At 62.7% G+C, this 442,954-nt stretch carries 454 protein-coding genes, 10 tRNA genes, 4 pseudogenes and 1 riboswitch (2 of these 469 running past the window's edge); of the genes and pseudogenes, 269 read left to right on the forward strand and 199 right to left on the reverse strand.

Annotated elements, in window-relative coordinates:
• From N7E70_RS15355 to N7E70_RS15390, 8 genes are all read left to right on the forward strand, one after another.
• On the forward strand, positions 1-326 hold the 3' end of the coding sequence (locus N7E70_RS15355; RefSeq protein ID WP_263006849.1) for a response regulator. 376 nt of this gene lie to the left of the window's left edge; the window shows 326 of its 702 coding nt (coding positions 377-702); its start codon lies beyond the left edge, outside the window; its stop codon occupies positions 324-326.
• A 17-nt stretch (positions 327-343) separates the two neighbouring features.
• The gene (locus N7E70_RS15360) at positions 344-1,615 is read left to right on the forward strand and encodes a sensor histidine kinase (protein WP_263006850.1); all 1,272 of its coding nucleotides are present in this window, start codon (positions 344-346) and stop codon (positions 1,613-1,615) included.
• A 298-nt stretch (positions 1,616-1,913) separates the two neighbouring features.
• On the forward strand, positions 1,914-3,221 hold the full coding sequence (locus N7E70_RS15365) for an NAD(P)/FAD-dependent oxidoreductase (protein ID WP_263006851.1): 1,308 nt from the start codon (positions 1,914-1,916) through the stop codon (positions 3,219-3,221).
• A 96-nt stretch (positions 3,222-3,317) separates the two neighbouring features.
• On the forward strand, positions 3,318-3,518 hold the full coding sequence (locus N7E70_RS15370) for a YgaP family membrane protein (protein WP_067961455.1): 201 nt from the start codon (positions 3,318-3,320) through the stop codon (positions 3,516-3,518).
• A gap of 11 nt (positions 3,519-3,529) precedes the next feature.
• Positions 3,530-4,492 carry an efflux RND transporter periplasmic adaptor subunit gene (locus N7E70_RS15375; RefSeq protein ID WP_263006852.1) on the forward strand — a complete coding sequence of 321 codons (963 nt, stop codon included), beginning with the start codon at positions 3,530-3,532 and terminating at the stop codon, positions 4,490-4,492.
• Between the two features lie 8 nt (positions 4,493-4,500).
• Positions 4,501-7,683 carry an efflux RND transporter permease subunit gene (locus tag N7E70_RS15380; protein WP_263006853.1) on the forward strand — a complete coding sequence of 1,061 codons (3,183 nt, stop codon included), beginning with the start codon at positions 4,501-4,503 and terminating at the stop codon, positions 7,681-7,683.
• A 74-nt stretch (positions 7,684-7,757) separates the two neighbouring features.
• Entirely contained in the window at positions 7,758-8,138 is a 381-nt protein-coding gene (locus tag N7E70_RS15385) for a hypothetical protein (RefSeq protein WP_263006854.1), read from the forward strand.
• A gap of 4 nt (positions 8,139-8,142) precedes the next feature.
• Positions 8,143-8,745: a DedA family protein gene (locus N7E70_RS15390; protein WP_263006855.1), complete on the forward strand. Its 603-nt coding sequence runs from the start codon at positions 8,143-8,145 to the stop codon at positions 8,743-8,745.
• 160 nt (positions 8,746-8,905) lie between these two features.
• Here the strand turns inward: N7E70_RS15390 and N7E70_RS15395 are convergent, their stop codons facing one another.
• The 7 genes from N7E70_RS15395 to N7E70_RS15425 form a co-directional block, all read right to left on the reverse strand.
• The gene (locus N7E70_RS15395) at positions 8,906-9,115 is read right to left on the reverse strand and encodes a hypothetical protein (RefSeq protein ID WP_154384018.1); all 210 of its coding nucleotides are present in this window, start codon (positions 9,113-9,115) and stop codon (positions 8,906-8,908) included.
• A gap of 140 nt (positions 9,116-9,255) precedes the next feature.
• On the reverse strand, positions 9,256-10,413 hold the full coding sequence (locus N7E70_RS15400) for an acetate/propionate family kinase (protein ID WP_263006856.1): 1,158 nt from the start codon (positions 10,411-10,413) through the stop codon (positions 9,256-9,258).
• Positions 10,414-10,428: 15 nt separating this feature from the next.
• The gene (locus tag N7E70_RS15405; RefSeq protein WP_263006857.1) at positions 10,429-12,822 is read right to left on the reverse strand and encodes a phosphoketolase family protein; all 2,394 of its coding nucleotides are present in this window, start codon (positions 12,820-12,822) and stop codon (positions 10,429-10,431) included.
• A gap of 159 nt (positions 12,823-12,981) precedes the next feature.
• Complete coding sequence (locus N7E70_RS15410; protein WP_067961469.1) at positions 12,982-13,332, reverse strand: diacylglycerol kinase; 351 nt, start codon at positions 13,330-13,332, stop codon at positions 12,982-12,984.
• Positions 13,333-13,389: 57 nt separating this feature from the next.
• Positions 13,390-14,076, reverse strand: coding sequence for an ABC transporter ATP-binding protein (locus N7E70_RS15415; RefSeq protein WP_067961471.1), 687 nt, complete (start codon positions 14,074-14,076; stop codon positions 13,390-13,392).
• Positions 14,073-15,314 (reverse strand): ABC transporter permease, encoded by a 1,242-nt coding sequence (locus N7E70_RS15420; protein ID WP_263006858.1) that lies wholly within the window; start codon positions 15,312-15,314, stop codon positions 14,073-14,075. Before N7E70_RS15420 ends, N7E70_RS15415 begins: the two co-directional genes overlap by 4 nt.
• 3 nt (positions 15,315-15,317) lie before the next feature.
• Positions 15,318-16,325 (reverse strand): efflux RND transporter periplasmic adaptor subunit, encoded by a 1,008-nt coding sequence (locus N7E70_RS15425; RefSeq protein ID WP_442866463.1) that lies wholly within the window; start codon positions 16,323-16,325, stop codon positions 15,318-15,320.
• A 182-nt stretch (positions 16,326-16,507) separates the two neighbouring features.
• On the opposite strand from N7E70_RS15425, the gene N7E70_RS15430 reads away from it, so the two are divergent.
• Entirely contained in the window at positions 16,508-16,966 is a 459-nt protein-coding gene (locus N7E70_RS15430) for a host attachment protein (RefSeq protein WP_185910110.1), read from the forward strand.
• A 467-nt stretch (positions 16,967-17,433) separates the two neighbouring features.
• Here the strand turns inward: N7E70_RS15430 and N7E70_RS15435 are convergent, their stop codons facing one another.
• The 6 genes from N7E70_RS15435 to N7E70_RS15460 all read right to left on the reverse strand — a co-directional run bounded on the left by N7E70_RS15435 (position 17,434) and on the right by N7E70_RS15460 (position 25,886).
• Positions 17,434-21,213, reverse strand: a complete 3,780-nt coding sequence (locus tag N7E70_RS15435) for a vitamin B12-dependent ribonucleotide reductase (RefSeq protein WP_263006859.1) — start codon at positions 21,211-21,213, stop codon at positions 17,434-17,436.
• Positions 21,214-21,846: 633 nt separating this feature from the next.
• Positions 21,847-22,338: an NUDIX hydrolase gene (locus N7E70_RS15440; RefSeq protein ID WP_263006860.1), complete on the reverse strand. Its 492-nt coding sequence runs from the start codon at positions 22,336-22,338 to the stop codon at positions 21,847-21,849.
• 244 nt (positions 22,339-22,582) lie between these two features.
• Entirely contained in the window at positions 22,583-23,080 is a 498-nt protein-coding gene (gene gpt, locus N7E70_RS15445; RefSeq protein ID WP_055970685.1) for a xanthine phosphoribosyltransferase, read from the reverse strand.
• A gap of 117 nt (positions 23,081-23,197) precedes the next feature.
• Positions 23,198-24,037, reverse strand: a complete 840-nt coding sequence (locus N7E70_RS15450; protein ID WP_067961480.1) for a universal stress protein — start codon at positions 24,035-24,037, stop codon at positions 23,198-23,200.
• Between the two features lie 92 nt (positions 24,038-24,129).
• The gene (locus tag N7E70_RS15455) at positions 24,130-24,888 is read right to left on the reverse strand and encodes a competence/damage-inducible protein A (protein ID WP_263006861.1); all 759 of its coding nucleotides are present in this window, start codon (positions 24,886-24,888) and stop codon (positions 24,130-24,132) included.
• Between the two features lie 119 nt (positions 24,889-25,007).
• Complete coding sequence (locus tag N7E70_RS15460) at positions 25,008-25,886, reverse strand: hypothetical protein (protein WP_263006862.1); 879 nt, start codon at positions 25,884-25,886, stop codon at positions 25,008-25,010.
• Positions 25,887-26,031: 145 nt separating this feature from the next.
• Here N7E70_RS15460 and wrbA point away from each other — a divergent pair, with 145 nt between their 5' ends.
• Both wrbA and N7E70_RS15470 read left to right on the forward strand, forming a co-directional pair.
• Complete coding sequence (gene wrbA / locus N7E70_RS15465) at positions 26,032-26,661, forward strand: NAD(P)H:quinone oxidoreductase type IV (protein ID WP_067961485.1); 630 nt, start codon at positions 26,032-26,034, stop codon at positions 26,659-26,661.
• Positions 26,662-26,814: 153 nt separating this feature from the next.
• A complete protein-coding gene (locus tag N7E70_RS15470; protein ID WP_263006863.1) occupies positions 26,815-27,798 on the forward strand; it encodes an alpha/beta fold hydrolase in 984 nt (327 codons plus the stop codon).
• Here the strand turns inward: N7E70_RS15470 and N7E70_RS15475 are convergent.
• The 10 genes from N7E70_RS15475 to N7E70_RS15520 form a co-directional block, all read right to left on the reverse strand.
• Positions 27,792-27,923, reverse strand: coding sequence for an SH3 domain-containing protein (locus N7E70_RS15475; RefSeq protein ID WP_263006864.1), 132 nt, complete (start codon positions 27,921-27,923; stop codon positions 27,792-27,794). The genes N7E70_RS15470 and N7E70_RS15475 overlap by 7 nt on opposite strands.
• 316 nt (positions 27,924-28,239) lie before the next feature.
• On the reverse strand, positions 28,240-28,479 hold the full coding sequence (locus N7E70_RS15480) for a DUF2188 domain-containing protein (protein WP_182574111.1): 240 nt from the start codon (positions 28,477-28,479) through the stop codon (positions 28,240-28,242).
• A 638-nt stretch (positions 28,480-29,117) separates the two neighbouring features.
• A tRNA-Leu gene (locus N7E70_RS15485) sits at positions 29,118-29,202 on the reverse strand.
• 198 nt (positions 29,203-29,400) lie between these two features.
• The gene (locus N7E70_RS15490) at positions 29,401-29,610 is read right to left on the reverse strand and encodes a hypothetical protein (RefSeq protein ID WP_269441398.1); all 210 of its coding nucleotides are present in this window, start codon (positions 29,608-29,610) and stop codon (positions 29,401-29,403) included.
• A gap of 183 nt (positions 29,611-29,793) precedes the next feature.
• Positions 29,794-30,645, reverse strand: a complete 852-nt coding sequence (locus N7E70_RS15495) for an alpha/beta fold hydrolase (protein ID WP_263006880.1) — start codon at positions 30,643-30,645, stop codon at positions 29,794-29,796.
• Positions 30,646-30,750: 105 nt separating this feature from the next.
• Positions 30,751-32,262: a tripartite tricarboxylate transporter permease gene (locus tag N7E70_RS15500; protein WP_067961494.1), complete on the reverse strand. Its 1,512-nt coding sequence runs from the start codon at positions 32,260-32,262 to the stop codon at positions 30,751-30,753.
• A 10-nt stretch (positions 32,263-32,272) separates the two neighbouring features.
• Positions 32,273-32,734 (reverse strand): tripartite tricarboxylate transporter TctB family protein, encoded by a 462-nt coding sequence (locus tag N7E70_RS15505; RefSeq protein ID WP_067961496.1) that lies wholly within the window; start codon positions 32,732-32,734, stop codon positions 32,273-32,275.
• A 221-nt stretch (positions 32,735-32,955) separates the two neighbouring features.
• Positions 32,956-33,933 (reverse strand): tripartite tricarboxylate transporter substrate-binding protein, encoded by a 978-nt coding sequence (locus tag N7E70_RS15510; protein ID WP_263006881.1) that lies wholly within the window; start codon positions 33,931-33,933, stop codon positions 32,956-32,958.
• 212 nt (positions 33,934-34,145) lie between these two features.
• Positions 34,146-35,501 (reverse strand): sigma-54-dependent transcriptional regulator, encoded by a 1,356-nt coding sequence (locus tag N7E70_RS15515; RefSeq protein WP_263006882.1) that lies wholly within the window; start codon positions 35,499-35,501, stop codon positions 34,146-34,148.
• Positions 35,498-37,339 carry a sensor histidine kinase gene (locus N7E70_RS15520; protein ID WP_263006883.1) on the reverse strand — a complete coding sequence of 614 codons (1,842 nt, stop codon included), beginning with the start codon at positions 37,337-37,339 and terminating at the stop codon, positions 35,498-35,500. The genes N7E70_RS15515 and N7E70_RS15520 overlap by 4 nt, the downstream gene beginning before the upstream one ends.
• A 122-nt stretch (positions 37,340-37,461) precedes the next feature.
• On the opposite strand from N7E70_RS15520, the gene ade reads away from it, so the two are divergent.
• Both ade and N7E70_RS15530 read left to right on the forward strand, forming a co-directional pair.
• Positions 37,462-39,273, forward strand: coding sequence for an adenine deaminase (ade, locus tag N7E70_RS15525; RefSeq protein WP_263006884.1), 1,812 nt, complete (start codon positions 37,462-37,464; stop codon positions 39,271-39,273).
• A gap of 111 nt (positions 39,274-39,384) precedes the next feature.
• On the forward strand, positions 39,385-40,755 hold the full coding sequence (locus N7E70_RS15530) for an IS1182 family transposase (RefSeq protein ID WP_263006885.1): 1,371 nt from the start codon (positions 39,385-39,387) through the stop codon (positions 40,753-40,755).
• 160 nt (positions 40,756-40,915) lie between these two features.
• On the opposite strand, the gene N7E70_RS15535 is transcribed toward N7E70_RS15530, so the two are convergent.
• Positions 40,916-42,028: an alpha/beta hydrolase gene (locus N7E70_RS15535; RefSeq protein WP_067961506.1), complete on the reverse strand. Its 1,113-nt coding sequence runs from the start codon at positions 42,026-42,028 to the stop codon at positions 40,916-40,918.
• A 144-nt stretch (positions 42,029-42,172) separates the two neighbouring features.
• A complete protein-coding gene (locus tag N7E70_RS15540; RefSeq protein ID WP_067961509.1) occupies positions 42,173-43,630 on the reverse strand; it encodes a TrkH family potassium uptake protein in 1,458 nt (485 codons plus the stop codon).
• Between the two features lie 153 nt (positions 43,631-43,783).
• Between N7E70_RS15540 and ilvA the strand changes: the two genes are divergently transcribed.
• Together ilvA and N7E70_RS15550 are read left to right on the forward strand one after the other, a co-directional pair.
• Entirely contained in the window at positions 43,784-45,040 is a 1,257-nt protein-coding gene (ilvA, locus tag N7E70_RS15545) for a threonine ammonia-lyase IlvA (protein WP_154384025.1), read from the forward strand.
• The gene (locus N7E70_RS15550; protein WP_263006888.1) at positions 45,037-45,576 is read left to right on the forward strand and encodes a DUF1697 domain-containing protein; all 540 of its coding nucleotides are present in this window, start codon (positions 45,037-45,039) and stop codon (positions 45,574-45,576) included. The genes ilvA and N7E70_RS15550 overlap by 4 nt, the downstream gene beginning before the upstream one ends.
• 54 nt (positions 45,577-45,630) lie before the next feature.
• Here the strand turns inward: N7E70_RS15550 and gloA are convergent, their stop codons facing one another.
• Positions 45,631-46,071: a lactoylglutathione lyase gene (gene gloA / locus N7E70_RS15555; protein ID WP_067961516.1), complete on the reverse strand. Its 441-nt coding sequence runs from the start codon at positions 46,069-46,071 to the stop codon at positions 45,631-45,633.
• 219 nt (positions 46,072-46,290) lie between these two features.
• On the opposite strand from gloA, the gene N7E70_RS15560 reads away from it, so the two are divergent.
• The 3 genes from N7E70_RS15560 to N7E70_RS15570 all read left to right on the forward strand — a co-directional run bounded on the left by N7E70_RS15560 (position 46,291) and on the right by N7E70_RS15570 (position 48,365).
• The gene (locus N7E70_RS15560; RefSeq protein WP_067961518.1) at positions 46,291-46,887 is read left to right on the forward strand and encodes a cold-shock protein; all 597 of its coding nucleotides are present in this window, start codon (positions 46,291-46,293) and stop codon (positions 46,885-46,887) included.
• 147 nt (positions 46,888-47,034) lie between these two features.
• The gene (locus N7E70_RS15565) at positions 47,035-47,553 is read left to right on the forward strand and encodes a DUF192 domain-containing protein (protein WP_263006889.1); all 519 of its coding nucleotides are present in this window, start codon (positions 47,035-47,037) and stop codon (positions 47,551-47,553) included.
• Between the two features lie 41 nt (positions 47,554-47,594).
• Positions 47,595-48,365 carry an alpha/beta fold hydrolase gene (locus tag N7E70_RS15570; protein WP_263006941.1) on the forward strand — a complete coding sequence of 257 codons (771 nt, stop codon included), beginning with the start codon at positions 47,595-47,597 and terminating at the stop codon, positions 48,363-48,365.
• Between the two features lie 3 nt (positions 48,366-48,368).
• Here N7E70_RS15570 and N7E70_RS15575 read toward each other — a convergent pair whose 3' ends face one another.
• Together N7E70_RS15575 and N7E70_RS15580 are read right to left on the reverse strand one after the other, a co-directional pair.
• A complete protein-coding gene (locus N7E70_RS15575; protein ID WP_192316018.1) occupies positions 48,369-48,959 on the reverse strand; it encodes an HD domain-containing protein in 591 nt (196 codons plus the stop codon).
• A 1-nt stretch (position 48,960) separates the two neighbouring features.
• The gene (locus N7E70_RS15580; RefSeq protein WP_263006890.1) at positions 48,961-49,743 is read right to left on the reverse strand and encodes an enoyl-CoA hydratase-related protein; all 783 of its coding nucleotides are present in this window, start codon (positions 49,741-49,743) and stop codon (positions 48,961-48,963) included.
• 130 nt (positions 49,744-49,873) lie between these two features.
• Here N7E70_RS15580 and cysE point away from each other — a divergent pair, with 130 nt between their 5' ends.
• Both cysE and N7E70_RS15590 read left to right on the forward strand, forming a co-directional pair.
• Positions 49,874-50,722 carry a serine O-acetyltransferase gene (gene cysE, locus N7E70_RS15585; protein WP_067961524.1) on the forward strand — a complete coding sequence of 283 codons (849 nt, stop codon included), beginning with the start codon at positions 49,874-49,876 and terminating at the stop codon, positions 50,720-50,722.
• Between the two features lie 127 nt (positions 50,723-50,849).
• The gene (locus N7E70_RS15590; protein ID WP_067961526.1) at positions 50,850-51,053 is read left to right on the forward strand and encodes a DUF3126 family protein; all 204 of its coding nucleotides are present in this window, start codon (positions 50,850-50,852) and stop codon (positions 51,051-51,053) included.
• A gap of 45 nt (positions 51,054-51,098) precedes the next feature.
• Here the strand turns inward: N7E70_RS15590 and N7E70_RS15595 are convergent, their stop codons facing one another.
• Positions 51,099-51,824: a hypothetical protein gene (locus N7E70_RS15595; protein ID WP_067961527.1), complete on the reverse strand. Its 726-nt coding sequence runs from the start codon at positions 51,822-51,824 to the stop codon at positions 51,099-51,101.
• A gap of 208 nt (positions 51,825-52,032) precedes the next feature.
• Between N7E70_RS15595 and N7E70_RS15600 the strand changes: the two genes are divergently transcribed.
• Complete coding sequence (locus tag N7E70_RS15600) at positions 52,033-52,566, forward strand: gamma carbonic anhydrase family protein (RefSeq protein ID WP_067961529.1); 534 nt, start codon at positions 52,033-52,035, stop codon at positions 52,564-52,566.
• Positions 52,567-52,942: 376 nt separating this feature from the next.
• Here N7E70_RS15600 and N7E70_RS15605 read toward each other — a convergent pair whose 3' ends face one another.
• From N7E70_RS15605 to N7E70_RS15615, 3 genes are all read right to left on the reverse strand, one after another.
• Complete coding sequence (locus N7E70_RS15605) at positions 52,943-53,548, reverse strand: transglutaminase-like cysteine peptidase (RefSeq protein ID WP_067961531.1); 606 nt, start codon at positions 53,546-53,548, stop codon at positions 52,943-52,945.
• Between the two features lie 514 nt (positions 53,549-54,062).
• Positions 54,063-54,680, reverse strand: a complete 618-nt coding sequence (locus N7E70_RS15610; protein ID WP_067961533.1) for a PilZ domain-containing protein — start codon at positions 54,678-54,680, stop codon at positions 54,063-54,065.
• 117 nt (positions 54,681-54,797) lie between these two features.
• Positions 54,798-55,436, reverse strand: coding sequence for a PAS domain-containing protein (locus N7E70_RS15615; RefSeq protein ID WP_067961534.1), 639 nt, complete (start codon positions 55,434-55,436; stop codon positions 54,798-54,800).
• Positions 55,437-55,816: 380 nt separating this feature from the next.
• On the opposite strand from N7E70_RS15615, the gene N7E70_RS15620 reads away from it, so the two are divergent.
• Positions 55,817-56,548 (forward strand): rhomboid family intramembrane serine protease, encoded by a 732-nt coding sequence (locus N7E70_RS15620; RefSeq protein WP_067961536.1) that lies wholly within the window; start codon positions 55,817-55,819, stop codon positions 56,546-56,548.
• A gap of 102 nt (positions 56,549-56,650) precedes the next feature.
• Complete coding sequence (locus N7E70_RS15625) at positions 56,651-57,082, forward strand: CBS domain-containing protein (protein ID WP_067961538.1); 432 nt, start codon at positions 56,651-56,653, stop codon at positions 57,080-57,082.
• A 60-nt stretch (positions 57,083-57,142) separates the two neighbouring features.
• Here the strand turns inward: N7E70_RS15625 and N7E70_RS15630 are convergent, their stop codons facing one another.
• Positions 57,143-57,400, reverse strand: a complete 258-nt coding sequence (locus N7E70_RS15630; RefSeq protein WP_067961539.1) for a YjhX family toxin — start codon at positions 57,398-57,400, stop codon at positions 57,143-57,145.
• Positions 57,401-57,939: 539 nt separating this feature from the next.
• Here N7E70_RS15630 and N7E70_RS15635 point away from each other — a divergent pair.
• The 3 genes from N7E70_RS15635 to N7E70_RS15645 all read left to right on the forward strand — a co-directional run bounded on the left by N7E70_RS15635 (position 57,940) and on the right by N7E70_RS15645 (position 60,359).
• On the forward strand, positions 57,940-58,218 hold the full coding sequence (locus N7E70_RS15635; RefSeq protein WP_249925984.1) for a sensor histidine kinase: 279 nt from the start codon (positions 57,940-57,942) through the stop codon (positions 58,216-58,218).
• 144 nt (positions 58,219-58,362) lie between these two features.
• Positions 58,363-59,865: an Asp-tRNA(Asn)/Glu-tRNA(Gln) amidotransferase subunit GatB gene (gene gatB / locus N7E70_RS15640; protein ID WP_263006891.1), complete on the forward strand. Its 1,503-nt coding sequence runs from the start codon at positions 58,363-58,365 to the stop codon at positions 59,863-59,865.
• A 2-nt stretch (positions 59,866-59,867) separates the two neighbouring features.
• Positions 59,868-60,359, forward strand: coding sequence for a GNAT family N-acetyltransferase (locus tag N7E70_RS15645; protein WP_067961543.1), 492 nt, complete (start codon positions 59,868-59,870; stop codon positions 60,357-60,359).
• Between the two features lie 12 nt (positions 60,360-60,371).
• Here N7E70_RS15645 and panC read toward each other — a convergent pair whose 3' ends face one another.
• From panC to N7E70_RS15660, 3 genes are all read right to left on the reverse strand, one after another.
• A complete protein-coding gene (panC, locus tag N7E70_RS15650) occupies positions 60,372-61,217 on the reverse strand; it encodes a pantoate--beta-alanine ligase (RefSeq protein ID WP_067961545.1) in 846 nt (281 codons plus the stop codon).
• Positions 61,214-62,050 (reverse strand): 3-methyl-2-oxobutanoate hydroxymethyltransferase, encoded by an 837-nt coding sequence (panB, locus tag N7E70_RS15655; protein ID WP_067961546.1) that lies wholly within the window; start codon positions 62,048-62,050, stop codon positions 61,214-61,216. Before panB ends, panC begins: the two co-directional genes overlap by 4 nt.
• 134 nt (positions 62,051-62,184) lie before the next feature.
• Positions 62,185-62,667, reverse strand: coding sequence for a hypothetical protein (locus N7E70_RS15660; protein ID WP_067961548.1), 483 nt, complete (start codon positions 62,665-62,667; stop codon positions 62,185-62,187).
• Between the two features lie 157 nt (positions 62,668-62,824).
• Between N7E70_RS15660 and N7E70_RS15665 the strand changes: the two genes are divergently transcribed.
• From N7E70_RS15665 to N7E70_RS15675, 3 genes are all read left to right on the forward strand, one after another.
• Positions 62,825-63,223 (forward strand): NADH:ubiquinone oxidoreductase subunit NDUFA12, encoded by a 399-nt coding sequence (locus tag N7E70_RS15665; RefSeq protein WP_067961550.1) that lies wholly within the window; start codon positions 62,825-62,827, stop codon positions 63,221-63,223.
• Positions 63,224-63,539: 316 nt separating this feature from the next.
• On the forward strand, positions 63,540-63,971 hold the full coding sequence (locus N7E70_RS15670) for a DUF2155 domain-containing protein (RefSeq protein ID WP_154384240.1): 432 nt from the start codon (positions 63,540-63,542) through the stop codon (positions 63,969-63,971).
• A 69-nt stretch (positions 63,972-64,040) separates the two neighbouring features.
• Positions 64,041-64,415 (forward strand): hypothetical protein, encoded by a 375-nt coding sequence (locus N7E70_RS15675; protein ID WP_067961552.1) that lies wholly within the window; start codon positions 64,041-64,043, stop codon positions 64,413-64,415.
• 7 nt (positions 64,416-64,422) lie between these two features.
• Here the strand turns inward: N7E70_RS15675 and aat are convergent, their stop codons facing one another.
• The 6 genes from aat to N7E70_RS15705 all read right to left on the reverse strand — a co-directional run bounded on the left by aat (position 64,423) and on the right by N7E70_RS15705 (position 69,835).
• Positions 64,423-65,040 carry a leucyl/phenylalanyl-tRNA--protein transferase gene (aat, locus tag N7E70_RS15680; RefSeq protein ID WP_067961555.1) on the reverse strand — a complete coding sequence of 206 codons (618 nt, stop codon included), beginning with the start codon at positions 65,038-65,040 and terminating at the stop codon, positions 64,423-64,425.
• A gap of 12 nt (positions 65,041-65,052) precedes the next feature.
• Positions 65,053-66,396, reverse strand: a complete 1,344-nt coding sequence (gene accC / locus N7E70_RS15685; RefSeq protein ID WP_067961557.1) for an acetyl-CoA carboxylase biotin carboxylase subunit — start codon at positions 66,394-66,396, stop codon at positions 65,053-65,055.
• A gap of 18 nt (positions 66,397-66,414) precedes the next feature.
• A complete protein-coding gene (gene accB, locus N7E70_RS15690) occupies positions 66,415-66,888 on the reverse strand; it encodes an acetyl-CoA carboxylase biotin carboxyl carrier protein (protein ID WP_067961559.1) in 474 nt (157 codons plus the stop codon).
• A 29-nt stretch (positions 66,889-66,917) separates the two neighbouring features.
• Positions 66,918-67,352 (reverse strand): type II 3-dehydroquinate dehydratase, encoded by a 435-nt coding sequence (gene aroQ, locus N7E70_RS15695; protein ID WP_067961561.1) that lies wholly within the window; start codon positions 67,350-67,352, stop codon positions 66,918-66,920.
• A 131-nt stretch (positions 67,353-67,483) separates the two neighbouring features.
• Positions 67,484-68,278, reverse strand: a complete 795-nt coding sequence (locus N7E70_RS15700) for a DsbA family protein (protein WP_067961563.1) — start codon at positions 68,276-68,278, stop codon at positions 67,484-67,486.
• 156 nt (positions 68,279-68,434) lie between these two features.
• Entirely contained in the window at positions 68,435-69,835 is a 1,401-nt protein-coding gene (locus tag N7E70_RS15705; RefSeq protein WP_067961565.1) for a M48 family metalloprotease, read from the reverse strand.
• A gap of 136 nt (positions 69,836-69,971) precedes the next feature.
• Between N7E70_RS15705 and N7E70_RS15710 the strand changes: the two genes are divergently transcribed.
• Positions 69,972-71,120, forward strand: a complete 1,149-nt coding sequence (locus N7E70_RS15710; RefSeq protein ID WP_067961567.1) for a pyridoxal phosphate-dependent aminotransferase — start codon at positions 69,972-69,974, stop codon at positions 71,118-71,120.
• A 128-nt stretch (positions 71,121-71,248) separates the two neighbouring features.
• On the opposite strand, the gene N7E70_RS15715 is transcribed toward N7E70_RS15710, so the two are convergent.
• From N7E70_RS15715 to N7E70_RS15730, 4 genes are all read right to left on the reverse strand, one after another.
• Positions 71,249-72,925: a S8 family serine peptidase gene (locus N7E70_RS15715; RefSeq protein ID WP_067961569.1), complete on the reverse strand. Its 1,677-nt coding sequence runs from the start codon at positions 72,923-72,925 to the stop codon at positions 71,249-71,251.
• A gap of 9 nt (positions 72,926-72,934) precedes the next feature.
• On the reverse strand, positions 72,935-73,900 hold the full coding sequence (locus N7E70_RS15720; RefSeq protein WP_249925985.1) for a phospholipid phosphatase: 966 nt from the start codon (positions 73,898-73,900) through the stop codon (positions 72,935-72,937).
• Positions 73,901-73,948: 48 nt separating this feature from the next.
• Positions 73,949-75,736, reverse strand: coding sequence for a hypothetical protein (locus N7E70_RS15725; RefSeq protein WP_067961572.1), 1,788 nt, complete (start codon positions 75,734-75,736; stop codon positions 73,949-73,951).
• A 386-nt stretch (positions 75,737-76,122) separates the two neighbouring features.
• Positions 76,123-76,317, reverse strand: coding sequence for a hypothetical protein (locus tag N7E70_RS15730; protein WP_067961573.1), 195 nt, complete (start codon positions 76,315-76,317; stop codon positions 76,123-76,125).
• Positions 76,318-76,575: 258 nt separating this feature from the next.
• Between N7E70_RS15730 and N7E70_RS15735 the strand changes: the two genes are divergently transcribed.
• The gene (locus N7E70_RS15735; protein ID WP_263006892.1) at positions 76,576-77,508 is read left to right on the forward strand and encodes a glutaminase; all 933 of its coding nucleotides are present in this window, start codon (positions 76,576-76,578) and stop codon (positions 77,506-77,508) included.
• Between the two features lie 39 nt (positions 77,509-77,547).
• On the opposite strand, the gene N7E70_RS15740 is transcribed toward N7E70_RS15735, so the two are convergent.
• The 4 genes from N7E70_RS15740 to N7E70_RS15755 form a co-directional block, all read right to left on the reverse strand.
• Positions 77,548-78,108, reverse strand: a complete 561-nt coding sequence (locus N7E70_RS15740; RefSeq protein ID WP_263006893.1) for a hypothetical protein — start codon at positions 78,106-78,108, stop codon at positions 77,548-77,550.
• Positions 78,089-78,235, reverse strand: coding sequence for a hypothetical protein (locus N7E70_RS15745; protein WP_269441399.1), 147 nt, complete (start codon positions 78,233-78,235; stop codon positions 78,089-78,091). The genes N7E70_RS15740 and N7E70_RS15745 overlap by 20 nt, the downstream gene beginning before the upstream one ends.
• 248 nt (positions 78,236-78,483) lie before the next feature.
• Positions 78,484-79,236, reverse strand: coding sequence for a hypothetical protein (locus tag N7E70_RS15750; RefSeq protein WP_269441400.1), 753 nt, complete (start codon positions 79,234-79,236; stop codon positions 78,484-78,486).
• Positions 79,237-79,241: 5 nt separating this feature from the next.
• Positions 79,242-80,279: a hypothetical protein gene (locus tag N7E70_RS15755; protein ID WP_263006895.1), complete on the reverse strand. Its 1,038-nt coding sequence runs from the start codon at positions 80,277-80,279 to the stop codon at positions 79,242-79,244.
• Between the two features lie 433 nt (positions 80,280-80,712).
• On the opposite strand from N7E70_RS15755, the gene N7E70_RS15760 reads away from it, so the two are divergent.
• Together N7E70_RS15760 and N7E70_RS15765 are read left to right on the forward strand one after the other, a co-directional pair.
• Positions 80,713-82,026, forward strand: coding sequence for a site-specific integrase (locus N7E70_RS15760; protein WP_263006896.1), 1,314 nt, complete (start codon positions 80,713-80,715; stop codon positions 82,024-82,026).
• Between the two features lie 135 nt (positions 82,027-82,161).
• On the forward strand, positions 82,162-82,557 hold the full coding sequence (locus tag N7E70_RS15765) for a hypothetical protein (protein ID WP_263006897.1): 396 nt from the start codon (positions 82,162-82,164) through the stop codon (positions 82,555-82,557).
• Here the strand turns inward: N7E70_RS15765 and N7E70_RS15770 are convergent.
• The 11 genes from N7E70_RS15770 to N7E70_RS15820 form a co-directional block, all read right to left on the reverse strand.
• A complete protein-coding gene (locus N7E70_RS15770; RefSeq protein ID WP_263006898.1) occupies positions 82,551-82,778 on the reverse strand; it encodes a hypothetical protein in 228 nt (75 codons plus the stop codon). The two genes, N7E70_RS15765 and N7E70_RS15770, sit on opposite strands and share 7 nt — an antisense overlap.
• Positions 82,775-83,410, reverse strand: a complete 636-nt coding sequence (locus N7E70_RS15775; RefSeq protein ID WP_263006899.1) for a hypothetical protein — start codon at positions 83,408-83,410, stop codon at positions 82,775-82,777. The genes N7E70_RS15770 and N7E70_RS15775 overlap by 4 nt, the downstream gene beginning before the upstream one ends.
• Positions 83,407-83,682 carry a hypothetical protein gene (locus tag N7E70_RS15780; protein ID WP_263006900.1) on the reverse strand — a complete coding sequence of 92 codons (276 nt, stop codon included), beginning with the start codon at positions 83,680-83,682 and terminating at the stop codon, positions 83,407-83,409. The genes N7E70_RS15775 and N7E70_RS15780 overlap by 4 nt, the downstream gene beginning before the upstream one ends.
• A complete protein-coding gene (locus N7E70_RS15785) occupies positions 83,679-84,011 on the reverse strand; it encodes a DUF4031 domain-containing protein (protein ID WP_269441401.1) in 333 nt (110 codons plus the stop codon). The genes N7E70_RS15780 and N7E70_RS15785 overlap by 4 nt, the downstream gene beginning before the upstream one ends.
• A gap of 20 nt (positions 84,012-84,031) precedes the next feature.
• Positions 84,032-85,213 (reverse strand): DUF5131 family protein, encoded by a 1,182-nt coding sequence (locus N7E70_RS15790; protein WP_263006902.1) that lies wholly within the window; start codon positions 85,211-85,213, stop codon positions 84,032-84,034.
• A complete protein-coding gene (locus N7E70_RS15795) occupies positions 85,206-85,466 on the reverse strand; it encodes a hypothetical protein (protein WP_263006903.1) in 261 nt (86 codons plus the stop codon). The genes N7E70_RS15790 and N7E70_RS15795 overlap by 8 nt, the downstream gene beginning before the upstream one ends.
• A complete protein-coding gene (locus N7E70_RS15800) occupies positions 85,459-85,752 on the reverse strand; it encodes a hypothetical protein (protein ID WP_263006904.1) in 294 nt (97 codons plus the stop codon). The genes N7E70_RS15795 and N7E70_RS15800 overlap by 8 nt, the downstream gene beginning before the upstream one ends.
• The gene (locus N7E70_RS15805; RefSeq protein ID WP_263006905.1) at positions 85,743-86,003 is read right to left on the reverse strand and encodes a hypothetical protein; all 261 of its coding nucleotides are present in this window, start codon (positions 86,001-86,003) and stop codon (positions 85,743-85,745) included. The genes N7E70_RS15800 and N7E70_RS15805 overlap by 10 nt, the downstream gene beginning before the upstream one ends.
• Positions 86,004-86,007: 4 nt before the next feature.
• On the reverse strand, positions 86,008-86,241 hold the full coding sequence (locus N7E70_RS15810) for a hypothetical protein (RefSeq protein WP_263006906.1): 234 nt from the start codon (positions 86,239-86,241) through the stop codon (positions 86,008-86,010).
• A 127-nt stretch (positions 86,242-86,368) separates the two neighbouring features.
• Positions 86,369-86,635, reverse strand: a complete 267-nt coding sequence (locus N7E70_RS15815) for an Arc family DNA-binding protein (RefSeq protein ID WP_263006907.1) — start codon at positions 86,633-86,635, stop codon at positions 86,369-86,371.
• 402 nt (positions 86,636-87,037) lie between these two features.
• Positions 87,038-87,406 (reverse strand): helix-turn-helix domain-containing protein, encoded by a 369-nt coding sequence (locus N7E70_RS15820; RefSeq protein ID WP_263006908.1) that lies wholly within the window; start codon positions 87,404-87,406, stop codon positions 87,038-87,040.
• A gap of 37 nt (positions 87,407-87,443) precedes the next feature.
• Here N7E70_RS15820 and N7E70_RS15825 point away from each other — a divergent pair, with 37 nt between their 5' ends.
• From N7E70_RS15825 to N7E70_RS15875, 11 genes are read left to right on the forward strand one after another with little or no spacing between them, the layout of a single operon-like run.
• Positions 87,444-87,692, forward strand: coding sequence for a helix-turn-helix domain-containing protein (locus tag N7E70_RS15825; RefSeq protein ID WP_263006909.1), 249 nt, complete (start codon positions 87,444-87,446; stop codon positions 87,690-87,692).
• Positions 87,689-88,087, forward strand: coding sequence for a hypothetical protein (locus N7E70_RS15830; RefSeq protein ID WP_263006910.1), 399 nt, complete (start codon positions 87,689-87,691; stop codon positions 88,085-88,087). The genes N7E70_RS15825 and N7E70_RS15830 overlap by 4 nt, the downstream gene beginning before the upstream one ends.
• A complete protein-coding gene (locus N7E70_RS15835; RefSeq protein WP_263006911.1) occupies positions 88,084-88,554 on the forward strand; it encodes a hypothetical protein in 471 nt (156 codons plus the stop codon). The genes N7E70_RS15830 and N7E70_RS15835 overlap by 4 nt, the downstream gene beginning before the upstream one ends.
• Positions 88,551-89,165 carry a hypothetical protein gene (locus N7E70_RS15840; RefSeq protein WP_263006912.1) on the forward strand — a complete coding sequence of 205 codons (615 nt, stop codon included), beginning with the start codon at positions 88,551-88,553 and terminating at the stop codon, positions 89,163-89,165. The genes N7E70_RS15835 and N7E70_RS15840 overlap by 4 nt, the downstream gene beginning before the upstream one ends.
• 37 nt (positions 89,166-89,202) lie before the next feature.
• A complete protein-coding gene (locus N7E70_RS15845; protein WP_263006913.1) occupies positions 89,203-89,556 on the forward strand; it encodes a hypothetical protein in 354 nt (117 codons plus the stop codon).
• 35 nt (positions 89,557-89,591) lie between these two features.
• Complete coding sequence (locus N7E70_RS15850) at positions 89,592-90,509, forward strand: YfdQ family protein (RefSeq protein WP_263006914.1); 918 nt, start codon at positions 89,592-89,594, stop codon at positions 90,507-90,509.
• The gene (locus tag N7E70_RS15855; RefSeq protein ID WP_263006915.1) at positions 90,509-91,714 is read left to right on the forward strand and encodes an S-adenosylmethionine-binding domain-containing protein; all 1,206 of its coding nucleotides are present in this window, start codon (positions 90,509-90,511) and stop codon (positions 91,712-91,714) included. Before N7E70_RS15850 ends, N7E70_RS15855 begins: the two co-directional genes overlap by 1 nt.
• A complete protein-coding gene (locus N7E70_RS15860) occupies positions 91,711-91,986 on the forward strand; it encodes a hypothetical protein (RefSeq protein ID WP_263006916.1) in 276 nt (91 codons plus the stop codon). The genes N7E70_RS15855 and N7E70_RS15860 overlap by 4 nt, the downstream gene beginning before the upstream one ends.
• Entirely contained in the window at positions 91,979-92,278 is a 300-nt protein-coding gene (locus tag N7E70_RS15865; protein WP_263006917.1) for a hypothetical protein, read from the forward strand. The genes N7E70_RS15860 and N7E70_RS15865 overlap by 8 nt, the downstream gene beginning before the upstream one ends.
• Positions 92,275-92,559 carry a hypothetical protein gene (locus N7E70_RS15870; protein ID WP_263006918.1) on the forward strand — a complete coding sequence of 95 codons (285 nt, stop codon included), beginning with the start codon at positions 92,275-92,277 and terminating at the stop codon, positions 92,557-92,559. Before N7E70_RS15865 ends, N7E70_RS15870 begins: the two co-directional genes overlap by 4 nt.
• Positions 92,556-93,062, forward strand: a complete 507-nt coding sequence (locus tag N7E70_RS15875; protein ID WP_263006919.1) for a hypothetical protein — start codon at positions 92,556-92,558, stop codon at positions 93,060-93,062. Before N7E70_RS15870 ends, N7E70_RS15875 begins: the two co-directional genes overlap by 4 nt.
• A gap of 17 nt (positions 93,063-93,079) precedes the next feature.
• Here N7E70_RS15875 and N7E70_RS15880 read toward each other — a convergent pair whose 3' ends face one another.
• Positions 93,080-93,313 carry a DUF982 domain-containing protein gene (locus tag N7E70_RS15880; protein WP_263006920.1) on the reverse strand — a complete coding sequence of 78 codons (234 nt, stop codon included), beginning with the start codon at positions 93,311-93,313 and terminating at the stop codon, positions 93,080-93,082.
• 62 nt (positions 93,314-93,375) lie between these two features.
• Here N7E70_RS15880 and N7E70_RS15885 point away from each other — a divergent pair, with 62 nt between their 5' ends.
• The 4 genes from N7E70_RS15885 to nusG (N7E70_RS15900) are packed head-to-tail and all read left to right on the forward strand — an operon-like array spanning position 93,376 to position 96,593.
• Positions 93,376-93,906, forward strand: a complete 531-nt coding sequence (locus N7E70_RS15885) for a hypothetical protein (protein ID WP_263006921.1) — start codon at positions 93,376-93,378, stop codon at positions 93,904-93,906.
• Between the two features lie 8 nt (positions 93,907-93,914).
• Positions 93,915-94,736 carry a DNA-methyltransferase gene (locus N7E70_RS15890; protein ID WP_263006922.1) on the forward strand — a complete coding sequence of 274 codons (822 nt, stop codon included), beginning with the start codon at positions 93,915-93,917 and terminating at the stop codon, positions 94,734-94,736.
• Positions 94,733-95,944, forward strand: a complete 1,212-nt coding sequence (locus N7E70_RS15895) for a helix-turn-helix domain-containing protein (RefSeq protein WP_263006923.1) — start codon at positions 94,733-94,735, stop codon at positions 95,942-95,944. The genes N7E70_RS15890 and N7E70_RS15895 overlap by 4 nt, the downstream gene beginning before the upstream one ends.
• On the forward strand, positions 95,910-96,593 hold the full coding sequence (gene nusG / locus N7E70_RS15900) for a transcription termination/antitermination protein NusG (protein ID WP_263006924.1): 684 nt from the start codon (positions 95,910-95,912) through the stop codon (positions 96,591-96,593). Before N7E70_RS15895 ends, nusG (N7E70_RS15900) begins: the two co-directional genes overlap by 35 nt.
• A gap of 104 nt (positions 96,594-96,697) precedes the next feature.
• Here the strand turns inward: nusG (N7E70_RS15900) and N7E70_RS15905 are convergent, their stop codons facing one another.
• Positions 96,698-97,243 carry a hypothetical protein gene (locus N7E70_RS15905; RefSeq protein WP_263006925.1) on the reverse strand — a complete coding sequence of 182 codons (546 nt, stop codon included), beginning with the start codon at positions 97,241-97,243 and terminating at the stop codon, positions 96,698-96,700.
• A gap of 60 nt (positions 97,244-97,303) precedes the next feature.
• On the opposite strand from N7E70_RS15905, the gene N7E70_RS15910 reads away from it, so the two are divergent.
• The 26 genes from N7E70_RS15910 to N7E70_RS16035 all read left to right on the forward strand — a co-directional run bounded on the left by N7E70_RS15910 (position 97,304) and on the right by N7E70_RS16035 (position 119,528).
• The gene (locus N7E70_RS15910) at positions 97,304-97,669 is read left to right on the forward strand and encodes an HNH endonuclease (RefSeq protein WP_263006926.1); all 366 of its coding nucleotides are present in this window, start codon (positions 97,304-97,306) and stop codon (positions 97,667-97,669) included.
• Positions 97,670-97,752: 83 nt separating this feature from the next.
• On the forward strand, positions 97,753-98,238 hold the full coding sequence (locus N7E70_RS15915) for a hypothetical protein (RefSeq protein WP_263006927.1): 486 nt from the start codon (positions 97,753-97,755) through the stop codon (positions 98,236-98,238).
• Entirely contained in the window at positions 98,222-99,943 is a 1,722-nt protein-coding gene (locus N7E70_RS15920) for a terminase TerL endonuclease subunit (RefSeq protein WP_263006928.1), read from the forward strand. The genes N7E70_RS15915 and N7E70_RS15920 overlap by 17 nt, the downstream gene beginning before the upstream one ends.
• Positions 99,943-101,265 carry a phage portal protein gene (locus N7E70_RS15925; protein WP_263006929.1) on the forward strand — a complete coding sequence of 441 codons (1,323 nt, stop codon included), beginning with the start codon at positions 99,943-99,945 and terminating at the stop codon, positions 101,263-101,265. Before N7E70_RS15920 ends, N7E70_RS15925 begins: the two co-directional genes overlap by 1 nt.
• Positions 101,258-101,851 (forward strand): HK97 family phage prohead protease, encoded by a 594-nt coding sequence (locus N7E70_RS15930; RefSeq protein ID WP_263006930.1) that lies wholly within the window; start codon positions 101,258-101,260, stop codon positions 101,849-101,851. The genes N7E70_RS15925 and N7E70_RS15930 overlap by 8 nt, the downstream gene beginning before the upstream one ends.
• A 45-nt stretch (positions 101,852-101,896) precedes the next feature.
• The gene (locus tag N7E70_RS15935; protein WP_263006931.1) at positions 101,897-103,318 is read left to right on the forward strand and encodes a phage major capsid protein; all 1,422 of its coding nucleotides are present in this window, start codon (positions 101,897-101,899) and stop codon (positions 103,316-103,318) included.
• Positions 103,319-103,380: 62 nt separating this feature from the next.
• Positions 103,381-103,713: a hypothetical protein gene (locus tag N7E70_RS15940; RefSeq protein ID WP_263006932.1), complete on the forward strand. Its 333-nt coding sequence runs from the start codon at positions 103,381-103,383 to the stop codon at positions 103,711-103,713.
• Positions 103,714-103,715: 2 nt separating this feature from the next.
• Entirely contained in the window at positions 103,716-104,327 is a 612-nt protein-coding gene (locus tag N7E70_RS15945; RefSeq protein ID WP_263006933.1) for a head-tail connector protein, read from the forward strand.
• A 167-nt stretch (positions 104,328-104,494) separates the two neighbouring features.
• The gene (locus N7E70_RS15950; RefSeq protein WP_263006934.1) at positions 104,495-104,848 is read left to right on the forward strand and encodes a head-tail adaptor protein; all 354 of its coding nucleotides are present in this window, start codon (positions 104,495-104,497) and stop codon (positions 104,846-104,848) included.
• Positions 104,848-105,048, forward strand: a complete 201-nt coding sequence (locus N7E70_RS15955) for a hypothetical protein (RefSeq protein WP_263006935.1) — start codon at positions 104,848-104,850, stop codon at positions 105,046-105,048. The genes N7E70_RS15950 and N7E70_RS15955 overlap by 1 nt, the downstream gene beginning before the upstream one ends.
• Positions 105,049-105,456 carry an HK97-gp10 family putative phage morphogenesis protein gene (locus N7E70_RS15960; RefSeq protein ID WP_263006936.1) on the forward strand — a complete coding sequence of 136 codons (408 nt, stop codon included), beginning with the start codon at positions 105,049-105,051 and terminating at the stop codon, positions 105,454-105,456.
• Positions 105,456-105,866, forward strand: a complete 411-nt coding sequence (locus N7E70_RS15965) for a DUF3168 domain-containing protein (RefSeq protein WP_263006937.1) — start codon at positions 105,456-105,458, stop codon at positions 105,864-105,866. Before N7E70_RS15960 ends, N7E70_RS15965 begins: the two co-directional genes overlap by 1 nt.
• Before the next feature lie 45 nt (positions 105,867-105,911).
• Complete coding sequence (locus tag N7E70_RS15970; protein WP_263006938.1) at positions 105,912-106,610, forward strand: phage tail protein; 699 nt, start codon at positions 105,912-105,914, stop codon at positions 106,608-106,610.
• Positions 106,607-106,972, forward strand: coding sequence for a hypothetical protein (locus N7E70_RS15975; protein WP_263006939.1), 366 nt, complete (start codon positions 106,607-106,609; stop codon positions 106,970-106,972). Before N7E70_RS15970 ends, N7E70_RS15975 begins: the two co-directional genes overlap by 4 nt.
• 20 nt (positions 106,973-106,992) lie before the next feature.
• The gene (locus N7E70_RS15980; protein ID WP_269441402.1) at positions 106,993-107,163 is read left to right on the forward strand and encodes a phage tail assembly chaperone; all 171 of its coding nucleotides are present in this window, start codon (positions 106,993-106,995) and stop codon (positions 107,161-107,163) included.
• The gene (locus tag N7E70_RS15985; RefSeq protein ID WP_269441403.1) at positions 107,163-109,154 is read left to right on the forward strand and encodes a tape measure protein; all 1,992 of its coding nucleotides are present in this window, start codon (positions 107,163-107,165) and stop codon (positions 109,152-109,154) included. The genes N7E70_RS15980 and N7E70_RS15985 overlap by 1 nt, the downstream gene beginning before the upstream one ends.
• Positions 109,155-109,246: 92 nt before the next feature.
• Positions 109,247-109,768 (forward strand): hypothetical protein, encoded by a 522-nt coding sequence (locus N7E70_RS15990; RefSeq protein WP_269441404.1) that lies wholly within the window; start codon positions 109,247-109,249, stop codon positions 109,766-109,768.
• Complete coding sequence (locus N7E70_RS15995; protein ID WP_263006943.1) at positions 109,765-110,328, forward strand: hypothetical protein; 564 nt, start codon at positions 109,765-109,767, stop codon at positions 110,326-110,328. Before N7E70_RS15990 ends, N7E70_RS15995 begins: the two co-directional genes overlap by 4 nt.
• 12 nt (positions 110,329-110,340) lie before the next feature.
• A complete protein-coding gene (locus N7E70_RS16000; RefSeq protein ID WP_263006944.1) occupies positions 110,341-110,757 on the forward strand; it encodes a DUF6950 family protein in 417 nt (138 codons plus the stop codon).
• 3 nt (positions 110,758-110,760) lie between these two features.
• Positions 110,761-113,232: a phage tail protein gene (locus N7E70_RS16005; RefSeq protein WP_263006945.1), complete on the forward strand. Its 2,472-nt coding sequence runs from the start codon at positions 110,761-110,763 to the stop codon at positions 113,230-113,232.
• Complete coding sequence (locus N7E70_RS16010) at positions 113,229-114,851, forward strand: hypothetical protein (RefSeq protein ID WP_263006946.1); 1,623 nt, start codon at positions 113,229-113,231, stop codon at positions 114,849-114,851. Before N7E70_RS16005 ends, N7E70_RS16010 begins: the two co-directional genes overlap by 4 nt.
• Positions 114,852-114,858: 7 nt before the next feature.
• Positions 114,859-117,162 (forward strand): sialate O-acetylesterase, encoded by a 2,304-nt coding sequence (locus tag N7E70_RS16015; RefSeq protein WP_263006947.1) that lies wholly within the window; start codon positions 114,859-114,861, stop codon positions 117,160-117,162.
• Positions 117,163-117,632: 470 nt separating this feature from the next.
• Positions 117,633-118,484 carry a glycoside hydrolase family 108 protein gene (locus tag N7E70_RS16020; RefSeq protein WP_263006948.1) on the forward strand — a complete coding sequence of 284 codons (852 nt, stop codon included), beginning with the start codon at positions 117,633-117,635 and terminating at the stop codon, positions 118,482-118,484.
• Positions 118,481-118,759 carry a hypothetical protein gene (locus N7E70_RS16025; RefSeq protein ID WP_263006949.1) on the forward strand — a complete coding sequence of 93 codons (279 nt, stop codon included), beginning with the start codon at positions 118,481-118,483 and terminating at the stop codon, positions 118,757-118,759. The genes N7E70_RS16020 and N7E70_RS16025 overlap by 4 nt, the downstream gene beginning before the upstream one ends.
• 102 nt (positions 118,760-118,861) lie before the next feature.
• Positions 118,862-119,236: a hypothetical protein gene (locus N7E70_RS16030; RefSeq protein WP_263006950.1), complete on the forward strand. Its 375-nt coding sequence runs from the start codon at positions 118,862-118,864 to the stop codon at positions 119,234-119,236.
• Positions 119,237-119,291: 55 nt separating this feature from the next.
• Positions 119,292-119,528, forward strand: coding sequence for a hypothetical protein (locus N7E70_RS16035; protein WP_263006951.1), 237 nt, complete (start codon positions 119,292-119,294; stop codon positions 119,526-119,528).
• A gap of 228 nt (positions 119,529-119,756) precedes the next feature.
• Here the strand turns inward: N7E70_RS16035 and N7E70_RS16040 are convergent, their stop codons facing one another.
• From N7E70_RS16040 to N7E70_RS16050, 3 genes are all read right to left on the reverse strand, one after another.
• Positions 119,757-119,954 carry a hypothetical protein gene (locus N7E70_RS16040; RefSeq protein WP_263006952.1) on the reverse strand — a complete coding sequence of 66 codons (198 nt, stop codon included), beginning with the start codon at positions 119,952-119,954 and terminating at the stop codon, positions 119,757-119,759.
• 17 nt (positions 119,955-119,971) lie between these two features.
• Positions 119,972-120,151 carry a hypothetical protein gene (locus N7E70_RS16045; RefSeq protein ID WP_263006953.1) on the reverse strand — a complete coding sequence of 60 codons (180 nt, stop codon included), beginning with the start codon at positions 120,149-120,151 and terminating at the stop codon, positions 119,972-119,974.
• 194 nt (positions 120,152-120,345) lie between these two features.
• Positions 120,346-120,420, reverse strand: a tRNA-Asn gene (locus tag N7E70_RS16050).
• Positions 120,421-120,622: 202 nt separating this feature from the next.
• Here N7E70_RS16050 and N7E70_RS16055 point away from each other — a divergent pair.
• The 9 genes from N7E70_RS16055 to N7E70_RS16095 all read left to right on the forward strand — a co-directional run bounded on the left by N7E70_RS16055 (position 120,623) and on the right by N7E70_RS16095 (position 130,499).
• The gene (locus N7E70_RS16055) at positions 120,623-120,886 is read left to right on the forward strand and encodes a hypothetical protein (protein ID WP_067961585.1); all 264 of its coding nucleotides are present in this window, start codon (positions 120,623-120,625) and stop codon (positions 120,884-120,886) included.
• A gap of 264 nt (positions 120,887-121,150) precedes the next feature.
• Positions 121,151-121,224 (forward strand) — tRNA-Cys (locus N7E70_RS16060).
• Positions 121,225-121,304: 80 nt separating this feature from the next.
• Positions 121,305-121,979, forward strand: a complete 675-nt coding sequence (locus tag N7E70_RS16065) for a protein-L-isoaspartate O-methyltransferase family protein (RefSeq protein WP_154384242.1) — start codon at positions 121,305-121,307, stop codon at positions 121,977-121,979.
• A gap of 167 nt (positions 121,980-122,146) precedes the next feature.
• Complete coding sequence (locus tag N7E70_RS16070; RefSeq protein ID WP_263006954.1) at positions 122,147-123,526, forward strand: TolC family outer membrane protein; 1,380 nt, start codon at positions 122,147-122,149, stop codon at positions 123,524-123,526.
• 228 nt (positions 123,527-123,754) lie between these two features.
• Positions 123,755-124,543, forward strand: a complete 789-nt coding sequence (locus tag N7E70_RS16075; protein ID WP_154384040.1) for a PopZ family protein — start codon at positions 123,755-123,757, stop codon at positions 124,541-124,543.
• Positions 124,544-124,683: 140 nt separating this feature from the next.
• On the forward strand, positions 124,684-127,467 hold the full coding sequence (locus N7E70_RS16080; RefSeq protein ID WP_263006955.1) for a valine--tRNA ligase: 2,784 nt from the start codon (positions 124,684-124,686) through the stop codon (positions 127,465-127,467).
• 367 nt (positions 127,468-127,834) lie between these two features.
• Positions 127,835-128,971, forward strand: a complete 1,137-nt coding sequence (locus tag N7E70_RS16085) for an outer membrane protein transport protein (protein WP_263006956.1) — start codon at positions 127,835-127,837, stop codon at positions 128,969-128,971.
• A gap of 291 nt (positions 128,972-129,262) precedes the next feature.
• A complete protein-coding gene (locus N7E70_RS16090; protein WP_263006957.1) occupies positions 129,263-129,694 on the forward strand; it encodes a hypothetical protein in 432 nt (143 codons plus the stop codon).
• The gene (locus N7E70_RS16095; RefSeq protein WP_067961595.1) at positions 129,681-130,499 is read left to right on the forward strand and encodes a tetratricopeptide repeat protein; all 819 of its coding nucleotides are present in this window, start codon (positions 129,681-129,683) and stop codon (positions 130,497-130,499) included. Before N7E70_RS16090 ends, N7E70_RS16095 begins: the two co-directional genes overlap by 14 nt.
• A gap of 118 nt (positions 130,500-130,617) precedes the next feature.
• Here the strand turns inward: N7E70_RS16095 and xth are convergent, their stop codons facing one another.
• Both xth and N7E70_RS16105 read right to left on the reverse strand, forming a co-directional pair.
• Complete coding sequence (gene xth / locus N7E70_RS16100) at positions 130,618-131,409, reverse strand: exodeoxyribonuclease III (protein ID WP_067961597.1); 792 nt, start codon at positions 131,407-131,409, stop codon at positions 130,618-130,620.
• Positions 131,410-131,414: 5 nt separating this feature from the next.
• Positions 131,415-131,555, reverse strand: coding sequence for a hypothetical protein (locus N7E70_RS16105; protein ID WP_157097079.1), 141 nt, complete (start codon positions 131,553-131,555; stop codon positions 131,415-131,417).
• On the opposite strand from N7E70_RS16105, the gene N7E70_RS16110 reads away from it, so the two are divergent.
• Positions 131,548-133,032, forward strand: a complete 1,485-nt coding sequence (locus tag N7E70_RS16110; RefSeq protein ID WP_263006958.1) for a nucleobase:cation symporter-2 family protein — start codon at positions 131,548-131,550, stop codon at positions 133,030-133,032. The two genes, N7E70_RS16105 and N7E70_RS16110, sit on opposite strands and share 8 nt — an antisense overlap.
• A 52-nt stretch (positions 133,033-133,084) precedes the next feature.
• Here N7E70_RS16110 and N7E70_RS16115 read toward each other — a convergent pair whose 3' ends face one another.
• From N7E70_RS16115 to erpA, 3 genes are all read right to left on the reverse strand, one after another.
• Positions 133,085-133,570 (reverse strand): GNAT family N-acetyltransferase, encoded by a 486-nt coding sequence (locus N7E70_RS16115; protein WP_263006959.1) that lies wholly within the window; start codon positions 133,568-133,570, stop codon positions 133,085-133,087.
• A gap of 87 nt (positions 133,571-133,657) precedes the next feature.
• Positions 133,658-134,035, reverse strand: a complete 378-nt coding sequence (locus N7E70_RS16120; protein ID WP_263006960.1) for a VOC family protein — start codon at positions 134,033-134,035, stop codon at positions 133,658-133,660.
• 2 nt (positions 134,036-134,037) lie between these two features.
• Entirely contained in the window at positions 134,038-134,385 is a 348-nt protein-coding gene (erpA, locus tag N7E70_RS16125) for an iron-sulfur cluster insertion protein ErpA (RefSeq protein WP_067961606.1), read from the reverse strand.
• Positions 134,386-134,456: 71 nt separating this feature from the next.
• Between erpA and N7E70_RS16130 the strand changes: the two genes are divergently transcribed.
• From N7E70_RS16130 to N7E70_RS16195, 14 genes are all read left to right on the forward strand, one after another.
• Positions 134,457-135,677, forward strand: a complete 1,221-nt coding sequence (locus N7E70_RS16130) for a deoxyguanosinetriphosphate triphosphohydrolase (RefSeq protein WP_263006961.1) — start codon at positions 134,457-134,459, stop codon at positions 135,675-135,677.
• A 72-nt stretch (positions 135,678-135,749) separates the two neighbouring features.
• Positions 135,750-137,507, forward strand: coding sequence for an arginine--tRNA ligase (gene argS / locus N7E70_RS16135; RefSeq protein ID WP_263006962.1), 1,758 nt, complete (start codon positions 135,750-135,752; stop codon positions 137,505-137,507).
• A gap of 106 nt (positions 137,508-137,613) precedes the next feature.
• Positions 137,614-140,859: an SPOR domain-containing protein gene (locus N7E70_RS16140; protein ID WP_263006963.1), complete on the forward strand. Its 3,246-nt coding sequence runs from the start codon at positions 137,614-137,616 to the stop codon at positions 140,857-140,859.
• 112 nt (positions 140,860-140,971) lie between these two features.
• A complete protein-coding gene (locus N7E70_RS16145; protein WP_067961615.1) occupies positions 140,972-141,157 on the forward strand; it encodes a hypothetical protein in 186 nt (61 codons plus the stop codon).
• A gap of 65 nt (positions 141,158-141,222) precedes the next feature.
• The gene (locus N7E70_RS16150) at positions 141,223-142,023 is read left to right on the forward strand and encodes a segregation and condensation protein A (protein WP_067961616.1); all 801 of its coding nucleotides are present in this window, start codon (positions 141,223-141,225) and stop codon (positions 142,021-142,023) included.
• A complete protein-coding gene (gene scpB, locus N7E70_RS16155) occupies positions 142,020-142,754 on the forward strand; it encodes an SMC-Scp complex subunit ScpB (protein ID WP_263006964.1) in 735 nt (244 codons plus the stop codon). The genes N7E70_RS16150 and scpB overlap by 4 nt, the downstream gene beginning before the upstream one ends.
• Before the next feature lie 39 nt (positions 142,755-142,793).
• Complete coding sequence (locus N7E70_RS16160; protein WP_263006965.1) at positions 142,794-143,897, forward strand: ABC transporter ATP-binding protein; 1,104 nt, start codon at positions 142,794-142,796, stop codon at positions 143,895-143,897.
• 35 nt (positions 143,898-143,932) lie between these two features.
• Positions 143,933-144,151, forward strand: a complete 219-nt coding sequence (locus tag N7E70_RS16165) for a twin-arginine translocase TatA/TatE family subunit (RefSeq protein ID WP_067961619.1) — start codon at positions 143,933-143,935, stop codon at positions 144,149-144,151.
• A 32-nt stretch (positions 144,152-144,183) separates the two neighbouring features.
• Positions 144,184-144,852, forward strand: a complete 669-nt coding sequence (gene tatB / locus N7E70_RS16170; RefSeq protein WP_263006966.1) for a Sec-independent protein translocase protein TatB — start codon at positions 144,184-144,186, stop codon at positions 144,850-144,852.
• Positions 144,849-145,739, forward strand: a complete 891-nt coding sequence (tatC, locus tag N7E70_RS16175) for a twin-arginine translocase subunit TatC (RefSeq protein WP_067961623.1) — start codon at positions 144,849-144,851, stop codon at positions 145,737-145,739. The genes tatB and tatC overlap by 4 nt, the downstream gene beginning before the upstream one ends.
• 55 nt (positions 145,740-145,794) lie before the next feature.
• Positions 145,795-147,099: a serine--tRNA ligase gene (serS, locus tag N7E70_RS16180; protein ID WP_263006967.1), complete on the forward strand. Its 1,305-nt coding sequence runs from the start codon at positions 145,795-145,797 to the stop codon at positions 147,097-147,099.
• A 1-nt stretch (position 147,100) separates the two neighbouring features.
• Positions 147,101-147,859: a 5'/3'-nucleotidase SurE gene (surE, locus tag N7E70_RS16185; RefSeq protein ID WP_067961627.1), complete on the forward strand. Its 759-nt coding sequence runs from the start codon at positions 147,101-147,103 to the stop codon at positions 147,857-147,859.
• On the forward strand, positions 147,856-148,509 hold the full coding sequence (locus N7E70_RS16190) for a protein-L-isoaspartate(D-aspartate) O-methyltransferase (protein WP_154384054.1): 654 nt from the start codon (positions 147,856-147,858) through the stop codon (positions 148,507-148,509). Before surE ends, N7E70_RS16190 begins: the two co-directional genes overlap by 4 nt.
• 178 nt (positions 148,510-148,687) lie before the next feature.
• Positions 148,688-149,989: a M23 family metallopeptidase gene (locus tag N7E70_RS16195; protein WP_263006968.1), complete on the forward strand. Its 1,302-nt coding sequence runs from the start codon at positions 148,688-148,690 to the stop codon at positions 149,987-149,989.
• A 132-nt stretch (positions 149,990-150,121) separates the two neighbouring features.
• On the opposite strand, the gene N7E70_RS16200 is transcribed toward N7E70_RS16195, so the two are convergent.
• Entirely contained in the window at positions 150,122-150,994 is an 873-nt protein-coding gene (locus tag N7E70_RS16200; protein ID WP_263006969.1) for an ATP-binding protein, read from the reverse strand.
• A 181-nt stretch (positions 150,995-151,175) separates the two neighbouring features.
• Here N7E70_RS16200 and yajC point away from each other — a divergent pair, with 181 nt between their 5' ends.
• The 6 genes from yajC to N7E70_RS16230 all read left to right on the forward strand — a co-directional run bounded on the left by yajC (position 151,176) and on the right by N7E70_RS16230 (position 156,818).
• Positions 151,176-151,517 (forward strand): preprotein translocase subunit YajC, encoded by a 342-nt coding sequence (yajC, locus tag N7E70_RS16205; protein ID WP_067961635.1) that lies wholly within the window; start codon positions 151,176-151,178, stop codon positions 151,515-151,517.
• A gap of 50 nt (positions 151,518-151,567) precedes the next feature.
• The gene (secDF, locus tag N7E70_RS16210; protein WP_263006970.1) at positions 151,568-154,123 is read left to right on the forward strand and encodes a protein translocase subunit SecDF; all 2,556 of its coding nucleotides are present in this window, start codon (positions 151,568-151,570) and stop codon (positions 154,121-154,123) included.
• Between the two features lie 3 nt (positions 154,124-154,126).
• Positions 154,127-154,513 (forward strand): Mth938-like domain-containing protein, encoded by a 387-nt coding sequence (locus N7E70_RS16215; protein ID WP_263006971.1) that lies wholly within the window; start codon positions 154,127-154,129, stop codon positions 154,511-154,513.
• A 34-nt stretch (positions 154,514-154,547) separates the two neighbouring features.
• Positions 154,548-155,348: a phytoene/squalene synthase family protein gene (locus tag N7E70_RS16220; protein ID WP_263006972.1), complete on the forward strand. Its 801-nt coding sequence runs from the start codon at positions 154,548-154,550 to the stop codon at positions 155,346-155,348.
• An 82-nt stretch (positions 155,349-155,430) separates the two neighbouring features.
• Positions 155,431-155,868 carry a hypothetical protein gene (locus N7E70_RS16225; RefSeq protein ID WP_263006973.1) on the forward strand — a complete coding sequence of 146 codons (438 nt, stop codon included), beginning with the start codon at positions 155,431-155,433 and terminating at the stop codon, positions 155,866-155,868.
• Positions 155,868-156,818, forward strand: coding sequence for a sterol desaturase family protein (locus N7E70_RS16230; protein WP_263006974.1), 951 nt, complete (start codon positions 155,868-155,870; stop codon positions 156,816-156,818). Before N7E70_RS16225 ends, N7E70_RS16230 begins: the two co-directional genes overlap by 1 nt.
• A gap of 17 nt (positions 156,819-156,835) precedes the next feature.
• On the opposite strand, the gene N7E70_RS16235 is transcribed toward N7E70_RS16230, so the two are convergent.
• Together N7E70_RS16235 and trmFO are read right to left on the reverse strand one after the other, a co-directional pair.
• On the reverse strand, positions 156,836-157,354 hold the full coding sequence (locus tag N7E70_RS16235; protein WP_263006975.1) for a GNAT family N-acetyltransferase: 519 nt from the start codon (positions 157,352-157,354) through the stop codon (positions 156,836-156,838).
• Positions 157,355-157,364: 10 nt separating this feature from the next.
• Positions 157,365-158,774, reverse strand: coding sequence for a methylenetetrahydrofolate--tRNA-(uracil(54)-C(5))-methyltransferase (FADH(2)-oxidizing) TrmFO (trmFO, locus tag N7E70_RS16240; RefSeq protein WP_263006976.1), 1,410 nt, complete (start codon positions 158,772-158,774; stop codon positions 157,365-157,367).
• A 90-nt stretch (positions 158,775-158,864) separates the two neighbouring features.
• Here trmFO and N7E70_RS16245 point away from each other — a divergent pair, with 90 nt between their 5' ends.
• The gene (locus N7E70_RS16245; protein ID WP_263006977.1) at positions 158,865-159,458 is read left to right on the forward strand and encodes a hypothetical protein; all 594 of its coding nucleotides are present in this window, start codon (positions 158,865-158,867) and stop codon (positions 159,456-159,458) included.
• A 570-nt stretch (positions 159,459-160,028) separates the two neighbouring features.
• Here the strand turns inward: N7E70_RS16245 and N7E70_RS16250 are convergent.
• Positions 160,029-160,169 (reverse strand): DUF1127 domain-containing protein, encoded by a 141-nt coding sequence (locus tag N7E70_RS16250; protein ID WP_018427695.1) that lies wholly within the window; start codon positions 160,167-160,169, stop codon positions 160,029-160,031.
• A 50-nt stretch (positions 160,170-160,219) separates the two neighbouring features.
• Positions 160,220-160,360 (reverse strand): DUF1127 domain-containing protein, encoded by a 141-nt coding sequence (locus N7E70_RS16255; protein ID WP_082496386.1) that lies wholly within the window; start codon positions 160,358-160,360, stop codon positions 160,220-160,222.
• A 222-nt stretch (positions 160,361-160,582) separates the two neighbouring features.
• Here N7E70_RS16255 and N7E70_RS16260 point away from each other — a divergent pair, with 222 nt between their 5' ends.
• Both N7E70_RS16260 and N7E70_RS16265 read left to right on the forward strand, forming a co-directional pair.
• The gene (locus N7E70_RS16260; protein ID WP_263006978.1) at positions 160,583-161,686 is read left to right on the forward strand and encodes a DUF2157 domain-containing protein; all 1,104 of its coding nucleotides are present in this window, start codon (positions 160,583-160,585) and stop codon (positions 161,684-161,686) included.
• Positions 161,683-162,294 (forward strand): GDYXXLXY domain-containing protein, encoded by a 612-nt coding sequence (locus tag N7E70_RS16265; RefSeq protein WP_263006979.1) that lies wholly within the window; start codon positions 161,683-161,685, stop codon positions 162,292-162,294. Before N7E70_RS16260 ends, N7E70_RS16265 begins: the two co-directional genes overlap by 4 nt.
• A gap of 30 nt (positions 162,295-162,324) precedes the next feature.
• Here N7E70_RS16265 and N7E70_RS16270 read toward each other — a convergent pair whose 3' ends face one another.
• The 3 genes from N7E70_RS16270 to N7E70_RS16280 form a co-directional block, all read right to left on the reverse strand.
• Positions 162,325-163,896, reverse strand: coding sequence for a glycosyltransferase (locus N7E70_RS16270; RefSeq protein ID WP_263006980.1), 1,572 nt, complete (start codon positions 163,894-163,896; stop codon positions 162,325-162,327).
• A gap of 93 nt (positions 163,897-163,989) precedes the next feature.
• Positions 163,990-165,234 carry a glycosyltransferase family 4 protein gene (locus N7E70_RS16275; RefSeq protein ID WP_263006981.1) on the reverse strand — a complete coding sequence of 415 codons (1,245 nt, stop codon included), beginning with the start codon at positions 165,232-165,234 and terminating at the stop codon, positions 163,990-163,992.
• Positions 165,235-165,285: 51 nt separating this feature from the next.
• A tRNA-Leu gene (locus tag N7E70_RS16280) sits at positions 165,286-165,370 on the reverse strand.
• Between the two features lie 341 nt (positions 165,371-165,711).
• Between N7E70_RS16280 and tig the strand changes: the two genes are divergently transcribed.
• The gene (gene tig, locus N7E70_RS16285; protein WP_182574136.1) at positions 165,712-167,181 is read left to right on the forward strand and encodes a trigger factor; all 1,470 of its coding nucleotides are present in this window, start codon (positions 165,712-165,714) and stop codon (positions 167,179-167,181) included.
• A 105-nt stretch (positions 167,182-167,286) separates the two neighbouring features.
• Here tig and radC read toward each other — a convergent pair whose 3' ends face one another.
• The 6 genes from radC to N7E70_RS16315 form a co-directional block, all read right to left on the reverse strand.
• Positions 167,287-168,039 (reverse strand): RadC family protein, encoded by a 753-nt coding sequence (gene radC, locus N7E70_RS16290; protein WP_263006982.1) that lies wholly within the window; start codon positions 168,037-168,039, stop codon positions 167,287-167,289.
• 122 nt (positions 168,040-168,161) lie between these two features.
• Entirely contained in the window at positions 168,162-168,989 is an 828-nt protein-coding gene (gene map / locus N7E70_RS16295; protein WP_067961656.1) for a type I methionyl aminopeptidase, read from the reverse strand.
• Positions 168,990-169,129: 140 nt separating this feature from the next.
• Positions 169,130-169,831 carry an SH3 domain-containing protein gene (locus tag N7E70_RS16300; protein WP_263006983.1) on the reverse strand — a complete coding sequence of 234 codons (702 nt, stop codon included), beginning with the start codon at positions 169,829-169,831 and terminating at the stop codon, positions 169,130-169,132.
• A 72-nt stretch (positions 169,832-169,903) separates the two neighbouring features.
• Entirely contained in the window at positions 169,904-170,125 is a 222-nt protein-coding gene (locus N7E70_RS16305) for an alkylphosphonate utilization protein (RefSeq protein WP_067961661.1), read from the reverse strand.
• Between the two features lie 78 nt (positions 170,126-170,203).
• Positions 170,204-170,380, reverse strand: a complete 177-nt coding sequence (locus N7E70_RS16310; RefSeq protein ID WP_263006984.1) for a hypothetical protein — start codon at positions 170,378-170,380, stop codon at positions 170,204-170,206.
• Between the two features lie 204 nt (positions 170,381-170,584).
• Positions 170,585-171,616 carry a LacI family DNA-binding transcriptional regulator gene (locus N7E70_RS16315; RefSeq protein WP_192316241.1) on the reverse strand — a complete coding sequence of 344 codons (1,032 nt, stop codon included), beginning with the start codon at positions 171,614-171,616 and terminating at the stop codon, positions 170,585-170,587.
• Positions 171,617-171,891: 275 nt separating this feature from the next.
• On the opposite strand from N7E70_RS16315, the gene N7E70_RS16320 reads away from it, so the two are divergent.
• The 13 genes from N7E70_RS16320 (at position 171,892) to N7E70_RS16380 (ending at position 184,934) form a co-directional block, all read left to right on the forward strand.
• Entirely contained in the window at positions 171,892-173,226 is a 1,335-nt protein-coding gene (locus tag N7E70_RS16320) for an ABC transporter substrate-binding protein (protein ID WP_263006985.1), read from the forward strand.
• Between the two features lie 105 nt (positions 173,227-173,331).
• Positions 173,332-174,279: a carbohydrate ABC transporter permease gene (locus tag N7E70_RS16325; RefSeq protein ID WP_018430699.1), complete on the forward strand. Its 948-nt coding sequence runs from the start codon at positions 173,332-173,334 to the stop codon at positions 174,277-174,279.
• Positions 174,276-175,217: a carbohydrate ABC transporter permease gene (locus N7E70_RS16330; protein WP_263006986.1), complete on the forward strand. Its 942-nt coding sequence runs from the start codon at positions 174,276-174,278 to the stop codon at positions 175,215-175,217. The genes N7E70_RS16325 and N7E70_RS16330 overlap by 4 nt, the downstream gene beginning before the upstream one ends.
• Positions 175,214-175,402: a hypothetical protein gene (locus tag N7E70_RS16335; RefSeq protein WP_263006987.1), complete on the forward strand. Its 189-nt coding sequence runs from the start codon at positions 175,214-175,216 to the stop codon at positions 175,400-175,402. The genes N7E70_RS16330 and N7E70_RS16335 overlap by 4 nt, the downstream gene beginning before the upstream one ends.
• Positions 175,403-175,406: 4 nt before the next feature.
• Positions 175,407-176,504 carry an ABC transporter ATP-binding protein gene (locus N7E70_RS16340; RefSeq protein ID WP_182574075.1) on the forward strand — a complete coding sequence of 366 codons (1,098 nt, stop codon included), beginning with the start codon at positions 175,407-175,409 and terminating at the stop codon, positions 176,502-176,504.
• Positions 176,497-177,492 carry an ABC transporter ATP-binding protein gene (locus tag N7E70_RS16345; protein WP_263006988.1) on the forward strand — a complete coding sequence of 332 codons (996 nt, stop codon included), beginning with the start codon at positions 176,497-176,499 and terminating at the stop codon, positions 177,490-177,492. The genes N7E70_RS16340 and N7E70_RS16345 overlap by 8 nt, the downstream gene beginning before the upstream one ends.
• Before the next feature lie 12 nt (positions 177,493-177,504).
• Positions 177,505-179,124 (forward strand): dihydroxyacetone kinase subunit DhaK, encoded by a 1,620-nt coding sequence (locus tag N7E70_RS16350; protein ID WP_263006989.1) that lies wholly within the window; start codon positions 177,505-177,507, stop codon positions 179,122-179,124.
• Positions 179,125-179,297: 173 nt separating this feature from the next.
• A complete protein-coding gene (locus tag N7E70_RS16355) occupies positions 179,298-180,194 on the forward strand; it encodes a helix-turn-helix transcriptional regulator (RefSeq protein WP_263006990.1) in 897 nt (298 codons plus the stop codon).
• A gap of 221 nt (positions 180,195-180,415) precedes the next feature.
• The gene (locus N7E70_RS16360) at positions 180,416-180,925 is read left to right on the forward strand and encodes a GlcG/HbpS family heme-binding protein (protein ID WP_263006991.1); all 510 of its coding nucleotides are present in this window, start codon (positions 180,416-180,418) and stop codon (positions 180,923-180,925) included.
• 10 nt (positions 180,926-180,935) lie between these two features.
• Positions 180,936-181,985: an alpha/beta fold hydrolase gene (locus N7E70_RS16365; RefSeq protein WP_263007036.1), complete on the forward strand. Its 1,050-nt coding sequence runs from the start codon at positions 180,936-180,938 to the stop codon at positions 181,983-181,985.
• Between the two features lie 177 nt (positions 181,986-182,162).
• Complete coding sequence (locus N7E70_RS16370) at positions 182,163-182,864, forward strand: ABC transporter ATP-binding protein (RefSeq protein WP_269441406.1); 702 nt, start codon at positions 182,163-182,165, stop codon at positions 182,862-182,864.
• 2 nt (positions 182,865-182,866) lie between these two features.
• Positions 182,867-183,700, forward strand: a complete 834-nt coding sequence (locus N7E70_RS16375) for an ABC transporter permease (protein WP_157097081.1) — start codon at positions 182,867-182,869, stop codon at positions 183,698-183,700.
• Positions 183,701-183,770: 70 nt separating this feature from the next.
• The gene (locus N7E70_RS16380) at positions 183,771-184,934 is read left to right on the forward strand and encodes an ABC transporter substrate-binding protein (protein WP_263006993.1); all 1,164 of its coding nucleotides are present in this window, start codon (positions 183,771-183,773) and stop codon (positions 184,932-184,934) included.
• A 137-nt stretch (positions 184,935-185,071) separates the two neighbouring features.
• Here N7E70_RS16380 and N7E70_RS16385 read toward each other — a convergent pair whose 3' ends face one another.
• Genes N7E70_RS16385 through N7E70_RS16395 form a run of 3 tightly spaced genes read right to left on the reverse strand, consistent with a single transcriptional unit; the run spans position 185,072 to position 188,200 of the window.
• Positions 185,072-186,154: an ABC transporter substrate-binding protein gene (locus tag N7E70_RS16385; RefSeq protein WP_263006994.1), complete on the reverse strand. Its 1,083-nt coding sequence runs from the start codon at positions 186,152-186,154 to the stop codon at positions 185,072-185,074.
• Complete coding sequence (locus N7E70_RS16390) at positions 186,151-187,557, reverse strand: sensor histidine kinase (RefSeq protein ID WP_263006995.1); 1,407 nt, start codon at positions 187,555-187,557, stop codon at positions 186,151-186,153. Before N7E70_RS16390 ends, N7E70_RS16385 begins: the two co-directional genes overlap by 4 nt.
• The gene (locus N7E70_RS16395) at positions 187,523-188,200 is read right to left on the reverse strand and encodes a response regulator transcription factor (RefSeq protein ID WP_154384147.1); all 678 of its coding nucleotides are present in this window, start codon (positions 188,198-188,200) and stop codon (positions 187,523-187,525) included. The genes N7E70_RS16390 and N7E70_RS16395 overlap by 35 nt, the downstream gene beginning before the upstream one ends.
• A gap of 263 nt (positions 188,201-188,463) precedes the next feature.
• Here N7E70_RS16395 and N7E70_RS16400 point away from each other — a divergent pair, with 263 nt between their 5' ends.
• From N7E70_RS16400 to N7E70_RS16410, 3 genes are all read left to right on the forward strand, one after another.
• Positions 188,464-189,435 carry a Bug family tripartite tricarboxylate transporter substrate binding protein gene (locus N7E70_RS16400; protein WP_246786990.1) on the forward strand — a complete coding sequence of 324 codons (972 nt, stop codon included), beginning with the start codon at positions 188,464-188,466 and terminating at the stop codon, positions 189,433-189,435.
• 110 nt (positions 189,436-189,545) lie between these two features.
• Positions 189,546-190,001 carry a tripartite tricarboxylate transporter TctB family protein gene (locus N7E70_RS16405; RefSeq protein WP_263006996.1) on the forward strand — a complete coding sequence of 152 codons (456 nt, stop codon included), beginning with the start codon at positions 189,546-189,548 and terminating at the stop codon, positions 189,999-190,001.
• A gap of 21 nt (positions 190,002-190,022) precedes the next feature.
• A complete protein-coding gene (locus N7E70_RS16410; RefSeq protein WP_154384149.1) occupies positions 190,023-191,540 on the forward strand; it encodes a tripartite tricarboxylate transporter permease in 1,518 nt (505 codons plus the stop codon).
• Between the two features lie 253 nt (positions 191,541-191,793).
• On the opposite strand, the gene N7E70_RS16415 is transcribed toward N7E70_RS16410, so the two are convergent.
• From N7E70_RS16415 to N7E70_RS16425, 3 genes are all read right to left on the reverse strand, one after another.
• Positions 191,794-191,868 (reverse strand) — tRNA-Glu (locus tag N7E70_RS16415).
• 79 nt (positions 191,869-191,947) lie between these two features.
• Positions 191,948-193,087: a YcbK family protein gene (locus tag N7E70_RS16420; protein ID WP_182574074.1), complete on the reverse strand. Its 1,140-nt coding sequence runs from the start codon at positions 193,085-193,087 to the stop codon at positions 191,948-191,950.
• Between the two features lie 286 nt (positions 193,088-193,373).
• Positions 193,374-195,203 carry a PHA/PHB synthase family protein gene (locus N7E70_RS16425; protein WP_067961699.1) on the reverse strand — a complete coding sequence of 610 codons (1,830 nt, stop codon included), beginning with the start codon at positions 195,201-195,203 and terminating at the stop codon, positions 193,374-193,376.
• Positions 195,204-195,347: 144 nt separating this feature from the next.
• Here N7E70_RS16425 and N7E70_RS16430 point away from each other — a divergent pair, with 144 nt between their 5' ends.
• The 5 genes from N7E70_RS16430 (at position 195,348) to recJ (ending at position 201,341) form a co-directional block, all read left to right on the forward strand.
• Complete coding sequence (locus N7E70_RS16430) at positions 195,348-195,692, forward strand: hypothetical protein (protein WP_246670701.1); 345 nt, start codon at positions 195,348-195,350, stop codon at positions 195,690-195,692.
• A 48-nt stretch (positions 195,693-195,740) separates the two neighbouring features.
• Positions 195,741-196,958, forward strand: coding sequence for an LL-diaminopimelate aminotransferase (locus N7E70_RS16435; protein ID WP_067961704.1), 1,218 nt, complete (start codon positions 195,741-195,743; stop codon positions 196,956-196,958).
• A gap of 52 nt (positions 196,959-197,010) precedes the next feature.
• A complete protein-coding gene (locus N7E70_RS16440) occupies positions 197,011-198,327 on the forward strand; it encodes a homoserine dehydrogenase (RefSeq protein WP_154384153.1) in 1,317 nt (438 codons plus the stop codon).
• A gap of 192 nt (positions 198,328-198,519) precedes the next feature.
• The gene (glpX, locus tag N7E70_RS16445; protein WP_067961708.1) at positions 198,520-199,494 is read left to right on the forward strand and encodes a class II fructose-bisphosphatase; all 975 of its coding nucleotides are present in this window, start codon (positions 198,520-198,522) and stop codon (positions 199,492-199,494) included.
• Positions 199,495-199,550: 56 nt separating this feature from the next.
• Positions 199,551-201,341 carry a single-stranded-DNA-specific exonuclease RecJ gene (gene recJ, locus N7E70_RS16450; protein WP_263006997.1) on the forward strand — a complete coding sequence of 597 codons (1,791 nt, stop codon included), beginning with the start codon at positions 199,551-199,553 and terminating at the stop codon, positions 201,339-201,341.
• A 13-nt stretch (positions 201,342-201,354) separates the two neighbouring features.
• On the opposite strand, the gene N7E70_RS16455 is transcribed toward recJ, so the two are convergent.
• From N7E70_RS16455 to folE, 3 genes are all read right to left on the reverse strand, one after another.
• The gene (locus tag N7E70_RS16455) at positions 201,355-202,320 is read right to left on the reverse strand and encodes a patatin family protein (protein ID WP_154384154.1); all 966 of its coding nucleotides are present in this window, start codon (positions 202,318-202,320) and stop codon (positions 201,355-201,357) included.
• A gap of 85 nt (positions 202,321-202,405) precedes the next feature.
• Positions 202,406-202,861 carry a phosphoribosyl-AMP cyclohydrolase gene (hisI, locus tag N7E70_RS16460; protein ID WP_263006998.1) on the reverse strand — a complete coding sequence of 152 codons (456 nt, stop codon included), beginning with the start codon at positions 202,859-202,861 and terminating at the stop codon, positions 202,406-202,408.
• A 37-nt stretch (positions 202,862-202,898) separates the two neighbouring features.
• Entirely contained in the window at positions 202,899-203,540 is a 642-nt protein-coding gene (gene folE / locus N7E70_RS16465; protein ID WP_067961716.1) for a GTP cyclohydrolase I FolE, read from the reverse strand.
• Positions 203,541-203,775: 235 nt separating this feature from the next.
• Here folE and N7E70_RS16470 point away from each other — a divergent pair, with 235 nt between their 5' ends.
• A complete protein-coding gene (locus N7E70_RS16470; protein WP_263006999.1) occupies positions 203,776-204,204 on the forward strand; it encodes an iron-sulfur cluster assembly scaffold protein in 429 nt (142 codons plus the stop codon).
• On the opposite strand, the gene N7E70_RS16475 is transcribed toward N7E70_RS16470, so the two are convergent.
• Entirely contained in the window at positions 204,186-205,127 is a 942-nt protein-coding gene (locus N7E70_RS16475; RefSeq protein WP_263007000.1) for a LysR substrate-binding domain-containing protein, read from the reverse strand. The two genes, N7E70_RS16470 and N7E70_RS16475, sit on opposite strands and share 19 nt — an antisense overlap.
• 94 nt (positions 205,128-205,221) lie before the next feature.
• On the opposite strand from N7E70_RS16475, the gene N7E70_RS16480 reads away from it, so the two are divergent.
• The 4 genes from N7E70_RS16480 to thrS all read left to right on the forward strand — a co-directional run bounded on the left by N7E70_RS16480 (position 205,222) and on the right by thrS (position 208,976).
• Positions 205,222-205,386, forward strand: coding sequence for a hypothetical protein (locus N7E70_RS16480; RefSeq protein WP_154384157.1), 165 nt, complete (start codon positions 205,222-205,224; stop codon positions 205,384-205,386).
• A 96-nt stretch (positions 205,387-205,482) separates the two neighbouring features.
• Positions 205,483-205,845 carry a membrane protein insertion efficiency factor YidD gene (gene yidD, locus N7E70_RS16485; RefSeq protein WP_263007001.1) on the forward strand — a complete coding sequence of 121 codons (363 nt, stop codon included), beginning with the start codon at positions 205,483-205,485 and terminating at the stop codon, positions 205,843-205,845.
• A gap of 213 nt (positions 205,846-206,058) precedes the next feature.
• Positions 206,059-206,844, forward strand: a complete 786-nt coding sequence (gene blaOXA / locus N7E70_RS16490) for a class D beta-lactamase (protein ID WP_263007037.1) — start codon at positions 206,059-206,061, stop codon at positions 206,842-206,844.
• A 155-nt stretch (positions 206,845-206,999) separates the two neighbouring features.
• On the forward strand, positions 207,000-208,976 hold the full coding sequence (thrS, locus tag N7E70_RS16495; RefSeq protein ID WP_263007002.1) for a threonine--tRNA ligase: 1,977 nt from the start codon (positions 207,000-207,002) through the stop codon (positions 208,974-208,976).
• A gap of 96 nt (positions 208,977-209,072) precedes the next feature.
• On the opposite strand, the gene N7E70_RS16500 is transcribed toward thrS, so the two are convergent.
• Positions 209,073-210,041, reverse strand: a complete 969-nt coding sequence (locus N7E70_RS16500) for a hypothetical protein (protein WP_263007003.1) — start codon at positions 210,039-210,041, stop codon at positions 209,073-209,075.
• Between the two features lie 139 nt (positions 210,042-210,180).
• Here N7E70_RS16500 and N7E70_RS16505 point away from each other — a divergent pair, with 139 nt between their 5' ends.
• Positions 210,181-210,765 carry a nitroreductase family protein gene (locus tag N7E70_RS16505; RefSeq protein ID WP_067961729.1) on the forward strand — a complete coding sequence of 195 codons (585 nt, stop codon included), beginning with the start codon at positions 210,181-210,183 and terminating at the stop codon, positions 210,763-210,765.
• 5 nt (positions 210,766-210,770) lie between these two features.
• The gene (locus N7E70_RS16510) at positions 210,771-211,376 is read left to right on the forward strand and encodes a flavin reductase family protein (protein WP_192316272.1); all 606 of its coding nucleotides are present in this window, start codon (positions 210,771-210,773) and stop codon (positions 211,374-211,376) included.
• A gap of 3 nt (positions 211,377-211,379) precedes the next feature.
• Here the strand turns inward: N7E70_RS16510 and N7E70_RS16515 are convergent, their stop codons facing one another.
• Positions 211,380-212,261 carry an HpcH/HpaI aldolase/citrate lyase family protein gene (locus N7E70_RS16515; RefSeq protein ID WP_263007004.1) on the reverse strand — a complete coding sequence of 294 codons (882 nt, stop codon included), beginning with the start codon at positions 212,259-212,261 and terminating at the stop codon, positions 211,380-211,382.
• The gene (locus N7E70_RS16520) at positions 212,261-212,716 is read right to left on the reverse strand and encodes a MaoC family dehydratase (RefSeq protein ID WP_067961733.1); all 456 of its coding nucleotides are present in this window, start codon (positions 212,714-212,716) and stop codon (positions 212,261-212,263) included. The genes N7E70_RS16515 and N7E70_RS16520 overlap by 1 nt, the downstream gene beginning before the upstream one ends.
• 147 nt (positions 212,717-212,863) lie before the next feature.
• Here N7E70_RS16520 and N7E70_RS16525 point away from each other — a divergent pair, with 147 nt between their 5' ends.
• Positions 212,864-213,985, forward strand: a complete 1,122-nt coding sequence (locus tag N7E70_RS16525) for a DUF2336 domain-containing protein (RefSeq protein WP_263007005.1) — start codon at positions 212,864-212,866, stop codon at positions 213,983-213,985.
• A 31-nt stretch (positions 213,986-214,016) separates the two neighbouring features.
• Here the strand turns inward: N7E70_RS16525 and parE are convergent, their stop codons facing one another.
• A complete protein-coding gene (gene parE, locus N7E70_RS16530; RefSeq protein WP_067961737.1) occupies positions 214,017-216,077 on the reverse strand; it encodes a DNA topoisomerase IV subunit B in 2,061 nt (686 codons plus the stop codon).
• Here parE and N7E70_RS16535 point away from each other — a divergent pair.
• Positions 216,076-217,509, forward strand: a complete 1,434-nt coding sequence (locus N7E70_RS16535; protein ID WP_263007006.1) for a GGDEF domain-containing protein — start codon at positions 216,076-216,078, stop codon at positions 217,507-217,509. The genes parE and N7E70_RS16535 overlap by 2 nt on opposite strands.
• A gap of 202 nt (positions 217,510-217,711) precedes the next feature.
• Positions 217,712-218,032 carry a hypothetical protein gene (locus N7E70_RS16540; protein ID WP_192316279.1) on the forward strand — a complete coding sequence of 107 codons (321 nt, stop codon included), beginning with the start codon at positions 217,712-217,714 and terminating at the stop codon, positions 218,030-218,032.
• A 73-nt stretch (positions 218,033-218,105) separates the two neighbouring features.
• Here N7E70_RS16540 and gcvP read toward each other — a convergent pair whose 3' ends face one another.
• The 8 genes from gcvP to N7E70_RS16580 all read right to left on the reverse strand — a co-directional run bounded on the left by gcvP (position 218,106) and on the right by N7E70_RS16580 (position 226,216).
• Positions 218,106-220,919: an aminomethyl-transferring glycine dehydrogenase gene (gene gcvP, locus N7E70_RS16545; protein ID WP_263007007.1), complete on the reverse strand. Its 2,814-nt coding sequence runs from the start codon at positions 220,917-220,919 to the stop codon at positions 218,106-218,108.
• Between the two features lie 11 nt (positions 220,920-220,930).
• Complete coding sequence (gene gcvH, locus N7E70_RS16550) at positions 220,931-221,299, reverse strand: glycine cleavage system protein GcvH (protein ID WP_115732174.1); 369 nt, start codon at positions 221,297-221,299, stop codon at positions 220,931-220,933.
• Between the two features lie 5 nt (positions 221,300-221,304).
• A complete protein-coding gene (gene gcvT / locus N7E70_RS16555; protein WP_263007008.1) occupies positions 221,305-222,405 on the reverse strand; it encodes a glycine cleavage system aminomethyltransferase GcvT in 1,101 nt (366 codons plus the stop codon).
• Positions 222,406-222,557: 152 nt separating this feature from the next.
• Positions 222,558-222,644: riboswitch (glycine riboswitch) on the reverse strand.
• Between the two features lie 119 nt (positions 222,645-222,763).
• A complete protein-coding gene (locus N7E70_RS16560) occupies positions 222,764-223,144 on the reverse strand; it encodes a helix-turn-helix domain-containing protein (RefSeq protein WP_263007009.1) in 381 nt (126 codons plus the stop codon).
• A gap of 159 nt (positions 223,145-223,303) precedes the next feature.
• Positions 223,304-224,095 carry a molybdopterin-binding protein gene (locus N7E70_RS16565; protein ID WP_263007010.1) on the reverse strand — a complete coding sequence of 264 codons (792 nt, stop codon included), beginning with the start codon at positions 224,093-224,095 and terminating at the stop codon, positions 223,304-223,306.
• Between the two features lies 1 nt (position 224,096).
• Positions 224,097-224,972, reverse strand: coding sequence for a cytochrome b/b6 domain-containing protein (locus N7E70_RS16570; RefSeq protein WP_442866464.1), 876 nt, complete (start codon positions 224,970-224,972; stop codon positions 224,097-224,099).
• A gap of 117 nt (positions 224,973-225,089) precedes the next feature.
• Positions 225,090-225,746, reverse strand: a complete 657-nt coding sequence (locus N7E70_RS16575; protein WP_067961752.1) for a DUF1345 domain-containing protein — start codon at positions 225,744-225,746, stop codon at positions 225,090-225,092.
• A complete protein-coding gene (locus N7E70_RS16580) occupies positions 225,743-226,216 on the reverse strand; it encodes a YaiI/YqxD family protein (protein ID WP_263007011.1) in 474 nt (157 codons plus the stop codon). Before N7E70_RS16580 ends, N7E70_RS16575 begins: the two co-directional genes overlap by 4 nt.
• 65 nt (positions 226,217-226,281) lie before the next feature.
• On the opposite strand from N7E70_RS16580, the gene N7E70_RS16585 reads away from it, so the two are divergent.
• Positions 226,282-226,626: a cupin domain-containing protein gene (locus tag N7E70_RS16585; protein WP_067966498.1), complete on the forward strand. Its 345-nt coding sequence runs from the start codon at positions 226,282-226,284 to the stop codon at positions 226,624-226,626.
• A gap of 6 nt (positions 226,627-226,632) precedes the next feature.
• Here the strand turns inward: N7E70_RS16585 and N7E70_RS16590 are convergent, their stop codons facing one another.
• Positions 226,633-227,106, reverse strand: a complete 474-nt coding sequence (locus N7E70_RS16590; RefSeq protein ID WP_263007012.1) for a GNAT family N-acetyltransferase — start codon at positions 227,104-227,106, stop codon at positions 226,633-226,635.
• Complete coding sequence (locus N7E70_RS16595) at positions 227,106-228,233, reverse strand: S-(hydroxymethyl)glutathione dehydrogenase/class III alcohol dehydrogenase (RefSeq protein WP_067957500.1); 1,128 nt, start codon at positions 228,231-228,233, stop codon at positions 227,106-227,108. Before N7E70_RS16595 ends, N7E70_RS16590 begins: the two co-directional genes overlap by 1 nt.
• Positions 228,234-228,535: 302 nt before the next feature.
• Here N7E70_RS16595 and dnaE point away from each other — a divergent pair, with 302 nt between their 5' ends.
• Entirely contained in the window at positions 228,536-231,985 is a 3,450-nt protein-coding gene (gene dnaE / locus N7E70_RS16600) for a DNA polymerase III subunit alpha (protein WP_263007013.1), read from the forward strand.
• A 21-nt stretch (positions 231,986-232,006) separates the two neighbouring features.
• On the opposite strand, the gene N7E70_RS16605 is transcribed toward dnaE, so the two are convergent.
• Positions 232,007-233,299 carry an RNA polymerase sigma factor gene (locus N7E70_RS16605; protein ID WP_263007014.1) on the reverse strand — a complete coding sequence of 431 codons (1,293 nt, stop codon included), beginning with the start codon at positions 233,297-233,299 and terminating at the stop codon, positions 232,007-232,009.
• A gap of 33 nt (positions 233,300-233,332) precedes the next feature.
• Complete coding sequence (locus tag N7E70_RS16610) at positions 233,333-233,746, reverse strand: YciI family protein (RefSeq protein ID WP_067961759.1); 414 nt, start codon at positions 233,744-233,746, stop codon at positions 233,333-233,335.
• 182 nt (positions 233,747-233,928) lie between these two features.
• Here N7E70_RS16610 and N7E70_RS16615 point away from each other — a divergent pair, with 182 nt between their 5' ends.
• The gene (locus tag N7E70_RS16615) at positions 233,929-234,939 is read left to right on the forward strand and encodes an acetylserotonin O-methyltransferase (protein ID WP_263007015.1); all 1,011 of its coding nucleotides are present in this window, start codon (positions 233,929-233,931) and stop codon (positions 234,937-234,939) included.
• Here N7E70_RS16615 and N7E70_RS16620 read toward each other — a convergent pair.
• The gene (locus N7E70_RS16620; RefSeq protein ID WP_263007016.1) at positions 234,911-235,336 is read right to left on the reverse strand and encodes a hypothetical protein; all 426 of its coding nucleotides are present in this window, start codon (positions 235,334-235,336) and stop codon (positions 234,911-234,913) included. The two genes, N7E70_RS16615 and N7E70_RS16620, sit on opposite strands and share 29 nt — an antisense overlap.
• Here N7E70_RS16620 and N7E70_RS16625 point away from each other — a divergent pair.
• Positions 235,326-235,481 (forward strand): YadA-like family protein, encoded by a 156-nt coding sequence (locus N7E70_RS16625; RefSeq protein WP_263007017.1) that lies wholly within the window; start codon positions 235,326-235,328, stop codon positions 235,479-235,481. The two genes, N7E70_RS16620 and N7E70_RS16625, sit on opposite strands and share 11 nt — an antisense overlap.
• A 40-nt stretch (positions 235,482-235,521) precedes the next feature.
• On the opposite strand, the gene N7E70_RS16630 is transcribed toward N7E70_RS16625, so the two are convergent.
• Entirely contained in the window at positions 235,522-236,850 is a 1,329-nt protein-coding gene (locus N7E70_RS16630; RefSeq protein ID WP_263007018.1) for a DNA polymerase IV, read from the reverse strand.
• Between the two features lie 67 nt (positions 236,851-236,917).
• On the opposite strand from N7E70_RS16630, the gene N7E70_RS16635 reads away from it, so the two are divergent.
• Positions 236,918-237,493, forward strand: a complete 576-nt coding sequence (locus tag N7E70_RS16635; protein WP_192316296.1) for a GNAT family N-acetyltransferase — start codon at positions 236,918-236,920, stop codon at positions 237,491-237,493.
• Between the two features lie 23 nt (positions 237,494-237,516).
• On the opposite strand, the gene N7E70_RS16640 is transcribed toward N7E70_RS16635, so the two are convergent.
• A complete protein-coding gene (locus tag N7E70_RS16640; RefSeq protein ID WP_192316298.1) occupies positions 237,517-238,062 on the reverse strand; it encodes a DUF924 family protein in 546 nt (181 codons plus the stop codon).
• A 66-nt stretch (positions 238,063-238,128) separates the two neighbouring features.
• A complete protein-coding gene (locus N7E70_RS16645) occupies positions 238,129-239,976 on the reverse strand; it encodes a monovalent cation:proton antiporter-2 (CPA2) family protein (RefSeq protein ID WP_263007019.1) in 1,848 nt (615 codons plus the stop codon).
• A 264-nt stretch (positions 239,977-240,240) separates the two neighbouring features.
• On the opposite strand from N7E70_RS16645, the gene N7E70_RS16650 reads away from it, so the two are divergent.
• Positions 240,241-240,507 carry a hypothetical protein gene (locus tag N7E70_RS16650; protein ID WP_263007020.1) on the forward strand — a complete coding sequence of 89 codons (267 nt, stop codon included), beginning with the start codon at positions 240,241-240,243 and terminating at the stop codon, positions 240,505-240,507.
• Positions 240,508-240,573: 66 nt separating this feature from the next.
• Here the strand turns inward: N7E70_RS16650 and N7E70_RS16655 are convergent, their stop codons facing one another.
• The 4 genes from N7E70_RS16655 to N7E70_RS16670 form a co-directional block, all read right to left on the reverse strand.
• Entirely contained in the window at positions 240,574-241,086 is a 513-nt protein-coding gene (locus N7E70_RS16655) for a hypothetical protein (protein ID WP_246341006.1), read from the reverse strand.
• A 114-nt stretch (positions 241,087-241,200) separates the two neighbouring features.
• On the reverse strand, positions 241,201-242,280 hold the full coding sequence (locus tag N7E70_RS16660) for a YcjF family protein (protein WP_263007021.1): 1,080 nt from the start codon (positions 242,278-242,280) through the stop codon (positions 241,201-241,203).
• Positions 242,277-243,749 (reverse strand): YcjX family protein, encoded by a 1,473-nt coding sequence (locus N7E70_RS16665; RefSeq protein ID WP_263007022.1) that lies wholly within the window; start codon positions 243,747-243,749, stop codon positions 242,277-242,279. The genes N7E70_RS16660 and N7E70_RS16665 overlap by 4 nt, the downstream gene beginning before the upstream one ends.
• Positions 243,750-243,833: 84 nt before the next feature.
• Positions 243,834-244,337 carry a SixA phosphatase family protein gene (locus N7E70_RS16670; protein WP_067961778.1) on the reverse strand — a complete coding sequence of 168 codons (504 nt, stop codon included), beginning with the start codon at positions 244,335-244,337 and terminating at the stop codon, positions 243,834-243,836.
• Between the two features lie 244 nt (positions 244,338-244,581).
• Between N7E70_RS16670 and dksA the strand changes: the two genes are divergently transcribed.
• The gene (dksA, locus tag N7E70_RS16675) at positions 244,582-244,998 is read left to right on the forward strand and encodes an RNA polymerase-binding protein DksA (protein WP_067961780.1); all 417 of its coding nucleotides are present in this window, start codon (positions 244,582-244,584) and stop codon (positions 244,996-244,998) included.
• A gap of 121 nt (positions 244,999-245,119) precedes the next feature.
• Positions 245,120-246,058 (forward strand): IS481 family transposase, encoded by a 939-nt coding sequence (locus N7E70_RS16680; protein ID WP_263006507.1) that lies wholly within the window; start codon positions 245,120-245,122, stop codon positions 246,056-246,058.
• A 124-nt stretch (positions 246,059-246,182) separates the two neighbouring features.
• Here the strand turns inward: N7E70_RS16680 and N7E70_RS16685 are convergent, their stop codons facing one another.
• Both N7E70_RS16685 and N7E70_RS16690 read right to left on the reverse strand, forming a co-directional pair.
• Positions 246,183-247,553, reverse strand: coding sequence for an IS1182 family transposase (locus N7E70_RS16685; protein WP_185910322.1), 1,371 nt, complete (start codon positions 247,551-247,553; stop codon positions 246,183-246,185).
• 109 nt (positions 247,554-247,662) lie between these two features.
• Positions 247,663-248,397: a flagellar biosynthetic protein FliO gene (locus N7E70_RS16690; protein WP_263007023.1), complete on the reverse strand. Its 735-nt coding sequence runs from the start codon at positions 248,395-248,397 to the stop codon at positions 247,663-247,665.
• Positions 248,398-248,604: 207 nt separating this feature from the next.
• Here N7E70_RS16690 and cckA point away from each other — a divergent pair, with 207 nt between their 5' ends.
• The 5 genes from cckA (at position 248,605) to N7E70_RS16715 (ending at position 255,476) form a co-directional block, all read left to right on the forward strand.
• Positions 248,605-251,205: a cell cycle histidine kinase CckA gene (gene cckA, locus N7E70_RS16695; protein ID WP_067961785.1), complete on the forward strand. Its 2,601-nt coding sequence runs from the start codon at positions 248,605-248,607 to the stop codon at positions 251,203-251,205.
• A 101-nt stretch (positions 251,206-251,306) separates the two neighbouring features.
• Positions 251,307-252,053, forward strand: a complete 747-nt coding sequence (deoD, locus tag N7E70_RS16700; RefSeq protein WP_263007024.1) for a purine-nucleoside phosphorylase — start codon at positions 251,307-251,309, stop codon at positions 252,051-252,053.
• Positions 252,054-252,241: 188 nt separating this feature from the next.
• Complete coding sequence (locus N7E70_RS16705) at positions 252,242-252,418, forward strand: hypothetical protein (RefSeq protein WP_182585841.1); 177 nt, start codon at positions 252,242-252,244, stop codon at positions 252,416-252,418.
• A gap of 335 nt (positions 252,419-252,753) precedes the next feature.
• The gene (locus N7E70_RS16710) at positions 252,754-254,142 is read left to right on the forward strand and encodes a DEAD/DEAH box helicase (protein ID WP_263007025.1); all 1,389 of its coding nucleotides are present in this window, start codon (positions 252,754-252,756) and stop codon (positions 254,140-254,142) included.
• A gap of 104 nt (positions 254,143-254,246) precedes the next feature.
• A complete protein-coding gene (locus tag N7E70_RS16715) occupies positions 254,247-255,476 on the forward strand; it encodes an MFS transporter (protein ID WP_067961791.1) in 1,230 nt (409 codons plus the stop codon).
• Here the strand turns inward: N7E70_RS16715 and N7E70_RS16720 are convergent.
• Positions 255,449-256,270, reverse strand: coding sequence for an SDR family NAD(P)-dependent oxidoreductase (locus tag N7E70_RS16720; protein WP_192316314.1), 822 nt, complete (start codon positions 256,268-256,270; stop codon positions 255,449-255,451). The genes N7E70_RS16715 and N7E70_RS16720 overlap by 28 nt on opposite strands.
• A gap of 217 nt (positions 256,271-256,487) precedes the next feature.
• Here N7E70_RS16720 and N7E70_RS16725 point away from each other — a divergent pair, with 217 nt between their 5' ends.
• The 7 genes from N7E70_RS16725 (at position 256,488) to N7E70_RS16755 (ending at position 261,851) form a co-directional block, all read left to right on the forward strand.
• Entirely contained in the window at positions 256,488-257,519 is a 1,032-nt protein-coding gene (locus tag N7E70_RS16725) for a cysteine synthase A (protein WP_263007026.1), read from the forward strand.
• Positions 257,519-258,262, forward strand: coding sequence for an alanyl-tRNA editing protein (locus tag N7E70_RS16730; protein ID WP_263007027.1), 744 nt, complete (start codon positions 257,519-257,521; stop codon positions 258,260-258,262). The genes N7E70_RS16725 and N7E70_RS16730 overlap by 1 nt, the downstream gene beginning before the upstream one ends.
• A gap of 16 nt (positions 258,263-258,278) precedes the next feature.
• Positions 258,279-259,130, forward strand: coding sequence for a 3-mercaptopyruvate sulfurtransferase (gene sseA / locus N7E70_RS16735; RefSeq protein WP_067961799.1), 852 nt, complete (start codon positions 258,279-258,281; stop codon positions 259,128-259,130).
• Between the two features lie 2 nt (positions 259,131-259,132).
• Positions 259,133-259,696 carry a GNAT family N-acetyltransferase gene (locus N7E70_RS16740; protein WP_067961801.1) on the forward strand — a complete coding sequence of 188 codons (564 nt, stop codon included), beginning with the start codon at positions 259,133-259,135 and terminating at the stop codon, positions 259,694-259,696.
• 91 nt (positions 259,697-259,787) lie between these two features.
• Complete coding sequence (locus tag N7E70_RS16745; RefSeq protein WP_067961803.1) at positions 259,788-260,345, forward strand: OmpA family protein; 558 nt, start codon at positions 259,788-259,790, stop codon at positions 260,343-260,345.
• A 100-nt stretch (positions 260,346-260,445) separates the two neighbouring features.
• Complete coding sequence (gene dapB / locus N7E70_RS16750; protein ID WP_263007028.1) at positions 260,446-261,267, forward strand: 4-hydroxy-tetrahydrodipicolinate reductase; 822 nt, start codon at positions 260,446-260,448, stop codon at positions 261,265-261,267.
• Between the two features lie 83 nt (positions 261,268-261,350).
• A complete protein-coding gene (locus N7E70_RS16755) occupies positions 261,351-261,851 on the forward strand; it encodes a DUF1203 domain-containing protein (protein ID WP_263007029.1) in 501 nt (166 codons plus the stop codon).
• Between the two features lie 66 nt (positions 261,852-261,917).
• Here N7E70_RS16755 and N7E70_RS16760 read toward each other — a convergent pair whose 3' ends face one another.
• Both N7E70_RS16760 and ald read right to left on the reverse strand, forming a co-directional pair.
• Entirely contained in the window at positions 261,918-263,231 is a 1,314-nt protein-coding gene (locus N7E70_RS16760) for an outer membrane protein (RefSeq protein WP_263007030.1), read from the reverse strand.
• 443 nt (positions 263,232-263,674) lie between these two features.
• On the reverse strand, positions 263,675-264,790 hold the full coding sequence (ald, locus tag N7E70_RS16765; protein WP_263007031.1) for an alanine dehydrogenase: 1,116 nt from the start codon (positions 264,788-264,790) through the stop codon (positions 263,675-263,677).
• Between the two features lie 154 nt (positions 264,791-264,944).
• On the opposite strand from ald, the gene N7E70_RS16770 reads away from it, so the two are divergent.
• Together N7E70_RS16770 and N7E70_RS16775 are read left to right on the forward strand one after the other, a co-directional pair.
• The gene (locus tag N7E70_RS16770; protein WP_067961812.1) at positions 264,945-265,418 is read left to right on the forward strand and encodes an Lrp/AsnC family transcriptional regulator; all 474 of its coding nucleotides are present in this window, start codon (positions 264,945-264,947) and stop codon (positions 265,416-265,418) included.
• 170 nt (positions 265,419-265,588) lie between these two features.
• A complete protein-coding gene (locus N7E70_RS16775) occupies positions 265,589-267,565 on the forward strand; it encodes a bifunctional 2',3'-cyclic-nucleotide 2'-phosphodiesterase/3'-nucleotidase (protein ID WP_263007032.1) in 1,977 nt (658 codons plus the stop codon).
• Between the two features lie 69 nt (positions 267,566-267,634).
• Here N7E70_RS16775 and N7E70_RS16780 read toward each other — a convergent pair whose 3' ends face one another.
• On the reverse strand, positions 267,635-268,615 hold the full coding sequence (locus N7E70_RS16780; RefSeq protein ID WP_263007033.1) for a glycerophosphodiester phosphodiesterase family protein: 981 nt from the start codon (positions 268,613-268,615) through the stop codon (positions 267,635-267,637).
• 256 nt (positions 268,616-268,871) lie between these two features.
• Positions 268,872-270,128: an SAM-dependent methyltransferase gene (locus N7E70_RS16785; protein WP_067961817.1), complete on the reverse strand. Its 1,257-nt coding sequence runs from the start codon at positions 270,126-270,128 to the stop codon at positions 268,872-268,874.
• Between the two features lie 602 nt (positions 270,129-270,730).
• On the opposite strand from N7E70_RS16785, the gene N7E70_RS16790 reads away from it, so the two are divergent.
• Entirely contained in the window at positions 270,731-271,018 is a 288-nt protein-coding gene (locus tag N7E70_RS16790) for a Dabb family protein (RefSeq protein WP_154384181.1), read from the forward strand.
• 61 nt (positions 271,019-271,079) lie between these two features.
• On the opposite strand, the gene N7E70_RS16795 is transcribed toward N7E70_RS16790, so the two are convergent.
• Both N7E70_RS16795 and N7E70_RS16800 read right to left on the reverse strand, forming a co-directional pair.
• The gene (locus tag N7E70_RS16795; protein WP_067961820.1) at positions 271,080-271,541 is read right to left on the reverse strand and encodes a MucR family transcriptional regulator; all 462 of its coding nucleotides are present in this window, start codon (positions 271,539-271,541) and stop codon (positions 271,080-271,082) included.
• 165 nt (positions 271,542-271,706) lie between these two features.
• Entirely contained in the window at positions 271,707-274,577 is a 2,871-nt protein-coding gene (locus N7E70_RS16800; RefSeq protein WP_263007034.1) for an Rne/Rng family ribonuclease, read from the reverse strand.
• 649 nt (positions 274,578-275,226) lie between these two features.
• Here N7E70_RS16800 and N7E70_RS16805 point away from each other — a divergent pair.
• From N7E70_RS16805 to N7E70_RS16835, 7 genes are all read left to right on the forward strand, one after another.
• Positions 275,227-276,492 (forward strand): N-acetylmuramoyl-L-alanine amidase, encoded by a 1,266-nt coding sequence (locus tag N7E70_RS16805; protein WP_182575680.1) that lies wholly within the window; start codon positions 275,227-275,229, stop codon positions 276,490-276,492.
• 217 nt (positions 276,493-276,709) lie between these two features.
• Entirely contained in the window at positions 276,710-279,160 is a 2,451-nt protein-coding gene (locus tag N7E70_RS16810) for a penicillin-binding protein 1A (protein WP_067961823.1), read from the forward strand.
• Between the two features lie 263 nt (positions 279,161-279,423).
• On the forward strand, positions 279,424-279,894 hold the full coding sequence (locus N7E70_RS16815) for a VOC family protein (RefSeq protein WP_263007039.1): 471 nt from the start codon (positions 279,424-279,426) through the stop codon (positions 279,892-279,894).
• Between the two features lie 143 nt (positions 279,895-280,037).
• Positions 280,038-281,169 (forward strand): peptide chain release factor 2 gene (gene prfB / locus N7E70_RS16820; protein ID WP_154384183.1). Its coding sequence is split into 2 segments (ribosomal slippage): positions 280,038-280,103 and positions 280,105-281,169, totalling 1,131 coding nucleotides; the frame shifts between segments, so codons are not numbered across the junction.
• A 133-nt stretch (positions 281,170-281,302) separates the two neighbouring features.
• Positions 281,303-281,638 carry a hypothetical protein gene (locus N7E70_RS16825; RefSeq protein WP_246765281.1) on the forward strand — a complete coding sequence of 112 codons (336 nt, stop codon included), beginning with the start codon at positions 281,303-281,305 and terminating at the stop codon, positions 281,636-281,638.
• Between the two features lie 103 nt (positions 281,639-281,741).
• A complete protein-coding gene (locus tag N7E70_RS16830) occupies positions 281,742-282,110 on the forward strand; it encodes a GFA family protein (protein ID WP_192316330.1) in 369 nt (122 codons plus the stop codon).
• A gap of 150 nt (positions 282,111-282,260) precedes the next feature.
• Entirely contained in the window at positions 282,261-282,908 is a 648-nt protein-coding gene (locus tag N7E70_RS16835; RefSeq protein ID WP_067961829.1) for an OmpA family protein, read from the forward strand.
• A gap of 165 nt (positions 282,909-283,073) precedes the next feature.
• On the opposite strand, the gene N7E70_RS16840 is transcribed toward N7E70_RS16835, so the two are convergent.
• The 4 genes from N7E70_RS16840 to N7E70_RS16855 form a co-directional block, all read right to left on the reverse strand.
• Positions 283,074-284,444: an IS1182 family transposase gene (locus N7E70_RS16840; RefSeq protein ID WP_263007040.1), complete on the reverse strand. Its 1,371-nt coding sequence runs from the start codon at positions 284,442-284,444 to the stop codon at positions 283,074-283,076.
• A gap of 203 nt (positions 284,445-284,647) precedes the next feature.
• Positions 284,648-286,189, reverse strand: coding sequence for a DEAD/DEAH box helicase (locus tag N7E70_RS16845; RefSeq protein ID WP_263007041.1), 1,542 nt, complete (start codon positions 286,187-286,189; stop codon positions 284,648-284,650).
• A 167-nt stretch (positions 286,190-286,356) separates the two neighbouring features.
• Complete coding sequence (locus N7E70_RS16850) at positions 286,357-287,130, reverse strand: NAD kinase (protein WP_154384185.1); 774 nt, start codon at positions 287,128-287,130, stop codon at positions 286,357-286,359.
• Positions 287,131-287,242: 112 nt separating this feature from the next.
• Positions 287,243-287,659 carry a hypothetical protein gene (locus N7E70_RS16855; RefSeq protein WP_263007042.1) on the reverse strand — a complete coding sequence of 139 codons (417 nt, stop codon included), beginning with the start codon at positions 287,657-287,659 and terminating at the stop codon, positions 287,243-287,245.
• A gap of 237 nt (positions 287,660-287,896) precedes the next feature.
• Here N7E70_RS16855 and N7E70_RS16860 point away from each other — a divergent pair, with 237 nt between their 5' ends.
• Positions 287,897-288,637 carry a GGDEF domain-containing protein gene (locus N7E70_RS16860; RefSeq protein WP_263007043.1) on the forward strand — a complete coding sequence of 247 codons (741 nt, stop codon included), beginning with the start codon at positions 287,897-287,899 and terminating at the stop codon, positions 288,635-288,637.
• Between the two features lie 23 nt (positions 288,638-288,660).
• On the opposite strand, the gene N7E70_RS16865 is transcribed toward N7E70_RS16860, so the two are convergent.
• The gene (locus tag N7E70_RS16865) at positions 288,661-288,828 is read right to left on the reverse strand and encodes a hypothetical protein (protein WP_165915959.1); all 168 of its coding nucleotides are present in this window, start codon (positions 288,826-288,828) and stop codon (positions 288,661-288,663) included.
• 161 nt (positions 288,829-288,989) lie between these two features.
• On the opposite strand from N7E70_RS16865, the gene N7E70_RS16870 reads away from it, so the two are divergent.
• A tRNA-Thr gene (locus N7E70_RS16870) sits at positions 288,990-289,065 on the forward strand.
• Positions 289,066-289,109: 44 nt separating this feature from the next.
• Here N7E70_RS16870 and N7E70_RS16875 read toward each other — a convergent pair.
• Positions 289,110-290,297 carry an integrase core domain-containing protein gene (locus tag N7E70_RS16875; protein WP_263007044.1) on the reverse strand — a complete coding sequence of 396 codons (1,188 nt, stop codon included), beginning with the start codon at positions 290,295-290,297 and terminating at the stop codon, positions 289,110-289,112.
• Positions 290,298-290,373: 76 nt separating this feature from the next.
• The gene (locus N7E70_RS16880; protein ID WP_263007045.1) at positions 290,374-290,868 is read right to left on the reverse strand and encodes a YbaK/EbsC family protein; all 495 of its coding nucleotides are present in this window, start codon (positions 290,866-290,868) and stop codon (positions 290,374-290,376) included.
• 202 nt (positions 290,869-291,070) lie between these two features.
• On the opposite strand from N7E70_RS16880, the gene N7E70_RS16885 reads away from it, so the two are divergent.
• Entirely contained in the window at positions 291,071-291,394 is a 324-nt protein-coding gene (locus N7E70_RS16885; RefSeq protein ID WP_067961838.1) for a BA14K family protein, read from the forward strand.
• Positions 291,395-291,450: 56 nt separating this feature from the next.
• Here N7E70_RS16885 and bhcR read toward each other — a convergent pair whose 3' ends face one another.
• Positions 291,451-292,287: an HTH-type transcriptional regulator BhcR gene (gene bhcR, locus N7E70_RS16890; protein ID WP_263007046.1), complete on the reverse strand. Its 837-nt coding sequence runs from the start codon at positions 292,285-292,287 to the stop codon at positions 291,451-291,453.
• Between the two features lie 193 nt (positions 292,288-292,480).
• On the opposite strand from bhcR, the gene gcl reads away from it, so the two are divergent.
• Genes gcl through N7E70_RS16905 form a run of 3 tightly spaced genes read left to right on the forward strand, consistent with a single transcriptional unit; the run spans position 292,481 to position 296,024 of the window.
• Positions 292,481-294,262 carry a glyoxylate carboligase gene (gene gcl / locus N7E70_RS16895; protein ID WP_263007047.1) on the forward strand — a complete coding sequence of 594 codons (1,782 nt, stop codon included), beginning with the start codon at positions 292,481-292,483 and terminating at the stop codon, positions 294,260-294,262.
• Between the two features lie 16 nt (positions 294,263-294,278).
• Positions 294,279-295,076, forward strand: a complete 798-nt coding sequence (otnI, locus tag N7E70_RS16900; RefSeq protein WP_154384187.1) for a 2-oxo-tetronate isomerase — start codon at positions 294,279-294,281, stop codon at positions 295,074-295,076.
• Between the two features lie 30 nt (positions 295,077-295,106).
• Complete coding sequence (locus N7E70_RS16905) at positions 295,107-296,024, forward strand: 2-hydroxy-3-oxopropionate reductase (RefSeq protein WP_263007048.1); 918 nt, start codon at positions 295,107-295,109, stop codon at positions 296,022-296,024.
• 107 nt (positions 296,025-296,131) lie between these two features.
• Here the strand turns inward: N7E70_RS16905 and N7E70_RS16910 are convergent, their stop codons facing one another.
• Positions 296,132-296,587 (reverse strand): WD40/YVTN/BNR-like repeat-containing protein, encoded by a 456-nt coding sequence (locus tag N7E70_RS16910; RefSeq protein WP_263007049.1) that lies wholly within the window; start codon positions 296,585-296,587, stop codon positions 296,132-296,134.
• Positions 296,588-296,691: 104 nt separating this feature from the next.
• On the opposite strand from N7E70_RS16910, the pseudogene N7E70_RS16915 reads away from it, so the two are divergent.
• Positions 296,692-297,404: pseudogene (locus N7E70_RS16915) on the forward strand (IS5 family transposase).
• Positions 297,405-297,407: 3 nt separating this feature from the next.
• On the opposite strand, the gene N7E70_RS16920 reads toward N7E70_RS16915, so the two are convergent.
• Positions 297,408-297,830, reverse strand: coding sequence for a hypothetical protein (locus tag N7E70_RS16920; protein WP_263007050.1), 423 nt, complete (start codon positions 297,828-297,830; stop codon positions 297,408-297,410).
• 106 nt (positions 297,831-297,936) lie between these two features.
• Positions 297,937-298,785 (reverse strand): TrmH family RNA methyltransferase, encoded by an 849-nt coding sequence (locus tag N7E70_RS16925; RefSeq protein WP_263007051.1) that lies wholly within the window; start codon positions 298,783-298,785, stop codon positions 297,937-297,939.
• Between the two features lie 198 nt (positions 298,786-298,983).
• Here N7E70_RS16925 and N7E70_RS16930 point away from each other — a divergent pair.
• The 17 genes from N7E70_RS16930 to N7E70_RS17010 all read left to right on the forward strand — a co-directional run bounded on the left by N7E70_RS16930 (position 298,984) and on the right by N7E70_RS17010 (position 319,101).
• A tRNA-Tyr gene (locus N7E70_RS16930) sits at positions 298,984-299,068 on the forward strand.
• Between the two features lie 116 nt (positions 299,069-299,184).
• Positions 299,185-299,258 (forward strand) — tRNA-Gly (locus N7E70_RS16935).
• A gap of 195 nt (positions 299,259-299,453) precedes the next feature.
• Complete coding sequence (tuf, locus tag N7E70_RS16940; RefSeq protein ID WP_154384191.1) at positions 299,454-300,629, forward strand: elongation factor Tu; 1,176 nt, start codon at positions 299,454-299,456, stop codon at positions 300,627-300,629.
• A gap of 125 nt (positions 300,630-300,754) precedes the next feature.
• Complete coding sequence (locus N7E70_RS16945) at positions 300,755-302,353, forward strand: hypothetical protein (RefSeq protein ID WP_263007052.1); 1,599 nt, start codon at positions 300,755-300,757, stop codon at positions 302,351-302,353.
• A gap of 168 nt (positions 302,354-302,521) precedes the next feature.
• Positions 302,522-303,001, forward strand: coding sequence for a group II truncated hemoglobin (locus tag N7E70_RS16950; protein ID WP_263007053.1), 480 nt, complete (start codon positions 302,522-302,524; stop codon positions 302,999-303,001).
• Positions 303,002-303,088: 87 nt separating this feature from the next.
• Complete coding sequence (locus N7E70_RS16955; RefSeq protein WP_263007054.1) at positions 303,089-303,595, forward strand: metal-dependent hydrolase; 507 nt, start codon at positions 303,089-303,091, stop codon at positions 303,593-303,595.
• Between the two features lie 193 nt (positions 303,596-303,788).
• A tRNA-Trp gene (locus tag N7E70_RS16960) sits at positions 303,789-303,864 on the forward strand.
• 303 nt (positions 303,865-304,167) lie between these two features.
• Positions 304,168-304,368 carry a preprotein translocase subunit SecE gene (secE, locus tag N7E70_RS16965; protein ID WP_067966516.1) on the forward strand — a complete coding sequence of 67 codons (201 nt, stop codon included), beginning with the start codon at positions 304,168-304,170 and terminating at the stop codon, positions 304,366-304,368.
• Between the two features lie 26 nt (positions 304,369-304,394).
• Complete coding sequence (nusG, locus tag N7E70_RS16970; RefSeq protein WP_067961861.1) at positions 304,395-304,922, forward strand: transcription termination/antitermination protein NusG; 528 nt, start codon at positions 304,395-304,397, stop codon at positions 304,920-304,922.
• 155 nt (positions 304,923-305,077) lie between these two features.
• Positions 305,078-305,506 carry a 50S ribosomal protein L11 gene (rplK, locus tag N7E70_RS16975; protein WP_067961864.1) on the forward strand — a complete coding sequence of 143 codons (429 nt, stop codon included), beginning with the start codon at positions 305,078-305,080 and terminating at the stop codon, positions 305,504-305,506.
• Between the two features lie 4 nt (positions 305,507-305,510).
• Entirely contained in the window at positions 305,511-306,209 is a 699-nt protein-coding gene (gene rplA / locus N7E70_RS16980; RefSeq protein WP_067961865.1) for a 50S ribosomal protein L1, read from the forward strand.
• A 388-nt stretch (positions 306,210-306,597) separates the two neighbouring features.
• The gene (rplJ, locus tag N7E70_RS16985) at positions 306,598-307,116 is read left to right on the forward strand and encodes a 50S ribosomal protein L10 (RefSeq protein ID WP_067961867.1); all 519 of its coding nucleotides are present in this window, start codon (positions 306,598-306,600) and stop codon (positions 307,114-307,116) included.
• A gap of 54 nt (positions 307,117-307,170) precedes the next feature.
• Complete coding sequence (gene rplL / locus N7E70_RS16990) at positions 307,171-307,545, forward strand: 50S ribosomal protein L7/L12 (RefSeq protein WP_263007055.1); 375 nt, start codon at positions 307,171-307,173, stop codon at positions 307,543-307,545.
• A gap of 202 nt (positions 307,546-307,747) precedes the next feature.
• The gene (gene rpoB / locus N7E70_RS16995) at positions 307,748-311,881 is read left to right on the forward strand and encodes a DNA-directed RNA polymerase subunit beta (protein ID WP_067961871.1); all 4,134 of its coding nucleotides are present in this window, start codon (positions 307,748-307,750) and stop codon (positions 311,879-311,881) included.
• Positions 311,882-312,059: 178 nt separating this feature from the next.
• A complete protein-coding gene (rpoC, locus tag N7E70_RS17000) occupies positions 312,060-316,256 on the forward strand; it encodes a DNA-directed RNA polymerase subunit beta' (RefSeq protein WP_067966519.1) in 4,197 nt (1,398 codons plus the stop codon).
• Positions 316,257-316,391: 135 nt separating this feature from the next.
• The gene (locus N7E70_RS17005; protein WP_067966523.1) at positions 316,392-317,486 is read left to right on the forward strand and encodes an esterase-like activity of phytase family protein; all 1,095 of its coding nucleotides are present in this window, start codon (positions 316,392-316,394) and stop codon (positions 317,484-317,486) included.
• A gap of 199 nt (positions 317,487-317,685) precedes the next feature.
• Positions 317,686-319,101, forward strand: coding sequence for an APC family permease (locus N7E70_RS17010; protein ID WP_067961873.1), 1,416 nt, complete (start codon positions 317,686-317,688; stop codon positions 319,099-319,101).
• Positions 319,102-319,126: 25 nt separating this feature from the next.
• Here N7E70_RS17010 and N7E70_RS17015 read toward each other — a convergent pair whose 3' ends face one another.
• A complete protein-coding gene (locus tag N7E70_RS17015) occupies positions 319,127-319,408 on the reverse strand; it encodes a transcriptional regulator (protein ID WP_067961875.1) in 282 nt (93 codons plus the stop codon).
• Positions 319,409-319,882: 474 nt separating this feature from the next.
• On the opposite strand from N7E70_RS17015, the gene rpsL reads away from it, so the two are divergent.
• From rpsL to N7E70_RS17195, 36 genes are all read left to right on the forward strand, one after another.
• Positions 319,883-320,254, forward strand: a complete 372-nt coding sequence (gene rpsL / locus N7E70_RS17020; RefSeq protein WP_008837709.1) for a 30S ribosomal protein S12 — start codon at positions 319,883-319,885, stop codon at positions 320,252-320,254.
• Positions 320,255-320,330: 76 nt separating this feature from the next.
• On the forward strand, positions 320,331-320,801 hold the full coding sequence (rpsG, locus tag N7E70_RS17025) for a 30S ribosomal protein S7 (protein WP_067961877.1): 471 nt from the start codon (positions 320,331-320,333) through the stop codon (positions 320,799-320,801).
• 32 nt (positions 320,802-320,833) lie between these two features.
• Positions 320,834-322,924 (forward strand): elongation factor G, encoded by a 2,091-nt coding sequence (gene fusA / locus N7E70_RS17030; protein WP_067961879.1) that lies wholly within the window; start codon positions 320,834-320,836, stop codon positions 322,922-322,924.
• Positions 322,925-322,991: 67 nt separating this feature from the next.
• Positions 322,992-324,167, forward strand: coding sequence for an elongation factor Tu (tuf, locus tag N7E70_RS17035; protein ID WP_067961853.1), 1,176 nt, complete (start codon positions 322,992-322,994; stop codon positions 324,165-324,167).
• Between the two features lie 64 nt (positions 324,168-324,231).
• Positions 324,232-324,540 (forward strand): 30S ribosomal protein S10, encoded by a 309-nt coding sequence (gene rpsJ / locus N7E70_RS17040; RefSeq protein WP_006205468.1) that lies wholly within the window; start codon positions 324,232-324,234, stop codon positions 324,538-324,540.
• 58 nt (positions 324,541-324,598) lie between these two features.
• A complete protein-coding gene (rplC, locus tag N7E70_RS17045; RefSeq protein WP_067961881.1) occupies positions 324,599-325,309 on the forward strand; it encodes a 50S ribosomal protein L3 in 711 nt (236 codons plus the stop codon).
• Positions 325,309-325,929 carry a 50S ribosomal protein L4 gene (gene rplD / locus N7E70_RS17050; protein ID WP_055976408.1) on the forward strand — a complete coding sequence of 207 codons (621 nt, stop codon included), beginning with the start codon at positions 325,309-325,311 and terminating at the stop codon, positions 325,927-325,929. Before rplC ends, rplD begins: the two co-directional genes overlap by 1 nt.
• Positions 325,926-326,219, forward strand: coding sequence for a 50S ribosomal protein L23 (locus tag N7E70_RS17055; protein ID WP_067961884.1), 294 nt, complete (start codon positions 325,926-325,928; stop codon positions 326,217-326,219). Before rplD ends, N7E70_RS17055 begins: the two co-directional genes overlap by 4 nt.
• 22 nt (positions 326,220-326,241) lie before the next feature.
• On the forward strand, positions 326,242-327,075 hold the full coding sequence (gene rplB, locus N7E70_RS17060) for a 50S ribosomal protein L2 (protein WP_055976411.1): 834 nt from the start codon (positions 326,242-326,244) through the stop codon (positions 327,073-327,075).
• 15 nt (positions 327,076-327,090) lie between these two features.
• The gene (rpsS, locus tag N7E70_RS17065; RefSeq protein ID WP_055976414.1) at positions 327,091-327,369 is read left to right on the forward strand and encodes a 30S ribosomal protein S19; all 279 of its coding nucleotides are present in this window, start codon (positions 327,091-327,093) and stop codon (positions 327,367-327,369) included.
• A gap of 1 nt (position 327,370) precedes the next feature.
• Entirely contained in the window at positions 327,371-327,760 is a 390-nt protein-coding gene (gene rplV, locus N7E70_RS17070) for a 50S ribosomal protein L22 (RefSeq protein ID WP_263007056.1), read from the forward strand.
• A complete protein-coding gene (gene rpsC, locus N7E70_RS17075) occupies positions 327,760-328,479 on the forward strand; it encodes a 30S ribosomal protein S3 (protein WP_067961888.1) in 720 nt (239 codons plus the stop codon). The genes rplV and rpsC overlap by 1 nt, the downstream gene beginning before the upstream one ends.
• A 27-nt stretch (positions 328,480-328,506) precedes the next feature.
• Positions 328,507-328,920 carry a 50S ribosomal protein L16 gene (gene rplP, locus N7E70_RS17080; RefSeq protein ID WP_055976423.1) on the forward strand — a complete coding sequence of 138 codons (414 nt, stop codon included), beginning with the start codon at positions 328,507-328,509 and terminating at the stop codon, positions 328,918-328,920.
• 13 nt (positions 328,921-328,933) lie between these two features.
• Positions 328,934-329,134, forward strand: a complete 201-nt coding sequence (gene rpmC / locus N7E70_RS17085) for a 50S ribosomal protein L29 (protein WP_018427849.1) — start codon at positions 328,934-328,936, stop codon at positions 329,132-329,134.
• Between the two features lie 11 nt (positions 329,135-329,145).
• Positions 329,146-329,385, forward strand: coding sequence for a 30S ribosomal protein S17 (rpsQ, locus tag N7E70_RS17090; protein WP_055976426.1), 240 nt, complete (start codon positions 329,146-329,148; stop codon positions 329,383-329,385).
• Positions 329,386-329,453: 68 nt separating this feature from the next.
• On the forward strand, positions 329,454-329,822 hold the full coding sequence (rplN, locus tag N7E70_RS17095; protein WP_006205457.1) for a 50S ribosomal protein L14: 369 nt from the start codon (positions 329,454-329,456) through the stop codon (positions 329,820-329,822).
• A 12-nt stretch (positions 329,823-329,834) separates the two neighbouring features.
• Positions 329,835-330,149: a 50S ribosomal protein L24 gene (gene rplX, locus N7E70_RS17100; protein WP_067961890.1), complete on the forward strand. Its 315-nt coding sequence runs from the start codon at positions 329,835-329,837 to the stop codon at positions 330,147-330,149.
• The gene (gene rplE / locus N7E70_RS17105; protein ID WP_067961892.1) at positions 330,142-330,699 is read left to right on the forward strand and encodes a 50S ribosomal protein L5; all 558 of its coding nucleotides are present in this window, start codon (positions 330,142-330,144) and stop codon (positions 330,697-330,699) included. Before rplX ends, rplE begins: the two co-directional genes overlap by 8 nt.
• Before the next feature lie 27 nt (positions 330,700-330,726).
• Entirely contained in the window at positions 330,727-331,032 is a 306-nt protein-coding gene (rpsN, locus tag N7E70_RS17110) for a 30S ribosomal protein S14 (RefSeq protein WP_067961894.1), read from the forward strand.
• A gap of 12 nt (positions 331,033-331,044) precedes the next feature.
• On the forward strand, positions 331,045-331,443 hold the full coding sequence (gene rpsH, locus N7E70_RS17115) for a 30S ribosomal protein S8 (RefSeq protein WP_067961896.1): 399 nt from the start codon (positions 331,045-331,047) through the stop codon (positions 331,441-331,443).
• 35 nt (positions 331,444-331,478) lie between these two features.
• Entirely contained in the window at positions 331,479-332,012 is a 534-nt protein-coding gene (gene rplF / locus N7E70_RS17120; protein ID WP_067961897.1) for a 50S ribosomal protein L6, read from the forward strand.
• An 87-nt stretch (positions 332,013-332,099) separates the two neighbouring features.
• The gene (gene rplR, locus N7E70_RS17125; RefSeq protein WP_067961899.1) at positions 332,100-332,459 is read left to right on the forward strand and encodes a 50S ribosomal protein L18; all 360 of its coding nucleotides are present in this window, start codon (positions 332,100-332,102) and stop codon (positions 332,457-332,459) included.
• 128 nt (positions 332,460-332,587) lie between these two features.
• The gene (rpsE, locus tag N7E70_RS17130) at positions 332,588-333,157 is read left to right on the forward strand and encodes a 30S ribosomal protein S5 (RefSeq protein WP_067961902.1); all 570 of its coding nucleotides are present in this window, start codon (positions 332,588-332,590) and stop codon (positions 333,155-333,157) included.
• Between the two features lie 28 nt (positions 333,158-333,185).
• Positions 333,186-333,383 carry a 50S ribosomal protein L30 gene (rpmD, locus tag N7E70_RS17135; protein WP_067961904.1) on the forward strand — a complete coding sequence of 66 codons (198 nt, stop codon included), beginning with the start codon at positions 333,186-333,188 and terminating at the stop codon, positions 333,381-333,383.
• Positions 333,384-333,404: 21 nt separating this feature from the next.
• Positions 333,405-333,878 carry a 50S ribosomal protein L15 gene (gene rplO / locus N7E70_RS17140; RefSeq protein WP_067961906.1) on the forward strand — a complete coding sequence of 158 codons (474 nt, stop codon included), beginning with the start codon at positions 333,405-333,407 and terminating at the stop codon, positions 333,876-333,878.
• Positions 333,879-334,011: 133 nt separating this feature from the next.
• Positions 334,012-335,352, forward strand: a complete 1,341-nt coding sequence (secY, locus tag N7E70_RS17145; RefSeq protein ID WP_067961908.1) for a preprotein translocase subunit SecY — start codon at positions 334,012-334,014, stop codon at positions 335,350-335,352.
• Positions 335,349-335,939 carry an adenylate kinase gene (locus N7E70_RS17150; protein ID WP_263007057.1) on the forward strand — a complete coding sequence of 197 codons (591 nt, stop codon included), beginning with the start codon at positions 335,349-335,351 and terminating at the stop codon, positions 335,937-335,939. Before secY ends, N7E70_RS17150 begins: the two co-directional genes overlap by 4 nt.
• A 188-nt stretch (positions 335,940-336,127) precedes the next feature.
• Positions 336,128-336,496, forward strand: coding sequence for a 30S ribosomal protein S13 (gene rpsM / locus N7E70_RS17155; RefSeq protein WP_055976458.1), 369 nt, complete (start codon positions 336,128-336,130; stop codon positions 336,494-336,496).
• Positions 336,497-336,626: 130 nt separating this feature from the next.
• Complete coding sequence (rpsK, locus tag N7E70_RS17160; RefSeq protein ID WP_055976460.1) at positions 336,627-337,016, forward strand: 30S ribosomal protein S11; 390 nt, start codon at positions 336,627-336,629, stop codon at positions 337,014-337,016.
• Positions 337,017-337,110: 94 nt separating this feature from the next.
• Positions 337,111-338,121 (forward strand): DNA-directed RNA polymerase subunit alpha, encoded by a 1,011-nt coding sequence (locus tag N7E70_RS17165; RefSeq protein WP_055976463.1) that lies wholly within the window; start codon positions 337,111-337,113, stop codon positions 338,119-338,121.
• Between the two features lie 109 nt (positions 338,122-338,230).
• Positions 338,231-338,659 carry a 50S ribosomal protein L17 gene (gene rplQ, locus N7E70_RS17170; RefSeq protein ID WP_067961913.1) on the forward strand — a complete coding sequence of 143 codons (429 nt, stop codon included), beginning with the start codon at positions 338,231-338,233 and terminating at the stop codon, positions 338,657-338,659.
• Positions 338,660-338,856: 197 nt separating this feature from the next.
• On the forward strand, positions 338,857-340,338 hold the full coding sequence (locus N7E70_RS17175) for a DegQ family serine endoprotease (RefSeq protein ID WP_067961915.1): 1,482 nt from the start codon (positions 338,857-338,859) through the stop codon (positions 340,336-340,338).
• A 60-nt stretch (positions 340,339-340,398) separates the two neighbouring features.
• Entirely contained in the window at positions 340,399-341,709 is a 1,311-nt protein-coding gene (locus N7E70_RS17180) for a replication-associated recombination protein A (RefSeq protein WP_263007058.1), read from the forward strand.
• Positions 341,710-341,957: 248 nt separating this feature from the next.
• Positions 341,958-342,314: an ArsR/SmtB family transcription factor gene (locus N7E70_RS17185; protein WP_263007059.1), complete on the forward strand. Its 357-nt coding sequence runs from the start codon at positions 341,958-341,960 to the stop codon at positions 342,312-342,314.
• Positions 342,307-342,735 (forward strand): YeeE/YedE family protein, encoded by a 429-nt coding sequence (locus N7E70_RS17190; RefSeq protein WP_263007060.1) that lies wholly within the window; start codon positions 342,307-342,309, stop codon positions 342,733-342,735. Before N7E70_RS17185 ends, N7E70_RS17190 begins: the two co-directional genes overlap by 8 nt.
• Before the next feature lie 2 nt (positions 342,736-342,737).
• Positions 342,738-343,166 (forward strand): DUF6691 family protein, encoded by a 429-nt coding sequence (locus tag N7E70_RS17195; protein ID WP_263007061.1) that lies wholly within the window; start codon positions 342,738-342,740, stop codon positions 343,164-343,166.
• Positions 343,167-343,229: 63 nt separating this feature from the next.
• Here N7E70_RS17195 and N7E70_RS17200 read toward each other — a convergent pair whose 3' ends face one another.
• The 10 genes and pseudogenes from N7E70_RS17200 to N7E70_RS17245 form a co-directional block, all read right to left on the reverse strand.
• Positions 343,230-343,850, reverse strand: a complete 621-nt coding sequence (locus N7E70_RS17200) for a class I SAM-dependent methyltransferase (protein WP_263007062.1) — start codon at positions 343,848-343,850, stop codon at positions 343,230-343,232.
• A gap of 221 nt (positions 343,851-344,071) precedes the next feature.
• Positions 344,072-345,241, reverse strand: a pseudogene (locus N7E70_RS17205) (ISNCY family transposase); the annotation flags it as partial.
• A gap of 120 nt (positions 345,242-345,361) precedes the next feature.
• Positions 345,362-346,372, reverse strand: coding sequence for an IS30 family transposase (locus N7E70_RS17210; protein ID WP_263007063.1), 1,011 nt, complete (start codon positions 346,370-346,372; stop codon positions 345,362-345,364).
• A 265-nt stretch (positions 346,373-346,637) separates the two neighbouring features.
• The gene (locus N7E70_RS17215; protein WP_263007064.1) at positions 346,638-347,453 is read right to left on the reverse strand and encodes an MBL fold metallo-hydrolase; all 816 of its coding nucleotides are present in this window, start codon (positions 347,451-347,453) and stop codon (positions 346,638-346,640) included.
• Between the two features lie 4 nt (positions 347,454-347,457).
• Entirely contained in the window at positions 347,458-348,240 is a 783-nt protein-coding gene (locus N7E70_RS17220; RefSeq protein ID WP_067961932.1) for a TatD family hydrolase, read from the reverse strand.
• 11 nt (positions 348,241-348,251) lie between these two features.
• Positions 348,252-349,793 (reverse strand): methionine--tRNA ligase, encoded by a 1,542-nt coding sequence (metG, locus tag N7E70_RS17225; protein WP_182576231.1) that lies wholly within the window; start codon positions 349,791-349,793, stop codon positions 348,252-348,254.
• A gap of 86 nt (positions 349,794-349,879) precedes the next feature.
• Positions 349,880-350,935 (reverse strand): DNA polymerase III subunit delta', encoded by a 1,056-nt coding sequence (locus tag N7E70_RS17230; RefSeq protein ID WP_263007075.1) that lies wholly within the window; start codon positions 350,933-350,935, stop codon positions 349,880-349,882.
• On the reverse strand, positions 350,932-351,603 hold the full coding sequence (gene tmk, locus N7E70_RS17235) for a dTMP kinase (protein WP_067961936.1): 672 nt from the start codon (positions 351,601-351,603) through the stop codon (positions 350,932-350,934). The genes N7E70_RS17230 and tmk overlap by 4 nt, the downstream gene beginning before the upstream one ends.
• A 113-nt stretch (positions 351,604-351,716) precedes the next feature.
• Positions 351,717-352,883 (reverse strand): D-alanyl-D-alanine carboxypeptidase family protein, encoded by a 1,167-nt coding sequence (locus N7E70_RS17240; protein WP_263007065.1) that lies wholly within the window; start codon positions 352,881-352,883, stop codon positions 351,717-351,719.
• Between the two features lie 121 nt (positions 352,884-353,004).
• Positions 353,005-354,300, reverse strand: a complete 1,296-nt coding sequence (locus N7E70_RS17245) for a septal ring lytic transglycosylase RlpA family protein (protein WP_263007066.1) — start codon at positions 354,298-354,300, stop codon at positions 353,005-353,007.
• 422 nt (positions 354,301-354,722) lie between these two features.
• Between N7E70_RS17245 and N7E70_RS17250 the strand changes: the two genes are divergently transcribed.
• A tRNA-Ser gene (locus tag N7E70_RS17250) sits at positions 354,723-354,810 on the forward strand.
• On the opposite strand, the gene N7E70_RS17255 is transcribed toward N7E70_RS17250, so the two are convergent.
• From N7E70_RS17255 to N7E70_RS17390, 29 genes and pseudogenes are all read right to left on the reverse strand, one after another.
• Positions 354,778-356,427 carry a recombinase family protein gene (locus tag N7E70_RS17255; protein ID WP_263007067.1) on the reverse strand — a complete coding sequence of 550 codons (1,650 nt, stop codon included), beginning with the start codon at positions 356,425-356,427 and terminating at the stop codon, positions 354,778-354,780. The two genes, N7E70_RS17250 and N7E70_RS17255, sit on opposite strands and share 33 nt — an antisense overlap.
• Complete coding sequence (locus N7E70_RS17260) at positions 356,424-356,813, reverse strand: HVO_A0114 family putative DNA-binding protein (RefSeq protein ID WP_263007068.1); 390 nt, start codon at positions 356,811-356,813, stop codon at positions 356,424-356,426. The genes N7E70_RS17255 and N7E70_RS17260 overlap by 4 nt, the downstream gene beginning before the upstream one ends.
• Positions 356,810-357,163, reverse strand: coding sequence for a toxin-antitoxin system TumE family protein (locus tag N7E70_RS17265; RefSeq protein ID WP_263007069.1), 354 nt, complete (start codon positions 357,161-357,163; stop codon positions 356,810-356,812). Before N7E70_RS17265 ends, N7E70_RS17260 begins: the two co-directional genes overlap by 4 nt.
• 45 nt (positions 357,164-357,208) lie before the next feature.
• A complete protein-coding gene (locus N7E70_RS17270; protein WP_263007070.1) occupies positions 357,209-357,481 on the reverse strand; it encodes a hypothetical protein in 273 nt (90 codons plus the stop codon).
• Between the two features lie 135 nt (positions 357,482-357,616).
• Positions 357,617-357,838 carry a DUF2274 domain-containing protein gene (locus tag N7E70_RS17275; protein ID WP_263007071.1) on the reverse strand — a complete coding sequence of 74 codons (222 nt, stop codon included), beginning with the start codon at positions 357,836-357,838 and terminating at the stop codon, positions 357,617-357,619.
• 2 nt (positions 357,839-357,840) lie between these two features.
• Entirely contained in the window at positions 357,841-358,977 is a 1,137-nt protein-coding gene (locus N7E70_RS17280) for a TrbI/VirB10 family protein (RefSeq protein WP_263007072.1), read from the reverse strand.
• A complete protein-coding gene (gene trbG, locus N7E70_RS17285; protein ID WP_263007073.1) occupies positions 358,974-359,975 on the reverse strand; it encodes a P-type conjugative transfer protein TrbG in 1,002 nt (333 codons plus the stop codon). The genes N7E70_RS17280 and trbG overlap by 4 nt, the downstream gene beginning before the upstream one ends.
• The gene (gene trbF, locus N7E70_RS17290; RefSeq protein WP_263007074.1) at positions 359,972-360,661 is read right to left on the reverse strand and encodes a conjugal transfer protein TrbF; all 690 of its coding nucleotides are present in this window, start codon (positions 360,659-360,661) and stop codon (positions 359,972-359,974) included. Before trbF ends, trbG begins: the two co-directional genes overlap by 4 nt.
• Positions 360,658-362,043, reverse strand: a complete 1,386-nt coding sequence (gene trbL / locus N7E70_RS17295) for a P-type conjugative transfer protein TrbL (RefSeq protein ID WP_269441407.1) — start codon at positions 362,041-362,043, stop codon at positions 360,658-360,660. The genes trbF and trbL overlap by 4 nt, the downstream gene beginning before the upstream one ends.
• Positions 362,044-362,045: 2 nt before the next feature.
• Positions 362,046-362,333, reverse strand: a complete 288-nt coding sequence (gene trbK-alt / locus N7E70_RS17300; RefSeq protein ID WP_263007077.1) for a putative entry exclusion protein TrbK-alt — start codon at positions 362,331-362,333, stop codon at positions 362,046-362,048.
• A 14-nt stretch (positions 362,334-362,347) separates the two neighbouring features.
• Positions 362,348-363,121 (reverse strand): P-type conjugative transfer protein TrbJ, encoded by a 774-nt coding sequence (gene trbJ, locus N7E70_RS17305; protein WP_263007078.1) that lies wholly within the window; start codon positions 363,119-363,121, stop codon positions 362,348-362,350.
• Positions 363,118-365,664: a conjugal transfer protein TrbE gene (trbE, locus tag N7E70_RS17310; RefSeq protein ID WP_263007079.1), complete on the reverse strand. Its 2,547-nt coding sequence runs from the start codon at positions 365,662-365,664 to the stop codon at positions 363,118-363,120. The genes trbJ and trbE overlap by 4 nt, the downstream gene beginning before the upstream one ends.
• A gap of 10 nt (positions 365,665-365,674) precedes the next feature.
• A complete protein-coding gene (locus N7E70_RS17315; protein WP_263007080.1) occupies positions 365,675-365,956 on the reverse strand; it encodes a VirB3 family type IV secretion system protein in 282 nt (93 codons plus the stop codon).
• Entirely contained in the window at positions 365,956-366,288 is a 333-nt protein-coding gene (locus N7E70_RS17320; protein ID WP_263007081.1) for a TrbC/VirB2 family protein, read from the reverse strand. Before N7E70_RS17320 ends, N7E70_RS17315 begins: the two co-directional genes overlap by 1 nt.
• Positions 366,285-367,280 carry a P-type conjugative transfer ATPase TrbB gene (trbB, locus tag N7E70_RS17325; RefSeq protein ID WP_263007082.1) on the reverse strand — a complete coding sequence of 332 codons (996 nt, stop codon included), beginning with the start codon at positions 367,278-367,280 and terminating at the stop codon, positions 366,285-366,287. The genes N7E70_RS17320 and trbB overlap by 4 nt, the downstream gene beginning before the upstream one ends.
• A gap of 146 nt (positions 367,281-367,426) precedes the next feature.
• Positions 367,427-367,888 carry a CopG family transcriptional regulator gene (locus N7E70_RS17330; RefSeq protein ID WP_263007083.1) on the reverse strand — a complete coding sequence of 154 codons (462 nt, stop codon included), beginning with the start codon at positions 367,886-367,888 and terminating at the stop codon, positions 367,427-367,429.
• 10 nt (positions 367,889-367,898) lie between these two features.
• Positions 367,899-369,887 carry a conjugal transfer protein TraG gene (locus N7E70_RS17335; protein ID WP_263007084.1) on the reverse strand — a complete coding sequence of 663 codons (1,989 nt, stop codon included), beginning with the start codon at positions 369,885-369,887 and terminating at the stop codon, positions 367,899-367,901.
• Positions 369,888-370,043: 156 nt separating this feature from the next.
• The gene (locus N7E70_RS17340) at positions 370,044-370,955 is read right to left on the reverse strand and encodes a LysR family transcriptional regulator (protein WP_263007171.1); all 912 of its coding nucleotides are present in this window, start codon (positions 370,953-370,955) and stop codon (positions 370,044-370,046) included.
• A 255-nt stretch (positions 370,956-371,210) separates the two neighbouring features.
• On the reverse strand, positions 371,211-371,957 hold the full coding sequence (locus tag N7E70_RS17345; RefSeq protein WP_263007085.1) for a F0F1 ATP synthase subunit A: 747 nt from the start codon (positions 371,955-371,957) through the stop codon (positions 371,211-371,213).
• Between the two features lie 92 nt (positions 371,958-372,049).
• The gene (locus tag N7E70_RS17350) at positions 372,050-372,370 is read right to left on the reverse strand and encodes a DMT family transporter (RefSeq protein WP_263007086.1); all 321 of its coding nucleotides are present in this window, start codon (positions 372,368-372,370) and stop codon (positions 372,050-372,052) included.
• Positions 372,371-372,641: 271 nt separating this feature from the next.
• Positions 372,642-373,874: a DUF3363 domain-containing protein gene (locus N7E70_RS30920; RefSeq protein ID WP_442866520.1), complete on the reverse strand. Its 1,233-nt coding sequence runs from the start codon at positions 373,872-373,874 to the stop codon at positions 372,642-372,644.
• A 216-nt stretch (positions 373,875-374,090) separates the two neighbouring features.
• Positions 374,091-374,549 (reverse strand): annotated as a pseudogene (locus tag N7E70_RS30925) (hypothetical protein); the annotation flags it as partial.
• Between the two features lie 379 nt (positions 374,550-374,928).
• Positions 374,929-375,507, reverse strand: a complete 579-nt coding sequence (locus N7E70_RS17360) for a hypothetical protein (protein ID WP_263007087.1) — start codon at positions 375,505-375,507, stop codon at positions 374,929-374,931.
• Positions 375,504-376,376, reverse strand: coding sequence for a lytic transglycosylase domain-containing protein (locus tag N7E70_RS17365; protein WP_263007088.1), 873 nt, complete (start codon positions 376,374-376,376; stop codon positions 375,504-375,506). The genes N7E70_RS17360 and N7E70_RS17365 overlap by 4 nt, the downstream gene beginning before the upstream one ends.
• A complete protein-coding gene (locus N7E70_RS17370; RefSeq protein WP_263007089.1) occupies positions 376,373-376,708 on the reverse strand; it encodes a DUF736 domain-containing protein in 336 nt (111 codons plus the stop codon). The genes N7E70_RS17365 and N7E70_RS17370 overlap by 4 nt, the downstream gene beginning before the upstream one ends.
• 35 nt (positions 376,709-376,743) lie before the next feature.
• Positions 376,744-377,289 carry a S26 family signal peptidase gene (locus tag N7E70_RS17375; protein ID WP_263007090.1) on the reverse strand — a complete coding sequence of 182 codons (546 nt, stop codon included), beginning with the start codon at positions 377,287-377,289 and terminating at the stop codon, positions 376,744-376,746.
• Complete coding sequence (locus N7E70_RS17380) at positions 377,286-377,804, reverse strand: DUF2840 domain-containing protein (protein WP_263007091.1); 519 nt, start codon at positions 377,802-377,804, stop codon at positions 377,286-377,288. Before N7E70_RS17380 ends, N7E70_RS17375 begins: the two co-directional genes overlap by 4 nt.
• A gap of 61 nt (positions 377,805-377,865) precedes the next feature.
• The gene (locus N7E70_RS17385) at positions 377,866-378,912 is read right to left on the reverse strand and encodes a replication initiator protein A (RefSeq protein ID WP_263007092.1); all 1,047 of its coding nucleotides are present in this window, start codon (positions 378,910-378,912) and stop codon (positions 377,866-377,868) included.
• Positions 378,913-379,182 carry a helix-turn-helix transcriptional regulator gene (locus N7E70_RS17390; RefSeq protein ID WP_263007093.1) on the reverse strand — a complete coding sequence of 90 codons (270 nt, stop codon included), beginning with the start codon at positions 379,180-379,182 and terminating at the stop codon, positions 378,913-378,915.
• Positions 379,183-379,644: 462 nt separating this feature from the next.
• On the opposite strand from N7E70_RS17390, the gene N7E70_RS17395 reads away from it, so the two are divergent.
• The 4 genes from N7E70_RS17395 (at position 379,645) to N7E70_RS17410 (ending at position 381,457) form a co-directional block, all read left to right on the forward strand.
• The gene (locus tag N7E70_RS17395) at positions 379,645-379,938 is read left to right on the forward strand and encodes a DNA -binding domain-containing protein (protein WP_263007173.1); all 294 of its coding nucleotides are present in this window, start codon (positions 379,645-379,647) and stop codon (positions 379,936-379,938) included.
• Positions 379,939-380,038: 100 nt separating this feature from the next.
• Positions 380,039-380,752: an HNH endonuclease gene (locus N7E70_RS17400; RefSeq protein ID WP_263007094.1), complete on the forward strand. Its 714-nt coding sequence runs from the start codon at positions 380,039-380,041 to the stop codon at positions 380,750-380,752.
• Entirely contained in the window at positions 380,739-381,149 is a 411-nt protein-coding gene (locus tag N7E70_RS17405) for a hypothetical protein (protein WP_263007095.1), read from the forward strand. The genes N7E70_RS17400 and N7E70_RS17405 overlap by 14 nt, the downstream gene beginning before the upstream one ends.
• Entirely contained in the window at positions 381,146-381,457 is a 312-nt protein-coding gene (locus N7E70_RS17410; RefSeq protein WP_263007096.1) for a hypothetical protein, read from the forward strand. The genes N7E70_RS17405 and N7E70_RS17410 overlap by 4 nt, the downstream gene beginning before the upstream one ends.
• 8 nt (positions 381,458-381,465) lie before the next feature.
• On the opposite strand, the gene N7E70_RS17415 is transcribed toward N7E70_RS17410, so the two are convergent.
• The 4 genes from N7E70_RS17415 to N7E70_RS17430 form a co-directional block, all read right to left on the reverse strand.
• A complete protein-coding gene (locus N7E70_RS17415; RefSeq protein WP_263007097.1) occupies positions 381,466-382,347 on the reverse strand; it encodes a hypothetical protein in 882 nt (293 codons plus the stop codon).
• Between the two features lie 31 nt (positions 382,348-382,378).
• Positions 382,379-382,918: a DUF2285 domain-containing protein gene (locus N7E70_RS17420; RefSeq protein WP_263007098.1), complete on the reverse strand. Its 540-nt coding sequence runs from the start codon at positions 382,916-382,918 to the stop codon at positions 382,379-382,381.
• Positions 382,919-382,964: 46 nt separating this feature from the next.
• Positions 382,965-383,180 carry a transcriptional regulator domain-containing protein gene (locus tag N7E70_RS17425; RefSeq protein WP_263007099.1) on the reverse strand — a complete coding sequence of 72 codons (216 nt, stop codon included), beginning with the start codon at positions 383,178-383,180 and terminating at the stop codon, positions 382,965-382,967.
• 197 nt (positions 383,181-383,377) lie between these two features.
• Positions 383,378-383,905 carry an antirestriction protein ArdA gene (locus N7E70_RS17430; RefSeq protein ID WP_263007100.1) on the reverse strand — a complete coding sequence of 176 codons (528 nt, stop codon included), beginning with the start codon at positions 383,903-383,905 and terminating at the stop codon, positions 383,378-383,380.
• Between the two features lie 334 nt (positions 383,906-384,239).
• On the opposite strand from N7E70_RS17430, the gene N7E70_RS17435 reads away from it, so the two are divergent.
• Positions 384,240-384,803: a TIR domain-containing protein gene (locus N7E70_RS17435; protein ID WP_263007101.1), complete on the forward strand. Its 564-nt coding sequence runs from the start codon at positions 384,240-384,242 to the stop codon at positions 384,801-384,803.
• Here the strand turns inward: N7E70_RS17435 and N7E70_RS17440 are convergent.
• From N7E70_RS17440 to N7E70_RS17450, 3 genes are all read right to left on the reverse strand, one after another.
• The gene (locus N7E70_RS17440) at positions 384,784-385,362 is read right to left on the reverse strand and encodes an SLOG domain-containing protein (RefSeq protein WP_263007102.1); all 579 of its coding nucleotides are present in this window, start codon (positions 385,360-385,362) and stop codon (positions 384,784-384,786) included. The two genes, N7E70_RS17435 and N7E70_RS17440, sit on opposite strands and share 20 nt — an antisense overlap.
• Positions 385,359-386,522 (reverse strand): toll/interleukin-1 receptor domain-containing protein, encoded by a 1,164-nt coding sequence (locus N7E70_RS17445; RefSeq protein WP_263007103.1) that lies wholly within the window; start codon positions 386,520-386,522, stop codon positions 385,359-385,361. The genes N7E70_RS17440 and N7E70_RS17445 overlap by 4 nt, the downstream gene beginning before the upstream one ends.
• Before the next feature lie 285 nt (positions 386,523-386,807).
• On the reverse strand, positions 386,808-387,995 hold the full coding sequence (locus tag N7E70_RS17450; protein ID WP_067956582.1) for an IS481 family transposase: 1,188 nt from the start codon (positions 387,993-387,995) through the stop codon (positions 386,808-386,810).
• 240 nt (positions 387,996-388,235) lie between these two features.
• Here N7E70_RS17450 and N7E70_RS17455 point away from each other — a divergent pair, with 240 nt between their 5' ends.
• The 3 genes from N7E70_RS17455 (at position 388,236) to N7E70_RS17465 (ending at position 389,398) form a co-directional block, all read left to right on the forward strand.
• Positions 388,236-388,580: a DUF6538 domain-containing protein gene (locus N7E70_RS17455; RefSeq protein WP_263007104.1), complete on the forward strand. Its 345-nt coding sequence runs from the start codon at positions 388,236-388,238 to the stop codon at positions 388,578-388,580.
• A gap of 84 nt (positions 388,581-388,664) precedes the next feature.
• Positions 388,665-388,976, forward strand: a complete 312-nt coding sequence (locus N7E70_RS17460; protein ID WP_263007105.1) for a hypothetical protein — start codon at positions 388,665-388,667, stop codon at positions 388,974-388,976.
• Positions 388,958-389,398, forward strand: a complete 441-nt coding sequence (locus N7E70_RS17465; RefSeq protein WP_263007106.1) for a hypothetical protein — start codon at positions 388,958-388,960, stop codon at positions 389,396-389,398. The genes N7E70_RS17460 and N7E70_RS17465 overlap by 19 nt, the downstream gene beginning before the upstream one ends.
• Before the next feature lie 7 nt (positions 389,399-389,405).
• Here the strand turns inward: N7E70_RS17465 and N7E70_RS17470 are convergent, their stop codons facing one another.
• Positions 389,406-389,621, reverse strand: coding sequence for a hypothetical protein (locus tag N7E70_RS17470; RefSeq protein ID WP_192565875.1), 216 nt, complete (start codon positions 389,619-389,621; stop codon positions 389,406-389,408).
• Positions 389,622-389,735: 114 nt separating this feature from the next.
• On the opposite strand from N7E70_RS17470, the gene N7E70_RS17475 reads away from it, so the two are divergent.
• Both N7E70_RS17475 and N7E70_RS17480 read left to right on the forward strand, forming a co-directional pair.
• The gene (locus N7E70_RS17475; protein WP_263007107.1) at positions 389,736-390,623 is read left to right on the forward strand and encodes a GGDEF domain-containing protein; all 888 of its coding nucleotides are present in this window, start codon (positions 389,736-389,738) and stop codon (positions 390,621-390,623) included.
• Between the two features lie 224 nt (positions 390,624-390,847).
• The gene (locus tag N7E70_RS17480; protein ID WP_263007108.1) at positions 390,848-391,126 is read left to right on the forward strand and encodes a DUF2218 domain-containing protein; all 279 of its coding nucleotides are present in this window, start codon (positions 390,848-390,850) and stop codon (positions 391,124-391,126) included.
• 46 nt (positions 391,127-391,172) lie between these two features.
• Here the strand turns inward: N7E70_RS17480 and N7E70_RS17485 are convergent, their stop codons facing one another.
• From N7E70_RS17485 to N7E70_RS17515, 7 genes are all read right to left on the reverse strand, one after another.
• On the reverse strand, positions 391,173-391,943 hold the full coding sequence (locus N7E70_RS17485; RefSeq protein WP_263007109.1) for an exodeoxyribonuclease III: 771 nt from the start codon (positions 391,941-391,943) through the stop codon (positions 391,173-391,175).
• A 4-nt stretch (positions 391,944-391,947) separates the two neighbouring features.
• Positions 391,948-392,586, reverse strand: coding sequence for an alpha/beta hydrolase family protein (locus N7E70_RS17490; protein ID WP_263007110.1), 639 nt, complete (start codon positions 392,584-392,586; stop codon positions 391,948-391,950).
• A complete protein-coding gene (locus tag N7E70_RS17495; RefSeq protein WP_067961999.1) occupies positions 392,587-393,675 on the reverse strand; it encodes a tetratricopeptide repeat protein in 1,089 nt (362 codons plus the stop codon). It abuts the gene before it with no gap.
• Positions 393,672-394,544 carry a non-homologous end joining protein Ku gene (gene ku / locus N7E70_RS17500; protein WP_263007111.1) on the reverse strand — a complete coding sequence of 291 codons (873 nt, stop codon included), beginning with the start codon at positions 394,542-394,544 and terminating at the stop codon, positions 393,672-393,674. Before ku ends, N7E70_RS17495 begins: the two co-directional genes overlap by 4 nt.
• 40 nt (positions 394,545-394,584) lie before the next feature.
• Entirely contained in the window at positions 394,585-397,047 is a 2,463-nt protein-coding gene (ligD, locus tag N7E70_RS17505; RefSeq protein ID WP_263007112.1) for a DNA ligase D, read from the reverse strand.
• Between the two features lie 6 nt (positions 397,048-397,053).
• Positions 397,054-397,290, reverse strand: coding sequence for a hypothetical protein (locus N7E70_RS17510; protein WP_154386495.1), 237 nt, complete (start codon positions 397,288-397,290; stop codon positions 397,054-397,056).
• A 105-nt stretch (positions 397,291-397,395) separates the two neighbouring features.
• A complete protein-coding gene (locus N7E70_RS17515; protein ID WP_263007113.1) occupies positions 397,396-398,307 on the reverse strand; it encodes a LysR family transcriptional regulator in 912 nt (303 codons plus the stop codon).
• Positions 398,308-398,506: 199 nt separating this feature from the next.
• Here N7E70_RS17515 and N7E70_RS17520 point away from each other — a divergent pair, with 199 nt between their 5' ends.
• The 7 genes from N7E70_RS17520 to N7E70_RS17550 all read left to right on the forward strand — a co-directional run bounded on the left by N7E70_RS17520 (position 398,507) and on the right by N7E70_RS17550 (position 406,869).
• Complete coding sequence (locus N7E70_RS17520) at positions 398,507-399,481, forward strand: ABC transporter permease (protein ID WP_154386497.1); 975 nt, start codon at positions 398,507-398,509, stop codon at positions 399,479-399,481.
• Complete coding sequence (locus N7E70_RS17525; protein ID WP_067962011.1) at positions 399,478-400,383, forward strand: ABC transporter permease; 906 nt, start codon at positions 399,478-399,480, stop codon at positions 400,381-400,383. Before N7E70_RS17520 ends, N7E70_RS17525 begins: the two co-directional genes overlap by 4 nt.
• 1 nt (position 400,384) lies before the next feature.
• Positions 400,385-401,353, forward strand: a complete 969-nt coding sequence (locus tag N7E70_RS17530) for an ABC transporter ATP-binding protein (RefSeq protein ID WP_067962012.1) — start codon at positions 400,385-400,387, stop codon at positions 401,351-401,353.
• Positions 401,350-402,387, forward strand: a complete 1,038-nt coding sequence (locus tag N7E70_RS17535; protein WP_263007114.1) for an ABC transporter ATP-binding protein — start codon at positions 401,350-401,352, stop codon at positions 402,385-402,387. Before N7E70_RS17530 ends, N7E70_RS17535 begins: the two co-directional genes overlap by 4 nt.
• 20 nt (positions 402,388-402,407) lie before the next feature.
• Positions 402,408-403,982, forward strand: coding sequence for an ABC transporter substrate-binding protein (locus N7E70_RS17540; protein WP_263007115.1), 1,575 nt, complete (start codon positions 402,408-402,410; stop codon positions 403,980-403,982).
• 7 nt (positions 403,983-403,989) lie between these two features.
• Positions 403,990-405,927 carry a CocE/NonD family hydrolase gene (locus N7E70_RS17545; RefSeq protein WP_083948586.1) on the forward strand — a complete coding sequence of 646 codons (1,938 nt, stop codon included), beginning with the start codon at positions 403,990-403,992 and terminating at the stop codon, positions 405,925-405,927.
• A gap of 273 nt (positions 405,928-406,200) precedes the next feature.
• Positions 406,201-406,869, forward strand: a complete 669-nt coding sequence (locus tag N7E70_RS17550) for a DUF2161 domain-containing phosphodiesterase (RefSeq protein WP_263007116.1) — start codon at positions 406,201-406,203, stop codon at positions 406,867-406,869.
• A 7-nt stretch (positions 406,870-406,876) separates the two neighbouring features.
• On the opposite strand, the gene N7E70_RS17555 is transcribed toward N7E70_RS17550, so the two are convergent.
• Complete coding sequence (locus N7E70_RS17555) at positions 406,877-408,913, reverse strand: serine/threonine-protein kinase (protein WP_263007117.1); 2,037 nt, start codon at positions 408,911-408,913, stop codon at positions 406,877-406,879.
• Between the two features lie 273 nt (positions 408,914-409,186).
• Between N7E70_RS17555 and N7E70_RS17560 the strand changes: the two genes are divergently transcribed.
• On the forward strand, positions 409,187-411,973 hold the full coding sequence (locus tag N7E70_RS17560; RefSeq protein ID WP_263007118.1) for a caspase family protein: 2,787 nt from the start codon (positions 409,187-409,189) through the stop codon (positions 411,971-411,973).
• Between the two features lie 14 nt (positions 411,974-411,987).
• Positions 411,988-412,254 carry a hypothetical protein gene (locus tag N7E70_RS17565; RefSeq protein WP_192316406.1) on the forward strand — a complete coding sequence of 89 codons (267 nt, stop codon included), beginning with the start codon at positions 411,988-411,990 and terminating at the stop codon, positions 412,252-412,254.
• A 19-nt stretch (positions 412,255-412,273) separates the two neighbouring features.
• On the opposite strand, the gene tssH is transcribed toward N7E70_RS17565, so the two are convergent.
• Entirely contained in the window at positions 412,274-415,069 is a 2,796-nt protein-coding gene (gene tssH, locus N7E70_RS17570; RefSeq protein WP_263007174.1) for a type VI secretion system ATPase TssH, read from the reverse strand.
• Between the two features lie 270 nt (positions 415,070-415,339).
• Between tssH and tssA the strand changes: the two genes are divergently transcribed.
• The 17 genes and pseudogenes from tssA (at position 415,340) to N7E70_RS17655 (ending at position 435,632) form a co-directional block, all read left to right on the forward strand.
• On the forward strand, positions 415,340-416,506 hold the full coding sequence (gene tssA / locus N7E70_RS17575; RefSeq protein WP_263007119.1) for a type VI secretion system protein TssA: 1,167 nt from the start codon (positions 415,340-415,342) through the stop codon (positions 416,504-416,506).
• A gap of 6 nt (positions 416,507-416,512) precedes the next feature.
• Positions 416,513-417,052, forward strand: coding sequence for a type VI secretion system contractile sheath small subunit (gene tssB, locus N7E70_RS17580; protein WP_263007120.1), 540 nt, complete (start codon positions 416,513-416,515; stop codon positions 417,050-417,052).
• Between the two features lie 4 nt (positions 417,053-417,056).
• Positions 417,057-418,559, forward strand: coding sequence for a type VI secretion system contractile sheath large subunit (tssC, locus tag N7E70_RS17585; RefSeq protein ID WP_067962032.1), 1,503 nt, complete (start codon positions 417,057-417,059; stop codon positions 418,557-418,559).
• A 24-nt stretch (positions 418,560-418,583) separates the two neighbouring features.
• Complete coding sequence (locus N7E70_RS17590) at positions 418,584-419,063, forward strand: type VI secretion system tube protein Hcp (RefSeq protein WP_067962033.1); 480 nt, start codon at positions 418,584-418,586, stop codon at positions 419,061-419,063.
• 1 nt (position 419,064) lies between these two features.
• Positions 419,065-419,810: pseudogene (gene tssE / locus N7E70_RS17595) on the forward strand (type VI secretion system baseplate subunit TssE).
• A 1-nt stretch (position 419,811) separates the two neighbouring features.
• Positions 419,812-421,686 carry a type VI secretion system baseplate subunit TssF gene (gene tssF / locus N7E70_RS17600; RefSeq protein ID WP_263007121.1) on the forward strand — a complete coding sequence of 625 codons (1,875 nt, stop codon included), beginning with the start codon at positions 419,812-419,814 and terminating at the stop codon, positions 421,684-421,686.
• The gene (gene tssG, locus N7E70_RS17605; protein WP_067962038.1) at positions 421,650-422,714 is read left to right on the forward strand and encodes a type VI secretion system baseplate subunit TssG; all 1,065 of its coding nucleotides are present in this window, start codon (positions 421,650-421,652) and stop codon (positions 422,712-422,714) included. The genes tssF and tssG overlap by 37 nt, the downstream gene beginning before the upstream one ends.
• Positions 422,711-424,252 carry a type VI secretion system-associated FHA domain protein TagH gene (tagH, locus tag N7E70_RS17610; protein WP_263007122.1) on the forward strand — a complete coding sequence of 514 codons (1,542 nt, stop codon included), beginning with the start codon at positions 422,711-422,713 and terminating at the stop codon, positions 424,250-424,252. Before tssG ends, tagH (N7E70_RS17610) begins: the two co-directional genes overlap by 4 nt.
• A 3-nt stretch (positions 424,253-424,255) precedes the next feature.
• Complete coding sequence (gene tssJ, locus N7E70_RS17615) at positions 424,256-424,708, forward strand: type VI secretion system lipoprotein TssJ (protein ID WP_067962042.1); 453 nt, start codon at positions 424,256-424,258, stop codon at positions 424,706-424,708.
• A gap of 40 nt (positions 424,709-424,748) precedes the next feature.
• On the forward strand, positions 424,749-426,083 hold the full coding sequence (gene tssK, locus N7E70_RS17620) for a type VI secretion system baseplate subunit TssK (protein ID WP_263007123.1): 1,335 nt from the start codon (positions 424,749-424,751) through the stop codon (positions 426,081-426,083).
• Positions 426,084-426,087: 4 nt separating this feature from the next.
• Positions 426,088-427,407, forward strand: a complete 1,320-nt coding sequence (gene icmH, locus N7E70_RS17625; protein WP_263007124.1) for a type IVB secretion system protein IcmH/DotU — start codon at positions 426,088-426,090, stop codon at positions 427,405-427,407.
• 3 nt (positions 427,408-427,410) lie between these two features.
• Positions 427,411-430,950 carry a type VI secretion system membrane subunit TssM gene (gene tssM / locus N7E70_RS17630; RefSeq protein WP_263007125.1) on the forward strand — a complete coding sequence of 1,180 codons (3,540 nt, stop codon included), beginning with the start codon at positions 427,411-427,413 and terminating at the stop codon, positions 430,948-430,950.
• A complete protein-coding gene (gene tagF / locus N7E70_RS17635) occupies positions 430,932-431,474 on the forward strand; it encodes a type VI secretion system-associated protein TagF (protein ID WP_263007126.1) in 543 nt (180 codons plus the stop codon). The genes tssM (N7E70_RS17630) and tagF overlap by 19 nt, the downstream gene beginning before the upstream one ends.
• Positions 431,474-432,571, forward strand: a complete 1,098-nt coding sequence (locus tag N7E70_RS17640) for a DUF2169 family type VI secretion system accessory protein (RefSeq protein ID WP_263007127.1) — start codon at positions 431,474-431,476, stop codon at positions 432,569-432,571. Before tagF ends, N7E70_RS17640 begins: the two co-directional genes overlap by 1 nt.
• The gene (locus N7E70_RS17645) at positions 432,568-433,593 is read left to right on the forward strand and encodes a beta-ketoacyl synthase N-terminal-like domain-containing protein (RefSeq protein ID WP_263007128.1); all 1,026 of its coding nucleotides are present in this window, start codon (positions 432,568-432,570) and stop codon (positions 433,591-433,593) included. Before N7E70_RS17640 ends, N7E70_RS17645 begins: the two co-directional genes overlap by 4 nt.
• Positions 433,590-434,672 (forward strand): DUF4150 domain-containing protein, encoded by a 1,083-nt coding sequence (locus tag N7E70_RS17650; protein ID WP_263007129.1) that lies wholly within the window; start codon positions 433,590-433,592, stop codon positions 434,670-434,672. Before N7E70_RS17645 ends, N7E70_RS17650 begins: the two co-directional genes overlap by 4 nt.
• Before the next feature lie 39 nt (positions 434,673-434,711).
• On the forward strand, positions 434,712-435,632 hold the full coding sequence (locus N7E70_RS17655; RefSeq protein ID WP_263007130.1) for a hypothetical protein: 921 nt from the start codon (positions 434,712-434,714) through the stop codon (positions 435,630-435,632).
• 30 nt (positions 435,633-435,662) lie between these two features.
• On the opposite strand, the gene N7E70_RS17660 is transcribed toward N7E70_RS17655, so the two are convergent.
• From N7E70_RS17660 to N7E70_RS17670, 3 genes are read right to left on the reverse strand one after another with little or no spacing between them, the layout of a single operon-like run.
• Positions 435,663-435,998, reverse strand: a complete 336-nt coding sequence (locus tag N7E70_RS17660; protein ID WP_154386515.1) for a hypothetical protein — start codon at positions 435,996-435,998, stop codon at positions 435,663-435,665.
• Positions 435,998-436,423 carry a phage baseplate assembly protein V gene (locus N7E70_RS17665; protein ID WP_263007131.1) on the reverse strand — a complete coding sequence of 142 codons (426 nt, stop codon included), beginning with the start codon at positions 436,421-436,423 and terminating at the stop codon, positions 435,998-436,000. The genes N7E70_RS17660 and N7E70_RS17665 overlap by 1 nt, the downstream gene beginning before the upstream one ends.
• A gap of 11 nt (positions 436,424-436,434) precedes the next feature.
• Positions 436,435-438,759 carry a type VI secretion system Vgr family protein gene (locus tag N7E70_RS17670; protein ID WP_263007132.1) on the reverse strand — a complete coding sequence of 775 codons (2,325 nt, stop codon included), beginning with the start codon at positions 438,757-438,759 and terminating at the stop codon, positions 436,435-436,437.
• 203 nt (positions 438,760-438,962) lie between these two features.
• Here N7E70_RS17670 and tagH (N7E70_RS17675) point away from each other — a divergent pair, with 203 nt between their 5' ends.
• The 3 genes from tagH (N7E70_RS17675) to tssM (N7E70_RS17685) all read left to right on the forward strand — a co-directional run.
• Entirely contained in the window at positions 438,963-440,057 is a 1,095-nt protein-coding gene (gene tagH, locus N7E70_RS17675) for a type VI secretion system-associated FHA domain protein TagH (RefSeq protein ID WP_263007133.1), read from the forward strand.
• 164 nt (positions 440,058-440,221) lie between these two features.
• A complete protein-coding gene (gene tssL / locus N7E70_RS17680; protein WP_263007134.1) occupies positions 440,222-441,742 on the forward strand; it encodes a type VI secretion system protein TssL, long form in 1,521 nt (506 codons plus the stop codon).
• Between the two features lie 28 nt (positions 441,743-441,770).
• Positions 441,771-442,954, forward strand: the 5' end (the start) of a protein-coding gene (gene tssM / locus N7E70_RS17685; protein WP_263007175.1) for a type VI secretion system membrane subunit TssM. 2,332 nt of this gene lie beyond the right edge of the window; 1,184 of the gene's 3,516 nt are visible here — the first part of the coding sequence; it begins with the start codon at positions 441,771-441,773; its stop codon lies beyond the right edge, outside the window.

Genomic DNA, 442,954 nt, shown 5'->3' on the forward strand with positions numbered 1-442,954 from the left:
CCGCATCACGCATCCTTCGGTCCGGGCGGCTCGAGATAGATCCCGGTTCTCGTTCAGTCCGTATCGATGGCCGCGATTGTCCGATGACCAGCTATCAATTCGACCTTCTCGTTGCATTGGCGGAGAATGCCGGACGTGTGCTGTCGCGCGAGCAACTGATGGACCTTGTCAAAGGCGAGGAACTCGAAGCGTTCGATCGGTCGATCGATGTGCATATTTCTCGGATCAGGGCGGCAATCGAGGATAGTCCCAAACACCCGCGTCGCATCGTAACCGTGCGCGGCGCCGGCTATGTTTTCGCACGCTTTCAGGACGATCAGAAATAAGTCGGGGCGAAACTGTGGTGCGCAACAGCCTCTTCCTCAAGGTCTACCTCACGCTGCTGGCCAGTTTGGCCGTAGTCGCATTCACGAGTGCGTTCTTTGTCCGGCTGGGGCAGGACGAGCTGGACCGGGGATGGGGCGGCCGGCGTGACAAATTCATCGCCACAATGTTACCAGTGACCGACGATCCGGCTATGCTCAAGATCACGCTTGACCGGCTTGCGGACGCCTTCGCAGCCGACTTGGCGCTATACAACCCGCATGAACAATTGATTGCCAGTGCTGGAGAACCGTTCAAATTCGATGCGCCCGGCTCGCGTCAGTCGCACGATGGCAAACGGCCGTTTGCAATTCGACTGGCGGATGGACGGGTCATACAGGCCCGCATGCCCCTGGGGCCGGGTGGACGAAATCCCCTTGGCTATCTGGCAGTCATCGCCGGTGTCATCGGCCTTGCAGCCTATCCTGTGGTTCGTCATCTGACGCGGCGGTTGGAGCGTCTGCGCCGCGGCGTGGAAATTTGGGGGGCAGGCGAGCTTGGAACCCGGGTTGCGGCGAGTGGCAGCGATGAAGTCGCAGCAGTCGCGCGGAGTTTCAACATTGCGGCCGATCGCATCGAACGTCTGGTCGACGCGCACCGATCCCTGCTCGCCAATGCCAGCCATGAACTGCGTTCGCCGTTGGCAAGGCTTCGCATGGCCATAGATCTCTACGAGCGTTCGGCCGATCAGGCAACGAAGCGAGAGATCGTGCAAAGCCTCTCGGAACTCGACAGCCTGGTCGAGGAAATCCTGTTGGCCAGCCGGCTCGACCATGTCCAAAAACTGGACCATGTGGAAGCCGTCGACATGCTTGCACTTGCAGCCGAAGAAGGTGCGCGCAACGACGTTGCGGTCACCGGCTCGACCGCCATGATCTCGGGCGATGTGCGGTTGTTGAGACGCCTGGTTCGAAATTTGATGCAGAATGCGTTGTGCCATGGGGCTCCGCCGGTGATCGCCGAGGTCGAGACCGATGGGGCAATCGTGCGCCTGTGCGTCAAAGACCATGGCGAGGGCATTGCAGACGGCGAGGGCACACGGGTCTTCGAACCGTTCTACCGTCCGACGGGACGAAGCGAGAGCAAGGGCGGCTGGGGGCTTGGACTATCCTTGGTCCGCCAGATCGCTACTCACCACCGAGGGTCCGTACGCTATGAAAGGGTGCCGGAGGGTGGGGCGTGTTTCATCGTGGAATTCCCGGCGTCGAGCGTGGCGCAGCCAATCGCAAGACCAGCGCCGACGAGCGGTTGATCCGTCCTGTCAGCCCCGATCTTCCAGTGCTCAGCCCATCAACCGGGATGTCTTTGCTGTGTGCGTCGAAATAGCTGCGGCCCCGTGTCCGTAAGACACGCTCACTCATTGCGTTTCCCAGGATGCGTCGACTGGCAAGACGGCGTTCACTGCTGGCAGGGGCACTTGTGGCGGTATCAGTCGGTCGCTTGACAAAGATCAAGGCCGAACTGGTGAGGAGGCCGTATATCACAAGCGTTCGGCGGCGCTGAAACAACGGTTTGTAGCGTGCGCGAGGGCATCACAGCGGGAGGAAGGCATGGCGCATGTTGTCGTTCTCGGTGCCGGGCTTGGCGGCACGATCATGGCCTATGAGCTTCGCAAAGGTCTTGGGAAAGAACACAAGGTTTCGGTTGTTTCCAATGGAGACCGCTATTCGTTCGTGCCTTCCAACCCTTGGGTTGCGGTCGGTTGGCGCGATAGGGAATCGATCGAAGTCGACCTTGCGCCGGTGTTTGCACGCTACGACATCGCGCTGCATCCACAAGGCGCCAAGCGGCTGAAACCGGCAGAGCGTAGCATCGAACTCAACGACGGATCTTCTGTTGCCTACGACTATCTGGTGATTGCTACGGGTCCCGAACTGGCTTTCGATGAGATCGACGGGCTCGGACCTGACCACAACTCGCAGTCCATCTGTCACATCGACCATGCCCTCAAGACAAAGAAGGCGTTCGATGCGTTGGTCGACAATCCAGGCCCAGTGGTCATCGGCGCTGTGCAGGGCGCTTCGTGCTTCGGTCCTGCCTACGAATTTGCATTCATCCTCGAAAAGGCGCTGCGCAAGGCCAAGGTTCGCGATCGGGTGCCGATGACTTTCGTCACCTCGGAGCCGTATATTGGTCACCTTGGCCTGGACGGTGTCGGCGACACCAAGGGACTTCTCGAAAGCGAGTTGCGTCAGCATCACATCAAGTGGATCTGCAATGCCAAGGTTGACCGCGTCGAGCCGGGTAAGATGTTCGTCTCGGAAATCGCCGACGACGGGTCCTTGAAGAAGGCGCACGAACTTCCGCAAGTCTTTTCAATGATGCTTCCGGCGTTTCGCGGTGTTGCGGCCGTATTTGGCATCGAAGGCCTAACCAATGCTCGCGGCTTCATTGTCGTCGACGAACATCAGCGCAGCACCTCCTACCCGGATATTTTCGCAATCGGCGTGTGCGTCGCCATCGCGCCTCTCGGAAAGACGCCGGTCCCGACCGGCGTTCCAAAAACGGGCTTCATGATCGAATCCATGGTGACTGCTGCAGCCCGGAACATTGGCCGCTTGGTTACGGGCGCCGAGCCGGATGCTCAAGCAACATGGAACGCGGTTTGCTTGGCCGACCTGGGCGATTCCGGCGTTGCTTTCGTCGCCCAGCCGCAAATCCCGCCGCGCAATGTCAATTGGTCGTCCTCCGGCAAATGGGTTCACACAGCGAAGGTCGGCTTCGAGAGGTATTTCCTGCACAAGGTCCGGACAGGCAAGGCCGAGCCGTTTTACGAGCGTCTCGCCTTGCAGATGATGGGCGTCGACAAGCTGAAGGAAATCAAGATCGATGACGGCGCGGCTACGCCGCATGTCTAAGTGCTCGATGCTTTGCCGAGCAGGACATGCGGCGGCACGTTCCGGCTCCGTATCCAAGAGTTATGCAGGCCTTTTCCAGACAGATGGAGGTTACCAATGACGCTTGACCGTTCCGTTCTCGCATTTGCCGGCATCATGGTGCTGCTTTCGGTGGTGCTGACGATTTGGGTTTCGCCCTTGTTCGTTTGGCTCACGGTCTTTGTTGGCCTGAATCTGGTGCAATCCGCGTTCACTGGATTCTGCCCGGCAGCGGCCGTCTTCAAGATGCTCGGCGTCAAGCCGGGCCGCGCCTTTTAAGGTTTGCCGAAATGCGATCCTTGCCTCTGTTCGCCGGGCTGCTCGCGTGTGGCCCGGCATTGGCTGGAACCGTGACGCTCGCTCCCACCCCGGTGATCGAGTGGAAGGCGGTCTATGGCCGGGTCGAGGCACGCGACACGATTCCTGCGCGTGCCCGCATTGGTGGGGTAATCGTCGAGCTCAATGTGAGCGAGGGCGATAATATCAAGGCCGGGCAGAAGATCGCTACCGTTCGCGATGACAAGATCGCTTTTCAGATCGCCGCGATCGACGCGCAAATTCGCGCGCTTGAGGCGCAACTTGTCACGGCAAGATCCGAGTTTGCCCGCGGCCAGACCCTGGTCGAAAGGGGCGTGATGACCGCGCAGCGTCTCGACCAGCTTCGGACCGATGCGGATGTTACACAAAACCAACTGGCTGCGAGCGAGGCGCAACGATCGGTCATCGTTCAGCAAGGCGCTGAGGGAGAAGTATTCGCGCCCGGCGCTGGCCGCGTGCTCACCGTGCCGGTGACGCGGGGCGCCGTCATCATGGCCGGCGAAGTGGTGGCCACGATAGGCGGTGGCGGCGTTTTCCTGCGCCTGGCGATGCCTGAACGCCATGCTCCGCTGCTGAAAGAGGGGGCCTCGATCCGTATTAATGCGAACGGCGCGGACTCGACCGGCCGTCTCGCAAAAATTTACCCGCAGATCGAGAATGGCCGCGTTCTCGCCGACGTCGAGGTCGAAAAGCTGGAAACGGCTTTTATCGGCGCCCGTGTGCTCGTCGAGGTTCCGGTTGGCGAGCGCTCAGCGCTGCTCGTACCGGTCGCATCCGTTGAAGCCCGGTCGGGCATCGATTTTGTCCGTGTGATGGTTGGTGGCGTCGAGATTGATCGGGCGCTTGTGCTGGGCGAGCGGATCGCACGTTCTGACGGGGACTATGTCGAGGTCCTGACTGGACTCGCCGTCGGCGATGTCGTGGTCACGCCATGAAGCTCCCGATGAGTTTTGGTATTGCGGGGGGCTTGACGCGAGCTTTCATCGCCTCGCCACTGACGCCGCTGTTCCTGGTCGCTGCCTTCGCGTTCGGACTCGTCGCTCTGTTGACATTGCCACGTGAGGAAGAGCCGCAGATTTCGGTTCCGATGGTTGATATCCTTGTTCGCGCTGACGGCCTGAAGGCCGATGATGCCGTCAAGCTGGTCACCGAACCGTTGGAAATGATCGTCAAAGGAATAGATGGCGTGGAGCACGTCTATTCGCAAACTGGCGACGATCAAGTGATGGTAACCGCACGCTTCATCGTCGGAACTTCATCCGACGCCGCGGTGTTGCGTGTCCATGACAAGGTCCGCGCGAACTTGGACCGCATCCCGTTCGGCGTCCCCGAACCGCGCATCGTCGGCCGCGGCATTGACGATGTTGCGATCGTCACGCTGACGCTTTCGCCCAACCCAAATATGGCCGATCGCATAACGGCGAATGATTTGACGCGCATCGCACGCGAATTGCGCACCGAGATTGCTAAGATCGACGATGTCGGCCTGACTTATCTCGTCGGCGAAACGGCAGAGATCATACGGGTGGCGCCGCGTCCCGAAAAGCTCGCTCTCTACGGCGTCACGCTGCAGCAGCTTGCCGCGAAGGTTTCCGGAGCCAACAAGGCTTTTCCTGCTGGCGGGGCCAGGGACAATGGTGAGCAGATCGCCGTCATTGCGGGCGAGACGCTGAGTTCACCAAACCAGATCGGCAATCTGTTGGTGACGACGCGTGATAACCGTCCAGTCTATGTCCGTGACGTGGCCGACGTTGCCTTCGCAACCGACACGGGGGAAATTCTGGTATCGACGGTCCTACGATCGAAAAATGGAGTTTCGCGCGTTCCTTCGGTCACGTTGGCCATTGCCAAACGTGCGGGTTCGAATGCGGTGACAGTTGCGGAATCGATCCTGCACCGGGTCGAAATGCTCAAAGGAAGTCTCATTTCGGGCGAGGTGTCGGTCGAAGTCACACGCAATTATGGCGAGACCGCCAACGAAAAGGCGAACGAGCTGCTTTATCATCTCGGGCTCGCCACGGTCTCGATCATCCTTCTTGTCTGGCTGGCCATCGGGTGGCGTGAAGCCGTAGTCGTCGCTGTCGTTATTCCCGTAACGATCCTGCTTACCCTCTTCGCTTCGTGGTGGATGGGCTATACGCTCAACCGCATATCGCTTTTTGCCCTCATCTTCTCGATCGGCATTCTCGTCGACGACGCAATCGTCGTCATCGAAAACATCGCGCGCCACTGGGGCATGGGCGACGGCCGCGAACGCAAGGATGCTGCAATTGAGGCGGTTGCGGAGGTCGGCAATCCGACCATCGTTGCGACACTTACCGTCGTCGCTGCGCTTCTGCCGATGCTTTTCGTGTCGGGGATGATGGGACCCTATATGAGCCCGATTCCTGCAAATGCGTCGGCAGCGATGATCTTTTCGTTCTTCGTCGCTGTCACGGTAACACCTTGGTTGATGCTCAGGATCGCCGGTAGGGCAACCCCGATCAGTCACCACCAGGGGCATGGCGGGCTGCTCGGCCGCACCTATGCCGCCGTGGCGCGTCCGATCCTGTCGTCGAAAATCGCAAGCTGGTCGTTTCTGCTTGCAGTCGGCATTCTTACCCTCGGTTCCCTTGCGTTGTTCTACACCAGGGATGTGACCGTCAAGCTGCTTCCCTTCGACAATAAGTCAGAGCTATCGGTCACGATCGACCTGCCCGAGGGCTCCTCCGTCGAAGCAACCGACGGGGTTGCGCAGGAGGTCGCGCGCATAGTTCTGGCTCTGGAGGAGGTGATGTCGGTCCAGACGCATGCCGGGGCTGCGGCACCATTCAATTTCAACGGCCTGGTGCGCCATTCCTTCTATCGGACGGAGCCGCAACAGGGCGATGTCGCCATAAACCTTCTGCCCAAAGCGGAGCGCATCCGCTCCAGCCATCAGATCGCGCTCGAGATTCGAGAGCGCATCAAGGCCGTGTCCATGCCGTCGGGCACCAGCCTAAAGGTCGTCGAACCGCCGCCTGGGCCACCCGTCATGGCAACGCTTCTGGCAGAAGTCTACGGACCCGATGGCGAGACCCGGCGAAAAGTCGCGGAGAAGGTCGAGATGGCCTTTCGGTCGGTTCCATTCATCGTCGACATCGACAATTCCTATGGGCAGCCCGCGCGTCGCCTGCGTATGCGGATTTCAACCGACGACGCAGAGTTCTTCCATGTCGAAGAGAGCGACGTCTTCGACACGATCGCGATCCTCAACGGCGGCACGACGGTCGGCTATTCCCATCGCGGAGGCGGCCGGCAACCAATTCCCATCCGCGTAGAGCGGCCGAAGGGCGATAGGGTTGTCGACGAGCAGTTCTTGGCGACGCCCCTTCCAGCCAACGTACTGCCGGGCGATCGCGGCGTTGTCGAACTCGGCGACGTTGTGCGGGTTGCCGAAGAACGTGCGTCGTTTCCGGTATTCAGGCACAATGGCCGCGCTGCCGAAATGGTAACGGCTGAACTCGCTGGAACTTTCGAAGCCCCCCTTTACGGCATGCTTGCGGTGCGGGACGCCATCGATGTGCAGGACTGGACGGGGCTTCCGAAGCCCGTCATCTCGCTGCATGGCCAACCGCAGGATGAGGGTTCCTCGACGCTCCTTTGGGATGGCGAATGGGAGGTTACCTGGGTGACCTTCCGCGACATGGGCGCAGCATTTGTGGTCGCGCTGCTTGCCATATACATTCTGGTCGTTGCGCAGTTCGGCTCCTTCAAGCTGCCGCTTGTGATCCTGACACCGATACCGCTGACCTTCATCGGCATACTGGGTGGCCATTGGCTGCTTTCCGCGCCGTTCTCGGCGCCCTCTATGATCGGGTTCATCGCGCTCGCCGGCATCATCGTGCGTAACTCAATCTTGCTTGTCGATTTTATCCGTCATGCCAACACCGGCGAACTGCCTCTGACCGAGATACTGATTGAAGCTGGTTCAATTCGTTTCAAACCGATCCTACTCACCGCGCTCGCAGCCATGATTGGCGCGGCGGTAATTCTGTCGGATCCGATCTTCCAAGGGCTCGCCATCTCTCTGCTGTTCGGTCTTGCTTCGTCGACATTGCTCACGGTGCTCGTCATCCCGGCGATCTACAGGGTGCTGAGGACGTAGATGAGAAATGAACAAATGACCCTGGCAAGTCCCGCTGAAAGAACTCCAACAGACATGCAAGGTCGGGGAGGGTAATGCGCATCCGCTCGAACAAGATACCGGGCCGCCTGGCAAATCTGATCCTGCTGGCTGCGTTCGTCACCGCACTTGTTGCCAGTGGGTTCTTCGCGATTCGCCTGACCGTCCATGCGGTCTATTGGTCATCGCACCGCGACGAGCCGATCGAACCATGGATGACAGTGGGCTATGTGGCCCACTCCTACAATCTGGAGCCGAAAGCGCTGTTCAGTGCGCTTGATCTTCCGACAGGTGTTTCGGACAGGCGGACCCTTGGCGACATAGCATCGGCCAAGGGCGTTTCGTTTGAGGCGCTCAAATCCACCATCGAAGCGAGCATAAGCAGGAGCCGGCAGCAATCGAACGGCGGTCTGTCCGATAGAATGAGCGGCAGCTAGGCCCATGGGCGATGCGGCGATGGCTTTTCTCGCGGACTATGGTGCCTTTGCGTTGTTCGCCATCCTTGCTCTCGGTAGCCTCGGCGTACCGCTTCCTTCGTCGCTCGCCCTGCTCGTGGCCGGTTCGCTGGTGGCGCGCGACCAGTTGGATTTGGTCTCCATCTTCGCGTGGGGGATTGCCGGCGCTGTGTTGGGTGATCAGGTGGGCTACCTGATTGGCCGCCTGGGAAGCGAGGGGCTGGCCGAAAGGCTAGCCGAGAGGCTGCACATGGCCGACACTCTTAGCCATGCGCGGACAGCAACTGTCCGATGGGGTGCAATCAGTGTCTTCCTTACCAGGTGGCTGCTTAGCCCGCTCGGTCCGGGAGTCAACATTGTTGCCGGTATGATGGCCTATCCTTGGTCACGCTTTACCGTCTGGGGTGTCTTCGGCGAAGCTGTCTGGGTGTTCCAGTATGTTGGGTTGGGAATACTTTTCAGTCGCAGCATTCTGGCTGTTGCCGACATCCTCGGCGATTTGGCGTGGTTCCTTGTGTTTGCCGTAGTTGCCGGTTTGCTTGGCCTGAAGATTCTATATGAAAGGCGGATTGGCTCGGCTTCGTTGTAGTCGCATTAGGCTCTTGGCGAGGTTATCCTCGCCGGCCGGAGCCTGTCGGATTACCGGTGGCCCCCAACGGTCTGCTGTCATTCGTCGGTTGCGCCGAGCCCTGACAACCGAACGATCGTGAGGCATCGAGCGAGACGGTCTGGAACGCTCGGCTGCGGGACTAGTTGGTTGGTCGAACTGACAGCCAAATCTTGGGCAGATGCTCCGGCCTGGCCATCGCAAGTCCGAGGGCCAGCGCCTCTTGCAGGTCAGTTGTGTATTTCGCGCTTCCTTCGAAGCCACCGAAATAATTGACCCGGATGACGCCGCCTCGCTTGCTGATTGCTACGCCCACCGCACGCAGGCGTTCCTGAACTTCGCGATACTTCATTGGCTGTCCCCGCCCGAATGTCCCGGAGCCGCAGCAGCGGTTCGCTTCAATCCTAGAAACGCATCAACGGCAACGCTTTGACTTGGGTCAACAGGGTGGGAAGCCAAATGATCTGCAGGGTTGCGCGGGGCACCGACCTTTCAGGACTGAAACTTGGACATCTGTCTGGCAATGGACAGTTCCTCGTTCGTGGCAATCACACGAACCTCCACCTTGCTGTCGGGATGGCTGATCACGTCGCCGTCGCGCGATGGATCGAGTTTGACCCCCAACCACTGGAGTCGCCGGCAAATCGCCGGCCGTATTTCTGTTGCGTGTTCGCCGACCCCTCCAGTGAAAACCAGAAGCTCGATGCCTTCGATCGAACTGGCAAGAGCCGCAATGGCCCGTGAAATGCTGAACACGAACAAGTCGATGGCCTCGGTCGCCCGTGGATCGCTGCTGGAAAGCAGGGCGCGCATGTCGCCCGATATGCCCGACACGCCGAGTAGGCCCGATCGACGATACAGCAGGTCCTCGACCTCGGTGACCCCCAGCCCTTGCGCTTTTTGCAGATAGAGCAGGATGCCGGGATCAATCGAACCACAGCGTGTGGCCATCATCACCCCATCCAGTGCGGTGAAACCCATGGTCGTGTCCTGGCTCTTCCCGTCGACCATGGCGCAAAGACTGCAGCCGCTGCCCAGATGGGCAACAATAGTCCTCTGCTGCAAAAGCCGAGGTGAGATCTCGCCCAGATGGTGGGAAACATATTCATAGGACAAGCCGTGAAAGCCGTAGCGACGCACGCCATCGCTTTCTAACTGACGGGGAAGCGCATATCGGCTGGCGGGCGGCCGCATCGAGGAATGAAAAGCCGTGTCGAAACAGCCAATCTGCACGAGGCCCGGCTGTAGCTCAGCCAACGCCCTGACGGGCGCGAGGCTCGCGGGCTGGTGCAACGGGGCGATGGGGGTGAGTTCGTCAAGTGCGGCGATAACGTCCGTCGACAGGCGAGTTGGTGTCACAAAGCGGCTTCCGCCATGAACTATGCGGTGGCCGACCAGCTCCAGCGGCCGGCCGTCCAAGAACGGCTGGAGAAACTCGATAAGTCCCTCCAGCAACAACACCGTTGATCTCGCGGCAACAGGTCGGCCGTCGGCGAGAATTTGGCCCGACGAGTGCTTTGCCGAAAAACGGGGAGATCCGCCAAGGCCATCGAACACGCCGCGTAACAACTGCTCCGGGCCAGCAGGCGACTGCGTGAACAGCCCGAATTTCAAGCTGGAAGATCCTGCGTTCAGCGCCAGAAGAGCCATGTGGTTCTTCCTTTCTCAGCCCCGCCATGACCAGTTGCGCACCTCGGGCATGTCTTCTCCATGATCTCGGACGTAATGCCAGTGTTGTGAGAGACAGTTCTCGAAATAGGCCCGCGCTTCTGCAGCCTTGGGCCCAAGGTTGCGGACGCGGTCGATAGCTTCGATGGCGAGATGATAGCGGTCCATCTTGTTGAGCACGGTCATGTCGAAAGGCGTAGTGGTGGTACCTTCTTCTTGGAAGCCGCGAACGTGGATGTTCTCGTGGTTGTTGCGGCGATAGGTCAACCGATGGATCAGATAAGGGTAGCCGTGATAGGCGAAGACGACCGGTCGGTCCGCAGTGAACAATGCGTCAAAAGCTGCATCTGTGAGGCCGTGGGGATGCTGGCTAGCCGACTGCAACGTCATGAGATCCACGACGTTGACGACACGAATCTTCAGGTCTGGCAGGGCTTCCCGCAGCAGGCCCACCGCGGCAAGTGTCTCTAGCGTGGGTACATCGCCGGCGCAGGCCATCACAACATCGGGGCCGCTGTCGTCTTCGGAGCCGGCCCAATGCCAGATGCCTGCTCCAGCTTGGCAGTGGGCGATCGCGTCGGCCATGTTCAGCCATTGTTGCTGGGGCTGCTTTCCAGCCACGATCACATTGATCCGGTTAAAAGTGCGCAGGCAATGGTCAGTTGCCCAAAGCAGGGTGTTGGCATCGGGAGGCAAATAGATGCGGACTATGTCCGCCTTCTTGTTGGCCACGAGGTCGACGAAGCCCGGATCCTGATGGCTGAAGCCGTTGTGATCCTGCCGCCAGACGTGCGAGGTCAGAAGATAGTTGAGCGAAGCGATCGGTTGCCGCCAAGGCAATTCTCGTGAAACTTTTAGCCATTTGGCATGCTGGTTGAACATCGAGTCAACAATGTGAATGAAGGCTTCGTAGCAAGAGAAGAGCCCATGCCGCCCTGTCAGTAGATAGCCTTCCAGCCAGCCCTGGCAGAGATTCTCGCTCAAAACCTCCACGACACGCCCATCGCGGGCAAGGTGCTCGTCATAAGGCTCGATGTCGGCCATCCACACCCGGTCGGTGGATGCGAACACTGGATCAAGCCGATTGGAAGCAGTCTCGTCGGGCCCCATGATGCGGAAGTTCCGAGCCTCGGCGTTCAGCTCGACGATTTCCTTGAGCATCCGTCCCATTGTCCGCGTCGCCTCCCCGTTGACTGAACCGGGTGATGGCACATCGATCGCAAACGACCTGAAGTCGGGCATGACAAGGTCGCGCTTGAGGCCACCGCCGTTGGCGTGAGGGTTGGCTCCCATCCTTCTGATCCCCTTAGGAGCCAATGCCGCCAGCTCCGCGCGCAGCCTTCCCTGATCGTCGAACAGATTGTCGGGGTCATAGCTCCGCATCCATTGTTCCAGGATGTGAAGATGCTCCTCGTTTTGGCGTGGATCAGTGATCGGGACCTGATGAGACCGCCAGAACCCTTCGGTCTTCTTGCCGTCTATCTCTTTGGGACCAGTCCAGCCCTTGGGACTGCGCAATACGATCATCGGCCAGCGGGGGCGTTCGGCGCGACCCTCCCGCCTTGCTGCCGTCTGGATCGCCTCGATGCGATCACATGCAGTGTCGAGCGCCATGGCCATCTTGCCATGCATTTCGACAGGGTCCTCACCCTCGACGAAGATGGGTTCGTGCCCGTAACCTGTCAGAAGGTCATGCAGTTCGGACTTGTCGATGCGGGCAAGCACCGTCGGATTGGCGATCTTGTAGCCATTGAGGTGCAGGATCGGCAGGACGGCGCCGTCATGGACAGGGCTCAAGAACTTGTTCGAGTGCCATGAGGCTGCAAGCGTGCCAGTCTCAGCTTCGCCGTCGCCTATCACGCAGGCTACGACTAGATCGGGATTGTCGAAGGCGGCCCCATACGCATGAACCAGTGCATAGCCCAGCTCTCCGCCTTCGTGGATGGAGCCGGGGGTTTCAGGCGCGGCGTGGCTGGGGATGCCGCCGGGGAAGGAAAACTGCCGGAAGAGCGCGCGCATGCCGTCGGTGTCGCGGCCGATCTCGGGGTAGATCTCAGAATAGCTGCCCTCGAGATATGTATTGGCCACCATTCCCGGTCCGCCATGGCCTGGCCCGCAGACATAGATCATGTCGAGGTCGCGGTTCCTGATGAGGCGGTTCAGATGTGCGTAGATGAAGTTGAGTCCGGGTGTGGTGCCCCAGTGGCCAAGCAGGCGTGGCTTGATGTGCTCGGGCTTCAGCGGTTCCCGCAGCAGAGGGTTGTCCAGCAGATAAATCTGCCCAACCGACAGGTAGTTCGCCGCCTGCCAATACCGATGGAGCAGATGGAGTTCTTCGGAATCGACGAATGCGTCGTCGATTTCGGCGAGTGACTTCTTGGCGCTCTGCATTCCGCGTTCCTTCCCAAGATGGAAATGTCTTCGGGAGCGTAGTCAATGTGACTCAGCATGCGTTGAGCCATGTCAATTGTATGTCGAGTTGGAGTGCACTCTTCCGATTGGTCGAGGGGAGACTGTGTGACCGCCTGCTATTGGCCACGCCTGGATGGCTTAGCTGTGTGCCGCCAAGAACAGCAAACCGACCGTCAGCGCGCCAAGGCAGACGAGCAACACGCCGGCAGCCGCCATGTCCTTAACAACGCGAATCTCCGGATGTACTTCCGGATGCAGATGATCGACGAGGGCCTCAAGAGCCGAGTTGAACAGTTCCGCGGCCAGCACAACGGCAATCGCCAGCCCAATGACGGCCAGCCAGATACCAGAAATGCCGAGCAGGGCAGCGCCTAGGACAACGATCAGGCCAATCAGCGCTTGAGTGCGGAAACTGCGCTCACGTCGCCAGCCGTCTTGCAGTCCCTGAATGGCAAAACCAAAACGATGGAGAAATGCCTTGTTCTTCATTGTCGTGTCCTTGGAGGCAATCGTCCCGGGGCGGGCGCATCGCCACTATAAGCCAAGCTAGCCTGGGACCACTTCAGCGATCTTGCCGTCGACAAGGTGGATGCGGCGATCCATGCGGGCTGCCATTTCGAGGTCGTGCGTAACCGCCACGATGGACTTGCCGCGTTCACGTACGAGGTGCTGGAGTATCTCGAAAACTTGCTCGGAGCTTTTGCTATCCAGGCTTCCCGTCGGTTCATCGGCAAGGATGATCGGCGGGTCGTTTGCGAGCGATCGCGCCACGGCGACCCGTTGTCGCTGGCCGCCCGACAGTTGGTCAGGCCGTTTGTCGAGATGCTCGGCAAGCCCCAGGGATATGAGCAACTCGCTGGCCCGCTCGCGTATCTGGCTTCGTTCGAGGCGGCGCAGCTTACGCATTGGAATCTCCACGTTCTCTCGCGCGGTGAACTCTGGCAGGAGAAAATGGAACTGGAAGACGAAACCCATCATCGAAAGCCGTGTACGGGAGCGCTCCTTCTCGTCCATGGGTCCGGTGTCGCGTCCACCGATCTTCAGTGTGCCACTGGTGGGGCTGTCAAGGAGCCCAAGCAAGTAGAGCAGAGAAGACTTGCCGGACCCAGACGGTCCAGTAACGGCCACGAATTCCTTTTCGCCGATGCTCAGCGTGACATCTTTGACGAGCGTTACCGGAACTGTTTCCGGCAGAATACGCGTCAGTCGTTCGGTCTCGATCAGCGGGCTCATGATGCGCCCCGGATAATGTCGACAGGATTGAGACGGGCCGCACGGCGGGCGGGCAAGTATCCAGCGACCGCTGCAGAGGCCAGTGCAAAAGCTGAAGCGCTCAAATAGTGCAGAATGCTCCACGTGATTGGCAGCCGGGTCATTTCCTGACCGGTCGCGGCGATTTCGAAGCGAACCTGCGATAGAGCGTAGGTCATTGCAAGGCCGAGGAGCCAACCGAGCGCGCAGCCGGCAGAGCCGATTGCCAAGCCCTCCATCAGGAACATGCGACGCATGTCGGCTTCGGGGAAGCCGAGCGACTTCATGATGGCGATGTCGCGCGCCTTTTCGTGCGTGATGGTGGAGATGATGTTGTAGATGCCGAATCCGGCGACCAGCATGATCGCACCTACCACCGTGTACATGATGACGTTGCGGACAACGAGGGCCTCGAGGATGGATTCGTTCGCTTCCTGCCAAGCAACAGCCTTGTAGCCAAGCTCAGTCTCAGCCCGGTGCGCCACCGCAGGTGCGCTGTCCGGATTGTCGAGCTTAATTCGTATCTCGTTGATGGCGTTCGGGCGCGCTGACAGGATTTGAGCATTCTTCAGCAGAACGTAGGCCTCGCCTTCGTCACGAATCGTTGTCCCGGTATGGAACAGGCCCACAATTCTGAACGCGCGGGTAAGCCCGTCTGAGGAAACGGCCGTTATCGTGTCTCCAAAGCTGGCACCTAGCCGAGAAGCCATGGTGTCTCCGATCACCACGTTGTTGCCGCCCGCCGCGAGCGCTGCGAAGCTGCCTTCAACGAACTCCTCGATGATCGGCGAAACAGCGGATTCTCGCATCGGATCGATCCCGATGACCGCGGCGCCAGCTTCTCGATTGGCATAGCGGATAACACCTTGCGTCTTCAGGCTCGTCGAGAAGCGACCGGGAACCCAGGTGTCGAGCCAGGCTGCTGCAGCCGTCGGATTGATGATCCCACGCCGATCATCACGTGGCCTCAGCCCGGAAATGGCGGCAGTGGCAAAAACGTCCTCGGCAGGCTGCCGGGGGGCTGTGCGCATTTCGTCGGTGATGGCAACGTGAGGCATGGTATTGATGAGCTGCCTGACGAAATCGTCCTGCCCACCCTGCATCAATGCGGCCATGGCAATTGAGAAGCCCACGCCAACAGCAACACCCAGGATGGCCACAACTGTCTGTCGCCCGCGTCCGGCGATATGCGTGACCGCAATGTCGAGAATGAGGGGCATGATCTACTCCTCTGGGCCAGAGATGATCACACGGCTACCGTCGGCGAGGTCGGCAGGATAGGGAATGACGACGAGGGCCTTTTCGTCGAGGCCAGCCAGAACCTCGGTGCTGCCCGTGCCGCGGATGCCGATACGAATATCGCGCCGTCGCGACCTGCCGTCCTCGACTACGAAGACATGGTTCTGGTCAACCGCAGCAGAGGGAATGAGCAGGGCATTCTTCGAGACTTGGACGACGATGTTGATGTCTGTCGACATCCCGATGCGCAGCGGTGTTTCATCGGGCAGCCGAAAGCGGACGCGATAGGTCTTCGTCGCCGGATCGCCTTTTGGCGTAATGCTGTCGACTTGAGCCTCGAGATTTTGCTTCGGAAAGGCATCGGCTCTAAGAAGGGCGCGTTGACCAACTTCGACGCGGGGAATGTCCTCTTCGTTGACATCTGCGACCACGAGCAGTGGTTTTGGCTCCCCGACCCAAAACAAAACCGTACCTAGCTCGGCGACCTCGCCCACTTCACCATCTTGCCTGAGAACGATCCCCGGACTGGGCGCTCGCAGAACATAAGTCTCGAGCCGGGCTTTCCGCCCAGCGACCAGGGCTTCAATTTGCAGAAGCTCGCTTTGGGAGCGATCGAGCGCTTGTCGGCTGGCCGCGTTCCGTTCGGCAAGTACGGACAAGCGCCGAAAATCCTCTTGGGCCAGCGAGCGTCGTGCCTCAAGTTCGGCCAGTGCCGCGCGCTCTTCGCTATCATCCAGACGAGCCAGAACGTCGCCTTGTGAGACCCGGGACCCTTCGCAGTTGCATTGTTCGACGATACGTTCGCGAACCACCGGGGCCACTTTCGCCCAGGTCCGTGGTTCGACTGTACCGCTTGCATAGACGATTTCGGCCGCGTCTCCGCGCGACATCGTCGCAACCGACACGCTTGGGGGGCTCCAGAAATACCAGGCGGCAGCTCCTGCCACCGCACCGATAGCAACAAGGCTGTATATGTATCGTGCCAGCCGCACAGCATTTGCTCCTGCTAGGTCTTATGCCGCTGCCAGAAGGGAGTTTCGCTCGCCCGGTTGCTTCGCCCGCCTTCAGAAAACGGACTTTGTTCCATGCGCGCCTTGACCCCGGTCAAAGCGAGGTGGCGAGCACCGACTTATTCTCTTGCGACCATCAAGAACCACTCCGAAAGGAATGCGCCATGAAACGCAAGAAAACGTGGATTTTGGTAGCGGATGGTGCTCGTGCTCGCATCATTCGTCAAATGGAGGGCGACAACGAGGACGCAGCCTTGTTGGACGATCTGGTTTTCGAGGTGAATCACAAAACACTGCGCGAGATCATGTCGGACAGACCCGGACGCAGCTTTGCGTCCAAGGGAAGACGGCGCTCCGCGATGGAGTACGCGTCTGACCCAGTCCAAGAGCAAGAGGTGCAGTTCGCGATTACGCTCATTGAAGAATTGGGACGGCGCTACGCCGACCATGAATTCGATCATCTTGCGATCGTCGCCGAGCCACGCATGCTCGGGACACTGCGTCAGAACCTACCCGGAGTTCTGGTTTCCACACTGGTGAAAGAGGTCGCAAAAGATCTCACCAAACTGCCGAAGCTCCAGCTTATGCAAGCCCTGAACAAGCTCGATATCCAGGTTTGTTGAAATGCGGATCCATGCGAACAAACAAGCGAGGAGATGCGTCAGACAGCATGTGACATGCTGGACCAAGCGAGCGAATGCCGATCACAGAGGCAATCACATGTACCGTTCCGTGGGGGCGCGAGTGCCCGCGAGATTTTGCCTTCACGCCCTTAACCAGGGACAGAGAGCCAGAAAGCGAAAGCCCGGACATCTATATGTCCGGGCTTTTTTCCCTATCGATCTAGGCGAGCCAACTTTGAGTGTCGGATGAGCCATCCATCTTGTTGCTGAGCAAGATACGGTGACGCGTCAGGGCATTTTCAACTTTGGGTGGCCGCCCAAGAGGCAGCTCTCCGTGCATCCTCAAGCTGCGCACTCTTCGCAGCTTCCCTTACTTCTCATCGAGGAGCTGCCGTTTCGCCGCTCCAGGAACACAACATTGGCTTTCAGGCACACAACTTTGGGTGTCCGCCCACTGCTGGCCAGCCTCAGCTGCACCCTGATGTCGCGCCGCAGGTGTCGCACTTTTCGCAGGTGCCGTTGCGGACCATGGTGAAGTTCTGGCACTCGGAGCAGGAGTTGCCGGTGTAGCCCTGCAGCATCGACTTGGCGCGGCGGTCGGCGGCGACTTTCTTGGCGTCGGAGGCTTCCTGGGCGGCGGCGTCGGTGAACAGCGACGTCGTCACCGTTTCCTCCGTCTCCTCAACGGTGATTTCCTCGGCCAATTCCTTGGCGCGCTCCTCATAGTCGCGCTTGTAGGCGGTCGATTCCTCAGCTGAGATCGCAGCCTTTGGCGACAGCGACAGCACGTTGGAACCGGAGAAGGCGGTCACCGGTGTGGCGCGTGCCGGGGCGGTGGTGGCCGAACCCTTGGGATCGTTGCCGGCGCCGGCCGAGACGACCTTGAGCGGCGAGGCACCGCGGGTCAGGCCCTTGGAGAAGGGCAGGGCCTTGCCTTCGGTGATGCCCTTGCCAAGTGCGGTCTTGTCGAAGTCCGACTGGTCGACATGGGCGAGGTCGTGGCGGCCGAGGTAGCTGACGGCGAGCTCGCGGAAGACGTAGTCGAGGATAGAGGTGGCGTTCTTGATGGCATCGTTGCCGATGACCATGCCGGCCGGCTCGAACTTGGTAAAGGTGAAGGCTTCGACATATTCGTCGAGCGGCACGCCGTACTGCAGGCCGAGCGAGATCGCGATGGCGAAGTTGTTCATCATCGCACGGAAGGCAGCGCCTTCCTTGTGCATGTCGATGAAGATTTCGCCCAAGCGGCCGTCGTCGAACTCACCGGTGCGCAGATAGACCTTGTGGCCGCCGACGACAGCCTTCTGGGTGTAGCCCTTGCGGCGGTTCGGCAGCTTCTCGCGGTCGCGGTAGAGACGCTCGATGACGCGCTCGACGATCTTTTCGGTGACCTGTACCGCCTTGGCGGCGGCAGGTGCTGCGATCAGCGCCTCGACGACCTCGTCTTCATCCTCGTCCTCGTCAGCGATCAGCGAGGCATTGAGCGGCTGCGACAGCTTCGAGCCGTCGCGGTAGAGCGCGTTGGCCTTCAGCGCCAGCTTCCATGACAGCATGTAGGCGCTCTTGCAGTCCTCGACCGTCGCCTCGTTGGGCATGTTGATGGTCTTGGAGATGGCGCCCGAGATGAAGGGCTGGGCTGCCGCCATCATGCGGATGTGGCTGTCGACCGAGAGATAACGCTTGCCGATCTTGCCGCAGGGATTGGCGCAGTCGAACACGGCAAGGTGCTCGTCCTTGAGGAAGGGCGCGCCTTCGAGCGTCATCGCACCGCAGACATGGATGTTGGCGGCTTCGATGTCCTTCCTGGAGAAGCCGATGGCCGGCAGGATTTCGAACGAGAAATCGTTGAGCTGCGCGTCGGTGAAGCCAAAAGTCTCCTTCACCCAGTCGGCACCCAGCGTCCACTGGTTGAACACGAACTTGATGTCGAAGGCGCTCTTCAGCGCCGCATTCAGCGCTTCGATCTTCTCGTCGGTGAAGCCCTTGGCCTTCAACGAGCCGGGGTTGATGCCGGGTGCCTGGTTGAGATTGCCGTGGCCGACGGCATAAGCCTCGATCTCGGCGATCTGGGCCTCGGTGTAGCCGAGCGTGCGCAGCGCTTCCGGTACTGCACGGTTGATGATCTTGAAGTAGCCGCCGCCGGCGAGCTTCTTGAACTTGACCAGTGCGAAGTCGGGTTCGATGCCTGTGGTGTCGCAATCCATGACCAGGCCGATCGTGCCGGTCGGCGCGATCACGGTTGCCTGGGCGTTGCGGTAGCCGTGCTTTTCGCCCAGCTCGATGGCGAGGTCCCAGGCAGCGCGGGCGTGGCTGACCAGCTCCTGCTGCTTGACGTCGCTTGCCACCAGCGGCACCGGGTTGACCGACAGCTTCTCGTAGCCGTCCTTGTCGCCGTAGGCGGCGCGGCGGTGGTTGCGCATGACACGCAGCATGTTGGCGGCGTTGCGGTCGTAATCGGCAAAGGCGCCGAGCTCGGAGGCCATCTCGGCCGAGGTGGCATAGGCAATGCCGGTCATGATCGCGGTCAGCGCTGCGCCGATGGCGCGGCCTTCGTCGCTGTCATACGGAATGCCCGAGGTCATCAGCAGGCCGCCGATATTGGCATAGCCCAGACCAAGCGTGCGGTACTCGTAGGACAGCTTCGCGATTTCCTTGGACGGGAACTGCGCCATCATGACCGAGATTTCGAGCACCATGGTCCACAGCCGCACGGTGTGCTCGTAGGCGGCGATGTCGATGCTGCCGTCGGCGTTGCGGTAGGGCAAAAGGTTGATCGACGCCAGGTTGCAGGCGGTATCGTCGAGGAACATGTATTCCGAGCACGGATTGGAGCCGCGGATCGGGCCGGCAGCCGGGCTGGTGTGCCAGTCGTTCATCGTGGTGTTGAAGTGCAGGCCCGGATCGGCCGAAGCCCAGGCGGCGTAGCCGATCTTTTCCCATAGGTCGCGCGCCTTGAGCGTCTTCATCACCTTGCCGTCCTTGCGGGCGGTCAGGTGCCAGTCGCCATCGGTTTCCACGGCGCGCAGGAAGTCGTCCTTGAGCGAGACCGAGTTGTTGGAGTTCTGGCCCGAAACGGTGAGGTAGGCTTCCGAATCCCAGTCGGTGTCGTAGGTCTTGAACTCGATCGAGGTGTAGCCCTGCTTGGCGAACTGGATGACGCGGTAGATGTAGTTTTCCGGCACCGCGTTCTTCTTGGCGGCCTTGATCTCGCGCTTGAGCGCGGTGTTGATCGCCGGATCGAAGCAATCGTCATCCTGGCCTTCGCAGTTGACGCAGGCAGCCATGATCTTGGCGAGGTGCTGCTTGACGATCTTGGAGCCGGTGACGAGTGCTGCGACCTTCTGCTCTTCCTTCACCTTCCAGTCGATATAGGCCTCGATGTCGGGGTGGTCGGCGTCGACGACGACCATCTTGGCGGCGCGGCGGGTGGTGCCGCCCGACTTGATGGCGCCGGCGGCACGATCGCCGATCTTGAGGAAGCTCATCAGGCCCGACGAACGGCCGCCACCGGACAGCTTTTCGCCTTCGCCGCGCAGCATCGAGAAGTTGGAGCCGGTGCCCGAGCCATATTTGAACAGCCGTGCCTCACGCACCCACAGGTCCATGATGCCGCCCTCGTTGACGAGGTCGTCCTGCACGCCCTGGATGAAGCAGGCATGCGGCTGCGGATGTTCGTAGGACGACTTCGACTTGGTCAGCTTGCCGGTGAAGGGGTCGACATAGAAGTGGCCCTGGCCGGGACCGTCAATACCATAGGCCCAGTGCAGGCCGGTGTTGAACCACTGCGGCGAGTTCGGCGCGACGCGCTGGGTGGCGAGCATGTAGGCCAGTTCGTCCTTGAATGCGCGGGCGTCGCCTTCGGACTTGAAATAGCCACCCTTCCAGCCCCAGTAGGTCCAGGTGCCGGCGAGGCGGTCAAAGACCTGACGGGCGTCGGTCTCGGAGCCATAGCGTTCGTTCTCGGGCAGCTTTTCCAGTTCGGCTTCGTCGGGGATCGAGCGCCACAGGAAGGAGGGGACGTCGTTCTCCTCGACCTTCTTCAGGCGGGCGGGCACCCCGGCCTTGCGGAAATATTTCTGCGCCAGGATGTCGGCAGCGACCTGGCTGAACTGCGCCGGCACGTCGATGTTGTCGAGGCGGAACACCACCGAACCGTCGGGGTTCTTGATCTCGGATAGGGCCTTGCGGAATTCGATCTCCGCATAGGCCGATTGTCCATCCTTGGTGAAACGCCGCTCGATGCGCATCGGTCGATTTCCTTTTGTCTATATATAGCGTCTTTCGCGGGAGATTTCCCGTTGCTGATGCGAAAGACGCAAGCCCGTTGATCCGGCTGCCTGGACAGCCGGTTGCCTTTTCCCGGACTAGCCGCCGCCTGGCTGAAGAATCTCCTTGGGGAGACTGCTTTCCTCAAGCTTGCGGCCCGCACCGGGCCCGTCGAACTGAAACTTTGATTGCGACTCCCTCATGGAGGGACAACTCACACTATCTAGCGTTCAGGCTGCCTGCAAACACTAAATATAGTGTTAACAGAAGATTTCCGCCAGTCCCCAATTTTTACCCGCAAACCTCTTGGACACCCCGGAACCGCGCGCGAAGCCACCCCGTCTGTGGGGGTGCAAATGCGAGCGGGAACTCACTAAATCTGGAGAAAAGGACCGGCCTCAGAACTTTCCGGTCACGTGCTCAACAAGCGCGCTTGAGTCATAAAAAGCGACTCGGCCGTTAACGTCAAGAAGTCGTTTATGCAGTTTTTGTGACCCCAACATCTTGTGTGTCACTTGTGTGGATAACGGGGAGAACCGGCCGCGTGAACGAAGCCGGCGAAAGGGCGGTCAGGGCGTGCCGCCAACCCTGGAATGCGCGGGCGCAAGCCCGTTTCAGGCGGCGTATTTTCCGTGCGCGGCACCGAAGGACGAGATCAGCCGGCAAAGATCGGGTTCGTTGACCATGCGCGCGGCTTCACTGGGCGAGACCCACTTGCGCGTGCGCTGGCGCCGCTCCTTCCACTTCTCGGCGACCTTGCGCACCTCGAGCGGATAGACGAGCACCTCGCAGGCGACCTGCTCGCCGTTGGAAAGCTCCTTGAGATAGAAGTAGCGGCCGGCTTCGTGGGTGTCGACCGATCCGCTGAGGCCGGCTTCTTCGCTCGCCTCGCGCGCAGCGGTCTCGCACAGCCGTTCGGACGGTTCCGGCCAGCCCTTGGGCAGCACCCAGCGTCCGGTGTCGCGGCTGGTGATGAGCATGACCTCGATGCCGGTTGCGGTGCGGTGCCAGGGCAGGGCGGCGACCTGCATTCGGCACGGCGTCGCGCCGAACAGGCGGCGAATCCGCTCAAGAAGGTGATTGTGGTAGCTTGGCTTCATAAGCATCGGCAGTCCCACCCAGCCAGAAGACTCATATGCCGCGTAACGAATTGTACGGTTAATCCTCCGTAACAAAAGTAAATAGATTGATAATGAAGGCGCCCAACACGCATCGGCCCGAAAATCGAAATCGATTTTCGGAAAACGCGATGCGAACCCTGGATAGGCAGAGCGTCCTTTGCGCGTCCGAACAGGACGCGCGGCGCTCTAAGGGCTGGGCGCTCAAGACTTCGGAGACGGGCGTCGTGGCTCAGCCCATGTGGTCTTCGGCGATCGGCTTCTGGTAGGTGAAGCCGAGATCCCAGGGGAAATAGATCCAGGTGTCCTGCGACACCTCGGTCACGAAGGTGTCGACCAGCGGCCGGCCCTTGGGCTTGGCGTAGACGGTGGCGAAATGCGCCTTGGGCATCATCGCGCGCACGATCGCGGCGGTCTTGCCGGTGTCGGTCAGGTCGTCGACGATCAGCACGTTCTCGCCTTCGCCTTCGAGCAGCGAGGGCGTGATCTCCTTCAGCACCTGCAGCTGACCCTGCGAGGTGTAGTCGTGATAGGAGGCGATGCAGATCGTCTCGATCAGGCGGATGCCGAGTTCGCGCGAGATGATGGCCGCGGGCACCAGGCCGCCGCGGGTGATGCAGACGATCGCCTTCCACTGCGGGTTGACGCCGGCGAGACGCCAGGCGAGCGCACGCGCGTCGCGATGGAACTGGTCCCAGGATACGGGAAAGGCTTTTTCGGGAAGGGACATTTGACGCGCACTCCGGCTCGGCGCGCCACGCGGCGCGGAAATAAGGGAATGCAGGCGGAATTAGCCGGAAAGCCCCGTCCTTGGCAAGGGCGGGGCACAAGGAGTTGTGCGGCAATCTTACCGCGACAGCAGGATAGCCGTGTCGCCGGCCTGCAGGACGTTGCGGGTGACGCCGCCGAACAGGAATTCGCGGATCCAGGAATGGCTGTAGGCGCCCATCACTAGGAGGTCCGCGCCGGTTTCGACAACCTTGTTGTGGATGACGGCATCGACCGTGTGGCCGCGCGATTCCTGAACACTGACCGACACTTTGGCGCCATGGCGGGCAAAGGCGGAGGCGATCTCCGCACCTGCCGCGTCCATGCTCTGGGCTGCTGTTTCGACCGGATCGATGACCAGGATTTCGGTGGCGTCGGCCTCGATGATGAAGGGCAGGGCGTCAAAGGCAGCGCGGGTGGCTTCGCGGCTGCCGTTCCAGGCGATCAGAATGCGGCGGAATGTCGAGATCAGCGGCGCGGCATGCGGCACGACAAGCACCGGCCGGCCGGCCTCGTAGATCAAAGAGTCTATATCGGCGGCAACAGAGTCCTTCGCATCCGGAGATGCCTGGGCGACGATGACGATGTCGGCGCAACGTGCGCTTTCGACCCCCGACAGCGCGCTGTCGCCGGAAAAGCTCTCGAAGCTGCGCCATTCGAACGACACGCCCGACGTCTCGATGCGCGACAGGAATGCCTTCTGCACCTTTTCGGCGCGCTCCTTGCACAGGTCGGCATTGGCCTGGATGAATTCGGTGTCGGGAAAGCCGACAGCCGTCGTGTAGGGCATGGCCAGCGCCTCGGCGTGGACGCCGATCAGGTGGCTTTCGTGCCGGTCGGCAAACGGGATCGCCACGTCGAGAACGCGGCTGACGTCGCGTTCGCTCTGGATGATGGCAACGATTGTCTTGAACGGCATGGAACCCTCCTTTGTGCGCAGAAATCTGCTCAGCAAAGAAACACTATCATGCGGCTACTTGTTCCCATGTGACCTGGATCAAGTGTTTGGGATCAAGTCTTTGTGGCGTGTTTGGCAGCAGCTGCGATGTTGGTGAGCATGGCCTCGATGGCGATACGGGCGGCGTCCATGGCTTGCTCGGAGCGGGAGCGCACGACGAGTTCGGTCCAGAAGCTGCCGTCGAGATATTTCGGGTAGGAGCCGATAATGGTGTCGGGATGCGCCTTCTGGATCTCGCCGAGCGGGCCGCCTATGGTGCCTTCGCCATAGGGACACTGCACCGTCGTCGACAGCAGCTTGGCGCCGGTCCTGAGGGTGGGCATGACATTGTCGAGCATCGCCTGGAAAATCGACGGCACGCCGGCCATGACGTGGACGTTGCCGATGCGGAAGCCGGGCGCCACCGAGACCGGGTTCTCGATCAGCTCGGCGCCGCGCGGGGTGCGCGCCATGCGCTTGCGCGCTTCGGAGAATTCGAGGCCGCGCGAGGCGTAGTTGGCCTCCAGCATGGCATAGGCGCGCGGCTCGTATTCGCAGGGCACGCCGAATGCCTTGGAGATCGAGTCGGCGGTGATGTCGTCATGCGTCGGTCCGATGCCGCCCGTGGTGAAGACGTAGTCGTAGCGGGCGCGCACCGCATTGACCGCGGCGACGATCTCGTCCTCGTCGTCGGCTACAACGCGCACTTCCCGGAGGTCGATGCCGGCGGCGGTCATCATGTCGGCGAGGTGGCCGATATTCTTGTCCTTGGTGCGGCCGGACAGGATCTCGTCGCCGATGACGATCATTGCTGCGGTGACGATGTCGGCCATTTGGGAACTCCGCTGTCAGTGAGGTGCGCTGGGGTGCCAGAGCCAGTGAGGTATATGCCGCAGGCATTGGGCCCTGCAACGGTCGTTCGCAAACCGCTTGGGCGGGCTTGCCGACGAGCCTAGTCCCAGACCGGGTTGGTTCCCGATTTATGTGGAATTTCTTCTGCGTATGCACAGGCGAGAAATGTCTGGATCAGACTTTTGATTTCCTTCCATCGGCCGAACAATTGCAATGAGTATGACGCGGTGATGTCGACCGCCTTGTAGTCAAATTGATGCTCGCACTGGGGGGACATTCCGTGGGCTGGGATGTTGCATTCTAGCAAGTCTTTGAATGGCGCTTCCATTGTCGTGACAAAAATTCTCTTGTTATGGTATGTCGGCGTTTTGACATCGGTGACCTCGAACAGCCCTTCGGTTTCTGCCGGGATGAGCGTGAAAGGGATCATGTCGAAGGACCACGGCAGCCCAGTTACCGTGCGAATCCTGATCGGAACCAGTTTTTCCACACTGTAGCGGTCGTGGATGAGGAACCTGAATGACGGCGGTTGGTCGTCCGGCTTGATTGGCTTTCCAGCAAGGGTGTGCCTCATCAACCAAGGCAGCGGACCGCCGTCCATACGCATCACGAAGTTCTCGCCGTCTTGGTGGCGCAACATGGTTTGCCCAGCAGTTGTCAGTGGGAGGCTTCGGTAGTCGTTGGGGTATGCCAGCCGGACACTGACCGCCGGGTCGAATGAGGCAGGAGGGGAGGTTCGCGGTCCCTCATCCTCGACAACGATTTGCACGAGCTGGCCGGCGTCTTGAAACATGGCGCATTGGGAAGCTGCCGCCCAGGCAGGACCGGCCACGACCAAAGCGGCTGCAGTCAACACATCGGCTGCACGTTGTCGCGTCAATATGCTCCCCGCAAGCTTGTTGGTGCAGTTACCAGCCGGCCCAATTGGCGACCGTGAAGCTTTAGGAATGCTGAAGGCTGCTGACTGTTCTTCATTCATGTCCCCACGCAACCCGGCAATGGTCGTTGTTTGGTGAACGATGCGTCACGTATTGGCACGCTTTCATTGAACGCGCATTGGATTACATCTCTCCCCAGACGTCGACCCAAGACGGCGCAACGAGATTTTCCCGCTGGAGTTTGAAATGGCTAAGATTCTTGTTCTCTACTATTCGAGCTGGGGCCACATGGAGCAGATGGCCAAGGCCGCTGCCGAAGGCGCCCGCGCCGCCGGCGCCGACGTGACCATCAAGCGTGTTCCCGAGCTTGTGCCCGAGGCAGTCGCCAAGGCCGCCTACTACAAGCTCGATCAGGAAGCGCCGATCGCCGACCCGCTCGAACTGGCCGACTATGACGGCATCATCATCGGCACCGCCACCCGCTACGGCACAATGGCCTCGCAGATGAAGAACTTCCTCGACCAAACCGGCCCGCTCTGGGCCAAGGGCGCGCTGCTCGACAAGGTCGGCTCGGTGATGGTGTCGACCGCGACCCAGCATGGCGGCGCCGAACTGGCGCTCATCAACGCCCAGATCCACCTGCAGCACCACGGCATGGTCATCGTTCCGCTGTCCTATGCCTACCAGGGCCAGATGGGCAATGACGTCGTTCGCGGCGGCGCACCTTACGGCATGACCACCACCTCGGACGGCGACGGTTCGCGCCAGCCTTCGGCACAGGAACTCGAAGGCGCCCACTTCCAGGGCAAGCGCGTGGCCGAGATCGCCATCCGCCTGCATGGCAAGGGTTCGAACGCCGTCAAGGAAGTTGCATAACAGAGACGTTGCTTAGCAACGAACTTGCTTAACAGCTTCGGATCGTTATGATTTTTGTGAACGGGCGGCCGCTGGGCCGCCCGTTTTGCATTGGTGTGTTTGAGCCCGCGCTCCTGGGCGGCTAGACTGCCGGCATTGCTTCCAGGAGGTTCGATGGCGACGACGATTCTCGGCTGGGTGGCCAGCATCGCCTTCCTAGCCATTGCCCTTGTCGGCGGCTATTTCGTGCTGGCGACACGCAGGATATCGGCACAGGCAGAACGCGCCGTGCCGGCCAGCGGCAAGTTCCTGCAACTGGGCCGCCACAACATTCATTATGCCGACGAAGGGCAGGGCCGGCCGATCCTGTTCATCCACGGCCTCGGCGCGCAACTGCACCATTTCCGCCATCCGCTGTTTCCCGAACTCGCCGAATTCAGATGCATCGCACTCGATCGGCCGGGCTCGGGCTATTCCATCCGGCCGGCCGGCTTTTCCGGCAGCCTGGTCGAGCAGGCCGAACTGGTCGCGCGCTTCATCGAAAGACTTGGGCTGGAGCGGCCGCTTGTCGTCGGCCATTCGCTTGGCGGTGCCGTGGCGCTGACCCTGGCGGAAAACCATCCGGAGGCGGTTTCAGGGCTGGTGCTGCTGTCGCCGTTGACGCATCTGGAGGACGAGCTGCGGCCCGAGTTCCGCGCGCTCTACATCAAGTCGCCGCTGAAGCGCCGGCTGGTGGCGGAGACGGTTGCCATACCGACGAGCCTGAAATACGCGCCGCAGACCTTGGCCTTCCTGTTTTCGCCGCAGGCGGCACCGAAGGATTATGGCACGTCAGGCGGCGGTTTTGCCGGGCTGCGGCCGAGCCATTTCTACGCGTCCTCAGCCGACATGGTGGCGATCGAGCTTAATCTCGGCGCCATCGAGGCGCGTTATGGCGAGCTCGACCTGCCGGTCGCGGTGATGTTCGGCACCGCCGACCGTGTGCTCGACTACCGGCTGCACGGTGAACCCCTGATCGGCAGGATCAAGGGCCTGGAGCTCGACCTGGTCGAAGGCCTCGGCCACATGCCGCAATTCGTCGAGCCGCAACGGGTGGCGGCGATGATCCGGCGCATTGCTGCCAAGGCATTCGCCTCGGAACGGGCCGAAGGTCAGTAGCCACAGGAATTGCTCATCCATTTGCGGTGGGCCCAGCCTTCAAAACCGTCGCCGCCGGCGAAGTACCAGCTGCCGCGCCTGTCAGTGATCTCGACGGTGTCGCCGTTGAACAGCTGATGGATCATGGGCGCCGTGGCGCTCGGGCCCGGCGCGCACGGCAAGGAAGCCGGTGCCGCGGGCCAGGCTGTAGGTACGCGACAGGCCGTGAACGGTGCCTTCGCATATTGCGCCTGCGCCGGTGTCGCGACGCCCATGGATAGCGTTGCCGCAACGGTGGCAAGCACTGCGGCCGAGAGCGCCGCCTTGGTTGAAAATGCTGGTTTGCCTGCAAATACTGACATGAGCGACACTGTTCGGCCTCCGCCGAGCAACCGGCGTCTCGCCGGATGCCGGTGAGTATCGCTGACATGGCAAAAGGTTCAGGCAGTTCGTTGCAAACGGCTAGTCGGAGACTTCGGTGTCCGGCCTGTCGTCGCCTTTGGCGAGTTCGTCGTGCCAGCGGCCCTCCGCATCCTCGTACTGGATGCCGTCGGTCGAGCCGGCGACGCGCTGTTCGGCTGCCGCAGTCTCGGCGGCCTGCAGGGCGTGATTGTGGGTGGGGAAGGTCTCGGAAAAGGTGTCGCCGACCTTGTAGGCCCAGCCACCATCGTGCTGGACGATCTCATAGACGAGCTTGGCCATGGGTTTCCTCGTTGGGTGGGTTGTCGTTGTGCATCAGCGCCTCAAGGGGCCGTGCTGCCGCGAGTGTCCGCGCGCGACAGTGAGAAGAGCCTCACGACCGTCCCGGCCTATCCGGTGGGCATGGCAAATACGGTGAGCGGTAGGCGACCCAGTGCCGGGCGCAATGGTGCTTGCTGTCAGGCGACAACGGCCGGTCGTCTGGCGCGGAGGCGCAACAGACACACAGCGCGCAATGGATTCATATGCGACCATGCCCGCTCAAACGTTGCCGGGCGCAAATGGTTGCATGCCGTCAAACGGCGTTTTGGACGGTGCTATCTGGTCCGGTTCAGAGAGGGACGATGGAAAACACGACCCAGGCGCCGCAAACGGCGGCGGCAAGTCCAAGGCAGGCGCTACGGTGTTTTTCCCAGAAGTATGGCGCACGTTCCCAATTGTAGTGCATGTACTCGGCTCCCCACTCACAACGCCCCCACGCGGTGAAGTTGTATTTCACTCTGAAACAATCCGCAATTTTCCGGTGTGGTTGTGCAGTGACGAAAGAGTGTGAGCGTGGCAATTATGTCACGCTAATATGTGGGCGGATATGCCTCGCGATCGAGGCTCGATTCGCGTGCGCTGGGCAATGGAGCGATGTTTGGTGCGGACGGCGGGGATCGAACCCGCATAGCCGAGGCTGAGAGATTTTAAGTCTCTTGCGTCTACCAGTTTCGCCACGTCCGCTTGGCTCGCATTTCAACTGCGCAGGCGATTCCGTCAACTGGCCTTGTGCCGCCACCGGACCGTGACGGGCAATTGGTGCCCTGAATGGGGGCTGCCGCGCCATCCAGCTTGGGTCTGGATCGCGTCCCGCCGCGTGGGAACGATCAACTCCAGCAGGTGCTTACCATATGCGTCCGGTGTCCCGGGAAGCGCTTGTGGTTACTTCGTTCCGTTGAAATCGAGTAGTGGGGACACCGCTGCAGCATTCTTTTTCACCGACTTGCGGGGCGTCTTTCTGGCCGGCTTCTTGCCCGCCTCCTTCGTCGCGACATTTGCCGCTTCCTGCGGTACTGCGGCCGGCAAGGCCGCCTTTGCAGGCCTGGGTTTTGCTGCGGCCGGGGCCGCCTTTTCTGTGAACTTGATTGCCATGCTGTCCGCCATTTCATCGCGCCGCGAGTCAGCGGCCTTGGCCCTCCATACACGATTTGTTCCGCTTGGGGGCAATGAAGGGCATGGTCGATGCGACGAACGGCGGCGAGCCGGCGCAGCGGTCGATGGCGATCGCTTGTTGCGGTCGCCTGCAAAGGCAGAACGGGCGCTGCGGTTGAAAGTCTACTTCCGGTCGATGAACTCCAGCACCGATCTGTTGTACTCGTCCGGTGCCTGCAGCATGGCGAAGTGGCTGGCGTTGGGCAGGATGATCAGCTCGGCGCCGGGAATGATCGAGGCCATGTATTCGGTGTGCTTGCGCGTCACCGCCTCGTCATGGTCGCCGAGAACGATGGCCGTCGGCGCCGTTATCGTCGCCAGCTGTTCCTTGGTCCAATTCGGCTGCGTCTTCCACATCTCGCTGATCTGGCCGACGAAGGCGTCGTATTCGGTCGGCGTCTTGGACATCCTGGCATAGTCCCTGCCGGAGCGCTCGATATAGGCGCCGAAGGTCTTGTTGGTCTCGACACCGGGATCGACACCATCGGTGGTGACGTTGGCAGCATGTGCGTAGAGCCGCGTCAGGCGCTCCGGGTGCTTCATGGCGATGTCGATACCAATGATGCCGCCGTCGCTCCACCCGACGATCGCGGTCTTGTCGATCTTGAGATGGTCGAGCAGCGCAAGATAATCTGAGGCCATCAACTCATAGCCGAAGGGCTCGGTGGTGCGTGTCGAGCGGCCATGGCCGCGGCTGTCGGCGACGATCACCTTGTGGGTCTTGGAGAACTCGGCAACCTGGCTTGCCCAGATGTCGGCATGGCCGAGACCGCCATGGATCAGCAGCACCGGGTCGCCCGAGCCGTACACGACATAATACATGTCGATGCCGTTGACCTTGGCATAGCCGGTTTCGGTGGAGGCCGGCATGGCGGCCGGTTCCGGCAAGGTCAGCCAGCGCTCTTCAGCGCCCACTGCAGCAATGGAAAACAGTGAAACAAAAGTAACAACAACGGCAGTCCAGAAAGAACGCATGCCCGCCTCCGCCCATCTTGTGCGGCAAGTGACTGCCAATGCGCTGGAAAAGTCAACGGGCGGAAGATCCGCCCGTTGGTTTTGCTGCAAGTTGCTGGTTTTTGATCAGCCTTCTTCCTCGACGAAGACCTCGTCGCGCTTCTTGCGAACTGCCGGCAGCAGCACGACGATCAACACGCCCGCGGCTATCGCCAGCAGCAGGGCGCTGATCGGGCGGGTGAAGAAGGTCGTCGGGTCGCCGCGCGACAGGATCATGGCGCGGCGCAGGTTTTCCTCGAGCAGAGGTCCGAGCACGAAGCCGAGCAGCAGCGGCGCCGGCTCGCAGCGCAGCTTGACCAGCACGTAGCCGATGAAGCCGAAGAAGGCGACAGCATAGAGGTCGAAGACGTTGGAGTTGACGCTGTAGACGCCGATTGCACAGAACGCCATGATGATCGGGAACAGCACGTAGTAAGGCACTGTCAGTAGCTTCACCCACAGGCCGATCAGCGGCAGGTTGAGGATGATCAGCATCAAATTGCCGATCCACATCGAGGCGATGATGCCCCAGAACAGCGCCGGCTGCTCGGTAGCCACATTGGGACCGGGCACGATGCCCTGGATGATCATCGCACCGATCATCAGCGCCATGACGGGGTTGGCCGGGATACCGAGCGTCAGCATCGGGATGAACGAGGTCTGGGCACCGGCATTGTTGGCCGATTCCGGACCGGCGACGCCGGCGACCGCACCCTTTCCGAACTCTTCCGGGTTCTTGGAGACGCGCTTCTCCACTGTGTAGGAGGCAAACGCCGCAAGGATCGCGCCGCCGCCGGGCAGGATGCCGAGTGCGGAGCCGATTGCCGTGCCGCGCAGGATGGGTGCTGCCATCGCCTTGAAGTCCTCGCGTGTCGGCATCAGGCCTGACACCTTGGCCATCAGCACTTCGCGGGTCTTTTCGCTTTCGAGGTTGCGCAGGATCTCGGCGATGCCGAAAACGCCGACGGCGACCGCGACGAAGTTGAGCCCGTCGGCATATTCGCGGATGCCCAGCGTGAAGCGTGGCGTTCCGGTGTAGATGTCGGTGCCGACGAGGCCGAGCAGCAGGCCGAGAACGACCATCGCCAGTGCCTTGACGATCGAGCCATGGGCAAGGGCGATGGATGAGACCAGGCCGACGACCATCAGCGAGAAGTATTCGGAGGCACCGAACTGCAGCGCGATCGCCGTCAGTGGCGGCGCGAAGATGGCAACCAGGAAGGTCGACACCGTGCCGGCGAAGAACGAGCCGATGGCGGCGATCGCCAGCGCCGCACCCGCACGTCCACGCCGGGCCATCTGGTAGCCGTCGATCGCGGTGACGGCGGACGAGGATTCGCCCGGCATGTTGATCAGGATAGCCGTGGTCGAGCCGCCATATTGCGCGCCGTAATAGATGCCGGCGAGCATGATCAGCGAGGAGACGGGGTCGCCGATCTGGAAGGTGATCGGCAACAGCATGGCGATCGTTGCGGTGGCGCCGATGCCGGGCAGCACGCCGATGAGCGTGCCGAGCAGCACGCCGATCAGGCAGAAGCCGAGATTGTAGAGCGTCGAGGCGGTGGAGAAGCCAAGCGCGAGATTGTCGAAGAGTTCCATCTCATACCCCTCAGAACGGCAGCCAGGGGCCGAAGCGCTGGAATGGCAGGCCGAGTGCGTAGCTGAACACGACGACCGAAAACAGAGTCACGCCGGCGGCGAGCAAGACAGCAGCCAGCGGCTTCATCCGGGTCGAGGCGAAGGCAGCGATCAGGCAGGTGATGAAGATCGACGGCACGAAGCCGAGGCCGCGCACGGTGAGGCCGAAGAATATCGGCGCAGGCAGGATGAAGGCCAAGCCGCGCCAGGCGATCGGGCCGATCGGCTCGCCGGCTATGCGGGTGGCCTGGACGATGACGATGCCCCCGAGCAGGATCAGTACCAGAGCAAGCACGAGCGGGAAGTAACCCGGTCCCATGCGGAAAGTGGTGCCGAGGTCGAGGCCGAGCGACTGGATGGCGAAGAAGGCGCCGGTGGCGACGAAGATCGCGCCGCAGGCTCCATTGGTTGGGTCGATGGCGAGGTTTTTCATGCGAGGCCCTCTGCTGGCGCCTGACGTTCTGTGGCTGCCTTGTTCTGTTCCCCGTCCGCCTGCCTTGGCCTGGTCACGCCTGAGGGCGACAAGGGAGCATCGAACGCGCGCATGATCGCGCGGCGTCGGCAATTGGCAAGGGGGTGCAGCGAATGGGCTTCTCCGTCGGGAGAAGGGGCAGCCGGAGAAGGGCCGCGCCGGAGCGCGGCCCGGGTCGTGGCTTAGTCGGCGAACTGGCCGGCAGCCTCGATGATCGGCTTCCAGCGCGCGATTTCGCCTTCGAGCTTGGCCTTCAGTGCTGCCGGGGTCGCGTCCGCCTCGGACGACGGGATGGTGCCGAGCTCGGCGAAGCGGGCAACGACGTTGGGGTCCTTGAGGGCCACCTGCAGCGACTTCGACAGGCGTTCGGTCACATCGGCAGGTGTGCCCTTGGGCGCGTAGACGCCGTGCCAGATGCCGACTTCCATGCCCTCAAGACCGCCTTCCTTGGTGGTCGGCACGTCCTTCAGCACGTCGAGGCGGGCAGGCGAGGTGACGGCATAGGCCTTGATCGTGCCGGCCTGGATCTGCTTGGTGGTGTTGGTGGTCTGGTCGCACATGATGTCGACCTGGCCGCCGAGCAGATCGGTCATGGCAGGGCCGGTACCCTTGTAGGGCACGGTGACCAGTGGCGTGCCGATGGCGCTCATGAACAGCATGCCGCACAGATGGGATGCTGCACCGATGCCGGCGTTGGCGACGGTGACGGTGTCCTTGTTGGCCTTGGCGTATTCGACGAGACCCTTGAGATCGGTCGGCGCGAGGTCCTTTTTGGCGACGATGGTCATCGGCACTTCGGTGACCAGGCCGACATATTCGAAGGCGTTCAGCGTATCATAGGCGAGCTTGCGGTACAGCGTTGCACTGGTGGCCATGCCGATGTGGTGCAGCAGCAGCGTGTAACCGTCAGGATCGGCGGAGGCGACGCGGCCGGCGCCGAGCGTGCCGCCGGCACCGCCGACGTTTTCGACGATGACCTGCTGGCCGAGATCCTTGGACATCGATTCAGCGACGAGACGGGTTACGGTGTCGGTCGGGCCGCCGGCGGCGAAGGGCACGACAACGGTGATGGTGCGTTCGGGATAGCCCGCGGCATTGGCAGCAAGCGGGAAAATGGCAACGGCGGCTGCCGTCGCCAGCGAGGCGATAAGTTTCTTCACGGAATCCTCCCAGATATCGGAACTCGACCTCCGCCTTGACCACAGCTCCTCCGGGGCCGGCGTCGGATGGCTGATTGGGCGGCAGCCGGAGCCGTTCCGCAATGTCACGCAGCCACGGTTGACGCTTAAAATGCCGTGTCTACCTCGATGATGGGTGGAAAAGGTAACATCGGCCTTTCCCGGTGTGTGGAATTCCACACACCAAGCGGCCGCTACTGCTCGGAGGCATCCGCCATGCCGACCTGATTCTTGTCGAGACCGTAGCGCTGCATCTTCTCGTAGAGCGTCTTGCGCGAGATGCCGAGCTGCTCGTAGACCGGCTTGAGGCTGCCGCCATGAGCGACGAGGGCGGCCTGGATGACGTTCTTCTCGAAGCCGGCGACGCGCTCGGCCAGGCGCTCGTCACCGTCGCTGGAGCCCTCTTCGGTGGACTGCAGCCCGAGGCCGAGCACGAAACGGTCAGCGGCGTTGCGCAATTCGCGCACATTGCCGGGCCAGTCGCGCCGGGCGATGTCGGCGACGATGCGGGGCGGCACCTCCATCGCCTCGCGGCGGTAGCGCCCGGTTGCTTCGCGCACCAGCTGCAGGAAAAGCAGCGGCACGTCCTCGCGGCGCGCCGTGAGCGCGGGCATGCGCAAGGTCACGACGTTGAGCCGGTAGAGCAGGTCGGCGCGGAAGCGTCCGGCAGCAACCTCGGCGTCGAGGTCGGCCTTGCTGGTGGCGATGAAGCGCACGTCGAGCGGTATCGGCTCATTGGAGCCGAGGCGAAAGATGATGCGGTCCTGGATGACGCGCAACAGCTTGGCCTGCAGGTCTGCCGGCATCGAGCCGATCTCGTCGAGAAGCACCGTGCCGCCACGGGCATGCTCGAACTTGCCGTAGCGTGGGCGCAGCGCGCCGGGGAAGGCGCCGGCCTCGTGACCGAACAGCTCGCTCTCGATCAGGGTTTCGGGCAGGGCGGCACAATTGATGGCGACGAAGGGTTTGGTGGCGCGGCTGCTGATGTCGTGCAGCGCATGAGCCGCCACTTCCTTGCCGGTGCCGGTGTCGCCGATGATCAGCGCGTCGGCATCGGTTCCGGCAATGGCGCGCAGCTTGTAGCGCAACTCGACCATGATGTTGCTGCGTCCGGGCAGGCGGGCCTCGAGGTCGTCGTTCTTGCCAGCTGCGGCGCGCAGCTCCCGGTTCTCGAGTACGAGCTTGCGCCGGTCGATGGCGCGCGCAGCCATTTCGGCAATGTGCTGGGAGGTGAAGGGTTTCTCGATGAAGTCGTAGGCGCCCTCGCGCATGGCGCGCACGGCAAGCTGGACGTCGCCATGGCCGGTGACCAGGATGACGGGAATGTCGGGGTCGACCTCGTGGATGCGTCCCATCAGCGTCATGCCGTCCATTCCGGGCATGCGGATGTCCGAGACGACGACGCCGTTGAAGCCCTGGGTGATGAAGTCGAGGGCGCGCTCGCCGCTGGGGCTGTCCTGGACGGCGAGGCCGGCGAGGTCGAGCGACTGCGCGGTCGATCGGCGCAGCTCGTCCTCGTCGTCGACCAGAAGCACGACCGGCGGCTTCATTCCGCGGCCTCGCGCATGGCGGAGCGCATCGCATCGAGCTCGATCGTGAACAAGGCCCCGCCCTCAGCATGATTCATGACACCAAGACTCCCACCGAAGTCTTTGATGATATTGTATGAAATCGAGAGCCCGAGACCAAGGCCCTTGCCCACGCCCTTGGTCGAGAAGAACGGGTCGAAGATGCGTTCGGCGATGGCCTTGGGCACGCCGGGTCCATGGTCGCGTACAGTGATGGTGACCTTGCCGGCCTTGCGCCTGGCCATCAGTTCGATGCGGCGGTCGGGCAGGCCTTCGACGGCGTCGGCGGCATTGGTGACGATGTTGACCAGTACCTGCTGCAGGCGCACCGAGCCTGCCTTGACCGTCAACGGGCTCGGCCCGAGGTCGACGGACAGTGTCGCATCCGCTGCCTTGAGACGCCAGCCGACGATTTCCTGGGTGTCGTGGACGACCTCCTGCAGCGACACCGGGCCGAGCTTCTGGTTCGGCTTGCGGGCGAAATTGCGCAGATGCCTGCTGATCGAGGCCATGCGGTCGGTGAGGCTCGAAATACGCGAGACGTTGTCGCGGGCCTCGGCGACGCGCTCGCGGTCGATCAGGATCGCGGCATTGTCGGCATAGGTCTTCACCGCAGCCAACGGCTGGTTGAACTCGTGCGACAGTGCCGCCGACATCTGGCCGAGGGCCGCGAGCTTGCCTGCCTGGATGAGGTCGGCCTGGGTCTGGCGCAACTGTTGCTCGGTGGCGCGGCGCTCGGCGACCTCGGTTTCCAGCCGTGTGTTGACCAGTGCCAGGTCGGCTGTGCGCTCCTCGACGCGGCGTTCGAGCTCCTGTTGCGCCGACTGCTGCATCTGCATGCGTTCTGCGAGCCGAGCACGGCGCTGCAGGACGATGGCACCGGCGAGTGCCGCTAGGCCGAGCGCCAGCAGGGCAAGCACGACAGCCGTCAGCGACTGGGCGCGGGCGGAACCCGTGTCGGCCAGCACATGCACCGTCCAGCCAGCCTCGGGCATCTCCTCTGCAACTTCGAGGAACTCGCGGGTGTTGCCGCGTTCGCTGATCGCCAGCAATTCGCGGCCGTCGGCCATGAAGCGCGACACGGGCAGGTTGCGCAGGATCGCATCGGAATAGCGACGCGAGGCGGTGGTGCGCGCCAGCATCTCTGAAGTCAGCGGCTTCATGCTCGAATAGAGCCAGAGCGGGCGGCTGCTCATGAAGATGATGCCTTCGGGGTCTGTAACCGTCAGCTCGAAGTCGCCGCCGCGCCAGGAGGCCTCGATCTCCTCGATATGGACCTTGAGCACGACGACGCCGGCGACGCGCTCGCCGAGTATTACCGGCGCCGAGAAGTAGTAGCCGCGCATATTGGACATGACACCGAGCGCAAAGAAGCGGCCGATGCCGCCGCGGATGGCATCCTGGTAGTAGGGGCGGTAGGAATAGTTCTCGCCGACGAAGGTGGTGGGCAGGTCGTAATTGCTGGCCGAGATCGTGTCGCCGCCCGGCTTGATCAGATAGATATCGGACGATTCGAGCAGACCGTTGATCGACTTGAGGTAGCGGTTGGCCACGTCGCGCAGCGCCTGGTCGTCGGGCGAGGCGAGCAGCAGCTGGATGTCGTCATTGTCGGCGATCAGCTGCGGCAGCGACTTGTAGCGGCTGATCTGGCCGGTGAGAGCCGAGACGGCAAGCCGGAGCGTCGTCTGTCCACGCGCCTCGGCTTCATCCATGTAGGCGCGCGTGGCGAGCCGGCCGCCCAGCACCACGATCGCAAGCGCCAGCGCTGCCAGGGCAAGCCCCGGCCACAACAAGCGGCGACCGTTAAGAAAATGCTGCATGACGCGGCCCGAACCGTTTCTGCCGCCAAGTATAGCGGGGCGGTGATGCCGCACAACCAAGGCTCTGTTTTCCGTCGCGGCTTTCGCTACAGTCGTTGCGAAAGAACACAGGATTCCTTGCAATGCCCAACACGACCGCCTTCGCCAAGCCGCGCCCCTGGACCGAGACCGCACCTGCACTGGTCGACGTCGCGATGGGCCGCAAGCCGGCCGACCTCGTCATCCGCAACGGTCGCTGGGTGAACGTGCATTCGGGCGAGATCATCCCCGGCACCGACCTGGCCATATCAGCCGGCCGCTTCGCATATTGCGGGCCCGACGCCAGCCACGCCATCGGCCAAGGCACCAAGGTCGTCGACGCCGGCGGGCGCTATCTCGTGCCGGGCCTGTGCGACGCGCATATGCATGTCGAGAGCGGCATGGTCACCGTCACCGAGTTTTCCCGCGCCGTCATTCCGCACGGCACCACCTCGATGTTCATCGATCCGCACGAGATCGCCAATGTGCTCGGCCTCAAGGGCGTCAGGCTGATGCATGACGAGGCGCTCGCCATGCCGATCAACGTCCATGTGCAGATGCCGTCCTGCGTGCCGTCGGCGCCGGGGCTGGAAAATGCCGGTGCGGTGCTGACCGTCGAGGACGTTGCCGAGGCGATGAGCTGGGAGAACATCGTCGGCCTGGGCGAAGTGATGAACTTCCCCGGTGTCGCCGCCAACAACCCGGTTATGACAGGCGAGATCGCCGAGACGGTGAAGGCCGGCAAAACCGTCGGCGGCCACTATGCTTCGCCCGACCTCGGCCTGCCGTTTCACGGCTATGTCGCCGGCGGGCCAGAGGATGACCATGAGGGCACCCGCGCCGAGGACGCTATCGCCCGCGTCCGTCAGGGCATGAAGGCGATGCTCCGTCTCGGCTCTGCCTGGTACGACGTTGCCAGCCAGATCAAGGCTGTGACCGAGATGGGCATCGACCCGCGCAACTTCATCCTCTGCACTGACGACAGCCATTCCGGCACGCTCGTTCATGACGGGCACATGGACCGCGTCGTTCGCCACGCCATCCAGCAGGGGTTGAAGCCGGTGACCGCGATCCAGATGGCGACGATCAACACCGCCCAGCATTTCCGCCTCGAGCGCGAGATCGGTTCGATCGCGCCGGGCCGGCTGGCCGACGTATTGATCGTCTCGGACCTGGCCGAGATGAGGATCGACGAGGTCTATGCCCGCGGCGTACGTGTCGCCAAGGCCGGCAAGCTCGACATCGACATTCCTGCCTATGCCTATCCCGCCGAGGCCAAGAACACGGTCAAGCTCGGCAAGCAGTTGGGTGCCGCCGACTTCGACATCAAGGCGCCGGAAGGCGCCAATGAAGTCCGCGTGCGCGTCATCGGCGTGATCGAGAACCAGGCGCCGACGCGTGCGTTGGAGGCCGACCTGCCGGTCGAGGACGGGCTGGTCGGCATGGACCGTCGCAACGACGTCTGCCAGATCGCGCTCGTCGAGCGCCACCGGTCCACGGGGCAGGTGACCAACGCCTTTGTATCGGGCTTCGGCTACATGAAGGACTGTGCGCTGGCCTCGACTGTCGCACATGACAGCCACCACATGATCGTCGTCGGCACCAACAAGGCCGACATGGCGCTTGCCGCCAACCGGCTCGGGCAGGTCGGCGGCGGCGTGGTGCTGTTCTCCCAGGGCAAGGAGCTGGCGCTGGTCGAGATGCCGATCGCCGGCCTGATGTCGGACGAGCGCGCCGAGATCGTCGCCGCCAAAGCCGACAAGCTTGTGCAGGCGATGCGCGACATGGGCTGCAGCCTCAACAACGCCTACATGCAGCACTCGCTGCTGGCGCTGGTGGTGATCCCCGAACTGCGTATCTCTGATGTCGGCCTGGTCGACGTCAGGACCTTCGAGAAGGTCGATCTGTTCGTCTGAGCTGGAGCGCCACGAGCAACGACAAAAGAAAGGGCGCCCGAGGCGCCCTCAGACTGCTGACAAACCCCTGGCGAGAGTTGGGGGTGGGGGGGGGGGGTGATTCAGTGGGTGATGTTGAAGCGAGCCGGCCCTGAACAAACCGCACTTGAGATCGTCACGCTCGATCAACTGGTTCCAGTTGATCACCTTCTGCGCAAGATCGATGGTGTTATCGATTTCTCGTTCATCCACGATCTGACAGCGCCGCTTTACTGCGCCGACAATGGTCGCCCGCCACTTGATCCGACCTTGATGTTCAAGGCGCTGTTCATCGGCTACCTGTTCGGGGTGCGCTCGGAGCGGCAATTGGTGCGAGAGATCGAGGTCAATGTCGCCTACCGGTGGTTCCTGCGGCTGAAGCTGACGGACAAGGTGTTCGACGCCTCGACATTGTCGCAGAACCGACGCCGGCGCTACCAGGACGAGACGATCGCGCAGGCGATCTTCGACCGCATTGTCGAGCAGGCGATCGGGGCAGGCTTGGTCGACGGCACGGTGCTCTACACCGACAGCACGCACCTGAAGGCCAATGCCAACAAGGGCAAGTACGACCTTGCCATGGTCGCCAAGTCGCGTGCCGACTACTGGGGCGAGCTCGACCGGGCGATCGATGCCGAACGGGCGTTGCACGGCCAGAAGGCGCTGAAGGAGCAGGAGCGGCAGCCTGCGGTGAAAGAGACGAAGGTCTCGCGCACCGATCCTGAGGCTGGCTATATGGTGCGCGAGGGCAAGCCGAAGGGCTTCTTTTATCTCGATCACCGCACGGTGGATGGCGGCTTCGGCATCATCACCGACACGTTTGCCACGCCGGCCAACGTGCATGACTCGATCGTCTATCTCGACCGGCTCGACCGCCAGGTGGAGCGTTTCGGCTTCGACGTCACGGCGGCGGGGCTGGATGCCGGCTATGCCACGCCAGGCATCGCCAAGGGCCTGGAGGACAGGAACATCCACGGTGTCGTCGGCTATCGCAACCCGACCCGGCCAAAGCCTGGCAAGATGAGGAAGGGCGCTTTCGTCCATGAGCCGGACCTTGACGGCTATCGTTGCCCGCAGGGCCAGTTGCTCACTTACGCCACCACCGATCGCGGCGGTTATCGCCACTACAGGAGCGACCCGACGATCTGCCGCAACTGTCCGCTGCTGGCGTCTTGCACATCAAACGCCAAGGCCGAGCGCACCATCACGCGCCATGTCTGGCAGGATGTCCGCGAGCGGGTCGATGCCAACCGCTTAACCGCATGGGGCAAGGCGATCTATCGACGCCGCAAGGAGACGGTCGAGCGATCCTTCGCCGATGCCAAGCAGCTCTTCGGCCATCGCTATGCCCGCTTCCGAAGGCGAACACGCGTCGCCTGCCAGTGCCTGATCGCAGCCGCCGCCCAGAACATGAAAAAGATCGCAATCAGCCTCTGGCCAAAGCCAAAACCAAGCCTCGCATGAGGCCAAAGCCGGCTCGCAACGGCCTTGGCATCTGCCCCCCGACATCAATCCAAAAAAGCTCAATCAACCCACAAAACAAAACCCCGCCGAAATTCGACGGGGTTTGTCAGCAGTCTGAGGGCGCCCGAGGCGCCCTTTTTCATTCCGGAGGTAAGCGGCCTTACTGCAGCCCGCCGAGCATGTTGATGCGGTCGGTGACCTCGCGGTCGCTGGCAAAGCCGTCGTCGGCGCGCAGGCGCTGGCCGAGCAGCTTCACCATCTGCGGGTTGTCGGCGAACTTGGTGTGGTTGAAGCTGTCCGCACCCCTTGCATCCGACAGGTCGACGACGATGACGCCGTATTCGGCGAGGTCGGCGGCGTTCTTGTAATCGCCGAGGCGCGGCTTGGAGCCGGCCAGGATGCCCGACAGCTTGAGTGCGCGGTCGTCGCCCGAGGTCATCAGGAAGAACGGCTTGGTCGGCTTGCCGTACCGGCGCATCTGGCTCTTGAATACGTCGACGTCGATGTCGGGTGAGGCGAGAACCACGTCGCCGAGCTTGCCGCCAAGGTCACGGTCGCCGGTCAGCGCCAGCTGGCGCAGCGCTTCCATGGTTACCCAAGTGCCCATCGAATGCGCGACGATGTCGATGCGGCGCGCACCCGACTGGGCGAGCATGCGCAGCGTCACCTCGAGCTGGTCACGTGCGGCCGCAGCACTTTCCCTGTCATAGACATAGTCGGTCGTGCTGCCGCCGGACGCCCATGAAAACAATACCGGCGTGCCGGTATAGCCTGAGTCATGCGCGATCTGGGTAGCGCGGTAGACGCCGGCGTCGAAGGAGGTGTTGTAGCCGTGCACGAACAGCATTGCGCGGCCGCCACGTGCGGCGATGTCGGCGCTGAGCGCCTTGGAGAATTCGGGCTGCGTCTGGTAGCCGACCGCGTTGGTGGCGGTGAAGAATTTGGTCGGATCCGGGTCCTTGCGGCCGCGCAGTTCGATCTGGCCGGTTTTGTGGACCTTGGGAACGGTCACGTCGACGCGGGCGAAGTTCAGCGTCGCCGAACGGTCGCGGTCGAAGACCTCCTTGTTGTCGGCGGCGTACTGGCGCGTCGAGGCGACGAAGATCGCATGGTTGCCGGCGATCTCCTGGACCGGGACATTGACCACGGCACCCGTCAAAAGCGCGCCGGACGGCTGCCCGATGCAACCGGACAACAGGAGGGCGACGATGACAAGGCAGTATTTCGACGGCGACACTTTGGCGATCTCTCTGACGGGCAGTGCATTCAGCATGCCTTCCTCCCGACCGGCTCATAGTGGCGGAAGTAAGTCGGGTCCAGCCGAAAGTAACAGCTTCGGCGGAAGTCGGTGGAGGAGTGTTGCCGGATTGCCGAAATTGTGGCGGAAACAAGGGCTTCCGCACCGGAGTTCACAGAGTTAGCGACCCCAGAAAGTTGGCGTGAAGATCACGAGCACGGCGAGGATTTCAAGGCGGCCGAGCAGCATTGCGGCCGAGCAGATCCACTTGGCGGCATCGGGCAGCGAGGCGAAGTTGCCGACGGGGCCGATGATCGGGCCGAGACCGGGGCCGACATTGGTGAGGGCGGTAAGCACGCCCGTCATCGACGTCACGAGATCGAGGCCGGTGGCTGCCATCAGGATCGTCCCGATGCCCCAGATGACGAAGAAGGACGCGATGAACAGGACCACCGCGCTTTGCATTTCAGGTGGCACGGAGCGGTCGCCATAGCGCACCGGCGTCACCGTGTTGGGATAGATCAGGCGGCGCAAGCCGTTGGCCAGAAGTTCGAAGAGGATCAGGAAACGGTAGGCCTTGATACCGCCGGTGGTGGAGCCGGAGCAGCCGCCGAGAAAGGTGGCGACGAAAATGCAGGCGACGGCAAACGGCCCCCAGAGCGTGTAGTCGTCGGAAGCGAAACCGGTCGTCGAGATGATCGACATGAAGTTGAAGGCGGTGTGGCTGAGGGTCATGAAGAACGGCATGCCGGTGCGGACGCTGAGATAGACTGCGACCGCCACCGCAAAGACGACGTAGTAGCCGGCAAAGATCCGGATCTGCGGGTCGCGCAGCGCGTCGAGCCGGCCGCGAACGGCAAACAGGATCATGATCGAAAACGGCAGCGAGCCGATGAACATGAAGGTGGTTCCGATCCACAGGATCGCAGGCTCGCCTGCATAACGCATGAAGGACGTGTCGCTGGTCGACATGCCGCCCGTGGCGAGCGTTGCCATGGCGTGATTGACTGCATCGAAGCCAGTCATGCCTGCGGCAGCGTAGGCGAAAGCGCAGGTGACGACGAGCGTGGTGTAGATGCCGATCAGGCTGACCGTGAAGGTCTGGAAACGCTCGAAGGGGCGGTCTTCAATGTCGGAGGATTCGATCTTGAAGTAGGAAACGCCGCCGATATTGAGGAACGGCAGCAGGAACAGGCCGAGCGCAATGACGCCGAGGCCGCCCATGTAGTTGAGCAGCGAGCGCCAGATCAGAACGCCTGGAGGCGCGGTGTCGAGCCCGCTGATGACGGTCGAGCCTGTCGTGGTGATGCCCGAGACCGATTCAAAAAAGGCATCTGTGACGCTGAGCTGCAGTGACGACGTCATGAACGGCACGGCCCCCGCGATCGCCAGCGTGAGCCAGAGGAAATTGACCAGCAGGAAGCCGAAGCGGGTGTTGGCGGGAGGCGTGCGCCCCTGTGTCGCCAGCGCTATGGCCAGCGACAGGCCGCCCATGAACAAGGCGGTGAAGGCGAAGGAGCGCCAGTCGTCATTGCCGTAATAGAGGTCGACGGCCGCCGGAAGGAGCATTGCAACGGACAGGTAGATGGCAAAGACGGCTGCGATGTGGATCGCGGCGCGGACGGCAATTCTGTTCACCGAGACGTATCCCCAAATGTATCGCGGCGAGCCAATCTGTCGGCCTGGACCTGGTGGCGGGAGCCGGACAGTGGCTTCACGGCGCCGAATATGCAATAGCGCAGGGACGCGGGCCACAGCATTTGCCCGGTCGATTTCAGGAGTGCCTTCGCCATGACCAGTTTTGCCGAAAGGGTTTCGCTGGCAGCCGGGGCAGTCAGGCAGCTGTTTCCCGAGACGCCGCTGCAGGAGAACGACTATCTCTCGCGCAAGACTGGCGCACGCGTGCTGTTGAAGCGCGAAGACCTTACGCCGGTGCGCTCTTACAAGATCCGCGGCGCGTTGAACTTCTTCCGCAAGACGCTTGCCGCCGGCAATGAGGCCGAGCTGTTCGTCTGTGCGTCGGCCGGCAATCACGCCCAGGGTTTTGCCTTCGTCTGCCGGCATTTCGCCAAGCGGGGCGTGGTGTTCATGCCGGTGACGACGCCACAGCAGAAGATCGACAAGACGCGGCTGTTCGGTGGCGAGTTCGTCGAGATCAAGCTCGTCGGCGACTTCTTCGACGACTGCTATCGCGCCGCCCTGGAGTTTTGCGAAAGCTCGGGCGGCCACATGGTGCCGCCTTTCGACCACAAGGACATCATCGAAGGCCAGGCGACAGTGGCGCTCGAGATTGCCGCCCAGATGCCGAATGGGCGTGCACCCGACATGGTGCTGCTGCCGGTCGGCGGCGGCGGATTGTCGGCCGGCGTGACGCGCTATTTCGCCGAGACGGGTGCTGCACCACGCTTCGTCTTCTGCGAGCCGGCGGGTGCGCCCAGCCTGCGCGACAGCCTCGCCACCGGCAAACGGGTCAAGCTCGCCAAGGTCGACAATTTCGTCGACGGTGCGGCCGTGGGCGAGCTCGGTCGCGAGCCGCTGCGCCTGCTCAAGGACTTTCCGGCCGACAGCGTCCATCTGGTTCCGGAGAACCGCCTCTGCGCCACGATGATCGAGATGCTCAATATCGAGGGCGTGGTGCTGGAACCTGCCGGTGCCTTGGCGATCGACACACTCAAGGACTTCTCGAAGAAAGAGCTCAAGGGCAAGACCGTGGTGGCGGTGGTGTCGGGCGGTAATTTCGACTTCGAGCGCCTGCCCGACGTCAAGGAGCGGGCGCTGCGCTTCGAGGGGTTGAAGAAATACTTCATCATCCGCTTCCCCCAGCGGCCCGGCGCGCTGCGTGATTTCCTCGAACTCATGGGCCCGGACGACGACATCACGCGTTTCGAATATCTCAAGAAGTCGGCACGCAATTTCGGCTCGGTGCTGATCGGCATCGAAACCAAGGACCGGCGCAACTTCGACCTGCTCAAGGCGCGTTTCGATGTCGAGGGCGTGCAGTACCAGGACATCACCGACAACGAGACGCTGGGCGGCTTCATCATATGAGCGTGTTCGTCGCGCTGTTTTCCGGCATCAATGTCGGCGGCAACCGCCTCGTCAGGATGGCTGAACTCAGGACATTCTTCGAAGAGCTCGGCTTTGCCGACGTTGCGACCTACATCCAGAGCGGCAACGTGGTGTTCGGAGCCGAGGCTTCCGAAGCCGGTCCACTGACCGAGCGTATCGAGGCGGCGTTCGAAAAGCGCTGGGGCTTTCGCTCGCGTATCATGGTGCGCGACCTCGGCTGGCTCGAGGCGCTGGTGGCAAGCAATCCTTATCCCGAAGTGGCAGATGATCCGACCAGGCTGCATGCGAGCGCGCTGGAGCGTGAGCCGACCGCCGAAGAGATCGCGCGGCTGGCGGAGCGCTGCACCGGTCCTGAAAGCTTCGCGGTCAAGGGCGACGTTCTCTACCTTCACGCCCCCGATGGTCTCGGCAAGTCAAAGTTCGCCGAGATGCTGCCGCGCACCCTGAAGGTGCCGGGCACGATGCGCAACTGGCGCACCGTGCTGACCTTGCTCGACATGGCCCGGAAGGCCTGAGCCTCCCCGGCGTGTCCTGCTGTCGAAACCGGTCCCGGTTTCGGGCTGGCGCTGTTACCAGCTGCCGATATTGGGCATCGACAGCCAGGGTTCCGCCGGGGTCTGGCGCTCACCCTTCTGCAGCAGTTCGATCGAGATGCCGTCGGGCGACTTGATGAAGGCCATGTTGCCGTCGCGCGGCGGGCGATTGATGGTGACACCCTTGTTCATCAGGTCTTGGCAGGTGGCGTAGATGTCGTCGACCTCATAAGCGAGGTGGCCGAAATTGCGGCCGCCCTGATAGTCTTCCGTGTCCCAGTTGAAAGTCAGCTCGAGCAACGGCGTCTGGCGCTCGCTGCCGGCGCCGACGTCTTCGTCGGCGGCGAGGAAGATCAGCGTGTAGCGACCCTTCTCGTTGGTGGAGCGACGGATCTCCTTCATGCCGAACTTGTTGCAGTAGAAGTCCAGTGAGGCGTCGACGTCTTTGACGCGGACCATGGTGTGCAGATAGCGCATCGCTGTTCCTTGGGTTGGGGTTCGGCGCGATACATAGGGCGGGGCCCGCACGCTCGGCAACCATGGCTATGCGTTTTCTGCGGAACTGGCGCGAAGCTTGTGGCTATCCGGGGGGCAAGTCGAAAAATGGCCGGTCGGCCCTTGCGTAAGACCAAAACGGAAGTGTTAATCTTATCTCAAGAATCAGTAATGGCGTTTGCAAGGAAAGGGGGCGTTCTGATGGGGGAAAAGGCCTCTCTCGTGGTGCAGAACGGCACTGGCCGTGACGCTTTCGAGCTCGACGACAGCCACGACGGTGTCGGTCTGGTCGAGCTTTCGGGCGCCATCAAATGGTTTGACGTGGCCAAGGGCTACGGCTTTATTCTTCCCGACAACGGAATTGGCAGCGACGTGCTGCTGCATGTCACCTGCCTGCGCCGCGACGGCTTCCAGACGGCGCTCGAAGGCGCCCGCGTCGTTTGCCTGGTCAAGCAGGGCGACCGCGGCCTGCAGGCCTTCCGCGTCCTCTCCATCGACAATTCGACCGCGGTGCACCCTGCCGAAATGCAGGAGCAGCGCACCCATGTCTCGGTCACGCCCGAAAGCGGGCTCGAGCGCGCGCTGGTCAAGTGGTTCAACCGAACCAAGGGTTTTGGCTTCCTGACGCGCGGTGAAGGCACCGAGGACATCTTCGTCCACATGGAAACGCTGCGTCGCTTCGGCGTCACCGAGCTTCGGCCGGGGCAGGTGGTGCTGGTTCGTTTCGGCAAGGGCGACAAAGGCCTTATGGCTGCCGAAATTCACCCCGATCTAGGGACCTTGCCGGTTTCGCACTAGGTTTCAGGTGAAGCCGGCCTGCAAATGGCGGCTTTCTGCGCTTCCGGCGCTCACGGACCTGAATGTCAGCTCTGCTCCGGTTCTCGAAATCCACCATTTTCGGATCGGCCTGACCAGAAACGCGAACGCGCCCCGAAGATGGATTTGATGATCACACGTAAATCGCTGCTGGCTGGAGCCCTCGGCGCTGCATTGTTTGCGGCGCCGGCCATTGTCGTTTCGTTGGTTGCCACCGGGGCCAGCATTGCCCAGGAGGCGATGAAGCTGCCGGTCGATGCCGAGCCACTGATCGCTGCCACCGCCAGGGGCGACGTGCCGTTCCGTATCGAGATTGCCGACGAGCCGGGCGAACGCTCGATGGGACTGATGTTCCGCAAGGACCTTGCCGACGACCAGGGCATGCTGTTCGTGTTCGAGCAGACCCAGCCGGTCGGCTTCTGGATGAAGAACACGCCATTGCCGCTCGACCTGGTCTTTGTCGGTCCCGACGGCAAGGTGCTCGACGTCCTGCCGGGCACGCCATTTTCGGAAGCGGTCATCGCACCCGACGAGCCGGCGCGCTTCGTGCTCGAACTCAAGGCCGGCACGGCAGCCAGGTCGGGCATTGCCGACGGCGTCAGGCTCAGGCATCGCGCAATCACGGCTGCCGCCGGCAATCCGGGCTGACGCCAGACCTGGGCCAAAGACCATTCGGAGCAACGATGGCTATCGATCATTTTTCCCATGAAGGTTTCGACCTGGCGTTTCTCGACCTGCCGCCGGCGGGCGCCGGCAGCGGCGAGCCGGTGCTGATGATTCATGGCTTTGCCTCCAGCCACTTCGTGAACTGGGTGTCGCCGGGCTGGTTCAAGACGCTGACCGAAGCCGGATACCGCGCCATCGCCTTCGATCATCGCGGCCATGGCGGCTCGACCAAGAGTTACAACGAGGCCGACTACACGCCGAGCAAGATGGCCAGCGATGCGGTGGCCCTGCTCGACCATCTCGGCATCGAGCGTGCCCATGTCATGGGCTATTCGATGGGCGCGCGCGTCTCGGCGTTCATGGCGCTGGAGGCGCCCGACCGGGTGGCGACGCTGGTGTTCGGCGGGCTCGGCATCGGCATGGTCGACGGTGTCGGCGACTGGGACCCGATCGCCGCCGCACTGCTGGCTGAGGACCCTGCTGCGATTACACAGCCGCGGGCCAGGATGTTCCGCGCCTTCGCCGACCAGACGCGCAGCGACAAAAAGGCACTCGCCGCCTGCATTTCGACCTCACGCGAACTGGTGACCGACAACGACATCAGGCGGATCATGCAGCCGACCTTGGTCGCCGTCGGCACCAAGGACGATATCGCCGGCTCTCCCGAGCAACTGGCACGCCTGATGCCGCATGGCGAAAGCTTCGATATCGAAGGCCGCGACCACATGTTGGCCGTCGGCGACAGGACGTTCAAGAAGCGCGTTCTGGAGTTTTATGCCGAGCACCCGCTCTGAGCGTCAGCCGCCAAGTTTTGTCAGCGAGCGCTCCATGTTGGCTCGTGCTTCGGCTTCGAACCGCGTCACGAAGATGTCGGTATGGAAAATACGAGGCCGCGCCAGGAAATTGCGCAGCACCGCACCGCGACCGGCGCACCAGTCGGTGTCGCTGACCCAGCCATATTCGCGCCTGACGGCGTCTTCATAGGCGTCGAAGATGTCAGCCGGGGCACCGAGGATCGACAGATCCATGTCGAGCAAAAGGGCTGCGTCGACCTTGGCTGCCGCATCTTCGAAGGCAGGCACCTCATGGCTGGCGGTGGCCTCGATCATCCTGACGATGCCGGCGAGGCGAGCGGCGTCGACCCGCCCATTGAGCCTGTCGGCGGCCAGCGCTGCACTTTGCGCCTCATTGTCCTTGGCGCGGCTGTCATAGATCGCGTCATGGAACCAGATCGCCGCCTCGACCGCCTCGGCATCGGCGAACTGGGCGCGGTACTCCGTCAGCAGCCCCAGCAAAGCCTCGATGTGGCGGATGCCGTGGTAATGGCGGTCGTCGGCCTGATAGAGGGCGGTCAGTTCCGCCTTGGTGGCGTCGTCGATCAAAGACATGTCACCGCCCCTTGAACACGGGTGTGCGCCGGCCGGCAAAGGCGGCGCGGCCCTCGACATAGTCGTCGCTGAGAAAGGTGGCGTCGCCGGCGGCCCGGGCAAGGGCCGTGTCGCCGGCGTCGCGGCTCAACACCGCGCGGATGGCCGCCTTGGAGGCGCGCACCGACAGGGGCGCATTCTCGGCAATTGTCCTGCTGATCTCGCCGACGCGGGCATCGAAACGCTCGGGTTCGACGGTTTCGAGCAGGAACCCTGCAGAGAGGGCTGCCTGCGCATCGATGCGGCCGGCGGTGTAGGTGAGATATCTCGCCATCTGCGGCCCGGCGGCCCAGACGATGTCGCCCATCGCGTCCTGCGGGTAGGCGAGGCCAAGGCGTGCCGCGGGCACGGCAAACAGGGCGTCCGGCGTGGCGATGCGCAGGTCGCAGGCCGCCGCCAGGCCGAAGCCGCCGCCGAAGCAGATGCCGCGGATCGCCGCGATGACGGGAATGGCGCTGTTGCGCAGGGCGGCGAAGGCCGCCGAATTGGTCGCCTCATAGGCGCGTGCACTGTCGGCATCGCCGCGCAATGTATCGAATTCGGAGATGTCGGCGCCGGCGGAAAAGTCCTGGCCCGCGCCGCTGAGGACGATGACACGGATGTCGGGATTGGACGACGACAGGAGGACATGACGGGCCAGGTCGACCCACATCGCCTGGGTGACGGCGTTCTTGCGCGACGGGCGGTTGATGACGATCGTGGCAACGCCACCGGCCGTCGTGACCAGCAAGGGTTCAGTTTCCATGGCGCCTTGAATATCCGCGAACCAAATCCACTTGATCGAGCACTAAGGAAAATTGAGTTCAATAGTGCTAACATCTGGCTTATATGTCCCGCGCGGGAATGCACAAGCCGGCAGTGAACGGAGACCGTCGATGAACACCATATCCGCAGCGCGCCCAAGCTCGGTGAAGCCGGTCGATCCGATCTGGCGATCGGTGCGTGACGAAGCGACCGATGCGGTTGCGGGCGACCCGCTGCTGGCGGCATTTCTTTATGCCACGATCCTGAACCAGGACACGCTCGAGGAAGCGGTGATCCACCGTCTGGCCGAGCGCCTGGCGCATCAGGATCTCGGCGCCGACCTGATCCGCCAGACCTTCTATGCCATGCTGGAAGATCGGCCGGAGTGGAGCGACACGGTGCGCACCGACATCCAGGCCTATTACGATCGCGATCCTGCCTGCGACCGCTATCTGATGCCCGTGCTCTACTTCAAGGGCTTCCACGCCATCCAGACGCATCGCCTGGCGCACTGGCTGTGGAACCGCGGCCGCAAGGATTTCGCGCTCTATCTGCAGAGCCGCTCGTCCTCGGTGTTCCAGACCGACATCAACCCGGCCGCGCGCATGGGCAAGGGCATCTTCATCGATCATGCCACCGGTCTCGTCGTCGGTGAAACCGCCGTCGTCGAGGACGACGTCTCGATCCTGCATGGCGTGACGCTGGGCGGCACCGGCAAGGCCGGGGGCGACCGCCACCCCAAGATTCGCTACGGCGTGCTGATCGGCGCCGGCGCCAAGATCCTCGGCAACATCGAGGTCGGCCACTGCTCCAAGATCGCCGCGGGTTCGGTGGTGCTGTCGCCGGTGCCGCACAACAAGACGGTGGCAGGTGTTCCGGCGCGCGTCGTCGGCGAAACCGGCTGCGACCGACCGTCGAGCCAGATGGACCAGCTGCTGCCGTCGCAGACCATGGATCACGTCGTCAGCTTCGATATCTGAGATTGCGTGCCGGCGCCCGTGACGGGCGCTGGCGCGATTTGCGCGGGGGTAAGCCAAGCCTTGCCTTTACAGCGCCATGGTTGGCGTGTCAGAAGCGCGTCTCTTAACGACAAGCCGGAGAAGCCAGTTGAAGCCGGAAGAAATCCGAAAACTCGACGCCTATTTCAAGCGTCAGTTCCAGAACCCCAACCTTCAGGTCAAGGCACGTCCGCGCAAGGACGACTCGGCTGAGGTCTATATCGGCGACGAATTCCTCGGCATCGTTTTCAAGGACGAGGACGACGGCGACTACAATTTCTCGATGGCGATCCTCGACGTCGATCTGGGCTGACCAATCGCTCGGCCCCTGCGCCGCGCGGCGACGTTCGCGCGGCAGCTACTTCACGTGCAGCATGGCATTCGCCTTGGCGATCACCGCCCGGTCCAGCGCACGCCACTCTCCCAGAAGCTCCCTCGGAAATCTGTAGGTCAGGCTCAGATCCTTGCCGACGAAGACGTCGCGCTCGCAAGGCGCGAGCGATTCCTCAGCCTCCGTGCCGCTGAGGCAGCGAGCGACGAAGGGTGGTTCGCCGTTGCGCGCGGCAACCGCAAGCACCTCGTTGAGATAGCCTGAGTTCTCGGTGAAGCCGAACAGCGTCATGCCTTCGGGGCCCGGTACGCCCGGCTTGACGGTCAGTTCGCTGTAGATTGGCGCAAGACGGCCGCTCATGTCGCGGGTCATCATGCGCGGTTCTAGGCTGAGAAAGACGATGCGCTTGTGGCCGTCGAGATTGTTGAATGCCGGCCGTGCCGCCTCGCTGTAGCCGTCCATTTCGGGCCAGCGCAGATAGAGATCGAGGCGCCCGGCAATGCCGTCGCGGCGGGCCTTCTCGAAGCGGATCATGTTGGCGGGGGCTGAAATGACGTCGTTGCCGATGACGATTTCGCGCGGTGCGACCTCATCTGTGTAGCCGGCCATGGCGATGGTCTGGCCGAACCAGCGGCCGCCCAGACTGATCGCCACCGAAAGTATGGCGAGCACGGCAAAGCCGTAGAAGACCTTCATCATCAGCGCCGAATCGACGACGTCGAAACCGGAATTGTCGGCCGTCTCTTGCTTCATCTGATGTCTCCAGAGCGGCCACGGCTGGCATTTGCCTTCGCGTCATGCGCCTTGCCGGGCCGGTAACCCCAGCTCCCGTTCGTTCGGGAGCCCGATATCTGTTCGACATTGCGTGCGCATGGTTAATGGCGCGTTAAGGCTGTGTTGCACGCTTGCCTTGTGGCGATGCGCTCCATAGGTTGCGCGCGCCAAAGAAAAGGAATTGACGATGCCGCTTTACGCAATCGACGGGGTCGAGCCGCAGTTCGAGGACCGCGCCACCAGCTGGATCGCGCCCGATGCGGCGGTGGTTGGCGATGTCAGGATCGGGCGCGACGTCGGCATCTGGTTCGGGACAGCCATCCGCGGCGACCGCGAGCCGATCACCATCGGCGCCCGCAGCAATGTCCAGGAACATACGGTAATGCACACCGATCCGGGCTTTCCGCTCACAATCGGCGAGGGCTGCACCATCGGCCACAGGGCTATCCTGCATGGCTGCACGGTCGGCGACAATTCGCTGATCGGCATGGGCGCGATCGTGCTCAATGGCGCCAGGATCGGCAGGAACTGCCTTGTCGGTGCCGGTGCACTGGTGACAGAAGGCAAGGAATTTCCCGACAATTCGCTGATTGTCGGCTCCCCCGCCAAGGTGATCCGCACACTCGATGACGCAGCCGCCGACCGGCTGCGCAAGTCCGCGGACGATTACGTCGCCAACCAGCGCCGGTTTTCCGGCGGGCTGAAGAAGCGCGAGGACTAGGCGAGACGGCCGACTCGCGAAGGCTGCGCCGCGCGGCGCAGCGACGCCAGGCTTCTGAACACAGCCGCTGCGTTTCGGCATTTTCGCAGCCAGGGAAACTCATCCCCGCGACCGCGGGCTTATCTTGAGCCTGACCACCTTGCCCGGCGGCATTTCGTTTGCACCCTGGCTTGCCTGAAAAGGCGGAGCCGGCCCGGGGATGGGCCGGCTCCTAGACCCGGTCGTTGGGGACGGGGAGGGTGGGGACGCGACCGGGTTTTCTCACCAGCGCATGCCCCCGAAAACCGGGGCCGATTTTCGGAATGCCATGCACCGATTCATAGGGCTGCAGCTGCCTTGGCGCGCCTCTCATAGGGCGCGCCCGGGGCTGCTGCGCTTAGCGAACCGACGCCACCGCGTCGGCGCGGCCGTCGTTGATCGCAATCCAGACGCCCGAATTCCGCTCCGACTGGCGCTTGAGATAGGTGTATTCGGTCTCGTCCCAGGCCAGGACCCGCGTGTCGAGGTTGTCGAGGATGTATTCGCCGAGGCTGGTTCGCACCGTCAGGACTGCATGGCCGTCGCCATTGGGCTGGCGCACGACGGTGATCAGCAGATTGCCGGCGGGGACGCCCAGCTCCATCAGGTTGCGGCGCTTTTCCAGAACATAGTCCTCGCAGTCGCCGGCGCCGTTGTCGGGATAGGACCAGACTTCTTCCTGGCCCCACATTTCCATGTCGGTGCGCGGCGCGACGTCGGTGTTGACCTTGTCGTTGATGGCAATCATCGCCTTCCACAGGCTGCGGGTCAGCTCGACCGGCTTGCTGCTTGCGGTCTTTTCATTGCACTCGATCGGCGAGCGCTTGCACAGCTCATAGTGGCCGACCGGCTGGGTGGTGCGGCCGTTGGTCTGCATGACTGCCGGTGTCGCCATGGCGGCGCTGACGGCACCTGCCTGAATTGTCGTGGCCAGAAGCAGAAGCCATCCCCGACGCATGTTCATTTTGTTGTCTCCCCGTTTGAGGTGACAATGACAGGTCCGGATTTATTTGACGCAAAACTGCGAAGTAGATGTTGAGTAAAAACAAAAGAGAAATTGCGGAAACAAAGAATAGAACAATAATAAAACTTGCGGAAAATTTGATTACATTTTTATCGAATTTGGCATGACGACGCTGCGTGCCGCAGGGATCGGGCAAATCAGGTCCGAGTGGCATGACCTGTTTCGCGGGCTTGGGTGGTAAGCCCGGTTTGTCCGGACCTGCCTCTCCGCTTCGTCATCCCAGAGGCCTGCCCCGAGGATCCATGCTGTGATGGTGGGGAGCGTGATGCCGGGGAGGTGACGCCGGAGAGGCAGTCGCGGGCTTGTCTGTGCTGGAATGAAACAGCAGTCGAGCCGCTGCCGTTGTTCTGGAACGCTACGCTTGTGCGCTTTCGGATGTGCCTGCGTCAAAATACGAACAGCCTGACCTTCGGCGGAAGGTCAGGCTGTGCCTTTTTATGAAAACTGGGCGCAGTCAGGTGCGCGGGCGGTTGAACTCGGTGTCGAGCGATTCGGGGCGCTGGATGACGGCGAATTCGATGGCGACGCCGTCTTCGAAGTGGCGGACGATCTGGCCCCGCATGGTGCCGAGCGTGACCTGGACGCCGATCGCCGGCTTAACCTCGATCTCGATGGCAGCACCTGAGAGCGACAGGTCGATGATGCGGCAGGGATATTGCCGGCCATCCATGAGCTGCAGCGCGCTGATCGGATTGCGCGGGGCGACGCGCTCGTGGCGGCGGTCTTCCGGCAGGTCGAGTTCGTGCTTGTTGGCAAGCCAGGTCAACTGGGCCGCCAGCTTGTCCTTCTTGCGCTCGGAGGCGATGACGGTCATGGCGAAGCCGTCCGATAGCGTGCGGGTGATGACGCCCTCGACGCGGCCGATATGGTCGATATAGGCAATGACTTTTTCGCCTGCGGCGCCTGAGCGGTCGGTGCGGAAGGCGACGTTGCCGGGCGACATGTCGACGACCTGGCCGGCATGCTCGGTTCGATCCTCGAGCATGAAGCGACCATAGATCTTCACGCGGACGCGCTGGAAGTTGCGTCGTTCCGCCCGTGACGGCGCGTAGTCAATCGCCGCTGGCCTCATGTTACCCTCATATCTGCAAACTCCCGCCGAACCGCATCGGGGAGCTATTGGGCGAAACTAGCGCCAAAGAGGTTAACAAAACGCCTAGCAGCGGGCCTCTGGGGTCGCCCGCTTGCGCTATTCTTCGCGTCCGCCTTCGAGAACGAACAGGTGGCGTATCCGGCGCGCGCCATCGAGCGGGCTCGGCTCGCCGGAAAGGGCGCTATCGCTCGGTGCGAGCGATGGCACGGTGACCGCCGGACGGTTCTTGAGGAACATCGGTTCCAGGTCCGGATCGACGACGCGCACGCTTTCGATGGAGGCATCGGTGAGCGGATCGGAGCCGAGCCAGAACGGCCGGTCGACGCTCGACAGGACGCCCAGGCTGCGCGGGTTTTCGATGCCGCCATCGAGCGGCAGCAGAAGCATTTCGAAGCTCGTTGCGCGCAGGCTGGAGGTGAAGCCTTCGAAGTTGATTACCACCACGGACTTCTGCTGGAACACACCATAGGCAAGGCGTGCCATCAGCCTTTGGTCCTTCTGACGCCACAGCGAGGGGAACGAAAAGCCCTTGAGCTCGCGGCCGAAGGTGGCGCATAGCCGGGTGCCGGCGAGGCGGAAGACCGCTTCGCCGCGGGTGTCGCGCTCGAGGATGAAAGTGTCTGCAAGCAGGGCCTTGATCTCGGCCGGCTCGACTTCCGTCCGTTTGGGTGCGGGTCGGCCGTCGCGAAGGCGGTTCCAATATTGGAACAGTGCCAGCGATCCTTTCTGTTTCATATTGCTCCGCTCCGAGCGTTTCTGTGCCTGATGTGCCATCTCTGGACAGAATCGCTTCATTCTTGAGGACTACATGAGGCGCGGAGCAGGACGCGTGCCAGTCTTGGTAACAGTTGTTAACGGATCGGGATCGTTAAGGTTAACAAAGGGTTTACGTTGCTGTGCCCAGGCTTACGTGGCACGTTCCATTCACTCCATGAAGTGGCCGCGCAGGCGCGGTCGGCAGCACTTCAGTCAAGAGTTACTTTTGGGGACGGGCAGGGGGGCTCGACCAGCCGTCCAGGGGCAACCCTGGGCGGCTTCTTTTTTGCGCTTTCGGCCGGCCTGCACTAGATGGAACGAGGCTGGCGCACGCCGGACCACAAACGAATCGGAAGTGCATGAGCGAACCAGCAAGACAGAACGACGCGCCTGAGGTCATCGAGGCCGAGCCGCAGCGCCGCGAACCGGTGTTCAACCTGCCAGCCATCGTCATTGCGATCATCGGCGCCTGCGTGGCGATCCATCTGATCCGTGTCTATGTCCTCAGCTCCGACCAGGATTTTGCCATGGTGGTACGGGCGGCTTTCATTCCGATCCGCTATTCGGGCCAATACGATCTCGAAATCTGGGCTTTCACCAGCCCGCTGACCTATGCCTTCCTGCATGGCGGCTTCGCCCACCTGATCATCAACATGGTGTGGTTGGCAGCGTTCGGCTCGCCGCTTGCCAACCGACTCGGGGTCGCTCGGTTCTCGGCGTTCTTCGCCGTCACGACGCTTGCGGCGGTGGCGCTGCACTATGTGCTGCATTCGACCGATGCCTCGCCGCTCGTCGGCGCCTCGGGCGCGATTTCAGGCATGATGGGGGCTGCCGCGCGTTTCAGCTTCCAGGTCGACCGTTCGCAAGGCAAGCCGGCTTTTGCAGGCGCGCCGCTGCCGATCCGCGATGTCTTCCGCTCACGGACGGCAATGACCTTCTTGGGCGTGTGGATGGTCATCAACCTGGTCACCGGGATCGTCGGTTTCACCCCTGGCGTCGACAATCAGATCGCTTGGGAAGCCCATATAGGCGGCTTCCTGGCGGGCTTTCTGGGCATCAGGTTTTTCGACCGCAGGCGCGAGTTTGCCTGAGCGCGTTTTACTTGAAATGCGACCCAATGCAGCGCACGATGCAGTTGGCCCGGTGGGCCGGCATGGAGTGTTTTGACTGATCGACAGCAGCAGGAGGCCACGATGACTGTGAAGGCAATTCTCGAGAAGAAGGGCCACGACGTTTTTACCATTGGGCCCAATGTACAGCTGTCGGAAGCGGTTCGCATTCTTGCCGAACACCGTATCGGTGCCCTGGTCGTGACCAATGGCGACCGCAAGATCGTCGGCATCCTGTCCGAGCGCGACGTCGTCCGTATCATCGGCAAGGAAGGTGGTGCCGCCCTTGAAAAGGCGGTGCGCGACGTGATGACCCCCAAGGTCAAGATCTGCAACGAGAACCACACGGTTAACCAGGTCATGGAGATCATGACGGTCGGCCGATTCCGCCACCTACCTGTCGAGCGCGACGGTTATCTCTACGGCATCGTGTCGATCGGCGACGTGGTCAAGCGCCGCATCGAGGATGTCGAGCGGGAGGCAGAGGAAATCAAGGCCTACATCGCCACCGCCTGAGCTCAGGAGCACGCAGGGCTTGCGCCGGCCAGGACTGATCCCGGCCGGCGATGCCGCCTTTTACCTGTTGTCGAGTTCGGAGCGGACGAGTTCGAGTCCGCGCCGTGTGATGCGATAGGGGCCGCCATCGGAAGAAGAAACAGCCTTCTTTCGCTTCAGCTTCCTGAAAAGGTCGAGATCGAAGCCCGGATAGCGCCAGCCATCGCGGGTGAGGCAGATGGCTGCCTCGATCTTGCTCTTGTCGTTCTTCTCGATTTCGATACGTCCGCCCTGGGCGAGCAGGTGGAGGATGCGCTGTTCCGTGCGCGAGATGTCCATTCTTGATGAGTCCTGGAAAACCTGGCCGATGGGCCAAAGAAAAATGCCGCCGCCGCGAGAACTCACGGCACGGGGTTTCAGGTTTTCATGCCCCGCCTTCAGGAGAAGGCTGGGGCCTCAGCAGGGCTCAGACGAATAGAACATCCACACTCCATAGGGATGGCCAGGATATAGCAACGAAGCAGGCGAAATGCCAGCCCACCGACCCGCGCGGTCGGGTTGCTGGCTGGCGGATCTGTTGCCGATGCCGGCATCGCTGCAACAAGACTTAACATTACTTCATACCGGCACGGGTTCCGAACTGGGATGACTGGTCGCGTCGGGTGCAACGCCCGGTGGGGCGGGGCGCCCATCTCAGGCTTCGGAGTACGCATGTCCGCAAAGATAGATACTGCACCGGTTGCTTTCCGCATGTCGCTGGCGGTCATGGTCATCGGGATTCTCGCCCCGGATACGGCTTGGGCAGCAGATCGCGCCACAGCCAATGACGAACAAATCTCTGCGACAACAGCGTCAAGTTCGCGCCCAATGTCGAGGTGGTGCTGACCGCCACCGACGACGCGGTGCTGATCGAGGTCAGCGACAACGGCCCCGGAATCCTCGAAACTGTGCGGGCGCGTGTATTCGAACCCTTCTACAAGGTCGACGCCTCACGCGGCGCGAACGCCAGGCGCGGCTTCGGCCTGGGCTTGTCGATCGTCGCCGACGTCGTGCACGGCCATGGCGGCAGGATAGCGCTCGACGACAACAGGCCGACCGGGCTTGTGGTCAAGGTCGACCTGCCAAGAGGCCTTGTCGCCGCCGAAGCGATGTCCTGAAGCGAGACGAGAACGCAAGCCGCAGCCTTGCCGCGCAGGCAGCGCTTGCCTCCATTGGCTGTTTGCACTAGCGAAGGCGCACACTAAACTATGCGTTTCGTACTTCTCGATCCGCATCTTCTCGATCCAATGACGCAGGCCGCCATGTCCCTCATCGATACCCGCACGCCCGACGCCAAGCGCTTTATCTCAGGTGCCACCGGTGACTGGGAGGTCATCATCGGCCTGGAGGTCCATGCTCAGGTCACTTCGGAAGCCAAGCTGTTCTCCGGTGCGTCGACCGCGTTCGGCGCCGAGCCCAACGCCAATGTCAGCCTGGTCGACGCGGCAATGCCCGGCATGCTGCCCGTCATCAACGAGGAATGCGTCAAGCAGGCGATCCGCACCGGCCTCGGCCTCAAGGCGCAGATCAACCTGAAGTCGGTGTTCGACCGCAAGAACTACTTCTATCCCGATCTGCCGCAGGGCTATCAGATCTCACAGTTCAAGCAGCCGATCGTCGGCGAGGGCAAGATCACCATCTCCGTCGGCCCTGACCGCAAGGGCGAGTTCGAGGACATCGAGATTGGCATCGAGCGCCTGCATCTCGAACAGGACGCCGGCAAGTCGATCCACGACCAGCATCCGACAATGTCTTACGTCGACCTCAACCGTTCGGGCGTGGCGCTGATGGAGATCGTCTCCAAGCCGGACATGCGCTCGTCGGACGAGGCAAAGGCCTATGTCACCAAGCTGCGCACCATCGTGCGTTATCTCGGCACCTGCGACGGCAACATGGACGAGGGCTCGATGCGCGCCGACGTCAACGTTTCGGTGCGTCGTCCGGGTGGCGAGTTCGGTACGCGCTGCGAGATCAAGAACGTCAACTCGATCCGTTTCGTCGGCCAGGCTATCGAATATGAGGCACGTCGCCAGATCGCCATTCTCGAGGATGGCGGCAAGATCGACCAGGAAACCCGCCTGTTCGATCCGAACAAGGGCGAGACGCGTTCGATGCGCTCGAAGGAAGAGGCGCACGACTACCGCTATTTCCCCGATCCGGACCTTCTGCCGCTGGAATTCGACCAGGCCTATGTCGACGCGCTCGCCAAGGACCTCGTCGAGCTGCCCGACGACAAGAAGGATCGCCTGGTCACCTCGCTCGGCCTGTCGGTCTATGACGCCTCGATTCTGGTTTCCGAAAAGTCGATCGCCGACTATTTTGAGAAGGTGGCAAGCGGCCGCGACGGCAAGGCGGCCGCCAACTGGGTCATCAACGATCTGCTCGGAGCGCTCAACAAGGCCGGCAAGGATATCGAAAACGCACCTGTTTCTCCGGATCAGCTCGGTGCCATCATTGACCTGATCAAGGAAGGCACGATCTCCGGCAAGATCGCAAAGGACCTGTTCGAGATCGTCTGGAACGAGGGCGGCGACCCCAAGGAGCTGGTCGAGAGCCGCGGCATGAAGCAGGTGACCGACACCGGCGCCATCGAAAAGGCCGTCGACGACGTCATCGCCGCCAACCCCGACAAGGCCGACCAGGCCTGCGCCAAGCCGACAATGGCCGGCTGGTTCGTCGGCCAGGTGATGAAGGCGACCGGCGGCAAGGCCAATCCGCAGGCGGTCAACGACCTGGTCAAGGCCAAGCTCGGCATCGAGGAATAGCGATGTTCGTACGCACGGCGAGCGAGCGCGACCTTGAGACGATTAAGGCGCTGCTCGCCGACACGTGGCACGCGACCTACGACGCCATCTATGGCGTCGAGCGGGTCGATGAAATCACGGCAGAGTGGCATTCGCTGGCGTCGCTCAAGGCGCGGCTGACGCGGCCGAATTCCGAGTTTCTTGTTGCCGACGACGGCAAGACCATCGCCGGCATGGCCTTCGCGGCGGCATCCGGTGACGCCAAGACAGTCATGCTGCACCAACTTTATGTGCTGCCGCGCCACCAGCGGGCCGGCGTCGGTCGGCTGCTGCTCGACGAGATCGAACAGTGCTTTCCCGAGGCGCGCATGTTGCGGCTCGAAGTGGAAGAGGCAAATGCAGGCGCCATTGCCTTCTACGAAGCAAATGGTTTCGCCCATGCCGGTGCGACTGCCAATTGCGGCGCCGACCAGTCCGGCATTCCGGCGCTGATCTTCGAGAAGAAGCTGGGCTGATACAGGCCGGACTTAGCTGGCCGAAATCTCGACATTGTCGATGAGACGCGTCTTGCCGAGGCGGGCCGCAACCAGCACTCGACCGTCCGTGTCGCGTTGCCATGGCGCGAGCGTGTCGCTTTGGCGCGCGGCGACATAGTCGACGGCATCGAATCCGGCTTCCAGCACGTCCTGCCGCGCGGCGGCCATCGTCACCGCCTCGTCGGCACCGCCTTCAAGGGCGGACGCTGCCTTGCGCAGGATCTTGTTCAATCGGCGCGCGATCTCGAGTTCCTGGGCGCTGAGATAGGCGTTGCGCGACGACATGGCGAGGCCCTCGCTGTCGCGGATCGTCGGCGAGCCCACGATCTCCAGCGGCAGGTTCAGGTCCTGCACAAGCTTCTTCACCACGCAGAGCTGCTGGTAGTCCTTCTCGCCGAACACGGCGAGGTCGGGCTCCGACTGGATGAACAGCTTGCCGACGACGGTGGCGACGCCGTCGAAGAAAGCCGGCCGGAAATCGGTCTCGAGCTCGGCCGACGGGCCGCCGACCGAGATCGAGGTGGCAAAGCCTTGCGGGTAGACCTCCTCGACACCGGGCGTGAAGGCGAGGTGGACGCCCGCCTTTTCCAGCCTGTCGAGGTCGAGCGCCAACTGGCGCGGATATTTGTCGAGGTCTTCGGTCGGCGCAAACTGGCGCGGATTGACGAAGATCGAGACGACGCAACGGTCGGCGCGCTCAAGGGCGGCACGCATCAGCGAGACATGGCCGTCATGCAGCGCGCCCATTGTCGGCACCAGCGCGACCTTCAGTCCTTCGGCACGCCATGCCCGCACCTGGGCGCGGAGGGCGGCGATGGTTTCGACGACAATGGTCATGCCTTGTCCTTGTTCAGCGAAAACAGGTGCTCGGGGCCGGGAAAGGCGCGGCTGCGGACGTCGCGAGCGTAGGACGCGGCGGCGTCAGCGACGACATCGCGCAAATGCGCGTATTCCTTGACGAATTTGGGCACCCGGTCGACGGTCAGGCCGATGGCGTCATCGATGACCAGCACTTGGCCGTCGCAAGCGGGGCTGGCGCCGATGCCGACGGTGGGAATAGTGATGCGCCGGGTGATCTCGGCCGCAACCGGCTCGACGGTGCCTTCGATGACGACCGAAAAGGCGCCCGCCGCCTCGACCGCCCTGGCATCGGCATAAAGCGCCTCGGCATTGGCCTCGGAGCGGCCCTTGATCTTGTAGCCGCCTTCCTTTTCGACCGACTGCGGCAACAGCCCGATATGGCCCATGACGGGAATGCCTGATGCGACGATGGCTGCGATCTGCGCGGCAATTGCCACGCCGCCTTCGAGCTTGACGGCATCGCAGCCGGTTTCGCGCATGATGCGGCCGGCGGAAGTGACGGCGTTTTCGACGCTGTCCTCGTAGCTGCCGGCGGGCATGTCGACGACGACGCAGGCGCGGGACGCGCCGCGCATCACCGCCTGGCCGTGGGCGACCATCATGTCCATCGTCGCGCCCAGCGTGTTGGGATGGCCATGCAGCACCATCGCAACACTGTCACCAACGAGCAGCAGATCGACATGCGGATCGAGCAGCCGGGCGATCGGATAGGTGTAAGCGGTGAGACAGACGATGGGCTCCTTGCCCTTGCGGGCCAGCAGAGCGGCGGGCGTGATGCGGCCGGCAGCCGCAGGCGCGTCGGAAGCCATGTCTTTTCCTCCCTCGACGTTTCCGGCCAAGGCCGGTCCGTGAGCCCTGTCAGGGCGAGAGTCCTTTAAGGACCGGCTAATTACTTTGCAAGTGCGAGATGAAAACGTGAGCAAGTGCGAAATGGCATCGTCCATCAGGACGAGCGCGGCTCTGCCTCTTCCTGCGCAAGGCGCCTGATGTAGACGGCGAACGCGGGGTCTTCGCCTGGCAGGAGCTGGGGCAGGGCGTTGCGAAAATCCTCGCGCCGGCACCATTCGCGCATGAAATCCTCCCAGGATGCCCAGCGGCGGCGCTTGCGATCGGACATGCCGGGTTCGTAGGCGACGAGATAGGCACGTTCGAACAGGGAGATCAGGATGGCGAACATGGCGAGCAGCCGGTCCTTTTGTTCGGCCGTCAGGTCCTTCGTTGCGGTCTGCGATTGCAGGTAGAGGTCGGAATGGTCGAGCGACAGCGTCAGGAAGTTGGTGTAGCCGTCGGAGAGCATCTGGTAGATTTCTTCCTCTTCGTTGACCCGCGCCTTGCGCTGTTCGAAGACGAAGATGAAGATCGCCAGCGGCAGGCCGAAGATCGTCACCAGCATGCTCAGCATTTCGAGGATCTGCATGAAGGGCATGGATTACGTCCATTCTGCTGCTCAGCGCGAACAGTAGGTGTTGATGGATCGTCTGCCAATCGTCGCAGGCGGCAAGTTGCAGCTTCTAAACTCTTGCCTTCGTGCCGGCGTGACGCCATAAGCAGGAGACTTTCGACGCGCCTGCCGCGAGGATCCGATGAAGAAATTCCTTGTCCAGTTTTTCACCTGGTGGAACGGCCAGACCCTTGGCACGCGTTTCCACACCTGGCGCAAAGGCACCAAGGTGGGCCAGGACGAGTTCGGCAATGTCTACTATGAAGGCGGCAAGGATTCCGAAGGCCGCACGCGCCGCTGGGTGATCTACAACGGTTATGCCGAAGCCTCGATGATTCCGCCCGGCTGGCACGGCTGGATGCACCATCGCGTCGACGTGGCGCCGCCGAGCGACAACTACATTCCGCGCGACTGGCAGAAGCCGCATCAGCCGAATCTGACCGGCACCGGCGGCGCCTACCGCCCGAAGGGTTCGGTGCTGGGCAATACGCATCGCCCGCAGGTCACCGGCGACTACGACGCCTGGACGCCCGGCGCTTAAGACAGACAGCTTAACGGCGCGGACATTTGTCGCCACAATTGGCGGCTAACTCCTTGCCCATTGGCGTCAGGCGATTAGCCTTGGCGCGTGGGAATCAGCGAGTGGGACACACTCCGGGCGCAACGGCGGTAACGACTGAATGATTTTTCCTGGCCGGATTCCGTCGAGCGGACGATCGAAGGCGAAAACCCTGCTTGTGGCGGCAACGCTGTGCGCAGCGCTTGGCCAGGCAACGGCCCAGGACAGCATCGAGCGGCTGCCGCTCGATCAGCAGGTCGAGCAAGGTGACGATCTGCCTGCCATCGACGTCCCACCCTTGCCGGGTGAGGGGCAGCCTGCTCCCGATCAGGCCCAGCCTGCTCCTGCAGAGACACAGGCAGCACCCAAGGTCGCGGCCCCGCCGCAGCGGATCAAGAACGCGGTTGCCGAGTTTGCCGGCATCGACAAGATCACCGGCCGCATCATCACCTTCGACGTCTATGTCGACGAGACCGTGCAGTTCGGCGCGCTGCAGGTGACGCCGCGCGTCTGCTATTCCAGGCCCGAGAACGAAGAGCCGAAGACCGATTCCTTCGTCGAAGTCGACGAGATCACCCTCGACCGCAAGATCAGGCGCATCTTCACCGGCTGGATGTTTGCCGAAAGCCCGGGCCTCAACGCCGTCGAGCACGCCGTCTATGACGTCTGGCTGAAGGCCTGCAAGCAGAAGTCGGACGTTCCCGCTCCGGAAGCCGCCAAGACCAACTGAGCCTTTTTCGGAACCGCTTGGGGCCCCTGACGTTTGGCGTCGTGAGCAACGCCAGCGGAGGATCGTGCCGTGACCGTCAACCGTGACGAACTGCTTGAGCTCGAACGGGAATTCTGGACCGGGAACCAGGAGTTTTTTGCCGAAAACGCCGACAGGGAGTGCCTTGTCGCTTTTCCCGAGATGGCGGGCGTCATGAGCAATGCCGAGCTTGCCGCCACCGCGACCAAGCCGCGCCGCTGGCGCAATCTCGAGATGAAGGTGCAAGGAATCGTCGAACCGGGCAGCGACATCGTCATGCTGACATACGAGGCCAAGGCAATCCGTGAAGATGGCGAGCCGTACCAGGCGCTGGTGAGCACGGGCTACGTCCATCGCCTGCAGGGCTGGAAGATGATGTTTCACGCCCAGACGCCGATAACGCAAGCGGCTCAGACGAAGAGCTAGCTTGCCCTCAGGGCGTGAAGGTGGCTTCGCCGAGGAGCGCCTTGGCGAGCAGCTTCTCGTATTTGTCGCGTGGCACGTCGACCGCACCGAAGCGCTTCAGGTGATCGGTTGTGAACTGCGTATCGAGCAGCAGGAAGCCGCGTTCTCTGAGCCGCTGCACCAGGTGGACGAGGCACACCTTGGACGCATCTGTCTCGCGTGAGAACATGCTTTCGCCGAAGAAGGCGCGGCCCAGGGAGACACCGTAGAGCCCGCCGACCAACTCGCCGTCGCGCCAGGCCTCGACGGAGTGGGCGTTGCCGATCCGGTGAAGGTGGGTGTAGGCCTCGCGGATCGGCGCGTTGATCCATGTCGACAGGCGGCCTGCGCGCCGTTCGGCGCAGGCGTCGATGACGCCTTCGAAGTCGCTGTCGAAGCGGATCTCGAAATGGCCCTGCCGGATCGTCTTGGCGAGGCTGTGCGGCACATGGAAGCCGTCGAAGGGGATGATGCCGCGTGTCTCGGGCCGGACCCAGAACACTTCCGGATCCGACGCGCTTTCTGCCATGGGAAAGACGCCCGACGCATAGGCCTTCAGAAGAAGGTCCGTGGGTATGCCGTAGCCGGGCGCATAAGGTCGGGTCATGCGACCCTCATTCTACTCGCCTTTCGCGAGATGTTTTTCCAGCCAGTGGATGTCGTAGTCGCCATTTGCGATGTCGGGGTTACCGACAAGCTCGCGGAACAGCGGCAACGTCGTCTTGATACCATCTACCACGAATTCATCGAGCGCGCGCCGGAGACGCATCATGCATTCGACGCGATTGCGGCCGTGCACGATCAGCTTGCCGATCAGGCTGTCGTAGTATGGCGGGATCCGGTAGCCGGAATAGACGCCTGAATCGACACGGATGCCGAGGCCGCCCGGCGTGTGGAAATGCGTAATCGTGCCGGGCGAGGGCACGAAGGTGCGTGGATCCTCGGCGTTGATGCGGCACTCGATGGCATGGCCGTGGAAGCGGATGTCGTTCTGGGTGACCGACAGGCCGCCGCCCGAGGCGACGCGAATCTGCTCGTGCACGAGGTCGATGCCGGTGATCGCTTCGGTGATCGTGTGCTCGACCTGAAGGCGGGTGTTCATCTCGATGAAGTAGAACTCGCCGTTCTCGTAGAGGAACTCGATCGTACCGGCGCCGGAATAGCCGAGATTGGCCACCGCGTTGGCGCAGATGTCGCCGATGCGCGAGCGCTCTTCGCTGTTGAGGGCGGGCGAATTGGCCTCTTCCCAGACCTTTTGATGGCGGCGCTGCAAGGAACAATCGCGTTCGCCGAGATGGACGCCCTTGCCGGCGCCGTCGCCGAAAATCTGCACTTCGATGTGGCGCGGCTTCTGCAGGTACTTTTCGATGTAGACGGCGTCGTCGCCGAAGGCGGCACCGGCTTCCGAGCGCGCCGTGGCGAGCGCCATCTCGAGGTCGGCTTCGGTCAGCGCCACTTTCATGCCGCGGCCACCGCCGCCGGCGGATGCCTTGATGATGACGGGATAGCCGATCTCGGCAGCGACGCGCTTGGCTTCTTTCTCGTCGCTGACGGCACCTTCCGAGCCGGGCACGACCGGGATGCCGAGGCGCTTTGCGGTGCGCTTGGCTTCGATCTTGTCGCCCATGATGCGGATGTGGTCGCCCGAGGGACCGATGAAGGTGATGTTGTGCGCAGCCAGGATGTCGGCGAACTTGGCGTTCTCCGACAGGAAGCCATAGCCCGGATGCACGGCGTCGGCGCCTGTTATCTCGCAGGCCGCGACGATCTGATGGATGTTGAGATAGCTGTCGCGCGACGGCGGCGGTCCGATGCAGACGCTTTCGTCGGCGAGGCGCACATGCATGGCGTCGGCGTCGGCGGTGGAGTGCACGGCAACCGTCTGGATGCCGAGCTCCTTGGCCGCGCGCAGCACTCTGAGGGCGATTTCGCCGCGATTGGCGATCAGGATTTTCTGAAACATTGCGCGCAGCCTTCCGGCTTACTCGACGACGACGAGCGGCATGCCGTATTCGACAGGCTGCGCGTCTTCGATGAGGATCGCCTTGACCGTGCCGGAGCGCGGTGACGGAATCTGGTTCATCGTCTTCATCGCTTCGATGATCAGCAGCGTCTGGCCTTCCTTGACCACCGAACCGATCTCGATAAACGGCTTGGCATCCGGCGACGGCGCGAGATAGGCGGTGCCGACCATCGGCGAGGGCACTGCGTTCTTCGAGCTGTCGACGGCAGCAGCCGGGGCAGCGGCAGCCGCTGCGGCCACCGGTGCGGCGGCTGCAAGCGGGAGAGGCGCCGGCGCGGCGTAAGCCTGGACGGCAGCCGCTGCCTGGCGCGACACGCGCACCTTGAGATCGCCGAGTTCGACTTCGATCTCGGTCAGGTTGGTATCGTTCAGGATCCCTGCGAGGTCGCGGACCAGCTGCTGATCAACACCATCGGTCTTCTTCGTCGCCATGTTCTAGCCTTTTCTCTTCCTGTTTCCGGTCAGAGCCGGGCGGCCAGCGCCTGCAGCGCCAGCGTGTATCCGAGCGGTCCGAAGCCGCAGATCATGCCCACGGCCACCGGTGCCACCATCGATTTGTGGCGGAACGGCTCGCGTGCGTGGATGTTGGAAAGGTGCACCTCGGCGACCGGCAAGGGCGAGACGGCACGAATGGCGTCCTGCAGCGCGATCGAGGTGTGGGTGTAGGCGCCTGCATTGAGCACGATGCCGAAAGCTTTTTCGCCGGCCTCGTGGATCCAGTCGACCAGGACGCCCTCGTGGTTCGATTGGCGGAATTCGATCGCAAGGCCGAGCGAGGCGGCTGCCGCCTGGCAGTCGGCTTCGATGTCGGCCAGGGTCTTGCCGCCATAAATCCCGGGCTCGCGTTTGCCCAGCATGTTAAGGTTCGGACCGTTGAGGACGTAAACCGTTTTCAAATTAAAGACCTTTCCACCCGCCAGATCCTCTCTGGCGCGGCGGACCCTCTATAATCGGCATAAGCCGTCGCGGAAAGAGCGCAAGCGACTTCTTGCGCTGTCCACAACGGCTCGCGCTGAACAAAGCTTGCTCAGCAGGTGGAATTTGCCTGGCAGGCGGCTGCCGCGGCGATCTTTTCCGCCAGCACATCCTGGCCGAGTGCGCCGAAGACGACCTCGTTGCCGACGACATAGGACGGCGTGCCGCTGATCTGCAGCTTGTTGGCGAGATCGTAGGTGCGGTTGAAGGCTTCGCCGATCGTGGGGTCCTTCATCGCCTCGCGCAGCTTGGCCTCGTCGGCGCCGAGCTCGAGCGCCAGCTTGATGGCGCTGTCCTCGCCGGCGCGGCCTTCGCCGCCGAGCAGCTTGTCGTGGAACTCGCCGTACTTCCCGGGCATCAACTTGCGGAAGGCCATCGACACGACATGGGCCTTCTGAGAGTCCGGGCCGAGGATCGGGAACTCCTTGAGCACGAAGCGCAGGTCGGGGTTGGTCTTGACCAGCGCGTTCATGTCGGCCTGGGCGCGTTTGCAGTATCCGCAATTGTAGTCGTAGAACTCGACGATAGTGATCTTGCCGTCGGGATTGCCGACGATGCCGTCGAACTTCGAGTTGAAGATTTCGTCCTTGCTCTCCTTGATCACGCTCAGGCTGGCGATGCGCTGCTCTTCCTTCTGCTTGGCTTCGAGAGCGCCCTGCATTTCGAGCAGCAGTTCAGGGTTGTTGAGCAGGTAGTCGCGCACGATCGTCTCGACCTGCTTCTTGTCGAGGGCCGTGGTAGCCGCTGTTTCCGCATGTGCGGCATTTGGCGAACCGGCGAGGCCGAAGGCCAGCATGGCGAGGGCGACGGCGATGCCGGTCGTGCCGAGAAGAAGTGCTTTTTTCATGGTCCCTTGGTCTCCAGCCGTTTCGGCTTATGCATGCCTCCGAAAATCTGAAACGATTTTTGGCAAGGGGCATGCATCAGGTTTAAAGTTCTACAGCGTCCTTTGCGCGTCCGGATGACGCGCGGCGCTGTGTGTCGCTGTCCGCCGAAAGAAAGTTCACTTCTTTTTCTTGCTCGGCGCTTTGTAGTTGATGATGTCCTGCGCGCGGACCCAGCCCGGCGAGCCTGGCTTGAGCTTCTGCTGGGCTCGCATCGCAAAGATTTTCGCGTCCTGATAGGCGCCGCTGTAGTAGTGACCGTCGGCGGTGGCAAGGTCGGCGTCGGCGACGTCGCCGAGCATGCCGTAGGCTTGAGCGAGGTAGCGATAGCCCGAGGCGTTCTCGCGGTCGCGGTCGAGGCCCTTGCGGATTTCGACGACAGCCTTCTTCAGCGCGTCGGGCGTGCCCATGGCGAGATAGGTCTGGCCGAGTTGGATCGGCAGGATACCTGATTTCGCCGTGTCGAGGCGGACAGCGTTGGTATAGGCCTCGGCTGCGGCCGCGGGCTTGTTCGACTTCATCAGGATGTCGCCGCGCAGCTCGTGGAAGTAGGCGTTTTTCGGCTGCGACTTGATCAGCGCATCTGTCTTGCTCAGCGCCGAACGCAGATCGCCGAAAAGATAGGTCGACTGGGCGTCGCCATAGCGCGAGGCGAGACCGTCGGTGCCGCGCAGCAGTCGTGAAGTGGCGGCCTGCCCTTGGGTGTAGGCGGCGATCTTGACACGCATCATGTCGTGCCGCTGCTGCAGCGCCTCGGAATCCTTCTTGTCGAAATAGGGGCTTTCGCGCGCCAGCGTCTCGAGATTGGCGATGCGCTCGCGCGGCATCGGGTGGCTGACCTGGTATGGATCGACGCGCGCGCCCGACAGCGACAGTGCGTTCTGGAAGCGCTGGAATGTCTTCAGCATGCCCTGCGCCGACTGGCCGGTGGCATTGAGATAGGTGATCGCCGAACGATCGGCGGTGACTTCTTCCGTGCGCTGGTAGCCGAGCAGGCTGCGCCGTGCCATTTCCGAGCCGCCGGCGACGACGCCGGCGCCCGCAGCACCAAGGCCCTTTGCGTCACTCGCTGCACCTGCGACCATGGCACCGGCGCCAAGCAGGGCGGCGACGATCGCCATCGTCTGGGCACGCGCCAACTGGTCGCGCAGGCGCTCCTGGTGGCCGCCGGCGATGTGGCCGGCTTCATGGGCGATGACGCCGATGATCTCGTTCGGCGTCTCGGCCGTCATCAGTGCGCCGGTGTTGATGAACATGCGCCGGCCGGCAACGAAGGCGTTGAAGGCCGGGTCGTTGACGAGCACGATGTTGATGTTCGAATTGGCAAGCCCCGCCGCCTTGAGAATCGGCCGGGCATAGTCGCGCACCAGAGCCTCGATCTCGGCGTCCCGGACGATCGGAACACCCTGTGCATGGGCAGTTCCCATTGTGCCGAGAGCAAGCCCGGCCGACAGCGCAAGCGCAGTGACTGCGCGCGTTGATCTTGCGACGAAACGCGAAAGACTTGTGATGCTCTGCATAGCGGGAAACACTCGTAAACGAGCCGTCGGGCTGTGAAAAGGCTGGTTCAAGAAACTCATCAACTTGTGATCCCCATATCAATCAGGCATTTGTGCGGCACATTGCCCGGCGGGCGACAGTAGAAAGTGAACGAAAATGGCGGTTGCGATTTCACGGCGCGGCGAAGTCGAGCCCTTCCATGCGATGGACATTCTGGCCGAGGCCAACAGGCTCAGGGCGTTGGGCGCGCCGGTCATTTCGATGGCTGTCGGCCAACCCTCCGATCCGGCGCCGCAGCGGGTGCGTGACGCCGCGGCAGCCGCGCTCAAACTCGGCCGTATCGGCTACACCGACGCGCTCGGGCTTGCCGATCTGCGCAAGGCGATCTCGGCACATTATGCCGACCATTACCGCATCGATGTGCCGGTTTCGCGAATCGCCGTCACCACCGGCTCGTCCGCGGCCTTCAATCTCGCATTCCTGGCAATGTTCGATGCCGGCGACCGGGTGGCGATCGCGGCGCCCGGCTATCCTGCCTATCGCAACATCATGGGCGCTCTCGGGCTCGACGTGGTCGAGATCGAGCTGGAGGGCGCTGCCTACCTCCATGCCGAGCACCTGCGCACAGCACATGCGCAGAAGCCGCTGAAAGGCGTCTTGTTTGCAAGCCCCGCCAACCCGACCGGTGCCGTCGTGCCGGCCGGCGACCTCAAGGCGCTTGTCGATACCGCGCGCGAACTCGGGATCGCGGTGATTTCGGACGAAATCTACCATAGGCTCGCCTATGGCGCGCCAGATGTGACCGCACTCACCTATGACAGTGACGTCACCGTCATCAACTCGTTCTCCAAATATTACTGCATGACCGGCTGGCGCATCGGCTGGATGGTGCTACCGGACCGGCTGGTGCGGCCAGTCGAGCGCATCGCGCAATCGCTTTACATCTCGGCGCCTGAGCTGTCGCAAGTGGCGGCCATCGAGGCGTTCAACGTCACCGACGAACTCGAAGTGATCAAGGCGCGCTACGCCTGGAACCGCGAACTGCTGGCCAAAAGACTGCCGGAACTGGGCTTCAGCTTCGCCGCACCCATGGACGGTGCGTTCTACGCCTTCTGCGACGTCTCGCGGCTGACCAATGACAGCATGGAATTCGCCAGCCGCATGCTGGCCGAAGCGCATGTCGCGGCCACGCCGGGCCGGGATTTTGACCCGCTCGCAGGGCACCGTTTCATGCGGTTTTCCTATGCGGGCAGCCATGACGACATGATCGAGTCGATGGATCGCCTGGAACGCTGGCTGCGTTGAAAGCGCAACCGCCCCGTCGGCCGTACCGACGGGGCGGACAGGGGCAAAGGGGAGGATGGGCTTTGCCGCCTGAGCGCCGGAATGCCCATGCCCCCCAGCATGCATTCCGACATGAGTTACGCGATCGGTCAGGGCGCGAGTATTGCCGCGACCGCCTTGCCGGCATCGAGCAGGCCAGCGCCGAAGAAATACGTCTTGCCCTTCGCCGGTTCGTTGTCGGCGTTCATCGGATCCTGCGTCAGCGGGGTCGTGCCCGGCTTGACAGAAGCATTCTGATCGCAGGCGGCAATGAGGTTGGCTTTGGATGTCAGGCCGTCCAGTTTCGCCGCGGCGCCATGCTTTGCCTTGTGGGCACGGGCCGTGAGGGCAGCCACACCGGCGACGAGAGCCGCCGCGCCGGAGGTCCCGCCGAAGGTGGTGTAGTAACCGCCGCCGATGCCCTGGTTGTCGAGCGGCGGCAGGATCGACGAATAGGGGTCGGAGCCACCGGCATAACCGAAGGTGCCGGGCAGGTCGGTGGTCAGCAGCGAGAAATGGCTGTGCGGAATGACCTTGCCCTTGCCCGGATGGTAGTAGTGCTGGTCGACCATCGGGTTGGTCCGGTCGACGCGCAACTGGTGTCTGGTATAAATCTCGAAATCGTCCGACGGCGCGACGAGCGTCAGCTTGGCGCCATAGTTGCTGTAGCCGGAGCGGTAGCCATGCGGCGTCACCGCGCCGACGGCGATGATGCCGTTGTTGGCGGCGGCGAGATTGGCCGGGTAGATCAGCTGGCTCTCGCCGTCATTGCCGGCCGCGCAGACCACGGGCACCTTGCGGCTGATGGCAACGATGAGCTTGGCGAGCGTGTTCCAGGCGATCTCGCGGTTGCCGGTCTTGCCGACCGCATGCGGCCTGATCTCGCTTGCCGGCGGCGTCGCCTCCTCAAGACGGGCGAACAGATCGGCACGCTCCCAGTTGGCACGGTCGTCGAGGTCCTGAGAGAGCTCCGGCTTGGCATTCAAAACGCTGCGCACCGGGTCGGGGATGCCGCGCGGCAACAGGATGACGTCGGCGCCATTGGCAAACGCATAGAGGAAGGCTGCTATGAACTGGTCGGGCTGCTGCTCGAAGCCGGTCCGGATCGAGATCAGCCGCGACAGCGGGTCGACGCCGAAATAAGGCAGCATGTTGCGGTTCGGGTTCGGCACGGCAGTGCCGTCGTCTGATATCAGCACATCGGGCAGGGTGATCGCCGGATTGGGCGCGACGCTTGCCGCCGGTTCGCCGACGACGAGGCCAGCAACAGCGGTGCCGTGGCTGCCAAAGGTCTCGTCACCCTCGATCAGCGTGTGCAGCACGCCTTCCGAAGCTGCGAGCTCGGCGATCAGGCTGCCGAGATAGGCGGTCTCCGGGCCCGTCAGGTTGAGCGTGCCCAGCCCTGCGGTGGAGATGCCGGCGAAGAAGGCGGCCTTGACCTCGGGGTCATAGGGGCTGGCGGCAGGGGCGGCGACATATTTGGCGCCATAGGGGTGGCTCACCAGGTCGATCGACTTCACCGCGTCCAGCCGGCTCTTGAGGTTGGGGTGGCTGCGGCTGACGCCGACGTCGATCAGCGCGACTGTCGCAGGAGCCGTCGCTGCCGGGAACGCCTCTGATATCGTATCCCAGACGGTGCCGTTGATTGTGGGCGAGGAGTAGTCGACCCCGCCACCCGGGGTCAGCGGCCCGAAGGTGGCATCGATCACGCCGAGTGCCGCAAGGTGCCAGAGGTAGTAGTAGGACTGAGGGTGCTGGAAGGAGAACTGTGTGTTGCCGTTTGCCATGATCGCCCCTCAGATCCATTCGCGCTGTGCGGCGAGATAGTTCGCCATGAAGGCGTCACGCAGATATGGCTGGAAGCGCTGTGCCAGCGCCCGGCCGCCATTGGTGTCGCTGGGATAGTGCAGGCCTGCCCATTCGCGGTTTTCCGCGACTTTGCGGGCAATGCGCGACAGCTCCTCCGTCGCCGGGTGCTCCGGCAGGATGGCGTTGAAGGCAAAGGCAATCGAGTGGCACTGGAACGAGTGGTTGCTCGGATAGGCCTGGTGCGCTGGATTGGGCAGCATGAGCCGCAGGCGTGGCTCGACCTGGTTGGGTCGGGTGCGGTTGAATTTTGCCTTGTAGATCAGCCCGACATATTCGCAGGCCGTCAGGATCGACTGGAACAGGCCCTCGGTCTGGTCGAAGCCGCTGATGCCGTCGATGCCCAGCGGCTTGGTGAAGTCGGAGACGTCAAGCGTCGCCTCGCGCTCGATGTCGTCCTTGCGACGCGAGCGTTCGCGGTCACGGGCCTGCAGCGAAAGCATGACTGTCGTTTCGAGACGGGTGACGTCGGGGCCGGGCGGCAGCGGAATGTCGAGCTGCTCCCAGGTGAATTTGCGCGCTGCCGTGAACGCATGTGGCGAGGGCGACGTGTGCAGACGCCTGAGCTCGAAGGCCGGGATCAGGCTTGCCTGCGATCCAGTGCCTGATCCCGATTGAAGAGCGCTGCCCTTGTTCTTGTTTTTGTTCTTGTTTTTATTCTTGTTCTTGTTGAGCGAGGCCTTGTTGAGCACGCCGGCGCTCATGACGGCACTGGCGACTCCGGCCGACATCACCATCGCCTCGGCGCCGGAGGCGAGTGTGGTTTCCAACACGATCGGAGGCCGATCCGTGGCCGCGCAAGGCAGCACGTCGTCGCCGGCGATCTTGAAGCGGTACTGATCGAGAAAGTGCGAAAAGCCGCCCTCAGCAGGCGCGGAGCTGTCGTTGCCAGACACTGAATTCCCCATTGAATTGATCGAAATGTGCGGTGCTCGGCGCGTCCGTCATGTTTTTTTGACACCGGCCTTGATCAGACCGGAGATCAGATTGGCGCCGCCCTCGGTGCGCATGATTGGATAGCGGGCGTCGATCAGCGAGCTGATCGAGAAATTGGGTTCGACGACGTTCAGCCGGTCGAGCAGCGAGCGGGCGGCGCGGATGTCGCCGAGCTGGGCGTGGCTCGCCACGAGATAACGCAGCAGCGAATTGAAATCGGGCCGCTCGCGTAGCGCCTGCTCGCCGGCTTCGATGGCGACGCGATGATTGCCGGCGAGCGTGGCGTTGATCAGCCGCGAGGTGTCGAAATAGTAGCGATAGGGGCTGTAGGCTCCGAGATGGCGCGCCCAGTTGGCGAGGCTGAGCCCTTTGTCCGGCTGGCCGGCATAGGCATGCAGCATCGAATAGAGGTCCCAGCCGAGCACCTGGGTCGGGTTGGCGCGGATGGCGCGCTCGAACAGGCCCGATGCGTAGTCGTATTCGCCGAACAGGAACGAATGCACATGGCCGACGAGCGCCAGGGTGACCGAATTGCTGGAATCGAGTTCCAGCGCCTTGCGGGCGTAATGCTGAGCCTGCTCGATGGCCACGGCAGAATCGGAGAAACGCTGGCCGACCTGGAAGGTCATCAGGAAGGCGAGCCAGGCATAGGCCTGCGACGACGGCCGCTGGGCGATGATGCGCCGGAGCGACGCCTCGGACATGACGAGGTCGTTGCGCGACAGCCGGAACATGGCGTTGACGGCGGCATAGAGGCTCTCGGCCTCGACGGCGTCGTCGGTCTGTTCGGAGCGCGCAATGAAATATTTGCGCAACTCGTCCATCGCCTCGTTGATGAGCTGGTGCGCCGCCGAGGTTTCGCCTGCCTCGATCGCGCGCCGTTCAAGCGTGGCGCCGCCCATCCACAGCAGGCTGCGGTCGGCGGTGCGATGGACACTGACGCTGATATAGGCCTGGTGCGCCGAAAAGCGGTAGCGGACCTGAATCGCCAGCGCCACCGAATCGAACGCCGTTTCCGGTTCCTGCGTCGGCGACAGATCCGGCCGCGACAGGTCGGAGACGGTCAGTTCGCCGCCTTCGAGCAGCGACCGCACCAAGAGTTCGGAAAACATGTCGGGCAGCGATTCTGCCCCGAAGGCATCGCCTGAGATCGCCGGCGGCAGCAGCGCCACCGACCAGCCGGTCCGGCTCCCGGTCAGCGGCAGCGACTTGCGGTTGCCGCCGTCGGAGGAATTCGGTCCCGATTTCTGTCCCTGGGCCGGGATGAGGCCGTTGCTGCGCCTGTCCTTGGGGCTGACGTCGCGCTGGCCGAGCGCATTTTCGAGCCGGCCCTGCCAGACCTGCCGCTCGAGCATCAGCCATTCCTCGAATTCGGGGTCGCCGATGTCGAGGCCTTCGAGCAGCTCCGGCCAGGATTCGAGCTCGACTTCGCTGGGCACGGATTGGCGCGACGGGTCGAGCAACTGCAGCGCGTCGACCGACACGCGGTTGAGGTCGAGCGAGATGGTGTGGTTGTCGGAAATGATGATGCTGTCGGCGATCGGGCCGAGCGATTTGCGGACGTCGACGAGGGCCTGTCTCAGGCTGGCTGCGGCCTGCTCCTCGCCGCGGTCGCTCCATAGCTTGTCGCGCAGCCAGATACGCGAGCGGGCACCGCGTGGAGCAAGTGCCAGCATGGCCATGAGCGCGCGCGACTTCTGCGCCTTGGGCGTGCACGACGCGCCGGCTGCGTCGGTGACGGCCAGCGCCCCGAACAGGTAGATATTGCAAAGCGTACTGGCGTCTTCACCAGCCATCGTGCGGACCTTCGCTGCAGGTCGTCCATGCCCCTGAAGAGCGTACCACAGGTCGAATCGCCTGTGGTCCTCGCAACTTGCATCGGGAGCATACAACGACATTCCGGCAAGTGCGCGTGCTTGTATGCTTCTGGCACCGGGCAAAACCTGCAGCATTCCAGCGTTCCTCACCACTCTTGCCGGAGCTGATTCCGGCCTGATTTCGGAAGGACGTTAGGGGAGGCGGGGTGATTGCGGCGTGAGTGAAACGTCAAAACAGCCGTGAAATGCAGATTTGACGGCCCATCAGATGGGGCCCATGTTCCTCACGCGCCAAGTGTTTCGGCAATCGCCTCGGTGACAGCGACGCGCAGATCGTGCGCCGTCGCGTCGCCAGTCGTGAAGGTTCAGCGTCCCGACGAGCCGTTGCTGCGGCGGGGGCCGGCGAGTTCCCTGCCAAGCGCCAACGCTTCCTGCAGGTCGGTTGCGTATTTGGCCGTATCTTCGAGGCCGCCGAAATAATTGAGCCGGATGGTTTCACCTCGCTTGCTCATGACCACGCCGATGCTCCGCAGGCTCTCACGCACATCAGAAAAACGCATATCGCAACGTCTCCGTTTGGTGGGTTGAACGAACATTAGAGGTTGCTTGTAACAGTGCCGTGTTGACGCAACGTGAGGGATACGTGAATCGCCGCTACGAAAGTTTCGCTTTCGGCACATCTTTCGACGATTCGGCGGCCGCCAGCCCACAAAGCGTCAGGGTTGTGCCGCTCTGTGATGACCAGGGGATGGGTGGCGTCGCGCGCGACTTGATGTAGAACGGCCTGCCGGTTCGAGCCGGTCGAAGCAGGAAGTGTCATGCCCAGCCTCCAGGATACGCTGAACGAGATCGTCGCCGAGATGGCAGCGCAGACGGAGCGCGGCGAGGTTGCCTCCTACATTCCAGAACTGGGCAAGGTCGATCCGGCCAAATTCGCCATCGCAGTGGTCAAGAACGACGGCGAAGTGGCGGCGGCGGGTGACGCCGACGAGCCGTTTTCGATCCAGAGCATATCGAAGGTGTTCACCCTGGCGCTGGCGCTTGGTCGCGTCGGCGACCAGCTGTGGAGCCGCGTCGGGCGCGAACCTTCAGGCACGGCCTTCAACTCCATCGTCCAGCTCGAACTCGAACACGGCATTCCGCGCAATCCTTTCATCAATGCCGGGGCCATCGTCGTCTCCGACGTGCTGCTGTCGGGCCACCAGCCGCGCGAAGCGATCGGCGAGGTGCTGAGCTTCATGCGCACTGTGGCCGACGACGATTCTGTCATCATCGACCGCGACGTGGCCAATTCCGAGCGCGCCACCGGCTTCCGCAATTTCGCGCTGGCCAACTATCTCAAGGGGTTCGGCAATCTGAACCACGCGCCCGAGATGACGCTGGGCGTCTATTTCCACCATTGCGCCGTCGCCATGAGCTGCCTGCAACTGGCCAATGCTGGGCGGTTTCTGGCCAATGCCGGGCGCATCGAGAAGACGGGTCACACGATCGTCTCAAGCGAGCGCGCCCGCCGCATCAACGCGCTGATGCTGACCTGCGGTCACTATGACGGTTCGGGCGAGTTCGCCTTCCGCGTCGGCATTCCCGGCAAGAGCGGCGTCGGCGGCGGCATCCTGGCGATCGTGCCTGGTGTGGCATCGATCGCCGTGTGGTCGCCGGGGCTCAATGCGCGCGGCAACTCGATGCTGGGCTCGATCGCGCTGGAACGGCTGACCAAAAGGATGAACTGGTCGATCTTCGCCTCGCGCTGAAGCATTCCGCGCTGGACAATGCTGCAGGCCGGCCCGGGCTCAGGCACCGCCGGCTTTGCGTTGCTCTGCCAGCCAGCTGTCATGCAGCCATTTTTCGCTCTGGCGGCGGCCTTCGAGGTTGGCCCAGACGATGTCGCGCTCGAACACCATCACCTCGCGGTCGGCGCCGACGATCGCCCAGAACCAGCGGCCGTCGACAAGATTGCGCATTTTCACCTTCATGCCCGTCAACGTTGTGCTCTTGCCGCCAGCGCGGATCGTCTCGTCATGCGGAGCAATGAAGCTGACCTCGTGGCGTGACAGAAGGTCGGCGGCATGGTCGGACAGGAACCGCATGGCGATGTCATGCGCTTCGTCCTGGCTGGGCAGTACGCCGTCGCGCAGCGCGAGATGCATGCGCACGAAGCCCTTGAGCCTGCCGGAGGTGGCGACCACGGCGCTGAAATGCTCGCCGCCCAGGCCGGCATTGCGTTTGTCCGCACGTTCCATGCGGATGAGCACGGCGCCCTCGCCGTCGACCTCGATCTTGCCCTTTTCGACATTGACGTAGCCCGCTGGCACGGGGAGTGCCGCGAGGATGTCATGCGGCGAGGATGTCATGCGGCGAGGCGATGACGGGCGTTCCGGATGTTGGGCTGGTCGCTGTCATGGTTTCTGCGCTGGCAGGGGAGAGAAGCGTGAATTGCAGGGCTGAGATCGCCATGCCGGTGAACCGGGCATAAGCCACGTGAGTGTTCCTTTCCAAATAAAACGAAACGATCCGTTTTGTATAAAATAACTAAACGGGGCGTATCGTTTCGTCAAGGGAGTGACTTGGGCTTGTCTGGCACGCAGCACCGCTGCTGGTCGTTCGCGAATCTGTGCGAGGGCGAATGGCCGCGCGGGCGATTGTCCGGCGGCCTTGGCATTACCCGGAGAGCGGTCGTGTGGGCAGGGCAAAGCCGTGCCGCAAGCCGTCCCGGCAGGAACACCCCGTCACTGCAGGATCGCGTAGCGTGCGCCGGCATTGACCTTGATGGCCGAGCTGCCGCGTTGCGGGGTCGAGGTGATTGTCAGCGTCATGATGGCGCAATTCTTGTTCTGGGCGCGGATCTTGGCGCAGCCCTTGGCAACGGCGTCGTAATACCTCGTCCGTTGTGAAACCCAGCTGTCGGTCATGATCGACTTGTCGTCGCCGTCATTCAGGTTGAGCGGGATTTCGACGTAGTTGAGTTCGGGCGCCTTGGCGACCTCGCCGAATGGCTCGCGCTGGACGAAGGTCAGGCGCATGCTGACCTGGTACAGATCTTCCGTCGGCCGGGCCGAAACCTTGTTGACCGCGCATTTGCTGGCGAAGGCCTTGACGATCAGGTCGCATTCGGCGCGCGCCAGGACGGGCAGGCGAGACGCGAGATACGCCTCGACGTCGTTGGCGTCGAAAGCGTTCTGGTCGCCGCGCCGGATGTCCGTCAGCTGCATATGCATGTTGAGGGAAACAGTGCGCGTCTGCTCGAAGTCGTCGAAGTTGCGCAGCGCCACCAGACCCGGCGCGCCCTCGGGCACGACCTTGACGCCCTGGAAATCCGATGCCCGCCGTTCAGCCGCCTTTTCCTGGCTGTCGCTCACCATGCCCATCATCTGCATGATGTAGGCTGCGGCGGCGACGTTGAAGATCAGGCTGCCGATGAGCGGCGCGCCGACCAACAGCAGCAGCACGACGACCACGATCTTGAGAAAACTGCCCTGCATGGCCGTCATTGCTTCCGATTGAGAGTTGTGAGGTCGCCTCCGGCGAGCTGTTGTGCCTTCTTGGTGACGAGCTCGGAATGCTTCGAATCATAGTCGTCGCGGGAGGCGGCAACGAAGGCGTAGTCGGTGCGGGCGAGTTGCACGGTGGCGTCGGTGATGCCACGGTAAGGCAAACGCTCTTCGAGTGATGCCGGCAGCGGCCCGACGATGGCGTGGTTCATCTGGTCGATGCCGATGGTGACCTCTTCGCTGGCCTTGCCGAAACTGGCGCGGAACCAGCGGTCATATATGTTGTAGATCGCATTGCGGCTGGCGACCGCCTCCTTGGAGATCTGGTCGCCGCCCTTGGCAGCCTCGACGACCCTCCAGAACGGTTGTGGGCGGCGGGATATCGATATCTTGCAATCCTTGGCGGCGTTGCCTGCCAGCACGGTGACCGGCGTGCCGGGCTCGAGATTGACGATACCGGCGTTGCGCGTGCCGATGATGGCAACGCGCGAGAGGCGGGCATTGGGCGATTTCTGGATGTTCCAGAGCGTGTCGAAGCCGCCGGCAAGCACCAGATAGACCGGCGCCGCCGTTTCGGTGACGACCACATTGACCACCCTCAGCCGATCGCCGGAGCGGTTCGAATTGACGCCTGGGTCCTTTCCGTCATTCTGCCATTGCGAGACATAGGCTTGCGCCCGCTCCAGCACTTCCGCCTGCGACAGGGCGAAGACATCGGAAACCTGGTTGGTCTCGTTGGTGTGAATCTGGACGAGCTTGTCGCCGACGGACGGAAGCGGAAACTTGCAGCTTTGGGTCGTCTCGAGCCAGCCGATCTTGGCCGGGCGCTCGCCTTCGACGGGTGCATAGCCCGTGACGACCGATTTGAGCCAGCTGAGAGAATTGTCCTTGCCGACAATGACGTTCGAATCGACCTGATAGCCGAAGCGGTCCGTCCTCAGGGAATCGGCAGGATTACCTTGCGGTGGCGAATCGCTGTCCGAACATCCGGTCAGCAGCAGCGTTAGAATGCCCAGTGAGAGGAAACGTATCATCCTGCGCCCGACAAATGACCTTAAGATATGGTTGCATATCTAGATTGGACATATTGCAGGTTGCTTAAGGCTGAATGCGTAATTCGTTGCGATGTCTGATTCCAACGAATCGCTTGAGCGGCGATGGTGTGAAAGGCCGATCAATACTGACATGGGCGCTGCCGGCGGCCGATATCAGGTGATCTGCGCTCAAAAGGCGTGACAGGCCTGCAAGGACAGTTTGCGCGGTAAGGCGGACAACAACCGAAGACCCGCCAAGGCGAGGGCGGATCTGAAAACTTCGATGCTTTGAGAATGAAGTGGCTCCCCGGGCCGGATTGGATTTGGAGTGCAGAAAGCCCGGATTTCCGGGCTTTTTTCTTTTGTGCTTGACCGGATAGGCCGATTTCGTGCAACAAACGTGCAACAATTTGTGCAACGCGGAGCCGCAGAAGTGCCGTCTTACCTCACGAAGCGGGCAGGGTTCTGGCACTACGCGCGGCGGGTGCCGCTCGACCTGGTCGAGCTCGACACGCGCGGCATCGTCAAGGAAACCACCAAGATACGGATTGCCGACGATCCGCGCGGCATCCGGGCTGCTGCCGTGTCGTCACGGATCAATCGCGAGGTCGAGGCCTACTGGCGCGGGCTCGCCGAGGGCAAGGCCGCTGAGGCCAAGAACCGGTATGATGCGGCGCGAAAGCGGGCGCGTGCCTTCGGCTTCGACTATGCCGCCGTCGACGAGCTCGCCGGGCGAAGCGCTGTCGAAATCCTTGCGCGGTTCGAGGCGCTTGTTTCGCGCAAGGCGGTCGACATGGAGGGCGATGCGGCCGCCGTGCTTGGCGGCGAAGCGCCGCCGAGCTTCAACCTGTCGACCATGTTCGACGAGTTCGAAAAGCTGTCGCGCGCCTCGATCGCCGACTTTTCCGAAGATCAATTGCGGAAGTGGCGGAACCCGCGCAAGCGCGCGATCGCCAATCTGATCACGGTTGTCACCGACAAGGCGCTGAATGCGGTGACGCGCAGCGATTCGCTCGATTTCCGCATCTGGTGGCAGGACAGGGTCATTGACGAAGGGCTGATGATCGAAACCGCCAACCGGGACATCGGTCACCTGGCCAACATGTTCCGGACGATCAACCAGGCGCACCGGCTGGGACTTGAACCGGTCTTTGCCGAACTGCGCATCGCCGGCGGGCACGATGGCCAGCGATCGGCTTTCGAGCCTGCTTTCATCCAGTCGCAGTTGCTGGCGGCCGGCGCGCTGGATTCGATGAACGAGGACGCTCGCGGCATTTTCTATCTGATCGTCGAAACTGGCTTGCGGCTTTCGGAGGCCTGCAACCTGACGGCAGACACGATCCATCTCGACGCCGCGGTGCCCTATGTCAGCGTGCGGCCTGACGGCCGGCGCATGAAGACGCCACAGTCACAGCGCGATATTCCGCTGGTCGGGGTGTCGCTGGAGGTGATGCGGCATTTTCCTGACGGCTTCCCCAGGTACCGGCACAAGGCGGATGCGCTGTCGGCGATCGTCAACAAGCAGCTGGGCACGCTCAAACTGCGGCCGACCGAAAACCACTCGGTCTATTCGCTGCGACACAGTTTTGAGGACAGGCTGACGGCGGTCGAGGCGCCGGAAAAACTGATCGCCGCTCTGATGGGGCACAAGTACCAGCGCCCCAAATATGGCTCGGGGCCAAGCCTCGAGCAGAAACAGAAGTGGCTTCAGCGGATCGCGTTCAAGGCGCCGGTAGTCAGCTTCTAGGGATGCCGAAATTCTCAGGTGGAATCTCGCGTCCGTCGACGTCTTCTATCCAGACGCGTTTGTAGCCACGGCTTGTAAGATCCGAGTAGATTTCGGCAGTTCGCTGGGGGGTGTCACAGTGAACGGGGGCCGTAGATGCTTCCCCCGGCGCACCTGTGGCTTTTGCTATTACTTTCCAAGTCATGCGAGCGGTTCCCCATGTATCCAACGGGCATAGTGACCGAGGGTTTTTCGCGGCGCAAGCACCATGCGGCGTTGCATCTTTATCATGCGCGAGCTTATCAATGGTGCCGTAACAGGGGGGGCAGAGCCGTGGTTATTTCGAAGCAGCTTGTGCTAGGGCTTGCAACTGTTGTCACGGCAGTCGTGCTAGTCTGGCTTTGGGCCGCTCGACCAGACAACTACTTCGATTGCGTGCTGCACGAGATGCGAGGTCAGCCCGATTCGGTCCTGAAGATCGCCCAGTATGCCTGCAAGGAACGCTTTGGCGTTCCACAGATTGCAGCCGAATATCTGGCTGAGACCTATTGAGAAGGCAGACCGACTTTACTGCCGATTGCACCAATTGAATGGGCTTCAAGGTAGCGGCGTGCCCTGGCGACAGGATCTTCCCGCGCCCGGAACTCTGCCAGCTCGCGCTCGAGGCGGGCGAAGAGCGGGGCGTATTTCGCCCCGTGGCGCGATACGACATAGGCCGCGACCATCAGGCCGCGTTCCAGGCGTTCCTCGCTGAGTTCGCCGAAGTCGCTCAACTGCGCACCTCGTCGATGTTCCGGCGCTCGACGGTGAAGGTGGTGGCAGTCACCCAGGGGTTCGTGTACCAGCCGTAGCCGCGAGCGGCGTTGAGGCCTTCCCACAGCCCCTCGAACAACGACCGAGCCGGGCCGATGTGGTTCGGGTTGTGGCTTGCGTCATCAGGGACGCAACCCTCTGCTATCGCGTCGGCCTCGCTGATCTCTTGCAGGCGTTGAACGCGGATCTCGGTCACGGTGAGCGTAAGGCGTGATGCCCATCGCGGCATGTGCATGCCTTGGCGCAGCCGCCCCACCGTCTTGTGGTGCTTCCAATCGGCATCCGCCTCGAAGATGACAGTTTCCTCGCCGCCCATGTCCGATGGCGCCAGGTCGTCATATGCTCGGCTTTCGGTACGCCAAGCCTCGCGAACGTAGAGGTGGTCGCCGGGCTTGGGCTTGCGATGCAAGTCGAGCAGCGCTCGATCGTTGATGCAGATGCGACCACCGACAGTGCCGCTGGCATTCCAGTAGCCCGGCCGGCCATCAAGCGCGTATGGCTGCGGCAGCATTACGCGACGCGTCTGCGTCTTCGTGCCGGCGAGCAGGGCGCGCACCATGGGGCCCGAAAAGATGATGGGGCGGTCGGTCATAGGAACCTCCCTTGCGGCTGGGGCTTGGCTTGGCAGGCCGGGCAGGTGTGGGTGTAGGGCTGGCGTTCCTTGCCGGCTACGCGCGGCGCTGCGCCGAACAAATCGGACGTGTCGCGGCTGTCAGCATCGGGCTTTGCCTGGCTGATGCGCCAGCCCTTGGCCTTGGCCTCGGCGATCATGATGCGGAAATCGGCGTCGGCGTAGGTTTCGGGGAATGCAGCGGGGCAGCTGTCGCAGACGATCTGCTGTAAGCCTTCGTGACGCTCGATCATAGCAATTCACCTTGCGATGGTTTGCCGAAGCCGAGCGCCCGGCATTCGGCTATCTGGTCCAGAAGCTTCTGATTGCCCCGCAGCCGCGCGGTGTGCTCGATCGGGCCGTATTTGTCGGTTTCGACGGCGCCGGCCTTCACAGCCATCGCCCGCTTTGACATGGCGATGTCGAAATGCTCCCACGATGCATTCATGCCCGGCAGGTTGACGCTGGCGGGGCGCTGGAACCATTTACGGGCGACGCCAATGCGATCAGCCATTTCAAAGAGCTCGTCGCGCGTGTCGGCCCACATGTGGCACATGACCATCCGGCCGAAGGCAGCGCGCATGTTGTCGACATAGACAGCCATCACGACACCTCCGGCATGGCATTGTGCTCGACACCGTCGAGCAGCCGGCCAGCGTAGGACTTGCTGACGCGACCCATCCATGCCGCCCCCTGGTTCTGCCACTCAGGATCGACCATGCCTTTGCGGCCGTGGTCCACGCCGACGCCGATCACATTGCCGGTAGCCGTGAAGATGCGGTCCTCGGAACAAACTGGCTTGGGTTCGATATCAGTGAAATCGGCCCATGCTCCCCATTGCTTGAAGAAGAACGGCACGCTGGCGGTGGCGCATTGATCGCGGATCCTACGGACCCATGCTGGATGCATGGGGCGGGCACCCCGACCGCTCTCGCCGCCGACGATGATCCAATGAACGCCGTCGCTCCCATAAGCTTTGCGGAAATGGTCGCAGCTGCATTTGTGGCAGGTCGGTGACACCTTGCCGTAGTTGCGGCAGCGATTGAAGCCGTGACCGTGGCCGCAGGCGCAACCGGCAGGATGTCCGGCCGGGAAGCCAAGCAAGTATTCATGAAGGTCAATCGGTCCCAGCAACGGTTCTGCCGAGAGGAACCGGACCGCTGCCGGCGTGGCGAGCAGTTCGGGAATGCGCGCGTTGGCGCGAAGCTGATCCTCGGCCGACACGCCCAGCCAGACATTCGGCAGCGGCCATCGGTCCAGCAGTACGCGCGGAGCGTTCGGCGCGAGGCTGGGGTCGGGTGGCGTGATGCCCGGAGCGAGAAGGACAATGTTCAGGCGTTGGTCGATAACCAGATCGCACGCCAACTCATAGATGCGGCGAACAATTCCCGGCGCCGTCAAATACTCCCGCATCCGGGAGGCTCGCTTCGTCAGCACCTGGAAGGTGTGTTGCGGCGCCAGCGCCATGACAGCGAAGACGCGGTCGATCCACTCGTCGGGCACGTTCTCGGCGAACAGGTCGCCATGGGCGCAGACGAAGATCCTGCGCGGCGCTTTCCAGCGCAGCGGCTGGTCGAGCCATTCTTCGTTTAGACGGACTTCGCCGGTCCAGACAGGGCCGGCCTTGCTGTCGCGTGTCAGGCCTTTCCGGCTGGGAATGTGCTTCAGCCGCGTGCCGGCGAGCTTCATGGCGTAGCAATTGGTGCAACCTGGTGAGACGACGGAACAGCCGGTGATCGGGTTCCATGTCGCGTCGGTCCATTCGATCAGGGAATGATCAGCCATTCTTACCTCCCGTCATCAGGACAGGGGCGATCGCAGGGCCCCAGACGAACCCGTCGAGGCTCTGCGCCTTCTCGACGCCGCCGACTTCGACCATCAGATATTCAGGATCCTGATCGTCGAGGGCGTTCTCGAACACCTGGACGGGCTCCCATCTGTCGGACGGGGTGAGTTCGGCGGCGTCGCGCGTGCCGGGCAGGGGTTTGCGCCATTTTGCCCAGTAGTAGCCTGGCTTGGTCGGGGTGAGGTCAGCCATGGGCGTTGACCTTCTCCAAAGCGCCGGCTGCAGCCGCTGCGAGCTGGGTCTTGTAGGTCTGGGTGAACGACAGTGCCGCTTGATAGAGCGGCTTCATAAGGGCCTCGGTGGCCCGCCGCTCGGGGTCCATGAACAGCGACGGCTTGAGGAAGACGCCGACACTTTCCATGTCGCGGCATTCGCGCATGAACTCTTCGAGCGTTGGGGCGACGCTGGCGAGCATCATCGCGGCCATGGAAATGGCGGCGTTCGCTTTTTCGAGCTTTTCGCGGGCGCTCATATCCATAGCAGCCTCACAGCGTGCCAGATGAGCACCGCGCCGAGGGTGACGACCATGCCGCCGATCAGGATCGCTTCGCACAGGTCGAACATCGGCTTTGCCTCGAAAGGCTGCGGCTCTTCGGCGTAATCGCGCGGCGGGGCGTCGGGGTTGTCGGCGAGTAGCCGGGCGTGGCGGCGCGAAAGCAGCAGCTCGCGCGATGCCGGTTCGAAGGCCTGCTTGCGCCGCAGGCTGGCGAGAGCATCGCGGGCGCCCATGGTGTCAACCCGCGCGGCCGGAAGCGTTGGCGATGTCGGCAGCGGCTTCGGAGTGCGAGGTGATCTCGACGCGGGTGAAACCCGCCTGGACGAGCGCTTCTTGGTCCACGATGCGGCCATTGGAGGCCAGTTCGAGCATCGTCTGCGCCATGCGGCTGACAGTCGAGGCCTGAGGTGAGGGCTTGGGGAAGCCGCGTGTCGGGATCGGGGCGGCGAACTTCTGCTGGATCGTGATCATTTGCATTGCTCCTAGATGACTACGGAGCAGAAATTATGGAAAACTCATAAATCGGTCAAGCTAAAATATGGAAAAGTCATAGCGTCGAACTATGGCATATCGCGACCTGGTCGTGCGGTGTGGGCGGTTAGCGGCGTTTGCGTGGCTTCGATGCGAGGCCGAGAAGTCCGACGATCATGCCGATCGCAGCGGCCTGATCCTTCTCGCTGAGCCCATCCAAGAACGGGCGGGCGTCATCTGCCAAACGGAGAGCGGGATCTGGCTGGAAGGTCCGTTGAAGCCTGGTGACGATCTCTTGGTTGAGGCTGTTACCGTTGCCTTCCGTTGCTCGCTGTAGCTGTTCTTTCAAGCTTTCGGGCAATCTAACGTGGAAGCTGGTGGCATTCTGCGACATGTCGACTTTATGGCCGAAAGGTCGCTCTGCTGAAATGGTCCCATTTTTGGACCGATGTAATACGAAGTGGTACTAATCTCCTCTTGAATTGCGTAGCATCGTTAAAGGTTGAGCCATGGCGTTAAGTGGTTGCTAGCGCATGCCAAAGCCCTATGGGCAACTGCCGTCACGGATGTGAGTTGACAGTTCTAGAGGAAAAGGTTCCTATGATGTCCGTGAGAAGGCGTACGGGGGTGCATTTTGATCAGATCGGAGACGGAAGATCCGGACAGCAACGGTTGTGCGACATGATCACGTTCGAGCGTAGGCAGGAACGTGGCTCTGCCGCAATGGCTCAACTCCGTGCTATTGCTTCGCCAACTCCATATGATCTCAGGAAGATCTACGAGCGCGACGCTGTGCTCAAGTTGGTTTTGCTGTTACCCGAGGATGTTCTCGGACAGGCTCTTGCTGTTGGAAAGGCTCTGCAAGCTTGCGCAGAACATCGGCGTACGAGTCTTGAAGGTCCGTCGGAAGACTATCGAACGCCACCAGGATCTCGCGGTACTTAGACGCCAGATCCACCATTGGCCCGATCTCGCGCATCAACCATTCGAAGCGCACCTTGAAGCGGCGAGCATACAGTTCGCCCTTATCGGCCCTGAATCCTGAGCTGCCATTCTCGTGACCCGCATAGGTCGGGTAGGGCACGCCGAGCGCAGCCGCTGCGTCGGCTGCTGATTCAAATCCTGCCTGTTTTCTCGCTGCCTGTAGGCGTTCGTGTAATTCCATACCTGTGACTTTGCCATAATTGGATATGGGAAACTCATTGACAACGAACTATGAGTTTTCCATAACTCGCGCCATGGAACGGGAAATTGACATCAAAGCGATGCGCGCCGAGTTGGGCCTGACCCAAGCCGCGCTTGCTGTAGAAGTCGGCGTTGACCAGAGCACTGTTTCCAATTGGGAGAACGGCACGACGAAGCCGCGAGGCCCGGCGCGGAAGCTTCTCCAGTCCATTGCCGACCGACGCCACGACCTTCCGAAGCCGGCAGCAGTCGAGGCCCGGCCATGAAGCCGCGCCCCAACCTTCAATTCCTGGCCATGCAAGGCGACCGCCTGCTTGGCCGCAGTTTCCTGCCGACCTCCTCCCCGGCGGGAAAACAGGCCGCGCCGGAGGTATCCCCTCCCGCCTTCGGCGCGGCCGACCTTTCCGACAATGTGCGCGTGCTCGTGCGCCTCGTTTCCGAGGCCGAGCAGATCTCGGACGGGGAGGTCATTTCCCGTGCGGTCTGTCACTACGCCGAATGCCATGTCGGTCTCCCCGGTTTACTGGGCGACTTTGACCGCCCGGCGGTCAACCGTCACGCAAATTGCCAATCGACCGATTTGCAGCTCGTCGATGGCTGCCTCGTCGACCTTCCCGTTTTCGCCCGGTCCCGCACCCGCTTCGGAGTCTCCGCCCGATGAGCCGACCCTCGTCCGACAAACAACGCGCCAGCCTAAAGATGGCCTTTGCCCGTGCGGTCGAAACGCTCGGCGGTGGCAAGATCGTGTCCAGCTTCACCCGCGTGAACGCAGCGATGATCTCGCTGTATGCCGCGCCGCATGAAGACCAGCGACAGGCCGGGCTCGATGTCGCCTTCGACATCGACAAGGCCCATGCCGACGCTGGCGCCGAGCCGCCGATCCTTTCGACCTATGCCACGCTGCTTGGCTTTTCGCTGGCGCCGCTGGAGGCGGGCAGGGATGCCAGCGGCATCACCCTGGCCGACATGGCGCGGCTCGATCGCGAGGCCTTTGAGGCGCGGGCGACGATCTACGACAGCCTGGCCGACGGACAGTTTACACCAACCGAAAAGCGCAAGGCGCTGAAAGAGCTTGCCGACCTCGAAGGCGTGATCGCCGCCATCAAGGCGAAGGTGGAGGCGGCATGAGCGCCCGGACCTTTCCCTTTGCGATGATCGAGCGCGACGGCGCTCGCCATAGCGCGCTGCGCATTGATTGCGGCAGCTGCAATGTGCAGGCGTTCTTCAAGACGCCGCGCGGCGGGCACAAGGACGCCATTGTCTGCGCGCCTGCCGAAACCCACTGGCGCAATGTCGGCTGGCTGATCGGCTCTCGCGCAAAGGGCGACCGCTGCCCCTCCTGCCTTGCGCGGGATGCTGGCGTGATGGTCGCTGCCGTCGAGCCGCCGCGCACTATGTCGCGCGAAGATCGGCGCATCGTGTTCGCCAAGATCGACGAACTCTATCTCGACGACAAGTCCGGCTATTCCGCGCCCTGGACGGATTCGGCAGTTGCTCGCGATCTCGGCGTTCCTCGAGCCTGGGTGGCGCAGGTTCGCGACGAGCTGTTCGGACCTGAGGGGTCGAACGCCGAGTTCGACGAGTTCCTGGCCAACGCCGCACCCATCATCACCGACCTGAAAAACTTGCTCCGCTCCGTTCATGCGCAACTCGACGAGGCCCGGAAGATCGCCGAGCGCGTCGACAGCCTCGAACGCACCGCCAAGCGCATCGAACGCGAGATCGGCAAGGCGTCCTGACCATGTGTGCAACCCCTGAAACCGAAAGGACTTACCTATGAGCCGCGTGCTGCGCTCGTTCCGTGAAATGCTCGGCCTGCTGTCGCGCGGGGATTTCTCCCGCAAGCTCGACGAGGAAATGACCGCCGCCATCGATGCATTGGAAGCCATGCCCGGCGACAAGGGCAAGGCGGTGATGACTGTCAGTATCACGTTCAACTACGAACTTGGCCGGATCGACATCGACCCCGCCGTCAAGGTGAAGTTGCCCGACACGGCGCGCTTCATGAAGACGCCTTTCTGGACGATCGACGGCGCGCTGTCGGTCGAGCACCCCAACCAGATCAACATGTTTGCTCCCGCGGCGGTCAATCGCCACGAGCGCGACGACGACGAAATCGCCACCGGCTGATCCCCACATTTTCAAACCGCTGAAAGGAAACGGCTATGGCCGAACAGCAGAAACTGGACTCGCATGCCATCGAACTCGTGACTGCGCTGGCGACCGAAGGCACCGCGCCTTCGATCCTGCACATTACCACCTCCGGCCTCGGCGCCGGCCTGCCTTCGTCTCTGCCGGTCGCATTCGACCGCAAGTCGCAGGCGTTCAAGTCTGTCAAAGGGCTCGTCGAAGAGTTCCGCGACGCGCCGGCAAGACGGAAGGGCACTGCCTCGACCAATACGCTTGCCAGCTTCATCGACCTGGTGAACCGCCACAAGGATGCCGACTCCGTTCTGTTCGGCAAGACGAGCTGGCCCGAGCCGAAGCTGACCGCCGTGCTCGACTACGACCGCGAAGGCGTCGCCGCGCGCAACCGTGGTCATCGTGTCGTCTACACCTTCCCGCTCACCGACGAATTCAAGGCCTGGGTCAACGGCAGTGCCAAGCCGATGGATCAGGAAAGCTTCGCGGCGTTCATCGAAGAGCATGCCGCCGAGCTTGCGGCGCCGTTTGATGGCGAGCGTTCGACCTATGAACCGTTGTTCAAGGAAACGATGGCGACGCCGTCGGATGTGCTGTCTCTGTCCCGGCACCTCGAGGTGATGGTGTCTGCAAAAGCCAAGCAGGGCATTCGCCTGCAGACCGGCGAACGGACTGTCGAGTTCACCGAAGAGCACCAGAACGCCAAGGGCGAAAAGGTTGTCATTCCCGGTATCTTCATGGTGTCGGTGCCGGCCTTCGTCGATGGCGATCCGGTGCGCATTCCGGCGCGCCTGCGCTACCGCATCGCTGGCGGCGACATCAAGTGGTTCTATCAGCTCTATCGCTGGGAGTTCTTCCTCCGCGAACAGGTCGGCTTTGACCTGAAGCAAGCGGCTGACGGAACCGGCCTGCCTTCGTTCGAAGGGGCGCCGGAGTCCTGATGTCCGCTTCGGCTCTCGCCACAACCGGTCATGCTTCGCTGCCTGCGCTTGTGCGCCAGGCAGCGAATGCGCTTGCGTCCGCCGAAACGGCGGCGCAGGTGCTCGATGCACGTGACAAGGCGGGCGCCGCCTACGACACGGCAAAACGCGCTGCCCGCATCCATCGAGCGCGCCGGGCGCACGACGACGTCATAGCTGCAGTGCATCGCGCCCAAGCCGATGCACTGGAAATCGAAGCTGGTGCCAAGCGGCGGCTGGCTGACGAATACGACAACGCGCAGGAGCGCGGCGAGGTCGGCAAGCGCGGCCAGCGCACCGACATCGTTCCGGCCGAGAACAAGGTTGCGACCGCCGAAGACATCGGCCTGTCGCGCAAGCAGGTATTCGAGGCGCGCCAGATCCGCGACGCTATCCAGAGCGACCCGACGATTGTCGGTCGCGTGCTATCCGAGATTTTGACCGAGGGCGAAGAGCCGACGCGGGCGGCGCTGAAGCGCGCCATTGCACCAGCCGCCACCGTCATGCGCCACGAGGCGCAGCAGGCCAAGAAAGAACGCCGCAACGTGCGCGAGGTCGAACTCGCTGCCAGGCAGGCGGCGCTGCCTGCGAAGAAATACGGCGTCATCTACGCCGACCCGGAATGGCAGTTCACGCCTTATGACGACGACACGGGCATGGATCGTGCCGCCGACAACCACTATCCGACGAGCGATCTGCTGACGCTGATGCGCCGCGACGTGGGCGCGATTGCCGCGCCCGACTGCGTGTTGTTCATGTGGGCGACGGTGCCGATGCTGGTCGAGGCCATCTGCGTGCTCGACGCCTGGGGCTTCGCGTGGATCGATCGCGACCCGACGACGGGTTACCTCGCGCCCAATAAGACTCGCTGCCGCTATGTCAGCCACTGGGCTTGGCTCAAGCAACGGATCATCACCGGCTATTGGAACCGCGGCAAACATGAGGTGCTGCTGATCGCGACGCGCGGCAAGCCCGTGGCACCGGCCATGGGCGACCAGCTGGAGAGCTGGCGCGATGATTTCGCAATCGAAGCTGACGCCAGCGAACATTCGGCCAAGCCCGATGTGTTTGCCGAGTGGATCGAACGGCAGTGGCCCAACACCCCGAAGATCGAGCTGAACCGCCGGGGCGCCCCGCGCGATGGCTGGGAAGCTTGGGGCCTTGAAGCCGACGAGGTGGCTGCATGACCCGGCCCGTCCCCGAATACTCGCCGGCCATGTTGCGCCTGATGCTCGAAGGCCGCGCCGTGCTTGCGCGTGACGATGCCGGGCTGACGCTTCGCCAGTTCGTGCACGAGATTGCCAGACTGGCCGGCGTGCATGTCAGGTCCGTCCACTTGGCGCTTGCTGGGCGACTGCACAAAGCCGAACGGCGCGTGCGGTTGTGGGCAGTGCTCGGCCATTTCCCGTCCGACCACGGCATCGTGCTGACCGACGATGGAGGCCAGCGCCATGGCTGAGATCGAGCGCAAGAAGTTCGGCACCGCCCTGACTGATCGCCTGCGCGAGCTTGGCTATTCCTATGGCAAGGCTGTGGAGATGTGGCCGGCGCTCAACCGCGCGATGCTGTCGCGCGCCTGCAACGGCATGGAGCTTTCGGCAGCGAACTACCTGCTGGTCTGTGAAATGGCGGGCCTCGATCCTTACCGCTTCCTTCTGCGTGAAAAGCAGACGCGCCACACGCTGAAAAGCATTGTAAATCAAGCTGTTACAGCAGGCGTTTCCCGTGAAGCGCGGGAGGCGGGCCGATGACGGGTGACACCATGCTGCCGATCATCCGCCAGATGCACGATGCCGAAAGTGACGAGGTTCGGGCGCGCATTCTGCTCATCGTGCCTGATGCCGTGCTGCGGCGCTATCGAGAGGTGTTCGAGGCAGCGTGTCTGCGTGTCGGGTTCGATCTCGGCGTTGCCTTCATCGAGATCCGCCGGGCCGAGTGGCACGCCGTTCGCGGGCCTGATGGGCGGCACGTCAACCCGCTGTTCGCCGACATTCGAGAAGCCTTCGTCGAGTTTGCCGGGGTGGCGTCATGAACATAGCCGCGCATCCCAAGACGATGACGCCGCCACCGCTGCATGTCGCGCTGCCCGGTGCGCTGGCTGAAGGCGTTCGGCTGATGGCTGCACGTCGTGGCGACCATCCGCAGGTGCTCGTGGCGGCGCTGATGAGCAAGCTTGTCGACGACGTTGCGCGCGTCGCCGACCTGATGGGTGACAGCGTCGCCGCCGAGGAAGCACCGGGGCAGGGCCGTCGCGTGCTGGAGAGCTTTCCGCAGGGCCTGACCCAGCGCCAGTGCGGCGTCATCTATGTGCTCGGCTTCCATGCCGACGAGGACGGCGTGTTCCGGAAGCAGCTGATCAAGATCGGCATCATCCTCAACGGCGTTGAGATCACCAGCATCAGCGACGTGCTGGCGGCGCTGAGCCGCAAGGGCTTGGTGGACCAGGTGCGCGGCCGTGAAGGCAAGCGGCACTGGCAACTGACGCGCTCCGGTCGCCGGGTTTTCAAGGAACTGAACGAGGGGGAAAGCGCGTGAACGCTGCCATGCTCCAGCTAGACCAGAAGAACGCCGGCACCCTTGCAGAATGCCTCGAAGGCCTCGCGGGCATGCTCGACCTGCATCGACCCGTCTTCGGCACCGTGGAGCGCGTTGCTGGCGAGATACCAGAACGGGCTGCGAGCGTTTGCCGGCCATCCCTCAAGGTATTCGATGGCTTCGGGTACCGACCTGATCTCTCGCAGGTCGAAGCCGGGGCCTTTGATCAAAACGGGCGGGGCGATCTCCATCGCTCCCAACGCGCGGAAAAGAGGCTGGTTGCATGATGGCACAGCCGCTTTCCCCAGATGCCATGCGGCTGAAGGCCATTCGCGCAAACCTGGCGTCGCTCGAAAGCGTCGACTGGACCGTCGTGCACGACACGGATGGCCGCTACGTCCTCAACGCCACGGGGCCGATGGCCGAGCGGCAATGGCGCGTATGCAGCTTCGATCAGGATGCCAGCAAGGACGAAATGGCGCTGATCAGCAGCGCGCCGGATACCATCGTCTTCCTGCTCGGCCTGGTCGACAGGGCATGGAGGGCGTTGCGGCCCGGCCATGGCGCGCACGATCGGCGCGACGGCGGCAAGGGCGAGCCACAGGTCGACCCGAAGAACTATGCCGCCGAAGCGGCGATGAAATGCCAGGAGCCGGCGTTTCTGGCCTTCCTCGAGCAGGAACACGGGTTGGCCAGGCCACTGACGCCCGAGCGCGCGGCGCAAAAGGTGAGGTCGCTCTGCGGGGTGACCTCGCGAAAACAACTCAATGACGGCGGGCAGTCGGCGGAGGCGTGGCGGCAGCTGCGTGACGCTTATGCGGCATGGCGGAAGGCAGGGCGATGAGCGCGACTATGGACGATGGCTACGACCCGGTTGACGATTCCCGCAAGAGCTATGACGCAGCCATAGAGGCTAAGCGTTTGCGTGGCGATACCCATGACTGGGTGGGCCGCCCATGGAAGCGCATGGAGCAGATCGGCGATTGCACGCTGTATCTGGGTGACTGTCTTCAGGTGCTGCCGCTGCTGGGGGGGGGCGTCGCCGTGGTCAGTGATCCCCCTTACGGTATTGCCTTCGCTCATGGTGGTAACAACAACAGCGGCATCGGCGGCGGTCGCTACGCCACCAAGTTCGCGAAGGTGGCAATTGCCGGTGACGAACGCCCATTTGATCCTTCACCTCTCATCGAAGTTGGAACCCAGCATATTCTCTGGGGCGGCAATCACTTTGCCGATCGGCTCCCTGCGTCGTCATGTTGGTTGAGTTGGGATAAGCGGGCGGCGTCTGGCCATTCCAACGACTTCGCCGACTGCGAACTAGCCTGGACGGATCTGGATCGCGTCGCACGCGTGTTTCGTCATCATTGGGATGGGATGATGAAGGCTTCAGAGCGAGGCCGGCCGCGCGTGCATCCTACCCAAAAGCCGATTGCACTCATGGAGTGGTGTATTCGCATGGTCGATGCGGACCTAGCGATAGTCGACCCCTTCATGGGCAGCGGCACCACCGGTGTTGCCTGCGCCAAGTTGGGTCGCAAGTTCATCGGCATCGAGATCGACGAGGGCTATTTCGACATAGCCCGCGAGCGAATCCGCAAGGCCTATTCGCAGCCTGACATGTTCGTTGAGCAGGAACGGGCGCTTACGCCCCAGCAGGGAGCGCTGGAGCTATGAGCTGGCAGGCAACGGCATGGGTTTCGACAGTCGAGGCCGGCGGGCCGAGCGGCAAGCTGTTGCTCTATGCCCTTGCGAACTATGCCGACGAGCACGGGCGCTGCTGGCCGTCGGACAGCAGGCTGATGGCCGACACCGAGATGGGCGAGCGCACCATTCGCGACTGGAAGCGCAAGCTCGAGGATGCCGGTCTGCTGACCGTGGCGCGGCGGCGTGGCACCGGTGGCACCTATCAGGCCGACGAAATCCGCCTCGCCATGGCCGTGTCGACGGCGAAAAAGGCCGCTCCGGTGGCTGCGCAACCACCGGCGAATGCTGCCGGTGGTGAGGATGCGACCACCGGCGAATGCCGCCGCGACCACCGGCAACTGACGCCGCCACCACCGGCATCTGACGGCAATCCCCCCACACCCCCCTATAAGGCTGAACCGTCAAAGGAACCTTCAGAGGAACCTGTTGAGAGAGGCGGGCGTGACGAGCGGAAGAAGGCGGAAGTTCGCGGCTGGGCCTTGCTCAAGGACTGGCCTGGCTTCGCCGGCATGCCAAAAGAACCGGCGCTGAAGTTTTGGCTGGCGCTGACCGCCGACGAGCAGGATGAGGCCGAGCGCAAGTTCAAGCCGTGGCTGGCGCTGCTCAAGGCCCAGCGCAAGAGCCACGTTCCGGCGCCTTCGAGCTATTTCGGCCAGAAGCTGTTTGCCGACGTGCCGGAGCCGACGGCGGCGGACAAGCCGGCTGTGGTCGATGCCCCGGTGTTCGGCCCGGTGTGGAGTGCGATACGGCTGCGGCTGTTGCTGACGGTCGCTCCGGTCGAGGGGCCGAAGCCCAGCGCGTTCATGGCGGCCGAGCTGCAGCGCGACGACGAGAAGGGCGAGCAGGCGAGGCGGACACGACGGGCCATGCATGGCTGGCCTCAGGTCAACGCCATGCACGAGCGGGCCACGAACACCCGAAAGGGCGTGCCTGTCCGGGCCGAGCTCGCCGACCGGCTCAAGCCGCTGATGGTGCCGGTCATGGTCGGTTCGGATGTCTTCGACGCCTGGCGCGAACTGCACCAGTCCCGTGGCTGGCCGTGGATTCCAGATCCCGGCGTGCAGCCCGTGGTCTACTTCCCGGCCGGTGGGCCGGAGACACTGACAGCATTCGAGCAGGCAATTCGCGACGAGGGAAACGACGATGATGGCGGTACGCGGCAGCAGGCAGCTGAGTGAGAGTGACCGCGTATGGCTCGACCAGAAGGGCGAGCCTATCAACATCGATCGTGCATGGCAGAAGAGCGACAGACGAATCGCATTGTCGCGTCGCGAGCAGGCGATGCTTGCCGCGGCTGGAATGGATGGTCCTGATGCGCGCTGGTATGTGCTGCAGGTCGATAGAGGCTACGACTGTGTTGTGGATAAGTCGCTTGCCGATGCCAATATCGAGCGCTGGATGGCGCAGGAAACCATCGTCGTTCGCCGACGTGGACGCTACGGGCTGTGCCGTCCGAAGGCTCGCACGGTGCCCTTCTTGCCCGGCTACATCTTCGTGAAGGTGGTGTCTTGTGCGCCATGCTGGCATGCACTTCTGGGCATCACAGGCGTTGTCGCCGTGCTCGGTGGGGCTGAACGTCCTGCTGCAATTCTTGAAGCCAAGATGTTGAAATTGCGAGCGGATGTCGAGAATGATCCGGCAGCGATCGAGGCGATGATCAGGGAGTTCCAGGTGGGCGATGAGGTGAGTGTCGATGACGGTCCCTTCGCCTCGTTCCCTGGTGTGGTGGACCGGGTAGACGACAGGGGCCGAGCCGTTATCGAAGTGCTGATATTCGGTCGCGCGGTGTCGGTTGAGCTCGATCTTGCGCAGATCAGCAAGAGGTAGTAGCCGAGTCAGCACAGGACGCGCTGAAAGAGTCGCACCCGCCACAGGCGAGGGAAGCGCCATCAGCCCCAGGTGAAGCAGATCAGCTTCACCGCAATGGGGTTCTATGGACGTGTGGCAATAGCTACGAGGTTGGCAGCCAACATCTTTCCATCTGCTGACATTTGCGACCAAACCGACAACTCCTCCTCGATCAGATCAGCTTTGCTCTGAGGTGACAGGCTGGAGTAGAAGCCATCTTCTGCGCGAATGATGGTGGATCGAACTGCTCCGATTAGTGAATGGAACGTGGTTAGATCGCGGCAGATATCGGGGCCGAGCAGTCCGATGTCGGAAATGTTCGCTGCATAGAATGGGAAGTTTTCCTTCTCCCTTTCATTCGCTGAGATGAACCCAGTTAGAGGGACATCAACGCCGCTGCGAGCAACAGTGAGCAGCCGCTTTGCTAGTTCATCATACCGTCGCATCTCTACCATCTTCAGGTAGACTTGGATTTCAGCTGCGAGCCCCGCTGCCAGTCCAGCTCGCTTCTCTGTTCGGTTTGCCCGTCTTTCTGACGACTGAAGGCCGAATGTGATTGCGCCGCCTACAAGAGTTCCAAGTAGGGCAGAGCCTGCACTGACTATGCTGACTGCAATATCGACGTCCATTTGTCGCCCCTCCATATCTGAGTAGCAGCATAGGCACCGAAGCCTAGGAGTGTGCAAGTCTTGGGCAGGAAGCTGCAATCGCTCAAGCCGCGCATCGCTGCGTTGGCTCCACGTATCGGATATGCGCCTGGTGATGAGAAGGCACGGCTTCGACAGCGTGACACGACGGTGGCATGGCGTGCCTGGTACAAGACAGCACGCTGGTACAAGCTACGGCAGAAGATCCTGCTGCGCGACAACTACACCTGCAAGCAGACCGGCGTGCTGTGCATCGGCAAGCACCCAGCGCCTAACAGCCCGGTAGTCGATCACCGCAGGCCGCACCGTGGCGACGAGGCGTTGTTCTGGGATGAGAACAATCTCCAGACGGTGAGCAAGGCCTACCACGACAGCGAGAAGCAGAAGCAGGAGCGGGCGCACCCCTGACCACCAAGGCGGGGGGGGTGGGTCGAAAGTCCAGGAGCCCTTCCGGCCCGTACCCGCGTCCCCCTCATTCAGGGATTTTTTTCGTGACGACTGAGAATTTCGACCTGTTCGGCAATCCCTTTGTGGTGAGCCCGACCAAACGCGGTCGGCCGCCTCATGACGTGACGCCGAAAACACGTAACAGAGTCAGCATGTTGGTGGCACTCGGCTGGACCAATCCGCGGATATCTGCGGCCATGGGCGTCACGTTGCCGACCCTGCACAAGCATTATTTTTATGAGCTTCGCCAACGCGAGGTTGCTCGTGATCGACTGGAGCTTCGCCGGCTCGAGATGGCGTGGGACATGGCCGAGGCCGGCAACGTCGGCGCTTTCAAGGAGTTCGGTAAGCTCCTCGAGCGCAACGACCGGATGGAAGTCGAACGGAAGATGGGGTCGGACCCAAAGTCCGACTCCAAGCCGGAGCGGCCTGGCAAGAAAGTTGTCGATGAGCAGCGCGCCATGGACGCCGATGCGGATCTGATGGCCGAGTTGGAACAAGAAGCAGCGCAGCATGCTCTCCATAGCTGACGATCTACCGCGGTTCGCCTGCCCGGACTGGTGGGAGCGCATCCAAGCCGGCGAAACGCCGATGGTCGATGTGCCGCTGAACAAGGCAAAGGCAGCCAGGGCGCTTGCGTTCTTCAATCGCCTTCGACTACCGGATGTTCCCGGCAATCCGCCATTGGCTGAAGCTTGCGGCGACTGGTTTCGCGATATCCTTTGCGCGTTCCTGGCGAGTGAAGATCCGGAAACCCAACAGCGCCTGGTCTGGGAACTGCTCTGCATGGTTCCTAAGAAGAACTCGAAAACGACCTACGTTGCTGCGCTTGGTTTGACGGCACTCTACATGGAAGAAGCGCCGAACAGGCAGATGCTGATCGTTGCGCCGAGTCAGAACATTTCGGAACGGTGTTTCGCTCAAGCGCAAGGCATGATCCGGATGGACTCTCGCCTCGATGCAATCTTCAAGGTTCAAGATCACTTGAAGTGCCTCACTCGGCGAAAGACGGGCACCAAGCTCGATGTGAAGACCTTCGACACGTCGATTGTCACGGGCGAAATCCCGATTCTGACGATCGTCGATGAGGTTCATGAACTTGGAAAGCAGCCGAAGGCGCCGCGCGTGATGCAGCAGATTCGCGGTGGTGGCATCACCAAGCAGCGCGGCCAGGTGTTGATGATCACGACACAGTCGGATGAAGCGCCGGCAGGCATCTGGCGCACCGAATTGGATAAGGCGCGGGCGATCCGAGACGGCAAGGGCGGTTCCTCTCCAATTATGCTGCCGATCCTCTACGAACTGCCCGTCGCGAAGCAGGTAGATCAAGAATTCTGGCGTAATCCGAAGAATTGGGACTTGATCCTGCCCAACCTCGATCGCTCGATCGACCGCCAGGCCCTGATCGACGACTACGAAAACAATGGCAAGGTTTCGAAGGAAACCGAACAGATCTGGGCCAGTCAGCATCTCAACATTGAGATTGGTGTTGGCCTATCTGGCGACGGCTGGTCAGGCGCGCAGTATTGGGACGCATGTGCCGACGAGCAACTATCTGGCCTGGACGATCTGCTTAGCCGGTCGGAGGTCTGCACAATCGGTATCGACTGGGGCGGCGCCGACGACCTAGCTGCCCTGTACGTCATCGGCAGGGAAAAAGAGACGAAACGCTGGTTGGGCTGGGGGCGGGCCTGGGCCCGCCCTACCGTTTTCGGGCAGCGCAAAGGCATTGCCGCGCGCCTTCGGAAATTCGAAAGTGACGGTGACCTGATCATCTCCAAAACCGGCGAGGAGCAGGCCGAATCGGCGGCCGCGATTTGCAAACAAATTTTCGACAGCGGCTTGCTCCCGGAAAAGGGCGGCATCGGCCTAGACAGCGCAGGCGTGGCGCTGCTGTTGGATGCCCTGGAGGCGGCCGAGCTAGAGCAACCCCTTGTCCAGGCTGTGACGCAAGGCTGGAAACTCCAAACAGCTGTTTCGTCCGTCCCGCTGAAGCTCGAAGATCGGCGCTTCGTCCATGGCGATCAGGACATCATGGCGTGGAATGTCGGCAACGCGAAACAGACGCTGCGCGGCAGTAACTATGTCGTGACCAAGGAAGTTTCCGGCGCGGCCAAGATCGACATGCTCATGGCGTTGTTCAACGCCGCGATGCTGATGTTCCTCAATCCAGTCGCGAACACCCCGGCGACCTCGCCTTGGGATGATCCCGACTACAAATATCAGGCGGCGTGATGGGCATCTTTGGACCAAGCCGGCGCGAAATTGAATCCGCCGTTCAGACTGCTGTGACGGCTGCGCTCGAGCAGCGCGCGTCGATCGAGGATCCCAAGGTTCCAATCTCGGCGTCGAATATTGTCGAGTTCCTTGGATTGCATGGCATTTCCGCCAGCGGGAAGCGCGTTACGATCGACAATGCCTTGGGGGTGCCGCCTGTCTGGGCGGCGGTAAACTTCCTGTCCGGGACGCTCGCCGGCCTGCCGTGCGTCCTCTATCGAAAAACCGGAAAGGGCCGGGAGAAGGTCAACGGGGGCTTGGCCGCGATCCTGCATGACGCGGTAAATGAGGAAACTTCGTCGTTCGATTGGCGCAAATCGTTCTTTGATGCCGTGTTCACTGGTGGCAGAGGGCTAACCTTCATCGAGCGTAGTGCGTCCCGCAAGGTGTCCAATCTTTGGCCCTTGGACCCGACCAAGGCGACCGTCAAGCGCGTCGATGGTCGCAAGAGCTACGAGTATCGCGACGGCCGCCGAACGCATGTCTATGCCGCCAGCGAAGTCATCGACATGGCTTATATGCTGCACAGTGACCTGCTGCGGCATCGCTCGCCAATCCTGACGAACAAAGAGGCCGTCGGTCTGGCCATGGCGGTCACCGACTATGGCGCCAAGTTCTTCAACAATGGCGGTGTGCCGCCGTTTGTCCTCACAGGTCCGTTCAATTCGCCAGGCGCACTTGCGCGCTCTTCGACGGATATGGAGCAGGCAGTCAGAGAGGCTGCTGAAAAGCGAAAGCTGGCGCTCTCACTGCCGACTGGGCACGAGATCAAATCTATCGGTGCAGACCCGGAAAAGTCGCAGCTGGTCGAACTCCAGCGCTTCATCATCGAGCAGATTGCCCGAATTTACTCGCTGCCTCCTGTGTTCTTGCAGGATCTTACGCACGGCACGTTCTCGAACACAGAGCAGCAGGATCTGCACCTCACCAAGCACACGCTGACTCGGCTGGCAAAACAGTTCGAGCAGGAACTGAACCTGAAGCTGTTCGGGCGTTGGAACAATCGCCAGTACGTGGAGCTCAATCTCGACGGCCTGCTGCGCGGCGACTTCAAGAGCCGCATGGAAGGCAATGCCCGGGCGATCCAGACCGGCCAACTTACGCCCGATGAGGCTCGCGAGATGGAGAACCGCCCGGCAACGGGCGGCGCAGCGGGCGAGCTCCACATGCAGGGCGCGATGATGCCGATCGACAAACTTGGACAACTGCCGGCGCGCGGCCTTGGCGACAGCGCCGGCCCGGCTCTCGATGACGATCAGAAGGATGATCTCAATGGATGAAATTGAACGTCGTGGCGGCATCCCGGCTGAAATCCGTGCCGATGCTGATGGTGTCAAAGTTGCCGGATATGCGGCCGTGTTCAATCAGGTCACCGAGATCGGTGGATACTTCCGTGAGGTGTTTTTACCTGGCGCTTTCGACAAGTCCATCGGCAAGGAAGACGTGCCATTCCTGATTCAGCACCGTGATTTGCCGTTGGCACGAACGCGTTCAGGCACGCTGAAGCTGTCGGCAGACGGGCACGGCATCAAAATGGAAAGCACGCTCGACCCGAACGATCCAGACGTGGCGCGGATCGTGCCGAAGATGAAGCGCGGCGATCTGGACAAGATGTCGATCGCGTTCCGGGCGGTGAAAGAACGTTGGGATGACACGCAGGATCCTCCGCTACGCACTGTCGAAGAGGCCATCCTTTTTGATGTTTCGATTGTCACCGACCCTGCCTATCAAGGCACCGATATCGGCCTCCGTTCGCTGGAGAAGCACCGCGACCAGGCCAAGCGCTCACAGAACTTTCATGCGGCGCAAAAGCGTCTCCGCATGAAGATGAACCTCGCTTTGAACGAGCGGGAGAACGGCAAGTAGCGGCCTGCTGCTAGCCTATCAACCTTCCTTCATATGGAGAGAACCATGAAGAAGCTTGTTATTGCCGCAGGCCTGCTTTGCCTTGCGGGTTTTGCGATTATCGCTCTTGCGATCGGCCTGCCTGCCGAGGCTGGCACCCACGTCCTTGCCACGCTAGGCGGGGATGGAGCGGTGGTTGCAGCTGCCGCCGGTATTGCCCTGAAGGACCTGCGTGAGCAGCAGGCGCGCATTGCCACCAATGCCCGTTCCAAGTTCGAGGAGATCAAGGACGACACGCCCGAGGTCCGTGCCAAGGAAATTGAGTCCGAATTCGACGCCATGATGGCCGAATACGATCAACTCGGCGCCAAGATGGAGCGGCTCAAGAAGCTCGAGGAAGCTGAAGAGCGTTCCAACGCCCCTGATCCTCGCCGTCCGCGCGGCGACAATGGGGAGCAGCGTGGTGCTGGCGACGACGTCGACAAGCCTCTCGACTACAAAGAGGTTTTCGCCAAGGCCGTACGCTTTGGCGCGTCCTCGCTCGCCGCGGAGGAGCGCTCCGTGCTGATGACCGGTCGCGCCGACGTTCCGACTGAGCTTCGTGCCCAGTCGGTCGGAACGGACGCGGCAGGCGGATACACCGTGCCCGAAGGCTTCTCTGGCGAGATCGACAAGGCCATGAAGGCCTGGGGGCCTATGTGGGATGCGGACATCGTCCGCGAGCTCAACACCGCAACGGGCAACGACCTTCCCTGGCCCACCGTCGATGATACGTCCCAGACCGGCAGCCTGAAGGCAGAAAACGCTGGCGTCACTGACGACGGCACGGGCGACGTGGTGTTCGGCCAGGCCATGTTCAACGCCTATGTCTACTCCACGAAGATGGTACGCATTCCAATCGAGCTGCTGCAGGACTCCGCGTTCGACATGGAGGCTCTGCTGAATGATCTCTACGGTGAGCGCCTCGGTCGCACCGCGAATTCTGTTCTGACCACGGGCGATGGTGCCAACAAGCCGAAGGGCATTGTCGTCGCCGCCGGCGCCGGAAAGACTGCCGCTTCGGCCACTGCTCTCGCATCCGACGAACTCATCGACCTTCTGCATTCGGTCGATCCTGCCTATCGCGCCTCGCCTAAGTGTCGTTGGCAGTTCAACGACACGACGCTCGCGTCAATCCGCAAGTTGAAGGATGGTCAGGGCAATTATCTCTGGCAGATGGGCGACGTTCGCACTGGTGAGCCTGACCGCCTGTTGGCGCATCCGTACTCGGTCAACCAGGCCATGGCGAACATCGGCGCGAGCGCGCGGCCGATCATCTTCGGTGATCATAGCCGGTACGTCGTTCGCAAAGTGCGCGGGTTCACCGTGATCACCTTGCGCGAGCGCTATGCCGAGAATTTCCAGGTCGGCATGGTCGGTTTCAAGCGCTTCGACGGCGACCTTCTTAATAGCCAGGCGGTCAAGGCTCTTGCCATGGCGGCTTCGTAAGTTCGGCTTGGCAAGGCGGGCGGCTTCGGTCGCCCGCTCTCCAAACCGAAGGAGAAGTGGTCATGAAAGTCATTATGCTTACCAGCATGTCGGGGCCGACCGTGCAGCGGAACCGCGGTGACGAAATCGAAGTGTCTGAAAAGGAGGGCGCTTCGCTGGTTAAGGCCGGATTTGCCCAGCCTGTCAGGTCGACGGTGGCAGAGACGACGTCGCGCAAGAAGAGGCCGCAGGAGACTACAAGCACTGATGTCGCCGTCGATTCCGCCGACGACGTGCGCGCGGACGATGTGGCCGCTGGCGGTGAGAACGTGGTCGAAGCGACGGAAGAAGGCCCCGCCGACGCCAGTGCCGGCAATGTCAACAGTGTCGCCGCAGGCGACAGCGCGGGCGAATAGTCGTGTGGAACCGGATCGAGCGCATTGCTCAGCCGGAAGCCGAGGCGCTGACCTTGGCCGAGGTCAAGGAACAGCTTCGTATCGAAGCCGGCAACGATGACGACAAGCCTTTCCTTGAAAGGTGCATCAAGGCTGCTCGTGAAATGGTCGAAGGGCCAGATGGCGCTGGCATTTCGGTCATGTCAGCCAAATGGTGCCTGAAGCTCGACGGCTTCCCCGCAGAAATCCGGATACCGTTGGGGCCAGTTTTGTCTATCGAGGCGATAGAATATTTGGACGGCACCGGCTCGTCGCAGACGCTCAATCCCAGCGATTTTCAGTGGCGTGCCGATCGGTATCAGGCATTCATTTCGCCCGCATATGGCAAGTCGTGGCCGGCAACGCGCCAGCAATATGATGCAGTTAAGGTGGAGTTCTTGGCCGGGTTTCCGGGCACAGGTGCCGAACCAATTGATCGAACCATGATTCCCGAGTCTCTGCGAGCCGCCATGCTGATGCTCATCGCGCATTGGGATGCGAACCGGGAAACGTCAGTTGTGGGCGAAGTGCCCGCAGATATGCCGTTCGGGTTCGAGGCCATCATGAACAAGTTTCGCGTCGGGCGGATCGCGTGAATGTGGGTTCGGTTCACGGATGAATTCCGTTGGGCCCCGCCGGAGCTCAACAATACCTGGTCGCAGGTCTTTCAGCCGTCGACCCTGAACGTCACGACAGCCTGCGCCAATGCTGCCATTGCGGCCGGCAAGGCCGTGAAGGTAAAGCGGCCAACGAAAGGTGAGACATGCGTGGCGCAGGGCAGCTGAGAAACCGCGTCAATTGCCAGTTCAAGGGACCGGCGACGGACGAGTTTGGCAACCCGGTCCCCGGCGGTGCGGTCTGGCAAACTGCGTTCTCGGTGCGTGCCGGCTTTCGCCCGCGTAATGGCGGCGAGGCGGTGATGGCTGGTCGGTTGCAGGGCGTTCAGCCCTACATAGTTACCGTGCGACAAAGCAGCAATACGCGGCAGATAACGCCCACTTGGCGTCTGGTCGACGCAAACGACGCCACGCGCATTTTCAATGTTCGTTCGCTTGCCGATCCCGACAATCAGGGCGCCTGGCTGGAACTGTTGGTGGAGCAGGGAGTGGCAAGCTGATGAATTCCGTTACGGTTCATTTCGCTGTGCGCGTTTCGTGGTGGGTCAAGCCTTACCTCATTGCGGCATCGCTATATGTTCGAGCGGTTTCGCCATTTCTCGACGTGGATGATGATCGGCTCGACGGTTTCGTCGAGCAACAGGCCGAATTTGTCAGGCGGAACGGTATCCGTGTCATTTGCGACGGCAAACGTATCTAGATGGCGATCAAGGCCAAGATGCTAGGTCGCGAGGCCGTCACGCGTCGGTTGCGCCGATTGGTGCCAGACGCCGAGAAGGAAGCTGCATCTGCCCAGCTGGAGGCGGCTCAGGAGCTTGCAACGGCTATTGAACAGCGTGCGCCTCTTGGCGAGAGCGGTGACTATCGCGCCAGCATCGAGGGCGGGCGCTTGGCCGACAAGCCACAGAATGCGGTGTTCGGGTCCAGCACGAAAGATCCGAACGCCACCGGCATCTTCGCTGACTACATCTGGCGGTTTCTGGAGTTCGGGACGGTCAAGATGGCCGCCCAGCCGCACATCTTCCCAACCTATCGCGCCATGAAGAAGCGCATCCGCCGCAAAGTCGCGGGTGCGATCAACAAGGCGGTTCGCAAGGCGAAATCCTGATGGCATCACCTCATCGCGAACTGGTCGGCCTCGCTTTGGCAAGGCTCCGGTCGACCGTTGCTGTCACCACGCTTGTCGCTGATCGCATCAATTATCGTCGACCGGAAAATGAAAACTTTCCGCAGATCGCCGGCTTTGAGACGTCAGGCCTTAGGGCTGACGCGACCTGCATAGCCGGTTCGGACATCACGATGAACGTGCATGTCTGGACGCGCGACGGAATTGACCCGCTCCAGGATGCGCGCAGCCTTGCGCATGAGGTGGCTATCGCCTTGCACAATTATCCGCTCGACCTGCCAAGCAATCAGCTGGTGACGCTTGATCACCGGGGCGAGCGCGTCTTTGCCGACGCTGACGGGCTGACCGGTCACGGTGTCGTTGAGTTCCGGGCAGTCACGCGTTTCATCTGATCCCCGGCACCGCCGGATCATCTTCACCAACCATGGAGAACTACCATGTCCCAGCAAGCCGGGCGGCTTCTGCTTATCAAAATCGGCGACGGCGGCTCACCCGTCGAAACCTTTGCCAATCTCTGTGGCATCAAAACCCGCAGCTTCAATCTGTCGGCCAATGAGGTCGACACCACGATGCCCGATTGCAACAATCCGGGCGCCGCGGTGCAAAAGACGGGAAAGCCCGGCATCGTCAACCGCACGTTTTCCGGCTCCGGTACATTTGTCAGCGGTGGTACGCAGGCCATTCTCATGGCCCATGTTCGCGGAGCTACCGTGTTCAATGCCGAGGTGGTCGTGCCGGGTGAGGGGACATATGCCGGTCCCTGGATGGCTTCAGACTTTGAATTTACGGGCGAGATGGAAGGCGACATGCAGTTTTCCGCCACCTTCTCGGCAGCTGGCCCGCTTGCTTTCACCGCTGAGGCCGGCGCACCGTCGAACGTGCTGTTGCCGTCGATTGCTGGCACGGCACAGGTTGGCCAGGTTCTGACGGCTATCGAGGGTTCTTGGAACGGCTCGCCAGTCTTCACCTATCAGTGGAAGAAGGGCGGCGTGAACATCGGAGCCGCGACCGCCAAGACCTACACGCCTGTCGTCGGTGATATCGGTGCCACGATCACGGTCGCGATAACCGGCACCAACACCACAGGCAGTGCGACCGCCACCAGTGGCGGCACGGCTGACGTCCTGGCTGCATGATCATGAGCAGCCTGTCTGTGAATGGCGCGCGGGGCGAGGTCGCCCTGCGCATCGGCTCGGTCGATCTCGTCATCGCTGCCGAGATCGGCCGTCTTGCCGCTGTTTCGACCGCGCTCGAGTGCAAGTCGCTGCCGGATCTCTATCAGCGCCTTCTCGGCGTGGAAGTAGCGGCGACGATTGCAGGCGTGCAGCACCTTGCGGTGCAGGGCGATGTTGCCGCCGCGCTCCGCGACTTGAAGCTACGCGATTTCCCCGCTTGCAAGACGGCGTTCGCCGCCGCCCTCAATCATCATCTCGATGATACCTCGGGAAAAGGCGGGGCCGCCGGCGAGGCGGCGAAAGGACGCAAGAGGAAGGTTTAGCCGTCCCGTGGCGTGACTGGTTGCGGACGGCGGTCGGGCCGCTTGGCTGGCGACCTGCTGATTTCTGGTCGTCGACGATCAGCGAATTCTTCGATGCGATCGAAGCGTTCAACGAAATGCACCGCGATCCGAAAAAGACTGAAGCGCCGACCGACGACGAGATGGCGAAGCTGTTGGAGAAATATGGCTGATGGCTGCTGAGGATCTTGAACAGCTCGTCCTTTCCATCTCGGCTGACACGCGCCAGATTCAGCGCGCGTTGAAGCGGTTGGAGGGTGATACCGGCGCAAGCACCAAGAAAATCGAGCGTCAGTTCGATGGCCTTGGCAAACGGCTCAATGGGGCCTTCGCGGGTATCGGGCGCGCCGCCAAGGGCCTATTGGCCGGCGTTGCTGCTGCATTCACGCTGCGCGAAGCGCAAGGGCTGATTGACGCCTCGACGCGGATCCAGAACGCGCTCAAGGTAGCGGGCCTCGAGGGCGCCGAGTTGACACGCGTTTATGATCGCCTGTTCGACAGTGCCCAGCGGAACGCTGCCCCGCTCGAAAGCCTGGTCACGCTGTACGGTCGCGCCGCCATTGTTCAAAAGGAACTTGGCGTTTCGACGGAAGAGCTGCTCGGGTTTACCGACAATGTCGCGCTTGCCCTTCGTGTGGCCGGAACGGACGCGCAATCCGCCTCCGGCGCGCTGCTGCAGCTTTCCCAGGCTCTTGGTTCCGGCACGGTTCGTGCCGAAGAATTCAACAGCATCCTGGAGGGGGCGTTGCCGATTGCCCAGGCGGCGGCGGCTGGTCTGGAAGAAGCCGGCGGCTCGGTCTCCAAGCTTCGTGCGCTTATCGTCGACGGCAAGGTATCGTCGGAGGCGTTTTTCCGGGCGTTTGAGGCCGGCAGTGTCATCCTCAAGGACAAGGTTGCCGGATCCGTTCTCACCACTGACCAGGCAACGACCAAACTTTGGAACGCCCTGACCAAGGCCGCCGGCGAATTCAATGCCGCCACCGGCGCCAGCGAAAACTTCGCGGGCGGTCTGGGAAAGGTTGCCGAAGCCATTGCGGCGTTCGACATGACTGGTTTCATCGAAGAGATACAGCGCGGCGCAGCGTCACTCGACAGCTTCTTCGATCGGCTTGGCAATGCCCAGATTTTCAAGGACTTCAACAAAAGGTTCGGGCTGCTCACCGATGAAAATCTAGCGGCCTATGGCATGACGCGTCCGCCATCTGCCGGCCCCGAAAAGGTTGCCGTCGCAGGCGGCAAGACTGGTAGCGTCGCCAGCCCGATTGATCGACGTATCGACGAGGCATTCGGGACAGTAGCAAAGCCGACGGTTTCGCTGAAGGATTTCGCCACGCCGGACGGTAAAAAGGGCAAATCGGCCAAGGAGCGCGCCGACGAATATGAGCGTCTGTCGAAGCGCATCAGCGAGACGACCGCCGAAATGGTCGCCGAGACCGAGGCGCAACGGCAGCTGAACCCTCTGGTCGACGACTATGGCTATGCCGCCGAAAAGGCGCGGATGGAGCGGGAGCTGCTAAATGCCGCCGAAGAGGCCGGCAAGAAGATCACCCCGGCGCTGCGGGCCGAAATTGCGCTTCTGTCCGAGCAGTATGCCCTCGCCGGTGTCGAGAGCGCCAAGCTGGCGGAAGAACAGGACCGCTTGCGCGAGTCCATGGAGGATATGCAGCAACTGGGCAAGGACGTGCTTGGCGGCTTCATCCAAGACATGATGAACGGGCAGTCGGCCGCAGAGGCGCTGAAGAATGCTTTGAGCAAGGTGGCCGACAAGTTGATCGAGATCGGCCTTAACTCGCTCTTCGAGGGGCTGTTTCCCACGGGCGCAAGCTCGGGCGGTAATTTCTTGCAGGCGCTCTTCGGTGGCTTCCGTGAGAGCGGTGGCCCTGTCCAATCTGGCAAGGCCTATGTTGTCGGCGAAAAGCGGCCAGAGCTTTTTGTGCCGAGCCAATCCGGCACGATCCTGCCGGCGGTGCCGGAGATGCCTCGCATGTCTGCGCGCGGCGGTGATCAGATCAGCTTGCTGTTCGCGCCGACGCTTCACATGCCGAACGCCCAGCCTGGCGTCGGACGTGAGGTCGATGATGCATTGAGGAAGTTCGAACGGGAATTCACGCCGCGCGTGGTGAAGTCTCTGCGCGAAATCCGGACAAAGGGGCTCGTCACCTGATGGCCGCAATCAGTCTCCCGGCCGTCGAGTTCCTAGTGGCCTATCCGCAGATCGTCGAATCCGTCTCGATGGCGCGGTCTGGCAATCGGGCCTTGGCCTTCGTCGAATATGCCGATCCGGTCTGGCAGATCGTCATGCGCACCGTGTCGCTGAAGGCCGGGCCGCGGTTGCTGGTCGAGGCCTTTCGCGATGCCACGCGAGGCGGGCAGCAAACTGTCCTCTATCGCCCCAGGCACATGTGCATCCCGCAAGCCTATTGGGGCGATGCCGGCAATGCTGTCCTGTCTAATGAGGGCAGCCTAGTGTCAGTGACTGAGGGGCGGCAGCTCGCCATCAACAGCGTGACCAATGGCCTGACACTTGGCGCGGGCGATCTGATTTCATTGGCAACAGGCGACTATCGTAGCCTGCATCGTATTCAGACGGGCGGCGTCGCGGCCTCCAGTTCGATCAGCGTGACCGTCGAGCCGCCCGTGCCCGGGTACATCGCGGCCGGCGCCGTGGTGAAGTTCAAGGATCCGGAACTCAACATGCGCGTGGTGCCTGGATCGTTCTCGATCCCAGACGAGCTGATGCCTGTCGCATCCTTCACGCTGGTCGAGGTGCCGAAATGACATTTCCGACACGCCTACAGCAGGTGCTGGACGAGGGGCGGGCGGTTATCCGCTCGCTGATGAAGATCGAATGCGGCACGGGGACATACGGCTTCTGGAACGGCAACGCGGACCTGCCATGGAGCGGTTTGACGTATTGGCCGTCGACGCTGATATCGGTTTCAGAGCCGGTCTACGGCGTCGGCACAGCCGCGGCGACATTCACGGTCGAGCTGACGGCAAAGCGTGATTTTGGGCTGGAGCCCGACAAGCTGCTGCTGATCGAAAACGAGGACTACAAAGGCCGGCCGCTCACGGTCTACGACGCCTATTTCGATCCCGACACGCGGGCGCTGCTGCACGTCGAGCCGATGGTCTACGGGTTCTGCGATACCGTCGATCACGTCACCGACGGTGGCGAGGTCAAGCTCGTCGCCAACGTCATAGACGGGCGGCTCGACAATCACCGCGACGGCTATCGCTCGGCCAGCCATGAAGACCAGCAGCTGGTTTCACCAGGCGACAAGCTCTTCGAGTTCGCCAGCCGGGTGAAGTCTGAGTACTTCGACATCAAGCTCTGAGGCATTTCCAACATGCTGAAACTTACCCGTCTCCCGGACTGGGAGCGACGGCTCGCGGCTGTCGTCGAGCATCACCTCGAGGCGCCTGGCGAATGGGGCGTGGCCGATTGCCTGCTGACGGTCGCCGATGCTGTCGAAGCCGTGACGGGCGTCGATCCGGCGGCGAAGATCCGCGGTGCCTATTCGAGCGAGCTCGGCGCGGCTAAGCTGATGCGCCGCCGCAAATGCGACGACGTCGAGGCGGTGCTCGCCAAGATGTTCCCGCCTGTCGGCCGGCTGATGGCGCAGCGTGGCGATGTCGGCATTGTCGAGCGCGACGGCGTGCTCGCCGCCGGCTTCATCACCGAACGCGGCCTGGCCGTGAAGGTCGAAACTGGACTGGCGTTCTATCCCCAGACCGAGATCCGCTCCGCATTCAAGGTCGGCTGACGCATGGGTTTTCTCGCCCCGATATTCACTGCCATAGGCGGTGCGGTCACCGGCGCCTTCAGTTGGCTCGGCGGCTCGACGATCCTCGCCGGCGTTGCGCGTCTCGGACTTGGCATCGCGCTCAAATATGCGCTCGGCGCCATCTTCCAGCCGAAGCAGCAGGCGCAGGCCGTCCAGCTTCAGACGAGCTACGGCGAAGACATGCCGCGCTCGGTGGCGCTCGGCAAGGTCGGCACGGCAGGTCATCACATCTATCGAAACGCCTATGGCGAGGGAAATCGGCGCATTCAGGACGTCTATGTCCTCTCGCACTTCCGCATCAGCAGCGTGAAGCGCATTCGCGTTGAGGGCGAATGGCGGGTGGTTGGCGATGGCGCGAACCCGCATCACGGCTACCGCGTCCAGGGCGTGGACGGCGAAATCTGGCAGAACGTGCATATAGGCACCATGAGCCAGACGGCCGACGTCGGGTTGATCGCGAATGCCAATCCGCCGACGCGCTGGACTGCCGATCATCGCGGGGCCGGTGTCGCCTATGCGGTAGTCATGCAGGTGCTGGACCGCGAGAAGCTGCAGCAGCCGATCGCTGCCTTCTTCGAGGTCGAGGGCGCACCGCTTTACGACTGGCGCAAGGATACGAGCGTCGGCGGCGACGGTTCTCACCGCTGGAATGATCAGTCGACCTGGGAGTTCTCCGAGAACCCCGTCCTGATGATGTACGCGCTGGAGCGTGGTTTCTACAACGGTACCGAGCTGATGGTTGGCAAGGGCGTGCCGGCGTCTCGCCTGCCGCTCGGGCCTTGGACTATGGCCGCGAATATCTGCGACGAGTTCGTGGGTGGTGGCCGGCGCTACAAGGCCGGCCTGATCGCCGCCGCCGGCAATGGGGTGACCCATGACGCCAATATGCAGCCCCTGATGGAGGCATGTGCCGCAACGTGGGTCGAGGATGCATCCGGGGAGTATCCGCTCGTCGGCGCCGAACAGGCTGTGGTCGCGACCTTCACCGACGACGACTTGATGATCGACGAGCCTTTCCGGTTCTCGAAATATCGCACGCGGTCGGAACTTGTGAACACGGTTGCCGGCACCTGGCGCGATCCGGAGAGCTTCTATGAGACGGTGCCCTTCGCCACCCGCATCGACATCGCGGCGGTTGCCGAGGATCGTGAGCGGTTGGCAGCGTCCATTCCTTATGGTGCGGTCAATGACGTGAAGGTGGCCGATCGGCTGGCCGACATCGCGATCAGGGCCAGCCGCTACCAAGCCAATGCAGCGATCTGCCTGCATCCGAAATTCCTGGACCGCGTGCCGCCCGGTCGCTGGGTGCGGTGGAACTCGGCCAAGCATGGCGACCGCAAATTCCAGATCGGGCAGAAGCGGCTCGGGCCGCTCGGCCAGCAGGGCGCGCGAAACATCTACCTCGAGCTGCAGGAGGCTGGGGCCGGGATTTTCGATCCGACCGAGTACACGACTACGCCAACGCTGCCGACAGCGCCGGGTGAGGCGGTCTACGCCTCGTCGGCCGCCAACTTCATTGCTTCTGGTGTGCAGATGATCGTTGCCGGCTCGCCTGAGCGCATCCCCGGGCTTCGCTTCACCTGGAACGCTTTCGACGACATCACCGTCGTTGCGGTCGAGGTCGAGTATCGGCCGCTTGGCGCAACCGACAGCATCATCAAGCGCGCGGATGTGCCGGTGCTGGTGCTGGCGACCGGCGACGGCATTCTCGCTGATGCCGATTACCAGTATCGCCACCGGCTGATCACAGCGCCGGTGCGCACCACCTTCTGGACGGATTGGTCCGTCGTCAGCACGCCGGCCGCTGCACTGCCTTCGGTGTCGGTCGGGCTGGAGCAGGTGAAAACCGACATCTATCAGTTGTTCCGCACGCTGAGCCTTGGGCTCGACGATGCCTATGCTCGCCTCGAGCAGATCGCCCTGGCCGCTTCGGACGCTGCTGGCGTCGTCACCGAACAGCATGCGGTCGCGGTTCGCTTCCGCAATGCGACAGCTGCTGCAATGCTCGGCCTCACCGCTTCGGTCGAAGACATCGACGGCCAGTTGACCGCGATGGCCGAGGCGCTGCTCGGCGTCGAGGCGTCGGTCGGCAATGTCTCGGCCGGCGGCCTGATCCAGTTCAAGGCCCAGGTGCCGCCGCCTGCAGGTGTGCTCGCCCAGATCAATGTGATGGCGCGAGCCACCGTCGACGGCGATTTCAAAGAAAGCGGCATGGTCATTCAGGTGTATGACGATGCCGGCACCATCAAGAGCCGCGTGGCCATCTTCACCGACAAGTTCGTGGTGACCGACGGGACGAGCTCGGGCTCGCCGCTGGTGTTCGAAGGCAGCGAACTGAAATTGCAGGTGGCGCGCATGGCGACGGCAATCGTCGAAGTGCTCCATACCCCGAGCGAAAAGACGCAGCTTGGCGACTTTGGCGGCGGTGCCGAAGGCCTCAGGTTGTTCGCATGACGCAGTGGTTTATGGGCATCAAGCCGGGCGTCGGGCCGGTCGTGAAGGTCATGAAATCTGACGCTGATGATCCGCTGACCACGCCGTCGACGGAGTGGCAGAAGTTCATCTTCGACAGCGAACGGGCGCACAAGCTCGGCTACATCTACGACATCAGGGAAATCAACTACAGCCTGACCAAATGGCCCAGGCCGGCCGCCGACAACTCGACCGCCATTTATTACGAGCCGCCGGGGACCAACAACAGCACGGCGCTGGAGAAGATCTGGACCGTCCGCGACAACGGGTCGGTAACCGACGCCGGCCAGAACCATGTCATTTTCCCCGAGAAGCTGGGATTTGCCTACACGCCGATCATCGAGGGGCGGGCGCAGACCGTTTCGGACAGTCGGTTCTTTGGCGCGACCAATTCTTACATACCCACAGACATTGGCGGGGGAGGTGAGACTGGCTACGTGCAGGGGCGCATGGCGTTTACTGCCCAGTTTCGAGACTCGTCTTTGGTCGCGACCTTCGGCGTCGAAACCCTGAGCCGGCGCGCATACAGTCTCTACGGGTTTGGCGGCATAACTGGCGAGTATGTGAACGCTCGGCCGCTGTCGCAGAATGGCATCTACCGGGACTTGTTCTCGGTGCTGGAGTTGCCGGCCGGCAACGAGGCAATGCCCGCCTATGTTGGCACGCCCGTCGAAGGTCAGCGGGTTCTGGAGATCAGCCCGACGATAGTACGCATGGCCTATCCCGGCCATGACGTGGCCGAAAGCGCGCCTGAGGCCTTCATCTTCAATGAGAGCCGCATACCGGCCAAGCTGATTGGTGCCGGCGAGGTGCAGGTAAACTCCGGCACCAACGTCAAGGTGTTCACCAAGCGGCCGACCACGCTTGGCACCTACATGGATTACATGGTTCGCCGCACCAGCGACGCCATGCACCACCCGGCCTACCTCCCTTCGGGCACGGCCAAGGCGCTCAAGATCCAGATGCAATATGTCATCGAGGCGGACGGCGTCAGGATCTACAACACGGGCGACCCTGACATCGTCGTTCGGTACATGATCCTGGCAGATGACGATTCCGCCCCGACATCCGGCGGCTCCAAGATCTTGCACTCGGGGAACGACGGCGCGGTCGATTTCATCCAGTTGAAGCGGCCGGGCTCGTCCGACACAGCACCGGGATTGAACGAGATCATTCTCGATACGCGGTTGCCATATGTGCCGATCGTCGACGAGGGATGGCTGGCGACCGCCGCCTTCACGGAGACCACCGACAATCTCATTCTTGGTACCGCCAAAAAGACGATCAACTTCACCAATGACGGGTTTCTGCCGTTCGTGAAGTACATGGCGACCTGGTCGGATGGCTCCATAATGGCGCCGGTCAACCGCATTCTTCGGTCTTTCAATCTCGACCAGACGCCCAAGTGGGACAACAATGTCGCCGGCTGCACCACCAATTGCCGCGTGAGCAGCAACAAGCTCGAGTTCTACCACGCCAGCGGCCAGCCGTGGCGAACGGAAGTGAAGTCGGGCGCATTCGGCACCTATGCCGATCCCAAGTACGGGGCGAGCCTCGTCGGCATCCGCTGGTACCTCTTCGCCATTCCACTCAGTCTCTGAGGAAATCATGACATCTCTGGTCTATTCGACCGGCACCGTCGCGGTGTCGAACGCTTCTGCTGTGGTGACCGGCACCAGCACCGCCTGGGCGCTGGCGCTGGTCACTGGCGGCATGTTCTCGTTCGCCGGCATGTCGGTGCCGATCCTTAGCGTCGAGAGCGACACATCTCTCACGCTCGCCTATCCGTGGCCTGGCGCCACAGCTTCGGGCGCCTATGCCATCGCGCGCGAGACTTCCGAGGCGGTGCGGGCGGCATGGATCAACGATCGGCTGGCGCAAATCCTCACCAAGCTAGCACTGGTTGGCATCCATCCTGATGGCGCAGGCACGCTGGCAGAACGCAACGCATTGTCGCCTGTGCCCGCCGCCGGTTATCTCTGGCTTCGGGTCGAAGTTGGTTTTGATCTGGCGTTCTACAAGAAGACAGCGTCGGGCTGGGATGGTCCGTTCGCGGTGAGGGGCGATGTTGGCGGGCAGGGGCCGGCGGGGCCACAGGGCTTGCCGGGTGCCGACGGCGATGTGACTTGGGATGGGCCTTGGGTCACTGCAACTGCCTATACGGCCAATCAAGCGGTGTCGCGCAACGGCGCAAGCTACGTTTGCACGGCGAACCACGCTGCCGGTGCCGCCAATGAACCGGGCGTCGGCGCAAGCTGGGCGACGGTCTGGGATCTGATGGCGGCCAAGGGCGATGCCGGTTCGAGCATTGTCGGGACGCCAATAGTTATCCTTGTTTCCGGTCAGTCTAATCCGGCACTTGAAGTTGCGCATTCGTGGACAGTTCCGAGCAATCTCAAAATTTGGGACTGGTCAGGGTTGGCCGGCGATACCGAAGCCAATGTGGGAACGGAGTTTCTGACACCAACCGGTTCGGTGATTTCTGTTGGCCTATCGATTGGTGCACATGAAGCGTGGGCAAACCCTGACAGGGACGTCTACCTCATCAACATGGCCTATGGCGGGCAACCAATTTCAAAGTGGCTGGTTGGCGCAACCACTCCGAAGATGTTTGATGCAATCCAAGCGAATGTCTCGGCCGCTCTCACCCTCCTAGGGCTTGCGGAAATTGACGCGCTGTTTTGGTGGCAAGGCGAAGCCGACGCGCTCGGCGGGTCGGCCACCTATGTCACTGATTTCGCGACGTTGATGGCGCGGTTCCGCAGCGAATCTTGGTATCCTGATGAAACGCCAGTGACGATTTTCGGGATGTCATCGCTCGCCGGCGCAACGTATGGCGACTTTAATCGCTACCATGTCGCTAGCGTGGCTGCGGCGCCTGACTTCTTGCGATACGTCCACACTCCCGTACTGCCGTCAGGATATTGGGACCCAACAGGGCCGATTCCCAACATTCACGCCAATGCGTCCGGCTTGTTTGCCGCAGGCAGTATGGGTTGGGAGGCGTGGAGGGGCGGGCGGGGCCGTGCTTCTGTCCCAGGCATGATGGTGGACCCGGCAACGGGTAACATCATGTTCGGGCTCGGTGTGCCAGACAGTGCAGACAAACGGGTGACGGTAAGGAAGGACCAGAACTCCCCCACTGAACTGGCCGTCGAGAATCTCGACACGGGCACTTCGGCGAGAGCGCTGGTATCTCTGAAGACTACAGCTGGACTGTTCCAGATTTATGGGTTCCCGACGTCACTTTATCCTGCGTATCAGATGATCTGCGGCGCGAGCGGCGGGTTTCAGATGTTCGCCTCCCACGCCACCGGGTGGCTGGGCTTTTCGACTGGCGGACGCGCTGTCTACGATCTTACCATTGATGCTGCCGGGAACCTCAATGTAAATTGGGGCGGTCAGCTTCTTGCGAGGCAGGGGTCGTATCTGACCGCTGATCGAACTGGCACCGACGGGTCGACCGCCCAAGCCGTATTTGGCAGCGGTCAAGACGAACTCTCTGTATTGGCGGCGACGAGCTACCGCTTCCGCGCAAGCATTACGATCGCCAGAACGGCCGGAACCACCTCCCACACAACCGGATTTTTGCTCGGGGGCACCGCGACATTCAACAGCGTCGAGGGAATTGCCAGGTGCTCGAACCCGACCGGAAACGTTTTGGGCGCCGCAAGCGAAATTGAGATCACATCGGCGGCCGAGACCGTGCTTACCGCAGCGAATACGGCCGCGACCGAGCGCGTTCGTATCTCGCTGGAGGGAATCATTCGCGTGAATGCGGCGGGGACTGTCATTCCGCAGTTCAAGTTCTCTGCTGCGCCGGGCGGCGCGCCTACAATAAAGCGCAACTCGTTTTTTGAGGTTGAGCGGATCGGCGTGTCTTCCGTCGCATCGATAGGCGCGTGGAGTTGACTACCACTGCGCGTCTTGCATTGCCTCGTCTATCTCTTCTGACGTGGCGCGGCGGTAAGCCCACCGATCGCCTGCCCACCGACGCATAACGCATCCATCGCTCGACGTGCCGTCAATCAAGCGCAATTCTTGGCGAGTGAAGTGAAAGTGCCATGCGCCATTCTTCCTCTGCGTAACAGCATCAATCAATTTGCTGAGCATGGCAGACATTCTGCAAACGTCCGTTAGAGGGGCGGGCTACTGACTTTCTTGTGACCAATACCATGGATAACATGGAGGGCGGAAGTAACTATTACTGCCCACTCACCGCCATGTAGTCTCCTCAACAAATCCCGCCAATGCCCCAACGACTATTCCGCCGCCGCTCTGGCGCTTGGCCGAGCTTGCCGTGCGTGTAGCGCTGCTTCGCTGAGACTTCTCACAATCCTGCCAACTCAATCTGCCCTGACCGGGCCGAAAGGACACTAGCTATGGCGGCAAAGAACCAGACGCAGGCACTGGCCAAGGTGCTTGTGCATGAAGGCGGTTACGTCAACCACCCGAAGGATCCCGGCGGCGCCACAAACCAGGGCGTCATACAGCGGACCTATGATGCGTATCGGAAGGGCAAGAAATTGCCCATTCGATCCGTCAGGCAGATGACGCAGGCGGAGCGGGATGACATCTACGACCGGCAGTACTGGGACGCGGTCAAGGCGGATCAGCTGCCGGCCGGTGTCGATTATGTCGTATTCGACGGGGCGGTGAACTCGGGCCCGAAGCAATCCATCAAATGGCTGCAGCGTGCGCTTCAGCCGGTCTATACGGGTCAGATCGACGGCGTGATGGGCCTTGCCACGCTCGCCGCCCTCGACGCAACCAACAACCACGACGCCCTTGTCGATCGCATCTGCGACCGCCGGCTGGCCTTTCTAAAGGCTTTGCGAACCTGGGGCACCTTCGGCAGGGGGTGGAAGTCGCGGGTCGATGGTGTTCGTGCCGTCGGCAAGGCATGGGCGAACGGATCGGAGGCGCAATCGTTCGGCTTCGTCGAAGGCGGTCAGGCCAAAGGCACCGTCGAAGACGCACGGAAAGCGCCTGGCAAAGGCCTCAGTGACGCAGCAACCGGCGGCGGCGTCGGTGCCGGCGGCATTGCCGGCACGGTCCAGGGCCTGCAGGAGCAGCTCACGCCGTTCTCTGCGGCTGGCGATTGGATCACCAATGTTGTCGTGATCCTCGCAGTGACCGGCGCTGCCCTGACCATCGGCGGCCTTGCCTATCGCTGGTACGCCAAACGCCGCGAAGCCGAGATCAACGACGCGCTCGACCTGGTGACGTCATGATCATCCCGGGCACCAATTGGATCTGGGCTGCGGCCGGTGCGCTCGTCGCCGGCGCGATCGCCTACCAGGTGGGGAGCTGGCGGGGTGCCAGCGCCGGATATGACAAGCATGTCGCGGAAATCGCCGCGGCGTCGCTCAAGGCCGAACTCGAAAGGAAGGGCGACGATGCCAAGCTTCAGGGGCTATCTGATTTTGATCTGTGTGTGCTTGGGCTTCGCGGCAACGGGATGCCAGTCGACGCCTGCGACCAGTTGCGCGGGCTTCAGCAAGAATAACCTGTCGCCGGCCGGCACGGTTGCGCTGATCCAGGCTGATCGGGTCGCCTTTGAGCGGGTCGCGGGCAACGACCGTAACGGCCAGCGGCAGGGGTGCTGGGAATGACCTTCGATTTCACGATCAACATCGGCACCATGGTTACGCTGATCGTGGGGTTCGGGGCCGGGATTGCCGCCTGGGTCACCGCCTTGCATCGGGTAGCGGGCCACGACGCCAAGCTTGCCGAAATCGCCGTGTCGTTGGCGACGGCTCATGAGGCGATCAAACACCTTGCCGAAAGGGCGGAAACCATTCGGGCAAAGGGTGCGCAGGAACTTGCCGATTTCAAGCTCGAGGTGGCGAAGAACTACGCCACCAATGCCGCCATCAAGGAAGTCGAAGAGCGGATCGTGGTGGCGATCGACCGGCTGGGCGATCGGCTCGACAAGATCATCGATCGACAAGACAACCCGGGCAGGGACCGGCGTAGCGCTTGAAGGCGAGAACTAGTCCGCGCCCGGCGGTACCGGGTATCAACCAAGGAGAAGACCGATGACGGTCCGCGCAAAAATGAAGTGCTTTACCGTGACCCCGCTGAACTCGGGTGATCCAAATGAGCGTACAGCCCAGATCCATCTGATTCCTGTCTATGGCGACAGTGAAGAGAACAAGACCTGGTCCAAGTGGACGCCAAGCGGAGAGGTGAGGCTGTTCGTCACCAACCCGTCGGCGATCGATCAGTTCGAAGCCGGCAAGGAGTTCTATGTGGACTTTACGCTGGCAGAGTAACTCTGCTGCTGTCAGCAAACCGCCCCGTCACCGAAAGGTGGCGGGGCTTTTTCGTTTATGGGCCTTCGCTTCGAACACGCGCCAATTCCTCGGCCGACAACGCCGCTTCGAGGACTGCATCAACCTGTGGCAGGTAGGACTGCCACATCGGGGCGCCCTCGAACTTGATGTTTTCAGGATGGCCGTCCAATCGACAAAGGGCGCGTGCTGCCCGTTCCCTTGGGGACTTCATCGCCTGCGTCCCTTCTGTCTAGATGGGCTCGTCGGATCAATCGTCACGATGTCCGGGCACTCAGCGCTGATCGTGATCGGGACCGGGTAGCCGGTCAGTTGAAAGGTGATTCTCCCATCGTCCCAGGTGTCCACGACCTCGACCTCAATCGTGATGGTATCCCCGGCGCGAATGTCTCTTGGTTTCTCGACCATGCTGACGCTCCCCGCGATCACCGCGGCAGCTTACCAGCAATGTAAATCCGGTTGTGGTGTTTGTTGCCGCAGCGTGTGCAGCGCAAGAAGTGGCTACAGCAGGCGCCGCGCCCGCCCAAGACCCACCATTCGGCGATGTCGTCGAGCTTGATTTCGTAATAGGCCTTCCCCACGAGGGCCGAACATTCCATTTCCATAGCGGCCTCCTGAAGGTGTGAGGTCGCCGCACGGAGAGGGATTTATTCCTTGTTGGTCTGGGCGGTCAATGGACGATTCGCAGCAACCAGGCTTTTTGGCTCCGATTCGTGCAACAAAACGTGCAACACGGGAGTAGGCTTAGCCATTAAGAACCGCGGAATTCTGGGATTTCTAAGACCTGCTTAGAGGCAGGTGGCTCCCCGGGCCGGATTCGAACCAGCGACCAACCGGTTAACAGCCGGTTGCTCTACCACTGAGCTACCGGGGAACAGCGCTCTGGTGTGAACGAGGCGGCGTATAGCAACGGGAATCCGATTTGCAAAGCGGTAATCGAACCTTTTTGCGAGTTTTTCCCAGACAGCTTTCTGGTAATCACCCCGGGACGGCCTCATATGTCCGCCTTACCAAGCCTTTCGCCGGCTTGGCGCGTCATTCGGGCGCACAGGCTTCACCGAGCAAATGCAGGGAAAATGACCAGCGCCAGCCCCCAGCAGCCACCCAGACGCAAGATTTCGATCTTCGGCCGCGAATTCGCCATGCCGCGTTCGCGCGGGGTGCGCATCGGCATCGGCGTCGCTCTCTGCTTCTTTGGCCTGCTGGGCTTCCTGCCGGTGCTTGGCTTCTGGATGATTCCGCTCGGACTTCTGGTCCTGTCGCACGAATTCCATGTCGTCCGCCGCGTACGCCGCAGGCTGATCATCTGGTGGGAGCGGCGCAAGCGGCCAGCGAACTAGCGCAAGCGACGCCAGGGAATCGCCCGACATCGCCCTTGCACCGCCCGGGCACGTTGCGAAGGCGTTGGCCGAGCCGCGTCTGGAGGGAAAACAAGGGCGTTGCTGCGATTCTTGCTGCTGCGGTGCATGATCAAATCCTTTGCTGAGCCTTTCCCAGGTCCTTTGCCGTGGCGGCAGCCAAAACCCACGGAGAAAGAGTCGTCTCCCGCTTGACGGCGGAATCCTGGCAACCTATTGGAGCGCTGTAGACGCCCGAAGCGGCGAGGCCTCGTGGCGGAGTGGTTACGCAGAGGACTGCAAATCCTTGCACCCCGGTTCGATTCCGGGCGAGGCCTCCAGCTTCCTCGGCAACCGCCGCCGAGGACCCATTCGGGCAGTTATAGTTGCGCATCACGCGCCGAAGGCGGACCAGTTGAACATGAACGCTGATTTTTCCGAACGTCGCGTGAAGATGGTGGACGGCCAGGTCCGCACCACCGACGTGACCGACGCAGCCATTCTTTCAGCTATGCTGTCCGTGCCGCGCGAAGAATTCGTCGACAGCGGCCATCGCGAGCTTGCCTATATCGACGAAGACATGCGCTACGGCGCGACCGCCGATGCCGATCAGCCGCGCTATCTGATGGAGCCGTCGCCCTTCGCCAAGCTGGCACAGCTGGCAGAAATTGCGCCGAGCGACTTCGTTCTCGATGTCGGTTGCGGCACGGGTTATTCCTCGGCGGTGCTGTCGCGCATCGCCAGCTCGGTGATCGCGCTCGAAAGCGATGCCACGCTTGCCGCAAAGGCGACATCGACGCTTTCGTCACTCGGCCATGATAATGTCGTCGTGGTAACGGCACCTCTCGCTGCCGGCTATCCGTCGCAGGCGCCATATGACGTGATCTTCGTCGGCGGCAGCGTCGAGCAGGTCCCCGAGGCACTGCTTGCCCAGCTCAAGGACGGCGGCCGTCTGGTCGTCGTAGAGGGTCGCGGCAACGCCGGCGTCGCCAGCGTCTTCCTCAAGGATGGTGCCGTAGTGACGGCGCGTCGTGCTTTCAATGCGGCAGTTAAGCCACTACCCGGCTTCAATCGCACACACGAATTTGAGTTCTGATCTCCTTTTTCTTGCGGCGGGCAATGCGTCGTGATGATCTAAGGAGCGGACGAGGGTGATTGATTCTGGACTGTGCTAGTCCAGATTGGTCGCTTGTTGTCGGATTCGGCGAGGGGCATTAGTAGCTGTCTTCGGGCAGCTCGCCGCAGAATGAATGAGGGACGCGCGTGTCGTTTTTCCGTAGAAGTGTGTTTGCCGTAGCTTTGGTTTCCGCGACGGCGCTTTCGCCGCTGTCGGCCTCCGCGGAAACGATCCTCGGGGCCTTGGCCAAGGCATATCAGAACAACTCCCAGCTCAATTCGGCCCGCGCCGGGGTGCGTGTCATCGATGAAAGTGTGGCGATCGCCAAGTCGGGCTATCGGCCGACGATCAATGGCTCCGCCAGTATCGATTATTCGACGACGCGGCGGGACTCGACGAGTCACCTGACGACCGGCTCGTTCGGCATCGAGATCAAGCAGTCGCTGTTCGACGGTTTCCAGACCAAGAACAACGTTGCAGCTGCCGAGGCGCGTGTGCGCGCCCAGAACCAGAGCTTGCGCAATACCGAGCAGAACATCCTGTTCGATGCGGCGAGCGCCTATATGGATGTGATCCGCGACCGCCAGATCGCGGCGCTCAGGGAACGCAATTTGCAGTTCCTCGGCGAACAGGTTCGCGCTGCCCGTTCGCGTTTCGACGTGGGTGAGGGCACCCGTACCGACGTGGCGCAGGCCGATGCCTCGCGGTCGTCGGCGCTTGCGCAATTGGCCGCTGCCCGCGCCCAGGCACTGGCAAGTGCTGCGACCTATCGCCGACTCGTCGGCGAAGACCCGAAGAACCTGAAGGGGGCAGCGCCGCTGTCCAAGCTTCTGCCCAAGAGCCTCGACAGCGCTGTAGCACTGGCGGCCGATCAGCATCCGGCGATCCAGGCGACCGAATATCTCGTCGACGCGGCGGGCTTCTCGGTGAAATCGGCCGAAGGCGCGCTGTTGCCGCAACTGTCGGCATCGGCCGGCATTTCGCAGGTCCATCGCGACAATTCACCGAACAGCATCACCTCGCCGGACGGTTGGACGACCTCGGCCAATATCGGCGCATCGCTCGTTGTGCCGATCTATCAGGGTGGCCGCGCTTCAGCGACCGTGCGTCAATCCAAGGAATCGCTTGGCCAGGCCCGCATCGAAGTCGATGTCAGCCGCGACCAGGTTCGTCAGGCGGTGACGTCCGCCTGGACGCAGTACGCGGCGGCGCGTGAGGCGGTGGCGGCAAACCGCGAAGTGATCTCGGCAGCACAGCTGGCGCTTAATGGCGTTATCGAGGAGCGCAATGTCGGCCAGCGCACGACGCTCGACGTGCTCAACTCGCAGAGGGACGTCATCGACGCCCAGATCAACCTGGCGACCGCCGAGCGCGATGTCGTGGTGGCGAGCTATGCCATCCTGTCGGCCGCCGGCAATCTGTCGGTCGAGCGGCTCAATTTGCAGGTGACCAAGTACAAGCCGGAAGAGCACTACAACGCCGTCAAGGACAAGTGGATCGGTCTCCGCACGCCGGACGGCCGCTGAGCTTCAGCGAGCCGGCTACCTGATCAGGCGGGCGTCTGCTCCTATGGAGCAGGCGCCCGTTTTCGTTTTGCCGACGAGCGGCCGGGACACTGTATTCTGTTGAAATCGCCAGGGGTGTCCGATTGGGGATTCTCGAAGGGGAATCAGTCGGCTACGCTTGGGCTCTGATTCGACGCCCGTTTCGGCGGGCGCATTTTGTATCCTGTCACAAAGGCGGCGGATGTGACGATGGCTCAGGCTAGCAGCGCTCAGCGCGAACCCTCGATGGAAGAGATTCTCGCTTCCATCCGCAGGATCATCGAAGACAACGATACCGGACGCCGTCCGGCGGTTGATTTCGAACAGATGCGGCCGGAGCCCGAAGACGACCGCAGCGACCGCAACATCATCGAAGTCGAGGCATTCCGGGCCGAGTTCCAGGCGCCCAAGGCCGCGCCGGTCGATGTGAAGCCGGCAGAGGCCGTACCGATGGCCGCGAAGCAGGAAGTGCCGCGGCGCGACGAGCCCGCGAAGTGGCCGTCGGCAGAGCCGAAGGTCGCGGCGGCCACCGCAATGCCCATGCGCTCAACCGTCGCCGAGGCGCCAGCGCCCGTCGTCGAGACACCGGCGCCCATCGTGGAGATGCCCGCCGCAACCCGTCCGGCTGCCGCAAGCTGGGCGCCGCAGTCGACGATCGCCGTCGAGCAGATGGAGCGCCTGGCTGGTCCGCGCGAAGCGGAGAAGCAGACACCTCAGGTCGTTGCCCAGACCGTAGTGGCAACGCCGGAGCCTGCCATGGCCGAAGAGCTGGCCGCGCCGAAGCCTGCGATCATCTCGGAACAGGCGGGTCGCCAGATCTCAGCGGCTTTCGGCGAGCTCAACGACGCGTACGCGGCGCGCAGCCGCAAGTCCTTCGACGACATCGCCACCGAGATGCTGCGGCCGATGCTGCAGGACTGGCTGGACAACAACCTGCCGACGCTGGTCGAACGGCTGGTACGCGAAGAGATCGAACGCGTGGCACGCGGCGCACAGTGATTTCGGCTCTGCCGACATGAAAGCGCCGCCTTCGGGCGGCGTTTTCGTTTCCGGCTGGTGCTTGCCGCGCTGTTGACTTGGTTGCACCCATCCGATTTACACCGGACCAACAGATCCGGACCAAAACGGAACCAATTCCGATGCTTGAGAAGACCTACGACGCCAAAACAGTCGAACCCAGGATTGCCAAGGCCTGGGAAGATGCCGACGCCTTCAAGGCAGGCGCCGGCGCGCCCGAGGGTGCCGACCCGTTCACCATCGTCATCCCGCCGCCCAATGTCACCGGCTCGCTGCATATGGGCCATGCGCTGAACAACACGCTGCAGGACATTCTGGTCCGCTTCGAGCGCATGCGTGGCAAGAACGTGCTGTGGCAGCCCGGCATGGACCATGCCGGCATCGCCACCCAGATGGTGGTCGAGCGCAAGCTGATGGAAAAGCAGATCCATCGCCGCGACCTGACCCGCGAGCAGTTCGTCGACAAGGTCTGGGAGTGGAAGGACGAGTCCGGCGGCATGATCTTCAACCAGCTGAAGCGGCTGGGTGCCTCCTGCGACTGGTCGCGTGAGCGCTTCACCATGGACGAGGGCCTGTCCAAGGCCGTCATCGAGGTGTTTGTGACGCTGCACAAGCAGGGCCTGATCTACAAGGACAAGCGCCTTGTGAACTGGGATCCGAAGCTCCTGACCGCGATTTCCGATCTCGAGGTCGAGCAGCACGAGATCAACGGCAATCTCTGGCACTTCCGCTATCCTGTCGAAGGTGAGGTCTACGATCCGGAGAACCCGGCGACCTACATCACGGTTGCGACCACGCGGCCTGAGACGATGCTCGGCGATACCGCCGTTGCCGTCCATCCCGAAGACGAGCGCTACGCAGCCCTCGTCGGCAGACACGTCGTGCTGCCGATCGTCGGCCGCAGGATCCCCATCGTCGCCGACGAATATTCCGATCCGGAAAAGGGGTCGGGCGCGGTCAAGATCACGCCGGCACATGACTTCAACGACTTCGAGGTCGGCAAGCGCCACAACCTGCCGCAGATCAACATCCTGACCGTCGAGGCCAACATCAACATCGTCGACAACGACGAGTTCCTCGAAGGCGTCGAGCGCACCGAGATGCGCGACGGCGTGTGGGCGCAACTGCACGGCCTCGACCGCTTCGCGGCGCGCAAGCTGATCGTCCAGATCATGGAAGAGGGCGGTTTCCTCGACAAGATCGAGCCCCACAAGCACATGGTGCCGCATGGCGACCGTGGCGGCGTGCCGATCGAGCCGTTCCTGACCGACCAGTGGTACGTCAACGCCGCCGAGATGGCCAAGCCTGCCTTGCGCTCGGTGCGCGAGGGCCGCACCAACTTCGTGCCCAAGAACTGGGAAAAGACCTATTTCGACTGGATGGAGAACATCCAGCCCTGGTGCGTGTCGCGTCAGCTGTGGTGGGGTCACCAGATCCCGGCCTGGTATGGCCCGGACGGCCAGGTCTTCGTCGAGCGCAGCGAGGAAGAAGCCCTCGATGCAGCGATCCAGCACTATCTCGCGCTTGAAGGGCCGTGGAAGGCCTGGGTCGAGGAGCGCCTCGAGAATTTCGAACCGGGCAAGATCCTGACCCGCGATGAGGACGTGCTCGACACCTGGTTCTCGTCGGCGCTGTGGCCGTTCTCGACGCTCGGCTGGCCGGACAAGACGCCCGAGCTCGAAACCTATTACCAGACCGACGTGCTGGTGACCGGCTTCGACATCATCTTCTTCTGGGTCGCCCGCATGATGATGATGGGCCTGCATTTCATGGAAGAGGAGCCGTTCCACACGGTCTACGTCCATGCGCTGGTTCGCGACAAGAACGGCCAGAAGATGTCGAAGTCGAAGGGCAACGTCATCGATCCGCTGGAGCTGATCGACGAGTACGGCGCCGACGCGCTGCGCTTCACCCTGGCGATCATGGCCGCGCAGGGCCGCGACGTGAAGCTCGATCCGGCCCGCATTGCCGGCTACCGCAACTTCGGCACCAAGCTGTGGAATGCCACGCGCTTTGCCGAGATGAACGGTGTCGCGCGCAATGACGAATTCTGGCTCAACGACGCCAAGCTGACCGTCAACCGCTGGATCCTGACCGAACTGACCCGCGCGACGCGCGAGGTGACTGCGGCGATCACCACCTACCGCTTCAACGAGGCGGCTGGTGCTGCCTATCGTTTCGTCTGGAACACCTTCTGCGACTGGTACCTCGAACTGCTCAAGCCGATCTTCATGGGCGAGGACGAGTCCGCCAAGACGGAAAGCCAGGCGGTCGCGGCTTTCGTGCTCGACGAGATCTACAAGCTCTTGCATCCGATGATGCCGTTCATGACCGAGGAGCTGTGGGCGCACACCGCCGGCGAGGGCAAGGAGCGCACGTCGCTTCTGTGCCACGCTGCATGGCCGGCGCCTGATTTCGAGGACGTGGGCGCTGCGGCCGAGATCAACTGGCTCGTCGATCTCGTCAGCGGCATCCGCTCGGTTCGGTCCGAAATGAACGTGCCGCCGGCGGCGATCGCGCCGCTCGTCTTCGTCGGGGCCAATGCCGAGACGCTGGAGCGCCTGAAGCGCCATCAGTCGGCGATTGCGCGCCTCGCCCGCGTCGGCGAGATCACGCATGAGGCGGCGGCACCCAAGGGAGCGGCCCAGATCGTCGCCGGCGAAGCCACTGCCTGCCTGCCGCTCGGCAGCCTGATTGACCTCTCCGCCGAAGCGGCGCGCCTGCAGAAGGAGCTCGCCAAGACGACCGAGGAGATCGCCCGGCTGCACAAGAAGCTGTCGAACGAGAAGTTCGTCGCTTCGGCTCCGGAAGAGATCGTCGCAGCCGAGCGCGAAAAGCTCGAGGACTACCGCCGGACGCAGGAAAAGCTCGACACGGCGCTGTCGCGCGTGCGCGACGCCGGCTGACGATTCGAAGCTCAAAACCTGCCGCGCGATGACGTTGCGGCAGGCTTTGCTTGTGCCGTCAGAAAAGGCATGTCGCTGCGTAAATTGTGGCCAATGTAACTATTTTGCGCCCGATTGTTGCCATAATGTAACAAGCCTCCAAAACAGCCCGATTTCGGGCTGTTTTTGCATTCCGGTTCCGGATTTCCCTGGAGATTCAGGATCGAATGATGCGGAATTGGCTAAAATTGACGTTTGCGTAAGCGGAAGGCGATGACCCCTGCCATGCCCCTGCCGCTGGGCCGCCAATGTTTGCAAAAAATCAATGTTGCGTGAGCAGTCTGAATTCGTTCAATTCTCGTCACGAGGCATTCGGGAGAGGACCACCATGAACATTTCGCGTCTCAAAGCGCTGCTGGGGGCAACGGCGCTGACGATCGTTGCGGCAGGCACAGCCCAGGCTGGCGGTTTTTCGCGCGGCACGGCCGATACGGACATCCTGTTTGAACAGGGCAACTTTAACCTGCGTACCAGCGTCGTCGTGGTCAAGCCGCACCGCGAATTCACTGTAAATGGCTACGCGGACGGTACTGGCTACAATTTCGCGGATACTTATGTCGTCCCGTCAGCTGCCGTTAAGTTCAAGTTCTTTGACCAGCTTTCCTGCGCCGGGACAGTGAGCCAGCCTTATGGCGGCGGCGTGACCTATCGCTTCCCTGGCAATGGAACGCTGGCGAAGCTCGAAGAAGATTTTACGGTCACGGAATACGGCGCCACCTGCGCCTTCAAGTATGACTTGGGCAAGGGAAGCCTATCGTTTCTCGGCGGGCTTTTTGTCGAAAACGTTGACTACACTCTGCTTGGCGGCAGCGGTACCGTTTCGGTTAGGCTGAAGGACAACGATATCGGTTGGCGTGCTGGACTTGCATACGAAATTCCGGAAATCGCACTGCGCGCTCAGTTGATGTACCGCTCCGGTACCGATGTGGCAGCAGAGGGTACGACCAACGGAGCACCAGTTGCGCAGGGCTTTGCGGAGCTTCCCCAGAGCGTTGAGTTGAAGGTTCAGTCCGGCATCGCTCCAGGTTGGCTCGCATACGGTAGTGTGAAGTGGACAGACTGGTCGGTGAACGAGCGACTCTTGCTTGTTCTAAACAAGTTCAATCCCGGCCCCACCACTCGGATTAATACCTACAATTGGCAGGACGGCTGGACGGTCACGGGCGGTATCGGCCACGCCTTCACTGATGCGATCTCCGGCACGGTCTTTGCAACGTGGGACCGTGGTGTCGGCACCGGCTGGGACCTTCAGAGCGATACCTATACGATTGGCGCCGGCGTTTCGATGAAGGACAAGATCGGCGGCGAACTGCGCGCCGGCCTCGGTCTGTCTTATCTGACTGCCGCTACCGAAGATAAGTATAGCCTTGCTGTGCCTGCCAACAACCCGGCATTTGGCTTCAATCGTGCTGTCGGCAACGACTGGTCCGTCGCCGTCTCAGCCGGCTACAGCGTGAAGTGGTAACCTCCACAATCTGATCAAAAAAAGCCGGGCCTCGTGCCCGGCTTTTTTGTGGCCTGTCGCCGACCCGCGCGTTTCCGTTCTAGAAACCATGGCGCGGCAAGTCGGCAACAGTTGTGACGATTCGGCAACACTTTTTAATCAAGCTATCGGCTAAGGAACATGACGGGGACATTGCCAATTTCCCGCCATAAACCCGGCGCACCTCGAATGGGTCTTCGGACCAGCGCCCGGTTGAGGGACGTTGTCAATGGAATCCAACAGCAAAGTCGCGATGTCGCGGCAGGAACAGAAATGAACGCCAAGGCGACCTTCATGGCCAAGCTGCCCAGCCGTCGAAAGACGGCGGCATCGGTCTTAGGACGCCGCTTTTCCTGCCGTGCTTCGAGTTTTCGCGCGCCCCGCAGAAGTATTGGCGTCGTCATACACTCCACGAGCGTGCCGGCGCAGTTGGCCGCCGATCACGATTTCTTGCAACGCCTTGGCCGTAGTTTGGTCGAAAACAACGCGCATCTTGATGTGATCGATGTCGTGGACCTGGCGCAGACGGCCGCAGAGGCTGGCCTGGCGCGGTCCGACTGCGAAAGCGTGGAGAGGGCGAAAGAATGGAATCCGGGTCCGGCCGAAAAGCCGGGCACGATCTGGAATTGTGTCCGAGCTGCAGGGCAAGGGCACGGTCACCCACCGAGGTGGGCGGAAGAAACGTACTGCCATGCGCATATCTGAGTTGGTAAGAGCATCAGCCTTTTCGGCGCTTGTCGCGGTCTCCCTGTTGGGCGCCGCAGGCGAGGCACTGGCGTTCGACGACAAGGTGTTCGACGACAAGACCGGCGTGAAGCCGGAATCGAACCCGTGGGCTGTGTTCCAGTTCGGCTTCTCCGCCTACAAGAGCGGTCACAAGGACCAGGCCGTCGAGGCCTATCGCTACGCTGCTGAAAACGGCCAGATCGGCGCCACCTGGAAGCTTGCACGCATGTATGCCGAAGGCGACGGCGTCGCCCAGGACGACTACGAGGCCTTCAAATTCTTCACCGAGATCGCCGAGCAGGATGTCGAGCCCGGCTCGCCTGAGGAGAGTTATGTCTCCGATGCGCTCGTGGCACTCGGTGGCTACATGAAGGAAGGCATCCCGGGCAGCCCGGTCTCGGCCAACCCGGTCGCCGCGCAGGAATATTACATGCGCGCCGCCGCCAACTACCGCAATGCCAATGCCCAGTATGAGATGGGCAAGATGTTCCTCAAGGGCGACGGTGGCGTGAAGGCGTCGGTCAAGCAGGCGGGCCGCTGGCTGCAGCTGGCGGCGGAAAAGGGCCATGCCGGCGCGCAGGCGACGCTTGGCAATCTCTTGTTCCAGAGCGGCAAGGTGGTGCGCGGCCTTGCCATGATGACCGCGGCCCTCGAACGCGCCCAGCCCTCCGACCAGCCCTGGATCCGCGGCATGCAGGAAGAGGCATTTGCGCTGGCCGACGAATCCGATCGCCGCACGGCGATCTCGCTTGCCGAAGACATCCTGACCAAAGGCAACCAGTAGGCGGAACGATTACCGCTGCCGGATTGCATACGCCTGTTGGCAAGACCGCCACTGGCGGTCGCCCGATGTATTTCAACAGCATGACATGTTGTGCCAGGGCCGAAGCCCTGGCTGGGGCTCACGCCGCCTGAAGATTGAGATCGATCGCCACGGGCACGTGGTCGGACGGCTTTTCCCAGGCGCGGACGTGCTTTTCGATCGAGGCCGAGGCGAAGCGGTTCGCGGCTTCCGGCGACAACAGCAGGTGGTCGATGCGGATGCCGTTGTTCTTCTGCCAGGCGCCGGCCTGGTAATCCCAGAAGGTATAGACGTCGGGCTGGTCGGTGACCGCGCGCACGGCCTCGGTAAAGCCGAGGTTGATCAGCCGGCGGAACGCCTGCCGCGTCTCAGGCTGGTACAGCGCATCGCCCAGCCACAGCTCGATGTTGCGGGCGTCCATGGCCTCGGGGATGACGTTGTAGTCGCCGGCGAGCACCAGCGCCTCTTCGAGTGCCAACCGCTGCGTTGCCCAGCGCTCCAGCCGCGCCATCCATGACAGCTTATAGGGGAATTTTTCGGTGCCGACGGGGTTGCCGTTGGGCAAATAGAGCGACACGACGCGCAACACGCCCTTGTCGGTCGAGAACACGCCTTCGATGAATCGCGCCTGCTCGTCGGCATCATCGCCCGGCAGGCCGCGATTGACCTCGTCGAAGCGCAGCTTGGACAGGATCGCGACGCCGTTGAAGCCCTTCTGGCCGTGGGTTTCGACATTGTAGCCGAGCGCCTCGATCTCGAAACGTGGAAAGCCTTCGTCGACCGTCTTGATTTCCTGCAGGCAGACAATGTCCGGATCGCTTTCCTTGAGCCAATGCACAAGGTTCTCGATACGGGCACGGACGCCGTTGATGTTCCAGGTGACGATCTTCATGAATTTCACGCGATGATTTCAAACAATTCTTGATAGCCTGCACGGCGGTTCCAGACGATCCTGCACCATCCCTTGGGAGAAGGGAACCGGTCCTCTTCGGCATTCTTCGGACCGGCTGGCAAAAGGGGAACAAATGCCATGTCCAACAGTACTCATCCTGTGGACGAGGTGCTGCCAGCGCCTCGCCTAGCCGCGCTCGGCATCCAGCACGTGCTGGTCATGTATGCCGGCGCTATCGCGGTGCCGCTCATCATCGGACGAGCCCTCAAGCTCGATCCGGAGCAGGTCGCCTTCCTGATCTCCGCTGATCTTTTCGTCTGCGGCCTCGTCACCATCATCCAGTCCTTCGGCGCGACCCAGTGGTTCGGCATCAAGCTGCCGGTCATGATGGGCGTCACCTTCGCCGCCGTTGGCCCGATGGTCGCCATGGCCAACGCCAATCAGGGCCCCGACGGCGCCCGCATGATCTTCGGCGCCATCATCGGCGCCGGCATCGTGGCCTTCCTGATCGCGCCGCTTGTAAGCCGCATGCTCAGGTTTTTTCCGCCTGTTGTCACCGGCACCATCATCGTCGTCATCGGCGCGTCGCTGATGCGCATCGGCATCAACTGGATATTCGGCAACCCGGTCGGTCCGACCGCGCCCCGGCTGGTGGCGCCCGAGCATGCCGAATGGCTGCAGACCGTGACCGAGATGGCGGCTGCCACCGGCTCGACCATCCCGCCGATCCCGGCCAAGCTTGCGCTCGCCGCAACCGCGCCCAACGCCGCCTATGCGCCGCTGGTCAATGTCGCGATCTCGGCGGTCGTGCTGCTGTCGATCCTGGTCATCGCCAAGTTCGGCAAGGGGTTTGTCGCCAACATCGCCGTGCTGCTCGGCATCCTCATCGGCGGCGTGCTCACCGCTTCGCTCGGCATGATGCATTTCGACAAGGTCGCTTCGGCTGAGTGGTTCGAGCTCATCACGCCGCTGCGCTTCGGCATGCCGATCTTCGACCCGATCCTGATCATCACGATGGTGCTGGTGATGATCGTCGTGATGATCGAATCGACAGGCATGTTCCTGGCGCTCGGCGACATGACCGGACGCAAGGTGACCCAGCCGATGCTGTCGGCGGGCCTGCGCACCGATGGTCTTGGCACCATTATCGGCGGCCTGTTCAACACCTTTCCGTACACCTCCTTCTCGCAGAATGTCGGCCTCGTCGGCGTCACCGGCGTCAAGAGCCGCTTTGTCTGCGTTGCCGGCGGCGTGATCCTGCTGATCCTGGGACTGGTGCCCAAGATGGGCGCGCTGGTCGAGGCGCTGCCCACCGTGGTGCTCGGTGGTGCGGGGCTGGTGATGTTCGGCATGGTGGCGGCGACCGGCATCCGCATCCTGTCCAATGTCGACTTCAAGACCAACCGCAACAACCTGTTCGTGGTCGCGGTCTCCATCGGCTTCGGCATGATCCCGCTCGTCGCCCCCGACTTCAAGATGTGGATGCCGCACGACATCCACCCGCTGATCGAGTCGGGCATCCTTCTGGCATCGGTGTCGGCGGTGGTGCTGAACGCCTTCTTCAACGGCACCAGGGTCAACGAGGCCGAGATCCGCGAAGCTGCGATGGCGTCGGAAGCTTGATGCCGGACCACTGGCAAGAGACGAGGGCCCCTGCCTGGGGCCCTCTGCTTTTTCAGGCGTCCAGCCGGTGCACGTAGAACTTGGTGTCGATGAACATGACCGGGAAGCTTGCCGGCAGGTCGGATCTTGCGACCTCGGCAAAGCCGTTCTTCTCGTAGAAGCGATGGGCGGCCAGAAACCTGTCGGTGGTGCCGAGATAGACCGCGCGGATGCCGCGTTCGCGGCCCGTCGCGAGCAAGAGCCCCAGCAGCTTTGCGGCGATTCCATGTTCGCGGCCACGCCACTCGGCGGCGACGAACATCTTGCGCAAGGCGGCGAGCCCATCGCCAATGTCGACCAGGCCGATCGTCCCGACGATCTTGCCATCTGCTTCGGCGACCCAGAAATCGCCAAGGTCGCGCTGATAGAATTCTGGAATGATCCGGAGGTCCGGCTGGTGGTCGACGGTAACGTCAAAGCCGAATTCGTCTCGCTGGATGGGCAGGATGACGTTCACCACGGCATCGAAGTCACGCGGTTCAAAACGACGGATATGCATGCTGTTCCCTTACGCTCGGAATCTTAGAACGCCCGGGGGCAGCGGCGCATCGCGACGAGATGCAGTGGTTCGGACGAATGCGCAAGCCTATTTGCGCTCGACCAGCCCGATCGTGTTGCCGGCAGGATCCTTCAGGAAGGCCATCCACTCGCTCTCGCCGGCAGGGCCGAATTCGCCCGCCGCATCGCGGTGGACGAGCATGGGCGCCGTGGTGAACGCCACGCCATTGTCGGATGCGGTTTCGTAAAAGGAGTCGAGGTCATCTATGTCGAGATAGACGGTCGCCTGCGGTATGCCGCCGGTGAAAAACAGCCTGATGCCGCCGACGATGATGAAGGCGATGCCGGGCGGGTCGTAGCGGGCGTGTACGGGAAGGCCGAAGACATCGAGCCAGAAGGCAAGCGTCGCGTCGATGTCGCGACCGGCCGAAAGCGCCACCTGACGGAGCGCTTGCGGCCTGCGCATGACTAGATGGAGAAGCTGGTGCCGCAGCCGCAGCCGGCGACCGCGTTGGGGTTCTTGATCTGGAACGACTGGCCCATCAGGTCGTCGACGAAATCGACGACCGAGCCGCCCATATAGACGAGCGACAGGTCGTCAACGAGCAGCGTCGCACCATCACGTTCGATGGCGACGTCGTCGTCGTTGCGGCCTTCGACGAGGTCGAACTTGTAGGAAAAACCGGAGCAGCCGCCGCCTTCGACCGAGATGCGCAACGCGATCTTGCCCGGATCGCCGGCGACGATCTTGGCTATCCGCTTCGCTGCGGCTTCGGTCATGTCGACCTTCATGGCGGTCTTGGCATCAGCGCCCATTGGCGTCACCTTGCTTTCAGTTTCTTATGATAGGTATGAAGCCACCTGGGGCAAGTCAACAGGTGGGGAGTATGGCAGGCGAACGGCAACTTGGCGATATCGGCTTCGGCTACCGGCCGCGCGCGGCCTATGCCTGCGATCCCGCGGCCTCGCGCGGCCGCCTGTTCGACGAGGTTGAAAGCCCGACGCGCACGCCGTTCCAGCGCGACCGCGACCGCATCATCCATTCGACAGCCTTTCGTCGCCTCAAGCACAAGACTCAGGTGTTCGTTGCCCATGAAGGCGATCATTTCCGTACCCGGCTGACGCACACGATCGAGGTGGCGCAGATAGCCCGCGCCCTGGCGCGTGCGCTGCGCTGCGACGAGGATCTCGCCGAGGCGATCGCGCTGGTCCACGATTTCGGCCACACGCCGTTCGGCCACACCGGCGAGGACGCGCTGAACGACAAGATGGCGGCCTGGGGTGGCTTTGACCACAACGCCCAGTCGCTGCGCGTGGTGACACGGCTGGAGAGCCGTTACGCCGAGTTCGACGGTCTCAACCTGACCTGGGAGACGCTGGAGGGGCTGGTCAAGCACAACGGCCCGCTGACCGACGCCACCGGCAAGGGGCTGAAGGGCCCCGTGCCGCAGGCGATCCGCGACTATTCCGAGTTGCATGACCTCGAGCTCGACCGCTTTGCCAGCCTGGAGGCGCAGTGTGCCGCGATCGCCGACGACATCGCCTACAACACCCATGACATCGATGACGGGCTGAGGGCAGGGCTGCTGACCCTCGAAATGCTTGACGACGTGCCACTGCCGGCCGCAATCCTGCGCGGCGTGCGCGAGCGTTATCCCGCGCTCGACCCAATGCGCACCGGTCACGAACTGATGCGGCGCCAGATCACCATGTTCGTCGAGGACGTCATCTCCACCGCGACCGCAAGGATCGCGCGCCTGGCACCGCAAAGCGCCGATGAGGTGAGGAACGCGGGCGAGGTCATGGTGACCTTTTCGGGCGAGATGACGGCTTCGGAGAAGGAGCTGAAGGCTTTTCTCTACCGCAACATGTACCGGCACTCCGAGGTGATGCGAGTGCGCGCCAACGCCGACCGCATCGTGCGCGACCTGTTCAACGCCTATTACGCTGATCCCCGCGCCATGCCCGAGGGCTGGCGTGAGGGGCTCGACAGGGCCGAGGATCGCATCAAGGCACGCGCCGTCGCCGATTTCCTGGCCGGCATGACCGACACCTATGCGGTCAAGGAGCACCGACGCTTGTTTGACCATACGCCCGATTTGGTTTAGGCCGGGCGAAATCATCATTCAGTGGAATGTCACGTCAAAAGTGACGTCGAAGCGTCCTACGAAAGCCCAGAAATGAACATTTTCGCCGATTTCAGCGAGCGGATTACCAAAGCCGTCGAAGCGCTTGATTTGACTCCGAAAGAGGGCGGCGCGCTCGACCTGACGCGCATTGCCGTCGAGCCGCCGCGCGATGCGACCCATGGCGATCTGGCGACGAATGCGGCGATGGTGCTGGCGAAGCCGACCGGGCAGAACCCGCGCGCGCTGGCTGAACGCCTTGTGGCGGAGCTGTCCAAGGATGCCGACGTCGCCAAGGCAGAGGTTGCCGGCCCGGGCTTCGTCAATCTCAAGCTCCACGACGGCTTCTGGCAGAAGCACCTGGCTGACCTGTTGTCGCGCGGCACCGACTACGGCCGCTCCGGCTTCGGCAAGAAGAGGCGCGTCAACGTCGAATACGTCTCGGCCAATCCGACCGGGCCGATGCATGTCGGCCATTGCCGTGGCGCGGTTGTCGGTGATGCGCTGGCCAACATCCTCGGCTTTGCCGGCTACGACGTGACCAAGGAATATTACATCAACGACGCCGGCGTGCAGATCGACGTGCTCGGCCGCTCGGTAATGCTGCGCTATCGCGAGGCGCTCGGCGAGCAGATCGGCGAGATCCCTGCCGGCCTCTACCCGGGCGACTACCTCGTGCCGGTCGGCCAGGCGTTGGCCAAGGAATTCGGCCGCGACCTGCTGCAGAAGCCCGAGGAGGAGGCGCTGGCGCTTGTCAAGGATCGCACCATCGATGCGATGATGGTGATGATCCGCGAGGATCTGGCGCTGCTCAACGTTCGCCACGAGGTGTTCTTCTCCGAGCGCACGCTGCATGCCGACAACGCCAAGGCGATCCGCTCGGCGATCAGCGACCTGACGCTGAAGGGCCATGTCTACAAGGGCAAGCTGCCGCCGCCCAAGGGCGAGAAGCCTGACGACTGGGAAGACCGCGAGCAGACTTTGTTCCGCTCGACCGAGGTCGGTGACGACATGGATCGCGCCCTGGTCAAGTCGGACGGCGCCTTCACCTATTTCGCCGCCGACGTCGCCTACCTCAAGGACAAGGTCGACCGCGGCTTCGAGGAACTGGTGTTTGTGCTTGGCGCCGACCATGGCGGCTACGTCAAGCGCATGGAAGCGCTGGCGCGTGCCGTCACCGACGGTGCGGTCAAGCTCGACGTGCTTTTGTGCCAACTGGTCAAGCTGTTCCGCGACGGCGAGCCGGTGCGCATGTCCAAGCGGGCAGGGGAGTTCATCACTCTGCGCGAGGTCGTCGAGGAAGTTGGTCGCGACGCGATTCGCTTCATGATGCTCTACCGCAAGAGCGATGCGCCGCTCGACTTCGATTTTGCCAAAGTCACCGAGCAGTCCAAGGACAATCCGGTGTTCTACGTGCAGTACGCATCAGCGCGCTGCCACTCGGTGTTCAGGCAGGCAAAGGAGCAGCTCGGCCAAGCAGAGTTCGCGCGCGCCGGCCTGATCGGGGCTGTCGAAAGGCTGGCGGACGAAGGCGAGATCGCACTCATCAAAAAGCTTGCCGAGTATCCGCGCCTGATCGAACAGGCTGCACAGTCGATGGAGCCGCACAGGCTGGCGTTCTATCTCTACGACCTCGCAAGCACCTTCCACGGACACTGGAATCGTGGCACGGACAACCATGACTTACGGTTTGTTAAGGTTAACGATCCAGAATTGACCTATGCCAGACTCGGGCTGGTGCAGGCTGTTTCGGACGTTTTGACGTCAGGCCTGGCGTTGATCGGAGCGGATGCGCCGACCGAAATGCGCTAGGTTTTCCGGAGCTGAATGTCACCTTTTGCCCACATTGCGCTGGTAAGGGCCAACCTTACGCGACGTTCACTGCGTCCGAAAAAAGTGCGAGAGTTCGGGAAAAAGAATGGCAGACAGAACCCAGCTGAAGATCGCAGACCAGAATGACTTCGCCGACGAAGATCCCTTCGCCGAATTGACGAGGATCATGGGTTTCGACCCGCGCCAGCCAGTGGTGCGCCAGGATGTTGGTGCGCCCGCTGAGCGCATCGAACCGGCTGTCGACGACGACTTCGGCATTGATCTGGAGAAGGAACTGCTCGGCGAGCTGGCCGGCGACGATTTCGTCGCGGCGCCCGAGCACGTTGCCCCCGCGGCATATGTTCAGGCAAACGAACCCTCGTCCTACACGCCCGCCGAATCGTCGGTTCCTTACGCGCCGACCGAAGAGCGCGCTCGTGAGCCGGAGTTCGCCTCCGACGCGTCGTTCGACGATGCCGTTGCCGCGAGCTTCGAGGATTTCTCGCTTGAGGATGAGCTGCTTCATCCCGGAGAGCGGGCTTATGCTGCCGCACCTGCCTATGAGCCGGCGCCTGAAGTAAATTTCGCTCCGGAACCCGTTTTCGCTCCTGAGCCCGCTTTCACGCCCGAACCGTCCTTCACGCCTGAGCCCGATTTTGACGACGCGGTTGCTGCGTCCTTCGAACAGGAATTCTCGATGGAGGACGAACTGCTGGTGGCCGATGAGCCTGCCGAGCAGGTCGCTGCGCCGGTTTCTTATTCGACTTCGACCGAAGTCGATCTCGATGCCGAGTTTGACGTCGCCCTTGCCGATGTCGACATGGATTTCGCGGCTGTTGACGATGACAACTATGCTGTTGAAGCTGTCGCTGACGATCAGCTGACGCTGGGCGAATACCAGCCGGCCGAGCCGGAAATCGCGTTCTCGCATGCCGATCTGGTCGAGGAGCCGCAGGCGGTTGCAGCACCTGTCGCGCAGGCCGAGGACTATGACGAGTTCGAACGCCGCCTGCAGGAGGCGCTGCGTGACGAAAAGCCCGCCTATGAGCCTGCGGTCGCTTATGAAGCGCCAGCCGTCGAGTCGGTGGTCGAAGCGCCGGTCCAGGAGATCGAGGTCGCCCAGGTCGCGGCTCCGGTGGCATCTGTCGAAGACACCAGCCTCGAAGACGAGCTGAACGCACTGCTTGGCAATATGAGCAGCCAGGCCAAGGCGCTGTCCGAGCCCACGCCGCTTCGCGTCGTCGAACCAGTTGCTGTTGAGCCCGAGCCGACCTTCGCAAGCTCGCTGTGGGCGCCCGAGCAGCCTGCCGAAGAGGCGGCGCAGGCTTATGACGACACCGACTATGCGCCGTCCTACGACGCGCCGGTCGAGGAATTCGTGGCCGCCGAGGAAGCGGCTCCCGTCCAGGCCGATGCCGGCTATTCCGAGCCGAGCTACGATCACCAGGCCGACATCGACGTCAGCTTTGATGACGACGCCTTCGACATGGCGCTCGAGCGCAGTGCCGTGGCCGAGGTGGCGGAAGTTGCAGCGCCGGCAGTTGCCGTCTCAGCAGCCGCTGCTGCCGCAGCGCCGATGCGTCCGCTTGCGGCCTCGCGCTACGAGCAGGCCCGCAGCTGGGGCCTCGGCACGCCGGTTGCCCCGCGCGCAGCAGCTCCTGTTGTAGCAGCCCAGTCGAGCTACCAGCCGGAAGCAATCCAGCAGCCGGATGCCTATGTGCCGGTCGCGCCGACCTATGAGCCGCAGGCTGAACCCGTTGCCTATGCGCCCGAAGCTTATGCACCGCAGGCCGAACCAGAGGCATATGCGCCAGCTGAGCCCGAGGTCGATGATCTGGAAGCCGAGCTTTTCGCCGCCGTTTCGTCCTTCGATGATGCGCCCGATATCGAGACCGTCGATGTGCCGGAAAAGGCCGTCGCGCTCGCCGACGACCTCGACATCCCTGAATTGTCGTTCGAGGATGACGCCCCCCCGGCTCCTGCCTATGACGATCTCGACGGTGAATTCTCGAACCTGATGAACGAGATGAATGCACCGGAGGTTACCAAGCCTGCCGCGTCGTCGAACTATGCGTCGAATCCCTATGCCGACGGCTTCGATCGCAAGACGCTGCGCGATGGCGATGCATCGCAGCCGATCGAACTGGCAGGTGCGGCCGCAGCCGGTGCCGCAGCGATGTATGCCGGCCGCCAGCAGGCCGATGACCGCCTGGGTGGCTTCGACCTCGGCGGCATGCTGCAGAGCCAGTCCAACGCGCCGCGCCAGCAGGCCCAGGCCGACGAGTTCGACTACGATCCTGATTTCGACGAAGCGATGGAAACGCTGCCCGGTTCGCCGGCAGCCCGTCCGGCACGTCGCGGCATGATGATCGCCGCAATCGTCGGTGCGGTCGCGGTTGTCGGCGGCATTGGCGCCTTCGCCCTGTCATTCGGCGGCGGCGAGGGGGCAGGCGCCCCCGTCATCGTCAAGGCCGACGAGAGCCCGATCAAGATCAAGCCGGAAAATCCGGGCGGCGCAACAGTGCCGAACCAGGACAGCAAGGTTTATGACCGCGTCGCAGGCGGCTCGACCAATGGTGCTCCGGCCCAGGACAAGCTTGTTACCAACGCTGAAGAGCCGGTCGATCTCGCGGCACAGGAAGCCGAGGCGAACATGCCCGAAAACCTGCCGCTCAACGGAGACGATGTCGCCGCTGAACCGACTGCGAAGTCGGAAGAGCGTGTCGCGCAAGTGCCACAGGCCGATCAGCCCGACGCCAGCACCGAGACGGCTGCTGTTGCTCCGCGCAAGGTCCGCACCATGGTGGTGAGGCCTGATGGCACGCTGGTGCCGCGCGAAGAACCAGCCCCGGCCGTTGTTGCCGCAACCGAGCCGACCGATCCGGCACCGCAGCGCGTTGCCGAGCCGGCAAGTGAAGCCACCGGCACCGTCCCGGCACAGCCGGCGCTGGCGCCTGTCGCCAAGCCTGCGCAGTCGGCCAACACCCCGTCAACCGCTCCGATTGCGCCACAGCGCCCGTCCGAGCAGCCGGTCGATGTCGTTGGCGAGGTCAAGCCTGACCAGGTGGCAGCTATCGCGCCGTCGGCCCCGACGACGGCTGCAGCATCCGGCGCCTGGGCCATGCAGATCGCCTCGCAGCCGAGCGAAGCCGCCGCGAAGTCGACCTATGCCGATCTCGCCCGCCGCTACGGCAGCGTGCTGAACGGCCGCGAAGTCAGCATCGTCAAGGCCGACATCGCCGGCAAGGGCACGTTCTGGCGCGTTCGCGTACCTGCCGGCACCCGCAACGATGCGGTCAGCCTGTGCGAAAGCTACAAGGCCGCCGGCGGCAACTGCTTCGTCTCGAAGTAAGCGAGCCACACCCAAATCGGAAAACGGCGCAGCCTGGCTGCGCCGTTTTCGTTTTCAGGCCCTGACGATGCGCACGATTCTATGTCAGGTCAAAAGGCGCTAAGCTCTTGGCATGACCGAATCACCGCCTGACACGTTGGGGACGCGGCTTTCTGGGGATTACCGGGCAAAGACCGCGGCAATCCTTGCGGCGGATGCCGATCTTGTCCTTCACTGCAAAATCGCCGGCAAGTTGCATGCCCGCGCTGAAACCGTGCAGCAGGCGGAATTCGGACACACTTTCGAGGCAGTTGCATAGCCTCTCAAGGAGAAGGCACGGAATTGGCGGAAGCATTGGAAAGCAAGGCGCAAAAGCCAGCACCGATGGACCGTCTGTGGGCGGAGAACGCTGACGACCGCATGACTGACGATCCGTCGCTGGTCGTTGACGTCGCCGGCTTCGAAGGCCCGCTCGATCTTCTGCTGCACCTGGCGCGCAGCCAGCGTGTCGATCTTTCCCGCATTTCCATCCTGGCCCTCGTCGAGCAGTATCTGACCTTCGTCTCGCAGGCGCGGGCCCTGAGGCTGGAGCTCGCCGCCGACTATCTGGTCATGGCGGCATGGCTCGCCTTCCTCAAGTCCAAGCTTTTGATCCCCAAGTTGCCGGGCGACGAGGGCGAGAGCGGTGAAGAGCTGGCCGCCGTGCTGCAATTCCGCCTGAAGCGCCTGGAAGCGATGCGCGATGCCGCCTCTCGGCTGGTCAACCGCAACCGGCTCGGTCGCGATGTCTTTCAGCGCGGCGCCCCCGAACTGGTCATCATCGACAAGCGCAACGAGTACTCGGCCTCGTTGTTCGATCTCTTGAGCGCCTATGCCGGCCAGCGCCAAAGGCAGGCGATTACCAATGTGCAGATCGCCAAGCGCGGTGTCTGGTCGCTGAAGGCAGCACGCGAGATCCTGACCCGCATGGTCGGCGAACTGAAGGACTGGACTGCGCTCGATCATTTCCTGATCCGCTACATGACCAGCCCCGAAGAGCGTGCAACGGCGATCGCCAGCTCGTTTGCCGCCAGCCTGGAAATGGTCCGCGACGGGACCGTCGAAATCCGTCAGCACGAGCCGTTTGCGCCGATCTACCTGCGCGAACGCCAGGCCGCGGCCCCGCAGACCGAAGGTGCGTCATGACCGAAGGATCAAATGTCGTCCCGTTTGCCCTCGACGACGAGGACGAGGAGACTGTCGAGCGCAACCCGGCGGCACGGCTGCATCTGGCCGAGGCTGTGCGCATGGCGGAAGCCATCGTTTTCGCCAGCGCCGAGCCGGTGAGCGAACGGCAGCTTGTCGCGCGCTTGCCGGAAGGCGTCGACGTTCCCGCCGCCATGGCCGAGTTGCAGCGCATCTACGAGCGGCGCGGCGTCAATCTGGTCAAGGTTGCCGATTCCTGGGCGTTCCGTACTGCCGGCGATCTTGCCTTCCTGATGAGCCGCGACACCATCCAGCAGAAGAAGCTGTCGCGCGCCGCCCTCGAAGTGCTGTCGGTCATCGCCTACCATCAGCCTGTGACCCGCGCCGAGATCGAGGATATCCGCGGCGTCGAGACCTCGAAGGGCACGCTCGACACCCTGATGGAAACCGAATGGGTGCGCATGCGCGGCCGGCGCAAGACGCCGGGCCGGCCGGTGACCTATGGCACGACCGACAAGTTCCTCGATCATTTCGGCCTGGAGGAGATCCGCGATCTGCCCGGCATGGAAGAGCTGAAGGGGGCAGGGCTGTTGTCGTCGCGCATGCCGCCCGGCTTCTCGGTGCCGCTGCCGCCGTCCGATCCTGACCTGCTCACCGACGACGAGGACCCGCTCACCGACATCGACCTGGAAGAGCTCGGCCTGTTGACACCCCGCGCCACAGATGATTGACCCGCGCCGGTGTGGAACCGGCAGCAGGAGGTCGATCCTGTGACGACAAATCAAACCCAGACGGCAGCGCGTGTCACTGCGGGCGTGACCTTCGCCGCGCGGTTGGCTTTTGAGGACATTCGCCATTCCTTCGGCAATGGCTCGGAGACGCTGCGCGAGGTCAGTCTTGCCGCCGAGCCGGGCGAGGTGCTGTGCCTTCTCGGGCCGTCGGGTTCAGGCAAGACGACGCTGCTCCGGATTGCCGCCGGCATCGAGGCGCAGACCTCCGGGCGCGTACTGCTGAACGGCAAAGAAATCGCTGGTCCTCAGGTGTTCCTGCCGCCGGAACAGCGCTCTATCGGCCTGGTGTTCCAGGATTTTGCGCTGTTTCCGCATCTGACCATCCTCGACAACGTCCGCTTCGGGCTGACCGCGCTGTCGCGCGAGGAGGCCAGGAGGGAAGCGCTGATCGCGCTCGCCCGCGTCGGGCTCGAACATTACGCCGACAACTATCCGCATGCATTGTCGGGCGGCGAACAGCAGCGCGTGGCTCTAGCTCGCGCGTTGGCGCCGCGACCGGCGGTCCTGTTGATGGACGAGCCGTTCTCCGGGCTTGATTCGCGCCTCAAGGATTCGGTGCGCGCCGAAACCCTGGCGATCCTGCGCGAAAGCCGGGCGACTGCCATCGTCGTTACCCACGATGCCGAAGAAGCGATGCGCATGGGCGACCGCATCGCGCTGTTGAAGGACGGCAAGCTGGTACAGACGGGCAGGGCGGAAGACCTCTACCTCAAGCCGGCAAACCTGTTCGTCGCCGGCTTCTTTTCCGAGCTCAACGTCTTTCCCGCCAAGGCTGTCGACGGTTATGCGATGACACCGGTGGGCGAGGTCGAAACCGACGCTTCGGAGGGCGCCGACGTGCTCGTGGCTGTGCGCCTGACCGGCATCGACGTCAGCGAGACATCAGGCGAAACCCAGGCCCGCATCATTTCCAGGCGCTATCTCGGCGTCGTCGAATTGCTTGAACTCGCGGTGCCGGGCGCCGAGACGCCGGTGCGGGCGCGCATACGCTGCGGCGCTTTGTCCGCAAAAGCACGTGATATATGGCTGTCGCTTCGGAAAGCGGATGTTCTAGTGTTTGAATCCGGAAGCGAAAGAGCCTAGATCAATCGCAGGGAAACTGTTCAAGAGAGAGTTCAATGGGTTCGTTTTCAATCTGGCACTGGCTGATCGTTCTGGTCGTCGTGCTGCTGCTGTTTGGTCGTGGCAAGATCCCGGAACTGATGGGCGACATGGCCAAGGGCATCAAGAGCTTCAAGAAGGGTATGTCGGACGACGAAGCCGATGACTCCAAGACGGTCGAGCACCGCAATGATGAGACCGTGAACTCGTCCAAGGAAAAGGCCAGCAAAAGCTGACCATCGTCTCTTGCTAGCCGGATCGCACCGACATGTTTGAAATCGGCTGGACCGAAATGCTGGTGATCGCGATCGTCATGATCGTGGTCGTCGGCCCCAAGGATTTGCCCAAGATGCTCCGCACAATGGGGCGGATGACGGCCAAGGCTCGTTCCATGGCGGGTGACTTTCAGCGCCAGTTCAATGAGGCGCTGAAGGAGGCCGAGCTCGACGACGTCAAGAAGTCGGTCGACGAGCTGCGCGGTCTCAACCCCGCGCAGCAGATCAGGAAGCAGCTCAATCCTTTCGAGCAGGCGGCCTCCGATGTGCGTGCCGGCCTCGACGCGGCGATGAAGCCGTCACAGCCGGCGCCGTCGGCTGATCCTGCTGTGGACGCAACGCATCCGGCCGAACCGCTGAAGAACGGCGCAACCGTCATGCCAGGCGTTGCCGGGCCGGACGCGATGCCTGCCACATCACCGGTGTTTCCGGCCGCCGAGGTGAAGGCCACGCCTGTTCCTGCGCCAGCGGTTGCAGCCAAAGCTGCAGAGCCGAAGGCCGCGCCTAAGCCTGCCGCAAGAGCCAAGGCTTCGGTAGCAACGACCAAGGCACCCGTGGCCAAGGCCGCTCCGGCAAAGGCGCCGGTAGCCAAGGCTGCATCGGCCAAGGCTGTAGCGCCCAAAAAGACCACCAAGACGACCAAAGCAGGAAAAGCCTCGTGAGCGCCGAAGACGACGAAATCGAGAAGTCCTCGGCGCCGCTGATCGAACATCTAGTCGAATTGCGCACCCGGCTGATGTGGTCCATCGGCGGTTTCTTCATCGCCTTCCTTGTCTGCTTCTTCTTTGCCAAGCAGCTGTTCAATCTGCTGGTAATCCCGTTCAAATGGGCGACCAACTGGGCAGGGCTCGATCCGCACAAGGTTGAGCTGATCTACACCGCGCCGCAGGAATTCTTCTTCACCCAGATCAAGCTCGCCATGTTCGGCGGCTTGGTGATTGCATTCCCTGTCATCGCCTCGCAGATCTACAAGTTCGTTGCACCCGGTCTCTACAAGAACGAGCGCGCGGCCTTCCTGCCGTTTCTGATCGCTTCGCCGGTGCTGTTCCTGATGGGCGCGTCGCTGGTCTATTTCTTCTTCACGCCGATGGTGATGTGGTTCTTCCTCGCCATGCAGCAGGCCGGCACCGACGACCAGGTGCAGATTTCTCTGCTGCCCAAGGTGTCGGAATATCTCAGCCTGATCATGACGCTGATCTTCTCCTTCGGCCTGGTGTTTCAGCTGCCCGTCGTGACGACGCTGATGGCGCGGGTCGGAATGGTCAGTTCGCAAGGGCTGGCCGAGAAGCGCAAATGGGCGATCGTCATCGCTTTCGTGGTTGCGGCAGTGCTCACCCCACCCGATCCGGTAAGCCAGATCGGCCTTGCCCTTCCCACGATCCTTCTTTACGAGATTTCCATCTGGACCGCCCGGATGATCGAAAAGAAGCGCGAACAGGAACGTGTGGCGCGCGAAAAGCAGGATGCGGACGACAGTGCCGCGGCCCCGCAATCGCAAGCAGCATCCACTTCGCTCGAAGGCACAGGCAGCGCCGACAAGGCCGGCTGACAGCCCGATCCGCCGGCGCGGTCGTTCGACAACTGCCGCGACCGGAACCTTATAAATGCTTGATATCAAATGGATTCGCGAGAACCCTGAAGCTCTGATCGAAGCGCTGATGAAGCGCAGTCAGTCGGCGGATGCGGCAAAGTCGACGGTCGAGGACCTGATCGCCAAGGACGAGGCGCGGCGCGTCCATGTCTCGAAGTTGCAGGAAGCGCAGGAGCGCCGCAACGCCGCCTCGAAAGAGATCGGCAACGCCATGCGCAATGGTGATTCCGCCCTTGCCGAGAAGCTGAAAGCCGAAGTCGCCGAGATCAAGGGTTTCATCCAGGACGGCGAAGGCCGCGAGCGTGAGCTCGACAAGGCGCTCGACGCAGCCTTGGCCGTGATCCCCAACGTGCCGCTCGAAGACGTGCCCGTCGGCAAGGACGAAACCGGCAATGTCGTGCTGCGCACCGTCGGCAAGGTGTTGCCGCGCCCGAACTGGGTGAAGGAGCATTTCGAGATCGGCGAGGCGCTCGGCCTGATGGATTTCGAGCGCGCCGCGAAGCTGTCCGGGGCGCGCTTCACCGTGCTCAAGGGCCAGCTGGCCCGGCTCGAACGCGCCCTCGGTCAGTTCATGCTCGACCTGCACACGTCGGAACACGGCTACACCGAAGTGCAGCCGCCGCTTCTGGTGCGTGACGAGGTGCTGTTCGGCACCAACCAGCTGCCCAAGTTCGAGGAAGACCTGTTCTTCGTGCCGCATGGCGAGAGCCGGCTCGGCCTGATCCCGACCGCCGAGGTGCCTCTGACCAATCTGGTGCGCGAGGAAATCCTGGCCAACGAGCAGCTGCCGCTGCGCATGACGGCGTTGACACCGTGCTTCCGTTCGGAAGCAGGCTCTGCCGGTCGCGACACGCGTGGCATGCTGCGCCAGCACCAGTTCTACAAGGTCGAGCTGGTCTCGATCACGGACGCCGACAGTGCGCTGGCCGAACACGACCGCATGACCGAATGCGCTGAAGAGGTGCTGAAGCGCCTCGGCCTGCCGTTCCGCACCATGGTTCTGTGCACCGGTGACATGGGCTTCGGCGCGCGCAAGACACACGACATCGAGGTCTGGCTTCCCGGCCAGAACACCTATCGTGAAATCTCGTCCTGCTCGGTCTGCGGCGACTTCCAGGCGCGCCGCATGGATGCCCGCTACCGTCCGAAGGAAGAGAAGGGCACGCGTTTCGTGCACACGCTCAATGGTTCGGGCGTTGCCGTCGGCCGCGCGCTGATCGCCGTCATCGAGAATTACCAGAACGAGGATGGCAGCGTAACGATTCCTGAAGCGCTGCTGCCTTACATGGGTGGCCTGACCAAGATAGAAGCGAAGTGACATGCGCATTCTGCTGACCAACGACGACGGCATCCACGCCGAAGGCTTGGCTGTCCTGGAGCGGATCGCCAACCAGCTGTCGGACGATGTCTGGGTGGTGGCACCGGAAACCGACCAGTCGGGTTATGCGCATTCGCTGTCGATCTCGGAGCCGCTCAGGCTGCGCAAGATCAGCGACAAGCATTATGCCGTGAACGGCACGCCAACCGACTGCGTCATCATGGGCGCCCGCAAGATCCTGCCAGAGCCGCCGGACCTGATCCTTTCGGGCATCAATTCGGGTCTCAACGTTGCCGATGACGTGACCTATTCGGGCACGGTGGCGGGTGCCATGGAAGGTGCTCTGATCGGCATCCGCTCGATTGCGCTGAGCCAGGCCTATATCTATGAAAACGACGAACGCATCGTGCCTTACGAGACGGCCGAAGCGCTGGCCCCGGCCTTGCTGCGCAAGCTGATCGCCACGGAACTGCCGATCGGCGTGCTGCTCAACGTCAATTTCCCGAATTGCCCGCCCGAAGAGGTCACCGGACCTGTGGTTGCCAGCCAGGGCAAGCTTGCCTACGGCATCTGGGTCGAGGAGCGCCGCGACGGCCGCAGCCTGCCATATTACTGGCTGCGTTTCGGCCGCGATGAGCCGGAGGTGAAGCCGGGCACGGATCTGCACGCCGTGCGCAACAAGCAGATTTCGGTCACGCCGCTCAAGCTCGACATGACGGCGCATGAACTGCGCGATCAATTGGCCAAGGCTATTGCATGAACATGATGCCGGACGACCGTGAGGGCTTCGCCGCCTTTCTTCTTCGCCTGCGCGGGCGCGGCATCGTTCCGAAAAATCTGATCGCCGCCTTCGAGGCAACGCCCCGTCGTGACTTCCTCGCTGGCCAGTTCCATTCCATCGCCTGGTCGGACCGCATGCTGCCGATCGAATGTGGCGAGGCGATCGAAGGCGCCGATCTCCAGGCGGCGGTCATATCAGCGCTCAACATCGAACAGGGAAACCGTGTGCTCGAAGTCGGTACGGGTTCCGGCTACACAGCCGCGGTCATGGCGCGGCTTGCCGGCCGGGTCGTCACCGTCGAGCGTTTCAAAACCCTGACCGATCTGGCGCGCCAGCGCTTCGAGATGCTCGGCCTTGGCAATGCGCTGGTCCGCCAGGCCGACGGTTCGAACGGTCTGCCGGGCGAGGGGCCGTTCGACCGCATCGTCGTATGGGCTGCTTTCGACAGCCATCCGCGCATGTTCGTCGACCAACTCTCGAGCGGCGGCACCATGATCGCGCCGATCGGCCCGGAAGAGGGCGAGCAGGTGTTGTGCAAGCTGACCAAGATCGGAAGCCGCTTCGAGCGCGAAGACCTCGGCGTCGTCCGCCTGCAGCCGCTGGCCCGCGGCGTCGCTGCCGTCATCTAAGTCGGCACCACCCACATCGCTGCTATCTGCGCGCCGCCGGGGCCTCCAGCCCGCCTCGGAAAGCGTCTTGTCGCGGGCTGGCGAAGCTTTTGATTTATTTGATCCTCTTAACCGGCCAGTAACATTAACGCGCTTTAATCAAGCCTAGTTGGTATCGGGTAAAGCGCGGGTCAGTGCGATGCGTTTCAGTATTTTGAAGGCGAATAGACGCTCTCTGGCGCGCGGCGGCGCCGTTCTGCTGGTTGCCGGCATGGCGGCAGGGTGCAGTTCCGGAGTGTCGCGATTTGGCGGCGGTGGTGTCGATGACATCTTCACCGCATCGACGCCGAACCAGCGTTCGATCATCAACCAGCAGCCGCAGCAGCAGCCATTCCCTGGCGATGCCCAGATGGCGACGCCGGTTGCCTCGGCCAGTGCCGGTTCGGTCAGCCGCGGCAGTCTGCAGCCGGTGTCGTCGCAGCCTCTGCCGGCACCAGTCGCCCAGGCGCCAGCGCTTGCTCCGGCTCCGGTTCGTACCGCCCAGGCTCCGGCTCAAGCCCCTGCATTGGCGCCTGCGCTGGACAATAGGTCGACCGGCACGATAGCCCAGCCGCAGACGGCGCAGGACAATACGCTCAAGGTTCCGGGCAAAAATCCGCAGCCGGCCACCTTGCCGAGCAACAAGGTTGCGGTGCTGCCGCAGCAGCCCAAGACCAAGGAAACCGCAACCGCGCAGCTCGGCTCGCCGACCGACAGCAATGCCAAGCCGGCAGGTGCCGGCGGCGGCTACAAGGTCGTCGAAGGCGATACGCTCAACCGTATCGCCAAGAAGCTCGGCGTGTCGACGGCGGCACTCAAGGAGGCCAATAGCCTGCAGGACGGCCGCATCAGGATCGGCCAGACGCTGAAGGTGCCGGCTGGCGGCGCGACTTCGACTGTTGCCAAGGCTGCACCCGCCGTCGACCCGGTCGTGACCGCAACCGCAGCCACAGCCGCTCCGAAGCCGGCCGTTGCCGCGGCCAAGCCTGCGGCCGAAGCTCCCGCCGTTGCGGCCTACACGCCGCCGAAGAAGGACAAGCTGGTGCAGCAGGCCGAGGAATCGGCCGAGGCAGCGCCAAATGCCACCGGTATCGACCGCATGCGCTGGCCGGTGCGTGGCCGCGTCGTTTCCAGCTACGGCAAGGGCGGCGGCAAGTCGAATGACGGCATCGACATCTCGGTGCCGGAAGGCACGCCGGTGAAGGCTGCCGAAAACGGTGTCGTCATCTATGCCGGCGACGGGCTCAAGGAATTCGGCAACACCGTGCTGGTGCGCCATGAGAACGGCCTCGTCACCGTCTATGGTCACGCAAGCTCGCTCAAGGTCCAGCGCGGCCAGAAGGTCAAACGTGGCGACGAGATCGCGCTGTCCGGCATGAGCGGTTCGACCGATGCCCCGAAGCTGCATTTCGAAGTGCGCAAGAACTCCACGCCGGTCGATCCGAGCGGCTACCTCGAATAGGCACTGGAGCCAGGCATCGCTTTCCGAAAATCGTAAGGGGTTTTCGGATCGACGCCGGCGCGGGTCGCCTGACCTCCATCGTCCCGCCATATCAGCCCGTCCCGACAGGGGCGGGTTTTTCGTTTGGAGGGTTCAGTCTATGAGCGGCTTGCCGAGGCGGCCTGCGAGATCCTGGATGAACTGCCAGGCAACGCGGCCCGAACGGCTGCCGCGCGTCGTCGCCCATTCCAGCGCCTCGGCGCGCAGGGTCTCCGGATCATTGTCGAAGCCATGGTAACGGGCGTAGCCGTTGACCATCTCGAGATATTCGTCCTGCGAGCATTTGTGGAAGCCGAGCCACAGGCCGAAGCGATCAGAGAGCGAGACCTTTTCCTCAACGGCCTCCGACGGGTTGATCGCCGTCGAGCGCTCATTGTCGATCATGTCGCGCGGCAGGAGATGCCTGCGGTTCGACGTTGCATAGAAGATGACGTTGGCGGGCCTGCCCTCGACGCCGCCTTCGAGGGCCGCCTTGAGCGACTTGTACGAGGTGTCATCATGGTCGAACGACAGGTCGTCGCAGAACAGGATGAAGCGAAAGGGCGCCGCCTTGAGAAGGTTCATCAGCTTGGGCAGGGTGTCGATGTCCTCGCGATGGATCTCGATCAGCTTGAGCGGCGTTGCCGTCTTGCCCGAGGCGTTGATCGTGGCATGTGCTGCCTTTACCAGCGACGACTTGCCCATGCCGCGCGCACCCCACAAAAGCACGTTGTTGGCAGGCAGGCCGGCGGCGAAGCGCTCGGTGTTGTCGACGAGGATGTCGCGGACGCGGTCGACGCCCTTGATCAGGCCGATGTCGACGCGGTTGACCCGCAATACGGGTTCGAGAAAGCCCGGATCGGCAGCCCAGACATAGCAGTCGGCGGTGGCGATGTCGGTTTCTGGGACGGACGGAGGCGCAAGCCTGGTTACCGCAGCGATCAGAAGATCCAGCTTGGAGTTGAGCGCTTCGATGGTCTTTTCCATGGCCGATCCCGTCAGTCTCTAGACATTACCTGTGCGCGACGCTGTAACACGCTCAAATTGCGCGGAAAAGCGCTACGGCTTGGGCCAAGCGTAGTTGCATTGGTGGCATGAGCGACTATATTCCGCGCACATTTCCGGGGTCCCGATGTGCGGTATCCCGATACTTTCTCAGGAGACATTCATGTTCGTCACGCCGGCATACGCACAGGCCGCCACCGCGGGAGCGCCCGACGTTCTCATCAGCATCTTGCCGTTTGTGCTGATCTTCGTGGTCATGTATTTTCTGATCATCCGCCCGCAGCGCACCCAGCTGAAGAAGCGCGGCGAGATGCTTACGGCGATCCGCCGCGGCGATACGGTCGTCACCGGTGGTGGCTTCGTCGGCAAGGTGAGCAAGGTCATCGACGATCACGAGCTCGAGATCGATCTGGGCAATGGTCTCAAGGTGACGGCGCTGCGTGCGACGATTTCCGACGTTCGGGTCAAGGGCGAGCCGATCGCCAACCAGAACGCCAAGAAGTAATCGTAGGCGGGCGATAAGCACCGCGATCACGCCTTATCGGACGAGGCCAAATGCTCTATTTCTCGCGCTGGAAGACAATCTCGATCTGGGCCGTCGTGCTCCTCGGGGTGCTCTTCACCATCCCGAACATGCTGACCCAGTCTCAGCTCGATTCCCTTCCGGGGTGGTTTCCCAAGCGCGCACTGACGCTTGGCCTCGACCTGCAGGGCGGTTCGCACATCCTGCTATCCATCGACCGGCAGGACCTGGTCGATGAACGCCTGCAGGCGACCCGCGACGACATCCGCACGCTGCTGCGCGACGCTAAGATCGGCTACACCGGCCTGACCGGCACCGGCACCACGGTGCAGGTGCGCATCAGCGATGTGAACGAGATCGATGCGGCCAAGACGGCGCTCGCGCCGTTGGTTGCGCCGTTGTCGTCGAGCATGTTCGGCACCGGTACGGTGAGCGAGCTGTCGCTCGAGGAGCCCGAGGCCGGGCTTCTGCGCTACACGCTGACCGAAGGCGGCATCGACTACCGCGTCAACAATGCCGTGACCCAGTCGATCGAGGTCATCGGCCGCCGCGTCAACGAGCTCGGCACCACCGAGCCGATCATCCAGCGCGCCGGCGCCGACCGCATCCTGGTCCAGGTTCCGGGCCTTCAGGATCCGACCCGTCTCAAGGAAATCCTCGGCAAGACCGCCAAGCTGACCTTCCAGATGGTCGACCAGTCGATGTCGCCGCAGGAGGCCCTGCAGGGCCGCCCGCCGGCAGGCTCGACGGTCATGTATTCGCAGGACGATCCGCCCGTTCCCTACCTGATCGAAAACCGCGTCATCGTGTCGGGTGAAAACCTGACCGACGCGCAGGCCACCTTCGACCAGCGCACCTCGGAAGCCGTCGTTTCCTTCCGGTTCGACGGGAAGGGCGCGTCGCGCTTCGGCCAGGCCACCCAGCAGAATGTCGGCCGCCTGTTTGCCATCATCCTCGACAACCAGGTGATCTCGGCACCGCGCATCAACGAGCCGATCCTTGGCGGTTCGGGCCAGATTTCCGGCAGCTTCACCGCTGAAAGCGCCAATGATCTCGCCGTGCTGCTGCGCGCCGGTGCGCTGCCCGCCGACCTCACCATCGTCGAGGAACGCACCGTCGGTCCGAGCCTTGGCGCCGACTCGATCGCCGCCGGCAAGTTCGCCTCGGTCATCGCCGGCATCCTCGTCGTCGGCTTCATGCTGGTCGCCTATGGCACGCTTGGCATCATCGCCAACATTGCACTTGCCGCCAACGTGGCGCTCATCATCGCGATCCTGTCCATCTTGGGTGCCACGCTGACAATGCCCGGCATCGCCGGCATCGTGCTGACCGTCGGCATGGCGGTCGACTCCAACGTCATCATCTACGAACGCGTGCGCGAAGAGCGGCAACTCGGCCGATCCCTGGTACAGTCGCTGGATTCGGGTTTCGCCCGCGCGCTGGCGACCATCGTCGACGCCAACTTCACCACCTTCATCGCCGCCCTGATCCTGTTCTATCTCGGTTCGGGTCCGGTTCGCGGCTTCGCTGTCACGCTCGCCATCGGCATCTTGACGACCGTTTTCACCGCCTTCACCCTGACCCGCTGGCTGGTTTCGATCTGGCTGCGCCGCGCCAAGCCCAAGGAACTGCCCAAGGGCCTGGTGCGCTTCGTGCCCGACAACACCAGCTATCCGTTCATGTCTTGGCGGCGCCATGCCTTCACGCTGTCGGCAGCGGCGTCGATCCTGGCGGCCGTGCTGTTCTTCTCGATCGAGATGAATTACGGCATCGACTTCCGCGGCGGCACCAGCATCGAGGTGCAGTCCAAGAGCGGTACCGCTGACTCGGCCGCCGTCCGCGCCAGGCTGAGCGAGCTCAACCTCGGCGACGTTCAGGTGCAGGAGTTCGGCGCCAACAACACGCTACTGATCCGCGTCGAGGGCCAGAACGCCGGCGACAATGCCGAGCAGAGCGTGGTCGAGAAGGTGCGCGGCGAGCTTGCGAGCGAATATGAGTTCCGCCGCGTTGAATCGGTTGGACCGACGGTGTCGAGCGAGCTGGCCTGGTCGGGCACGATCGGCGTGCTCGCCGCCATGCTGGCGATGTTGATCTACATCTGGTTCCGCTTCGAATGGCAGTTCGCGCTCGGTGCGATCATCGCGACTGTGCACGACGTGACGATGATGGTCGGGCTCTATGTCATAACAGGCATCGAGTTCAATCTGACCAGTATCGCGGCCATCCTGACGATCGTCGGCTATTCGATCAACGATACCGTCGTCGTGTATGACCGCGTCCGAGAGAACCTGCGCAAGTACAAGAAGATGCCGATCGAGCAGCTGCTCGACCTGTCGATGAACCAGACGCTGTCGCGTACCGTGCTGACCGGCGTGACGACGCTGTTGGCCCTGGTTTCGCTCTACCTGTTCGGTGGCGAGGTCATCCAGTCGTTCACGCTGGCGATGATCTTCGGTATCCTGGTCGGCACCTACTCGTCGATCTTCGTCGCTGGTCCGCTGCTGATCCTGTTCAGGCTGCGGCCTGAAGGCGCGGACGACATGGGCAAGCCGGCCGTGCCGGCCGGTGCCCAGCCGACCAAGTCGTAAGCCATGGCGGGAATGATCATCCGCGAGGCGCATTTCCCGGGACGGGCGCCCGTCGACGCTTATGGCGACGGCGGCTTCCGTTTCGCCGACATGTCGCATCGCGGATCGATCCTGTGCCTGCCGTCAGGCATCTATGGCTGGCAGCCGGCCGATGCGCGGGCGCTGCAGCCGTCCGATTTCGACAAGCTATTCGCCGAGGCAGGCGATGTCGAAATCCTGCTCGTCGGCATGGGCAAGGAACTACGTCGGCTGCCGGAAAGTCTGCGCGTGGCACTGAAGGCAGCCGGAATCTCGGCCGACCCGATGTCGACGGGAGCCGCGGTGCGCACCTACAACGTGCTGCTTGCCGAAGATCGCGCCGTCGCCGCGGCCTTCATTGCTGTCGACTGACGTGCACGGCGCAAACGACCCGGCGAAAGCCCTGATGGATGCGGTGCGCGTTGCCGACCGCGACCGCTATCTTGCCGCGCTCTACGCCCCCGAGGACAAGCGGCCAGCACTTCTGGCGCTCTATGCGTTCAACGCCGAGATTGCAGCCATCCGCGACCGCGTCAGCGAGCCGATGCCCGGCGAGATCAGGCTGCAATGGTGGCGCGACGTCATTGCCTCGGGCAATCGGGAAGCCGGCGCCGGACATCCGCTCGCCTCAGCCTTGATGGCGGCGATCGAATCCTATCGTCTGCCTGTGGCGGCTTTCGACAACTACCTCGAAGCCCGTATCTTCGATCTCTACGACGACCCGATGCCGTCGCGAACCGACCTCGAGGGCTATTGCGGCGAGACTGCCTCGGCGCTGATCCAACTGGCTTCGCTGGTGCTCGATGCCGACGGCGCGCCGAAGCATGCGGAGCTTGCGGGCCATGCTGGTTGCGCCCAGGCGATCACAGGGTTGCTGCGCCTGCTGCCGATGCACCGGGCGCGCGGCCAATGTTATGTGCCACGAGACATCCTTGCTGCCGCCGGCCTGACACCGGAGGAGTTCGTCGCTGGCGGCGATGATCAAAAATCGTCTGGCGCGGTCCAGGCGATGATTGCCTTGGCGCGCGAGCATCTCCGTGCCTTCGAACGCGGCGCCAAGGCGCTGCCGCAGTCATTGCGGCCAGCCTTCCTGCCGATTGCGCTGACGCCTGCCTATCTCGACCGCGTCGAGCGCGGCAAAGATGGCATGTCTGTGCTGCGCAAGCATTTCGCCATGGTCGCGACAGCTTCCCGTGGGTGGCGCTAGACTATCGTTGACGTAAACGTCAACGATGCTAGTCTGCCGCTGAAATCGCCTGGAGAGCGGTTTCGGGAGGACATCTGTTATCATGAGCTTGCCAATTCTGGTGGCGATGGTCGTCGTCGGCATATCAGCGGTAGTGGCTGCCGTGCATCTTAGTGGCGGCAGTGCAAAGGTGCAGCTGGCGGGCACGGACCATGCGCTGCAGCGGTTTGCCACCGACTTTCCTGATGTCGCGTCTCGCGCGGTGCTGCTGACCGAGGACGGCGGCACGGCGTTCCTGCAGCTCGACAACGGCTCCGTCGGTATCGTCCGCGGCATCGGTGACAAGTTTCTCACGCGTATCGTGACCGGGGCCGATGTGGCGGCCGTAACTGTCCGCGATGAGAGGACCGTAGCGCTGAGCTTGCTCGACTTCACCTGGAAGGGCGGAGACTTCCGCTTCACGGACGCCGAGGCTGCCGGCGCTGTGGTCGCCGCGCTTTCGGGCAGATCAGGCGCAAGCGGCGAAGGGGATAAGGCGTGATGGAGAACTACGATTTTCCCAAGGTCACGGAGCTTGCGATTCCGTTCTTCGTGATCGCTATCCTGATAGAGCTTTGGCTTGTTCGCACAGGCCGGGCGAAGGGCGCTTTCGAAACGCGTGACACGCTGACGAGCCTGATGATGGGCACAGGAAACGTGGTTGCCGGCCTTTTGCTCGGCGTCGTGTCTTACTGGGCTCTGCTCTGGGTCTGGCAATTCAGGGTCTTCGACCTTGGCCTGTCGCTCTGGGTGTTCATCACAGCTTTCCTGCTCGATGACCTGCGTTACTACTGGTACCATCGCATCGCTCACCGCGTGCGCTGGGTCTGGGCCGAGCATGTGAACCACCATTCGAGCCAGCACTACAATCTGTCGACCGCGCTCAGGCAAAGCTGGACTGGTCTGTTCACCGGCATGTTCATCCTGCAGATGCCATTGGTGCTGCTCGGCTTCCACCCGGCGGTTATCGCCTTCGTCTTCGGCTTCAACCTGGTCTGGCAGTTCTGGATCCACACCGAGGCCATCGGCAGGATGTGGGCGTGGTTCGAGTTCATCTTCAACACGCCGTCACATCATCGGGTGCACCACGCCACCAACCCGCGTTACCTTGACGCCAATTTTGCCGGCACGCTGATCATCTGGGATCGCATGTTCGGCACTTTCGTCGAGGAACGGGAAGAGGACCTGCCGCGCTACGGTATCGTCCACAACATCGGCACCTTCAATCCGGTACGCGTCGCCTTCCATGAATGGATTGGCATGTTCAAGGACGCATTCGCGTCCGGGCTCAGCCTGCACCAGCGCCTCGGTTACCTGTTCATGCCGCCGGGCTGGAGCCATGACGGCTCGCGCGAGACCTCGGAAAGCCTGAAAGCCGCCTATGTCAGGCGCAATCCCGGCGAAGCGGGCAAGCCGGGGCTGCCTGAAGCGGGGCCGATACTTGGCGAGTGACCTCGCGCGCGTGAGCGCTAGGACGAGACGTACCGCTCGCGCCGCGTGAAGAACAGGAATCGATCAAGCCCGCGGGCGTTGACGTAGGAGCGGACGTCATGGTGCAGGCGCCGGGCGACGCTGGCCGATGACGCATTGTCGGTGGCGACAATCGAGCCGATCAGGGGCTCGGTGGTCCTGGCGAAACCGAAAGCCATGGCGGCGCGGGCGGCTTCGAGCGCGTAGCCGCTTCCGCGCCATTGCGACGCTATGTGATAGCCGATTTCCAGCACGCGGGTGCCGCCGGCATCCTGCCAGGTCGGGCCGCAGTCGCCGATCAGCGCACCACTGGTCTTGTCGATGATTGCCCACAGGCCAAAACCGTCGCGCTGGTAGCGTTCGCGGTTGCGGTCGATCCACTCGATCGCCGCGGCCTCGTTCGTCATCTCCGGATAGAAACGATGGGCATAATCGTCATTGAACACGGACTGGATCGCGGCTGCGTCGCCGCGTTCCATTTCCCTGAGCGTCAGCCGTGGCGTTTCCGCAAGCGCCATGGCCTGATACCTACTCCGCAGCCTGTGCCGCTGAGGCAATGCCGAGCCAGGCGCGGCAGTCGACGAGCGCGCGCGCCGTCATCGCCTTCTTCTTGGCAACGGTCTTTTCCTTGCCGCGCAGGCGCTTGCCTTCGACTTTTGGCGCTTCCATGACCGGAAACAGGCCGAAATTGACGTTCATCGGCTGGAACGAGCGCTTGCCAGGCTCGTCGTCCGAGACGATGTGCCCGCCGGTGATGTGGTTGAGCAGCGCACCGAAGGCGGTGGTCACGGGTGGAGTGCTGATCTGTTGCCCCAAGCGCTGGGCGGCGGCGAAGCGGCCGGCCAAAAGCCCGATGGCAGCACTTTCGACATAACCCTCGCAACCGGTGATCTGGCCGGCAAAACGCAGGCCCGGTCGCGACGTGAGCTGCAGCGTCGGGTCGAGCAGGGTCGGCGAGTTGAGATAGGTGTTGCGGTGCAGGCCGCCGAGACGCGCAAATTCGGCGTTTTCCAGCCCCGGAATCATGCGCAGCACATTGACCTGCTCGCCATGCTTCAGCTTGGTCTGAAAACCGACCATGTTGTACAGCGTGCCGAGCGCATTGTCCTGGCGCAGCTGCACAACTGCATAGGCCTTCACAGTCGGGTTGTGCGCATTGGTCAGGCCCATCGGCTTCATCGGCCCGTGGCGCAGGGTCTCGCGACCACGCTCGGCCATCACCTCGATCGGCAGGCAGCCGTCGAAATAGGGCGTGCCTTCCCACTCCTTGAACTCGGTCTTCTGTCCATCGAGCAGCGCCTGGACGAAGGCGTCGTACTGCTCCTTGTCCATCGGGCAGTTGATGTAGTCCTTGCCGGTACCGCCGGGGCCGACCTTGTCGTAGCGCGACTGGAACCAGCAGACATTCATGTCGATGCTGTCGAAATGGATGATCGGCGCAATCGCGTCGAAAAAGGCGAGCGCGTCGGCACCGGTGCTGGCGGCGATCGCCTCGGCCAGCGAAGGTGCGGTGAGCGGGCCGGTTGCGATGATCGTCTGGTCCCAGTCCTCGGGCGGGAGGCCGGTGATTTCCTCGCGCACGATTGATATCAACGGATGCGCTTCGAGCCGTGCGGTGACGGCATTGGAGAAACCGTCGCGGTCGACGGCGAGCGCGCCGCCGGCGGGAACCTGGTTGGCGTCGCCGGCGCTCATGATCAGCGAGCCGGCAAGCCGCATCTCGGCGTGCAGCAGGCCGACGGCGTTGGTTTCGGCGTCATCCGAGCGGAACGAATTGGAACAGACAAGCTCAGCCAGGCCGTCGGTCTTGTGCGCGTCGGTGCCGCGCACGCCGCGCATTTCATGCAGGATGACAGGCACGCCGGCCGAAGCCACCTGCCATGCCGCTTCCGATCCGGCGAGACCGCCGCCGATGATGTGAATGGGTTTTGTGCTCATGGCGCCGGAATAATCCCTTGGACGGGGGAATGCAACGATTGGGCGGCTTGCGAGTTGCGCCCGATGCGGGACAGTCACTAGGATATCGCCATGACGAGACGTGCGATCATCCTTTTTGCTGGCCTCATATCGATCATGGCCGGCGGTCCGGTCACGGAGGCCGTGGCCGCGCCAGCAAGAACCATCGACATCTGCCATGGTTATGGCTGCGCGTTTCGTTCGCGCCTCGATCTTGGCACCAGTGACGACCGGAAGTTTGCAGCGATCATGGCCGCCGGCCGAGCCTCGCCGCAAGCCGAGCGCAAGGCGATCGCCCGGGCGGTCGGCTATTTCGAGAAGCGGGCGCAGCAGGTGACCGGCGTGCGCGACCAGCCACAGTCGGAGTTCGGCGCTTCGAAAATTCGCGGACAGATGGATTGCGTCGATGAGTCGACCAATACCGATGCGCTGCTGCGTTATCTCGCGCGTCGCGGCCTGCTCAAGCATCACAAGGTCGAAGCCAGAGATTCCAGGGGCTTCCTGCTCGACGGCCGCTATCCGCACTGGACGGCGGTGATCCGGGCCCCCGACGGCGTCAAATGGGTTGTCGATTCCTGGTATGCGCCGATGGGTGGCGCGCCCGACATCATCCGGCTCAACGACTGGAAGCAGCGTGGTGTGCTGGATAGCGGCGCGCTGAACTAGGGCAGTTATCTCCCGAGATCGAAGGCGCGGCGCCAAAACGACAACACCCGCCGGGGGAGGACCGGCGGGTATTGGTTTTGGTGGTCAGCCTCTGGGAGGAGGAGGAAGCTGACCTATTCGCCTTTGCCGGGGAGGAGGTCGGCGCAGGCTGAATTCTGTTCGCCAATCGAAGAGGGCGACGCTCTCTACAGCGCAGCGCGTCCATTTGGACGCGCAAAGGACGCTGTAGCACTTATGGTGGGTGCATGATCCTTTCCGAAAATCGATTTCGATATTCGGGGTCATGCACCGGGTAACAACACCTGCCGGGGGAGGAGGTTCGGCAGGTGTCGTTATTGGTGGTCAGCTCAATGGGAGGAGAAAGCTGACCTATTCGCCTTTGCCGGGGAGGAGGTCGGCGCAGGCTGAATTCTGTTCGCCAATCGAAGAGGGCGAGGCTCTCGGGCTAACGACACCCGCCGGGGGAGGAGGATCCGGCGGGTGTGTTAAGGTGGTCAGCTCAATGGGAGGAGAAAGCTGACCGGATCCATCGGGGTCGGGGAGGAGGTCGACCCGGACGGAAAGCTTGAATTAGATTGCGCGGCGGGCGATCGACTGGATCTCGCCACGATTGATGCCGAGATCGGCAAGCTGGCGGTTCGACAGACGGCCAAGCTCGTTCACCGTCTCGCGATATGCACGCCAGTTGCGGTAAGTGCGGAGCAAGTTCATTTCAGTTCTCTTTTCGGTTCGGACAGGTAGTTTGGGTAGATCGGCTTCGGTTAGATCGCCTTGCGAGCGACGAAGTGGATATCGCTGCGGGTAATGCCGAGGTCGGTCAGTTCACGGTTCGACAGGCGGCTCAGCTCGGAAACAGTGTCACGGTAGCGGCGCCAGTTGCGGTAATTGCGGATCAGGTTCATCTTCGTTTTCCGTTCGTCTTCTTTTCTCTTCTGTGTACGGGGCGTAGATAGGATGCCCTTGCCTAAAATTGAAGCGCTATGCTCGCATGGCAGCAATGCGTTTTGTGCATTGCAACATTAATGGGCATTAAGGCTTCGGTCATAATTGTGACCGAATCTGAAATTCGCCATGATGACAACGGCTTGGCCCTGGTGTGGGCCGTCGGGCAGGGGAAGCGACATATGGCGAGCTATGCCACCAAGGTGAAGAACGACATCGGCCGTTGGGTCGACAGCGGGCTCGTCGACCGCGCGACCGGTGACGCGCTGATCCGCGATGTCGAGACCAATGAGCGCAACGGGCTCAATTTCGGTTCGATCCTCGCCATGATGGCGGCTCTGCTGTTTGCGGCAGCGATCCTGATCCTTGTCGCGGCCAACTGGGAAGCAATACCGCGCCCGGCGCGAGTGGCCTCGCTGTTTGCCGTGATCTTCGCGGGTTATGTCGGCGGAGCCGTGCTCAAGCAGCGGGACCATGGCGGCTTCGCCGAAGCATTGTGGTTGGTCGCTGCCGCGGCCTTTGGCGGTTCGATCGCGCTGATCGGCCAGATGTACCATTTCTCCGGTGACGAGGCGGCGGCGATCGTCACCTGGTCGATAGGCACGGCCATAGCCGCGGCCGCACTGCGTTCGAATGCCCTGACTGTCGCCGCCATCGGCATCGCCGACGCATGGCTGGTGACGAAGGGATTTGAGCTGTTCCGCCGCGCGGAGTTTCCGCATCTCTTCATTGTGTTCATGGCTGCATACTGGGCGCTGTCGTTCTGGACGCAGAGCCGCGCTGCGCGCCACCTGATCGCGCTGTCGGTCATTCTCTATGCGGTGCTGCTCGGCTTTCACTACGAGTCGCTGGAGGTCGGGCTGGTGCTTGCGCTGGTCTCGGCAGCGCTTCTCGCCGCTGCAGCGCTGGCACCTGCGGCTTCGGAGCGCATTGCCCAGCTTGGCGGGCGGCTGCCGTTGCACGCGCTGATCGGCTTCCTCTCCGGTATGGGCATGGTCCAGCTCGACCAGATGGATGATGCAGGCTTTGTCATCGCCGCTGCCGTGGCGCTGGCGGTCATCGCGGCCGTGATCGTCTTCCTCGGTCGCGAGAGCCGAGGCTTGCGCTGGATAGCCTATATCGGCTTCGCCTTCGAGTTGGCGATCGTCTACATGGTGACGGTCGGCTCCATGTTGGGCACGGCAGGCTTCTTCTTCGCAGCTGCAATAATCCTCGCCGGCCTAGCTTATGCGATCATCCGCATCGAACGGCGCATGAAATCACAGCCAGCCCAGGGAGCCGCGTGATGACCCGCTACAAGCTCGTTGTCGCCGCCATTGTCGTGGCCCTGGCGCAAATCGGTTTCCTCGGCTGGATGATCGTCGGGCGCGCGGCGATCCTGCGCGACGGCAAGGAAATCCTGCTCAAGGTCGAGCCCGTCGACCCGCGCGACCTGTTGCGCGGCGACTATGTCAGGCTTGGCTACGACATCTCGCGCATTCCTGTCGAAATCGTCGAAAACCTACCACAGGATGAAGCGGCGGCCGTGGAAGGATGGCCGATCGTCGTCCGCTTGAAGAAGGACGCTGATGGGTACTGGCGCGCCAAATCCGCCATGCTCACCACTGACTCGACGGTCGCAAGCCCGGATGAGGTCGATCTTAGCGGCCAGGTCACCAATGCCTGGAGCCTGACGCCGGGTTCGACCATTAGCGTCGACTACGGCATCGAGCGCTTCTATGTGCCGGAGGGCGAAGGGTTGGCCATCGAGGAGGAGATGCGCAAGCGCAACTCCGGCGCGGAGCCCGAATTGCGCAGCTTCGGCATCAAGGTGGCGGTCGGCAGCGACGGCACCGGCCAGATCAAGGCACTGATGGACGGCGACACAATGCTGTTTGAGGAACCGCTCTATTAAGGCATCAAGACAGGGCAAGTCCGCTGGCGTTCACCAGGGGACGTGCAGTACTTCTATTTTAGGCAGCCCGAGCGGCACGACGCCGAGATCATTGGCAAGGGCAGCAAAGCCTTCTGTCTCGAGCAGGAACCTGTAGGGGATCTCGGGAAAGTTGAGGCCGCCGCGATGCAGCGCTGCGTCGACGAGCAGCATCGTGCCACCGACGCCGTCGAGGTTTACGCTGTCGAGATGGCGCAGGTCGCTAAGGTAAAGCCTGGTGTTTTCCTTGGCTGGAGGCTGGTAGAGGCCGCCGCGCAGCGCGCGGTAGTATCGGTAATCCCTTGGCTTTCGGAGAGTGGCAAAGCTGTTCATGTCGAAGCTGCCACCACCCGGCGCCACCGCGCAGTTGGGAACGACGATCCTGCCGCCCGAAGCGATCAGGCGCGATATGGCGTCCGAGGGATAACGCCAGACGTCGATATCGATCCACAGAGCCCAGTCGTCACTGGCATCGAGCCCGTGGCTGATGAGATGATTGCGGACGGCGGCAATGGCCGAGCGGCGCTTGCGTTGAAGGCTGGGCTTCCAGCGCTTCGCTCGTTCCATCTTGATGCCAAGGTCCTTCTTGAGCAGCACGATGTCGCGGTAATTTCCGTTGAGTGCAGCGGTCGCTTCGGTCAGCCTTTCCCAACTGCCGTCGCTGCTGTCGCCTTCGCAGAACACCAGCTTGATGCACTCCTTGGGGTGGCCGAGCCGGGCGAGCGCTGCGAGGAAGGGTTCAATGTGGTCGGCGGCATCGCGCAATGGCACAAGTATCGCGATGTTGTTGCCCGAGGGCGGTAGGCGGTTGAGGGCAGCCGGGTCGACTGCCGCCTGTGCTGTGGCCAGGTCGAGTTGCTCGCCTTTGGTCAAGGCATGCCGCGCCTGATAGTAGCTTTGCCGCAACCGTGCCAGCAAAGACGGTGGTTTGGGTTTGATCCACCAGGTGCCGGCCCAGTGATGAATGGACAGGGTCGCGGTCGCGGCGGCGTCGGTCGAATTGCCGCTGCTGCCAGCCGGGCTGAAAAGTTCGTTCGGGTGGATCGCAAAGGCCGACTGATCGGGGAAACTCAGCTGCGCCGCCGTCAGAAGGCATGGGCCCGTGGCATCGAGAACGTCCCGCGCATCCTTGACCAAAGGCAGATAGGCAAGCAGGTGGGGCCAGAACGGGTGTCCTTTCGGGCTCGCCATCGTCCCGTTGAAGAGAAGGTGAGGCAGGTTGCGCATGCGCGTCTGCGCATCCGACTGACTTTGGGGTTCCTTGCACAGGACGACGCGGTTCTCGTCCAAAAGCCCGTCGAAGGGCGCCACGCATTCGCAGTCGATGTCGGCATAGACGCCACCGAAATGGTGCAGCAGCATGTAACGCGCAGCGTCCGCACGCTGGACGCCGACCTTGTAGCTGCAGTAGGTCTCAAGATAATCAGGATAGTGTTCGGCGACAAAGTCGAGCAGCATCCTGTCGCTCCACAAGATGTGCCGCCAGCCCGGATTGTGTTTCTCCCAACTCGTCGACCAACTGAGGAATTTGTCGGGAATTCTGTCCGTCTTCCAGGTCTGGTGAAGAATTTTTGGAATTGTCATGCAAAGCCGATCAACTTCGTCTTTCAGTCATCCTGCATGTCATGGCATTATTAGACAAGGCTTATCAAGCTGATATCGAGAGTTTCTCGGATATCACGCGAGGCTGGATCTGACGGCCGCCGCGATGGCTTTCGGGCCGAAGCGCTGCGTGACTGTTTCACGGGCACGGAGCCGCCGCGCCTGAAGCCAGTCGGTGTCCGTGCACAGCGCCGCCGCGCGCGCGGCGAGGTCGTCGTCGGTCTCGGCAAAGTCGATGTCGACACCGTCGACAAGGCCGAGGCCTTCCGCAGCCAGCCGGGTGGCCACGACCGGGAGGCCCCAGGCCATCGCTTCCAGTATTTTCAGCCGCGTGCCGCCGCCGCTGACCAGCGGTACGACGGCAAGATGCGCTCGGCGATAAAGCTCCGCAAGATCGTCTGGATTGGCTATCAGTTCGACATTGGGCAAGGCAGCCACGTCGCCAAGGCTGCGGTGCGGGTTGCGCCCGGCAATGACGAGCCTTGCGCCGCCGAGCGCGGCGTGCAGCCGCGGCAGGATTTGCGTTGCCAACCGCCGCGCCGCTTCGAGATTCGGCGGGTAGTTGAGGTGGCCGATGAACAGCAGCGTCGGCTGGCCCGTGGCCATTGCGGGCTGGTCGGCCAATTGTTCGGGGATGAGTTCAAACCGGGGAACGCCATTCGGAACGACATCGGCAAGGGCACGCCCGCCGGACAGGTCGCGTAGTCTGTCGCGATCCTGCTCCGAGCAGACCCAGACCTTGTCCACCATGCGCAGCGACTGCAACTCGATGTCGCGCATGCGCCTGACATGGCGGGCCTTCTTTGAGAACAGCCCTCCCAGCCAGCCGGTTTTCGGCATCATCTGCCTGAAAAGGTCGGACTCTATGTTGTGCATGTCGAGCACGATCGTCGACGCCAGTGGGCGCAGATGCTCGAGGAGAGGAAACAGTGGAATACCCTCGACGATGATGGCATCGGGCTTGAAGTCGCGTGCCGCCGCCAGCAGGCGCGAAAGCGCGACTTGCGGGATGCGCGTGTCGATCGGGGTCCGGCGTTTGGCGAGGCGAGGCGAGGTTGCGGCCTCGGCTGCGTTGGCAAGGGCCAGTGTCGTGATCCTGTCGTCGTCGAGCGTCGTAGGTGCAACTGGTGCGTGGACCGAGGTCGCCAGCACATCACCCAGCCCTGCAAGCGCCTGGACATTCTGCCAGTTGCGTAGATCCCCACCCGAAACGGGCGGCCACACCGCATCGGAGGCAATGAGCAGGCTGCGTCGCGGTCGGGCCGGGCGATTGTTGTCGGCAGTGGAGGTGGTAGCTGTGGGATTTGTCGTTGCGTGCACGGCTCGATCACTCGCGATCAGAGGTTTCAGGTCCGCCGGGCAGAGCGTCTATGGTGCGGATGATAGGAGTCGAACCTACACGCCTCTCGGCACTGGAACCTAAATCCAGGGCGTCTACCAGTTCCGCCACATCCGCATGCGACCGCCAATCACATGCCGCCATCATTCTGTCAATCTCGGAGCCGAAATGACCCGGGCCGGGAGAAACCGCGAAGATAGTTGAAAATTGGCCTCGCCTGTGACAAAAGGCCTGTCAAATAGGATGGGACGCAAAGGACCGTCTCTGAAAGATACGATAAGAAGTCGGAAAAACAATAACTTATCGGATTTTCGGAAGATGGCGGAGCCAAACGGGCCGCGATGGCGGGCCAGGATGACGATTTGCGAACTTGAAGCCACCCCCGGCAAACGAATTCCGGCAGGCTGAACGGCAGGACGCCGTTCAAGCCGCGCCATACGTAAAACAAAGGTTTGATGATGCAGGTCACCGAAACGCTCAACTCCGGCCTCAAGCGCGAGATCAAGGTCTCGGTTCCTGCCGGCGATATGGAAGCCCGTCTCGAGAAGCGGCTTTCGGCTGCCAAGGACAAGGTCCGCATCAACGGCTTCCGTCCGGGCAAAGTGCCGATGCAGCACATCCGCAAGATGTACGGCAAGTCCTTCATGGCCGAAGTGGTCAACGAGATCCTGACCGACTCGACGCGCACGATCATCGCCGAGCGCGGCGAAAAGGCTGCGATGCAGCCCGACGTCGTGATGACCGAGGACGAGAAGGAAGCCGAGAAGATCCTGGCCGGCGGCGTCGATTTCGAGTTCTCGCTGAGCTATGAAGTCATTCCCGCGATCGAGATCAAGGACTTCACCGACATCAAGGTGTCGCGCCCGGTCTACGACGTTCCGGAAAGCGAGATCGACGAGCAGGTCAACCGCGTTGCCGAATCGGCGCGCTCCTACGAGCCGAAGACCGGCAAGGCCGCCGAAGGCGACCGCGTCACCATCGACTATGTCGGCAAGATCGACGGCGTTGCCTTTGACGGCGGCACTGGCGGCGACCAGCCGCTGGTGCTCGGCTCGAAGGAGTTCATTCCCGGCTTCGAGGACCAGTTGATCGGCGCCAAGGCAGGCGACGAGAAGCTCGTCACCGTGACCTTCCCGGAGAACTACCAGGCCGCGCATCTGGCCGGCAAGGAAGCCACCTTCGACGTCACCGTCAAGGAAGTCGCTGCCCCCGGCAAGCTGGAAGTCAACGACGAGACCGCCAAGAACCTCGGCCTCGAGTCGCTCGAGAAGCTGCGTGACATTGTTCGCGGCCAGATCGAGAACCAGTTCGGCGCCATGACGCGCCAGAAGGTCAAGCGCCAGCTGCTCGACCAGCTCGACGGCGCGTACCAGTTCGAGGCGCCTTCCAAGCTCGTCGAAGCCGAATTCGGCAACATCTGGAGCCAGGTGACCCGCGATCTCGAGATCGCCGGCCGCACCTTTGCCGACGAAGAGACGACGGAAGAAGAAGCCCGTGCCGAGTACCAGCGCCTTGCCGAGCGCCGCGTGCGCCTCGGTCTGGTCCTCGCCGAGATCGGCGAGAAGTCCGGCGTGACGGTTTCCGACGAAGAGCTGCAGCGCGGTCTGTTCGACACCGTTCGCCGCTACCCGGCCAGCCAGCAGCAGGAAGTGTTCGATTTCTACCGCAACAACCCGTCGGCGCTGGTCAACCTGCGCGCGCCGCTGTTCGAGGAGAAGGTCGTCGATCATCTGCTGTCGCAGATCTCCGTCACCGACAAGAAGGTGACCAAGGAAGAGCTGCTCGCCGACGACGAGGACGAGGCTTCGGCAAAGCCGGCCAAGAAGGCTTCGGCCAAGAAGGCAGACAAGGCTGAGAAGGCCGAGGGCGAAGAGCCCAAGAAGAAGGCCGCTCCGAAGAAGAAGGCCAAGGAAGCCGACGCCGAATAAGGCGACGCTCCTGAGTGAAACAGGAAAGGCCGCTGGAGCAATCCGGCGGCCTTTTTGATTCTGTTTTCGTCGAAAGCTGTTCCGGCCAATGCCTGCTGCGCACGTCTAGATCAGCAGCAGCCCCTTCATGCTGGCAAAGCCCTTCTTGCCGATAATGATGTGGTCGTGCACGGCGATGCCGAGCGGCCTGGCGATGTCGATGATGGTCTTGGTCATGTCGATGTCGGCGCGTGAAGGTGTCGGGTCGCCGGACGGGTGGTTGTGCACGAGGATGACAGCAGTGGCCGACAGCTCAAGCGCGCGCTTGATGACCTCGCGGGGATAAACCGGCGTATGGTCGACGGTGCCCGTTTGTTGCACCTCGTCGGCGATCAGCACGTTTTTCTTGTCGAGGAACAGGATGCGGAACTGCTCGCGCTCTTCGAACGCCATCGCTGCCCGGCAATAGTCGAGCACCTGGTTCCACGACGACAACACCTCGCGGCCGCTGATTTCGCCGCGCGCCATGCGCGTGGCCGAGGCGGCGATGATCTTGAGGTCGAGAGCCACTGCCGGCCCGACGCCCTTGACCTCTTGCAGCAGGTTGACTGGTGCGCCCAGCACTTCGGCGAGTGTGCCGAAGCGGGCGAGCAGGGCTTTGGCGACAGGCTTGGTGTCGGCGCGCGGGATCAGCCTGAACAGCAAGAGTTCGAGCAGTTCATAGTCGGCGAGGGCGTCGCCGCCGCTTGCCGAGAAACGCGCGCGCAGACGCTCGCGATGGCCGAGATAGTGGGGTTTCTCCGGCTCAGTGTCGCGCTTGGGCTGCGGCAGCGACCGCTCGCCAAAGAAACCGCGCTCGTCGTGATCGTCGCTCGCCATGCCCAGTATGTCGCCCCCGCCGGCGCGGTCGCCTGTGCGTTCGAACGAACGCAGCTAGGACGCTCTCCCCAAGTTGACACATCGTGCTTGTGCGGGCCGATGCGCTTGCCGGCGAGGTGATCTTATGCGGGCAGGCCCGGTCGGTCGAGCCCTTTGGGCGACAGCGTGAAGATCTCGCAGCCTGTGGCCGTAACGCCGACCGTATGCTCGTACTGGGCCGAAAGCGAGCGGTCGCGGGTGACCGCCGTCCAGCCGTCCGACAACACCTTCACATGCGGCCGGCCGAGATTGATCATCGGCTCGATGGTGAAGATCATGCCCTGGCGCATCTCGACGCCTTCATTGGCATTGCCGTAGTGCAGGATGTTCGGTGCGTCGTGGAACAACGCGCCGACGCCATGGCCGCAGAAATCGCGCACCACCGAGCAGCGCTCAGCTTCGGCATAGGTCTGGATGGCAGCACCGATCGCGCCGGTACGGACACCTGGGCGGACAGCCGCGATGCCGCGCATAAGGCATTCGTGGGTGACTTCGAGCAACCGCTCGGCGGCGCGCTTGATGGTGCCGACCGGGTACATCCGGCTCGAATCGCCGTGCCAGCCGTCGAGGATGTAGGTGACGTCGATGTTGACGACGTCGCCGTCCTTGAGCGGTTTGTTGTCGGGGATGCCGTGGCAGACGACATGATTGATCGAGGTGCAGGACGACTTGGTGTAGCCGCGATAGTTCAGCGTCGCCGGCAGCGCGCCGTGATCCATGCCGTATTCGAAGACGAAACGGTCGATGGCGTCGGTTGTAACCCCTGGAGCAACGCGGTCGACCAGCTCATCGAGGCAGCTGGCGGTGAGTTGGCACGCCTTGCGCATGCCTTCAAAAGCCTCGGCGCCGTAAAGGCGGATCTGGCCGGTGTTCCTGAGGGGCGCCGTGGCGGCGTCGAGATAGCTGACCATTGACCTCTACCGGGTAACCTTTTGGGTGCTCGCAGCACCTGCGAGACGAGCCGCAGATTTGGCACCGGATGCGTCCGGTTTCAACCCGCAATGCCCGATCAGGCATGATATCGGCTGTTTCAGAGGCGAATTTAGGCGGCTCAGCCCGGCGTGGCGGTGTTGGCGGCGTGGCCGAGCGTCTGTTTCGGGCGAGGGGCGGCAGGATCCGCCGGTCGCAGCAGGTCGCCATGCACCCAACCCTTGCGTCCCGAGGCCGACACAAGCGTCCATTTGCCGTCACGGGCGAACACCCTGACACTCTCGCCCTGCTTGAGACTTGACGTGACGGGGGCGGAAACGCTTGGGCGCTGGCGCAGATAGACCGTGGTGCTGGTATAGAGCACGTTGAGCGCGGCAGCGCCGGTGCTCGTCGATTTCGGCGCAGGCTCCTTTGCTGTCGATTTCGGCCGCGGCAATGGCGTGGGCGGGCGTGTGATCGAGGCCGTCTCGATGTCGGCGGCAGGCTTGCGCGGCGTCCTTTCTCTGGCCGCAGGCGCCGTGGCTGCCGCCTTCTTGGTTGGAACCTCTGCTTTGGGCTTCGGCGCGGCAGCCAGCTTGCGCGGTTCGACATCCACCTTGGGGCGCGCCACGTCAGCTTGTGGCCGTGGCGCGACATTGACCTTCGGCCTGGTGACGGCGACGTCCTTGCGCTCGGCGGTTTCCGCCCTGGATTTGTTGGCTGTCCTGGCCGGGCGATCGTCGAAGCGCGCCTTGCTGGGCAAGTCCTGCGTCATCGCCCAGCCGCCGGCAGCAAGTGCGCCGAGCACCAACCATCTCAACTTGGGAAGGGCGAATCCAGACATGCGCTGAGTCTGGACTTCAGAGCTTAAAACCGCGTTGACGCTGGTCCATCGGCGCGGCGCAGCGTTGGCGGCTCAGGCCTTCTTCACAAACTCGGTTTTCAGCACCAGCCCCTTGACCTGCTTGGTGTTGCATTCGATCTCGCCGTGATTGCCGTTCAAGCGAATGTTCTTGACGAGCGTGCCGCGCTTGATCGTCTCGGAGGTCCCCTTGACCTTAAGGTCCTTGATCAGCGTAACGGAATCGCCCTCATTCAGCTGAGTGCCGTTGCTGTCTTTGACGATGATCTCGGACATGTCTTTTCCTTCCGCTGCAGCTCGATATGTCCGTCTGCAGTAGGTCGTCAAAGCGGTGACGTAAAGGGGGCACGCCTGTTATGGACCAGACGCGGCAGCTTCAGCCGGTTCGCAAGGCGGCTGGCCTTTGAAGTCGCGCGCCATGCAGCCGTATTTGTCGAATGTCTGGCCGCCGGTCCTCGCCGCTTTCGCCATGCCGCAGGCCGACAGGGTCAGGCAGGCGAGCAGGGCGACCGTTATTCTCGTGGCATGCATCGCGCTTCTTCCGGTTTGGCGGTCAGGTGAATCGCAAGTCGCGGCTGGACGGCGTCAAGATATGGCAAAGGCTTTGCCGTCGCCACATGCGCGACTTGCAGTTGAACTGTAAGTGATTGGAGGCACCCGACAGGATTGCGCCTCAGCGCCGGAGATGAGCCGCCTTTACCTTCGACAGTTGGGGTGCGCGCTGTGCTCTCCCGGTCAATCGAACTGCAGATTCTCCTTGAGCAGCACTTCGATGCGGATGCGCTCCTGGGAGGCGAGGGGTTCGCGGTGGTCGGAACGGGCGCGCAGGATGCGCAGCGCGCTGCGGACGGCGTGGCCGGGGTCCTGGGCGATGACGGCGTCGATGCGTTCGTCCATCAGCGCCTGCTCGCTGAACGGGGTTCGCTCATGGGCGACGACGGTGAGCGCGCGGGCGCCTTGCGTGTTCCACACCGCCGTCAGCGGGATGCGGGCCTCGGAACTCAGGACATAGACGGCGACCGTGTCGGGGTTGTGCTCCAAGGTGCGCCGGATGATCAGGTCGGCGCGCTTTTCGTCGCCATAAGTCTCCAGCGACGGCAGGCTTTCGAGATGCGGGAACTGGGCGTTGATGATGCTGTCGAAGCCGAGGCGGCGCTGGATGCTGTCGAGGGCCATCATGGTTTCGGCAACGACCATGATCTTGCCCGGACGTTCGCAGAGGAAACGGCCGGTGATCTTGCCGGCGGTGGCGCCAGCGGCAAAATTGTCGACGCCGACATAGTCGGCGCTCTCAAGTCGCTCCTGGCCCGACAGGAACTGCACCACCCGAACACCGCGCTCGACCAGCCGCAGCATCGCGTCGCGCACTTGCGGTGACTCGGGCGCCATGACGGCAACGCCGTCGACCGTGTCGTGGTCAATGGCCGTGAGGTATTTGGCGACATGGTGTGGGTCGCTCATGGCGATCTGCACGGCTTCCACGTCGGTCGAATCGGCGCGGAGTGCCTCCGTCGCTTCGCCGGCGCGGGCGATGAGTTCGGCGAGATACTGGTCACCTGACGTCGGCAGGACGAAGCGGAAGCGGTATGTCTTGTTGCGGGCCAACGCCACGGCGGCGGGGTTGCGCATGAAGCCGATGCGCTCGATCGCCTCGGCCACGCTCCTAGCCGCCTTTGGGCTGACATTCGGTCGCTCGTTGAGGACGCGGTCGACGGTCGCGAGGCTGACGCCCGCGGCTTCTGCCAGGTCTCTCGCGGTTGGCCGCATCCTCGACTCTCTTCCCGATCATGTCGTCTCCGGGCGATTTCTCCAACAAAACCAGATGAAAATCAAGTTTTGAGGTGCGTACCTCAAAATTCGCTTGCATTGAGGTGCGCACCTCAACTAAGACTCTCATCGTGGTCGCCGGGAGGACTGAGCGAGCCACGCAGGCGGCGCGGAGGAGACTGGCCCGCCAGGAAGATCGTTTCCGCGTCAGGTGCCCCAAGCGGGCGTTTTCACCTTCCGATGGAGGTCGGAAGGATGGGAGGGAGGTCCCAGCCATGACAATTCGCCATGTGAGATCATTGGCCGCTTTCGGCGCCGTTTTGGCTGCCGGCGTGGCGGGAACAAGCCAGGCCAGCGCAAAGGACCTGACGCTGTGCTGGGCCGCCTGGGACCCGGCCAACGCGCTGGTCGAGCTGAGCAAGGATTTCGAGGCCAAGAGCGGCGTCAAGATGAAGTTCGAGTTCGTGCCGTGGCCGAACTTCGCTGACCGCATGCTCAACGAGCTGAACTCGGGCGGCAAGCTCTGCGACCTGATGATCGGCGACAGCCAGTGGATCGGTGGCGCGGCAGAGAACGGCCAATATGTGAAGCTCAACGATTTCTTCGACAAGGAAGGAATCAAGATGGACGACTTCATTCCGGCGACCGTCGTCGGTTATGCCGAATGGCCGAAGAATTCGCCGAACTACTGGGCGCTGCCGGCCTTCGGCGATGTCGTCGGCTGGAGCTATCGCAAGGACTGGTTCGCGCGGCCCGAGCTGCAGACCGAGTTCAAGAAGAAATACGGCCGTGACCTCGTCGTGCCAAAAACCTTCGCCGAGCTCAAGGACATCGCCGAGTTCTTCCAGAAGCGCGAGATCGACGGCAAGACTGTCTATGGTGCTGCGATCTACACCGAGCGCGGATCCGAAGGCATCACCATGGGCGCGATGGACGTGCTCTACAGCTTCGGCTTCCAGTACGAGAACCCCGACAAGCCTTACGAGCTCGATGGGTTCGTCAATTCGGCCAAGGCGGTGCAGGGGTTGGAATTCTACAAGCAGCTCTATGATTGCTGTACGCCTCCCGGCCATTCCGACGCCTACATGTCCGAGGACATTGACGCCTACAAGTCGGGCCAGGTGGCGCTGCACATGAACTTCGCCTTCACCTGGCCCGGCATCAATGCCGATGCCAATGTCGGTGGCGACAAGTCGGGCTATTTCCCGAACCCGGCGGGTCCGGACGGGGTGGCCTTCGCCCAGCTCGGCGGCCAGGGCATCTCGGTGGTCTCGGCTTCGGAGAAGAAGGACGACGCGCTCGCCTACATCAAGTGGTTCGCCCAGCCCGAGGTCCAGCAGAAATGGTGGCAGATGGGCGGCTATTCGGCACTGCGCAAGGTCGTCGAGGATCCGGGCTTCGCCACCAGCCAGCCCTATGCCCAGACCTTCCTCGACTCGATGGCCATCGTGAAGGATTTCTGGGCGGAGCCGGCCTACGCCTCGCTGCTGCAGGCGACGCAGAAGCGCTTCCACGATTATGTCGTTGCCGGCCAGGGCTCCGCCCAGGATGCGCTCGACGGTCTCGCCAAGGACTGGACGCAGATCTTCGACGACGAGGGCAAGTACTGATCGCTGTAAAGCCCTGTCCCGCATCCTCCCAGCGGGCCATGCTACGGTGCGGGGCCGGCGCTTGCCGGCTCCGTCGCCGCACAGTTGATAATCAGGGGAATATCAATGCTGCATTCACCGGTGGATCGCGTCGCCGAAGCCACGCCGCACGCCATTGCCAAGCGTTTCCGGGGTCTGTCTGACCGTTCGCTCGCCTGGCTCTTCGTTGCTCCCTCAATCGTGCTCCTGCTCGCGGTCAACATCTTTCCGCTGATCTGGACGATCCGGCTGAGCTTCACCAATTTCCGCGTCAATCGACCCAATGCCGAGGTCGAGTTCGTCGGCCTGAAGAACTACATCAGCATCCTGTCCGACAAGGACATCTGGCTGACCATGCAGGCAACGGCGCATTTCCTGATCTGGACCATCGTGCTCCAGGTGCTGATCGGCTTCTCGCTCGCCTATCTGATCAACAAGAAGTTCCGTGGCAATGATCTCTGGACGACGATCATCGTGCTGCCGATGATGCTGAGCCCGGCGGTCGTCGGAAATTTCTGGACCTTCCTCTACCAGCCGCAGATCGGCCTGTTCAATTATGCCATAGGCTTCCTGACCGGCGCCGATCCCTCCAGCTTCTCGATGATCGGCGACGTGGCGCTGGCGCCCTGGGCGATCGTCATCGTCGACACCTGGATGTGGACGCCCTTCGTCATGCTGATCTGCCTGGCCGGGCTGCGTTCCATTCCCGACAGCATCTATGAAGCCGCCGAATGCGACCGCGCCAGCAAATGGCGGCAGTTCTGGACCATTACCATCCCGCTGGTGCTGCCGTTCCTGATGCTCGCCGTGCTGTTCCGCGGCATCGAGAACTTCAAGATGTTTGACCTCGTCGTCCAGCTCACCGGCGGCGGTCCGGGCTCGATCACCGAGCTCACATCGATCAACCTCAAGCGCGAAGCCTTCGAGAAGTGGCGCACCGGTTATGCCTCGGCCTATGCCGTCATCCTGTTCGTGACCGTCTTCGGCCTGGCTTCGATCTACGTCAAAGCCCTGAACAAGGTGAAACAGCGATGAGCAGCTATTCCATCACCGAGCCGTCGCGCCGGCAGAAGTGGTTCGCCGGAGTGCTTGTCGTCCTCTATGCGCTGATCACCATCCTGCCGCTGGTCTGGATCATCGGTACCAGCTTCAAGACCCCGTCGGATGCCATCGCCTATCCGCCCAAAACCTTCTTCACGCCGACGGTTGAAGGCTATGTCAATGTCTTCACCACCCGCACCCGGTTGACCGAGGAACAGTTGCAGGCAGTCGGCGAGCCCCAGACCTGGTACGACAGGCTTGTGCGCAAGGACGGGCTAGTCATCTCGGGACCGTCGCGCTTTGCCGAACGCTTCACCAATTCCGTCATCATCGGCTTCGGCTCGACCGTGCTCTGCATCGTGCTGGGGACAGCAGCCGCCTACGCCTTTTCGCGCTTCAAGGTGCCGCTGAAGGACGACCTTTTGTTCTTCATTCTGTCGACGCGGATGATGCCGCCGATCGCGGTCGCCATCCCGATCTTCCTGATGTTCCGCTCTCTCGGGCTGAGCGACACCCATGCCGGCATGATCCTGCTCTACACGGCGGTCAACCTGTCGCTGTCGGTCTGGCTGCTCAAGGGTTTCATCGACGAGGTCCCGGTCGAATATGAGGAGGCGGCGCTGATCGACGGCTACACGCGCTTCCAGGCTTTCTACAAGGTCGTGCTGCCGCAGGCGGCGACCGGTATCGCCTCGACCGCGATCTTCTGCCTGATCTTCGCCTGGAACGAATACGCCTTTGCCGTGCTGCTGACCTCGGGCAATGCCCAGACCGCGCCGCCCTTCATTCCGACCATCATCGGCGTCAGCGGCCAGGATTGGCCGGCGGTCGCCGCGGGCGCGACGCTGTTCCTCGTGCCGGTCATGGTCTTCACCATTCTCCTGCGCAAGCACCTGTTGCGCGGCATCACCTTCGGAGCGGTACGCAAATGACAGGGTTTCTCGACGGATTGCTTCATTTCCGGCGCGGCGCCTGGGAGATGCTGGCCTCGGTGCTGATTGCCGCCGGCGTCGTCATGCTCATGCAGCCATTCGCCCTGGTCCTCTATTCCTGGTCCTTCCTCGTAACCCTGCTGGGCACGGTGATGTTCATCATCGTCAGCCATTTCCCGGAGTAGGCCCGTGGCACAGATCAGAATCCAGAATGTGCGCAAGGAGTTCGGCGCCTTCACCGCCGTGCGCTCATCGACCTTCACCATCGAGGACGGCGAGTTCTTCATGCTGCTCGGCCCCTCCGGCTGCGGCAAGACGACGACGCTCAGGATGATGGCGGGCCTCGAGCTGCCGACCTCGGGCGAGATCTTCATCGATGGCGAAGAGGTCGGCATGAAGCCGGCCAGCAAGCGCGACATCGCGTTCGTCTTCCAGATGTTCGCGCTCTACCCGCACATGAACGTGCGCAAGAACATCTCCTATCCGCTGGTCAGCCAGGGCATGAAGCGCGAGGAAGTGAAGACGCGTGTTCAGGAGGTCGCCCGCATCCTCAAGATCGAGAACATCCTCGATCGGCCGGTCGGCGGGCTGTCGGGCGGCGACCGTCAGCGAGTGGCGCTTGGCCGGGCTATCGTGAGGCAGCCAAAAGCCTTTTTCATGGATGAGCCGCTCGGCGCGCTCGATGCCGAATTTCGCGAGCACATGGCTGAGGAACTGCGCGCGCTGCACGACCGCATGGGCGCAACGACGGTCTATGTCACGCATGACCAGCTGGAGGCCATGCAGATGGGCGACAAGATCGTCGTCATGAACCATGGCGTCGTCGAGCAGTTCGGCAAGCCGCAGCAGATCTACGACTGGCCGGCGACCAAGTTCGTCGCCCAGTTCATCGGCTCGCCATCCATGAACTTCCTCGATTTCGAAGGCATGATCGGCATTGGCGGCAAGTCGGTCGATCTCGGCGAGGCGAAGATCGAAGTGCCGGCCGCGCGGGAGGGGCGGGCCGGCAAGCTGACGCTCGGCGTTCGGCCCGAGCATGTCAGGTTCGCCACCGAGTCGGCATACAGGGGGCGAGTCACAGCGGTCGAATATCTAGGCACCACCCAGATCGTGACGCTGCGATCGAGCCACGGCGACCTCAAGGCGCGTATTCCCTCGGACCGGCCGGTCCGCGAGGGCGAGCTGGTCGGCCTCGCCTTCGACGCAAGGACGTTGTCACTGTTCGACGCCGAAACCGGCAAGGCGCTGCGATCGGACGCCAATGACGGAGTGCTGGGACATGGCTGAAGTGGTCCTTGAAAACGTGACCAAGAGCTTCGGTGGCACGGTCGCGCTCGACAATGTGTCACTGACCATCCCCGACGGCTCCTTCGTCGTGCTGCTCGGCCCGACGGGCGCCGGCAAGACGACGACTTTGCGCATGGTTTCGGGGCTCGATGTGCCCGACAGCGGCGAGGTCCATATCGGCGGACGCCTGACGAAGGGGCTGTCGCCGGCGGAGCGCAACGTGGCGATGGTGTTCCAGCAGTATTCGCTCTATCCGCATCTGACGGTGCGGCAGAACCTTGAGTTTCCGCTGAAATCACCGCTGCTCAACACGCCACGCGATCTCATCGACCGGACCGTGAGGGAGGTCGCCGAGGTTCTGCAGATCGGCCACAAGCTCGACAACAAGGCGACCGCATTGTCGGGCGGCGAGATGCAGCGCGTCTCCATAGGCCGTGCGCTGGTGCGCAATCCGCAGATCTTCCTGATGGACGAGCCGCTGAGTTCGCTCGACGCCAAGCTGCGCGCCGACCTGCGCATCGAACTGAAGCGCATCCAGGCCAAGCTGGGGGCGACGCTGCTCTATGTCACCCACGACCAGATCGAGGCGATGACGATGGCGACCCATGTCGGCGTGCTGAACGAAGGCAAACTTGTGCAGTTCGGCTCGCCGCGCGAGGTCTATGAGCAGCCGGTCAGTGTCTATGCCGCAACCCGGCTCGGCCAGCCGCGCATCAACGTCCTGCCGGCCGACATCTTTGCCGGAGCGCCGTCGGGGGCGAAAAGCATTGGCCTGCGCCCCGAGCACATCGTTCAGGGCGACGGCGAGGAGGCATTGGTCAAGCGCGTCGAGCATCTCGGCGACCAGACGCGCCTGCATCTCACTCTGAAGCGACACGACCTCGTCACCGTCACCGACGCCCACACGCCGCTCAGGGGCGGCGAAACCATCCGTATCCAACCATCGCGGCCGCTCTACTTCGATGCGGCGGGCATGCGTTTAGCTTAGGGAGCAGAATCCATGGCGCAATTCATCAACCGGCGCGAAGACGTCGTCACCGAGGCCATCGATGGGGTGCTGGCGCTGTCGGGCGGTGCGCTGACCCGCCTCGACGGCTATCCGCATATCCGCGTCGTGCTGCGCAGCGACTGGGACAGGTCCAAGGTGGCGATCGTCTCGGGCGGCGGCTCCGGCCACGAGCCGGCCCATGTCGGCTTCGTCGGCAAAGGCATGTTGACTGCGGCGGTCTGCGGCGACGTTTTTGCCTCGCCCAGCGTCGACGCCGTGCTCGCCGGCATCCTGGCGGTAACCGGGCCGGCCGGCTGCCTGCTGGTGGTCAAGAACTACACCGGCGACCGGCTGAACTTCGGCCTCGCCGCCGAGCGCGCCCGTGCCTTCGGCCTCAACGTCTCGATGGTGATCGTCGGCGACGACATCGCCTTGCCCGACCTGCCGCAGGCGCGCGGCGTCGCCGGCACGCTGTTCGTGCACAAGATTGCGGGTGCACTCGCCGAACGTGGCGCCGACCTGGAATCGGTGACGGCAGCGGCGAAACATGTGATCGCCGGTACCCGCTCGATCGGCATGTCGCTCGACACCTGCAGCGTGCCGGGCTCGCCCAAGGAGGATCGCATTCCGCTTGGCAAAGCCGAGCTTGGCCTCGGTATCCATGGCGAGGCCGGCGTCGAGCAGATCGACTTCGCCGGTGCCCGCGCCTCGGTCGCCACCATGGTCGAGCGGTTGGCGGCAGTGATGGGCGAGGGGCCGCATGTCGTGCTCGTCAACAATCTCGGCGGTACCTCGGTGCTCGAAATGTCGGTGCTGGCGCATGACCTGCTGCAGTCGGCCATTGGCGACAGGATCACTCATGCCATCGGGCCGTCGCCGCTGATGACTTCGCTCGACATGCAGGGTATTTCCATTTCGGTATTTCCCGCCGACGCGACGGAACTGGAACTGCTGAAGGCGCCCGTCGTGATCCCGGCATGGCCCGGCGTCTCGCAGGTCAGGTCGCTCGTGGTCGCGCCCATGCCCGACGGGCTGACGCCGATCACGCCGATGCCGTCCAACCACGCGGGCACGCGCGCCTTCCTGGTCAATTGCTGCAACGTGCTGATCGCGGCCGAGCAGGACCTCAACGCGCTCGATGCCAAGTCGGGCGACGGTGACACAGGGTCGACGCTGGCCGGGGCCGCCCGCGCCCTGATCAGCGCCATCGACCGGCTGCCTTTGTCCGACCACACACAGCTTCTGCGCGCCATCGGCCAGGAACTGAGCCAGACCATGGGCGGCTCGTCGGGTGTGCTGCTTGCCATATTCTTCGCCGCCGCCGGCGACGGCGCCTCCAGCGGCCTGCCAATGCGCGAGGCGCTGCGGGCAGGGTTGGCGCGCATGCAGGAGATCGGCGGCGCCAAGATTGGCGACCGGACGATGGTCGACGCCCTGGCACCGGCCTTGGACGGCCTTGGCGACAGCCTGTCGGCAGCGGCCACGGCCGCCCGCAATGGCGCCAATTACACTGCCACGCTCACCCGCGCCAAAGCCGGTCGCGCAGCCTACATCAACGCCAGGCAACTCGAGGGCCACATCGATCCCGGCGCGGAGGCGGTGGCGCGGTTGTTTGAACATCTGGCGAGGTAGGAGCGGTGCCTGATTGGATGGGCTGGCGCGGAGAGGCGTCTGGGCTTGCCTGTCGGGCCATCCATGATTTGACTCATTGATGGGGCGGCATAAGAGTCTAAGTGAACGTCTTGCCGCGCTGTCCGTCGGCCGAATCTTGCGGACATACACCGTGCGTCTGAAGGGAAGGGGCGGTGAACAGGCAAAACCAGGACACGTATCCGGCCTTTGCGGAAGACTTCCGCGGGGGCGTGCTTGCCGCGCAGCGACAGCTGCGAAACCGCCTGCTCGATCGCGGTACCATTCGCTATCGTCATGCGCGCGACCTGGCCGCGCACATGCTGCTTCGTCTCGACGACCTGCCGGGGTGCTGGTCGATCGCCACCAACTGGCTGCGGGCCGAGCTCGGATGCCAGCGGGTCGATACCGGTTTCGGGATGCGTGAGGCGAAGGACTACTTCCCGGGCTTTGCGGAAGCAAAGGACGCGAACTACGACGTTCCTTCATTCGGATGCGGCCGGGCTGTCGACAACCGCGACGTCGCCATGCAGGCGATGTGGCTGGACCCTCGTCCGCTGATCTTTGCCGACATCAAGCAGGACCGCCGCGTCACCATGCGGTTGCGGCAAAGGATGTCGGGGGCGCGGACGAAATCGAAACTCGCCTGGGCCCTTCGCACCGAACGCGGTGGCTACGGCCTGATCTGTGCCGACTGGACCGAGCACATGGTACCCTGGGAATCCGGTCTCTACGATTGCTTCGAGCAGACGGTGACGGATGTCTTGAGCCCGATCATCGCCGTATCGAAGCGGATTGCCGACCAGGACTCTCGTGGCGAGGCGGGGAAACCACAGGGATCCCTGGCCGCATATGCAGGCGTTTCGGACGCGGCATCACTTGCGACGCTGACAGCGTCCGAACTGGATGTGGCCCGGTTGGTTGCGAAGGGGATGAGCTACAAGGAGATCGCGCGGGTTCGCGACCGCTCTCTTTCCACGATCGATCATCAGCTCAGAAGCATCCGGCAGAAGACCGGCGCCTCCAGCACATCGGCTTTGGTCAGCCTGCTTGCACGGTCTGATTTGTCCTAGACGGCAGCGCTGCTGCACGCGCGGACGTCCGTACGTTCTCGCTATTATGCCGACGGACATCATAAGATAAGCATTATCAATAAGATATGATGATAATCTGATGTTTCGTCGAGTTTGACTGGCATCGCGAATGTTCGCGATAGATGGCCATAAGCCATTCTTCGTAAGCTCTTTCAACGCTGAAGCACCCAGACAGGTGTTCGGTCGAGGGAGGATGCGAGATGACCAAACGATTGCTTGCGGCAACGGGCCTGGTGGCATGGTTGCCTACGCTCGGTGCGGCCGAGGAGATGGCCAAGCCGGTCCTTGGTTATGAGGCGGCCGGACGGATGATTGCGGCCTGCTTCGCCGCTCAGGCAGCCGCAGGGCACGCCAAGGTCAATGTCGTCGTGGTCGACGATGGCGGACGGCTCATTGCTGCCGCACGGCAGGACGGGGCCTGCAAGGCCTGCACCGATATTGCCGAGAACAAGGCAGCCACATCCGCGCTCTATGCCGCTCCGACCCGAGCCATGGCTGACCTTTCCTTTGGCGTGAAGCGCGACGGCGTGGATGCCGGATTGCCGGGGGCGGCGTTTGTCCCAGGTCTCGTCGCCTTTGCCGGCGGCCTGCCCATCAAGACGGCCGCTGGCGACGTCATTGGCGGGATCGGTGTCAGTGGCGCCAGCGAGGATCAGGACGAAAGCTGCGCGCAGGCGGGCCTCGACGCTGTCTCGAAAAGCCTCGACTGAGGATCCCGTGATGATCGACAATCCATATTACGGTCGTGAAACGCAGGGCGAGTTCGAGCTCTACGATCTGGGAAACCTGGTTCTTGAGGATGGTGAAACGCTGCGCGATGCAAAACTCGCCTATCGCACCTTCGGTTGCCTGAACGCGGAAAAGTCCAACGCCATCCTGGTGACAACCTGGTTCTCCGGCACGGGCAAGGTGATGGCGGACGTCTATGTCGGCCGCGATCACGCGCTGAACCCAGACGAGTACTTCATCGTCGTCGTCGACCAGATCGGCAGCGGGGTGTCGTCGTCGCCGCAGAACTCGCCGGCACCGCAAGCCATGGCCAAGTTTCCAAAGGTGCGCATCGGAGATGATGTGCGGGCCCAGCATCGGCTCATAACCGAGCATTTCGGCATCGAGAGGCTGGCGCTGGTCGTCGGCGGATCGATGGGTGGCCAGCAGGTCTATGAATGGGCGGTGCGCTATCCCCAAATGGTCGCGCGCGCAGCACCGATCGCGGCGACGGCCCGTATCTCGCATCACCAGGCCATCTTCGTCGATGTTTGCGCCGACGCGCTGATGTCCGATCCCGGCTGGAATGGCGGCTGGTACAGGAGCGGTAACGATGTCCGCGACGGTTTGGACCGCCTGGCGAGGATCGTGGCAACTCTGGGCTGGTCACCGCAGTTCTACCAGGAGGAACGCTGGAGAAGCGTGCTCGGCATGTCGTCATCAGATGACTTCATCAACGGGGTGATGAAGGCCTATTTCGAGCCCATGGATCCCAATGTGCTGCTCTGCGAAATGTGGAAGTGGCAACGGGCCGACATATCCCGCCACACGGGCGGAGACCTCTCGGCTGCCCTGAAACGGATCACGGCGAAAACCTATGTTATGCCGATCAGCCACGACATGTTTTTCCCACCGCATGAATGCGAGGCCGACTGTGCCCTGATCGAAGGTGCGGAGTTGAAGCTCATCCGCACGCCGGAAGGCCATATGGGCCTGAACGGGTTTGAACCCGGCTACATCAGCCAGGTGGATGAGCATTTGAGAGCTCTTCTCAAGAACTGAGACCAGCAACAGGGACGCAACTCTTGGTCCGCGCCGACGGCGCGGGTGCGGGAGAAGCATGTCCCGGACAGGGAGGACGGGATGGGAGACCATACCCACCACGCGCTTCGCGTAAGCGGCGCAACTAAGACATATGCAGCGCACTCAGGTGTGGTCCACGCGCTGCAGGACGTGGACATGATCGTCGAGGCTGGCGAGTTCATCTCCGTCGTCGGACCATCCGGCTGCGGCAAGACGACCTTGCTTTGGTCCATTGCTGGCCTCCACCAGTTGAGCGGCGGCCGGATCCACCTGGGTGCAGACGAGATCAGGCAGCCGCATCCGAGCATCGGCATGATGTTCCAGGAAGCAAACCTGCTGCCTTGGCGCACCATCGAGCAGAACATCTCGTTGCCGTTCGAGCTGCGCCGGATCAGGCCGGACAGGGACAGGGTCGAGGCCTTGCTCGATCGTGTTGGCCTTGGCGGCTTCGGCGAGAAGATGCCGCGAGAGCTCTCCGGCGGCATGCAGCAGCGCGCCTCGATCATACGCGCACTCGCCAGCGACCCCGATGTCCTGCTGATGGACGAGCCCTTCGGCGCGCTCGATGCCTTCACGCGCGATGAGATGAACAAGCTTGTCGAGGAGATCTGGATCGAGGCGCGCAAGACAGTGATCCTGATCACCCATTCCATCGCCGAGGCCGTGTTCCTATCCGACAAGGTCTACGTGATGAGCGCCCGTCCGGGCCGCATCTCCAGGGTCGTCGACGTGCCGTTCGAACGGCCGCGTCCGCTGGAACTCATGGAAACCCGTGAGTTCTTCGACCTCGTCAACGACATCAAATCCGACATCAAGCATCAAGTGCCGCCGGCAAGGCGCACGACCTCCGCGAGGTAACCATGACCGACATGACCCACAATTCAGACCTGCCGACCGGAGGCTCTGGCCTTGCCAGTGCCACGGGAATCGTCAGCGGCATGGGCGGCCAGGGTGCGCGTGAGATCATTGCGATCCTTGCCGTTGCCGTCCTCGTCATCGGCGGCGGTGAATTCCTGCTGCGCTTCTTCGATGTCCCTCAGTTCATCCTGCCGGCACCGTCGACCATTGCCGCCGTCTTCGCCTCGCCGGAGATTACGACAATCTCGCAGCACTATGGCTACACGCTGTTCGAGCTGTTTGCCGGTTACGCCATCGGCGCCTCGATTGGGCTGGTGCTGGCGGCCGTTATCACGCAGTTCCCCTTCGTCGAGAAGGTGATCACGCCATACATCCTGCTTCTGGTGACCACGCCGATGTTGGCGCTGGTGCCGTTGCTGATCCTGAATTTCGGCTTCGGCTACACGCCGCGTGTCATTGCCGTCGCCCTGGCCTCCGGCCCGATGGTGATGGTCAACGCGGCGACCGGCTTCAGGCGCGTCGATGCCGGCAAGATCGCGCTTGCGCGGTCATATGGCGCCAGCACCTTGCAGATATTCACCAAGATCCGCATCCCCATGGCGATGCCGATGGTCATCGTCGGACTGATGATCGGCGCAATCTTCGGAATGATCACCGCAGTGGGTGCCGAGATGTCGGGAGGCGGGTTCGGCATAGGCAGCCGACTGACGACCTATTCGTCGACGCTGCGCATGCCCGAATTCTTCGCCTGCATCCTGATCCTCGCGGTCACGGGCATCGCGATCTACGCCTTCTTCTTCTGGCTCGGAAAGAAACTCGCCGGCTGGGAGAGCTGATTGGCCGGGCGGGGAATGACCGCGCCCGCCAGCGCCACCTGACCGCGGTCTTCTGTATCGAGGACATGCAATGACAACGACCAACATTTCACGCCGCAGGCTGCTCCAGGTGGGAGCGGGAGGCCTGGTGACGAGCACGGTACTCGGAGGCAGCCTGTTCAAGCCGGGCATCGCATTCGCCAAGCCTTACGCCTCGCCATTCAACTGGATCTCGCCGCGCGGGACCATCGAGGTAATGGACGACTACCCCTATTGGGTGGCGAAGGAGATGGGCTATTTCGGCGATCTGGGTGTCGAGACGGCAATGCAGCCGGGGCCGTCGGATGGCACTGCCGTGGTCAAATTCCTGGCCGTCGAACAGGCCGACATTGGCTTCCCATCACCAGGCGTGCTGTCTTATGCCGTCAACAGCGGGATGGATCTGGTTTCGGTCTTCGGCAGCGGCAATCTCGACCTCTTCAACTTTGCCTTCCGCAAAGGCGAGGGCGTGCAGGATCTTGCCAAGCTCGAGGGCAAGACGGTGCTGCTCGGGTCGGCCGCATGGCAGTCGATCTGCGATCCGATGTTTGCAGCTGCCGGCGTTGACCCGAAGTCGATCAAATATGTCGAAGCCGGCTGGCCAACCTGGACCACGGCACTCGCGAGCGGACAGGGCGATGCCTGCCTGGCCTGGGAAGGGTTGCGCGCCGACCTCTCGGCCAAGGGGCTCGACTTCGACTACTGGCTCGGCATGCGCGGCTCGCCGCTGCCGTCCAATTCGCTGGTCGTACGACGTGCCGACATCGAGGACCAGGACCGCCGCCACTTCCTCGCCCAATATCTCAAGGGTTGGGCCATGGGCAGCGCATTTGCCGACCGCAATCCACGGGCCGCGGCCGACATCGTCTTCAAGGCACTGCCGACGACGAAAGCGAATTACGGCCCGCGCTATGGCACGGAGAGCCTCATGCAGATCCATCGCACCTTCAAGGGCGACATGGCGAAGCGGAAAGGCTGGGGCGAGCACGACATCCGGGGCTGGGACAGCTTCTTCAAGATCCTGAAGAAGATCGGCCAGTCGTCGATCGACATCGACACGGAGCGGTTCGTGACCAACGCCTTCATCGCCGATGCGAACAAATTCGATGTCGCGGCGGTGCATGCCGATGCCGACAATTATGCCCTGCCTGAGGCTCTTGCCTCTATCGACATGGCCAAGGTCGAGGCCGGCTTCTACGGTAACGTCATCAACTGATCTCGACGGAACGCCCTCGGCGGCCTTGATCCGTTCGAGGACCGCCGCGCCGCGTTCACCGTCGTCCCGTGGCACGGAGACCGTGCGCGGCTGTTTGAAAATCTGGCGAGGTGACGGCGCGCCCCGTGCAAGGCAGTCTACTTTCCGCCGATCAGCCGGATCCAGTCGTCGATAAATCGCGCCCGCTGGAGTTGGTCCTGAGCGGCAAGCAGCGCAGGCCCTATGTGAATCGGCCTGCCGATGCCTGACGAGACGAGGCTCTGGGGACCATCGACATTCGGCGGAATCGTTCCCTTGCGGGAAAAGAAGAAGGCCTCGCGCTCGGCCACCTGTTGCCCTCTGTCGGACAGCAGGTAGTCGATGAAGCTTTCCGCAAGGCGCTTTTGCCTGGCACCCATCGGCACCATAGCGCCGCGGCTCAGGATCAGCGTGTAGTCTCGCGGCAGCACGATGCCGAGCTTTGGATTGCGGCGCGCTGCGGCATAGGCATAGGAGCCGAGGATGTTGTAGCCGATATAGACATTGCCGCTGGCCAACTCCGATAGCACAGCGTTGTTGCAGCAACGCAGAACGGGTGCAGCGCGGCTCAGGCTCTCAAGCAGGCGACCATAGGTGGTCGAGGCCTGCTGCGCGTCGAGGAAGGCCAGGAGATAACCGATGCCTGATTGCCTGAGGTCGTAGGTGCCGACCCGGCCCCGGTAGTAATCAAGCCTGAAGCGCAGCAGATCGGCAAGTGCGGCATGGCCGCGCGGCACATCCTCAAGAGGTACGAAGTCCCTGTTGTAGATGATGACGGATGGCTCGAAGGTGAAGCCAAAAACCTCGTTGCGCCAGTTGGCCCAATCGGGCACCGCAGCCGTTTCCGCCGATACATGAGACAGTGCGCAGCCGTCATTGGCCAGCTTGACCAGTTGGTCGACCGACGAGGACAGCAGCACGTCCGCCGCCGATGTGCCGGTCCGGCAGGCGGCGTCGGCATCTCGGTAGAGGTCGTTGGTGACGAAGTCGGAATAGTCGACCGCAATGCCGCGGGCGGTGGCCTGGAAGTCACGGATCAGCGGCTCCATGGCCTCGATGTCGGTCGCGCCATGGACCACGAGGCGATCGGCCTCCTTGTCGAGTGCGGGGAAAAACGTCCGGGTGCCCTCGACTGCCTGTGCACCGACGACCCAGCCGCACAGGGCCAACGCCGAAAGCAGATTGCGAGTCACGAAGGTCATGCAACTGCTCCATGCAGGGGCAGGTCGAGGATTACAGCGAAGTTGCGATCGCCTTTGGTGCGGAAACGAATGATACCACGATGGATGGCCGCTACTTCGGCGGCGATGGCAAAGCCGAGGCCCATGCTGCCTTCCTCCGACTTGGTGCTGACGAAGCGCGCCGTGATGCGTTCCCAGTCTGCTTCGGGAATGCCAGGGCCGTCGTCCTCGACTACGACGAACGCGCGCCCGCCTTCGGCCGTCACGCTGACGGCGAGATGCGCGACCGCGCCGTGACGTAGCGAATTGTCGACGATGTTGGCAATCGCTTCGCGCAGGCTGACCGCATCGCCGAGCACCGATACCGCGTCGGTTCCGACTTCGAACGACACCACCATGTCGGGATCGACCGTTATCGGAATCGCGCTGCGAAAGGCCTTGCGGGCCACATCGGCCAGGTCGACCACGTCAAAGCGGACCGCGTCGGAACGATGGATCACCATGGCGCGGCTGAGCAACTGGTTCGTCAGTCTTGACAGCTGCCCGACCCTGTCGCTGACGCGCTCCAGGTGGCGCCGGCCGCTCTCGTCCATTTCGACATCCTCAAGCAGCGAGACCTGCGCTGAGAGCGCTGCAAGCGGGGTGCGGATCTGATGGGCGGCGTCGGCAATGAAGCGCTGAAGTACGCCGACGCGCTCGTTGAGCCGGCCCATGAAATGGTTGATCGAGCCGACGAACGGTCGGAGCTCGCGCGGCACGGGAACCGCGATCGGCGTCAGGTCCTGCGGATCGCGCAGGCGAAGTGCTGCGCCGAGTTCACCCACCGGGCGCAGCGAGTAGCGTACGGCGAGCACTGTACCGGCCAGCGCCAGAAGGCTCATGATGCCGACGATCAGCATGGCCCGGCCGGTCAGCTCTCCAGCAAGCGTGCGGCGCGCCTCGGTGGTCTGGGCGATCACGACATAGGCCCAGCCCGACAATGACGGATCGGACAGGACGCGTGACACCGCAGCCACGCGCACCGGCACGCCGCGGTAGGTGGTGGACAGGAAGATGGGCGCGGCGCGTGCCGGCATGAGATCTTCGGGCTGGCGCAGGTCGTCATAGCCCGTCAGGGTCCGACCATCAGGGCCGATCACCCGGTAGAAGATGCGGTCGCGCTCGGCGAGCCCGAGCAATTCGAAGGCCGACGTCGGCATGGTTACGGCAAGACGGCCGGAATCGACGGTCATGTTGGCGGTGATCTGGAACGCCGCGCCGAGCAGCAGCCGGTCATAGGCATTGTCGGCGGCGGCGCGCGCATAATACCAGGCGGCGGTGGCGAGCAGCGCGGCGCCGCAGACCAGCACCAGCGCGACGCGCAGGACGAGGCGCGAAAAGAGCGAGCCTTCACGCAGCATCGTCGACCAGCAGCTGGTAGCCAAGGCCCCGGATGGTGACGATCCGCACCGAGGAGCCTTCGATCTTCTTGCGCAGGCGGCCGACATAAAGCTCGATGGCGTTCTGTCCCGGTGGGGCCTCGTCGAAGCCGAACAGGTGATCGAGCAGTTCGTCCTTGCCAAAGACGCGGCCGGGACGATTGGCCAGCACTTCGAGCAGCGCGATCTCGCGGCGCTTGAGCTGCACCTCGCGATTGCCGACGCGGACCGAGCGGCTGTTGCGATCGAGCACGAGGTTGCCGCATTCGATGAGGTTCGTCGCGTCACCGGCGCGTCGGCGCAGAAGCACCCGCACCCGCGCCTCGAGTTCGCGGAAGTCGAACGGCTTTACCAGGTAGTCGTCGGCGCCGAGGTCGAGCGCGCCGACGCGATCCTCGATCTCGGAACGCGCCGTGAGTATCAGCACCGGCGTGGACTTCCGGTGCTGGCGCAGCCGGCGCAGAATCTCGAACCCGTCCAGCCCCGGCAGCATGACGTCGAGGATGACCAGGGCATAATCGGTAAATTCGAGGATGTCGGCGGCTGCCTGGCCGTTCGACTGCCAGTCGACGGTGTGTCCGATCTTCTCCAGCCGACGGCTGATGGCCTCCCCGACATCCCTCGTGTCTTCGACCAAAAGGATGCGCATGCGCAAAGCTGTTGCACGGAATGTCGGGCCGATCAATCCGTTCGAATCCGATTGCCGTGACAGGATGGTGACAGCTTGGCGTCGGAACCAGAAGGGGCTCGGCACCGGGAGGTGGATGCCGCGCGCTGGGAGGATTTCGCTTTTCTGTACCGTGACTTAGCTGTCACGGCGCATACGCGCAGCTTTGTCTTTTCCCAGCTGTTGAACATCGCTGCGGATGCCCCGGCGGGCGTCGCGCCAACAACTGACATGGGAGCGAAACCGTGAACAACGCCACTCTGAAAACCATCGCCGCACTCGGCCTGCTGGGTGCCCTTTGCCTGCCTGCGGCAGCCGAACCGGCCAAGCCCGAATGCCTTGCCGGCGCCAAGCCCGGCGGCGGCTTCGACCTGACCTGTCGCCTTGCCGCCAACGCGCTTTTGGAAGCAAAGCTGATCAAGGCACCTATGGCCGTCACCTATATGGAAGGCGGCGTCGGCGCCGTCGCCTACAACCACGTCATCGGCAAGCGCGGCTCGGATTCGAGCCTGATCACTGCCGCCTCGACGGGCTCGGCGCTGCTGATCGCGCAGGGCAAGTTCGGCCAGTATGACGAGAGCGCTGTGCGCTGGCTCGGCGCACTGGGCGCCGATTTTGGCGTGCTCGTGGTCGCGGCGGACTCGCCTTACAAAACGCTCGGCGAACTGATCGAGGCCTACAAAGCCAATCCCTCCGAGTTCTCCATCGCCGGTGGCGGCGCCGTCGGCTCGCAGGACTGGATGAAGGGCTCGCTGCTGGCCAAGTCGGCAGACCAGGACGCCAAGCAGATGCGCTATGTCGCGCTCGAAGGCGGCGGCGCCGTGCTGACTGCACTTGAAGGTGGGCACGTGAAGGTGGGCGCCGGTGATGCGGCCGAAATGGCCAAGCATCATGCCGCCGGCAAGGTCAGGGTGCTCGCCGTCATGGCGCCCGAGCGGCTGCCGGGCGACCTCTCCGAGGTGCCTACCGCGAAAGAGCAGGGCATCGACATCGAGTGGCCGGTCTGGCGTGGCTACTATGTCGGCAAGGACGTTTCCGACGCCGACTACCAGTGGTGGGCCGACGCTCTCAAGAAACTCTCTGCCACCCCTGAATTCGTCAAGGAGCGCGAAGCGCGCGGCCTCTATGAATACACTCTCATCGGCGCCGACTTCGATGCCCAGGTGAAGGCCGATGTGGCCCGCTTCAAGGTGATGGCCAAGGAAGCGGGCATGTAAGCCCGTTCCAGCCGGTTTTCCAATCCGCATCAGATCGATGGCCGGCGTTCCTGCCGGCCACCACCTTCCCTTGCGCGCCACGCTCAGTGGCGCAGACCACGGAGGTCGTCATGACCGACAACAACGACACATCCCAGCGCATAGGCAGGTTTGGCGGGCTGGCCCTGCTGGCGCTCGCAATCGTTTTCGGCATCGGCGGCAGCCGGATCGAATACGCCTTCTCGTCAGATCCGCTCGGCCCACGTGTGGTGCCGGTGATGCTGGCAGTCATCCTCGCCCTGCTTTGCCTCATCTATCTGCGCAACCCCGGCAAGTCCGAAGGCTTTCCGTCGGGACAGCTGCTGCTCCGGATTCTTGCGGTTCCCGCGCTCATGCTGGTCCCGGTGCTGTTGATGGAGCCGCTCGGCTTTGCCGCCTCCATCCTTTTGCTGACCACTGGCGTCGGCTGGATATTCGGCGCGCCGCTGCGCCTCGCCGTAATCGGTGGCGTGTGTCAGGCGCTGCTGTGGTGGTTCGTCTTCGCCTACCTCCTCGACGTCTATCTGCCCTCGGGCCTGTTCGGCTGAGCGGCGGCAAAGGAGACAACAATGAATCTCGAATATCTCTGGGCCGGCTTCGGCATCGCCCTCACGTTCCAGAACCTCATCATCGGCCTCGGCGGCTGCTTCATCGGCACGCTTGTCGGGGCACTTCCAGCAATCGGCCCGATCAATGGCATCGCGCTGCTTTTGCCGATCGCCTACACCATGGGCCTGCCGGCCGAGAGCACCATGATCCTTTTGGCCGCGGTCTATTGCGGTGCCGAATATGGCGGACGGATCTCGTCGATACTGCTCAACGTGCCGGGCGACGCGGGTGCCGTGATGACCGCGCTCGACGGCTACCCGATGGCGCGCCAGGGGCGTGCCGGCGAAGCCCTCATGCTCTCTGGCGTCGCTTCCTTCGTCGGCGGCATGATCGGCGCGACGGGACTGGCCTTGTTCGCCCCGGTGCTCGCTGGCCTTGCCATCGGCTTCGGCCCGGCTGAATATTTCGTGCTGATGGTGTTTGCCTTCGCCACGCTCGGCTCGATGGTCGGCAGCCAGCCGGTCAAGACGCTGATCGGCTGCACACTTGGCCTGATGCTGGCAACCGTCGGCCTCGATGCGACGTCGGGCGCCTATCGCTTCACCTTCAACGAGCCGGAACTCGGTGACGGAATCGAATTCGTGGTGCTCGTCATCGGCCTGTTCTCTGTGTCGGAAGCGCTGTTGATCCTCGAGCACCAGTCGACCGGCGTGACCGTCATCCGCAAGCTGGGGCGCATGACGGCCAGGATGAGCGACATGGTGAAGTCGATAGGTGCCACGCTGCGCGGCTCTGCCATCGGTTTCGTCGTCGGTGTGCTGCCGGGCACCGGAGCGTCGGTGTCTAGCGCCGTCAGTTACACCACCGAGAAGCGAATCTCGGACACCGAGGGCACCTTTGGCAAGGGCGACGTGCGCGGCTTGGCCGCCCCCGAAGCCGCCAACAACGCCACCGCCTGCGGCGCGTTCGTGCCGATGCTGACGCTTGGCGTGCCGGGCTCCGGCACGACGGCGGTGATGCTGGGCGCGTTGATGCTGTACAACATCCAGCCGGGTCCGATGCTGATCGCCGAAAGGCCCGAGGTCGTCGGCGGCCTGGTTGCTTCGCTGTTCGTCGGCAACTTCCTGCTGCTGCTGCTCAACCTGCCGCTGGTCAACATTTTCGCCCGCGTTCTGACCGTGCCGAACTGGCTGCTTGTGCCCGGCATCCTCGTGCTGTCGATCGTCGGCGTCTATTCCACGCACTCGTCGGTGTTTTCGATTCTGCTGATGCTGGGGATCGGCATGTGTGGCTGGCTGCTCCGCAAGGCCGGTTTCGACATGGCGCCGATCATCCTCGGCTTCGTCCTCGGGCACGTCATGGAGGTAAACCTGCGCAACGCACTTGCCATCAGCGGCGGCGACATCTCGATCCTGTTCCACAGCACGATCTCGATCGTGCTCTGGGTCCTCGCCGCTGTCGTTGCCGTTCTGCCCCTGTTCCTTGCCAGAAGGGCACGGCAGCGGGCCGTCGCCAACGAGGCCGAAACGTCAGCCTGACCAGGTCGAGGCGCCAGGCGGCGCGCTACACCCTTGCCATGCAACGTCCGGCTTGCGAGTCGGACGTTTTCTTTTCCGGATGTCCAGAAACGCAGCTCCTCAGGCGCTGTCTTGCTGCAGCAGCCCAGGGCAAGCGCCAATCGAATGGGAGGTCCGATAATCGGCAGAGAATACAGGCTTCCGGCCCAAGAAATGCTTGCTCAACCGTCGTGCGACGGTGTCGACAAACTCAGAGCTAAATGTATGAAAAACCTGGTACGCCCAAGGGGAATCGAACCCCTGTTACCGCCGTGAAAGGGCGGTGTCCTAACCGCTAGACGATGGGCGCGCTCAGGTGAGGCGGTGTATAGTTGGCTTGTTCGCGACAGGCAACCCGTCTTTTTGCTGCGCCGCGAAATTTTTTCGACTTATCCACGGCGACGGCCGCAACGCCAGTTCCAGTCGCGTTCCGGGCCGACGTCGATGTGGACGGAATTGGTGTGGCAATAGGTGCCGACACCGCCGCGGCCAGGCATGGCGCGCAGATACGTCGCCAGTTCCCACTTGCCGACGCCGGGAATCTGGATGTCGGCTGCCGCGCAATACATGTGCTGCGAATTCTTGGCGCCGCGGGCGCGACGGTTGCGTTCCGGGTTGCGATAGCCCGATGTCACGATCATCTTCTTGCCGTAGTGCTGCTCGGCGGCCTTGAGGATGCGCACCAGCGACGGCTTCAGGCAGGCGACATCGACGCTTTCATGCTGCTTGAGCAGCCCGTTAGGCGCGAGGCGCGCCATGCCGGCAGCCGATGCCGTCTGGTACAGTTCTGGATCCTCGTCCTCGTGCAGGTCGACGTCGCTGTCGTCGTTGAGGCCGGACTTGCGCTTGATTTCGAACAGATCGGTGGTGCGCACGCCCGGCAGCGCCCAGTTCGAATCGCCGCCCGACGAGCCGCCCAGCGACGCAAGCTCCACCGGCTTTGCTTCAGTTTTTGCCGAGGCCAGCGTGATGATCGGCTTGGCCTTTTCCTCGGGTGCCTTCGGCTTGGTTTCAGACGATTCGTCGCCCATCGCGATCAGCGGCCTTGCCTTCTGTTCGGCGGGCGCAGGTGCTGCCTTGGCAGATGAAGAGCCGAACAACGAGGCGAACAGCCCCTTCTTCTTGGGCGCCTCTGGTTCGGCTGCCGGACCATTGGTCAGGATGAAGCCGGTATCCTGCTGCACCGGCGGCTTGGCCGGTTTTGCGTCCGCAGCCTGGGAAGCGACAGCTGCTGTCTTCGGCTGCTCCGCTGTGGCTGCCGTCGCGACCTGCTGCGGCTGTTCGGCACTGGCGATGGCGACTTCCGCTGCGTTTTCGCTTCCCGGCTTGATCAGTGGGACATAACCGACCTGGTCGGGCAGGGCAGTGTCGCCTGCCGTGCTCATCGTTGCCTGGGCCACTGATGTGGCTGGGGCGCCTGCTGCGGTCACGGATTGGGCAGTGGTTGTTTCGGTGGTCGTTGCGGCGTTGGCCGCAGGATTTGTCAGGTCGAAATTCGGCTCGCCCGTCGAGGAGCAGGACACGCTCATGAGCGAAACCAGCACGGTCAGCGCAACGCCGCAGCGCCGGTCTGCGAATCGCAGTCGTCCTGACGTCAAACCGGATCCCCTCTCATGCACTGCAGGCCAACGATTACGCTTGGCGATTGAAATCGAACATCTACGCAACCACGCTTCCGCAGAAGAAGCGGCACTCAAACTTGTGGCAATGATCCCCCAGTAAGCGGGCTAGGCGCCAATTAAGGCGAGATCATGATAGGCGCCATGTTTTCGCCCTCTTGGTAAAGGGCGTCAATTCAATGCCTGTGACAGCTGGTTACACGCGTACCTTCACATAGCTGCCGGGCGCATCCTCTAGCACCCGCCCGCTTATGCCAGGCTTGCGTGCCGCAACGCGGGTGTCGTCCTTGGCTTCGATCCAGCGCTGCCAGTGCGGCCACCACGAGCCAGGCGTCTCGGCAGCACCCTTCAGCCATTCGTCGAAATCGCCTGATGGCTTGCCTCCCGACCAAAACTGGTACTTGCCGGCGGCGGGCGGATTGACCACGCCTGCGATGTGCCCAGAGCCGCCGACGACATAGTCGACATCGCCACCGAAATACTGGCAGCCGAGGAAGACCGAGCGGGCAGGGGCGATGTGATCCTCGCGCGCAGCGAGGTTGTAGACCGGAATGGTGACGTCGGCGAGCGAGATGGTTCGGCCGGCCAGCTCCATCCTGCCTTGCGACAGGTTGTTCTCGAGATAGCAGTTGCGCAGGTAGAAGGAGTGATTGGCCGCTGCCATGCGCGTCGAATCGGCATTCCAGTAGAGCAGGTCGAACGGCGTCGGCTCCTTGCCGCGCATGTAGTTGTTGATGACATAGGGCCAGATCAGGTCGCCCGAGCGCAGCATGTTGAAGGCCGTCGCCATCTTGGTGCCGTCGAGATAGCCCTTGTCCTTCATCGCTCCTTCGAGAGCCTTGATCTGATCCTCGTCGACGAACACCTTGAGGTCACCGGCATAGGTGAAATCGACCTGCGTCGTGAAGAAGGTGACCGATTGGATGCGGTGGTCACCTTCCTGTGCCAGCAGCGCCAATGCTGCCGCCAGCAACGTGCCGCCGACACAGTAGCCGATGGCGTTGACCTTGGTTTCTCCCGTCGCCTGCTCGACGATGTCGAGTCCATATTGCAGGCCTTCGCGGATATAGGCTTCCCAATCCTTCAGGCCGTGGCGCTGGTCTGGATTGATCCAGGAGATGACAAAGACCGTGTGGCCCTGCTCGACCGCCCACCGGATGAAGGATTTCTGCGGGTTGAGGTCGAGGATGTAGAACTTGTTGATCCATGGCGGGCAGATCAGCAGCGGGCGCTTCAGCACCTTGTCGGTGGTCGGCGTGTACTGGATGATTTCCGCGACGTCGCTGCGGCCGACGACCTTGCCCGGCGTGGTGGCGATGTTCTTGCCGATCTCGAAGCCGCTGTAGTCGGCCTGCCGGAGCTTGAGGTCGCCCTTGCCGGCCGAAATGTCCTCGGCAAACATCTTCATGCCGCGCACTAGGTTCTCGCCGTTGCTGGCGACGGTTTCGCGAAACAGCTCCGGATTTGTGAGGATGAAATTGGACGGCGAAATCGCGTTGGCAACCTGCTTGACGTAGAAGCCGGCCTTGTGGCGGGTGTGCTCGTCGAGACCGTCGGCATGGTCGACGAGGTCGCCGGCCCAGCGCGCAGTCACCAAATAGGCCTGCTTGAGGAAATCGAAGAAGGCGTTGCGGCCCCATTCGGGATCGAGGAAGCGCTTGTCGCCGCGTTCTGGCTTGACGGCGTCGTCGACCTCGTCGCCGCCCATGCGCTGGATCGACTTGCTCCACACGTCAAGATAGCCGGAGAACAATCGGGTCTGCGCTTCCAGCGCGCGTTGGGGGTCGGACAGCCAGTATTCGCTAAGCTTGGAGAAGGTCTTGACCATGTCGGCCATCGGCTCGGCGACGGTGTCGCGCACCTCGCCCTTCTCGCGCGGTTCGGCCCAGGCGGAGGCTGCCTTCCCGGCCTGCTCGATCATGCGGGCCATGTTGAGCGCAAAACGTTCCGGATCTTTGACGAGGTATTGCTCGACGGAGGAGGGGGTATCGCCACTCTGCTTGTCCGAATCGTCTACCTTCGCCATGGTTCTTGCAGGTCCTCCCAAAGCGCCCATTGTTGACATAGTATCATGTGACGTCTTACCGGGTCCAACGCGCTCTACCGCGCCTGTCGGGGAAACTTTATGACATATAGTGTTGGTCGGAATGTTTTTTTCTGCTCCCGCGTGATGTTGTCCGCGGGCGTGCTGGCATTGGCCATTGCCGCTGCCGGCTGCACCAGCACGACCAGCGCCGACAGCAGCGCTGCACCGGCAACCGGACGTGGCGCGCAGGATACCGGCACCTACCCCAATCTCAACATTGCGCCTGAGGTGGCCGCCGCCCAGTTCACCGAGGACCAGAAGGCCGCCAAGCTGGCCGAACTCCAGGCTGCCAGACAGCGCCAGGGCGCCAAGGCCGGCGCAGGCGGTGGCAATTCGGCGGCGATGACCACGCTTGCCAGAAAGCACGGCGACGACACGCTGAAGGCCATCGAAGGCAAGTGCGAGACTATCGACCCCGCCTGCAATTGAGTGTATATCGCGCACGCATCGCCGAGCCCCCGTTTACCTGGAACTGACATGGAAGAATTTCACAAGGTCCGCCGCCTTCCGCCCTATGTCTTCGAGCAGGTCAACCGGCTGAAGGCCAGCGCCCGTTCGCGGGGCGCCGACATCATCGATCTTGGCATGGGCAATCCGGACCTGCCGACGCCGACCGCCATCGTCGACAAGCTGTGCGAAGTGGTGCGCGACCCGCGCACCCACCGCTATTCGTCGTCGCGCGGCATTCCCGGCCTGCGCCGCGCCCAGGCCAATTATTATGCCCGCCGCTTTGGCGTGAAGCTCAATCCCGATACCCAGGTCGTTGCGACGCTGGGCTCGAAGGAAGGCTTCGCCAACATGGCGCAGGCGATCACCGCGCCTGGCGACGTCGTGCTGTGTCCGGATCCGACCTATCCGATCCACGCTTTCGGTTTCATCATGTCGGGCGGCGTCATCCGCTCACTCCAGGCCAAGCCGGATGACGGCTTCATTCCGGCGCTCGAGCGCGGCGTCCGCCACTCGATCCCCAAGCCGCTGGCGCTGATCCTCAATTATCCGTCGAACCCTACGGCCTTCGTCGCCTCGCTCGACTTCTACAAAGACGTCGTGGCGTTTGCGAAGAAGCACGACATCATCATCCTGTCGGATCTTGCCTATTCGGAGATTTATTTCGATGGCAATCCGCCGCCCTCGGTGCTGCAGGTGCCGGGCGCGATCGACGTCACCGTCGAGTTCACCTCGATGTCGAAAACGTTTTCGATGCCGGGCTGGCGCATGGGCTTTGCCGTCGGCAACGAGCGCCTGATCGCCGCATTGACCCGCGTGAAGTCTTACCTCGATTATGGCGCGTTCACGCCGATCCAGGTGGCGGCAACTGCCGCGCTCAATGGCGACGGTGCCGACATAGCCGAGGTGCGCGAAGTCTATCACAAGCGCCGCGACGTGATGGTCGACTCGTTCACCCGTGCCGGCTGGGAAATCCCGGCGCCGGCGGCGACGATGTTTGCCTGGGCACCGATCCCGGAGCCGTTCAAGCATCTTGGTTCGCTCGAATTCTCCAAGCTGCTGATCGAACATGCGGACGTGGCTGTCGCTCCCGGCGTCGGCTTCGGCGAGCACGGCGACGACTATGTGCGTCTGGCGCTGGTCGAAAACGAGCACCGCATCCGCCAGGCAGCACGAAGCATCAAGCGCTTCCTGCAGACCACAGCCAAACACCCCAACAACGTGGTTCCGCTCGCAGCCCATCGCTGAGCGGCACCGCGCCACATTCCCAGAACGATTGAAATAAAGAGGCGCCGCGACCATGGCTGAAGCATTGCGTGTTGGAATTGCCGGTCTCGGCACGGTCGGTGCTTCGGTGGCGCGTGTGCTGCGCGACAAGGGCGCCGAGCTCACCCGGCAATGCGGTCGCGAAATCGTCGTGACCGCCGTTTCCGCCCGCGACCGCAGCCGTGATCGCGGTGTCGACCTGAGCGGCGCGCAATGGTTCGATGATCCGATCGAGCTGGCCGAGAAGGCCGACATCGACGTCTTCATTGAATTGATCGGCGGCGACGAAGGTGCTGCGCGCGCCTGTGTGCGTGCCGCGCTCGATGCCGGCCGCCATGTCGTGACCGCCAACAAGGCGCTACTCGCCAAGCATGGCGTGGCACTGGCCGAGGTCGCCGAGAAGAAAGGCGTACTGCTCAACTACGAAGCGGCCGTTGCCGGCGGCATCCCTGTCATCAAGACCATGCGCGAGGCGATGGCGGGCAACAGCGTCAATCGCGTGTTCGGAATCCTCAATGGCACTTGCAACTACATCCTGACGCGCATGGAAGCCGAAGGCCTGACCTTCGAGGCATGCCTCGCCGACGCCCAGCGCCTGGGCTATGCCGAGGCCGACCCGACCTTCGACATCGAGGGCAACGACACCGCCCACAAGCTCGCCATCCTGACCAGCCTGGCATTCGGCTCGAAAATCGCTGCCGACGACATCTATCTCGAAGGCATCTCCAACATCACCCAGGCCGACATTCGCGCAGCGGCTGAACTCGGCTACCGCATCAAGCTGCTTGGCGTTGCCCAGCGCACCGATAGCGGCATCGAGCAGCGCGTGCACCCGACAATGGTGCCGACGGCATCCGTCATCGCCCAGGTCCACGGCGTCACCAATGCGGTGGCGATCGAAACCGACATTTTGGGCGAGCTGCTTCTATCCGGCCCCGGCGCCGGCGGCAACGCCACGGCGTCGGCCGTCGTCGGCGACATCGCCGACATCGCCAAGAGCCGGCCCGGCTTCCAGCATGGCCCGGTGTTCGGCCGTCCGGCCAAGGAACTGAAGCCGTACAAAAAGGCGCAGATGCGCAGCCATGCCGGCGGCTACTTCATCCGCCTGACTGTGCATGATCGCATCGGCGTCTTTGCAGCGATCGCCAAGCGCATGGCCGACAACGACATTTCGCTGGAATCGATCGTCCAGCACGCCAATGGCACCGAAGGCGGCATCGCCCAGAAGACTGTCATCCTGGTGACCCACGAGACCACGGAAGCTGCCGTGCGCAAGGCTGTCGACGGCGTGACCAAGGACGGTCACCTGACAGACAAGCCGCAGGTCATCCGCATCGAGCGCGCCGGTTAAGCTGGCGCCTGTTCTAGGGGGTGCAAATGTGCCCCCCTCCCAGGCAGTCAAGCGCCATTACCTTTCAATCGATTGATATTGTTTCGCTTTCGATAAAGCGGGCAACAGGTCTTGCCGTTGTCATGCGGGTTTGACAATAAGAGCCGGCCCGGTTTGGGCGCTCCGAACTCATCGACTTCAGGACCCAGTATTATGGCGAAAAGCGTTGTAGCCGGCCTCGACCGGATTCTCACCATGGAACTCGTGCGCGTCACCGAGCGGGCCGCCGTGGCTGCAGCCAGGCTGCGCGGACGCGGCGACGAGAAGGCCGCCGACCAGGTTGCCGTCGACGCCATGCGCCAGGAACTGAACCGCCTTGCCATCAACGGCACGGTCGTCATCGGCGAAGGCGAACGCGACGAAGCTCCGATGCTCTACATCGGCGAGGAAGTAGGCTCCGGCGGCCCCGATGTGGACATCGCGCTCGATCCGCTCGAAGGCACCACCATCTGCGCCAAGAACCTGCCCAACGCCCTTGCCGTCATCGCCATTGCCGAAAAGGGCAGCCTGCTGTTTGCGCCTGACGTCTATATGGACAAGATCGCCGTCGGCCCGGGTTATCCCGAGGGTGTCATCGACATCGACGCCTCGCCGGCCGACAACATCGCCAGCGTTGCCAAGGCCAAGGGCGTGCCGGTCGAAGAAATCACCGCCTGCATCCTCGACCGTCCGCGCCATTCCAAGCTGATCGAAGCCGTGCGCGAGACCGGTGCTGCCATCCGCCTGATCGGCGACGGCGACGTGGCCGGTGTCATCCACACCACCGATCCCGAGGAAACCGGCATCGACATCTATCTCGGCACCGGCGGTGCGCCCGAGGGCGTGCTGGCTGCTGCTGCGCTGCGCTGCACCGGCGGGCAGATGCTTGGACGCCTGATGCTCGACACCCCTGAGAAAGTTGCGCGCGCCGCCACCATGGGCATCACCGACCCCAAAAAGGTCTACCGCGTCGAGGAGATGGCGCGTGGCGACGTGCTGTTCGCTGCCACCGGCGTCACCGACGGCAACATGCTTGCCGGCGTCAAGTTCGGTCGTGACTCGATCACCACCCACACGATTGTGCTGCGCTCGTCGTCCAAGACCGTGCGTGAGATCAAGGCACGCCACCAGGATCTGGAAAAATTCTGATTACGCGCCTGTTGCGGTCGCCTATGGTCGATCCGAAGCGGGTGGACCTCAACTGAATGGCGACTGAAAAGCGTAACTTTCTCGGCGTAAGGCGTTCGGCCACCGGTGTTTCCTGGGAACATCGCCTGACCGAACGCCAGGACATGCTGGCGCTCGCCATCGCCCAGGGGCATGGCGTGCCCGACATCGTCGCCCGTGTGCTTGCCGGCCGCGGCGTGCTGCCCGAGGACACCGAGCGGTTCCTCGATCCCACCATCCGCGACCTGTTGCCCGATCCGGCCTCGCTGACCGACATGGACAAGGCGGCATCGCGCCTTGCCGACGCGGTGCTGCGCAGCGAAAAGGTCGCGATCTTCGGCGACTATGACGTCGACGGTGCCTGTTCGTCGGCGCTGGTGAAGCGATTTCTCACCCATTTCGGCATCGAGTCCGAGATCTACATTCCCGACCGCATCTTCGAAGGTTACGGCCCGAACCCGGATGCGATGCGTGAGCTCATCGGGCGCGGCGCGAGCCTGATCGTCACCGTCGACTGTGGTACCAACAGCGCCGCCTCCATCGACGCGGCCAACGAGGCCGGCGCCGATGTGGTGGTGCTCGATCATCACCAGGTCGGCGGCGCGATGCCGAATGCCGTGGCCGTGGTCAATCCGAACCGTGACGACGATCTCTCCGGCCAAGGCCATCTCTGCGCTGCCGGCGTCACCTTCCTGGCCTTGGTGCAGACGGCAAAGGTGATGCGCGCGCGACTGCCTGACGCGCCGCGTCCCGATCTGCTCAAGCTGCTCGACCTTGTGGCACTTGCGACGGTCGCCGACGTCGTGCCGTTGACCGGCGTGAACAGGGCCTTCGTCGTCAAGGGGCTGCAGGCCATGCGCCAGCAGAACAATGTCGGGCTAACGGCACTCGCCCGCGTTGCGCGCATAGGCGAGCCGCTCAACACCTTCCACCTGTCGTTCCTGCTCGGCCCGCGCATCAATGCCGGCGGGCGCATCGGCGACGCGGCGCTCGGCAGCAAGCTGCTTGCCACCGACGATCCGGTCGAAGCCGGAACCATCGCCGAAACGCTCGACCGCCTGAACCAGGAGCGCCAGGCGATGGAAACGGAGATGCTGGCCGAGGCACGCGCCGAGGCCGATGCCGAAATCGGCGCCGGACCGGGCCCGGCCGTGTTGGTCACCGCGAGCACCACATGGCACCCCGGCATCGTTGGCTTGCTGGCATCGCGTCTCAAGGATCACGCGCGCCGCCCGGCTTTTGCGATTGCCTTCAACCCGAATGGCGTTGGCACAGGGTCAGGCCGTTCCGTGTCCGGTTTCGACCTTGGCCGGCTGGTGCGCGAGGCGGTCGAAGCCGGACTGCTGGTCAAGGGTGGCGGGCACGCCATGGCGGCCGGCATCACCGTTGAGCGCGCCAAGCTGGGCGAGTTGCGCGCCTTCTTCGAACAGCGCGCCGCAGCCGACGTGTTCCGCCTGCAGGATGAGGAAAGCCTGAAGATTGACGGTGCGCTGGCCGCGGAAGGCGCGACGCTGAACCTCGTCGACGCGCTGGAGAAAGCAGGACCGTTCGGGGCAGGGCATGTGCCGCCCGTTTTCGTCCTGCCAAGGCATCGCATCGCCGATGCCAGGCTGGTCGGCTCCGCACATATACGCATCGACCTGCGTTCGGAAAGCGGCGGCAAGGTCCAGGCGATGGCGTTCAGGGCGGCAGAGACGCCACTTGGCGATTTCCTGTTCCGGAACCGCGACCGTGCAATACACGTCGCCGGCTCGATTTCGGTCAATCATTGGAATGGCAGCCGCACGGCCCAGTTCAGGATCATCGACGCGTCGCTGGCCGGTCCTTGACCGAGAATTGGTCTTAGCCGAGAACCGCCTGAAGCCTCAGGATCTCTTCCATCTGCGCCTTTGTCGCCTCGTAGCCGAGCCGGATGGCCTCGTCGGCGCGGTGGAATTCGGACAGGCCGATCAGGCCGAGCTTGGGCTGGATCGACAGATCTGGCGGATCGCCGGCCAGCCGCGCGCGGGAAATGCGATCCTGGATGATGTTGAACGCTTCGACCATGACACCGGTGATGCCGAGTCGTGCCTCGCGCTCGCTTTGAGCGGAGTTCTCTCCCGGTGCAGCCGGACGCTCGACCACCAGTTCGCCAGCGCTATGCTTGATCACTGCCGCGCGGCCGAACAGGTCGTAGTGCAGGTTGACCGCAACGACCAAGGGCTGCTCGTTGGCGCGGCAGACCGAAACCGGCACCGGATTGACGAGCGCGCCGTCGACCAGCACGCGGCCGTTGCAGGTGACCGGCTCGAACACGCCGGGCAGGGCGTAGGACGCCCGCATCGCCTTGATCAGCGAACCGCTCGACAGCCAGATCTCGTGGCCGGTGCGGATTTCGGTCGCAACGCAGACGAAGGGTTTCGGCAGATCCTCGAAGGTGATGCTGCCCATGTGCTGCTGCATGCGAGAATCGAGCTTCATGCCGCCGAACAGTCCGCTGCCGCCGAGCTTGAAGTCGAACAGGCCGAAGATACGGCGCTTGGTCAGGCTACGGGCGAATTCCTCGAGCTGGTCGAGCTTTCCGGCGAGATAGCAGCCACCGACGAGGGCACCGATCGAAGTGCCGGCGATCATGTTGATGCGGATGCCGGCTTCATCAAGCGCGCGCAGCACGCCGATATGGGCCCAGCCGCGTGCAGCACCTCCGCCGAGCGCCAGTGAAATGCCGTTCTGTCTTGCTGTTTCGGGAACGTTCGAGCTTGTGCCGGAAGAAAAGCCATTGGCTTCGCGGACGTTCTGGCGCGCATAGAATGACGCCCATTCGAGCATCGCACACTCCTTGTTCCCAAATACAGACTACTCCCGACCCCGTATTAAAATCGTGAATCTCTGTGTTCTGGAACAGGTAGCCGGTTCACGTTTTCTTGCGGTAGGTCTCGTCGACATCGAACAGCGGATCGCTGCCGTCCGCGCTGAGCGTCGCGACACTGCCTTGTCGTCCCACCGTCCGATAAAAACAAGAACGCCGGCCGGTGTGACAGGTTGCGTCGTGGCCGCTCACTTTTACCTTGAGCCACACCGCGTCCTGGTCGCAGTCGGTGCGAATCTCCTGGACGTGCTGGAAATTGCCCGAGGTTTCGCCCTTCTTCCAAAGCGCGTTGCGCGAGCGCGACCAATAGTGGGCGATGCCGGTCTCGATCGTCAGAGCCAGCGCTTCGGCATTCATGTGCGCGACCATCAAGAGCATGCCGTCGGCGGCGTCGGTCACCACGGCGGTGACCAGACCGTTGACGTCGAAACGTGGCGAGAACAGCTCGCCCTCTTCGAGGGCGCGCTTGTCGTTGGAAACTTCGGGAAACTGCACGGTCATCGCCGGGGTCCTAACTCGGGGCTCCGGCGAAGCGGGATCAGATCCCGCCGCCGCCGGCTCGTACCATGGTCACGAACCGGACCTGTTCTTCGGGGGTATCCCGGAAAACGCCGGTGAATGTGGAGGTCAGGGTCGTCGAACCCTGCTTGCGGATGCCGCGCATGGCCATGCACATATGCTCGGCCTCGATCATCACGGCGACGCCGCGCGGATTTAGCACGTCCTGGATGACTCCGGCAATCTGCGCCGTCATCGCTTCCTGCGTCTGCAGGCGGTGGGCGAAGATATCGACGACGCGGGCGATCTTGGAGAGACCGACGACCTTGCCATCCGGCAGATAGCCGACATGAGCCTTGCCGATGATCGGCACCATATGGTGCTCGCAATGCGAATGGAACTTGATGTCACGAACGATGACCAGGTCGTCGTAGCCGGCGACTTCCTCGAATGTGCGGCCAAGCTCGTCGGCCGGGCACATGTCGTAGCCATTGAACATTTCACGGAAAGCCTTGGTCACGCGCTTGGGCGTGTCGATCAGGCCTTCGCGCTGTGGATCGTCGCCGGTCCAGCGCAGGAGCACCTTCACAGCGGCTTCGACCTCCGCCTCGGTCGGGCGGTCGGTTGCAGGCTTGTCCATATAGGCTGATTGCGGCATCAGCTTCTTCGCTACGGCATCCATATCAGGCGTCTCCAGTAGTCCCTGTCAGAGCAGGGACGAGTTGAACGGACACAGCCACTTTAGGGACCACCGGAACGAGTGCCGTACCCAAAGCTGCTTATCTTGCTCAAATCCCGATGCCTTTTCAGCTCCTTGTCGGGAGGCGAGCGCCACCATTATATATGGGTGAAGACGACGATTGGAAGATGCGTCAGCGACAAGAGTTGTTCATGACACGCACTCAGAGTGAAAAAAGTTGATCGACGACATCTATAACACGAAAATTCTCGGGTTCGCCGGCAATATCGGCCGGCTCGGCCGGCTCGATCACCCCGATGCGACGGCGACAGCACATTCCAAGCTGTGCGGGTCGACGGTCACGATCGATCTGGCGATGAAGGACGGTATCGTCACCGACTTTGCCCATGAGGTGAAAGCCTGCGCTCTGGGCCAGGCGTCGTCATCGATCATGGCCGAGCATGTCGTCGGCGCCAGCGCCGATGAATTGCGCGCCGTGCGCGACACGATGCTGCGCATGCTCAAGGAAGGCGGCACGCCGCCGGAGGGCCGATTCGGCGACCTCAAGTATCTCGAGCCGGTGCGGGACTATAAGGCGCGGCACGCTTCGACGATGCTGACCTTTGACGCCGTGGTCGACGCCATCACTCAGATCGAGCGCAGATAGGCTGACGCCAGGCATTTGTCGAGAACCTCGAGGCTGTCGGCGAACTCGGCCTTGATCCATTCGGCGAAGCACTGTGCCGGCTCGGACAGCTTGGCCAGGTTCTTCGCAACCAGCCAGTAGCCGCCGCAGACGACATTGGTTTCGAACGGTTTGACCAGCGTTCCCGCCTGAAGCTCCTCGTAGACCAGCAACAGGTCGCCAAGGGCGACGCCATGGCCGAGCATCGCCGCCTGTTTCGACAATGCGGCGTCGGCCAGCAACGGGCCGCGCTCCGGGACGGATGCCTCCTCGGCGCCCGCGGCCTCGAACCAGCGTGCCCAGCCCTGGCGGTTTTCCTCATGCAGCAATGTGTAGCGGCGCAGGTCGGCGGGAGAGTCCAGCGGTGGGCCGGATGCCAGCAGCGCAGGCGACAGGATTGGCGAATCGACGACCATGCCCAACAACTCCGACTCGCTGCGTGGCCATGAGCTATTGTGCGCGCTGAAGCGCAAGGCGAGCTCGGCCTGGTCGCTGCGGAAATCGATCAGCCGCGGGTCGACGTCGAGGGCGATCTCGATGTCGGGGCGCATCTCGCGGAATTTGTTGAGCCGCGGCAGCAACCAACTTGCGGCGAGCGCCGGTTCGGCGCTAACGCTGACTACCGAAAGCGAGGGCCTCGTCGCCAATTCCGAAAGGCGGCGGTCGATGTCGTCAAAACTTTTGACCAGCTGCTGCAGCAGTTTCTGACCGGGTTCCGTCAGTTCGACACGGCGGTGGTAGCGTACGAACAGGGGCTGGCGCAGGAAGCTTTCCAGCTCGCGAATCTGGCGGCTGATGGCGGCCTGGGTGACGAACAATTCGTCTGCCGCGCGGCTGAAACTCAGATGCCGTCCGGCCGCCTCGAAACTTCTCAATGCCGTCAGCGGAAGCCGCCCGCGGTTCATTCGCATAATCTCAAGTTATCCAAGCTTGACGTTATACTCGTTTGAAGAGCACGGCTAGAGGCCGTCTAATCCTTCCATCCAAGGAGGCAAGACAATGCCAACGCTCTTCAACGCCTACGCCGAAATGTTCCGCATCGCGACCTTCCAGGTCGACCACGCCACCCGGAGAACCAAGTGCTGCGACGCCGACCGGCTTCAACTCGACGCTCCGCAACGGCGGTGCCCCCACCGCGGGGCGAAGCTTGGCTGGAATGCGTGACACGGCGCCGCAGCGGCGAGGTGGTAGATGCCGAACATTGCGTCTGCATGGCGAAATGGACATCTATAGCGAATAGATTCCGATCCGGCAGAGACGATGGACCACGGACACGACCATCCACACGGCCCTGCTGCGCGCGGCCGCAACTGGGCCGGACCGTGGCGCAGGACGCCAGGCCGCGTGCTTGGCACCTCGCTGGTGCGGTTCTACCAACTGACGCTTTCGGGCTTCATCGGCAATTCGTGCCGGCATATGCCGACCTGTTCGGAATATGCGCATGAGGCGATCGCGCGTCATGGCCTGTGGGCCGGCGGCTGGATGGGGCTGTTTCGCGTGCTGCGCTGCGGGCCATGGGGCACCCATGGCATCGACCGGGTGCCGGAGAGCCTCGGCGCGCCTTATGCCTGGTATATGCCGTGGCGCTATTGGCTGATCGGCCGACGGCCATCGGAGCATTGAGGCGCATGCGCCGCGCACCGCGTGGCATATCAGTTAATGCCGATATTTTTCGGTTTACCGTTTGGTCAGGCTAAGATGGTTCAGTCCAAATTGAGCCATATTCGAGACAATAGCCGTCCATAGTCCTTTGGCGCCCAACCGACAGAGGATGTCACGACAGTGCTTGCTTCATTTCGTCGATCTTCGATCTTCGTTTTTTTCTCCCTTCTTGCGGTGCCTCTTGCTCAGGCGCAGGCGGCTGCCAATGATCCGGCGCTCAAGCCAGTGTTCGAATGCACGCTGATCGTCGATGCCCAGAGCGGCGCCACGCTGCGCCGTGACGGCACTTGCGACCGGCGCGTGAGCCCGGCATCGACATTCAAGGTGCCATTGGCACTGATGGGCTACGATGCCGGCATCCTCAGCGACGCGCATACGCCGCGCTGGGACTACAAGCCTGAGTTCAACGCCATCAAGCGCGACCACAGGCCTGTCGATCCGACGATCTGGGAGAAGGACTCGGTCGTCTGGTACTCGCAGCAGATCACCCGCAAGCTCGGCCATAAGCGGTTTGCCGGCTATGTCCAAGGCTTCAGCTATGGCAATGGCGACATCTCGGGCAATCCAGGCAAGAAGGATGGCCTGACCCACTCGTGGCTGAGCTCGTCGCTGCAGATTTCGCCAGATGAGCAGGCGGCATTCATCAGGCGTATTCTCGATCGTAAGCTTTCGGTCTCGGCCAAGGCATACGACATGACCGGCCTGATACTGCCTGCCTTCGACGCCGGCGACTGGAAGGTCCAGGGCAAGACCGGCACCGGCTGGCTGACCAACAAGGCAGGCGCCCAAAATCGCAGCAGGCCGTTTGGCTGGTTCGTCGGTTGGGCCGAAAAGGATGGCCGGAAGGTCGTCTTTGCCAGGCTGTTCGTCAACGAAGGCAAGAGCCCGGTACTCATGGGACCAAAGGTGCGCGCCGACTTCCTTGCTGACCTGCCGGCGCTGATGAAGCCTGCCAACTAGCCTCACCACGGCTCGGATCTACGACAGCGGCGCGCAACTGCCGCTGTCTCGCTTTACGGCGGCGCAAACTGCCCCTAAAAGACCACCGTTGCCGGACGCATCCGGCTTTTTTTTACCACCCGCGCTCGTTTGCGGGACTGGATAGGAGAAGAGCATTGTCGAATTCCGTTTCCCTGACATTTCCCGATGGTTCCGTCCGCGACTACGACGCGGCGATGACCGGTGCCGCATTGGCCGAATCGATCTCGAAGTCGCTGGCCAAGAAGGCCGTGGCCTATGCCGTCGACGGCACCGTGCGTGACCTTTCCGACCCGCTCGGCAAGTCCGGCAAGGTCGAGATCGTCACCCGCGACGACCCGCGCGCGCTCGAGTTGATCCGCCACGACACTGCCCACGTGCTGGCGGAAGCCGTGCAGGAACTGTGGCCGGGTACCCAGGTCACTATCGGTCCTGTCATCGACAACGGCTTCTATTACGATTTCGCCCGAAACGAGCCTTTCACGCCCGAGGATTTCCCGGCGATCGAAAAGAAGATGCGCGAGATCATCGGCCGCAACAAGCCGTTCACCAAGGAGGTCTGGTCGCGCGACAAGGCCAAGCAGGTTTTCCGCGACAAGGGCGAGGCCTACAAGCTTGAGCTGATCGATGCGATCCCCGAGGACCAGAACCTCAACATCTACGCCCAGGGCGACTGGTTCGACCTATGCCGTGGTCCGCACATGGCTTCGACCGGCCAGATCGGCAGCGCCTTCAAGCTGATGAAGGTTGCCGGCGCCTATTGGCGTGGCGACAGCAACAACCCTATGCTGACGCGCATCTATGGCACGGCTTGGGCTGACCAGGCCCAGCTCGACCAGTATCTGCACATGCTGGAAGAGGCAGAGAAACGCGACCACCGCCGCCTCGGCCGCGAGATGGATCTGTTCCACTTCCAGGAGGAAGGTCCGGGTGTAGTGTTCTGGCATGCCAAGGGCTGGAAGATGTTCCAGAACCTGGTCAGCTACATGCGCCGCCGCCTCGACCAGCAGGGCTACCAGGAAGTCAACGCGCCCCAGGTGCTCGACAAGAGCCTGTGGGAGACCTCGGGCCACTGGGGCTGGTATCGCGACGCGATGTTCAAGGTGACGGTTGCTGGTGACGACACCGACGACGACCGCGTCTTTGCGCTGAAGCCGATGAACTGCCCGGGCCACGTGCAGATCTTCAAGCACGGCTTGAAGTCGTATCGCGACCTGCCGGTGAAGCTCGCCGAGTTCGGCAACGTCCACCGCTACGAGCCGTCGGGCGCGCTGCACGGACTGATGCGCGTGCGCGGCTTCACCCAGGACGATGCGCATATCTTCTGCACCGAAGAACAACTCGCCGCTGAGTGCCTGCGCATCAACGACCTGATCCTGTCGACCTATGCCGACTTCGGTTTCAACGAGATTTCGGTGAAGCTGTCGACAAGGCCTGACAAACGCGTCGGCTCCGACGAGGCATGGGATCACGCCGAAGAGATCATGGGCAATGTGCTCAAGACCATCGAGGCGCAGTCCGGCAACCGCATCAAGACGTCGATCAATCCGGGCGAGGGTGCCTTCTACGGCCCCAAGTTCGAATACGTCCTGCGTGATGCGATCGGCCGCGAATGGCAGTGCGGAACGACCCAGGTCGATTTCAACCTGCCCGAACGCTTCGGCGCCTTCTACATCGGCTCGGATTCCGAGAAGAAGCAGCCGGTCATGGTCCACCGCGCCATCTGTGGTTCGATGGAACGTTTCCTCGGCATCCTGATCGAGAACTATTCGGGCCACTTCCCGCTGTGGTTTGCGCCGCAGCAAGTGGTGGTGACGACGATCACCTCGGACGCCGACGACTACGCGCGTTCGGTCGCTGCCAAGCTCAAGGCCGCCGGCCTGTCGGCCGAAGTCGACCTGCGCAATGAGAAGATCAACTACAAGGTTCGCGAGCACTCGCTGGCCAAGGTTCCGGTCATTCTCGTCTGTGGCAAGCGGGAGGCGGAAGAAGCGACCGTCAATGTTCGCCGTCTCGGTTCGCGCGACCAGGTGTCTATGGGTCTCGACGAGGCGATCGCAGCCCTCGTTGACGAAGCGATGACGCCGGACAGGCGTCGCGCCCTTACCGCCTGAGACAAACAGGCTTTACAGCCTGAGACAAACAAGAAGGGCGGCTCGATGCCGCCCTTTTCGGCTCAGAGGTCCGGAAGTCAGACGACTTGCTGAAGCCTAGTCCGCGCCTTCGTTGGGGTCGATCGCGGCGTCTTCCGAGGCGACGACTTCGACGTCCTGGTTGCGGCCGGCAACGACGGTGAAGTCGCGCTGGTAGATGCGGTCGCGGTTCTTGGCGATGATGGTGTAGTCACCTTCCGACAGCACCATCGAGGCGAAGGCGCCGACGGCCTCGCGCAGCGGGTCGCCTGACTCCGTCAGCACCGACCAGGACGTGTCGGCGATGGCTTCGCCGCCGGCTTCGCGCACCAGCTTGAAGGTGACGTCGGCGGCGCGGTGCTCGACGGTCGCTTCAGTCAGCTTGCCGGCTTCGACGCGGATGTCGGAGCGGATGACGGCGTTGACGCTGCCATAGGTCGAGACGACGTGATAGGTGCCGGAATTGAGCCGGACCACCGAATTGGGTGCGACATTGGGGATGATCAGCGCGCGTTCGCCATCGCTGGTGGAATCGCCTTCGAAGATCGAGAATTTGAGCTTGGCCGGCGGGATGCGGACGCCGCCGGAAAGCACGGCGTCGAGCTTCAGGCCACCGGCGTCGAGCACCAGGCTCTCACGCTTGCCCTGCTTACCGACGGTGATGCGCTTGGTGGCACCGGCGCGACCATAGGAGGCATGGACGAGGTAACTGCCGGGCGGCAACTGGAACATGCTGGTGCCGCCCTGGGCCGAGGCGACCAGCGGAAGCTTGCCGTCGGGTCCGGCCTCGGGGCGGAAGACGCGCCAGACCAGGCCGCGGCCGATGTCGCTGCCCTTGTCGGTCAGCTGCGCGGTCAGCGTGATCTCGCCAAGGGCGCCCGTCGCCAGCGGTTCGTCGCCGCGCGGCGAGGCAAAACTAGAAATGCCGGGAAGGCTCAACCCGTCGATTGCCGCGGCACCGTCCTGCGCGAAAACGGCCGCAGGCTGCACGGCAAGCAGCGCGACAGCCAGAATCGGCGCGAAAAGTCGGAAGGATCCCCTCAGCATCCCTTGTTTGAAGCGCAAGGCGGTGGCAATTTCAAGGCTATTCCGGCGCGATGGATTCTCAACCGCACTGCGCCGATGCCAGAGCAGCCACCATTTACGGACAGGCGCTTCAGCCCAACATCCAAGGAGTGCCCGCGCCGTGACATCGCCGATTATCGACTTTCTGCTGACCCGCAACTCCGCGCCGATCCCCGAACTCCGGGCGCCGGCACCGTCCGACGCCGAGATCGCCACCATTCTGGCGGCGGCAAGCCGCGTGCCTGATCACGGCCGGCTGGAGCCCTGGCGCTTCATCCTCTATCGCGGCGACGTGCGTGTCGAGATCGGCCAGAAGCTGGCTGACTTGGCTGAACGCCGGGAAGGACCGCTGCCGGAAGGCCGACGCAACCAGGAGCTTGCCCGATTCTCGCGCGCGCCGCTGGTCATCGGCGTGGTGTCCAGCCCCAAGGACCACCCCAAGATCCCCGAATGGGAAATGTTCCTGTCGGGCGGCATGGCGGCGATGAACCTGATTACCGCAGCCAATGCGCTCGGTTACGGCACCAACATGATCACCAACTGGTACTCGGATTGCGAAGAGGGCCGCGCACTGCTTGGCCTTGCGCCGCATGAACGTGTTGTCGGCTTCGTCCATATCGGCTCCTATGATGGCGCCGGACAGGAGCGCCAGCGTCCAGACGTGGCAAAGCTCTATGCTGACTATGCCGGGCCTTGGGAGGGCTAGCACAGGTGTTCTACGAGCCGTCGAAAGGCCACGGACTACCGCATGACCCATTCAAGTCGCTGGTGTCGCCGCGGCCGATCGGCTGGATCTCGTCCGTCGGCAAGGATGGGGCGGTCAATCTCGCGCCCTATTCGTTCTTCAACGCGCTGTCCGGCAAGCCGCCGCTGGTGTGGTTTTCCTCCGAGGGTCAGAAGGACAGCGCCACCTTCGCCAGCGAAACCAGGGAGTTCGTTGCCAATCTCGTCGGGCGCGACCTGGCCGAGAAGATGAACAAGAGTTCGGTCAATGCGCCGCGCGGTGTCAGCGAGTTCGCTTATGCCGGGCTGACGCCGGTGCCTTCGCGGCTGGTGGCCCCGCCACGCGTCGCCGAGGCACCCGCTGCGCTGGAATGCAAGGTCACCGAGATCTTCCGCCCCAGAGGTCTGAGCGGGCAGGAGACCGGCGCCATCGTCGTCATCGGCGAGGTCGTCGGCATCCACATCGACGAGGCCTATCTGGCCGATGGGTTGTTCGACGTCGTCAAGGCCGGCAACGTCTCGCGCCTCGGCTACATGGATTATTCGACCATCGATGCCATCTTCTCGATGCGGCGGCCGCGCTGGGAGGACTGAACCTCAGCCGGCGACGCCGGCAGCACGCGCCCGGGCCAGCAGGCGCTGGGCGAGCCTCAGATGCGGCCGGTCATACATCTTGCCGTTGATGCCGACCACGCCCGGATTGCCTGCCTCCTCGAAGGCGGTGACGATGGAGGCCGCGTGTGCCACCGCATCAGTGGTCGGTGTGAACGCCTCGTTGATGATGGCGACCTGGTCCGGATGGATCGCCATCTTGGCGGTGAAGCCGTCACGTTCGGCTTCGAGGCACTCGGCGCGCAGGCCCTCGCCATCCCGGAAGTTGACGAAGACGGTGTCCACAGCGGCAACGTCGGCTGCCGCTGCACCCAGCACCGTCATTGCCCGCGCCAGGCGGAACACGTCGGTGTAGCGGCCGTCGCTGTCGCGTGCGACGCGTGCGCCGATGGCCGCCGAAAGGTCTTCCGCCCCCCATGTCAGCCCGGCAAGCCGGGCACTTGCGCCGGCATAGCTGCCGGTCGCCAGCACGCCGGCCGGGGTTTCCGTGATGATCGGGATGATGCGGATGGCGCCGTCCGGCAGGCCGTTTTCCGCCTCATGCACACGCAGCTTGGCAGAGAGATGCTGGACGTCGGCGCCGGAATTCGACTTGGGCAGCATGATGCCGTCTGGCGCGATCGGCACGATCGCCCTGAGGTCATCGTCGGTGAGTCCGGTCGAAAGGTCATTGACGCGCACATAGATCGACGCGCGGGTGTCGTTGCGCTTGCTGGCGATGAAGTCGGCGGCGACGCCGCGCGCATGCGACTTGTTGTCGGGTGAGACCGAATCCTCGAGATCGACGATGACGACGTCGGCGCCGGACGAAAAACCGCGTTCGAGCTTCTTTTCGGAATCGCCTGGAACGAACAGCAGCGAGCGCATCAGGCCGCCTTCTTCTTCATCATCATCGCCTGGCGCTGGCATTTGGCAACGAGCGCGCCGTCCTGATTATAGGCGCAATGCAGGAACTCGACGATGCCGCGATCGGTTTTCGATTTCGATTCGCGCACCGAAAGCACCTCCGTCTCGACACGAATCGTGTCGCCGTGAAAGACCGGATGCGGGAAGGTGGTCTCGGTCATGCCGAGATTGCCGATGGTGGTGCCGAGCGTCGTGTCGTGCACTGAAATGCCGATCATCAGCCCGAGCGTGAACAATGAATTGACCAGCGGCTTGCCCCATTCGCTCCTGGCGGCAAAGTCGAAGTCGATGTGCAGCGGCTGGGGGTTGAGCGTCATCGTCGAGAAGAACATGTTGTCGCTCTCGGTGACGGTCTTGGTGAGCTGATGCCGGATCACCTGGCCGACGACGAATTCCTCAAGATACAGTCCAGCCATCGGCAACTCCTCCCGTTGTGCGGATTTGATAGGCGCTGCCTCGCGGCCCGGCAAGGGTTAACGGATATGGTGAACCGTTCGTAAACCTTTTCTTCCTAGGGTCGTCATTGGGTTTGGGCGCTTGCTGCCAGGGGCGAAGAAAAGCGGATGGTCGTTTCGCATTTCCTGAAATGGATAGACACAGCCAAGGTGGGTGAGCGGGCGGCCGCGGCTGCCGCTCTTGCGAGCGCCTATGTCAACCGCGAGATGCCGTTCGAGGATCGCTGCGCAGCTGAGGCGGCGCTCACGCTGCTGCTCGACGACCCGTCTTCGAAAGTGCGCCAAGCGCTGGCCGAGGCGCTTTCGATGAGCGTCCACGCACCGCTCCAGATCATCGCAGCCCTTGCCGCCGACCAGCCCGACGTTGCGGCGATGGTGCTGGCGCGTTCTCCCTTGCTGACCGACGCTGACCTTATCGACCGCGTTGCATCGGGCTCGAGCGCCATCCAGAAGCTCGTTGCCGACCGGCCGGTCGTGTCGATGTCGGTTTCGGCTGCGATCGCTGAAGTCGGTGAGGCCGAAGCCTGTGTCGTGCTGCTTCAGAATTATGGCGCCGACATCGCCTCGCTGAGCTTCCGCCGCATGGCTGAGCGCTTTGGCCATGATGCGCACGTGCGCGAGGCACTTGTCGCCGATCCGCGCCTGCCGTCCGATTGCCGGCACCTGCTGCTGGTCAAGCTTGGCGAGGCCTTGAAGGCCTCGCCCTTCGTCATGGCATTGATGGGCGCCGCGCGCGCCGAAAAGGTGACGCGCGATGCCTGCGTCAAGTCTTCGCTGACGTTGATCGAGGGCACCCGCGCCAACGAACATATGGCGCTTGTCGAACATCTCAGGTTGCGCGGCGACCTGACCGCAAGCTTCATCATCCGCATCCTTGCTCATGGCAAGGTCGACTTCTTCGGCGCGGCTCTGGTCGTTCTGACCGGTCGCGACGAGCCGCGGGTGAGGGCGCTGCTGTCTGCCGGACAGGATGTCGCGCTGACGGCACTTTTGCGCACCGCCGGCCTTGCCGATGCGACACACGCGATCATCCTGCGGGCGCTGAAGATCTGGCGCGATGTTGCCAATGGCCGTCGTGTCGCCGGTGCCCAGGAAGTCAGTTGGCTGATGCTCAAGGAACTGGGTGGCCAGGCAGCCGAAGGCGAATTGGCCTCTTTGGTGAAGTCGATCCACCTCGAAGCCCTGCGTGAAAACGCCCGCGGCCACGCTCTGGCGATAGCGGCCGCCTGACTGCGGGCCGCTTTCTTCATTCAAATCCTGATCAGATATCCAGCGCGTCCGCTGCGGCGAACTCGGCGCGTTCCTGGATAAAGCGGAAACGCAGCTCCGGCTTGGTTCCCATCAGCGCGTCGACGGCGCTCTTGGTGTCGTCTTCGCTCTCATTGACCTCGACACGCAGCAGCGTGCGTTTCTTCGGGTCCATCGTCGTTTCCTTGAGCTGCGAGGCCATCATCTCGCCAAGGCCCTTGAATCGACCGATCTCGATCTTGCCGCGCCCAGTGAACTCGGTCTTCAGCAACTCCTCCTTGTGGGCGTCGTCGCGGGCATAGGCGACCTTGCCACCCTGGCGGATCGAGTAGAGTGGCGGCACCGCCATGTAGAGGTGTCCACCACGGACGAGCTCTGGCATCTCCTGGTAGAAGAAGGTGATCAAAAGCGAGGCGATGTGCGCGCCGTCGACGTCGGCGTCGGTCATGATGATGACGCGGTCGTAGCGCAGGTCCTCTTCGCGGTATTTCGAGCGCGTGCCGCAGCCGAGCGCCTGGATCAGGTCGCCGATCAACTGGTTCGAGGCCAGCTTGTCGTTGCCGGCGCTGGCGACGTTGAGGATCTTGCCGCGCAGCGGCAGGATCGCCTGCATCGAGCGGTCGCGCGCCTGCTTGGCCGAGCCACCTGCCGAGTCACCCTCGACGATGAACAGTTCGGCGCCGGCGGCAGCATTCTGCGTGCAGTCGGCCAGCTTGCCGGGCAGGCGCAGCTTGCGCACCGCGCTCTTACGCGACACTTCCTTTTCCTGGCGGCGGCGCACGCGTTCGTCGGCGCGCGCAATCACCCAGTCGAGCAATTTCGACGCTTCCTGCGGATTGTCGGCGAGCCAGTGGTCGAACGGGTCGCGGATCGCCGTCTCGACGATGCGCATCGCCTCGACGGTGGCCAGCTTGTCTTTGGTCTGGCCGACGAACTCCGGTTCGCGGATGAACACCGACAGCATGCCGGCGGCCGAGATCATCACGTCTTCGCTCGTGACGATCGAGGCCCGCTTGTTGCCGACGAGGTCGGCATAAGCACGCAGGCCGCGTGTCAGAATGTTGCGGAAGCCCATTTCGTGGGTGCCGCCATCGCCGGTCGGGATGGTGTTGCAGTAGGAATTGATGAAGCCGTCGCCGCCGAACCAGGTGACGGCCCATTCGACCGAGCCGTGGCCGCTCTGCTTCTCGCTCTTGCCCGAGAAGATTTCACGGGTGACCTGCATCTCACTGCCGAGCGAGGCCTTGAGATAGTCGCCGAGACCGCCGGGGAAGTGGAACACGGCCTTGGCAGGCGTCTCGTCCTTTTCCTTGATCAGCGTGGGATCGCAGCTCCAGCGGATTTCGACGCCGCCGAACAGATAGGCCTTGGAGCGCGCCATCTTGTAGATGCGTGCCGGTTCGAAATGCGCGCCCTTGCCGAAGATGTCCGGGTCGGGGTGGAAGCGCACCTTGGTGCCGCGCCTGTTCTGGACGTCGCCAAGGCTCTCCAGCCCGCCCTGCGGGACGCCGCGCGAAAAACGCTGACGGAACAGTTTGCGGTTGCGCGCCACCTCGACTTCAAGCTGGTCGGAGAGCGCGTTGACGACCGAAACGCCGACACCGTGCAGGCCGCCCGAGGTCTCATAAACCTTGGAGTCGAACTTACCACCGGCATGCAGCGTGGTCATGATGACCTCGAGCGCCGACTTGTTCTTGAACTTGGGGTGCGGATCGACCGGGATGCCGCGACCGTTATCGGTGACGGTGAGGAACCCCTCGGCGTCGAGCTCGACCTCGATGAAGGTCGCATGGCCAGCCACCGCCTCGTCCATCGAGTTGTCGATGACTTCGGCAAAGAGATGGTGCAGCGCCTTTTCGTCGGTGCCGCCGATATACATACCGGGGCGACGGCGGACGGGCTCCAGGCCTTCGAGAACTTCGATATCGGCAGCACTGTAGCTGTCGCTGGCGTCCTTTGCCGGAGCAGGGCGCTTCGCCGCCGCGGCCGCCGCGACCAGCGGGTCAACCGGACGGGAAACGGGGCGTGCAGGCTGGTTGCCGAGATTGCCGAAAAGGTCGCTGTTGTCGTCCATGCTCAATACGGTTGTTCCGCGCTGCGAATCACTTGTCGAGTTTGCCAGTTTTGCCGGTCCGGCAACAGTTCCTGATCTGTTCGTCCCCCGCCCGTTCGATATGCCGGAATTGGCAGGGCCGGCGCAACCTTTCGTAAACGCTAACCGAAGTCGCAGCACTCAGCTGACGATGGCGCGGCAATGTAAGGTTGCGGCTGACCCGGAATGTCCAATAACTGCTGCCCGAACATTCGGACATCAGGAAGGCCGCGCCCCCGTGCTTGACTTTGGTTCCCTGTTGCTCGCCACGGCCCTGTCGGGTGCGTGTCTGAGCGGAACACTCGTCGCGATCTGGCTGACGGCGCGTCAGTCCCGTTTCGTTCTCACGATGGCGGTGGGAATACTACTTCTTGTCACCCATGTCATCGCCTTTTGGCTTTATGGTCGCCATGCCTCCTCATGGCTCGGGCAGGGCATGTTGGCGCTGCTCGTCGCCGGCTTCTTCGTCGTCTTCACCTCGGCCGACCAGTATATCGAGCGCGGCTGGTCGAAACCGGCAACCCTGCCAATTATCGCGATCATCGCCCTGACAGTCGTGGTCACCGCCGCCGGGTTCGACGGCGTCGGCTTCGTCATCGCCTATTTGGCTGTAACCGGCATCCTGGTCATGACGGCAACGGCCTTCTGGACGAGCACGGAGGTCGACCGTCGCGTGCTGGCCCCGGTCTCGCTGCTCACCGGCAGCAGCGCCATCTCCTTCGCGCTCTGTGCCTTCGTCATCATTCGGCAGAAGCAGTGGGTGCTCGGCAGCGTACCCAGGAACTGGGCCGAGGACGTCAACACCGTTGTCGTCGTCGCCTGCATGACCGCGCTTGGGGCGCTCACCATTTCGTTCCACCATCTGCGCACCCAAAGCCGGTTGACCGAGGAAACGTTGACCGATCCGCTAACCGGGCTGATGAACCGGCGCGCGCTCAACTCCCTGCATGCAAATACAAGCTTCGGGCAACGCATGGCCTTGGCCATGGTCGATCTCGATCACTTCAAGCGCACAAACGATGTCTTCGGCCATGCGGTGGGCGACCGTGTCCTGCAACGCTTCGCGGACATTGTGAGGCGGCAGTCCCGGCAAGGCGTCGAGGGCTTTCGGCTCGGCGGCGAGGAGTTCGCCATCGTCATTTCGGGAATGAGCACGCTGGAGATCTATGAAGTCCTGCGCAAGATCGGCGCCTCCTTTGGGGCGGAGGTCGTCGCAACCAAACTCGGCCCGCTCAGGAGCACGGTCAGTGCCGGCGTCTGTTTCGGCAGCGACGAAGCGAGGAGCCTGGAACAGATGCTTCTGGGCGCCGACGTAGCGCTCTATGCGGCCAAGCGCGCGGGCCGCAACCGTGTCGCCACGGCTGGGCCCGCGGACTGCGACGGATATCGGGAGCCGCAGCTTCTGTTCGCCTGAACGGTGAGTTGCCGTCACAAGCAGCCCGCGTTTTGCCGAATCTGCCGGCAGGGGTTCGGTTTCATGTTGCTGGCACGGGGGGTGGCGATGCAATTGTGGCGAATTGGGATGGCCATTGTGCTGGCGCCAGCGGCCGTGCCCCTTTATGTACTGCCTCGGTATGCTTCTGGGATTGGGATATCCCTATTCCGGTCCGGGGCACATGGAAAAGCATCTTCTCAGCATCGTCTGGTTGATGGCCCTGAGCTACGCCGTGAGCATTGGCCCCGGCGTGCCGATCGTTGCTTCGCTCCACTTCAGCCGAAAGCTGACCAGGCTGAACTGTATCGCTTGGGCATTGGTGGCCGGGGCTGCGGTTGGTATTGCTTTTTGCCTGTTCACCATTCCTCCGGACTACGAAGCCGCGTTGTCGCAGCGCGTCTTTCTCTCTGCAGGCTTTGCCGCCGTTGCCGCGTTGACCGCGTTGGCCATTTTGTCTGATCGCCGGTCGCGGCTGAGGAACTCTCCGAGTAGAGACGCGTAAGAGCGCGCCCATCCAAAAGCAAATCGGCGGCGCCCGTGAGGTACGCCGCCGATTGATGTGTTTGCCGTTCAGATTACTCGGCGGCGCCGAGATACTCGCTCAGCGGCGGGCAGGCGCAGACCAGGTTGCGGTCGCCGGCGACGTTGTCGATACGCGACACCGGTGGCCAGTACTTGGCGACAGTGTCGGGATCGCCGCCGGGATAGGCCGCTTCGAGGCGCGAGTAGGGATGCTTCCACTCGCCGGCCAGCGTTTCGGTCGCCGTGTGTGGCGCATTGACCAGCGGATTGTCATCCCTAGGCCATTCGCCCTTTTCGACCTTTGCCGCTTCGTTGGCGATCGCAATCATCGCATCGCAGAAACGGTCGATTTCGTGCTTCGGCTCGGACTCGGTCGGCTCGACCATCAGCGTGCCGGCAACCGGCCACGACATGGTCGGTGCATGGAAGCCGTAGTCGATCAGCCGCTTGGCAATGTCTTCGACCGATATGCCGGCCCGCTCCTTGAGCACGCGGGTGTCGAGGATGCACTCATGTGCCACACGACCGTTCTTGCCCTTGAACAGCACTGGATAGTGCGCCTCGAGCTTGCTGACGATGTAGTTGGCATTAAGGATCGCCGTTTCCGTCGCGTGCTTGAGGCCCGAAGCGCCCATCATCCGGATGTACATCCAGGTGATCGGCAGGATCGAGGCGCTGCCGAAGGGGGCAGCCGACACCGCATGCGCGCTGCCGATTTCGACATGGCCGGGAAGGAACGGCGCCAGATGCGACTTGACGCCGATCGGGCCGATGCCGGGGCCGCCGCCGCCATGCGGAATGCAGAAGGTCTTGTGCAGGTTCATGTGGCAGACGTCGGCACCGATGTCGGCCGGCCGCGAAAGCGCAACCATCGCGTTCAGGTTGGCACCGTCGAAATAGACCTGGCCGCCATGGGCATGGACGATCTCGCAGATGTCGCGTGCGCCTTCCTCGAACACGCCATGCGTCGACGGGTAGGTGAACATCAGCGCAGCCAGCTTGTCGGCGTGCTGCTCGGCCTTCACCTTGAGGTCGGTGACGTCGATGTCGCCGTCTTCGAGGCAGTGCACGACAACCACGTCCATGCCGGCCATCGCCGCACTGGCCGGGTTGGTGCCATGCGCCGAAGACGGGATCAGGCAGATGTTGCGCTGCGTCTCGCCACGCGAATGGTGATAGCGGCGGATCGCCAGAAGACCGGCATATTCACCCTGGCTGCCGGCATTCGGCTGAAGGCTGACGGCGTCGAAGCCGGTGATTTCGCACAGCCATGCTTCGAGGTCGTCGGTCATCGCGCGATAACCGAGCGAATGGCTGGTCGGCGCGAATGGATGCAGGTTGGCGACCGACGGCCAGCTGACCGGCATCATCTCGGCGGCGGCATTGAGCTTCATGGTGCAGGAGCCGAGCGGGATCATGGCGCGGTCGAGCGCCAGGTCCTTGTCGGCCAGCCTGCGCAGGAAGCGCATCATGTCGGTTTCCGAGCGGTTCTGGTGGAACACCGACTGGGTCAGGAACTCCTTGCCGCGCGGCTGGCCCGGCAGCGAACGCTTGGCTTCGGCCACGACCTTTGCGCCAAACAGGGCAGCGATCGCTTCGAGATCGGCAGCTGTCGAGGTCTCGTCGAAGGCGACCGATACATGGTCGGCGTCGATGACACGCAGCAGGCGGCCGGTCTTCTCGGCCTCGGCGGCAATAGCCTCGGCCTTGCCCTTGGCCTCGATGGTGACGGTGTCGAAACGTTTGTCGCCAAGCACCGGCAGGCCGGCAGCTTTCAGGCTCTCGGCGAGACGGCTGGCCAGCGCGTGGACCCGCTCGGCGATCGCCTGCAGGCCGACCGAGCCGTGCCAGATGGCATAAGATGCCGCCATGTTGGCGAGCAAGGCCTGTGCGGTGCAGATGTTCGACGTCGCCTTGTCGCGGCGGATGTGCTGTTCGCGGGTCTGCAGTGCGAGGCGGTAACCGGGGCGGCCCTTGCTGTCGACCGACTGGCCAACGAGGCGGCCAGGCATCAGGCGGGTCAGCTTGTCGGAGACGGCGCAGTATGCTGCGTGCGGACCGCCAAAGCCCATCGGCACGCCAAAGCGCTGCATCGACCCTGCGGCGATGTCGGCGCCAAGGCTGGCAGGCGTATCGGTTACGGTCAGGCTGAGCGGATCCGAGACGAAGATGACGATGGCGCCGACGGCCTTGGCCTTCTCGATCGCCGCCTTGTGGTCGCCATAGACGCCGTTGGTGTCGGGCCAGGAAACGATCAGCGCTGCCGTGTTGTCGTCGATGGTCTCGCCGTCGATCTCGGTGCCCAGCGGCTCGGCGCGGGTACGAACGACGTCGAGGACCTGCGGGTGCGCTGCACCGGCAATGGCGACGCGGCTGCGCTTGTCGCGGTGATGGCGCAGCGCGATGCCGACCGCTTCGGCAACGGCGGTTGCTTCGTCGAGCAGCGAGGCGGAGGCGACCGGCAGGCCGGTCAGTTCGGCGACCAGCGTCTGGAAGTGGAACAGGAGCTCCAGGCGGCCCTGGCTGATTTCGGCCTGGTAAGGCGTGTAGGCGGTGTACCAGGCCGGGTTCTCGAACAGGTTGCGCTGGATGACCGGAGGCACGTTGACGCCGTGATAGCCGGCACCAATGAAGCTCTTCAGCACCTTGTTGCGGCCCATCTTCTCGCCAAGCTCGGCAAGCGCTTCATGTTCGCTCGCCGGGGCCGGCAGGTTGAGCGCGCGGTCGAGCCGGATCGACTTCGGCACGGCCTGCGAAATCAGCGTTTCCACGGAGGGTACGCCGATGGCGGTGAGCATGGCGCGGGTTTGTTTTGGGCCGGGCCCAATGTGGCGGGCCGAAAAGGGATAGGGTGCAGTGGTCATCACAAGTGATCCTGTCAACCGATATGGGCTTTGTAGCCCGCTTCATCCATCAGGCCGTCGAGCTGGCCCGCATTGGCGATCTTCATCTTCCACAGCCAGCCGTCGCCGGTGGCAGCCGAATTGACGAGCGCCGGGTCGGACGAGAGCGTTGCATTGGCTTCGGTGATGTCGCCGTCGATCGGTGCATAGACGTCCGATGCGGCCTTGACCGACTCGACGACCACGGCGACGTCGCCCTTGGCGAGCTTGCGGCCGGCTTCCGGCAGGTCGACGAAGACCAGGTCGCCAAGCTGTTCCTGGGCGTAGTCGGTAATGCCGACGGTAGCGATGTCGCCTTCAACGCGGATCCACTCGTGGTCTTCGGTGAAATAGGTCTTGGTCATGGAAATTATCCTTTGCGGTAGCGATGCTGCGTGAAGGGAAGAGAATGAACGTCGACGGGCACCTTGGTGCCGCGGACGTCGGCGAAGACACGGGTGCCGGCCTTGGCCAGCGACGCGGAGACATAGCCCATGGCGACCGGGAATCCGGCCGACGGGCCAAAGCCGCCCGAGGTGACGCGGCCGATCAGCTTGCCGTCGGCATCGAACAGCTCGGCGCCGGAGCGCACCGGCTGGCGGCCTTCAGGCTTCAGGCCGACGCGCTTTTCCTTGGCGCCGTCGGCGAGGATCGCAGCAAGTGCCGCGCGGCCGATAAAGCCGCCGTCTGCACGCAGGTCCTTGGGGATCGCCCACATCAGGCCGGCACTTGCAGGGTCGTTGTCGGGGGTGATGTCGTTGCCATGCAGGCAGAGCCCGGCTTCGAGGCGCAGGCTGTCGCGTGCGGCAAGGCCGATCCACATGGCGCGCTCGTCGGCCAGAAGCTTGGCAAGCAATTCGCGCGCGTCTGCCTCCGGCAGGCCGATCTCGAAACCATCCTCGCCGGTATAGCCGGAGCGGCTCATGAACCAGTTGGCGCGCGGCTCGAAGCCCTGCATGAAGAACAGCGCGTCGGTGGCAATGCCGGCCTTGCCGAGCACTGTGGCCGCCTCGGGGCCCTGGATCGCGATGAAGACGCGGTCGAGCGGCTCGATCGTGGCGTCGAAGTCCTTGGCCAGCGCACGCAGATGCGCTTCGTCGGTCGCTGCGTTGCCGGCATTGGCCACCACCGTGAAACGCTCGTCGCCGAGACGGGTGATGATCAGGTCGTCGATGATGCCGGCGGTCTCGGTCAGGAAGAAGGTGTATTTCGACTGCCTGGTCTCAAGCGCGCGCGCATCGAGCGGGCAGGCGCGGTTGATGAGGTCGGCGGCCCCCGGGCCGGTGACCAGAAACAGCTTCATGTGGGAGATGTCGAACAGGCCGACATGCTCCCGGGTGTGAAGGTGTTCCTTCATCACGCCGGCAGGATAGGTCAGCGGCATGTTCCAGCCGGCAAAGGCGCCAAAGCGCGCACCGGCGGCTGCATGCAGATCTGCAAGTGGGAGTTGGTTGGTGGCTTCGCCTGTCATGTCTTCTCCAGAGTCGCACGTGTCCAGCCGCTTGTGGCAGCCATTCCGTGCCCCTCTGTCTGAAGCCTGAGAGACTCGCGCTCCGGAACTCTGTCGGCAGCGCTTACACCTTCGGCGCGGGACCAAGGTCGTCCCGACTTTCCAGAGTGTCCTTCCTGTTTACGGTTCTTTTGCCTGAGAGATTTCGGGCGATTTCCCCTTCGGCGTCAGCTTTCGCTGCTCTCTCCCGCAAACAGGTGGAGCCCGCAAAGGCTCCAGACGAGTCGTCAATATCCCACCGACGACACTTTGTCACCTGTCCGCGCAGTGCTTATTCACCGGATGGATAGTCCCAACCAATACTTCCGGGTGGTCCGGGTCAGGTCCCGGCACTTTCCAGCTTGCGCAGGTCGCGCTCGAGCTGGCCAATCAGGTTGCCGGTCTGGCGGTGCAGTCGTAGCAGCCGTTCCATCTGCAACGAAACCGAGGCGGCGGACAGGTCGTCTTCGCGCGGCGCAGGACCGATGCCGTGCAGGATCCAGGAAATGCTGGTGCCGAGCAGGCCGGCCAGCTTGGCGATGCGATGGGCCCCGGGCTGCGAGCGGTCGCGCTCCCAGGCATTGATGGTGGCGGTCTTGACCCCGAGCCGCCAGGCCAGGTCGCCGGCACTGAGGCCGATGGCTTCGCGCGCACGCGACAGGCGTCCGCCAATGGTGTCGAGATCGGGTGTCTGCTCATAGATGTTCGTGGTGTCGGACACCAGAAGGGCCTCCTGTCGTGTGTTGGATTTGGGCCGCCTAATGTCTGGGCGGCATGCCGCGAGCATCGGCCAGCGAGCCCGGATGCGCAACCGCAAGATACGAAAAATCGGCCAAGCTATTGAATAAGCGTGACTATAAATGGCGCTTGCGATCGTCCGTCAGATGCCGCCGTACCAGTCGTAGCCACGGTCTTCCCAATAGCCTCCCTTACCAAGGCCCATGGCGCCGAAGCCGTCGACCAGCTCGATCTTGTGGATGTATTTCGGCATCTTGTAGCCGAGCTGTCGTTCGACACGCACCCTAAGCGGTGCGCCGTTTTCGACCGGCAGCGGCATGCCGTTCATGCCATAGGCGAGGATTGTCTGCGGGTGCCGCGCGTCGACCAGATCGATCGAGCCGTAATATTTGACTTCGCCCGAGAGGCTTCGTTCGATGGTGTCGAGGCAGTGGAAGACGACGTAGCGGGCATTGGGCTTGATCGCGGCGGCATCGAGTACAAGCGCCATCGGCACGCCTGTCCATTTGGCAATGCAGCTCCAGCCCTCGACGCAGTCGTGCCTGGTGATCTGGGTACGCGAGGGCATGTTCATCAGTTGCTGGCGCGTAAGCGATAGCGGCTTTTCGACCAGGCCCGTCACCTCCAGCCGCCAGTCGGCGAAATCGCCCGACTGAAGGGATTTGTAGACACTGTCGTCGGGTGCAGTGATGCCGTTGGGGCGTTGCGGCTGCCGAATGTCGGCCTCGGTGAACTCCTGGGCCAGCGACTCGCGGCCGGCGAGCAGCCGCTGGACGCGGTATGTCAGGTCGTTGGCACCCTCGAGGACATTGCGCACGCCGTTGTCGCGATCGGCGAGAAAATCGAAGGCGTCGCAACCGGAGAGTGCAAGTGTCGATGCACCGAGCGTAGCTGTTGTGAGGAAGCGCCGGCGGTTGAGCTGGAACTTGGGCATCTCAGGCGCTCCCTTCGCGACGGTCGCTTCGCGGTGGGTCGGTGCGATACCAGCCGGTGACGATCGAGCGCAGTTCGTTGATCGGTCCCGCCGCCAGGATCATCAGCATGTGGACAACGAAGAAGCCGACGAGCAGCGCCATGGTGACGAAGTGGATGGTGCGCGCGGTCTGGCGTCCGCCCAACAGGTCGGCGAGGAACGGCACGGCTGCATTCATGCTCGGCGACATGGCAAGCCCGGTGACGATCATCAGCGGCAGAAGCACGAACAGCACGCCACCATAGGCGAGCTTCTGCAAGGTGTTGTAGTTGCGGCTATGGTGGAACCTCAGCCTGGCGTGGTCGGCGACGTCCTTCGGCAGGTTGCGCAGATCGTTGACGCTTGGCGCAAGATCGCGACGCAGATGGCCGTTGATGGCGCTGGCGACGAGCCAGACGAGCAACGTGCCTGAGAGCACCCAGGCGAAGAAGAAATGCACGACGCGGCCGGTGGCGAGATCCTGGCCGGACGGAATCGTCGCCCATGCCGGAAACGCGCGCCCGTTTGGATTGGCGGCCGATCCCGACAGGCCAAGCACACCCGTCGTGTTGAATCTGTTTCCCAGGATCGTCGTGTAACCGACTGGTCCCGTTGGGCTATTTTCAGCACCGATGACCAGCACGTCGTTGCTGAAAGCAAAGCCTGACTGCTTGCCGATGTAGAGCGCAGGGTGGGCGTTGAAGATCTGCAGACCACTCAGCAGCAGGAAAAACAGCGACACTGCCCAGATCCAATGGGTGAGGCGTGTCCAGCGTGTCTGCCGGTAGACGAGCTCGCCGCGGGTGCCTGACGCTTTCGCGTCATTCGCCTGCTGCAGCATGTGCGCCTGGCTTTCCATAACACCCGATCTCCCGTGGCATCGGCGATTGCGGGGGCGTCATCTTACGCCCTTTCGCAGAGGATTACGCTTTGGCGTCGGGAATTGTTTCGCTGCGGCGGTGACTTCGGCGTGAAATCAGCTTGCGAGTGAGACCACCAGGTTGACGGCCGCGGCGACGATGATGGTGTTGAAGAAGAACGACAGGACCGAATGGACAAGCGCTGCCTGGCGCATGTGCGTCGACGAAATGTTGGTGTCGGCGGTCTGCGCCGTCATGCCGATGACCACGGCGAAGTAGAGAAAATCCCAGCCACAGGGGCGTTCTGTGCCGGGAAAGATCAGGCCGCCGACCGGCTTGCGGCTGCGTGTCGACGCGGCATCGGCCTTGGTGTCTCCTTTCCAGTAGAGGCGGGCGTAGTGCAGGGCCGCCATGGCGTGGATGGTCAGCCAGCCGAGCGGCAGCGACAGCAGCGAAAACGCCAGCCAGGAGGGATGCGGAACCTGCTTGGCATTCATCAGCACGAATAGCGAGCCGACGGCGACCACGACGATACCGATGGTCACCAAGAAGATGATCCAGATCGGCTCGTCGGCCTGCTGGGCGCGCCGGCTGAGGAAGTCCGCCGTCAGTCGCGGCATTTCACGCAGGACAAGCAGTATGTAAGTGGCGAAAAACGTATTGGCGGCGATGCTGTAGCTGAGCGGATGCTGGAGCAGCATTGCCACGGCGAGCGCCGCCACCCCGATGCCGGCGCTTGCCAGGAAAATGAAATGGCGGCCGAACGGCTTCATTGTACCTGCACCGACTTCACAGCCCTTCGCGCCATCTGGTCGAGCGCGCCGAGAAAGCGCGAGCGGTCCTGGGCGGAGAAGGAGGCATTGTAGCCCTTGCTTTCACCGGTTTCGCGCAGGTGCTGTTTCAGATCACGCATGGCGACCGCCATGCCGATGGTCTCCGGCGTGAACGGCTTGCCGGTCGGGCCGAGCACATGGGCGCCAAGCGCCACGGTGCGCGCGGCGAGCGGGATGTCGGCGGTGATGACGATGTCGTTGGCGCGCGCGTTTTCGACGATCCAGTTGTCGGCGGCATCGGCGCCCTTTGAGACCACGACGTTGCGGATCATCGGATCGCGCGACGGGCGCAAGCCGCCGTTTGACACGAAGGTGACGACGAGGTCCAGCCGTTCGGCGACCTTCACCACCTCGTCCTTCACCGGGCAGGCGTCGGCATCGACATAGATCACAGGGGCATTTTCAGTCATTTCAGGCACGGTTCCGGGAAGGCAGTTCTTTGATTATGGTCTGGCGCGTCGAACGGAGACCGAGCATGGCACATCTGATCAATCGCGAACAATGGGCCGAAAAGCCCGATTCCTGGCACGGCGAGTTCCAGGGCGGCGCCTTCGGCGCCGATGTCTCGGTGGTGTTCTTCAGCAGCGACAAGGTCGGCGGCGGGCCGAAGCTGCACACCCATCCTTATCCGGAGGTGTTCATCGTCCGTGTCGGCCGGGCGTTGTTCACCGTCGGCGACGAGACGATCGAAGCGGAGGCCGGGCAGATCCTGGTGGCGCCGGCGAACACGCCGCACAAATTCGCCAATCTCGGGCCTGGACGGCTGGAGACGACCGACCTGCATGTAGCCGGTGCCTTCGACACGACCTGGCTGGAGTAAGCCCCGTCAGGCGCTTGCGCGCGGGACAGGCCTGAGCATGTCGACATGCGGGATGTCGTCCTCGAGATATTCGTCCGACACTGTGTCGAAGCCGAAGGACGCGTAGAATTTCTCAAGATGGCTCTGCGCTGAGAGGGCAATAGGCCGGTCCGGAAAGAGCCTTTCGCAGGCGGCTATGGATTCGGCCATCAGCTTGTCGCCGAGGCGCTTGCCGCGATGATCAGGAGAGACCACCACCCGGCCGATATAGGCCGGATCGTCATGGCCCGATGGGGCGATGATGCGCGTGCTGGCCAGCAATTCCTTGCCGGCAAGCAGCCTGAGGTGCAGCGCCTCGGGATCCTTGCCGTCCATTTCGGGAAAGGCGCATCTCTGCTCGACGACAAAGACGTCGAGACGCATCTTCAGCATCGCATAGAGGTCGCGCGGCGACAGCTCGTCGAGCGATCTTACGTCGACCTCATATGCGATGCCGCTCATCAGTAGACGACCACGCTGCGGATGCTTTCGCCTGCATGCATCAGGTCGAAGCCCTTGTTGATGTCTTCGAGCTTCAGCGTATGGGTGATCATCGGGTCGATCTGGATCTTGCCCTCCATGTACCAGTCGACGATCTTCGGCACGTCGGTGCGGCCGCGTGCGCCGCCAAAGGCGGTGCCTTTCCAGGTCCGGCCCGTGACCAGCTGGAACGGACGCGTCGCAATCTCCTGGCCGGCGCCGGCGACACCGATGACGATCGACTCGCCCCAGCCGCGATGGCTGGCTTCCAGTGCCTGGCGCATCACCTTGACGTTGCCGGTGCAGTCGAAGGTGTAGTCGGCGCCGCCGATCTGGTCGGCACCACGCTTGGTCATGTTGACCAGATAAGGAACGATGTCGCCCTCGACCTCCTTCGGATTGACGAAATGCGTCATGCCGAACTTCTCGCCCCAGGCCTTGCGCTCATTGTTGATGTCGACACCGATGATCATGTCGGCGCCGGCAAGTCTGAGGCCCTGCAGTACGTTGAGGCCGATGCCGCCGAGACCGAAGACGATCGCCGTCGAGCCGATCTCGACGCGTGCCGTGTTGATGACCGCACCGATGCCTGTCGTCACCCCACAGCCGATGTAGCAGATCTTGTCGAAGGGGGCGTCCGGGTTGACCTTGGCGAGTGCGATCTCGGGCAGCACGGTGAAGTTCGAGAATGTCGAGCAGCCCATATAATGGAAGATCTTGTCCTTGCCGATCGAGAAGCGCGAGGTGCCGTCAGGCATCAGCCCCTGGCCTTGCGTCGAGCGGATCGCGGTGCAGAGGTTGGTCTTGCGGCTGAGGCAGGACGGACAGGAGCGGCATTCCGGCGTGTAGAGCGGAATGACGTGGTCGCCCTTCTTCAGCGAGGTGACACCCTTGCCGACATCGACGACGACGCCGGCACCCTCATGGCCGAGAATGGCCGGGAAGATGCCTTCGGGATCGGCGCCCGACAGCGTGAACTCGTCGGTGTGGCAGATGCCGGTCGCCTTGATCTCGACCAGCACCTCGCCCTCGCGCGGCCCCTCGAGGTCCACCTCCATGATCTCGAGCGGCTTTCCGGCTCCAACGGCAACGGCGGCGCGGGTTTTCATGGCGATCGTCCCTATATCTACTCAGAGGAAAAATTGTTGTCGGCAAGGTTTCAGGTTTTGCCGCCGCAGGCAACCGGCAAGGCGACACCTGAACGTCGCAGGACGACGGTTGGCATGATACTCCACAAGCGGTTTCCGACGCGACCCCTTGCGGGATGGACATGGTGGCTGGCGTGGCCGAACATGGCTACGGAATTTCCAGGTAAATGGCAGACGATTCGATGTCGAGCGACAGGCTCCCACGTGATCCCCTGAAGCGTGAAGCGCTCATAAGGGCAGAAAAACCAGAGGCTTCCGACCGGATGTTCATTCATCTGCGCGTTCATTCTGCCTATTCGCTGCTCGAAGGTGCCCTGAAGCTCGACAAGGTCGTCGGACACGCTGCCAAGGACGAGGCGCCCGCCATCGCGGTTGCCGACACCAACAACCTGTTCGGCGCGCTGGAGTTTGCCCAAAAGGCCACCAAGGATGGTGTGCAGCCATTGATCGCTTGCCAGGTCGACGTTGACTTTGCAGACGGTGGCGACAGCACCCAACGCGGCCAGGGCTGGAAGCAGGCACTCGATCTGTTTCCGGTGGTTCTGATTGCCGCGACCGAGACCGGCTACGCCAACCTTGTCAGGCTGGTCAGCCGGCTCTATCTCGAAACCCCGAACGGCGAACCGGTGCACGCCAAGCTCGATTGGCTCGCCACCGCAGCGGACGGTATTATCTGCCTGACCGGTGGCCCACGCGGGCCGGTCGGTGCCGCGATCAAGAGCGACCACACGGCAATTGCCGAAAGCCGCCTGCTGACCCTGAAGCAGATGTTCGGCGATCGGCTTTACGTCGAACTCGAGCGTCTGGCCGGCTATGACCGCATGATCGAGGCGGCAACGATCGAACTCGCCTATCGCCACTATCTGCCGCTGGTCGCCACCAATGAGGCGTTCTTCGCCAAGCGTGCCGACTTCGAGGCCCATGACGCGCTCATTGCCATCGCCGAGGGTTCGGTCGTCGCCGAGGACAATCGCCGCAGGCTGACGCCGGACAATTTCCTCAAGTCGCAGAAGGAGATGGCAGAGCTTTTTGCTGATCTGCCTGAGGCGATCGACAACACCGTCGAGATCGCCAGGCGCTGTTCCTACTATCCCAAGAACCGCAATCCGATCCTGCCGCGATTCACCGGTGGCGACATCGCCGATGCCGACGCGGCGGTTGCCGCCGAAGCGGCGGAACTGTCCCGCCAGGCTCGCGAAGGTCTTGCGATGCGCCTGGAAACGCGTGGCCTGTCGACCGGCTACACGCCCGAACAGTACCAGGAACGGCTCGAATATGAGCTTGGCATCATCGAGCGAATGAAATTCCCGGGCTACTTCCTGATCGTTGCCGACTTCATCAAATGGGGCAAGCAACAGGGCATCCCGGTTGGCCCCGGCCGTGGTTCAGGTGCAGGCTCGCTGGTTGCCTATGCGCTGACCATCACCGATGTCGATCCGCTGCGTTTCTCGCTGCTGTTCGAGCGCTTCCTCAACCCCGACCGCGTCTCGATGCCCGACTTCGACATCGACTTCTGCCAGGACCGCCGCGAAGAGGTGATCCGTTATGTGGTCGGCAAGTATGGTCGCGACCAGGTCGGTCAGATCATCACCTTCGGTACGCTGCAGGCGCGCGCCGTGCTGCGCGACGTTGGCCGCGTTCTGCAGATGCCTTATGGGCAGGTCGACAAGCTCACCAAGATGGTGCCGCAGAACCCGGCCAATCCGGTGACGCTGGCCCAGGCGATCGAGGGCGAGCCGCGCTTTGCCGAGGAGGCAGAACGCGAGCCGATCGTGCAGACGCTGCTCGACATGGCACAGAAGCTCGAGGGCCTCTACCGCCACGCCTCGACGCACGCCGCCGGCATTGTCATCGGTGACCGCCCGTTGTCCGAACTGGTGCCGATGTATCGAGACCCGCGCTCGGACATGCCGGTCACCCAGTTCAACATGAAATATGTCGAGCAGGCCGGACTGGTGAAGTTCGACTTCCTCGGCCTGAAGACGCTGACGGTGCTGCAAAAGGCGGTGCATTTCATCAGCCGCAAGGGCGTCGACATCGACCTCGCGCTGATCCCGCTCGACGATCCGCTGACCTACGCCATGCTGTCGCGCGGCGAGACCGTCGGCATCTTTCAGGTTGAAAGTGCCGGCATGCGCAAGGCGCTGATCGGCATGAAGCCCGACCAGGTCGAGGACATCATCGCGCTGGTGGCACTCTACCGCCCCGGCCCGATGGAGAACATCCCGACCTACAACGCCCGCAAGCATGGTGACGAGGAGATCGCCTCGATCCATCCGATGATCGACTATCTGGTGAAGGAGACGCAAGGCGTCATCGTTTACCAGGAGCAGGTCATGCAGATCGCGCAGGTGCTGTCGGGCTATTCGCTCGGCGAAGCCGATCTGCTGCGCCGCGCCATGGGCAAGAAGATCCGCGCCGAGATGGACAAGCAGCGCGAGCGCTTCGTCACCGGCGCCATGGAGAAAAAGGTCAGCAAACCGCAGGCCAACGCCATCTTCGACCTGCTCGCCAAGTTTGCCGACTACGGCTTCAACAAGTCGCACGCCGCAGCCTACGCCATCGTCTCCTACCAGACGGCGTATCTGAAAGCACACTATCCGGTCGAGTTCCTCGCGGCCTCGATGACCTACGATATGTCCAACACGGACAAGCTGAACGACTTCCGCCAGGATGCGATGCGGCTCGGCATCGATGTCGTGCCGCCGTCGGTTATGACCAGCTTCCGCGACTTCGAGGTCGGCGAGAAGAAGATCTTCTACTCGCTCGCCGCGATCAAAGGCGTGGGTGAGGCGGCGGTGCACCACATCGTTGCCAAGCGCCAGGAAAAGCCCTTCGCCAGCCTCGCCGACTTCTGCGAGCGCATCGACCCGAAACTGGTCGGCAAGCGTGTCTTTGAAAGCCTGATCATGGCCGGCGCGCTCGACTGTTTCGGCCACGAGCGCGCGGCGATGATGGCGGGCATCGAGCGCATGATGGGCCTTGCCTCCCGCGCCCACGAAAATGCCACCCTTGGCCAGTCCGACATCTTCGGCAGTGCTGCCTCAGGGCAGGCGCCGTCGCTGCACCTGCCGGTCGCCGACGCCTGGCTTGCCGCCGATCGCCTGCATCGCGAATTCCAGGTCGTCGGCTTCTACCTCTCGGCGCATCCGCTCGACGAATACAAGGCCGCACTTGAGAAGATGCGCGTCCAGAATTGGGCCGACTTTGCCGCTGCCGTGAAGCGTGGTGCGACTGCAGGGCGTCTGGCCGGTACCGTCACCACCAAGCAGGAACGCAAGACCAAGACTGGTAACAAGATGGGCATCGTCCAGTTCTCTGACGTTTCGGGCCAGTATGAAGCGGTGATGTTCTCGGAGACGCTGGCGCAGTATCGCGACCTGTGTGAACCCGGCAAATCGGTGGTCGTCACCGTTGCCGCCGAGGATCGCCCCGAAGGCGTCAACCTGCGCATCCAGACTGTGCAGTCGCTCGAGGACGAAGCGAGCCGGGTGCAGAAGACGCTGCGCATCTTCGTGCGCGACGCGGCTCCGCTCAACATGCTGTCCAACCAGCTGACGGTGCGCGGCGAAGGCGAGGTAAGCTTCATCGTGCTCAAGGGCGAGGCCGAGGGCGAGATCGAAATCGAGCTACGTGAACGCTACCGCATCACGCCGTCGATCGCTTCGGCGATGCGCGCCGTGCCGGGAGTTGTCGAGGTCGAGCTGGTCTAGCCGGCGCGATTGTCCGCGGCGTCACTTCTGCTTGTCAGCCAATTCGACCCGGCAGAGCTGAGCCCGTTCCACAAGCATGGCCCGCTCGGGCGCGTTCTGGGTTAGTGCAGCCGCCCGTTCGAACTCGCCAAGCGCCTCGCCAAGGCGACCGAGCTTCATCAGCAGGTCGGCGCGCACGCTTGGCAGCAGGTGATAGTTGCGCAGCGCCGGCTCCTGCATCAGCTGGTCGGCGAGCTCCAGTCCGGCTGCCGGGCCGAATGCCATCGCCAGCGCCATGGCCCTGTTCAGCTCGATCACGGGTGACGGCACAAGCGCGGCCAGCGCCGCGTAGAGAGCCGCGATTTGCGGCCAATCGGTCTCTTCGGCCGTGTGCGCCCGGGCATGGCAGGCGGCAATCGCCGCCTGCAGCGTATAGGGGCCCCGTTGCTGCGTGGCTTCGGCCTTGGCGAGTGCTGCCAAGCCGCGTTTGATCAGCAGATGGTCCCAGCGGGATCTGATCTGGTCGAGCAGCAGGATCGGCTTGCCTTCGGCATCGGTGCGGGCCGGCAAGCGGGATGCCTGGATTTCCATCAATGCGATCAGGCCGTGAACTTCGGCGTCATTGGGTGCAAGCAGCGCCAGCATCCGCCCCAGCCGCATCGCCTCCTGACAGAGTTGTGGCCGCATCCAATCGTCGCCGCGGGTGGCGGAATAGCCTTCGTTGAAGACGAGATAGAGCACTTCGAGCACCGAGCTCAGCCGGTCGGCGCGATCCTGGCCGGCAGGCACCTCGAACGGCACGCAAGCGTCCGACAGAGTGCACTTGGCCCTGATGATGCGCTGCGCCATCGCTGCTTCGGAAACCAGGTAGGCGCGGGCGATCTCTTCCGTGGTCAGGCCACCGACCAACCGCAAGGTGAGTGCCGCCCGTGCGTCGGGCGAAAGCACCGGATGGCAGGACACGAACATCAGTCCGAGCATGTCGTCACCCATCCCGTCCTCTGGCTCGGCCATTGCCTCGACGTCGGCATCGATACCCAGCAGTGCGAGTTTGCCGTTTGCCATCTTGGCACGCCGAAAATGGTCGATGGCCCGGCGCCTGGCCGAAGTGATCAGCCAGGCGCCGGGCTTGTCCGGGATGCCTGAAACGGGCCAGTTGCGCAGTGCCGCGATAAGGGCATCCTGGGCCAACTCTTCCGCCAGGTCGACGCTGCGGGTGATCCGGGTGAGTGCCGCCACGATCCGCGCCCGCTCCATGCGGAACACTGTCTCGATGGCCCTGTGCGTCGCGCGGCTTCTGGCGACGCTGTCATCAGAAACAAAGTCGGTCGGCATCGTTGGCTGCGGAGGGCCATGGTTTGCGGCCATCTATGGCCTGTCTTGCGCGATGCCCATTTCGCGAAAGCGATCGATGCCTTCGCTGGGCTCGAAATCCTCGAGATCGAACATCTGGCGTATCTCGATCTGACCGTTCTCGATCTGCGGGTTGGGAAAGCGGTTGGCCCATTCCATCGCTTCCTCGCGCGTCTTCACCTGGATGATCGTGTAGCCGGCGATCAGTTCCTTGGTCTCGGCAAAGGGGCCATCAGTGATGGTCTTCTTGCCGCCAGACCATGTGATGCGCCAACCCTTGGAGCTCGGCTGCAGGCCGCTGCCGTCGAGCAGCACACCGGCCTTGGCCAGTTCTCCGTGATAGTCGGCCATGGCTGAGATCATTTCCGCCGGCGGCATGACGCCCGCTTCGGAGTCCTTGCTGGCCTTGATCACGAACATGAAACGCATTGGTTTGCTCCCGCATAATGAGGCCCGACACCATTGTCTGAGCCTAGTCTGCCAACACGACGAGCAGAAGGCAGCAGGATCGACAAAGCCGTTGGCGATTTCTTGCCGCGTGCAATACTTTGCTTCGTTGCGGCGCCTCATCACTGCTGGTACTTTGCCTCGGCCAGTGAGAGGGCGCCGTCATGGACGAGAAAGCCGCCGCAGCAGACCTCATGCAGATGGTGAATGGGTATCAGGTGTCCCAGGCGATCTGCGTCGCCGCAACCCTTGGCATTGCCGATGAACTGACGAACGGACCGCGTTCCAGCGACGATCTCGCCGCTGCGACCGGGTCTCACCCGCAGGCGCTTTACCGCTTGTTGCGTGCGCTCGCTTCGGTGGGTGTGCTCCATGAAGGGGCGGCAGGGCAGTTCTCCCTGACCGTGCTTGGGGCGGGCCTGCGTTCGGATGCAGAGCAATCCGTCGCGCCCTGGGCCCGCATGGTTGGCCGCGCCTACTATCGCGACGCCTGGGGCGAACTGCTGCACAGCGTGCGCACCGGCGAGAACGCGTTCGCGCATGCCCATGGCACCGGTGTCTGGCAGTACCGCATCGATCATCCAGAGGAGTCGCTGATCTTCGACCGGGCGATGTCGTCCTTCGTGCCGGCCGTCGCTGCGGCGGTGCTTGCGGCCTACGACTTCGGCCGCTTCGACGTCATCATGGATGTCGGCGGCGGCCAGGGCGCCTTGCTGGCGGCGATCCTTGCCCGCAATCCGCCGCAGCGCGGCATCCTGTTTGACCAGCCGATGGTGGTCGAGGGCGCCGGTGCCGTTCTCAGTGCGGCGTCGGTCGCAGATCGCTGCGAGGTGGTCGGCGGCGACTTCTTCGCTGCCGTGCCGGAGGGTGCCGATGCGCATGTCATGAAATGGATATTGCACGACTGGGACGACGAGCGCTCGATCGCCGTGCTGAAAAGCTGCCGGCGGGCAATCCGGCCGGATGGGACGCTGGTCGTACTCGAAGCTGTTCTCGCGCCACCGAACGAAGGCGCGCGCGCCAAATTCGCCGACCTCAACATGCTGGCGGTACCCGGCGGACAGGAAAGAACCAGGGACGAGTTCGCGGCGCTGTTCGCAGCATCCGGCTTCCGGCTGACCAAGGTGATCGACGCCGGGCCGCGTATCAGCATTGTCGAAGGCGAGCCGGCGTGACCTGTATCCGTTGAAGCAACTGCGGGAGCGCCCCTGACTGGCATCGGCGATGGCGCCGGTGAAAACTCCAAAAATACTCGGCTCGAGCACCCGCTGAATCTGCTGCGAAGCAGATTTCATCCGGCATCTGCCGGATGCGCGACTCCCAGACTGTGTTTGATTTGCCCCACCTGTGCGCGCTCTTGGGGAAGATCAGCATGGCAGCAGCAAAATGGGGGTCGGCGGCAATCTGGGGATGTCGAACTTCGGGCCGGACACGATCGCTTCGCTCGACGGCCGCGTCGCCGCGCTCGAGGACAGCTTCTCCGGCAGCATCGGCAAAGGCCAGCAGCGCCATTGCCTTGGCGATGGTGGGCGGCACGTTGCCTTCCGACAAGGACTTCGCGATGTCGATCAACTGGGGCAACTTCGAGGGCGAGAACGGCTTTGCCGGAACCGCAGCCATGCGCATCAACGACAATCTGCACCTGCATGGCGGCATCGGTGTCGGCGCGCGCCACGGCACGGTGGGCAGCCGCGCCGGCCTGACATTCGCCTGGTAGCGAGACACTGGTCCAGCAGACGTGCTTGCCGCGTTGCGTTTCAGTCGTCCAGCGCCTCGGGCGGATGCGCATTGCGGCCTTTGCCGAAGGTGTAGCCGGTCTCGACGGCGTTCTTGCCGAACTTGCCGCGCAGCACGTCGATGGCGCCTTCGGCCAGCGCCCGCTTGCGCGACTGGACGTCGACGAGATCGGGCGGGTCGGCGCGTTCGTCATCGGAGAGGTCGCTGACACCGATGCCGAGCAGGCGGTACTTTGTGCCGTCGGTTTCCTTCGACAAAAGCTGCATGCCGGTCTGGAAGATGCGGTCGGCAAGCCGTGTCGGGTCGGTCAGCTGGCGGTTGCGCGTCCGGAGCTTGAAGTCCTGGGTCTTGAGCTTGAGCACGACGGTGCGGCCGGCAATGTTTGCCTTCTTCAGCCGCGCCGAGACCTTTTCCGACAGCGCACGCAGCACAGGCACCAGCTCCGCCGACGACGCGAGATCGGTATCGAAGGTGGTTTCCGCCGAAACGCTCTTGGCTTCCTGGTCGGGCGACACCTGGCGATCGTCCTGGCCGCGCGACAGGTGATAGAGCCGGCTCCCCATCGTGCCGTAGCGCCGCATCAGGTCGCCGCGGTCCATGCGCTGCAACTGGCCGATGCTGCGGATGCCGTCGCTTTCGAGCGTCGCGGCAAAGGCTTTTCCGACGCCCCAGATCATCGTCACCGGCTGTGGCGCTAGGAAGGCGAGCGCCTCGGCCTCGCCGATGACGGTAAAGCCGCGCGGCTTGCGCAGGTCGGAAGCGACCTTGGCGAGGAACTTGCAGTAGGACAGGCCGGCGGAGACGGTGATGCCGATCTCCTTCTCGACGGCAACCGCAAAGCGGGCGAGCACAATTGCCGGCGGCAGGCCATGCAGGCGCTCGGTGCCGTCGAGGTCGAGAAAGGCCTCGTCGATCGACAGCGGCTCCACCAGCGGCGTCAGCGCCTGCATCATCGAGCGCACCTCACGCCCGACACGGACGTATTTTTCCATGTCGGGGCTGATCACGACCGCCTCTGGACAGGCCTCCAGCGCCTTGAACATCGGCATTGCCGAGCGCACGCCATGGATACGGGCAATGTAGCAGGCCGTGGAGACCACGCCGCGCTTGCCGCCGCCGATGATGACCGGCTTGTCCTTGAGCTCGGGATTGTCGCGCTTTTCCACCGCCGCATAGAAGGCATCGCAGTCGATATGGGCGAGGTGCAGCTTGTAAAGCTCGGGATGGCGCAACAGGCGCGGGCTGCCGCAGCCGTGGCAGCGCGGTCCCGACCCACGCTGAAGGGCAAGGCAGTCGCGGCAAAAACCGTGGCTGGGATCGTTGACAGGCATCGCCTTCGCTGCGAACATAAAGAGAACAAGCGCGATTTTATGTCAGCTGCCCCGTCGGGACAAGGCTGCGCTCTGGAGCCATGCCATGACTGATGCCATTTCGCCGCTGACACCGGATCTGTGGCCACATTTTGAGGATTTGTTCGGCAAGCAGGGCGCCTGCTATGGCTGCTGGTGCACCTATTTCAGGCTGCCGCCGGCGGTCAGGCGGAACAGCAAACGCGAGAGCAACAAGGATCACATCAAGACGCGAATCGCAGCCGGCCCGCCGCCGGGCCTGCTGGCATTCTCGGATGGCCAGGCGGTCGGCTGGATGCAGATCGGCCCGCGCGCCGACGTGCCCGAATTCAACAACAAGGGCAGGGGCTCCGCGCCGTTGTCACCAGAGGATGCCGGCGATCCAGCCGTCTGGGCCATTTCCTGCTTCTTCATCCGCGGCAAGGCACGCGGCCAGGGTGTGACGCACCGGCTTGTCGACGCCGGTGTCGCATTCGCGCGCCAGGCGGGTGCCCGCGTGCTTGAAGCCTGCCCAATCGACCAATCGAACGGCAAACACCCGGTCAGCCTGTTTGTCGGCTCGACGCGGGTGTTCGAAAAGGCGGGGTTTACGCGCGCAATCGAACGGAAGCCGGGCCGGCCGCTGATGCGTCTTGAACTCTGAGGCGTGACTACGGCGGAAGCAATTTAGCCTGAAAAGCCGCCGGCTTCGAGAAACGCCAGCTCCTGCTCGGTCGATTCGCGGCCGAGGATGAAGTTGCGGTGCGGGAAGCGGCCAAAACGGGCGACGATGTCGCGATGACCGATGGCGTGCTTGAGGTAGTCGCCGCCAAGCGCCGTCGAGCGTGCGAGCGGGGTGTCGTGATCGGCCAGCGTCTCGGAATGCGAGAACGGCAGATAGAAAAACACCCGGATTGGCGCATCCGTCGCCATGTCGTGGCCGTCGGCCACCGCCCGGCGCGCGAAATGGCGGGCGAGCGGATCGGTGGCATACATGTGGCCGCTGCCACGGAAGCAATTGCGCGGAAACTGGTCGAGCAGGATCATCAGCGCCAGCGCCCCCTCGGCATCGTCTGCCCAGTGGTCGCACTGGCGCTTGGCGGCGGCCATGTGCAGGTCGCCGAAGCGGCTGCGGAAGCTGTCGTCGAACATCTCGTCCTTGCGGAACCAGCTTTCCGGCCCGGATTCGCGCCAAAAGGCGACCACTTCGGTTGCACGCTGCCTGTCGATCATCTTCGGCTCCTCGTTGCTTTCACTGTGGCATCGCGCGTAGCCCATCGACGCGCGACGGCAAATCCATCATTCGCCAGGCACGACCCTCTTGGCGATCGCGTCCGCTGCTTCCTCGTTGAGGGCCTTGGCGGTACGGCGCGGCGGTGTCAGCGGTGTCGGCACCGGCCCGGCGATATTGCCTTGCAGGAAGTCGCCGCCGGCGTGGATGTCGCCGGCGAACTGCATCTCCAGCCGTGCGGCGTCACGGCGGCGCACTTCCTCGATCACCTCGGCGACGTCGTCCGGATCCTCGCCGAGCTTTTCGAGCGTGGCGCCGCCAAAGACGATCGCCGATTCGAATGTCTCGCGCAGTTGATAGTCGACGCCGGCGCGAATGAGCTTCATCGCCGTGCCGCGGTCATAGGCACGCGCCAGAACCGGCACCAACGGGAACTCGGCGGCGAGGTTTTGTGCGATGCGGACAGCAACGTCTTCCTTGTCGACGCAGATCAGCACGGCGCGTGCCCGTCCGGCGCCTGCCGCATGCAGGATATCGAGCCGGGTGCCGTCGCCATAATAGATCTTGAAGCCGAAATCAGCGGCCGCCTGGATCATCTCGACGTCGTTGTCGATGATCGACACGTCGACGCCGCGCAGCAGCAAAGGCTGGCTGGCGATCTGTCCGAAGCGACCGAAGCCGATCACCAGCACCGTGCCACTGAGTTCCGCTGCGACATCAACGTCTTCGAGCGATTGTTCGACCTGCGGCGTGAAGCGGCGCAGCACCATGATCGCCAACGGGGTCAGCACCATCGAGATGATGATGATGGCAGCCAGGATCGCATTGGCCTCGCCGTCGATGATGCCGACGGCCAGCGCCGAGGAGTAGAGCACGAAGGCGAACTCGCCGCCTTGCGCCATGATGACGGCACGTTCCAGCGCCTCGCGATGACCCGACTTCCGGAAACGCGCAACCCCATAGATGCCGATGCCTTTCATCAGCATGTAGACGACGACGTAGAAGGCGATCATCTGCCAGTTGGCCAGCACGACCGTCAGGTCGAGTGACATGCCGACCGCGATGAAGAACATGCCGAGCAGGATACCGCGGAAGGGTTCGACATCCGCTTCGAGCTGATGGCGGAAGGTCGATTCGGACAGCAGCACGCCGGCGAGAAACGCACCCATCGCCATGGAAAGACCGCCAAGTTGCATGGCGAGTGCTGCACCCAGCACAACGAGCAAGGCAGCTGCGGTCATCACTTCGCGAGCGCGCGAGTCGGCAAGGACCCGGAACAACGGATTGAGCAGATAGCGGCCGGCGATGACCAGTCCGGTGATCGACGCGACGCCGATGCCGATGTCGGTCAGCCGCCCGGCCCAGCCCGTACCAGTGTCGGAGGCTGCGACCGGCGCCAGGAAGGCCACCAGCGCCAGCAAAGGCACGATGGCGAGGTCCTCGAGCAGCAGGATCGAAACCATGCGCTGCCCCTTTGGCGTCGACATCTCGCCACGCTCGTCGAGCAACTGCATGACGATTGCGGTGGACGTCAGCACAAAGCCGGCACCGGCGACAAAGGATTGGGAGACCAGGAAACCTCCGGCGAGGCCAACCATGGTCAACAGAGCCGCGCAGATGCCGACCTGCAGTGCGCCCAGCCCGAAGATTTCGCGCCGCAGACCCCACAGCCGCGACGGCTGCATTTCGAGGCCGATGATGAACAGGAACATCACCACGCCGAGTTCGGCGACATGCAGGATGGTGGAGGATTCGGTGAAGATGCCGATGCCGAATGGGCCAATGACCACACCGGCGCTGAGGTAGCCGAGGATGGAGCCGAGGCCGAGTCGCTTGAAGATGGGGACGGCCACGACGCCTGCAGCCAGCAGCGCCACCACCGGAACCAGATCGACACCCGCTGTCTCTGCTGCCATGCGCCTTTTCGATCCTTGGCTGTGCGGCTGATACCGCTTGGTGGGAAAGCGCCAAGATAGGTGCTTCGGGCGCTTCAGAACAGCCCGGCCAGCCTATCGAATTGTCCTGCCACAACATTGTCGCCGAATCGCTATGGCATGGCTCTGGCCCCACAACCTGCCATTGCGTGTGACATGGCTTGACGCTAAGGCGGGCTCGGTTTCGACCAGTGTGGGGTTGAACTGCCGCCGGCGTTTGTTGCCGGCTACGAGGAGAGGACTGACATGAAAAATATGCTGTTTGCCGTGCTCGGCGTTGCCGCGCTTGGCCTTTCGGCCTGCTCGAAGGCGCCGGAATGCACCGCCGAGGTTCTGACCAAGAAGGGCCAGGAAGTGGCGACCGCGCTTCAGGAAGCCATCACCAAGGACCCGGCCAAGGCTGCCGAGCTGTCCGCCAAGGTGCAGGAAGTTGCCACGAAGTACACCGGTGCGACGACGTCGGAAGAGGCCTGCAAGGCCTATGACGACCTGCTGACCGCCATCAAGGGCTGATTCTTCGGCCTGAAACGAAAAGGGCGGTACCACGGGTGCCGCCCTTTTTCTTTGCGATTTGAAGAATCAGTTCTTGGCGATGGCTCCGACGGCGGTTCCGTCGACGCGCGACAGCTTCATGCCGATCACCGGCACCAGTTGCTTGTCGACGCGTACCGAGACGGTGACATGCATCAGGTTGTCGTCGGGCATGCGTGCCTGCATGACGCCGTTGAGCTGGTTGCGGTTGAGCGACAGGATCACCTTCCGGCCGTCGACAACACTGCCGGAGATGATGTCGAGGCCCTTGCCTTCGGAGCCGTCCAGGAACTTGCCGCGATAGCCGCTGCGGCCCTTCTGTTCGATGGTTGCCGACATCTTCTGCGTGAACACGCCGACGCGGCATCCGCCGTCGAGAGACATGCCGACTGTGCCGTCAGGGGTCGAACCGGTGAAGTTGCAGGTGAATTTGGTACCCTTGTATTTGCCGGCGACGATCTCGCCCGGCCCGACCCATTCGCCTTCCACCGTCTTAAAGAACTTCTTGTCGCGCTCGGCGCCCTTGACCGTGTCGGCGTGCGCGACGGACGGCAGCGCCATGGCCACGGCAGGCAGGACAGCGGACAACAACAAGCGCTTCATGGGCACACCCGACAGCAGGAAACTGGAACGATTAGCTGGGAGGACCATGACCAAGAATGGTTAATGCTTCGTCTATTTGACCTTTTCGGCGCCCTTGTCCTTGGTCGCGAAGGTGGTCAGCGCAGCCAGGAAATCGCCTATGCCGGGGCGCTTGACCGCGGCAAAGGGCAGGGGCCGTGCCGTTTCCATCGCGGCGATGCCGATGCGGGCCGTCATCATGCCGTTGACCACGCCTTCGCCGAGCTTGGCCGAGACCTTGGCGGCAAGGCCGTGGCCGACAAGCTGCTGGACGAAACTGTCGCCGACGGCAATCGAGCCGGTAACGGCGAGATGGGCAAGGGCCGAACGGGCAAGCCGGAAGAAGCCGAGCGTGCCGGGCCTGCCGCCATAGAGTTCAGACAGGCGCCGGATCAGACGTCCGGCCTCGAACACGACATAGGCGATATCGACCAGCGCACGCGGGCTGACAGCGGTTACCAGCGACACACGCTTGGCGGCGTCGAGGATGAGAATCTTCGCTTGCGCGTCGAGCGGTGTCAGTATTTCGGCTTCGGCGAGCCGCACGAGATCGGCGCCGTCGATCACTTCGCCGCGCAGGTCGGCGAGCGCGCGCCGGCCCGCCGCCGTTTCAGGCTTCGACGACAAGAGGTTCGACAATTCGTCGACGACGTTGCGAGCTGCGGCCGGATCGTTGCGCGCAATGGCGTCAGTCGCCCGGTTGCGCAGGCGCTCGACAGAGGCCAGCCGGAACACTGCCAGAAGCTCGCGGGCGAGGATCACCACAAGCGCCGATGCCGCGATGCCTGCGACGGCCACCGCCAGCCAGCCGAGCCAGTCGGCGCGCGAGAACAGGTCGCGGATCAGCCTGTCGGTCCAGAGCCCGACGCCGAGCGAGATCAGGATGCCGAAGGCGGTAAGGAAGATCGCGCCGATGCGGGACCTGCGCCTTGGGGCGGTTGCGGGTGGTGGTTCGGCCGCAGCAATATCCGCCTCGTCGAAGACATCGAACTCGGCTGGCGTCACCACAGCGGCTTCGGCTGCCAGCGCGCGCGGCTTGCGTGGTGCCGCCGCCGACGGCGCACGGACGGCTGTCTCTTCCGTTACCGGTTCCGGCTCGATGCGAAAGGCCGCGGGTTTTCGGGGAGCGCTCATGCGAGATGGTCTCCGATGAGGAATTGCAGCGCGCGGTCGAGCCGGATGTGCGGCAGCGACAGCGTCACGCCTTCGGCCGTGCGCTCCAGCCGGGGCGGGCGGAAGCGCACGAAACGGATCGTCGGATCATTCGCATCCTGGCGGTGATTGGTGCCGAAATCCTGGAACACGACATCAGCCTTGTCAGGTAAGTCCCCGGGAAATATGGCAGTTTCACTGTTGCCGTCGAAGCGTTCCTTGCCGATCGTCTCGCCTTCGATCGGGGTCCCGATGATGACGGGCAGTGTCTCGCGACCTTGCTTGACGGTGCCTTCGCGGGTGGCGCGGACGGCGGCAAGCGCCAGCACGTCGACCTCGGCACCGGAGAGGTTGGCGCGTGCCACGGCGCGGTCGGTGAGCCGGCGCACGATCGACTGCAGCCGGTCGTGGCTCTCGTGATGCAGGTGATCCGCCTTGGTCGCTGCAACCAGGATGCGGTCGATGCGTCGCGAGAACAGGTCGGTCAGGATATTGCCCCGGCCCGGCCGGAAGCAGGCGAGGATTTCGGTCACCGCGCGCTCGAGGTCGGCGATGGCGCCGGGGCCGGCGTTCAGTGCCTGCATCGCGTCGATCAGCACGATCTGGCGGTCGAGCCGCGCGATATGTTCGCGGAAGAACGGCTTCACCACATGCGTCTTGTAGGCCTCGTAGCGCCTTTCCATCATCGCGTGCAGCGAGCCGGGCCGCGCCCGCTGGCTGAGGCCGGGAAGCGGGGCGAAGGTCAGCGCTGGTGATCCCTCGAGGTCGCCGGGCATCAGGAACCGGCCGGGCGGCAGCGTCGACAGCGCGCGCTCGCCGTCCTTGCAGGCCTTGAGATAGGCGGCAAAACTCTCGAACAGCCGCCGGGCCGTCATCTCGTCGGCATCCGCCTCGGGCTTCACCGTGGCGGCAAGCTCACGCCAGGCTTCCGACAGGTCGGCACGAACCGGCAGGCGTGCGAGCTCGAACGCCTCCCGGGAGAAATCATCGTAGCTCTTGCCGAGCAGCGGCAGGTCGAGCAGCCATTCGCCCGGATAGTCGACGAGGTCCACCGACAGTTTTCCAGCTGAAAACATGCGGTTCCAGCCGGAAGCCGACTCGAATTCTATGGTCAGCCTGAGTTCCGAAATCGCGCGGGTCGAATCCGGCCAGATGCGCTGGTCGACGAGGGCCGAAACATGATCCTCATACTGGAAGCGAGGCACGGCGTCGTCAGGCTGTTCTTCGAGGAAAGCGCGTGAAATGCGCCCCGATTTCTGTGCCTCGAACAGCGGCAGCCGGCCGCCATGGATCAGATTGTGGACGAAGGACGTGATGAAAACGGTCTTGCCGGCCCGCGACAACCCGGTCACTCCGAGCCGCAGAGACGGCGAGAAAAGTCCCGCGGCACGTCCGGAAAACGTGTCGAGCGCAATGCGCGCCTCATCGGTGAAGGTGGTCAGAGACGCCAATCGTCGATCCCCATGCGGTCGCGCCGGATATAGGTGCCGCTGCAGGGATTTGAAATGGCGGCCGGTTTCAAAGATCGGACGGTTTCAAAGATCGGCAGGCGTCAGAAACGCCTCGAGATAGCCATTGCCGAGTTCGGCTCCGGAAAGCTCGCCTTCGAAGCGGATCACGGCCAGGCCCGAGGTCGGGAAACCGGTCTGCAGCGTATGCAGCGCCGCTTGGTCGCCATCGCCTGAAACAGCCATGGCGAGGTCTTCCATCATCGGGTTGTGGCCGATGACCAGGATCGAGCCGTGCCTGCCATTTTCGCGGATCTTGTCGAAATAGCCCGCGGCGTCGGCGCTGTAGAGGTCGTCGGTGAAGACGACCCGGCCGGTGTCCGCGTGGCCGGCGAGGCCCTCCAGGGTTTCGCGGGCGCGCCGGGCGTTGGAGCAGAGTGTGAGTTCCGGCACATAGCCGTTGGCGCGCATTGCCGTGCCGGTGGCTTCGGCGTCCGCGATGCCGGTGGCGTCGAGCGGCCGGTCGAAATCCCTGACGCCGGGCAGGGCCCAGCCGGCCTTGGCGTGTCGGAGAAGGTAGAGCTTTCCCAAATGTTGCTCCTGGAAGCCCGATCTCGCGACGAGCCTGCGCCAACTTGTCATCTCTGGATGTAGCCAAGCGTCAGGCCGCTTGCAACCGGACGATGCCATTGCGCGTTTCTTGAGGAGAGAGTTGCGCGCTTGCCACGTCCGAATCACGACATTGTGGGCGGCGCAAACTTTTCGATGAATACGCTTGTGTGGGGCTTGGCCCGCGAATATATAGGCGCCAAAACGGGGTTGTCGGGTGAGTCGAATGAACGATACCGTTACTCTTGGCTACGTGCCCTCCGATGAGGAGCCGTTCATGAACGAACGGCAAAAGTCTTACTTCAGAGCTAAGTTGGTTGCCTGGAAGAACGACATCCTCCGCGAAGCTCGCGAAACCCTCGAAATACTTCAGCAGGAAAATGCCAACCATCCGGATCTTGCCGACCGCGCATCGTCCGAGACCGACCGTGCCATTGAACTCAGGGCACGCGACCGGCAACGCAAGTTGATCTCCAAGATCGACTCTGCCCTGCAGAGGATTGACGAGGGTACCTACGGCTATTGCGAGGAGACAGGTGAACCGATTTCGCTGAAGCGACTGGACGCACGTCCGATCGCTACGCTGTCGATTGAGGCTCAGGAGCGTCACGAGCGCCGCGAAAAAGTCTATCGCGACGACTGATCGCGGAATGGCAGAAACGAAAAAGGCGGCTTAGGTGTCGAAGCTATGAAGGTTGTTCATTCGAGGAGGGACTGAGAAGCTGGGGTTGCGAAGCCAACCAACCTTCAGTGGAGCTCCCCGAATGAACGTCCATAAGAATGCGCGTCTGACGCCGTCAGGTCGAGTGCTTTTGGTGCAACGAATTGAACAGGGCTGGAGCGTGCGGCGTGCTGCCGGTTCGGCCGGGGTTTCGGAACGAACGGCTTATCGCTGGCTCGACCGCTACCGGGCCGGCGACCGGGTTCTGCACGATCGCAGTTCGGCGCCGCACCGCTGCCGGCATCGGCTGGCAGCCATGCAGGTGTCGCGGATCGAGCAGTTGCGGCGCCAGCGCATGACCGGGCCGGCAATTGCCCGGTCCTTGGGCCTGGCGCGCTCGACGGTGGGCCTTGTGCTGCGCCGGCTAGGACTGAACCGGCTGGCCTGGCTCGATCCCCGGCCCCCGGTGTTGCGCTACGAGCGGCAGCGGCCGGGCGAACTGATCCATATCGACATCAAGACCCTGGGCCGTATCGACGGCGTTGGCCATCGGATCACGGGTCAGCACCAAGGCCATCATCGCGCCCGAGGCATCGGCTACGAACACCTGCATGTCGCCATCGACGATGCCTCGCGCCTCGCCTATGTCGAACTGCTGCCCAGCCTGGGCCGGGATGATGCCACCGGGTTCCTCAACCGGGCACTGGCCTGGTACGCCAGGCTGGGCGCCAGGGTTGAGCGGGTGATGACCGACAACGGCTCGGCGTATCGCTCCAAACTGTTCGCCCAGGCACTCCAAGGTGCCGGTGCCCGACACATCCGCACAAGGCCCTACACCCCGCGCACCAACGGCAAGGCCGAGCGCTTCATCCAGACTTCGCTGCGCGAATGCGCCTATGCCAGGCCATACGCCTCATCGAACGAACGCGCCAAGGCCATTCACCAATGGGCAGCCAACTACAACCTGGCACGCCCACACTCGGCCCTTGGAGGCATCAGCCCGTTCCAAAGACTGAACAACCTTCTTGGAAACGACACTTAGGCCGCCTCAGACTGCTGACAAACCCCGTCGAATTTCGGCGGGGTTTTGTTTTGTGGGTTGATTGAGCTTTTTTGGATTGATGTCGGGGGGCAGATGCCAAGGCCGTTGCGAGCCGGCTTTGGCCTCATGCGAGGCTTGGTTCTGGCTTTGGCCAGAGGCTGATTGCGATCTTTTTCATGTTCTGGGCGGCGGCTGCGATCAGGCACTGGCAGGCGACGCGTGTTCGCCCTCGGAAGCGGGCATAGCGATGGCCGAAGAGCTGCTTGGCATCGGCGAAGGATCGCTCGACCGTCTCCTTGCGGCGTCGATAGATCGCCTTGCCCCATGCGGTTAAGCGGTTGGCATCGACCCGCTCGCGGACATCCTGCCAGACATGGCGCGTGATGGTGCGCTCGGCCTTGGCGTTTGATGTGCAAGACGCCAGCAGCGGACAGTTGCGGCAGATCGTCGGGTCGCTCCTGTAGTGGCGATAACCGCCGCGATCGGTGGTGGCGTAAGTGAGCAACTGGCCCTGCGGGCAACGATAGCCGTCAAGGTCCGGCTCATGGACGAAAGCGCCCTTCCTCATCTTGCCAGGCTTTGGCCGGGTCGGGTTGCGATAGCCGACGACACCGTGGATGTTCCTGTCCTCCAGGCCCTTGGCGATGCCTGGCGTGGCATAGCCGGCATCCAGCCCCGCCGCCGTGACGTCGAAGCCGAAACGCTCCACCTGGCGGTCGAGCCGGTCGAGATAGACGATCGAGTCATGCACGTTGGCCGGCGTGGCAAACGTGTCGGTGATGATGCCGAAGCCGCCATCCACCGTGCGGTGATCGAGATAAAAGAAGCCCTTCGGCTTGCCCTCGCGCACCATATAGCCAGCCTCAGGATCGGTGCGCGAGACCTTCGTCTCTTTCACCGCAGGCTGCCGCTCCTGCTCCTTCAGCGCCTTCTGGCCGTGCAACGCCCGTTCGGCATCGATCGCCCGGTCGAGCTCGCCCCAGTAGTCGGCACGCGACTTGGCGACCATGGCAAGGTCGTACTTGCCCTTGTTGGCATTGGCCTTCAGGTGCGTGCTGTCGGTGTAGAGCACCGTGCCGTCGACCAAGCCTGCCCCGATCGCCTGCTCGACAATGCGGTCGAAGATCGCCTGCGCGATCGTCTCGTCCTGGTAGCGCCGGCGTCGGTTCTGCGACAATGTCGAGGCGTCGAACACCTTGTCCGTCAGCTTCAGCCGCAGGAACCACCGGTAGGCGACATTGACCTCGATCTCTCGCACCAATTGCCGCTCCGAGCGCACCCCGAACAGGTAGCCGATGAACAGCGCCTTGAACATCAAGGTCGGATCAAGTGGCGGGCGACCATTGTCGGCGCAGTAAAGCGGCGCTGTCAGATCGTGGATGAACGAGAAATCGATAACACCATCGATCTTGCGCAGAAGGTGATCAACTGGAACCAGTTGATCGAGCGTGACGATCTCAAGTGCGGTTTGTTCAGGGCCGGCTCGCTTCAACATCACCCACTGAATCACAAACCCCCAACTCTCGCCAGGGGTTCGTCAGCAGTCTGACGGCCGCCTTCGGGCGGCCTTTTTTCTTGTCCGCATACAAGATCGTCGGTCAAGCTTACCGCTTGTGACTGGTAAGTTCGCCAAGCAGCTTGGCCATTTCGTCATCGAGCGATGGATCCACAAGCTTTGCCGGTTTGGCTTGCGGCTTGTCGTCGAGCGACACTTCGAGCTCCTTCATCAGCGTGTCGTCGATGAGGTCGCGCGGCGATGGTGCCGCCACGGGCGCAGGTGCAGGTCGCGCCGGAGCCGAGTAGGTTGGCGCAACATAGGTTTTGGGATCCGGGCTGTTCGTGACCAGCGGTGCCGAAGCCAAGGGCATCTTGGGCGGCGCCGGGCGTGACTGGACCGGCGCTGGTGCCTGCTGCTGTTGCGACCTGGCAGTCGCTGGCGTTGCCGGGCGAGGGGCTGGCTGCTGCGGGCTCTGCTGGGGACGAGGCGCCTGGGGCGCTTGTTGCGCACCTTCGGTGCCGGTCAGTGCCGGGCGCCGCGGCGCGGTCATGCGGATATCGGTTTCGACCACCACGTCGGTCGGCCCGCCGATCAGCAGCAGGTGTTCGATGTCGTCGCGGCGCACCAGAACGAGCCGCCGCTGGCTGTCGATGGCGGTCGCGTCCATTACGGCGAGACGCGTCTTCCTGTTCCTGCCGCCGGCAACGAAGGTGCCGAAAGTCAGGCTGCGGACCAGCTTTACGATGACGAGCACGATGACCAGCAGCACGAGGGCGGCGAAGGTCCACAGCACCGCCGCCGTGTATCCAGGTCCTGCTACGCTATCGAGCCATTCAAACATGTCTTACCCCCGTCGCCGCCCCGCGCGACACTAAACCTTAGCTGTCGCGCCCGGCAAGTTGCCATCGCGCATTACAGGCACGATTGACGCTAAGCGCATGATCTTGCCCCGGGCTTGCACCGCCTTTTTGTGGCTAGGCCTTTTCCCGGTAAGGAGAATGTGATTCAACCGCTCCAATACGAAGGAGCCGGAGAGACTCGCAGGGGCATGGCCAAGGAAACGCGCAACGACTTCTATCCGGTTCCGATTGTGGATCAGGCAGCGCGCCCCGATGCCATCACCCGGCTGATCATCTTTATCGTCGTGTTGACGGTGGCGGCAATCGTCTTCGGCATCTTTCGCGAGAGGCTCGGCGACCCGTTCCTGATGGGCATGCTCGGCGTGCTTGCGATGGTCGGCGTCGGCTACCTCTTCGCGACCGCCATCGGCTTCGTCCAGATCGCACCGCGTTCGCCGGCCGACGGGCTTTCCAAGGCATTTGTCGACTCGATGTCGCAAGGCCTGGTGCTTACCGACGCCAAGGGCCGCGTCGTCTACGCCAACCGCGCTTATGCCGATATGACCGGGGCTACGACCGCCACGGACCTGAAGACTGTCGAGGGCCTGCTGTCGGACGTGCCCGAAGCGTCATCGACGATCTCGCAGCTCGCGTCCGGCCTGCGTGACGGCGAAGCCAACGATGGCGAGTTCCGCCTCGCACAATCCATTCGCCCAGGTGCAGCTCCCGGCGCGCGCTGGTACCGCGTGCGGGCACGCGCTTTCACGGTGCCCAGCCAGCGCCAGCCGCTAAACGCCTGGCAACTGGCCGATATTTCTCCAGAAAGAGCCGAGCAGGAGCGCTTCTTTCTCGATCTGCAGCAGGCCATCGATCACCTCGACCATGCCCCGGCAGGGTTCTTCTCTGCCGACCAGGACGGCCGCATCACCTATGTCAACGCGACGCTGGCCGAATGGCTGGGCATCGACCTGGCAAGCTTCACGCCCGGCGCCGTCACGCTCGACGAGGTCGTCGCCGGCGACGGCATGGCGCTAGTCCGCTCGGTCAAGGCCGATCCGGGAACCACGCGCAACGCCGTCATCGATCTCGATCTTGCGACCATCGCGGGCGAGGCCTTGCCGGTGCGATTCATGCACCGCGTCTCGGCAAGCCGCGAAGGCGTCAACGGGCCGACGCGCACGATTGTGCTTAATCGCACCCAGGGCGAGGACTCTTCCGCACAATTGCGTGCTTCGGAGGTGCGCTTCACGCGCTTCTTCAATTCGACGCCGATGGCGATCGCCGGCGTTGACCACAATGGCCGCATTCTGCGCACCAATGCACCGTTCCTGTCGCTGTTTTCGTCTGTCGTCGATCGGGATGCCGTCGACCGCAAGGTCCGTCTCGACACCGTCATCCACGATCGCGACCGAGCAGCTTTCGCGGCCGCTCTCGAGAAGGCTCATCAGCGGCAGGCCGATATTGCGCCCATCGACACCGTGATGCCCGACAATGAGGAGCGCCATATGCGCTTCTACGTCAATGCGGTTGCCGACGGATCGGATGCCGAGGGCGCCGAAGAGGCGGCGATCGTCTATGCGGTCGAGACCACCGAGCAGAAAGCGCTCGAAAACCAGATGGCGCAGAGCCAGAAGATGCAGGCGGTGGGACAACTCGCCGGCGGCATTGCGCATGACTTCAACAACGTGCTTACCGCCATCATCATGGCGTCGGACCTGTTGCTGACCAACCATCGTCCGTCGGATCCGTCTTTCCCCGACATCATGAACATCAAGCAGAATGCCAACCGCGCCGCTTCTCTGGTCAGGCAACTGCTGGCGTTCTCGCGCAAGCAGACGCTGCGCCCCGAAGTGCTGAGCCTTACCGACGTGCTCGCCGACCTGCGCACGCTGGTGGCGCGCCTGGTCGGCAACAGCATCAAACTCAAGATCGATCATGGCCGCGATCTGTGGCCGGTCCGCGCCGATATCGGCCAGTTCGAGCAGGTGGTGGTCAACCTCGCCGTCAATGCGCGCGACGCGATGCCCGACGGCGGCGACCTGATGATCCGCACCAAGAACGTGCCTGCCGACGAGTGCAAGGCCTATGGCTATCGTGAGATGGTGCCTGCCGACTATGTCGTGGTCGAGGTCGAGGACACCGGCAGCGGCATCGCGCCCGAGGTTCTGAAGAAGATTTTCGAGCCGTTCTTCACCACCAAGGAAGTCGGCAAGGGCACCGGCCTGGGCCTCTCGATGGTCTACGGCATCATCAAGCAGACCGGCGGTTTCATCTACTGCGATTCCGAGGTCGGCAAGGGAACCGTGTTCCGCATCTTCCTGCCGCGCCATGTCGCCAAGCCAATGCCGGTCGAGGAGCCAAAGGCGGACGGCGAGATTGCCGTGACTGCGGCCCCGAAACAGCCGGAAGCAGCACAGGCCAATGGCGCCAAGGACCTTTCCGGTTCGGCAACCGTTCTTCTGGTCGAGGACGAGGATGCCGTGCGCATGGGCGGGGTGAGGGCGCTGACGTCGCGCGGCTACACCGTGCATGAGGCGTCGTCGGGCGTCGAGGCGCTCGAGATTTTCGACGAGCTCAAGGGCCAGATCGACATCGTCGTCTCGGACGTTGTGATGCCCGAGATGGACGGGCCGACACTGCTTGGCGAACTGCGCAAACGTCAGCCCGACATCCGCTTCGTATTTGTATCAGGTTATGCCGAAGACGCCTTTGCCAAGAACCTGCCGGCGGATGCGCAGTTCGGCTTCCTGCCCAAGCCGTTCTCTCTCAAGCAACTGGCGACCGTCGTCAAAGAGGTGCTAGAAGGCTAGGCATCGTGTACAGCCAGTGTCAGTCCTGCCCGACTTTCTATTAGCTTTCCCGTATGTGCTGATCATGCCATCATGCGGGGAAGCGTCGTCGGGGGTGACAGATGCAGACCACGCCGCATAATGAGGCGAAACGAGGCGACTACGCCGAAACCGTTCTACTGCCGGGCGATCCCCAGCGTACCGAATGGATCGCTGCCACCTTCCTTGAGGATGTCCGCTGCATAAACCGGGTGCGTGGGGCACTCGCCTATACCGGCCGCTATCGCGGCAGTCCAATCAGCCTGCACACGACAGGCATAGGTGCGCCTTCGCTCGCCATCTATGCTCATGAGCTGCTTGAAACCTATGGCGCACGGACACTGATCCGCGTCGGCACCTGCGGCGGCCTAGCCGACCATGTCAAGCTGCGCAGTCTGGTCATTTCACAATCGTCGAGCAGCGACAGCGCCATCAATCGCCAGCTTTTCGGTGTCTACGACTACGCGCCGAGCGCCGACTTCGAGCTGTTGTGCCGGGCTGCCCGGCGGGCAGTCGAAATGGGCATCATCCATTATGTCGGCCAGACGGCCTCGAGCGACGTGTTTTATCATCCCGATGTGCTCGGGCGTTTTGCCGGAGTGCGTGCCCATGGCGCGCTGGCGGTCGATATGGAGACAAACGCGCTGTACACGATCGCCGCGCGCTTCAGAGCCAAGGCGCTGTCGATCTGCACGGTTGTCGACAGCCTCGTCAATGGCGAGGATACGGATGCGTCCGAGCGCCAGGAGCTGTTCTCCGACATGGTCCGGCTTGCCCTCGACGTTGCGATCGGCACATCAAGGGTCGAGGCGGAGCCTGATCGTCCCTGAGGTAGCATGGATATGCGGCTGTGCTAACCTGATGATGGCCTTGTGAGTCGACCGTTTCCCGCGTTCCCGATCGATGAGTGGTTGTCCGGCGGTGCCGGCAAGTTCCGCGCAAGCTGCGATCCATACCTCTTATCGAGCGTTCTGGTCTGTGTTCGTTGCGTCTGGGCAATCGACAAGGGAACAGCCAGTTGGAACAGTTTGTCGAGGAAAGCATGAAGAGGCGTCTGACCGAGCCGGTCGACATACTCACCGCGGTCAGCATCCTGAAGTCATATGGATACCTGGGGGACGAGCTGATCATCGCCATTACCCGGATTTTCTACGTCGATCTGGACGCGCTCAACGAAGTTGTCGCCAACGCCTGAGGCCGGAGCCGGCATTACGCTGCCAAGCTGGAATGTTGCGATGCAGCATTGGCGGCTTGCATTTTCCTCCCAAATCATCCATATGCGGCGTCATAGGCGCTTGGGCCGGGCTTACGGCTTTCTCACTAGAGAGACTGGTTGCGTCTGTTTTCACCCTTGCCGGTAACGGCAGGCGGCGGAATAGACCCGCGGCATGAGGCCAGCGGGCACGACAGCGCAGCCGAGCGGACAGTCGTCCGCCGCCTTGTCGTTTCACGAGAGATTCAGGCCGGCAGGTTGCGCCCTGCCGCCATTGTTGTTTGTGGCGGATAGCCGTCGCACGAAAGAAGAAGATATTGACGAATGAAAACAATGCGGAGCTGAACGGCTTCGCCAAACTCGGCATTACCGGCGCGCTGCTCAAGGCGACCCAGTTGGCCGGGTTCAACGAGCCGAAGCCGATCCAGATCGAGTCGATCCCGGCGCAGCTGGCTGGCCGCGACATCCTCGGCATCGCCCAGACCGGTTCAGGCAAGACTGCGGCCTTCTCGCTGCCGATCCTGTCCAAGATCATGGCGCTCGGCACCAAGCGTCGACCCAAGACGGCGCGTGCGCTGATCCTTGCGCCGACGCGTGAACTCGCCGTGCAGATCGAAGACACTATCAAGGTGCTCGCCAAGGGCGCGCACGTCTCGACCGCGCTGGTCCTCGGCGGCGTGTCGCGTTTCTCGCAGGTCAAGAAGATCGCGCCGGGCGTCGACGTGCTGATTGCCACGCCGGGCCGCCTGACCGACCTCGTCCGCGAAGGCGACCTCGTTCTGGCCGACACCGAATGGCTTGTCCTCGACGAGGCCGACCGCATGCTCGACATGGGCTTCATCAATGACGTCAAGCGCATCGCCAAGGCAACGTCGCGCAACCGTCAGACAGCCCTGTTTTCGGCAACCATGCCTCAGGAGATCGCCGAACTCGCCCAGGGCCTGCTCAAGGATCCGATCCGCGTCGAGGTTGCCCCGCAGAGCACCACCGCCGCCGAGATCCGCCAGAGCATCATCCTCGCCCGCACCAAGCAGAAGCGCCAGATCCTGGCAAAGATGCTCGCCGACGAGGCCATGACTTCGGTCCTGGTCTTTGCCCGCACCAAGCATGGCGCCGACCGCGTCGTGAAGGATCTGGACCGCGACGGTTTCCCCGCCGCCGTCATCCACGGCAACAAGTCGCAGAACGCACGTCAGGCTGCACTGAACGGTTTCCGCGCCGGCAAGGTTCGCATTCTGGTCGCCACCGATATCGCGGCACGCGGTATCGACGTGCCGGGTATCAGCCACGTCGTGAACTTCGATCTGCCTGATGAAGCCGAAAGCTACGTCCACCGTATCGGTCGTACTGGCCGCAACGGTGCCAATGGCATCGCGGTCACACTGGTTGATCCTTCGGAAAACTCCAAGTTGCGTCAGGTCGAGCGCATCATCCGCATGAAGCTGACTATCGACGCCGATCACCTCGGCGAACCTGATCCGGTGCGTCCGGCTGGCGAACCGCGCGGCTTCACGCCGGCCAACGATCGCGGCGAGCGCGACGAGCGTCGACCCAGCGGTCAGCGCCCGCGTGGCAACAATGGCGGCAAGCCCAAGGGCGGCCATGGCGGCGGCGACCGCAAGTCTGGCGGCGCTCCGAAGGGTGCTGCGCCCAAGGGCGGCAAGCGCCGCTTCGGTGCGCGCAAGCCGAACACGCGCGCAGCGTGATCTGTGCAGCAGATCGGGCCTGACTGGTCCATTTGCTGCATTGTATGAATAGGTTAGGGCGGTCGGGGCGGTGCTTCGGCCGCCCTTTCGTTTGAGGGGACGGAATGGCCGGAATAGCGACGCTCGCAATCGCTTATGTGCTGTCCCAGTTCTATCGCTCCTTCCTGGCGGTGCTGACCCCGGCACTCACCGCCGAGCTCGGTGCCACCAAGGCGCAACTCTCCGTCGCCTCCGGCGCCTTCTTCATCACCTTTGCCCTGGCGCAATTTTTCATCGGGGTGTCACTCGACCGGTTTGGCCCGCGCCGCACCGCTTCGACACTGCTCTTGCTCGGCGGCGGGGGTGGCGCCTTTGTCTTTGCCTTGGCAACTGCTCCCTGGTTGGTCACGGCGGCCATGGCGCTGATCGGCATCGGTTGCGCGCCGGTGCTCATGTCATCGCTGTTCATATTTGCGCGCACTTTCTCCACTGCCCGCTTTGCCGTGCTCGCCTCGTGGATGGTCGCTTTTGGCACCGCCGGAAACGTCATTGGCGCCGCCCCGCTGGCGCAGGCTGCGGAGGCGTTCGGCTGGCGACCGGTTATGGCCGGGCTGGGTGTCATTACCATTGCCGCGGCACTTGCCGTGCTGGTCGCCGTGCGTGATCCGAAATCGCCGGAGGACATGAAAGAGGGCAATATCGGTTTCGGCGGTTATCTCGAACTGCTGCGAATGCGTGTCCTTTGGCCGATCATCCCACTGACCGCGATCAATTATGCGCCGACGACCGGCATCAGGGGGCTCTGGTCCGGTCCCTATCTCGTCGATGTCTACGGCGCCGACGCGCTGCTGATCGGGCAGGTGACGTTCTTCATGGCGCTCGCCATGGTCGCCGGCGCCTTTGTCTATGGCCCGCTCGACACGATGTTCCGCACCCGCAAGTGGGTGGCTGTCATTGGCAACACCATCGGCCTCATGGCGATCCTCTATCTCGCGCTGAACGTCGTCACCGACGTCACCACCGTCACGCTCATCTTTGTGATCATCGGCGTGTCTGGTGGTGCCTACGGCCTGCTGATGGCGCATGCGCGCGCATTCCTGCCGCCGCACCTGATTGGGCGGGGCGTAACGCTGATGAACTTCTTCTCCATCGGCGGCGTGGGACTGATGCAATTCGCGACAGGCGCAGTGGTCACCGCCAATCTGCTGCCGGGTCAGCCGACGGCAGCCTATTCGGCGCTGTTCTGGTTCTATGTGCTGATGTTGGGGGCGGCGATCGTCATCTACCTCTGGGCACGTGACGCAAAGCCCGAGGTCGTGGTCGAGGATCAGTCGAAGCTCGAGCGCCTGAGATAGATCAAGGGCTCCATCTTCCAGCGGGTGGCAACGCGCAGCGCCTTTTCGCGCAATGGTCGCGGCAGCAGGAACAACAGCTTCATTGCCCATGTCAGGCGGCGTGGGAAGGTGACCTCGAAACCGCTCTTGCGTATCGCCTTGCAGATCCGTTCGGCGGCCGCCTCGACCGGCATCATCGCAGGCATGTAATAGGCGCTCTTTTCGGTCAGCGGCGTGTCGATGAAACCGGGGTTCATCACCTGGGTGCGGATGTTCATCTTGTCGAAGTCGAACTTCAGCGCTTCGGCGATGATGTTGACGGCTGCCTTTGTGGCGCCGTAGGCGGCCGTCGTCGGCCAGCCGAAATAACAACTGATCGAGCCCATGAAGACGATATGTCCGCGGCCACGATTGCGCATCCGCTCGATCACAGGAACCAGGCCGTTGATGACGCCGAAGACGTTGACGGCGAAACTCTGGCGGAAGGCTTCCATGCGCAGGTTTTCGCCGGTTACCGGCATGTAGGACCCGGCATTGAAGATCGCGAGCACGATCGGCCCGGCCTGCGCTTCGATGGCGGCGACGGCGGCAGCCATTCCAGCCTCGTCGGTGACGTCGGAGGGAAAGGCCAGCACCTTTCCGGCCATGCCGCGTGTTTCCTCGATCAGAGTATCGAGCGGGTCGTTGGCCCGGACGGTGACGGCAACCGTGTAGCCTTGTTTTGCCAACAAGCGGGCCACGCTGCGGCCAATACCGGTGCTGCCGCCGGTAATCCACGCGACCCCGTGTTCCGGGTCGGCCCGGTATGTGCTCACTTCTAACCTCTGGGCAGTAGCTATTGCGTAGCTCTAGCCGGGTGGCATGCATATGGAAAGGCTGTTTTAGGAAGCACCGTGATGATGGTGCCTTGACTGGTCAGGGAGGGAGCTTGCGTGCGTTGACGTCGGGATGCGACTGGTCCAGAGAATTTCATCCCTTGAAAGCGCGAGCTCACATTTCTAGGGTTCTCAGGCGAATTAGGAAGGAATCTTCATGCGCTCGGTGATCGATGCCATCGGCAATACGCCTCTCATCCGGCTCAAGCGGGCCTCGGAGGAAACCGGCTGCGAGATACTCGGCAAGGCCGAGTTCATGAACCCGGGGCAATCGGTCAAGGATCGCGCCGGCCTGTTCATCATCCGCGACGCCGAAAAACGCGGGCTGCTGCGGCCCGGCGGTGTCATCGTCGAAGGCACGGCCGGCAATACCGGCATCGGCCTGACCGTCGTTGCCAAGGCGCTCGGCTACCGCACTGTGATCGTCATTCCCGACACGCAGAGCCAGGAAAAGAAGGATGCGCTTCGCCTGCTCGGTGCCGAGCTGATCGAGGTTCCGGCCGTTCCCTACAAGAACCCGAACAACTACGTGAAGGTTTCCGGTCGCCTGGCCGAGCAACTGGCGAAAACCGAGCCGAACGGCGCCATCTGGGCCAATCAGTTCGATAACGTCGCCAATCGAGAAGGCCATATCCGCACCACGGCCGAGGAGATCTGGCACCAGACCGGCGGCAAGGTCGACGGTTTTGTCTCGGCTGTCGGCACCGGCGGCACACTTGCCGGCGTTGCGATGGGGCTCAAGGCAAAGAACGCTGCGGTGAAGATCGCCATCGCCGATCCCCTGGGTGCTGCGCTCTACAGCTACTACATCTCGGGCGAATTGAAAGCCGAAGGCAGTTCGATCACCGAAGGCATCGGCCAGGGCCGGATCACCGCCAATCTGGAAGATTTTACACCGGATTTTTCGTACCAGATCCCCGATGAGGAAGCATTGCCGATCGTCTTCGGGCTGATCCAGGAAGAGGGTATCTGCGTTGGCGGCTCGACCGGCATCAACATTGCCGGCGCGATCCGGCTGGCAAGACAGCTCGGCCCTGGGCACACCATCGTGACGGTCCTTGCCGATTTCGGCACGCGCTACCAGTCCAAGCTGTTCAACCCTGATTTCCTGCGTAGCAAGAGCCTGCCTGTGCCCGATTGGATGGAGACCGAGCCCAGCATTTCGGTGCCGTTCGAGCAGGTGGCGTGATGGCATTTTCGACCGAGGCGGTGTTTCGCGAGGATTCTTATCTCCGCGAGACCGAGGCCAGTGTCGTCGGCGTCAATGAGCGCGGCGGCATTATCCTCGACCGGACGATCTTCTATGCGACCTCGGGCGGCCAGCCCGGCGACACCGGCATCCTGGTGCGAGAGGACGGCAGCCGGATCGCTGTGGCGGCCACGATCACGGGTGAAAGCAAGGACGAGATCATCCATGTGCCCGCTCTGGAACAGGGAGTACCCGAGGTTGGCGAGCGGTTGAGGCTGGCGATCGACTGGCCGCGGCGGCTTCTGTTGATGCGCATGCACGCGGCCTGCCATCTGTTGACGGTGGTCTGTCCGTACCCGATCACCGGAGCGTCGGTCAGCGAGGACGATTCGCGCGTCGATTTCGACATCCCCGACGCTGGCTTCACGAGGGAAGATGTGACCGCCAGGTTGATGGAGCTCGTCCGCGCCAACCATCCGATCTACACCAGCTGGATTTCCGACGCCGAGCTTGCCGCCAATCCGACGTTGGTGAAGTCCAAGAATGTGCGCCCGCCATCCGGCACCGGCAAGATCAGGCTCGTCTGCATCGGCGACAATGCCTCGGTCGACAGCCAGCCCTGCGGCGGAACCCATGTCGCCAGCACTGCCGAAATCGGCGAGATCCATATCGGCAAGATCGAAAAGAAGGGGCGGGAAAACCGCCGCTTCCGCATCCGCTTCGGCGCGATGCCTGCCAATTGAACCTGGAGACGTTGCCATGAGTGACAAGAGCGCCTTCGTCATCGATGCGGACTGGCTGGAAATGCGGCTAGGTACGCCCGGCCTGTCGATCGTCGACGCTTCCTGGTACATGCCGGCGCAGAAACGCGACCCGCGCGCCGAATATGACGCCGCCCACATCCCGGGTGCGGTGTTCTTCGACCAGGACCTGATCGTCGATCCGGATTCTGCACTGCCGCACACGCTGCCGTCACCCTCTCTGTTTGCACGTTTCGCAGGCTCGATGGGGATTTCAGCGGACGACACCATCGTCATCTATGACGGCCCGGGGTTCCAGACGGCACCGCGGGTCTGGTGGATGTTCCGGATCATGGGCGTGTTCCAGGTCTACATTCTCGACGGTGGCTTCGACCGCTGGAAGGCGGCTGGTAGACCGGTGACCGCCGAGCCGACCAAGACCGCGCCCGGCGTGTTCCACGTCGACTATGACGCTTCGAAGGTCGTTTCGCTGGCCGAGATGCGCAAGATCGTCGACACGGGCAGTGCCCAGATCGCCGACGCGCGTTCTGCCGGACGCTTCGAGGGCACGGATCCAGAACCGCGTCCTGGCCTGCGCTCCGGCCACATGCCGGGTGCGCACAGCGTGCCGTCGGTGACGTTGTCGGAGAATGGCGAGCTTCTGCCGCTCGACCGGCTGAAGGCAACGCTCGAGGCGGCGGGGCTCGATCTCACGAAGCCTGTCGTCACCTCCTGTGGTTCGGGCGTTACCGCTGCCGTCATCACGCTTGCGCTTCAGTCGCTCGGGCACGGCGACGTCAGGCTTTACGATGGTTCCTGGACCGAATGGGGCGGCATGTCCGACACGCCTGTCGTGACGGGGAAAGCATGAGCATGGCCGTCGACCGCAGCGAGAACATCGAGGTGACGGTCACCTTTCTGGAAATGCACACGCCACCTGTTTACACGCCGCCGCTGCCGGTCAATCGCCAGATCGCGCTTCTGAGGACGCGTGACATTCCGCTGCACTACTACCGCTATCTCGCCGACCGCGTCGGCCGCAAATGGCATTGGGTCAACAGCCTGAGGCTCAATGACGAAGAACTTGCCGCCGGTCTGCATCGCGAGGACCGCGACATCAGGGTGCTTTATCTCGATGGCGCGCCGGCGGGCTTCATGGACATCAAGCCGCATCTGCCCGAAGAGGTTGAACTCGCCTATTTCGGCATGATGGAACACGCCACCGGGCAGGGTATCGGCCGCTGGTTCCTGGGGGCTGCGATCGCAGCGGCGTGGACCTACAGGCCGCACAAGGTGACGGTTCAGACCTGCACCCTCGACCATCCCGCGGCCTTGCCGCTCTACCAGAAGATGGGTTTTTCGCCAGTTGCTCAGAAAACCGAAACGGTTCGCACCATGAGCTTTGCCGAACGTTCGGCAAGCGTGATGCGGCCGTAATGGCGCACAACCCAGCCTGAACCGCCCGTTCATCGCTGCTTCATGTCGGTTCTGGCATTTTCCACGCAACAAATATGCAAGGAGAATGAGGATGTTGAACCGCCGTACGCTTGCCGCAGCGCTGATCGCCGTGCTTGCCGCGCCTTCGCTCGCTGCCGCGCAGGCGACGACGCCTTCGGCGTCGCAGATCGAGCGCCAGCTTCAGGCCGCACCGACAATGAAGCTCAGGCCCAACCAGCGCGTCACCGTTCGTGAATTCAAGCGCCGGCCCGACCTGCGCCGCATGGCGCCGTCGATCGACATCCAGTCGATCAATTTCGCCTTCGGCTCGGCCGAGGTGCCTTATTCGCAATATGGCAAGGTCGAGAACATCGCCAACGCTCTGGACCGCATCCTGCGCCGCGACCCGGATGCGCGTGTGCTGATCGAAGGCCATACCGATGCCGTCGGCTCGTTTTCGTCGAACCAGGCCTTGTCGGAGCGCCGCGCCGCCTCGCTGAAGCAGACCCTTGTGCGCGAGTTCGGCATCCCTCGCTATGCGCTGGAAACCGTGGGTTATGGCGAGGAGTTCCTGCTGGTGCCGACCCAGAACGAGAACTGGCGCAACCGCCGCGTCACGCTGCGCCGCTACGACGCGTTCATCCGCTAGCATCGAGCGATTTTCAGCGCCAACAAGCCCGGCTTGCGAGAGCCGGGCTTTATTTGCGTCCTCCATTGTAGTATACAGTATACCAAATTGGAGGTAAAAGATGACGATCAGAGTGGTGATGGCCGGTGCCACCGGCTGGGTTGGCAAGGCGCTTGTCCCGGCAATAGAGGGGCAAGGCGACATGCGGCTTGTCGGCGCAGTCGCACGCAGGGCTGCCGGCCACGACGTTGGCGTGGCGACAGGTGGTCAGCCAAGCGGCCAGAGGATCAATGCCACGCTTGCCGAGGCCCTGGCCGCGCCGTGTGATGTCGTCGTCGACTACACCAAGCCGGTTGCCGTGCGCGACCATGCCATGCTCGCCATTTCGCGCGGCTGCCATGTCGTCATCGGCACATCAGGACTGAGGGCTGCTGATTACCGCGAGATCAACGCGGCGGCCCGCGCCAACAACGTCGGTGTCGTTGCCGCCGGCAACTATTCGATCACCGCGACCCTGATGAAGAAGTTTGCGCTGATGGCGGCGCAATATGTGCCCGACGTCGAAATCATCGACTATGCCAGCGCAAGAAAGGCCGACGCCCCCTCTGGCACCGCGCTCGAGCTGGCCGAGACGCTGTCCGAGATTCGCGGTGCGCCGACGGCCTTGCCGACCTCGGAAGTTTACGGGCATCCGGAAGCCCGTGGCGCCAAGCTGGGCGAGGGTACGGCGGTGCAGGTCCATTCACTGCGCCTGCCATCCTATCAGCTGTCCTGCGAAGCCGTTTTCGGTCTGCCTGAGGAGCGACTGACCATTCGCCACGATGCCGGCACCTCGGCAGTGCCTTACGTCGCCGGCACCCTGCTTGCCGTTCGTCGGGTGCGCGAATTCACCGGCCTGGTCAGGGTGCTCGACGCGCTGATGGACGAAACGCTGTCTGTTTAGGAAACAGGTGGTGCAAGAAATCGGGTGGGCGCATGCCTGCGCTCGCCATAGCTTGCGACAATCGATCAACGAGGATTGTCGTTATGAGCATCATTTTCCATGGCCTGCCCACAGAGGCGGTGCGGGCACTCCAGCAGGGCGGGCCTGACGCCTATGGCATGACAGCGGAGCGCAGGGTCTCCGATGGCGACGGCGTGCCGTGCCGCCATTGCCTGACCAATGTCGGTGCCGGCGAGGGTTATCTCATTCTTGCCTACAGGCCGTTTCCGGCAGTTCAGCCTTATGCCGAAACCGGGCCGATCTTTCTGCATGCCGATGAATGCCCGCGCGCGCCAGAAGCGGCAGAATTGCCTGAACTGTTCACCCGCACCAAGGACTACATCCTGCGCGGTTACAGCGCCGACGATCGTATCGTCTATGGCACGGGGTCCGTGACGCCGACGCCCGAAATCCGTGAGCGCGCCGAAACGCTGCTCCAGCGACCCGAAGTGGCCTACGTGCACATGCGCTCGGCAAAGAACAATTGCTACCAGTGCCGGATCGAACTGGACCAAGAAGGCAAATCAAACGGCGTTGCTATCTAACTGAACCGCAAACAAAAAACCCGCCGCATCGCTGCGGCGGGTTGGGGCCGTTTGCCTGAAACGGTCTCAGTTGAACTTGTACTTCGCACCGACGCGGACGGTGTGGAAGGCGGGAACCGTTTCCCACATGCCGCCGCTGTCATAGTCCTGGCCTTCAAACTTCGAGTAGCGATACTCGAGGTTGACGGACATGTTGTTGGTGACAGCCGTTTCGAGACCGCCGCCGACCGAGAAGCCGCCGACGCTCCAGTCTCTGCTCTCCGAGAGGCCGCCGAAGCTGACTTCTTCCTTCACATGCTGCCAGCTGTAGCCGCCCAGCACATAGGCAAGCGTCGACTCGTTCAGCTTGGCACCGACACGGGCCAGAATGTCGAAACCATAATCTGCCTTGCCTTCGTACTTGGGGCCGCCAAGAGCCGACATGTCGAACAGCTGCGTGGTCATTCCGGAGTAACGACCGTCGACCATGATGCCGACGACCCAGTTGCCGTTCAGTTCGTGGTCGTAACCGACGCTCAGCTCGCCGAAGGCGCCTTCGCCGCCGATGCCATTGAACGAGGCCGCACCGCCGCCAAGGTTGATCTCATCGGTAATGGCGCCCGCGCCGAGCGCGCCGCCGACGTAAAAGCCGGTCCAGCTATAGGCGGGCGCTGCGAATGAGTTGCCGCCGCCATTCTGACCGCCGAAGCGGTAGTTGGCGCCGACATGGAACGTGTGGGTGGTCGGTGCGACGTTGAGCAGGCCGATGCCGCCCAGGTCGACGACGGTGTCATTGCCATAGTTGGCGTAGCGATATTCGGACTTGAGGGTCCAGTTGCCGCTGACCACTGTTTCGAGGCCGACGCCGAGCACATAGCCGCTTCGGCTTTCATCGAACTCGAAAGGCGTGCCGACGATCGTGCCGTCGAGCTTGAACTGCTGCCAGCTGTATCCGCCGAGCACATAGCCGAGCGTCGTCGGCGTCAGAAGATAGCCTGCGCGAGCTGCGACATCGAAGCCGTAGGTGTTGTTGAGCGTTGCGTCGGCAAAACCGCCATCAGCCTCGAGCGAAAGGCCGATATTGCCGAAATGGCCATCGGCAAATGCGCCGAGCAGGAACCGGTCCGACACCATATAGTCATAGCCGACGGTCACTTCGCCAAAGACGCCGCCGCCACCGAGGTCAGGCAGGCCCATGGTTTCCGGACCGTTCGGATTTGCAATTTCCAGGCCGTGCTTGACCGCACCGACGCCACCACCGAAGCCGACATAGAGACCGCTCCAGTTGAAGCCTGCCGCCGGCGTTTCCGCAACTGAATCGGCGGCAAGTGCTGCCGAGTTGATCGCAACAGCCGACACAGCGCCAAGCAACAGCGCCTGCAAAGTCTTACCAAATTTCATAACTTACTACCCCAGCCTTACCCAATGTCGCCTTGCTAGCACGCCCAGGTTGCTTGCGGTGCAACTAAAATGTCACACTCGCAGGCAATTTAGCTTTCCAGCATGAGCGTCTGGACCAAGAAATATCCTCCAGCACCAATGGCTTGGCGGCAAATCCTGCTGCGCTTCAGCGGCATTTGCCGATCTCGCCATCGCTGCTGCCCGGATTGCCGGGAACAAGCATTTCGAAGGTCTTGCGACGCCCTGTGTTGCGACCCCAGACAGTCATGGCACGCTTGCGTTGCGTTTGATGCAGCTAACATGTCACGGGCGGTCAAATCCGTGCCGAAGCGCAAACTATTTTTGGTAGTATCTTGCCGAAGCCGTGCCGGCGAGGGATCGACAGACAAGAGAAGGCCCGCCGCATCGCTGCGGCGGGCTCTTGATCGCGACTCCAAAGAGAATCAGGCAGCCAGTGCCGACTTTGCTTCCGTCATCTCGTAGCCGAGCGCTTCGGCGACCGCGCGATTGGTGATCCGACCGCGGTGGACATTGAGGCCGTTGCGCAAATGCGGCTCGTCGGCGAGCGCTTTCAGGCCGCGGTCGGCGAGCGCTAGGCCGTAATGCAGCGTAGCGTTGTTGAGGGCATGTGCCGAGGTGACCGGCACAGCACCCGGCATGTTGGCGACGCAATAGTGGATGATGCCGTCAACCTCATAGGTCGGGTCGGCATGGGTGGTGGCATGCGAAGTCTCGAAGCAGCCGCCCTGGTCGATGGCGACATCGACGAGCACCGCCCCCTTCTTCATGCCTGACAGCATTTCGCGGCTGACGAGCTTGGGTGCGGCAGCGCCCGGGATAAGCACGGCACCGATGATCAGGTCGGCCGAGAAGCATTCTTCTTCGAGGGCCTCGACGGTCGAGTAGCGGGTGTGGACGCGGCCGGCGAACAGGTCGTCCAGCTGGCGCAGGCGCGGGATCGAGCGGTCGATGATTGAGACGTCGGCGCCGAGCCCGGCGGCCATGCGTGCCGCATGCAGACCGACGACGCCGCCGCCGATGACCGCGACCTTGCCCGGCAGCACGCCCGGCACGCCGCCGAGCAGCACGCCGCGGCCGCCATGGGCCTTCTGCAGCGCCGTCGAACCTGCCTGGATCGCCAGGCGACCGGCGACCTCGGACATCGGCGCCAGCAGCGGCAGGCCGCCGCGATCGTCGGTCACTGTCTCATAGGCGACAGCAGTCACGCCCGAGGCGACGAGCCCCTTGGTCTGTTCCGGGTCGGGCGCAAGATGCAGGTAGGTATAGAGGATCTGGCCGTCTCGCAGTTGCGCCCATTCCTTGGGCTGCGGCTCCTTGACTTTCACGATCATGTCGGAGCGGGTGAACACCTCCTCGGCGGTCTTGGCGATCTGGGCGCCGGCCGCGCGGTAGGCATTGTCGTCGGCGCCGATGCCTGAGCCGGCGCCGGTCTCGACCAGAACCTCGTGGCCGTGGGCAGTATATTCGCGAACCGAACCGGGCGTCAGCCCGACACGGTACTCATGATTCTTGATTTCCTTGGGACAACCTACGCGCATCTTCCTGCTCCTCCGCAGCCATTTTGGCCTTCTCTCCCGATGACGAAGTCAATCACGAATCGTTCCGAATATGTTTGCGAAAACGGTTGCGCTACCATGGGGTGTTCGGTAATTTTTGCGCATATCCTCTGGATTATCGAAGGAAATTCGTAGATTGCCGTTGGACAGGATCGATATCGCCATTCTGGACGCGCTGCAGAAGGATGGGCGGATGCCCAATGCGGCATTGGCCGAAAAGATCGGGCTGTCGCAATCGGCCTGCTCGCGCCGGCTCGACAACCTGGAGAAATCGGGCATCATCAGCGGCTACCACGCCCGGCTTTCGAATGTCGCGCTTGGTCACCAGATGACCGTCATCGTGCATATCTCGCTGTCGGGCCAGTTCGAGAAGACGCTTTCGGACTTCGAGGTCGCGGTGAAGCGCTGCCCCAACGTCCTGTCCTGCCATCTCATGTCGGGCGAATACGACTACATCCTGCGTATTGCCGCCCGTGATCTGCCCGACTACGAGCGCATCCACAAGGAATGGCTGTCGGCGATGCCGCATGTCACCAAGATCAATTCATCCTTCGCCCTGCGCGAGATCGTCGATCGCACCGTTATGGGAATAAGGCCGGATCTGCTCTGAGCAGAAACAAACCAGGCCGAAATGGGCGGCATCGCGCTGGACCAATCCATTCCCCGAGTAATGTCGCGAGGCTGTCATACGAGTCGGCTGGACTCGCGTGAATTTTGGCGCGACATTTGATCTTTGGGACGCCGGCTAAATACTGTCAGTTCATTTCCTGGAGAATGAAAATGTCCAACGTGAATCAACCTGTTTCTCGTCGTTCTTTCCTGGCGGGATCGGCTGCAGCGGGTGCACTTGTGATGCTCCATCCCTTTTCGGCACGCGCCCAGGCAAATCAGGCGCATCTCCGCATCATGGAAACCACCGATCTGCATGTCCACGTGTTTCCCTATGACTACTATGCCGACAAGCCGAACGACACGATGGGCGTTGCCCGCACCGCTTCGATCATCGACGCCATCCGCGCTGAAGCCGCCAACTCGATCCTGGTCGACAATGGCGATTTCCTGCAGGGCAACCCGATGGGCGACTACATGGCTTATCAGCGCGGCATGAAGGATGGCGACGTCCATCCGATCATCAAGGCGATGAACACGCTGGGCTATGATTGCTCGACGCTGGGCAACCACGAGTTCAACTACGGCCTCGACTACATGTTCAAGGTGCTCGCCGGCGCGAACTTCCCCGTCGTCTGCTCCAACCTGACAAAGGGCGCGCTCGCCGCAGACGCGACCAAGGACGAGTTGTTCCTCAAGCCCTATGTGATCCTCGACAGGAAGGTGAAGGATGGCTCGGGTGCGGAGCATCCGATCCGCATCGGCCTGATCGGCTTCGTCCCGCCCCAGGTGATGACCTGGGATTCGCGCCATTTGCACGGCAAGGCGATGACCCGCGACATCGTCAAGGCAGCCCAGGCCTGGGTGCCCGAGATCCGCGAGCAGGGCGCCCACATCGTCATCGCGCTCTCGCACTCCGGCATGGGCACGCCGCAGGCAGCCGAAAATCTCGAAAACGCCTCCATCCTGCTGGCCGGCGTCGATGGCATAGATGCGATCGTCACCGGCCACAGCCATCTCGATTTCCCCGGACCAAAATTCGACAAGGTCGACGGGCTCGATAACGCCAAGGGCACGATCAATGGCAAGCCGGGCGTGATGGGCGGCTTCTGGGGCTCGCATCTTGGCCTGATCGACCTTTTGCTGGAACGCGACGGCAACAGTTGGAAGGTGGTCAGCTCGACCAGCGAGGCGCGTCCGATCTCCAAGCGTGTCGACAAGAAGGTGGTGCCGACGGTCGAGAGCAAGGCCGCGGTCGAGGCTGCCGCGAAGGAGGAGCATGAGGCTACACTCGCCTATGTGCGCACGCCCGTCGGCAAGACGTCGGCGCCGCTCTATTCCTATTTCGCCCTGGTTGCCGACGATCCTTCGGTCCAGATCGTGAGCCAGGCGCAGATCTGGTATATCAAGGACATGCTCAAGGACACCGAGCACAAGGACCTGCCGGTGCTCTCGGCCGCGGCACCCTTCAAGTCGGGCGGACGTGGCGGGCCGGATTATTACACCGATGTCCCGGCCGGCGCCGTCGCGATCAAGAACGTCGCCGACCTTTACCTCTATCCCAACACGGTGCAGGCGGTTGCGGTGACCGGCGCCCAAGTCAAGGAGTGGCTGGAAATGTCGGCCGGCATCTTCAACAGGATCGAGCCTGGCAAGGCCGACCAGGTGCTGATCAATCCAGACTTCCCGTCCTACAATTTCGACGTCATTGACGGCGTGACCTACAGAATCGACCTGGCGCAGCCGCCGAAGTACGATCCGAAGGGTGTGGTCCTGGATGCGAACTCCAATCGCATCGTCGATCTGATGTTCGAGGGCAAGCCGATCGATCCCGCAGCGAAATTCGTTGTCGCGTCGAACAACTATCGCGCCGGCGGCGGCGGCAACTTCCCCGAGATCAATGCGTCGAAGCTTGTCTTCGAGGCACCCGACACCAACCGCGACGTGATCGTGCGCTACATCGTCGACCAGGGCACGATCAATCCGTCTGCCGACTCCAACTGGTCGTTCGCGCCGGTTGCGGGGGCCTCGGTAATCTTCGAGACCGGCCCCAAGGCCAAGGACCACATATCAGAGGTCAAGGCGGTCAAGATCGAGCCGGCGGGCGACGGCGCAGAGGGTTTTGCCAAATACCGCATCACGCTCTGAGATTAGGAACCTGATTGGGGAGGGCGGCTGGAGCAATCCGGCCGGCCCTTTCATCTGCGCAAAGGTTGGTCAGTTGCTCCGGCGTTCGAGTGCCGGCATGACCAGCTCGAGTGCGTCGGTCGAAATGCCGCCCGAATAGCCGGCTGGTAGCGTTTCGATGATGGCGGGGTCGTCAATGCCATCGGAGAAGCCGCCGCCGTGATAAGGGCCGAACAGGTAGACGTTGGTGCCGGCACTTTCCATCCGGTCGAGGAAGCGGTCCGGCCAACCCCACAGCCACGGTGCGAAGTTGATCGGTACGCCAAGCGTCGTGCCGCGGCAGTCTTCCGGCACGTAGCCGCTCCAGCCGAGCCCCGCGTAGCGTAGCAGGCAGCGGGTCAGCGACTTTTTGCTGAGGGTCCGCATGTCGGGCAGGGCGGCCTTGACCGCCTGCAACGGCCTGTCGCCACCAACGATGGTCAGGGCGGCCTGGCGTTCCCTGGGCAAGGCCGACAGGAAAGCCGCCAATGCCTCACCCTCCTTGGCGTCGTTGCTTTTGACGTTGATGTGGAAGCGCCGACCGGGGAACCGCTCCATCACTTCGTCGAGCGATGGCATCAGGCCGACACCCTGGCCACGAAAGGGATACGTCTTGCCACCGTCGGCGGTGTAGCCATAGCCGACATCGAGCTTCTTGAGATCCGCCATCGAATGGCTGCGCGTCTCGCCGTTGCCTTCGGTGCGGCAATCTACGGTCCAGTCGTGGAAGACCGCGAACTTGCCGTCGGTGGTGGGGTGCATGTCGAGTTCCAGCACGTCGGCGCCACGCCTGAAGGCTGCGTCCATCGAACGTACGGTGTTTTCGAGATAGTCGTGCCGAGGCGGAAGCATGCGCTCGGCAGTGCAGGTGTCGTTGGTCAGTCCGGTACGATCATATTCCTGCGCCAGCCCGCGATGGGCCAGCACCACGGGCTTTCCGGCGGCTCGGTCCGAGAGCAGCGACGTGTTGTTGAGATAGACGGCTCCAGCGGCCGTAACGACCAGAAGCAAGATAATATTGCGCTTGCGCATGCCAGGTTGTCCCTCCGTTGCCCCGACCGAGACAATGATACAGAGGAGCGAGCAGGCATTTTCACGGCGGAAATGCGCAAATTGAAGACTATTTCAAGAATTCATCGGGAGTTGCGGCCTTGGATGTGCCGAGATCGAAGATTACAAGCAGGAAGAATGTCGCTGATTCTTGCGCAGATCAGGCCTAGTCAAATCGAGACGGGGCGGGGGCGAAGAGCATCGGTCTCCGCCCCTTGTCCTGTTCAGCTTAACGCGCCTAGGCCTTGTAGACCACTTGCCTGACGTCGATATACTCGGCGCGGAAGCCTGCCTCGCAATAATGGAGATAAAATTCCCAGAGCTTCTTGAAGCGATCGTCGAAGCCGAGCGGCACGATGCGCTCCCAGGACGACCAGAAGCGGGTGCGCCATTCGGCGAGGGTACGGGCATAATCCTGCGGAAAGACGCGCTCGCGCAGATAGTCGAGGCCGTGCTCGGTGCCGAGCGACTTGAGCAGCGTCGGCGTCGGCAGCATGCCGCCGGGAAAGACGTAGCGCTGGATGAAATCCGGCCGCTTCCGGTACACGGGATAGGCCGCCTCATTGATGGTGATGATCTGCAGGCCCGCCGTGCCGCCCGAGGGCAGGCACTGCTTCATCTTGGCAAAGAAGGCCGGCCAGTATTTTTCGCCGACGGCCTCGAACATCTCGATCGATGCGATGCGGTCGTAGCGGCCGGTCTCGTCGCGATAATCCTGCAGCTTGAGCTCGACCTTGTCGGCAAGCCCGGCATTGTGGATGCGCTTCTGGGCAAAGTCGAACTGCTCGCGGCTGATCGTGAGCCCGGTCACCTTGCAGCCGATCTCGCGCGCCGCAAACTCGGCGAAGCCGCCCCAGCCGCAGCCGATCTCCAGCACATGGTCATTCGGGCCGATACCGGTGTCGCGCGCCAGCGCCCGGTACTTTTCGGTCTGCGCGCCGGCAAGATCATTGGCGCCGGTGGCAAAAAGCCCCGACGAGTATGTCATGCTCGGGTCGAGCCACTGGCTGTAAAAGGCGTTGCCGAGGTCGTAGTGCGCGGAAATGTTCTTCTTCGAGCCGGTGCGGGTGTTGTCGTTCAACCAGTGACGAATGCGCTGGATGGTGGTCAGCAGCCAGTTGGCGCCGCCGGCGACACCTTCGCCGGCTTCGCTGTTGATCACGAACAGCTCTAGGAAGCTGGTCACGTCGGGGCTGTCCCAGTCGCCGTCGATGTAGGATTCCGCGACCCCGATCGTGCCGCCGCTGAAGGCGCGCGATGGCAGCTTCCAATTGTGCAGGACAATCTCCGCCTCGGGTCCGGGTGCCTTGCCGCCGACCAGGATGCTGCGTCCGTCAGGCATCTTCACCTTGAGCGAACCGCGCGGCAGGTGCAGTGCTGCAGACAGCGTCATGCGCACGCGCGCCGGCAAACCTCTGGCAAAGTCCGCGACATTGCCCTCGTGAAGCTTTGTCACGCCCTGATTCGTGAAACCGTCCGAGTTCCGCTGGGCCATCTCGACGTCCCAATGTTGCTGCCCGGTTCGGCGTGTCGGGCGCGTTGCTCCAAGCCAGTGCACCGCTCACTCATCTGATCGGGGACGCGCCGCCGGACGCATCTCCGGTCAGCTCGCGATCGACTTGGCGTGGACCCGCCAAGACTTCTGCGCGCTGCGGTGAATCTGTCGTGATCTTCACCGTCAAAATCTCCAACTTCAAGTGACATCTGGCAAGCGCTGATATGCCAGAGGGGAGCCCTCCGGGATTGCCCTGATGCAATCCCGTGCAGCGTCGATTTCCTTTGTTATTAGAGCGCGCTAATGCTCTAAGGTGAGCCGACGGCGCATATCGTTTCCCAGGCTGCTGCGCCGCTCAGGGGAGGACATCAAATTCGCTACGTCATCGCGATCATGTGCGTCGCCTTGTTCCTGATCTGGGACATGCTCTACAACCATGGCGACGCGACCGCCAAAGCCGTGCGCGAAGTGCATCGCATCGTCAGGATGGTCACGGACTGACGGATCTGCTGCCCGATCTCTGCTGCTGCCTTTTGCCCGATTGACGCGGGCCGAAAGCCGACCCAAAAGGCGCCAGCGAAAGCAGCAGAAGGAGTCGCGGCTTGATCCGGCACATCGTGTTTTTCAGTGCGCGGCAGAAACAGGACGTCGAGATGATCCGCGAGGAATTGTCGGCGCTTGGCAGCATTCCGCACTCGACGGTCTTCGAAGTGACGGTCAACACCAAGGTCGACTGGTATTCCGACGAGATCGACATCGTCGTCTATGCCGAGTTTGCCGACCAGGCAGCGCTGGACGCGTACAAGGCAGATCCGATCTATGACCGGACGACGCAGCGCGTGCGTCCGATGCGCGAACTGCGTTTTTCGGCGGACGTGGTCGCCGCATAAAAGCCGCGCAACAAAAAACGCGCTCCGGGAAGCCCGAAGCGCGTAACTGAATCTCAGGAAATTATGCCTTTTTGGCGCGGCCGCGTGTCTTGGCAGGTGCTGCCGCTGCCTTCGAGGACGCGGCGGCTGCCTTTCGTCCGAGGCCCAGCGACCTTGCGAGCTGAGAGCGCGCGGCGGCATAGTTCGGCGCGACCATCGGATAATCGGCCGGCAGGCCCCACTTGGCGCGATATTCTTCGGGTGTCAGCCCGAAATGAACCGAGAGATGGCGCTTGAGCGACTTGAACTTCTTTCCGTCCTCCAGGCAGACGATGTAGTCGGGGTGAACCGAGCGCTTCGGGTTCACCGCCGGCTGCTGGGCTTCGACAGGTTCTTCGGCGGGCTGATCGAGCGACAGGATCGAGGCGTTGATGCTGGCGATCAACTCTGGCAGGCCAGTTGCAGGAACCTTGTTGTTCTCTACATAGGCGCTGACGATATGGGCAGTCAGTCCTAGGATGTCGATCTTGCTATCACTCGTCATCGGCCGTCTCTCCGGGCAGTATTAAAAGCAAAATATGAGTCTAACCATTTGCTGAGCCGTATATCGGTGCAAATGGTGTCGGACGGCAAGCAAAATAATCTCACAAATTGAAGACCCCGGCCAGCGAATGCTGGCCGGGGTCTTTAATGTCGGAAAAATCGAAGATTAGAAAAAGCCCTTGCGCTGCCACCAGCCGCCTTTTTTCGGCTTGGCTTCGCCAGCGGCAGCTTCTTCGGTCTCGACGACCGAGGTGACGACAGGCGTCGCAGGCGCGATTGCAGCCGCGGCAGGGGGTTCAGTGCTGGGGGCTTCGGAGACGACCTCATCCTCGGCTGGGGCTGCGGCAGCCTTGCGACGTGGCGCACGCGGCTTTGCCGCCTTCTTTCCGGGCTTCGTTTCAGCTTCCGGCGCTGCAGCCTCGGCAACGACTTCGGCGGCGGGCGCTTCAGCGGCTGCTGCTTCGGCCTCAGCCTTCTTGGCCTTTGCCGAGCGGCGCGGCGCCTTCTTCGGCTTGGCTTCGATGACGGCCTCCGGCTCTTCAGCGGAAACCTCGACCACCGCCACTTCCGCCGTCACGACTTCGCTGGCAACGGTTTCGGCAGCGGCGCCTTCGTCGCCTGCGACCTGTTCGCTGCCTTCCGCCGACTGCTCGTCGTCTTCCTTGCGGTTACGCTTACCGCCACGCTTGCCGCGACGGCGCTTCTTGGCGGCGGCATCTTCGGCAGCGGTTGCGTCGACAGCGGCGATTTCACCGGCTTCCTCGGACACAACGGCTTCAGCGGCGACGTCCTCTTCGCCATCTTCGGCTTCGTTGGCCTCGCCAGCGACGACGGCACCTTCCTGAGGAGCGCCATGCTCGCGGTCACGGTCGCGGCCGCCACGGCGACGCCGGCGCTTGCGCCGCTTGCGGTCGTGCTGCTCGCCGCCTTCGGCCGCAGCCGGCTGCGGCGCGCGGGCGGGCTGCGCCTCGACGACGACGGTCTCTGCTTCCTCTTCGACGATCTCGTCTTCGATTTCCTCTGGCTCTTCATAGGCCGGAGCTGCGACGGGCAGGGCGAAGTTTGCCGGCTTCTCGGCAATGGCACCGCGGAAGATGGCGTGGTTCTGCGAACCGACGCTGTCATCGGCCTCGAGTGTGACGGTCACACCGAAGCGGTTTTCGAGATCGACCAGCGTCGAGCGCTTGTGGTTGAGCACGTAGAGCGCGGTCGCAACCGGCGTCTTGACCGTGATGTGGCTGCGCGAGTCCTTGAGCAGGAACTCTTCGATCGCGCGCACGACCTGGAGTGCCACCGACGAGTCCGAACGGACATGACCGGTTCCGCCGCAATGCGGGCAGGGCTTCATCGTCGATTCCAGCACGCTGGCGCGGATGCGCTGGCGCGACATCTCCATCAGGCCGAAATGCGAGATGCGGCCGACCTGGATGCGGGCGCGGTCGTTCTTCAGGCAGTCCTTGAGCTTCTTTTCGACCGCACGGTTGTTGCGGTTCTCCTCCATGTCGATGAAGTCGATGACGATCAGGCCGGCGAGATCGCGCAGCCTGAGCTGGCGCGCGACTTCCTCGGCGGCTTCAAGGTTGGTGTGAAGGGCGGTTTCCTCGATCGAGTGCTCCTTGGTGGAGCGCCCGGAGTTGACGTCGATGGCAACCAGCGCTTCGGTCTGGTTGATGATGATGTAGCCGCCCGACTTCAGCGTCACCTGCGGCTGGACCATACGTTCGAGCTGCGATTCGATGCCGCTGCGGACGAAGATCGGCGTGATGTCGCGGTAAGGCTGGACGACCTTGGCATGGCTGGGCATCAGCATGCGCATGAAGTCCTTGGCCTCTCGATAGCCGTCTTCGCCGGCGACCAGAACCTCGTCGATGTCCTTGTTGTAGAGGTCGCGCACCGATCGCTTGATCAGGCTGCCCTCCTCATAGACCAGTGCCGGGGCCGTCGACTGCAGCGTCAGGCTGCGGACGTTCTCCCACAGGCGCATCAGGTACTCGTAGTCGCGCTTGATCTCGGCCTTGGTGCGGCTTTCACCTGCGGTGCGCAGGATGACGCCCATGCCCTTCGGCACTTCGAGATCGGCAACGACCTCCTTCAGACGCTTGCGGTCCTGGGCGTTGGTGATCTTGCGCGAAATGCCGCCGCCGCGTGCCGTGTTGGGCATCAGCACCGAGTAGCGGCCGGCGAGCGACAGGTAGGTCGTGAGAGCAGCGCCCTTGTTGCCGCGCTCTTCCTTGACCACCTGGACCAGCAGGATCTGGCGGCGCTTGATGACTTCCTGGATCTTGTAGTGGCGGCGAACCGGCTTGCGGCGGTTGCGCACCTCTTCGAGTGCGTCTTCGGCGCCGACCGATTCGATCTCGTGATCGTCGTGATGGGTCGAATGCACTTCCTCGATCACGCCGCCGTTTTCGTTTTCGGTGACCGTCGGCTCAGGTGCCCGCTCGGACACGACGTCGGCATCGACCGATGCGGCGATCGACGTCGGTTCGCGCTCGTCGGAACCGCCATTGCCTTCATCGCTGGACGTCTCTGTGGCGTGCTCGTCACCATTGGCGTCCGAAGCATCGCTTGCGGCGATCGAATCGCCATCGTCCTCGGAAGACGCGCTGTCGTCGTCGCCCGAACCCTCCGGCTTGTTCTCGTCGTTGCGGTCACGGTTCTTGCCGCCGCGGCGCCTGCGGCGGCCACGGTTACGATCCTGGCTCTTGCTCTCGTCGCCGTCGTTGTTTTCGTCGTCCTCGTCCTCGGCTTCTTCCGCCTCGGCGCGCAGCAGCGCCTGCCGATCGGCAACCGGGATCTGGTAATAGTCGGGATGGATTTCGCTGAAGGCGAGGAAGCCGTGACGGTTTCCGCCATACTCGACAAAGGCAGCCTGGAGAGACGGCTCAACCCGCGTTACGCGGGCGAGATAGATGTTTCCTTTGAGCTGCTTCTTGTCCTGTGATTCGAAATCAAATTCTTCAATACGGTTACCGCGAACTACGACAACCCGTGTTTCCTCCGGGTGGGAGGCGTCTATCAGCATCTTGTTGGGCATTATTTGTCCTCCCGGCAGCCGTCAGCTGCGGCCTGCGGGAACTCGTCCGCCGCCGTGGGGTCGCTGAAATGGGGGTGCCGGATGATTTTGCGCCCGCCGGTCGCAGCCAAAACGCCATGGCGGTGCCGCCCGCTGCCGTGATGGCGCGGTTACCTGCGGACCAGTCCATGATTGCGTCTGTGGCCAATGCGTGACCTTGCGGAACCTTGTTTCAAATCGAAGCCCGGGAATCCGGACCAGCTACTTTGCTCTTACAGAGCCGGCGCGGAACGGTGCCCGGGCCGTTTTTCCAACGCAGTCGCTACCCCGCCACGGGCCGCGCCTGCGAATCTCGTCGCGATCACTGAAACTGTCTCTGTTGCGAGCCGGGCCATCGCTCGTCGCGTGGTTCCCTAGCGGAAGGCGCTGGGGGCGCGGGCCCTGGATTGCAGTGATCCAATGTCGCTTTTATGATTTGGCGAGACTGAGCGCAACCCTGATTTCCGATGCCGGCAAAGGCGGATGCGGCGACGTCGGGGGGAGCATTCCGACAAAGACTCGGTTAACCTTCTCTGGTTACCACTCGTTAATCGAGGGGCCGCCTGTTCGGCCTGCGAATGGTAACGGCGTGCAATGACTGCACGCCTGCTTTTGGAGCGGCAAGACTGAGATGGGGCCTGCGGCATTGACTGGCAAGAGCTTCCCGTTCGGGGGCACTCAGCCCGGCGGCGCGGTTCGCCGCATCGTGTTCGCGGCTTTGGCGTTCCTCACCATCTTTGCCGGCATCTTTTGCCAGCCGGTAATCGCCGCCGACACGATCAGGACGCTCGACTACAAGATGGCGGGTGACGCGACTCATATGCGCATCGTCATGAATTTCGACAAGGAACCCGAACCGAAGTGGTTCTTGCTGCGTAGCCCGCATCGACTTGTCGTTGATCTTCCTGGTGCGACGCTCGCGATCGACGCCAGGGACTTGAAGCCGCGCGGTCTCATCAAAAGCGTGCGTTATGGCGCCGCGGGCGAGGGCGCCTCGCGGTTGATCGTGACCTCGAAGGGGCCGTTCAACGTCGAGAAGGTCGACATTCTCAAGAATGAAGACGGATCGGGTTATCGCCTGGTTGCCGACATCGCCGCCGCCTCGGAGCGCGAGTTCGATGCCGCGCTGGCCATCCAGGCTGAAACGACAGGTTCGACGACACCCAAGACCGACAGGCTCGGCAAGATCGCGCATCGCGGCGACCGCCCGTTCACCATCGTGCTCGATCCTGGCCACGGCGGCATCGACGGTGGCGCCGAAGGTCTGAATGGCACTGTCGAGAAGACGGTCACGCTCGCCTTCGCCAAGGAGCTGCAGGCCAAGCTCGCCGCCAACAAGGCCTACAAGGTCGTCCTGACCCGCGAAGGTGACGAGTTTCTCCGCCTCGACGATCGTGTTCGCATCGCGCGTCAGCAGGAAGCCGACCTGTTCATTTCGATCCATGCCGACACGATTCGGCTCAAGGGTATCCGAGGTGCCACCGTCTACACCGTCTCGGACAAGGCCTCCGACGCCGACGCGCAGGCACTGGCCGATCGCGAAAACCTCTCCGACCAACTGGCTGGCGTCGATGTCGCCGAAGAAGACCACGCGGTATCCGACATTCTTGTCGATCTGATCCGGCGCGAGACGCATGGCTTTTCGACGCGTTTCGCGCGCTCGTTGGTCGGTGAACTGTCGCCGACGGTCGGCATGATCAACAACCCGCATCGTTCGGCCGGCTTCCGGGTGCTGAAGGCGCCTGATGTGCCGTCGGTCCTCGTTGAGCTCGGCTATCTCTCCAATCCGCAGGACGAAGAGCAGCTGCGCAGCGCCGACTGGCGCGAGAAGGCCGCGACGAGCATTTCCAAGGCGGTGGCAGCCTTTGTTGCCGAGCGCGGCGCAACCGGCGGCTGAGTCGACTTGCCTGGCATGCTTGCTGGCATTGCCGGCAAGCGGCGGAACGGGCATTTCTAGTGTTTTCGGCCAGAATATTTGGCGCTTGCGGGCTGTTGCCGTATTTTGTCCACAACCGCGCGACATGGGTGGCCGTTAGCGGATCGGGACAGTACCTGCGGCTTGCGATGATGGCGGGTTGGTTTAGGGAATCCCCGGACCTTGTACTGGAGCGGGCATGATTCGTCTTATCGGCTATTTCTTCGGCATCGGCACGACGCTTGCGCTCGTCGTCGCAGCTGGCGTGGCGATCTATCTCGGCCAGCTGACCAAGGAGCTTCCCGACTACGAGGTGCTCGCCAAATACGAGCCGCCGGTGACGACGCGTGTCCACGCTTCGGACGGCGCGCTGATGGGCGAATTCGCGCGTGAGCGCCGGCTCTACCTGCCGATCCAGGCCGTGCCTGATCGCGTCAAGGCGGCGTTCCTGTCGGCCGAGGACAAGAACTTCTACAATCACCCCGGCATTGACGTGACCGGCCTTGGCCGCGCCGTGCTGACCAACTTCCAGAATTTCGGTTCCGGCCGCCGCCAGGTAGGCGCGTCGACCATCACCCAGCAGGTCGCCAAAAACTTCCTCCTGAGCTCGGACCAGACCTACGAGCGCAAGATCAAGGAAATGGTGCTGGCCTTCCGCATCGAGCAGGCCTACTCGAAGGACCGCATCCTCGAACTTTACGTCAACGAGATCTTCTTCGGGCTCGGTGCCTACGGCATCGCGGGTGCCGCGCTGACCTATTTCGACAAGTCGGTCAACGAGCTGACCGTCGCTGAAGCCGCCTATCTCGCCGCGCTGCCGAAGGGCCCGTCGAACTATCACCCGTTCAAATATGCCGACCGTGCCATCGAGCGCCGCAACTGGGTGGTCGACCAGATGGTCGCCAACGGCTACGTGTCGCGCGAAGAAGGCGACAAAGCCAAGGCCTCGCCGCTTGGCGTGACGCCGCGCCGGACCGGCACCTATGTCTTCGCCGGCGAATACTTCACCGAGGAAGTGCGCCGCGAGCTGATCGCGCGCTACGGCCAGGACGCGCTCTATGAAGGCGGCCTGTCTGTCCGCACCACGCTTGATCCGAAACTGCAGGCCATGGCACGCAAGGCCATGCAGTCGGGCCTGGAGAAATATGATCGCCTGCGCGGCTATCGCGGCCCGGTCAAGAGCATCGACATATCTGCTGACTGGGGCACGGCGCTCGGCGAGGTCAAGGCGCTGGACGACATTCCGGAATGGCGTCTCGCCGTGGTGCTCGACGCCACGAAGACGGGCCTCGATATCGGCTTGCAGCCCAAGCGCGAGATATCAGGCGCGCTGTCCAAGGAGCGCGAGACGAGCACCGTTTCGAAAGACGACATGAGCTTTGCCATGCGCTACGTGGCCGACGGCAAGCGCGTGAAGGCCAACTCGCCCTCCGAAGTGCTGAAGGCCGGCGACGTCATCTATGTCGAGAAGAACGAAGGCGACAGCTACGCGTTGCGCCAGGTGCCGGAGGTGTCGGGCGGCCTCGTCGCCATGGACCCGCACACCGGCCGCGTGCTCGCCATGGTCGGCGGCTTCTCCTACTCGCAGTCCGAGTTCAACCGCGCGACCCAGGCGATGCGCCAGCCAGGTTCGGCCTTCAAGCCGTTCGTCTACGCGGCAGCACTCGACAACGGTTACACGCCGGCCTCGGTGATCATGGACGGCCCGATCACCATCCAGTCGGGCAATACCAGCTGGTCGCCGAAGAACTATGACGGCAAGGCGGCTGGCCCGTCGACCCTGCGCGCTGGCATCGAGCGCTCGCGCAACCTGATGACGGTGCGCCTCGCCAATGACATGGGTATGAAGACGGTTGCCGAATACGCCGAGCGCTTCGGTGTCTACGACAAGCTGGCGCCCTATCTGCCGATGGCGCTGGGTGCGGGCGAAACCACCGTCATGCGCATGGTTTCGGCCTATGCCGTGATGGCCAATGGCGGCCGCCAGATCAAGCCGTCGCTGATCGACCGCATTCAGGACCGCTACGGCAAGACCGTGTTCAAGCATGATGAGCGCGGCTGCGAGGGATGCGTCGCCACGGAATGGGCCAATCAGCCCGAGCCGGAACTTGTCGACAATTCCGAGCAGGTGCTCGACCCGATGACCGCCTACCAGATCACCTCGATGCTGGAGGGCGTTGTCCTGCGTGGTACCGCAACGACGCTGCTGTCGCTCAATCGTCCGATCGCCGGCAAGACCGGAACGACCAACGACGAGAAGGACGCCTGGTTCGTCGGCTATACGCCGAACCTCGTTGTCGGACTGTATATGGGCTATGACAAGCCGCAGGGGCTCGGCAAGGGCACCACGGGTGGCGGCCTTGCCGCGCCGGTGTTCAAGGATTTCATGACGACGGCACTCGACGGCACGCCCAAGAGCGACTTCGTCGTTCCAGCCGGCATGAAGCTGATCTCGATCGATCGCAAGACCGGCATGCAGGCAGCCGAGGGCGCGCCGGGCACCATCATGGAGGCCTTCAAGCCGGGCACCGGACCTGCCGACAGCTACTGGGTCATCGGCATGGGCGAAGACGGCACCAATGGCTACGGCGAAGCGCTGTCGCCGCAGGCCAGCAAGGCCATCAGCGAAGGCGGCGGCGGCCTCTATTAGGCACCGATCGGCCGGCATCAGCTGGCACATCGAAGGGAACCGACAAATGCGCGTGGCTTGGCCGCGCGCATTTTGTTTGTAGCCTCGCTTGAAAATATCCAAATAGTTATATATCCTTTTAGTTATAGAACGCTGTTCGAGCCTGACGTCATGCGGGAACGCGAGCGGTCCGAAGCCCTGCCGGAACCTGCTCTGTCGAGGTGTCTGACGCGACAGCCGGCCGGAAACGGCGAGACAATTGCAAATTCAGTGAGGAGAAGATGATGCAGAAGATCAGCCCGTTCCTGTGGTTCGACAACCAGGCTGAAGAGGCGGTGACGTTCTACACGTCGGTTTTCCGCAACTCCAAGGTCGGCAAGATGACCCGCTATGGCGAGGGTGGTCCCGGGCCTGCCGGCAGTGTCATGGTGGCCGAGTTCGAGCTCGAAGGACTGCAGTTCACCGCGCTGAACGGCGGTCCGATGTTCAAGTTCACCGAAGCGATCTCGATGAGCATCGACTGCAAGGACCAGGCCGAGGTCGACCATTTCTGGCACAAGCTGTCCGAGGGCGGCCAGCCGGGTCAGTGTGGCTGGTTGAAGGACAAATTCGGGCTTTCGTGGCAGGTCATCCCCGAGGCATTGCCGCGCCTGCTGGGCGACCCCGATGGCGCCAGGGCTGCCAGGGTCATGCAGGCGATGCTGCAAATGACCAAGATCGACGTCGCCAGGCTTGAAGCGGCCTATGCCGGCTAGGTGATCGACGCAGTGACATGGCGGATGGGCAGAGCTGAAGGCGCCTGCCCATTTTGCTTTACAGGGGACGACCTCATCCCTATGTTCCGCGCGGATTCAACAGCCGCCTTCGGGCGCGAAACAAGCAAAAAGAAGCGATCTCCATGCGCGCGGAAACGCAGAACATTGTCGACGAAATCAGGCAGGCGATAACCCTGCTGAGGAGGCATCTTTGACTGGGATCAAGCGGTAAAACGACTTGATTACCTGAACATGCGGGCAGAGGACGGCAACCTCTGGAACGACCCGCAGGAAGCCCAGAAGCTGATGCGCGAGCGCCAGTCGCTCGACGACAATATCAAGGCCATCAAGGGCCTGAGCCAGGCGCTGGACGACAATATCGGCCTGATCGAGATGGGCGAGGAAGAAGGCGACGCTGACATCATCAGCGAAGCGGAAACCGCCATCCGTTCGCTGGCCGGCGAGATCCGGGCGCGCCAGATCGAGTCGCTGCTGTCGGGCGAAGCTGACCAGAACGACACCTATCTCGAAGTGCACGCTGGTGCCGGCGGCACCGAGAGCCAGGACTGGGCCAACATGCTCTTGCGCATGTACACGCGCTGGGCAGAACGTCGCCGGTTCAAGGTCGAGGTACTGGAAGTCCATGACGGCGAAGAGGCCGGCATCAAGTCTGCCACGCTGCTGATCAAGGGCCACAACGCCTATGGCTGGCTGAAGACGGAATCGGGCGTCCACCGCCTGGTCCGCATTTCGCCCTATGACAGCAATGCGCGCCGCCACACTTCGTTCTCGAGCATCTGGGTCTACCCGGTGGTCGACGATTCGATCGAGATCGACGTCTCGGAATCGGATGTGCGCATCGACACCTACCGTTCGTCGGGCGCCGGCGGCCAGCACGTCAACACCACCGACTCGGCGGTGCGCATCACACACATCGCCACCGGCATCGCTGTTGCCTGCCAGGCCGAACGTTCGCAGCACAAGAACAAGGCCAAGGCCTGGGAAATGTTGCGCTCGCGCCTCTATGAGGAAGAGCTGAAGAAGCGCGAAGCCATCGCCAACGCAACGGAATCGGCCAAGACCGACATCGGCTGGGGTCACCAGATCCGCTCCTACGTGCTCCAGCCTTATCAGCTGGTGAAGGATCTGCGCACCGGCGTCGAAAGCACCAGCCCGTCCGACGTCCTCGACGGCGATCTCGACGACTTCATGGAAGCGTCGCTGTCGCAGCGCATCGAAGGCGGGGCAGGGCAGGCGGTTGCCGATCTGGACTAGCCCTTTCCGGCATCACCCTGTCATCGCTAAAGCGTGATGACCGGGTTGCCCCTCGACGGAACATTTCAGGTAGGATTTCGTTAAGCGTGCGGGAGCAGGATTCGCTTGGGAGGTAATCTCAGGGGATGACGCTATGCGTCCAGAAAACCTCCGTTTGCGCCGATACATCCTTGCACTGTCCACGCTCGCGCTGATTTCGCTCAGCACGCCGCTCGCTCTATCCCACGACGCGCCGAAAGGCTGGACTTATCCCTTCGCTTGCTGTTCCGGCTACGACTGCCGTGAGGTGCCGAAGCAGGCGATAAGCGAGCGGCCACAAGGCTATGTCATCGAGGGCACTGGCGAGGTGGTGACCTACCAGGATGCACGGATCCACGAATCGCCTGATGGCCAATATCATTGGTGCTCCGTCGCGGGTGCCGATGACAGCAAAACCATCTGCCTGTTCGTGCCGCCGAAGTCCTACTGACAATCCTGACAGCCGTTCTGCTGACACCAGCGTGTCAGCAGCGTCTCGCTATGGTGCGCCGTCGCAGGAAAGCGACTCAAAACGACATGCGAGGAAGACCAGGATGGTGATCAAGGGCAGCTGTCACTGCAAGGCGACTATGTTTGAGGTAACGGAGGTGCCAGAGACGGTGACCTTCTGCACCTGCACGTTCTGCTCCAAGCGTGGTGCGCTTTGGGCCTATTACGTGCCTGCCCAGTTCAAGCTGACCAGTCCGCCCGAAAACGTCTCGATCTACGCGCGCGATTCGAGTGTGGTGAAGCATGGTTTCTGCGCCATCTGCGGCTGCGGTACCTTCACCGAGACGCCTGACTGGTCGACCGGCGAAGCCGACTTCGACAATCCCAAGGTGAGCGTCAATGCGCGCCTTTTCGATGATTTCGACCTCGATCGGATCGAAGTCGTCGTGCTCGACGGCAAGAACCTCTGGTAGCCGACCAATTTGTCCTGCAGTCAGGTCCGAGTTTGCCCATTTGCCACTGCTTCCGTTCCGTTTTTCGCCGTATTTCATGCTACAAGGCCGGTGAAGGGCTTTGCGCGGAACGCCCGACGCGTTTCGCGGTACGGAGAGGGACACATCCTGATGAAGAAGACAGTGATTTTCGCGCTGGCTGGCAGCATGCTTGTCGGTGCGTGCACGACCGATCCTTATACCGGTCAGCAGAAGGTTTCGAACGCCGCTGCAGGCGCTGGTATCGGCGCACTCGCCGGCGCCGGCCTTGGTCTGCTCGCCGGCGGCAATGACCGCCGCAATGCGCTGATCGGTGCTGGTGTCGGCGCTCTCGCCGGTGGTCTCGCCGGCGGCTACATGGATCGGCAAGAATCCGAGCTGCGTGCCCAGCTGCAGGGCAGCGGCGTCAGCGTCACCCGCGCCGGCGACCAGATCATCCTGAACATGCCGTCGAACATCACCTTTGCCACCGACCAGGACGCGGTGAAGGCCGGCTTCTACAACACGCTGAACTCGGTGGCGCTGGTGCTCAAGAAGTTCAACCAGACCACCGTCGACGTGTTCGGTCATACCGATTCGACCGGCGGCGACCAGCACAATTTCGACCTGTCACAGCGTCGCGCGTTGTCGGTCGCCAACTACCTTGGTGCCCAGGGCGTCGATTCCAGGCGCTTTGCCGTTACCGGTTTTGGTGCGACTCGCCCGATTGCGTCCAACGCGACTTCGGAAGGCCGCGCGCAAAACCGCCGCGTCGAGATTCAGTTGTCGCCGCTCACCTGAGCTGCAGACCGGAAAACTCATGAAAGAGACGGCCCCTTGCGGGACCGTCAGACTGCTGACAAAACCCCGTCGAATTTCGGCGGGGTTTTGTTTTGTGGGTTGATTGAGCTTTTGGATCGATGTCGGGGGGGCAGATGCCAAGGCCGTTGCGAGCCGGCTTTGGCCTCATGCGAGGCTTGGTTTTGGCTTTGGCCAGAGGCTGATTGCGATCTTTTTCATGTTCTGGGCGGCGGCTGCGATCAGGCACTGGCAGGCGACGCGTGTTCGCCCTCGGAAGCGGGCATAGCGATGGCCGAAGAGCTGCTTGGCATCGGCGAAGGATCGCTCGACCGTCTCCTTGCGGCGTCGATAGATCGCCTTGCCCCATGCGGTTAAGCGGTTGGCATCGACCCGCTCGCGGACATCCTGCCAGACATGGCGCGTGATGGTGCGCTCGGCCTTGGCGTTTGATGTGCAAGACGCCAGCAGCGGACAGTTGCGGCAGATCGTCGGGTCGCTCCTGTAGTGGCGATAACCGCCGCGATCGGTGGTGGCGTAAGTGAGCAACTGGCCCTGCGGGCAACGATAGCCGTCAAGGTCCGGCTCATGGACGAAAGCGCCCTTCCTCATCTTGCCAGGCTTTGGCCGGGTCGGGTTGCGATAGCCGACGACACCGTGGATGTTCCTGTCCTCCAGGCCCTTGGCGATGCCTGGCGTGGCATAGCCGGCATCCAGCCCCGCCGCCGTGACGTCGAAGCCGAAACGCTCCACCTGGCGGTCGAGCCGGTCGAGATAGACGATCGAGTCATGCACGTTGGCCGGCGTGGCAAACGTGTCGGTGATGATGCCGAAGCCGCCATCCACCGTGCGGTGATCGAGATAAAAGAAGCCCTTCGGCTTGCCCTCGCGCACCATATAGCCAGCCTCAGGATCGGTGCGCGAGACCTTCGTCTCTTTCACCGCAGGCTGCCGCTCCTGCTCCTTCAGCGCCTTCTGGCCGTGCAACGCCCGTTCGGCATCGATCGCCCGGTCGAGCTCGCCCCAGTAGTCGGCACGCGACTTGGCGACCATGGCAAGGTCGTACTTGCCCTTGTTGGCATTGGCCTTCAGGTGCGTGCTGTCGGTGTAGAGCACCGTGCCGTCGACCAAGCCTGCCCCGATCGCCTGCTCGACAATGCGGTCGAAGATCGCCTGCGCGATCGTCTCGTCCTGGTAGCGCCGGCGGCGGTTCTGCGACAATGTCGAGGCGTCGAACACCTTGTCCGTCAGCTTCAGCCGCAGGAACCACCGGTAGGCGACATTGACCTCGATCTCTCGCACCAATTGCCGCTCCGAGCGCACCCCGAACAGGTAGCCGATGAACAGCGCCTTGAACATCAAGGTCGGATCAAGTGGCGGGCGACCATTGTCGGCGCAGTAAAGCGGCGCTGTCAGATCGTGGATGAACGAGAAATCGATAACACCATCGATCTTGTGCAGAAGGTGATCAACTGGAACCAGTTGATCGAGCGTGACGATCTCAAGTGCGGTTTGTTCAGGGCCGGCTCGCTTCAACATCACCCCTGAATCACAAACCCCCAACTCTCGCCAGGGGTTTGTCAGCAGTCTGACGGCCCCTTGCGGGGCCGTTTTTCATTGAGCGCCGGTGCGAAAAACATGGCGCGCTGACGAAGCCGTCTCGACTGAACGACATCAGGATGGGTGTAGCAGCAAAAGAAAATGGCCCCGTTTGGGGCCATTTTGCTGGAGCGTCTTGTCGCTCAGATGTTTGTCGCGATGAGCATGAAGGCTGGCATGTCGTCGCCGAAGCCGACAGTGCGGTCGTCGTCTTCCTCGCGCTGATGGCGGCGATTGCCACGATGATCGTCGCGTCGCGGCCGGTCCTCGTGCTCGCGGTGTTTGCGATCGGCATTGCCGTTCCTGATCGCTTCTTTGCGTTCACGGCGCTCGTTGATGTCGGCAACGACGTTGTCTGCAGGCGCTTCGGCTGCCACGATGGCGGCAGCCTCGACAACCGGTGCCTCGTCACGCGGCCTGCGGTCGCGCTCGCGGCCTGGCTTGTCCTTGCCGCCGGCGCGACGTGGCGCGCCACGGCCGCGGCGCGGAGCCTCGTCGTCGCCTTCGCTGGCAACGACAGTCGACAGGTCACCGTCGTGCCATTCGATCTTGTTGCCGATCAGCTTTTCGATGGCGTCGACATATTTGGTGTCGGAACGCGTCGCGATGGTGAACGACTTGCCCGAGCGTCCGGCGCGACCGGTACGGCCGATCCGGTGGACGTAGTCCTCTGCATGGATCGGCACGTCGTAATTGAAGACGTGGCTGACATCAGGGATGTCGAGGCCGCGCGCGGCAACGTCCGACGCTACGAGAAGGCGCAGTTTACCGTCGCGGAAATTGGACAGCATGGTCATGCGCGCTCGCTGGTCCATGTCGCCATGCAGCGCGCCGGCATCGAAGTCGTGCTTGACCAGCGAGCGGAACAATTCCGAGACATCGACCTTGCGGTTGCAGAAGATGATCGCGTTCTTGATCTCGTCGCCTTCCGCCTTGATCAGGCGGCGCAGGGTCTCGCGCTTGTCCCAGGGCTTGGGGCCGGATTTGGCAAGGCGCTGGGTGATGTTGACGGCGGTAGAGGCCGCCTTGGCAACCTCGACACGCACCGGCGCATGCAGGAACTGCTCGGTGAGCTTGGTGATTTCAGGCGGCATCGTCGCCGAGAAGAACAGCGTCTGGCGCGTGAACGGGATCAGCTTGCAGATGCGCTCGATGTCGGGGATGAAACCCATGTCGAGCATGCGGTCGGCCTCGTCGATGACGAGAATCTCGACGCCGGTCAGCAGCAGCTTGCCGCGCTCGAAATGGTCGAGCATGCGGCCGGGCGTGGCGATCAGGACGTCGGCGCCGCGCTCGAGCTTCTTTTCCTGCTCGTCGAACGACACGCCGCCGATCAGCAGCGCGATGTTCAGCCGGTGGTTCTTGCCGTACTTGACGAAGTTCTCCTCGACCTGCGCCGCGAGTTCACGCGTCGGCTCAAGGATCAGAGTGCGTGGCATGCGCGCACGGGCGCGGCCCTTTTCGAGGCGCGTCAGCATCGGCAGCACGAACGAAGCCGTCTTGCCGGTGCCTGTCTGGGCGATGCCGAGAACGTCCTTGCCCTGCAGTGCGTGCGGAATCGCGCCTGCCTGGATCGGCGTGGGCTGGGTGTAGCCCGCGTCGGTGACTGCGGAAAGGACCTTCGGCGAAAGGCCGAGGTCTGCGAAGGTCAACGCTTCTGGAGCGGTCTGAGTGTCTTCGGACAAGTGTGTTGGCTGTCTTTGCTCGTTCAAGGGCGCGGCACGCTGGCCACGACAGGCGCAAACCGCCTGCAATATGCCGCAACGCGATAGGCGTAAGTGCGCGATTTGTCAACTCAAACTGGCACACACGTGGCGATTGCAGCTGAATACTTCCAGCTGTGGCCCAATGGTCAGTATTTGAATTGCTCGGCCAGGATGCGTTCGCTCCAGGAATGGCCCGGGTCGAACAGCAGCGTCGCGGTGTGCACAGCGGATTCCCGAACTTCCACTGAAACCACAGACTTGACCTCGGTATGGTCGGCAACTGCGTTCACCGGCCGCTTTTGCTCTTCCAGAATGTCGAAGCGAACAACCGCCGTCTTGGGCAGCAACGCACCGCGCCAGCGTCTGGGTCGAAACGGGCTGACCGGGGTCAGGGCCAGCAGCGGCGCATCGAGCGGCAGGATAGGGCCGTGGGCCGACAGATTGTAGGCAGTGGACCCTGCCGGCGTCGCCACCATGACGCCGTCGCAAATCAACTCGTCCAGCCTGACCTTGCCGTCGACCGAAATGCGCAGCCGGGCTGCCTGGTAGGATTGGCGCAGCAGCGAAACCTCGTTGATCGCCAGCGCTTCCCTTGACGTGCCGGTGTCGTCGACGGTCATCATTTCCAGCGGCCGGATGGTTTCGGGCACCGCAGCCGCAAGGCGCTCGGGCAGGGCGCCTTCGCGGTATTCGTTCATCAGGAAACCGACGGTGCCACGGTTCATGCCGTAGACCCGCTTGCCGGTGCTCATCGTCTCACGCAGCGTCTGGAGCAGAAAACCGTCGCCGCCCAGCGCGACGACAATGTCGGCCTGTTCATGAGGAATCTGGCCATAGCGCTGGGCAAGCCGCTTGGCTGCGGCATCCGCCTCCGCCGTGCCTGACGATGCGAACGAAAATGTCAGCGACTTGGCGTCCATGTGCTCCCTGCCGGCGGTCCGAACGCCGATGCCGGCCGCCGGCAACGGGGTAGCACGCTGATTTGCCAAAGCAAAGGGAGCCAGCCGGCCTGCGCTCGCCTCGAGCCGGAGCTCAACCGCCGGCCGAGCGGATGATCGAGCACATGCCGGTGCGGACAACGTCGTTGGTGGTCACCTGGCCCGGCTGGATGTTGAACACGGCATTGACCAACGTGCCGCCGCCCTGGCTCCGTGCGACGACGCGCAAGGTCTGCGGCCGGCCGCTGCCCGAAGTCTCCTGATAGGCGTCGATCGCACCTAGCTCCTCGTTGACCGTGATGCCGGAGAAGCCCTCGGCGGCGATTGCCTGGGCGAGGCGCTTCAGCGCCTGGGCCTGCTTGACCTTGGGAAACGACTGCGAACTCTTGAAGGAAACGGCCGTAACCAGCGGAATGCCGCTGACCTTGAAGTTCTTTTCGCATGTCTGCGCCTGAGCTGCGGAAACGGTGATCGCCGCCAGGGCAGAGGCGACCAAGACTTGCTTTAGCATTTGCTACTCCACGGACGGGGATTCGATGTCGTTCGGGCCTACATTCCGCCATCGGCTTCGGGAAGGTCAAGTATCTGCCTCGACAAAGACTGTGCCGGAGGCAGGCGTACATTTCCACGGGGCTCACACCACTTACGCATTCCGTCAGCGAGATACATCCATGGCCGGATCGCAAAGCGTTAAGCTTCGCTCGCTATCCAGCTCTGCATTCGGACCCGGACATGGAAGGGGATCGTCGTGTGGAAGATCACGTTCAAGGCCAGCCTGGTCACCATCGCCGTCATCCTCGTGACCCAGGTCGTTTCGTTTTCGATCCGTCATTCAGCCGGCCAGTCCTTCACGGCGTTCGTCTTTGCTATGAATTCGATCCTGCCGGTGCTGACGGCATTTCCTGCGGCATTCCTGATCTTCTGGCAGAACGAGAAACTCAGCCGTGCGCTTGCCGAACTGTCGCAAGCCCACATGCAGTTGAAGGCAAAAGCAACGCACGACCACATGACCGGGCTGCTGAACCGCGAGGCATTTTTCGAGAAATCGAAACAAGCCAGGCGCAAATGCGATTCCGGCGCGCTGCTTCTGATCGACGCCGACAATTTCAAGAGCATCAACGACACCTTTGGCCACCTCGTCGGCGACGAGGCGCTCAAGCTGATCTCGAAGGCGCTACGTTCGGCGATCCGCGAAAACGACCTGGTCGGGCGTGTCGGCGGTGAGGAGTTCTGCGCCTTCCTGCCAACCACAGGTCCGGATGAGGCGGCCGCTGTCGCCGAGCGGGTCCGCGTCGAGGTCGAGCGGCTTGCATTCTATCCGGTGGAAGGCCGCCCGCATCGCCTGACGGTCAGCATCGGTGCGGTCGTATCCGCTGGGCAGCAACCAACATCGCAGCTCATGCGCCTTGCCGACCGCTGCCTCTATGAGGCCAAGGAACAGGGGCGCAATCGTGTGGTGTTTGCCAGTCCGGTGGTGCCGGTTGTCTGAGGCCGTCTTGCGGGGGGGCAGGGTCAGCCGATGCCGGTGACATAGTGCAGGTAGATGGCGAGCACGATAAAGCCGATGATCGTGGCGATTCCGGTCCAGTCGACCCGCGCCTCTTTCATCTGGCGGAAAAGCTTGAGCAAAAGCAGCCACGCGACAATCACCACCACGGCAATAATCACGAACCTGATCATCCATCACCTCTAGCGCCGGCGTTCATGCTGCCTGCGATCTGGATATAGTGGGCGCGAGGCTTCAGTTTTAGGGCGCGGGGCTTGTGCGCATCTGGGGATGCCGCGCGGCTCGCCCGAAATTGTCTTTACTGCGCCGCAAAATATGCTAACCGGGGCGAATTGCCCTTGTAGCTCAGCTGGTAGAGCAGCGGTTTTGTAAACCGAAGGTCGCGGGTTCGATTCCTGCCGGGGGCACCAGCTCTTCTTATGTACAGCCCGAAGACATAGGTAACAGTTTGTACCTAAGACATGGGTGACAACCTCGTGCCGAACGGGTTGTCGATGGTCTGCAGGGTCCTCTGTTCGAGGTCGATATAGCCAAGATCATAGTGCATGAAGGAGACGAGCCAAATGGCGTCGTCGACTTCAGTGATTCCGAGCCTCTGGCCGGCGAGCACGGTCGAGATATTGATCTTCTTGCGGTGCATGCAGATGCGGCCACAGGCGGTGACGAGGATGTCGCGGTCATGGAAGGGGTAATGCAGGTCTGGCAGCCCCTCATAGGCTCTTGAAGAGGGCTTATAGAGTTCGTCCGGCACCTTCATGCCGATCGCTTGGTGCGGTCGTTCGGCATTGAATTCGCTGACGAATGCATCGAACCTGGCCTGCTGCTGTAGAATGTTCATGCCCGGCGGCCGGGTCGTCTCCTGCTTGAGGGTCCGGTGCATACGCTCATGCCTGCCGTTCTGCTGCGGGTTGCCGGGTTTGATGCGCTCGATGTCGATGCCCAGCCGCAGCCAGAAGACCGAGAGCCTGGACAGATTGTAGAGCCCGTTGGGAGAGGCGAAGGGCAGCCCGTTGTCGCTTCTGATCGCCGCCGGCAGGCCGCGCTGCTTGAACAACCTCACGAAGGCTTCGACGACGGGCACCTCCCGCGTTGATTCGAGGGCTTCGCACAGAAGGATCATGCGCGAGGCCTGGTCAGTCACCGTCAAAGGGTAACAGTACTGGCGATTGCCGAGCCTGAACTCGCCCTTGAAATCGACACACCACAGATCGTTGGGGCAGCATGCCGCCGACAGCGGCGTGCCCTCGGCCTTGCAGCGCCGCCTCTGACGGGCGCGCGTGACAAGGCCGTGGCGGTCGAGCACGGCATGGACCGTGCTCGTCGACGGCAGCCGAACGTCGCCGGCCAGCTTGCGCACCAGAAGCTCACGGATCTTCCTGGCGCCCCAGTGCGGCTTGTCCTTCTTGGCCTTCACAATCGCCTGCTCGATCTGACAGGGCAGTTGGTTGGCATAGCGGACCGGCCGCCGTGACCGGTCGGTCAGCGCCTCCAGGCCGTCGTCCTTGTAGCGGTTGAGGATCTTGTAGCCGGTCTTGTGGGAAATCCCGAACTCTCGGCACACATCACTCATGCCCTCGCCATCCAGAAGCCGCGCAACAAAACGAAGACGTTCCTCCATCACCGAACTCTCCTTCCACGGCATCAACACCTCCGGCCAAAAGCCAAAAGTGTTACCCATGTGTCCGGTACGAAACGTCACCTATGTCTCGGGTCGCTCATTATTCAGCAGCTTCCGCGTCCGTCTTGCCAACGGCGTCCTGGCAGATGTCGCACCAGTCGGCGCCGACGAGCGTTGCCATACGCTCGACGCCGATTCGCACCGCGGCGTTGGTAGCGCCGGCCGCGGGCACGACTTCGTCATAGGCACGCAGCGATACGTCGCAATAGACCTGCAATGGCGTTGCCAGGCCGAACGGGCAGACGCCGCCGACGGGATGTCCGGTCAATTCCGCCACCTGCTCGACATCAAGCATGCGTGGCTTGGCGCCGAAGGCGTCGCGGCATTTGCGGTTGTCGATGCGTGCATCGCCGCGCGCGACGACAAGGACCACCCGCTCGCCGACGCGCATGCAGATGGTCTTGGCGATCTGTGCCGGCTCGACGCCATGTGCCGCGGCCGCCAGCGCCACGGTTGCCGAGCTTGTCGGTGTCTCGATGACCTCGATATCGGGAGCGTGTTCGGCGAAGAAGGCTTTGACGGATTGCAGGCTCATGATCGTTCCAGCGGTGGTCATTGCGAATGCGGTGACTTCAGCCGTTGTTACGCCGCTGTCAAGTTGAGGCGATGGCTCACGCGGATCGTCGTCTTAAGCCACCGACAAAAAAATCACAGGCGACGTGAACCTTTTGGCAGCTGGCCACGACTGACTGGCATGAGGCGGAGAAACGCCTCCCAGATCAACCGAGGAGAGCACCATGTCTTTCAAGAGCAAGATGATTTCGGGCCTTATCGCAGCCACCGTCGTCGCAACCGGCCTCATCGGCACCGTCCAGCAGTCGTCCGCCGGCGGCTTGACCCGCGCCGAGGCTGCAGCGCTTGCCGGCGCCGGCGGTTTCATCGCCGGGGCGATCATTGCCGGCGGCCATCGCCCGGCGCCCGGGCCCTACTACGACGCCTACTACCCGGTCGACCCTTACGACAGCCATGTCCAGCGCTGCTTCGCACGTTACCGCAGCTACGATCCGCGTACCGACACCTATGTCGGCTATGACGGCCGCCTGCGCTACTGTCGCCTGTAGTCGGAACCGGATTGCATTGTGGGAGAGGGGGCAAACCCTTCTCCCACATTGCGTTTTCAGAGGCCCGGCACCGTTCCGTCGGGCGAGCCGCCGATCATCCTGGTCAGTTCCGCTGCGGCGTCGCGGACGATCGGGCCGATTTCGCCGAGACGTTCCGACGTCACGCGCACCGTCGGCCCGGAAACCGAAACGCCGCCAATGGGTTCGCCGAATTCGTTGAACACCGCGGCGGCGATGCAGCGCATGCCGGGATAGCGTTCTTCGTCGTCGACCGACCAGCCGCGGTTACGGATCTGCTCGAGGTCGCGGGCAAGCAGCGCCGGTTCGGACAACGTCCTTTCCGTATAGGCATCGAGCCCTGCCTTGCGCACAATGGCGTTGACCCGGTCGCGGTCGAGATGGGCAAGCACGGCCTTGCCGATGCCGGAGGCATGGAAGGGGCTGCGCGTGCCCGGCCGGAAGAAGGCGCGGATCGCTTGATGCGTCTCGACCTGGCTGACGAAAACCACGCAATCGTCCTCGGCAACGCCGAGATTGGCGGTCTCGCCGGTCTTTTCCATCAGCTCCTGCATCACCGTCCGCGCGCGGTCGACGAGCTTGCGCCGGCGCAGGAAGGCCGACCCCATGCGGTAGGTCTCGACCCCGATCGACCAGAGCTGGCCATCGCTGTCGAATTCCACCATGCCGTGGTTCTGCAAGGTGGTCAGCATGCGATAGGCGGTGGCGGCGGCAAGGTCGGAGGCCGCTGAAATCTCGCTCAAAGACAGGCCGTCACTGTGCGCAACGATGGCGAGGATGCGCAGCGCACGGTCGAGCGACTGCACCGATCCGGCGTCCGGCGCGGGCTGGAACGCCCGGGGCCGTCCACGCTGCCGTTTCTCCAACGCTGCCATGTCATAGCTCCAATTGCTTTTAAAAAACTTTTTCATCCAAAATGACGCGCGATGCAACGAAAAATAAAAAGCGACGTAAAATCATATGTTAAGCCTGCATATTATGGAATGAAAAAATATTTTGAAAAAATTGCAAAATCCGGTCGCCGATGACACGATCAGCCAACATCAGTTTCCAGTTGGAGGTAAGACCATGGCCAGGATGCGCGCTGTCGATGCAGCGGTCCTCGTTCTTGAGAAGGAAGGCATCTCGTGTGCCTTCGGTGTGCCGGGTGCGGCCATCAACCCGTTCTATTCGGCACTGAAGGCGCGCGGTACCGTTCGGCACGTTCTGGCCCGCCACGTCGAGGGCGCCTCGCACATGGCCGAAGGTTACACCCGCGCCAAGGCCGGCAATATCGGCCTGTGCATTGGTACCTCGGGTCCGGCCGGCACCGATATGATCACCGGCCTGTATTCTGCGTCCGCCGACTCGATCCCGATCCTCTGCATCACCGGTCAGGCGCCGCGTGCGCGGCTGAACAAGGAAGATTTCCAGGCCGTCGACATCGCCGCGATCGCAGCCCCCGTCACCAAGTGGGCTGTCACTGTCATGGAACCGTATCTGGTTCCGATGGCGCTGCAGAAGGCATTTTTCCTGATGCGCTCGGGTCGCCCGGGCCCGGTTCTTGTCGATCTTCCGGTCGACGTCCAGCTCGCCGAGATCGAATTCGACATCGACGCCTACGAGCCGCTCGCCATCCACAAGCCGGCAATGACCCGCGCCCAGGCCGAAAAGGCGCTGGCGATGCTCAACGAGGCGGAGAAGCCGCTGATCGTTGCCGGCGGCGGCGTCATCAACGCTGACGCTTCTGATTTGCTCATCGAGTTCGCCGAGATCACTGGCGTCCCCGTCATCCCGACGCTGATGGGCTGGGGCTCGATCCCCGATGACCACCGCTTGATGGCCGGCATGTGCGGCCTGCAGACCTCGCACCGCTATGGCAATGCGACCATGCTCGCCTCGGATTTCGTTCTTGGCGTCGGCAACCGCTGGGCCAACCGCCACACCGGCTCGGTCGAAAAGTACACGGCCGGCCGCAAGTTCGTCCACATCGACATCGAACCGACCCAGATCGGCCGCGTCTTTGCGCCAGATCTCGGCGTGACGTCGGATGCCGGTGCGGCCCTGAAGATGCTGCTTGACGTCGCCACCGAGTGGAAGACGGCGGGCAAGCTGCGCGACTGGTCGAGCTGGGCTGAGGAATGCCAGGCGCGCCGGAAGACGATGAAGCGCAAGAGCCATTTCGATCAGGTGCCGCTCAAGCCGCAGCGCGTCTATGAGGAAATGAACCGGGCGTTCGGTCGCGACACCACCTATGTGACGACTATCGGCCTGTCGCAGATCGCCGGTGCGCAATTCCTGCACGTCTACAAGCCGCGCAACTGGATCAATTGCGGCCAGGCCGGCCCGCTCGGCTGGACCTTGCCGGCAGCACTCGGCGTCCGTGCCGCCGATCCGGATCGCGATATCGTTGCCTTGTCGGGTGACTACGACTTCCAGTTCATGATCGAGGAACTGGCCGTCGGCGCCCAGCACAAGCTGCCCTATATCCATGTCGTCGTGAATAACGCCTATCTGGGCCTGATCCGCCAGGCGCAGCGCGGCTTCCAGATGGATTTCGAGGTCAGCCTGGCCTTCGAAAACATCAACCGCGCCGACGATCCGGAGGCGGGTTATGGTGTCGACCACGTCGCGGTTGCCGAGGCCATGGGCTGCAAGGCGGTCCGCGTCCGCAAGCCGGAGGAGTTCGCCGCTGCCTTCAAGCAGGCCAAGCAGCTCATGAAGGAGCACCAGGTGCCGGTCGTCCTCGAGTTCATCCTCGAACGCGTCACCAACATCTCCATGGGCATCGAGATCGACAACGTCGTCGAGTTCGAAGAGCTTGCCGAGAGCAACGAAGACGCACCGACCGCCATCGTCCTGCTCGACTGATTTTGAGGAAACACCAATGCCCAAGTTTTCAGCCAACCTGTCGATGCTCTTTGGCGAGCATGACTTTCTCGACCGCTTCGACGCCGCGGCCCGCGCCGGCTTCAAGGCCGTCGAATATATCGCGCCTTATGATCATGCGCCCGACGTGGTTGCCGCGCGCCTCAAGAAAAACGGCCTGACCCAGGCGCTGTTCAACCTGCCGCCCGGTGACTGGGCGGCTGGCGAGCGCGGTATCGCCGTGCTGCCTGACCGCATCCACGAGTTCCGCCAGGGCGTCGCCAAGGCGATCAGCTATGCGCATGCGCTCGGTTGCGAGCAGGTGAACTGTCTGGCCGGTATCGCGCCGGCGGGCAATGCCCGTGACGTGCTGGAAAACGTCTTTGTCGAAAACCTCGCCTTTGCGGCGGAGAAGCTGAAGACGGCGGGTATTCGCCTGCTGATCGAACCGATCAACACCAGGGACATCCCGGGCTTCTTCCTGAACACCACGAAGCAGGCGCTCGGCATCATCGACAGGGTCGGCTCGGACAATCTCTTCCTGCAATACGACATCTACCACATGCAGATCATGGAGGGTGATCTCGCCCGCACCATCGAGGCCAATCTGCCGCGCATCGCGCATGTGCAACTGGCGGACAATCCGGGACGTCACGAGCCGGGCACGGGCGAGATCAACTACCCGTTCCTCTACGAGCACCTCGACCGCATCGGTTACACCGGCTGGGTCGGCGCCGAATACAAACCCAAGGCCGGAACGGTCGAAGGCCTGGGCTGGTTTGCCGGATTTGCCGACAAGGGCAGCGCCGCGGCCTGAGCGCGGCCATTGGAATAAAGGAATACGGAAATGGAAAAAATCGGATTTGTCGGCCTGGGCATCATGGGCGCGCCGATGGCGGGTCACCTGCTCGACGCCGGCTATGAGGTCGTCGCCAGCGATCATCGTGGCGCGCTGCCGGCCGAACTGGTCGGCAAGGGGCTGAAAGCGGTGACCGGGCACCAGGCCTTGGCCAAGGCTGCCGACATCGTCATCCTGATGGTGCCGGATACGCCGCAGGTGGCTGATGTTCTGTTCGGTGAGAACGGCGTCGCTTCAGGCCTTGCCAAAGGCAAGCTGGTGGTCGACATGAGCTCGATCTCGCCGATCGAGACCAAGGAATTCGCCAAAAAGATCAACGCGCTCGGCTGCGACTATCTCGACGCGCCAGTGTCGGGCGGCGAGGTCGGCGCCAAGGCGGCATCGCTGACGATCATGGTCGGCGGCGAGGACAAGCCGTTCGAGCGCGCCCGCCCGGTGTTCGAGAAGATGGGCAAGAACATCACGCTCGTCGGACCCAACGGTGTCGGCCAGACCACCAAGGTTGCGAACCAGATCGTCGTGGCGCTGACCATCGAAGCGGTGGCCGAGGCACTGGTGTTCGCCTCCAAGGCAGGTGCCGACCCGGCAAAAGTCCGACAGGCGCTGATGGGCGGCCTGGCCGCCTCGCGCATCCTCGAGGTTCACGGTGACCGCATGGTCAAGCGCACCTTTGCGCCGGGCTTCCGCATCGAACTGCACCAGAAGGACCTCAACCTGGCGCTTCAGGGCGCCAAGGCGCTTGGCGTCTCGCTGCCCAACACTTCGATGACGCAGGAGCTGTTCAACTCCTGCGCTGCCAATGGCGGGGCAAAGGAAGACCATTCGGCGCTGGTGCGCGCGCTCGAGCGCATGGCCAATTTCGAGGTCGGCTCGGAAGCGGCCGACACCAAAGGCAAAGCGGCATAGGGGGGGAGCCACGGCGCAACGTTCCCACGCCGTGATCGTCCCAGCACTGTCGAGGACCGGGCTCCAGCGGCGACGCTGGTGCCCGTTCCGCGTTTCCCAAGGGCGCTTCACTTACTCCCGAGAACCGACCATGTCGCGCCGGCGTCGCTTGAAACGACGATGGCGCTGGTGCCGGTGACGGCGACCATACGGTTGGATGCCGGTGCATCCAGCGCCAAGTGAAGGATGTAGCCGGCAGGATCGGGGCCTTCTGCCACCGTCATGAAATCCGGCGCTGCCTCGGTGGCACGTAGCAGGCCACGCCCCGGCGCGAACGCGTAGATCGTGCCGTCGGCGGCCAGCTCCACCGTGGTTACCGGCGCGCCGCCGAGGGCGAGCTGTTGCCAGTTTCTCGCGCCGTCACGGCTCACCATCAGCCCGTCTTCGGTTGCGGCGTAGACGATATCAGGGTTTGTTGGCGAGACCGCGAGATCGATCAGCTTTGCCGGCGCGTCGCCTGCGATCGTCCAGCTCTTTCCGCCGTCATGGCTGGCCTGGATCGCCCCATATGAACCGTACAGCACATCCGGATTAAGGCTTGTTGAGATTCAGGATTCCCATATTGAGCGGATTGTGATTCACACTTTGGATGGATCGCTTTGTTTTGACGGACGCCCAATGGGCAAAGATGGAACCTCATTGTTTGGGCAAGCCGACGGACCCTGGGCGCAGTGGGAGCGACAACCGCCGCTTCATCGAAGCGGTGCTGTGGATCGCGCGAACGGGTAGCCCCTGGCGCGATCTTCCGGCCTTTTTCGGAAACTGGAACACGGCCTTCAAACGCTATCGGGATTGGTTGAAAGCTGATGTTTTCATCAGGCTCTTCGAGGTCTGCTCGGACGAACCGGATATGGAATATGCGATGGTCGATGCCACCATTGTGAAGGTCCATCGTCACGGCCAGGGTGCAAAAGGGGGACTACGCGGCAGGCCATAGGTCGATCCAAGGGGGGCATGACGACCAAGATCCTCGCCCTTACAGACGCGCTTGGCAATCTGGTCCGCTTCGAACTCATGCCCGGCCATCGCTTCGATACGGTCGGCGTGGCGCCGCTGATCGAGGGCATCAACTTTGGCGGGCTGATCGCCGACAAGGCCTTCGACAGCAATCACATAATCACCGATCTCAATGAGCGCGGCGCCAAGATCGTCGTCTCCCAGCACCCAAGGCGCACAAAGCCGCTGCCGCTCGACAAGGAACTCTACAAGTGGCGCCACCTCATCGAAAACTTCTTCTGCAAGCTCAAGGAATTCAAGCGCATCGCCATGCGCGCAGACAAAACCGACCAGAGCTTCGCCGCTATGATCTATCTCGTTGCCGCCGTCATCAACTCTCGATGAATCTCAACAAGCCTTAGATGGGCTGACGGCCAACTGATGGAAATCGACGGGGCCGTCGACACCGGGCGCGATCTGCTGCCAACTTTTTCCCGAATCGTCCGACCTGATGAAGCCGAGATTGCCGCCGCCCTTTGGATGCCCGCTGGCAAACAGGATCGTCGCGTCGGCCGGGTGCGGCGTAAAGCCCATGAAGTCGTCCTGGCTGTCCGACACCGGCGTCACCGTGCCGTCGGGCGCCGCCTTCATCAGCCCGTGATGGGTGGCAACCAGAACGCTCGACGAATCGGCGCGGTCGAAGGCGAGGCCGTGGATATGCGTTTTGCCGGCGAGATCCGTCACGCTCACACCCTGTGCTGTCGCGGGCAGGGCGGTGCCGAGCGCAAGAATGACTGACAGGAAGGCAAGGAAGTGGGGGCGGCAGGCCATGGCGAAACTCCGTTGCGCCATGGAAACTACGGCTTCCGCCAAGTGGAAGGTCAAGGGGCTGCAAAACGTACGGCGTAGCTGAGCCGTTACCTCGTTTCAGGCGAGGTCAGCGCAGGAACTTCCTTGCCGCGTAAAGCGATACAGCCGCCGCATTCGACACGTTGAGCGAATGGATCGCGCCCGGCATGTCGAGGCGGGCCAGTGCGGTTACGGTTTCGCGGGTCTTCTGGCGCAGGCCCTTGCCCTCGGCGCCGAGCACCAGCGCGACCTTGTCACCGGCAAATGTCTTTTCAAGTTCCGCGGGGCCTTCCGAATCAAGTCCGATCGTCTGGAAGCCGGCCTCGTGCAGCACGCCGAGCGCGTCGGCGAGATTGCGCACTTCGATCATGTCGATGTGCTCGAGCGCGCCAGAGGCCGATTTGGCCAGCACGCCGCTTTCGTGCGGACTGTGGCGCTGCGTGGTGATGAGCGCGCCAGCGCCGAAGGCCACGGCCGAACGAATGATTGCCCCGACATTGTGCGGGTCGGTCACCTGGTCGAGCACCAGAATCAGCGGCGAATCGCCCAGTGCCGACAGCGCCTTGGCCTTCAGCGGCTCGGCTTCGATCAATACGCCCTGGTGGACGGCGTCGGTGCCGGTGACCTTGTCGATATCCTTCGGCTCGACCAGTTCTGCGGCAAAGGGCAGGGCGGCTATGTCGGCAATTTCCAGCCGTTCGGCGGCGTTGCGTGTCACCAGCATGCACCTGATCTTGCGGCGCGGATTGTCGAGTGCCGCGCGCACCGTATGCAGGCCATAAAGTCGCACCAGGCCGTCCGGCGCGTTCTCGCCCGGAGGCAGCGGGCGCTTCGGCCTGAAGGCGGGCGCGCCGCCTGCTTTCTGGTCGCGAAAGGTGCGACGCAGCTTGGCGTAGTGGCTGTCCTTGGGTGTTCCGGGCTTTTTCGTATCGCTCATGCGCCTGCTATAGCCGCCACGCCTGGCTTTGGATACGGCCCGTTAGTCGGCGCTTTGAATAATCCGCGTGAAAACGCACCATGTCCGGTTGACAGGCCAAAACCTTGTCGCCATAAGCCCACCCAGATTTCGGGGCAGGGCGCTTCGCCACCAACCGGGATCGGAAATGCCTCGTAGCATGGCTCCGGCAAAGCAGTTGGAGGAGTGCCCGAGTGGTTAAAGGGGACGGACTGTAAATCCGTTAGCTCAGCTTACGTTGGTTCGAATCCAACCTCCTCCACCACTGCCGGCCCGGAAGCCATACGTCGCCTTCGAAAGGTTTGGTCTTTCGAAGCGAGCACGCGGCAAGGAATACCAGGGCGTGCTTCGCTCCTGAACAGGCGCGTGGCGCTCAGGGGCGCGGGTATAGCTCAATGGTAGAGCAGCAGCCTTCCAAGCTGAATACGCGGGTTCGATTCCCGCTACCCGCTCCAGGCTTTTCGCCGAGGCAAGAAGCCTTTTATTTGCATCCGCTTGTCCCCATATGTGTGTCCAGCACTGAAAGAGCAGCCCAGCTTTTGGCCTCGACGTGGTCGTTTGGCCAAAAGGCGCTTGTCTTTTTCGGCCTTTATCGGTAATCGCCCCGCATCCGACCGGAACCAAGGTCCCGATGCTCAAGGAAAGAGACAATGGCAAAAGGTAAATTCGAGCGTAACAAGCCTCACGTGAACATCGGCACGATTGGTCACGTTGACCACGGCAAGACGTCGCTGACGGCGGCGATCACGAAGTATTTCGGCGAGTTCAAGGCCTACGATCAGATCGACGCAGCGCCGGAAGAGAAGGCCCGCGGCATCACGATCTCGACGGCGCACGTCGAGTACGAGACGCCGAACCGCCACTACGCCCACGTCGACTGCCCCGGCCACGCCGACTACGTCAAGAACATGATCACCGGTGCTGCCCAGATGGACGGCGCGATCCTGGTCGTGTCGGCTGCCGACGGCCCGATGCCGCAGACCCGCGAGCACATCCTGCTCGCCCGTCAGGTCGGTGTTCCCGCCCTGGTGGTGTTCCTGAACAAGGTCGACCTGGTCGACGATGCCGAGCTGCTCGAACTGGTCGAGCTCGAGGTTCGCGAGCTGCTGTCGAAGTACGAATATCCGGGCGACGACATTCCGATGATCAAGGGTTCGGCTGTTGCTGCGCTCAACGATTCGGACAAGAAGATCGGTGAAGACGCGATCCGCGCGCTGATGGAAGCCGTCGACGCCTACATCCCGACGCCGGAGCGTCCGATCGACCGTCCGTTCCTGATGCCGATCGAAGACGTGTTCTCGATCTCGGGCCGCGGCACCGTGGTGACCGGTCGCGTCGAGCGCGGCATCGTCAAGGTTGGCGAAGAAGTCGAGATCGTCGGCATCCGTCCGACCGGCAAGACCACCGTCACCGGCGTTGAAATGTTCCGCAAGCTGCTCGATCAGGGCCAGGCTGGCGACAACATCGGCGCGCTGATCCGTGGCGTTGGCCGTGAAGACGTCGAGCGCGGCCAGGTGCTGTGCAAGCCGGGTTCGGTGAAGCCGCACAAGAAGTTCGTTGCTGAAGCCTACATCCTGACCAAGGAAGAGGGTGGCCGTCACACGCCGTTCTTCACCAACTACCGTCCGCAGTTCTACTTCCGCACGACGGACGTGACCGGCATCGTGTCGCTGCCGGAAGGCACCGAGATGGTCATGCCCGGCGACAACATCACCGTCGACGTCGAGCTGATCGTGCCGATCGCCATGGAAGAGAAGCTCCGCTTCGCTATCCGTGAAGGTGGCCGCACCGTCGGCGCCGGCATCGTCGCTTCGATCAAAGAATAATCGACGTCCTTTCGTCGAATGCATAAAGGGCGGCCTTCGGGTCGCCCTTTATGTTTGTGGCGACGCATTGCACGTCACCGTTCCCGCATTACTATCTCGGTAGACGGGGCGGTTGGGGATCTGCCATGGGGGAGGGAAAGCGCGCGGTGTGGCGGGGAGTTTTCCTGCCACTTGTCATAGCCGCAATTGCCCTGTTGTCGCTCTCGTCGGCCGAGGCAGCCAAGAGTAAGCCGGCGGATGACGATGGACCGCCGATGCGGTTTGTTGTCGTGCGCAGTTCTTCGCCAGGCTGTGAACCCTTTTGCCCGGAATGGATTTCGGCCGAAGGCGCAATCACCCCAGCGACACCTGCAGCCTTCAAGACCTTTCTCAAGAAGCTCGGCGACAAGCGGCTGCCGGTGATCGTGACCTCGCCGGGCGGCCGGGTCGAGGCAGCTTTGGAGTTGGGCCGAATGCTGCGCGCCAGCAAGCTGGACATCGGCGTTGGGCTGACGCGTTTCGTCGAATGCACCCCCGAGCAGAAGGGCTGCAAGCTCGATTCAACTCGGAAAGGCATCTATCAGGGCGCCCTGTACTCGGCAGGCGCCTACTGTGCCTCCGCCTGTTCGATGATGTTCGCTGGCGGCGTGCGCCGACATGTCGGCCAGTGGGCCTATATGGGCGTACATCAGGTGACGTCCCATGTTACGCAGCAGAAGATTACTTATCGCGAGACCTACAAGGTCGTGAAAGGCAAGAGGAAGACCGTTAGCCGCAAGGTTGTCCGCCGCAAGACCGTTGGTAGCTACACCACAACCAAGATGGGTAAGGCGTTCAACACCAGGATGCTGGCCTATCTCAAGGAGATGGGGGTCAAACGGGTCATGTACGAGATCGGACAGAGCACGCCTGCCGCCGAGATGCGCCAGCTCACTCCCGTCGAGATGCTCGACATGAACCTGATAACCAGCTTGGATGCGACCGACGCGCTGGTGAGCATCGAGAACTGCAGGATCGCGACCCCGGCAGCGAACTGCATTCTGGCACCAGGACAAAAGCTTGCGTTCAATTCCTACCCCAAGCCTCTCTTGCTCAAAGATCGCGGCATGTGGCTGGCAGTCGTTCGTTCGGTCGGGGCCTGTGAACCTGACTGCCCGGAATGGATCTCCGCCGAAGGGGAGATCGACGAAGGTGCACCGCAGCGGCTGGAAACTCTGCTCAAGGAACTAGGTGACATAAAGCTGCCATTGGTAATTTCCTCAACCGGAGGAGATCCGATTGCCGCGATGCTGATGGGGCGCGTTGTCCGTGCAAACGGCCTTGATGTGGCAGTTGGGCACACGTTCTTCGCCGGCTGTCAGCCGAACGGCAGGGGCTGCACCGGCTGGCAAGGTGACGGACGGCCATATCTGGGCATAGCGGGATCGGGTGGGGCGGAATGTGGCGAAAGTTGCCTTTTGGTGCTCTCGGCAGGAAAGACCCGGCTGATCGGCGAGGGAGTTGCTGTAGGCTGGGGTCCCAGTCCGGCACTGGACGCTCCAATACGCAATCATTACCTCGTGCAGATGGGGGTTGGACCTAAGGTAGGCGACGCGGCACCCCGTTTTGGCAAGGTGGATGAAGTTGCGCTGGCGCTTCTCCGGGAGGGCTACCTGACGACAAGGTCGGGTTCTGTCCAACTTCTGATAGACAGCGGCCTTTGCCGAACCTCACCTCGGCCGGTGAACTGCCGGACACTGCACTAGTCGGTAAGTGGCGCAGCTGCCCCTGCCAGATTGTCGAAGCTGCCATGGCTGGAAGTGGCTGGAACGCTCCTGGGCTGTCTCTCGCGGAGACGGAGGTGCTTTTCTTCGTGGACTTCCTTCCCGCCGTCCCGCTCCCCATATGCCCTTCCACACACATGGAGGAAGACGATGCAAAAAGACGTGCCGACACTGTTCGACTGGGCTGGCGGGGCGTCCGCGCTCAATCGGCTGACAAGCCTGTTCTACGACAAGGTGCTTACCGATCCGGTGCTTGGACCGGTGTTCCGGCACATGTCCGGCGACCATCCTGCGCATGTCGCTGCCTTCATCGGTGAGGTTTTCGGTGGGCCGAAGGATTACAGCGAGGCCCATGGCGGCCATGCCGCGATGATCAGCCATCATCTCAACCGGCACCTGACCGAGGAACAGCGGCGGCAGTGGATTGCGTTGCTACTCGACGCCGCCGACGAGGCGGAACTGCCCGACGATCCCGAGTTTCGTTCGGCACTCGTCGCCTATATCGAATGGGGCACGCGGCTGGCCAAGCTGAATTCGCAGGACGGTGCCGCTCCCGCACTGCACGAGCCGATGCCGCGGTGGGGCTGGGGCGTTCCAGGCGGTCCTTACGTGCCGCCAGCCAAATCGTGACCTGAATCTCGGGTCTCCCGGGCCATGCCCGGCCCCAAGACCGCCGCAATCTCGCGAGACCTGTCGGCGGAGCGGGGAACGAATTTCATGCTGATCGCGCATCTGCCGGCCGGTTTCATCTTGGGGACGCTGGCTCGGCATTGGACCGGCAATGCCCGCGCGATCATGCCGGCCGCGCTTCTTGGCAGCGTCGCGCCCGATCTCGACATGTTCTATTTCTATCTGGTCGACGGCCAGCAGACGCATCACCATGGCTATTTCACGCACTGGCCGCTCTTCTGGCTCGCGCTCGGAAGTGTCGTGTTGCCGCTGGTCAGGTGGCTGTGGCCACGGTTCGTATCCGCGGCCGTAGTCTTCTTCATCGCGGTCATGTTCCACATGGTGCTCGATTCGATCGCGGCTCCGATGCACTGGCTGATGCCGTTCAGCGATGTTGCGGTCGAACTCGTCACCATTCCGGCCAGATACTCGCACTGGGTACTGAGCTTTGTCCTGCATTGGACTTTTGCCCTCGAGATCACCATCTGTGCTTGGGCGGGATTCCTGGGCATCAAGCAGTCGAGGCAGCGCAAACTCCACGAAAGCCGCGCTTGACGCCTTCTACGGTGCCGATCGTTTCGTTCGCAGCAGTCGCCAATGGCCAGTCGTCGGGGAGGAGAGAGTGTCTACCCAGCGGCTGACAAAATTCCGCCTGTGAATGTTTGCGACATCACGCATTGCGCTCTTTACAGACGCGGTGGAAATCCTTAGGAAGCCCGTGCTGCGCAGATGATGCGCGGCGAGATGCACGGGCATAGCTCAGTTGGTAGAGCGGCGGTCTCCAAAACCGCAGGTCGTAGGTTCGAGCCCTGCTGCCCGTGCCAGTCTTGCCAGACTTCGCTAATTCAGGCATAAGGACTGCAATAGCCGGAACGGAACGACTGGATGGTTCCGACGCGGCGTACAAACGTAAAGCTTGTTCCTGCCACTTGCGTGGAGAGAGAATCGGTTTTATGTAAGCGAAACAGACACGCGGCGCGTGGAGCTGGGGATCCGGCTTTACGCGTCCGAATTGCATGGGCGAAATGTTGCGCTGATTCGGCGTGGATATCGGCCATGTGATGGCATCTCCCGGTCACGGGATCATCCAGAAGTCCGGTCAACGGACGTTGAGAGCAGAGCGGCACATGGCGAAAACCACGAACCCCTTCACCTTTCTGCAGCAGGTAAGGTCGGAAACGGCGAAGGTGACGTGGCCATCGCGGCGCGAGACGATGATTTCCACGGTCATGGTTCTCGGCTTTGCAATTATTGCGATGATTTTCTTTTTTGCCGCTGACCAGCTGATGGCATTCGCCGTCGAGCAGATCTTGGGCATGGGCCGTTAAGGTCGCGAATACGGAGAATTCCTGAGATGACTGCGCGCTGGTACATCGTCCACGCCTATTCGAACTTCGAAAAGAAGGTCGCCGAGGACATCGAGCACAAGGCCAAGCAGAAGGGCCTGAGCGAGCAGATCGAGCAGATCGTCGTTCCGACCGAGAAGGTTGTTGAGGTTCGCCGCGGCCGCAAGGTTGATGCCGAACGCAAGTTCTTCCCGGGCTATGTGCTTTTGAAGGCCCATCTGACCGATGCCGTGTTCTCGCTCGTTAAGAACACGCCGAAGGTCACTGGTTTCCTTGGCGATTCGAAGCCCGTGCCGATCACGGAATCCGAGGCCCAGCGCATCCTGAACCAGGTTCAGGAAGGCGTCGAGCGCCCGAAGCCGTCGGTCACCTTCGAGATCGGCGAAGCGGTTCGCGTTTCCGACGGTCCGTTCGCGTCGTTCAACGGTTTCGTCCAGGAAGTGGACGAGGAGCGCGCGCGCCTCAAGGTGGAAGTTTCGATCTTCGGGCGCGCCGTGCCTGTCGATCTCGAATTCGGTCAGGTCGAAAAGGGCTGATCGAAGCGCCTGTCACCGGTTTCGGTGGAAGGCAGTGTCGGGCGCAGGCCTGGCGCAAGCATGGTGGGAGATGAGGCAGCTTAGCCGGTTGTCTTTTTCGCACCACCGAACTGCAACCGCCGGGTCATCCGGCATAAGACGAAAGCAGGAAAGAGATGGCTAAGAAAATAGCGGGCCAGCTCAAGCTCCAGGTTTCCGCGGGTTCGGCGACGCCGTCGCCCCCGATCGGTCCGGCGCTTGGTCAGCGTGGCATCAACATCATGGAGTTCTGCAAGGCGTTCAACGCGCAGACGCAGGAGCTCGAGAAGGGATCGCCGATCCCGGTCGTGATCACCTATTACCAGGACAAGTCGTTCACCTTCGTCATGAAGACGCCGCCGGTGTCCTACTTCCTGAAGAAGGCTGCCAACCTGAAGTCGGGCTCGAAGGAGCCGGGCAAGGTCAAGGCTGGTGAGATCAGCAGCGCCAAGGTGCGTGAGATCGCCGAGACCAAGATGAAGGATCTGAACGCGAACGACATCGAAGCCGCCATCAAGATGGTTGAAGGCTCGGCTCGTTCCATGGGCCTGGAAGTGGTGGGCTGAGATCATGGCTAAGATTGCAAAGCGCGTTTCCAAGTCCCGCGAAGGCATCGATGTGAACAAGGCTTATGGCCTTGGTGAAGCCATCGAGCTTTTGAAGGCTCGCTCGTCGGTCAAGTTCGACGAGACCATCGAAGTCGCCATGAACCTCGGCGTCGACCCGCGCCACGCTGACCAGATGGTCCGCGGCGTGGTCAACCTGCCGAACGGCACGGGCCGTACCGTCCGCGTCGCCGTGTTCGCACGTGATGCCAAGGCTGACGAAGCCCGCGCCGCCGGCGCCGACGTCGTTGGTGCGGAAGATCTCGTCGATATCGTCCAGAAGGGCCAGATCGACTTCGACCGCTGCATTGCCACCCCCGACATGATGCCGCTGGTCGGCCGTCTCGGTAAGGTGCTCGGCCCGCGCGGCATGATGCCCAACCCGAAGGTCGGCACCGTCACCACCGACGTCGCAGCAGCCGTCAAGGCTTCGAAGGGCGGCGCCGTCGAGTTCCGCGTCGAGAAGGCCGGCATCATCCACGCTGGCGTCGGCAAGGTCTCGTTCGACGTCAAGGCGCTGGAAGAAAACGTCCGCGCTTTCGCTGACGCGGTCAACAAGGCCAAGCCGGCAGGCGCCAAGGGCGTCTACGTCAAGAAGGTCTCTGTCACCTCGACGATGGGACCAGGCCTCAAGGTCGACCTCGGCACGCTCGCAGCGTCCTGATGATTTGAAGCGGGGTCAGCCGGCAACGGCTGGATCCTGAATAGTATTCCGGGCCTCCGGGCCCGGATTTTCGGAAGCTGGCAACAGCTTTCGAAAATCCTGTCCGAGATTGCAGGCGGTCCAGGCGACCCTTGGTCCTTAATTCGAATGGGCCTGCATGAGACGGGTGAAGACCAGACAACGGAGCCTCTGCTCCAATGAAAGGTTCGAACCGTGTTTGCCTTTTGTCTGCGCATCGCGCCGGGCCGCAAGCCCGTCAGGTGTGGCGAAAGGGGGCAGGATCCTCGAGCGCCGTTCGGGTGATCTGGAATTTCTGGATTGGCCGCCCGGCAAAAGGCAACCCGACCGCTCACCCCGCAAATGGGAGGCGGTCAACTGGAGATAGGCAGTGGACAGAGCGGAAAAACGCGAACTCGTCACGGGCCTGAATGACGCGTTCTCGAACGCAGGTTCAGTGGTCGTGGCCCACTATGCCGGTATCACCGTCGCGCAAATGAACGATCTTCGCGTGAAGATGCGTCAGGCCGGCGGCACCGTCAAAGTCGCGAAGAACCGTCTCGCCAAAATCGCTCTTCAGGGCACGGAATCCGAAAACATCATCGATCTGTTCAAGGGACAGACGCTGGTCGCTTATTCGGAAGATCCGATTGCAGCGCCGAAGGTCGCGTCCGAATTCGCCAAGACCAATGACAAGCTTGTCATCCTTGGTGGTTCGATGGGCACGACCTTGCTCAACGCCGATGGTGTGAAGGCTCTCGCCTCGCTCCCGTCGCTCGACGAGCTGCGTGCAAAGCTGGTTGGCATGATCGCCACCCCGGCTACCCGGATCGCCCAGATCGTCAATGCGCCGGCGGCTTCGGTCGCGCGCGTCATTGGCGCTTATGCCCGGAAGGACGAGGCGGCATGAGGCCGTTCCTCGCTATCATCAACTCACGTTCGAACTGATTGAAGGAATAGAAAAATGGCTGATCTCGCAAAGATCGTTGACGACCTGTCGGCCCTGACCGTCCTCGAGGCGGCTGAGCTGTCGAAGCTCCTCGAAGAGAAGTGGGGCGTTTCGGCTGCAGCTCCCGTGGCTGTTGCTGCTGCTGGCGGCGGCGCTGCTGCTGCACCGGTCGAAGAGAAGACCGAGTTCGATGTCATCCTGGCAGCTGCCGGCGACAAGAAGATCGAAGTCATCAAGGAAGTCCGCGCCATCACCGGCCTGGGCCTCAAGGAAGCCAAGGACCTCGTCGAAGGCGCTCCGAAGCCCGTCAAGGAAGGCGTTGCGAAGGCCGACGCCGAGAAGCTCAAGGCTCAGCTGGAAGCAGCTGGCGCCAAGATCGAGCTCAAGTAAGCTCACGGTTTCGGTGGGCGGCACAGTTGCCGCCCACCGGCTCCCGTGACCCGGGGGATTGAGGGGAACCTATTTCCTGAGGGCCGCAATGCGGCTTTCAGGAAACGGGTTTTCGCCCGTTTTGGATAGGCCGCCGCTGAGGCGGCGCGCATGCAAGGTGAGCATTAGCGACGCTCACCCCAAGAGGCAGCAAGGAGCGACGATGGCCCAGGTCCAGACTTTCAATGGCCGCAGACGCGTACGCAAATTCTTCGGAAAGATCCCGGAAGTTGCGGAGATGCCGAACCTCATCGAGGTTCAGAAGGCATCATACGATCAGTTCCTCATGGTGGACGAGCCCAAGGGTGGCCGTCCGGACGAGGGACTGCAGGCCGTTTTCAAGTCGGTCTTCCCTATTTCTGATTTTTCCGGCGCGTCGATGCTTGAATTCGTCAAGTACGAGTTCGAAGCGCCCAAGTTCGACGTCGACGAGTGCCGTCAGCGCGATCTGACATTCGCTGCGCCGCTCAAGGTGACGCTGCGCCTTATCGTGTTCGATATTGACGAGGACACCGGCGCGAAGTCGATCAAGGACATCAAGGAGCAGGACGTCTATATGGGCGACATGCCGCTCATGACGTCCAACGGCACCTTCATCGTCAACGGCACCGAGCGCGTCATCGTCTCGCAGATGCACCGTTCGCCGGGCGTGTTTTTCGATCACGACAAGGGCAAGTCGCACTCGTCGGGCAAGCTTTTGTTTGCCGCGCGTGTCATCCCTTACCGTGGCTCGTGGCTCGACATCGAGTTCGACAGCAAGGACATCGTCCATGCCCGCATCGACCGTCGCCGCAAGATTCCGGTGACGTCGCTGCTGATGGCGCTCGGCATGGACGGCGAAGAGATCCTGTCGACCTTCTACAACAAGATCACCTACAAGAAGTCGGGCGACCACTGGCGCATTCCGTTCTCGGTCGAGCGTTTCCGCGGCCTCAAGGCCGTTGGCGACCTGGTTGACGCCGACACCGGCGAGATCGTTGTCGAAGCCGGCAAGAAGATCACCGCGCGTCAGGCCAAGCAGCTCGCCGAGAAGGGCCTCAAGGCGATCAAGGCGACCGAAGATGACCTCTTCGGCAGCTATCTCGCCGAGGACATCGTCAACTACGCCACCGGCGAAATCTTCCTCGAAGCCGGCGACGAGATCGACGAAAAGACGCTGAAGACGCTGCTGGCGGCTGGCGAGGAAGAGATCAACATCCTCGACATCGACCACATCAACGTCGGTGGCTATATCCGCAACACGCTGACCGTCGACAAGAACGAGAGCCGCCAGGATGCTCTGTTCGACATCTACCGCGTCATGCGCCCGGGTGAGCCGCCCACGCTCGAAACCGCTGAAGCCATGTTCAACTCGCTGTTCTTCGACAGCGAGCGCTACGACCTGTCGGCAGTCGGCCGCGTCAAGATGAACATGCGCCTCGAGCTCGATGCTGAAGACACCGTCCGTGTCCTGCGCAAGGATGACATCCTTGCCGTGGTCAAGACGCTTGTCGAACTGCGCGACGGCAAGGGCGAAATCGACGACATCGACAACCTCGGCAACCGCCGTGTCCGTTCGGTCGGCGAGCTGATGGAAAATCAGTACCGCGTCGGTCTGCTTCGCATGGAGCGCGCGATCAAGGAACGCATGTCCTCGATCGAGATCGACACGGTCATGCCGCAGGACCTGATCAACGCGAAGCCGGCGGCCGCCGCCGTGCGCGAGTTCTTCGGTTCTTCGCAGCTGTCACAGTTCATGGATCAGACCAACCCGCTGTCGGAGATCACCCACAAGCGTCGTCTTTCGGCGCTTGGACCTGGTGGTCTGACCCGCGAGCGCGCTGGCTTCGAAGTCCGCGACGTGCACCCGACGCATTACGGCCGTATCTGCCCGATTGAGACGCCGGAAGGCCCGAATATCGGTCTGATCAACTCGCTGGCTACCTTCGCACGCGTCAACAAGTACGGCTTCATCGAGAGCCCGTACCGCAAGATCGTCGACGGCACGCTGACCAATGAGGTTGTCTATCTCTCGGCGATGGAAGAGGCCAAGCACTTCGTTGCCCAGGCCAACGCCGCGCTCGACAAGGACGGCCACTTCGTCGACGAGTTCGTCATTTGCCGCAACGCTGGCGAAGTGATGATGGCGCCGCGCGAAAACGTCGACCTTATGGACGTTTCGCCGAAGCAGATGGTGTCGGTCGCAGCTGCGCTGATCCCGTTCCTGGAAAACGACGACGCCAACCGCGCTCTGATGGGCTCGAACATGCAGCGTCAGGCCGTGCCGCTGGTGCGCGCCGAGGCTCCGTTCGTCGGTACCGGCATGGAGCCGATCGTTGCCCGTGACTCTGGCGCTGCCATCGGCGCTCGCCGCGGCGGTATCGTCGACCAGGTCGACGCGACCCGTATCGTTATCCGTGCGACCGAAGACCTCGATCCGGGCAAATCCGGTGTCGACATCTACCGTCTGATGAAGTTCCAGCGTTCGAACCAGAACACCTGCATCAACCAGCGCCCGCTGGTTCGCATGGGTGACCGGGTCAACAAGGGCGACATCATCGCTGACGGTCCGTCGACCGAGCTCGGCGATCTGGCTCTCGGCCGTAACGTGCTCGTCGCGTTCATGCCGTGGAACGGCTACAACTACGAGGACTCGATCCTGCTCTCCGAGCGCATCGTGGCCGACGACGTCTTCACCTCGATCCACATCGAGGAGTTCGAGGTCATGGCGCGCGACACCAAGCTCGGGCCAGAGGAAATCACGCGCGACATTCCGAACGTTTCGGAAGAGGCTCTGAAGAACCTCGACGAAGCCGGTATCGTCTACATCGGTGCGGAAGTTGCACCGGGTGACATCCTGGTCGGCAAGATCACACCGAAGGGCGAAAGCCCGATGACGCCGGAAGAGAAGCTTCTGCGTGCCATCTTCGGTGAAAAGGCGTCCGACGTCCGTGACACCTCCATGCGCATGCCGCCCGGAACCTTCGGCACCGTCGTCGAAGTGCGCGTCTTCAACCGCCACGGCGTGGAGAAGGACGAACGCGCCATGGCAATCGAGCGCGAGGAAATCGAGCGTCTCGCCAAGGACCGTGACGACGAGCAGGCGATCCTCGATCGCAACGTCTACAGCCGTCTGAGCGACATGCTCATCGGCAAGGACGCGATTGCCGGACCGAAGGGCTTCAAGAAGGGCTCGACCGTCGCCAAGGAGACGCTGGACGACTATCCGCGTTCGCAGTGGTGGCAGTTCGCCGTCGAAGACGAGAAGATGCAGGGTGAGCTTGAAGCTCTGCGCGGCCAGTACGACGACTCCAAGAAGCAGCTCGAGCAGCGCTTCATGGACAAGGTCGAGAAGGTGCAGCGCGGCGACGAGATGCCGCCCGGCGTCATGAAGATGGTCAAGGTCTTCGTTGCGGTGAAGCGCAAGATGCAGCCCGGCGACAAGATGGCCGGCCGTCACGGCAACAAGGGTGTCGTGTCGCGTATCGTTCCGGTCGAGGACATGCCGTTCCTCGAAGACGGCACGCATGCGGACATCGTGCTCAACCCGCTCGGCGTGCCTTCGCGCATGAATGTCGGCCAGATTCTGGAAACGCATCTGGGCTGGGCATGCGCAGGCATGGGCAAGAAGATCGGTGAGCTGATCGAGGCGTACAAGTCTGGTGGCGATATCAAGCCGCTGCGCGAGACGCTCGAGAGCTTCATTCCGGCCAACGACCGCAACGAGCCGGTCCGCGATTACGACGACGAAAGCATCGTTCGCCTCAGCGAGCAGATGAAGCGTGGCGTCTCGATTGCGACCCCGGTGTTCGACGGCGCGCATGAAGCCGACATCAACATCATGTTGGAGCAGGCGGGTCTTCACACCTCTGGCCAGTCGCAGTTGTACGATGGCCGTACGGGTGAGCCGTTCGACCGCAAGGTGACCATGGGCTACATCTACATGCTCAAGCTTCACCACCTGGTCGACGACAAGATCCACGCCCGTTCGATCGGACCGTACTCGCTCGTGACCCAGCAGCCGCTGGGCGGCAAGGCGCAGTTCGGTGGCCAGCGCTTCGGCGAAATGGAGGTCTGGGCGCTCGAGGCTTACGGCGCCGCCTACACGCTGCAGGAAATGCTGACCGTGAAGTCGGACGACGTGGCCGGCCGTACCAAGGTCTACGAGGCGATCGTGCGCGGCGACGACACGTTCGAAGCGGGCATCCCCGAGAGCTTCAACGTTCTCGTCAAGGAAATGCGTTCGCTGGGCCTCAACGTCGAGCTTGAGAACACCAAGGTCGACGAAAACCATCGGCTGCCTAACGCCGCCGAGTAAGCACCAAAGGCGCGCCGCGGGATTTGCCCGCGGCGTCGCCGCCTGAGCGCGATCCCCATGGTTGGGTACTGATCGCGTTCATCGATGAGAATTCTTCGGCGATGGCCGAAAGCTGGCGGGCGCTCTGGCCCGCACACGATGAAAAGGGGCTTTCGTGGGCCCCGAAAAGGAGAACGGCATGAACCAAGAGGTCATGAATCTCTTCAACCCCCAGGCGCCTGCGCAGGTGTTCGATTCCATCCGGATTTCGCTCGCCAGCCCTGAGAAGATTCTGTCCTGGTCGTTCGGCGAAATCAAAAAGCCGGAGACGATCAACTACCGCACCTTCAAGCCGGAGCGTGACGGGCTGTTCTGCGCCCGCATCTTTGGCCCGATCAAGGACTACGAGTGCCTGTGCGGCAAGTACAAGCGCATGAAGTACAAGGGCGTCATCTGCGAAAAGTGCGGCGTGGAAGTCACCCTGTCGCGCGTTCGCCGCGAGCGCATGGGCCACATCGAGCTCGCAGCGCCCGTCGCCCACATCTGGTTCCTGAAGTCGCTGCCGAGCCGTATCGGCACGCTGCTCGACATGACGCTCAAGGATATCGAGCGCGTCCTGTATTTCGAGAACTACATCGTCACCGAGCCGGGCCTGACCGCACTCAAGGAGCATCAGCTCCTCGGCGAGGAAGAGTACCAGATCGCCGTCGACGAGTATGGCGAGGACAGCTTCACCGCCATGATCGGCGCTGAAGCCATTCACGACCTGCTCGCCTCGATGGATCTCGAGAAGATCGCCGGCGACCTGCGCTCCGAGCTTGCGACGACGACGTCGGAACTGAAGCAGAAGAAGTATCTCAAGCGCCTCAAGGTGGTCGAGAACTTCATGGAGTCGGGCAACCGTCCCGAGTGGATGATCATGAAGGTCGTGCCGGTGATCCCGCCGGACCTGCGTCCGCTGGTCCCGCTGGACGGTGGTCGCTTTGCGACGTCCGACCTGAACGATCTCTATCGCCGCGTCATCAACCGCAACAACCGCCTGAAGCGCCTGATCGAGCTCCGTGCGCCGGGGATCATCATCCGCAACGAGAAGCGCATGCTGCAGGAGGCCGTCGACGCTCTGTTCGACAACGGCCGCCGTGGCCGCGTCATCACCGGCGCCAACAAGCGTCCGCTGAAGTCGCTGTCCGACATGCTCAAGGGCAAGCAGGGCCGCTTCCGTCAGAACCTCCTCGGCAAGCGCGTCGACTATTCCGGCCGTTCGGTCATCGTGACCGGTCCGGAGCTCAAGCTGCACCAGTGCGGCCTGCCGAAGAAGATGGCGCTCGAGCTGTTCAAGCCGTTCATCTACGCTCGTCTCGACGCCAAGGGTTACTCCTCGACCGTCAAGCAGGCCAAGAAGCTGGTCGAGAAGGAAAAGCCTGAGGTTTGGGATATCCTCGACGAGGTCATCCGCGAGCATCCGGTTCTGCTCAACCGCGCACCGACGCTGCACCGCCTGGGCATCCAGGCCTTCGAACCCACGCTGATCGAAGGCAAGGCGATCCAGCTGCACCCGCTCGTCTGCACGGCCTTCAACGCCGACTTCGACGGCGACCAGATGGCTGTCCACGTTCCGCTGTCGCTCGAGGCTCAGCTCGAAGCACGCGTGCTGATGATGTCGACCAACAACATCCTGCACCCGGCTTCCGGCGCGCCGATCATCGTGCCGTCGCAGGACATGGTTCTCGGTCTCTATTACCTCTCGATCGTCAACCAGAACGAGCCGGGCGAGGGCATGGTGTTTGCCGACATGGGCGAACTCCAGCACGCGCTTGAGACCAAGGCTGTCACGCTGCACGCCAAGATCAAGGGTCGCTTCCGCACGGTCGACGCCGAAGGCAATGTCGTGTCCAAGATCCATGACACGACCCCTGGCCGCATGATCATCGGCGAACTGCTGCCGAAGAACGTCAACGTGCCGTACGACACCGCGAACCAGGAGATGACCAAGAAGAACATCTCCAAGATGATCGACACCGTCTACCGCCACTGCGGTCAGAAAGAGACGGTCATCTTCTGCGATCGCATCATGGCTCTCGGCTTCGCTCATGCCTGCCGCGCCGGCATTTCGTTCGGCAAGGACGACATGCTGATCCCGGATACCAAGGAGAAGCTGGTCGCCGACACCGAGGCTTTGGCCAAGGAATACGAGCAGCAGTACAATGACGGCCTGATCACTCAGGGCGAGAAGTACAACAAGGTCGTCGACGCCTGGGCCAAGTGCTCGGAAAAGGTCGCCGACGAAATGATGGCCCGCATCAAGGCGGTGGAGTTCGAGGACAGCGGTCGTCAGAAGCCGATGAACTCGATCTACATGATGTCGCACTCCGGTGCGCGTGGTTCGCCCACTCAGATGCGCCAGCTCGCCGGCATGCGCGGCCTGATGGCCAAGCCGTCGGGTGAAATCATCGAGACGCCGATCATTTCCAACTTCAAGGAAGGTCTGACGGTTCTCGAGTACTTCAACTCGACCCACGGCGCCCGCAAGGGTCTCGCGGATACCGCTCTGAAGACGGCAAACTCCGGCTACCTGACCCGTCGTCTCGTCGACGTGGCGCAGGACTGCATCGTCAACTCGGTTGATTGCGGCACCGACAAGGGCCTCACCATGCAGCCGATCGTCGATGCCGGCCAGGTTGTCGCTTCGCTCGGCCTGCGCATTCTCGGCCGCACCGCGCTCGACGACATCAACCACCCGGTCACTGGCGATCTGCTGGTCAAGGGCGGCACGCTCATGGACGAGCGTGACATCGAGGTCATCGAGAAGGCTGGCGTCCAGTCGGTTCGCATCCGTTCGGCCCTGACCTGCGAAGTCAAGGTCGGTGTCTGCGCGGTCTGCTACGGTCGCGACCTGGCACGCGGTACCCCTGTCAACCAGGGCGAAGCTGTCGGCGTCATCGCCGCTCAGTCGATCGGCGAGCCGGGCACGCAGCTCACCATGCGTACCTTCCACATGGGCGGTACCGCGCAGGTGGTGGACAGCTCGTTCCTTGAAGCCTCGTATGAGGGCAAGGTCGAGATCCGCAACCGCAACGTGGTTCGCAACTCCGACGGCAACCTCGTCGTGATGGGCCGCAACATGGCGATCCTGATCCTCGACGAGACCGGCAAGGAGCGCGCCACCCACCGCGTCACTTATGGTTCGCGTATCTTCGTGGACGATGGCGACAAGGTGAAGCGCGGCCAGCGTATCGCCGAGTGGGATCCCTACACCCGTCCGATCCTCACCGAAATCGAAGGCCGTGTGGCGTTCGAGGATCTGGTCGACGGCATTTCCGTCCAGGAAACGGCCGACGAGTCGACCGGCATCACCAAGCGTGAGGTCATCGACTGGCGGTCGACCCCGCGCGGCAACGACCTGAAGCCGGCGATCGTGGTTCAGGACTCCAAGGGCAAGGTTGGCAAGCTGTCGAAGGGCGGCGATGCCCGCTTCCTGCTCTCGGTCGAGGCCATTCTCTCGGTCGAGCCGGGTGCACAGGTTCGCCCTGGCGACGTTCTGGCGCGTATCCCGATGGAAAGCGCGAAGACCAAGGACATCACCGGCGGTCTGCCGCGTGTTGCCGAGCTCTTCGAAGCCCGTCGTCCAAAGGATCACGCCATCATCGCCGAGATCGATGGTACGGTCCGCTTCGGTCGCGACTATAAGAACAAGCGCCGCATCATCATCGAGCCGCATGACTCGACGCTTGAACCGGTCGAATACCTGATCCCGAAGGGCAAGCCGTTCCATCTCCAGGACGGCGACGCCATCGAAAAGGGCGACTACATCCTCGACGGCAACCCGGCGCCGCACGACATCCTGGCCATCAAGGGCGTGGAAGCTCTCGCTTCCTACCTCGTCAATGAAATCCAGGAAGTCTACCGACTGCAGGGCGTGTCGATCAACGACAAGCACATCGAGGTCATTGTCCGGCAGATGCTGCAGAAGGTCGAGATCACCGCACAGGGCGACTCTATCTATATCCCGGGCGATCACGTCGATGTCATCGAGTTCGACGAGATCAACGAGCGCCTGATCGAGGAAGGCAAGAAGCCTGCCGAAGGTCAGCCGGTTCTGCTCGGTATCACCAAGGCATCGCTGCAGACGCCGTCCTTCATCTCGGCCGCTTCCTTCCAGGAAACGACCCGCGTGCTCACCGAAGCAGCTGTCGCCGGCAAGACCGACATGCTGCAGGGCCTGAAGGAAAACGTCATCGTCGGCCGCCTGATCCCGGCCGGCACGGGCGGCATGATGAGCCAGATCCGGCGCATCGCCACCTCGCGCGACGAGCTGATCCTCGACGAGCGCCGCAAGCTCTCGGGTGCGGAAGTGGCCGAGCCGATCCTGACCGACATGGTCAACGCCGCTCAGTAGGAGTGTCGTCGCAAGGAACTGGAAAAGGGGGCCTCGGCCCCCTTTTTTCATTTCGGTGACAACAGGGCTTCATGCCGCTGTCAAATGCCGCCGCTAATCATGCTGCTTCAACGCACATGCCAGGTGGCCGTCATCATGAAAACCGTCTTTTCCACCCTCGCTGCCCTGTTGGCGTCGGCTGCCTTGCCAGCCCAGGCCGAGGAGGCCACGCCATTCAAGGCATCGTTGCTCGGCCAGGTCGTGCTGCCGACCGGACTGAAGATCGCGGGCGCCGAGTTCGGCGGGATTTCCGGTCTCGACTACGACGCTGCGAGCGGGCTGTTCTACGCCATTTCTGACGACCGCTCTGAGCGCGCGCCGGCGCGGCTCTACACGCTGAAGCTTGCCATCGACGGCAAGGGCGTTCACGGCATCGACATCGTGTCGAGCGCGGAGCTACGCAACGCCGAAGGTGCTGCCTTCGCCAAGAAGGACGTCGACCCCGAGGCGATCCGCTTTGATGCGGCGGCCAACCGTATCTTCTGGTCGAGCGAGGGTGATGCCGCCGGCCGACCCGCAATCTATGAGGCAAAACCCGACGGCACCCATGTCAGGAGCTTTGCCATTCCCGAAGCCTATCTGCCCGATGCCGACAGGACACGGGGTGTTCGCGGCAACCTGGCTTTCGAAAGTCTTGCCATTTCGCCCGACGGCAAGACCCTTTGGGCGGGGACCGAGAACGCATTGGCACAGGACGGCGAGAAGGCGACGCTGGAAGCCGGCAGCCCGTCGCGCGTCATCGGCTTCGACATTGCCAGCGGTGCAGTCACGGCCGAGTATGTCTATGACAACGGGCCGATCTTCACCAAGGCGACCCAGGACCCGTTCTACAACGACAACGGTCTCTCCGAGTTCATGTTCTTCGGACCGGACCAACTGTTTGCGATCGAACGCTCTTTCGCGCTCGGCATCGGCAGCGAGATCAATTTCTACCTGGCGAGTTTCTCCGGCGCGACTGACGTGAAGGGGGCGGCCTCGATCAAGGGCGTCGCGGCAACCGCGATGCCCAAGCGCAAGGTTCTTAAGCTGGGTGAGGGTGACTTTGGTCTCGACATCGACAATATCGAGTCGGTGACATGGGGACCGGAGATCGACGGCCAGCGCACTTTGGTCATTGCCTCCGACAACAACTTCAACCCGGAGCAGTTCACCCAGTTCGTCGTGCTCAAACTGGATGCCGCGACGAACTGATCCGAGCGCTGCAGATCCTTCGGTGAAAGGGCCGCCGGCGCAATCTGGCGGCCTTTCCCAAGATCTCGCAGGGATGGCACCGGTCGACGAGCTGTCAGCCGCATCTGCGTCTGTTCTAACGTATTGGCGGCGTTTGACATCCCGAGGTTGCGAAAATAGCCTCCTCCTTGAAGTGCATCAGCCCTGAAAGGAGTGCCCGATGACCGATGTCCCCTCCAATGCGAAAGGACAGGCGGTCGAGCCGAGCCTCCATCGCGTCATGGGCCCGTGGCTTCTGTTGCTGTTCATCGTCGGTGACATATTGGGCACCGGCATCTATGCGCTGACCGGGCAGGTGGCCAAGCAGGTTGGCGGCGTGGTCTGGCTGCCGTTCCTGATTGCCTTCGTCGTCGCGGTCATCACTGCCTTCAGCTATCTCGAACTGGTCACAAAATACCCGAAGGCGGCCGGTGCCGCTCTCTACGCCCACAAGGCATTCGGCATCCATTTCATCACCTTCATCGTCGCTTTCGCCGTCATGTGCTCGGGCATCACCTCGGCGTCGACGGCCTCGCGCGCCTTCGCTGCCAACATGTCTGGGGCTTTCGATCTCGGCCTGTCCGGCACCTATGGCATCACGCTCATCGGTCTGGCATTCATGGCGATCGTCGCAGCCGTGAATTTCCGCGGCGTCGGCGAAAGTGTCAAAGCCAATGTCGTGCTGACCTGCGTCGAGTTCACCGGCCTGATGATCATCATCGTCATCGGCCTCTGGGCGATCGGCGCCGGTGAGGGCGACGTCTCCCGTATCACTCAGTTCCACTCGGCGCCCGACCGCAACGCCTTCTGGTCGGTGATCGCGGCGACGACGCTCGCTTTCTTCGCCATGGTCGGCTTCGAGGACTCGGTCAACATGGCCGAGGAGTGCAAGGATCCGACGCGCATCTTCCCGAAGGTGCTGCTGACCGGTTTGCTGATCACCGGCGTAATCTACGTGCTCGTGTCGATCTCGGCGATCACGCTCGTGCCGCCGGAACAACTGGGCGAGGGCGAGACGCCGCTGCTCAAGGTCGTCCAGGCCGGCGCGCCGAACTTCCCGGTTGAGATCTTCGGCTTCATCACCATGTTTGCCGTCGCCAACAGCGCCTTGATCAACATGCTGATGGCGAGCCGTCTGGTCTATGGCATGAGCCGCGAACACGTCTTGCCGAAAGTGCTAGGCAAGGTTCACGCCTCGCGTCGCACGCCCTACATCGCGATCGGCTTCACCACCTTGCTCGCTTTCGCGCTGATCACATTCGTCGGCGAGGTGCCGGCGCTGGGCGGCACAACCGCACTGCTGCTGCTATGCGTCTTCACGGTGGTCAACATCGCGGTGCTGGTGCTGCGCAAGGACAGGGTTGGGCACGATCACTTCCGCACCCCGACGCTGTTGCCGATCCTGGGAGCCGTGGCTTGCGCTTTCTTCGCCGGCCCCTGGACTGGGCGCGACCCTGTTCAATACAAGATCGCCGGTATCCTGATCGGCATTGGTGTCGTGTTGTGGTTCGTCACCGTGCTGGTCAATCGCGCCACTGGCCAAAAGCCTGCCGAACCTGAAATGGCCGACATCGGCGGGGCAGGGCCGGTCAACTGACCTCTCTATATATACATGCGCTGACTCAGAACTGCTCGTTGAAGGTGACGATCGAGACTTCGCCTTCGAGGGCCCCCTGATAGGCGGAGATGTGCGGCTCGTCGTCAGGTTCGCCCTGCATGTCGCCGATCTGATCGAGTTCTGCTTCGGCGTAACCCTCCTTTGCCAGCGCGTCCAGCGCCGAGCGCACGGCGCTGTCGTCGTCGGGCGCCACCAGCATGATGTGGACGCCTTCGGGCTTGCCGCCCTTCTTGCGCCAGACCCGACCGGTGATGATCGTCACGGGCCGTTCGTCGTTGTCGTTCATGGTGATTCCCTGGATCTGGATTCGTTTGCGGGGGATTCGCCCCGGTTTCCCCGATTTTCGCACGAAGGCGGGGTGCAAGACAGGACAAACAGCCTTATAAACTGACTTACAGCCCATGTTGCAGCGCAATATAGTTGCCGCAAGCCCGCCAACCCGCCCGAAGCCCCGGTTTCGTTAAGGTTTTTGGGGGGATGGGCTTGACGGTTCGCGGTCATGCGAGTAGATACCGCGTCGTCTGAGCCGATGTGAGGTTGGCTTTTCCGAAGCGACGTGCTTTGGAGTTCACCTCAAACAGGGTTCGTTTTTTACGAGCGAGAAGACATTTCCGGCGTGCATGAAGCGGATTCGCTTCCTCTGCCTTTGTTCGGGCAAGACCGCAGATCGCGGTTTGTGGCCCGAATTCGCGTATGGATTTCGCGCTTGAAGCCGCCCCGAACGGGCTTAAGACACGGAATTGAGAGACAAGAGGGTTTAATGCCTACCGTCAACCAGCTGATCCGCAAGCCGCGCATTGCGCCGGTGAAGCGCAACAAGGTTCCGGCCATGCAGGCCAACCCGCAGAAGCGTGGCGTCTGCACGCGCGTCTATACGACGACGCCGAAGAAGCCGAACTCCGCTCTGCGTAAGGTCGCGAAGATTCGCCTGACCAATGGCTTTGAAGTGATCGGCTACATCCCGGGCGAAGGCCATAACCTTCAGGAGCACTCCGTGGTCATGATCCGCGGCGGTCGCGTGAAGGACCTTCCGGGCGTTCGCTATCACATCATCCGCGGCGTGCTCGACACGCAGGGCGTGAAGAACCGCAAGCAGCGCCGTTCGAAGTACGGTGCAAAGCGTCCGAAGTAATTCGGCTTCTGCAATTAGGCGCTGCGCGAGGTTCTCCGCGTCATATAGCGCCAGTCAAGTTTGAGAGACAAAAGCTATGTCCCGTCGTCACAGTGCAGATAAGCGCGAAATCAACCCGGATCCCAAGTTCGGCGATCTCGTCGTCACCAAGTTCATGAACGCCGTCATGTATGACGGCAAGAAGTCGATCGCCGAAACGATCGTCTACGGTGCGCTTGACCAGGTTCAGGCCAAGACCAAGCAGGAGCCGGTCACTGTCTTCCATCAGGCGCTCGACAATGTCGCGCCGCACGTGGAAGTGCGTTCGCGTCGCGTCGGCGGCGCCACCTACCAGGTTCCGGTCGATGTGCGCCCCGAGCGCCGTCAGGCACTCGCCATTCGCTGGCTGATCACTGCTGCCCGCAACCGCAACGAGACCACCATGGTCGACCGCCTCTCGGGCGAGCTGATGGACGCGGCGAACAACCGCGGCACCGCCGTCAAGAAGCGTGAAGACACCCACAAGATGGCGGAAGCCAACCGCGCCTTCGCGCACTACCGCTGGTAATAGCGCGTCCGAACGACTGAGAGGCACCTCCCATGGCCCGCGAATACAAGATCGAAGACTACCGCAATTTCGGTATCATGGCGCATATCGACGCCGGCAAGACCACGACCACCGAGCGCATCCTTTATTACACGGGCAAGTCGCACAAGATCGGCGAAGTCCATGACGGCGCTGCCACCATGGATTGGATGGAGCAGGAGCAGGAGCGCGGCATCACCATCACGTCCGCTGCCACCACGACCTTCTGGAAGGGCCGTGACGGCCAGCAGCGCCGCTTCAACATCATCGACACCCCCGGCCACGTCGACTTCACCATCGAAGTCGAGCGTTCGCTGCGCGTTCTCGACGGCGCCATTGCGCTGCTCGATGCCAACGCCGGTGTTGAGCCGCAGACCGAGACCGTGTGGCGTCAGGCGGACAAGTACCACGTCCCGCGCATGATCTTCTGCAACAAGATGGACAAGATCGGCGCCGACTTCTATCGCTCGTACGAGATGATCAAGTCGCGCCTCGGTGCGACCGCCGTTGCCGTTCAGCTGCCGATCGGCGCCGAGTCGGAATTCAAGGGCGTCGTCGACCTGATCGAGATGAATGCGCTCGTCTGGCGCGACGAGAGCCTGGGCGCTGCCTGGGACGTCGTCGAGATCCCGGAAGACCTCAAGGCCAAGGCTGAAGAGTTCCGCGAGAAGATGATCGAGACCGCCGTCGAAATGGACGAGACGGCTCTCGAGAACTACCTCGAAGGCAAGATGCCGACCAACGACGAACTGCGCGCGCTGATCCGCAAGGGCACCATCGCCGTCAAGTTCTTCCCGATGTTCTGCGGTTCGGCCTTCAAGAACAAGGGCGTGCAGCCGCTGCTCGACGGCGTCGTCGACTTCCTGCCGTCCCCGCTCGACGTCCCGGCCATCAAGGGCATCGATGCCAAGACCGAAGCCGAGATCGAGCGTCACGCCGACGACAGCGAGCCGCTGTCGATGCTGGCCTTCAAGATCATGAACGATCCGTTCGTCGGTTCGCTGACCTTCTGCCGCATCTACTCGGGCAAGGTGGTCAAGGGCGCTTCGCTCGAAAACACCGTCAAGGGCAAGAAGGAGCGTCTCGGCCGTATGCTGCAGATGCATTCGAACTCGCGTTCGGACATCGAAGAGGCATATGCCGGCGACATCGTTGCTCTGGCCGGCCTCAAGGAAACGACCACCGGCGACACGCTCTGCGATCCGCTGCACCAGGTCATCCTCGAGCGCATGGAATTCCCCGAGCCGGTCATCCAGATCGCGATCGAGCCGAAGACCAAGGGCGACCAGGAAAAGATGGGCCTCGCGCTCAACCGCCTGGCTGCTGAAGATCCGTCGTTCCGCGTCAAGTCGGACGAAGAGTCGGGCCAGACCATCATCGCCGGCATGGGCGAGCTGCACCTCGACATCATCGTCGACCGCATGCGCCGCGAGTTCAAGGTCGAGGCGAATGTCGGCGCTCCGCAGGTTGCATATCGTGAGACGATCACCCGCACCCACGAGCAGGACTACACCCACAAGAAACAGTCGGGTGGTACCGGTCAGTTCGCTCGCGTCAAGCTGGTGTTCGAGCCGAACCCCGAGGGCGAAGACTTCGTCTTCGAATCGAAGATCGTCGGCGGTGCTGTTCCGAAGGAATACATCCCGGGCGTCGACAAGGGCCTCCGCAGCGTCCTGTCGTCGGGTCCGTTCGCTGGCTTCCCGATGATCGGCGTCAAGGCGACGCTCATCGACGGTGCCTACCACGATGTCGACTCGTCGGTTCTCGCCTTCGAAATCGCCGGCCGCGCCTGCCTTCGCGAAGCTGCTCCGAAGCTGGGCGTCCAGCTGCTCGAGCCGATCATGAAGGTCGAAGTCGTCACGCCGGAAGACTATGTCGGCAACGTCATCGGCGACTTGAACAGCCGTCGTGGCCAGATCCAGGGCCAGGAAAGCCGTGGTATCGCCGTCGTCGTCAACGCGATGGTGCCGCTGGCAAACATGTTCAAGTACGTGGACAGCTTGCGTTCGATGTCGCAGGGCCGCGCCCAGTACTCGATGCAGTTCGACCACTACGAGCCGGTTCCGACCGCGGTCGCTCAGGAAGTTCAAAAGAAATACGCGTAATTCCAAGGAATTGCAGCGTTTTATTAATTCAACGCCCTTACTGGGCTAGCAAGAATGGAGACCTCACATGGCAAAAGGTAAATTCGAGCGTAATAAGCCTCATGTGAACATCGGCACGATTGGTCACGTTGACCACGGCAAGACGTCGCTGACTGCTGCGATCACGAAGTATTTCGGCGAGTTCAAGGCCTACGACCAGATCGACGCAGCGCCGGAAGAGAAGGCCCGCGGCATCACGATCTCGACGGCGCACGTCGAGTATGAGACGCCGGCCCGTCACTACGCCCACGTCGACTGCCCCGGCCACGCCGACTACGTCAAGAACATGATCACCGGTGCTGCCCAGATGGACGGCGCGATCCTGGTCGTGTCGGCTGCTGACGGCCCGATGCCGCAGACCCGCGAGCACATCCTGCTCGCCCGTCAGGTTGGCGTTCCCGCCCTGGTGGTGTTCCTGAACAAGGTCGACCTTGTCGACGACGCCGAGCTGCTCGAACTGGTCGAGCTCGAAGTTCGCGAGCTGCTGTCGAAGTACGAATATCCGGGCGACGACATTCCGATGATCAAGGGTTCGGCTGTTGCTGCGCTCAACGATTCGGACAAGAAGATCGGTGAAGACGCGATCCGCGCGCTGATGGAAGCCGTCGATGCCTACATCCCGACGCCGGAGCGTCCGATCGACCGTCCGTTCCTGATGCCGATCGAAGACGTGTTCTCGATCTCGGGCCGCGGCACTGTGGTCACCGGTCGCGTCGAGCGCGGCATTGTCAAGGTTGGCGAAGAAGTCGAGATCGTCGGCATCAAGGCAACCTCGAAGACGACGGTTACCGGCGTTGAAATGTTCCGCAAGCTGCTCGATCAGGGCCAGGCTGGCGACAACATCGGCGCGCTGATCCGCGGCGTTGGCCGTGAAGACGTCGAGCGCGGCCAGGTGCTGTGCAAGCCGGGTTCGGTGAAGCCGCACAAGAAGTTCGTGGCTGAAGCCTACATCCTGACCAAGGAAGAGGGTGGCCGTCACACGCCGTTCTTCACCAACTACCGTCCGCAGTTCTACTTCCGCACGACGGACGTGACCGGCATCGTGTCGCTGCCGGAAGGCACCGAGATGGTCATGCCCGGCGACAACATCACCGTCGACGTCGAGCTGATCGTGCCGATCGCCATGGAAGAGAAGCTCCGCTTCGCTATCCGTGAAGGTGGCCGCACCGTCGGCGCCGGCATCGTCGCTTCGATCAAAGAATAATCCGAATTAACGATCTGTCGCGGGCGGGAATACGCCCGCGCCGCGCCAGAACAAGGAAGTGACCATGAACGGACAGAATATCCGCATCCGCCTCAAGGCGTTTGACCACCGGGTTCTCGACGCTTCGACGCGTGAGATCGTGTCGACCGCGAAGCGCACCGGCGCCAATGTTCGCGGCCCGATCCCGCTGCCGACGCGGATCGAGAAGTTCACGGTGAACCGCTCGCCGCACGTCGACAAGAAGAGCCGCGAGCAGTTCGAAATGCGCACGCACAAGCGTCTGCTGGACATCGTCGACCCGACCCCGCAGACCGTCGATGCTCTGATGAAGCTCGACCTCGCGGCAGGTGTGGACGTCGAAATCAAGCTCTAAGAGCTAACATGAGCCGCGCGAACAGATCCAAACGGCTCCTCTGAAGGAAAACGAACCGATGCGTTCAGGTGTAATTGCACAGAAGGTGGGAATGACCCGCGTCTATAATGACGCTGGCGAACACGTTCCCGTCACCGTTCTCCGCATGGAGAACTGCCAGGTCGTGGCACAGCTGACCAAAGAGAAGAATGGCTACACTGCCGTTCAGCTCGGCGTTGGCCTGGCCAAGGTCAAGAATACGACGAAGGCGTTGCGCGGTCACTTCGCTGCCGCTTCCGTCGAGCCGAAGTCGAAGGTTGCCGAGTTCCGCGTCTCTGCAGACAACATGCTGGACGTTGGCGCCGAGATCACCGTCGAGCATTTCGTCGTTGGCCAGAAGGTCGACGTGACGGGCACGACGATCGGTAAGGGCTTCCAGGGCGTCATCAAGCGCCACCACTTCGGCGGCGGCCGTGCCACCCACGGTAACTCGCTGTCGCACCGCGTTCACGGTTCGACCGGTCAGCGCCAGGACCCGGGCAAGGTGTTCAAGGGCAAGAAGATGGCCGGCCACATGGGCGACGTTCGCGTCACCACCCAGAACGTGGAGGTCGTCTCGACCGACACCGATCGCGGTCTCATCCTGATCCGCGGCGCGGTTCCGGGTTCTAAGGGTGCATGGATCCTGGTTCGCGACGCCGCAAAGGTTGCGCTTCCTGAGAACGCGCCGAAGCCGGCTGCGATCCGCGCTGCCAGCAACAAGGCTCCGGCCAACGAGGGAGCGGAATAATGGACCTCAAGATTACAACCCTCGCAGGCAAGGATGCCGGCAAGGTTGAGCTCTCGGAAGAGATCTTCGGCCTCGACCCGCGCGAAGACGTTCTCCAGCGCGTCGTGCGCTGGCAGCTCGCCAAGAAGCAGCAGGGCACGCACAAGGCCAAGGGCCGCGCGGAAATCGCGCGCACCGGCGCCAAGATGTACAAGCAGAAGGGTACGGGCCGCGCTCGTCACCATTCGGCACGCGCTCCGCAGTTCCGCGGCGGCGGCAAGGCCCACGGCCCGGTCGTTCGCAGCCACGAGCATGACCTTCCCAAGAAGGTCCGCGCTCTCGGCCTGAAGCACGCCCTGTCGGCCAAGGCCAAGGCATCGAACCTGATCATCGTCGACGAGCTGACGCTCGCCGAGGGCAAGACCAAGGCGCTGATCGCGAACTTCGCGACGCTGGGCCTGACCAATGCCCTGGTGATCGGTGGTGCTGAGCTTGACCTCAACTTCAAGCGCGCAGCGACCAACATCCCGAACATCGATGTCCTGCCGATCCAGGGCATCAACGTTTACGACATTCTGCGCCGCGGCACGCTGGTCCTTTCGAAGGCCGCCGTCGAGGCTCTCGAGGAGCGCTTCAAATGACGGATCTCCGCCACTATGACGTGATCGTCTCGCCGGCGATCACTGAAAAGTCGACCATGGCTTCGGAAAACAACCAGGTCGTCTTCAATGTCGCCAAGAAGGCGAGCAAGCCTGAGATCAAGGCTGCCGTCGAAGCGCTGTTCGGCGTGAAGGTGACTGCTGTGAACACCCTGGTCCGCAAGGGCAAGGTGAAGCGCTTCCGCGGCACGATCGGCCGCCAGAGCGACGTCAAGAAGGCGGTAGTGACGCTGGCCGATGGCCAGTCGATCGACGTCGCGACGGGTCTCTGAGCTGGGCTGAGAGGACAGGACAATGGCACTTAAGAAATTCAAGCCAGTAACGCCGAGCACGCGCCAGCTGGTCATCGTCGACCGCTCGGGTCTGCACAAGGGCAAGCCCGTCAAGGGTCTGACCGAAGGCCTGACCAAGTCGGGCGGTCGTAACAACTACGGCCGCATCACGGCTCGCTTCATTGGCGGCGGTCACAAGCGTTCGTACCGTATCATCGACTTCAAGCGTCGCAAGTTCGACGTCGTCGGCACGGTCGAGCGTCTCGAGTACGATCCGAACCGCACCGCCTTCATCGCACTGATCAAGTACGACGATGGTGAGCTGAGCTACATCATTGCTCCGCAGCGTCTGCAGGCCGGCGACAAGATCATCGCTGGTGAGCAGGTCGACGTGAAGCCGGGCAATGCAATGCCGCTCGCTTCGATGCCGGTCGGCACGATCGTCCACAACATCGAGCTGAAGCCCGGCAAGGGCGGTCAGGTCGCTCGTTCGGCTGGTGCTTACGCCCAGCTCGTCGGCCGCGACCAGGGCATGGCGATCCTTCGCCTCAACTCGGGTGAACAGCGCGTCGTCAGCGGTCTCTGCATCGCCACCGTCGGCGCCGTGTCCAACCCGGACCACGGCAACATCAACGACGGCAAGGCCGGTCGTACGGTCTGGCGTGGCAAGCGTCCGCACAACCGCGGCGTGACCATGAACCCGGTCGACCATCCGCACGGCGGTGGTGAAGGCCGCACCTCGGGCGGACGCCATCCGGTGACCCCGTGGGGCAAGCCCACCAAGGGCAAGAAGACGCGGTCCAACAAGGCGACCGACAAGTTCATCCTGCGCTCGCGCCATCAGCGCAAGAGCTAAGAAGAGGTAACGCCAGTGACTCGTTCAGTCTGGAAAGGCCCGTTCATTGACGGCTATCTGCTCAAGAAGGCAGAGAAGGTTCGTGAAGGCGGTCGCAATGAGGTGATCAAGATGTGGAGCCGTCGCTCCACCGTCCTGCCGCAGTTCGTCGGCCTCACCTTCGGTGTCTACAACGGCCAGAAGCACGTCCCGGTCTCGGTGAACGAGGACATGGTCGGCCACAAGTTCGGTGAGTTCGCTCCCACCAGGACCTACTACGGTCACGGCGCGGACAAGAAGGCAAAGAGGAAGTAACATGGGCAAGGCCAAAGCTCCGCGCAGGCTTGCTGACAACGAGGCACGTGCGGTCCTCCGCACGATCCGGGTCAGCCCGCAGAAGCTCAACCTCGTTGCCGCGCTTATCCGCGGCAAGAAGGTAGCGACCGCGCTTTCGGATCTGGAATTTTCGCGCAAGCGCATCGCCGAAACCGTTAAGAAGACCCTCGAATCGGCTATCGCCAACGCGGAAAACAATCACGACCTCGATGTCGATGCACTGGTGGTGGCGGAAGCCTTTGTCGGTAAGTCGATCGTCATGAAGCGTTTCCACGCTCGTGGCCGTGGTCGCGCCAGCCGCATTGAGAAGCCGTTTTCGCACCTCACGATCGTCGTTCGTGAAGTCGAAGAGAAAGGGGAGGCCGCATAATGGGCCAGAAAATCAATCCAATTGGTCTCCGCCTCGGCATCAACCGCACCTGGGACTCGCGTTGGTACGCAAACACCGGTGAGTACGGCCAGCTGCTCCACGAAGACATCAAGATCCGCAAGTATCTTGAGGCCGAGCTGAAGCAGGCCGCGATTTCCAAGGTCGTGATCGAACGTCCGCACAAGAAGTGCCGTGTGACCATCCATGCAGCACGTCCGGGCCTGATCATTGGCAAGAAGGGCGCTGACATCGAAAAGCTTCGCAAGAAGCTGATGGAGATGACGAAGTCCGAGACGCACCTCAACATCGTCGAGGTTCGCAAGCCGGAGACCGACGCTACGCTGGTCGCACAGTCGATCGCACAGCAGCTCGAGCGCCGCATTGCCTTCCGTCGCGCCATGAAGCGCGCGGTGCAATCGGCCATGCGTCTCGGCGCAGAGGGCATCCGCATCAACTGCTCGGGCCGTCTCGGCGGCGCTGAAATCGCACGTATGGAGTGGTACCGCGAAGGTCGCGTTCCGCTGCACACGCTGCGCGCCGACGTCGACTACGGCACTGCCGAGGCAAAGACCGCCTACGGCATCTGCGGCGTCAAGGTGTGGGTGTTCAAGGGCGAGATCCTCGAGCACGATCCGATGGCTTCCGAGCGTCGCGCAACCGAAGGCGAGCATTCGCATGCTGGCGAGCGCCCTGAGCGCCGCCGTCGCGAAAACGCCTGATACGCATAGGAATTTGGAGTTAGAACGATGCTGCAGCCAAAGCGCACAAAGTTCCGTAAGCAGTTCAAGGGCCGCATCCACGGTACCGCGAAGGGTGGCACCAACCTGGATTTCGGCGGCTTCGGACTGAAGGCGCTTGAGCCGAACCGCGTCACCGCGCGTGAGATCGAGGCGGCTCGCCGCGCGATCACCCGCGAAATGAAACGTCAGGGCCGCGTCTGGATCCGTATTTTCCCGGACGTCCCCGTCACGTCGAAGCCGACCGAAGTCCGCATGGGTAAGGGCAAGGGCGCCGTCGACTACTGGGCATGCCGCATCAAGCCAGGTCGCGTGATGTTCGAGATCGATGGTGTCTCTGAGGAAGTGGCGCGTGAAGCGCTGCGTCTCGGCGCCGCCAAGCTCTCGGTCAGGACGCGCTTCGTTCAGCGCATCGCAGAATAAGGAAGGGCTGATCATGAAAGCCTCGGACATCAGGACGAAGACCCAGGACCAGCTCACTGACGAGCTCGCCAGCCTCAAGAAGGAGCAGTTCAACCTGCGCTTCCAGAAGGCGACCGGTCAGCTGGAAAAGACGGCGCGCGTGAAACAAGTTCGTAAGGACATCGCGCGTATCAAGACCATCGCCGCCGAGAAGTCGGCCGGCAAGAAGGCTTAAGGACGAAAACCATGCCAAAGCGCATCCTGCAGGGTACGGTCGTCAGCGACAAGAACGAGAAGACGGTCGTCGTCAAGGTCGAGCGTCGCTTCACGCACCCGGTGATGAAGAAGACCGTGCGTATGTCGAAGAACTACAAGGCGCACGACGAAAACAACGCCCACAAGGTGGGGGATCAGGTGTCTATCCAGGAATCGAAGCCGATTTCCAAGGATAAGCGCTGGGTCGTCATCACCCCGGACCAGGCGTAACAACGAATTTTGGACAAGCCGGGGAGGGCGGTAGCCCATCCCGTTAGAGAAGAAGAAGGCGGCCAGTCATGATTCAGATGCAAACAAACCTCGACGTCGCGGATAATTCCGGCGCCCGTCGTGTCATGTGCATCAAGGTGCTGGGCGGCTCGAAGCGGAAGTATGCTTCTGTTGGCGACATCATCGTGGTGTCGATCAAGGAAGCCATTCCGCGCGGCCGCGTTAAGAAGGGTGACGTGATGAAGGCGGTCGTGGTTCGCACGGCCAAGGACATTCGTCGTCCGGACGGCAGCGTGATCCGTTTCGACAAGAACGCGGCCGTTCTTGTCGATAACAAGAAAGAACCTATCGGCACGCGTATCTTCGGGCCGGTTCCGCGCGAACTCCGCGCCAAGAACCACATGAAGATCATCTCGCTCGCGCCCGAAGTGCTGTAAGGAGCCGGAACAATGCAGAAGATCCGTAAAGGCGACAAGGTTGTCGTTCTGGCCGGCAAGGACAAGGGCCGCACCGGCGAGGTGCTGTCTGTCCAGCCGAAGGAAGACAAGGCAGTTGTCCGCGGCGTGAACATGATCCGCCGCCACCAGAAGCAGTCCCAGACCCAAGAGGGCGGGATCATTACCAAGGAAGCGCCGATCCACCTGTCGAACCTCGCGCTCGTCGACCCCAAGGATGGCAAGCCGACCCGCGTCGGCTTCCAGGTCCAGAAGGACGGCACGAAGGTGCGTGTCGCCAAGCGCTCGGGAGAAGTCATCAATGGCTAAGGCAACCAACGAGCCGCGTCTGAAGAAGGTCTACAACGAGACCATCCGCCAGGCGATGCAGGAACAGTTCAAGTACGACAACGTCATGCAGATTCCGCGCATCGACAAGATCGTGCTCAACATGGGTGTTGGCGAAGCCACCGCGGATTCGAAGAAGCCGTCGGTTGCCGCTGAAGACCTGGCCATGATCGCCGGCCAGAAGCCGGTCATCACCCGCGCCCGCAAGTCGATCGCCGGCTTCAAGGTGCGTGAGCAGATGCCGATCGGCGCCAAGGTGACGCTCCGCCAGGAGCGCATGTACGAGTTTCTGGACCGCCTCGTGAACATCGCACTGCCGCGCGTTCGCGACTTTCGCGGTCTGAACCCGAAAAGCTTTGACGGCCGCGGAAATTACGCTATGGGCCTGAAGGAGCATATCGTGTTCCCCGAGATCAACTACGACAAGGTTGATCAGATGTGGGGTATGGACATCATCGTTTGCACGACCGCCAAGACGGACGAAGAAGCCCGGGCTCTGCTCAAGGCCTTCAACTTCCCCTTCCGGCAGTAACGGCAGCGAGAAAAGGAAAAATCTGAAATGGCAAAGACCAGCTCAGTCGAGAAGAACAATCGGCGCCGCAAGCTTGTGGACCAGTACGCTGCCAAGCGTAAGGCCCTCAAGGACGTCGTCATGGATCAGGCCAAGCCGATCGAGGAACGCTTCCGCGCGCAGCTCAAGCTCGCCGCGCTGCCGCGCAACTCGGCAAAGATCCGTATTCGTAATCGCTGCGAAGTGACCGGCCGCCCGCGCGCCTACTATCGCAAGCTTAAGATGTCGCGTATCGCGCTTCGCGACCTGGGCTCGATCGGGGCGATCCCCGGTCTGGTCAAGTCGAGCTGGTAAGGAGCATTTGACATGTCTTTGAGTGATCCTCTCGGCGATATGCTGACCCGCATCCGCAACGCCTATGGCCGCAAGAAGTCGACCGTGTCGACGCCTGCGTCCAGGCTGCGCGCCCGTGTTCTCGACGTGCTGAAGGCGGAAGGCTACATCCGCGACTACAGCCAGACCGACTTCGAAAACGGCAAGTCCGAGATCGAAATCGAGCTGAAGTACTTCGACGGCCAGCCGGTTATCCGCGAAATCGCCCGCGTCTCCAAGCCGGGCCGCCGCGTCTACGTCTCGTCCAAGTCGATTCCGCCTGTTGCCAATGGCCTCGGCATCTCGATCCTTTCGACCCCGAAGGGCGTGATGGCCGACCACGAAGCGCGCGAACAGAACGTCGGCGGGGAAATCCTCTGCCAGATCTTCTGATCTGCGTAGGCTGAAACAAGAAAGGCACGAGGACTATGTCTCGTATTGGCAAGAAACCCGTTCAGCTTCCGCAGGGCGTTACCGCTTCCGTCGACGGCCAGACCGTCACGGCCAAGGGGCCCAAGGGCGAGCTGAAGTTCGTGGTCAACAACGAAGTTCTGGTCACGATGGAAAACGGCGAAATCGCTGTTCAGCCGCGCGATCAGTCGAAGGACGCGCGCTCCAAGTGGGGCATGTCGCGAACGCAGATCGTCAACATCCTGACGGGTGTTAAGGACGGCTTCGAAAAGAAGCTCGAGATCACCGGCGTCGGTTACCGTGCAGCGCTCCAGGGCAAGAACCTGCAGCTGGCACTTGGCTTCTCGCATGACGTCGTCTATCAGACGCCGGAAGGCATCACCATCACGGTGCCGAAGCCGACCGAAATCGTGGTCAACGGCATCAACAAGCAGCAGGTCGGCCAGGTCGCTGCCGAGATCCGCGAATACCGCGGTCCCGAGCCTTACAAGGGCAAGGGCGTGCGCTATGCAGGCGAGAAGATCGTCCGCAAAGAAGGCAAGAAGAAGTAACAACAACGCCGCGGTGCGCGGTCGCGGGAAGCAATTGGGCTTACCGCAGATGGCCGCGCCCGTTTCAGAAGGCAAGGAACTGCTACTATGGCTTCGAAAGAAACCACCCTGCGCCGTTCGGCGCGTATCCGCCGCCAGATCAAGAAGGTCGCCAACGGCCGTCCGCGCCTGTCGGTTCACCGCACGTCGAAGAACATCTACGTCCAGGTCATCGACGACGCCAACGGCCGTACGCTCGCTGCCGCTTCGACCCTCGAGAAGGATCTCAAGGGCTCGCTGAAGACCGGCGCCGACACTGCTGCTGCGACCGCGGTTGGCAAGCTGATCGCCGAGCGTGCTTCGAAGGCTGGCGTCAAGGACGTCGTTTTCGATCGTGGCGCCTACATCTATCACGGCCGCGTCAAGGCACTTGCCGAAGCCGCACGTGAAGGTGGCCTCAACTTCTGATGCAGTCTACGGCGTAGCGCGTGGCGCTGTGCCGCATTTCTGAGCAGTTGCAATAAATCCGGCGACGCTATAGACGCCGGATTTGGTTTTTAACCCCCGTGCTTCCGGAAAAAAATAAGGATAGGAATATGGCACAAGAACGTAGGGAAGGTGGTCGCGACCGTAGCCGTGACCGCGAAGAGCGCGACAGCGAGTTCGTCGATAAGCTCGTCCACATCAACCGCGTTGCCAAGGTCGTCAAGGGCGGCCGGCGTTTCGGTTTTGCAGCACTCGTCGTCGTCGGAGACCAGAAGGGCCGTGTTGGCTTTGGTCACGGCAAGGCGCGCGAAGTGCCGGAAGCGATCCGCAAGGCAACCGAATCGGCAAAGCGCGACATGATCTTCGTGCCGCTCCGCTCGGGCCGTACGCTGCACCACGATGTTGAAGGCCGTTGGGGCGCTGGTCGCGTTCTGCTGCGCTCTGCCAAGCAGGGTACCGGCATCATCGCCGGCGGTCCGATGCGCGCTGTCTTCGAGACGCTCGGCATGCACGACGTCGTCGCCAAGTCGATGGGTTCGTCGAACCCGTACAACATGGTTCGTGCGACCTTCGATGCGCTGAAGAGCCAGATGCATCCGAAGGATGTGGCTGCACAGCGCGGCATCAAGTACTCGACGCTTCAGGCCCGCCGCGGCACCGCCGTAGCGGCTGAAGAATAGTCGCTCGAGCTGACCAGGGACAATGACCATGGCCAAGAAAGCAACCAAGACCATCACCGTCGAGCAGATCGGCAGCCCGATCCGTCGTCCGAAGGAACAGCGCGCAACGCTGGTCGGCCTCGGCCTCAACAAGATGCATCGCAAGCGCACGCTGGAGGATACTCCTTCGGTGCGTGGCATGATCGCAGCTGTCCAGCACCTCGTCCGCGTTGTGGACGAGGCGTAAGCCGAGCGCAGGAGATAGAAGATGAAACTCAACGATCTGCGTGACAACGCCGGCGCGACCCACTCCAAGAAACGTCTTGGCCGTGGTATCGGCTCCGGCTCCGGCAAGACCGGCGGCCGCGGCGTGAAGGGCCAGAAGGCTCGTTCGGGCGTCGCGATCAACGGCTTCGAGGGTGGCCAGATGCCGCTCTACCGTCGCCTGCCGAAGCGCGGCTTCACCAACATCTTTGCAAAGAGCTTCGTCACCGTTTCGCTGGCCCGCATCCAGGCCGCGATCGATGCCAAGAAGCTCGACGCAAAGGAGACCGTGACCGGTGAGGCGCTCGTCAAGGCCGGCGTGATTCGCCGCGTCAAGGACGGCGTCCGCATCCTCGGCGACGGCGAACTCAAGGCCAAGGTGGCCTTTGATGTTGCCGGCGCTTCCAAGCCGGCGATCGAGAAGATCGAAAAGGCTGGAGGATCGGTGAAGCTGCCTGAAGTGGCAGCCGCCGAGTAAAAGGCTTTGCAAAGTAAGCGGCGGTAGAGATACCGCCGCTTGCATGTTTGCCTCCCGGAGCCTATCTCGTGGCTTCGGTGACACGCGCCGCGCCCATCGCGGCATTTCGGCGTGACCAAGCGGAGTACCCTGAATGGCATCGGCTGCTGAACAACTAGCATCCAATCTGAATTTCGCAGCCTTCGCCAAGGCCGAAGACCTCAAGAAGCGCATCTGGTTCACGCTTGGCGCGCTTTTGGTCTACCGCCTCGGTACCTACATTCCGCTTCCGGGAATCAACCCCGACGCATTCGCGCAGGCTTTCACCCAGCAGAGCCGCGGCGTGCTCGGCATCTTCAACATGTTTGCCGGTGGTGCTGTCGAGCGCATGGCGCTCTTTGCGCTCGGCATCATGCCCTACATCTCCGCTTCCATCATCATGCAGCTCATGACGTCGGTCGTGCCGTCGCTTGAAGCGCTGAAGAAGGAAGGCGAGCAGGGCCGCAAGATCATCAACCAGTACACCCGCTACGGCACCGTGCTGCTGGCGGTCGTCCAGGCTTATGGCATTTCCGCCGGCCTTGAGGGCGGCAACGGCATCGTTACCGATCCGGGCATGTTCTTCCGTGCCTCGACGGTCATCACGCTTGTCGGCGGCACAATGTTCCTGATGTGGCTCGGCGAGCAGATCACCGCGCGCGGCATCGGCAACGGCATTTCACTGATCATCTTCGCCGGCATCGTCGCAGGCCTGCCGAGCGCCATCAGCGGCACGCTGGAACTCGGCCGCACCGGTGCTCTGTCGACCGGCCTGATTCTCGCGATCATCGTTCTGGCGATCGTCGTCATTGCCCTGATCGTCTTCTTCGAGCGTGCGCAGCGTCGCCTTTTGATCCAGTATCCGAAGCGCCAGGTCGGCAATCGGATGTTCCAGGGCGATACGTCGCACCTGCCGCTGAAGCTGAACACCGCAGGCGTTATTCCTCCGATCTTCGCCTCGTCGCTGCTGCTGTTGCCGGCGACCGTCGCGGGCTTCTCGAACACCGCAACGCTGCCCGGCTGGGTGAGCACTGTCATGGCCGCTCTCGGCCATGGTCAGCCGCTCTACATGCTGCTCTACGCCGCGATGATCGTCTTTTTTGCCTTCTTCTACACGGCAATCGTCTTTAATCCGAAGGACACTGCCGACCAGCTGAAGAAGCATTCGGGCTTCATCCCCGGCTATCGCCCCGGCGAACGCACGGCGGAATATATCGACTACGTGCTGACCCGCGTCACCGTCATCGGCGCTGCCTACCTGGTCGTCATCTGCTTGATGCCCGAGTTCCTGATTTCGGCAACCGGCGTTCCGTTCTACCTTGGTGGTACTTCGCTTCTGATCGTGGTCAATGTAACCCTTGATACCGTGGCGCAGATTCAGGGTCACCTGATCGCCCACCAGTACGAGGGGCTGATCAAGAAGTCGAAGCTCCGTGGAGGTAAGAGGGGAAGATGAAGCTTATTTTGCTGGGACCGCCCGGGGCGGGGAAGGGCACTCAGGCGCAGAGGCTGGTTGAAAAGCACGGTATCCCGCAGCTTTCCACTGGTGACATGTTGCGGGCCGCAGTGAAGGCCGAGACGGAAGTTGGCAAGCGCGCAAAGGCTGTCATGGACGCCGGCGAGCTGGTTTCGGACGAGATCGTCAATGCCATCGTCGCCGAGCGAATCGACCAGGACGACTGCGCCAAGGGTTTCATCCTCGACGGTTACCCGCGCACGCTGGCGCAGGCCGATGCAGTCGCTGACATGCTGGCCGAACGCGGCCTGCATCTCGACGTGGTGATCGAGCTCGTCGTCGACGACAAGGCACTCGTTGGCCGGATTCTGAAGCGCGCCGAGGAAGCACAGGCTGCTGGCCAACCGGTTCGCAAGGACGACAATGCCGAGGTGTTCGAAGAACGCTTGCGCGAGTACTACAAGAAGACGGCGCCGTTGATCGGCTACTACTACGCCAACGACCTGCTCAAGCAGGTCGACGGCATGGCCGACATGGACGACGTTACCGCGCAGATTGAAGCTGTCATCGCAGCGGTCACGCACTAAAAACAGCCGTCGTGCTTGACTGACGGGCCGTACTGGCGTATGGCGGCCCGTCTTCCATTCAGACATGATGTTGTTTGCCCGTTAGGGTGCACAGTCATATTGATACGGAAAACCCGCATGGGCCGGCCTCCACCGGACGCGGGGCAACTTGAAGCGCCGGCACAGTCCGGCCCAAATGGAGTGAGAAAATGGCTCGTATAGCCGGCGTCAACATCCCGACCAACAAGCGCGTTGTGATTGCGCTTCAGTACATTCACGGCATTGGCAAGAAGTTCGCCCAGGAGATCGTCGAGAAGGTCGGCATCCCGGCTGAGCGCCGCGTCAACCAGCTGACCGATGCTGAAGTCCTGTCGATCCGCGAGACCATCGACCGCGACTACCAGGTCGAAGGCGATCTGCGCCGCGAAGTTTCGATCAACATCAAGCGCCTGATGGACCTCGGCTGCTACCGCGGCCTGCGTCACCGCCGGTCGCTTCCGGTCCGCGGCCAGCGCACGCATACCAATGCGCGCACCCGCAAGGGCCCGGCCAAGGCAATTGCCGGTAAGAAGAAGTAATTTCGTTCCCGGCGGGTTTCGGCCCGCCGGTTTCGCCTTTTATGGGCGGGTGTTCGGCCTGACACCTTAAAAGCAGGCTGGTGTAGCCGCTGGTATTACGGCGGTGAAGAGATCAACTGAAAGGACTACCATGGCTAAGGAAGCCGCTCGCGTTCGTCGTCGCGAACGCAAGAACATCTCGTCGGGCGTCGCCCACGTGAATTCGACCTTCAACAACACCATGATCACCATCTCCGATGCGCAGGGCAACACGATTGCCTGGTCGTCGGCCGGTGCACAGGGTTTCAAGGGTTCGCGCAAGTCGACCCCGTTCGCTGCGCAGATGGCTGCCGAAGACTGCGCCAAGAAGGCCCAGGAACATGGCATGCGTATGCTCGAGGTCGAAGTCTGCGGTCCGGGTTCGGGTCGTGAATCGGCGCTGCGCGCGCTCCAGGCTGCGGGTTTCACCATCACGTCGATCCGCGACGTGACGCCGATCCCGCACAACGGCTGCCGCCCGCGCAAGAAGCGTCGCGTCTAATATTTCACCCCGTGCGAGCGCCTTGGGCGCTCGTTACGGTTTCCAGGTCGCCCGCCACGATTGGATGGTGGCGGGGCAACGGAAGGAAGCGAATATGATCCAGAAAAACTGGCAGGAACTGATCAAGCCAAACAAGATCGAGTTCTCGTCCAAGAAGAAGACGCTGACCACGCTCGTCGCCGAACCGCTCGAGCGTGGCTTCGGCCTGACACTGGGCAACGCGCTCCGTCGCGTGCTGTTGTCGTCGCTTCGCGGCGCTGCCGTCACTGCCGTCCAGATCGACGGCGTGCTGCATGAGTTCTCGTCCATCGGCGGCGTTCGTGAGGACGTCACCGATATCGTGCTCAACATCAAGGAAATCGCCATCCGCATGGAAGGCGACGGCCCGAAGCGCATGGTCGTTCGCAAGCAGGGCCCCGGTGCCGTGCTCGCCGGCGACATCCAGACGGTCGGCGACGTCGAGATCCTGAACCCCGACCACGTCATCTGCACGCTCGACGAGGGTGCGGAGATCCGTATGGAGTTCACCGTCGACACCGGCAAGGGCTACGTCCCGGCTGAACGCAACCGCGCAGAAGATGCTCCGATCGGCCTCATCCCGGTCGACAGCCTCTACTCGCCGGTCAAGAAGGTTTCGTACAAGGTCGAGAACACCCGCGAGGGCCAGGTTCTGGACTACGACAAGCTGACCATGACTATCGAGACCGACGGTTCGATCACCGGTGAGGACGCGGTGGCTTTCGCTGCTCGCATCCTGCAGGACCAGCTCGCTCTGTTCGTCAACTTCGACGAGCCGCAGAAGGAAGTTGCAGCCGAGGCCGTTACCGAGCTTGCCTTCAATCCGGCGCTGCTCAAGAAGGTCGACGAACTGGAGCTTTCGGTCCGTTCGGCCAACTGTCTGAAGAACGACAACATCGTTTACATCGGCGACCTGATCCAGAAGACGGAAGCAGAAATGCTGCGTACTCCGAATTTCGGCCGCAAGTCGCTCAACGAGATCAAGGAAGTTCTGGCCGCGATGGGCCTGCACCTCGGTATGGAAGTGCAGGACTGGCCGCCGGAAAACATCGAAGACCTCGCCAAGCGATACGAAGACCAGTACTAAGACGACTTAGTCGAGCAAGGTTCCTAGGACCGGATATTCCGGTCCGACGGCCTTGCGGAAAACCATCAGAGGCCGTGGCCTCTTGAACAACTGAAGAAGGAAAAGAGCCATGCGCCACGGTTTCAAAGGCCGTCGCTTCGCCCGCAGCGTAAGCCACCGCAAGTCCATGTTCGCCAACCTCTCGGTCTCGCTGATCGAGCACGAGCAGATCGTGACCACGCTCGAAAAGGCGAAGGACCTGCGTCCGATCGTCGAGAAGCTGGTGACGCTCGGCAAGCGCGGCGACCTGCATGCCCGCCGCCAGGTGATCGCCCAGATCGGCAACGAAAACGTCGTGAAGCGTCTGTTCGACGTCGTCGCGCCGCGTTACGCCACCCGCAACGGCGGCTACCTGCGCATCATGAAGGCTGGCTTCCGCCGCGGTGACAACGCCGCCATGGCAGTCATCGAGTTCGTCGATCGCGACACCTCCGCCAAGGGCGCCGGCGACCGCGTTCGCCTCGAAGCCGAAGCTGCCAACGAAGCTGAAGCTGCATAAGTAGCCCGCATCGTTGTTTTGAACCGAAGGGGCCCTCGCGGCCCCTTTTGTTTTGGGCGACCCGCCAGAAAAGGCTGCAGCGGTTGTTCTGCATCCCGCGCCAACTATGCGGAAATAAGCGCTTTCGCGCGCATACAGCCTTTCAATTTGCACAATCGTCGCGACAATGGCGCCGACTAGACGTTGGAGGATTCGCAATGCGTGCGAAACGTTATTTGCTGCTTGCGCTGTGTGCCTGGATGGCCGTTGCAGGTGGTGTATCGGCCCAGGAGGCCACCAAGCCCGCCGAGGATCCCGGCCTGTCGGATGTGCTGACGGACCTTTTGAACGGCGGCAAGGATGGCACGGCCACGCCCGGCCCCGACCGTCGCGTGCCCTTCGGCCGCGAGGAGATGCAGCTTTCCTTCGCGCCGCTGGTCAAGGATACGTCTGCCGCAGTGGTCAACGTCTATGCTTCCAAGCAGGTGAAGGCACGCTCGCCCTTTGAGGGCGATCCATTCTTCGAGCAATTCTTCGGCCGTGGCGCGCCGCGCAATCGCTCCTCGCTCGGTTCCGGGGTACTGGTCGATGCGAGCGGCATCGTCGTCACCAACAATCACGTCGTCCAGGACGCCGACCAGGTGAAGGTCGCTCTGTCGGATGGCCGTGAATTCACCTCAAAAGTTCTGCTCAAGGACGACTCGCTCGACCTTGCCGTGCTGAAGATCGATTCCGACAAGCCGTTTCCGACGATCGCCATCGGCGATTCCGACGCGCTACAGGTTGGCGATCTCGTTCTTGCCATCGGCAATCCCTTCGGCGTTGGCCAGACCACGACCAGCGGCATCGTCTCGGCACTGGCCCGCACGCATATCGGCGTCTCCGATTCCGGCTTCTTCATCCAGACCGACGCCGCCATCAATCCGGGCAATTCCGGTGGCGCGCTGATCAATATGGGCGGCCAGTTGATCGGCATCAACACGGCGATCTTCAGCCGCACCGGCGGCTCGATCGGCATCGGCTTCGCCATTCCCTCCAATATGGTGCGCGCCTTCACCGAGGCGGCCAAGGGCGGCGCGGAGTTCTTCGAACGGCCGTTCATTGGTGCCTCGTTCGAGCCGGTGACGCCACAGATCGCAGAATCGCTCGGCATGGACCATCCTTCCGGCGCGCTGATTTCGTCCGTCGACGAAAACGGTCCGGCGGCACGCGCCGGCCTCAAGCCCGGCGATGTCGTTCTGTCGTTCAACGGAGCCGCCATCGAGCATATGGAAGCGCTCGACTATCGCCTGGCGACCCAGCCGATCGGCGGCAAGGCGACGCTGTCGGTTCTGACCAAGGGCGAGGAAAAGGCCGTTGAAGTGGCGCTCGAGCGCGCGCCGGAAGGCGCCAGCACGAACGAGGTGTTGCTGGGCGGCCGCAGCCCGTTTGCCGGCGCCAAGGTCGCCGTGCTGTCGCCGCGCCTGGCTCAGCGCCTGCGCGTTGCGACCGACACCAAAGGCGTCGTGATTGTCGGCGTTGACGGCGGCTCGGCGGCCGCCGGTTTCGGCTTCCAGGCCGGCGACATCGTGCGCGAGCTCAACGGTGAAACGATCGACACCGCAGAGAAGCTCAAGCTGCTTTCCGAAGAGGATACACGCTGGTGGCGCTTCACCGTCGAGCGCGACGGCCGCATCATGCGGCAGATGCTGCGCTACTGAGCGTTTGACCATGCTCGAACTGGACGTGGCACATAGCTGGATCGTGGGGAGGGCCACCGCATGAGCTCTCTCTTCGACGAGGTCGTGCCGCGCCCGCTTGCCGAGACATTGCGTCCGCAAAGCCTCAGCGAGGTCATCGGTCAGGACCATATCCTCGGTCCCGATGGTCCGATCGGCCGCATGGTCAAGTCGAAAAAGGCATCGTCCTTCATCCTCTGGGGGCCGCCAGGCGTCGGCAAGACGACAATTGCCCGGCTGGTCGCCAAGGAAATCGGTCTCGATTTTGTTCAGCTCTCAGCGGTTCTCTCTGGTGTCGCCGACCTCAGGAAGGTCGTGGACGCTGCCAGGCAGCTGCGCAGCGGGGCAGGGCGCCAGACGGTGGTGTTCGTTGATGAGCTCCACCGCTTCAACAGAACCACCCAGGACGCGCTGCTGCCGCATGTCGAGGACGGCACCATCGTGCTGATCGGTGCGACGACGGAGAACCCGAGCTTCAGCCTTGTTGCGGCTCTGCTGTCGCGTGCCAAGGTCTACACGCTCAAGCGTTTCGAGAAGCCTGACCTTGCCATCCTGGCCGACCGGGCCGAGGCGCATGCCGGCAGGAAGCTGCCGCTGGACGCTGACGCGCGTGATACACTTCTGACCATGGCGGATGGCGATGGGCGCTACCTGATCGGGCTCTGCGAGGAGCTGCTCGCGCTGCCTTCAGGCGTGGTGCTCGATGTCGGCGGCCTCGCCGAGACGGTGCAGAAGCGTGCTCCGGTCTACGACAAGGGGCAGGAAGAGCACTACAACATGCTCAGCTGCTTCCATAAAAGCCTGCGCGGCAGCGACGTGCAGGCGTCGCTCTACTGGGCAGCGCGCATGGTTGTCGGCGGCGAATCTCCGGCGACGATTTTCCGCCGCCTGGCTTGCGCCGCATCCGAAGACGTCGGCATGGCCGACCCGCAGGCGATGCCGCAGGTCATCGCTGCCTGGACGGCGTTCGAGCGGGTAGGGTGGCCGGAAGGGCGCCTGTTCATGGCCCAGGCGATCACCTATGTAGCGACGGCGCCCAAGTCGAACGCGTCCTATATGGGTTTCAACCAGGCGATTGCCATGGCCCAGCAGACCGGTTCTCTGGCGCCACCAAAGCACATCCTCAACGCCCCGACCAAGCTGATGAAGGAACTCGGCTACCACGAGGGCTACAAGTACGACCACGATTATCCCGACGCGTTTTCGGGCCAGGAATTCATGCCGGATGAGCTAGCTGGCGCCAACCGTCCGGAATTCTACGCGCCCAATGAACGCGGCTTTGAACGCGACATCAAGAAGCGGCTCGAGTTCTGGGCGCGCAACAAGGCCAATCGCAGCCAGTCCGACGATTAGGCCTGGTAGGCTGCGTATCCTGATCCTGCCTGGACGCAGGTCCGGCCACCATTTCCAGACGTCGCTTGCGGGTGTCCATCGGGCGGGCTCCGCTCTACCAATTATTGCGAGACAATGATTGCAGTAAAATGCAATCATATGTACGTAAGCGTAATGGCAACGCCATTGTGGGGATGCCTCGAAACGCGGCGCTCGAGCCAGCCCGCCAGCGCAGGGCAGAAACGGCGTGCCGGCGAAGTAAGGTCGACATGGCAGATCCCGAACCCGACAAGGCGATATCCGAGCTGCTTGAACGGGCAGGGGAAGCGTCAGAATTTCTGAAGAAGCTCGCCAACCCCAACCGCCTGATGATCGTCTGTGCGCTTGTCCAGGGCGAGCGTTCGGTGCGCGACCTCGAGGATAGCCTCGGCATCCGCCAACCGGGCCTTTCGCAGCAGCTCGCCGAGCTGCGTGATGCCGGATTGATCGCCGGCCGCAAGGAATCGAAGTCGGTCTTCTACCGCTTGGCGGATGAGCGCGTCACGGAGACCGTGGCGCTGCTCTACCGCATGTTCTGTGCGCCGACGGCCTCGGCAACTCCAAACGAAAGCAGGAAGAATGACTGAATTCACCCCCATCGCGTCGACAATAGGCGGCGTCCTGATCGGCCTGTCCGCCGTCCTGCTGATGGCCTGGGAAGGGCGCATTACAGGCATCAGCGGCATCGCCAGCCGCCTGTTGCCGCCCTATGCCGACGGTGCCTTCCTTTCGCGCTCTGGCTTCGTTCTCGGCGTGGTCGCGGCACCCCTGATCTACATGCTCGTGACCGGCAACGAGGTGCTCCAGACCGTGTCTTCGAACCTGCCGCTGATGGCCGTCGCCGGCCTGCTGGTTGGGTTCGGTTCCGTCTATGGCAGCGGCTGCACCAGCGGACACGGTGTCTGCGGGCTGTCGCGGCTGTCCATACGGTCGCTTGTGGCGACCATCACCTTCATGGCGACGGCCTTCGCCACGGTTTTCGTCGTCCGGCACGTCTTGGGAGCCTGACCATGCCCTTTGTCGTCAATCTCGCGCTTGGCCTGCTGTTCGGCATAGGGCTCATCGTTTCAGGGATGTCCGACCCAGCCAAGGTATTGGATTTCCTTGATCTGGCGGGCACCTGGGACCCATCACTGGCCTTCGTCATGGGCGGCGCCGTCGTCACTGCATTCGTCGGCTACCGCCTTGTATTCAAACGCCAGAAGCCATTGGCAGCAACCTCGTTCCAACTGCCAACGATGAAAAAAATCGACCGGCCGCTGCTCCTGGGATCGGCCACCTTCGGCATTGGCTGGGGTCTTGGCGGCTTTTGTCCGGGGCCGGCGCTGACGGCAACGCTGCTCGGAGCCGTCGGCGCCTATGCCTTCCTCCCAATGATGTTCGCAGGCATGTGCCTGGCTAGGAAGGTTGCGTCAAGACGCGTCGCGGCGCCCGCATGATCTGCGGTCGCGTCACTGCGAGTTCCAGGTTCTGCTGTGGCTAATATACGGGCAGGGCGATCGTCAGGCTCGTTTGCGGAACGTGCTGAACTGGAACAGCTGAACACTGTCCCACGGCGTCTTGTGTTCGTGACGGCGGGTGTCGATCAGCTTGAAGCCGTCACCCAGCAATGTGCCGATGCTTTCGGCATTGTGCCTGACGATCGGCAGCCCGCTACATTTCTCGGGACCGTCAGGCGCGAAAGTGCCAATGATCGCATGGCCCCCGGGCTTCAGCGCACGCTTCAACACAGTGGCATAGGTAGCCTGATCGCCAACGTCGACGAGGAAGTGAAATGCGGCACGGTCATGCCAGATGTCGTAGTCGGTGTTCGGCTCCCAGGCGGTCACGTCGCTGCGGATCCAGGTGACGCGGCTTGCGTCCGGTCCGAGGCGCGTGCGGTCGGCATCAAGTGCTGCCTGCGAGATGTCGAGCACGGTGACGTCGTCAAAGCCTCGACCGAGCAACACATCGACGAGATGCGAGGCGCCGCCGCCGACGTCGATGACAGCTGATCCCGGTGCGGCGCCGACGAGCTCGATCAGCGTCAGCGACGGTTCCGGTGACTGCTGATACCAGCTGACGGTGTTTTGCGCCTTGGTTTGGTAGATTGTCTCCCAATGGGAGGCCCGGTCGTCGCTCACAGCGTGGCTCCAGTCAAATCCTGCGGCATTCGACCATCTTGCCACCGTTTGGACGTCAAAGGGGACATGATTTGGCTCCACCGACGGGCACACCAGTTGTGGCGGCCAGGTTGAAATGTCCGCATTGGCGCAAAGTAGAAATGTCACTTCAGGCTGCCACACGGCACGACAATCAGCCCCGCTCTGACCGGCTGGTCCGGGTTGCAAGGGCAGAGCGGGGCGGTGATCGCCGCATGCGTCACCCGCTGATCCTTGTCGAACACCCGGTAGGGCAGGGAATGCCCCTTCCAGCGCACATCCAGCTGGCCGTCGGCATAGGCGTAGGTCTCGACATAGCGCCCGACCAGTCCGCGCGTCACCTCGTTCTCGTCCAGCATGATCCGCTGGCGCTCGTAGGAGAAGGTCAGTTGCGTGCCGACATAGCGCTGCTCACGTTTGCACAGGACGTCGCGCAGCCGATCCGGCGCGAGGCTCAGCGACCGATGTAGATCATCAGGTCGGGCAGGAGTAATGGCAAACTGCCGGTTATAGCCCTCCATGAACCGAGGCAGGAAAGCGTTGCCGTCGTCCATCCCGCAGATGCCCTCCAGGCGCAGATCCTTAATCAAACGGTCCTATAGCGTCCGGTTCATCCGTTCGACCCGTCCCTTGGCCTGACTGGAATTTGCGCAAAGAATCTCGATGTTTAGCTCGCAAAGTGCCCGCCCGAACTGGGTCATGCCCTGGCCGCCCTTGGCATCCTTCTTCGCCACCCGGAACACCGAATGCTTGTCGGAATAGAAGGCGACCGGAGCACCATGCGCCTTCAGATAGAACGCGAGCGCCTCGAAATAGCTGAACGCACTTTCCGAGCGTACAAAGCGCAACTGCATCAGCTTGCCGGTCGCATCATCGATGAACACCAGCAATGAACATGGGGCACCGCGATCCTCGAACCAACGATGCTCGGATCCATCGATTTGCACCAGTTCACCGTAGGCCTCGCGCCGCAACCGCGGCTGATGAAACGTCCGGCGCTGCTTGCGCGACAGCCACAGACCGGCCTCCGACATCCATTGGCGCAAGGTCTCGCGTGACACCGTCAGCCCGTCGCGCTCGGCCAGCTTCTCGGCGGCCAGCGTCGGACCGAAATCGACATAGCGCTCGCGCACGATCGCCACGGCATAGTCGCGCACGCCGTCACAAATCCGGTTGTTGGAGGGCCGGCCGATCGCCTTGTGCCGGATCGATGCCGCACCATCCGTCCGGATCCGCTCCAACAGCCGGCGAACCTGACGCGTGCTCAAGCCCAGGACATGCGAAGCCGAAACCATCGTCATGCGGCCGTCGACCACCTTCGACAAAACCTCGATCCGCTGCAGATCGCGTTCGCTCATCGCAATCAATCCCATCCGCAATCTCCTTGGCGTCGGTCAGACGCAAGGAGTGTGACATTCCAACTTTGCGGAAACAGGACATTCTAACTTTGCGGTGTGAGTTCTCGTCGAAGCGCGACTTCGCAGCGGCTCAGGTTAGCCTGACGTTCTCGGCGCCGTCATCATCTTTTGCCGGAACACTTCAGCGGGCGTCTTGAAGCCGAGGCATTTGCGCGGCGTCGTGTTGAGTTGGTGGCAGATGCCCTTCAGGTCGCTGTCGTTGACCGACAGTGGATCGAGATCTCGCGGCAGCCATTTTCGGGCTCTGCGATTGGTGTTTTCGACCGACCCTTTCTGCCACGGTGACTGTGGGTCGCAGAACCAGGTTTGCACGCCGAGCCCGGCCTGGAGATACGGCCAGTCGGTGAATTCGGTGCCGCGATCAAAGGTGATCGAACGCCGCGCGCCATGGGGAAGGGCGCTCAACGTATCGATCAGCCCGTCCATGATTGGCTTCGACTGCCGGTCGTTGTTGCGCAGGAACACCGTAAATCGGCTGACCCGTTCAACCAATGATGTGATGTTGGCCTTGCCGAACTTCTTGCGGAACTGCAGCAGGTCGCACTCCCAGTGGCCAAGCTGCTTGCGCTCCCGGACGATGTCCGGGCGGTGCAGAATGCTGAGTTCTGGGCTGAATCTTCGGCCGTGACGTCGCCGCACATGGCGTGGCCGGCGCCGCGCCCGACGCTCGGGCAGATAATGCCAAAGCTTCATCTCCTGGCCGTCGCTCGAATAGGCAAAGCGGTAGATCGTCTCGTGGCAGACCCGCGTCGGGCTTCTCTCGAGGTGCAGCCGGCCGGCGATCTGCTCTGGCGACCAGCCATGCTTGATCCGCTCGATGATCGCCGATCGCAGGCGCGGGAAACGCGCCAGCTTGCGATATCGGCTACGGCGCTCCTTGGCCTTGCTGTCGGCGGCGACACAGAAGTAGCCGGTCAGATCCGGCATCTCCGCGTCCTCGAAGACATTCCTGCGCAGCTCACGGAAAATCGTCGAACGATGCCGGCCGAGTTTCTCGGCGATCACATCGACACTGACCCCGGCTTGACGCCAGCGGGCGATCTTGCGCCGCTCATCGAGATCAATCTGCGAGTAGGTGCGTTTCATCTGCGGTTCCTTGCGTGCGATAACCTATTGGTATCGCTGCAAAGTCGCACTTCAAGGTAGAACCCACCCGGTTACACCAGTTTGTCGCATAAGATAGATTATGGAACAAGTCTACCTTTCAGAAACGCCGATTAGCTGGGTTTTTGCTGTTCCCGGTCGTCTCTGCAAGCTTGGCTGACGATCGGCTTGGACGCATTCGCCGTCAACAATGCGCGTTATTGGCCGGCTGCGATGCCACTCAGGCGCGCGTCAAACTGTCAGCTTATCACTCTGTCGAAAATGGCATTTCGATCGTCATGCCGTCATAGGCCGGTTCGACATGTGCCGGCGTGGCGTCCATGACGGCGGCGTAGTCCAGCGGCACGTGCATATGGGTCAGCACGGCCTTGCTTGGTTTGAGCTTCCCGATCCACTCCAACGCCTCCGAGAGCGACAGATGGCTGACATGCGGCCTATGCTGCAAGGCGTCGACGACGAGCAGTTCCAGGCCCATTATCAATGTGACCGTCGCATCAGGGAAGTCACTGACGTCGGAACAATAGGCCAGAGGCCCGACACGGAAGCCGAGCGAGATGATGTCGCCATGGATCTGCGGCAGCGGCAGAAAGGTGAGGGCACCCCCCTCTCCCGTTATGACGAATGGTTGGTCGTGCGCGATCGCATGCGGCCGCACGATCGGTGGGTATGAGCTGCCCGGCGGCGTTTCGATGCAGTAGCCAAATGCCTGTTTCAGCCTGTCGAGCGTGAAAACGTCGGCCCAGATATCAACGAGGCTACCGCGCTCGAGCACATAGCCCCGGAGGTCGTCAATGCCGTGGATATGGTCGGCATGCGGGTGCGTGTAGACCGCGCCGTCGATGTGGCGAACGCCGGCGGCCAGCATCTGGGCGCGGAAATCCGGCCCCGTGTCGATGACGACGCGCGTGACGCCGGTGTCGGAAATGCGCTCGACCATGGCGGCCGCGCGGGTGCGCCTGTTCTTCGGGTTTGTCGGGTCACAGGCGCCCCAGTCCCCGGTGATGCGCGGCGTCCCTGGCGACGAGCCGCAACCCAGAATGGTAAGGCGCAGCACGTCGGCCATGGCGTCAGGCTGGCCTCGGCATCTTGGTGAACAGCCGGAAGAAGTTGGCTGTGGTGATGTCGGCGATTTCAGCTGCGCTGACACCGATGGTTTCGGCCAGCACTGCAGCCGTCTGCGCCACGAAGGCCGGCTCGTTGCGTTTGCCGCGATGCGGCGGCGGCGCAAGGTATGGCGCATCGGTTTCGACCAGCAGCCGGTCGCGCGGCACGTCCTTGGCGATTTCGCGCAGCTCGGCCGAGTTCTTGAACGTCAGGATGCCGGAGAACGAGACATAGCCGCCAAGCGCGACGCCGATGCGCGCCAGCTCGGCCCCTGACGAGAAGCAGTGCAGGATGAAGGGGAAGGCACCCTTCCCTGTTTCCTCCTTGAGGATATCAGCCATGTCGTCATCGGCGTTACGGGCGTGGATGACCAGCGGCAATCCGGTTTCACGCGACGCTGCAATATGGACGCGCAGGCCCTGCGCCTGTGCGTCACGCGGCGACTTGTCGTAGAAATAATCGAGGCCGGCCTCGCCGATCGCCACAACTTTCGGGTGCTGTGCCAGCCGGACCAGATCTGCGGTCGTCACGTCGAGTTCTTCCGCAGCGTTGTGCGGATGGGTGCCGACGGAGCAGAAAACTTCGCCGAATTCTTCAGCGATCGCAAGGATTTGTTCGAAGCGCTTCACGCGCGTCGAGATCGTGACCATCCGCTCGACGCCCGCCGCCTTGGCGCGCGCGATGATATCGGCGCGCTCCTCGGCGAAATCGGGGAAGTCGAGATGGCAATGACTGTCGACCAACATTTCTGCCGGCCTCAGCTTTCCGCTGCCTGTTCGACATAGCGCGGGAACACCGGCTGCGGTGCCGGCAGTGCCGCACCCGAGACCAGCGCATGCGCGGCGTCGACATGGACGAAGTCCCGGTCGGTGATGGCAAGCAGGTCGAGCAGCTTCGCCGCCGAGGCCGGAATGAACGGCTGGCACATGATTCCGACGCGACGGATCACCTCGGCCGTGGTCCACAGCACCGTTTCCATGCGCGCCGGGTCCGTCTTCTTCAGTGCCCAGGGCTCCTGTGCCGCGAAGTAGCGGTTGGCCTCGGCAACGACGGCGAAGATCGCGGCGAGGGCGTGGTGGATGCCCTGCTCCGCCATTGCCTTGCGCGCCGTCGCCAGCGCCGCCACGGCCTGGTCGAGGATCGCCTTGTCGGCCTCCGCCAATTCGCCGCGCTGCGGCACCACGCCATTGCAGTTCTTAGCGATCATCGACAGCGAGCGCTGCGCAAGATTGCCGAGGTCGTTGGCGAGATCGGCATTGGTGCGGTTGACGATTGCCTCGTGGCTGTAGCTGCCGTCCTGGCCGAACGGAACCTCACGCAGCAGGAAGTAGCGCACCTGGTCGAGGCCATAATGCTCGACCATGGTGAACGGATCGACGACGTTGCCGAGCGACTTCGACATCTTCTCGCCGCGGTTGAACAGGAAGCCGTGGCCGAACACCCGCTTCGGCAACTCGATGCCGGCGGACATCAGGAAAGCCGGCCAGTAGACGGCATGGAAGCGGACGATGTCCTTGCCGATGATATGAACGGCAGGCCAGTAAGCCCACTTCTCGGCGCTGGTGTCCGGATAGCCGAGCGCCGTGATGTAGTTGGTCAGCGCGTCGACCCAGACATACATCACGTGCTTGTCGTCGCCGGGCACCGGCACGCCCCAGTCGAATGTCGTGCGCGAGATCGACAGGTCCTTCAGACCCGAACGGACGAAGCTCGCAACCTCGTTGCGGCGCTCGTTGGGGCCGATGAAGTCGGGCTTGCTGTCATAGAGCGCAAGCAGCTTGTCCTGATAGGCCGACAGGCGGAAGAAGTAGCTCTCCTCCTCGACCCATTCAACCGGCGTGCCCTGCGGGCCATAGCGCACATTGTCGGGACGTACTTCGGTCTCTTCCTCGCCGTAATAGGCTTCGTCGCGCACCGAATACCAGCCGGCATAGCTGCTCTTGTAGATGTCGCCCTTGTCAGCCATCGCCTTCCAGATCGCCTGGGAGGCAGCATAGTGACGCTCTTCGGTGGTGCGGATGAAATCGTCGTTCGACGCATTCAGAAGTGTTGCCATCTTCTTGAATTCGTTCGAATTGCGGTCTGCCAGTTCACGCGCGGTGATGCCTTCGCGGTTGGCCGTCTGCAGCATCTTGATGCCGTGCTCGTCGGTGCCGGTGAGGAAGAAAACATCCTTGCCGTCATGGCGCTGGAAGCGGGCAAGAGCGTCGGTTGCGATCAGCTCGTAGGCGTGGCCGATATGCGGCTTGCCGTTGGGATAGGAGATCGCGGTCGTGATGTAGAATTTTTCGCGGGACATGGGTGGGCCGTCATGAATGTCGGATTGAAAGGGTCGCGGTCAGACAACGCATCGGCATGGCGTTTGCCATCCGGCTCGGACGAGCGTCACATTCGCAATGCGGCATTCAAGCGGTCGATCATGGCCAGGACGTGTTGTTTCTTGTCGAGATTGTAGGTCTCGGTCTCGGATATCGCGTTTTGCGCGTCGTGCCAAGCATCGGACAAGGCGTTGGCCCGTGAAAGGTCGGAGTTGTAGGCAGCTTGCGTCGCCGTATCCGCCAGCAGGTCGAGCGCGCGGCGATTGAAGACGTCGAACTGGATGGCGCTGTCCCTGCCCGCCACCGCATCGGCGAGCTTGTGCGCGGCGCCGATGTCGTTGCGTCCGGACCGCACGATCCTGTCAAGCGCTTCGGCGATCTCCAGCCCGCCATACTGGGTGAGCAGGATGGCAGCGCGCACGCTGCCCCCTGCCCGCTGCACCAGTGCCGCGCGCGCCTCCGGCTCGTCAGGCGCCGGCTGATCGGTGCCGGCAAGGGCTGCCAGCAGCGCATTGTCGTCGAGCGGGGTCAGGCGGATGGTCTGGCAGCGCGAACGGATCGTCGGCAGCAGACTGCCGGGCGCATGGACGATCAGGACGAACAGTGTACGCGCCGGCGGCTCTTCAAGGTTTTTGAGCAGCGCATTGGCGGCATTGGTGTTCATGTCGTCGGCCGGATCGACGATGACGACACGGTAGGCGCCATCATGCGAGGTCATCGACAGGAAACGCGACACTTTTCGGATCTCGTCGACTGTCACGACCGACTTGAAACCCTTGGTCTTATCGTTCTGCGGCCGCGTCAGGTGCAGCACCGAAGGATGCGCGCCGGTGGCAACCTGGCGGAACAGTCCCGACTTCGGGTCTGGATGCGCGAGCTCTTCGGGCGCGCTGCGATAGTCGGGATGACGCAGCAGATGATTGGCGAGGTGAAAGGCCAGTGTCGCCTTGCCGATGCCTACCGGGCCGGCGAGGATAAGGGCATGCGGCAGCTTGCCCGAGCGATAGGCCGCGGTCAGCATCGCGGCCGCCTGTTCATGGCCGAACAGGCGCGGGTTTTCGGCCGGCTCGGCAATGCCGTCGAGCGTGTCGTGTTGTTCGGGGGCGATCCGTTCGAACATCAGGCGTCGGCCCTGGCCCGGCTGCCGGCAGTAGCGCGCGCCTCGAGGGCGGCGAAGACGGCGTCGGTTATCTGGTGCTCGACCTCTTCCTGATCCCTCGATGCGTCGATCAGGATGCATCGCTCAGGTTCGTTCTCGGCAATCGCCAGATAGGCCTCGCGCCGGCGCTGGTGGATCTCTACGGTCTCCTTCTCGAAACGGTCGGCCACATCCTGTCCGCGCCTGGCAGTGGCGCGCCGAAGGCCTTCGGTTGGGTCGAGATCGAGGATCAGCGTCATGTCGGGCATCATGCCATTGATTGCCACGCGCTCGACAGCCGCCATGAAGTCGGGATCGAGGTCGCCCGTAACCCCTTGGTAGACACGCGACGAATCGAGAAAGCGGTCGCACAGCACGATGGCACCACGCTCGACGGCCGGTCGGATCACCTGCTCGACATGGTCGGAGCGCGCGGCAGCAAACAGCAGCGCTTCCATTTCCGGTCCGAATGGCTCGGCGGCACCCGACAGCAGCACATGGCGCACCGCTTCGGCTCCGGGCGAGCCGCCGGGCTCACGCGTAACCAGAATGTCATAGCGCTTGTCGCGAAGCTTGCTGGCCAGGCGTTCGATCTGGGTCGACTTGCCTGCGCCCTCGCCGCCTTCGAATGTGATGAAGAAGCCGCGCGCCAATCCAATGCCTTTCTGTCCGTTGCACCGCACGTCATGCCGCACGAACGGCCTCACGGCATATCTTATGTAGGTGCCGAAGCTCTAGCGTCGAGAGCCGCAAAGGTCCACCCGAACTATCTGAGCCAGCCGACCGCGAGTTCCTTGACCGCGTCGAGGGCGCGGCTTTGCAGTGAACCTACTTCGACAGCCTCTGCGGCATAGAGCGGGGTTTCCTGGCTCAGCGTGTCGCCGATCCAGACCTTGAGCGAGCCGATCGGCGTTCCCTGTGCAATCGGAGCTGCCACCGGGCCGTCATAGACGATGCGTGCCACGAGCCGCTCGCGATTGGTAATCGGTAAAAACAGCGAGATCGGCTTCTGGGCCACCAGCGCGACATGCGATCTGGTGCCGCCAAACACCTGCGCTTCGCCGACTGTCTCGTTGGCGGCAAAGATCTCCGACTTCTCGAAGGATCGCATGCCCCAGTCGAGCAGCTTGCGTGCTTCCTCCGAGCGCTCGCGGTCGCTGGCAAGGCCGGCCATGGCGGCAAACAGCCGCCTGCCCTCTCGGTTGACCGAGCCGACGATGGCAAAGCCTTCGCCTTCGGTGAAGCCGGCAGCCATGCCGTCGGCGCCGATGTCCATGGTGATGAGCGGGTTGCGGTTGCGCTGCAGGATCTTGTTCCAGTTGAACTCCGGCAGGCTGTAGTAGCGGTAGAACTCGGGATAGGTGCGCCAGATGTGCAGGCCGAGCGTGGCGAGCTCACGCACAGTGGTGGTCTGGCCAGGCGCCGGCAAACCGGTCGAATTGACGAATGTCGACTTCTCCAGGCCGATCTCGCGGGCGCGTTCGGTCATCTGCAGGGCGAAATTGGCCTCGGAGCCGGCCATGCCTTCGGCAAGCACGATGCAGCCGTCATTGGCGAGTTGTACAGTAACGCCCTGGATCAGGTCCTCGATGCGGATCTGCGACTTGACCGCGGCAAACATCGTTGACGCCCGCGATGCCGCACCACCGGTGCGCCAGGCGTTTTCACTCACCGCGAAGGTGTCGTCGAGCTTGTAGCGGCCGGACTTGATGGCGTTGAACACCACCTCCATGGTCATCAGCTTGGCCAGCGAGGCCGGCGCCATTGCCTTGTCGGGCTCTTTCGAAAACAGCACCGTGCCGGTTTCGGCATCGATCATGTAGGCTTGTGTTGCCTTGGTTTCGAACAGCTGCGCCTCAGCCTGTCCGGTGAAGGCGAGCGCTGTAAGCAAGCCGATCATCAAGCTGAGCGGCGCGAATAGTCTGAATGTCATGAGAGATACTGCCCCGTTCGGCCCCGTTCCGGTCGAGCGTCCTGAACCTATCAGTCTTCGATCGCCGGGATCAACCGTGGCCGGGCAGATAGCCACAGTTCCTCTTTTGCAGGATCGTGCCTCAGTCGTGAACCGCAAAGGCGTCGGGCGCGCCGTGCGACCAGGCTGCCTTCAGCATGGCGTCGATCGAGGTCTTGCCATCGGGATAGACGTCGACCGAATACCAGGTCTTCCCTTCGAAGTCGGACTGTTCGACCTTGGCGCGGCCATAGGCGGACAGTGCCTTGGCGACGCGCTGGGCTTCGGCGCCGTCTTCGAAGGTGCCGGCCGCGACATAGGCTTCCAGATTCTGCTGGGCGCGCGGACCCGGATTGAGGCGCTTCCAGGAATCGACGATGTCGCTTGACGTCATCGCCTTGCGTTCCAGTGCGGCGAAAGCCCTGGTCGCTCCGCTTGCGGTCTCGCTGGCGTAACCCATGGTGGCAAGCGCCACGCGGGTCTGCGGAACCATCATGCCGTCAGGACGTTCCGGCGCGATCGGCCCGAAATCCGGCAGCACCACGTCGATCATTCCCTGTCCCTGTGCCGCCATGGCTGGCTGCTCGAACTGGACCGCCTGAGCCGCAAGGCTGTTGGCCGGAGCACTGGCCAGTTGGACAGCGGCCGGTGCTGTATTGGTCATCGTGCCTGGAAACGCCGCCGCCTGCCCGACACCAATGTTCGGCGTCGGTCCGTTCATGGCAATCATCACGCCAGCCGGCAGGCCGTCATTGCTCGGATCGGCCATGCCCTTGCCCGGGCGGTAGGATGCAAGCAGGTACTGGTCGTCGCGGCCGTCGAGCGGTGCACGGCCGACATATTCGACCTTCACCTTGGCCGTGCCGCTATGGGCATAGTCGAGCATCTCGGCGGCGCGCTTGGACAGGTCGATGACACGGTCGTTCGAATAAGGCCCGCGATCGTTGATGCGCACGATCACCGATGAGCCGTTCTTGGTGTTGGTGACGCGGGCATAGCTCGGCAGCGGCATCGTCGGGTGCGCTGCGGTCAGATGCGTCATGTCGTAGATTTCGCCATTGGCGGTCAGCCGGCCATGGAAGGCGTCGCCGTACCATGAGGCTCGACCCATTGCGGCGTAGTTCTTGTCTTCCTTGGGATAGTACCACTTGCCGCGCACCTTGTAGGGCTTGCCGGTCTGGTCGCGGCCGCCGCCGCGCGGCAGGTTCGACATCGCCGTCGTCACGCGCGGACTTGCCTTCACGCCATATTCGGACTCGGCGAAATATTCCTTGGAGCGCTTCTTGCCGGCGACTGTGGTCGGCTTCTGGGAGGCGCAGCCGGCAATGAACACAGCGGTCGCTGCGAGAATGCTGATCGTGGCTGCGCGCCCAAGGCGCGTCCGCGTCGAGTTCTGCATTGTCGTGAAGTCCCCTGCCAGTCTACTCCGGCCCTGCCAAACGATCGCAGTGCCGTCACGCATAAAATGGAGTTAGCTCGCGCACCTATCCCCAGTCCCCTATCTGCGCAGCTAATGCTTGCCAGCCTATTAATCGACTGTGGTCCGAAACGGGCGGGATTGTGGCGTAATTGCGGCAAAGACCGCCACGCCTGACCCGCAGCCGCCCCCTCGGCTTTCGATAGGTGGACGCGGCTGCTTTCAATCAGCCTGTTGCTCGGCGCCAGCGGCGTCGATTGCGCGGAAAGATGTCTCGGGCGCCGTTGACGCCGCGCCAAGGACAGCTATAAACGCGGCACTCGTGACCAGATGGTTGCAAGCCCCGTGCGCCTGCCGTCCCGACCATGTCGGCCCAGGCAAATGGTGAAGGGGTGCAATGGTTTGGAGGGATGGCCGAGCGGTTTAAGGCACCGGTCTTGAAAACCGGCGTGGGGCAACTCACCGTGGGTTCGAATCCCACTCCCTCCGCCACCTTGGTATAAAACCGGGAACGCCGATTCCCGCCGATTTCCCTCCCTTAGTGGCTATCAGCGTCCTCAACAGCGTGTTTTTGCTGCCGTTGATGTAGATCGCATCGTCCGCAACCTCGACATGCTGGGCGAAAGCCCGGACGTGATCCCGCCGATAGCCGCCCTTTTCGAGCCGAAGCCCGGTGCGCGCCTCGCTCGCCAGTTCCCGCACGGCCGCGCCTGTAAGGCCCTTATGGGCAGAGTTTTTCAGCATGGCTTCGGTCCTTACGGCGTCGGCCCGTGCCTGATCCCGTATCGCCGTAAGGCCGGCGATGCGTTCGCCGAGGGCGGATTCGGCCGGGTCGAGCGAACCCGCCTCGATGGCGTCATAGAGCCGCTTTAGCCGCATGTCGGCCTCGGCCGCGCGCTGGTTCAATTCGGCGATGTGCTGGCTGCGCCGCTCGACGCTCTCCTGCCGGCGATCCAGCAGCGAGGCGAGCACATCTTCGATCCGCTCGGGGTCCAGCAGCCTTTCCTCGATGTGGCTGACCACGATGCGGTCCAGCTTGTCCATCGGGATCGCGCGGCCCTTGCAGCCGGTTTCGCCCTGCCGTGCCCGGATCGAACAGGCATAATAGCGATAGCGGCCGTTCTTGCCGGTGCGCAGCGTCATGGCCCCGCCGCAATTGCCGCAATAGCAAATGCCGGTCAGCAGGTTCGGGCCGCTGACGACGCGCGGCGGCGTCACCTTCGGATTATTGACCTGCAACCGCTTCTGCACCGCCTCGAATATCTCAAGGTCGATCAACGGCGGCACCGCGACGGTGACGACTTCTTCCTCGGGCTTCACTTCGCCTTTCTTGGACCGGCGATTGAAGCGATGTTCGCCGATATAGGTGCGGCGGGTCAGGACGCGGTGAAGCTGGCCGATGCCCCAACGCCCGCCGCTGCGGGTGAACATGCTGTTCCTGTTGAGGTAGCTGACAATGTTCTTGACGCCCATGGGGCCGGACGTGCCGTCGCCTTCCGATGCGAGGCGGAAGATGAGCCGCACGGTGTCGGCGTGCAGCGGGTCGATTTCCAGCTTCTTCTTCATCTTCGTGCCGCGCTGCTCGGCATCGACGACGCGGTAGCCGATGGGCGGCAACGAACCGTTCCAGAAGCCTTGCCGCGCGTTCTCCTTCAAGGCGCGCAGGACGTGCTTGGCGTTCTCCTTCGACTGGTATTCGTCGAACAGCGACATGATCCGCCGCATCATCTGGTGGATCGGATCGTCACCAAGTTCCTGCGTCATGGAAACGAGCTTGACGCCGTTCTTCGCCAGCTTTCGGTAGTAGTATTCCATTTCAAATTCGTCGCGGAAGAAGCGCGAGAAGCTATGCACTACCACCACGTCGAACGCTGGCGGCTTGGACGTCCCGGCTTCGATCATGCGCTGGAACTCGGGGCGGCGGTCGTTGGTCGCCGATGCGCCCGGCTCGACGAAGGTTTCCACAAGCTGATAGCCGCGAGACTCGCAATAGGCTTCGCCCTGCCGCTTCTGATCGGGGATCGACACGTCATGCTCGGCCTGCCGTGCCGTCGAGACGCGCAGATAGAGCGCGGCGCGCAGGGCGACGTGCGGGGAGTGAATGTTCATAGCGCGCCTCCTTTCGCCGCGCGGCGTTCGAGCAAGGGCAAGTCCAGCTCGACACGATCATGCAGCACCTTGGGAACGACTTTCTGGCCCTCGCCGGGGTCCATGCGGATCAGGCCGTAGCTCGCCATCTTCTTGAGGGTTCGGGACAGGCTGGGCTTCGCCCGTCCCGTGATCCGCGACAGTTCCTCCAGCGAGCCGGGCGACTGCTCGTCGATGACGCGCAGCAGCTCGCGGTTCCCGCTGGAAAGGAGCTGCGCGAAGGATTCCATGGATGTGAACCACACCTTCGGATCGTCCGCCGCCGGCTTTTCCTCGCCCTTGGCGATCCGTATGGTGCGGGCCTTCATTTCGTCGTAGCCGGCAATCCCGACTTTCAGGGTGGTCATGTTACGCCTCGCTCCTTCAATACCGCGTCCACCGCCTGCCAGAAGTCGGCCAGCAGCGTGGCCGCATCCTCGTAGGCGTAGGGCTTCACGGTCTGGAGGCGGTGCCGATGGTCCATCGGCTCGCCGCGCTTGCCTCGGCCGACCGGATGGGCGTTATCGAAGCCGACCAGCCGTTCGCCCGAAGGCCCGTGAAGCGTGAGCGAATAATCGAGGCCGTGCGGCTTTTCCGGCGAGGCCGGAATACGGGTGACGATGAACTTCACCCAATGGCCGCCCTCGGGATCGACGACAAGCACCTGACCGTCGAGGTCCAGAAGCGTGTCGAGGCTCTGGTCACGATCCTCGCTCATGGCTTACTGTTACCATCTGGTGTTAACGGTGGCAAGCCCTTATTGTCAGGATCGGTGTCGATGGCCGAACAGGCGGTCGAGCACATGACCGAAATACCGCTCGAAGATTTGCAGTTCTTCCTCCGTGATCGGCACCTTCTCGGGCCAGTCGTCGAAGACCGGCAGCGTCTCAACATCGACGATGCGAAGCGGCGAGCTGCGGCGTTCCCGGCCGTCTGGCGTGGGTTCGTCGGCGTAGTCGAAAAGATCGTCGGGAAGTGCTTCGGGGACCGGGTGTCGCGGTCGCCCTTTGCGGGCGCGGCGGCGCTCTGCGCACATGGAATCCTCCTTGGTTCTGATGGATTCCGGGGCGCTACAGGCCCCGGAATTAGGCGAACCATGGAGGGCAGTCGGCGGCCTGTAGCGTGCCGCATTTGCGCCTATGCGCTGGCGGCACCCCTGCCGGGATGGGACTTAGCTGGCGGCCCGCCGCGCCTTGGCGAAACCGCGATCCGTGGCGATGAAGTGTTGAAGCATCGGCACGATGAGCTTGGCGGGATCGGCGACGGGCTGGCCGCTCTGGCGAGCCAGCACCTCGGCATAGGCGATAAGATCGCGGTTAAGGGCTGCGGGCAGCTCCAGCATGACCTTCACGGGCTTGTCGTCGGGTAGCGGGCCGAGTTTCAGCTTGGTCATGGTCAACCTCCTGCCGGCTCGAACACAAGGTCGCGGGTGACGATAATCCTGACCGGGAAACCGGGCCGGATAGTGAGCGTCGGCGCGACCTGCAACTGGCGCTGCACGATCTGCTGGCCCGCCTGATTGACGGTATCCTGCGCCCCGTCGCGGATGGCCCGGATAAGTCGGTCCTCGTCGCTCGTCGCCAGCTCCGTGCCGACTGCGAGCAACGTGGACAGCCCTGCGGCCTTCATCAGATCCCACCAATGATAATCGACGCCATCCTCAAGGCCGGCATAGCCGCTGGCGTCCGCGCCCGGCAGGCGCTCAAGGACAATGGAACGGCCGCCCGGCAGAATCAGGCGATTCCACACCAGCAACACCCGACGCTGGCCGAAGGTCACTCCGTCATCGTATTGGCCGATGATGCGGGTGCCCTGCGGGATCAGGAGCAGCGAGCCGGTCGGGCTGTCATAGACGTTCTCCGTCACTTGTGCGGTGATCTGGCCGGGCAGATCGGAACGGATGCCGGTTATCAACGCGGCGGGGATCACGGCCCCAGCCTGAAGGATGTAGGGCGATGCCGGCGGCGTGACACGATCCGGCGCGACGGTCTGCCGGTCCACGGGTCCATTGAGGAACGCCGTGTGCCGGTCCTGCGTCGCTGGCTGTCCGCCGAGGCCGAGACCGGCAAGGCCGGGCATGGCCGTCCCTGCCGGCGTTCCGGTGCGCGGGCCGGACTGGAAAAACACGTTGCTCAAGCGCGCGGCTTCTTCCTCGGCCCTGCGGCGTTCTTCTTCGGGATCGACGGCAGGCGTCGTCATGACGGGCGGCACGACTGGCTGGCCCCGGTTCTGTGCGTCGAGGATCGGACGGCCGAGGTCGCCGGGCAGCGCCGGCCCCAGGACCGGGCCGGTGTAGTCACGCGGCAGGCCGGCGAGACCGTCCGCCGTGGGACGGTTCTCGGTCGAATAGAGTTCGTCGCCTCCCGGCCCCGCGTCGCGGGTCTGGAGCGCGTAGATCAGCGCGCCGCCGATGCCGAGCAAGGCGACGGCGCCGACGCCTGCCAGCATCTTGCGGGACAGGCGGGTAACGCGGGGCGGTTCGGCGCGCAGGCGCATGGTCGGAGCAGTATCGGCAATGATGTTGTCGGTCATGACGCGGAGCCTCCAGTCACGCTGGCGGGCTGCGCGCCTGCCGCCTGCGTCAGGTTGGTGCGGACGATCCTGACGACCTGCTGTCGGTCGTCGCTGCCAAGGCGTAGCTCGGCCGCGCCGAACAGGCGGTCCACGATCAGGACGTTCTGGTGGATGCGGGAATTGACGATCTGCGGCTCGCCGTTCGATCCGAGCACGAAGATCGGCGGCATCTCGCCCTGCGCGATCCCCGCCGGGAAGACGACATAGACGCGCCGGCCATCGTCGAACACGGAAACCGGCCGCCATGGCGGGTTGTCGCCCTGCACCTGCAAGCCATAGCGGTAGTTCCTCGCCGCTTCGGCCGGGATGACCGGCGCGGCCGGGACGGTCTGGCGCTGGCCGGGCGGCGGCGCGGGATAGGCCCAAGCTACGGCTGGCATGTAGAGCGATTCCCGCGCGCGCAGCTCGATCATGTAGGTGCGTCGGTCGGTGGTGACGACAAGGTTGGTGGAAATATCCGGCCGCGTCGGCTTCACGAGGATATGGACACGGCGGTTCGCCCCGCTGCCGCTCTCGGTGTCGCCGATGACCCAGCGGGCGGTATCGCCTGCCGCGATCGGCCCCGCACCTGTCAGGCTCTCGCCCGGCTCCAGCGCAATGGTCGTGATCTGCCCGACTGCGGCATAGACCTGATAGAGCGCGCCTTCACTCCACGGGAAAACCTGTATGGCGTTGTAGTAGCCTTCGCGGCGCGGTTCGACGCGGGCGGCGGCATTGGCGTTCTCGACACGGCCGGTCGGCGTGCCTGCGGCGGTGCCGCCGCGCGCCACGGTCCACGCCGGGGGCACATGCAGCGGCCGGGGTGTGTTGTCGGTTGCCGCCGCCTGCACGGTTGGCAGCGGCGGCACGCTGGCATCGTAGCTAAACTGTGGCGTCCGGTTGGTGGCGCAGCCTGCGAGCATAGTGGCCGAAAGCAGCATGGCCGCGATTGTGGGGGTGCGGGTGATCGTCCTCATTGGCTCATCTCCCGCGACCACGAAATTGCATTGACGTAGATTCCCAGCGGATTAGCGCGCAGGCGCTCGGCGTCGCGCGGCGGCTGGATGACGATGGTGAGGATGGCCGTCCATCGTTCCGTGCTGGAAAGCTGGCCGTTCTCGAAATGGCGTTCGGTCCACGCGACGCGGAAGCTGTTGGGGGACGCCCGGATGACGCTCGACACCTCGACGGCGACTTGCTGGCGGCCGACCTTGGCAAAAGGATCATTGGCACGGGCGTAATCGTTGAGCGCCGCCGCGCCGCGATCCGTGGTCCATTCATAAGCCCGAAGCCAGTTCTGGCGGACGATGATCGCGTCGGCCGGGATCGCGCGGACCTGCTCGATGAAGCGGCCGAGATGGAAAGCGATTTGCGGGTCAGTGGGGCGATAGTCGGCATTGGCTGGCGCGACGGTCTGCGCCTGACCGAGATTGTCCACCTGAACAACCCAAGGCACTACGGTCCCGCGTGCGGACTGCCAGACCAATGCCGAGGCAAATCCGGCTGACAGGATCAGCGAGCCGAAGGCCATGAGCCGCCAGTTCCGCGCCTGCACGCGGGCCGAGCCGATACGCTCGTCCCACACTTGCGCGGCGCGCTGATAGGGCGTCTCGGGTTCCGGCGTCTTGCCGTAATGGGTTGCTGGTCGTTTGAAGATGCTCATGAGCGGTCACTTTCAGAGAGGTTGACGGAGGAGCCGGAGCCGTGGCTGTCGCCGGACCGCACCGCATGGGCGGTCATGGTGGTGCCGTGGTTGAGGGTCTGCCGGCGCTGCATCCGCTGCGCCCAAGCCGGAGGGCTGCCGGCCGGGCTGGATGGCGCGGCTGCGGGATCGGCGCTTGCACCGCCGACCGTGCCCATCGTGGAGCTGCCGCCCGTCACGCCGAAACCGGCCTTTGCGCCAGCGGAGAAGCTGGATTTGACGCTTTCGCTTGCTTGGGATGTTGCGCTGGAGGCTGCGCGTTTGAGCGGCGAGACGGCGGCCGAGCCTGCCGCTCGGGCGACACCACCGAGGCCGGAGGCAACGCCCGCCGCGCCGGACTGGCCGAGCGAGCCGAGGCTATAGGCAGCGGTCGCCGCGCCCGCGGCGGTCGCGCCGCCCCGAACGGCCGCGGCCCCAGCGGACAGGGCAGCAGCGCCGCCCTTCGCCGCAAGCATGGCCCCGCCGCCAGCCGCCGCGCCGCCGGCAAGCACCATGCCGCCAGCGGCGAGGCCCGTACCAACGGCCGCTCCCGCGCCGAGCTGCGGCCCGCCCGATACGATGCCGTTGGCGATGCCGGGACCGAAGATGCCGAGGCCGAGCAGCGACAGGGCTGCCAGCACAATCGCCATGGCGTCGTCGATGGTCGGGGTTGCCCCGCCGAAACCAGCCGTGAATTGCGAAAACAAGGTGCTGCCGATGCCGATGATAACGGCGAGGACCAAGACCTTGATGCCGGACGACACCACGTTGCCCAAGACCTTCTCGGCCATGAAGGCGGTCTTGCCGAACAGGCCGAAGGGGATGAGGACGAAGCCGGCAAGCGTGGTCAGCTTGAACTCGATCAGGGTGACGAAAAGCTGGATGGCGAGGATGAAGAAAGCCAGCACCACCAGCACCCATGCGAACAGCAGGCACGCGATCTGGATGAAGTTCTCGAAGAAGGCGATCCAGCCCATCAAGTCGGAAATGGATTCGAGCAGCGGGCGGCCGGCGTCGAGGCCGGTCTGTGCGACGCGGCCCGGCCGCATCAGATCGGTGACGGAAAAGCCGGTGCCCGACGCCATGAGGCCGAGGCCGGCGAAGCTCTCGAAGACGATGCGCGCGAGGTTGTTCCAGTTGGAAATGATGTAGGCGAAGACGCCGACGAACAGCGTCTTTTTCACCAAGCGCGCGATGATGTCGTCATCCGCGCCCCATGCCCAAAAGAGCGCGGCGAGCGTCACGTCGATCACGATCAGGGTGGTCGCAATAAACGCCACCTCGCCGCCGAGCAGGCCGAACCCGCTGTCGATGTAGGAGGTGAATACGCCTAGAAACGAGTCGATGACGCCCGTGTTGCCCATGGTCAGCGCCCTTCGCTGGATTGCGGTGCGGCGGGCGCTGGCGTGCGACCGAGGAAGCGGTCGCGGGATTCAGCCCATGCGGCGAGGCAGCCGGCGTCACTCGCCGCCGCCTCGCCGAGCTGCTGGCAACGGCGCAGGGTTTCGCGCAGGGGATCGGCCGGGGGCTGGAAGGCCGAGGCCGGGGGCAGCGCGGAAGGTTCATCCTTCCGCGCCATGTCGATTGCGGTCGCCGTGACGGCGATGGCGATGAACACCACGGCCCCGAGCCGGGCCAGCATCTTGCCGTCCATGGCGAGCCTCCCGGTCAGTTGTTGCCGTTGAACATCTGCGCGTTGCCGGGCTGGTAGCCCGAACCCGGCGTGAGGAAGCGGCGGCGCTGCTCGCGGCCCTGTTCGGCGGCGGCGGCGCGTTCCGCTTCGGTCAGCGCGTCGGCGCGGCCGTTCGCCGAGATGACCGCGATCAGGTCGGAAAGCTGTTGCGACTGGAGAGCAAGGAGCTGGTTGCCGGCCTGCGTGGCTTGCAGCGCGCCGGTCGCGCCCTGACTCTGGCCGACAAGCGCGGCCATCTCGGCGCGGTTACCGTCGATGTTGCCGACCGCACCCGCCTGAACGCGCATCGCGTCCTGCAAGCCGCCGACCGTATTCTCCCAGCGGCTCCGCGCGTCGGCAACAAGCTGGGCGTCGGTCGTCGAAAGCGAGACGTTGCCATATTGCTGCTGGAACGCTTGGTCGATCTGCCCGACCTCGAACGCGATGTTCTGCGCTTGGCCGAGAAGCTGCTGCGTGCGCTGGACGTTCTGCTGGAGCTGCTGGAGCGACGAATACGGCAGGCTCGCCAGATTGCGGGCCTGATTGATGAGCATCTGCGCCTCGTTCTGGAGGCTGGTGATCTGGTTGTTGATCTGCTCCAGCGTGCGCGCTGCCGTGAGCACGTTCTGCGCATAGTTGCTCGGGTCATAGACGATGCGGCCGAAGCCGAATTGCGCATGGGCCGGGCTTGCCAGCATGGGCGACAGCGCGACGGGCACGGCGAGCACCAGCCCAAGGGCCGAGGCCCCGACGATCTTGGAATAGGTCATGGAAGAATCTCCTGTGTGGGGTGGGTATCCGGCACGGCCGGCGCGGCGGATTCCGGCCGGTCGGCAAGATTGGTGAGGTTCGGGATCAGCTCGGCCGCCCACTCGACGCCGCGCTCGCGCAGCCATGCGGCGAGGAAGCCGTCGCGGCCGTGTTCGGCGACGATCTGCGCAATGAGGGTCTGGTCGGATTTGGCGGATGCGGCGCAGAGCGCGAGGCCGACTTCGGACAGGCCAAGCTCGAACAGGCGATTGCCGCGCCGTGACTGGCAGTAATAATCCCGCTTGGGCGTGGCCCTTGCGAGGATTTCGATCTGGCGGTCATTGAGGCCGAAGCGGCGATAAATGGCCGTGATCTGCGGTTCGATGGCCCGCTCGTTTGGCAGCAAGAGCCGCGTCGGGCAGCTCTCGATAATCGCGGGCGCGATGTTGCTGCCGTCGATGTCGGACAGGCTTTGCGTGGCGAAAATGACGCTGGCGTTTTTCTTGCGCAGCGTTTTCAGCCATTCGCGGAGCTGGCCGGCGAAACCCTCGTCGTCGAGCGCAAGCCAACCCTCGTCGATGATGAGCAGCGTTGGTCGCCCGTCGAGCCGGTCGCCGATACGATGGAACAGATAGGCGAGCACGGCGGGAGCCGCGCCGGTCCCGACAAGGCCCTCGATCTCGAACGCCTGCACGTCCGCCGATCCCAAATGCTCTGTCTCGGCGTCGAGCAGCCGGCCATAGGCACCGCCGACGCAGAACGGACGGAGCGCCTGTTTCAGATCGTTGGATTGCAACAGAACGCTGAGGCCCGTGATCGTCCGTTCTTCGACCGGCGCGGACGCCAACGAGGTCAGCGCCGTCCAAAGGTGCTCCTTCACCTCCGGCGTGATCGACAGCCCCTCGCGCATGAGGATGGCGGCGATCCAGTCGGCCGCCCATGCGCGTTCATGGATGTCGTGAACGCGGGCAAGCGGTTGCAGCGCGACGCCATCGTAGAGGGGATCGAGCGCGGCTAGCGCCCGGTCGATGGGATCGGTCTCGTCTACGGGCGGTGCGGAGGCGCTGTTGCCGCCGAGATCGTGCCAGTCGCCGCCCATGGCCAGCGCGGCGGCGCGGATGCTACCGCCAAAGTCGAAGGCGAAGACCTGTGATCCTGCATATCGGCGAAACTGCAAGGCCATGAGCGCGAGCAGCACGGACTTGCCCGCGCCGGTGGGGCCGACGACAAGGGTGTGGCCCACATCGCCGACATGAAGGGAAAACCGGAACGGGGTTGAGCCTTCGGTCCTAGCGTAAAGCAATGGAGCGTCGCCGAGATGCTCGTCCCGTTCCGGCCCCGCCCACACCGCTGAAAGCGGGATCATGTGGGCGAGATTCAATGTGCTGATGGGCGGCTGGCGGACATTCGCGTAGGCATGTCCGGGTAGTGAGCCGAGCCATGCGTCAACCGCGTTGACGCTCTCGGGCATGGCGGTGAAGTCGCGGCCCTGAACGATCTTCTCGACCAGGCGCAGCTTCTCGTCGGCAAGGCGGGGGTCGGCATCCCAAACGGCGACGGTCGCCGTGACGTAAGCCATGCCCGCCACATCCGCCCCAAGCTCTTGCAAGGCCATGTCGGCATCGAGCGCCTTGTTCGCGGCGTCGGTGTCCACCAGCGCGGACGCCTCGTTGGTCATGACTTCCTTGAGGATCGCCGCGACGGATTTGCGCTTGGCGAACCACTGGCGGCGGATGCGGGTCAGGAGCTTGGTGGCGTCCACCTTGTCGAGCAGGATCGCGCGGGTGCTCCACCTGTAAGGAAACGGCAGCCGGTTCATCTCGTCCAGCAGGCCGGGCGTGGTCGCGCTGGGAAATCCCACGATGGTCAGCACGCGCAGATGCTGGTCGCCAAGGCGCGGCTCCAGCCCGCCGGTCAAAGGCTGGTCGGCCAGCAACGCGTCGAGGTGCATCGGCACCTCGGGCACGCGCACGCGATGCCGGTTGGTCGAAATCGTCGAATGCAGGTAGCTCAGCGTCTCGCCGTCATCCATCCAACGGCACTCGGGCATGAAGCCGTCGAGCAAGGCCAGCACGCGGTCGGTTCGGTCGATGAAGCCGCGCAGGGCTTCCCAAGGGTCCACGCCAGTCTTGTCCCGGCCCTCGTAGAGCCAAGATTCTGCGCGGGCGGCTTCCTCGGCCGGAGGCAGAAAAAGGAATGTCAGAAAGTAGCCGGATACGAAATGCGTGCCGGCTTCCTCGAAACCGGCCTTCCGTTCTGCATCGACCAGCGCCGAGGCGGGATCGGGAAAGGTGCTGTCGGGATAGGTCGCGGCCTCGCTGCGCTGCGCTTCGACGAAGATGCTCCAGCCGGAGCCGAGACGGCGCACGGCGTTGTTGATGCGGCCGGCGACGGCGACCAGCTCGGCGGCGACGGCGGAATCCAGATCGGGGCCGCGAAACTTCGCGGTGCGCTGGAACGAGCCGTCCTTGTTGAGCACGACGCCCTGACCGACTAATGCGGCCCATGGCAGATAGTCGGCGAGCCGGGCGGCGGTGCGGCGGTATTCGGCAAGGTTCATCATGGCCGCGCCCTCACACCGCCAGATGGCCGGGGATGCGGATGTGCCGCCGCCCGACCTCGACGAATTGGGGATCGCGCTTCGCCGCCCACACGGCCGCGAAATGGCCGATGGCCCATAGGGCGAGGCCGACAAGCCAGAGACGCAGGCCGAGGCCCACGGCCCCGGCCAGCGTCCCGTTCATGATGGCGATGGCGCGCGGGGCGCCGCCGAGCAGGATATGCTCGGTCAACGCCCGGTGGACCGGGATCGTGAAGCCCGGCACCGCGTCGAGCTGTTCGAGGCCGCCCGCCATCAAACGAGCGCCCCGCCGCCGAAGCTGAAAAAGCTCAAGAAGAACGAGCTGGCCGCGAACGCGATGGACAGGCCGAACACGATCTGGATCAGGCGACGGAAGCCGCCGCTGGTGTCGCCGAACGCGAGGGTGAGGCCCGTCACGATGATGATGATGACGGCGATGATCTTGGCGACCGGCCCCTCGATGGACTGGAGGATTTGTTGCAGGGGCTGTTCCCATGGCATCGACGAACCGGACGCATGGGCGGCCGGAGCGAGCATGAGACTGATGACAAGGGTAGATGCGGCGGTCGCGGCGAAGCGATAGCCGCGCGAAATCGTGCGGATCATGAATGTTCTCCTGTGCTGGTTGGGATTGCCAATGGGATGGGATGCGTGACGCGGTAGTCGCCGTCCGGCCCTAGCCCCTCGACGCGGGCAAGCTCGGCCAGCCGGCGCGCGGAGCCGCGCCCGGAAAGGACCGCAACAAGGTCGATGGTCTCGGCGATCAGGGCGCGCGGGACGGTGACGACAGCCTCTTGAATGAGCTGTTCAAGGCGACGCAGCGCACCGATGCCGGTGCCGGCATGGATGGTGCCGATGCCGCCGGGGTGCCCCGTGCCCCACGCTTTCAGGAGGTCGAGGGCTTCCGATCCGCGCACCTCGCCGATGGGGATGCGGTCGGGGCGCAGGCGCAGCGAGGAACGGACCAGATCGGAAAGCGTCGCCACGCCGTCTTTCGTCCGCATGGCGACCAAGTTGGGCGCGGCGCATTGCAGCTCGCGCGTGTCCTCGATGATGACGACGCGATCCGCCGTCTTCGCCACCTCGGCGAGCAGCGCGTTGGTCAGCGTGGTCTTGCCGGTGCTGGTGCCGCCCGCCACGAGGATGTTGGCGTGGGAGGAAACGGCCGCGCGTAGCGTCGCGGCTTGATCGGCGGACATGATGCCCGCCGCCACATAGTCGTCGAGACTGAACACGATGCTGGCGGGCTTGCGTATGGCGAAGGTCGGGGCGGCGACCACGGGCGGCAGCAAGCCCTCGAATCTTTCGCCTGACTCCGGCAGCTCGGCCGAGACGCGGGGGCTGCGGGCATGAACCTCCGCGCCGACATGATGTGCGACCAGCCGAACGATGCGTTCGCCATCGGCAGCGGATAGGCGCTCGCCCGTGTCGGACAGTCCTTCGGACAGGCGGTCGATCCACAACCGCCCGTCCGGGTTCAGCATCACCTCGACCACGGCCGGGTCTTCGAGCAGCCGGGCAATGGCGGGGCCGAGCGCGGTGCGCAACATGCGTGCGCCGCGCGCAATGGCTTCCGGTTTTTGGTGGTTGGTGGTCATGTCGGCCCCGGCTTGTGGCGGGGCGCGACAGGCGATCCCCGGATCGGGGTCGATTAAGAGAGGCCGAAATCCGGCTGGTTCAACAAGTATCTAGCTGCGTGCGGTGATCGGCGGCGAATGGCGGTAAATAGGATGGGTCCGAATACTTACTCTTGATCGCCGTTGGTCGCGGGCTCGTCTGGCACCGGATCGTCGTGGAGTGAGTCGAGGTCGCGCGAAATCTCTTTGAGGAACCTGTCACCCGTCGCCAGACGCCGGCCGAGATTCTGCATGAAGCCCTCGAACCGCTCCGCGCCTTTGGCGCGGGCAGCGGATTGTGCGGCTCCTGTAAGCGGCGGCGTGATGGTCATCCAGAAATGGATGAACTGCGCGACCGTCTCGCCGAGAACGGCAAGGTCCATGTCGAGCGTGTCGAACTGGCGGCCGAGCTTGTCCAAGCGGCGCGACATGGCGGCTTCAAGCTGGTCGGCGGAATCGCCGGACAGATAGGACATGACGGCCGCCTCCACGATGGCGGATTTGGAAACCTTGCGGCGCAGCGCCAGCGACTCAATCTGCGGCATGAGCGCCGGGTCGAAATAGAGATTCAGGCGGGTTCGGGTGGTCATGGGCGTGTCCTCACAGTTCGATACCCTCATCGGGGTTCATGGAGACCTGCCGCGCCACCATCCTCATGCGCTGGCGCATGGCGCGGGCCTTGGCCGCGTCAACGTCCGGCTCGTCGTCCAGAAACTCGAACTCCTGTTCGGGCGATGGTGGCGGGGCAACGATTTCCTCATGCTCGGGCAATTCCGGCTCGCGGCGGATGCCGGCATTGGCCGGGTCGCCCTCGGCCCCGTCTGCGGCGGCCGGCGCGGAATGGCTTTCCGCCGCGACCACGCGGCCGGACCAGTCATCGGCGGATGGGCTGGGCGCCAGCGGAGCGGCGACCAGATCGGGCGGGGTCAGGATGCGTTCCTGAAATCGCGCATCCTCGAAATAGCGGGCCTTGGTCGCGCGGATCGGCGGCGTGCCCGCGACCATGACGATTTCATCGGTGGGCGGAAGCTGCATGATCTCGCCGGGCGTAAGCAGCGGCCGGGCCGTCTCTTGCCGCGACACCATGAGATGCCCGAGCCATGGGGCCAGTCTGTGCCCGGCATAGTTGGTGGAATCGCGCAGCTCGGTCGCGGTGCCGAGTGCATCGCTCACCCTTTTGGCGGTGCGCTCGTCGTTCGTGGCAAAGCTGACGCGGACATGGCAGTTGTCGAGAATGGCGTTGTTCGGCCCGTAGGCGCGCTCGATCTGATTGAGGCTCTGCGCGATCAGGAAGCCTTTGATGCCGTAGCCCGCCATGAAGGCCAAGGCGGACTCGAAAAAATCCAGACGGCCGAGCGCCGGAAACTCGTCGAGCATCAACAGCAAGCGATAGCGCTTGCCGGACGTATGCAATTCCTCGGTCAGCCTGCGGCCGATCTGGTTGAGGATGAGGCGGATCAACGGCTTGGTGCGGTTGATGTCGGACGGCGGCACGACGAGATAGAGGCTGGCCGGCTCCCGGCTGCCGACCAGATCGGCAATGCGCCAGTCGCAGCGCGCCGTCACCCGCGCCACAACCGGATCGCGATACAAGCCGAGGAACGACATGGCCGTGGAAAGCACGCCCGACCGTTCGTTCTCGCTCTTGTTGAGCAGTTCCCGCGCCGACGACGCGATGACGGGGTGAACGCCGGCCTCGCCAAGATGCGGCGTGTCCATCATCGCGCGCAAGGTCGCCTCGACCGGGCGGCGGGGATCGGACAGGAAGTTCGCGACGCCCGCCAGTGTCTTGTCGGGTTCGGCATAGAGGACGTGCAGGATCGCGCCGACAAGCAGGCTGTGGCTGGTCTTTTCCCAATGGTTGCGCTTGTCGAGGCTGCCTTCGGGATCGACCAAAATATCCGCGATATTCTGCACGTCCCTGACCTCCCATTCGCCTTGCCTGACCTCCAGCAACGGGTTGTAGGCGGACGATCTTGCGTTGGTCGGATCGAACAGCAGAACGCGGCCATGCTGCGCGCGGAAGCCCGCTGTCAGCGTCCAGTTCTCGCCTTTTATGTCATGGACGATACAGCTTCCCGGCCATGTCAGCAGCGTCGGCACAACAAGGCCGACGCCCTTGCCGCTGCGGGTCGGGGCAAAACATAGGACATGCTCGGGACCGTCATGGCGCAGATAATCTTGGGTATGACGGCCGAGCACGACGCCATCGGGGCCGAGCAATCCGGCCGCGCGGATTTCCCTGTCCTCGGCCCATCGCGCCGAACCATAGGTAGCGACGTTGCGAGCTTCGCGCGCCCGAATGATCGACATGAGGATGGCGGCGGCGATGGCAATGAAGCCGCCAGACGTGGCGATGATCGCGCCCTCCACGAAGATCGCGGGCGCGTAGGCGTCGAAAGAAAACCACCACCAGAAGAAGGCCGGCGGGTAATAGACGGGCAAGCCCACCAGCTCGAACCATGGTGCTCCAAGCTGCGGCTGGAAGCCAAGGCGAAAGGCAACCCATTGTGTTGCCGCCCACGTCATCACCAGAACGATGGTGAAGACGACAGCGATTTGACCCCAAAGGATTCGGCCTCCGCGCAAAGCAGGCTCCAGTCGGCAAAAGAGACGGAGCCGATCAGAGAGTAGTCAAAATCGGGATGGGCAACAGGAAAGAGAAGGCCGGAGGACTGCCGGATACGAACGGCGGCAAATAGGATGGTCGCACCGGGAGCGCGAGGCCGAGAACTGGCGAACAATTCAGGCAGACCGGCCCGACCGACTCATCTGGCCTGCAAGGTCGAGAAGGCTTCGGAGAGCCGGACTGCGATTGTGGGGGGACCAGATTGCGGAGAATGCGAGCGGTTCCGGCTCGTCGAGGATCGACAGGAAGGTCACGCCCGGCGCGTGCATCGGCGATGCCGCCTCACCGACGATGGTGACGCCATAGCCCTGCGCGACCATGGACAACAAGGTGCCGCGTTCTACATCGAAGCGCAGAATGGACAGGTCCGGCGAGGTGCCGACGAGCCGCATGACGATGCGGTGGTGGACCTGTGGGCCGGTGCCGCCGTGGCGAACGATGAAGGTCTCGCCCGCCAGATCGGCCCAAGTCACCCCCGCCTGATCGCCAAGCGGATGGCGCGCGGGCATCGCGACCAATAGCCGTTCGCTCCATATCCTTCGCGCATGGCAGTCGGGAAATTCGGGCGCGCCCGCCACGAATGTCAGGTCCAGCCTGTTGGCCCGAAGCCGCATGACGCTATCGCGGGCCGTGCCTTCGGCGATTTCGACCTCGATGCCCGGATGCCGTTCGCGGTATCGTTCAAGTAGGGTGGCGAGGAAGCTGCCGGGGATCAGGGCATGGATGCCGACGCGCAGGCGGCCATGCTCTCCCCGCGCCACCATGCCGGCGGTCCTGACCGCATGGTCGAGCTGGTCGATACCCGCCGTTACACGTTCGACGAAATGTCGGCCGGCCTCGGTCAATCGGACGCCCCGCGCATGACGCTCGAACAGGAGGACGCCAAGGTTTTCTTCCAGTGCCTTCACGCGGGCGCTGACGCTGGATTGCGCTACGCCGAGCGCATTGGCTGCGTGGCGGAAGTTCAGATACTCGGCGACGGCAAGCGTCTGGATCAGCGATGCAAGGGGGATGCGACAGCTAAACATCGCGCGCGAGGCGGTTTGTTTTGGATCAGTGGCTGCCGAACGATGCACACCCCCGGCCTTAAGAGTATCGGCCATGCAACGCACTCCTTTGTGCTTGCTTAGTAAATGCCCGGTGAGGACTGTCTTGCGAGATTGAGACAAACATCGGATAAAGGTAGCAAGGGTTTAGGCGGCGGGCGCACAAGTCGTCCTGTGATGCATGGCAATCACCGCATAAGGGTCAGCAGGAAAAGCTTGTTGGCTCATACCTCTGTCCTAGTGAGAGGGGTGCAACGCGTCGTTGATATACATGCACGACAACATAGCGAACACGTATGCCTGAATCGCACACATCAATATCTTCAAGCCAGTCAACGCGACTGTCATAGCAAGTGGGAGAACGCTTGCAGCTACACCCGCAAAACCCAGCGCGGCGAGCGCAGGAATAAAGCCTGCAAAGATTTTCAGGCTGATGCCACCTGCGAGCATCACCGCGAATAGGCGGATCGAGTGACTCAAGGGGCGAGAAAGATAGGAAACCAGCTCAATAGGCGCCACGATTGGGACTAAGGCGGCAGGCACTCCTTCTGGCTTGAACAACAGAAAGAAGTGGAAACCATGCTTATAAAAGCCATAGATAGTGACAGTCAGAAACACCAGCGCGGCTAAGCTGAAGGTGACAATGATCTGGCTCGTAATCGAAAATGCGTAAGGAAATAAGCCGATCAGGTTTGCTGTCAGAATGAAGAGGAACAGCGCAAAAATCAGAGGGAAAAAAAGCATTCCCTTCTCACCTGCGCTATCACGCACCATCTTAAGCACAAAAGAGTAGATCATTTCACTAGCTGCCTGGCTTCGATCAGGAATCAAAGCCCGCTTCCGCGTGCTGACTAGCAAAAGCAAGCTGGCCAAGGTGACAGTGACCACCATGTAGGCAGAAGAATTCGTGAAGCTGAGGTCAATGCCTCCGATGTTAATGTCGATCAGCGTCTTGACTTCAAACTGTTCTATCGGTCCGGCCATCCGCCTCTCCATGGAATTTCGGCTCAATCCCAGAGTTCTTTTCCAAGAACGGTCTGGAATGTCGCATCAATTGTTACTGATGTTGATGATGGCTAGTTTGCGCTGGACAGCTTCATCAGCACGATGCCGCTGATGATCAGGATGGCCGCAATGATCCGCATAGGGGTAATAGCTTCACCCAAAACAGCTATCCCGACCGTGAAAGCGCCAACTGCGCCAATTCCGGTCCAAATCGTATAGGCTGTACCGAGAGGAAGGGTGCGCATGGAAATCGAGAGCAGACCAAAACTGCCAATCATGAACACAAGGGTGCCGACAGTCGGCCACAACCGCGTAAACCCGTCCGATTGCTTCATGAAAGCAGCCCAGACGATTTCCAAAATACCAGCAATAAGAAGCAGAATCCAAGCCATAGGTCGGCGTCCTTTTGGTTAAAGAACGCCGGGCCGTCCCGGTCTTGACACCCGCGTGAGCGGTCGAGGACGTCGCCTCTGTTGCGTCCCCTAATTAGAAGGTTCGCGAGCTTGTGGCAACAAAAAATTACAATGATAGCAGCAGAAGGAAACACTGATGAAGGCAACTGCCACTCTCGAAGTAGCGACATGAAGAGGCAAAAATAAGACCCTAACCTAGTGACACGTAACGATGATGTTGCCCGCATAACTCGACCACAGCAATGATGCCTTATATTTCCAACCCTTTTTGCCGACCCAACTGCCACGACACCGATCCGCTCTGCACGACGCCCATCGCCTCCCGGCCGAGCTGGCGGTCGATGACCGGCCGCCACGGGACAAGGGTGAACTCGTGGGATTGCTCGACCACGGCGAACTTGCCGCTCGATAGCTGCACGGTGCCGGTGAACTTGCCGGTAACGGACTCGCCATCCGTGGCGGCACGGAACGGCAGGCCCTTGCTCTCGGCCATCTCCGCGCCGACGCGCACAACCTCCCGCTCGCGCAGCGTGGCGAGAAGGTTGCGCCGGTAGAAGATGCGGCCGTCCCTGCTGCGGGTGGCGTCGGCCTGTTCGATATGATGCTCGCGGCGCTGGTCCATCGCCTCGCGCACCTGCTGGCCGAAGCCGGTCGGAGCAAGGTCGGCGGTCTCGCCGTGGATCAGTCGCCGGTCCAGCCAGGTCGCGCCGTCCGATCCGATCTGCTTGCCTAGATCGACCGGGGAAAGGACGCGAACGCTGGCCTGCCGGTCACGGCCGGCGTCATAGGCGGCGGCGCGGCTGACCAGATCATCGGGGATGCGCCATTGGTCGGCGTCGATCCTCTCGACGATCCCGGCGCGGCGCAATGCCTCCAGCCGGCGGACATGGGCATCGACATAGCCCTCATAGTCACCGCCCGGAACGCGGCCCTCGAATTTCGCCTGCTCCAGATGGCGGCTCGGCCGATAGATACCGTCCTCGGCGATGGCGGTGATGGTGCGGTCGGACGGCCGGGGTGCCGCCTCGGCCGGGCCGATCTCTATGATACTGCCAATGCGGGCATCCTCCAGCCGCTCGGGCGCGATGCCGGCGATGTGGTGCGTCCGCCCGTCGATGCCGTCCACCACTACGGTCAGGTTCTCGCCCAGCTCGTCGGACAGGTGCTTGTCCATGACGCGGCCGACGATGGGCGTCTCGGGCGCTCCGTCATGGATTTGGAAACTCATGGGGTCGCGCTCGCCGCCCTGCGGGCCGAGCGCCTTCTGCATGGTGCGAATAATGTCGCCGCGCTCGCCAAGCTCGCGCAGGGCAGGCTCCATGTCCTTGCTCAATTCCCAAACGCCGGGCGCGTGCTCGGTCGCCAGCCCCATCTTCTCCAGCTTGGCGAGCCGGCGCAGGCGCAGCGTGCGCTCGAACTGCCGCCTCGGCTCTGCCGGTTCATGGCGCAGATCGAGGAAACGGGCATCGGCTTCCTCGGCCATGGCGCGGTCGATCCGGGTGAAACGGTCCTGGTCGATTTCGGCCGACAGCTTGCGGGTCTGCTCGATCTCGGTCACGGGGCCGAGTTCGAGACTGGCAAGCTCGCTGGACCGCTCGCGCAGGCCGGCGGAAAGATAGTCGCCGTTGATGACTAGATCCCCGCCCGTGTCGTCGCGGCCGTTGACGATGATATGCACATGGGGATGGCCGGTGTTGTAGTGGTTCACCGCAACCCAATCGAGTTTCGTGCCGAGGTCGGCTTCCACCTGCCTCATGAAATCGCGGGTGTAGGCCGTGAGGTCCGACAGCTCCGCGCCATCCTCGGGCGAGACGATGAATCTGAATTGGTGGCGGTCGTCCTTGCCGCGATCAAGGAAGGCGTCGCCATCGGCGCGGTTCTCTGTCGCCGAATAGAGCCGACCGCGCTCGCCGTCGCGTGAGGTGCCGTCGCGCTGGACATAGCGCAGATGCGCGCGGGCACGACCGCCCTTCCATGCGGCCCGGACGCTGCGTTGCTTGACGATTACGCGACGGCTGCCCGGCTGGCGATGATGCCAGTGGCCGGAGATGTTGCGGGCGCGCACGAAGCTCGCGCCTCTGCCGCGCTTCACGCCCTTGCCGCTGGCGACCACGGCATGGGACCGCCCCGGCGATGACGGGCGAGCGGATGACGGCATGGAAGGATCGCGGGAGGCTGCCGCCTGATGCTGCCGGATGATCTTCTTGACCTGCGTGAAAAAGCTCTTGGTCTTGCCAGCCTTCGGCGTGTCGGATCGGATGCGGCCGGGCTTCGGGCGGAAGCGGTTTTCGTCGTCGGCGCTCAAAGGCGCGACTCCAGCCAAAACCGCCGAAAACAGGCCGATATGGGCCTATGGTGCCGCTCGAAACCCTGCAAAGCCAAGGCTTTGCGCGAAATCGCGGCACGCGGCCCCTCGAAACCATGGTGCCGGAATCGGTCGCCTAACCAGTGTGCAGACAACAACAATTTCCAGAAGCGGCCCGATATGGTGCCGTCTTCTTTAATCTTGCCCTCCGCCCTTTCTGCCCCTCCTGCCTTCATGATCCTGCTCCGTCCGCTGGCCGTTCCTGCACACTGCTGGACGCGGCGGGCCGCACCTCCGGCTCGTCCGGCAAAGCGAATTTGAGCCGCCATGTGCGCCACGCTTCGGCAACCGCGCCGGTGCCGGGAAACAGGTCGTCGAGTGTGTCGTCGGGACGCGCGGCGACCATCTCGAAAGCCCAATGGCAGACCGCTTCGGGTTTCGCGCCAGTGAGGCCACGGCGCAGGGTGATCCTCTCCTGAATCCAGTCCCGCATCACCAGCCGCTTGCTGACGACAGGCTTTCGCGCCGCCTTCACGATGACCGGCTCCCACGCGAAGGCGACCGGAATATTGCGCTTGAACGCCGCAAATCCCTTCACCCATGCCATCCATCGCGCGCCCGTCCGCTCGACCAACGGCGCAAGCGTTGCGATGGAGCGCGGCGTCGCGGCGGCGTGCAATATCCAGCCGTCATAGTCGCGCTCCAGCCGCTCGATCAGGCGCACATGATCGACCTCGCCCGCATAATCGGGATGGTCCCGATAGAGGTGCGCGCAGCCGATATAGGGCGGGTCGGCATAGGCGATCTTCATCGGCGATCCGGCTCCGAGACGGCCGCAAACAGATCGCCGGATTGCGCCTCGGACGGCGGTGCGGGCGCAGTTCGGGCGTCGCCCGAGCGCATGACGAACAACGGGGCCTCGCGCCAATCGGGCGGCGGTGGCGGTGTCGATGACGGCGGTTCGGTTGCAGCCGCGCCGCCGAGGATGGGCGCGAGCGCGGCGACATAGGCCCGCGTCTCCGCCGGCAGGGTGCGGCTGGTCGCAAGGTATTCGTCATAGCGACCGGGACCGGCATTGTAGGCCGCCAGCATCGCCGCGACATTGCCGTAGCGATCGAACATCTCGCGCAGATAAGCCGCGCCCGCCATGATGTTGTCGCGCGGCTCGTAAGGATCACTGCCGAGGCCATGGCGGGTGCGCAGCTCTGCCCATGTGTCGGGCATCACCTGCATCAATCCCATCGCTCCGGCCGACGATACGGCGCGCACGTCGCCCGCGCTTTCGGCGCGCAGCACGGCGCGAATCCAGTGTTCGGGGATGCCGAACCTCTGCGACGCCTCGGCGATGTGCGCCGCATGTAAATGGGCGGCGGCTGGGCGCTCGACGGGCGCGGATTGCGCAACCGCGACGCCCGATCCGGCGCAGACGGAAAACGCGCCGGCCAGTATCAGGACGGCATAGTGCCACGCTGTCCTGTCTCCGCTTCGACACCAGCCTGCCAGCGTGCTCGCTGCGGTCAAGGGCAAGGCGCAAGCGCCGGCCGATGGCCGCCCCTGACCTTCGCTGCGCGCGCCGGCCGTCCGGTCGCCGAGCGGGACGAAGGGATGAGACTGCTTTTCCGCGAACAAAGGGATGCCGGTATTGGACCCGATGACGGCTCGGGCACGCGCGGCCTTCATTCCTGATCCTCGCGTTTGCGGGGGCGCTTCCAATGCAGGCCCCAAGACGAAGGATCGTCGTTGGATTGGAACAATCGGGCGCGGATCGGAAACGGGAAGATGGGTCCGTCCAGTTTCAGGGACAGAAACTCGCCGGCCTGCTCGCTGGAGTCTTTCCATGCAGGGCCAACGTCCGGGCCGCCCTCGCTGTCGAGATGCGCGCGGTAGTCGGGCGCGTTCTTCACGGCGCTCGGCGCGGCGGGGATGATGACAAGGTGCTCGTCGATGCCGAACGAACGAAGCTGCCCGGAATAGCCGGTTTCGGTGCGGATGAACTGGCCGATCTGTGCCATGGGAAATCTCCTGTGGTTGGTTCTCGGGGGTGGTTTCAGTGCGTCGGCGCGCGCCACTCGTAGCGGCCGACGCCTTCCTCATCGGTCCAGAGCGGGACCGCTCGACCGATGACGGAAGCTGCGGGGGTGAGTCCGAAATAGCGGCCGTCGAGGCTGTCGCGGACTTCCCAATTCATGAGGAAAAGCTGGCCGTCGCCGATCACGCGGCAGCCCTGCCAGACGGGCAGATCGCGGCCGAGGCTGTCGCGCTCCAGCGCCTCGCCCATCTCGATCCCGTTCACCGTGATCGTGCGGCCGGTGCGGCAAACCTGCTGTCCCGGCAGGCCCACGACGCGCTTCAACAGCGGGACGCCGCGCGCGATATAGCCGCGCTCGGCCATGAAGGCGGCGAGCGGTTCGGGCGGCATGACGGCGACCAGTTCGGGCACGTCGAGCGCGTCGGCCGGCTCGACGGTGTAGAAGCCAATGGGCGCGCTGGCCGTCGCATTCCAGATGAGTTTTGGGGGCCAATCGACGGCGCTGGCGGTGGCGATGCCGGTGATGGCGAGCGCCATCACCGTGAGGGTGCGGCGGCGCGTCATGGCTCGATCCTTCGGCGGTGAAGCCACGCGGCATGTCGCTCGGGTGTGTAGGCGTGCGGCTCCAGATTGGCGGTCAAACGGTTGTGGACGTGCCGCCAGTGATCCGGCGAGGCGTCGGCCGGATCGAGGCCGAGCGATTCCACGGCGTCGATGGCGGCAAGCGCGCGCTGCACCTTCCCCCAGCTATCGAGGCGCAACAGGATTTCGCCGCCGGGGCGGACGAAGGGCAATGTCTGGAACGGCTCGCCGCGCCCGATTGCCCGCACAATGTCGATGCGGGAAACAACCGTGCCATGCTCGCCGTTCGCCCATCGGACGAAGGCGAAGACGCTGCCCGGCGCGAAGCCGACGACGCTGCGGCGGCGGTCGATGATCTGTTCATAGCTCTTGCGGCCGAACCTGATCCAATGCTCGATGCGGCGTTTCTCGAACGTCAGCTCGACCAATGTAGTGAAGGGCGCAGGCCCGTCCGGCAGCGGACGGCCGTGCGCGCTGCGATGGGCGCGACGGGTCATTGTGCGTCTCCGGCGATGTGCTGGTGGGATGCGCGCGCGGGCGCTGCGTCAACGGCGGGTGTCATGGCTCGCCGCTCCCGGCAGAACCGGCACCACGCTTCGCCTGCGCGCGCGTCAAAGAAAAAGAGTTAGATTCTCTGTTAGATAAGTTAGCGGTCGGATTCCGCTTTTCAGGCCAAAGCGTTAGCTGTGGTTCGTGCGCCTGATCTGCCGATAGTCGTGCGCCTGATGTGCCGATACCCCGTGCGCCTGATCTGCCGATGGCATTAACAGGGTTATCAACAGTGCCTGTTGATGAGTTTTCGGGGCGGATGCGCAGCAACTCGCGGCCATCTTCCCGCTCGATCTGGAGGCGGTAGCCGGGGAGTTGCTGGCGAGCCGCGATCCGGCGCAGGTCGAGCGCGAAGTCGGACGGCCGGGCGAGGCTGCCGGATTTCTGATGAAGGTGCGCGACCTCGAAAATCCAGCCATGGCGCTGGTGCCCGGCGTGCTTTCTGGCGACGCGGTAAAGCCATCGCTCGATGCCGCCCGTCAGCCGGAAATAGGCCGGGTCGATGGTCAGGACCAGCGACCGGTCGATGACGCTGTTGTAGAACCATTCGGGCAGAACGAACTCCATGCCCTCGACGCGGCCAGCGCGCGTCGTCATTTCCTCCCACTCGTTGATCCATGAGAATTGCCGGCGACGCCAATGCGGGCCGTTGCGGATGGTGGTGGCGATGACGGTGGATTGCAGCCGCGCCAGCGCGGCTTTCAGCAGCCGGTATTGGTGATTGCCGGTCGGGCGTCCGATGGCACGCAACAGATGGTAGGGCGTGAACCGGACGAAGCGTGAAGTCGTAAGGCCATCATTCTCGGCCGCGACGATCTGGCTGGCCGCCCATATCAGCACATCGGCGTCCCAGATGGTCGCCATGCCGTGCTCGGGCATCCCGAACACCTGCACCTCTATGTCGGCGGCCTTGTAGAGAATCGGCTTGGTGCGCGGGGTCTTCGCCAGCGAGAAGAAGGGCCGTTCCATCAAGTCGCGCTGGTCGCGCGCCGGCGCATCGCCCGTTGCGACCACGAAGGGGTCTAGGCGGCTGCGCTCGCTGTCCTCGCGCAGCATCTAGCAGTCGCCCCGTTCTTCGGGCGTGAGCGGACGCGCGGGAAAGACCGTGCCGGCTGTCTGGTCGCGGGTGGATTTGCGTTCGCCGACCGCGCTCCAGTCTTCCAGATCGCGGATGGTATAGAGGACGCGGCCGCCGACCTTGCGATAGGTCGGCCCGGTGCCATAGGTGCGATGTTTCTCAAGGGTGCGGATGGATATGCCGAGGAAGCGCGCGGCTTCCTTGGTGCGCAAAAGGCGCGGCGGCAGGCCCGCAAGCGGGTTGGGCATGGATCACCTCCAGTCGGGATTGGGCTGCCGGGGGGCGGCAGCGGACTGTGGCGAACCATGGCGAGGGATCGGCGGCGCGTAGCGTGCCGCATTTGCGCCTATGCGCTGGCGGCACCCCCCTTCGGGCGCTGGGCGGCTAATAGTTGAGGGATTCCAGCGGCTCGTTGCCTGCCGCGCCGAATAGGCAAAGACATTCGCGCGCAGCTCGGCTAGGATTGTGGGTGGAGCAGACGCGCTGCTCTGGGGCGTAGTAACCCCTCACGGATGGCCGGTGCCAGCCAGAACGGCACCAACTCCTTGACCTATGGTCGGGGAGCCTGTGGCGTATACAACAGGCTTTCCGAGCTAAAGGCCATGGGGCCGTTTCGTGACGGTTACTAACTCCCCGATCACCAAGAGTCAGAGAGAATCGTTTGCGGGGGCGCACCGCAGACAAGCTCTCTCCGAATACGGGGAATGACCATGCGAACTCCCGTCGAACTCGATCCCGATGTGGATGATGAAGCGCCTGCCGGCGGTGCCATAACTGCCTATGACGAACGGCACTACGTCACCTATCTGCGCCTTCTCGATGCGAAGGCCGAAGATGCGGACTGGAAGGAAGTCGCGCGGATCGTGCTGCACCGCGATCCAGTCTCCGATGAACTTCGCACCCGCCGTTGCTGGCAAAGCCATCTCGAACGAGCGCAATGGCTTTCGCGTGAGGGCTATCGGAAGATTCTGGAGCAGGCGGCAGCTAATCAGGCTTGTAGATGACGTGTGTTCTTAGGGCCGCATCATCGAGAACAACTCTCTACGGACACTCACCTGAAGGCATGTGGATGGATGTTCTCGCAGACCATGATATTCAAATGCCATGGCGATCACTCCGAAATCCGTCAAGATTCTCTGGTCAGCGGCTGGCGGACGTTGCGCGTTTGCAGGCTGCTGGGAACGGCTCTGCTACCATGAGGCAGAAGACGCCGCACCCTTCACGCTGGGTGAGATGGCGCATATCTGCGGGGACAAGCCGGGGGCCAGTCGTCATGATGCGAGCCAGACGGACTCCCAACGGGACGATTATCAAAATCTAATACTGCTCTGCCCGACGCATCACACGCTGATCGACCGCAAGGAAAATGAAACCGTCTATACGGTCGAGATTCTGCATGCGATGAAGGCCGAGCACGAAGCACGGGTGCTCGAACGCTTGGATCAAGACCCCATGCCTACCAAGCAAGATATTGCCCGCGCAATTCTGCCGCTGCTGGAAGAGAACAGACAGTCTTGGGCGCAGTATGGCCCGCTTTCTGAACTTGCGCGAACGCAGCCTCACAATGAAGCGGCGCATGCGGTGTGGGTATCAGAGCGTCTATCAGTAATAGTTCCTAATAACCGGAAGATTGTAGCGCAGATAGAAGAGCATAGACCCTTGTTCGACGCGGACGAGCAGGCGGTAATTGCAGCCTTCCTCATGCATGTGCGGAGCTATGAGCAATGGGTAGAGGATGCGATTCCGTATGCAGCGGTGAGGCGCTTTCCTGTGGACTTTGATGATCTAATTAGGGGGATTGCCGATGGCAGCGCATAGCGAAACCTTTCCTTGGACCAGCCATTATGGCCACTACAATTACTTCGAAGGGCAGATGGAGCGCCATGGCAAGGTTATCTCACTGACCCGAGAGGGTAGCGGCGTCTATACATTGGAAAGAAAGCAAGGTGACGCGCTCCGCGTTTTCATCTGTGAGTGCTATGCGTTTGGAATCGCAGAATATATTGAGACCGTCGAACAGCTTGGCAAGGTCAATGCCGTGATCATCAATTCCGCATGGTGCGGATACTCCCCGGACGCGAAGCGGCATTGTCGTGATTCCAATATCGGCCTGTTCAAGATTGGGGAATTCATGGGCGCGTTGCACCGCGATGATTACTGGCTCTACCTCACCGACACGGAAGAGGAATACTTCCAGAAGCAAGGCTGGCTGTGACGCGCAGCGTCACCGTCTATGGTTTTGGGTCGGCTTTCGACGATGCGAAAGCGGCCCGTGATGTTGATCTTTTGATAATGCACCAAGGCACCGATCTCGCATCCTGCCAGTTAGCGATCGCGTGCAAGCGGCGACTCGCTGAATCCATAGAACGGGCGCACATAACAATGCTTTCGGAAGCAGAAGAGGCACATTTTGGTTTCATCAAGACGGCGCGGGCGATGCGTCTTGGGGCGATCCGTGAAGACTACTTCGAGGGCGATTTGGCGGCACTCGACGCCGTGCTTCATAACTTAGGTGCGCCATAGGTCACGTCCTATTGTGGCGGTTCGTCTCTCGCGGCCGGGAGCGACGCACCTTCTCCGGCTAGGAGTCCGCGAATATCCCGCAAGATTGCGGCGGTCTCGCTGTCGGACGTGGCAAGCGCCTCAGTAAAGCGGTCGTTGGCAATGGTTTGAGTGTTGCGCATGGTAGAAAGTTCAGCCTGCATGGCTTCAAGCGCCGCTTGAACCTCGGCCCCATTGCTCGGCTCGCGGCGATATTCCGAATAGATGATCTGCGCGGCAGGCATGGCGACAGCAATGAATACCGCGATTACGCCGATCCAGATGGCGCGGCCTGCGGTGCGGTCATTGTCGGCTGCGGCTTTCTCAAACTTTTGGAGAAACTCAGCGGCAGCTCCTTGAAGTCCCGTGGCAATCTCGGCAGCGTCTGTGGCAATGACTTGCATCTGCTCGAAGCGCTCTTCTATCCGCTCAAGCCGCCTGTTGGTCTCAAAGATCGGGTTCGGCGGCATAGGAGGAAGCTCAGGGATGCGGGGTATTTCAGTTTCGTGCAGACGCATCGCATCAATGGCGCTTTTCTGTGCTCCAATCTGCTCAGCTAAGCGACCCAAAGATGAGTTCTCTCCAGCGATGCCGCCAAGTGTCTTCATGCGGGCTTCAAGATCTCGTAATGGCCCGAGAGATTTTTCCATGGCCTTCTGTGCTACGGTTATGCTGTTCAACTGCGGTGTAAGTCTGTCCTGCAATTCACGAAAGGGTTGCGTCTGGCGCTCTATACCTTCAATCGCCTTTCGAACCGTATCATTCATTACAGGCGGTCGCATGCCGTCGATCATGAGCTTGGAAATATCCAGACCTTTAGCGCGAGGGGTATCGTCCCCTCCGTCACCGTCACTGTTATCATCATCCGCCATAAACGTGTTCTCCCGACAGCCCTGATGCTCTCTAAATATAGTTACTCTGGCCTCGCTTCGGAAGCTTGATTGGATAGTGGAGCAACAGGTGATAGCCGCCGCGCATCATCCTGACGCCGTGTGCGACTAGCCGGCGGGCCTTGTTCTTGCGCGGGTCACTCTCGAAATCCTCCTTGGTGCCGCGAAAGCCGAGCAGGACTTCGGCGATGGTACGATAGCTCTCGCCGCGCAGTCGGGCGTCGAGTGCGCGCAGGGACAGGATATGCCATTGCCGGAGCTGGGCGGGGATCGCCCGAAAGTCGGGACCGGGCGCGCGGCCGTTGAGGGATCGCCAGAAACGGCGGGCGGCATGGGCGCGCACCTCCAGAAAGGAATCCATCGGCAGGGTGACAGCATAGAAGGCTCCGGCATCCGGCACCGCCTCGGGAAGCCAGAATTGATGCGCGACGCCATCCACCTGCCAGATACCGTGCCAGCCATCGGCGGCGCGGCGCAGGTCGAGGCCGGCGAGATGGGCCAGCGTCAATATCGGTTCGGTGTCGCCGTCCTTGTGACTTACTGGCGACAGCATCACCACTTGCGGTTGAAGGCTTGGCGTCCAGATCGGGGATTGCTGGTCATGCGGCGCGTCGGGATCGCACGGGAAATCGCAAGCCCCAGCGATGCGCGAACGCTTCAAGGTCGCGCCCGGTCGGCTGTCCGGTCAATGCGATGGTCTGGAAATCCTGACGATATTCGTCGTTGCGGCGCAGGTATTCCCAAGCGAAACCGGCGGCAGGAATGTGCTTCGCGTATCTGTATGCCGCCGGGAAACGCCAGTCGATGCTAAGCATGGCGTCACCTCCCAAAGCCGGGCGCGCGAGGCCGCGCCCGGACCAGAGAGATTCAAGTATTGTTTGAAGTATTAGAAGCCGCTCAAAGTAGATATGTTGAGCGGCTAACCCGATCATTATTGGTTATTTTCTTCTTAACACTATCGTCGCCGTCTGGCTAGTCGCCCGCCCGCAAGTGCGGACAGGCGACCATGTTTTCACCTGTTGGAAAACACATGCACCTCGCCGTGCGCCGTCTCGATGGTGAACAGATCGCCGCCCATCTCGGCGTCGCGCGCCATCGCGTCCCAATCGACATAGTAGCGCAGCGCCTCAGGGATCGTGACGCTTTCGGTGGTCAGCTCCTCCATGTAGTCGGCAAGGCTGGCGAACTGACCATGATAGCAGTCCTCCAAGGTGGATTCGGCTTGGTCCATGTCGCCGCCGAACTGCTCCAGCAGGCCCGCGCCGAGTGCGCCATGCTCTGCGATGAAAGCGGCCATCCGCGCCACGCTGTCGATGCCGGTATATTCGGAGATGCTGACGCCCTCGAAGCCCTCATAGTCGTGAATGGCGTATTCCTCCGCATCCTCGACGGGGGAACGGGCAAGCATCGCGGCAATCTCGTCCCTGATCTGGTCGGTGTCCTGATCCGCGTCGATCCAAGCCCCATGCAGATAGCCGTTATTGTAAGCTGCAAGGCAGGCAACATAGATGCGGGGGGTGCTGTCGGATACGTTGGTCATGTCTCTGATCCTCGGGTCTGAAGGTCAGCGAAGCGGAACGCCGCGCCTGACCTTCTGGCCGTCGCCGAGACTGGGGTAGCAACGAGCAAGGGCGGCCGGGGTGGAGGGGGATCACCCGGCCTGCACAAGCCCCTGGGGCGCGGAAGGCTGGGGATACCGCCCCGGACGGTTCCACTTACCTTGCTGGCGCGAGGGCAAGGCCCTTAGCAAACCTGTTGAGGATCACGCAGCGGCAGCCGCGCCGGCCCGGAGGCGAACGCGCTTCCACATGGCGCTGTAGAGAGCCGGAGGGACGTCGTTCACCATATTGACCTGACAACAGCAGGCGGTAGAAATGGAACTTCCATCGCCAGACGAACACACCAAAGTCAGGCTAAAAAATAGACATGATAAGGGGGGACGATACATGTCCAGAAAGTGCTTCTATAGCTTTCACTATGCAGAGGACAATTGGCGTGTTGCTACAGTCAAAAATATCGGCTCGGTAGAGGGGCAGCCGATTGTATCTAGCAATGAATTTGAGCAGATAAAGGCCAAGGGCGACGATGCTGTAAAGAAATGGATCAACGGCAATATGGCCGGAAGAAGCACACTTATTGTCTTGATTGGCGCAAATACAGCGGGCCGAAAGTGGGTTGACTACGAAATAGAATATGCGTGGTCTCAAAAGAAGGCTATTCTAGGGATTAACATTCATAAGCTATTGGATAGAAATGGAAATTCAACGAGCAAGGGAGCTAATCCCTTCGCTAACTGGACCGTTGGCACCCAAAAAACTCCTATGTCAAACTACGCTAAGGTTTACGATCCGGCTGGAGCAGATAGTAAGGCTGTATATGCCTCTATATCGAACAACATCGAAGGATGGATCGAAGAGGCTATTCGGCTAAGGGGCTAGGAAACAAAGCACGCCGAAAGAGGCTGGCGAAAGAAATCTCATTCTTCAAAAAATCTGGATAGTCACCCTCAAGAAACTCAATTCGCGCCGCTGCTCCTGTTGCAGGCACGGGTAACACTTTAGCTTGGGGATGAAGCTCCTTAAACATGGAAGCTTCATCTCTGATGCCTTCCATTCCACCAATCAGAACTGCTGCATCGAACTTTCGACTTCTCAGCATTTCCGAACGCATCAGCGCCAAATTCTCAGCAACACCGCCCGCTACTTTCGCAGTGTAGCGAATGTCAGCAAAATCATCATTCTCACGAGGCATCTCACCACGAAAGAAATCGCTCTGGTAGATCGTGATATGCTTATTGCCTAGTTTGGCATTTCGAGCATAGAGCGACATAAGAGGCGTTATGGCTGGATGGCCGCCGAATGTAATACGTCCCTTCGGCAAAACCACCTCGACAAGGGCGCGTATGGATTCGCGAATCAGAAACACGTCTGCGGTTTCAAAATAAATTCTATTTCGTTCGGGAAGGGGCACGCTGGCTGAAAGAAACACTTCTATCACTTCGAGAACTCCTTCAGTGCTTCGGGCACATGGGCAACCGAAAGTGTCCGTATTGGAAGATGACTGTCTAACCAGTTCAGGTGCTTAACCCAATTTTCATGCAGGCCTCGACTATCATATATTACCCAAATCGGAGCGCCTGCTGCTTTATGTTCCGATATCGAGTCGAAGATGGTGTTTATTCGATCAGAAGTCGGGCGTCCGACTGCTGGAACCACCGCTAGAGACTTGCCCTTGGGAAGCGCTACGGAAATCCAACGCTCAGGCTGAACCGATGGGATAAATGCGAGATCTCGCGCGGCATCACAGAAATTGTCCACTAAGTGGGCGTGTCGGAGAGCCATTGCCTGCGCCCTTAGTTCCTCGGCCAGTCTGCATATAGCGTTTATAGCATCCTGCGTTATCGTTGCACCTCGACCGGGCGATGATCCCTTAAAATCTGATGGTTGGAGTGTTACGAAGTGGCTGAATGCATACTTCGAATCTTCCTTTTGGCCGGGCCATAGAAGATGCAAAGTTTGTATTCCCAGCAAGTTAGCTTGCGCGAGTTCCGCCTTCGTCCAGCGCCCCTCCCTAAAGCCCGGCGTGTCAATTAGAACGATTGTATCGACGTCTGACATTCTATGCCAAAGCTCTGCCTGAAAGTCAGCGGCGGGGGGGACTGAGCGAGTATCTATGAAAACGTCGAAGCCGCGTTTATCAAGTTCGTCATAAAGCTTGTTCGCAAGTGATTGCGACCCCTTGCGACGATAGCTTATGAAAATTCCGCGCTCCTTCCTCAGCAGTCGAAATGTCTCAAAAACCAATGATGCTAACCGGGCGATATTATCGCCTGAATTAGAGCACGGTATAGCATTTATATGACTTAGCTCTTCAGGTATCTCCTGAGAAACCATCGTTATGTCGCTTACCACTGGAGCTATAACTATGGAATCTTGGATAAGCCTTTCAATAACATCAGGAACGATCTTTGATCTGTTGCCGAAATATATTCCAAGAGCAGGAAAATTTCGATTGTAAGTGTCATCACTGTCCAGATAGACGATCTTGTCGGGGTCGATCCCGAGTTCTGCGGCACGATCTTCTACTGAATTTTTTAGCATAGACAGCCTGTCGTCTTTGCTGCCCATTACTATTATTTGGTATGCATACGCTGGCATTTGGCGCTCCCCTTGGCACCATATTTCCAAAAAGCTGAAGCAGATCAAGACCTCATTGGGGTGTGCGCACTCGTGAGTGTGACTCCCTCTCACTGCTGCACCGGGGGGCGATCTCCGACTGCTGTTGCCTCCTGCGCGCACCGGCTACCCGCTGCCACTCGGTTTGACAGCAGCACATTCTTCATTTTTGGAGGGCTATAGCGTAGGTGTAGTTCTCCGTTTCGTCGGCTTCGGCCCGCCACCTCTCACTCTGTACAGCCCGGAGACATAGGTAACAGTTTGTACCTAAGACATGGGTGACAACCTCGTGCCGAACGGGTTGTCGATGGTCTGCAGGGTCCTCTGTTCGAGGTCGATATAGCCAAGATCATAGTGCATGAAGGAGACGAGCCAAATGGCGTCATCGACTTCAGTGATTCCGAGCCTCTGGCCGGCGAGCACGGTCGAGATATTGATCTTCTTGCGGTGCATGCAGATGCGGCCACAGGCGGTGACGAGGATGTCGCGGTCATGGAAGGGGTAATGCAGGTCTGGCAGCCCCTCATAGGCTCTTGAAGAGGGCTTATAGAGTTCGTCCGGCACCTTCATGCCGATCGCTTGGTGCGGTCGTTCGGCATTGAATTCGCTGACGAATGCATCGAACCTGGCCTGCTGCTGTAGAATGTTCATGCCCGGCGGCCGGGTCGTCTCCTGCTTGAGGGTCCGGTGCATACGCTCATGCCTGCCGTTCTGCTGCGGGTTGCCGGGTTTGATGCGCTCGATGTCGATGCCCAGCCGCAGCCAGAAGACCGAGAGCCTGGACAGATTGTAGAGCCCGTTGGGAGAGGCGAAGGGCAGCCCGTTGTCGCTTCTGATCGCCGCCGGCAGGCCGCGCTGCTTGAACAACCTCACGAAGGCTTCGACGACGGGCACCTCCCGCGTTGATTCGAGGGCTTCGCACAGAAGGATCATGCGCGAGGCCTGGTCAGTCACCGTCAAAGGGTAACAGTACTGGCGATTGCCGAGCCTGAACTCGCCCTTGAAATCGACACACCACAGATCGTTGGGGCAGCATGCCGCCGACAGCGGCGTGCCCTCGGCCTTGCAGCGCCGCCTCTGACGGGCGCGCGTGACAAGGCCGTGGCGGTCGAGCACGGCATGGACCGTGCTCGTCGACGGCAGCCGAACGTCGCCGGCCAGCTTGCGCACCAGAAGCTCACGGATCTTCCTGGCGCCCCAGTGCGGCTTGTCCTTCTTGGCCTTCACAATCGCCTGCTCGATCTGACAGGGCAGTTGGTTGGCATAGCGGACCGGCCGCCGTGACCGGTCGGTCAGCGCCTCCAGGCCGTCGTCCTTGTAGCGGTTGAGGATCTTGTAGCCGGTCTTGCGGGAAATCCCGAACTCTCGGCACACATCACTCATGCCCTCGCCATCCAGAAGCCGCGCAACAAAACGAAGACGTTCCTCCATCACCGAACTCTCCTTCCACGGCATCAACACCTCCGGCCAAAAGCCAAAAGTGTTACCCATGTGTCCGGTACGAAACGTCACCTATGTCTCGGGTCGCTCACTCTGCCAAAGATTACCGAAGGCATTGGAAAATATGCAGTAAATGGCCGAGCACGCCCGGCCATCCAGTCGCCGCGCCTTTCTTTTGCTAACATTTTGCTCTGTATTTTGCTTACATTCGCCGCCTCTTTGATGGAGTAGTCGCGCCGTCAACGGGGTAGCGTCATGGGTAAGGCAATCACCATTCGGAAGCGCCGCGACACGTATCACATCGCCAAGCGCGTTCCGGTTCGTTACGCCGAGGTCGAGCCGAAGGCGGAAGTATGGATCAGCTTGAAGACCGACTGTGCCGAGATCGCGCAACAGAAGGCGGCTCGGGTCTGGAACGATCTCATCAACGCATGGGACGCCAAGCTGGCCGAGGACGCCGAGAGGGCATTCGCAGCGGCGTATAATTTGGCTCAGGCCCGTGGCTTCCGGTGGCTATCCGCCGAGAAGGTCGCCACCCTGCCCCGCGCCGAGCTTCTGGAACGCATAGAAGCTGTCACCAAGCGCGAACGGCACTCCTGACCTGAAAGAGGCCGCTGCCACCCTCGGCGGGGCCGTGCAGCCCGCCATCCCAAGACACGGAATTCGAAGCGGGACATTCCATTGGTGGGGATCAGTCTGGAGGCGTTCAGGGCGTTCCCGGAAGGCTTCCCGACCTATCGGTTTAAGGACAAGATCAGCGACACCGTGAACAAGTTCCTGCGCGAGAACGGCCTTCTGGAGACCCAGCGACATACCCTTTACGGCCTACGTCATTCATTCGAGGACCGGATGTTAAAGGCCGGGATTGATGAGCGAGTGCGCCGCGATCCCGCCAGCGAACTTCTGGCCGCAATTGCCCCATTGATTGTGCTTGTGCGGTCACGCAGTAATGGGAGCGGTGGAGAATCGCAGCGATCATGGAGCGCAGCACTTTAACAGCTTGGTCTCTTCGGATTGCCGGTTTCATCGTCGGGGCCGGGATAGTCGTCGCACTTGAATTCGTGCTCGTAATGATTGCTCACAACATGGGCTACCGGCTCGTGCCTCGTGGTCTGGGCTGGATCGCGCTTCCAATTGGCGTCGGTGTTCTCGTTAGCCAGATTGCAGCCTCAATGAAGGCCAGTGATGTGGATCGTATTTTCGGCGGATCGATCATCGTGAAGCAATGCGTTGCTGTCGCGGTTGGCTGGCAGCTAGTTGTCTTTGCCTACATATTTATGGCCGACCCGTTTGGCGGGTATATCTCTAGCAGAGAGTGGCCGACAATCTACAAGTGGATGCTTATGCCTCCAGCGGTCGCAGTAGTCTTGCTATTGCTGTACCAATGGGCCTTTCGAAAGCCGCCAAGCCGCACCTGAGAACTGGTTAGAGTGGCCGGACAGCCTTCCGCGCCGCCACGATCGCCCTCGCGCAGGCGACAGGATCATTGACGATCAGTTTGGTTTCCTCGGTTGCAATCTCGGATTCCAGTCTGTCGAAGATCGGCGCATATACATCGTCGTGGATGACCAGCAAGGCCACGGTGGCATGGGTCGAAAACAGCCGGTCAAGTGTCCGCGTGTTGACAGCTCTATCCGCCACTTCCCGTAGTGCCCGTAGTGTCCGGAATGCTGCTGTTGGGTCAGGTGCCTGAAACGCATTGACGATTTTGCGCCAGCCTCATTAGCGCTCCCTTAACCATAACACTTCGTAACTGTGGGTGCGCAGTCGCAACTCCTGTCTCCGCGCACCTCGCTCAGATATGCCGGAGGTAATTGGATTCTTGAGGCAGACTCTCGGCTGCGGGGGCGAATGTTAAGCAAGCTTAGTGCATTGAAAAACCGCAAATGGGTTCAGGTTGCGCTTCTGACTCTGGCCGGTACTTTTGCCTTCGTACTCATTTCGCTCGGCTTGCAATTTCCGATCTTCGAACAAGTGGACGCCGGAATGTTTTGGCGCGAGGCGTTCGGCACTCTCGTTGTTTCGATCATATTTGTCGCGCCGCTGCTTGTCTTGCTTGGCTCGAAACTGACCGAAAACGCCTCGCTGAAGCAAAAATACGCCCAGGAGCTGGCGCATGACAGCCTGACGTCATGCCTCACCGGCCCGTTGTTCACCGCGGCAATCGACGTCATCGCAACGAGCTCTGCGACAGGGCGGCGGCCGGGAGCGCTGCTGGTGATCGACATGGATCATCTAAGGCGCCTCAATGAGCAAATCGGCTATGCCGCCGGCAACCAGGCGCTCAGCGCGATTGCCGCCATCATCCGTGCTTCGGTGCGAAGCGGCGATCTTGTCGGGCGCATCGGCGGCGACGAATTCGCCGTCTACCTGCCCGGAGCGACCAAGGCGAATGCCGAGAAAGTTGCCGAGCGTATCCGCAATGCGGTTGCCGAGGCGAGTTTCGAACCCGTTGCCGGCGGTTTGACCTGGCCGTTGACCGTCAGTGTCGGCGCCGTGCTGTTCGAAACCGACGCGACCGCCGACGAACTGCTGCTCACTGCCGACCGCCAGATGCAGGCGGCCAAGGAGAAGGGACGCAACCGCGTCGAATACGCCCACCTCCGGCAAGGCTCCTCGCCATCCCGCCCTTCGCTCCATTGAAACGGTACGGTCTCTCGTAAGGCGACCGCCAACTCTTCGGAACAGGCGCTGGCTCTAAACATCAACTCGTTCTGCCGGATTTCCCTTCGTTCTGCGACAGTGCAAGGCGTATCGCGCAGAGCCACCTTGCCATGCACAGCGCCCCGGCCTCGCATTTTTGACGAAATCGCGAGACTACATCCGCCCTGTCGGCGCCCAGGGTGACAATCAATCCGAGGACAATCATGCCCAGATCAACTGCATCAGTCGCCACCGAACACGCCAGCCGCTATCTGCAGCAGCTCTGCAAGCACTGGAGCCACAAGTTTTCAGTCGACTTTTCAGCGGCCGAAGGTCGCATCGACCTTGGCGAAGGACGTGTTGTCGACCTGCGCGCCGACGACCATACGCTGACGGTCAATGTCGAGGCCGAAGACCTGCCACGCATGGAACAGGTCGTTGTCGACCATATCGTGCGTTTCGCCTTCCGCGAGGAACTGAAATTCGAGTGGCGCCCTGCCTGACCGATCGAGCAATCCATCCACCGGTCATGAGGTAGCCGCAAGCCGGCTACTTCGTGCTGATCCAAACCGGGGCATGGTCGCTCGCGTCTTCGCGACCGCGCACCTCGCGATCGACGCCAGCACCAGTCACGCGCTTGGCCATCTTCTTGCTCAGCAGCATATGATCGAGCCGCAGGCCGGCGTCGCGCGGCCAACGGTTTCGCCTGTAGTCCCAGAAGGTGTAGACCACCTCGGCGGGATAGGTCTTGCGGATGGCATCGGTCCAACCCTGATCGAGCAATTGCCTGAAGGCGGTACGGCTCTCGGGCTGGACGAGCGCATTGTCGTCGTAGGATTTGGTTGCGTAGACGTCGTAGGGCTCGGGCGCGACGTTGAAGTCGCCGGCAAGCACTGCCGGAACATCGGCCGCAAGCAGCGTTGCCGCATGCGCGTTGAGCCTGCTGTGCCAGGCCAGCTTGTAATCGAATTTGGGCCCCGGCTGCGGGTTGCCGTTCGGCGCATAGAGCGAAGCGATCAGCACGCCGTTGACCGCAGCCTCGATGTAGCGGCTCTGGCGATCGTCGGGATCACCGGGCAGCTCCCAGCGTGTCACGACCGGCTCGGCATCGCGGGCAAGGATCGCCACGCCGTTCCAGGTCGACTGTCCCAGCCAGGCCGCGCCATAACCCGCCGCCTCGATGGCCGAACGCGGCAGCTGTGTGTCCGCCGCCTTCAGCTCCTGCAGGCATACGATATCGGGTTTTGCTTCCTTCAACCAAGCCAGCAGGTTTTCGAGCCTGCGGTTGACGTTGTTGACGTTGAAGGTGGCGATCTTCATTCGGTCAGGTCAGCCGGGCCGACCAGCCGGCGACCGCTTCGCCCAGCGTTTTCAGGTGATCCGCGGCGGAAAAGCCGGAAATGCTCTTGCGCGGTTTGAGATCGTGGTCGCCATCCTCGAGCCACAGCAGCTCGATGCGCTCAGACAGCTCATAGCCGGGAACTTCCTCGACCGTTCCGAACTCGTCGCGTGTTCCCTGAACGATCAGCGTCGGCGTCTTCAGTGCCGCAAGATGTTTGGTGCGCAACTGCGTCGGTTTGGCCGGAGGGTGGAACGGATAGCCAAGGCACAGGAGCCCGACGATCTTGCCCGACGCAAACAATTCGTCGGCGACCATGCTGGCGACACGCCCGCCCATCGACTTGCCGCCGATGACAAGCGGTCCCTTGGCGGCCAGTTGGTCAACGGCTGCCTTGTATTCGGGGTTCAGCGTTTCCGCCCTTGGCGGTGGCTTCCGTGCGCCTTCGCTCCGCCGCGCCGCCATGTAGCCGAATTCGAAGCGCGCCACGCGAAAGCCGACCTTGGCAAGCGCGCTGGCAGCGGCCGTCATCGACGCCGAGTCCATCGGCGCGCCCGCGCCGTGAGCCAGAAGCACGGTGACGGCAGCGTCTTCCGGCCCGTCGAAAAGAAAATGCAATGCCATCTAGCTTGCCGTCCGTTCCCTGAGATGCAGATCGGCATACTGGATGCCCTTGGCGGCGGTCTTGGCCCATTCCGACGTGCCGTCGAGCTCAAGATAAAGCGACCACCAGCGCCTGGCTTCGGCCAGGTCGCCGGCCTCATATTCGAGGTTGGCGAGGTTGAACATCGCATCGGCGTAGGTCGGGTCGAGCGCCACCGCCTTTTTGAGGTGGCGCCGTGCGGTGTGCACCTTGCCTTCGGTGGCAAACAGCCCGCCGAGGTTGAACCAGGCTTCGACGAATTTCGGGTCGAGCTTGATCGCCCTGAGATAGGTCTGCATCGCCTCCTGGCTGTTGCCGGCCGCGCGCAGGCAGTTGGCGCGGTTGAATGCCGCGACGCTGTCGCTCGGATCGGCGGCAAGGCAGCGTGCGTAGAGCGCCGCCGCCTCGGCATAAGAACCACCCTCCTCCGCCTGTTCGGCGAGCGCGAACATATCCTCGAGTTCGGCATCGCCTGGGCGTCCCAACGGCAACAGCCGCTGGCCGTCCAGTTCGGCCAGGTCTTCACCAAGACGGGCATAGATCGAGTCCTTGCCGTCGGCATGCAACGACAACGCGCTGAGCGACGCGACGGCACCCGAACGGCGGACCGACCTGGCAATGGCGCTCCAGGTTGCACCGCCAGCCAGCAGCCCGGCATATTTCCGGGCCAGGATCAGGTCGCGAAACGCATAGGGCTCGCTGTCGCCTTCGAAGGCGTCGAACAGCGACAGGAAGTCGAAGGCGTGCGGCTCGATGCGCGACTGCTCGATCAGCGACTGTCGGGTCATCTCCGCGCCATCTGCCCGATCGAGCAGGTCAAGCGCGCGGAGGAAGCCATTTTCGCTGAGCACCGGTCGACCGGAGGCAAGCGCGGCGTCGAGCCGCGCCTCCAACTGCGCCTCGTCAAGCTTGGCGAGCAACATACGTCCGACCACGACATGCGTCGTCCGCCGCGTCACGCCATGCTGCAGTTCACCGCCCTGTCGAGCGACCTCGCGCACGGCAAGCCGCCTGGGAAAGGCGGCAAGCGCACCGACCAGGCCAAAGATCCTGCCCGAAAGTGCCGTCACTTCTTGCCTTTCGCTGCCTTGCCGCTGCCAGCGGCCGAAAGTTTGGCTGCGGGCTTCTCTGCCGGTTCGGCCTTGGTCTTGCTCTTGGCCGGCGGTTTGGCCTGGCCGAGGCTGGCTTTCAGCGCATCCATCAGGTTGATGACGTTGCCACGCTCTGGAGCCGCCGCGATGATCGGCTTGTGACCCTTCAGCTTCTCCTTGATCATCTTCATCAAGGCGATCTCGTAGCGGTCCTCGTAGTTTTTCGGATCGAATGTCGTCAGCTTCTGCTTGATCAGCGCTTCGGCCAGCTCCAACATTTCCGGGTCCGGGTTGCCAGCGGGAATGTTGCCGAAATATTCAGACGTGCCACGCACTTCGCTCGGATTGCGCAAGGTGCAGACGAACATGCCGTTCTCACGTGCGCCGATCGTCACCACGCGCTCACGGCTGGACAGGACCAGGCGGGCGATGGCGAGCTTGCCCGATTTGCGCAAGGCCTCGCGCAGCACGGCGAAGGTCTCCTCGGCCATCGCGCCGTCAGGGGCAAGATAATAGGGCGCGTCCTGATAGATCACGTCGACGGAGTCTTCATCGACGAAGGCTTCGATGTTCATCGTGTGATTGGATTCGATCTTGACGCTGTCGATGTCAGCTTCGTCGATGATAATGTATTTCTTGTCTTCGTATTCGTAGCCTTTGACGAGGTCGGAGCGTTCGACGAGACCGAGTTCCGGATCGACGGGCTTCATGTTGATGCGGTTGTGCGTGTCTTTGTGCAGCTGATTGAAGCTGATGCGCTCGCTCGTGCTGGTCGCCGGGTACAGCCGCACCGGGCAGCTGACCAGACTGAGTTTCAGATACCCCTTCCAACTTGCCCTTGGTGCCATGCTTGTCTCCTACGCGACACAACTCAAGACATACTCGTGGTCAAGACTTACTCTTGGCAGTGACCTCGACCGGCAAGTCCTTGGCATGATCTGATATGTCTGCCCAAGGATCGCCCGACCTGGCCACAAGTCCGGGAAGCGAAGAATAGTTCAAATCCGCTGGAGCGTCGATGGACTCGAGATCGGCCCAGCTCAATGGAGTCGACGCCGGCATGTTGGTGCGGGCGCGAAGACTGTAGGGCGCAGCGGCGGTCGCGCTGCGCGCGTTGCGGTGGAAGTCGATGAAGATGCGCTTCTTGCGGTTGTCCTTGCCCATCACGGTGGTGAAAGTGTCGGGCGCGGTCCTGGCGATCCGCGACGAGATTTCGCTGCTTGCCTGATGGAACTGCTTCCAGCCGAGCTTGCCTGTCGTCGGCACGACGACGTGGATGCCGCTGCCGCCCGAGGTCTTCACGAACGGCACCAGCCCCATCTTCGTCAGCTCGTCGCGGACATGCACGGCCGCCTCGACCACCTCGCGCCAGCCGATCCCCTCGCCCGGATCGAGATCGAAGACGACCCGATCGGGCTTGTCCAGGCGCTTGCGCAATGCACCCCAGACATGAAACTCGACGACGCCGAACTGCGCCAGCGCGAGGTAGCCCTTGGCATCCTCGACCGAAATGTAGGTTTTTGTCTCGTCCTCGGAGTTCTTGGTCTCGAACCGCGCGATGGTTGCCGGCATGCCGGTGAAGGCGTGGCGCTGGAAGAAACAGTCCTTGTGCTGGCCGGTCGGGCACCTGAACAGCGACACTGGCCGCCCCATGATGTGCGGCAGCATGAAATCGCCGACGGCGGCGTAATAGACGGCAATGTCGAGCTTGGTCGGCCCTGACTTGCCGAGCATCCGGCGCTCCGGATTGGTGATGGTGACGGCGGCAAGGTCGGCGTCGGTGATCAGCCGCTTGCGCGAGGCCAGGGGCGCCTCCGACAGCTCGGCCTCGCGCAGCCCCTTGAACACCGCATGCCGCAACGCATTGTCGGCGGTGCGGTTGGCGTAGTGGATGCGGGCATTGAGCACGGGTCGCACAGGGATGACCTCCTTCGGCGCGCCATCGAGCTTCGCCGCACCTTCGCGCAGCCCCTCCAGCCGGTGCAGCAATGACTGCAACGTCTCGGCGTCGAAGCCGGTTCCAACCTTGCCGCGATACTGTAGCTCGCCGTCGACCCATTCGCCGAGCGCAAGGGCAGCGAGCCCCTCGGCTGCTTGCGATGTCGTATAGCCGGCAATGACGAAGTCGCCCGGTATCGGCGCCTTGGTCTTGGTCCAGCTGTGCGAGCGGCCGGGGGTGTAGTGCGCAGAGCTGCGCTTCGACACGACGCCCTCGAGCCCCATCTCGGTTGCTTGGTCGTACAATGCCTGGCCGTCGCCCTCGACATGCCCGCTGACCTGCAGCGCCGACTGCGCGTGGACATGGCCGGCAAGAAGAGTCTCCAGCAAGTCCTTGCGTTTGCCAAGCTCTACGCCCGTCAGGCCCCAGCCGTTGAGATGCAGAAGATCGAAGGCGTAGAACACCAGGAGCTCGTCGTGCCCGCTGGCCAGCGCGTCCTGCAAGGCGGCAAACCGGCTGATGCCCTTGTCGTCAAGAACGACGATCTCGCCATCGATGACCGCGTCGCTGCATGGCAGGTCGCGAAACGCCGCCGAAAGCTTGCCGTAACGTTTTGTCCAGTCGATGCCGCTGCGGGTGATCAGCCTGGCCGTTCCGCCTTCCAGATGCACCATGGTGCGATAACCATCGAACTTGATCTCGTGCAGCCAACCCTCGCCCGACGGCGGCTTGGGTGCTGCTGTGGCCAGCTGCGGTTCGATCCGCGCCGGCATCGGCGCCCGCACCGCCCCCGCGAGCTTGTCGGGCTTGGGGTCGCCGGGCTTCGGTGGCGGCGGCTTCCTCGGAACCACGACCAGCTCCTCGATGCGCCGCCCGGACTTTACGCTTTCTGGCCGCGCTTCGAGAATGTCCGTCGTCTCGTCGGCCGCCGGGTCATGTTCCTTGAACAGCAGCCAGTTGCGCTTGTCTTCGCCCGGCTTCGGCTTCAGCCGCGCCAGCATCCAGCCGCCCTTGAGCTTTTCGCCCCAGAGCCGGAACTTGAACGCGCCTTTGTCGAGCGACGCCCGGGCGTCCTCCATCGGCGCCCAGACGCCGCCGTCCCAGACGATCATCGGCCCGCCGCCATATTCACCTTCAGGGATCAGGCCTTCGAAGTCGATATATTCGAGCGGATGGTCCTCGGTCTCGACGGCAAGCCTCTTGTCGGCCGGATTGAGCGACGGCCCGCGCGGCACCGCCCAGCACTTGAGCACGCCGTCGAGTTCGAGGCGCAGATCGTAGTGGTCGGCGGTGGCATGGTGCTTGTGCACGACGAAGCGGTTGCCCTCGCCCGCCTGTTCGACGCCGCGTGGCTCGCGCGTCCTGGTGAAATCGCGCTTTTGCCGGTAGGTGCGAAGCTTTTCCGCTGCCATCCCGGCCTAGCGCGCCGCGTCTTCGGGCGCGGGCTCCAGTTCAAGCTCCCTGGGGGTCGCACCCGCCATCAGCCTGTCGAGCAAGGCGTCGCTGACGTCGTAATACTGGCCCGAGACCAGCACCCGCGAAATGGTCTGGCCATCGCCTCGAAACAGCCTGGAACTGACGAATACCTTATGGCGGCCGAGCGCGTCGGAGACGGCCCTGCGCTTCCTGATCTGGTTGGCAACCGGTGTACGCATACGCCCAAGGCTCCTGAACCAATGGCGCCGACTATCTCCCAAAGTCGATCCTTGATCAATGCAGGCGTTGTTGGTCCATCACGAGGCATGTTGTCATGGCCCAGCTCAGATCGGCTTGGTCAGCACGCCGTCACCGACAAGTCGCTCTTTCAACATGGCGATGAACATCAACATCGGCCTGGAAAGTGGCGCTTCGCGCAGCGTGGCGATACCGTAGTCGCTCCACAGCGGCGGCGCGAATGGCCGCATGACAACGCGTTCGGACTTCAGCAGGCTGCCGATCAGCGCCGGGATGATCGAAACGCCTATGCCCTCGGCGACCAGCGCGACGCTTGCCTCCACCGAATGCGCTTCGACCCGGCAACGGACCGCACCCTGGGCACGCCGCAGCCGCTCTTCGATGTCTTCGCGGCTCGATCTCAGCCGCCCGAGCAGCACCAGATCGGAGCCTGCAAGATCGTCGGCACTGATGGTCTCGCGCGCTGCCAGCGGATGACCGGCCGGCAAAACACATAGCTGCCCGCTCGACACCAGCGGCATCGTCACCAGGCCACGATCTTCGGTCGGCAACCGGACAAAGCCGAAATCGACGCTGCGGCCCATGACCGCGCGTTCGATCATATCGTAGGGGCCGGCCACCAGCTCGATACTGACCTGATCCTGCGTTGCCAGAAAGTCGGCGACCAGCTTCGGCAACAGCGTCGTCGTCAGCGAGTGCGGAAACCCCATCTTGATCAGCGTCCGGCCCGAGCGCCCGGCACTGAGTTCGTCGGTCCGGCGCTTCAGCCGTGCCAAAACGTCCGAAAGTTCGCCGACCTCCTGGAGCAGTGCGGTTGCCTCAGGCTTTGGAACCAGCCTGCCCTTTTCACGACGAAACAGCTCAAAACCAATTTCCTCCTCCAGGCTCGTGAGCTGGCGGCTGATTGCCGACTGTGACAAGGCGAGCACGCCCGACGCGCCGATCGTCGAACCGGTCTGCATCACCGCGCGAAACACGTCCAACTGCTTCAGGTTCATTCAGCTTTCAGTTCCCCACGCTGCTGCACGGCCCTTTTCGCATCGAGTAATGCACAAAACTCATAAGATTGCGCGCCTGCCGCCCTCGCTGTTACGTCGCACGACAACAGGCAGTCGGCAACCGGCGCCGGGAGGAGAGCATTCACGTGATGACCGGGCGCAGCCCATTCAGGCAAGTCATGCAAGGAGCGCAACCGCGATGACGATTTTCATCATCCGCCGCTTCAGCCAGAGCCTGTTTGTCGTATTCCTGACGTCGCTTCTGGTTTTTGTCGGCGTCTACGCCATCGGCAATCCAGTCGACATCCTGATCCCCGCCGACGCCAGCTTCGCCGAGCGCGAGGCGGCGATCCGCGCGCTCGGGCTCGACCGCTCGCTGGTCGCGCAATACGGCACCTTCCTCGTCAACGCGCTGCACGGTGATTTCGGCCGCTCCTTCGTCTTCAACCAGCCGGCCATCAGCCTCATCTTTCAGCGGCTGCCGGCCACACTCGAACTCGCTTTCGTCGCACTCGCCATCGCGCTCGTGCTCGGCATTCCCCTCGGCCTGATCGCAGGGCTCAAGCCGCGTTCGGTGACGGACGAAACCATCATGACCGGTTCGATTCTCGGTTTCAGCCTGCCAAATTTCTGGCAGGGCATGATGCTGATCATGATTTTTTCGGTCTGGCTCGGTTGGCTGCCGTCATCCGGGCGCGGCGAAACCGGCGAGATCTTCGGCATCACGACATCCCTGGCTACCTGGGACGGGCTCGCTCATCTCATCTTGCCGGCGACCAACCTCGCCTTGTTCCAGCTGTCGCTTGTCATCCGGCTGACCCGCACCGGCGTGCGCGAAACGATGCCGCTCGACTTCATCAAGTTCGCCCGTGCCAAGGGCCTGTCCGAACGCCGTATCATTTCCGTCCATGTGATGAAGAACATCCTGATCCCGATCGTCACCGTGGTCGGCATGGAATTCGGTTCGCTGATCGCCTTCGCGGTGGTGACCGAGACCATCTTCGCGTGGCCCGGCATCGGCAAGCTCCTGATCGATTCCATCACCGTGCTCGACCGGCCCGTGGTCGTTGCCTACCTGCTGGTCGTCGTCACCATGTTCATCTTCATCAATCTTGCCGTCGACATCGTCTATTCGATGCTCGATCCGCGCATCCGGCTGAGTGAAACGCAATGACAGCGCTCACCCACCGTTTCCAGGAAAGCCAGTCGTTCTGGGCGCGCTCGCTGCGTGGCATTCTCGGCAGCCCCAAGGCGACGATCGCGCTCGCGATCTGCCTGATCTTGATCGCCACGGCCATTTTCGGCCCCGCGCTGGTGCCGCAGAACCCGTATGATCTCGCAGCGATCGACTTCTTCGACGCGCGCCTGCCACCGATGTCCAACAGCATGTCGGGCACGACCTATTGGCTCGGAACCGACGGCCAGGGCCGCGACATGTTTTCGGCGATGGTCTACGGCCTGCGGACGTCGATGGGCGTCGGCCTGTTCTCCGGAGTCATCGCTCTTGCGGTCGGCACGGCACTTGGCCTCACCGCAGCCTATTATGGCGGCCGCATCGACACGCTGATCATGCGCCTTGTCGACCTGATGCTCGGTTTCCCCACCATCCTGGTGGCACTTATGCTGCTGGCGTTGCTTGGCCAGGGCGTGTGGAAGGTGGTGCTGGCATTGGTCATCGTCCAGTGGGCTCAGTTCGCCCGGGCGGTGCGCGCAGCAGCGCTGATCGAGCGCGGCAAGGAATATGTCGAAGCCGCCGCATCGCTGGGGCTTTCCAAGCCGCGCATTCTGTTCGGCCACATGCTGCCCAACTGCCTGCCGCCGATCATCGTCATCGGAACGCTTCAGGTGGCCAACGCCATTTCAGCCGAAGCAACGCTGTCCTTCCTTGGCATCGGGCTGCCGATCACCGAGCCGTCGCTCGGCCTGTTGATCGCCAATGGTTACCAGACGCTGTTGTCGGGCCAATACTGGATATCGGTCTATCCCGGCCTTCTGCTGCTGGCGCTGGTCTTCAGCATCAACATCGTCGGCGACCGTCTCCGTGAAGTGCTCAACCCCCGACTTTCGGAGCGATGAGATGACGCTGAAGGTCGAAAATCTCTGCACCTATTTCTTCACCCGAGCCGGCGTGGCCAAGGCGGTGGACGGCGTGTCGTTCGAGGTTGGCCGTGGTGAAATCCTCGGCCTGGTCGGCGAGTCCGGTTCCGGCAAGTCGATCACCGGCTTTTCAGTTCTGGGCCTTGTCGATCCGCCGGGACGTATCGCCGGCGGCAGGATCCTGTTTCATGGCGAAGACCTTGTCGGCCGCTCGCAGGGCGAGATGCGGACACTCAGGGGCAAGAAGATCGCCATGATCTTCCAGGACCCGATGATGACGCTCAACCCGGTGCTGTCGATCGAGACCCAGATGGTCGAGACGGTGCGCGCCCATGACCGCGTCTCCAGGGCCGAGGCGCGGGCTCGCGCCGTCGAAGCGCTCGGTCTGGTCGGCATCCCCTCGCCCGACGAACGGCTGGCCGCCTATCCACATCAGTTTTCCGGCGGCATGCGCCAGCGTGTCGCAATCGCCATGGCACTGCTACACCGGCCGGAGCTCATCATCGCCGATGAGCCAACGACAGCGCTCGACGTCACCATCCAGTCGCAGATCCTGGCGGTAATCCAGGGGCTGAGCCGGGACTTCGGCATGTCGCTGATCTGGATCAGCCATGATCTCGGCGTCGTCGCCGGCCTCGCCCACCGGATAGCGGTGATGTATGCCGGCAGGATCGTCGAGACCGGCGAAACCGACACGGTGCTCGACAGTCCGGTCCACCCCTACACGATCGGCCTGATGCGTTCGGTTCCAGCCAATCTCGAACGGGGCGAACCGCTGACGCCCATTCCCGGCATGGCGCCGCCACCGCTTGGGCGACCTGCGGGCTGTCCATTCCGCCTGCGCTGCTTTGCGGCCACAGCAGCCTGCGAAACCGAACCAGAAGAAGAAGCCACAGCCGACGGCCACCGCTGGCGCTGCTTCCACCCTCAGATCGCGAGGGCAGCATGACGCCTCTTGTCGAAGCCACTTCGATTTCTCGACGGTTCACGCGCGGGTTGGATTACGCCGAGCGGCTGGCGCGCTTTCTTGGCGCCAATGTAGAGGAGCGTGTCGTTCATGCCGTCGACGGCGTCTCGCTGACGATCAACCCCGGCGAAGTCGTCGGGCTCGTCGGCGAGTCCGGTTGCGGCAAATCCACGCTCGGCCGCATCATGGCTGGCATCCTGCCCCAGTCCGATGGCGTGATGAACTGGCAGGGCAAGGATATGTCGGCGCTGCCGCGTGCCGAGGCAAAAGCTGCGCGGCTTGCCTCGCAGATGATCTTCCAGGACCCGATGTCTTCGCTCAATCCGCGCAAGACGATACGCGACATCATCGGCGAAGCGCCAATCGCCCATGGCATGGTGGCGCGGCGCGATGCCGCCGAAATGGTGACCGCGCTGATGCAGCGTGTCGGCCTCGACCCGTCCTATCTCAACCGTTACCCGCATCAGTTCTCTGGTGGCCAGCGCCAGCGGATCGGCATCGCGCGTGCCCTGGCGGTGAATCCACGCTTCATCATCTGCGATGAATCGGTGTCGGCACTCGACGTCTCGATCCAGGCGCAGATCCTCAATCTGTTCATGGAGCTCAGGCAGGAACTCGGTCTGACCTACCTGTTCATCAGCCACGACCTTGGCGTGGTCAAGCATATCTCCGACCGCGTTGCCATCATGTATCTCGGCCGCATCGTCGAAAGCGCCCCGGCGGACGCCTTCTTCGCCGCGCCCAATCATCCCTATACGATCGCACTCCTTTCCGAAGTGCCGACGATCAAGCAGCGCAAACGCCAGTTCAATCCGGTGAAAGGCGAGATCCCCTCGCCGCTTCATCCGCCTTCGGGCTGCCATTTCCATCCGCGCTGCCCGCACGCCTTCGACCGTTGCCGCATCGAGCGGCCGATCTTGCGTGAGATCGCGGCGGGCCACGTCAGCGCCTGCCATCTCAACGAGATGCCGGGCAAGGCGGCCTCGCCCGCCATCCCGACAACCGCAATTGCATGAACAGAAAAGGGAACACGACCATGCAGATCATCCGTTCGTCTTTCGCAGCCTTGCTTTTGGCCAGCAGCTTTTCCATGGCCGCATCTGCCGCCGACCTTACAGTGGGCATTTCCGCCGAGCCTTCGGCGATCGACCCGCAATTCTCGCGCACCGGCAACAACCAGAATGCCGCCCAGCATATTTTCGGGCGGCTGGTCGAACAGGACGAAAACCTTCAGATCAAGCCGAACCTGGCCGAATCCTGGAAGAATACCGATCCGCTCACCTGGGAAGTGAAGCTGCGTCAGGGCGTCAAGTTCCACGACGGCTCACCGCTGAGCGCTGAGGACGTCGTCTATTCGCTCGAACGCGTGTCGACGATCGAAAACAGCCCGGCACCGTTCACTGCCAATGTCGGCTCCATCGCAAAGATGGAGATCGTCGATCCGACCACCATCCGCTTCACCACCAAGAAGCCGACGCCGCAATTCATGGAACTGGCCGGCATGGTCTACATCGTTTCCAGGAAGGCCTCCGAAGGCAAAGGCATCGCGGATTTCAACAGTGGCGCTGCGACCATCGGCACCGGTCCCTACAAATTCGTCGAATGGGTGCCGGGCGACCGCCTTGTGCTTCAGCGCAACGACGATTTCTGGGGCGACAAGCCGGAATTCGAAAAGGTCACTTTCCGCACGATCTCCAACAACGCCGCACGCGTGGCGGCGCTTCGTTCCGGCGCTGTCGATCTGATCGACGCCGTGCCGCCGGCGGATGTCGCAACGCTGAAGAGCGTCGAGGGCATCGCACTGCATTCCACGCCCTCGGCACGGATCATCTATCTGGCACTCGACAGCGCACGCGACGAGAGCCCGTTCGTCACCGACAAGGCGGGCGCCAAGCTGGCGCCGAGCCCGCTGAAGGATGTTCGCGTGCGCCAGGCGATGTCGAAGATGGTCGATCGCCAGCTTTTGATCGACCGCATCCTGTCGGGTGCAGGTGCCGCCGCCGGCCAGCTCGTGCCTGAAGGCATCGGCGGCCACTCGGCCAATCTCAAGCCGGACGCGATCGATCTCGCCGGCGCCAAGGCTTTGCTTGCCGAGGCGGGTTATCCCGACGGTTTCGGCATCACAGTGCATTCGTCCAACGACCGTTTTGCCGGCGACGCCGATGTCGGCCAGGCACTGGGCCAGCTGTTTGCGCGTGGTGGACTCGAGGTCAACGGCGTCGTCACCCAGCCCTACAGCGTCTATGTCGCGGCGGCCGGCAAGCAGGAATTCTCGGCCTTCGTATTCTCCTTCGGCACAACCACCCCGTCTGCGGCGCCCGGCATGACCAACGTGCTGATGACGTTCGACAAGGAAGCTGGCACCGGCTCCTTCAACCGGGCGCGTTATTCCAATCCCGCCTACGACGCCAAGATGAAGGAGGCGCTGGCCGAATTCGACGTCGACAAGCGCAACGCGCTGTTGGCCGAAGCCGCCGAGGTCGCCTTCGGCGACGTCGCCATCATGCCGCTCTACTGGCCGGTGGTCACCTGGGCGAGCCGGGACAGCATCGCCTTCACCCCTTCCAAGGGCGAAGACACGCTCGCCACCTTTGCCCACACGACGAAGTAAGGCAGTCATGAAAGCAGCAGCCGAAACGATGGGCGTCGCGTCCTTGCCCGCGCTCGAGCAGGTGAGCCCCGGCGTCGTGGTCCACCGCGATGTGATGGTGGCAATGCGCGACGGTGTCCGGCTCGCGGCCGACATCTATCGTCCGGCAAATGACGGCAGGGTGTTGGAAGACGCCCTGCCCGTCATCCTGGAACGTACCGCCTACGGCAAGGATGAGCGCTCGCGCTCGGAAATCGAACTCGGCATGGCAAGGCCGATGACGCGGGCCGAAGTCGCAAGCCACTTCGTCCGCCACGGCTATGTCGTGATCTATCAGGATTGCCGCGGCCGACATGGTTCGGAAGGCGCGTTCACCAAGTACCTCGCCGAAGGTCCTGACGGTTACGACACGCTTGCCTGGATCGTCGAGCAACCCTGGTCGAATGGCAAGATCGGCACGATGGGGCTGTCATATGCCGCGCATACCCAGATGGCGCTGGCCTGCCTAAACCCGCCCGGCCTTGCTGCGATGGTCATGGACTCCGGTGGGTTCTCCAACGCCTTTACCTGCGGCATTCGCCAGGGCGGCGCGTTTGAATTGAAGCAGGCAACCTGGGCGTACAACAATGCCCGCGAGAGCACCGCGGCCAAACACGACCCCAACCTGCTGCGCGCACTGGAAGCGGAGGATGTCAAAAGCTGGTTCAACGCCATGCCCTGGTCCGAGCGGCGCTCACCGGTGCGTTGGGTCCCCGAATACGAGGACTATCTGCTCGAACAGTGGCGTCACGGCACCTTCGACGACTACTGGAAGCAGCCCGGCATCTATGCTGCCGAAAGCTACGATACCTTCCCGAACGTACCGGTCGCGCTGTTGTCGAGCTGGTACGATGCCTATGTGAAAACCACCTTCGAGAATTACGAAGGACTGGCGCGTGACCGGGATCGTCCGATGGCGCTCATCATGGGCCCCAATCTGCACGGCAACCGCAACGCCACCTTCGCCGGCGATGTCGAGTTCGGCGCGGCCGCCCCCTTGGGCGGCAATGTCAGCGAAAGCTGGCTGGAGTTTCGCCGCCGCTGGTTCGACCGCTGGATGAAGAACGCAGACAATGGCGTCGACAGAGAACCCCGCGCGCGCCTGTTCGTCATGGGCGGTGGGTCGGGCCGCAAGACTCCACAAGGCCGCCTCGACCATGGTGGGCGCTGGATCGCCGCGCCCGATTGGCCGGTACCGACCTCCGAGGAAACGGTGCTGCACCTCCACGAGGACGGCCGCCTGTCGACCGAGGCCCCTGCCCGGACGGCAGCTCCATTCGTCTACGACTTCGATCCGAAGCACCCCGTGCCGACCATCGGCGGCGCGCTGACCAGCGGCCAACCGGTGTTCGAGGGCGGCGGCTTCGATCAGCGCGAGCAGGCGCGGTTCTTCGGCTGTGACAACACCAATCTGCCGCTTTCGGCTCGGCTGGACGTTCTCTCCTTCGAAACCGAGCCATTTGCCGAAGACATTGCCGTCGTCGGTCCGGTGACCGTTGAGCTGTTCGCTTCCACTGACGGCCCCGATACCGACTTCACCGCAAAGCTGATCGACGTTTATCCGCCGAGCGAGGACTATCCCACCGGCTTTGCCATGATCCTGACGGACGGCATATTCCGCTGCCGATACCGCGATGGCTTCGATGCGCCGAAACCCTGCGTCCCGGGCGAGGTGATGAGCATCACCATCGAACCCTTTGCCACGGCCAATCTGTTCAAGAAGGGCCACAGGCTTCGGCTCGACATATCCTCGAGCAATTTTCCCAAGTTCGACGTCAATCCCAACACCGGCGCACCGGAAGGCCGCGGCCGCGCCAAGCGTGTCGCCCGCAACATGGTCTATTGCGACCAGCAACGCGCCTCCCGCATCAGGTTGAGGACACTCTCGGCGGCTGCATTGCAGGATATCGACCCGATTTCGGACTAGCGTTTCCGCTTTTCTTCGAATCGCGGAAACTCTCCATCTTCTCGTTTCCGCGCAATTCCGGACAGAAAACCGCTGCACACTTTTCCTGGACTTGCTCCAGGCTCTGTCCTGGCGAATTGACCGCCAACCGGGTCGAATGTCCGGATGCCGGATGTCACCGCTCGACTATGGCGGTGGCATCGGCATGATATCCTGAATGATTCGACGCAGACCTGGCCAGCGCCAGCGACGAGGCACAGCCTTGGCCCAGCGTTCATGCGGTGAGAAAACCTGTTGCTCGAGACGGCACTCTACAGCCCGGTAAAACGCTTCCTCGAAGGCCTCGGCTTCGAGGTCAAGGGCGAGATCGGCGGCTGCGACCTGCTGGCGCTGAGCAGCGATGCGCCGCCCATCGTCGTCGTCTGCGAGCTGAAGCTGCAGTTCAATCTCGAGCTGATCCTGCAAGGTGTCGATCGCGCAGCCGCCGCCGACGAGATCTGGCTTGCCGCCCGCATGTCGCCGCGCGGCAAGGGCCGTGAGGGCGACAAACGCTTCCGCAATCTCTGCCGTCGCCTGGGTTTCGGCCTGCTCGGCATATTCGACGACGAACGGGTCGAAGTCCTGCTCAGCCCGGAGGCACCGGCGCCGCGCCGCGATCCGAAACGGCGCTCGCGCCTCGTATCAGAACATCGCCGGAGGCAGGGAGACCCAGTCGTCGGCGGTGGCTCGCGCGCGCCTGTTATGACCGCCTATCGCCAGGACGCGCTGAAATGCGCCGTGGCCCTTGTCGACGGCCCCAGGCGGCCGCGCGACCTCAGCCAGTCAGTGTCGCGCGCGCCCAAAATCCTGCAGGACAATGTTTATGGCTGGTTCATACGCGTTGATCGCGGCATCTACGAATTGACGGATACGGGTCGTGCAGCGCTGCAGCGCTGGCCTCAGCAGCCGCCCGCCGTGATCTGAACGAAACTCAACGGTCGAACAGGAAATAGGCAAAGGCGATGCCGGCGGCGTTCGGCTGTGCTTCGATCTCCGTGCGGATTTTCGGGAACAGGTCGGAAGCGAGCTCGGGGTCCTTGATGTCGGCAGCCTTGATGCCGCTGTCGCTCGCCAGCGCCACGATCAGATGCGGTTCGGGCGCCGTGGCCTCCTGGTCGTTGAGCGGGAACAGCTTCATGCTGAAGCTCGCCGCGTCGGGCCCGGATTTCTTGAGCAGGCTGGCGAAGTTGTAGACGACGCCGTCTTTGCCGATCAGCAGCAGGTTGACATTGCGGCTGCCGGTCCGGCTCAGCGTGCCTTGCAGCGAGTCCCCGACCTTGAGGTTGTCCTTGTTCAACTGCAGGGTCGGGCCCTGGCCGGTGTCCGGATGCACCGCCTCGAGGAAATCGGCGACTGGGCACTGCTCGCGCTCGATCATGCGCGGATTGACCTTTGGGCCGTTGCCGAAGGCCGAAGCAAAGTCGCGGCTCAGCTTGTCGAACGGCGCCTTCGAGGTCGCCAGCCCCTCGACCTCGGGGCTGGGCGCCGATGCGTTGGCCACCGAGGCATAGAAGCAGGGACCGCCGTCAAAGGACTTGAACCAGTCGGCGGCGCTCATCGCAGCCTGCGGGGGCTCGGGCAAGGCAATTGGCTTGACCGGCTCGGCGGGCTTCGGCTTGGCGATGTCAGTCGGTGCCGGCGCCTTTGCCTCGGTTACAGGCGCGGGCTCTGGCAAAGGTTTGGCCGGAACCTGCACCGTCTCCTTGGGTACGGGCGGCGCCGGCGTGAGTTTGCCGCCAGCGGCTTCCTGCCCCGATGTCACATCAGTTTCTCCCGGCAGGAGCCCGTCCATCAACCCGGAGAAATAGGCGCCGGCGCCCAGGGCGGCCACGGCGGCCAGCAAGACTGTACCTACCAGCGCACCGCGTGGTGACTTGGTTGCGCTCGCGGCGGGTGCAGGTTTGGGGGCTGCTCTTTGCCGTGGGTCGGGCATTGGCCTGCCCGTCGTACCGGCGGTGCGCCACGGCGCATCGCGCGGCAGCACCGCCTCAGCCGGCATCGGCTTCTGCCCGCTCGATGCCGATCCCGGCGGCCGCCAGGCTTCGACAGGCTTGCGCTGTTCCTGGTCATGCAGCGGCATGCCGGGCAGCGTGACGGGCGGCGCCGTTGCACCGCTCGTCTCGCGCAGCCATTCGACGATCGCCGCCGCACTTTCCGGGCGATCCCTGGGGTCGGGCTGCAGCATCGATTGCAGCAACGGCAGAAGATCGGGGTCGATGCCGGTGAGGTCCGGTACCGTGCGGCGTTTCTCGATCACCTCGACCGGCGATCCGCCCATGTCGAGCTGCTTGCCGCGCAAGGCGGCGGCCAGCACCAGGCCGAGGCTGTAGATGTCGGACTGGTCGGTAATTTCGCCGCCATACAGCCCGAGCTGCTCGGGCGACACAAAACTGTATTTGCCGGCGAAGCTGCCGCCGAGCAAAGTGCCGCCGCCGACATTGGCCGATCGCGCAATGCCGAAATCGATGATCTTGGTCTTTTCGACCTTGCCGCCGGGCAGGACGATGTTGTCGGGCGACAGATCGCGGTGGATGACACCTGCCTCATGCGCCACCGACAGGCCGGAGGCCACGCGAGCCAGCATCTTGCGCGCCTCGCGCGTGTCGAGCGGGCCATTGCGGATGCGCTCGCCGAGCGACTGGCCGTCGACGAACTCCATGGCGAGATAGGGCCGGCCGATGGTCGGATCGATGGTGAAGACGTGATAGCGCACGATGGCGTCGTTGGAGAGGTGATTGAGGATCGACGCCTCCTTGCGGAACAGCGCCAGAATGCCCTGGTCGCGCGCGAATTCGCGCAGCACGACCTTGATCGCCACCGGGTCGCCGGTCTGGATGTTGTGGCCGCGATAGACCTCGCCCATGCCGCCGGTGGCGATGTGCTCGTCGATCTCATAGATGCCGTTGAGCTGCACGCCCTGATGAACACCGGTATCGGGCGCGATACGTGTCTTGTCCTCCGGCGTCATGACCTGGTTCCATCCATGCGTGAGCGCCGTTCGGCCATTGCTTCACACCTGCGATTTTCGATCACCAGACTGACAATAACACGGATTTTCGCGATGGGGACTTTTGCTCGCGAGGCCTTTGCGCGGGCCGGGCAATAGGCCGTTTGATCTATGTCGACTGCGTTGACACAGGTCCATGTCAGGAGGATGCTTCACCGCTAATAGATGCAAGCCGTGCCAAGCCTGTAAAGACTGCATGTCCGGAAGGAGCAGTTCATGGTATGCGAAGGCTGCTTGCCTGCTCGCAATGCTGGCATTCTCGCGCGCCTGAGCGGCGCTCTCGCCGCCTGCGGTCTCATCCTGCTCCTAGCCCTGAGCACAGCCTTGGCGGCTGACGGCGTGTCAGGCCGCCGCGCTGCACTGGTCATCGGCAACACCGCCTACCAGCATCTGGCCCCGCTGCCCAACCCCGCCAACGACGCCGACCGCATCCGCGAGGTGCTGGAACGCGCCAATTTCGAGGTCACGCTCGGCAAGGACCTCGACAAGAAGGGGCTTGAAGAGACCATTCTCGGCTTCCTCAGGACGCTCAACGACGGCGACGTCGCGCTGTTCTACTACAGTGGCCATGCCGTGCAGGTCGGCGGCCACAACTTCATGATCCCGGTCGACGCCACACTGGCGACTTCCTACGACCTCGAGGTCCAAGCCTACAACATGTCGAGCCTGCTCGAATACATGCGCGAAACCTCCTCGCTGCAGATCGCCATCCTCGACGCCTGCCGCGACAATCCTTTCGCCAACAATTCCTATTATGTCGGCCAGGCCAAGGTCGCGGTCGAGGGAAAGAAGGGCCTGGCCTCGGTCGCGCCGCAGGACGGCACGCTGATCGTCTATTCGACCGCGCCCGACCGTGTCGCGCTCGACGGCAATGATGGCTTGAGCCCGTTCACCGGCACCTTCGCCGAATATGCGCTGAAGCCGAATGTCGAGGTCAGGAAGCTGCTCAGCGACATCCGCGCCGAGGTCATCAAGCGCACAGATGGGCGCCAGACGCCGTGGGATGCGTCGAGCCTCACCTCATCTTTCTTCTTCGTAACCCGCCAGAACCTGTTGATTATAGAGGATATGCGCGAGGTTCGTGTTCCGCCTGAAACCAAGGAGGTGGCGCTGCGTATCTCGCCGCCGATCACCAGCGGCAACGCCGAGCTGACGGTCAATTTCACCAAGCTGCCCGACCAGGGCACGCTCTGGCTCGGCGACCAGCAGCTCAGCCTCGACAGCAAGATTGCGGCCGATCGCATCGAAGAGGTCATGTTCAAGCCGGCTTCCGTCGACATGACCGCTGACGAGGTGCGCTACACCGTCACCACCGATGGCGGCCGCAGCGCCAGCGGCATCGTCCGCGTCGTCGTCGATAGCAAGGCCGTCGCCGAGGCGCAGGTCAAGCCGGCGCTCAACATCCAGCAGGGCGACGAGCCGAAGCCGGCTGCGCCCGAACAGGCAAAGCCGATCCTCGTCGCCATGGCATCCGACATCGGCACCGGCTTCGCCGCCATGCCCGAAGAAGTGGTGCGCTCGACGAGTGCCGCCCCCACCGGCTGGCTGCGGCTCGAAAAGCGCGATCCGGAGACGCAGGTGGCGGTCGACGGCAAGATCGTTTCCGAGGGCGACCTGATCAAGGCCGAAGACATCACCAAGCTGCGCATCCGCCCGTCGCTCAAGCTCGTCGCTGCCGAGGACGATGCCAAGCCGGTGGCCGAGACCGTGGCGATGAACACCAGCGGCAGCGCCGGCAAGGTCGACACAAGCACCGACAGCATGGAGGTCAAGCCGATCCCCCTGCCCGCCGACAAGGCGCCTGCCAAGGAGCCGCTGCGCACCGTCGTGCTGATGCCGGCTGCCAAGACCGCAGCACCCGCCCCGATCACCATCAACGTCGCCGTTTCGGTCAATGAATGCGACACGCTCGCCGCCGAACCGCTCGACGTCCAGGCGGTTGCCGACGGCAAGCTGCCCAACGACATCGACGTACCCAGGGCGCTCACCGCCTGCAAGGCAGCCGCCAACCAGCATCCCGAGATCGCCCGGTTCAAATACCAGTACGCCCGTGCCCTTTATGCCCAAGGCGATTTCAAGGACGCGCTGACCGAGCTCAACGCCGCCAGCGACGCTGGCCATGTCCGCGCCAGCTATCTGCTCGGCAGGCTCTATCAGTTCGGTGCCGCGGTCGAGCGCGATCCGGCCAAGGCGATCCCGCTGTTCGAAGCCGGCGCCAAGCGCGGCGATCCTTATTCGCAATATGCGCTGGGCAAGGCCCTCGTGAATGGAACGGGGGTGAAAGCCGATGTGGCTCGCGGCATGGCTCTTGCTGAGCGCGCTGCAGAATCGGGACACACATATGCGATGAATTTGCTCGGAACTGAGTATTATCTCGGACGCTTTGTCAAAAAGGACTACGCTCGAGCCCTTCAGTTCTTCCAAGAATCCGCAAAGCGTGAAGACGTCTACGGGATGGTCAATCTTGGCGTCCTGTATCGGGACGGCGCAGGTGTCGAAAAAGATCTGAGTAGGGCAACGGAGTTGTTCGAGAAGGCACGCGCTAAAGGCCATCCATCGGCAGGTCGGCTACTTGGCTTCATGGCTGTACAAAACGGCAATGCGAACACCGACACCCTGCTTGGTTGGTATCGCGAGAGCGCAGAAAGAGGCGATGCTTGGGGTGGGTACTTCGCCGCCAAGCTGCTCAAAGATAACCCGAACCTTCAACGTGATAGCGGCGAGGTAGTGCGGTTACTTGCCCTAGCAGCATCACAAAACATGAAAGACATCTCCCCCGAAGCAAAAGCCGACCTAGGCAAAAGCAGCGCCTCGGACGTCGGCAAAGAAGTGCAACTGGCGCTCCAGCGAGCGGGTCAAGATGTTGGAGATATTGACGGAAAGCTGGGTGCTCGTACGCGAGAGGCCGCAACCGCCGTCCTCGGTGATGATGCGCCACGCGATTCACGGGAGTTGCTGATGGCACTTCTGCGCAAGGAATGGATCGATTCACGGCCACGTCTGGACATGCTGGGCTCATGAAGGGGAGACGTTACATGCGATCGCATACCATCAGTCTTCTTATGGCAACTGTACTTCTGCCGCTGGGCGGCTGCGGTTCCATGATGAAAGTCGAGGAACAGGCAGCGGTTCAACCCGTGCAGCCAGTGCAGGTCAAGAAAGCGGCCCCGGTGAGGAAGGTCGCTGTCGCGGCGCCGGTTCAGCCAAGGGTCGTCAAGAAGCCGATCGTTCCGGCGACGCCGAGTGTTGAACGCAGCGAAAGAAGCGACAGCGGCGGTGGCGGCGGCCCTAGCGATTGGTAGGCTCTTCGCTCAAACTCTTTTACCCAAACTCGTAGCTGAACCCCTCACCTGACGCGCCGACCGTCACGCGCGTCAGCTTTTCTCCATCGAGCGAACGGTTGAGCACGCCGCGGCTGAGTTCCGGCAACAGCGTGTTGGTCAGGATCGCGTCGATCATGCGGCCGCCTGACTCAATCTCGGTGCAGCGCGCCTTGATCAGTTCCATCACGCCATCGCCGATCACCAGTTCCGCGCCGTGGCTGACCTGCAGCCGGCGGGCAATCTTGCCGAACTGGTGGCGGGTGATCGCCTCGATCATCTCGCCCGACAGCGGATAATAGGGGATCGTCACGACACGGCCGATGAAGGCCGCCGGGAACACCTTGAGCAAGGGCGCGCGCAAGGCCGCATCGAGATGCTCGACATTCTCGCGCAGTTCGCCGCCCTTGGTCTTGGTCATGATGACTTCGGAGCCGACATTGGAGGTGAGCAGGATCAGCGTGTTCTTGAAGTCGATCCGCCGGCCTTCGCTGTCGTCCATCATGCCCTTGTCGAAGACTTGGAAGAAGATCTCGTGCACGTCGGGATGCGCCTTCTCGACCTCGTCGAGCAGGATCACCGAATAGGGCCTGCGCCTGACAGCCTCGGTCAGGATGCCACCCTTGCCGTAGCCGACATATCCGGGAGGCGCGCCTTTCAGCGTCGACACGGTGTGCGCTTCCTGGAATTCCGACATGTTGATCGAGATCAGGTTCTGCTCGCCACCATAGAGCGTCTCGGCCAGCGCCAGCGCCGTCTCGGTCTTGCCGACACCCGAGGGGCCACAGAGCAGGAACACCCCAACCGGCTTTTCCGGCGCGCCGAGCCCGGCGCGGCTGGTCTGAACGCGCTTGGCGATCATTTCCATCGCATGATCCTGGCCGACGACGCGCTCGGACAAAGTCTGCGCCAGCCGCAATGCCTTTTCCGTCTGGCTTGTCAGCATCCGTCCCGTGGGAATGCCGGTCCAGTCCTGTACCACCGAGGCCACCGCATTGCGGTCGACGGAGAGCAGGATCAACGGCGTTTCGCCCTGCGCCTCGGCCAGCACCGCCATCAGCTGCTTGAGCCGCACAAGGTCGGCCCCGGGATCGGAGACTGCCTCTGTTTGCTGAGCGGTTTCGACCTGCTCAACCTGGGGTATGCTGTCAGCCGCGACATCCTGATCGACAGCAGCATCGTCATTGGCAGCGATCGGTTCCTCGGCTGCCTCTTCCGACGCCTGCGCCTCCGCGACAACGGGATCGAGCGCCACGCCCTGCCCGCGCAGCCTAGCGCGCAGGTCGAGAATTTCGGCGACGGCGGCCTTTTCCCTGTCCCAGCGCTCCTGGGCCGCAGCCAGTGCGGCGTCCGTCTCGACCAGCCCGGCCTCGACGCGCGCCTTGCGCTCGTCCACTTCGATGCCGATCGCTGCCTCGCGGCCAATGATGCCTTGCTCGACCTCGAGCGCCTGCCTGCGGCGCATCAGGTCCTCGACCTCGCCGGGCCGGGAGTGCTGGGAGATGGCGACGCGGGCACAGGCCGTATCGAGCAGGCTGACCGCCTTGTCGGGCAGTTGCCGCGCCGGGATGTAGCGATGCGACAGCTTGACCGCCGTCTCGATCGCCTCGTCGAGGATCTGCACCTCATGGTGCTTCTCCAGCACGCCGGCAACGCCGCGCAGCATCAGTATGGCGGCCGCTTCGTCGGGCTCCTCGATCTTGACCACCTGGAAACGCCGGGTCAGCGCCGGGTCCTTTTCGATATGCTGCTTGTATTCGGCCCAGGTGGTGGCAGCGATGGTGCGCAGTTCGCCGCGCGCCAAGGCCGGTTTCAGCAGGTTTGCCGCGTCCCCCGTGCCGGCAGCACCACCCGCGCCAATCAGTGTGTGCGCCTCGTCGATGAACAGGATGACGGGCGTTTCGGAGGACTGCACCTCGTCGATGACGGCCTTCAGCCGCTTCTCGAACTCACCCTTGACGCTGGCACCGGCCTGCATCAGCCCGACGTCGAGCATGCGCAGGCTCACCCCTTGCAGCATCGGCGGCACGTCGCCTTCGGCGATGCGTAGCGCAAAGCCTTCGACCACAGCCGTCTTGCCGACGCCGGCCTCGCCGGTCAGGATCGGGTTGTTCTGGCGCCGGCGCATCAGGATATCGACGATCTGGCGGATTTCCGGATCGCGGCCGACGACGGCGTCGATCTTGCCGTCGCGTGCCCGCTGCGTCAGGTCGGTGGCATATTTCGCCAGCGCCGACTCCCCGCCCGGTGACAGGCGCCGCGGCGCCTCGTCGGAGGGCGTCGCTGCACTTGCGGAGGATCCTTCCAGCGAGCCGTCGATCACATCGGCAAAACGCGCGATCACGCCGTCGGCGTCGATCTTGTCGAACTCGGTGCTGATCTTCGACACCAGCCCTTCCAGCACCGGCACCTTCAGGCAGGCCAGGATCACATGGGCGCTGCGCACCTCGTCCGAGCCGAACTCCAGCGTCGCCAGGTTCCAGGCCTCCTGGATGGCGTGAAAGATGTGGTCGGAGAACTCTTCGATCGAGGTCGCGCCATAAGGCAGCTTGTCGACCGCGCGTGTCATGTCGCCGGCGACGCGTGCCGCATCGACGCCGGCGTCAGCCAGGATCATCTGCACGTCGGAGCGATCCGAAAGTACAAGTTGCTCAATGAAATGAACAAGTTCCACGTAAGGGTTGCCACGCAGCTTTGCTGCGTCGGCCGCCGCCTTGAAGGCGCGCAAGCAGGTGGGATTGAGCTTGCCGACCAGTTCCTTGCGCTTGAAGCCCTGAGACGACCTGCGCTGCTGCATGCCCTTCTGTTCCATGGAATTTCTCCAATGGCCGGACTGCGATCACTGCAATTTGCCACACAAACCGCGACTTTACAAAGCCGGCCCACGAGCGGGGGCGGACGGTATCCGCGCCCCCGCCACCGAACGACTATAACAATTCGCGCGGCCGTGGTGACTAACGCTTAAGGGCTAGACGCGTCCAACTTTGAGCGGCGCCTGAACTGTGCTAAAACTAAAATCGAGTGGAATACCGGCTACTTCCGACCTGAGTATGGCGTGGGGGGGTGCGTGGTTGATCTTGCTCTCTGGCTCAACCCTTTGAACGGTGAAAACCCGTCGGGGGAAGATTTGCGCAATGATCCGCGCTTCCATGATCTCGAGCGCCTCGCCGTCCCGCAATCCGATGTCGTCCATGACGAGCGCAACCGGCCCTCGGCCGAAGTGAGCATTCCGGTCGACTGGGATGACGTCCTCGAAAAAGCCGACGAATTGCGCACCCATGGCCGCGACCTGCGCCTGCTGACGCTGGTCACCCGCGCCTTGGCCAATTCCCGCGGACTGGCCGGCCTTGCCGAAGGGTTGATGCTGATCGCGCGGACCTTCGACGCGCATTGGGACACGATGCACCCCGCTTTGCGGCCCAACGCGCCACCGCGCGATGCAGCACTGCGCCGCGTCAACGCCGTGCTCGACCTGCAGAACGGCCAGGAGCCTGGTCTGCTCCACGACCTCAGGAAGATGGTGTTCTTCGCGCCGCGCGGCTTCGGCCCGGTTACCGGCCGCGAGCTCGAGCAGGGTGCGCTCGACGACCGCGTCATGCTGCAGGAAGCGGCACAGGGGCTGAACGCCGCCGAACGTGCAGCCCTGTCGACCAAGCACGAGCAGCTGTTGACGCGCCTGCGCAGCGCTTGCGCCGCCCAGGCCGATCAGGCTGCCGCGGCCCTGGAACAATTGGTTGCCGATGCCCGCGCGGCGGCTGCCGCCCTTGCTGCCCTCGACTCGGCGCTCAACAAGCGGCTGGAAAGCACCGGACCGGCTGTCCCGGAGCTCAAGAAATTTCTCGACCGGATGCTGACCACGATCGAGCGCGGAGCCGCCGCGCGGCCGGCGCCCAACGCGGCAACAGTGCCGGAGACGGCGACCTCGGCACCTGCGGCCGCACAGCCCAACGGCCACGCGCCAGAGCCCGTGGTCAACCATGCTGGACCGACAATGGCACTCCCCGAACGCCTGACCTCGCGCGACGACGTCGTCAAATGCCTCGATCTCGTCGTCGCCTTCTACGACCGTACCGAACCGTCGAGCCCGATCCCGCACCTCGCCCGGCGCGTGCGCCGCATGGTGCACATGGATTTCGTCGAGCTGATGGAAGATCTCGCCCCGTCGGGGCTCAAGGAATTCCGGCTCCTCGCCGGCGTAACTGACAAGAAGACGCCTCAGAAGGATGAAAGGTAGCCAAGCATGCCAGCCGAAAGCAAAGCAAAGGTCATCGAGCGAAATCGCGCGCCGCGCGTGCAGATCGCCTATGACGTCGAGACCTACGGCAGCCCGACGACGATTGAACTGCCTTTCGTGATGGGCGTGATGGCCGATCTCGCCGGGTTGTCACAGACCAAGGAGGCGCAGAAGACGGTGCTCGACCGCACCTTCGTCGAGACCGATGCCAACAGGTTCCCGCGTTTCATGGAAGCGCTTGGCCCAAGGGTCAAGGCGCGGGTGAAGAACACCTTGCCCCAGGCCGAGGGTGCCGAGCAGGAGGAAGAGCTGGCAATCGACCTGACCTTCTCCAAGATGGGCGACTTCGCTCCCGACAAGATCGCCGAGCAGGTGCCGCAGCTCGCCGAAATCCTCAAGATGCGCCGTCAGCTGGAAGAGCTGCTTGGCTTCATGGACGGCCGCGCCGATGCTGAAAAGCGCATCGCCCAATTGCTGAACAACGAGCCTCTGCTGGGCCAGATCGCCAGCCAGGCGCTCTCGGACAGCGACAAGGTCGAGGAGTAGAGCCATGGCCGAGCAGCAAAAGAGCCCAACGGTCGCCGAGGCCGAGGCCATCGACCTCGGTGAGTTCAGCGACCTTCTGGAAAAGGACTTCAAGGTCAAGAAGGACGACAGCGAGAAGCTGCAGCAGCTCGTCCGCAATCTGGCGCTCGCCGCCCAGTCGCGCTCCGAGACGACCACCATCTCGTCGAATGCGATCAAGTCGATCAAGTCGCTGATCGCAGGCATCGACAAGATGCTGACGGTTCAGCTCAACGAGATCCTGCACGCACCCGAAGTGCGCGAGATGGAAGGCACCTGGCGCGGCCTCTGGTATCTCGTCAACAACACCGAGACCGACCAGAAGCTGAAGATCCGGGTGATGAACATCTCCAAGGAGCAGCTGGCCGACACGCTGGAAGACTATGAAGGCCAGATGTGGGACCAGAGCCCGGTCTTCAAGAAGGTCTACACCGACGAATATTCGATGTTCGGCGGCGAACCTTTCGGCTGTCTGATCGGCGCCTACGAGTTCTCCAACCATCCGCGCGACGTCGGCCTCCTGCGCAACATTTCGGGCGTCTGCGCCTCGGCGCATACGCCGTTCATCGCTGCCGCCTCGCCACGCCTGTTCCGCATGGACAGCTGGCAGGAACTGCCCAATCCGCAAGACCTGCAGCAGATCGTCTCCAATCCGGCCTACGCCTCGTGGCAATCGTTGCGCGAGAGTGAGGACGCCCGCTACATCGGCCTTGCCATGCCGCGCGTCCTGGCCCGCCTGCCCTATGGCGCCGACACCGTGCCGGTGAAGGGCTTCGCCTTCGAAGAGGAGGTCCAGGGCGACCACCACAAATATGTCTGGATGAATGCCGCCTTCCCGATGGGCGTCAACATCAACCGCAGCCACAAGCTGTTCGGCTGGGGCACGCAGATCCGCGGCGTCGAGAATGGCGGCACGGTGATCAACCTGCCGGTGCACAGCTTCCCCACAGACGACGGCTCGGTGGCAATGAAATGCCCGACCGAAGTCGCCATCGACGACCGCCGCGAAGCGGAACTCGCCAAGCTCGGCCTGATGCCGATCCTGCATCGCAAGAACACCGATCTTGCCGCTTTCATCGGCGCCCATTCGCTGCAGGACGATGAAACCCGTGCGGGACGGCTCGTCGATCCCGACGCGCAGTCCAACGAGCGCCTCAGTGCGAACCTGCCCTATCTGTTCCCGGTGTCGCGTTTTGCCCACTATCTCAAGGCGATTGCGCGCGACAAGGTCGGCTCGTTCAAGGAACGCGCCGACATGCAGATATGGCTGACCGAGTGGATCAACCGCTACGTGCTCGCCAATCCGGCCTTCGCCGACGACAAGGCCCGCGCCAAACGCCCACTCGCCGCGGCCGAGGTCCAGGTCGACAGCGTCGAAGGGCGTCCCGGCTACTACAACGCGCGCTTCTACCTTCGCCCGCACTACCAGTTGGAAGGAATCAACGCTTCGCTTCGGCTGGTGTCGGAGCTGCCTTCGGTCAAGTCCTGAACTGTCCAGTAACGGAGAGAGACAATGGCATCGGATGACGATCTGAGAAAAGCTACCAAGATCGACGGCTTCCTGAAGGTTCCCGACATCAAGGGTCCGAGCACCCGCGATGGTCATGACGAAGAGATCGAGATATTCAACGTCGCCTTCAACATGGTGGCCCCATTCGATCCCAATTCGCTTTCCCGCAAGGGCCGCGTCGCGCTGGGCACGGTGAGTTGTTCCAAGGATGTCGACATGTCGTCGCCATACCTTGCCAAGGCCTGCCACGAGAACAAGCAGTTCGACGAAGTGGTGGTTTCCTGCCGCCGCACGATCGATGGCGAGACGAGCGACTACTTCGTCATCACCATGAAGGAAGCATCCGTCGTTTCTTATGGCTTCGGTGCCAGCACCACCAACAGCGACACGCTCGAGGACTTCGTGCAGTTCGCCTACAAGACGATCGAGCTGGTCTACGACACCGACCATACGCAAGAGATGAGCGTTGCAACCGGCTTGTGACGTGCCGCATAGACGCCCTGGTGCTGCATGATGAAGGCCAGTGGAGTTCAGCAAGCAAGGCGAGAGGCGTCACAGCCATCGCTATGGGACCGGCTGGTGAACGACCTGCCTGGACTAAGCTCTGAAATCGAGGCCCTGCAGCGGGCATTGAACAATGAACTTGGCAGCGAGCGTGTCGAAGCGCTCGCCACCGGCAGTGCGCGTGTGATCGATTCCGATCTCGATCTCACGCCCGACCACAAGCAGCGCCTGCACCGGCTGGTCTTCCTCAACCGTAACCGCGTCGAGCTCGAAAACCGGGGCATCGTGGTGTCGGCGCGCGTGCTGCGCGAGGCGGTTCGCCGCGACATCGAGGCGCTGTTCAACACCGAGCGTTTCGATGCCGTCCCGTTGCTGTCCGACGTCGAGGATGAGCAGGCCGCCGAAAGTCGCCTGAAACTCGACGACTTCCCGGAGGTGCGGCGCAGCGTGGTCAACTACGGCGTGCCTTCATTCTCCGGCCGCTCGTCCCGCGACTTCGACAAGGACGCGCTGGCCCGTGAAATCAAGACAGTCCTGGCCAATTTCGAGCCGCGCCTCAAGGAGAGCGCGACCAAGGTCACGGTCACCCTCAACGACAAGAGCATGGGCATCAAGATCGAAATCGACGGGGTGCTGATCATGACGCCGACGCCGGAACGGCTCCGGCTGCGGACCACGATCAACCTCGACAACGGCTTGGCGCGGACCGAATACGGCGAGGCATAGAATGGATCGGATCTTCCTGGAGTATTACGAGGAGGAGCTGACCCACATCCGCACGCTTGCAGCGGAATTCGCCGACATGCACCCGGCGGTCGCACGCAACCTCTCGCTCGACACCGCGCCCTGCCCCGACCCTTATGTCGAGCGCCTGCTCGACGGCGTCGCCTTCCTCGCCGCACGCACCCGGCTCAAGGTCGATGCCGAACGCTCGAGGTTCGCGCGCAGCGTCCTCGAAGTGCTTTATCCCGACCTGCTGACGCAGGCGCCCGCGGTGACCATGGCGGTGCTGAAGCCGGGCCAGCAGGTTCAGACGATGAACACGGGCCACGTCGTCAAGCGCAGCACCCGGCTTGTCGCCAACCTGCAGCCCAACCTTTCGACGCGCTCCACCTTCACGACCGCCCAGGACGTCACCCTGTGGCCGATCGAGATTGCGTCGGTCGGCTACTATCAGGATCGCAGCGCGCTCGCCGCAGCCGGCATCTCGCCGATCAGTGGTGTTGTGTGCGAGGCGGCGCTGCGCATCACCATCGCCAGATCCGGCAAGGGCAAGCTCAACGAACTGGCGCTCGATCGGCTCGACCTGCATTTTGCCGGGCGCACCAAGGCGTCGCTGCTGTTCGACACGATCTTTGGCGTCTGCACGGCAATTGGCGCCCGCCCCAACGGGAAGTCAGGCAAGCTCACGGTGCTGCCCCAGCCCGAGATGATCGGCATCAACGACAGTGAAGCTTTGATGCCGCGCACGCGTCCGACCTTCGAAGGCTACCGGCTGCTGCGCGAATATTTCATGATGCCGGAGCGCTTCCATTATGTCCGCGTGCAGGGTCTGCTGCCGGTCGTGCGCAGCTCCGATGCGGGGCTCGAAATCTTTTTCCTGCTGCGGCGGGCAGCACCTGAACTCGCCGACCTCGCGCCAGCCGACTTCGAGCTTTTCGCCACACCGGTGATCAATCTGTTCGAGCGCGAATGCAACGTCATCGAGCTCGATGCCCGCAAGACCCGGCAGGTGCTTTATGCCGACCGGACCCGGCCACGGGATTTCGAAATCTTCCGCGTCACCCATGTCGAGGATGCAGACGCCCAGGGCCCCGACGCCGAGATACCGGCACTGTTCAGTCTGGGTCAGAACCGGGGCAGCGGCTGGGTCTATTCGATCGAGCGCCGTCCACGCCGCGCCACCGAAGACGAGCGGCGCGAGGGCATGACGCGCACCTCCTACACCGGCGACGACGTTTTCCTGGCGATCTCCCGCCCGGCAGGCATCCCGGCCGGGCGGCCGCTCAAACGCATCGAGATCACCGCTCTCTGCACCAATCGCGACCTGCCGATCCTCGACGACAATCCGACGCTGACGCTGGAGAGCGGCGACCCGGTCGAGGCGGCCCGCCTGCTTGGTGCGTTGCGTGCGCCACAGCCCTCCATTCCCGCCGCCCTGCCTGCCGGGGCCGACGCTGAATCGCGGGCCGACGATCTGGCCTGGCGGCTGGTGGCGCAACTCGCGCTCAACTTCCTCAGCCTTGCCAAGGAAGGGCGCGGCGTCGATCCGCTGCACGCACTGCTCGACCTTTATGCCGATCGCGGCGATCCGGGGCTGGCGCGCCATGTCCGCTCGATCGTCCGCATCGATTCCCAGCCGGTGATCGAGCGCCTGGCGATACCGGGGCCGATGTGTTTCGGCCGCGGCATCGAGATCCTGCTCCACATCGACCAGTCGGTTCTGTCCGGCCAAAGCTCGCTGCTGCTTTCCGCGCTTCTGGCGCGGCTGTTCGCCCGCCACGCCGGTATCAACGGCTTCGTGCGCACCCGCACGCGGCTGCTCCAGAAGCAGGAGGACGTGCCATGGCCGATGACGCCCGGCAACCGCTTCCTGATCTAGCGGCTGCCGACACGCTGTCCGAGGGCTATGACTTCTTCGAGCTGCTGCGCCAGCTTGAAAACCGGGACGGCCGCCTGTTCGGTCACTCCGGCCGGCCGGACCGTGAGCCTGCACGCCTCGGCCAGCATGTGCGTCTGGGCTTTGCGACCCAGGACGTCGTCAATTTTTCGCCCGCCACCGACAAGGGTGCCGCGCGGGTCACCGTCGCCAATCTTGGCCTGCTTGGCCCCGAAGGCCCGCTGCCGCTGCATGTCACGCGGTGGGTGCTCGACCGCATGTCGCAGCGCTGGTTTGCCGGTGCGGATGCCCATCAGACCAGCGACACGACCTTCGTCGAGTTCGTCAATATCCTTCAGCACCGCATGATCGCCCTGTTCTACCGCGCCTGGGCGGACGCGCATCCCGGCGTGCAGGTCGAGCGTGCCGTCGGCGGGCGTATCCGCGCGATGCTGGAGGCAATGGCCGGCATCGGATTGCCCGAAACCGGCAACGCCCAGGACCCGGACATGGATTCGGTCAAGTTGCGCCAGGCAGCAGCACTTGCCGGACAGGTCGACGGGCCCGAGCGGCTGACCTTGTTCGTCGCCGAAGTGTTCAATGTGAAGGTCCAGCTCAAGGAGTTCGTGGCGTCATGGCTGGACGTTCCAGCCGCGCTGCAGACGAGGCTCGGCATGGCCAGCGCCTCCCTAGGCAGAAGTGCGACCATCGGGCCGCGCAGCTTCAGCCGCCAGAACCGCGTCGAGCTGCGCCTCGGCCCGCTCGATTTGAACACCTACTCATCCTTCCTTCCCGGCAGCCGGCGACTGGCTGTCCTCAAGCGCGCCATAAGCGACCTCCTCGGTGAATTGCTCGACGTCGACCTCAGGCTTGTGCTGGCCAGCGACGAGGTGCCGCCGGCCCGCATCGGGGCGGCGCAGCTCGGCCGAACGGCGTGGCTTGCGCCCCCTGCCGAAAGGGGCGATGCTGAGGATATGCGCCTGCGGACGATCGTCGGCTGGCGGCCCGAAATGGCGGGAGTCGGGGCATGAGCTTGCTCCTCACGCTTGAGCAGGGACCGCGCGCACAGGCAGTGCGCCAGACCCGGCTGGATCAGGGTGAACTCGTGATCGGTCGCAGTCCCGATGCGGACTGGCAGATCGACGACCCCGACATGTTCGTCTCGCGCGCCCACTGCAAGATCACGTCAGGACAGGACGGCTACGTCGTCGTCGACACGTCGAGCAGCGGCCTGTTCATCGATGACGCCGGCAGCGCCCTTGGCTCGGGCAACTCGGCGCAACTGCGCCATGGCATGCGGCTCCGTCTTGGCGACTATGTCGTTTCGGTGGAGCTGCAGCCGGCCGAAGCCCACCTGCAGCACTTCAAGCCAACACCGTCCAGGACATCGGTGCCACAACCGGCGCCTGCCGCATCTCGCGCCCCGGTCGGACTCGGCGGCGACGATTTCTTCTCGATCAAGACCGACGAGGAGCCTCAGCGTCCCCGCCCTGCCGATCTGCCCAATCCGTTCGAGCATCCCGAACCCGGCGCGTTCCGGGCCTATGAGCGCGCCGGCGGCTCCGAGCGCAATTCCGCTGCCTTCGACGATCCGTTCAGTCTCGATCCGGTGGCGACACCCGTTGCGAACGGCCATGCCGGCGACAGCCAGAACGGCACGGCAGCCTTTGCCGATCCTTTCGGCCTCGCTTCGGCCGAGACGCCGAAGTCAAAAGCGGAACCGGTCGTAACCCAATCGCCGCCATTCGATGACGGCTTCGATCTCCCGCCTATGACGCCGCTTCCGCCGGCGGTCGATGCAAACCCGCGCGAAACCGCTCTCGCTCCGCCCCCAGTTCCGGCTCCGGCACAGCCGGCCTCGGTTGCGCCCTGGGACGCGCCTGCCCGCCGAGCGGACACACCGCCCCCGCCGCCGATGTCGCTGCGTGCGCGGGAGAAGGCCGCGGCAAATGTGGTGGCAGCACCTGCAGCCGCGCCAACTCCTACGCCCGCACCGTCCGACAGCGCGCTGCGCGCCGCCTTCCTGCGCGGCATGGGCCTTGGCGAAAACGCCTCTTCCAACCGCGACCCGCTGGCCGAGATGGAAAAATTCGGCCGTGAGTATCGCCTGATGCTCGAAGGCCTGATGCAGCTGTTGCGCAAGCGCGCCGAGGAAAAGGGCAACGCTCGCATCGAGCAGACGATCGTCGGCTCCTCGGAGGTCAATCCGCTCAAGTTCCTGCCCACGGTCGACGATGCGCTGGCAACAATCCTGGCCGAGCGCACTCCGGGTTTTCTCGCCGGAGAGCCGGCCATATCGGATGCGATCCGCGACCTCGCCCAACACCATGTTCGCGCCTGGCGCGGCCTGCAAGGCGCGCTGCGCCACATGATCGACCGCTTTGATCCCGTCGCGCTCGAAGAGGAGCTGAAGTCGAGCTCGTCGATCGAGAAACTGCTCGCCGGCGGCCGCAGCGCCAAGCTTTGGGACCTCTACAAGAAACGCCATCGTGAGATCGCCCTGAGTGCCGAGACGCGCTTCATGGGCGAAATAGGAGCCGACTTCCGCAACGCATATGAAGAGGAGTGACGCATGATCGACCGGCGCGACTTCATTATTGCTCTCGGCGCTACAGGACTGGTGGCCGCCTGCCAAAGCGGGCCACCGAAACCGTCCACCGTCACCGTCAATGTGAGCGGTCAAGCCGGCATGAACCCCGGGCCCGACGGCGGCGACAGGCCGGTCACGGTTCTGGTCATGCGATTGAAGAGCACGGGCAAATTCAACTCGGCCGACTATTTCGCCCTGCAGGGCGACGCCGGCTCGGCACTTGCCGGCGATCTCATCGGCTCCGACCAGCTTTCGGTCGGCCCGGGTGCGGCGGCATCGAAGACGATCACCGTCGAGCCGGAGGCGACCGCGCTCGGCTTCGTCGCGCTTGTTCGCGAACCAACCGGTCGCACCTGGCGGACGACGAAGTCGGTTTCACCGGGTTCGACGGTGACGATCACCGTGACGCTCGGCAGCGGAGGCATTTCGGCCTGACCGGGCCATATCAGGAGTTGTCGATGCAGAGAGTTGCCGCATGACCGACGCAAACAGGGTGCTCTGGTCCGAGGGGCTTTTCCTTCGGACCCAGCACTTCCAGCAACAAGACCGCTTCTTCGAGGCGACGGTGCGCGGCGCGCTGCAGGCCGGGCAACTTCACACCTATGGCTTCCGCACGCTCACCCTCGACCCGGCCCAGTTGGAAGCCGGACAGGTCGCCGTGCTTTCGGCGCGCGGCATCTTTCCCGACGGCACGCCCTTTGCCATTCCCGACACCATGGACGCGCCAAAGCCGCTCGCCATCACCGCCGACATGGGCGGCGGTCCGGTGTTGATCGCGGTACCATTGGAACCGCCCGGTGGCGTCGGCTTCGATCCGGCGCATGCCGAGACCAGCGGTGCGCGCTACCGCGGCCGCATCGTCACCGTTCGCGATGCCGTGCAAGGCGGATCGGACCCCGAAGAGATCGAGATCGCCCGTCCGCAGGCCTTGTTGCTTGCTCCGGGAAAATCGGTCGGCGGCTACACGGCATTGCCGATTACCGAGATCACCGGCCTGCGCGCCGATGGCGGTGTTGCCGTCGACGCCAACTTCCTGCCGCCGACGCTCGCCACAGGTGCGGTCCATTGGTACGCCCAGCTTCTACAGGAGGTCATCACCGGGCTCGACCAGATCGCCGAGGCGCATGCCAAGATGGTGCTTGGCGGCCCCGGCCGCAGCGTCGAAGATCTGCTGATGCTCAACCTTGCCAATTCGGCGCGACCACGCCTGGCGCATATGCTGGCGCAGGACATCTTCCATCCGGCCGAACTCTATCTCGAACTTGCCGGCCTCGCCGGATCGATGGCGACCTACGGCTCGAATTCGCGCCGTCTCGCCGAACTGCCTGTTTATGACCACATGGCCCCAGGTCCTGCCTATTCGGCGCTCGCCGACACCTTGCGTTCGCTGATCCTCAGCCTGCGTTATGTCGAGCCGAAATCGCGGGCGCTGCCGGTCATGCGCCACTCCACCAATGTCTGGAAGGTGCGCATCGACAACCCCAAGCTGCTCGTCGCCAGCCGCATCGTCATCCGCGTCGGCTCCGAGCTGTCCGAGGACGCGCTGCGCAAGATCTTCGTCAACCAGGCGACGGTGGGGGCCGCCAGCGAATTCGAAGGCCTGTGGAAGTCGCGCCTGCCGGGCATACCGCTGAAGCCGCTGCATTCGCAGCCGCGTGAAATCCCCTATGACGGCGACCGCCTTTGCCTTGAACTCGATCAGAGAAGCGAGCATTGGGCCTCCCTCCTCGACGCACCCGGATTCGTCATCGGCGTTTCCGGCGTATTGCCGAGCGAGCCGCAGGTCGACTGCTATTCGGTGAACAGGTGACGCCATGAGCCAGGACGATCCTTTCGGCTTGTCGGAGGATCGTGAGCGTACCCGGATACGCATGGTGGGTACGCCGCAGCCGCGCATGCCGATGCCGTTTTCGTCTGCGCCGCTGAAGCGCTCGCGCACCCATCCGAACACATTGGTCAATGCGTTTTCCGCCTTGCTGGAATTCGCGCCCGAACTCGAAAACGCATTGCCGCCCGAGAATCCTGAACACCTTCGCACCCGCCTGCAGGAAGAACTGGTGCGCGGTCGCGACGCCGCCGTTGCCGCCGGATCGTCGGTCGAACGGGCCGATCAGGCTGCATGGGCGGTGGCCGCACTGCTTGATGACCTCGCGTTGAACACGCCGTGGGGCGGCTCGAGCGCCTGGCCGCGGCAACCTCTGGTTGTCATGCTGCGCGGCGACGTCGATGCAGGTGCCCAGTTCTTCTCGCGCCTGGAGGAGCTCGAGCGCCACCCAAACCGCGATAGGGAAATGCTGGAGCTGCAGTATCACTGCATGGCGCTGGGCTTCCGCGGCAAATACCGGGTGCCCGGCCGCTCGGGCGACCGGTCGCTGAATGCCGTGCGTGTCGCCGCCGCCCGCTTCCTGCGCGACGCCGATGCCGAAGACGCGCCGCTGTCGCCCAACTGGCGCGGCGTCGTTGCCGCCGACGAGGCACCGCGCTTCACCGTGCCGATCTGGGTGATGGGCGTCATTGCGGCCGTGCTCGCCACCACGATCTACATTGCCTTCTCGCTGGGGCTGAGCAACCAGGCCGTCCAGCTTTCGGCCCTGGTCCGCGCGCTTCCGCCGGCCGACCGCGCCGAGGTGTTGCGCACCACGCCCAAAGCGGAAGCGCCACCGGTCGAGACCGTCGACTTCGCGCTGTTGCCGGAGTTCGCGGCAGCCACGCCCGAGGGCCTGCGCCCGGCGCTCAAGGGCGCCGAAAGCGTGTCGCTGGCCCGCCTCGTCGTCCAGGCCTCCAACCCCGAGCTGTTCCAGTCCTCCAGGGCCGAGCTGACCGACGGCTTCCAGCCGCTCATCGAGGCAATCGCCAAGGTCATCGTCGAGAACCAGGAGCTGATCGGCAACGTCACCATCGTCGGCCATACCGACGGCATCCCGCTGCAAAGAACCAACCCGCTTTCCACCAACCAGCGCCTGTCGGAAGCCCGCGCCGCGACAATTGCCGACATGCTCGTCCAGAACGGCGTGCCGCGCGAGCGCGTGCGCTCCGAGGGGCGCGCCGCCACCGACCCCGTTGCCGACGACGCCACGCGTGAAGGCAGGGCGCTCAATCGCCGCGTCGAAGTGCTGGTCGAAAAGAGGTTGTGACAGATGTTCATCCTGCGCTTCCTCTGGTCGGTACTGACATCGCGGTGGCTCTGGACGCTGATCGGCCTGACGCTGCTTTCCCTGATCATCTGGATCTTCGGCCCCATCGTCGCGGTCGGCCAGAGCACGCCGTTTGCGTCCGAAACCGTGCGTATGGCGCTGATCGCGGGCCTGGTCATCCTGTGGCTGATCTGGCTGATTTTGGCGCAGCGCCGCGCCATCCGAGCCAATCGCATGTTCGTCGCCGAGATTGCCGCGCCGCCGGTCGAGAAGCCGCTGACGGCGGGCGAACAGAGCGTTGCCGCGGTCGGCGCCAAGTTCCAGGGGCTGATGGACGAGATGAAGCGGCGCAAGCTCGGCGGCCGCAAGTTGCTGCGCGACATGCCGTGGTATGTCATCGTCGGACCGCCGGCCACCGGCAAGACCACGGCTTTGCGCCAGTCCGGGCTGAATTTCCCGATCGACCTCACCGACGACATCCAGGGTGTCGGCGGCACCCGCAACTGCGACTGGTTCTTCGCCGAACACGCGGTGCTGATCGACACCGCCGGCCGCTACGTCCAGCAGGAGAGCCAGCCAGATGTCGATGCCGTGGAATGGCTGGGCTTTCTCGACCTGTTGAAGAAACATCGCGGCCGGCGCGCCCTGAACGGTGTCATCGTTGCCTTGTCGATCGATGCGTTCTCGGAGGGCGATGAAGCCATCAAGGCGCATGGCCGTAAGATCCGCCGCCGCCTCGCCGAGCTGAACGAACGTCTCGAAATCCGGCTCCCGGTCTATCTGATGCTGACCAAGGCGGACCTCATCAAAGGCTTTGAGCCCTTCTTCGGCGGCCTCTCGACCTCGGCCCGCGAACAGGTCTGGGGCACGACCTTCGCGCCTGATGCACGCGTCGACGGCAAGATGGTCGCAAGCGAGATCTCGTTGCTGGCGACCGAGCTCGAGCGCCGCCTCGTCCCCCGCCTCGAGGACGAAGACAGCCTCGCCGCCCGCGCCGAGATCTTCAGGTTCCCGGCCCAGGTCGAAAGCCTGTCCGAACCGATCCGTCTTCTCGTCGAACAGATTTTCGGCGAAAGCCGCTACGAAGACAGCGCCTGGTTGCGCGGCGTCTATCTGACTTCGGCCACACAGGAAGGCGCGCCCATCGACCGGCTGACCGCTGCACTCTCTTCCTCGTTCGGCCTGCCGCCGCGCCGCGCCATGTCGTCGCCACGCGTCGAAAAGCGCAGCTTCTTCCTCAAAAACCTGCTCACCGAAGTGATCTTCAAGGAAGCCGGGCTGGGCATGTTCGATCCCCTGGCGCAACGCCGCCGGACCTGGATCTGGCGCGGTGCCGCCGCAGCCTGCGGAGCAGCTGTCCTGCTTGCCGGAGCGCTGTTCGGACTGTCCTATTACGACAACCGCAATGCCATCGCGGCCCAAGCCGGCCAGTTGGAGGCACTGCAGGCGCCGTTGGCGCCATTCGCGGCGGCCCCGGCTCCTGTCGATGCGCCCGACATCGACGTTGCGCTGGCTGCGATGGATGAGGTCACCAATGCGCGCACGCCGCCGCCCAGCGGTTTTCGTGACCTGGTCGGCCCGACGGCCTCTCCGGAGCTGCTGCGGGCCCAGGCCGACAGCTACAACCACGCTTTGCGCAACATCCTCGAACCCCGCATGGTCGCCCTGCTCGAAACGACGATGTGGCGCCAGGTCCGCGATCCGGAATTCATGCTGGGGGCGCTCAAGACCTATCGCATGATGACCGGCCTCTCCCAGATGGACGCGGATTTCGCTCAAAACTGGTGGGTCAACGACCTGCCAGAATTCGCACCCGTCGCGCCCTTCCCGACGCCCAACGCAGAAGAGCACCAGCTTGCCGCCATTCGCCGCATGACGATCGACGCGAGTTATGTCGCGCCCGATCCGGCGCTTGTCGCCGAGGCCTTGAAAAGCGTCTGCACCATTTCGCTGCCAGCGCGCGCCTACAAGCAGCTGCTGGCCGATCCCGCCGTCTCCGAACTGAAGGAGTGGATCCCGGCGAATTTCGCCGGCCCGAACGGCTCCAAGGTCTTTGCCCGCCGCTCCGACAAAACATTGCGTGTCGGCGTGCCCGGCGCATTCACCTATGCCGGCTTCCACGACGTCATCCTCGATCGGCTGGAGGATGTCGCCGCCCAGGCGGCCCTCGACCGCGCCGTCTTTGCCGGCGGCTGCGAGGAGAATTCCGAGACCTCGGTGTCGGCGCTGTCGGAAGACATCCTGAAGCTCTACTACGAGGATTTCATCGCCCAGTGGGACAGCCTGCTGCGCGACATAAGGCTGGCACCGCTGACCGACCTCAACGTCGCCAGCGAGAATTTGAAGGACCTGTCGAGCGCCGATTCCGCGCTCAAGCGCCTGGTCACGGCAGTCGTTCACGAGACCGATCTCATCCGCTCGGACGAGGAGCCGGCCGGCGACAACAAGGCCGCATCGAAAGGCGCCTCCAAGCTGTTGGGCAAGCTCGGCAAGGTCGGCAAACTGGCCAAAGCCGGCGCCAAGCTGTTGCCGCGTGCCGGGTCGGCAGCAGAAGTCGACATGACCGGCACGCTCGTCGCCGAGCATTTCAAGCCGCTGAAAGGTGCGGTCGCCGAAGTCGACGGGCAGCCCCCCATGCTCGATGCCGCGGTCGTCGCCTTGACGGCACTATCGAATGTGCTGCAGACAGTCACCGCCAATCCCGACCCGCAGGATGCCATCAAGAAGCAGGGCGGGCTCGCGGAGCTCACCGGTGCCGTCGCGCGCCAGGCGCAGATCCTGCCCGATCCGATCGACGACTGGCTCGGCGGCATCGCCGGCGACACCAGCGGCCTGACCGAAAAGGCCGTCACCTCCGAACTCAATGCCATCTGGCGCGCCGATATCCTGCCGTTCTGCCAGGCAGCCTTGACCAACCGATATCCGTTCAGCCCGGAAAGTGCCGTTGACGTCAACGTCCGCGATTTCGCCCGCCTGTTCGGCCCAGGCGGACTGATCGACGCTTTCACCAACGACCACCTGATCAGCTATGTCGACACGGCCAAACAACCATGGACCTGGCGTGCCGACATGGGGCTGGATTCGTCTGCCCTTGCCGCCTTCGAGCAGGCGCGCCGTATTCGCGACGACCTGTTCCCCGGTGGCACCGGCCCCCTGATGAGCTTCACGCTCGAGCCCAAGGATCTGTCGCCGACAGTCACGCGGGTGACGCTCAACCTCGATGGCCAAAGCCTCGTCTACTACAACAACGCCACCCGCCCTCAGCCGATGACCTGGCCGGGCAAGGACGGCACCGGCACCATCTCGTTGGCCTTCCAGCCCATCGATGGGTCGCCTGAAGTCATCGTCAACGAAACCGGGAGCTGGGCCTGGCTGCGGCTGCTCACCAAGGGTCGCTTCACGGCGACATCGCTGTCCGACGTCTACAACCTGCGCCTCGGCGCCAAGAGTTTTTACGCCGACTTCGAGCTCAAGGCGGCAAGTGTCGAGAACCCCTACAACCTGCAGATGTTCAAGAGGTTCACGTGCCCGCAGAACATCTAGCCACCGGCTTCTACGGCAAGATTCCGGCGACCGGAGACTTCGTCGGCCGCGGGCTTCCCGGCGACTTCGTGCGCGCATGGGACCGTTGGGTGGCAAGCCACCTCGCGCCATTGCAGAGTTCGGGCGCCTGGCCAGAGGACGTGGCACTGCGTTTCCTGCTTGGTCCCGATGCCAACGGCCCGATGGCCGGCATCGTCGTGACGAGCAACGACCGCGCCGGCCGCCGTTTTCCGCTGACGGTCGCAGCCCCCCTCGCCGCCGCCAATTCAGGAGTGGCCGACATGGCGGCGAAATGGTTCGACGACATCGAGATGGCGGCCGACGCGGCGCGCTATGGTTATGTCAGCGCAGACGAATTCGCCGCCAGCCTTGCCGAGCTGCCGTTTCCGATCGCCGACATGACGGGAGAGCCTGTGCTCAGCATGGTCTTGTGGGCCGGCCCATGGGTGCCGGTGGACGTCGATCCGGCGGCCCCACAAGCGGTCCTCGACCGGCTGCTCACCGCGAGCTGGGAGACCAGCTGATGCAGATCTGGAACCAGACCGGCTACGTCCATCAATTCACCGTAGCCATGGACAAGGCTGGCCACGACTACATCGTCGTCGTGGTCAAAGGCACGTTCGACCTTCCCGACGCACCGGGCGGATTGGTGCGCAAGTCGGCCGAGCAGGCGCCGCTGGTCTTTGCCGACACGCAGACGGGCGAGCCCGGCTATTCCGCCACGCTGTGGGAAACCGATTTTGCCTTCCGCAAGCCGCGCTGCGACGTGATTGCCAATGGCTGCGCCTATGCGCCCGGCGGCCGGCCGGCGGAACGCGTGCCGGTCGGCATCAAGGTCGGCAACTGGTCGAAACTCTTCGAGATAGTGGGCCATCGCGAGTGGCGCGCCATCGGTCCAGTGTTCACCGCGACTGCCCCACAGCCGTTCCTGAAGCTGCCGATCAGCTATGATGTCGCCTGGGGCGGGGTCGACAAGCTGGATCCCGAGGACAAGATGCCGGGCGTCTATGCCGCCAACCCGGTCGGCACCGGCTGGTCGCGCACCAGGAACCAGCATCTCATTCCGGGCCTACGGCTGCCCAACACCCAGAAGGTCGGCGAGGAAGTGCGCTCGCCCTTCGGCGACTACACGCCGATGAGTTTTGGGCCTATGGGCCGCGGCTGGCCCGGCCGCATCGAACATGGCGGCACCTACGACGACAATTGGACCAAGAACATCTTCCCGTTCCTGCCGCCGGACTTCGATGAGCGCTATTTCCAGATGGCGCCGACCGACCAGCAGATCGATCATCCCAGGGGTGGTGAAGAGGTACAGCTGGTGAACCTGACGCCGGAAGGCCGGGTGAGCTTCCGGCTGCCGCCAACCGGGCTTGAGATGACCCTGTTCAAGCATGGCGCTAAGAGTTTCGAGGGTGTGCTCTACCCCGACACCATCCTGTTCGACCCGGAGAACCGCCGCTACCACTTGGTCTGGCGGGTAGCGCAGCGGATCGAGCGCACGATCCTGGATTTTACCGAATGCTGGGTAGGTCCCCCCACCGAATCCATGCTGAGGGCGCGGGCAGCCGGCCGCACCTTCGTCCGAGCCGACGGGGTAGCACCTGAAGAGGAAGAGGCATGAGCGCCGGCGTCGCCATCATTTCGGTTGGCATGGCTACGGCTGTCGGGCTCGATGCGCCTTCAGCATGCGCAGCCATGCGCGCGCGCCTCGACGGCTTTCAGGAAACCCGCTTCCTCGGCTCGCCCGAGGGATGGCTCACCGGCGCGCCCGTGCCGCTGCCGCGCAACTGGATCGGCGAGAAGCGCATGGCGCATCTGGCCGCAGGCGCCATCACCGAGGCGTTCGAGCGCGCCCCCGAAGCGCGTGGCCAGACAGCGCTCATCCTCTGCCTTCCCGAGGAAAGCCGCCCGGGCAGGCCTGTGCGCGACAACTCCGGCCTCCTCCGGCGGATCGGCGAAATCGTCAAGGTCGAACCCCACAGCCGCTCCCGCACTGTGGCGCATGGGCGCCCTGCCGGGCACGTGGCATTCGATCATGCCCGCAGGCTGCTGGCATCCGGCGACGTGCCCTATGTGATGATCGCCGGCGTCGACAGCTATCTGACCGCGCCGACGATTGCCCATTACCTCAAGGGACGCCGCCTGCTCACCGCCGACAATTCCAATGGCTTCATACCGGGAGAAGCAGCGGCCGCCGTTTTGTGCACCCGACCGAATGGCGGGAACTTCCAGCTTTTCGGCCTTGGCCTCTCACGCGAAACGGCCTCGATCTACAACAAGGACGACCTGCCCTTGCGGGCCGATGGCATGACGGCGGCCTATGATGCGGCGTTTGGCGAAACCGGCATCGAGATGAACCGGCTGGGCTACCGCATCTCGGACCTGATTGGCGAGCAGTACTGGTTCAAGCAGACAGCACTTGCCTCGATCCGGCTGCTGCGCGGCCGACACGAATTCCAGGATTTGTGGTCGCCCGCAGAATCGCTCGGCAACATCGGGGCCGCGGCCGTTCCGGTGATGGTGGGCATGGCCTGGACCGCGGCTGCAAAAGGCTATGCGGCGGGCAATCCGGTGCTCATCGAAGCGTCGTCGGATGATGGCGCGTGCGGCGCTGCGGTGTTTGCCACGAGGAGAGCGGCATGACCGTGTATGCCAACAGTCTGGAGATCGCCTGCAAGGCGCAGGCCAACAAGATTATCGCTGCCTTCCCCTATGTCTGCTTCACGCCGCCGCAAACACCCGCCACGCCGCCCGGTGTGCCGATCCCCTATCCGACTTTCAGCATGGACGACGACACCGACAGCGGCACCAGCACAGTGAAGATCGGCGGCAAGACGGTCACCCAGAAGAACAAGTCCTACTACACCAAATGTTCAGGCAACGAGGCCGGCTGCGCCCCGAAGAAAAACATCATCACCTCGGTGAACACCGGCAAGGAATACGCCCACGCCTGGTCGGGCAACGTCAAGATGGACGGCGAACCCATCAGCCGCTTCACCGACATCGGCTCCAACGACCACGCCTCGCCGACCGCCGGCGGCACGCCGATGCCGAGAATCTCCAAGGCAAAGCCGGCGACCTTCAATTGCAGCATGCTGGAGATCAAGCCTTACAACAAGCTGACCTGTCCGGAGGGATATGAGAAGGAGCACACAACGGAGGTGCGTTTCTTCACCGCCAAGGGCGTGCGCGACCTGACCCTGGACTGCTGTCAGGCCTATGACGAAAGCAAGGCTCCCTGCATCTGCATGAAGGCGAAATGGATTCCGGGCGAAGCTGCCAAGGCAAAGAAGGCCGGGGCCACTGGCAAGGTCATAGGCAAGGGGTCGAAGACGCCCCACAACCTCAAGACCCAGGAAGCGGCCAAGTGGATCAAGCTCAACCAGGAGGGCAAGCTCGGTGACTTCAACGAGAAATGTGCCAGGGCCACGGTCGACAACATGGATCACCCTAAAATTCCTGACGAAGTGAAGGATGCCGCCGCGGAGTGCCTCAGGAAGGCGAACCAGGATTATCAGAAAGAAAGCATGGGCAAGAACGCGCAGGAGGTGAAAGACACCAAGCGCTGTGTCGACACCTGCCCGAAGGCGATCGACCAGGGCCGTCTCGCCAGCGTTGCCAAGAAGCGATTGAAGAAGGAGGCCGTGAGCCTCGGCAAGGACCCGAAGAAGGTCGTCGTCAGGGCGTCCGACGTCGCCAAGTCCAAGAAGGACTGCCCTTGAATGATCTCTGCCTAGCCAACCGCCAGGGAGGCGTTAGCCATGATCGGTAAGCTGAAGATGGACAAGGAAGAGCTGGAAGAATTCGTCGAAGACGAGGACACCACGATCGAATGCCTTCAGGTCGCGCCGATGGGGAATGGCAAGGTGGCCATTCTGTTTCTGCTCGCGGATTCCGACTACGACACCACGGTGTCGGTCATTTTCGTCGTCGACGACTTCAATCCAAAGACCGCGAAGGGCGTCCTGTTCACGTCCGAATGGCTGACGTCGCTGTCGGCGTCGCCCTCGGGTGAACTGTTTGCGCTCGAGGCAACCATCTGGATCTGGCGCTATGGCGGAAAGCAATGGACCCGCGATCAGGTCGGCACGGAGAGCTTTCGCCAGGTTTGGGCCGCCGACCCGGGTGGCGCCATGATGGTCGGCTCTTCAGGCGGCGCCGTCAGGCTGGTCGGAGACGACTGGCGTCCGATCACGCCGATAACCCAAGCTGAATACATGGATATTCACGGTGACGCGAAGCATGGCATCTGGGTCTGCGGAAAATCAGGATCGGTGCACAAGCTCGCGGGCTCGACGTGGCAGCCGCTGGAACTGCATCGCCAAGAAGTGTTCTATGGCATCGACGTTGCCGCGGACGGCACGATCAGGGTCGCCGGCGAAGACGGAACGTGCCTGCGCATCGCCAACGAAGAAGCGGTCGAGCTCGAACCAGCTGATACCACGACCCACCTCGCCGTGCGCACCTACAATGGCAAGGCCTATTGGGGCGATGAGGGCGGAATCGGCGTGGAGAAAGGCAACGCCATCGTGGCCCTCGAGGTGGAAACCGGCACTGCGTCGGATATACGTACCGACGGCGACTATCTCTATGTCGCGGGCACCGACAGTGCATGGCGCTTCGATGGCAAGAAATGGAAGACGCTGTCGCTCGAATACGACGACGGCTTCAAGCTCGCCTGATTGTAGACCGGGCGCGCTTGCCCACGAGGATCAGCCACCGTTGACGCTGAGATAGGCCCGGACCTTTTCCAGGTCGAGTTCAGCTATGCGCTGCGGCGCGCCCTCCATGAGCATCCTAAGCACGAAGAGCTCACCGACCTCAGGATATTCGGCGTAGACTTCCTGGGCGATCTCGCGTCCGGCATCTCCTGCAACGCGAAGGCCGTCGAGATGAGCATCCAGCCGCTCGACCAGCCGCGCAAGACGCTCCTCGTCCATGTCGGGGTTCTCATCCGGATGGAGCAGGTGATGGTCGTAAACGGTCCACAGAAATGCTGCCATTTCCGCATGCTGCCGCACGATCTCGCGCAGGACGATCTTCGGCATCAGTTTAGGTTTACAGAGCCGCCACGGATGCGATTGGCAGCACTTGCATGGCTGGTGACATAGGTGCCGCGAATGGTGATATGCCCATCCTTCTCCATGATGATGGTGGCCTTGCCGCAGCGCAGCTCGAGGCGCTCCCCGGCAACGATCTTGACCTGCTCGCCGTCGCGGACGACCTGCGGCGTCTGTGCCTTGCGCACGGGCTCGACGATGCGGCCAACGATCAGCGGTCGGCCAGGGTCGCCGCCCTCGAACAGCAGCGCCACCTCCGCTCCGACCATGTCGGCGCTGAGTTCGGCCAGGCTGCGCGCGGCAACCGCAGTGTCCCTGGGATTGCCTGGAAACACCACGAGCGGTGCAGCGCCGTCGAAGCCGAGAAAGACCCCGATGACAACACCCTCGATCCGTTTGATGGTTCTGGTCATCCCCTGTGCCCTCAGTTCTGCTTGATCTCCGAGCCCTTCATGACGATGTCGCTGGAAGCTTTGATGTTGATCTTGCCCGATCCCTTGATGCTGATGTCCTTGCCCTCGATGGTGATCGTCCCATCCTTCTTCATCGAGATGCTGGCCGAGCCGCATTTCAGCGCAATGGCGTCGCCCGCTTCGATCAGGAATGTCTTGCCGACATTCATCTTGCCGTCTTCACCGATCTGAACCATGCTCGCCTTGGCGATGCGCAACTCATAGGCGCCACCCACCTTGGTCCCGTCGTCGGTGGCGATTTCAGTCCGCCTTCCCTTACCGATCTTCGATTTCTGGTTGCCGGCTATGTTGAAGGTCTGGTCGGCGCCAATCGTCACTTCCTGGTTCGACGCGATGTTCCAGCTATCATTGGCCCCGATCTGATGGGTTTGGGCCGCACCGACTGTGACCGCGCGGGTCGACCCGATCGTGTTGGTCTGCGCCGATCCGACCGTGCGGGTCTCGGTTGCGCCCACGGTGTCCACCCGTGCAGCACCAACCGTGATCGCCTGAGCGATCGCGACTGTCTGGGCGTGGTTGGCGCCGATCGTCTCGGTCGAGTTGGAGCCGATGCTGATGGTCTCGTTCGAGCCTACGGTCAACGAGCGGTTCTTGCCGACCGTTTCCGTATCATTGGAGCCGATGTTGGTCGTCTGGTCGACGCCAACCTTCACCGTCTTGTTGTTGCCGACGTCCTCGTCGAGGTCGTGGCCGACGGAATGCTTCGCGTCGTGGTCGATGCGGTCGGACTGGTCGTGCTGCACCAGCTTGGTGCGGTCGTTCTTGATCAGAAGGTTGTGGTCCTTCTGGGCCTGGAAATTGACCAGTTCGGAGCCTGCCTTGTCTTCGAACATCAGTTCGTTATAGCCGCCGCCTCCTTTCGACGAGTTCGACTTCCAGCCCGACTGCGTGGCGTTGCCGGGCAAGCCGTAGGGCGGCATCTGGGCGGCGTTGTATACGCGGCCGGTGATGATCGGCTGGTCCGGATCGCCTTCGATGAAATCGACGATGACCTCCTGGCCGATGCGCGGGATCTGGATGAAGCCCCAGCCGCTGCCGGCCCAGGTCTGCGACACGCGCACGAAACACGAACTGTCCTGATCCTTCTTTCCCATGCGGTCCCAATGGAACTGCACCTTCACCCGGGCATACTCGTCGGTGAATATCTCTTCGCCGGACGGGCCGACGACACGCGCCGTCTGCGGCCCGCGCATGATCGGACGCGGTGTGATCCGCGGCGGGCGGTATGGCAGACTAGTCGGCGCGACGCCGAGGACCACGGTGAAGCTTTCGCCCTCGGTCTCGATGCCGGTGTGATAGCCGGGATCGAAGATCCGGTACTCGACGCTGACGACAAGATATTCCTGGTTCTGGTCGTCGCGCGGAAAACCGTCGAGCTTGAAGGTGCAGCCTGAAAACAGCCCACGCACGGTGCCGGCAGCGGCAATACGCTGGTGCACGGCCTGCAGCTCCTCGCGGCGGATGCCGGCGATCTTGTCGCCGCGGCCGACATCCAGATGGGCGCCGGGCTGGCGATAGTTTTCGCCCGATGCCAGCTTGTGGCCGAATGCCTGGTCTGATTTCGCCATCAGGCTGGCATCCGGCTTCTTGAAGTCGTAGTCGGTGTGGGTGTAGGCGCCGGGCCTGACCGAGCTGCCGGGTATCCACTCGGTGATGTACTCGACGTCGCGGCGCGCGCCCTGCCCTTCGAAATGATACGGCACCTTCTCGTAGCCCGGTGCCGGCTTGAGCTTGTTCATCGCGTCGGCAAGGATCAGCGTGTGCTCGCCGTCGCCGTGCTCGAAGAAATACATGATGCCTTCGTGCTCGAGCAGGCGCTGGACGAAATCCAGGTCGCTTTCGTCATACTGGACGCAATAGTCGCGCGGCGGATAAGAGCCTTGCAGCCGCTTCTCGAACTTCGCTGCGCCATATTTCGAAAAAATCTTCTCGACGATCTCGACGACGCTCATGTTCTGGAAGATGCGGCAGTCCGTGGCCGTGCCGAGAAACCACAGCCACGGCCGCACGATTGCTTCGTAATAGACCTGCCGGTCCTCGATGCGGGTCAGGCGGAAATCCGACACCAGGCCGCTGAACCAGCGTTTCGGGTCGGACTCGCCCTCGACCGAAACGGCGCCGCCCAGCATCTTCAATGGATCGATATCAGGGTCGCTGCTGACGAAGCCGACGGTGTAGGCGAAACAGCGGCTGATCTCGTCGCGACCGGCCAGATGGGTGAATGTCAACGTGTTGCCAAGCGGTGTCCGGACCACAGTCGCGCGATCGTTAGCCATGGCGTCGTGCCTCTCCGCGGGGACGGCCGGACATCTGTAGCGAAGCTTAGCACAAGTTTTTCAACCGGCCAAAGCCGGCGCGGCACAAGCGCCGAACCGTGCGCGCCCAAATGCCCCTGTGCTGCGGTCGCAGCAAACTGCTAGAATAAAATAAGGAATTTGGACGAGGCTGCCGGAAACAGAGATTTGGCGGGCGAATTCGGATGCTCATCACTTTGACCATCGAGAATGTCGACAGGCTGCCCACAGGCGGACCGCTGTTCTACAGTTCGAATGGTCGCAGCTTCACCATCGGGCGCGAAAATCGCGACTGGAACCTGCCCGACCCCAACCTGTTCATCTCCGGCCTGCATTGCGAGGTGCGTTACGACAGGGGCACGTTCTGGCTCTATGACGTCTCGCGCAACGGCACATTTATCAACGGCTCGAGCCAACGCGTCACCGACCCGCATCCGCTCGGCCATGGCGACCAGCTTTCGATTGGCAGCTACATCGTCTCGGTTGCGCTTGAGGACGACCGCATATCGGGCAACGACTGGGGCAATCCGATCCCGGCCCGCCATGCCGCTGATATCGGCCAGCCGCCGCCGCAACTGGCGGATCCCTTCTTCGGCGGCGTGAACAACGGCCAGTTGGCGGCGGGTGTCGTTGCGCGTCAGCAAGTCCAGCATGCTCGCGCGCCGCAGCCCTTGCCCGTGCAACCGGCGCCTCCCCCGCCGCAAAGACCGGAGGCGACCGAACTGCTCCGGCTCATCGCTGCGGGCGCCGGCGTTTCTCCTGACGTGTTCCTGCAGCGCGACCCGAAAGATGTAGCCGCCGAAGTGGGCGCAGTGCTGCGCGCGGTGGTCGACGAGCTTGCCTTGCTGCTCAAGGCGCGAGCTGCCGCCAAGGCACTCGCCAAGAGCAGCCAGCGCACCATGATCGGCGGTGTCGACAACAACCCGCTGAAGTTCATTCCGCGCTCGGAAGAAATCCTCGAGATCATGTTTGCCCAGCGCCGCTCGGGCTATCTCGACGCCCGGCACAGCGTCGAGGAGGCATTCCGCGATCTCAAGACGCATGAGCTCGCGACCTATGCGGCAATGCAGGCGGCCTTGTCGCGGCTGCTTTCGGAACTGTCGCCCGATGCCATCGAGCGAAAGCTCCCCGCCTCTGCCTTCGTCTCCAAGAAGGGGCGGGCCTGGGACATGTTCGTCGCGACATGGGAAGCCAAGGAGGCCGCGCATGAAAACGGCATGCTCGACGTCTTTCTCGCCTATTTCAGCGAGGCCTATGCCAAGTCGGCGAACAAGAAGTAGCGTCGCCTGACGCAGCCGATCGCCTTATCGCTGCTCCAGCCGCCGGCCAGCCCCGGTTCCCATCGGCATTTCCATGCATTACGATGCGTTGTTGGCACGTGACCGGAGGCATCCGCGGCATTGTCATGGCATGGCAGCCGTCGCGCGAAAACGGGTAATCGGCGATGAGTTCGAAGGACGATCCTTCCGGCTCCGACGGCAGAACCGTCATTCGCGGATCGCCGCGCCGCGCGTCGCGCCCGGATCTGCCCTCGCCTTCACCGCCGGCGTCCGATCCAACCATCATCTACAGCAGCAGCCCTGAACAGCAGGCATCAACTTCGGGCACGGTGATCTATCAGGCCAATCCCTTCGTAGACGTTCCCGGCGACGCGCCCCGCAACAGCCACAAGCAGCACAAACCGGAAGCAGGTGCGGCAGGCACGTCGCAGGACGTCCTGTTCGATGCGGCAGAGCGTGTCCAGGTTTCCGGCGCCAACCCGCTGATATCAGCGGCAACGCCGCTCCTCATCTTGTTTGGCCATCTGAGGACGGTGACGGTCGAAACCGACGTGTCCGTATTGGCCCAGCACGTCGCCGAATGCATCGAAGAGTTCGAATGGAAGGCAGCCGAGGCCGGTGTGAGCGAAGCCGACGCACATGTCGCAAAATACGCCCTTTGCGAGACAGCCGACGACATCATCGCCAACCTGCCGGGCATCGGCTCCGGCTGGGCGCAACAGAGCATGCTGTCGCGCTTCTACGGGATCGATCCACCAGGCAACGGGTTCTTCGAGGCACTGAACTCGGTGCTGGCCGATCCGGCGGAGCGTGGCGACCTGCTCGAACTGTTTCATGCCTGCATGTCGCTCGGCTTCGAGGGTCAATATCGTGGCGTCGCTGGCGGCAATCAGAGCCTTGAGCTCGTGCGCCAGGATCTGTACGCCGCACTGCGCTATTTCAGGCCGCGCGTCTATGACGACATTTCCCCGCACTGGCAGGGCCTTGCGGCCACCGTTGGGCGCCGCCCGTACCGGCTGCCGCTCTGGGCGATGGCCGCCCTCGCGCTCGCCTTCGTCACTGCCGCCTTCTTCTGGATGCGCGGCGACGTCACCAGGGACGGCGATTCTCTTGCCGCGACTTTGCTTGCGCTGACGCCCGCGACGCCAGTCGTCATCGAACGCAACGACTTCGCCCCGCCGGTCGAGCGGGCAGCACCGATTGAGCCGGCTGCGCCGGTTGCAGCGCCCCCGACCATGGCCCAGATTTACCGCATCCGCGCTGCCCTCACCCAGGATATCGGCGCTGGCGCATTAACCGTCGCCACCAAGGGCGAGTTCATCGTCGTCGAGCTCAACAACGAGCTATTGTTTGAGCCGGGCAAGGCCGAGACCAAGCCTGAATTCACGCCCGTGGCGGCGCGCATTGCCGCAGCATTTGCCGGGGAACCGGGTCCGATCAAGATCGTCGGCCACACCGACAATGTGAAGCCACGCCAGTCCAGCGCCTACAAGTCGAACTACGACCTCTCCGTCGCGCGGGCCGAGGCAGTGGCAAAGGCGCTTGTTCAGGGGATCGGCGACACCTCGCGGATATCAGTCGAAGGCAAGGGCGAGGACGTGCCGATTGCCGACAACACAACCGCCGACGGCCGCGCCGCAAACCGCCGTGTCGACGTCATGATCCGGCGCGAGGACGTACCATGAGCGCGCGCCGCCGCACGCTATGGTCGCCATGATGGTCTGGCTGTTCAGGACATTGACCATCGTGGCGCTGGCCGCCCTGGCCGCGGCCGTGTGGTTTGCCGGACCGCTGATCGTCCTGGCCGACAGCCGGCCGCTTGAATCTGCTTGGTCGCGCGCGACCATCATCGCTCTCATCCTGGCACTGAGCGCAGGCATCGCCCTGTTCCGCTTCTGGTTTGCCCGCCGTGCTCAAAAGGCGCTCGCAGCCGCCGTCGCCAGCGAGCGTGCCCATGACGGCGACGGCCAATTGCTCGAAACGGGCATGACCAAGGCCATCGCCGCGCTCAAGCGCGCCAGCGGCAGGCGCAATTTCCTCTACGAGGCTCCCTGGTACCTGATCATCGGCCCGCCCGGAGCCGGCAAAACCACGGCGCTGGTCAATTCGGGCCTTAGGTTTCCGCTCACTGTATCCGGCACGGCCCAGCCGGTGCCAGGCGTCGGCGGCACCCGGAACTGCGACTGGTGGTTCACCGACGAAGCGGTGCTGATCGATACCGCCGGCCGCTACACCACCCAGGATTCCGATACCGAAAGCGACCGCAAAGGCTGGCTCGCCTTTCTGTCGCTGCTCAAGAAGCACCGCGCCAGGCAGCCGATCAATGGTGTGATCGTCGCTATCAGCCTCGCTGATGTGATGACCTCAAGCGACCAGGAGCTCGACGCCCACGCCGTCGTCATCCGCAATCGCCTGCTGGAAATCCACGAGACGCTGAACATCGGCTTTCCCGTCTATGTGTTGTTCACCAAGGCCGACCTGATCGCCGGCTTCATGGAGAGTTTCGGCACTCTGGACGAAACCGACCGCCGCAGGGTGTGGGGCGCGACATTCCAGGGCGCCGACCGCAAGGCGAACATGGTCGGCGAGGTACCGGCTGAATTCGACGCGCTCGTTCGTCGCCTCTCCGAGGACGTACCCGACCGTCTGCAGGGCGAGCCGGACCCGGTCGCGCGCATCGCCATCTTCAGCTTCGCCGCGCAGTTCGCCTCCCTCAGGCAGCGCAGCGCAGCTTTTCTCGGCCGCGTCTTCGAGCCGACGAAAAAACAGGCAAGCGCCATCCTGCGCGGCTTCTATTTCTCCTCCGGCACACAGGAAGGCACGCCGGTCGACCGCGTGCTCGGCGCCATCGGCCGCAGTTTCGGCAACAGGTCCCAGGCACAGCTGTCCGGGACCGG

It is taken from the genome of Aminobacter sp. NyZ550 (genome assembly GCF_025628925.2).
GTDB classification, from domain to species: domain Bacteria; phylum Pseudomonadota; class Alphaproteobacteria; order Rhizobiales; family Rhizobiaceae; genus Aminobacter; species Aminobacter ciceronei.

What these genes read in the sequence shown, in the direction of transcription:
- N7E70_RS17275 (WP_263007071.1), bottom strand. Translation starts at nt 357,838, where the DNA reads ATGACCAAGCTGAAACTCGGCCCGCTACCCGACGACAAGCCCGTGAAG.
- N7E70_RS17455 (WP_263007104.1), top strand. Translation starts at nt 388,236, where the DNA reads ATGGGTAAGGCAATCACCATTCGGAAGCGCCGCGACACGTATCACATC.
- tssF (WP_263007121.1), top strand. Translation starts at nt 419,812, where the DNA reads ATGGATCGGATCTTCCTGGAGTATTACGAGGAGGAGCTGACCCACATC.
- N7E70_RS16585 (WP_067966498.1), top strand. Translation starts at nt 226,282, where the DNA reads ATGGCACATCTGATCAATCGCGAACAATGGGCCGAAAAGCCCGATTCC.
- N7E70_RS16325 (WP_018430699.1), top strand. Translation starts at nt 173,332, where the DNA reads ATGCTGCATTCACCGGTGGATCGCGTCGCCGAAGCCACGCCGCACGCC.
- cysE (WP_067961524.1), top strand. Translation starts at nt 49,874, where the DNA reads ATGAACACCATATCCGCAGCGCGCCCAAGCTCGGTGAAGCCGGTCGAT.
- rplA (WP_067961865.1), top strand. Translation starts at nt 305,511, where the DNA reads ATGGCTAAGATTGCAAAGCGCGTTTCCAAGTCCCGCGAAGGCATCGAT.
- N7E70_RS17175 (WP_067961915.1), top strand. Translation starts at nt 338,857, where the DNA reads ATGCGTGCGAAACGTTATTTGCTGCTTGCGCTGTGTGCCTGGATGGCC.
- N7E70_RS16345 (WP_263006988.1), top strand. Translation starts at nt 176,497, where the DNA reads ATGGCTGAAGTGGTCCTTGAAAACGTGACCAAGAGCTTCGGTGGCACG.
- N7E70_RS16255 (WP_082496386.1), bottom strand. Translation starts at nt 160,360, where the DNA reads ATGAACCTGATCCGCAATTACCGCAACTGGCGCCGCTACCGTGACACT.
- N7E70_RS17400 (WP_263007094.1), top strand. Translation starts at nt 380,039, where the DNA reads ATGGCGATCACTCCGAAATCCGTCAAGATTCTCTGGTCAGCGGCTGGC.
- ade (WP_263006884.1), top strand. Translation starts at nt 37,462, where the DNA reads ATGCCCAACACGACCGCCTTCGCCAAGCCGCGCCCCTGGACCGAGACC.
- nusG (WP_067961861.1), top strand. Translation starts at nt 304,395, where the DNA reads ATGACTGCGCGCTGGTACATCGTCCACGCCTATTCGAACTTCGAAAAG.
- N7E70_RS16610 (WP_067961759.1), bottom strand. Translation starts at nt 233,746, where the DNA reads ATGCGTTTCATGTTCGTGATCAAGGCCAGCAAGGACTCCGAAGCGGGC.
- scpB (WP_263006964.1), top strand. Translation starts at nt 142,020, where the DNA reads ATGACCGAAGGATCAAATGTCGTCCCGTTTGCCCTCGACGACGAGGAC.
- N7E70_RS15985 (WP_269441403.1), top strand. Translation starts at nt 107,163, where the DNA reads ATGGCTGCTGAGGATCTTGAACAGCTCGTCCTTTCCATCTCGGCTGAC.
- N7E70_RS15995 (WP_263006943.1), top strand. Translation starts at nt 109,765, where the DNA reads ATGACATTTCCGACACGCCTACAGCAGGTGCTGGACGAGGGGCGGGCG.
- N7E70_RS15710 (WP_067961567.1), top strand. Translation starts at nt 69,972, where the DNA reads ATGGCGGTTGCGATTTCACGGCGCGGCGAAGTCGAGCCCTTCCATGCG.
- N7E70_RS17215 (WP_263007064.1), bottom strand. Translation starts at nt 347,453, where the DNA reads ATGGCCGACGTGCTGCGCCTTACCATTCTGGGTTGCGGCTCGTCGCCA.
- N7E70_RS16350 (WP_263006989.1), top strand. Translation starts at nt 177,505, where the DNA reads ATGGCGCAATTCATCAACCGGCGCGAAGACGTCGTCACCGAGGCCATC.
- N7E70_RS17565 (WP_192316406.1), top strand. Translation starts at nt 411,988, where the DNA reads ATGCGATCGCATACCATCAGTCTTCTTATGGCAACTGTACTTCTGCCG.
- N7E70_RS16110 (WP_263006958.1), top strand. Translation starts at nt 131,548, where the DNA reads ATGTCCAACAGTACTCATCCTGTGGACGAGGTGCTGCCAGCGCCTCGC.
- panC (WP_067961545.1), bottom strand. Translation starts at nt 61,217, where the DNA reads ATGACCATTGTCGTCGAAACCATCGCCGCCCTCCGCGCCCAGGTGCGG.
- N7E70_RS17525 (WP_067962011.1), top strand. Translation starts at nt 399,478, where the DNA reads ATGACAGCGCTCACCCACCGTTTCCAGGAAAGCCAGTCGTTCTGGGCG.
- N7E70_RS15740 (WP_263006893.1), bottom strand. Translation starts at nt 78,108, where the DNA reads ATGACATCCTCGCCGCATGACATCCTCGCGGCACTCCCCGTGCCAGCG.
- rplQ (WP_067961913.1), top strand. Translation starts at nt 338,231, where the DNA reads ATGCGCCACGGTTTCAAAGGCCGTCGCTTCGCCCGCAGCGTAAGCCAC.
- N7E70_RS17165 (WP_055976463.1), top strand. Translation starts at nt 337,111, where the DNA reads ATGATCCAGAAAAACTGGCAGGAACTGATCAAGCCAAACAAGATCGAG.
- xth (WP_067961597.1), bottom strand. Translation starts at nt 131,409, where the DNA reads ATGAAGATCGTCACCTGGAACATCAACGGCGTCCGTGCCCGTATCGAG.
- N7E70_RS17530 (WP_067962012.1), top strand. Translation starts at nt 400,385, where the DNA reads ATGACGCTGAAGGTCGAAAATCTCTGCACCTATTTCTTCACCCGAGCC.
- yajC (WP_067961635.1), top strand. Translation starts at nt 151,176, where the DNA reads ATGTTCGTCACGCCGGCATACGCACAGGCCGCCACCGCGGGAGCGCCC.
- N7E70_RS17555 (WP_263007117.1), bottom strand. Translation starts at nt 408,913, where the DNA reads ATGACGCCGGAGGACAAGACACGTATCGCGCCCGATACCGGTGTTCAT.
- N7E70_RS16150 (WP_067961616.1), top strand. Translation starts at nt 141,223, where the DNA reads ATGGACCGTCTGTGGGCGGAGAACGCTGACGACCGCATGACTGACGAT.
- N7E70_RS17320 (WP_263007081.1), bottom strand. Translation starts at nt 366,288, where the DNA reads ATGATCCGCACGATTTCGCGCGGCTATCGCTTCGCCGCGACCGCCGCA.
- N7E70_RS15505 (WP_067961496.1), bottom strand. Translation starts at nt 32,734, where the DNA reads ATGAAAAACCTCGCCATCGACCCAACCAATGGAGCCTGCGGCGCGATC.
- N7E70_RS15835 (WP_263006911.1), top strand. Translation starts at nt 88,084, where the DNA reads ATGAGCCGACCCTCGTCCGACAAACAACGCGCCAGCCTAAAGATGGCC.
- N7E70_RS15775 (WP_263006899.1), bottom strand. Translation starts at nt 83,410, where the DNA reads ATGACCGACCGCCCCATCATCTTTTCGGGCCCCATGGTGCGCGCCCTG.
- N7E70_RS16955 (WP_263007054.1), top strand. Translation starts at nt 303,089, where the DNA reads ATGCTGATCGCGCATCTGCCGGCCGGTTTCATCTTGGGGACGCTGGCT.
- tssB (WP_263007120.1), top strand. Translation starts at nt 416,513, where the DNA reads ATGCCAGCCGAAAGCAAAGCAAAGGTCATCGAGCGAAATCGCGCGCCG.
- cckA (WP_067961785.1), top strand. Translation starts at nt 248,605, where the DNA reads ATGGCCAAGGAAACGCGCAACGACTTCTATCCGGTTCCGATTGTGGAT.
- N7E70_RS15455 (WP_263006861.1), bottom strand. Translation starts at nt 24,888, where the DNA reads ATGGCCGACATCGTCACCGCAGCAATGATCGTCATCGGCGACGAGATC.
- N7E70_RS17385 (WP_263007092.1), bottom strand. Translation starts at nt 378,912, where the DNA reads ATGCTGCGCGAGGACAGCGAGCGCAGCCGCCTAGACCCCTTCGTGGTC.
- N7E70_RS16590 (WP_263007012.1), bottom strand. Translation starts at nt 227,106, where the DNA reads ATGAGCGGCATCGCATATGAGGTCGACGTAAGATCGCTCGACGAGCTG.
- N7E70_RS17345 (WP_263007085.1), bottom strand. Translation starts at nt 371,957, where the DNA reads ATGGCCGGACCGATAGAACAGTTTGAAGTCAAGACGCTGATCGACATT.
- N7E70_RS17650 (WP_263007129.1), top strand. Translation starts at nt 433,590, where the DNA reads ATGACCGTGTATGCCAACAGTCTGGAGATCGCCTGCAAGGCGCAGGCC.
- rplE (WP_067961892.1), top strand. Translation starts at nt 330,142, where the DNA reads ATGGCTAAGGCAACCAACGAGCCGCGTCTGAAGAAGGTCTACAACGAG.
- N7E70_RS17655 (WP_263007130.1), top strand. Translation starts at nt 434,712, where the DNA reads ATGATCGGTAAGCTGAAGATGGACAAGGAAGAGCTGGAAGAATTCGTC.
- rplD (WP_055976408.1), top strand. Translation starts at nt 325,309, where the DNA reads ATGGACCTCAAGATTACAACCCTCGCAGGCAAGGATGCCGGCAAGGTT.
- ligD (WP_263007112.1), bottom strand. Translation starts at nt 397,047, where the DNA reads ATGGCAGCGGAAAAGCTTCGCACCTACCGGCAAAAGCGCGATTTCACC.
- N7E70_RS15560 (WP_067961518.1), top strand. Translation starts at nt 46,291, where the DNA reads ATGGGGGAAAAGGCCTCTCTCGTGGTGCAGAACGGCACTGGCCGTGAC.
- N7E70_RS15975 (WP_263006939.1), top strand. Translation starts at nt 106,607, where the DNA reads ATGATCATGAGCAGCCTGTCTGTGAATGGCGCGCGGGGCGAGGTCGCC.
- N7E70_RS16605 (WP_263007014.1), bottom strand. Translation starts at nt 233,299, where the DNA reads ATGCCGACCGACTTTGTTTCTGATGACAGCGTCGCCAGAAGCCGCGCG.
- trbG (WP_263007073.1), bottom strand. Translation starts at nt 359,975, where the DNA reads ATGAGGACGATCACCCGCACCCCCACAATCGCGGCCATGCTGCTTTCG.
- N7E70_RS16745 (WP_067961803.1), top strand. Translation starts at nt 259,788, where the DNA reads ATGTTGAACCGCCGTACGCTTGCCGCAGCGCTGATCGCCGTGCTTGCC.
- N7E70_RS16015 (WP_263006947.1), top strand. Translation starts at nt 114,859, where the DNA reads ATGACATCTCTGGTCTATTCGACCGGCACCGTCGCGGTGTCGAACGCT.
- N7E70_RS16040 (WP_263006952.1), bottom strand. Translation starts at nt 119,954, where the DNA reads ATGGTCGAGAAACCAAGAGACATTCGCGCCGGGGATACCATCACGATT.
- N7E70_RS15490 (WP_269441398.1), bottom strand. Translation starts at nt 29,610, where the DNA reads ATGGCAATCAAGTTCACAGAAAAGGCGGCCCCGGCCGCAGCAAAACCC.
- N7E70_RS15645 (WP_067961543.1), top strand. Translation starts at nt 59,868, where the DNA reads ATGTTCGTACGCACGGCGAGCGAGCGCGACCTTGAGACGATTAAGGCG.
- N7E70_RS17425 (WP_263007099.1), bottom strand. Translation starts at nt 383,180, where the DNA reads ATGCTTAGCATCGACTGGCGTTTCCCGGCGGCATACAGATACGCGAAG.
- parE (WP_067961737.1), bottom strand. Translation starts at nt 216,077, where the DNA reads ATGGACGACAACAGCGACCTTTTCGGCAATCTCGGCAACCAGCCTGCA.
- panB (WP_067961546.1), bottom strand. Translation starts at nt 62,050, where the DNA reads ATGGCTTCCGACGCGCCTGCGGCTGCCGGCCGCATCACGCCCGCCGCT.
- N7E70_RS16945 (WP_263007052.1), top strand. Translation starts at nt 300,755, where the DNA reads ATGGGGGAGGGAAAGCGCGCGGTGTGGCGGGGAGTTTTCCTGCCACTT.
- N7E70_RS16245 (WP_263006977.1), top strand. Translation starts at nt 158,865, where the DNA reads ATGACGAGACGTGCGATCATCCTTTTTGCTGGCCTCATATCGATCATG.
- N7E70_RS15890 (WP_263006922.1), top strand. Translation starts at nt 93,915, where the DNA reads ATGGACGATGGCTACGACCCGGTTGACGATTCCCGCAAGAGCTATGAC.
- N7E70_RS16795 (WP_067961820.1), bottom strand. Translation starts at nt 271,541, where the DNA reads ATGACGAGTGATAGCAAGATCGACATCCTAGGACTGACTGCCCATATC.
- N7E70_RS17435 (WP_263007101.1), top strand. Translation starts at nt 384,240, where the DNA reads ATGGAACTTCCATCGCCAGACGAACACACCAAAGTCAGGCTAAAAAAT.
- aat (WP_067961555.1), bottom strand. Translation starts at nt 65,040, where the DNA reads ATGACCCGACCTTATGCGCCCGGCTACGGCATACCCACGGACCTTCTT.
- N7E70_RS16475 (WP_263007000.1), bottom strand. Translation starts at nt 205,127, where the DNA reads ATGAACCGCGGGCGGCTTCCGCTGACGGCATTGAGAAGTTTCGAGGCG.
- N7E70_RS15785 (WP_269441401.1), bottom strand. Translation starts at nt 84,011, where the DNA reads ATGCGCGCTGCCTTCGGCCGGATGGTCATGTGCCACATGTGGGCCGAC.
- N7E70_RS15420 (WP_263006858.1), bottom strand. Translation starts at nt 15,314, where the DNA reads ATGCCCCTCATTCTCGACATTGCGGTCACGCATATCGCCGGACGCGGG.
- rplB (WP_055976411.1), top strand. Translation starts at nt 326,242, where the DNA reads ATGGCACTTAAGAAATTCAAGCCAGTAACGCCGAGCACGCGCCAGCTG.
- N7E70_RS16260 (WP_263006978.1), top strand. Translation starts at nt 160,583, where the DNA reads ATGGCGAGCTATGCCACCAAGGTGAAGAACGACATCGGCCGTTGGGTC.
- N7E70_RS17395 (WP_263007173.1), top strand. Translation starts at nt 379,645, where the DNA reads ATGCGAACTCCCGTCGAACTCGATCCCGATGTGGATGATGAAGCGCCT.
- N7E70_RS17445 (WP_263007103.1), bottom strand. Translation starts at nt 386,522, where the DNA reads ATGCCAGCGTATGCATACCAAATAATAGTAATGGGCAGCAAAGACGAC.
- N7E70_RS16025 (WP_263006949.1), top strand. Translation starts at nt 118,481, where the DNA reads ATGATCATCCCGGGCACCAATTGGATCTGGGCTGCGGCCGGTGCGCTC.
- rplK (WP_067961864.1), top strand. Translation starts at nt 305,078, where the DNA reads ATGGCTAAGAAAATAGCGGGCCAGCTCAAGCTCCAGGTTTCCGCGGGT.
- secDF (WP_263006970.1), top strand. Translation starts at nt 151,568, where the DNA reads ATGCTCTATTTCTCGCGCTGGAAGACAATCTCGATCTGGGCCGTCGTG.
- N7E70_RS15810 (WP_263006906.1), bottom strand. Translation starts at nt 86,241, where the DNA reads ATGATCACGATCCAGCAGAAGTTCGCCGCCCCGATCCCGACACGCGGC.
- rplX (WP_067961890.1), top strand. Translation starts at nt 329,835, where the DNA reads ATGCAGAAGATCCGTAAAGGCGACAAGGTTGTCGTTCTGGCCGGCAAG.
- rpsN (WP_067961894.1), top strand. Translation starts at nt 330,727, where the DNA reads ATGGCAAAGACCAGCTCAGTCGAGAAGAACAATCGGCGCCGCAAGCTT.
- N7E70_RS15955 (WP_263006935.1), top strand. Translation starts at nt 104,848, where the DNA reads ATGAATTCCGTTACGGTTCATTTCGCTGTGCGCGTTTCGTGGTGGGTC.
- N7E70_RS16925 (WP_263007051.1), bottom strand. Translation starts at nt 298,785, where the DNA reads ATGAGCGATACGAAAAAGCCCGGAACACCCAAGGACAGCCACTACGCC.
- rpsK (WP_055976460.1), top strand. Translation starts at nt 336,627, where the DNA reads ATGGCTAAGGAAGCCGCTCGCGTTCGTCGTCGCGAACGCAAGAACATC.
- N7E70_RS15715 (WP_067961569.1), bottom strand. Translation starts at nt 72,925, where the DNA reads ATGGCAAACGGCAACACACAGTTCTCCTTCCAGCACCCTCAGTCCTAC.
- N7E70_RS15940 (WP_263006932.1), top strand. Translation starts at nt 103,381, where the DNA reads ATGAAAGTCATTATGCTTACCAGCATGTCGGGGCCGACCGTGCAGCGG.
- N7E70_RS16515 (WP_263007004.1), bottom strand. Translation starts at nt 212,261, where the DNA reads ATGCGCTCGCTGCTGTTCGTTCCAGGCGATTCCGAAAAGAAGCTCGAA.
- N7E70_RS16535 (WP_263007006.1), top strand. Translation starts at nt 216,076, where the DNA reads ATGCTCAATACGGTTGTTCCGCGCTGCGAATCACTTGTCGAGTTTGCC.
- N7E70_RS17315 (WP_263007080.1), bottom strand. Translation starts at nt 365,956, where the DNA reads ATGGCGGGCGGCCTCGAACAGCTCGACGCGGTGCCGGGCTTCACGATC.
- N7E70_RS16420 (WP_182574074.1), bottom strand. Translation starts at nt 193,087, where the DNA reads ATGAGCGTGTCCTGCTCCTCGACGGGCGAGCCGAATTTCGACCTGACA.
- N7E70_RS16035 (WP_263006951.1), top strand. Translation starts at nt 119,292, where the DNA reads ATGACGGTCCGCGCAAAAATGAAGTGCTTTACCGTGACCCCGCTGAAC.
- N7E70_RS16020 (WP_263006948.1), top strand. Translation starts at nt 117,633, where the DNA reads ATGGCGGCAAAGAACCAGACGCAGGCACTGGCCAAGGTGCTTGTGCAT.
- N7E70_RS17480 (WP_263007108.1), top strand. Translation starts at nt 390,848, where the DNA reads ATGCCCAGATCAACTGCATCAGTCGCCACCGAACACGCCAGCCGCTAT.
- tagH (WP_263007133.1), top strand. Translation starts at nt 438,963, where the DNA reads ATGCTCATCACTTTGACCATCGAGAATGTCGACAGGCTGCCCACAGGC.
- N7E70_RS17280 (WP_263007072.1), bottom strand. Translation starts at nt 358,977, where the DNA reads ATGACCGACAACATCATTGCCGATACTGCTCCGACCATGCGCCTGCGC.
- N7E70_RS15905 (WP_263006925.1), bottom strand. Translation starts at nt 97,243, where the DNA reads ATGGACGTCGATATTGCAGTCAGCATAGTCAGTGCAGGCTCTGCCCTA.
- N7E70_RS17485 (WP_263007109.1), bottom strand. Translation starts at nt 391,943, where the DNA reads ATGAAGATCGCCACCTTCAACGTCAACAACGTCAACCGCAGGCTCGAA.
- N7E70_RS16905 (WP_263007048.1), top strand. Translation starts at nt 295,107, where the DNA reads ATGGAAAAAATCGGATTTGTCGGCCTGGGCATCATGGGCGCGCCGATG.
- N7E70_RS16145 (WP_067961615.1), top strand. Translation starts at nt 140,972, where the DNA reads ATGACCGAATCACCGCCTGACACGTTGGGGACGCGGCTTTCTGGGGAT.
- N7E70_RS15400 (WP_263006856.1), bottom strand. Translation starts at nt 10,413, where the DNA reads ATGGCTCTTCTGGCGCTGAACGCAGGATCTTCCAGCTTGAAATTCGGG.
- trbL (WP_269441407.1), bottom strand. Translation starts at nt 362,043, where the DNA reads ATGGGCAACACGGGCGTCATCGACTCGTTTCTAGGCGTATTCACCTCC.
- N7E70_RS15365 (WP_263006851.1), top strand. Translation starts at nt 1,914, where the DNA reads ATGGCGCATGTTGTCGTTCTCGGTGCCGGGCTTGGCGGCACGATCATG.
- rplL (WP_263007055.1), top strand. Translation starts at nt 307,171, where the DNA reads ATGGCTGATCTCGCAAAGATCGTTGACGACCTGTCGGCCCTGACCGTC.
- N7E70_RS15950 (WP_263006934.1), top strand. Translation starts at nt 104,495, where the DNA reads ATGCGTGGCGCAGGGCAGCTGAGAAACCGCGTCAATTGCCAGTTCAAG.
- N7E70_RS15415 (WP_067961471.1), bottom strand. Translation starts at nt 14,076, where the DNA reads ATGAGCCCGCTGATCGAGACCGAACGACTGACGCGTATTCTGCCGGAA.
- N7E70_RS15385 (WP_263006854.1), top strand. Translation starts at nt 7,758, where the DNA reads ATGCGCATCCGCTCGAACAAGATACCGGGCCGCCTGGCAAATCTGATC.
- accC (WP_067961557.1), bottom strand. Translation starts at nt 66,396, where the DNA reads ATGTTTCAGAAAATCCTGATCGCCAATCGCGGCGAAATCGCCCTCAGA.
- recJ (WP_263006997.1), top strand. Translation starts at nt 199,551, where the DNA reads ATGGCGACTGAAAAGCGTAACTTTCTCGGCGTAAGGCGTTCGGCCACC.
- N7E70_RS15960 (WP_263006936.1), top strand. Translation starts at nt 105,049, where the DNA reads ATGGCGATCAAGGCCAAGATGCTAGGTCGCGAGGCCGTCACGCGTCGG.
- N7E70_RS15595 (WP_067961527.1), bottom strand. Translation starts at nt 51,824, where the DNA reads ATGAAGCAAGAGACGGCCGACAATTCCGGTTTCGACGTCGTCGATTCG.
- N7E70_RS16785 (WP_067961817.1), bottom strand. Translation starts at nt 270,128, where the DNA reads ATGGCCCAGCGGAACTCGGACGGTTTCACGAATCAGGGCGTGACAAAG.
- N7E70_RS16680 (WP_263006507.1), top strand. Translation starts at nt 245,120, where the DNA reads ATGAACGTCCATAAGAATGCGCGTCTGACGCCGTCAGGTCGAGTGCTT.
- glpX (WP_067961708.1), top strand. Translation starts at nt 198,520, where the DNA reads ATGGCGAAAAGCGTTGTAGCCGGCCTCGACCGGATTCTCACCATGGAA.
- N7E70_RS16330 (WP_263006986.1), top strand. Translation starts at nt 174,276, where the DNA reads ATGAGCAGCTATTCCATCACCGAGCCGTCGCGCCGGCAGAAGTGGTTC.
- N7E70_RS15765 (WP_263006897.1), top strand. Translation starts at nt 82,162, where the DNA reads ATGCTTCCCCCGGCGCACCTGTGGCTTTTGCTATTACTTTCCAAGTCA.
- N7E70_RS16000 (WP_263006944.1), top strand. Translation starts at nt 110,341, where the DNA reads ATGCTGAAACTTACCCGTCTCCCGGACTGGGAGCGACGGCTCGCGGCT.
- N7E70_RS15755 (WP_263006895.1), bottom strand. Translation starts at nt 80,279, where the DNA reads ATGATACGTTTCCTCTCACTGGGCATTCTAACGCTGCTGCTGACCGGA.
- N7E70_RS15850 (WP_263006914.1), top strand. Translation starts at nt 89,592, where the DNA reads ATGGCCGAACAGCAGAAACTGGACTCGCATGCCATCGAACTCGTGACT.
- gatB (WP_263006891.1), top strand. Translation starts at nt 58,363, where the DNA reads ATGTCCCTCATCGATACCCGCACGCCCGACGCCAAGCGCTTTATCTCA.
- N7E70_RS15790 (WP_263006902.1), bottom strand. Translation starts at nt 85,213, where the DNA reads ATGGCTGATCATTCCCTGATCGAATGGACCGACGCGACATGGAACCCG.
- N7E70_RS17010 (WP_067961873.1), top strand. Translation starts at nt 317,686, where the DNA reads ATGACCGATGTCCCCTCCAATGCGAAAGGACAGGCGGTCGAGCCGAGC.
- N7E70_RS15840 (WP_263006912.1), top strand. Translation starts at nt 88,551, where the DNA reads ATGAGCGCCCGGACCTTTCCCTTTGCGATGATCGAGCGCGACGGCGCT.
- N7E70_RS16370 (WP_269441406.1), top strand. Translation starts at nt 182,163, where the DNA reads ATGATCGTCGAGGCTGGCGAGTTCATCTCCGTCGTCGGACCATCCGGC.
- trmFO (WP_263006976.1), bottom strand. Translation starts at nt 158,774, where the DNA reads ATGAGCACAAAACCCATTCACATCATCGGCGGCGGTCTCGCCGGATCG.
- accB (WP_067961559.1), bottom strand. Translation starts at nt 66,888, where the DNA reads ATGGCGACGAAGAAGACCGATGGTGTTGATCAGCAGCTGGTCCGCGAC.
- folE (WP_067961716.1), bottom strand. Translation starts at nt 203,540, where the DNA reads ATGGATGCCGTAGCGAAGAAGCTGATGCCGCAATCAGCCTATATGGAC.
- wrbA (WP_067961485.1), top strand. Translation starts at nt 26,032, where the DNA reads ATGGCTAAGATTCTTGTTCTCTACTATTCGAGCTGGGGCCACATGGAG.
- N7E70_RS16090 (WP_263006957.1), top strand. Translation starts at nt 129,263, where the DNA reads ATGAACGCCAAGGCGACCTTCATGGCCAAGCTGCCCAGCCGTCGAAAG.
- icmH (WP_263007124.1), top strand. Translation starts at nt 426,088, where the DNA reads ATGAGCCAGGACGATCCTTTCGGCTTGTCGGAGGATCGTGAGCGTACC.
- erpA (WP_067961606.1), bottom strand. Translation starts at nt 134,385, where the DNA reads ATGGGCGCTGATGCCAAGACCGCCATGAAGGTCGACATGACCGAAGCC.
- tssC (WP_067962032.1), top strand. Translation starts at nt 417,057, where the DNA reads ATGGCCGAGCAGCAAAAGAGCCCAACGGTCGCCGAGGCCGAGGCCATC.
- rpsM (WP_055976458.1), top strand. Translation starts at nt 336,128, where the DNA reads ATGGCTCGTATAGCCGGCGTCAACATCCCGACCAACAAGCGCGTTGTG.
- N7E70_RS16685 (WP_185910322.1), bottom strand. Translation starts at nt 247,553, where the DNA reads ATGTTGAAGCGAGCCGGCCCTGAACAAACCGCACTTGAGATCGTCACG.
- trbJ (WP_263007078.1), bottom strand. Translation starts at nt 363,121, where the DNA reads ATGACCTATTCCAAGATCGTCGGGGCCTCGGCCCTTGGGCTGGTGCTC.
- N7E70_RS16880 (WP_263007045.1), bottom strand. Translation starts at nt 290,868, where the DNA reads ATGAGCCTGCAATCCGTCAAAGCCTTCTTCGCCGAACACGCTCCCGAT.
- N7E70_RS15815 (WP_263006907.1), bottom strand. Translation starts at nt 86,635, where the DNA reads ATGTCGCAGAATGCCACCAGCTTCCACGTTAGATTGCCCGAAAGCTTG.
- nusG (WP_263006924.1), top strand. Translation starts at nt 95,910, where the DNA reads ATGATGGCGGTACGCGGCAGCAGGCAGCTGAGTGAGAGTGACCGCGTA.
- N7E70_RS16655 (WP_246341006.1), bottom strand. Translation starts at nt 241,086, where the DNA reads ATGGCGCTGCCGTCCGTCGCGCACGCCGACACGGTCAAGGGCGCCGAG.
- trbK-alt (WP_263007077.1), bottom strand. Translation starts at nt 362,333, where the DNA reads ATGGACGGCAAGATGCTGGCCCGGCTCGGGGCCGTGGTGTTCATCGCC.
- N7E70_RS16115 (WP_263006959.1), bottom strand. Translation starts at nt 133,570, where the DNA reads ATGCATATCCGTCGTTTTGAACCGCGTGACTTCGATGCCGTGGTGAAC.
- N7E70_RS15805 (WP_263006905.1), bottom strand. Translation starts at nt 86,003, where the DNA reads ATGGGCGCCCGCGATGCTCTCGCCAGCCTGCGGCGCAAGCAGGCCTTC.
- N7E70_RS16320 (WP_263006985.1), top strand. Translation starts at nt 171,892, where the DNA reads ATGACAATTCGCCATGTGAGATCATTGGCCGCTTTCGGCGCCGTTTTG.
- N7E70_RS16725 (WP_263007026.1), top strand. Translation starts at nt 256,488, where the DNA reads ATGCGCTCGGTGATCGATGCCATCGGCAATACGCCTCTCATCCGGCTC.
- tssJ (WP_067962042.1), top strand. Translation starts at nt 424,256, where the DNA reads ATGATCGACCGGCGCGACTTCATTATTGCTCTCGGCGCTACAGGACTG.
- N7E70_RS15600 (WP_067961529.1), top strand. Translation starts at nt 52,033, where the DNA reads ATGCCGCTTTACGCAATCGACGGGGTCGAGCCGCAGTTCGAGGACCGC.
- N7E70_RS17255 (WP_263007067.1), bottom strand. Translation starts at nt 356,427, where the DNA reads ATGAACATTCACTCCCCGCACGTCGCCCTGCGCGCCGCGCTCTATCTG.
- rplF (WP_067961897.1), top strand. Translation starts at nt 331,479, where the DNA reads ATGTCTCGTATTGGCAAGAAACCCGTTCAGCTTCCGCAGGGCGTTACC.
- hisI (WP_263006998.1), bottom strand. Translation starts at nt 202,861, where the DNA reads ATGACCGTGCAGTTTCCCGAAGTTTCCAACGACAAGCGCGCCCTCGAA.
- tssL (WP_263007134.1), top strand. Translation starts at nt 440,222, where the DNA reads ATGAGTTCGAAGGACGATCCTTCCGGCTCCGACGGCAGAACCGTCATT.
- secY (WP_067961908.1), top strand. Translation starts at nt 334,012, where the DNA reads ATGGCATCGGCTGCTGAACAACTAGCATCCAATCTGAATTTCGCAGCC.
- N7E70_RS17450 (WP_067956582.1), bottom strand. Translation starts at nt 387,995, where the DNA reads ATGCCGTGGAAGGAGAGTTCGGTGATGGAGGAACGTCTTCGTTTTGTT.
- N7E70_RS15535 (WP_067961506.1), bottom strand. Translation starts at nt 42,028, where the DNA reads ATGCTGAATGCACTGCCCGTCAGAGAGATCGCCAAAGTGTCGCCGTCG.
- N7E70_RS15895 (WP_263006923.1), top strand. Translation starts at nt 94,733, where the DNA reads ATGAGCTGGCAGGCAACGGCATGGGTTTCGACAGTCGAGGCCGGCGGG.
- N7E70_RS16740 (WP_067961801.1), top strand. Translation starts at nt 259,133, where the DNA reads ATGGCCGTCGACCGCAGCGAGAACATCGAGGTGACGGTCACCTTTCTG.
- N7E70_RS16850 (WP_154384185.1), bottom strand. Translation starts at nt 287,130, where the DNA reads ATGGACGCCAAGTCGCTGACATTTTCGTTCGCATCGTCAGGCACGGCG.
- N7E70_RS16335 (WP_263006987.1), top strand. Translation starts at nt 175,214, where the DNA reads ATGACAGGGTTTCTCGACGGATTGCTTCATTTCCGGCGCGGCGCCTGG.
- N7E70_RS16920 (WP_263007050.1), bottom strand. Translation starts at nt 297,830, where the DNA reads ATGGCCTGCCGCCCCCACTTCCTTGCCTTCCTGTCAGTCATTCTTGCG.
- N7E70_RS17665 (WP_263007131.1), bottom strand. Translation starts at nt 436,423, where the DNA reads ATGACCAGAACCATCAAACGGATCGAGGGTGTTGTCATCGGGGTCTTT.
- N7E70_RS17240 (WP_263007065.1), bottom strand. Translation starts at nt 352,883, where the DNA reads ATGACATTCAGACTATTCGCGCCGCTCAGCTTGATGATCGGCTTGCTT.
- rplO (WP_067961906.1), top strand. Translation starts at nt 333,405, where the DNA reads ATGAAACTCAACGATCTGCGTGACAACGCCGGCGCGACCCACTCCAAG.
- N7E70_RS16630 (WP_263007018.1), bottom strand. Translation starts at nt 236,850, where the DNA reads ATGTTCGCAGCGAAGGCGATGCCTGTCAACGATCCCAGCCACGGTTTT.
- N7E70_RS17390 (WP_263007093.1), bottom strand. Translation starts at nt 379,182, where the DNA reads ATGCCCAACCCGCTTGCGGGCCTGCCGCCGCGCCTTTTGCGCACCAAG.
- N7E70_RS17380 (WP_263007091.1), bottom strand. Translation starts at nt 377,804, where the DNA reads ATGACCCGTCGCGCCCATCGCAGCGCGCACGGCCGTCCGCTGCCGGAC.
- N7E70_RS15700 (WP_067961563.1), bottom strand. Translation starts at nt 68,278, where the DNA reads ATGAAAAAAGCACTTCTTCTCGGCACGACCGGCATCGCCGTCGCCCTC.
- dksA (WP_067961780.1), top strand. Translation starts at nt 244,582, where the DNA reads ATGAACGATACCGTTACTCTTGGCTACGTGCCCTCCGATGAGGAGCCG.
- rplP (WP_055976423.1), top strand. Translation starts at nt 328,507, where the DNA reads ATGCTGCAGCCAAAGCGCACAAAGTTCCGTAAGCAGTTCAAGGGCCGC.
- N7E70_RS15630 (WP_067961539.1), bottom strand. Translation starts at nt 57,400, where the DNA reads ATGGACATCTCGCGCACGGAACAGCGCATCCTCCACCTGCTCGCCCAG.
- N7E70_RS17270 (WP_263007070.1), bottom strand. Translation starts at nt 357,481, where the DNA reads ATGTGCGCAGAGCGCCGCCGCGCCCGCAAAGGGCGACCGCGACACCCG.
- N7E70_RS16130 (WP_263006961.1), top strand. Translation starts at nt 134,457, where the DNA reads ATGGCAGGCGAACGGCAACTTGGCGATATCGGCTTCGGCTACCGGCCG.
- N7E70_RS16300 (WP_263006983.1), bottom strand. Translation starts at nt 169,831, where the DNA reads ATGTCTGGATTCGCCCTTCCCAAGTTGAGATGGTTGGTGCTCGGCGCA.
- N7E70_RS15845 (WP_263006913.1), top strand. Translation starts at nt 89,203, where the DNA reads ATGAGCCGCGTGCTGCGCTCGTTCCGTGAAATGCTCGGCCTGCTGTCG.
- N7E70_RS16950 (WP_263007053.1), top strand. Translation starts at nt 302,522, where the DNA reads ATGCAAAAAGACGTGCCGACACTGTTCGACTGGGCTGGCGGGGCGTCC.
- N7E70_RS17520 (WP_154386497.1), top strand. Translation starts at nt 398,507, where the DNA reads ATGACGATTTTCATCATCCGCCGCTTCAGCCAGAGCCTGTTTGTCGTA.
- N7E70_RS16195 (WP_263006968.1), top strand. Translation starts at nt 148,688, where the DNA reads ATGCGTTTCAGTATTTTGAAGGCGAATAGACGCTCTCTGGCGCGCGGC.
- N7E70_RS15925 (WP_263006929.1), top strand. Translation starts at nt 99,943, where the DNA reads ATGGGCATCTTTGGACCAAGCCGGCGCGAAATTGAATCCGCCGTTCAG.
- gcvT (WP_263007008.1), bottom strand. Translation starts at nt 222,405, where the DNA reads ATGACAGGCGAAGCCACCAACCAACTCCCACTTGCAGATCTGCATGCA.
- N7E70_RS16575 (WP_067961752.1), bottom strand. Translation starts at nt 225,746, where the DNA reads ATGAAGCCGTTCGGCCGCCATTTCATTTTCCTGGCAAGCGCCGGCATC.
- rpsE (WP_067961902.1), top strand. Translation starts at nt 332,588, where the DNA reads ATGGCACAAGAACGTAGGGAAGGTGGTCGCGACCGTAGCCGTGACCGC.
- N7E70_RS15820 (WP_263006908.1), bottom strand. Translation starts at nt 87,406, where the DNA reads ATGGAATTACACGAACGCCTACAGGCAGCGAGAAAACAGGCAGGATTT.
- N7E70_RS17405 (WP_263007095.1), top strand. Translation starts at nt 380,739, where the DNA reads ATGGCAGCGCATAGCGAAACCTTTCCTTGGACCAGCCATTATGGCCAC.
- N7E70_RS16215 (WP_263006971.1), top strand. Translation starts at nt 154,127, where the DNA reads ATGGCGGGAATGATCATCCGCGAGGCGCATTTCCCGGGACGGGCGCCC.
- radC (WP_263006982.1), bottom strand. Translation starts at nt 168,039, where the DNA reads ATGGCGAGCGACGATCACGACGAGCGCGGTTTCTTTGGCGAGCGGTCG.
- N7E70_RS17150 (WP_263007057.1), top strand. Translation starts at nt 335,349, where the DNA reads ATGAAGCTTATTTTGCTGGGACCGCCCGGGGCGGGGAAGGGCACTCAG.
- N7E70_RS15800 (WP_263006904.1), bottom strand. Translation starts at nt 85,752, where the DNA reads ATGGATATGAGCGCCCGCGAAAAGCTCGAAAAAGCGAACGCCGCCATT.
- rpsL (WP_008837709.1), top strand. Translation starts at nt 319,883, where the DNA reads ATGCCTACCGTCAACCAGCTGATCCGCAAGCCGCGCATTGCGCCGGTG.
- N7E70_RS17015 (WP_067961875.1), bottom strand. Translation starts at nt 319,408, where the DNA reads ATGAACGACAACGACGAACGGCCCGTGACGATCATCACCGGTCGGGTC.
- N7E70_RS16520 (WP_067961733.1), bottom strand. Translation starts at nt 212,716, where the DNA reads ATGGCTGGACTGTATCTTGAGGAATTCGTCGTCGGCCAGGTGATCCGG.
- N7E70_RS17415 (WP_263007097.1), bottom strand. Translation starts at nt 382,347, where the DNA reads ATGGCGGATGATGATAACAGTGACGGTGACGGAGGGGACGATACCCCT.
- N7E70_RS15435 (WP_263006859.1), bottom strand. Translation starts at nt 21,213, where the DNA reads ATGCGCATCGAGCGGCGTTTCACCAAGGATGGACAATCGGCCTATGCG.
- sseA (WP_067961799.1), top strand. Translation starts at nt 258,279, where the DNA reads ATGAGTGACAAGAGCGCCTTCGTCATCGATGCGGACTGGCTGGAAATG.
- N7E70_RS16780 (WP_263007033.1), bottom strand. Translation starts at nt 268,615, where the DNA reads ATGCGCAAGCGCAATATTATCTTGCTTCTGGTCGTTACGGCCGCTGGA.
- tuf (WP_067961853.1), top strand. Translation starts at nt 322,992, where the DNA reads ATGGCAAAAGGTAAATTCGAGCGTAATAAGCCTCATGTGAACATCGGC.
- N7E70_RS16005 (WP_263006945.1), top strand. Translation starts at nt 110,761, where the DNA reads ATGGGTTTTCTCGCCCCGATATTCACTGCCATAGGCGGTGCGGTCACC.
- N7E70_RS16660 (WP_263007021.1), bottom strand. Translation starts at nt 242,280, where the DNA reads ATGAGCGCTCCCCGAAAACCCGCGGCCTTTCGCATCGAGCCGGAACCG.
- N7E70_RS15875 (WP_263006919.1), top strand. Translation starts at nt 92,556, where the DNA reads ATGAACATAGCCGCGCATCCCAAGACGATGACGCCGCCACCGCTGCAT.
- N7E70_RS15730 (WP_067961573.1), bottom strand. Translation starts at nt 76,317, where the DNA reads ATGCGTTTTTCTGATGTGCGTGAGAGCCTGCGGAGCATCGGCGTGGTC.
- N7E70_RS15460 (WP_263006862.1), bottom strand. Translation starts at nt 25,886, where the DNA reads ATGAATGAAGAACAGTCAGCAGCCTTCAGCATTCCTAAAGCTTCACGG.
- rplV (WP_263007056.1), top strand. Translation starts at nt 327,371, where the DNA reads ATGGGCAAGGCCAAAGCTCCGCGCAGGCTTGCTGACAACGAGGCACGT.
- N7E70_RS15405 (WP_263006857.1), bottom strand. Translation starts at nt 12,822, where the DNA reads ATGCAGAGCGCCAAGAAGTCACTCGCCGAAATCGACGACGCATTCGTC.
- N7E70_RS15550 (WP_263006888.1), top strand. Translation starts at nt 45,037, where the DNA reads ATGAGCGTGTTCGTCGCGCTGTTTTCCGGCATCAATGTCGGCGGCAAC.
- N7E70_RS16830 (WP_192316330.1), top strand. Translation starts at nt 281,742, where the DNA reads ATGGTGATCAAGGGCAGCTGTCACTGCAAGGCGACTATGTTTGAGGTA.
- trbB (WP_263007082.1), bottom strand. Translation starts at nt 367,280, where the DNA reads ATGACCACCAACCACCAAAAACCGGAAGCCATTGCGCGCGGCGCACGC.
- N7E70_RS15370 (WP_067961455.1), top strand. Translation starts at nt 3,318, where the DNA reads ATGACGCTTGACCGTTCCGTTCTCGCATTTGCCGGCATCATGGTGCTG.
- secE (WP_067966516.1), top strand. Translation starts at nt 304,168, where the DNA reads ATGGCGAAAACCACGAACCCCTTCACCTTTCTGCAGCAGGTAAGGTCG.
- tssH (WP_263007174.1), bottom strand. Translation starts at nt 415,069, where the DNA reads ATGCAGCAGCGCAGGTCGTCTCAGGGCTTCAAGCGCAAGGAACTGGTC.
- N7E70_RS16075 (WP_154384040.1), top strand. Translation starts at nt 123,755, where the DNA reads ATGGCTCAGGCTAGCAGCGCTCAGCGCGAACCCTCGATGGAAGAGATT.
- N7E70_RS15970 (WP_263006938.1), top strand. Translation starts at nt 105,912, where the DNA reads ATGTCCCAGCAAGCCGGGCGGCTTCTGCTTATCAAAATCGGCGACGGC.
- N7E70_RS17430 (WP_263007100.1), bottom strand. Translation starts at nt 383,905, where the DNA reads ATGACCAACGTATCCGACAGCACCCCCCGCATCTATGTTGCCTGCCTT.
- N7E70_RS17540 (WP_263007115.1), top strand. Translation starts at nt 402,408, where the DNA reads ATGCAGATCATCCGTTCGTCTTTCGCAGCCTTGCTTTTGGCCAGCAGC.
- deoD (WP_263007024.1), top strand. Translation starts at nt 251,307, where the DNA reads ATGCAGACCACGCCGCATAATGAGGCGAAACGAGGCGACTACGCCGAA.
- N7E70_RS16440 (WP_154384153.1), top strand. Translation starts at nt 197,011, where the DNA reads ATGGCTGAAGCATTGCGTGTTGGAATTGCCGGTCTCGGCACGGTCGGT.
- N7E70_RS17545 (WP_083948586.1), top strand. Translation starts at nt 403,990, where the DNA reads ATGAAAGCAGCAGCCGAAACGATGGGCGTCGCGTCCTTGCCCGCGCTC.
- ku (WP_263007111.1), bottom strand. Translation starts at nt 394,544, where the DNA reads ATGGCACCAAGGGCAAGTTGGAAGGGGTATCTGAAACTCAGTCTGGTC.
- N7E70_RS16360 (WP_263006991.1), top strand. Translation starts at nt 180,416, where the DNA reads ATGACCAAACGATTGCTTGCGGCAACGGGCCTGGTGGCATGGTTGCCT.
- N7E70_RS16730 (WP_263007027.1), top strand. Translation starts at nt 257,519, where the DNA reads ATGGCATTTTCGACCGAGGCGGTGTTTCGCGAGGATTCTTATCTCCGC.
- N7E70_RS17490 (WP_263007110.1), bottom strand. Translation starts at nt 392,586, where the DNA reads ATGGCATTGCATTTTCTTTTCGACGGGCCGGAAGACGCTGCCGTCACC.
- rpsG (WP_067961877.1), top strand. Translation starts at nt 320,331, where the DNA reads ATGTCCCGTCGTCACAGTGCAGATAAGCGCGAAATCAACCCGGATCCC.
- N7E70_RS16595 (WP_067957500.1), bottom strand. Translation starts at nt 228,233, where the DNA reads ATGAAAACCCGCGCCGCCGTTGCCGTTGGAGCCGGAAAGCCGCTCGAG.
- N7E70_RS16800 (WP_263007034.1), bottom strand. Translation starts at nt 274,577, where the DNA reads ATGCCCAACAAGATGCTGATAGACGCCTCCCACCCGGAGGAAACACGG.
- N7E70_RS16760 (WP_263007030.1), bottom strand. Translation starts at nt 263,231, where the DNA reads ATGAAATTTGGTAAGACTTTGCAGGCGCTGTTGCTTGGCGCTGTGTCG.
- gpt (WP_055970685.1), bottom strand. Translation starts at nt 23,080, where the DNA reads ATGTCCCTTCCCGAAAAAGCCTTTCCCGTATCCTGGGACCAGTTCCAT.
- N7E70_RS16650 (WP_263007020.1), top strand. Translation starts at nt 240,241, where the DNA reads ATGAAAAATATGCTGTTTGCCGTGCTCGGCGTTGCCGCGCTTGGCCTT.
- rpsQ (WP_055976426.1), top strand. Translation starts at nt 329,146, where the DNA reads ATGCCAAAGCGCATCCTGCAGGGTACGGTCGTCAGCGACAAGAACGAG.
- tig (WP_182574136.1), top strand. Translation starts at nt 165,712, where the DNA reads ATGCAGGTCACCGAAACGCTCAACTCCGGCCTCAAGCGCGAGATCAAG.
- N7E70_RS15885 (WP_263006921.1), top strand. Translation starts at nt 93,376, where the DNA reads ATGCGGCTGAAGGCCATTCGCGCAAACCTGGCGTCGCTCGAAAGCGTC.
- N7E70_RS16140 (WP_263006963.1), top strand. Translation starts at nt 137,614, where the DNA reads ATGGCAGACAGAACCCAGCTGAAGATCGCAGACCAGAATGACTTCGCC.
- N7E70_RS15705 (WP_067961565.1), bottom strand. Translation starts at nt 69,835, where the DNA reads ATGCAGAGCATCACAAGTCTTTCGCGTTTCGTCGCAAGATCAACGCGC.
- N7E70_RS15390 (WP_263006855.1), top strand. Translation starts at nt 8,143, where the DNA reads ATGGGCGATGCGGCGATGGCTTTTCTCGCGGACTATGGTGCCTTTGCG.
- N7E70_RS16310 (WP_263006984.1), bottom strand. Translation starts at nt 170,380, where the DNA reads ATGCATGCCACGAGAATAACGGTCGCCCTGCTCGCCTGCCTGACCCTG.
- serS (WP_263006967.1), top strand. Translation starts at nt 145,795, where the DNA reads ATGCTTGATATCAAATGGATTCGCGAGAACCCTGAAGCTCTGATCGAA.
- N7E70_RS16095 (WP_067961595.1), top strand. Translation starts at nt 129,681, where the DNA reads ATGCGCATATCTGAGTTGGTAAGAGCATCAGCCTTTTCGGCGCTTGTC.
- N7E70_RS17510 (WP_154386495.1), bottom strand. Translation starts at nt 397,290, where the DNA reads ATGCGTACACCGGTTGCCAACCAGATCAGGAAGCGCAGGGCCGTCTCC.
- N7E70_RS17185 (WP_263007059.1), top strand. Translation starts at nt 341,958, where the DNA reads ATGGCAGATCCCGAACCCGACAAGGCGATATCCGAGCTGCTTGAACGG.
- map (WP_067961656.1), bottom strand. Translation starts at nt 168,989, where the DNA reads ATGGTCAGCTATCTCGACGCCGCCACGGCGCCCCTCAGGAACACCGGC.
- N7E70_RS17375 (WP_263007090.1), bottom strand. Translation starts at nt 377,289, where the DNA reads ATGACGCGCCGCCGCACCCTCACGGTGATGGCGCTCGCCATCACCGGC.
- rplN (WP_006205457.1), top strand. Translation starts at nt 329,454, where the DNA reads ATGATTCAGATGCAAACAAACCTCGACGTCGCGGATAATTCCGGCGCC.
- N7E70_RS16640 (WP_192316298.1), bottom strand. Translation starts at nt 238,062, where the DNA reads ATGATCGACAGGCAGCGTGCAACCGAAGTGGTCGCCTTTTGGCGCGAA.
- N7E70_RS15395 (WP_154384018.1), bottom strand. Translation starts at nt 9,115, where the DNA reads ATGAAGTATCGCGAAGTTCAGGAACGCCTGCGTGCGGTGGGCGTAGCA.
- N7E70_RS15880 (WP_263006920.1), bottom strand. Translation starts at nt 93,313, where the DNA reads ATGGAGATCGCCCCGCCCGTTTTGATCAAAGGCCCCGGCTTCGACCTG.
- N7E70_RS16220 (WP_263006972.1), top strand. Translation starts at nt 154,548, where the DNA reads ATGGATGCGGTGCGCGTTGCCGACCGCGACCGCTATCTTGCCGCGCTC.
- N7E70_RS16305 (WP_067961661.1), bottom strand. Translation starts at nt 170,125, where the DNA reads ATGTCCGAGATCATCGTCAAAGACAGCAACGGCACTCAGCTGAATGAG.
- N7E70_RS17465 (WP_263007106.1), top strand. Translation starts at nt 388,958, where the DNA reads ATGGAGCGCAGCACTTTAACAGCTTGGTCTCTTCGGATTGCCGGTTTC.
- N7E70_RS17330 (WP_263007083.1), bottom strand. Translation starts at nt 367,888, where the DNA reads ATGACCACCCGAACCCGCCTGAATCTCTATTTCGACCCGGCGCTCATG.
- N7E70_RS16455 (WP_154384154.1), bottom strand. Translation starts at nt 202,320, where the DNA reads ATGCTCGAATGGGCGTCATTCTATGCGCGCCAGAACGTCCGCGAAGCC.
- N7E70_RS15500 (WP_067961494.1), bottom strand. Translation starts at nt 32,262, where the DNA reads ATGGAACTCTTCGACAATCTCGCGCTTGGCTTCTCCACCGCCTCGACG.
- N7E70_RS15860 (WP_263006916.1), top strand. Translation starts at nt 91,711, where the DNA reads ATGACCCGGCCCGTCCCCGAATACTCGCCGGCCATGTTGCGCCTGATG.
- N7E70_RS15735 (WP_263006892.1), top strand. Translation starts at nt 76,576, where the DNA reads ATGCCCAGCCTCCAGGATACGCTGAACGAGATCGTCGCCGAGATGGCA.
- N7E70_RS16030 (WP_263006950.1), top strand. Translation starts at nt 118,862, where the DNA reads ATGACCTTCGATTTCACGATCAACATCGGCACCATGGTTACGCTGATC.
- N7E70_RS15615 (WP_067961534.1), bottom strand. Translation starts at nt 55,436, where the DNA reads ATGAAACAGAAAGGATCGCTGGCACTGTTCCAATATTGGAACCGCCTT.
- N7E70_RS16690 (WP_263007023.1), bottom strand. Translation starts at nt 248,397, where the DNA reads ATGTTTGAATGGCTCGATAGCGTAGCAGGACCTGGATACACGGCGGCG.
- tagH (WP_263007122.1), top strand. Translation starts at nt 422,711, where the DNA reads ATGAGCTTGCTCCTCACGCTTGAGCAGGGACCGCGCGCACAGGCAGTG.
- N7E70_RS15780 (WP_263006900.1), bottom strand. Translation starts at nt 83,682, where the DNA reads ATGATCGAGCGTCACGAAGGCTTACAGCAGATCGTCTGCGACAGCTGC.
- N7E70_RS30920 (WP_442866520.1), bottom strand. Translation starts at nt 373,874, where the DNA reads ATGGCCGAGGAAGCCGATGCCCGTTTCCTCGATCTGCGCCATGAACCG.
- rpsJ (WP_006205468.1), top strand. Translation starts at nt 324,232, where the DNA reads ATGAACGGACAGAATATCCGCATCCGCCTCAAGGCGTTTGACCACCGG.
- N7E70_RS16365 (WP_263007036.1), top strand. Translation starts at nt 180,936, where the DNA reads ATGATCGACAATCCATATTACGGTCGTGAAACGCAGGGCGAGTTCGAG.
- N7E70_RS15430 (WP_185910110.1), top strand. Translation starts at nt 16,508, where the DNA reads ATGAAACGCAAGAAAACGTGGATTTTGGTAGCGGATGGTGCTCGTGCT.
- surE (WP_067961627.1), top strand. Translation starts at nt 147,101, where the DNA reads ATGCGCATTCTGCTGACCAACGACGACGGCATCCACGCCGAAGGCTTG.
- N7E70_RS16755 (WP_263007029.1), top strand. Translation starts at nt 261,351, where the DNA reads ATGAGCATCATTTTCCATGGCCTGCCCACAGAGGCGGTGCGGGCACTC.
- N7E70_RS16055 (WP_067961585.1), top strand. Translation starts at nt 120,623, where the DNA reads ATGACCAGCGCCAGCCCCCAGCAGCCACCCAGACGCAAGATTTCGATC.
- bhcR (WP_263007046.1), bottom strand. Translation starts at nt 292,287, where the DNA reads ATGGCAGCGTTGGAGAAACGGCAGCGTGGACGGCCCCGGGCGTTCCAG.
- N7E70_RS16375 (WP_157097081.1), top strand. Translation starts at nt 182,867, where the DNA reads ATGACCGACATGACCCACAATTCAGACCTGCCGACCGGAGGCTCTGGC.
- N7E70_RS16395 (WP_154384147.1), bottom strand. Translation starts at nt 188,200, where the DNA reads ATGCGCATCCTTTTGGTCGAAGACACGAGGGATGTCGGGGAGGCCATC.
- N7E70_RS16200 (WP_263006969.1), bottom strand. Translation starts at nt 150,994, where the DNA reads ATGGAAAAGACCATCGAAGCGCTCAACTCCAAGCTGGATCTTCTGATC.
- N7E70_RS15855 (WP_263006915.1), top strand. Translation starts at nt 90,509, where the DNA reads ATGTCCGCTTCGGCTCTCGCCACAACCGGTCATGCTTCGCTGCCTGCG.
- tssG (WP_067962038.1), top strand. Translation starts at nt 421,650, where the DNA reads ATGGCCGATGACGCCCGGCAACCGCTTCCTGATCTAGCGGCTGCCGAC.
- N7E70_RS16580 (WP_263007011.1), bottom strand. Translation starts at nt 226,216, where the DNA reads ATGACTGAAAATGCCCCTGTGATCTATGTCGATGCCGACGCCTGCCCG.
- N7E70_RS16270 (WP_263006980.1), bottom strand. Translation starts at nt 163,896, where the DNA reads ATGACAATTCCAAAAATTCTTCACCAGACCTGGAAGACGGACAGAATT.
- N7E70_RS16570 (WP_442866464.1), bottom strand. Translation starts at nt 224,972, where the DNA reads ATGGAAAGCCAGGCGCACATGCTGCAGCAGGCGAATGACGCGAAAGCG.
- N7E70_RS15565 (WP_263006889.1), top strand. Translation starts at nt 47,035, where the DNA reads ATGATCACACGTAAATCGCTGCTGGCTGGAGCCCTCGGCGCTGCATTG.
- tssM (WP_263007125.1), top strand. Translation starts at nt 427,411, where the DNA reads ATGTTCATCCTGCGCTTCCTCTGGTCGGTACTGACATCGCGGTGGCTC.
- N7E70_RS16165 (WP_067961619.1), top strand. Translation starts at nt 143,933, where the DNA reads ATGGGTTCGTTTTCAATCTGGCACTGGCTGATCGTTCTGGTCGTCGTG.
- ilvA (WP_154384025.1), top strand. Translation starts at nt 43,784, where the DNA reads ATGACCAGTTTTGCCGAAAGGGTTTCGCTGGCAGCCGGGGCAGTCAGG.
- tssK (WP_263007123.1), top strand. Translation starts at nt 424,749, where the DNA reads ATGACCGACGCAAACAGGGTGCTCTGGTCCGAGGGGCTTTTCCTTCGG.
- N7E70_RS16480 (WP_154384157.1), top strand. Translation starts at nt 205,222, where the DNA reads ATGCCAACGCTCTTCAACGCCTACGCCGAAATGTTCCGCATCGCGACC.
- N7E70_RS16380 (WP_263006993.1), top strand. Translation starts at nt 183,771, where the DNA reads ATGACAACGACCAACATTTCACGCCGCAGGCTGCTCCAGGTGGGAGCG.
- N7E70_RS17360 (WP_263007087.1), bottom strand. Translation starts at nt 375,507, where the DNA reads ATGAAGATCGCCTATGCCGACCCGCCCTATATCGGCTGCGCGCACCTC.
- N7E70_RS17245 (WP_263007066.1), bottom strand. Translation starts at nt 354,300, where the DNA reads ATGCAGAACTCGACGCGGACGCGCCTTGGGCGCGCAGCCACGATCAGC.
- N7E70_RS17670 (WP_263007132.1), bottom strand. Translation starts at nt 438,759, where the DNA reads ATGGCTAACGATCGCGCGACTGTGGTCCGGACACCGCTTGGCAACACG.
- gcvH (WP_115732174.1), bottom strand. Translation starts at nt 221,299, where the DNA reads ATGACCAAGACCTATTTCACCGAAGACCACGAGTGGATCCGCGTTGAA.
- N7E70_RS15920 (WP_263006928.1), top strand. Translation starts at nt 98,222, where the DNA reads ATGCTCTCCATAGCTGACGATCTACCGCGGTTCGCCTGCCCGGACTGG.
- N7E70_RS16385 (WP_263006994.1), bottom strand. Translation starts at nt 186,154, where the DNA reads ATGACCTTCGTGACTCGCAATCTGCTTTCGGCGTTGGCCCTGTGCGGC.
- rpsC (WP_067961888.1), top strand. Translation starts at nt 327,760, where the DNA reads ATGGGCCAGAAAATCAATCCAATTGGTCTCCGCCTCGGCATCAACCGC.
- N7E70_RS16840 (WP_263007040.1), bottom strand. Translation starts at nt 284,444, where the DNA reads ATGTTGAAGCGAGCCGGCCCTGAACAAACCGCACTTGAGATCGTCACG.
- N7E70_RS15935 (WP_263006931.1), top strand. Translation starts at nt 101,897, where the DNA reads ATGAAGAAGCTTGTTATTGCCGCAGGCCTGCTTTGCCTTGCGGGTTTT.
- N7E70_RS17645 (WP_263007128.1), top strand. Translation starts at nt 432,568, where the DNA reads ATGAGCGCCGGCGTCGCCATCATTTCGGTTGGCATGGCTACGGCTGTC.
- N7E70_RS17260 (WP_263007068.1), bottom strand. Translation starts at nt 356,813, where the DNA reads ATGACCACCCTGAAAGTCGGGATTGCCGGCTACGACGAAATGAAGGCC.
- N7E70_RS16635 (WP_192316296.1), top strand. Translation starts at nt 236,918, where the DNA reads ATGACTGATGCCATTTCGCCGCTGACACCGGATCTGTGGCCACATTTT.
- N7E70_RS16815 (WP_263007039.1), top strand. Translation starts at nt 279,424, where the DNA reads ATGCAGAAGATCAGCCCGTTCCTGTGGTTCGACAACCAGGCTGAAGAG.
- N7E70_RS16430 (WP_246670701.1), top strand. Translation starts at nt 195,348, where the DNA reads ATGTTGTCCGCGGGCGTGCTGGCATTGGCCATTGCCGCTGCCGGCTGC.
- N7E70_RS16410 (WP_154384149.1), top strand. Translation starts at nt 190,023, where the DNA reads ATGAATCTCGAATATCTCTGGGCCGGCTTCGGCATCGCCCTCACGTTC.
- N7E70_RS17535 (WP_263007114.1), top strand. Translation starts at nt 401,350, where the DNA reads ATGACGCCTCTTGTCGAAGCCACTTCGATTTCTCGACGGTTCACGCGC.
- N7E70_RS15470 (WP_263006863.1), top strand. Translation starts at nt 26,815, where the DNA reads ATGGCGACGACGATTCTCGGCTGGGTGGCCAGCATCGCCTTCCTAGCC.
- N7E70_RS15530 (WP_263006885.1), top strand. Translation starts at nt 39,385, where the DNA reads ATGTTGAAGCGAGCCGGCCCTGAACAAACCGCACTTGAGATCGTCACG.
- rplC (WP_067961881.1), top strand. Translation starts at nt 324,599, where the DNA reads ATGCGTTCAGGTGTAATTGCACAGAAGGTGGGAATGACCCGCGTCTAT.
- N7E70_RS17590 (WP_067962033.1), top strand. Translation starts at nt 418,584, where the DNA reads ATGGCATCGGATGACGATCTGAGAAAAGCTACCAAGATCGACGGCTTC.
- trbF (WP_263007074.1), bottom strand. Translation starts at nt 360,661, where the DNA reads ATGAGCATCTTCAAACGACCAGCAACCCATTACGGCAAGACGCCGGAA.
- N7E70_RS16500 (WP_263007003.1), bottom strand. Translation starts at nt 210,041, where the DNA reads ATGCTGAGGGGATCCTTCCGACTTTTCGCGCCGATTCTGGCTGTCGCG.
- N7E70_RS17195 (WP_263007061.1), top strand. Translation starts at nt 342,738, where the DNA reads ATGCCCTTTGTCGTCAATCTCGCGCTTGGCCTGCTGTTCGGCATAGGG.
- N7E70_RS15870 (WP_263006918.1), top strand. Translation starts at nt 92,275, where the DNA reads ATGACGGGTGACACCATGCTGCCGATCATCCGCCAGATGCACGATGCC.
- N7E70_RS17420 (WP_263007098.1), bottom strand. Translation starts at nt 382,918, where the DNA reads ATGCTGTCGCCAGTAAGTCACAAGGACGGCGACACCGAACCGATATTG.
- N7E70_RS16615 (WP_263007015.1), top strand. Translation starts at nt 233,929, where the DNA reads ATGGACGAGAAAGCCGCCGCAGCAGACCTCATGCAGATGGTGAATGGG.
- N7E70_RS15665 (WP_067961550.1), top strand. Translation starts at nt 62,825, where the DNA reads ATGAAGAAATTCCTTGTCCAGTTTTTCACCTGGTGGAACGGCCAGACC.
- metG (WP_182576231.1), bottom strand. Translation starts at nt 349,793, where the DNA reads ATGTCCCGCGAAAAATTCTACATCACGACCGCGATCTCCTATCCCAAC.
- N7E70_RS16045 (WP_263006953.1), bottom strand. Translation starts at nt 120,151, where the DNA reads ATGGAAATGGAATGTTCGGCCCTCGTGGGGAAGGCCTATTACGAAATC.
- N7E70_RS15380 (WP_263006853.1), top strand. Translation starts at nt 4,501, where the DNA reads ATGAGTTTTGGTATTGCGGGGGGCTTGACGCGAGCTTTCATCGCCTCG.
- ald (WP_263007031.1), bottom strand. Translation starts at nt 264,790, where the DNA reads ATGCGCGTAGGTTGTCCCAAGGAAATCAAGAATCATGAGTACCGTGTC.
- N7E70_RS16425 (WP_067961699.1), bottom strand. Translation starts at nt 195,203, where the DNA reads ATGGCGAAGGTAGACGATTCGGACAAGCAGAGTGGCGATACCCCCTCC.
- N7E70_RS15580 (WP_263006890.1), bottom strand. Translation starts at nt 49,743, where the DNA reads ATGGAAACTGAACCCTTGCTGGTCACGACGGCCGGTGGCGTTGCCACG.
- N7E70_RS17265 (WP_263007069.1), bottom strand. Translation starts at nt 357,163, where the DNA reads ATGAGCGAGGATCGTGACCAGAGCCTCGACACGCTTCTGGACCTCGAC.
- N7E70_RS15480 (WP_182574111.1), bottom strand. Translation starts at nt 28,479, where the DNA reads ATGGCCAAGCTCGTCTATGAGATCGTCCAGCACGATGGTGGCTGGGCC.
- N7E70_RS15410 (WP_067961469.1), bottom strand. Translation starts at nt 13,332, where the DNA reads ATGAAGAACAAGGCATTTCTCCATCGTTTTGGTTTTGCCATTCAGGGA.
- N7E70_RS16625 (WP_263007017.1), top strand. Translation starts at nt 235,326, where the DNA reads ATGTCGATCAACTGGGGCAACTTCGAGGGCGAGAACGGCTTTGCCGGA.
- N7E70_RS16565 (WP_263007010.1), bottom strand. Translation starts at nt 224,095, where the DNA reads ATGCCCAAGTTCCAGCTCAACCGCCGGCGCTTCCTCACAACAGCTACG.
- N7E70_RS15865 (WP_263006917.1), top strand. Translation starts at nt 91,979, where the DNA reads ATGGCTGAGATCGAGCGCAAGAAGTTCGGCACCGCCCTGACTGATCGC.
- N7E70_RS17515 (WP_263007113.1), bottom strand. Translation starts at nt 398,307, where the DNA reads ATGAACCTGAAGCAGTTGGACGTGTTTCGCGCGGTGATGCAGACCGGT.
- trbE (WP_263007079.1), bottom strand. Translation starts at nt 365,664, where the DNA reads ATGATGAACCTTGCCGAATACCGCCGCACCGCCGCCCGGCTCGCCGAC.
- N7E70_RS15375 (WP_263006852.1), top strand. Translation starts at nt 3,530, where the DNA reads ATGCGATCCTTGCCTCTGTTCGCCGGGCTGCTCGCGTGTGGCCCGGCA.
- N7E70_RS16825 (WP_246765281.1), top strand. Translation starts at nt 281,303, where the DNA reads ATGCGTCCAGAAAACCTCCGTTTGCGCCGATACATCCTTGCACTGTCC.
- yidD (WP_263007001.1), top strand. Translation starts at nt 205,483, where the DNA reads ATGGACCACGGACACGACCATCCACACGGCCCTGCTGCGCGCGGCCGC.
- N7E70_RS15620 (WP_067961536.1), top strand. Translation starts at nt 55,817, where the DNA reads ATGAGCGAACCAGCAAGACAGAACGACGCGCCTGAGGTCATCGAGGCC.
- N7E70_RS17180 (WP_263007058.1), top strand. Translation starts at nt 340,399, where the DNA reads ATGAGCTCTCTCTTCGACGAGGTCGTGCCGCGCCCGCTTGCCGAGACA.
- N7E70_RS15830 (WP_263006910.1), top strand. Translation starts at nt 87,689, where the DNA reads ATGAAGCCGCGCCCCAACCTTCAATTCCTGGCCATGCAAGGCGACCGC.
- N7E70_RS17640 (WP_263007127.1), top strand. Translation starts at nt 431,474, where the DNA reads ATGCAGATCTGGAACCAGACCGGCTACGTCCATCAATTCACCGTAGCC.
- N7E70_RS17340 (WP_263007171.1), bottom strand. Translation starts at nt 370,955, where the DNA reads ATGTTTAGCTGTCGCATCCCCCTTGCATCGCTGATCCAGACGCTTGCC.
- N7E70_RS15625 (WP_067961538.1), top strand. Translation starts at nt 56,651, where the DNA reads ATGACTGTGAAGGCAATTCTCGAGAAGAAGGGCCACGACGTTTTTACC.
- N7E70_RS16525 (WP_263007005.1), top strand. Translation starts at nt 212,864, where the DNA reads ATGGTCGTTTCGCATTTCCTGAAATGGATAGACACAGCCAAGGTGGGT.
- N7E70_RS15930 (WP_263006930.1), top strand. Translation starts at nt 101,258, where the DNA reads ATGGATGAAATTGAACGTCGTGGCGGCATCCCGGCTGAAATCCGTGCC.
- N7E70_RS17365 (WP_263007088.1), bottom strand. Translation starts at nt 376,376, where the DNA reads ATGAAGGCCGCGCGTGCCCGAGCCGTCATCGGGTCCAATACCGGCATC.
- N7E70_RS15965 (WP_263006937.1), top strand. Translation starts at nt 105,456, where the DNA reads ATGGCATCACCTCATCGCGAACTGGTCGGCCTCGCTTTGGCAAGGCTC.
- N7E70_RS17005 (WP_067966523.1), top strand. Translation starts at nt 316,392, where the DNA reads ATGAAAACCGTCTTTTCCACCCTCGCTGCCCTGTTGGCGTCGGCTGCC.
- N7E70_RS15660 (WP_067961548.1), bottom strand. Translation starts at nt 62,667, where the DNA reads ATGCCCTTCATGCAGATCCTCGAAATGCTGAGCATGCTGGTGACGATC.
- rplR (WP_067961899.1), top strand. Translation starts at nt 332,100, where the DNA reads ATGGCTTCGAAAGAAACCACCCTGCGCCGTTCGGCGCGTATCCGCCGC.
- N7E70_RS16435 (WP_067961704.1), top strand. Translation starts at nt 195,741, where the DNA reads ATGGAAGAATTTCACAAGGTCCGCCGCCTTCCGCCCTATGTCTTCGAG.
- N7E70_RS15610 (WP_067961533.1), bottom strand. Translation starts at nt 54,680, where the DNA reads ATGAGGCCAGCGGCGATTGACTACGCGCCGTCACGGGCGGAACGACGC.
- N7E70_RS16120 (WP_263006960.1), bottom strand. Translation starts at nt 134,035, where the DNA reads ATGCGCAGGCCGCAAGCGCTCCGTCAGGTGGCGCTTTCGGCCGGTCGC.
- N7E70_RS16190 (WP_154384054.1), top strand. Translation starts at nt 147,856, where the DNA reads ATGAACATGATGCCGGACGACCGTGAGGGCTTCGCCGCCTTTCTTCTT.
- N7E70_RS16715 (WP_067961791.1), top strand. Translation starts at nt 254,247, where the DNA reads ATGGCCGGAATAGCGACGCTCGCAATCGCTTATGTGCTGTCCCAGTTC.
- gcl (WP_263007047.1), top strand. Translation starts at nt 292,481, where the DNA reads ATGGCCAGGATGCGCGCTGTCGATGCAGCGGTCCTCGTTCTTGAGAAG.
- fusA (WP_067961879.1), top strand. Translation starts at nt 320,834, where the DNA reads ATGGCCCGCGAATACAAGATCGAAGACTACCGCAATTTCGGTATCATG.
- N7E70_RS17370 (WP_263007089.1), bottom strand. Translation starts at nt 376,708, where the DNA reads ATGGCACAGATCGGCCAGTTCATCCGCACCGAAACCGGCTATTCCGGG.
- N7E70_RS15475 (WP_263006864.1), bottom strand. Translation starts at nt 27,923, where the DNA reads ATGATCCATCAGCTGTTCAACGGCGACACCGTCGAGATCACTGACAGG.
- gloA (WP_067961516.1), bottom strand. Translation starts at nt 46,071, where the DNA reads ATGCGCTATCTGCACACCATGGTCCGCGTCAAAGACGTCGACGCCTCA.
- N7E70_RS16875 (WP_263007044.1), bottom strand. Translation starts at nt 290,297, where the DNA reads ATGCCGTGGAAGGAGAGTTCGGTGATGGAGGAACGTCTTCGTTTTGTT.
- N7E70_RS16235 (WP_263006975.1), bottom strand. Translation starts at nt 157,354, where the DNA reads ATGGCGCTTGCGGAAACGCCACGGCTGACGCTCAGGGAAATGGAACGC.
- N7E70_RS15575 (WP_192316018.1), bottom strand. Translation starts at nt 48,959, where the DNA reads ATGTCTTTGATCGACGACGCCACCAAGGCGGAACTGACCGCCCTCTAT.
- N7E70_RS16065 (WP_154384242.1), top strand. Translation starts at nt 121,305, where the DNA reads ATGAACGCTGATTTTTCCGAACGTCGCGTGAAGATGGTGGACGGCCAG.
- N7E70_RS16225 (WP_263006973.1), top strand. Translation starts at nt 155,431, where the DNA reads ATGAGCTTGCCAATTCTGGTGGCGATGGTCGTCGTCGGCATATCAGCG.
- N7E70_RS15520 (WP_263006883.1), bottom strand. Translation starts at nt 37,339, where the DNA reads ATGCAGCATTTTCTTAACGGTCGCCGCTTGTTGTGGCCGGGGCTTGCC.
- N7E70_RS16645 (WP_263007019.1), bottom strand. Translation starts at nt 239,976, where the DNA reads ATGGCAGCAGAGACAGCGGGTGTCGATCTGGTTCCGGTGGTGGCGCTG.
- N7E70_RS16540 (WP_192316279.1), top strand. Translation starts at nt 217,712, where the DNA reads ATGGAAAAGCATCTTCTCAGCATCGTCTGGTTGATGGCCCTGAGCTAC.
- rpmC (WP_018427849.1), top strand. Translation starts at nt 328,934, where the DNA reads ATGAAAGCCTCGGACATCAGGACGAAGACCCAGGACCAGCTCACTGAC.
- N7E70_RS17660 (WP_154386515.1), bottom strand. Translation starts at nt 435,998, where the DNA reads ATGCCGAAGATCGTCCTGCGCGAGATCGTGCGGCAGCATGCGGAAATG.
- N7E70_RS15440 (WP_263006860.1), bottom strand. Translation starts at nt 22,338, where the DNA reads ATGCTTATGAAGCCAAGCTACCACAATCACCTTCTTGAGCGGATTCGC.
- tuf (WP_154384191.1), top strand. Translation starts at nt 299,454, where the DNA reads ATGGCAAAAGGTAAATTCGAGCGTAACAAGCCTCACGTGAACATCGGC.
- N7E70_RS15515 (WP_263006882.1), bottom strand. Translation starts at nt 35,501, where the DNA reads ATGAAGCCGCCGGTCGTGCTTCTGGTCGACGACGAGGACGAGCTGCGC.
- dapB (WP_263007028.1), top strand. Translation starts at nt 260,446, where the DNA reads ATGACGATCAGAGTGGTGATGGCCGGTGCCACCGGCTGGGTTGGCAAG.
- rpoC (WP_067966519.1), top strand. Translation starts at nt 312,060, where the DNA reads ATGAACCAAGAGGTCATGAATCTCTTCAACCCCCAGGCGCCTGCGCAG.
- N7E70_RS16805 (WP_182575680.1), top strand. Translation starts at nt 275,227, where the DNA reads ATGGGGCCTGCGGCATTGACTGGCAAGAGCTTCCCGTTCGGGGGCACT.
- N7E70_RS16775 (WP_263007032.1), top strand. Translation starts at nt 265,589, where the DNA reads ATGTCCAACGTGAATCAACCTGTTTCTCGTCGTTCTTTCCTGGCGGGA.
- N7E70_RS16250 (WP_018427695.1), bottom strand. Translation starts at nt 160,169, where the DNA reads ATGAACTTGCTCCGCACTTACCGCAACTGGCGTGCATATCGCGAGACG.
- N7E70_RS16230 (WP_263006974.1), top strand. Translation starts at nt 155,868, where the DNA reads ATGGAGAACTACGATTTTCCCAAGGTCACGGAGCTTGCGATTCCGTTC.
- N7E70_RS16080 (WP_263006955.1), top strand. Translation starts at nt 124,684, where the DNA reads ATGCTTGAGAAGACCTACGACGCCAAAACAGTCGAACCCAGGATTGCC.
- N7E70_RS17350 (WP_263007086.1), bottom strand. Translation starts at nt 372,370, where the DNA reads ATGGCTTGGATTCTGCTTCTTATTGCTGGTATTTTGGAAATCGTCTGG.
- N7E70_RS17210 (WP_263007063.1), bottom strand. Translation starts at nt 346,372, where the DNA reads ATGAAACGCACCTACTCGCAGATTGATCTCGATGAGCGGCGCAAGATC.
- dnaE (WP_263007013.1), top strand. Translation starts at nt 228,536, where the DNA reads ATGTTCATTCATCTGCGCGTTCATTCTGCCTATTCGCTGCTCGAAGGT.
- N7E70_RS16835 (WP_067961829.1), top strand. Translation starts at nt 282,261, where the DNA reads ATGAAGAAGACAGTGATTTTCGCGCTGGCTGGCAGCATGCTTGTCGGT.
- argS (WP_263006962.1), top strand. Translation starts at nt 135,750, where the DNA reads ATGAACATTTTCGCCGATTTCAGCGAGCGGATTACCAAAGCCGTCGAA.
- N7E70_RS15725 (WP_067961572.1), bottom strand. Translation starts at nt 75,736, where the DNA reads ATGGCTGGTGAAGACGCCAGTACGCTTTGCAATATCTACCTGTTCGGG.
- N7E70_RS16315 (WP_192316241.1), bottom strand. Translation starts at nt 171,616, where the DNA reads ATGCGGCCAACCGCGAGAGACCTGGCAGAAGCCGCGGGCGTCAGCCTC.
- N7E70_RS15450 (WP_067961480.1), bottom strand. Translation starts at nt 24,037, where the DNA reads ATGCCGTTCAAGACAATCGTTGCCATCATCCAGAGCGAACGCGACGTC.
- N7E70_RS15495 (WP_263006880.1), bottom strand. Translation starts at nt 30,645, where the DNA reads ATGCGTTCTTTCTGGACTGCCGTTGTTGTTACTTTTGTTTCACTGTTT.
- N7E70_RS15605 (WP_067961531.1), bottom strand. Translation starts at nt 53,548, where the DNA reads ATGAACATGCGTCGGGGATGGCTTCTGCTTCTGGCCACGACAATTCAG.
- N7E70_RS15795 (WP_263006903.1), bottom strand. Translation starts at nt 85,466, where the DNA reads ATGGCTGACCTCACCCCGACCAAGCCAGGCTACTACTGGGCAAAATGG.
- tatB (WP_263006966.1), top strand. Translation starts at nt 144,184, where the DNA reads ATGTTTGAAATCGGCTGGACCGAAATGCTGGTGATCGCGATCGTCATG.
- N7E70_RS16085 (WP_263006956.1), top strand. Translation starts at nt 127,835, where the DNA reads ATGAACATTTCGCGTCTCAAAGCGCTGCTGGGGGCAACGGCGCTGACG.
- N7E70_RS16885 (WP_067961838.1), top strand. Translation starts at nt 291,071, where the DNA reads ATGTCTTTCAAGAGCAAGATGATTTCGGGCCTTATCGCAGCCACCGTC.
- rpoB (WP_067961871.1), top strand. Translation starts at nt 307,748, where the DNA reads ATGGCCCAGGTCCAGACTTTCAATGGCCGCAGACGCGTACGCAAATTC.
- N7E70_RS16855 (WP_263007042.1), bottom strand. Translation starts at nt 287,659, where the DNA reads ATGCTAAAGCAAGTCTTGGTCGCCTCTGCCCTGGCGGCGATCACCGTT.
- N7E70_RS15750 (WP_269441400.1), bottom strand. Translation starts at nt 79,236, where the DNA reads ATGCAGGGCAGTTTTCTCAAGATCGTGGTCGTCGTGCTGCTGCTGTTG.
- rpmD (WP_067961904.1), top strand. Translation starts at nt 333,186, where the DNA reads ATGGCCAAGAAAGCAACCAAGACCATCACCGTCGAGCAGATCGGCAGC.
- N7E70_RS16405 (WP_263006996.1), top strand. Translation starts at nt 189,546, where the DNA reads ATGACCGACAACAACGACACATCCCAGCGCATAGGCAGGTTTGGCGGG.
- N7E70_RS17220 (WP_067961932.1), bottom strand. Translation starts at nt 348,240, where the DNA reads ATGTTGGTCGACAGTCATTGCCATCTCGACTTCCCCGATTTCGCCGAG.
- N7E70_RS16010 (WP_263006946.1), top strand. Translation starts at nt 113,229, where the DNA reads ATGACGCAGTGGTTTATGGGCATCAAGCCGGGCGTCGGGCCGGTCGTG.
- N7E70_RS17055 (WP_067961884.1), top strand. Translation starts at nt 325,926, where the DNA reads ATGACGGATCTCCGCCACTATGACGTGATCGTCTCGCCGGCGATCACT.
- N7E70_RS16865 (WP_165915959.1), bottom strand. Translation starts at nt 288,828, where the DNA reads ATGATCAGGTTCGTGATTATTGCCGTGGTGGTGATTGTCGCGTGGCTG.
- N7E70_RS16810 (WP_067961823.1), top strand. Translation starts at nt 276,710, where the DNA reads ATGATTCGTCTTATCGGCTATTTCTTCGGCATCGGCACGACGCTTGCG.
- otnI (WP_154384187.1), top strand. Translation starts at nt 294,279, where the DNA reads ATGCCCAAGTTTTCAGCCAACCTGTCGATGCTCTTTGGCGAGCATGAC.
- rpsH (WP_067961896.1), top strand. Translation starts at nt 331,045, where the DNA reads ATGTCTTTGAGTGATCCTCTCGGCGATATGCTGACCCGCATCCGCAAC.
- N7E70_RS17190 (WP_263007060.1), top strand. Translation starts at nt 342,307, where the DNA reads ATGACTGAATTCACCCCCATCGCGTCGACAATAGGCGGCGTCCTGATC.